Source organism: Kribbella sp. NPDC048928 (genome assembly GCF_043197975.1).
In the GTDB taxonomy this organism is placed as follows: domain Bacteria; phylum Actinomycetota; class Actinomycetes; order Propionibacteriales; family Kribbellaceae; genus Kribbella.
The window spans coordinates 981,182-1,425,977 of the sequence record NZ_JBICUC010000001.1; the positions used below are offsets into that span (position 1 = coordinate 981,182).

Sequence of the window (444,796 nt, forward strand, 5' to 3'; positions counted from 1 at the left end):
CGCGGAGGCGCGGAGGCGCGGAGGCGCGGAGGCGCGGAGGCGCGGAGGCGCGGAGGCGCGGAGGCGCGGAGGCGCGGAGGCGCGGAGGCGCGGAGGCGCGGAGGTGCGGAGGCGCGGAGGTGGGAATCGCTGCGGGCCGTGGTTGGAGGCGTGGTCCGGCCGGTCGCGCGCCGGCACCTGACGCGACCGGGCGGCAGGGCGTGTCCGTGGCGGCGTTAGCGTGAAATGGGAGCCGGTCTGGTTGGGGTGACATTGCTGGTCTCGTCCCCGGGGTCGGCAATCCTGCTGCCGGTGGACCCGCGCGATGGCCTGTCCTGGGTCTCCGTCGGAGGCATTTCGCCCCAGATCGCGAGGTACGTCGCATCGCGCAGCGCAGCCTGGTCCTCGTGCTCTGCCTCGATCTGCGCGTCAGTTCCGGGGGTGGCGGCCTCGGGGGCTGGGGCACGCGTGGGTAATTGCTCCCGGTTCGCGAGGGACGCGGGTTCTTGGTCGACGGGCGAGTTGCCGGGCGACGGTGGTGTTGTGGTTGGACGTGGGTTGCGGATGGATGGTGGGTCGGCCCAGTGCGGGCGGGTGACGTGGACTGTGCCGTTGGTGATGGTGATGGTCCAGTGGCCGTTGTGGAGGTCTACGTGGTGTCTGCGGCAGAGCAGGGCGAGGTTGTTGAGTTTGGTCTCGCCTCCGTCGACCCAGGAGATCAGGTGATGGGCGTCGCACATGACGGGCGGGGCTCCGCAGACGACGCAGCCTCGGTCGCGGGTGTTCAGGGCACGGCGCATCGCCCGGGTGACCAGGCGTTCTCGGCGGCCCACGTCGAGGGGTTCGGAGTTCGAGCCGAGCACGATGGGGATGACGTTGGCGTCGCACGCCAGGCGTCTGATCGTCGCGGCTGACAGCCCGTTGCCGTAGACGGTGTCACCAATCGCGTCCGCGGTCGCGGCCTTGAGGTCTTCCAGGTCAATCGTCACCGTCAGGTTCGCCTTCGCCCCGAACCCAGGCACCACATCACCAGCAACACCACACCCCTGCCCCTTCCCCAAACCACCCACGCCGACACCACCCAACCCACCCAGACCCGCCGCAACACCACCCGACCAGACCCGGCCCGACGCGAACGGCAGCGGCGCGGTGGGGCCAGGCGCAGCCAGGTTCGACGCGACGGGGCTCGACGCAGCAGCGCCGCGGGCGACGGTGTCTCGCCCGGTCGGATCCGACCGGGCGGTGTTTGCCGCGCTGGCCTCCGACGCGGCAGGACGCAACCCGGTCGGGTCCGGCACGGTCGGGTCCGGCACGCCAGGGCGCGACCCGGTCGACTCCGGCGCGGCAGGGTCCGGCACGCCAGGGTCCGGCACGGCAGGGCTCGGTGCAGTCGGGTCCGGCGCGGCCGGGTCCGATGCGGTCGCATTCGATTCGGGCGGGTTCGACGCGGGCGGGTTCGACGCGGTTGGGTCCGGCGCGGCCGTATTCGGCGGGGTCGGGTTGGGGGTGGTCGGGTTGGGGGGGGTCGGGTTGGGGGTGGTGGGGCGGGGGGTGGTGGGGCTGGGGGTGCCGGCGTCCAGGGCGGTGGCGGCGAGGGTGAGGGTGGTGGACAACGCGTCGGCCTGGCGCTTTTCGCGGGGGCGGGGGTCTGGGTCGCCGTCGAGGGTTTTGTGGGGGCGGGCTCCGGCGGTGATCAGGGTGCGGAGGAGTTCGGCGTTGTCGTTGGCCAGGTAGCCCTTGAACTTCACGCCGTGGTCGGCGTTGGTCAGGGTGAGGGACTCGCGGGCGGCGGCCTTTTCCTCTGCGGGTTCTGGGCCGTCGGTGTCAAGGATGTTGCAGGCCTCTTGCGCGGACTTACGCAGATCGATGGGGGCGAGGTGGCGGGCGAGGCGGAGCAGTTCACGTTCGGCGACCTCCAGGTCCTCGACCGCGACCGTGGACGGGAGCTTCTCTAGCGGGAAGACGATCGCCTCGGCCTGCGCGGGCCGGAACCGCAGGCCTGGCCCGTCGGTCTGCTCGCTGGTCTGCCCGTCGGTCTGGCCGGCGGCCGGGCTGCCTGGGTGCAGGTCGGGGAGCGCCGCGTTGAGTGCAGGGTATTTCGGCAAGGCGCGGGCCAGCAGGACGTCGCGGCGGGCTCGGTGGTGGTCCAGGCGGTAGCGGTACTCGATGAACTGGATCGTGTCGCGGGCGCCGATGCGTTCGGCATAGCCGCGTTGGTCCAGGTCCGCGAGCAGCCGCAGGCGGCGGGTCTCGTGCTGGGCGAGCGCGAGGTCTTCCTGGTCGATGGCGCGCACGAGCTCCTCGTCGCTCATCATCTCAGGTGCCCGCTCGTCCAGAAGTTCCATACCCCGAACTCTAGACACCCCCACCGACACTTTTCAAAGCCAGAACCCCTTATTTACAAGGGATCCAGTTATCCACAGATCTAAAATCACCTGTCGGGAAACACCCGTTTTGCTGTAGGCAACAGAACCTAGAGGCGGAAGTCGGTGAGGATCTCGGCGACGGATTCCTGGCCTTCGGAGAGGGCGTTCGGGCTGCGGCGCAGGTAGTACGGGATCGAGATGATCTCGAGGGACAGGGCCCAGCCGCGAGCGCGGAGCCAGGGGGCCTCGTCGACCTCGAGTGCTTCGCGGAACCCAGTACGGGAGTCGCCTTCGAACAGGTACCACGCGGCGAGCAGGTCGCCGGCCGGGTCGGCGGCGCGGGCGGTGCCGAAGTCGCTCACGGCGGACAGCTTGCCGTCAGCAACCAGTACGTTGCCCGCCATCAGGTCGCCGTGGATCCAGCGCGGCGTACCGTCCCAGGTGTCCGCGGCCAGCGACTCCTCCCACGCGGCCGTCACCCAGCCGGTGTCGAAGTGGTCCTTGAGCTGATCCAGTGCCTCGCGGAACATCGCGTCCCGCGGCGCCAGCGGCGTACCTCGGCTGAACGGATCGCCGTCCGGCACGGGCGCTCCCGTTGCGTCCACCTCGCGGAGGGTCCGCACGAACCCGGCCAGGTCCCGAGCCGCCTGCACACCATCCAGCTCGGCCAGCACGAACGGTGCCCCCGGCAACCATCGGTAGATGCCCCAGGTGAAGGGATAGCCTGCGCCCGGCTGACCGAGCTCTAGGGGTTCGGGGATCGGCAGCGAGACATGCGGCGCGAGACGAGGCATCCAGGCCACGTCTTTCTCGACCTGCCCTAGCGTACGTTCCGTGCGCGGCAGCCGAACTGACAGCTCCCCCACCCGGAACGTCACGTTGTCGGTCCCCGACCGCTCGATCACCTGTACCGGTTGGCCCGCCCAGCGTGGGAACTGTTCCGCGAGCAGTCGCTCCACCAACGTGGAGTCGATCTCGACCTCGTCGTCGTGCAGCTTCGGAACGCCCGTCGCGCCGCGACCCTCACACCCGCCATGACACCAGGTCAACCGATTTCGCCCCGCGGACCAGGCCTCGCATCGCCCGCGCCGACCGGGGAGAATCGTGCGCGGAACCTCGAGCCCCCGAACGGATGGCAATGACGCAATCAACGCAGCTCCCCGAGACCTGGTCCGCGGCGCAAATGCCGTCGCTGCCGGCGCTCGGACCCGACGTCGTCGACGAGTTCACGCGTACGATCTACGGCCGGACCCCGGACGGCGGCCGGCTGACCGAGCTCGTACTGCAGTCCCGCGAGGACGGCGTACTGGACGGAGCCGCCGACCGTCTGCGGCACCGGGCCAGCGTTGCCTGCCCGCTCGGCAACCTCGAGTTCGAGACGCTCCTGCACGTCCCGGCCGGTGCCGCACGCCCGGCTCCGGTGATCGTGGTGCTGAACTTCAGGGGCAATGACGAGACGCTCGACCCCGATCAGGCCCACCGCTGGCCGTACCAGAAGGTCACGCAGGCCGGGTACGCCGTCCTGACCGCCGACTACCGCCAGATCGAGCCCGACGACCCGAACCCGCCAACCCCCGGCGTCCGCGCCCTGTTCCCCGCCGACACCCCCGGGCCCGCCGACACCCCGGGCACCGCCGACACCTCGGGGCCCGCGGGCACCTCGGGACCCGCCGGCACCTTGGGCGCTGCCGAGACCTGGGGCGCGGTCGCTGCCTGGGCCTGGGGAGTGTCCCGCCTGCTTGATGTCGCAGCACGCACCGAACTGGTCGACCCCACCAACGCGATCGCGCTCGGCCACTCCCGCCTCGGCAAGGCCGCGCTCTGGGCCGGCGTCCAGGACGAACGGTTCGCGGTGACGGTGTCGAACGGCTCCGGCTGCTGCGGCGCCGCGCTCTTCCGGCACCCCGGCGGCGAGGACATCGAGGCGATCACCACAAGGTTCCCGCACTGGTTCGTCCCGTCATTCGCGCAGTACGCCGGGAAGGAGGACGAACTGCCCGTGGACCAGCACCAGCTGCTCGCGAGCCTCGCACCCCGTCGCGCGTACGTCACGAGCGCCGAGGACGACGCCTGGGCCGACCCGATCGGCGAGTACCTGGCCGTCGAGGCTGCACGCCCCGCCTTCGCCCCCAACGGCATCGGCTATCACGTCCGCCCCGGCGACCACGACTTGCTGGAGGAGGACTGGCTGAAGGCCATCGCCTTCGCCAAGAGCTGATCAGGGTTCAGCTCCAGCCGCCATCGGCCTCGACAGTGGTGCCGGTGATGTAGGACGCGTCCGGGGAGAGCAGGAACTCGACCACGGCCGCGATTTCGTCCGGTTGGCCCAATCGGCCCAGTGCGTTCATCGAGCGAATGAGCACGTCGAACGGGACACCTGTCAAGGCCGGATGGGTGTAGTTCGGGGCGTACTGGGCGGCCAAGCGGGTCGCGGTGGCGCCCGGCGCGATGGCGTTGATGGCAATGCCGCGCCCGGCGAGCTCGGGGGCCAGGTTGCGAACCATGGCCGAGATGGCAGCCTTGCCGGCCGCGTACAGGGCATGTTCCTGGACCGCGAGACGCGCACTGACCGACGAGCTGAGCACGATCCGGCCGCCCTCGGTCATCGCGGCCACCGCCGCCTGGGTGACGAACAGCTGCCCGGCCACATTGGTCCCGAACTGAAGATCGAAGTCGGCCTGGGTGATGGTCTCCAGCGCCCCGAAGTGTTCGACGCCGGCATTGCTGACCAGCAGGTCCAAGCCGCCGAACTCCGAGACGACAGCCTCGACCAACTTGTGGGCCTGCGCCGAGTCGCCGACGTCACCCGGAAACGCCGACGCGGCCAAGTGCTGATCGGTGAGCTCGCCGACCAGTGCGTCGGCGGTGGCTCGATCGGATCGATAATTCACCGCGACGGTCGCTCCCTGCGCGGCCAGCCGCCGCGCGATCGCGGCGCCGATCCCGCGGCTGCCTCCGGTGACGAGTGCCCGCTTGCCCGCCAGGCCGTGTGTCGCTGTCATGATGCCCCTCCACATAAACCATATAGTCAGTATTTATGACCAATGTACCCAGAGTCGGCGGTGGCATAAAGTGTGGGTCCCATGGGGCAGTTAGGCGATGGAGCCGAGAACGGTACGGACGACGCGCAGGGCATGGACCTGGGCGTGGCGCTGTTCATCCCGTACCGCTACATGGAGGACCGGATCTTCCGGGCCATCCAGGACGCCGGGTTCGACGACTGGACACTGACCCAGGTGCGGGTGTTCCAACGCATCGCCCCGGACGGTTCGCGCTTGACGGACCTCGCCGACCATGCGCAGATGAGCAAGCAGAGCGCCGGCGTACTGGTCGATCAACTGGAACGCCTGGGCTACGTCCGACGCGCCGCTGACCCGACCGACGGGCGCGCCCGCTTGATCGTGATCGAAGAGCGCGGCCGCCGCGCCGCCGCCGTGGCGATCGCGACCTCGACCGAGATCCTGGCCGAATGGAAGGCCTACGTGGGCACCCGCAACTTCACATTGCTGCACCAGATCCTCGAGCAGCTCCGCGAGATCACCGACCCCTACGCGCGATAACCCCCTTCGCCCCAGGCTAGAGCTCTGCCTTGTGGTAGTCAGAATCATTGACTATTCTCAAAATCTAGGCGGCCACCGACCGCCTGCTCTGAGACCTGTCTGAAGGGAACACCATGTCCACCGTCATCACCGGCGCATCAGGCCACCTAGGACGGCTCGTCGTCGATCAGCTCCTGGCGGCCGGGAAGCCGCCCGCGCAGCTCGTGGCCACCGGCCGGAACACCGGCAGCCTCACCGACCTCGCCCAGAACGGGGTGACGGTGCGACGCGCGGACTTCGCCGACCCCAGCTCCCTCGAAAACGCCTTCGCAGGCGCCGACACGTTGCTGCTGGTCTCCACGACCACGATCGGGGAACGCTTCGGCAGCGCCCGCAACGCCATCGACGCGGCGATCCGGGCAGGTGTGTCGCGGATCGTCTACACCAGCCTCGTCAACGCCTCGACCGCGCAGACCACGCTCGCCGACGAGCACCGCCGTACCGAGGACTACCTGCGGGCCTCCGGTGCCGCGTTCGTCATCCTGCGCAACGGCTGGTACCTGGAGAACTACACCGACCAGCTCCAGATGATCACCCAGTACCGCGCCTTGCTGGGCAGCGCACAAGACGGACGCGTCAGCGCGGCCGCCCGTGCTGACTATGCGGCGGCCGCCGCGGCTGTGCTGACCGACGGCGGGCATCTCGGGGCGACCTACGAGCTCGGCGGAACCCCGTTCACCCTGACCGAGCTCGCCGCCACGATCAGCGATGTCCTCGGCACCCACATCAGCTACCAGGACATGCCAGTCGCGGACTACACCAGCACCCTGACCGCTGCCGGACTGCCTGCAGAGATGGCCGCTGCCGTCGCAGACGCCGATGCCGGGCTGGCGCGCGGAGAGTTGTTCACCGCCAGCGATGACCTGGTCAAGCTCATCGGCCGGCCGGCAACCACTGCGTACGAGGCCTTCCAGCGAGCCGCGGCCAACCAGCAGTCCTGAGACGCTAGTCGCCGAACATCTCGTGGATGGCGGCTTCCTGGTCGTCGGTCAGGTCGGTGTGGATCAGCTTGGCCCGCAGGCGGGTCTGCTGGAATGTCTCGCGGACCTTGCCGGTCACCTCGTCGCTGGAGAGCAGGAACAGCGCCGAGGTGCCCGGCGTCACCTGGGCCCGTACTTCCTTGATGAAGTCGTCGTCGATCCCGACGTCGATGAGCCGTCCCGCGACCGCGCCCGCCGCGGCGCCGAGCGCGGCGCCGGCGAACGGCATCAGGAAGATCGTCCCGAACAACATCCCCCAGAACGCCCCGCCGAGCGCGCCCGGACCGGTCATGTTCCGCACCTGCCGGGTCCGTGGCCGGCGCTTCTCCGGCTGCCACGTCACCGACGCGGCGTCGTGGATCTTGATCAGCTTCTGCTTGGCCAGGCTCTCGAGCGTCCCGATCGCCTGGTTGGCCCCGTCCCACGTCTCGAACTTCCACACCGTCAACGTCGCCATCTCGCTCCTCCCCTGCCACCCTCCCACTCGTGCCAGTAGTTCGACCATGCCAACCACCCTCTCTGCATCTCTGGACGGTCCGTCGCGGCGAATAGTTGGCGCCGTGCCCGAACAACCCTGAGGAGGCACCCTGAGAAGCGACCCTGAGAGTGGGCTGACGGATGTCATGGCCGGGTGGTGACGCTCGATCCAGGTCCCGGTCGGCAGGGTCCGGGAAGCTCTTGGGTATGACGACAACGACTGCGGTCAGCCTGCGGGGCGTGACCAAGAGGTACGCGGACGTGCAGGCCGTCGCCGGGGTGGATCTGGACATCCGGGCCGGCGAGGTGGTGGCGCTGCTGGGCCCGAACGGGGCCGGCAAGTCGACCACGATCGAGATGCTGCTCGGTCTGGTCCGGCCCGACCAGGGCACCGTCCAGGTGTACGGCGGCACGCCGACCGACGCGATCGCCCAGGGCCAGGTAGGCGTGATGCTGCAGAGCGGCGGCATCATCGAGGACGCCAAGGTCGGCGAGCTACTGAGCCTGGTGGCCGGCCTGCACAAGGATCCGATGCCGCTCCAGGAGGCGCTCGAGCGGGCCGGGATCGCCGACCTCACCCGGCGCACCGTGAAGGGTTTGTCCGGCGGCCAGAAGCAGCGGGTGCGGTTCGCGATGGCGATCATCCCCCAGCCGGACCTGATCGTGCTCGACGAGCCGACCACCGGCATGGACGTCGAGTCCCGCCGCGACTTCTGGGCGTCGATGCACGCCGAGACCGCCCGCGGCCGTACGGTGCTGTTCGCCACCCACTACCTCGAAGAGGCCGACGCGTACGCCGACCGCGTGGTGCTGATGCGGAACGGCAAGATCGTTGCCGACGGCACCGCCGCGCAGATCAAGGCGAGCGTCTCCGGCCGCACCATCCGCGCCACGGTTCCGGACGCCGACCTGGCCGCACTCGCCGCACAACCCGGCGTCCGCAATGTCGAGACCCGCGGCGACGTGGTGCTGCTGCAGTGCGCGGACTCCGATCGCACGCTGCGCTACCTGCTCGGCAACACGTCGGCCCACGACATCGAAGTGACCGCCGCCGATCTCGAGGACGCCGTTCTCGCCATCAGCGCGGCCCAGGAAGAGAGCCTCGCATGAACCGCGAATACCTGATGTTCGACATCCGCCGGACGCTGCGGAACCGCCGGGTGGTGATCTTCTCGATCCTGATGCCGCTGGTGCTGTTCGCGATCTTCGGCCTGACGATCCCGCAGGGCGCCGACGAGGGCGGGATCTCCGCGATCGCGTACGTGATGGTGAGTATGGCGATGTTCGGCTCGATGTCGGCCGCGATGAGCAGCGGCGGCGTGATCGCCGCCGAGCGCGACGGCGGCTGGAACCGGACGCTGCGGCTCACCCCGCTGAAGCCGCAGGCGTATGTGATCTCCAAGGTGGTCCTGTCGCTGCTGATCGCGATCCCGCCGCTGCTGGTGGTCTTCGCCTCCGGCATGACGTTCGGCCACGTGCACCTGAGCGCCGGTCAGTGGCTGACGGTCGCGGCGGTCTCCTGGCTCGGTGCGCTGCCGTTCGCCGCCATCGGGCTGGTGATCGGCTACATCGCCAAGCCGGACAGCGTGCAGCCGATCACCGGGCTGAGCACGATGCTGATCGCGGCCTTCGGCGGGCTGTGGCTGCCGGTGGACCAGATGCCCTCAATCATGAAGCACATCGCCCAGCTGACCCCGGCGTACTGGACGGGCCTGACCTCGCGCAGCGCACTGACCACGAGCGGCGTGGACACCCAGGCGCTGCTGGTGGTCCTCGGCTGGACCGTGGTACTCGGCTTCATCGCCCTGCGCCGCTACCGCGCCGACACCGCGCGGGCCTGATCACCGGGCCACACGTCAAGGCATAGCGTGGTACTCATGACGCAAAGAGCGATCTATCTCGGGGTGGGCGGCAACGAGGACTCGCCGCGCCGCCCCGGGGTGGGTTGGCTCGCGGTCGGCGTCTGGTTGTTCTACCTGGTCCAGCCGCTCCAGGTCATCGTCGACAAGCAGCACGGCGTCGCCCAGGTGCTCGGGCTGCTCACACTGCTCCTGTTCGGGGCGTCGTACATCGGGTTCTTCGGGTTCATCCGCTGGCACTACCCGCGGCCGGACGCAGCCCCGTTGTGGCTGCGGCTGAGCTGGCTCGCGTCGATGCTGGGCCTGGCGCTGCTCCTGGTGCCGACGGCCGGCCAGACGGCCCTCAGCTGCCTCGTCTACATCGCGGCGACGGGGATGGTCTCGCTCGATCTCCGGCTCGGGATCGTGATCGCCGCGGTGCTGCTCGGCGGCGCCGAGCTCTCGATGCGGCTCGTGCCGGGCTGGTCCGACAACGGCAGCTACGGGTTCGCGATCTTCCTCGGCGCGCTGGCCGTGTTCGGGCTCCGGCGGGCAGGGCAGCGCGCGAGCGAGTTGCAGATCGCCAAGGAGGACATGGCCAAGCTTGCTGTCCAGGAGGAGCGGAACCGGTTCGCCCGCGACCTGCACGACATCCTCGGCCACTCGCTCACGGTCATCACGGTGAAGGCCGAACTGGCCGGCAAGCTGATCGAGGCGAACCCGCAGCGGGCGGCCACCGAGGTGGCGGACGTCGAGAGCCTGGCGCGGGCGGCGCTGGCCGACGTACGGGCCGCAGTCGCCGGGTACCGCGAGCTGAGCCTGGCCGGGGAACTGGTCTCGGCCAAGGCCGCGCTGCAGGCCGCCGAGATCAAGCCGGACCTGCCGACCACGGTCGACGAGGTACCGGAGCAGAACCGGGAGCTGTTCGCCTGGGTGGTCCGCGAGGGCGTCACGAACGTCATCCGGCACTCGGGGGCGAAGCGCTGCACGATCAAGATCACCGCTTCGCAGATCGAGGTGATCGACGACGGCAAGGGTCCGACCCCCGGAGGAGGCGCGTCGGGCCACGGGCTCGTCGGGCTCCGGGAGCGGGCCGACAAGGCCGAGGCGGGTCTCCAGGTCGGCCAGGCCCCCGGCGGCGGGTTCCGGCTGGCAGTCCGGGTCGGCCTGTGAACCCGCCGCGTGTCACGTCCACCGGTGCGGACGGCCGTACGACGGGCAGAGCTGTGAGGATAGGGCCGTGAGTATCCGTTTGCTGATCGCCGACGACCAGGCCCTGGTCCGTGGCGCCCTGGCCGCCCTGCTCGACCTCGAGCCCGATCTGGACGTGGTGGCCGAGGTGGGCAGCGGCGACGAGGTGATCGACGCCGCGAAGAACTCGCAGCCCGACGTCGCGCTGCTCGACGTCGAGATGCCCGGGCTGGACGGGATCGAGGCGGCCGCCGCGCTGCGTACTGCCGTCCCCGGAGTTCGCGTGCTGATGGTCACCACCTTCGGCCGGCCCGGCTACCTGCGCCGCGCGATGGAGGCCGGCGCGGCCGGGTTCGTCGTGAAGGACACCCCCGCGACGCAGCTCGCCGACGCGGTCCGCCGGGTCCACCAGGGCCTGCGCGTGGTCGACCCGTCGCTCGCCGCGGAGACGCTGGTGGCAGGCACCAGCCCGCTGACAGGCCGCGAATCCGACGTACTGCGAGCCGCCCGGGACGGGGGTACGGTCGCCGACATCGCGAAGGAGCTGCACCTGTCCGAAGGCACCGTCCGCAACCACCTGTCGGCCGCGATCGGAAAGACCGGCGCCCGGACCCGCGCCGAAGCCGCCCGCATCGCCCTCGACAACGGCTGGTTGTAGCCGGTCCCTACCACTAGGGTTCTCCTAGGGGAGGGGGATCGCTATGGCTATTGGTGACTTCAGTGTCCGGGGGCGGTTGGCGGACACCGGTGAGGGGATCACGGCCGACGAGCTGCAGCTCGCGGCGCGGAACCACGGGATGCCGCTGGAGGGTCTGCGGTACGACGTGACGCCGCCGGGGCTGCACTACGTCCTGGTGCATTACGACATTCCGGCGACGTACGCGGGCGACTGGCGTCTCGAGGTCGACGGCTGTGTCGAGGAGCCGTTGTCGTTCGGGCTGACCGAGCTGCGCGCCATGGGACGACGGACGGTCCGCGTCACGCTGGAGTGCGCCGGGAACGGACGGGCCACGCTGCAACCGCGCCCGATCAGCCAACCGTGGCTGACAGAGGCAGTCGGTACGGCGGAGTGGACCGGCGTCCTGTTGTCGGACCTGCTGCGCTCGGCCGGGGTCCGTGAGGATGCCGTGGACGTGGTGTTCACCGGCGCCGACCACGGCGTGGAGCGCGGTGTCGAGCAGGACTACCAGCGGGGCCTCTCGGTCGAGGAGGCGATCGAGTCGGGCGCGATCGTGGCGTGGGAGATGAACGGCGCACCGCTGCCACCACAGCACGGGTACCCGCTGCGCCTCGTCGTGCCGGGGTGGTACGGGATGGCCAGCGTGAAGTGGCTGCGTTCGATCGAGCTGATCGACCACACCTTCGACGGCTACCAGAACGCGGTCGCGTACCGATTCCGTACGGCGACGGACAGCGCTGAGGACCCTGGGCAGGCAGTGACGCGGATCGAGCCGCGGGCGCTGCTCGTGCCGCCCGGGTTCCCGGACTTCATGAGCCGGCACCGGTTCGTTGCCGCGGGCACCGTTCCGCTGTTCGGCCGGGCCTGGTCAGGCTGGGCGCCGATCGAACGCGTCGAGGTCAGCACCGACGCCGGCGTGAACTGGCACGAGGCCAAACTCGATGCCGTCAGCAATGAACAGGACGACGACCGGTTCGGCTGGCGGGCGTTCGCGTTCGACTGGGAGGCCACGCCCGGCGAGCACGTCCTCACGGTCCGCGCGTACGACGCGTCCGGGCGCGAGCAGCCGATCGAGGCCGAGTGGAACCGCGGCGGCTTCGCGAACAACACGGCCCAGCGCATCAGTGTCCTGGTCACCTGACGCACCGCGTGTCGTTCGCGCTTTCCGGCGCACCGCCGTCACATCCTGGAGGAGTACACGGTTCTCACTTCCAGGAGTGACGCGGTGAACGAAAGCCATCTGCACGCGCGGGTCTTCAGGACGGTCGACGAATGGTACGCGGACGTCGACGACGAGCTCGACCCGCAGCCGGACAACCCGCTCTGGTACGGCTCGTACACCACCCAGCAGGACGCTCTCCAAGCCGCCTGCACCCACCTAGCCACCCTGGACGAGGCGTCCTGACCTACTCGGGCTGGTTGTGCGAGTCGCCGCCCACCCGGTAGGGCGTGGTGATGCCTTCGTACATCAGGTGGGTCATCAGGCCTTCGGAAGCGTGCGGGAGGTTGTGGCAGTGGTCCATCCACAGTCCGGGGTTGTCCGCGACGAAGGCGATCTCGTACGTCTCCTTGTTGCCGACCTCGACCGTATCGACCCACCAGGGTGAACCGGTCGCGGCCACGCCGTTGCGGGAGAGTACGACCGCGTGGTGACCGTGCAGGTGCATCGGATGCGCCTGCCCGCTGGTGTTGGAGATCTTCATCTGCACCACATCCCCCTCGGCAACCATGAACATCGGTACGTCGGGGAACTTGTGCCCGTTGATCGTCCACCACAGCCCCGGCTTCCCGTCCAGGAACCCGACCCGCCGCCCGATCCGGTACTCGAAGTTGCGGTCCGCGTGCGCCGGGTCGAACCCGAGCGGCGCCGGCGTCCCGTACGTCAGCAGATCGACGGTGTCGCCCGGTACGTCACCGCTCGGCGGCTCGGTCCCCGCGGGCGCGATCCCGAGCGACAACGCCGACGTACCGGCCACCAGCCGCATCCCGCCGGCCGGCACGACCGCCTCGAGGTCCACCCGTCCGCCCGCGGGCAGCGCATAGGCGGCCGTTACCGGCGTCGGCCCGTGAATGTCACGACCGTCGACCGCGACCACCTTGTACGGCGTCCCGACGAGCCCGACGCGCAGGATCGCGTTGTCGGTGTTGATGACCCGCACGCGCGCCGTCGTACCGGCAGGCACATCCACCCGTCCGGCCCCGGTACGCCCGTTGATGGACCGTTTCCCGTCGTACGTGTGGATCGTCGCCACCACGTCACCGGGTGCAGCGGGAGCGATCACGATCGGGCCGAACAGCCCGCCCTTCACCTCGTCGCTCGACACCTGATGCGAGTGGTACCAGTACGTCCCCGCCTGCGTCGCCTTGAAGCGGTACACGTGCTTCCCGCCCACCGGTACGGCGTCCTGCGTCACCCCGGCGACACCGTCCTCGGCGTTCGGTACGTCGATGCCGTGCCAGTGCAGCGTGGCGCCGTCCTTCACCGACTCGTTCACGAACGTCACCTGTACCAGGTCGCCGACGCGCGCCCGGATCAGCGGCCCGGGCGAGCTCCCGTTGACCGTGTACCCGTCGACGGTCTCCCCCGAGGCGAGCTGGTACTTCTGCTTCCGCGCGGTCAGCGTCACGTCGACGTTCGGCGTGCCCGTCTTCGGACCGGTGAGGTCCGCGACGCTCGTCCCCTGGTGGTGCATGTGCTCCATCGAGCCGGGGCCGCCGCCGTAGTCGGCGTACCCCATCTCCGCCGGGTTGTATGAGCCCGGGACCAGGCTGGTCGTCCAGAGGTAGCCCAACGGTACGAGCACCGCGAGCGTGACCCCCAGTGCGACCAGCCGGCCCCAGCGCTTCTTCTTGACGTCAGACACTGGTCACAGGCTGCTTCGGTACGGCGGCCCGCCGGGCGCCGGCGCTTGCGACACCCGCGATCACCAGCCCGTTGATCCCGTGCAGCAACCCGAGCGCCGGCACCCCGAAGGACACCACGGCGAGCAGGATCTGCAGCACCACCAGGCCGACCACGATCCCGGCCAGTACCCGGCCCCGCGGTACGTCGGTCAGGAACGACACGATCAGGAACACCAGCGCGAGCAGACCGATCACCGTACCGGCGATGCTGTGGTAGCTCTGCCCGAAGTTGCTGTAGTCGGCACCGATCGAGGTGCCGTCGTCGGCGTCCTTCGCGATCGTGAACCCGGCCAGGGCGATCGAGGCGACCTGCAGTACGACCGCGATCGCGATCAGCATCCCCACGATCCGGTACACGTTCCTCATGCCCCGTGTCCCATCTTGTGCCGCATCCGGCGCTTGCGGACGACGAACACGGCCGCCACGATCAGCGCGATCGGCAGGATCGGCGGATGCCCGCCACCCACCACGCACCCGATCGAGGCCAGTACGCCTAGTACGCCCAGCAGGATCAGCACCGGCAACGGCACCCGACCCAGGAACCCACGCCGGCTCCACTCCGGCCGCGGCCCGCCGAACGCTCCACCAGGCCCACCATTTCCGGGCCCACCGTTTCCAGGACCGGTCGCCCCGGCAGCGTTCTCAGGTGCGGTCCAGGGCGGACGGCGCCAGCCCCACGGCCCGGCCCAGCCCTCACCCGCGTCGGCCGCACCCTCGGCGCCCGCTGAACCTGCTGGGCGCTGACCCGGCAGGTCTGCGAACAGTCCGCCCAGGTCTGCCTCGGTCTTGGCCTTCAGGGCCTGCTCGACGCGCTCGGAGTGTTCCTCCGCGCTCAGCCGGCCGGCTTCGTAATGCTCTCCCAGACGCCGCACGGCGTCCTCGCGCTCACGGTCGCCGATGCGGATCGGTCCGCCCGGCCTCTCCTCGTTCATGACTCTCCCTGGTGCTCGAAGGTTTCTCCGATGGCACCAAGGTTGTCGTTGCGGACCCCTCCTCCGCGTCGCCTCAGCGGCGGCACCTGCGCTACCCCCGGAGGAGCACGCTGCACCGCTGGACGCAGTACGGCATACTCCCCCGGGCGTAGTACGCCCCAGGGTTAACCCTCAGCCGTTGACTGAGAGGATCTGGTTGACGTCGTCGTTCGCCTTCGCCAGCGACGCCGGCTCCGCCTCGAACGCCATCACCGCATCCATCGCCGGAGTCATCACCGCGGTGACGTCCGCGGCGTTCGGATTCGCCGGGTACGGGAACACGTCACCCGCCTCGACCGTCTCCAGGAACGGCGTGACGTCCCACCCGCCCTTCGCGAACGCCGCCCTCGCCAGCGGCAGGCTCGCCGCCACCGCCGGGAACACCACGCCCGCCTTGGCGACGATGTCCTGCGCCGTCTGCGAGCCGAGGAACTTCACCCAGGCCCACGACGCCTCACGCTGCGTGGTCCCGGCCCAGATCGTGTCCGCGAGCCCGTTCATCATCGACATCCGCTTGCCGATCGGCCCGATCGGCAGCCTGGCGAGCTTGGTCTTCACCTGCTTCAGCGTGCCGTACGTGCCGAGCATCCAGGAACCGTTCGGGGTGATCGCGTACTTCCCCGCACCGAAGCTCGTGGTGACGTCCACCCCGGACTTCGCCTGCGCGTACGTCGGCATGTACCCCTTGGTGATGAGCCCGCGCCACCACCCGATCGTGTCGGTGAACTTCGGGTCGCCGTAGAAGAACTTCGTCCCCCACGGTTCACCCTCGGAATACTTCCAGCCGTTGCTCGCCGCGTACCAGCTCCAGCTCGTCTGCCCGTCGCCACCACCGGCGTCGGCGTACCCGAGCCCGTAGACCTTGATCTTGGTCTTGTCGAACCCGGGCTGGTCGCCGCGCCGGCCCTTCGAGTCGACCGTCAGCCGCTGGACGATCTGCTCGAACGTGCCGCCGTCGTGCGGGTTCCAGGTCATCGAGTTGAGCTGCTCGGGGCTGATCCCGGCCGCCTCGGTGAAGGCGCTGTTGTAGAAGTAGACCTCGCTGTCGAAGTCCTTCGGCAGGCCGTACCGCTTGCCGTCGGCCCCGATCCAGCGATCCGCCAGGCCCTTCTGGTAGATGGACAGGTCAACGTTGTCCTTGGCAACGAAATCGTCGATCGGCAGCACCTGCCCCTTGTCGGCGAACAGCGGGTACTTCGACGAGTGCCCGGTGAAGACGTCCGGCGCGGTGTCCGAGATGAACCCGGTGACCAGTTTCGACCAGTAGTCGTTCCAGCCGTACTGCTCGATCTTCACGCTGTACTGCGGGTTCTGTTCGTGGAAGAGCTTCGCGCACGCCGTGTACATCGGCAGCTGCGCGGAGTCCCACAGCCAGTAGATGATCTCGCCGTCACCGCGGGCCGCGGCGCCGTTGTTGCACGCGGCAACCGCGGGTACGGCCAACGAGGCGAGTCCGGCCTTCAGCAAGGTCCTACGTGAGAGGTTCATTTGATCCCCGAGAAGCCGATGGAGTTCGTGATCCGTTTGGCGAACGCCAGGAACAAGATGATCATCGGCAGCGCCGCGATCAGCGTCGCCGCCATCAGGCCGGCCCAGTCCGGACCGCCCTGCGGGGTCTGCGACCGGAACACGCCGAGCGCGACCGTCAGCACCCGGACGTTCTCCTGCTGACCGACGAGCAACGGCCAGAAGTAGTCGTTCCAGGAGTTGATGTAGGTCAGGATCGCCAGCGTCGCGATCGGTGCGGCGCTCATCGGGATCACCAGCCCGAAGAAGATCCGCCGGTGCCCGGCGCCGTCGATCATCGCCGCCTCCTCGAGTTCACGGTTGATGCCGAGGAAGAACTGCCGCAGGAAGAAGATCGCGAACGGCGTCATGAACGCGCCGGGCAGGATGATGCCGGCGAAGCTGTTCAGCAGCCCGAGGTTCTTGATCAGCACGAAGTTCGGCAGCGTGGTGAAGATCGGCGGCACCATCAGCGCGGCCAGGAACAACGCGAACACCTTGTCCCGCCCGGGCCAGCGCAGCCGCGCGAACGCGTACGCCGCCATCGCGCTGAAGAACACCTGGCAGACCGTGGTGATGGTTGCCACCACCAACGAGTTCCGCAGGTACAGCCAGAAGTTCACGGCCGCACCGGATCCACCCTGTGCCTGCGCCTCCTCGATCGAGGACAGCCCGAGCACCCGCTTGAACGCGCCGAGCGTGGTCTCCACCGGCAGCAACGAATGCGGATGCCCCGGGAGCTGCGTGTTGTCCGAGAACGCCGTCCGCAGCATCCAGTAGAACGGGAACAGCGTGACGATCAGCAGGATGAACAACAGCACCCACGCGACCGTACGTCCAACGCTCACTTGCTTCCTCATGCGAGATCACTCTCCCGCGCCCGGAGCAGCCGCAACTGCACCAGCGACACCACGGCGAGGATCGCGAACAGCACCAGCGCCATCGCGGAGGCGTACCCGAAGTCGAACCGGGTGAACGCCCGTTCGTAGATGTAGTAGTAGATGACCCGCGTCGCGTTGATCGGACCGCCCTGCGTGGTCACCGCGACCGTGTCGAAGATCTGGAACGATCCGATCATGGTGACCACCAGGACCATCACCAGAACGGGCCGCAGCAGCGGCAACGTGATCCGCCAGAACGTCTTCCACTCGGTCGACCCGTCCACCTCGGCCGCTTCGTAGACGTACGCCGGAATCGTCTGGAGCCCGGCAAAGACGAGCAGTGCGGTGTAGCCCATGTGCCGCCAGACGTTGATGCCGGCAACGGTCGGGATCGCCCAGTGCGAGTCGCCGAAGAACGCCACCGGGTCGACGCCGAACCAGCTCAGGAACGTGTTCACGACGCCGACCTGTACGTCGAGCATCCAGTACCAGACCAGGGCGACGACCACGTTCGCGACCAGGTACGGCGCCAGGATGATGGCCCGGACCGTGATCGACTTGGTCAGCCGGTACATCAGCATCGCGATCCCGACCGCCAGTACGGTCTGCAGGCCGATGTTGATCACGACGTACTCGACGGTGACGCCGAGCGCGTTCCAGAAGAAGCTGTCGTGGATCATCCGCTCATAGTTGTCCAGCCCGTTGAACTTCGGCGCCGAGAGCAGGCTGTACTCGGTGAAGCTCAGGTACGCGCCGCGCAGCGTCGGCCAGATGTAGAACACGACGAACCCGACGGTGGCCGGCAGGAGGAAGATCAGTGCGACCTTGAGGTCTCCCAGGCTGCGCCGCTTCCCTGGCGGCGCGGCCTGTCCCCCGTGACTTCGTTCGGCCTTGGGTGGTGCGTTGGTTGTGGTCACGGGGGATCTCCTTCTGTTGTTTCGCGGCCGGGTGGGCTTACCCGACCGCTGTCACGTCCAGCAAGATCGCGTTCTCGGGCCACTGCGCGGGCATCAGCACCCCGACCGCGGCGAGGGCGGCGCCGTTCAGTTCCACGCTTCCACCGTCGGCCGACCACACCGTTGAGCGCGACTCGGGTCCGGGTGTCGTGACCTTGCCGATGCGGTAGGTGGTCTGCGGGTCGAGCCCGGGCAGCCGTACGCGACCGACGGCGGACGTCACCGACTGCTTCGTCTGGACGACGCTGAAGACCGCGCGCGATCCGTCCTGCGCCACGACGCCGTGCACGAGTACGTCCTCGGGACCACGGTCGGCACGGACCACGCGGCCCGTGTGCAGCAGCGGCCGCAGTTCCTTGTGCAGTGCGACCCAGCCCTTCAGCTCCGCCCGCTCCTCAGGGCTCGCCGAAGCGATGTCCCACTCGATGCCGAAGTGCCCGAACAGCGCGGTGATCGCGCGGAACGACAGCGTCTGGGTCCGGCCGGTGGTGTGCGCCCGCGGCGGTCCGACGTGGCAGCCGATCAGCTCCGGCGGCAGCAGCAGTTGCGTGTACCGCTGGATGGTCTGACGTTCGAGCGCGTCGTTGCTGTCGCTGCCCCAGATCCGGTCCGTGCGCTCCAGGATGCCCAGGTCGACCCGGGCGCCGCCGGACGAGCAGGACTCGATCTCCAGTCCGGGGTGCCGGCGCTTCAGCTCGTCGATCAGCCGGTACACGGCAGCGGTCTGCTCGTGGATGCCCGCCGTACCGGTGTGCTGGTTGCCGCCGTCAACGAAGTCCCGGTTGTGGTCCCACTTCAGGTACGCGATGTCGTACTCGCCGAGGATGCTGTCCAGCCGCTCGAGGATGTAGCCGTACGCGGCCGGGATGCCGAGGTTCAGGCCCTGCTGGTGGCGCGCGGTCGGCGGCATCCGGTCGCCGGTGGCGAGGATCCAGTCCGGGTGCTCGCGGGCCAGGTCCGAGTCCGGGTTCACCATCTCCGGCTCCACCCAGAGCCCGAACTGCAGGCCGAGGCTCTTCACATGGTCGACCAGCGGGTGCAGCCCCTTCGGCCAGATGCCTTCGTCGACGTACCAGTCACCGAGGCCGGCGTGGTCGTCGCGGCGGCCGCGGAACCAGCCGTCGTCGAGCACGAACCGCTCCGCGCCGACCTCGGCGGCCGCGTTCGCGAGTGCCTTCAGCTTGTCCAGGTCGAGGTCGAAGTACACGGCCTCCCAGGTGTTCAGTACGACGGGACGCTCGGTCTTCGGGTGCTGCGGACGTGCGCGCAGGTACTCGTGGAAGCGCGTCGACAGGTCGTCGAGGCCGACGCCGTACGAGCCATAGATCCACGGGGTGCTGTAGGTGGCGGCCGGCTCGATGCGGCCCTCACCCGGGAGCAGTAGTTCGCCGCCACCGATCACGCCGTACCCGCTCATGCCGCGTTCGGCGTACGAACGGTGGTTGCCGCTCCAGGCGGTGTGCACGCCCCACACCTCGCCGGTGCGGAAGCCGAAGCCCTCGGTGCCTGCCAGGAGCAGGAGCGTGGCGTCGGCGCCGGTACGGCCGCGGCGGTTGTCGCGGATGTGCGCGCCCTGCGTGAACGCATGCCGCTGCGGGTGCCGTTCACCGATGTGGCGGCCGGTCAGGTCCAGCAGCTCGGTCGCCTCGGTCGGGACCGGCAACGCCAGGTACAGCCCGTCGACGGTGTACGGGGTCGTACCGGTGTTGGTCAGGTCGGCCTTGGTCTTCACCAGGCCGGAGTCCGTGAGCTCGATCGCGAGCTTGAGCTCGAGGCCCGCGTCGGCCGCCTCGATCTGCACCGTGTTGCCGGTCCGCGCGACGTTCGTCAGGCGGAAGCTGGCGGAGAAGTCCTGGCCGTCGCGATGCCCGTTCAGGCCGGGCAGGCCGAACCAGCCGGCCGAGTACTCCGGCACGATCGCGATCGGGAGGTTGCCGTCCAGGCCGTTGCCATCCTGGACCGCGCCGGCGCCGCGCCGGAGTTCGCGCAGAGCGTTGCCGGTCAGCTCACCCAGATCCGCGCCCCAGTGCAGGACGGACGGAAGAGCCGGACCGGAGCAGTCGAGCACCAGGCTGACACCGCCGGCCCGGAGCTGCAGAATCTCGATGTTCGACACTGTTGATTCACACTGCTTTCTGATTGATTTCAGGACGGAACTATTTACCCCGCCAGCCCGGTTGTCAATGCTTCACGAAGTTAAGTAAATACCTTAGGGCTCTCTACAACGAAGGAACAGGGGTTTCCTCAGCGACGGCCGACCGGCTCAGGCGTCCTCGAGGCTCCGCTTTCGGACCGATCGCAGCCAGTTGTCGACCGTTGTCACGTCCGGCGTCGCCGGCAGCACCGTGTGCTCCAGCGCCATGTCGAGCTCCTTGTGCAGCTGCAGTCGCCAGCGCTCGACCTCGTCCCATGGCAGTTCGCCACGCTTCACGGCCAGCAGGCGTTCGCGATCCGGGCCGACGTCGACGACGAGGGTTGCCTCGAGCAACAGTTCGCGGGCCGACAGGAGCAGCCGGATCAGGTGCATGACGTGCTTCCACTTCGGTGCACCGTCGCGGCGGAAGTCCGTCTCGAGCTTCTTGAACTGGCTGAGCACGTAGCCCGAGTACGTCTGGTAGGCCAGTTGGGACAGGAAGGACCGGCGGAGGTCGAGCAGTTCCTGACCCAGCGCGGTCTGGTGGACGACGAGGGGTGAGTGCAGGACCTCGAGCAGGTTCGGGTTCGACTTGAGCGCGAGCTCGCAGAACCGCTCGACCTCCCACGAGAACCACTCGGGCTCCGGCCCGTCCACGTGTGCCGGCGGCTTCGCGAGCGACCAGAACGCCTCGGTCGGCGCGACGTACACACCTCGGGTGTCGGTGTCGGACTCGTCGGTGTCGAGCCCGAACGCGCGCGATCCGACCACCGCGGCGTAGATCGTGTGCTCGCGTACGAGACGATCGCCGTCCGGCTGATCCAGCTCGATCGCCTCGCCCTGGTACGCCGTCCGCAGGCTGAGCTGATCGCGCCGCGCCACGGTCTCCCGCCCGTCGACGAGCCGAACCGCGTAGCGCCCGTCCACGGTGATCCCCGCCACCCGCCCGGTCGCCCCACGCTGGGCCGTACCGCCCCGATCGTCCGGCGCGGCGACCCGAACCACCACCTGCGTACCCACCGGCAACTGCGGTCCCTGCACCGACATGCCGCCATCTTCCCCGACCACCGGCCCACCACCTCCCCACCCGACAGCCGGCATGCCTTCACGCCCTCACCCTCGACCCCGGACCGCCAGGCCATCACAACTCCGCACCTCGGCGCGCCCTGAGCGCGCCGAGGTGCGCGAGACGCCGATTGTGATGGCCTGGCGACCCGCAAACCACTCTTGACAACTTTTCCTGTCAAGTGGAGATTTACTGTCATGATGCGGTACGTCGAGGAGCCCGAGAAGGTGCGGTTGGCGCTGTCGCCGATCCGGCGGCGGCTGCTCGAGCTGCTCCGGGAGCCCTCGTCGGCGACCCAGCTCGCGGCCACGCTCGAGTTGCCGCGGCAGCGGGTCAACTACCACCTGCGCGAGCTCGAGAAGGCCGGCCTCGTCGAGCTCGTCGAGGAGCGGCAGCGGCGCGGATTCACCGAGCGGATCCTGCGTGCGTCGGCCGGCCTGGTGGTCGATCCGGCGGTGATGGGCAACGCCTTCACCCACATCCAGGACCAGTACGCCGCCGAGCACCTGGTCGAGGTCGCCGCGGGGACCGTACGGGACGTGGCCCGGATGCAGAGCGCCGCCGACGCGGACGGGAAGCGGCTGCTGACGTTCACGGTGGAGGCCGAAGTGCGGTTCGCGGAGCCGGGCGACGTCCATCGGTTCACCGACGCGTTGACGGCGGCGATGCAGCGTGTGGTCGAGGAGTTCGACAGCGCGGGCGGGCGGCCGTACCGGCTGGTCGCGGGCGGTCACCCGGCGCCGTCCCGAGGTACTCGAGGAGAGACATGAAGATCGTGGTGACGATTGCCGCTCCGGTGGCGACGGTGTGGGATGCCTTGCGGGACAGGGACAAGATCCGGCACTGGCACGGCTGGGAGTACGAGGGCGGCCTCGACGAGGAGATCGAGCAGATCTACTTCACCCGGGCGGTCGAGGAGGGCACGACGCTGCGACTCGGGAACGGTGACGAGTTCGCCGTCGAGGCGGTCGAAGGCGGTTCGCGGGTCACGTTGACGCGGGCGCCGCTCGGTGCGGATCCCGACTGGGACGCCTACTACGACGACGTCACCGAAGGCTGGACCACCTTCCTCCACCAACTCCGCTTCGCCGTCGAACGCCATCCCGGCGACGCCCGGCACACCCTGTTCTTCTCCGGAACCGGCCCAACCTCCCCGATCACCGAACTAGGCCTGGACCACCGCACGGTCGGCACGACGGTGGAGCTGGACCTCGTCGGCCAGCGCATCAAGGGCGAGATCTGGTACACCTCCGAGCACCAGCTCGGCCTGACCGTCGATGCCTGGGGCAACGGCCTCCTTGTCCTCAACCACATCCCGCCCGGCATCAAGAAACCGGACGGCGCCACCATGGCCATCCTCTCCCTCTACGCCGACACAGACCGCGCCGAGGTAGAGGGCCGCTGGAGCAAGTGGTGGGCGGAGCACTACACCGCTAACGACAGGAGGTAGTGCCCTCGCAGGGCCGTCGTCAGGCGGCGACCCGGTCGGCATCCGGCGGCAGACGGCACTACCTCCTGTCGTTAGATCGCTGACCCGGCGGTGACAGGGCGCAAAGGTGTCACGACTCTGTGTCTATGCGGCGTGGTTACCGGGAAGTATCAAGCCGACGGTGATCGGGTGGGGGTCCTGGCGGTCACCGAACTCCGGCGAGAGAGGCCTTCCGGTGCGAAACCCGAGAAGTCGTCGAGTCTCAGCAACTGTTCTCCTACTGTCCCTGACCGGGCTCGGCCTGGTCGCTCCCCCGGCGCACGCCGACGGTCCCGGATCCGGGACACCGTACGTCGTGACCGTTGGGGACTCCTACATCTCGGGCGAGGCCGGCCGCTGGGCCGGCAGCTCGAACGACTCCGAGGCACCGGCCGACGCGCTCGGTGCGCATGCGTACCACGACAACGCGACCCACACCGCCGAGCAGATCCCGAAGTGCCACCGCAGCCTGTCCGCGGAGGCGTACCTCGGCGGCGGCATCGGCGGGCTGAACCTGGCCTGCTCCGGCGCCCGCACCACGACCGGCACCGGCAGTGACTTCAAGCCGGGCATCGACTTCTACGACGACGGCGCCGGCCACCTCGGCCAGGCGAAACTGCTGCAGCAGTTCGCGGCGAGCCACAACGTCAAGCAGGTGGTCGTGTCGATCGGCGGCAACGACTTCAACTTCGCGTCGATCGTCACCCAGTGCGTGCAGGACTTCCTGCTGTCGCCGTCCTGGGACCCCGACTACTGCCGGGACGACTCGTCGGTCGTCGCCAACTTCACGGCCGCCAACATCACCGCCGTCCGCGCCAAGATCGCGACCGCGTTCCAGAACCTGCGGACAGCGATGCGGAACGCCGGGTACGGCGACAGCACCTGGAATCTCGTCGTCCAGACGTACCCGTCACCGATCCCGTCCGCGAGCGGATTCCGGTACGGCCAGTCGGGCTACACGCGGCAGAGCACCGGCGGCTGCGGCTTCTGGAACGCCGACGCCGACTGGGCCAACAGCACCGCACTGGTCACGATCAACAGCACCGTCCGCGCCGCGATCGGCCAGTCCGGGCTCGGCAACGCCCGGCTGCTCGAGCTCCAGTCCGCGTTCAACGGCCGCCGCCTGTGCGAGAAGAACGTCGGCCTGTACGAAGAGGTCGGCCTCAGCTCCTGGACCCAGCCGGCCGCCGTCGACAAGACCGAGTGGATCAACCAGATCCGCACCGTCACCACGATCGGCTCGAACTACTTCATCCAGGAATCCCTGCACCCGAACTACTGGGCGCAACTCGCGCTCCGCGACTGCCTCCGCCAGACCTACACCCAAAACCGCGGCGGCACCTGCACCATCGCCGGCCCCGGCCTCCTCAACGGCGAACCGCGCATGACGCTCAACTGACAGACATGAGTCGGCCGCCGCACCCCTCGCCGGGTGCGGCGGCCGGTTCGTTTGGTCAGGTCAGCTCAGGTTGAGGCCTGTGTCGTCTACGACGAACGAGGTCTGCAGCGAGACGTCCTCGCTGCCGCTGAAGCTGATCGTCACCGTCTGGCCGGCGAACGACGAGAGGTTGAACGACTTGAGCGAGTAGCCGCTCGCCTTGTTCAGGTTCGAGTACGTCGCCAGCGTGGTCGAGCCCGCATTCACCGTGAGCTTGTCGTACGCCGTCGACGTGGTGGTCTCCGACGAGTCGATGTGCAGGTAGAAGGAGAGCGTTGCCGAGCAACCGGCCGGGATCGCCACCGACTGGCTCAGCGTGTCGGTGTGCGTCTGGCCGTAGCCGTCCATCCATGCCTTCCAGGTGCCGCTGTGCGCGGGCTGGGAGGCGGTGTTGTCGACGACGCCGGTCGACGCCGTCCACGGTGCTGCCGTACCGGTTTCGAAGCCGGGGTTGCCGAACTTCTGGCCCGAGCAGTTGCCGGTGCCACCGCTGACGGTGATCGTGAACTGCGCCGAGCCCGCGCCGCCCGCACTCGCGGTCGCCGTGGCGGTGACATTGAACGTGCCGCTCGCGGTCGGCGTACCGGACACGGTGCCGGTCGACGAGCCGATGGTGACGCCGGCCGGGAGACCGGTCGCGGACCAGGTGTACGGCGCGGTGCCGCCGGTCGCGGTCAGCGTGAACGACGGGAGCGCCTGGTTGACGGTCCCGGTCTTGTTGCCCGGGTTGCTGACCGTCACACCGCCGCTGGAGCTGCAGGTCGGGTCACCGGACTGCGCCGGTACGCTCACCGCGTCCCAGGCCGCCTTGACGGTGTTGAACTCGGTGCAGCTGCCCGGGTACAGGTTCTTGGCCGCGGTCAGCGTCCAGGTCCGGTACTTCAGGTACGAGCTGCTGCTGGTCTTCATCAGCATCGCGTTGTACATGATCTTGATGGCCTTCTGGATGCCGAGGCCGGTCACCGTCGAGCTGTTGCAGGTCGGGCTCGACGGGGAGCCGTTGCTGCCCTGGGACAGCAGGTAGAACCAGTGGTTGCCCGGACCGGCCGCGGCGTGCACCTCGCCACCCGGGATCGAGCTCGAGTAGCAGTTCGGGTCGCCGAGCGCCGACGGGTTGTACATGTTCCGGATCGGCCCGCTGCCGACCAGGTTGACCTCTTCGCCGACGAGGAAGTCCGGGGTGTCGTACGGCGACGACTGGTTGCTGTACCACTCGGTCGCGGCGCCGAACGTGTCCGCGACGAACTCCTGCGTACCGCTGCCGGAGATCCCGCCCGGCGTGTGGTCGTCGATCCCGTGGCCCATCTCGTGCGCCAGCACGTCGATGGAGCCGATCCAGCCGCCGGCCGAGTTGTGGCCGATCTGAACCTGGGAGCCGTCGTAGTAGGCGTTCTCGTCGTTCAGGCCGACGCGGATCGGCCAGGCGCCGCCGTTGCCGTCCATGCCGTTGCGGCCGAGCCAGTCGCTGAGCATCTTCTTCTCGGTCTGCGCCGAGAACAGGGCGTCGACGCAGCCGGTCTCACGGTTGGTCGCGGTGCCGTTGCCCCAGTTGTCGTCCGGCCCGGAGAACGTGGTGTTGTTCGCCGCGTCCTGGCAGGACAGGTTGGTGGTGTTCGGGTCCTTCATCGAGTACGTGCTGCCCGACAGGGTGGTGTCCAGGTGCAGCGGGTTCGGTCCGCTGTACACGGCCGTACCGTTGCCGAACATCACGTGCTCCTTGGTACCGAGCACCTTGCCGGTCTGCGCGTCGACGTACACCGAGAGGCTCGACGGCTCCTTGCCGTTGCTGCCGCTCACCCGCGACTGCCAGGCGAGCTTCGGGGTGCCGTTCAGGGCGTAGACCGCGAGCGTCGGCGTGGTCGAGGAGTCGACCCGCTTCAGCTGCTTGTTCGCGGTCTTCTGCGCGGTCGCGACGGCCACCTTCGCCGTCGTCGACAGGTCCGGTACGGCGGTGGTCTGGGCGACCGAGGTGTACTTCACCGCGCCCTTGTTGTCGGTCACGACGACGAAGTCACCGCCGACGACCGGGAGCCCCTTGTACGAGCGCTCGTACGGGACGTACTGCAGGCCGGACTGCTCCGAAATCACCTGTTTCGCGGTGAACTTGTCGTCCTTGGAGGCGTGCAGGGCGCTCGGCCGGGCGGACACCAACGACGACGCGGAGCCGGCGGCGAACGCCTTCGACTGCGCCTGCGAGGGCCGGGGCGGAGGTGCCGCGCTCGGGGCGGCACCGGCCGCCGACGTACCGAGCCCGGCGAGTGCCGCCGCCGCGAGGCTGGTAACCCCGAGAATGGCAGCAGGCATGCGGGAACGCTGGAACAAGACCATGGGATGTGGTCCCTTCACGAGACGGTGCTTGGGCGGGTCGCACCTCGCCGGACTGCAGGCGGTGCACCACTCCGCCTGGAACCTCCGGCCTATTCCCCGGGCTTGACTCGGATGGCCCCTTTTCCACCCGTCCCGGACGAATCGCGCGGCTGGACACTATGTCCGGCACCCCGCGTGGGCAAGGCGCTGTCGTGCCGTTGGCACGCCGATGACAACTGACCGCGTTGTCATCGCTACCAAGCGCTGACAAACCTCTGGCGAGGCTGAGAAAGATCACGGGTCCGTGAGGGGTTCGACGCGGACAGTTGCGGGGTTGCGCGCGGAGCGAACTGCTGGTGACCTGAGGAGGTTGCGAATGGCAGAATCGCGCAGACGGGTCGGCTGCCGCGGGGATCGACGCCTCGCGCGGCGCGACGGATCGCGATCAGGACGACGTCGGCTGGGGTGTGTGTGGAAACCGAATGCGTGCTGTCGCTCGGCGACCAGCGCTGGACGCTGCCGCCCGGAACCGACACGATCACCCTCGGCCGCGCCTCGAACGCCGACATCCGGCTGCAGGCCGACGACCAGATCTCCCGCATCCACGCCCGCCTGACCCGCGACGGCGACACCTGGTACCTGCACGACGAGTCCCGCAACGGCACCGGCCTCAACGGCCACCGCCTGACCGCGCCGACCCCCCTGACCCAAGGCGACCAAATCCACATAGGCCGCTCAGTCCTAACCTTCCACACCCCCGCACCCACCGCGGCCATCACAGCACCCCCGCCCACTGGCTCCCACGCCGCGCCACCCGCTGGCGCACCCGTCGCGGAGCCCCCGGCCCCCACACCTTCCGCCTCGCACGCCGCGTCCCCACCCGCGCCGACCGCCGAACCACCACGAGCCGACCCGACTCCCGCCGCGCCGCCGCAGGCGCCCTTCCCGGCTGCCCCTGCGCCTGCTGACTCGCCGTGGACTGCAGACGCCCCACCAGCTCCGCCGGCAGACGCCGCCGCCCAACACCCCGCCGGCGCGCCGCATGACGGGCAACCTGAGGCGTATCCGGTGGTGGGTAGCCCGTTTGCGCCGGATGCCCGCGACAACGAGCCGGCGTACGAGGACGGGCTGGCGTACAACGAGCGCGAGTACGCGGCCGACGAACGCGAGTATGCGGTCGACGAGCGGGTGAATCAGGGGCAGGAGTACGAGCCGGACGACGGGTACGGTGCGGCTGGTGTGGTGCCTGGGTTCGAGAGTGCCCGAGCGGGCGACGGCGGCACGTGGGCCGCGTACCCGTCGGCGGACAACCCCGAGCCCGTCCGCTCCCCCTGGGAGATCTCCGCACAGATCGACCAGTCCGAGCCGAACTGGAACGAGTCGGACGGCTGGCCCGCCGCCCCCGACCGCCGCACCGGCACCGACCGCCGCAGCGGCGACCGCCGAGCCCCGGCAGACCGCCGCACTCCAGCAGACCGCCGCGCCACCGATCGCGATACCTCGGACCGTCGTGGCGCGGGAAGCACGCGCCTCCCCAACCGCTCCGACGACCGGGGTACGTCAGATCTCGACGGCGAAGGCGTAGTAGGGACTGTCCGCCTGCCCCGAGTCCTGATCGCCGCCGGTGCGGTCATAGTCCTCGGCCTGATCGTGAACCTGATCGTCACGTTCCTGTCCGCAGGCCCCAGCGGCGACCTCCGCTGGCTGGTCCCGCCCGGCATCGCCCTGGTAGTCGCGATGATCCTCGCCCTCCTGGACGCCGCAGCCCCGAAGCACCACCGCCCAGGCCGTTTCGACGTTTCCGTACTGATCGCGATCGCCGTCGTACTGGTAGGCATCGGCGTAGGCGGGTTCGCGCTGACCGCGGGCGCCGAGTACGTCGCCGGCTACCTGACCGGCAACGAGTCCGGCGCCGACCGCCTGGTCAAACCGGTCGCGAAGGCCGGCTCCGGCATCACCATGACGGTCGAGAACGTCACGTACACAAGCCATTTCACCCGCATCGAGGTCCTGGTCGCGAACGGCGGCAAGGAGGCGTTCTCGATCCCGATCGACGGTACGACGTTCACCGCCGCCGACGGCACCGCGCTGCACGCGGACAGCGGCAAGAGCGCCTGGCCGAGCCGGATCGCGGCCGGCGGCAGCGAGCACGGCACGATCACCTTCAAGGGCCATCTCCCGGACAGCGCCACCGCCGCGGTCCTCACGTTCAAGTCCGGCAGTACGAGCTTCGCGGTGAACGGGATCCAGCTCAGCAAGTAATATCGAAAATCGATGTATAGTCGAGTCCGTGAGTGATCTGGACGTCGACCGGCTGACCACGGTCATCGAGGACTTCAACACGATCTTCATCCGGCTGCCGTCGGTCCGCCGGCTCAACTTCTCGGCCCTCTCGGTCCTGCACACCCTCGACCGGAACGGTCCGCTGCGCCTCACCGACCTGCTGGCGACCGAGCAGCTCAAACAGCCCGCGCTCACCAGCCTGGTCGCGAAGCTCGAGCAGGACGGCCTGCTCCAGCGCCGCCAGGACCCGAGCGACGGCCGCGCGAGCCTGATCTCGCTCACCCGTACCGGCCGCGACCTCGTACGTTCCCGGCACGCCAACCGGGTCGCGAAACTCACCGCCCTCGTCGATCGGCTCACGCCCGAGGAGCTCGCCGTCCTCGCCGGCTCCGTCGACGTACTCCATCGCCTGACCGAACTCGCGGAGGACCCCCTATGATCCCGACCCCCATCGCCGTCCCCGACGAGGTCCTCGACGACCTCCGCGACCGCCTGCGGGCGACCAAATGGCCGCGCGACGCCGGCAACGACGACGGCTTCTACGGTGTCCGCCGTACGCGCCTGCAACCGCTCGTCGAGTACTGGGCGGACGGCTTCGACTGGCGTGCCGCCGAGAAGGCGATCAACGTCTACGACCACTACCGCGTCGACGTCGGCGACGTCCCCGTACATTTCCTGCGCCGCCCCGGCGTCGGGCCGAACCCGGTCCCGCTGATCCTCAGCCACGGCTGGCCGTGGACGTTCTGGCACTGGTCGAAGGTGATCGACCGGCTCGCCGACCCGGGGGCGTACGGGGGTGATCCGGCCGACGCGTTCGACGTGATCGTCCCGTCGCTGCCCGGGTTCGGGTTCTCCACGCCGACCACCCCGGACATGAACTTCTGGAAGATCGCCGACGTCTGGCACGAGCTGATGACCGGCGTCCTCGGGTTCGGGAAGTACGCCGCGGCCGGCTGTGACGTCGGCGCGCTGATCAGCGGGCAACTCGCACACAAGTACGCAAACGAGCTGTACGGGATCCACATCGGTTCGGCGCTGAAACTCACGCTCTTCAACGGGGATCGCGGCTGGGACCTGAGCGGCGGCCACCCGATCCCGGAGGGTCTGCCGCCCGAGATCCACGACCGGATCGTCCACCTCGAACGCCGGTTCGCCGCGCATCTTGCCGCACACGTCCTGCACCCGAGCACGCTCGGCTACGGTCTCGCCGACTCACCCGCCGGCATGCTCGCGTGGATCCTGGAACGCTGGCTGAGCTGGGCGGGCAGCGAGCACGCGTTCACCGACGACGAGCTGCTCACGCACGCGACGATCTTCTGGGCCGGCAACGCGATCGACAGCTCGATCCGTACGTACGCGAACAACAACCGCTACCCGTGGACGCCGACGCACGACCGTACGCCGATCATCGAGGCCCCGACCGGCATCACGTTCGTCGGCCACGAGGACCCGCCCGGCGTCCACACCCCGGAGGAGCGCGTCCAGAACTTCCTCGCCGGCGACCGCGCCCCCTGGTACAACCACACCAACATCACCGCCCACCCCACCGGCGGCCACTTCATCCCCTGGGAGCTCCCGACCGAGTGGACCGACGACCTCCAACGCACCTTCCGCCCGCTCCGCTAATTGATGGCGACATAGCGGCGGAGGTGAGTGTCGAGCACCTCGCTCGCCGTCGCGGGCGGCAGTCCGTCGGGATCGCTGAGCATCTGCAGGATCAAGCCGTCGACCAGCGCGGCGGTCTCGATCGCCGCGCTCGCCGGAGCGAACTCACCGACGCTCTCGCCGCGTTCCTGCGCGAGCCGGTACGCCGCCGCGCACTGCTCGCGCAGACCGGCCAGCAAGGAGTGCTGGTAGCTCGCGAGCGCCGGCGTCACGGCCGCTCGCGCCGCGAAGGCGAGGTAGACCCGGCTCTCGCGCCGGCGCAGCTCGTCCAGCGGGAGGAACTCGAGCAGTACCTTCCGCACCACTGACCCGACCGGACCGTTCCTGGTGATGCCGGCCGCGCGGGTCGTGATCCGGCCGATGGTGTGCTCGAAGGCGAGCAGCAGCATCTCGTCCTTGGTCCGGAAGTAGTACTGGACGGTTCCGACCGACACGCCGGCCGCGGCCGCGACCTCGCGCATGGTGGCCAGGTCGAGCCCACGCTCCGACGTGATCGTCAGGAACGCCTCGAGAAGCCGGTCCCTGGTCGGTTCGGTCATGCTCGCTCCTCCACAACTATCGACTATACACTCGTACTATACGGTCGTATGGTCGAATCATGGTGAACCTGCACATCCCAGCACCACCGACGCGCGGCTCCCGCCTGGCCGGTCTCCTACGATCACGGGCGATCCAGGTCGCTGCCGGCGGCTGGCTACTCGTCAACGCGGTCCTGATCGCCCTCGCCGGCGGTCACCTGCCGTTCCATGCCTCGTCGTTGGCCGAACCGCCCGCGACCGGGCAGATCCTGCAGACGAACGCGATGTTCCTCGAGGTCTTCGTGCTGATGGGGGTCGTGCAGCTGCTGACGCGGCGCCGCAGCATCCCGGACATCGCGGAGCGTGCGCCGAACCGCGAGCAGGCTCGGCGCGAGACGCTGATCGTTCTCGCGTACGGAGTGATGGCGCTGGCCGGGGGCTACGTCGTCGGGCATGCGTTCGGCCCGCACGCGTTCGGGTTCCACCTGGACGGCATGATCATCCGTACCGGGCAGGAGGTCACGCCGACGGAGTCGATCGGCTGGGCTGCCTACAACCTGCTGGCGTACGCCATCGTGCCGTACGTGGTGTTCCGGCGCCGGTACACCAACGATCAGCTGAGTCTTCGTTCGGCGAACCGCCGGTCGGACCTGAAGGTCGTCGTCGTGATCGTCGTCATCGAGTCGACCGTGCAGCTCTTGCTCAACCCGGCGGTCCTGCGGCTCGACGTACGACAGTTGCTGCTCGGTGCGCCGTTGACGTTCGTGCTGTCGTTCGCCGGCACCGTGCTGCCCACGATGGTCTTCGTCTACAGCATCCTCACACCGCGCTACCTCAAGCTCACCGGATCGGTGCCGGCGACCGTGATCCTCGGCGGGGTCACGTACGCGATGCTGCACCTGTTCGACGGCTGGACGAACTTCGTCTCACCGGCCGATGCGGCGCTCTCGGTGCTGTACCTGCTGCTGTTCTACACCGGCCCCGGGATGTTCAAGACGTTCATCACGATCCGTACGGCGAACGCGTGGACCCATGTGTGGGCCTACCACGCGATCGCGCCGCACACCCTCGTCGATACGCCGATGTTCGTCAAGATCTTCGGCATTCGGTGAACCGGGTTGTTGCCGACGGGCTGACCGCAGGATCGCCTGCGGGCCGGCCGATGATCGCCGCTCGAGGCGGACCAGGTACTGGCGCAGTTGCCGCGCGATCTCGTCCGGGGCGCCCTCGTCCGGAGCGTTGTGGTCGAGGTCCGGAAGGATCGTGTACTCCGCCTTCGGCAGCAGGCCCGCGAGCCGTGGGAGCACGCCGGTCACGTACGCGGGCGACTTCACACCGCCGAGGAACAGCGTCGGCGACGTGATCCCGGCGTAGCGGCCGCCGTCGGAGTCCAGGCGAGCGATCTCGTCGAGCTCGGCCGGCGTGAGCGGCATCAGGTCACGCTCCTCGCGCCCGAACAGCAGCAGCACGGAAATTGCCCAGAGCAACGGAGTCGCCCGGAACGGCAACACCTGCGCGCCTTTCAGGAACGTCGTCATCGCGGACACGAACCGGTGGTCGTCCACCTGACGGCGGAACGCGTCCAGCCAGCCGAGATCGAACGACCCGTCGAGACTCACGGCCGGCTCGTACACGATCAACGCGTCGAGCGCCTGCCGCAGCCCCACGTGCAGCCCGATCAGCCCGCCGTAACTGTGCCCGAACACCACCCGCGACCCAGTGTGCTCGAGCACCCGCAGTACGTCGTCGACCTCGGTCTCCACGCTGTACGAAGAATCGCGCGGCAGACTCTCGCCACGCCCCCGCCGCTCCACGACATGCACCGTATGAGCCCCGGCCAACGCCCGCGCCAGCGCCGCATAGTGGTGCGCCCGCCGATTCGTCCCCGGCACTACAACCACCCCGGGCCCGGCCCCAAAACTGGTAACCGCAACCCCGCCCACCAACTCGCTCCCACTCACACCCACAGCCTCCATCGCTGCACTGTCACCCGCCTGACACGCGACTGGCACGGTTACCCCAGAACACAACAACACCTCCACCCGAACCGTTTGTTCCCACTGCCCGCACGTAGGCCGACCCGGCGGACCTCGAGGGCACCCCTACTGCTCGGGTTCTGACGCGGCTTTGCGGGGCATCAGGGTGACGATCGGGAGGCTCAGGACGGTCAGGGTGAGGACTGCGAGAAGGGTGGTTTTCAGGGCGTGGTCGAGACCGGAGGCGGCGGCCTGGAAGAAGATCGAGGTGACTGCGGCCGAGCCGATGGCCGAGGAAAGTTGCTGGATGGAGCCGAGCGAGCCGCTGGCGCTACCGGCTTCGTCGGGTTTCGCGTCGCCGAGGGCGACGGTGGGGATGGTGGTGAAGCAGAGTCCGATGCCGATCCCGATCACGAAGAACGCCGGAGCGAGCGCCCAGAGCGTACTGGGGTGATCGACGAGGGCCAGGACCCATCCGCAGCCGGCGAGGATGATCGCGAGGCCGATGAAGACGAGTCGACGGCCGAGCTTGGTGACCAGGCCGCCCATCGCGACGACGCCGGCGGCGATCAGGCCCAGGGTGAGCGGCACCAGAGCGAGCGACGCGTCCCGCGGGCCGACGTGCAGCCCCACCTGCAGGTACAGCGAGAGTACGAAGATCAGGCCGGTGCCGGCGGCGAAGACGACCAGGCCGACGATCATTCCGGACGTGAAGCCCCGGTTCTTCAGGAGCGAGGGGGTGATCAGCGGGTGGGTTGCGGTGCGCTGACGGTACGTGAAGGCTGCGAGGAACAGTACGCCGACAGTGATCGAGAGGACCGGGACAGCGCTCCAACCGTTGGTCGACCCCTCGATCAGGCCGTACAGCAGACCGATCATGGTGACCGCCAGCAACCCGGAGCCCCAGCCGTCGACGACCACTGATCGGTCACCGTCACCGTCGCGCGGCAGGATCCGGACCGCGACGACGATCCCGACGACGCCGAGGACGATGTTGGCAAGGAAGATCGGGCGCCACGACAGCCCGAACAGGTCGGCGCTGATGATGAACCCGGCCAGCACCGGCCCGCCGACGCTGGACAGACCGAGCACCGGACCGAACAGCCCGAATGCCTTCGCGAGCATGTCGCGGCTGAACGCCTTCGTCATGATCGCCATGCCTTGCGGGAGGAGCAGCGCCCCGAACGCGCCCTGCGCCACCCGGCCGACGATCAGCAGCGACGGGTCGGGCGCGAACCCGGCGGCCGCCGAAGCGAGCGTGAACCCGCCCATGCCGATCAGGAAGAGCCTCCGCTGGCCGAACTTGTCGCCGAGCCGCCCACCGACCAGGAGCAGAACCCCCATGGCGAGCATGTACGCCGGTCCGAGCCACTGGATCAGCCCGACACCGCCGCCGAGCTCAGCGGCGATCGTCGGGGCAGCGATGTTCGTGACCGTACCGTCGATCACGTCGAGCGCGTCGGCCAGCAGTACGAGCCCGAGGATCGCCCACATCCGGCGATCGGTACGGTCTGCGGCGAGCGTGCTCGGTTGGGTCAAGGTCGTCATGATGAGGAGCGTCCTTCGCTACCTGGGCGCCCCTCGTGGGCGGCCTCTCACCACCTCTACGAACCCCGCTGCTCCGATCCGACACCGCTCACTGGAACGGGCGTACCTCGATCTTTCGGTCGCAGACCTTCGATGCCTCGGTGGCGAGGGCAAGGGCCGTCTCCAGGTCGGGGGCCTCCCACACCCAGACTCCGGCCAGGTACTCCTTCGACTCCACGAAGGGCCCGTCGCTGAAGATCGCCTGCTCGCCGCGGTTGTCGATCACCGTCGCCTCGCCGGTGTCCGCGAGCCCACCCGCAAAAACCCAGTAGCCGTCGGCGATCAGCCGCTCGTTGAACGCACTGATCGCAGGCTGCCGGTCCGTACTCCCCGGATCGACCTTGTCGTCGATCACCGAAACCATGAACTGCACCTGAAGCTCCCCTCGGTCGTAGCCCAGCATCGTCCCACAACGACAAAGTGCCTGGTCGATGCTGCTCTGACCAGGCACTTCTCAAGGGGTGGAGGTGGCGGGAATCGAACCCGCGTCCTTCGGCGTTGCTTCAAGGCTTCTCCGGGCGCAGTCTGAATGGCGCTTTTCTCAGCCCCAGCGTTTGGACAGACATCTCGCTGACAGGCTCAGTCACTGTAAATGTCCCGTACTAGCCCCGTGACCGGACTAGCAAAGCAAGCTCTCTAAATGAGGCCAGGGGCCGGGGCGAGAGCATCCCCGGGCTGACCGCTTCTTTAAGTGCTCAGGCCGTCAGGCGGCGAGAGCGAAGCTACTGCGCTGTGTATTGGCAGTTATGGTTTTCCAGAGATCGTTTACGAGATAACCCTGGATCCTCGGCCCGCTTCCCTTGGAACATACGTCCAAAGTCGAAACCGTTCACCCCCTGTTGAGTTGTCAAACTCCCACCCGTACCGCAGTGGAAGCTCCACACTACCAAGTCCAACCAGGCGCCCGCACCTGACATTCCCCGCTACTTGATCAGGCGCAGGGTGAACGGGTAGCGGAACTTGGCGCCGGCCGCGGTGGCCAGGCCACCGATGCCGGTCAGCAGGAACCACAGGATGCCCAGGATCGGGAACAGGAACGACAGGAACCCGTGGGTGAACCCGGTCATCACTCCGAGTAGTGCGAACGCCCCGGCCGCGGTCAGCTGGAAGTTCAGCGCCTCGACGGCGTGCCGGCGTACGGCGGGATTCTTGGCGCCGGCCGTCGCGACCACGAGCGCCGGGCCGACGAAGAACGTCGGGTACCCGAGCCAGTGCGCGATCGTACCCATGCCGCGGCCGTCGCCCTGGTACGTCTGCAGCGGCGCCGGCCTGGTGAACGCGGCCGGGGCGAACGTCGGCACCGGGCGCGCCACGAGCCCGTCGAACGTGCTGTTCAGCTCGGACCGCGTGCGCGCCTGCAGCGCCTTCTCCAGCCGGAGGTCGAACTCCATGTGCTCCAGGCGACCGTCGGCGTACATCTCTTTCAGGATCTCGACGGCCCGATCCCGCTGCGCCGAGGTCACCAGCAACTCTGAAGTGGACATGCCTCCACTGTGCGCCGCAGACGCCCCCCACCCCATCGGGTTCAGCCCGGAGCCACCCCTGAGCGAACCCCAGTCACTGGCGCCGGCGGTCGGAGAGCGCGCGCTGCGCCTCGCGGTCGGCCTGGCGTTCGGCGAGGGCGTGGCGCTTGTCGTAGTCCTTCTTGCCGCGGCCGGTGGCGAGCTCGACCTTCGCGTACCCGTCCTTGAAGTACAGCGACAGCGGGATCAGTGAAACGCCCTGCTGCTCGACCTCACGGATCAGCTTCTGCACCTCGTCCTTGTGCAGCAGTAGTTTGCGGGTCCGGCGCGGCTCGTGGTTCGTCCAGGTGCCGTGCTTGTACTCCGGGATGTGCATGCCCTGCAGCCAGAGCTCGATCCCGCGGACGGCGGCGAACGCATCGACGAGGGAGGCCCGGCCCTGCCGCAGGGACTTGACCTCGGTCCCGGTCAGCACCAGCCCGGCCTCCACCACGTCCTCGATGTGGTAGTCGTGCCGCGCCTTACGGTTCTGGGCGATCGGCTTCTCGCGGCCGGACTGTTTCACCATCCGGCCAGTATCCCAGATCGTCAGCGGCCGTCGCCTCCATTTCCTTCAGTGCCAGCGGCGTCCAGGTGGGCACCTCGCCTGGGCGGTGCTGGTGCGAAGGAAATGGAGGCGACGGCCGCTTACAACCACCCCATCGGGTTTACGACGCGGCCGTCCTTGTAGACCATGAAGTGCAGGTGGCAGCCGGTGGAGTACCCGGTTGTGCCGGACCATGCGATGATCTCGCCGCGCTTGACCCGCTCGCCGACGTGCGCCTTGTACTTCGACAGGTGGTTGTAGACGGTGGTGATCGAGTCACCACTCATCACTCCGTGTGACACGAACAGCCGGTTCCCGTAGCCGCCGTTGTAGTACTTGTCGGTGACCACGCCGTCGGCCGCGGCGCGTACCGGCGTACCGCAGGGAGCGCGGAAGTCGGTGCCGTCGTGCAGCTTCCAGTAGTGCAGGACCGGGTGGAAACGCATCCCGTACGGCGACGTGATGTAACTGCTGACGGGATAGCTCAGCCGCCCGCCACCGCTCGGCGTCGGATCCGGGACGTTCCGCGGTTTGCGGTGTTCCTTGCGCGCCTTCGCCTTCTCGGCCCGTTCGGCCGCAGCCTTCTTGCGTGCGGCGGCCGCCTTCTCTGCCTTGGCCCGCGCGATCAGCAGCTGCTCGACCCGGTTCCGCTCGGCGAGCAGCGAGTTGTACTGCGCCTGCTCGGAGTTCTTCTCCTTCTCGGCGGCCTTGAACGCGGTCAGCTTGACCTTCGCGATCGCCGCCGCCTCGGCCCGGTCGGCCGCGACCTGCTTGGTCAGCTCCGCGACCTTCTTGACGGTCGCAGCGGCCGCGGCACGAGCGCCCACGGCCTCCTTCTCCGCGGCGGCGACCTTCACCTGCTTGCTGGCCAGTTGCGCCTGCGCGTTGTTCAGGTTGGTGATCGCGTTGCTCTGGATGCCGAAGACGTTCCGCTGCACCTGCATCCCGGTGGCGATGTCGGCCGGTGCGGCACCGCGCAGCGCGATCGACAGCCCCACGAGGCTGTTCTGCTGCTGGTACGCCGACCGTACGGCACGCCCCGCGACGGCCCGCTTCTCCGCGATCAGCTTCTGGCCGGCCACGACGTCGGACACCGCCGTACGCAGGGCTGCCTCGGCCGCGGCAAGCTTGCCCGCGGCAACCGCATCGGCGGCCTTCGCGGCGGCGAGCTGCCCCTGCGCGGCGGCGTACCGGACCTGGACGGCCTGGTACTTCGCGACAGACTGGTTGTACGCGGCAACGGACTTGCCGAGCTGGTCGGAGGCGTCGTCGAGATCAGCCTTGGACCGGTTGATCTTCGAGTCGAGCTGCTTCTTCTTGGCGGCTGGATCCGGCGGTTTCGCCTCCGCGGTCGGAGCGGACGGAACCGCCGCCAGGACACCGGCGGACAGGGACAGGACAAGGCAGCAAGCGGCAACCATCGTCTGCCGGCCCGGCGGTCGCGTGCGTGATCGCGGGTACGGCGCGGCGGGGGTACCGGTGCTGTCGTCTCGCTTGATGCTCCCCCGCTTGCGCGGGTTCGCACCGGGGAAGTGCGGGACCACAGGTCGACCCCTTGCTCTGGATGAAGTTTTCGTGCGTTACGGGAGTGACTGCTGTTACTCCTGATACTGCACGATAGGTCACCCGGGTCAGACTTTGAGGTATTTCCGTGTTGTCAGGAATGTCGGGACCACGGCCAGCACCAGGCCGACGACGACCATGATCAGCGTGGCGCGGAAGGTTTCGGTCGCCCCCACCCACTGCCAGACCCGGAACGTCTCCTGGGCTCGTTGCATGACCATGAAGTACACGATCAGCCAGAGCGTGCCGCAGGCAAGGACCGCGCCGATGATGGCCGCGAGCACCGCCTCGAGCAGGAACGGCAGCTGGATGTAGAAGTTCGACGCGCCGACCAGGCGCATGATGCCGATCTCACGTCTGCGGGCGTATGCCGCCAGCCGGATCGTGTTCGCGATCTGCATCAGCGCGGCGACCAGCAGCAGACCGGCGCCGACGTACGAGCCCACCTGCAGCCAGTTCAGCGCCTTGAAGAGTGGATCGAGGTACTGCCGGAGGTCCTGGACCGTGTCCACACCCGGCAGGCCGGCCACCGCGCTCACCAGGTTCTGGTAGCGCTGGGGATCCTTCAGCCGGATCCGGAACGACTCCTGCATCTGGTCCTGGGTGACCGTGCTGACGATCGGCGAATCCTTGTACAGCTTCTTGAACGAGTCGAAGGCCTGCGCCTTGGTCTCGGTGTACACGCCGTCCGCAGCGGTGTCCGGGTTCTGCTCGATGACCTGCTGGATCCGGTTCTTCTGCTCCTGGCTCACCTCGGTGCCCGCGCAACCACGGCCGCCGGAGTCCTTGGTGCAGAGGAAGACCGAGATCTGGATCTTGTCGTACCAGTTCCCCTTCATCAGGTTCACCTGCTCGTGCGCGAGCAGCGCGCTGCCGAACAGCGACAGCGAGACCCAGATGGTGACGACGACCGCGATCGTCATCGAGAGGTTCCGCTTCAGACCGATGCCGAGGTCGGAGAGGATGTAGTTCAGGCGCATTCTTCAGTCAGTCCCTGTGCTCGGCGGTCAGTGCTGGTAGCCGTAGACGCCACGCGACTCGTCGCGGACGACATGGCCGTTCTCCAGCTCGATCACGCGTTTGCGCATCTGGTCGACGATCGACACGTCGTGCGTGGCCATCACAACCGTGGTGCCGGTCCGGTTGATCCGGTCCAGCAGCTTCATGATGCCCACCGACGTACCGGGGTCGAGGTTTCCGGTCGGCTCGTCGGCGATCAGGATCATCGGCCGGTTCACGAACGCGCGGGCGATCGCGACCCGCTGCTGCTCGCCGCCGGACAGCTCGTCCGGGAGCCGGTCCTCCTTGCCGTCCAGACCGACCAGCTCGAGCACCTCGGGGACCGTCTTGCGGATGTGGTTGCGCGGCTTGCCGATCACCTGCAGCGCGAACGCGACGTTCTCCGAGACGGTCTTGTTCGGCAGCAGGCGGAAGTCCTGGAAGACGGTGCCGATCTGGCGGCGCATCTGCGGGATCCGCCAGCTGGCGAGCCGGTTCAGGTCCTTGCCGGCCACCATGATGTGACCCTTGGTCGTACGGTGCTCGCGCAGCACCAGACGAAGGAACGTCGACTTGCCGGACCCGGAGGTGCCGACCAGGAAGACGAACTCGCCTTTCTCGATCTCGACGTTGACGTTCAGCAGAGCGGCCTTGGACTGGCCCTCGTACGTCTTGGAAACATTCTCGAAGCGGATCACGGGTTCATCCGGCCGTGGTCGGGAACAGGGAGCGACGCGACGGTAACCACGAAGTGCACCGTACGCCACCGGAGCGGCCGGCGATCAGTCTAGGCGTTCCACGGCGTGCCGCCGACCACATCTGCCGCTCCGAACACGCCCGTCCGATACCCGGTGTGTTTGAAACGCCTGATCAGGCGTCCGACTGGCGGGCGATGGTGGCGGAGGCGCGGCGGACGATCGGGACCGGGCCGGCCGGCAGGACGTCGCCGATGAACGCGTAGTGCTCGAGGACGCCCGGGTCGACGTCGCCCGGACGGTGCCGGCTGTGGTCGCGGACCCAGTCGATGATGTCGCCCCAGCCGGGCGCCGCGAGCGAGCCGCCGAAGTGCTGCACGGACAGCCCGGCGCACAGGTTGGCGAACGCCAGGCGGTGCGCGAGCGGCCAGCCACGGAGCGTGCCGAGAACGAGCGACGCGAGGAATACGTCGCCGGCCCCGGTCGGGTCGTACGACCGCACCGGCAGGGCCGGCACCTGCTCCTCCTCCCCGGTGGTGGAGTCGATCGCCAGTACGCCGTCCGCGCCGTTCGTCACCACGGCGAGCGGGACGCGGTCGGCCAGCTTGTGCAGGGCGGCCTTCGGCGTGTCGGTACGGGTGTAGGCCATCGCCTCGCCCGCGTTCGGGGTGAACGCGTGGAAACCGTCCAGTACGTCGAGAACCGCCGGGGACCACTCGTCGGTCGGGTCCCAGCCGACATCGCCGAACAGCAGCGCCCCGGACTCGCGGGCCTCCACGGTCCAGCCAGGCAGCTCCTCCGCGACCGGGACGATCGCGGACCGCGTCCGGAGCCCCGGGCCGACCAGCTTGCTCGGGTCGCCGGGCGCCTCGTGCGCGTGGGTGACCATCGCGCGGTCGCGGTTGATCGACATCGACACCGTGACCGGGGAGTGCCAGTGGCCGATCCGGCGCGAGTGCGACAGGTCGACGCCCTCCTGGTCCGCCAGCGTCCGCCAGCAGAAGTCGGCGTACACATCGTCACCGAAGACGGCCGCCAGGCCGCTGTTCAGACCGAGCCGCGCGGCCGCGATCGCGAAGTTCGCGACGCCGCCGGGGCAGGATCCCATCCCCTCGGCGAAGATCTCGGTCCCGGTGATCGGGGCGGACTCGAGGCCGGTCATGACGATGTCGTAGAACACGGTCCCTTGTACGAAGACGTCGTACCCGTCCTTCTGGTCCGTCACGGTGACACTGCTCCTTGTCATCCTGGTCCGTCGGTCGTGGAATGCTCCTTCGTAGCATCATCGACCGGTCAAGACCATGTCATTACACGGAATTGGGAGGACAGCGATGAGCTTCGGGGTGGGTCCGTGATTCCGACCTGGATCTCGGTCGTCGGGGTCGTCGTGACGGTGCTGTCTCCCTTGCTCGCGCTCGGTGGAGTGGTGCTGGGCGCGTACCTGACCCGGAAGTCCGACCGCGAGCTGGACACCTGGCGGCACCGCGAGGAGACGATGCGGATGGTCCGCTGGGCGGTGGAGCAGATTCTCGAGGGCGAGGACGCCGGTACGGACGCCGGTGTGGTGACGCTCCGCTCACTGATGCGGTCGGAGTTGTTACAACCGGAGGACTACGACCTGGTCGCCGCGCTGACCGCCGCCGTTGCCATCGACCGGGTCGGGGCGGACGCGTACGCTGATATTGCGGAAGCTGACATCGAGGTCGTCGAGGGAGACAGTGACCATGGCTGACAAGCGGACCGTGAAGGTCTCCCGCCAGGTGATCGAGTTGGCCCGCCTCCATGTCGAGGCCGCCCGCCGAGCCGGCCGCAAACCCGACGAGGCCGTCGCCCGCATCGCCAACGCCCACCCCGACAACGGCAACGACTCCGCTACTCCCGCGCCTGCCTGAGCGCTACCAGGGCCAGGAGTACCCCTCCGGCGACGAAGCCCCAGGTCGGGCTGGTGTGTTGAACGAGGACGCCGGTAGCGGCTGAGCCGGCTGCGGAGCCCAGGTTGTTGCTTGTGTTGATCCAGGTGCTTGCCTCGGTGCGTTGGTGCGGTGGAGTGACCGAGTCGGCTGCCAGGTAGGCGACTACGAAGAGTGGTGCTACAGCTGCACCTGCTACACCCAGTACGGCGCCCAACGGGATCAGGCCAGGCATGACTGACGCTGTGAGTAGCCCAGCGGCAAGTACGGCGATCAGGGCGGCCAGGTGGCTCGACGAGGAGCGCGTGTGGGAGCGCCGCGCCCACAGGATGCCACCTACGACGCTCCCGGCTGCTATAGCTGCTTCGACGTACCCAGCCGCGCCAGAGTGGCCCGCCTGCTGGGCTACGGCAGCTACGCAGAGGTACGCCGTACTGATGCCGGCTGCGGTGAGCAGGATGACCAGCATGACCCGGCGGAGGCCAGGGAGGACGAGCGGGCCCAGCGGGTGGCGGGCGTGCGCTGGTGGAGCAGCGTGGGTCGTCACCGGGCTGCTGACCATTGCGAGGGTGCCCAGCAGCATCAGAGCGGCTGAACACGCCAGGGCGATCGGCGCTGCGAAGACCCCGATCAACGTGCCGGCGATCAGCGGACCGCCCAGGAACAGGCACTCCTCGGCAACAGCATCCAGCGCGTACGCACGTTCCTTGAGCGGCAGGCCGTCCGTGAGGAGGCGCCAATTCGAGCGCATGGACGGCCCCAGCGGCGGCGCGAGCAGCCCGGTCACGCCGACCAGGACGAGCAGTACGGCGGTGTTCGGCGTACCGGAGATCAGGAACAACCCGGCGGACGAACCGGTCGCCAGGAACGGGAGGACCCGCCGCTGGCTGTAGCGGTCGACCAGGCGGGCCTTGTACGGCATCGACAACGAACTGACGCCGAAGACGGCCACTGCGGCACCGGCTATGGCGAAGGAGCCGGTGGAATGGCGGACGGTCATGAGCAGGGACAGCGGGAGCAGGCCGTACGACAGCCGGCCGAGCAACGCGGGCACGAACGTGCGCAGCGCCGACGGCAACAGCAGGACGTCACGGTAGCTCCCGGCACGAAGAGTGCCGAACACGAGAACGCTCCTAGAGATTCACAACGCAATGAGGACTCGGAACCACGCCAGGCGTGGGAGCCGCTCTCTAGTCACGAAGTGAATGCATGCCGCACAGCATACGCGAGAAATAACCCCGACATCGGCCGTTCCGGTCGTAGGGTCGGGGGTCTGGGCGCAGGCTGTGGGACTGCGCGGACGGAGGCGGCAATGAGTGGGATGACGCGGCGGCGGTTGCTGGGGATCGGCGCCGGACTGTCGGCGATGGCGGTGGCCGGTTGTGGGTCGAACTCGGGGCGCCCGTCGTCCGGTGGGTCGGACGGGTCGAAGCCTGCGCTGCAGCAGTGGTACCACCAGTACGGCGAGGCGGGCACGCAGCAGGCGGTGGAGAAGTACGCGAAGGCGTACCCGGACGCCACGGTGTCGATCCAGTGGTCACCGGGCGACTACGAGAAGAAGGCCGCGGCCGCGCTGCTGACCGATCAGGGTCCGGACGTCTTCGAGTACCCGAACGGCCCGACGATCGACATGGTGAAGGCCAAGCAGGTCGTGGAGCTGACCGATCTGCTCGGTGACGCGAAGAGCGACTTCAATGCGGCCCTGCTCGAGCGGATGTCGTACGACGGCAAGCTGTACGCGATCCCGCAGGTGATCGACATGCAGCTGCTCGTGTACCGCAAGAGCCTGCTGAGCGCGGCCGGCGTCCAGCCTCCGCAGACCGTCGACGAGCTGCTCGCCGCGGCCAAGAAGCTGACCACCGACAAGGTCAAGGGCCTGTTCGTCGGCAACGACGGCGGGGTCGGCGTGCTCGGCGGCCCGGCGCTCTGGTCGGCCGGCGTCGACTACCTGACCAAGGACAACCAGTTCGGGTTCGACGACCCGGCCGCGTTCGAGTCGCTGCGCAAGCTCCGCGAGTTCTGGACCGCGAAGGTGTTGTTGCTCGGGGCACCGACCGACTGGTCCGACCCGTCCGCGTTCACGCAGGGCCTGACCGCGATCCAGTTCACCGGCCTGTGGACGCTGCCCGTGATCGAGAAGGCGCTGCCCGGCGACTACGGCGTACTGCCCTGGCCGAAGCTGAACGCGACCACCGGTGCGCCGAGTGTCCCGGTCGGGGCGTACGGCGCGGCAGTGAACGCCAAGTCGAAGAACCTCGACGCCGCGAAGAAGTTCGTCAAGTGGCTGTGGGTGGACCAGACCGACGACCAGCTCGACTTCGCGCAGTCGTACGGCTTCCACGTACCGGCCCGCCAAAGCCTGTCCGCGAAGGCGGACAAGCTGAAGTCCGGCCCGGCCGCCGACGCAGTCAAGCTGCTCAACGACAGCGGCCGCCCGCAGAACCCGATGCTCTGGTCGCCGAAGGCGAGCTCCGCGTACTCCGACGCGCTGAACAAGATCATCCGCAGCGGCGCCGACCCGGCCGCCGAGATCAAGATCGTCCGGACAGTCACCGAGGCGGAGCTCAAGCGGATCGCCGGATGAGTCTGACGCTGAGCCCACTGACCGACGACGACCGCGCGCTGATCGAGCTCGCCCGCCGGACGGTCGACGCGAACACCGACGGAGCCGACGGCGTCCACACGATGGGCGCCGCGGTCCGTGGCATCGACGGCCGGATGTACGCGGGCATCAACCTGTACCACTTCACCGGCGGCCCGTGCGCCGAGCTCGTCGCGCTCGGCCGCGCCCGCGCCGAGGGCGCCCGCGAGCTCACCACGATCGTGGCCGTCGGCAACGAAGGCCGCGGGGTCTACGGGCCCTGCGGCCGGGACCGCCAGATCCTCGTCGACTACCACCCGGGGATCCGCGTCATCCTCCCGTCGCCCGACGGCCCCGGCTCGGTCCTGGCCACCGACCTCCTGCCCGGCGCCTACCGCTGGAGCCCGAACCCGTAGCTCCGTACGAGGGGCATGAACAACTCGTCGACGATCGACCGGATGCGTTCGGGCGACGGCGCCTCGAGGTCCATGAGCAGGTCGTGGCGGACCAGATCGAACGGCAGATTGAGCACCGCGGCCGGGATGCGCTCGAGGTCGATCTCGCCCCGCTCGTGGGCCCGCTGGTAGATGGCGCGCCGATGCGGGAGCAACTGGTCGCCCATGACCCGGTCACGGGCCTGCGCAGGAGTCAGGCCTGTCCCGGCCAGCAGCCCTGAGAACGCGGCACCCGCGGCGATGGCGAAGAACCCGGCCAGCGACTCCCCAACAGCCGTGAGCCGAGCAAGCAGGTCGGTACGCAAGGCGCCGGTGTCGGGCACCTCGATCGGGTTGAGGTCGCGGTGGCGCTCGATCACGGCGAGTACGAGCTGGTCCTTGTTCGCCCAGCGGCGGTAGAGCACCGCCTCGCTGGTCCGGGCGCGGACCGCGACCGACTCCATGGTCAGACGCGCGTAGCCGGTCTCGGTCAGCTCGTCCCATCCGGCGGCGAGGAGCGCCTCCTCGAGCTCCTGGCCGTGCCGGCGACGGCGCACGGGTTCGCTGTCCACGCCTCCACGATAGAAAGGCTTTCCTTTCTTGGCAACCGGCCGTACGCTGTTGAGAAATGGATCCCTTTCTTACAGGGAGTTGAGACGATGACCGAACAGGTACTGATCGCGGGCGCCGGGCCGACCGGGCTGACGCTGGCCTGTGAGCTGGCGCGCCGTGGCGTGCCGTTCCGGCTGATCGAGGCCGCGCCCGGCCCGCAGCCCGGCTCGCGCGGCAAGGGCATCCAGCCCCGCACCCTCGAGGTGTTCGACGACCTCGGCATCGTCGACCGCGTGATCGCCAACGGCCGGCTCGCGATGCCGATCCGTTCGACCGGTCCCGACGGTCAGGTGCGGGTGAGCGGCACCGACACGCTCGGGGATCGCCCCGACATCCCGTACCCGGCGAGTCTGATCACTCCCGAATGGCGGATCGAGGAGGCGCTGCGGCTGCGGCTGGCGGACTTCGGCGGCGCGGTCGAGTTCGGTACGACGCTCAGCAGATTCGAGCAGTCGGACGACGGCGTGACCGCGGTGGTCCTCAAGGACGGTGAGGCCGAGACCATCACGGCCCAGTGGTTGGTCGGCTGCGACGGCGGCCATAGCGTCGTACGCAAGCAGGCCGGGATCGCCTTCGACGGCGAGACCCGGGACGCGGTCCGGATGGCCATCGCGGACGTCGCGGTCGACGGCCTGGACCGCGACGCGTGGCACATGTGGCGGCACGACGAGGGCCTCGTCACCCTCTGTCCGCTGCCCTCGACCGACCTCTTCCAGTACCAGGCGAGCATCGCGCCCGGCCAGGATCCCGATCTCGGCCTCGCCAACCTGCAGGCGATCCTGGAGCGCCGCAGTGGCCGTACGGATATCCGCCTGTCTTCGTCGGAGTGGACGTCGCTGTGGCGCGCCAACATCCGCATCGTCGACCGCTACCGCGAAGGCCGGGTCTTTCTCGCGGGCGATGCGGCGCACATCCATTCACCGGCCGGCGGGCAGGGGATGAACACCGGGATCCAGGACGCGCACAACCTCGGCTGGAAGCTCGCCGCGGCTTCCAACGGCGCCTCCCCTGCGTTGCTCGATACGTACGATGCCGAGCGCCGGCCGATCGGCGCCGGCGTACTCGCGCTCTCGAACGCGCGTCTCGCGCAGGCCGTCGAGACGAACAGCATCGCCGTCCGCCGCGACGCAACCACGATGCAGTTGGACATCGGCTATCGCGGGTCCGTCCTGGCACACGACGACCGCGACGAGACCGCGCCGCTCCGCGCCGGCGATCGGGCACCTGATGCGACCAAGCTGCTGACCGTGGACGGCGAACGCCGGCTCTTCGACCTGACTCGCGGCGGGCACTTCACGGTGCTGAACTTCGGGGCGGTGCCGGCGCTCGAAGACGGTCCGCAGACGTTCCAGGTCGTTGGGCACCCCAAGGGTCCGGGCGAGATCGCCGACACCGACGGCCAACTTGCCGACACCTACGGCGCGACCGATCGCACCCTCGTCCTGATCCGGCCCGACGGCTACATCGCGCTGATCTCCGATGCCGGTGACGTCTCGGCGCTCACCATCAGCCTGGCCGGCTTCAGAACGCGGGGATGATGTCCTTCCCGTACGACGCCAGCGTCTGCTCCTTGGCGTCGTGCTGGAGGTACAGGGCGAACTGGTCGACGCCGAGGTCCTTCAGCTCGGCCAGCCGGGCGAGATGGTTCTCCACGGGTCCGAGGATGCAGAAGCGGTCCACGACCTCGTCCGGTACGAAGTCCGTGTGGGTGTTCCCGGCGCGCCCGTGCTCGGCGTAGTCGTACCCCTTGCGCCCCTCGATGTAGTCGGTCAGGGCCTTGGGCACCGCGCCTGACGTGCCGTACCGAGCGACGATGTCCGCCACGTGGTTCCCGACCATGCCACCGAACCAGCGGGTCTGGTCGCGCTGGTGCGCCAGGTCGTCGCCGACGTACGCGGGCGCCGCCACGCAGAACTTGATCGCCATCGGATCGCGGCCCGCCTGCTCCGCGGCCCGGCGGACCGCGGTGATCATCCACTCGGCGATGTCCGGATCGGCGAGCTGGAGGATGTAGCCGTCGCCGACCTCGCCGGTGGCCTGGAGAGCTCGCGGGCCGTACGCCGCCACCCACACGTCGAGCGCACCGCCGTCGGCCCAGGCGAACTTCAGTTGCTGACCGCGATACTCGACGGTCTCGCCGCGGGCCAGCGCGCGCACCACCTCGACGCAGCGTTTCAGCTCGTCGATCGTGCCAGGCTTGGCGCCGAGCGTCCGCAGCGCCGAGTCGCCGCGGCCGATCCCGCAGATCGTCCGGTTGCCGAACATCTCATTCAGGGTGGCGAACTGGGACGCGATCACCGTCCAGTCGCGGGTCCCCGGGTTCGTCACCATCGGCCCGACGATCACCCGTTGCGTGGCCGCGAGGATCTGGCTGTAGATGACGAACGGCTCCTGCCAGAGCAGATGCGAGTCGAACGTCCACACGTACGAGAACCCGGCGTCCTCCGCCTGCCGGGCCAGCTCCACAACCGTGGACGCGGGCGGATCACACTGAAACACCACACCGAAGTCCACGTTCTCCCCCTAGGTTGGGTCTGATGGTCACACGCCGTCGCGAGCAGGTGCTCGGTGCGGTAGCTCGGCGCGCTGGAGTGAAGGCCTCGATGTGGTTTCATCGTGGCCTTTGCTCCAGGGCGGCGAGGTGCCGTGCCGAGTGCCGCGCAGTAGGCGTGTGACCATCAGACCCAACCTTCACATCAGATAAGACGACAGGCCGCGTTTGAGGAACTTGCCGCGTCCCTTGCGGCCCTGGTAGTTGCTGTCGGCCACGATCACCTCGCCGCGCGAGATCACCGTACCCACCCGGCCCTGGATCTCGACCCCTTCGTACGCCGAGTAGTCCATGTTCATGTGGTGCGTCGCGACCCCGATCCGCGTTGTCCCGTTCGGGTCGTAGACCACCAGATCCGCGTCCGAACCGGGTTGTACGATCCCTTTCTGCGGGTACAGGCCGAACATCCGGGCCGGCGTGGTCGCGATCGTCTCCACCCAGCGCTCCAGCGACAGCTTGCCGTCGGCAACACCTTGGTAGACCAGGTCGACGCGGTGCTCGACACCGCCGATCCCGTTCGGGATCTTGGAGAAGTCGCCGAGACCGAGCTCCTTCTGGTCCTTCATACAGAACGGGCAGTGGTCGGTCGACACGACCGCGAGCTCGTTGGTCCGCAGACCCTTCCACAGATCGCGCGCGTGCGACTCGTGCTTGCTGCGCAGCGGAGTCGAGCAGACCCACTTGGCGCCCTCGAACCCGGGCGCGCCGAGCTGGTCCTCGAGCGTGAGGTACAGGTACTGCGGGCAGGTCTCCGCGAACACGTTGCGACCCTCGTGCCGCGCGGCGGCGACCTTCTCGAGCGCCTGGCTCGCGGACAGGTGGACGATGTACAGCGGGCAGTCGCGCGCCACCTCGGCGAGCGCGATCGCGCGGTTCGTCGCCTCCGCCTCGAGCGCGGCCGGGCGGGTGATGCCGTGGTACAGCGGATCCGTCTGCCCGCGTTCGACCGCTTGCTGTACGAGAACGTCGATCGCGATCCCGTTCTCGGCGTGCATCATGATCATCGCGCCGTTCTCACGCGCGGTCTGCATCGCGCGGAGGATCTGCCCGTCGTCGGAGTAGAAGACGCCCGGGTAAGCCATGAACAGCTTGAAGCTCGTGATGCCCTCGTCGGCGACCAGCTGGTCCATCGCCTTCAGCGCATCGGTGTCGACCCCGCCGAGGATCATGTGGAACGCATAGTCGATGTGGCACTCGCCGTCGGCCTTCGCGTGCCAGGCGGCGAGCCCGTCCTGCACCACCTCGCCGGTGCGCTGGATCGCGAAGTCGATGATCGTGGTGGTGCCGCCGTACGCCGCGGCGCGGGTACCGGTGTCGAACGTGTCGCTGGCCGACGTACCGCCGAACGGCATCTCCATATGGGTGTGCGCGTCGATCCCGCCCGGGATCACGTACTTGCCCTCGGCATCGATCACCTGGTCGGCGGTGACCTGTGCCGTGAAGGACGGGTCGAGGAGCGCGACGATCTTCTCGCCGTCGACCAGCACGTCCGCCGCCCTGGTCCCGGTCGGTCCGACGACGGTTCCACCTTTGACGAGCAAAGTCATGCGCGGTCCCCTCTACGGTTTGGTCAGGTCTCCGTACGCATCAGGCCGGCGGTCGCGGTAGAACTGCCAGCGATCGCGAACGGTGTCGAGCAGGCCGAGGTCCAGGTCGCGGATGATCAGTTCCGGATCGTGGTCGTGCCCGACGTCGCCGACGAACTTCCCCTCCGGGTCGACGAAGTACGACGTACCGTAGAAGTCGTTGTCGCCGAACTCGGACTCGATGCCGACCCGGTTGATCGCGCCGATGAAATACTCGTTCGCGACCGCACTCGCGGGTTGTTCCAGCTTCCACAGGTACGCCGACAGCCCGCGACTCGTCGCCGACGGGTTGAACACGATCTTCGCGCCGGCCAGGCCGAGCGCCCGCCACCCCTCCGGAAAGTGCCGGTCGTAGCAGATGTAGACGCCGATCCGCCCGACCGCCGTGTCGAAGATCGGGTACCCGAGGTTGCCCGGCCGGAAGTAGAACTTCTCCCAGAACCCCTTCACCTGCGGGATATGGTTCTTCCGGTACTTCCCAAGGTAGGTGCCGTCGGCATCGATCACCGCAGCGGTGTTGTACAGCACGCCCGGCTGCTCCTGCTCGTACACCGGGAGCACCATCACCATCCCGAGCTCCTGCGCCAGCGCGGCGAACCGCTCGGTGGTAGGGCCTGGCACGGACTCGGCGTACTCGTAGTACTCGGCGTCTTGCTTCTGACAGAAGTACGGCCCGTAAAAGAGCTCCTGGAAACAGATGACCTTCGCCCCAGCCGCAGCCGCCTGCCGCGCGTAGTCCTCGTGCGCCTTGATCATGGACTCCTTGTCACCCGTCCACGACGTCTGCACCAAAGCCGCCCGCACAACCTCCGCCACAAGAACCTCCCCGATCGCCAAGCCCCCATGCTCCATCCGCCCCACCCCACCCGTCAACGGATACGGCGCCGGCGCAACCGAGTTCCAGCCGGCAACCGCCCAAAGACCCCCCCTCGTACTCCAACCCCGTCAACTCGAGCCAGGCGCCGTCCTCCTGCGCGACCATCCCGAGTACGGTGCTCCCGTCCGCCCGCAAGAAGTGCAGGTCCTCGGGCAACCACGGCCAGACCCAGTCGAACAGGTTGTCGGCCAAGCACGTCAGCACCTCAAGCGAGACGTCGTCAAGCCTGAAGAGGTACCGGTCCAGGGTCCCGTCGCCGTGTTCCCCTTGAACTCGTGCCGTTCGATGGTCTGACCCTTGACATCGGATACCGCCGCAGTCGCCGGGCTTCCGGTCGGTGGCAGCACCGTAGTGATGTCGCCGCCGTAGATCGTCGAGGTCGACCACTTCGGTTGCAGCATGCTCATGAACGTCGACTTCACGACGCGACCAGCACCGTCGTACTCGTTGAATGTCTGCGTGGGCACCGAGGCGTTCGGAACCGCGACCAGAGTGGCCGAAGGAGCTGACGAGTTCCAGATACCGCTGTTCGAGTAGGTCGCCAGACCGCGCGAGTCGTACCGCGTCTCGCTGATCGCCCGCCCACCGTCCGCTGCCGGCGACTGGTTCTGGCGATCCCGCAAACATCGAATCGAACAGTTCGTACGAGGTGATGTAGCCGTTCGCCTGGATGTTCAACTGATCCGTGCGGATCGTCGACGGGGTGGCTTTGGAGGTCTCCACCAGCACCGTGTGTAGGTCAGTGCTAACACCACCCGGACCAGGAGGGCACCCTAGTATTGGTGGGAGTTGACACCACCCTGGCGGGCGCGCAAGCGGAGCGAGTCCGAGCAGATCGAGCGGAGGGGGCGCATGTCGGCGACGAAGCTCCTGGTGCTCGGTATCGTGCACCTCTCCGGCGGCGCGCATGGATACCAGGTGCGGTCCGAACTGCAGAGCTGGCGTGCGGAGATTTGGGCCAAGATCAAGCCCGGCTCGATTTATCACGCACTGAAGAAGGCGGCGGCTGATGGCCTCCTTACCGAACACGCCGAGCCGGGCAACTTCGGGCCGGAGCGCGTTCTGTACCGCGTGACAGCTCGGGGACGTGACGAGATCGTCGAACTGGTCCGCGACGGTCTGCGGCGCACCCATGACCCGACCATGCTCGACGCGTCCATCGCCATGTTGCCCATGCTGACCAGGACAGATGCCATCGCGCACGTTGACGAGCGGGTCGCGCGCCTGGAAGCGGAGCTCGTAGAGCAGGCCAAGTGGCGGGAGAACCCGAACCCCGACATTCCCGAACACGTCCGCGATCAGGCCGAACTGTGGGCGGGACACGCACGCACCGAACTGGAGTGGGCGAAGAGCTTGAGCAAACGACTGTCTGAGGGCGCCTACACCATGGCCGATGATCCGGGTTCGTGGCGAACGGTCCCCGATCCCCTCAACATGCGCTTCTAGTCAACCTTTACTAGACCTTCCTCTTTGTGTACTTTGGCCAAGTACTCAAACTTGACTAGCGAACTCGATCCGTTCGCAACACCGAGAGAAGGACTCGAACCCATGGGAAAGCTCGCGATCGAGACGAGAGGGTTGAAGAAAAGCTTCGGCAAGACCCACGCGGTCGCCGGTGTGGACCTGGCCGTGAGCGCCGGGGGCGTGTACGGCGTGCTCGGTCCGAACGGGGCGGGCAAGACCACCACGATCCGCATGCTGGCCACGCTCCTGCGTCCCGATGCCGGAGAGGCGCAAGTGCTCGGCTACGACGTCGTGCGTGACGCCCGGGCGGTGCAGAGCAGGGTGGGCCTCACCGGGCAGTTCGCGTCGGTCGACGAGGACCTCACCGGGGTGGAGAACCTGGTGCTGCTCGCCAGGTTGCTCGGCTACTCACGCCGCCGAGGCAGGGAGCGGGCGGCCGACCTGCTCGACGCGTTCGGTCTTGCCGAGGCGGCCGACCGGCAGGTGAAGAAGTACTCCGGCGGGATGCGCAGGCGCATCGACATCGCGGCGAGCCTGGTCGTCACCCCCGAACTGATCTTCCTCGACGAGCCCACGACCGGGCTCGACCCGCGCAGCAGGAACCAGGTCTGGGAGATCGTCAGGGGCATGGTCGCCGAGGGCGCCACCGTGTTGCTGACCACGCAGTACCTCGACGAGGCCGACCAACTGGCCGACCGGATCGCGGTGATCGACCACGGGAAGGTGATCGCCGAGGGCTCGAGTGGCGAGCTCAAGGCATCGGTCGGTGCCGGCTCGCTGCACGTACGGCTACGTGCGCCCGAGCAGCGGGCCGAGGCCGAACGGGTCCTCGCCGGCGTCCTCGAGGTGCCGGCCGAGCCGTCCGCCGACCCGGCCGCGCTGTCCGCGCGGATCTCCGACCCCGAGCGGGTCGCCCGCGCCCTGGCCGAGCTGTCCCGCAGCGGCATCGACGTCACCGAGTTCGCGCTCGGTCAGCCGAGCCTGGACGAGGTGTTCCTCACCCTGACCGGACACGCCGCCGAGGAGGATGCCGCATGAATGCCACGACCGCGGAACAGGCGTCGGCGCCGGTCACAGGGGACGCGCTGCGCAGTGTGCTGTTGGCCGGCGAGCGGCCGTCGCGCCCCGGCCCGGTGCTCACCTCGCTGACGTTCGGCTGGCGCGCTTTGCTGAAGATCAAACACGTGCCCGAGCAGCTCGTCGACGTGACCATGTTCCCGATCATGTTCACGCTGATGTTCACCTACCTGTTCGGTGGCGCGCTCGCCGGGTCGACTCAGGAGTACCTGCAGTTCCTGCTGCCGGGCATCCTGGTGCAGGCGAACGTCATGATCACCATGAACACCGGCATAACGCTGAACACCGACATCCAGAAGGGGGTGTTCGACAGGTTCAGGTCACTTCCGGTGTGGCGACCGTCGCCGCTGGTCGGCGCCCTGCTCGGCGATGTGATGCGCTACTCGATCGGGTCGGCGATCGTGATCACGCTCGGACTGGTCCTAGGGTTCCGGCCGGAGGGTGGCGCCGTCGGCGTGGTGCTGTCGGTCGCGCTGCTGCTGGTGTTCTCGTTCTGCCTGTCGTGGCTGTGGACGATGCTCAGCCTGATCCTGCGCACGCCGAACTCGGTGGCGGGGGTCAGCATGATGGTGATGTTCCCGCTGACGTTCGTGAGCAACATCTTCGTGGACCCGAAGACGATGCCCGCGTGGATGCAGGCGGTCGTCGAGGTCAACCCGATCAGCCACCTGGCGACCGTGGTACGCGGCCTGATGGACGGCTCGGTACCCGCCGGGGAAATCGGCTGGGTGCTCGTCTCGTCCGTACTTCTCGTCGCGGTCTTCGGTCCCATCACCATGGTCCTCTACCGCAACAAGAAGTAGATGCCGCTACCGCGAGCACTTGGTCGAAATCAGCTCCGACAACCCGGCTCACTCGGCCAGGCGCTGAGACAAACCTCTCGAACGGAGAAGTGAGATGAACGAGATGGACTTTCGCGTGACATCAAACGATGGCACCACCATCGCCTACGACCGGAAGGGAAGCGGCCCGGCTGTCGTCCTGGTAGGCGGCGCGCTGGACGACGGAGCCGAGAACGCTCCCTTGGTACCTGCTCTCGCCGAGCACTTCACGGTCTACAACTATGCCCGTCGGGGACGCGGCGCGAGCGGCTTCACCGAGCCCTACGCCGTGGAAAGAGAGATCGAGGACCTGGATGCGTTGATCGCGGAGGCGGGTGGCTCGGCACACCTGTTCGGGGCGTCCTCTGGTGGCGCGCTGGCGCTGGAAGCCGCCGCGGCCGGGCCAGCCATCGACACGATCGCCGTGTGGGAGGTGCCCTACGCGGTCGGGGACGACATACGCCCGCGATTCGAGGAGTACATCGCGGACACCCGACGCGCCTTCGACGCCGGGCGAGACGAGGAGGTTCTCGAACTGTTCATGCGCCTGTCCGGCGCTTCCGACGACAACATCGCGGCCAGGAAAGCGGCAGGCAAGCAGACGTCGCATTGGGCGGATTCGGTCGCCCTCGCGCCCACGCTGGTCCACGACAGCGTCTTCCACAACCGCTACCAATTGCCGACCGATCGACTGGCAACGGTCACCCAACCGGTCCTGGTCACCACCGGAGGACCGATCACGGTCCCCTACATGGCAGGCCTGCCCTCGGACTTCTTCGACCGCGCAGCCGACGAGCTTGCAGACCTACTACCCCACGCTCAACGGGAGACCCTCGACGGGCCGGATCACGTCGTCGACCCACAGACCATCGGCCCACTGTTGCTACGGTTCTTCAGCAGCGAACACTGAGAGGCCCGCGAGGTGGTGCGGGAAGACCGATTAGGCACCGCGCAAGCAGATCTTCGTCGCGCCAGGGACACGGGGCGGACAGGTGGTGCCGAGGTTGATGTCGTCGGCGGCATCACAGGCCTGATCCTGGGCGTGCTCGTCACCAACGTCTTCCTCGCCACGCAAGGCCGGGCCGTCGTACTGACCTGGGCTTCAGTGGGACTCGACCTGGCCTACTCGCGGCTCATCGGCTCCGTCGTCGGTCGACTGGCTGCGCTCGGACCTCGACGCGCCGCGGAAGCAGCGACACACGGCGAAGCGGATCTTCGATCGACTGCTTGACGAACATGACGGGCCGGGGTGGTGTCGTACTGGATGGTCCGCGAGTACGTCGCCACCCGACGCCGTGAGATTCGCGTCGAGGTCGGACGGGAACCTGCCAACGCGTTCATCCCACAAGAGCACCTCCCGGGCCGCGAGGCCGAGGTTGACTTCGGCGACGTCGCCATCCGCCTGTGCGGCGAGCTCGTAACCTGCGCGCTGTTCAGCCTTCGGCTCTCCCTGCTCGGGCAAGGCCGTGCACAGGGTCAGTGCCTCGGCTGGGCAGGAAGCCTTCTTCGAGGGTCACGTCCACGCCTTCAACGTGCTCGGCGGGGTGCCGACCGGGAAGATCCGCTACGACAACCTCAAGGCCGCCGTCGCGAGCGTGATCGGGTTCTCCCGCCAGCGGGTCGAGGCCGACAGGTGGACCGCCGTCCGTTCCCACTACGGCATCGACGCCTTCTATTGCCAGCCCGGAATCCAAGGTGCGCACGAGAAGGGTGGCGTCGAGGGGCAGATCGGCTGGTTCCGACGCAACCACCTCGTCCCTATCCCCGAGGTCGACTCCCTAGACGAGCTCAACGCTATGGTCGACGCCTGGGACGAAGCCGACGATGCCCGGCGGATCGGGTCCCGCGCCCGCACGGTCGGGGAACACATCGCCACCGAACAGCCACTCCTCGCGCCCCTTCCGACCGAGCCGTTCGAGACCGGCCGCTGGTTCACCCCGCGCGTGGACCGGTACGCCCAGGTCACGGTCCGGATGAACAAGTACTCCGTGCCCGCGCGCATGGTCGGCCGTCAAGCCCGGGTGCTCCTGAACGCCAGCGACCTGGTCGTGTTCGACGGCAGGACCGAGATCGCCCGCCACCAACGGCTCATGACCAAGGGCTCGACCCGGGTCGACCTGGACCACTATCTCGAGGTCCTCCTCCGCAAACCGGGCGCGCTACCCGGTGCGAAAGCGCTGGAGCAGGCCAGGGCATCCGGGCGGTTCACGCCCGTTCACGACGCCTGGTGGGCCGCGGCCTGCGAGGCCCACGATGACGCCGACGGCACCCGTGCCCTCATTGAGGTCCTCATGCTGCACCGGCACCTTCCACACGACCACGTCGTCGCCGGACTCGCGGCGGCGCTGCGTGCGGGCGCGCTCACCGCGGACGCTGTCGCATTGGAAGCGCGCAAGCACAACGACACAGCAGATGGCGGAGCCGACGACACGACAGCGGACCACCAGTCCCTGATGAGCGGCGACAGGGCACGCGGAGAAGGCGAGATCCCTGCCGTGCGATCGCTGACCGAGCGCCGGCTCCGCGCCCACATCCCGGCCGACACTCGGCCGCTGCCGAGCGTGGAGAAGTACGACCAGCTGTTGGCCAGCCGACCGACCGGGCAGGGCGTGAGCGGATGTCTTACCGCGGGTTCCTCGCCGAACTATTGCTTGCCGAGTGCGACGATCGCGCCCGACGCCGGTCCGAACGCCGGATCAAGGCCGCCAAGTTCCCCCGCGAGAAGTCCCTGCGGGCCTTCGACTTCGACGCCAACTCCAACATCGATGCCGCCGTGATGCACACCCTCGCCAAGTGCGAATGGGTCCAGAAGGGACAGCCGCTGTGTCTGATCGGGGATTCCGGCGCCGGCAAGTCCCATCTGCTGATCGCACTCGGCACCGAGGCCGCCATGGCCGGCAACCGGGTCAAGTACACCCTGGCGACCCAGCTTGCCAACGAGCTCGTCGAGGCCGCCGGCGGTGTCAGAACTCGCCAACAAGCGGTGTCGGACGAAACCTCCGTAGCCAACGGGGCCGTGTTCGAGATCGTGTAGGTGTACTTGGTGTTGGCGAGCTTGGTCGACGCAGGCGCCTGGCTCGGCAGCCACACCCCGGTCAGCCGGCCGAGAGCGTCGTACGCCAGCTCAGTGACTTTGCCGTTCACGTCGGTCGTCTTCGCCGGAACGCCCCACTCGGGCCGGTACGTCGTCGTTGTCGTGAAGTTCACGGGTGTGCCGCTGTAGTTGTTGACCGTCGGCTGCTTGACCACCAGTTGGGTCAGCGGCCCGGTGGCCGCCGGTGTGTAGGTGCTGGTGGGGCGTCCGGGCGCAAGATGTGCTCGTCGTCGGTCGATAGGCTTTGGCGGTGGCCGGCGGGTGGGAGCGAGCGCAGTTGGTTGCGGATGGGTTTTGGCACGTCGTTGTCGAGATTGCTTCTTATGACGGGCCGCGAGCTGGGCTTGTTGATGGGGGCGGGGTTTTGTACTACTTCGACTGTCCCAGGTGGGCGGTGGATGAGTACTTGGTGTGGCCTGCGCCGGTGGAGGCTGTTGCGCTCGAGCGGGAAGGCTGGGAGATCTTCGTACGGTGGAACCAGGCGTACGAGACCGCGCCGCGATCAGCGGGTCCACATCCTGGGGATGGTGGCGTCGACGCGCGGTACGACGAGCTCGAGGGTTTGCTCGTCCCGTATCGGCAGGCGCCTGCCGGGGCGCGGCGGGTGGTAGCCGAGTGGCGGCTCGATGACGGGCAGCGCTATCGGGTGGACGGGACCGACTGTTGGGTTCGGTGGGCCTTTACAGGGTGAGGGTTCGGGGCGGCTCTTCGATGACGCGGCCGCCTACTGTGGCGTGGGTTGGCGGGTGGTGGGTGGTGTGGAGGTGGGAGCCGGTGCCTTGGATGACTAGTAGGTCCCGGGCTAGGCGGGCGGTCAGTTGGGTTACGGCGGAGCCGGTGGCTTCGTCTTCTTCTACGTTCATGGCGGGGGCGAAGGCTCGGGCTCGGATGGTGCCGGTGGGCTCGTCTTGCCAGGACCAGAGGAAGGTGTGGCCGGCGGAGTAGGACGCCGGTGAGGCGGCGAGGACCTCGACGGGGGTGGCCAGTTGGCGCCAGTCCCAGTCGCTGCCCCAGGTCGTGTCGGCTCGGACGGCGTACAGGTCGCCGGAGCGGGTGACCGGGATGGGGCCGGCGGGGACGTGGAGGGTGTCGACGGGGTGGCCGTGGGTGTGGAGCCAGGCGGCCGCGCCGACGGTGGGGTGGCCGGCGAAGGACATCTCGCCCGTGGCTGAGTAGATACGGAGCGTGCCGGTGGCGGCGTCGTCGACGTACACGGTCTCGCTGTAGCCGAGCGCCGCGGCCACGCGCAGACGGTCGGCCTCGGCGACCAGGGAGCCGTCGACGATGCCCAACGGGTTGCCGAACCGGCCGTCGGGGTCGGTGAAGACCCTGACGACCTCGACCGGGATGTCGGTCAATGCAGGAGCTACAGAACGGCGATCGCTGCGACGACGGCGACCAGGATGACCGCGGCACCGATGATCGCGAGCATCCGCCCGTTCAGCTTCGGTTCGGCCTTGGTCTCGGTCTGGCCCTCGTTGACGAAGGCGCGGAACATCTGGGTGTTCGCGCCCGGATCCTGCTCGTTCTCCACGTTCTGCGGGACGTTCTGTTCAGCCATGGACCCAGACCCTACCTGCCGCCGGTCCGCGGCAAGCAGCCCGCCCGCCGAAGCCTCACACAGACCTGATGTACCATTTGGTACATGCGCTTCGATCACTCAACCACGATCCAGGCCCCGCCAGAGCGGGTCTGGGAGGTATTCAGCAACGTCGAGCGGTGGCCCGACTGGACCCCGACCGTCGATTCCGTCGAGCGGCTGGACGACGGCCGCCTGCATCTCGGCGCCCGGACCCGGATCCGCCAGCCCAAGCTGGCGGTCGCCGTCTGGGAGGTGACCAAGTTCGAGGACGGCCAGTACTTCGAATGGGTCTCCACTGCACCGGGCATGCGGACGACCGGCGGCCACCGCGTGATCAGTACGCCGGACGGCACGGTCGCGACCGCGACGATCATCCAGGAGGGTCCGCTCGCCTGGCTGCTCGGCAGGCTGTACGCCGGCCTGACGAGGAACTACATCGCCACCGAGACCGAGAAGCTGAAGGAAGTCAGTGAGTCGCGACAGTCTGCTGGCTGACGCGGTCGAACACTTCGCGAAGAACGGGATCGGGGACGCGAGCCTGCGTACCATCGCGACCTCGATCGGTACCAGTCACCGGATGCTGATCTACCACTTCGGCTCGCGGGAAGGTCTGCTCGCCGAGGTGGTACGCACGGTCGAGCAGCAGGAACGTGATCTGCTGACCGGCCTGTCGGATCTTCCCGTCGAGGAGCAGAACGAGGTGTTCTGGCGCCGCGTGACCGAGGCGGCCCTCATCTACGGCCCACTGTTCTTCGAGCTCAGCGCGCACGCGATGCAGGACCTGCCGCACACCGAGTCGCTCAAGGCGGACCTGATCAACGTCTGGCTGCCGCCGCTGATCGACCTGTGTGTTCGCGCAGGCGTGCCGGCTGATCAGGCGCCGACGTACGCACGCCTCGGTCTGGCAGCATCCCGCGGCCTGCTGTTCGACCTGTTGCTGACCGGCGATCACGCGAGCGTCGAAGAGGCGACCGCGCTGCTCTACCGGCTGTTCACGCTCCCGGCTCAGTAGGCATCTCGACCCGGCCCGCGACGATCGGCAACCGCGAGTCGCGCAGTACGGCGACGAACGCGAACGGCCGGTCGAATGTGACCTCGAGCCGCCGCTGCTGACGGGTCACCATCGCGGCCCGGGTCATCGCCATCGCAGTGACCGCCGCGGCCTCGAACCCGGTCGCGAAGAACCGCGCCAGCACCCGCTGCTTGGCCTGGTCGATCCGCAGCGGCGTCGGACTGAGTGCGCTGAAATGCCCGCGGGCCCCCGGATTCGACGACACAGCGGTCAGCCCGAACAGCTCCCGCGACTGCAGCAGATCGTGCTCGACGTCGATGCTGAACGACGGCACCGACAACTTCACGTCCGGTCTCGCCGCCGTCGTACGCCCGATCCGCACCCCAGGCGCCGCATCCCAACCCGCGTCGCCCCGCTCGATCAGCGCACTACCCGGCACACCCCCGGTGGGGTCGGCCGCGGCGTCCAGCAGACCGGCGAGTACGTCGGCGTTCGGCGTCTCGGGCTGCCCGATCCCGAGCAGTACGTCGACGTCGGCGTCGCCGGCCACCGTGACAACGGTCAGCCACGCAGCGGACGGGTGGTCGTACCGGCGTACGGAATCGAGGTCGGTGTCCGCGCGGTCCAGCCAATGCCACGAGCCTGCCCACGGACCGTCGGGCACCCGCCGGATCTGCTCGGCGAACGGGTGCACCCACCGCGTGCGGAGCAGGATCGCCGAGGCCAGCAGCAGGTCGACGCCGCCGTCCAGGTCGGCCGGCATCTCGCGGATCAGGTCGTCAGTGTGTTCGGCGGCCCAGGCGTCGAGCTTGGGTTTGTCGACGGCGGCATTGCCGGTCAGCATCCCGACGAGCGGCGCGGGCATCACGCTGTCGAACGTCTCGGCGAGCTTGAGCTGCTCGTCCACCCAGACGCCGAGCGCCGCGTGCAGGTCAGCGGATTCCTCGATCGCCTCGATCAGCCGGACGGCGTCGGTCGCGCCGGTCGACGGGTCCACGCCGGCCGCGGCAGCGAGCTCCGAACGGCCGGGCTCGTCGGCGCCGGTCGCGAGCAGCGCGAGCAGTGGCCAGAGCCCAAGACCCGCCACCACGGTGTTCTCCGCCGGCAGCGCACGGGCCCAGCGGCTGGTGAGTTCGTTGACTGCACGCACCACGTCGGCATCCATACCCCCACACTGCCACGCCTGTACCGCCACGCAGGCAGAAGTGGCCTTTTGGGGCGGTTCGAGGGCCGAAACCAGGGGTTCTGCCTGCGTAGCGATCCAACGCCAGGCCTGCATTCGACGCTGATTTTCATTTCCAGCGATTCTCTGCCAGCATTCCGGCCATGACGACGGTCAAGGACGAGTCGACCGGGTCCTCGGTGGCGTTCACCGCGACCCTGGTGCTGCTGGTCGGTGCGGCGTTGTTCGGGCGGCGGCTGTTCGCCGACTGGTTCGCCGGCGACGGGATCCGGACCTGGGCGACGATGTTCGTCGGCGTGACCGTGCAGGCGGTGCCGTTCCTGGTGCTCGGCGTACTGCTGTCGGCTGCGCTGACCGCGTTCGTCCCGGCGTCGTTCTTCGCGAAAGCGCTTCCGAAACACCCGGCCCTCGCCGTGCCGGTCGCGAGCGCGTCCGGTGTCGTGCTGCCGGGCTGTGAGTGTGCGTCCGTCCCGGTCTCGGCCGCCTTGATGAACCGCGGAGTCACGCCGGCTGCCGCGATCGCGTTCCTGCTGTCCGCGCCCGCCATCAACCCGGTCGTGCTGGCGTCGACCGCGGTCGCGTTCCCGGGCCAGCCGAAGGTGGTGGTCGCGCGGGCGGTGACGTCGCTCGCGGTGTCGATGATTCTCGGCTGGTTGTGGTTGCTGACCGGCAAGGGCGGCTCGTGGCTGAAGACGCCGAAGAACCGGCACGCGCACGACGACGGCAAGCTCGAGATGTTCCGGTCCGCGATGCTGCACGACTTCCTGCATGCCGGCGGCTTCCTGGTGATCGGTGCGGCGGCCGCAGCGACGCTGAACGTCGTGGTCCCGCGGACCTGGCTCGATCACGTCGCCGGGAATCTGCTGCTCTCGGTGGTGATCCTAGGGCTGCTCGCCGTACTGCTGGCGATCTGTTCCGAGGCGGACGCGTTCGTGGCGGCGAGTCTCTCGCAGTTCTCGCTGACCGCGCGACTGGCGTTCATGGTGGTCGGGCCGATCGTCGACGTGAAGCTGATCGCCTTGCAGACCGGGACGTTCGGGCCGAAGTTCGCGGTTCGGTTCGCGCCGGCGACGTTCGTCGTCGCACTGCTGGCCAGTCTGCTCGTCGGGTGGTGGTTGCTGTGAAGCGCAGCGTTGCTGGGCTGGTGGTGGTGTTCGTCGGGGCTGCAGTCGTGCAACTCGCGACCTCGGGGACGTACTTGCGGTACGTGAAGCCCGGCATGCGCTGGATGCTGCTCGCCGCGGGGCTGATCCTGATCGCGCTCGCGGTCGCTGACGTGTTCGCGCGGAACCGGCAGACCCATGACCACGGCCTCCCGCGCGCCGCGTGGCTGCTGCTCGTCCCGGTCTTCGCGTTGCTCGTCGTGGATCCACCCGCGCTCGGGGCGGACGCGGCGCAACGACAATCACCAGTCGCAGCGAAGCCCACGCGACCAGTCCAGCCTGTCGAGCCGCAGGGCAAGGCCTTCTGGCAGGGCGACCACGACTACGGCCCGAAGAAGCTCGCCGTGCGCGACTACTCGGTCTGGGCGGTGTGGGAGAAGGAGACGATGAAGGGCCGGTCGTTCCAGCTCACCGGCTTCGTCACCCCCGCCAAGAACGGCGTCTGGTACGTCACGCGCATCGGCCTGACGTGCTGTGTCGCCGACGGCACGGCCTTCATGGTCGAGGCCCGCGGACACCCCGCGCCGCCCAAGAACCAATGGGTCACCGTCACCGGAACGTGGGCCGAACCAACGAGACAGGTCGACGGCGACGTCGCCGCCCTCACCGTCGAATCGGTCGAGCCGGCAACCACACCAGCCAATCCCTACGAATAGTTGACCCAACCGGCGACGACCGGGATGTCGGTTGGGCGGTGGATGGCGACGAAGCCGAATGGTCGGTCGAGCGTGACCAGCAACGCCTTCGCGCTCATCGTCGGGACGGCTCCGGCGGGAGCGGCCATCGCGGTGACGGCGGCCGCCTCGAACCCGGTCGCCGAGAACCGTGCCAGTACGGCCTGCCGTGCCTGCCCGATCGCCAGCGGCTGCGCACTCAGCCCGGGGAAATGCCCACACGTCGTGTCCGACGCCGCACTCAACCCGAACACCTCCGGGTGCTCCAGCAGATCATGCTCCGCGTCGATCTCGAAGTGCGGCATCGACAAGACAACGCCCGGAAACGACGACTCGATGAACTGAACGCCCGGCGCGGACTGCTCCGCCGCGAGCACCTCGGCACCACTCGTTCCGGCGTCATCGAGCGCAAGCGCCGCCCCCAGCACCGCTGCCCGCCCGTCGTCACCAATCGCGAGCCGTACGTCGAACTCCCCGACCCCACGCACGGTCACCACGGTCAACGGACCCGCCGCAGTCTCGTACACCCGCAGACTGTCGAGGTCGGCGTCCGTACGCCCCAACCACCGCCGCCCGTCGCGCGGGTACTCCGAGAACGGCAGCTCCCACTCGGTCCGCAACGCCAGCGCCGAGGCCAGCACGAGCAGTACGTCCGGGTCGAGCTCGACCGGCATCCGCCGCAGCAGACCGTCGGTCCGCTCGACCACCCAGGCATCCAGCGCGGCCTGATCGGTCAGAGTCCCGCGGATCTCAGGCGGCAGGAAGCGGTCCACGCCTGCTTCCAGCTCGATCTCCGGCCGCGTCCACAGCCCGAGCGCCATCCGGAGCCCAGGTGCCTGCAGCAGACCGCCGTACCGCCCGCCGGAGGCCTCGGCCAGCTCGGTGTGCGCAGGCTCGTCCGCGACCTCGGCCAGCATCGCGAGCAGCGGCTGGACTCCGAGACCCGAGATCACAGTGCTGTCCTCGCCGGGCAGTTCGGCGATCCATCGTGCGGTCAGGCGACCGACTTGCAGAGCATCCACCCACCCATCCTCGCGCATCCAAGCGCACCCTCGCCGACAATTCAGGCGGCTGAGACCAGGTCATTCGACTTTGCGGTCCGCGGGGCGCGGCGGCGGATGATCGTGCAGGCCATGCCGCCGATCACCAGTACGGAGGCGATCGCCTGCTGCAGTCCGACGGCCTCGCCGCGCAGCACCCACGCCGCGGACATGCCGACGACCGGTACGAGCAGCGAGAACGGTGCGACCGTACTGGCGTCGTACTGACGCAGCAGGTAACCCCAGATGCCGAAACCGAACAGCGTGGCGGCGAACGCGAGGTACGCGATCGCGCCGATGCCGCTCAGGTGGATGTCGCGGAGCGCGTCGACGTCGGCCTGCATGCCCTCGGTGAGGAGCGAGAGGAAGGTCAGCGGTACGACGGCCACCGCGCTGGCCCACACCATGAAGCGCAGCGTGTCCGGCGGCTTCGCGTACCGGGTGATCGTGTTCGACACGCCCCAGAATCCGGCGGCGACAATCACCAGCACCAGCGCACCGACGGGCGCCGACAGCTTGCGGTCCAGGACGATCAGGGCGATCCCGACGCACGCGATCAGGATGCCCGCGAGCTGCGCCGGCCGCGGGCGTTCCCGCAGGATGCCGATCGCGAACAGGACCGTGAAGATCACCTGACTCTGCAGCACGAGCGACGACAAGCCGGCCGGTACGCCATGGTCCATGGCGATGAACAGCAGCCCGAACTTCGCCACACCGAGTGCGAGGCCGACGCCGATCACGTACCGCCAGGCGACCCGTGGCTTGCCGAGCACGAAGATCGCCGGAACGGCCGCGAAGAAGAACCGCAGCGCGGACAGCAGCAGCGGCGGAACGCCTTCCAGCCCGACCTCGATGATGACGAAGTTGATGCCCCAGACAACGACGACGGCGAGCGCGAGGAGCAGGTCACGAGGCTTCATACGGTCAAGTGTCGGCGGGCGTACACTTAAGGACCAGCACTGATTGCTACCGCTATCGATGTAGGAGTGCTAAATGATGGATCTCGGCCGGCTGCGCGCACTGCACGCCGTCGCCCAGTACGGATCGGTCAACCGCGCCGCCGAGGTGCTCGGCTACACGCCGTCCGCGGTGTCGCAGCAGCTGGCGAAGCTGGAGCGCGAGACGCGGACCACGCTGGTCGAGCGGCAGGGGCGCGGGATCGTGCTGACCGACGCGGCGCAGCAGTTGGCGACGACCGCGGCGCGCATCCTCGAGCTGGTCGAGGACGCCGAGCTGACGCTGGAGGAGCAACGCGGCAAGGCGATCGGGACGCTCAGCATCGCGGCCTTCCCGACCGCGGCGCGCGGGCTGCTGCCGCCGGCGCTGGCCCGGCTGATCGACGGTCAACCGGGACTGGATGTGCGAGTTCTGGAGACGGATCCTTTCGAGGGCGTGGCCGGTGTGAGTCGCGGCGAGATCGACATCGCCATCGTCCACGACTGGCACAACACCCCGCTCGGCGTCTCCGAGGACCTGTCCCGGGTGAAGCTCGGTGTCGATCCGGCCGACGTACTGGTGCCGGCGACGCATCGCCTGGCCGGTAAGGAGTTCGTCCGCGCCGAGGACCTGGTCGGCGAGCGCTGGATCTGCCAGCCCGCCGGGTCGATCTGCCACGAGTGGCTGATCCGGACGATGCGCCGCGCGGGCGTCGAGCCGGACGTCGCGTACTCCGTCGCGGAGTACCAGACGCAGCTCTCGATGCTTGCCCGCGGCATCGGTATCGGCCTGCTCCCCCGGCTCGGCCGCGGACCCGTACCCGATGGTGTGACGGTCGTGCCGCTGCAGCCCGCTCCGAGCCGCCGGCTGTACGCGGTGTGGCGGACGACCACGTCCCGTCGCCCGGCGATCAGCGTCACGCTCGCCACCCTGAAAGCCGCCTGGCCGGACCGCGACACCGCCTGAAGTGCCCTAGTCCAGGGTCCGGGCTGCTCGGCACGCGGGACGGGTCGGCGCCTCGACGATCTTCCGGAGTTTGACCTCGGTCTCGTCGTCGAGCGCGGTGTAGACGGTCGCCCGGAGCGGCCCGAGCTGCGACAGCCACAGGTTGATCGGCTCGATCCGGAGCAGGCCGAAGCCGTCGACGTCCAGCAGCTTCGTCCGGGTGCTCGGTGAGTCCACGTCGTACCGCTCCCAGAGCTCCGCGAAGTACGGCGAGTTGCTGAGCAGCCCGTGGATCAGGTCCTGCCAGAGCGCGTCCCCCAGGTGCTCCGCGGACGCGGACCGGAACGCGGCAACCATGTGGTGCTTGGCCTTCTCGTCGTCGACCATGCTGCACTGCCAGGCATCCGACACGAAGTGCGCCCAGAGCAGGTTGCGCTCCTCGACCGGCACCTGGTTGAGGTCGATGATCACCTTGCAGTACGCCTCGTTGAACGCGAGCATGTCGTACCGCTCGTTCAGCACCACGGCCGGGTACGGCGAGACCGCGTCGAGCGTCTTCTGCACCGACGGGGGCAGCGCCGAGCAGACGCTCTGCGTCGGGCCGAACCGTATCCCGGCCAGGCGGTACAGGTGATTGCGCTCCTGCCGGTCGAACCGCAGCGCCGTCGCGATCGCGTCCAGGACCTGCGTGGAAACGTTGATGTCGCGGCCCTGCTCGAGCCACGTGTACCAGGTGACACCGACGCCCGCGAGCAGCGCGACCTCTTCGCGCCGCAGCCCCGGCGTCCGGCGGCGACCGCCCGGAGCGAAGCCGACCTCGTCCGGCCGGATGCGTTCGCGGCGGCTGCGCAGGAAGACGCCGAGCTCGCGGCGCTGCGCCGTCACCGTACTGTCGGTGGCCTCTGAGACAGTGGTCATGGTTCCATGATGGACACCAGGTCAACCGGGTGCCAGGTGCTGTCAGTAATAGGATAACCAGGCTCTCACCACCAGGCTCGCCACGCGTTCACGCTGGTCGCATGACAGACCAGCTCCAAGCCACCACCCTCCCGGCCGCCGCCCGGTCACGCGCCGCGGCAGGGCTCGGCCCGGTGGCCCTCTCCAGCCTTCTCTTCGGTGCCCTCCTGCCGGCGCTGTCCTTCTTCATGATCAACGTGTCCCTGCCCGCGATCGCCAAGGACCTGCGCGCCGATGCGGGCCAACTGCAACTCGTCGTCGGCGGTTACGGCATCGCCGTCGCGACGCTGCTCGTCGTCGGCGGCCGGCTCGGCGACAGCTTCGGCCGCCGCCGGCTGTTCCTGATCGGGCTCGCCGGCTTCACCGTCACGGCGCTGATCTGCGCGATCGCGCCCACGATCGGTGTCCTGCTCGCGGCGCGAATCGTCCAGGGCATCTCCGGTGCCGCCGTCACGCCGCAGGTGCTGGCGTCGATCACCAGCCTGCTGACCGGTGAACACCGGACCCGCGCGATGGCCTGGTTCGGTGTTGCGAACGGCATCGCGGCTGCGCTCGGCCAGATCCTCGGCGGGATCCTCATCGAGGCGAACTTGTTCGGGCTCGGCTGGCGCGCGGTGTTCCTGATCTTCGTCCCGGTCGGCATCATCGCGATCGTGGCGGCGCTTCGTGTCGTACCGGAGAGCAAAGCGGACCAGGTACATCGCGTCGACATCGTTGGCGCCGTACTGCTCGCCATCACTCTCGTACTGCTGCTCCTGCCGCTGACGGAAGGCAGGCCGCTCGGCTGGCCGCTCTGGACGTGGCTGAGCCTCGCTGCCGTCATCCCTGCGACCGCAGGTCTCGCACTGCACCAGCACCGAGCTGAACGTTCAGGGCATGCCCCGCTGATTCCCCCGACGGTACTGCGACTGCGGGCTATGCGGATCGGCCTGCTGCTGGCGGTCGGGTTCTTCACCACCTTTGGCGGCTTCATGTTCTGCTTCGCGCTCGCGACGCAGGGCGAGGCGCACATGTCCCCACTGGAAGGCGGGCTGAGCCTGCTCCCGTTCGCAGTCGGGTTCCTGATCACCTCGATCTACGGTCCGCCACTGCAGCAGCGGTACGGGGCAGGCCTCATCCTGCGCGGCTGGATCATCCAGGCCATCGGGTACGCCCTGCTCGCAGCCGTCGCGCTGGCCTTGTGGCCGCACGTCAACCCACTCAGCATCGGCGCACCACTGCTGGTGGCGGGTATCGGCTCCGGACTGGTCATGGTGCCGCTCATCGGCGTTGTGGTGGGTCAGGTGCCGCCAGCTCAGGCAGGTATGGGTAGCGGCATCCTGCTCACCACCCAGCAGACCTGTCTCGCACTAGGAGCCGCCACCGTCGGTACGGTCTACCTGTCCCTCGCCGGCACCTCCTGGGGCCAGGGCGGTGCACTTGCTGCTGTAGCGCTGGCCATCACGGTCATCTCGCTGCTCATGACGCCTGTGACTCACCAGCTGCGGACGTCGGCTACCAGTGCGGCGGGCGCGTAAGCCCTGCGGGAATTCGCGTGGCTCCGTCCCCCTGGGCCGCATTGAGTTGAGATTGGGTGAGGAAGAGGGCGCCGGTCAGGTCGGCGCCCTTCAGGTTCGCGTCCCGGAGATCGGCGCCGATCAGGTCCGCCTGGCGCAGGTCGGCCTCGCGGAGGTCGGCGCCGATCAGATAGGCACCACGGAGGTTGGCCTGCGCGAGATCCGCTCGGCGGAGACGGGCACCGATCAGATCCGCGCCGCGGCGCTCCTTCTTCTTCGGCTGCTTGCCGCGGACGAGCAGGCTGGTCTCGAGCAGCACCTCGTTGACGATCGCCCGCTCGGCCACCACATCGACGGCGGTGAGATCCGGCGTACGGCTGACGCTCTCGACCCGATCAAGCGCTGATTGCGCTTTCGCGTTGTGTTCAAGGGCTTCCGCGAGGTACCAGAGCAGCTCGTGGAGTTGGCGCAGGATCGGCAACGCGGCGTACATCTCCGGACCGGGTTGCTTCAGTCGCCTGGACAGCTCCTGGCCCGCGCCGAAGCAGTCGTAGACGGTGCAGCCCGGGAAGCCGCTGACGCGCAGCCGGCTGTGGATCGTGCAGCGGTGGTCGTCGCTCAGGTTCGGGCAGGCTTCGCCGGCCGGCTTGTCGATCGCGAAGTCCGCCGACCTGCTGAAGGTCAGCGCGATACAGCACAGGCCGAAGCAGTTACCGCAGTCGGCCTGCAGATCCGTTCGGCTCGGCTCAGTTCTGCTCGGCAACAGTCTGGCCGGTCCGGCGCCAGCGAATGCCGGCCTCGATGAAGTCGTCGATCTCGCCGTCGAAGACCCCGGATGTGTTCCCGGACTCGTACTGCGTCCGCAGGTCCTTCACCATCTGGTACGGGTGCAGGACGTACGACCGCATCTGGTCTCCCCACGAGCCGGCCACGTCGCCACGCAGCGCGTCCAGCTGCGCGCGCTCTTCGGCCTTCTTCAGCGCGAGGAGCTTGGCCTTCAGGATGACCATGGCACTGGCCTTGTTCTGCAGCTGGGACTTCTCGTTCTGGCAGGAGACCACAGTGCCGGTCGGGAGGTGCGTGATCCGGACCGCGGAGTCGGTGGTGTTGACGCTCTGCCCACCCGGACCGGACGATCGGTACACGTCGATCCGCAGCTCTTCTTCCGGTACGTCGATCTCGTCGGTCTGCTCGAGCACCGGGACCACCTCGACCGCAGCGAACGAGGTCTGCCGGCGCCCCTGGTTGTCGAACGGCGAGATCCGCACCAGGCGGTGGGTTCCCGACTCGACGCTGAGCGTTCCGTACGCGTACGGAGCCTTGACTGCGAACGTCGTCGACTTGATCCCGGCCTCTTCGGCGTAGGACGTGTCGTAGACGTCGGTCGGGTAGCCGTGACGCTCGGCGTAGCGCAAGTACATCCGCTGGAGCATCTCGGCGAAGTCCGCGGCGTCGACACCGCCCGCACCGGAGCGGATCGTCACCAGCGCCTCGCGCTCGTCGTACTCACCGGACAGCAGCGTGCGGACCTCGAGGGACTGGATCGACTTGGCGACCGAGCCCAGCTCCTTCTCGGCCTCGGCCAGGCTGTCCGCGTCGTTCTCCTCGCGGCCCAGCTCGACCAGCGCACCGACGTCGTCGAGCCGGCTGCGCAGGTTCGTCACCCGCTCGACGTCGGCCTGCAGGCTGGACAGCCGCGACGTCACCTTCTGCGCGTTCGCCTGGTCGTCCCAGAGATCGGGCGCAGCGACCTGCTCGCCGAGGTCGTCGATCTCCTTGCGCAACGCAGGAAGATCGAGCACTTTCTCGATCGAGGTCATCGTCGCGTCGAGCTGCTTCAGCTCCGCGTCAAAATCCAGTCCAGCCACAACTAAGCAGCTTAGCTCAGGCGAGTCCGCGACGAAGAACGGCAAAGACTTCGGCCACTGCTGCCTCCAACTCGCGCTGAGCCTCTGCGAGCTCCGCGGGCGACGCGTCGTCGGGCAGGACGGCCATCAGCTTCTCCTCTAGCACCTTCTGCGCGGCGGCGTACAGGGCCGCGGTCAGCCGGTTGCGGAGGTGGTCCGGCGTCCGTTCGTCGAGCGCCTCGGTCAGCGATCGCTCCAACTCCTCGGCGGTGAGCCGGCGCCTGGCCAGCAGCGCCGGGCTGCCCTCGATCGTACGAACGAACTGCTTCCAGGTCGCCAGATGCCCCACCTCGAGCCGGCTGCGGGTCTCGTCCAGGTACTGCGTCTGCAGTACCTCGACCGGATCCGCATCCGCGGGCGCCTCCCGGATCGCCCGCGCCGGCCCCGTCCACCACCCGCGCTCGTCGAAGAACAGATCCTCCTTGGCCGGGAAGTGGTTGAACACGGTCTGTACGGCGACATCGGCGGCCCGCGCCACCTCCGCGACCGTCACCGCGTCGAACCCGCGCTCGAGGAACAGCGCGGTCGCGACGTCCGAGATCGCCTGCCGCGTCTGCTGCTTCTTCCGTTCCCGCCGCCCGAGCTCCATTGCGCCGACTCTAGTGGATCTGCTTTACTGATTCCATTGTTGTAGTCACTACATTTTTGGAGCACATCCAATGACGATTCTCGTCACCGGTGGTCGCGGTGCGATCGCCCAAGCCGTCACCGCCGGCCTGATCGCGGCCGGCCAGGACGTTCGCGTCGCCAGCCGCGAGCCATCCGCCGTCCCGTCGGCCGTCGCGTACGACGCCGCCGACCCGGCGCCCGCCCTCCGCGACATCAGCCAGGTCTTCCTGTACTCCGATCCGTCGACCGCACCCGCCTTCGCAGCCGCCGCCGAGGCCGCCGGCGTGAAGCAGGTCGTCCTGCTCTCCTCACTGTCCTCGCTCGGCGGACCTGAAGATCCGCACGCGAAGACCGAGCAGGTGATCGGCCAAGGCTCGTACTCGATGACCCGCCTGCAGCCCGGCGCGTTCATGAGCAACGCCAAGTACTGGGCACACCAGGTCCGCGCGACCGGCCAGATCCGGCTGCCGTACCTCGACGCCGAAGAAGCACCGATCCACGAACTCGACATCGCCGACGCCGCCGTCCGGATCCTCCTCGACGGCCCAGGCGCCGACCACGACGGCCACGGCTACCCGATGACCGGCCCCGAATCGATGACCCGCCGGCACCAGATCGCCCTCATCACCGAGATCACCGGCGTACCGATCGAGGCCGTCGAACTCACCCCCGACCAGGCCCGCGCCGAGATGGGCATGCGCGACGAAGGCCAACGCGAAACCCTGCTCGCCTACTGGGCCTCCCGGGTCGGCATCCCCGCCGCCATCGAACCCGCCATCACCCACCTGACCACCCAAACCCCCCGCCCCTTCACCACCTGGTTGACCCAGAACCCAACCCTCTTCACCTAAGGCGTGCCCTAACGGATCGGGACTATGGCGGCGGCTTCGGAGGCCAAGTCTGTGGAGCCCGGGAAGCCAGGGGGACGGAAGGGGAGTTGGGTGCTGGAGGTGAGGCGGACGGTCACCGTGGTGCCCTCGACGTCGACGGACCAGTCGAGATCGTCGAACCTGTTGCTGGCGGCAACCTCATCGAGGTAGTCCGCGGTCAGCCGCCGCGCCTGGTCCGGATCGATCGCGGCGTTCCCTCCGGCGCCCGGCTGTGCGTAGACCGCCGCGAGACCGTTCGCGGCCGCGAGCACCGCGCCGTCCGCGGTGGAATCCAGGTCCCGGCGGACCAGAAACGCCTTCGAGATATCGGTGACCACAACCACCATCAACAGGATCACCACGGTGAACCCGATGATCAACACGGTCATCTGCCCTTGGTCCCCGCGCTTGCGCCCACCCCGTCGACTCATCCGTTGCCTTTGGCTTCGCGGTAGTCGCCGAACGCCTCGGTGTGCGAGGCGCTGATCCGGATCGCGGGCGGTTCGCCGCCAAGGGCGTCCGGGATCAGCGGCAGGCGTACCTTCGTCTCGAGGCTGACCGTCACCGTCGAGCCGGGCTGCAGGCAGGCCGGATTGCAGCTGATCGTGAGCTCGTCCTCGCTCAGCTCCATGCCCTGGTCCTTCATCGCCAGCCGTGCCGCGTCGAACGCCCGCGCTCGTGCCTCGTCCTCCGACACCCCGTCCGGCACGATCACGAACGCACGCCCGGCCGCCCGCGTCGCCGCCGTCGCGCCGTACGACGCCCGCTGCACGTCGAACACCCCGAGCATCATGTACACCAGCGGAACCATCAGCAGGATCGCCAACCAGGAGAACTCCACCACAGCACTCCCCTGCTCACCCCGGCGCCGGACCCGCCGGGCTGTCCGCACGGTCATTCGCCGGTCTCCTTCACCGCGTGGCCCTGGACGCTGAACGAGATGCCGGGTCCCCACAGACCCAGCGGGGGCATGTGCGCCTTGACAGACACCTCGACGCCGGGCTGGCCGTCGATGTCGGTCGCTTCCGCCGACACCGAGTCGATCAGGCCCTGCGTCACCACGCCGTCGATCAGGTCGCGAGTACGTGACGCACCGTCGGCCGGTGCCCGGTTGAGCACGGCCGCGTAGTGCGCCCCTTCGGAGGCGGCGGCGGTCACGGTGTTGCGTACGTACAGGAACAGGCCGACCTGGAGGATGCCGAGGAACAACGGCACCAGGATCGTCGAGACCAGCACGAAGTCGACGACGGCCGATCCCCGCTCGCCGCGGGCTCGCGGCATCACCGGCTACTTGTTGCTGACCGACGAGAGCGCGTCCCGGAGCATGTTGGCGAGCTGGTCGCCGGCCAGCTTCCAGATCGCGACGACCAGGCCGGCCGTCATCACGGTGATCAGCACCCAGCCGGGTACGTCGCCGCGCTCCTTCCGCGCCGGACGTGGCTTCAGCAGCAACGTCAGGAACAGCCTCGTCAGGTGTAGGGACATGACCTCTCCTCGATTCATCCGGCGATCAGCCGGATTCCGACAGCGCCCGGGTAGAAGGCGAACGCGATGGTCACCGGAAGGACCAGGAAGATCACCGGGACCATCATGGCCACCTCACGGCGGGCGCCGGACTCGATCAGCTCGCGACGCCCCGCTTCCCGGATGTCGCCGGCCTGCGCCCGCAGGACGTCGGCCAGCGGCGTGCCACGCTCCAGCGCCACCGCCAGCCCGTCCGCGAAGCGCGAGAGCGCCAGCAACCCGGTCCGGTCCGCGAGCGCATCGAGCGCACGGACCAGTGTTGCTCCGGCCCTGGTCTCCGCCAGGACCCGTTTCAGCTCGTTGGCGAGCTCGCCGCGCGACGACCGCGCGACCCGGTCGAGCGCGGCGGCCGGGCCTTCACCGGCCGCGACCGACAACGCCAGCATCTCCGCCACGGTCGGCAGCTCGGCCAGCAGCCGCCGCTCCCGCCGTCTGACCTGCGAAGTCAGGTAGGTGTCGCGACCGAGCACCCCGGTGATCCCGAGCACCAGGCAGAACACCAGCAGCGCGACCGGATCCCCGAGACCGACCGCGACCGCGACGATCGAGATCACCAGCCCGGCGCCGAAGGCGATCGCGCCCCAGAGCAGCTGCTCGATCCGGAACTCCTCGACCGTCCGCTCGAGCCCAGCCCGCTGCATCCGCCGGCGGATCGTGTTCGCGCCGCCGAGGATCCGCTCCAGCCGTTGCGCGGCGGACCGCAGAGACGGACCGAACAACCGCAGGATCGCGTAGAACGGCGACCGCGAGTCGATCACGCCGACGAACACGTCCGGCGCTCCGAGATCCTGCAGGTACGGCGCGATCCGCTCGTCCACCGTGGGCTTGCGCAGGAACGGCAGCCGCAGCACGACGACCAGCACCCCGGCGCCGAGCACCGCGCCGAGAAAACCACCGAGCAGCAGCGGACTCATCGCAGCACCCGCTCAGGCTCGGGCAACCGGCCGATCCGCAGCATCACCCGGTACGCGAGCACGCAGATCACGGCACCGGCAGCGATGATCAACGCACCGACCGGCGAGTTGTACCGCTGGATGACGTCGCCCTGGAACGACAGCAGCAGCAACACCAGCCAGGGCGCCGCAACCGCGACCCGTGCGCCGTTGACCGACCACGACTGCCGGGACTCCAGCTCGGACCGGGTCCGCGCATCGTCGCGCAGGAACGACGACAAGGACCGCAGCAACCGGCCGAGGTCACCACCACCGACCTCACGCGCGATCCGCAGCGCCTCGACGACGCGGTCACCAACCGGGTCCGCCAGCCGCGCCTTCAACCGGTCGAGCGACTCGGCGAACCGTCCGGTCGACGCGTAGTCCGCACCGAACCGCCGGAACGGCTCGCGCAACGGCAACGGCCCGCGCTCGCCCACCTGAGCCAGCGCCTCCGACAACGACAGCCCCGCCCGGACGGCCGAGGCGATGTTGTCCACCACGTCCGGCCACAGCTCACGGAACTCCGCCAGCCGCTTCCGCGCCCGCGACCGTACTAGCGCGATCGGCAGCCAGCCCGCCATCAGCCCGAACACCACCCCGACCGGCAGCGTCTTGGACACCACGAACATCAGCAGGAACGCGACCAGCGCCAGGAGCGCGCAGGCGCCGATGAACGCACCCGGCGTCAGGCCCTCGATCCCCGCACTCGCGAGCAGGTCCCGGCTCCGGCCGCGGATCCGGCCGTCCGAGCCGGGCGAGGCCTCGGCGGGCGCCACGAACGATGCGATGACCAGCAGCAGGCCGACCCCGAAGAACAACCCGATCAGAAGGCCCATCAGGCTCGGCCTCGCGGCAACTCGGTGAGCAGGCCCGCCACGTTGTACCCCGCCTGCTGGAAGCGCTCCGCGTGCGGCAACTGTCCCTCGGCGCGCCGCAGGTACCCGTCGTGGGTGCTGAACAGGGTCTCGGTCTCGATGGCCTGCTCCTCCACGCGCCCGGTGACCGCGACGATCTCCCGGACCCGCCGCTTCCCGTCGGCCGCGATCCCCAGGTGTACGACGATGTCGACACAGCCGGCCACGGTCGGCAGTACGAACCGGGAGCCGATGTTCTCGCCCGCCAGCAGCGGCAGTGTGCACATCTTGTTCAGAGCTTCACGGGCCGAGTTGGCGTGAATCGTGCACATCCCGGGGAGGCCGCTGTTCAGCGCGAGCAGCAGGTCGAGGCACTCCTCGCCGCGCACCTCGCCGACGATCACCCGGGACGGCCGCATCCGCAGGGATTCCTTCACCAGATCCCGCAGGCGCACCTCGCCGGTGCCCTCGAGACCTGCCTGGCGGGTCTGCATCGAGACCCAGTCGGGAATCGGCAACTTGATCTCGAAGACCTCCTCGCAGCTGATCACCCGCTCGCTGCCGGGGATCGATCCAGCCAGGGCGTTCAGCATCGTGGTCTTGCCGGCCTGGGTGCCGCCGGAGACGAGCACGTTGAGGCCGACGGCGATCGACGCCTCCAGCACGGCGGCCGCGTGCGGCGTCAGCGAACCGAGCTGGACCATGTCGCTCAACCGGGTCGCGCGGACCGTGAACTTCCGGATGTTGACCGCCGCATACCGCTGGGTGATGCCGCCGAGGACGATGTGCACCCGGCTCCCGTCCGGCAGGCGCGCGTCGGTGAACGGCTGGGACACGTCGATCCGGCGGCCGGTCGTCTTCAGCATCCGCTCGACGAGGTCGCTGACCTCCTCCTCGGTCAGCACCGTCGTGGTCAGCTCGTGCCGGCCCTCGCGGGCGATGAACACCCGGCTGGGCTCGTTGATCCAGATTTCCTCGACGGCCGGGTCGTCCAGGTAGCGCTGCAACGGCCCGAAGCCGGCGACCCGGTCGTGCACCTCACGGCTGACCGCCTCCAGGTCACCGATCGGCGGCACCACACCCGACAGGCTGCGCTCGTCGTACTCCCGGACGACGGTGGCGACGATCGCGTTCACGGCGCCCGGGTCGCGGAGCGGGTCGATGCCCTCGCGACGGACCAGGTCCCGCACCTGGGCGTCGATCAGCTCGATGGCACCGTTCCATCCCGAGCGGTGCGCGTCGAGCCTGTCCGCAGTCATCGATCTCCCCGTGAAAGTCCCGTCCGGCGACCACCTTCGGTCACCGTGCGTGACCCATCCTGTCAAGGGCGGGGCCCCCGGCGCCACTCGCATCGGCCAACCCTGTGGATAACCGTGACACGCCGATGGCTCACTCACCGTATCGGGGGCCTCACCGCGCGGTCCAGGAAACTGCAGGTTGTTGCAATTCCGTAGGTAACAGAACCGCGACTCACGGCGTCGAACCGGGTGAAGGAAGGCCTCGGGAGGGTGCTTTGACACGGTCGACGGACGAGTTCGAGGAGTTCGCCAGGGCGCGGACGCCGCAGTTGTACCGGTCGGCGTGGTTGCTGGCCGGGGAGCACCACCTGGCCGAGGACCTGGTCCAGGAGACGCTCGCCAAGCTGTACCGGGCGTGGAGGCGGGTGGAGCAGACCGACAACCCGGCTGCATACGCGCAGACCGTGCTCGCACGGACGTACATCTCCCAGCGGAGACGCAGGAGCTCGACAGAGCGACCTGTGGAGCGAACGCCCGACCGCGCGGACCAGTCCGGTGACCACGAACTCCGCCTGTCCCTGCTGCAGGCACTGGCCGAGCTGTCCCCGCTGGACCGAGCCGTGCTCGTCCTGCGGTACTTCGAGGACCGCAGCGCGGAGCAGGTCGCGTACGACCTCGGCAAGAACACCGGTGCGATCAGAACGCGCACGTCACGCGCACTGGGCAGGCTACGCGCGGTCCTGGGTGACGAAGCCGTCCATCTGGCCGCACTATGACCCGGGAGCCCCGCCAATGAACAACCTCCACGACAGCCTCCCGGACCTGATGCACCGGGCCACTGAGAACCTCTCCCCTGCCACACCTGAGCTGGTTGCCCGCGGCATCCGGCGTGGCAAGGTGCTGCGCCGCCGCCGTACCGTGCTAGCCGGTCTGTCCGGAGCCACTGCAGTACTGGCCACCCTCGGCGTCCTGATCGGCAGCAACCAGTTCATCCACACCGGTGGCGCGCAGGTGCAGCCGGCCAATACGCCTGCGGTCACCGCGCCCGCTACACACAAGCCCGCACCACCTGTGACGCCTGCGCAGACACTGGCGACGTTGACAGAGCTCTTGCCCGCAGGGCTGAACCCGTCCAACTCCACCACGTCCGGCGGCTACGGGCTCGGCACCAACAACGCCACCGTCATGCTGGACGACGGTGGCGGCGCATCGCTGCTCACCTTGAGCATCACCACCGCAGACGCGGTCACCGACTGCAATCCGTTCCCACCGGGCTCCTGCACGATCCACACGGACCGCAGCGTGCACGTCGTGTACGACAACCAACTGCTCTACCCGGACGGTCCCAACCCCGGCGGCGTCCGACAAACGACCGTGGAGCTGTTCCGGCCGAACGGCACCCAGATCAGCCTCACCAACTACAACGCGACCAGTGAGAAGACCCGGCACACCCGGCCGGCTCCACTGCTGACAGCTACCCAACTGGCGCAGATCGCCCGCAGCAACCACTGGGTGTTCCCACCGCGCCAGTCCGCTGCGCGTTAGCGATGTACGAGTGTGTGCTCGAAGGAGTAGCGGCTGGCGCGGTACAGGTGTGCGCCGTACTCGACGGGTTGCCCGTGGTCGTCGTACGTGATGCGGGTCGTCGCGAGGAGTGGTGAGCCTGGCTCCTCCGCAAGGAGCCGTCCCTGCTCGACGGTCGCCGGTACGGCGGAGATGGTCTGGTGCGCCACCTTCAGCCGGACGCCCTCGGCGCGGAGCAGTTGGTAGAGCCCACGCTCGGCCAGTGTGGCCGGATCGGTCTCGAGTATCTCGGGCGGCAGCCAGTTGCGCATCAGGGCGAGCGGTTCGCCGTCGGCTCGGCGGAGCCGTTCCAGCCGGAGTACGCGGTCGCCCTGCTCGCACTGCAGCGCGGTAGCGACCTCCGGGGTCGCGGGCGAGATGCCGAAGCGCAGTACCTCGGTCTCCGGCTTACGGTGCGCTGCCGCGAGGTCGTCGTACAGGCTGGTTAGCTCGAGCGAGCGACGTACCTGTCCGGAGCTGCCGACCACCTGCGTGCCGACACCACGCTTGCGGACCAGGAGGCCCTGGTCGACCAGTCGGGCGATCGCCTGCCGCACGGTGGGACGGCTGAGCCCGTACGCCTCTGCCAGGTCCACCTCGTTGCTCAGCCGGGACCCGACGGGCAGCTCACCGCCCTGGATGGCCGCCTCGAGCTGCTGCGCCAGCTGCACGTGCAACGGCGTACGGCTGTTCCGATCGACCTGGACCTGGACGGTACTCATGGGCTCATCCTGAAGGCTGGACCGGAATCCGTCGAGCCACCATCGGGATTTGATCACACCTGCTCGGCAGGCCGCGGGCGATGAACGTTCGGTGAATCGCGTCCGGATCCCGGGCAAGCGGTGTCCGGCGGCGCCGACCGTCAGGCAGGATGGCGCGTTCGCTGCCGGGACAGGGGGCTACCCTTACCCGCGGAACACGCCCCTTGGACGAACCGCCGTACTCACGGCCGACAATCGAAGGAGAAGGCATGGAACCGCTGCGGATCGGCATCCTCGGTGCCGCCCGGATCGCCGGCCGGGCCATCGTCGAGCCGGCCAAGCTGACCGGCGCCCGGCTGGTCGCGGTCGCTGCGCGCGACACCGCCCGGGCCGAGGCCTTCGCCACCGAACACGGGGTCGAACGCGTCCATGCGTCGTACCAGGCGGTGCTCGACGATCCCGAGGTCGAGGCGATCTACAACCCGCTCGCCAACGGGCTGCACGGCCCGTGGAACCTGCGGGCTCTTGCTGCCGGCAAACATGTGCTGACCGAGAAGCCGTCGACCAGCAACGCCGCCGAGGCCGAGCAGGTGCGGGACGCCGTCAGGGCGTCCGGGCTGGTCTTCATGGAGGCCTTCCACTACGCGTACCACCCGGTGATGCGGCGGCTGCAGGAGCTGGTCGCCAAGGGTGAGCTGGGCGACCTGCGCCACGTCGAGGCGACCATGGTGATGCCCCCGCCGCCTGAGAACGACCCGCGCTGGTCGCTGCCGCTCGCCGGCGGTGCGGTCATGGACGTGGGTTGCTACGCCCTGCATGCGCAGCGCATGTTCGCACCGCTGGCCGGTGGGGCTCCGAGGCTGCTCGGCGCACGCGCGGGCGAGCGCAAGCGCGTGCCTGGTGTGGACGAGTGGCTCAACGCCGACCTGGAGTTCCCGAACGGCGCGACGGGTACGGTGCGGATCAGCATGGCCGCGGAGAGCGTCGAGTTCAGTCTGAAGGTCGTCGGCAGCCGCGGTGAGGCGTTCGCGCCGTTCTACGTCCTCCCGCAGAACGACGACCGGGTGATCGTGACGACCAAGGAGGACACGTGGGTCGAGCACCTGGGCACACGTACGTCGTACACGTATCAGCTGGAGGCGTTCGCCGGTGCGGTCCGCAACGGCGCACCATTGCTGACCAACGCTGACGACGCGCTCGCCACGATGCAGCTGATCGACGAGTGCTACCTCGCCGCCGGCATGACCCCGCGGCCGTCCTCCACGATCTGATTGTTGCGGCCGGCAACAGCATGCGCGAACGCCTGGATGAACGGGTGCGGACGCGTGCCGTTGCCGGCCAGCTCCGGCTGGAACAGCGTGGCCAGATAGAACGGGTGCCCGGGTAGCTCCGCGATCCGCGGATCACCTGCGTCGTCGTACCCGCTGAACACCATCCCGTGCTCGCGCAGCAGGTCAAGTCTGCTGGTGTCCAGCCCGTAGGAGCAGTGGTAGCGCTCCATAGAGCGCTCCACGCCCAGCAGCTCGGCTGCGCGGGTCCCTGGAGTCGCCTGGACCGCGCCCTCGTGTCCGTCGAGAGAGCATTCCAGCGGCACGATCAGGAGGTCGTCGGAGTCCGGCGTACTCTCACCGTGCTGTACGCCGGCCGCGCCGCACACAGTACGCGCGTACTCGAGCATGGCGTGCTGGAAACCACCACAGGTGCCGAGGAACGGGATGCCCTGCTCACGGGCCGTTCTGACCGCCTGGATCGCGCCGGCCTCGCTCTTGTACGGGCTGCCTGGCAGCAGCCAGATCCCATCGAAGCCGTCGACCGGCTGGTCGGTGGAGACCCAGTAGACGTCGAGATCCAGGTGGTCGCGCTTCTCGAGTTCTGCGAGCAGACCGGGGATCCGGGCGTGTGAGCGTACGTGTGGCGAGCGGTCCCCGACCAGGGCGAGGCGTCCGGAGTAGGCGTTCATGAGTCCATCCTCGGTGCGTCCGGGGCATCAGGGCCAACGATGATCTCTGCATGGTCGATCAGAGATACTGATGCTCGTGGACCCTCATCTGCTGCGGACGTTCATCACGGTCGCCGAGTGCGGCTCGTTCTCCGCAGCCGCGGCACGACTCGGCTACACCCAGTCGGCCGTCTCGCAGCACATCGCCGCCCTGGAGAGCGACCTCGGTACGCCGTTGCTCGGCCGCCGGCCCGTGGTGCCGACACCGGCCGGTGAACGCCTGCTCGAGCATGCCGGGCCGCTGCTCCTGCGCCTCGACGCTGCGCGGGCCGACGTACGTCGAACCATCGCGGGACCGCCCAGTACGTTGACGCTCGCCGCCTCGCCCTTGGCCGCTCACTCGTTGGCGCGTGGGCTGGCCGAGGTACGGCGGTCGCACCCGGGCACCGAGCACTCGCTGACGGTCTGCGGCCGTTCCCAGGTTGTCGCCGGTGTGGCGGCCGGTACGTTCACGCTCGGCCTGATCGACGGCATCGCCGCGCCCACCGATCCCCTGCACCTCTCGGACGCGGTGCAGCTCCGCACCACCCCAGTGGCCCACGACGAGCTCGTGGTCGCCCTCCCCGCAGACCATCCACTCGCCAACCGACGCGACCTGACCCTGGCCGATCTGGTCGATGCGCGCTGGATCGACGCACCGGACCTGGCCGCGCCGCTCGCCGCCCTGCGCACCGCGGCCGGCTCGAACGCCCTGCACCCAGCCTTCACGTACCACGGCACCGACCTCCGCACCCTCCTCACCCTGATCCAAGCCGGCCACGGCCTAGCGGCACTCCCCCGCCCAGCCGTCACGCCCAGCTCGGCGGCTGTGCAGGGACTCGCGGCGGTGCCACTGACCAGGCCGCGCCTGGTCCACCGCACCGAGCTCCTGCACGGCCACCTGTCCGGCCCCGCAGCCGAGGCCTTGGCCGGCGTCCTGTCAGACCTCGAGTAGTTGCTCGAGGCCCCTACGCGTCATCGGCCGCTCGAGCACACCGACAGCCTCACGCTCCGCGAAGACCGCATGGTCCACATCCTCCGGATCGATCGCCTCACAGAGCGCGTTGTACGCCCAGTTCAACCACCCGGAGATCGCCACCGCAAACGAGTCCGGCTGCAACTCCGGCCACTTGCGCACCTCGCCGTACCCCTCCCGGAACGCCACGACACCCTTGACGTTGACCTCCGGCCGCATCACCCAATGCGTCAGCGCCGAGCCAAGCTCGAGCTCCGGCGTCAACGAACCTGCGAAGTCCCACTCGGTCACGATGAGCGCTCCTCCCGATCCCTGGCGAACGTGGCCTGGAATCAGGTTCCGGTTGCAGAGCATCAACGAGCCGCGGACCGCGAACTCGATCGACTGCAACTCAAGGAACGTCGGCAAGCGTTCATCAAGCTGCTCCGCCCAGGGCTTGCCTGCAGCCCAGGCACGGCCGAGCAACTGCTGCCATTCCTCACCCGAGCGCCGGTACGTCAGATAACCGTGCACAGGGTCCTCGCTCGGGACCTCCAGCGCGTGCAGCGTCCCGAACAGCGCGCCCGCACGGCGCGCCAGCGCCTTCCCGACCGGCAGTACCGGTGCCGGTCCGACCTCGAGCCACTCGTGCACACGCCACTTCTCGCCGCGTACGTCCTCCACCAGCCGCCCCTGCGGGCTCCGGGCAGGTGCAGGCGCGGCGACCCCGACCGCGGCCGCCGCATCGCGCAGACGGGCGCCGAGGTCGGCCTGTTCGTTCGTGATCCAGTCGTAGACGGTCACTGCTAGCCACCGCCCGCGATCGGTGGTGAAGTCCCAGCAGCGTCCCATCGCGGTGAACATCACAGGCTTGGCCGGCGCCGTCACCGTGCCTAGCCCGAACACCTCGGCGAGCTCGTCCACCAGTCCGTCCGGCGCCGCGGGCACATCCGCCACCCGGCGCTCGACCTCGGCCTTCAACGCCGGCCAGTCGCGGACGCCGTACTCCGCGGCCAGCGCACGCTGCGCCTCCGCGAGTGACGTGTCCGGTCTGGAATCCCGCAGGACCACCAGCAGGTCCTTGGCTTCCTTGCGCAGGAAGTCGATGCTGGGCCGATCAGGGAGCAGTTTCACAACGCGTCCTCTCGTACCCGGACTCGCACGGGCCTCAAGAGAGCGTCACCAACCGCACTCGAATGTCGGAGTTGAGGTGGCTTCCAGCCTTCCGGCGAGTCTCGACGCGCCCTCACACGCACCGGCGACGTTACAGAACCTCGCCGCACCCGGTCAACGATCGCGCCCAGGCGGGACCTTGGGCATGTCTCGGCGTCCACTCGCTCCTCGGTTCCGGACGATCGGGGACCGAGGAGCGAGTTACGGCTGACGGAGGGCCGGTGGTCCGGCCCGTCAGCTACTTCCGCGCCTGTTTGGTGGGCGGAACGATTGCGCTGTCGTTCGGGTTGGCCTTCGGCTGCTTGGGTTGCTTCGGCTTGCGGACTTCACGTCCGCCTTTGTTCTTAGCCATGACGCTCCTGGGCTTGGTGATCGCGGACTTCGGACGGGCCAACGGCCCTGCCTGCACCGCGGTACTCCTCATGCCCCGGGGGTCACCTTCGACGCTACACCCACAGACCGCGTTTCAGTCGTGGGTCGGGAAGCCCAGGTTGATCCCGCCGTGCGACGGGTCCAGCCAACGGGAGGTGACGACCTTCCCGCGGGTGAAGAAGTGCACGCCCTCGGTCCCGTGGGCGTGGGTGTCGCCGAACAGCGAGTTCTTCCAGCCGCCGAACGAGTAGTACGCCATCGGCACCGGGATCGGCACGTTGATGCCGACCATCCCGACCTCGACCTCGTTCTGGAACCGGCGCGCCGCGCCACCGTCGTTGGTGAAGATCGCGGTCCCGTTCCCGTACGGGTTGGAGTTCACGAGCTCGAGCGCCGCGTCGTACGACGCCGTCCGCAGTACCGACAGCACCGGGCCGAAGATTTCGTCGGTGTAGATCGGCATCTCCGGCGTGACCTTGTCGAACAGCGTCGGGCCGAGCCAGAACCCGTCGTCGGCACCGTCGAAGTCGCCGTCGCGCCCGTCGACGACCAGCTCCGCACCGGCCTCGACGCCCGCGGCGACGTACCCGGAGACCTTGTCACGGTGCTCGCCCGTGACCAGCGGACCCATGTCGCAGCCGCGGGTCCCGTCGCCGGTCTTCAGCTTGGCCATCCGGTCCTTGATCTTGCCGATCAGTGCGTCCGCGATCGGCTCGACCGCGACCAAAGCCGAGATCGCCATGCACCGCTCGCCCGCCGAGCCGAAGCCGGCGTTCACGGCCGCGTCCGCCGCCAGATCGAGGTCCGCGTCCGGCAGCACGATCATGTGGTTCTTCGCGCCGCCGAGCGCCTGCACGCGCTTGCCGTTCCGGGTGGCGTTCTCGTAGACGTACTTCGCGATCGGGGTCGACCCGACGAACGACACCGACTTCACGTCCGGGTGTTCGAGCAGCCGGTCGACGGCCTCCTTGTCACCGTGCAGGACGTTCACCACACCGTCCGGCAGCCCGGCCTGCTTCCACAGCTCGGCCATCGCGTTCGCCGCCGACGGGTCCTTCTCGGACGGCTTGATCACCACACTGTTGCCGCAGGCAACAGCGATCGGGACGAACCACATCGGCACCATGGCCGGGAAGTTGAACGGCGAGATCACCGCGCAGACGCCGAGCGGCTGGCGGATCGAGTACACGTCGACCTTGGTCGAGACGCCCTCGCTGAACCCACCCTTGAGCAGGTGCGGGATGCCGCAGGCGAACTCGATCACCTCGAGACCGCGGGTCACCTCGCCGATCGCGTCGGACAGCACCTTGCCGTGCTCGGCGGTGATCAGCTCCGCGATCTGCTCCTTGTTCCGGCTGACGAGCTCCCGGTACGCGAACAGGATCTGCGTCCGCTTCGTGAGCGAGGTCTGCGCCCAGCCCTTCGTCGCGTCGTGTGCGACCTTGACGACCTCGTCGACCGTGGCCGCCGAGGCAAGGTCCAGCTCGCCGGTGACCTGACCGGTCGCGGGGTTGTAGACGTTGCTGGTCCGCTCGGCCACGCCCGTCCACGCACTGCCGCCGACGAGATGGGTGATGCGCTTGCTCTCAGTACTCACGATGTTTCCTCACGTTCCTGTGTCATCCGAGGATCTTGCTGCGGTCGGCCAGCGCCACGTCGACCGGTCTGCCGCTGCTCAGCGACTCGATACCGGCCTCGCAGACGGCCGCCGCTGCGTAGCCGTCCCAGGCACTCGGCCCGTCGATCTCACCGCGTACCGTGGCATCGACCCAGCGCTGTACTTCGAGGTCGTACGCCTGCTCGAACCGGATCCGGAAGTCGGCCGGCATCGCGCCGCCCCACTGCCCGCCGGTCCGCGTGAACACGCCGGATCCGAGCCCGATGGTCGCGCTGCCCCGCTCGGCGACCGCCTCGCACCGGACCTCGTACCCGACCTGGAAGTTCACGAACACCTCCACGTCGGCCATCGCCCCGCTCGCCAGCTCGAACACGGCCAGCTGCGGATCGAGGACGCCGTCACCGACGAGGCTCGTCGGCTTCGGCGTACGGACCGTGATCCGGGTGATCTCCTCGCCAAACAGCCAGCGCGCGACGTCGACCTCGTGCACCATCGAGTCCCGCACGATCATCTCGCTGCGGAACGACGGCGGGACCGTCTTGTTCCGGTGGACGTTGTGCAGCAGCAGCGTCCGCCCGAGCTCACCGGAGTCGAGCAGCTGCTTCAAGGCGTCGTACTCCGGGTCGAAACGCCGCATGAATCCGACCTGGATCAGCTGCCGGCCCAGCTTGTGCTCGGCCTCGACCACGCGCAGCGCCGAGGCCGCATCCATCGTCAACGGCTTCTCGCACAGCACCGGCTTCCCGTGGTCGAGGCAGGCGAACAGCTGCTCCGCGTGCGCGAACCCCGGCGAGGCCAGAATCACCGCGTCGATGTCGTCGGCGGCAATCAGATCCAGCGGATCCTCGACCACCCGAACATTGTCGTACGGCGACCCGCCCGCCAGCCTGGCGGCGAGTGCCTCTGCACGGGTCTGATCGGCGTCGGACACCGCGACCAGCCTGGCGCCCGACGTCTTCCGCACGACGCGTTCGGCGTGGTCCGCACCCATCACGCCAACGCCGGCAATGCCGACCCGCAGTTCGCTCATGTCCCCTCCCCGTCTTGCGGCCGTGATGCCCCCTGACCCGGGTCCACCACAATTCCAGGATCGATCTCGCGCAGCTCGTGGCTCAAGGCCTCCAGCTCGGAACCGCCGGCCATCTCGGTCGTGAGCTGCTCGAGCGTGATCTCGGACCGGTGCGTGTCGAGCGCCACCCGCCCGAGCTTGAGGATGACGAAGTGATTGCCGACCAGGTACGCGTGATGCGGGTTGTGGGTGATGAAGATGACCCCGATGCCCGCGTCCCGCGCCTTCACGATGTACTTCAGCACGACGCCGGACTGGTTCACCCCGAGCGCCGCGGTCGGCTCGTCGAGGATGAGCACCTTCGCCCCGAAGTGGATCGCGCGTGCGATCGCGACGCACTGCCGCTGCCCACCGGACAGCTTCCCGACCGGCTGCTCGAGATTCGGGATCGAGATCCCCATCTTGGACAGCTCCTCGTGCGCGATCCGCTTCATCTTCGCCGCGTCGAGCTGCCGGAACGGCCCCCTGACGATCTCGTTGCCCAGGAAGAAGTTCCGCCAGACCGACATCAGCGGCGCCAGCGCGAGGTCCTGGTAGACGGTCGCGATGCCGCTGTCGAGCGACTCCCGCGGCGAGGAGAAGTGCCGCTCCTCACCGTTCACCGACATCCGCCCGGAGCTGTAGTCGTGCAGACCGGCGATGATCTTGATCAGCGTCGACTTGCCGGCACCGTTGTCGCCGAGCACGCAGGTGATCTCGCCCTGGCGGACCGCCAGCGACACCCCACGCAGCGCGTTGACGTTGCCGTAGCTCTTGCCGACGTCCTCGAGCAGCACGATCGGCGTGTTCGGGCTCGACGTCGCGTCGTCCGCGAACGACTCCGTGGTGGTCATCGCGCCTCCGCCCTGTTTTTGACGACCAGGTTCACGATGGTTGCCAGCAGCAACATCGCGCCGAGGAACGCCTTGAACCAGTCCGGGTTCCAGCCGGCGTACACCACGCCGAGCTGGACCATGCCGAAGATCAGCGCGCCGACCGCTCCGCCGACCACCGAACCGTAGCCGCCGGTGAGCAGGCAGCCGCCGACGACGGCCGCGATGATGTACAGGAACTCCTTGCCGACGCCTTCACCGGACTGCACGACACCGTTGGAGTTGAACAGCAACTGCATCCCGGCGAACCAGGCGAAGAAGCCGACCGCCATGAACAGCCCGATCTTCACCTTCTTCACCGGCACACCGACCGCGCGGGCCGCCGCCGCGTCGCCGCCGGCCGCGAAGATCCAGTTGCCGATCTGGGTCTTGAGCAGCACCCAGGCCGCGATCGCGGCGAACACGATCCACCAGACGATGATGATCTTGATCGTGATGCCGCCGAGTTTGAACTCCGATGCGAAGATCGCCTTCGCCGCGTCGAACCCGTCCATGTCGCTGATCGAGTTCGACGCGACGGCGCCCGAGGCGATCCGGGTGACCGCGATGTTCAGGCCCTGCAGGATGAAGAACGTGCCCAGCGACACCAGGAAGCTGGGCAGTCCGGTCCGCATCAGCAGCCAGCCGTTGAACGCGCCGATCGCCAGCGAGAACGCCAGGGCGATCACGATACCGACCCAGACGTTCAGGCTGAACTGGTAGGAGAACAGGCCCGCGGTCAGGCCGGAGGTTGTCACCGCGACCCCGGCGGACAGGTCGAACTCGCCGCCGATCATGAGCAGCGAGACCGGCACCGCCATCACACCGATCAGGGCGGCCTGGTAGAGGATCGTGCCGGTGTTGTCGATGTTGCGGAACGGCGGCGCAGCGATCAGGAAGAACACCAGGATCACGGCCGCGCCGACCAGTGACCCGATCTCCGGCCGGCTGAGCAGCCGCGCGCTGAGGGATCGGGCGGAGACGCGGTCGTCCGCCGAGACGGGTGAGGTGATGGACGATGCCATGGCGCTACCTCAGCGGGTCCCGGCTTCGGCGTACTTCTGGACCGAGGCGATGTTCGACTTGTCGATGAACGCCGGTCCGGTCAGGGTCGCCTCGCCACCGCCGATGGTGTCGCCGTTGTTCTTGTAGAGCCAGAGCGCGTCGACGGCGAGGTAGCCCTGCAGGTACGGCTGCTGGTCGACGGCGAACTGCACCGTGCCGTCCTGGACCGCCTTGGCCATCTCCTTGCTCATGTCGAAGCTGGCGACCTTCGCCGACGAGCCCGCGTCCTTGACCGCCTGGACCGCGGTCAGCGCGACGCCGGCGTTCAGCGCGACGACGTAGTCGGCGGTCTTGTCCGCCTGCAGCTTCGAGGTCAGGGTCGCCTGCGTCCCGGGCTGGTCGGTGCCGTTGACGTTCACGTTCTCGACGTTGCCGAACTTGTCCTTGATGCCCTGGCAGCGGGCCTCGAGGCTGACGTTGCCCTGCTCGTGGATGACGCAGATGACCTTCTTCGCGCCGAGCTGCTTGAGCTTCTCACCGGTCGCCTGGCCGGCGATCCGCTCGTCCTGCCCGAAGTAGCCGAGTGCGCCGGTGGTCTTCCACTGGTCGAGCCCGCCGTTCAGGACCGTGACGCCGATACCGGCCGCGATCGCCTTCTTGACGTTCGGGATCACCGCGTCGGGCTTGTTCAGGGTGACCGCGATGCCGTCGACCTTGGAGTCGATCGCGGTCTGTACGAGGTTCGCCTGGGCTGCGCCGTCCGGGTCGGCGGAGTACTGCAGCTCGATGTTGTCCTTCTTCGCGGCCGCCTCGGCGCCGCGCCGGACGATGTCCCAGAAGGTGTCGCCGGGGCCCGAGTGGGTGATCAGGGCAACCTTCATCCGCGGCGTGTCGGCGACGCTGCCGCCGCTGCCGCCGGAGCTCTGCTCCTTCTGCTTGCCGCCGGAGGAGCTGCACGCGGCCAGCGCCGCGGCAAGTGCGACGGCTGCGACCGCGGCCGCAGCCTTCTTCTGCCACCGAACCATGACTTGCTACCAGCCTTTCAGGTGTTCCGCGGCCATCCCGCGGACTTGCGTGGGACCAGAGGGTGTCACACTCCCTTGGCCGTCATACCGATACGCCACCCCCTTGTGCTGTCAGGACCTTGTTCACTCGGCTGTCCCCTCGGCCGGGGACAGGTACGGACGTTGCGTCTTCTTGCTTGCCTCGTACGACGCCGCAGCGGCTTGCGTCGACTGGAGCTCCGAGACCTCGCTGACCGGGACGTCCCACCACGAATCACTGTCCGGCCCGCCGACCAGCGGGTCGGTGGTGACGTGGATCGCGATCGGCCCGGTCGCCGCCTTCGCGGTCCGGATCGCCTTCTCCAGCTCGGGGCGGCTCCGGACATCGATCACGTCGACCCCGAAACTGCGCACGTTCGCCGCGAGGTCGACGGGCAGGTAGTCGCCGTCCAGCCGGCCGTCTCCGGTGCGCTTGCGGTACGCCGTACCGAACCGTTGGGAGCCGAGCGACTCCGAGAGCGCGCCGATCGACGCGAACCCGTGGTTCTGCACCAGAACCACGATGATCTTGAGGTTCTCCTGGACCGCGGTGGCCAGCTCGCTCGACATCATCAGGTACGACCCGTCGCCGACCAGGACGAAGACGTCGCGATCCGGCGCGCCGAGCCGGACCCCGAGGCCGCCGGCGATCTCGTATCCCATGCAGGAGAAGCCATATTCGACGTGGTATCCCTTCGGGTCGCGCGTCCGCCAGAGTTTGTGGAGGTCGCCCGGCATCGAGCCGGCCGCGCAGACAACCACATCAGACGCCGCCGACAATTCGTTGACGGCGCCGATCACCTCGCCCTGGGTGAGCAGTCCTTCGCCCAGTTCCGCCGTTACCTCGGCGGAGGGCCGGAAAACTGCGTCCACAGTTCCGTTCCAGTTCCTTGTGAGTTCCTGGGCCTCGGAGGTGTACTTGGCATCCACGGACCAATCGCCGAGCGCCGATCCCAACGAAACAAGGGCCTCTCGCGCATCGGCCACCACCGGGAGGCCAGCATGCTTACCGCCGTCGAAACGCGCGACGTTGAGGTTGAGGAACCGGACCTGCGGGTTCTGGAAGGCCGTCCGCGACGCCGTCGTGAAGTCGCTGTAGCGGGTGCCGACGCCGATCACCAGGTCGGCGTCGCGCGCCAGCGCATTGGCTGCCGTGGTCCCGGTCGACCCGACCGCGCCCACCGACTGCGGGTGATCGTAGGTCAGAGATCCCTTACCTGCTTGGGTTTCCGACACCGGGACGCCGGTCCGCTCGGCGAACTCGCGCAGTGCGTCCTCGGCGCCGGAGTAGTGCACTCCGCCGCCCGCAACGATCAGCGGGCGCTGTGCGGACCGTAGGAGATCTACCGCCTTGTCGACAATTGATGCCTCGGGCAAAGGGCGTGCGACGTACCAGGTGCGCTCGACGAAGAGCTCGTCCGGCCAGTCGTAGGCCTCGGCCTGGACGTCCTGCGGCAGGGCCAGCGTCACCGCCCCGGTCTCGACCGGATCGGTCAGCACCCGCATCGCGTTCAGGAGTGCCGACGGCAACTGCTCGGGACGCCAGACGCGATCGAAGTACTTCGACACCGGGCGGAACGCGTCGTTGACGGAGATGTCACCGGCGCCGAAGCTCTCCAGTTCCTGCAGCACGGGTGTCGCCACCCGGGTCGCGAACACATCCGAAGGGAGGATCAGCACCGGCAGCCGGTTGATCGTGGCGAGAGCCGCGCCGGTCACCATGTTGGTCGAGCCCGGGCCGACGCTTGCTGTGCAGGCGTAGGCCTGGAGCCGATCACGGGTCCGGGAGAAGGCGGCCGCCGTGTGCACCATGGCCTGCTCGTTGCGGGCCAAGATGTACGGCAGGGCCTTCGGGTCCTCGAGTTCGGACTGCAGCAGCGCCTGGCCGACCCCGGCCACGTTGCCGTGGCCGAAGATGCCCAGGCACCCCGCGATCAACCGCTGCCGTACACCGTCTCGCTCCGAATACTGGACGCTCAGGAATCGCACCAGAGCCTGCGCGACCGTGAGGCGCACCGTCATGACTGTTCTCCTGTTGTTCCGAAAGGTAGGCGCGGATCGAGATGCTGCGAGTTCCACAGTTCGCGGACCCAGGCGTGCTGCGGGTCGTCGGTGATCAGCCACTGCCGTTCGCTGCCCGGGCCGGCCATCACATTGAGGTAGTACATGTCGTAGCCGGGCGGCGCCATCGCCGGGCCGTGCCACCCATGCGGGACGAGCACGACGTCGCCACTGCGCACCTCGGCCAGGACGTCGATCGGGCGGTCGTCGGTGCCGTAGACCCGCTGGTAGCCGATCGGGTCGTTGCCCTTGACCCCTTCCGGTACGTCGTCGGACAGCTGCAACTCGAAGTAGTAGATCTCCTCGAGCTCGCTCTCCTTGCCCGGTCTGTGCTCGTCGTGCTTGTGCGGCGGGTACGACGACCAGTTGCCGGCCGGCGTGATCACCTCACACGCGATGATCGAATCCGCCTGGAGCACTCCCGGCGTACCGAAGTTACGCACCTGGCGGGACGCCACACCGGCGCCGCGCAGTTCGGTCTCCACGTCCTCGGGCGCGATCCGCCGGAACGGGTGATCCGCAGCCGCCTTCGCATGCGGGAACGCGATTCGCGCCCCTCCGGCACTCACCACGGCGAACGTCGAGTTCCGCGGTACGTAGGCCAGATCCGTCGCGCCCGCGAACACATCCGCCCGCCCACCGAGTGCGACCGTCTCACCGTCCACGATCACCTCCGCAGACCCACTCAACGGAAGGACGATGTACTCACAGTCCCCGGTGTCGATCTCCACCGACTGCCCGGGGAGCAACGTCCGTACGAGCAGGCCGCTGTGATGCCACTCCGGCTCGCTCGGCCGCACCACGACCTCGAATCCGTCGCCTACCGCCGTACCGGCCGGCCGAACCCACTCAGCCATCCCAACCGCCCTTCGTCAGAACGTCGACCGCCCGAAGGACGGTCATGCAGTGCCACTAGTGCCACCGTGGACCAGTGCAGCGGCGTGATCGACCGCCGAGGCCACATCGCCGTCAGGCGGGAACAGGAGAGCCCGTCCCACCACCAGCCCGCGGACCGACGGGAGCTCAAGCGCCTTGCCCCACGAGGCGTACGTCTCTTCCGGGGCCCCTGTCGGATCACCACCGAGCAGCAGCGTCGGCAGGGTCGTTGCCTCCATCACCCGATCGAGCTCGTCGACGACCGGCAGCTTGAGCCAGGTGTAGGCACTCGTCGCACCGAGAGCGGAGGCGATCTGGATCGACTTGATCACCGAGTCGGGGTCGAGCAGGTTCGTCACCCGCCCGTCCTCACCACGCGTCGACCAGAACGGCTCGACCATCGCCATCAGCTTGTGCTCGGCCAGCCCCGTCACGGCCGCAGCGCTACTCTCCAACGTCGCCACGGTCCCCGGATCCGCGAGATCGATCCGCGTCAGCATCTTCCCGCCGTCGAGCCGCCGCGTGGCGACCTCCTCCGCCGTCCGGTACGCCGTGAACCGATCGTCCAGCTCGAACGCCGACCCTTGCAGACCGCCCCGGTTCATCGACCCGATGACGACCTTGCCCTCCAACGCGCCGAGCAACAACAGATCCTCGAGCACATCCGGAGTCGCCAGCACACCGTCGACGCCAGGCCGCTGCAACGCGATCACCAACCGGGCAATCAGTTCTGCCCTGCTGCCCATCGCCATCCGATCCCCACGCACCCCGAGCGCCCCACGCGCCGGATGATCAGCAGCCACGATCAGCAGCCGTCCGTCATCCCCCACCAACGCCCGAGTACGCCGCCGCAGCCACCCCTCAACCACCCGCTCCGGATGCCGAACCCGAACCTCCGTCAACTCCCCCAACCGGTCCCCAAACTCCTCCCACCCATCCCCGCGAACCCCACCACCACGCGACTCCCCCGCCCCCACACCACGCCCACCTGCAACGGCCAAACCACCCGCCACGTCATCAGCCGTCTCAGCACGCGTACCCGCGATACCCGGGCCGCCCGCCATGTCAGCAGCTGGCTCAGTGCTCACACCAGGCGCCGTGTCGGCCACGGCCCCAGCCGCGACAGCCCCAGCCAACCCAGCGCCAACTCCAACCCCCGCAACCGCGGCCCCAGCAGCTCGAGCAGTTCCGGTCGCTCCTGCCGCTCCGGCCGCACCCGCTGCTTCGGCCGCTCCGGGCACAGCTGCTACAGGCTCCACGCTCCCCTCACGCACAGAACCTTCACCCGATCCCCCAACCCCGACAGGTCCCGCCCCCACAGCACCGACCGGCGCCTGCATACCACCAGCACCCGCATCCAAGCCCGCGTGTCCTCGAGCTACCTGGTCAGCACCCGAACCATCACCTGGCGACCTGTTGCCATCCGCAACTGCTTCCACCACCCCATGCCCACCTGAGCCCACGCCTGCCAGCCCCACACTCCCCGCAGCCACCCCACCCGGGACTACCTCAGCCGCCGCACTACCTGCGCCCACCTCACCCACACCTACGCCTGCACGCCCACTATCCCCAGCTGCCCCACCCGGCCCTACGCCTGCACCCGCACCACCACCAACTGCTCCGCCTGGACCTGCGTCTGCACCCGCGCTACCCCCAGCTGCTCCACCTGGACCCGCGTCTGCACGCGCGCTACTCCCAGCTGTTCCACCTGGACCTGCGTCTGCACGCGCGCTACTCCCAGCTGTTCCACCTGGACCTGCGTCTGCATCTCCGCTACCGCCAGCTCGGGCTGCACCTGCGTCTGCGCCCGCGTTGCCTGCGTTCATCTCGCCCGGCACCGCGTGTGCACCTACATCTGCCGGACCTGCTCCACCAGGGATCGCGTCTGCGTGCGCGCCATCTGGAGTTGGCTCTCCCACGCCTGCACCAGCGTCCGCGGCTGTTCCCGGGCGCTCCGCAGGCGCAACAACTGCCCGTGGCTCAGCTCCGCCTCGATCGACGACACCCGCACCTGCGGCGCCTTCCGCTGCAGCTGCCGCCGAACCCGTGGCCGGCACGCCCCCTGACGCCGCCGCAGCCTCAGGCGCAATCGCGGGGTTCGCTGCAGCCGCACGGTCCGGTGCAATCGCAGGGTCCGGTGCAATCGCAGGGGCCGGTGCAGTCGAAGGGGCCGGTGCAGTCGAAGGGGCCGGTGCAACAGCCCGGCCCTGCGCAGTCCCGGGCGCGGTGTCGTGCACAGTCCCGGGCGCGGTGTCGTGCACAGTCCCGGGCGCGGTGTCTTGTGCAGTCCCCGGCGCGGTGTCCTGTGCAGTCGCGGGCTCTTGTGCAGGCACAGGCGAATTGACTTGCGTCAGCTCCTCCAGCTGGTGCTGATGCCGAGCAGTGGCCTCGCCCGGACGATCCACGGGACGAGCTACGGACGAAGGAGCCATCAGAGCTGCTTGCTGTGCTCCGCGAACGGTCTGTCCGCTCAGCTGATGCCCAGGCGGCGCTTGAGGCACACCAGAGCTCTCCCCCCGCATCTCCTGCCCACCCATTGCTTGCTCAGGTACGCCCTGCTCAGGTACGCCCTGCTCACGTGCGGCCTGCTCACGTGCGGCCTGCTCACGTGCGGCCTGTTCAGCTGCGGGCTGGTCGGGGTGAGGGGAGTCGGCGGACAGGTTCAGGTCTGCGATGACTGTTGTCTGGCCGTCGGGTCCACCGGGCGGTGTGTCAGCGAGCTCCTCGGACGGGTTCGCGCGGACGGCGACGTCGTCCTGGGACGGACTCGTGCGGACGGTGAGGTCGTCCGGGGACGGGTTCGTGCGGCCGGTGATGTTGTCCCGGGCTGGTGCATTGCTCTGGCGTACCGCGACTGTTGGATCGTTGGCACCTGGATCGGTTGGGTCTGAGATGACGGTTGGGTCGTCGGGACCCGGTACGCCAGGTGCTGTGGGGCGACTCGCGATGACGGTTGGCTCGTCCGGTCCGGCGTACGACGCAGCGCTCAGGTCGTGTGGCCGCCGCGTGACCACGGTCGGATCGTTCGGCCCCGTACGGCGCTCGGCAACATCACTCGACCCACGGACCGTCCCGTCAGCCGGAGCTGTAGCTCGGCTCGTCGGAACGGTTGGGGCGGCGTCTGGGGCCGTTAGATCAGCTGGGGTGTTCGCGCGGCCGGTGGGATCGGGGTGGGGTACACGAACAGGTGGGGTGGTGTTGGGGGCCTGGCGGGGCGGTTGGGGTGCGTTGTCGGTGGGGGTGATCCACCAGGTGGCGGGGCTTTCGGGCTGGGTGATGACGGTGGGGTCATCGGGCGCGGGGTGGCTGTCAGACATGCGCCAGTCCTGGTCCGGCGCCGCGCGCTGCACGTCCGCCGCGGGACCGTGCTGGTCCGGTGCCGGGCGCTGTACGTCCGCCGCGCGACGGTGCTGGTCCGGTACCGGGCGATCGGCGTCGGAGGTGGGTTGGGCGGGGGCGCGGCGGGGCGTCGCGATTGTGGGGTCGTTTTGGGTGGGGGTGAGGATCGTGGCGTCGGGGTCTTCGGCCGGGCGGGGGCGGATGGGGATGGGGCGGGCTTCTTCGGAGTACTGGTCTTCGTCGTGGGGGGTCATGCTTCGGCTCCCAGGTGGGAGAGGACTTCGGCGGTCGTGGGCATCGCGGTGGAGCATTCGAGGCGGGAGGCGACGATGGCGCCGGCGGTGTTGGCGAAGCGGATGATCTTCTCGAGGGGCCAGCCGGCGAGCAGGCCGTGACAGAGGGCGCCGCCGAAACCGTCGCCGGCGCCGAGGCCGTTGACGACCTCGACCGGGTACGGCGGGACTTCGACGCGTTCGTCGCGGGTCCGGGCGAGGGTGCCGCGGGGGCCTTGCTTCACGACGGCCAGTTCGAGGCCGCGGTCGAGGAGCGCCTGGGCGGCCTTGTCGGGGTCGGTTTCGCCGACGGCGACCTCGCACTCCTCACGGTTGCCGACAGCAACCGTGCAGTACTCGAGCGCACGCGACACCTGCTCGTGCGCCTCCGTCGGATCCGCCCAGAACATCGGCCGGTAGTCGAGGTCCAGCACCGTGAACCGCCTCTCCGAACCAGACCCACCATCATCACTCGGTTGAGAGGGGCGGGTGGTGCGGGCCTGCCAGGCGGTGAAGTGGGCGGTGCGGGAGGGTTCGGCGGAGAGGCCGGTGACGGTGGACCAGTAGATGCGGGCGTCGCGGATCGCGGCCAGGTCGAGTTCGGAGGGGTTGATGACGAGGTCGGGGGCTTTCGGGAACCGGTAGAAGTACAGCGGGAAGCTGTCCGGCGGGAAGATCTCGCAGAACGTGATCGGAGTCGGCAGGCCGTCGACGGGGGTGACGAACCGGTCGTCGACGCCGAGTTCGCCGAGTGTGCGGTGGATGAAGGTGCCGAACGGGTCGTTCCCGGTCCTGCTGATCACCGCCGACCGCCGGCCGTGACGGGCCGCGGCGACGGCGACGTTCGTGGCGCTGCCGCCGAGGAACTTGCCGAACGAGGTGACATCCTCCAGGTGCGTCCCGAGCTGCAGCGGGTACAGATCGACCCCGATCCGCCCGATCGTCAGTACGTCCATCCGTCCGTCGTCCACCATCAGACCATCCCATCCTCGCGGGTCCCGCAGGGTGTCATCGGAGTCCGTCCGCGATCGACTGCAGGTGCGCGATGCTCGCCCGTACGTCGGCCAGCGGTCCCTCGTCCGCCGGGCGTGACGGCAGGATCGTGTCCTGTTCGAGCACGTACCAACCGTCGTACCCGGATTTCTCCAGGGTGCTGACGATCGTGGTGATGTCGATGTCGCCGGCGCCGAGCGGCCGGTAGAGGCCTGCGCGGACGGCATCCGTGTACGTGACCTCGCCGGACTGCACGCGCGCGGCCCACGCGGCGTCGACGTCCTTCAGGTGCGTGTGGCGGATCCGGGACACGTGCTCGACCGCCAGCGCCACCGGGTCGACCCCGCCGATCAGCAGGTGGCCGGTGTCGAGCGTGAGCCCGATCGACGACCCATTCAGCACCCGCGAGACGTCGTCGGACCCCTCGACCATCGTCCCGACGTGCGGGTGGAGCGTCGCCAGTACGCCCCGGGACGCCGCGAGCGCGGACAGCTCGTCGAGCCGGCGCAGCAAGGCGTTCCATCCGGAACCGTCCAGCACCGGACGATCGTCGTACCCCTCCTGCCCGGTCGCGGCCGCAAGCACCAGCGTCCCGGCGCCGGCCGCCACGAACCCCTCGAGCGCCCGCAGCACGTCGGCGGTCGGGTCAAACGATGGATCATGCAGTACGACGGGAACGAACCCGCCGACCGCGCGCAGCCCGGCGTCCGCCAGCGTCTTCGCCTTCTCGGAAGGATCGTCGGGCAGGAAGCCGTCCGGACCGAACTCCGTCGCGGCCAGCCCGACCGTACGCATCTCGGCCAGCACCGTCTCGGCGTCGTACTGCCAGCCCCAGCCGGGAACCTCGCACACGCCCCAGGAGATCGGGGCACCGGCGATCCGGGTAGCAATGTCAGTCATGAAACAGCCCCTCAGAGCGTGACGATGCGGTTTTCGCGGCGGGACAGCTCGCAGGCGTCCGCGATCCGGAATGCGGCGAGCGCGTCCCGGACCGTACAGGGCACCGCGCGGGTGCCGGCGACGACCTCGGTGAAGGCGGTCAGCTCGGCGACGTACGCGGGCTGGAAGCGGTCCATGAACGTCATGTGCGGCGGCCCGTCCGGGAACGCGACGCCGGGTTCGGCAGAGCGCAGCGCAGTGTGCGAGTCGAGGCCGACCGCGATCGAGCCGAGGCTGCCGTGGAGTTCCATCCGTACGTCGTGCCCGGCGCCGTTGTACCGCGTGCCGCTGACCGCGACGAAGGTGCTGTCGTCGAGCGTGAGCAGTGCGGCCGCGGAGTCCACGTCGCCGTACTCGCCGAAGAACTCCTCGCCGCGGTTCGCGCCGGTCGCGTAGACGCTGACCACCTCGCGGCCCGTGACGTACCGGATGATGTCGAAGTCGTGCACCGTGCAGTCGCGGAAGAAGCCGCCGCTCTGCGGGATGTAGTCGCGGTGCGGCGGGAACGCGTCGTTCGTGTTCGCGCGGATGTGGTGCACGAATCCGAGCTCGCCCGACTCGACGGCCGCCCGCGCCGCCTGGTAGCCGGCGTCGAAGCGCCGCTGGAAACCGATGTGGACCGGCACCGTCGACGCCTCGGTGAGCGCGAGCACCCGCTCGGTCTCGGCCAGGTCGAGCGCGACCGGCTTCTCACAGAACGTCGGTACGCCGGCCGCCAGCCCCGCCTCGATCAGCGACGCGTGCGCGGACGTCGCCGCTGCGATCACGAACCCGTCCAGCCCGGACGCGAGCAGCGCCGGCACGTCGGGCGCGGACCGGATGCCCAACTCCTTCGCGACCACCTCGGCCCGTACGGGGTCCGCGTCGGCGACGACCACCTGATCCACCGCCGGCAGGGCCTTCAGCGTCGCGGCATGGAACGCCCCGATCCGCCCGACCCCGACCAAACCGATCCGCATCCGCGCAGCCTCTCTCGAGTACGGGCGCGCCACAGCCCCGGCGGCGCGCTGGTTGCCGTCAGCTTTCCGGCCACGCAGCCAAGGTGTCAAGACTTTGTTAACACATTCTCACGTACGGACATAAGCAGGTAGCATCCGCCCATGACCGCCGCTCTGCCGATTCAGCTCGATCGGAGCAGCCCGGTGCCGTTGTACCACCAACTCGCCGAGCAGCTGACCGCTGCGATCACGGACGGCCGGCTGCGCCCGGGCGACCCGTTCGAGAACGAGATCGGCATGTCCGGCCGGCTGAGTCTGTCCCGCCCGACCGTCCGGCGGGCGATCTCCGAGCTGGTCAACCAGGGGCTGCTCGTCCGGCGCCGCGGCATCGGCACCACCGTCGCGAACCAGATGGTGCACCGCAAGGCCGAGCTGACCAGCCTGTACGACGACCTCGCCCGCGAGGGCCGTACGCCGCGCACCGAAGTGCTCGCGCTGGACTGCACCGCGCAGGACGACCGCGCCGCCGCCGTCCTCGAACTCCCGCCCGGCACCCCGCTCGTCTCGATCGTGCGACTCCGGTACGCCGACGACCTGCCGCTCGCGATCCTGCGCAACTGGTTGCCCCCGGCCCTCAACGACCTCACGCTCGAACAGCTCACCGCAGACGGTCTGTACGCCGTACTGCGCGCCCGCGGAATCCGCCCGACCGTCGCCCGGCAACGCATCGGCGCCCGCAACGCCACGGCGGACGAACGCCGCACCCTGCACATGTCGAAGGCCGAGCCACTGGTCACGATGACCCGCTCCGCCTACGCCGCCGACGGAATCCCGGTCGAGTACGGCAGCCACTGCTACCGAGCCGACCAGTACTCCGTCGACGTCGTCGTCTCCGAACGCTGACGCGCTTCCCTTCCAACGGATTCGAATCGTTGGCGCCCGCACCGGCCCAGTGGTTCCATCCGACAGTCGGTATCCGCTTCGTCGTAGAAGGAGAACCAGATGAACCCCTTGATCGATCTGGCGCCCAGGGTCGTCAGCTCCGCAACGGTCGAGCCCAGTGTGGTGTTCACCGTCACCGAGGCGAACGGCGGCGGCCAGGACCGGTGCCCGGCCAGCTGCGTCTGGTACGGCGACAACTGTGTAGCAACCGGGCACAGCGGCCTCTAGTGGCCCCGGGGCCTGTCGGCACGGAACTACACGGGCCGACAGGCCCCGGTTTCCAGGCTGAGGAGTTCCTTCGGCACGCGATCGAGGACCTGCCGGCGAACGTCTGCCCGAGCTTGCACGCCGGCCCGGTCTGGCTGTCGGTGACCCCGCCCGGCGCGCCGCTCCCCGAGGCCGGTTGGAAGCTGCACATCTCGGCCCGCCGCGGGAACTTCCGCCAGGTCGCTGAACGCGCCGTACCGCTGCTGCTCGCCGAAGGCTGCGCGTTCAAGCTGGCCGGCTCGGAGACGACGCTCACCGATCTGAACGAAGGGCTGAGCGCGGCAGCACAGGTGGGCAAGGCGATCACGGTCTACCCGGATCAGAGTCGTGTCGAGTACGTCGGCCGACTGCTCTGCGACGTCCTCACCGGGATGGAAGGTCCCCGGATCCTCAGCGACCGCCGGATCGCCGGGGATGCTCCGGTCTACTACCGCTACGGGCCGTTTCGATCGCGATGGTTCGCTGGTGATCGGGGCGGGCTCAGCCTGATGCTGCACGGACCCGCAGGAGAGTCGTTCGAGGCGGCCGCCACCATGGAGTACCGGCAGCCGTCGTGGGTCTGCGATCCGTTCGGATCCGACGACCCGGAAGCGGACACGGTCCTCGGCGGGCGCTACCGCGTCGACGAAGGGATCTACAAGGCAGCCAAGGGCAACGTGTATCGCGGCGTGGACCTCGCCACCGGCCGTCGCGTGGTCGTCAAGCAGGCGCGGGCGTTCGTGTCGGAGAGCACTGACGGCGCAGACGCGCGCAGCCGGTTGCGGAACGAGCGACGGATCCTCACCGCACTGGATTCGATGCCGGGCGTCCCTGCGTTCGTCGACCACTTCGCACACGGCGACGACGAGTTCCTGGTCACCACCGACGTGGGTCAGACCAATCTGCTCGACCATGCCGTACTGTCCGGCAGCTACCGACCCGCACCGGAATCGGCCGAGAACGCTGCGGCCGGCGAACGCTTTCTCGACCTTGCGACCAGCCTGGCCACGATTGTTCGCGACCTGCACCACCGCGGCGTGGTGATGTCGGACCTCACCCCGCGCAATGTCGTCATGACCGGCGAGACGCCGGCGGTGATCGATTTCGGCATCTCGGCCTTGGACGGGTTCACCCTGCCCGGCGGCACGCCCGGATTCGCTCCTTGGCGCCAGAGCCACGGCGGTGAGCCTGCGGCGTACGACGACTGCCATGCGCTCGGGATGACGCTCGGCTTCGCCGCGACAGGTCTGACGCCGGTCGCGGCCAGGGTCGGCCCCGGTGTCCCGGCAGAGCGGATGCTGGGCTCGGTCGTGGCCGTCCACGGCCCCGACTCGATCCAAGCCGCGGTTGTCGGCGCCCTGATCGACGAGGACAGCGCAGTTCCGGCACTGGCCGACTTGGCGGCCGGAACCGCTCCGAAGCCGACGCAGCCGCGGCGAAGCGGACTACCGGCGGTGACAGACGCTGATGTAGAAGCTCTGATCCCGCTGGTGATCAACCAGATCCTGGATCAACTCGACGACCGGGTCTTCGCCGACCGCTCCGGCTACAGCGCGGTCGACACCAGCATCTACACCGGCAGCGCCGGGATCGGTCTCGAACTGCTCCACCACCTGGATCACCCGCGATCCAAGGAGGCCGTACGCAAGCTCCTGACGCACACCGTCGCTGCCCTGAACCGGGTCGACATCATGCCAGGGCTGTACGTCGGTCTGACCGGCGTGGAGCTCTTCGTACGGCGAGCAGCCGAACTGGGCCTGGAAACCACCGGCATCGGCGAGCTTCCGCATCGGGGCGACGGCGGAGGCGATGACCTGATGTACGGATCGGCGGGCGCCGGCGTCGGACACCTGCTGCTGCACGCCCTCACGGGAGATCCGGCCCGGCTCGACTTGGCCGGCGAGCGGGTGCAAGTCCTGCTCGGCAAGGCTCGGCCGGAGCTCATCGAACGCGACGCCGACATCCCGGACGAGGCCGCGATCGACGCACCGTTCGGGTACGCCCACGGTTGGTCCGGCGTGATCGAACTGCTGCGCGCCTTCGTGGTTGCTACCGGGGACGACCGGGCCGCGGAGGCGCTCGAACGTACCGTGCACAAGGTCGCGGCCCGGACCGGAGCGTTGGCTGCGCAGGCGAAACAGCCGGTCGCACTGCCGATGAGCGTCTCGTGGTGTCAGGGACTCGCCGGTATGGCACCGGCGTTGCACCGTGCCGCCGATGTGGTCAGCGATCCGCAGCTCGCGCGGCTGGCCGAACGTGCCGCCGCAAGTGCCGCGGAGAGCGCGGCGCATTGGATTCCGCGGCTGGACAACACCATCCGATGCTGTGGCGTCGCCGGTGCCGGCGAGCTGTTCGCCGACCTCTGGCTCGCAACCGACGACGAGCGGTACCGCGCCTCGGCCTACGCCGCGGTGGGCCAACTCCTGCTCCGCAATCAAGGCCCTGAGGACGCTCCGGTCTTCGTGGCACTCGACCGGGATGCCCCGTTGTCGTGGGGCATGGGCAGTGCCGGTGTGCTGACCTTCCTTCGCCGCCTGCACACCGGCACCGGCTTCGACCTGGTTCCTTAGGCCTGGTTGGCCAGCAGGGTTCGGACCAGGCGTAGGCCTACGGAGAGTTGGGCGAGCTCTGGGCCGTCGGTTTCCACGATCTCCTCGAGCATCGACGAGGCGCGGGAGAGGCCGACCGCATTCTGGTCCTGCCAGGTGATGACGCGGTCCTCGGGTTCGGCGGACGCGTCGGTGGCGCCGAGGACCTGGCGGGTCAGGCGCGCGTGCACCGCGTGCAGGTCGTCGCGGAGCGCGGCGCGGGCCATCGTCTGCCAGCGGTCGGTCCGCGGCAGCCCGATGATCCGCTCGAGGAAACGGCCCAGCTGCAGCCGTTCGCCGAGCGCGAAGTGGACCTTGGCGACCTCGAGGATGTCGATGTCGGCGCGAGACGCCGTCTCGACGATGCCGAGACCGGCGTAGGCCGGCGGGAGCACCGCGATCCGGGTCGCGAAGTCCTCCGAAACCCCCTTCTGCACAAGGGCTTCGCGGCGCTGCTCGAACAGCGCCAGCTCCCGGCCGCGCAGGACCTCGGGCAACGCCGCCGTCAGCTTCGCGAGGCCCGGCCCGAAGAACTCGATCAGCTCCTCGATGTCCACCGGAGGCCGCCGGTTCGAGACCAGCCAGCGAGTCGCGCGCTCCACCAGCGTGCGGGTCTCGAGCCGCATGCCGGTCTGCGTCGCGGCGTCGACCACGTTGTCCAGCTCGGCGTTCCGCGACAGCAGCTCCGGCTGGGCGAAGATCCTGCTGGCCGCGAGGTTCGCCCGGACGACGTCCTCGACGGTGCCACCAGTCTCCAGCGAGAGCCGGTGGTACGCCGTGATGCCGGACGTGTTGACGAACTCGTTCACGACCTGGGTCGCGATGATCTCGCGGCGCAGCTGGTGGCTCTGGATCTGGTCGCCGAACCGCTCCTGGATCGCCTTCGGGAAGTAGCTGGCGAGCTTGTGCTTCAGGAACGGGTCGTCCGGGAGGGAGGTCGTGAGCAGCTCGGCTTCCATCACGATCTTGGTGTACGCGACCAGTACCGACAGCTCCGGCGAGGTCAGCCCACGGCCGTCCGCCTTGCGCCGCTTGAACTCGCTGATGCTCGGCAGGAACTCCAGCTCCCGGTTGAGCAGGCCCTGCTTCTCCAGCCGGCGTACCCAGTCCTGGTGGACGTGCAGCAGGGCGGCCGCCTGCTCGGCCGCGTTCGCCAGGGCGATGTTCTGCCGGTAGTTGCTCTTCAGCACCAGGGCGCCGACCTCGTCGGTCATCGACGCGATGATGTCGTTGCGCTGCTTCTCGGTCAGGTCGCCGTCCGCGACCACGGTGTCGAGCAGGATCTTGATGTTCACCTCGTGGTCCGAGGTGTCCACACCGGCCACGTTGTCGATGAAGTCGGTGTTGATCCGGCCGCCGCCCGCGGCGTACTCGATCCGGCCGAGCTGGGTGAAGCCGAGGTTGCCGCCCTCACCGACCGCGCGGGCGCGCAGTTGCGAGCCGTCGATCCGGATCGCGTCGTTCGCCTTGTCGCCGACGTCGGCGTTCGACTCCGCCGACGACTTCACGTACGTGCCGATGCCGCCGTTCCAGAACAGGTCGACCGGCGCCTTCAGGATCGCGTTCATCAACTCGGCCGGCGTCAGCTTCGTCGCGGCGCCCTCGATACCGAGCGCCTCGCGGATCTCCGCGGACACCGGAATCGCCTTGTCGGTACGCGGGAACACGCCACCACCGGCGGAGATCAGCGACCGGTCGTAGTCCGCCCACGACGAGCGCGGCAGGTCGAACAGCCGCCGGCGTTCGGCGTACGACGAAGCAGCCGAAGGCGCCGGGTCCAGGAAGATGTGCCGGTGGTCGAACGCCGCGACCAGCCGGATGTGCTCCGACAGCAGCATCCCGTTGCCGAACACGTCGCCGGACATGTCGCCGACACCGACGACCGTGAAGTCCTCGTTCTGGCAGTCGTGGCCGAGCTCGCGGAAGTGCCGCTTGACCGACTCCCACGCGCCGCGGGCGGTGATGCCCATCGCCTTGTGGTCGTACCCGACCGAGCCGCCGGAGGCGAACGCGTCGCCCAGCCAGAACCCGTACTCCTTCGCGACACCGTTCGCGATGTCCGAGAACGTCGCCGTGCCCTTGTCCGCGGCAACCACCAGGTAGGCGTCGTCGCCGTCGTACCGGACCACGTCCCGCGGCGGAACGATGTCGGAGGCAACGATGTTGTCCGTGATGTCGAGCAGCCCGGAGATGAAGGTCTTGTACGACGCGATGCCCTCGGCCAGCCAGGCGTCCCGGTCCAGCGACGGATCCGGCAGCTGCTTGGCGTAGAACCCGCCCTTCGCGCCGACCGGCACGATCACCGAGTTCTTCACCATCTGCGCCTTCACCAGACCGAGCACCTCGGTCCGGAAGTCCTCCCGGCGGTCCGACCAGCGCAGACCACCACGGGCCACCGCGCCGAAGCGCAGGTGCACACCCTCGACCTGCGGCGAGTAGACGAAGATCTCGTACGCCGGCCGCGGCTGCGGCAGGTCCGGGATCGCCTTCGGCTCCAGCTTCAGCGAGATGTACGAGCGTGGGCGGCCGTCGGCGTCCGGCTGGAAGTAGTTCGTCCGGAGGGTCGCCTTCATGACGGTCAGGTACGAGCGCAGGATGCGGTCCTCGTCCAGGCTCTGCACCGTGTCCAGCGCGGCCAGGATCTCCTTCTCCAACTGGTCCGCGCGCATCGTACGGTCCGGGTCGTCGGCCGGGCCGCGCGCGGGGTCGAAGCTGGTCTCGAACAGCTGCACCAGCAGGCCGGCCACGTCCACGTGGTTCAGGAAGGTGTTCTCGATGTAGTCCTGGCCGAACGGCGTGCCGCCCTGGCGCAGGTAGCGCTGGTACGCGCGCAGAATCGACACCTGCCGCCAGCTGAGGCTGCCGCGCAGCACGAGCGCGTTCAGCTTGTCGGACTCGGCGCGACCCTCCCAGACCGCCTGGAACGTGTCGGAGAACAGGGTGCGCAGTTCCTCGCGCTCCTCGGTGTCCTCCGGCGCCTTCAGCCCGAAGTCGTAGATGTAGGCCATCGTGCCGTCGGCGCAGCGGATCTCGTACGGGCGCTCGTCGACGACCTCGACCCCCATCGCGGACAGATGCGGCAGGACCTGCGACAGCGACAGCGCCGAGCCGGTGCGGAACACCTTGAAGCGGCGCTCGCCCTCCCACTCCTCGTCGATCGGGCTGTACAGCGACATGGCCAGCCCGTTGTCGGCCGGCAGCCCGTCAAGCACGTGTACGTCGTTGACCGCGACGCGCGCGTCGAAGTCCTCCTTGTACGCCTCCGGGAACGCGTGCGCGTACCGCCGGAACAGCTTGGTGACCGCACCGTCGCCGCCGTGCGCGTGCAGAGCCGCGGTGAAGTCGTCCTCCCAGGCCCGGGTCGCCTCGATGACCTGCTGCTCGAGCAGGTCCGCGTCGTACTCACCGACGGTCTCGCCCTGCTTCATGCGGACGACGAAGTGCACGCGGGCCAGTACGGACTCGGTGACGTACGCGGCGTACGTGACCGACTCGGCGCCGATGGCGTCCTTGAGGATCTGCTGCATGCGCAGCCGGACCGCGGTGGTGTAGCGGTCACGCGGCAGGTAGACCAGGCACGACAGGTACCGGTTGTAGACGTCACGGCGTACGAACAGCTTGACTGCGCGCCGCTCCTGCAGATGCAACACCGACTGCACGATCGGCAGCAGGTCCTCCACAGGCGCCTGCAGCAGCTCGTCGCGCGGGTACGTCTCCAGTACGTCGAGGAGGCCCTTGCCGCTGTGACTGTTCGGGTCGAAGCCGGTCTGGCGGAACAGCTCCAGCGCCTTGCGCCGCAGCACCGGGACCTGCATGACGCTCTCGGTGTACGCCGTGGACGAGAGCAGGCCGATGAACCGGCACTCGCGGACCGGGTTGCCGGCGTCGTCGAACTGCTTGATGCCGACGTAGTCCAGGTAGGTCGAGCGGTGCACCGTGGAGCGGGAGTTGGCCTTGGTGAGGATCAGCAGCTTCTGCTCCTTCGCCTTGGCGCTCACCTCCGGCGGCAGCTTGCCGGACCCCGGCTTCGGGTCCGGACGGAGGATGCCGAGCCCGGTCCCGGGGCGGCCGCGCAGGATGCCCTGCGGGCCCTCCATCGTGAAGTCGTACTCGCGGTAGCCGAGGAAGGTGAAGTGCTCGTCGGCCAGCCACTCGAGCAGCTCGCGGGCCTCCTCCACCTCGCTCTCCGGAACCGGGAGGTCGGCGGCGTGCAGGCCGGCGGCGATGCTGACCGCCTTCTCGTGCATCTTCGGCCAGTCCTCGACGGCCTCGCGGACGTCGTTCAGGACCTTCTGCAGCTCCTGCTCGAGGGCTCGGTGCTCGGCGGCGTCGGCGATCCGGTCGACCTCGAGGTGCATCCAGCTCTCGCGGACCAGGTCGTGGCCGTCCGCGGCGGTGGTGTCGTCGAGGACCTCCTGCAGCGTGCCGGCGACGTCGCGGCGGACCACGAACTGCGGGTGGATCAGGAGCTGGAGCTCGAGGTTGCGGTCGGTGATCGCGATCGAGGCGCTGTCCACCAGGAACGGCATGTCGTCGATGACGATCTCGACCACGGTGCGCCCGTTCGCGGACCAGCCGTGCTCCTCCAGGGTGGGCGTGAAGACGTGCACCTTCGCGGTCCCCTGCGGGCGTGACATGGCGGACTTGTAGTGGTGCCGCGCGGCGCCCAGGCAGTCGTTCGGCTGGCGCTCGGCGACGTCCTCGGCGGCGACGTGCCGGTAGTACTGCTCCAGGAAGGTCTTCAGCTTGACCGGGTCGACCACTTTGTCGTGCCCATGTGCTCCCGTGGCCACCGCTTTGGCGATCACATCAGCCTTCAGAACGTCCAGCTTGCTCTGCATTCCCCACCGTCTCCACACGTAACGTCGGCGTCGGTCCCGCCGGACCGCACCACGTTGTGCGGTCACTCAGAGATTAGTCCACCTTTGTCACTGGTGTGGTGTCGGGACGGGCCTGTCATCGATAGGTGAGGCGGAGTGCAAGTACGGGGCAGGCGAGGACTGCGCGGCGCGCGTCCGGGAGCTCACCGGGGGTGATTTCGCGGCCGCGCAGGACGGGGAATCCCCACTCGTCCACGGCGATGTCGTCGGGCATCAGCCCTGCACACATGCCGTGTCCGTCGCAGCGGGTCCAGTCGATCTCGAGCTTGTTCATCGAGTACCTCCTAGCACTCCGAGCACCGGCCGCCCGCACCCTCGCCCGGCGAGATGCTGCCGTACGTCGTCGTCGAAGACCTCGAGCGCCGATGTGAGGAACCTCGCAGTCCCGTCCGGATGGGCGCACGCCCCGCGCCCCGGGATCAGCCCAAGATGCCGTTGGGCGTCGTACCAGCCTTGGGAGTCGCCCACGGTCAGCCTGGCGAAGTCGTCGACCAGGGCAGCCAGACCGAAGACACACGGCCCGCACTGGCCGGCTGACTGACCTCTCAGCCACTCGGCGACCCTGGTGACCTCACCCAGCGGACAGGTGTTCTGGCCGAGCGCCAGGACGACGCCCGCCGACACCTCCGGCCGTTGCAGCGTGACGCCGCTCGTCTGCGGCAGCCAGCGCCCGTGGTACCCGCCGAGCAGTACAGGGCCCGCTTCTGCGCCGGCGTACTGCAGGACTGTCTCCAGCGGGACACCGGTCGGTGTCTCGATCACGCCGGGCCGTTGGACGGCTCCGTCGATCGTCAGCAGCTGCGTACCGGGCTCGCTGATCAGTCCGATACTGCTGAAGCCGCGGGACCCGAGACGTGCCAGTACGGCGAGCTGGGCGAACGTTTCTGCGTTCGACAGGAACGTCGGCCGCCGGTGGTAGCCCTTCCGGGTCGGCAGCACCCGCCGACCCGGCGGTACGGCTTTGCCACCCTCCAGCACACTCAGCACCGCACGGGCCTCGCCAGCGACAAACCGACCTGGTGTGTCGCGTACTTCGATCGCCAGCCGGTCGTCACGCTCCATCAGAGCCTCACGCAACGACGTGGCCGCGTCCGGGTCATGTACGGCGATGAGCACGTGCGGCGCCCGTACTGCGTGGGCCAGTCCGACTGCGCCGTCCAGAACCAGATGCGGTGACCGAGTGAGCAGTAGGCGGTCCTTGCGGCTCAACGGCTCGCTCTCGGAGCCGTTGACGACCACTGCCTCTACACCACGCCGTGGGAGATCCAGGAGCTTCAGGGCGACTGGGAATGCAGCTCCACCACGCCCTCTGAGCCCTACTGCTTCACACAGTTGCGTGTAGTCGTCGCGGGTCAGCTCAGGCTGCTGCCCGTGCGTCAGAAGGTGTCGCTGCAGGTCTAGCCGGCCCTGGTCAAGGCCGGCGAGCACTCGGGGCTCACCGATCACCCTGATGTCGTCGACCGTGATCACTGGGTCCTCCAAGCTCTCGTGGGCAGCGCGTTGAGGCGGTACGCACCTGCGGTCGCTACAGCGGCGAGGCAGCCGAGCGTGATGCCGAGCATCCAGGGCGTACTGCGATCCGTACCGGCCAGGAGTGCGTGCCCGATGGACAGCAACCAACCGACCGACGAGGCGATGTGCAGCTTGCGCCAGTGCTTCGTGAATGACTCGGAGACGGCTAGGCGGCCACGGGCAGCCCCGACCAGAGCAGTCAGCACCAGGCCGTACAGGGCGAGTGCACCAACTGCCATGGCGAACGGCCTGTAGCCGGAGGCGAACGGCCAGACCAGGACGACCGGGCTGATGTTCACGAAGCTGTCGGTCATGACGGCGACCACGTGGGTGGCCAGCAGCACCAGACCGGTCGCGGCTGCCGACCGGTGCACGTATTGCAGCCAGAACCGCCGCTCGGCCACCTGCACTCGGGGCATGACCATGCCGAGTACGGCGGACAGGGTGAACATGATCAGCGTGACGACGCCGGCCGCGCGGGCCAGGTACCAGAGCGTCATCAGGCAGCCCTGCTCGCACTTGGCCAACCGGACAGCTCGGTGACGTCGCCATCCGCGTCGATCAGCCGCGCAGGGTGACCAGCCAGCTTCAGCCGGCCCAGTGCTGCGTCCCCGGTGGCGACCAGGGCCGTGCTGAAGGTGTTCGCGCGTACTGCGGTCGGCGCCCACACCGAGGCGGTGCGGTACTTCCCGTCCGCGGGCGAACCGGTGCGCGGGTCGATGACGTGATGGGCGTACCCGGTCGGAGTCTGCCAGCGTCGTACTGTGCGGGTCGATGTGGTGAGACCGCCATGCGACAGCGTGACGAGGACACCGGGGTCTCCTGCACGTTCGGCGACGGTGACGACCCATGGCTTCGTCGGCGCGCCGGCCGCACGCAGGTCGCCGCCGATCTCGACGAGCACAGCACAGCCGTAGCGCTTGCTGAGGACGTTCGCGGCCCGGTCCGCAGTCCAAGCCTTCGCCGTGGCACCAAGATCGAGAGCACAGTCCTTGGGTACACCGAGCAGTGCGAGCTTCCGATTGAGACGTACCTCCTGCCAACCGAGGGCGCGTTCCGGCCCACCGGCTGGTTGCGGGAAACGGCGGCGTACGGTCTCGATGTCGGCGTCGTAGCCGGCCGCGATCACCGCAGGCCCGACGGTTGGATCGACCGCGCCGCCGCTCACCTGCGCCGCGACCAGGCTGACGTCGACCAGGTCGACAAGCAGCCGCGACACCGGGACGAGCGCACCCGCGCGATGGTTGACAATCGACAGCTCAGAATCCGTACGGAACCGGCTCGCGGCCTTGTCGACGCGATCCATCAGGGCCTTGAGCTCCCCGCAGGCCGCCCCGAGTACGGCCGGATCGTCGACGGTCAGCCGGACCGTGCAACTCCAGGCCGACCAGGTCCGCGAGGCTGTCATGATCCGTTGCTCCGCCCCTGTGAGGTCGACCCAGAATCCGCCGACCCAAGCCCACTCGAACTACCGCTGTCACCGGACCCCGAACTACTGTCGCCCGAGCCCGAGTTCGAACTGTTGTTGCCGCCGGACCCGGAGTTGGAACTGCTGCTGCCGGAGCCCGGGTTGCTGGACGTCGCCGACGTACCGGTGCCGGTGCTGTTCGCGTGCTTCGCCGCGACCGCAACCGAGATCCCGGTGGCGCCGACGCCGAGCACCGCGGTGGCGACAGCGGCCGCGGAGGCTTGGCGCAACCAGCGCGAGCGACTGGGATGAGCTGCATCTGTGGTGACCATGCCGCAAGCCTCGGCCGAGGCCCCTCAGCCGCACTCCAAGAGAAGCTCAAGCCACCGTCAAGTTCTCCTGAAAGCTCTCTGAGAGCACTTCTCAGAGAGCAGTGTTCAGGGCCGCGGCTCGAGCGGACAGTCGGTCTCGCAGTGCTTGCCGATCGTGTCGACGATCTCGTCCGACACCTCACCGAGCACACCGAGCCGCTCCGGCCCGAACACATCGACGAAAAACTCCCGCACCCGAGCAGCATGTACCGGCGCGCACTCCTTGATCGCCGTCAGACCGTCCGCGGTGATCGCGATCTCCGGATACCGCGACTCGCAGGCCTCCTTGCGGATCAGGCCGCGCTTCTCCATCCGGGTCAGGTGGTGCGACAGCCGGCTCTTCTCCCACTGGGTCGCGCGCCCGAGTTCGAACGCCCGCATCCGCCCGGACTCCGACTCGGACAGATTGACCAGGATCTCGAAGTCCGAACTCGAGAGCCCGAACTCGCGCTGAAGGTGCCGCTCGAGGTGCGTCTCGAGCGTCCGCTTCATCAGCAGATAGCTCCGCCACGCCTTCTGCTCGTCGTCGTCCAGCCACGGTCCCTCGTTCACGGAACCCATCGTACCTGCCTGGGTTGACACATCAACCAGACGCGCTACGATCGGTTAGGTTGACACATCAACCCAAGACTTTCAGGAGCAGATATGAGCAAGCTGATCGCCGTCGTCGGAGCCACCGGAGCGCAGGGCGGCGCCCTGGTCCGCGCGATCCTGGCGGACCCGTCCGGCGACTTCACCGTCCGCGCTCTGACCCGGAGCACCGAGTCCGCCAAGGCGAAGGAGCTCGCCGCCGCGGGCGCCGAGGTGGTCGCCGCGGACCTCGACGACGAGGCGAGCATCCGGTCCGCGTTCGACGGTGCGTACGGCGCGTTCGTCGTGACGAACTACTGGGCGCCGCTGTCCGCGGAGGAGGAGGCCACTCGCACACGCGCCGAGATGGAGCTCGCCCAGGCCGAGAGCGCGGCGCGGGCCGCCCGCGACGCCGGCGTACAGCACCTGGTCTGGTCGACGCTCGAGGACACCCGCCCGTTCTTCGACGGTCGCGACGACGTACCGAGCCTGGACGACGGGCAGTACCGGGTGCCGCACTTCGACGCGAAGGGCGAGGCGGACGAGCTGTTCACCAAGTACGGCGTGCCGACGACGTTCCTGCGGACGACGTTCTACTTCGACGCGTTCGTCACCACGATGCCGCCGACCCGGAACGCCGACGGCAAGCTGACGATCTCGCTCCCGATGGGCGATCAGCGGCTGTCGGGCGTCGGCACCGACGACATCGGCCGTACCGCCCTCGCGATCCTCCAGCGCCCCGACCTGATCGGCCAAACCATCAGCATCGCCGGCGACCACCTGACCGGCAGCCAGTACGCCGCCGCGCTCTCCGACGCCCTCGGCGAAGAGGTCACGTACCACGCCCCCACCATCGAGGAGTACCGCGCGTATCCCTTCCCCATGGCCGTGGAGATGGCGAACATGTTCCAGTTCTACGCCGAGAACCACAACGAGTTCACCGGCAACCGCGACCTCGGTGCCGTACGTGAACTCAACCCCCACCTCGAGTCGTTCAAAACCTGGCTCAACCTGCACAAGGACCAGCTCAAGGCCGCGATCCGGTAATCGCTGTCGCGTTTCTGAACGTTGCCGTCGGCGGCCAGGCCTGGCCGCCGACGTTCAGGACTGCAGGTCAGTAGTCGTGATGCTCGTGGCGTTCTGCTTCGTCGACGGTCAGGTCTGCGGCGGGATCGATCTCCAGTCGCTCGTCCGGAATGGGCAGACCACTTTCTATCGACGTCCAGTACGTACCCGCCGCCAACCGCTCGTCAGCTCGCGAGAGGGCCTCGAGGCGGAGCTGCAGACTGCGCACGACCGCACTGTCGACCTCCCTGTGTTCCAAGGGCTGCGCACCGTCGGCGTCGTCGTCCCCCGCGTCCTGCTCGGCGGCGTTGTCATCCCGGCGAGCGCCGACGGCGGTCCTCAGCAACTCGGTGACCCGCTCACGCTCCGCCGCGATCCGTTCCTTCGCCCGTTCGGGGTCCATGAGGTTCTCCTGTGTCTTGTCTCGGTCCAGCAGGTCAATTCGATGCTCGCGACACGTACTCGTCACCGGTCCGCGAAGTAGCCGTTCACTCGCGCCCGCACGTGGCGGCGCCCACGAGCCAGATCCCGCTGGAGCAGTGCGGTTTCTTTGCCGAGCAGCCCACCGGCCGTCTGCAGCGAATGGCCTTCGATGTCGACCAGATACACCACATCGCTCACATCCTGGGGCAGTTCGTCAAGGGCGGCATCGACGACGGCGTACAACTCGGACGTCTCGACCTCCGCATCCGGACCCAGGAACCTGGTGACCGATGGCCAAGCAGTCGGCGGGCTCGTCCAGCCCTCTTTGCCAGGCCCGTCACTGTAGAGGTCCGGGAACAGCAGCTCCGCCCGGTCGGCATCGGTGTCGAGCGCATCGAGGTCGGCCAACTCCCGGAGAGAGCCGTATCCCCCCGGATCAGGGGGCAGGTCGGACTCCGCAAGATCGGCCGCGTTGTGCCCATGATGGCTCAGCAGGCTGTCCGCCCACGCGCCGGCAGTGACATCCTCCTGCTGGTGATGGTCACCGATGCGCCCCATCAGATAACCGACGAGCTCGTCCCGCGCAGGGACCTCCCCCGGTTTCGCGCTCAGAAAGTGATCCCAGGTCTCTTGCACCAGGTCGTCCGCGTGCTCAGCATCGGCCGCGCGCGCCAACGCCGCCAGGACCCGCTGGCTCTGGTCGAACGTCTGCGAACGGGTCTCGTCAGAGACGACCTGCCCCTCGGCTGCGGCCACTGCCGACTCCAGCTCCCGTGTCCGGAACCGGGCGCCGAGCACGGCCACGGCCGCGGCCAGCTGGCCGACATGTGCCGCACAGCCATCGCAGTTCTGAATGTGCTGCGCGACATCGAGCCTGTCCTCAGAGGGCAGATAGCCGTCCAAGGCGAGGCTTCCATGGCGCGTAACGTCTCTGCAGTCAACCATTCCTGATAGGCATCGGGGGCTCGATCACCGGTTCCGACGCCGCCTCCCTCCGATTACGTGTTCATCGTCGGAAGGTTCGTGCCTGCGCAGAGGACCAGTCTTTCCGATCCACCGCCGATCACCGATGCCACCACGCTCGCGGTCGAGTGGGCGAAGCACAGCATCCAGCTGAAGCGTTGAGGGTTCTCCGCTCGTGTGCGAACGAAGAACCCTCAAGCGCAGCGGATACTCGGTGATCTGGGGTGCAGCCAAACGTCACGACTCGGCGCAATGGGCGCCAGCGTCACCGTCCCTAGTCCTGAACATCCCTCCACGTCAGGGCTTGGTCAGGTCCTTGATGAAGGACTCCGACCACTCGGGCAAGGTGGGCAACTGCTCGGTCCAGACCTTGGTTCTCGGGTTGCCCGTGGTGCTGTGGCGGTCGGGTCCCGGCCAGTAGCCGATGGCCGAACGCAGCCTGCCCAGCCGCTCCACGAAATGTGCATCGAGCGCCACGACCGCAGCGATACGGAACGAGCCGAGCCGCCCGACGACAGTCCCGCCGAAGACCTCCAGGACGGACGCGGCGAGCGTTGTCAGCTCGGCGTCGAGCCGCTGCCTCGTGATCGGCTCGACCACCACCAGAACGTGTGTCTCCGGCAGGCACTCCACCTCGCGCATGGCGGTCCTGTAGAGATCGGAAAGACGTGAAAGCAGATGCTGCGCGGTGGCCAGCCCGGTACTGGGATCTTCGCACGACGGACCACTCAGATAGGTGAACGTGCACTCCGTCCAGCTCTGGCACAGGCTCCGCATCGCGTCATAGCCCGGCTCCCGGTCGATCGTGTTGCAGGCGTGCTGCATCGCGTCGAGAGCATCGGCCAAGGCGACCCCGCGCTCGGCGAGTCGGCGTCCGGCAGCCGCAGCAGCTGCGACCGGACTGACCTTGGTCACCATCGCTTGTTGCAGCGACTCGAAGACGGGGCCGTACCCCGCACCGTCCGGCTTCGCACGATGCCGTCCGCCCGCCGGCACCCCGACGAGCTGCAGTACCCGAGACTCTGAACTGTTCTCGGCCGCTTCCGGCCGGGACTTGCTCAACTTGTCGATCGGCATAAGCCATCGCCAAATACCGCCATGATGCATCCCCGTTTCTGTTGCTCAGCCCAGATCCTGCCGGAGACCCACAGCGATACGCAACTACCACCGACACACCCGGTTTGCAACAGCCTGCTACGCGTGCGGGATGCCGCGGCGGCGGAAGCCGGCGTAGCCGCCCATGAGGCACGCTGCTGCGAGGGTCGTAAGCAGGAGGGCGTTGCCCACGTCAGCCGGCTCGACGGGTGGGTTGCCGATCAGGTGGAACGGCGAGAGGTCCCGGAACGCGGTGGCCAGGTGCAAGGAGTCACCGAGGTAGGCGATCACCGCGCCGGCCGCATAGACCAGCCAGACAACGGACCCCCAGCGCGGTGCGACTGTGAATGTGAAGAGCGCGAGTCCACCGAAAAACACTACGGCCGGCAGGAAGCCGATGCTCGCACGCACCACCTGCGCGGTGATGTCCACTCCCATCGATGCCGAACCGCTGAATGCGAACACGACGTCTCCAGCCACACATACCGTGACGATCCCCGCGCCGACGACAGCCAACTGCACACTGAGCCAGGACCAGCGGCTTCGGTCGCCCGACAGGCATGCTTCGAGCCGCCCGGACGACTCCTCGGCGCGGAGCACACCCACGGCCTGTACGGCGTATCCGGCACAGATGAGCGCAAGCAGCAGCGCGGTCATCGCAAGGACGGAGTCCAGTCCGGTAGCACCTTCACCGCCGCCCATTGCCGAGGCGAGCGAGGGGTTGCCGTTGATTGCCCTCACCAATGGTTTCGCGACCGAGCCGAACGTGCCTGCGACCACCACCGCCGCCATCGACCATCCCAGCAGCGATCCCCGGTGCGAGCGCAGCGCGATCCCGAGTGGCGTCCGCAGGAAGCGCGACGCCTGCGGATCGGCCGCACGGACGCGAAGCAGTGCGCTGCCGATGTCTCGCCGCGAGGTGACAGCGAGCGCAGCCGCAGCGAGAAGCGCGAAGAGCACGAACGGAATCAGCAGCGGCCACCAGCGCTGGTCGCCGAATGCACGGGTCTGTTCCTGCCAGCCCAGCGGTGACAGCCACGTCAGCGGCGCCCATTGCACGTCGCCGATGCCGCGCAACGCATAGGCGGCAATGATGGCCCCGAGTCCGATAGCGACGACGCCACGGGAGTGCTCGACGACCTGTGCGGCGATCGAAGCGACTCCGATGAACGCCAGCCCCAGCGCACCCATAGAGAGCGAGTAGAGGACGGCGTCGCCACCGGGAACACCACCGCCGGCGAAACTCGCGAAAAGCGCGGCCGCGATCAGAACTTCCGCCACGACAGCCACCACGATCGCCGCCAGCAATGGCGTCGTACGGCTGATGCGGCCGGCCAGTACGGCCTCGAGGCGCCCGGCCTCCTCGTTCTTCCGGGTCGTCCGGGCGATCAGACTGACGGCCATGAACGGTATGGCGAAGGAAGCCAGGAAGCCGAACTCGTTGGCGATGATCCCGCCGAGGGAGTCGATCCCGGCGATCCTGCCGTTGAGCATCACCAGTGCGTCGTCGCGGACGGCGGCGGCGTACGAGTGGATCTTCTCGGGAGTGTCGTACAGGCCCTGGATCGCTGAGACGGTGAGCATCATGGTCCCGCCCACCGCGACGACCCAGACCACCAAGGCCGGCCACCCGGTGCGCAGGTGCACTCGCACCATCGTCACCAACTGCCCGTTCATGCTGGGCGCCCCTGCTCCGGCGAGGCATCGGCATAGGCGTGCAGGAACAACTCGTCGAGGCTCGGCGGGGCAACGGTCAGGGTGCTCACGCCCGCGGCGTGCAGACTGCCGACGGCATCTCCCAGCACGTCCGCATCGACGCTGAGCCGGGTCTCGAACGCACCGTTGCGATCCTCGACCTCAAGGTTGACCACCCCGGCCATGCCATCGAACCGCGGCCGCTGGTCGGTGACCGCGTGGATCTTCGTCCGGGTACGCCGCCGAAGCTCGGCGAGGGTGCCGGTCGTGACCGTCTTGCCCTTCCGGACAATGGTGACACGATCGGCGAGCGCCTCGACCTCGGCCAGAATGTGACTGGAGAGCAGCACCGTGACGCCTTCGGAGGCGCGCTCGCGGATGATCTCCTGGAATGCCTGCTCCATCAATGGATCGAGGCCGGAGGTCGGCTCGTCGAGGACCATGAGCTCGACGTCGGCCGCGAGCGCCGCGATCAAGGACACCTTCTGGCGATTGCCCTTTGAGTAGTCCCGGGCCCGCTTGGTGGGGTCGAAGTCGAACCGCTCGATGAGGCCGGCGCGCCGGTCGGCCTGAATCCCACCGTGCACCTGGGCGAGTACGTCGATGCACTGACCGCCACTGAGTCCCGGCCACAGGGTCACATCGCCGGGGACGTAGGCCAACCGTCGATGCAGCGACGCCGAACGCTGCCACGGGTCCTTGCCGAACAGGCTGATCTCGCCGCCGGACTTACGCATCAGGCCGAGCAGGATGCGGAGCGTCGTCGACTTGCCGGCTCCGTTCGGCCCCAGGAAGCCGTGCACTTCGCCGCGGCGGACCGCCAGGTCCAGCCCGTCCAGCGCCGTGACACCACCGAACCGCTTGACCAGACCGGTCGCGCCGACGACGACCTCATCACCGGGCGCGTCGGCCCTGCTCCGCCCGGGTGCAGCTATGGGCATCGACATTTCGTTGTCGCCTCCTGGATTGTCAATCCTCGTCTCGTTCACTGGCTGGAACGATCAGCACGCCCTCGCGGTAGATCCGGGCAACCTCGGCCGCCCAGCGGGTCAGGCCGTCTCCGGACATCGGGTCGAACCCGAGAGCGTCGGTCAGCGGCTCGCGCAGGAGCAGGAGGATGAGGTCGGCCGAAAGCATGAACGCCGTACGGACATCCGGATCTGTGGCCGGCGAGGCGAAGCCCGCGTCAACAAGCCGGCCGAGCAGCACACGTGACACCTCGAACCAGCGGAGGAACAGCGCCCGACCGGCCGGATCTCCACTGAGCAGCAGCCGTCGAAGGTAGATCGGCAACGGTGAGTCAGCAGGCAGCGCCTGGGCGAAAAGCTCGCCGATCGAAGCGCTCGATCCAGCGGTCAACACCTCGCCGATCTCGTCAACATCCTCCATCAAGGCGTCGAGTTGCGCGGCCGCGTACTGATCCACAGCCTCACGCAGGCCCGCCTTGCTGCCGTAGTGGTGCAGCACCAGCGCCGGCGAGACGCCGGCCGCCTCAGCGATCTGCCGCACGCCGACCGCATCCGGTCCTTGGTCGGCAAACAACCGCAGCGCCACATTGCGGATCACCGCCCGCCCCGTCAGATCCCCGTCGCCACCTGATCGCACGTTCAGCATACTAAACGATCGTTCAGCCACGAACAAGTGGTCGCGCAATCACCTGACCAGTTCCGCGGGAAGAACCTCGTCGAAAAGGACTGACGGCACCTGTCACAGGCTTGGATGCCTGGTCGTCTTATCCAGGACAAGGCGCATGGTCAGCACGGCACGAGATCGACCTCGACGGGAAGGGATACACAATGCAGTTCACCCGGCTGAAGTTCAGGGGGAGGAGTGTGCTCGCGATTGCTGGAGCCGTCTTCGGCCTCAGCACCCTTGCAGTCGCTCCCGCCGCACACGCCACCTCTGACACCTTCCTGGTCGAGACCGACGACGCCAATGCGTGTGGGGGCGCGTGGTTCATCGACTACGGCGCGGGCGCGCCCGGTGGTGGAAGCAATGACGACTACATCGAGATCGATGACTATTGCCGCGACGGCCACGGTGTCAAGGCTTGGGCATGGCTCACCCGCAACGGCACCACGCACTACCTCGGCTCCGCGTACGACTCGAACGGCGACATCCGCCACAACAACCCTCCCAAGATCTGGGATCCGTTCCAGTCATACGGCAACGTTGTTGCGCACGACCTTGTCGGAGTGAAGGTCTGCCTCGTCGACGGCAACGATGACCCAACGCCTTCACACTGCGTGTCGGTCACGAATGAGAGCGCCGACGGCTGAAGCAGCAACCGCCGCGGGGCAGGGTTGGGGAGGATCTGCCACCCGAATCGGGAAGAGATACTCCCCAACCTCGGCTCGTTCTAGCGCGCGTGCGAGACGGGGCGGGGCGAGTGAGGGGTGACCGCGATCGCCGGTAGCCTGTTGGTCGCAGGTAGCTACGATCAGTTGGCGAGGGATACCAGGCGATGACAGACCCAGCAGGCACCGGCGAGCACGTCCCCACGATCGACCTCAGTCGTCCCAGCGTGGCCCGGGTCTACGACCTGGCTCTTGGCGGCAAGGACAACTTCGCGGTCGATCGCCAGGCGTACGAGAAGCTGGTCGAGCTGGCGCCCGAGATTCCCGCCTGGGCCCGGGACAACCGCAAGTGGCTGGCGCGGGTCGTGTCCTGGCTGAGCCAGAAGGAGCGCATCGGCCAGTTCCTCGATCTGGGTTCGGGCCTGCCGACCGCGCAGAACACCCACCAGATCGCCCAGGCGCATCGCCTGGACGCAAAAGTCGTGTACGTCGACAACGACCCGATCGTGATTCGGCACGGCATGGCGCTGCTCGTCGAGAACAAGTACACCGACTTCGCGGCCGCCGATTTCACCGAGCCGGAGCAGGTCCTGAACACGCCGCAGGTCAAAAGCATGATCGACTTCGACCGCCCGGTCGGGGTGATCGAGGCGCTCATGCTCCACCATATCGCCGACCTCGACGAGACCCGCAGAATCGCGGCCGCGTACGTCGACGCAATCCCCTCCGGTTCGTACGTCGCCATGAGCCACGTCTGCAATCCCCGCGACGGCAGCGACATGGCCAAGGCCACCGACGCTCTCGAAGAACGATTCCACGAATCCTGGGGCTCTCTGACCTTCCGTACTCCCGCCGAGATCACGTCCCTCTTCGCCGGCCTCGACCTGATCGGCCCCGGCCTGGTCCCCCTCTTCGAATGGATGCCCCCCGGCACCCAGCACGAAGACGACCAAGACGCCGACCTCCCCTCCAACGCCAGCCACATCCTCTACGCAGGCGTAGCCCGCAAACCCTGACCCACGCCGGTTCTAGTGACTTCGCCAGTCGCCGCCGTCGACGTAGCGATCCAGAGCGGACGAGGTAGCGACTCCGGCAAATCGCGAGGTCTGCCGCTGCCAGTACTCGTCATGCAAGAGCCAGGGAACCACGCGGATCCCGACCGCATCCGTGACGCGATCGTCCGGAGAGGCCAGCATTCTCTCCAGAAAATTGAAGCAGGCACCGATCCGCCCGACGTCCTGCGATTTCATCGCCGCGTCAAGGATCCCCCACCTGAAGACATCGGTAACCAGCGCGAACTCCAAGAACCCGCCGTTCTCCGCAACATCCGCGACCGCCTCCCCAACCTGACATCGCCAGCCCGGATAGGCGCGGCAGATCTCGTCGGCAAGCGCCGCCACATCGGCCACCGGCTCAACCTCGCTCGCCACGTCACCTCCATCTGCGGGGAACCGCGTCTACAACTCCTCGACGCGCAGCACGTCAATCCCGACCTCACCGAGGTCCGGCAACGGCTCCGCGTCGAGCTCCTGCGTCACATAGCAGAGCGTCACGTACTCACGAAACTCGTCCTCGGCAAAGTACCCCTCGTCATCCTCAAGGTTGGACTGCACGATGACCTCGTCGTCGATCCCGGGCCAGCGACCACGTAGATATACCCCGCGGTAGTAACTGTCATGCTCGACGAAGTGCGCCCCCGAACCCACCATCAGCCTCTGGGCGACCGTGGGCATGTCCTGCCGAGACCCCCACAGCCAAAAGCGCTTCTTCATCTCAGAACCACCGCCCTGGCCTTGATGTCCGACGGCGTCGTTCGCCGGCTGAGCGGGACTGCACCATCGCAGATCTCGGGTCGAGCCTGGCTAAGGCGGTGAGGTTGGCGTCGGCGTCTGCCGGGACGGGGGTGGTTCTCGCCTTCCTCGATGGCGTAGTAGCCGATGAGTTCTGTGTGGCTGATGAGGTTGTCCAGATACAGCCGCGGCTGCGCTGAGACCATCCGTTGCGACTGGCTGGACTCCCGAGACCGAGGCAGGTCCAACAGTCCGCCTCACCTGGTCCCTCTCGCGCCACGTCGGTACTCCCTACAGTGAGCAAGCAGGGCTGCACGACGTCGGGATCGGTAGGCGACAAATCAGCCTCCGGAGAATTGGGCGACGGCGACCACAACCCGGCCGCGTTGCTCGATGACGACAGCACCGTACCTGGCGTGTAAATCGTACGGCTCACATCGTTCACGACCACATCGGAAGTGTCGGAGGTTCCAGCCGTGCAACACCTCCGGTGCGCCGGTTCCCATGAGACCAGCAGCACAAGAGACGACCGCACGGCAGCCAGCAGCCCTTCCTGGAACGCATACCGGTCGCGGCACTGGAGCGCGGCCTCATCCAGTCGCATGAGGCGCCGGACTGGTCGGCTGGCGTGTCACGAAACGCTCCACCTCGGCGATATCGAGGGACTCTACGATCACCAGGTGCCGCCCAAGAGCCGGGCCTGACTCGCGGATCTTCCTGCTCAGCCAGCTGGGCGTGCAGACCGTGAGATCGAAGGATTCTTCGCCAGGGCCGTCGACAGGCCCGACACGGCCGGTCAAGAAGACAGGCCGCCGCCGACGCTGCCCGGGATGAGCGACATCGAGGCCGACATGGCCGACCTGTGGTCCACCTCGATCACCACCACCTCGCCCCCTACCCCGGCAACGACGCGCCACCCAGCTCTACACCCTCATCTGTGAAGAGCCCGTAGACGTGCAGTCAGCCCTGACCGCGTCGACTGCGCTGCGGACGTCCGATGTGTAGCCGGTGCAGCCTGCACGCTGGCGGTGTCCGCGTCCTAGAGACGTTGTGCGTTCTCAAGAGGATGGGACTGCCCGAGGCGCTCGGGACAACGCCCTTGCGCGACACGAAGCGGCCAGCCAGGTCAGCGGGAACCAAGTCATCGAAGCCGTACAGGGCCGACAGCCAGGCAGTGACGAACCGGAGGAGGCTACGCATCATCGCCCGTGGCTGCCTGCCACGCAGCCTCGAACGTATCGGCATCGATCTCCTCGGGCATGAACTCCTCCTGCTCTGCGATTTCCTCGATGGAGGGCATCAGTGCCTCGGAAAGTTGCGTCGAGCCGGTCGCCCTGCTCGAGTCCGCGAAGTCCGCGTGGCCGTCGCGAAAGATCTCGACCTTCCGGACTTCTTCTCCGTTGATGATCTCGCTCAGCAGCGTGACAGGTTCGTTGTCAAATTCATGGCGCCAGGCCACGCGCACGTATATCTTCATTAGTTCGCTCCCCATGAGATGAGGCGACTCGTGATATCGAGCGGCGATTCGCCGGGGATGACGAAGACGCCGTCTCTGCCCTTGATGACATTCAGTCTGGTAAGGCCTGGAACTACTCGCCGACTCCCGCACTAATCTACGCGGGGCATCCAATGGAACTGAACACCCGGCGCAGACGACCCATCACGCCCTCAGTTATCTAATAGCCGAGAGGAAGACTTTGCAGACCGGCGCTTCAGCAGCCACTACGATGACACTTCTTAGCACCTCTCCCATGCGATCGTCCTCAATTCCGCGTGGAGTGCTGTAGCGGTCAATGTTCCAGTCATGGTCCCGCCCGGCCATCTCAACAAGCGACGGGAGTAGTTCGGAGTTCGTGAGCTGAGATTTCATGGAACTATCTTCCAGGAATCGACCTATGGCATCACAATTCAGATCGAATGTGAGATCGAGAGTCTCATTACGTCCGGGGCAACGAACTCGTCCCGGACGCGCTCCACATCGCGAAGGCGACCCACTGCAGCCTCGCCAACAATCTTCTACCCGATCACGGGTTGATCTGCACCTACAAGGACCATGCCCGGCTCTGCCACGGGCTGGCTGTCGTCCGGTCCATGGGAGCCGTGGACACGAGTGCCGACAAGAGCGTACACCGCCACTCTCCCGTCGGCGGCGTGATCCACCACCCGTGTCCAAGGACCGGTGCAAGGCCCACGCCACCTCATCTCCATCAGTCACCGACGAACCACAGAAACCGATGTACTCGATTCCCTTCACGACAAAATTCAACCACCTGTTCCAACGACTCACGCTCGTCGTCGCTCAACGGCCCATCGAGCAGCCTCTCCGCCTCTAGCCGCAACCTGCGCATCTGCCGCGTGTTGAAGATCGTATTCGAGTAGGGATCCACGCCATTGAGCAATGGATAGAGTTGATCATCTCGAGACGCATCCGCAGGAACATAGGCCGCACTCGCTCGGCGAATATCCTCGCCACTCTCCCGACGCAAAACCAATGAAATAGGCATATCTATGGCGCTCCTGGGAACATCGTGACTAACGCGCCATCATACGGATCGCGGACAACAGTGTATACGTTCGTCGGAAAACCGGCCGGATTGGCGACTGAGCGGTTAGTGACACCTATCGGACCTCGCGTCCTCACTGTGTATTCAATATTCCCGTATTTTCCGATTCGACCAATTTGCCCCGTGGTCCCACTGGCCAGCGCTTGAAGATCAACACCGTTGTCAAATACCCCCGCGATATCGTCCAGTTCATCCCCGCCCCAAGTATGCCGGCTCGTCGCATGCTCAATCCCGTCGAGGTCGAAACCGCACGTATTGTGCACAAGGGCGGAACTGCTGCCGACACCTACGAAGTAGGTGTGAATGCCGTCGACCGTGAGATTATACGCGAGCGCCTCGTGTTCACTCCCGGGCACCAGTCCACGGACGGTGACCCGCCGCCCGTCGGCGGTCAGGATTTGGTCACCCTGCTCAAGCTCATCGGCGCGCTGAAACTGAGCGTCTGTCGCGTTCCAGAAAGGATGGTCCTCGGTCGTCATGACCAGAGCCCCGCCCTCGATCTGTAGCTCGACGAGGACGTCCTTGTGAATCCACAGGTGGGTGACCGCCCGCTGCTCGGCTACACCAGACCGAGGATCGGCAGCTAAGATCTTGTCGCCGACCCTGATCTGATCGATTAGCTTGCGCGATCCATCGGCCATCACGACCGGAGTCGCACCGGCGAACGAACAAGCACGAGCGACGTCTTTACCTACCTTTGCAACGTCGTCGCCATGCTTGAGCGCGGTAACCAACTTTGTGGCCTCCGCGGCCTTGCCGATTGGAGCGAAGTTCAGCGCGGTCATGCCGCACGCGGCAAGGCCGAAAAACGTCGCGCAGTCAAGGGCGTCGTTCGCGCCACTGAGGCCGCCGATGAGTTCCATGGCCTCTGGCAGGCCCGTCTTATTGGCCTCAACGGCTGCGAGGTTGAAGCCGACAAGCGCAGGGCTCAAACCCATCTGTGATATCCGGACGGCCTGCTGCTGTTGGCTCGCCCCGGCAGGCAGGTCGATGGAGTGGTTGATGAACTGATTGACGTTGGTGGGAATCTGAGGCGTGCTTGCACCGGTCGAACCACCGGTACTAGAGCCGGTAGTGGTCGGTGAGGTGATGGTTGGCGTGGCGTGGGATGCGAACCGGTCGCTGCCTTCTTCGATGGCGTAATGGCCGTTGAGTTCCACCCGGCTGATGGGGTTGCCGCCGGCGAACATGTAGCGGTTGGCGTTCCAGGGGTCCGAACCTAGGCCGAGGTCGGTCAGGGCCCCGTTGAACATGTCGCGTGTCAGGAAGCGGTTCAGGCCGGGGTTGTACTCGCGGAAGCCCATGTCGTACGTACCCGTCGCGCCGTCGAACCGACTGGAGTTGAAGCGGTACGGGTTGACGGTGTCGGCGTCCTTGGTCGGGTCGCCGGTGATGGCGTCATCGCCGGTAGTGCCGACCTTGTCCGGCTGGCCGTAGGCGGTGTAGCGGTACGTGGAGGTCGTCGAACCGGTCGCGTCGGTCAGGGTTTCGACGTCGCCGTGGGGGTTGGTGCCGTAGAACGACTTCTTCGACGTCGTGCCGTTGACCGGCGAATCGACCAAGGACAGGTTCTCGCCGTTCGCGCCGTAGGCGTACGACTTCGAGGTCTTCCAAGCACCGGCAGTGTCTTGCTCCTGCTCGATCGCTACCTGGTTGGCCAGGCCCACGAACGTGTATCTCGTGGTGACCGCCGCCGCGGCGCCGATCTTTTTGGACTGGTTGGTGACACGGTCGAACGGGTCGTAGGTCTGGTTACGGGTGTAGGTCGCGGTGCCGGTGGTGTCGAACTTCTGCTGACGGGTGACACGGTCGTAACCGTCGTACGCGTTCTGCTCCACCACCTGCGCACCAACATCCGACGTGGTCGCACGACCGAAGATGTCGTAACGCTGGTTGACCGTGGTGCTGCCCGTGACGGTCTTGGTAAGACGGTTGCGGTCATAGGTCATCGTCGACGTCGTCGCACCGACCGTCTGCTTGACCGTGTTACCAGCCGCGTCGTACTCGTACGCCTCGTTCTCGCCCTTGTCGACACCCGACTTCGTCACCGCAGCCAACTGACGCGCCGGCGTGTAGGTGTAGCCCGACGCCTGATCCAGATACTCCGACGAATTCGCCTTCAGCAGCTTCTCGACATCCAGAGAACGGTCACCATCAGGCGTGTAATACAACGAATGCGACGAAACCAGCTTGCCCGCACCGGTCTTCTCCGACACGATCCGCTGCGAACCGTCCTCGTGATACGTGTACGTCGCCAGGTTGCCGTTCGGCTTCGTAACCGTCGAACGCCACCCATGACCGTCATAGGTGTACGACCACGTGTCCAGCGAGCCGGATGGGGAATCACCCGCTTTGACGGTGTCGATCAGATTGCGGACGTCCCACGTGTAGCCGGTGTAACGCCCAACCGCCGGGCTGCTCGTCGCAGGATCCGCGACGCGTTGCGCGTTGGTCGACAACACGTTGGAGTCGAGGTCGTAGGTGTAGTCCGTCGTCGACTTGCCGGCGCCGGCCTTCAACTCCTGGACCTGAGACGTGCGCCCCAGACCATCGGTCGTGACCTTGTAGGTGTCGGCGGCGGCGTTCGGGTTGTTGTCCTTGACCTCGGTCTGCTGACCGTTCTGGTCGTAGTTGTAGGTGAAGGAGCGGTTGTCGACCGGGTTCGTCGACACCAGCTTGATCGCGTCCGCAGACACCACGCCATCAGCAGCCGGCTTCAAAGTGATCGTCTTCGCGAGACCGTCCGGGAACGAATAGTTGCCCAGGTTGACCCACGGAGTCGCGGCGGTGCAGGTCTTCTGGTTGACCGTCTTGGTCGCCGAGCCGGTCGAGTGGTTGATCGTGTACGTGGCCGCCGTGGTGGCATCGGTGCGGACCGGACACGAGGCGTACACGTCGAAGGAGCCTGCGACATCCGGCAGCACCCGCCAACTGAAGGCATCCGTCGAGCCAGTCGCCGCAAGGTGAGTCCGGTAGTCCGCGCCCTGCGTGTTGGTGCCGCCGGCAACCGTTGCCCAGGTGCCGGTTGACGACGTCTGCCAACCGTCGGCGTTGTCGATCACGCCGACCGGCTGCTGGGCTGCCGTGTCAGAGCGCGACTGCAGCGCACCATCGGGGTAATAGCCCCACGCCTGCGTACGCTTCGCGTCGTCACCCGGCACGGTCAGCGTGCGATCCGTCTGCTGCCCCATCGGGTTGTAGCCGTACGACGCCGTGATCTGCCACGGATCCGTCGACGTCTTGATGTCGCCGGAGCCGAAGTACGTGAAGTTCGTCCACTGCGTACCCGCCGAGCCGAACGTCGGCTCCGACTGCGCCTTGATCTCCCCGGTCGGGTAGTACTGGATGAACGTCGACGACGGCGTCTTGTACAACGTCGTCGTCGCGTCGAACGCGGACTTGTTCTGCACCGGCCGGTTGTTCTTGTCGTACACCGTCTCCGAGTACAGCCCGCTCGGCCGCGTCACCCGCGTCACGTTCCCGGCCCCGTCGTACGCCGTCTTCGTGACCTGCAGCACCTGATGCCCACCGATCGCCGTGTGCTGAACACTGACCTCGATCGGCTGCCCGGCATCGTCGTACTTGGTCGCCTTCGTGTGCCCGGTCTGATCGACCGCGGCAGTCACCAGACCGTCCGCGTCGTACAGCATCTTGCTGGTGTAACCAGCCGCATCCGTCACAGCAGTCGGCCGGTGGTTCAGGTCGAAGACCGTCTTCGACGTGTAGTCCGTTGCCGGCGACGCGTTGCGCAGCGGGTCGATCACCGTCGTCTGGTTGCCGACCTCGTCGTAGGTATAGGTCGTCGTCGGCGTCTTCGAGACCCCGCCGTCGACGAACGGCGTCTCGACCTTCAGCACCTGACCGATCCGGTCATAGCTGTACTTCGCAACGAAGTCGTTCGGGTCCGTCGTGGTCGCGACACCCTTCGGCGCGGTCTCGGTCACCTTCCGGCCGAGGACGTCGTAGGTGTAGGCGAGCTGCCGGCCGGTCGTGTTGTTGTCCGGCAACGTCTTTGTCAGCACGTTGTCGGCAGCGTCGTACGTCGACACCGACTCCGCACCGTTCGGCGCGGTCTCCTTCGTGACGTTGTCGTTCAGGTCGTACTCGGTCGCGGTGGTCCGCACCACGGATCCGTCGTACGGCTTGGTGACCTTGCTCGGCCGCCCGAACGCGTCGTACTCCGCCGTCGTCAACCGCTGCTGGGCATCCTTGACCTGCACCACATTCCCGCGCACGTCATAGGTGAAGTCGGTCTTGGCGAGCTCCGCATCGGTGATGGACAACGGGTAGCCGCTCGGGTCGTAGTTCGCGTCGGCGCCGTACTGCGTCACGTTGCCGCGGGCATCGGTCGCCGTCGCCAGCGTCCCGTTCGGGTTGTAGACGTACGTCGGCCCGAAGCCGAGGCCGTTCTTGACGGTCTTGACGTTGCCGTTCGCGTCATAGGTGAACGTGTCCGTCCGCCCGGCAGCGCTCTTCTTCGACATCAGCACGGTCGGCTTCGCACCAGTCGTGAGCGTCTGGTACGTCAGCAGCACACCCGGCAGGTTGTCCTTGACCGCCATCGCATCCCGCACGACCAGCGGATACCCGGTCACCGGGTCGTACTCCCACGTCGACACCGCACCGTTCGGCTCCTGCAGCCGGATGACGTTGTGGTCGCTGTCCCACGCGAGCAGGGTGGCCTTGGTGCCGCCGCCAGCGTTCTGGTTGGCGTCCAGGATGCTGGTGGTGCGGCCGTAGCCGTCCATCCGGTACGTCGTCACCGACGGAGTCGATCCGTTCACATCGGTGACCGTGGCAACGATGTCCTCGGCGGCCGAACCATCCGGGTCGGCATAGGAGAACGTCGTGTCGTTCCCACGCCGGTCGGTGTAGCTCTTCGGCCAGTTGGCGTAGGTCGAGTTCTCCGTCGACGTGTAGTACTGCACCTTGGTCTCAGCGTTCCGCGGATCCTTCACCGAGATCAGCTTCGTGTTCGAGTTGTTCGAGCCGTCGGTGTAGGCGAACTGGAACGCCTTGACCGGCGCACCCGCCCCGAAGGTCTGCGTCACTGGGTCGAACGCGCCGCCGTCCTCGAGCTTGGTCAACTGCGAGGAAGCGTTGTAGTTGAACTTCAGCGCCCGCCCGGAGATGTCCCGGATCCACACCAGTTTCCTGGCACCGCCGGACTCGTACCCCAAGGTCAGCACGGGGTCGACATGCTTCGCATCCCGAACCGACACCAGCCGGCCACTCGTGTCGTAGCTGAACGTCATCGTGTTGCCGTTGCGGTCCACCACCGACGTCTGCCGGCCAGTGTCCTGGTTGAAGTAGAACCGGGTGCCGTCCGGCCGGGAGAACACCCACTGGTGATCCGCGTCCGCGGTCAGGTCACGCGTCAGGTCCAGGCCGACACCGGGCGGACGGGTGTAGGTCAGCAGCGTCGACGTCTGGGTCGCGAGCTTGTACGTGTGCGTCGTGCCGTCACCGTCGATGAACGTCATCAAGTTGTTCGTACTGCCACCCGTCGGCACCGACAGATCGCTGCCGAGCCTCGTGAGCGTCGCCGCCTGGACGGAGAACCCGAACCCGGCCCGCGGACTGGTGCCGTCCATGGAGTTGTACGCCAACCTGACGAACGCCGACGGACCGATCGACGGGTTCGACAAGGCGTCGTACGACCACACGGCATTGCCGCTGAACAGGTTCGTCAGCAACTGCGAGCCGCCGCCGGTCTCCTCACCCGTGTACGACAGGAACTTCTCCAGCCCCAACTGGTTCGACCCCGGATCCTCGACGTACCGGTCGACACACAGATACCCGGTCGTGACGACCACACAGCCCTGCGAGGGATGGGTCGTGTTCGACGACGGCGGGACCGTCTTGGAGAACCAGTCCGTCCCCGTCCACAGGTCCAGATAGATGTCATAGGCCAGCCGCTTCGTGCCGGTGTCGGAGTTGATCGGCGTCCGGATCGGCAGGTTCAACTTGACCGATTCCCCCGGCGACAGCGCCTTACCGAGAGGTACGAAGTTGCGGTCACCCGACACGGTGATGTCGGTCGCGCTGCCCGGCTCGGTCCACCGGTACGACAGTTGCAGCCCGGCCGGCCAGTCCTGGTTGGTCGTGTTCGTCACCGTGACCGGCGTCGTGATCGTGGTACCGGGAACGAACCGCTCCGGCATCTCGTCAGCCTGGTACGTCTCGGCGTCGTTCTTGGCCAGATGCTCGATCCACAGCCGGGGGCGGAACAGCGTGTCCGGGGACTCGCCGTTCGTGATGCTGACCAGCTGCTGACCCGCCGCAGCGGGAGCCTCGTCACGCGTCTTCAGCAGCAGGCCGTGGTTGTCGCCGGCGTTGTCGACCCACGACTGGAGCTTGGTCAAGAGCCCCGCCGAGGTGAACGTCAGCCGCTGCGCGTTGCCGTCGGGACGAACCGACCCCAGCAAGGCGGGATCGTAGTCGCCACCAGGAGCCGTCCAGTTGATCGTGGAGGTCGCCTGGTTCCAGGTCGCCTCGGTCTCGACGAAGTCCCGGTTCAGCCCGAACAGGTCGAAGTCCGCCCGTCCGCTGCCCGAGCCGTAGTTCGAGAACAGCTCCACCCGCGCGTCGGTGACCTTCGTTCCCTGCTTGATCGACGACGTGTCGAACTCGAACACACCACGCTCGGCGCCGTACGTCGGATGATTGTTCCCGACCTGCACCCAGTACCGGGTGTTCGACGTACCGCCGCCGTCCGGACGCGACACGTTCGTCGTCGGCAACGTCTTGCTCAACGTGGTGTCGGAGATGTCGCCGCCGAACGACTGCAGAATCCGGCCTTCACGTGGCATCGTGACGGTCTGCACGTTCGACGCAGCCTTGCCGTTCACCGCACCGTCACCGACCGTCCGCGCCACAACCCAGTAGCTGTATGTCGCCGGATCACCCACCACCGAAGGCTTCGCCGAGTCGTCGGTGAACGACGTGATATCCGGCGGAACCGTCCCCGCCAACTCCAGCGCAGCCGGCGACGTGTTCGAGAAGTAGTCCCCCACCGGCGTCGTGCAGCCGCCCGCCGGGAGCGCGCGGCAGCCGCGGAAGATCTGGTACTCGACCAGGTCGTCCGAATCCGCCGGCGTCGGGTCGACGTACTTGCTCCAGGTCAGTGCCGCGCCGCTCGCGTTGACCGTCGACGGCGGATTCAGCGACACACCCGGCTCTCCGTACGTGATGGTCAGGTTCGGCCGCGCCGCCGTCTCCCCGCCGTACGTGTCCTCGCTCGCGCTGTAGTACAGCCCGCCGGCCGGCGCGGTCGCCGGGTTCTCGTCGACGGCCTTCAGCATCACGCCGTAGTTCGGCGACTGGCCGTTCACCCACGACTGGACGTAGCTGCCCATCGCGTACGAATGCCAGCCGTCCCGATCACCGACCTGCTTGGTCGCGGTCGAGTACTTCGTCCACTTCATCGCATCCGCGACCGGGATCGTCGCAACCCCAGACTGATCACGGGTGATCTTCACCTGCGTCGTACTGCCCGGCCGCGAATGAATCGTGCCCAGCGTGTACCACTGCGCACCGCCCACCACACCAGCCGTCTGATCCCACGTCGCGGACTGCGTCGTCACCTGACCGGCGGCCGTCGCGCCAACAAGCGTCGTCGGCAACTTGCCGCGCACCGACCCCTGAAAGTAGAAACCCTGCACCTGATAGTCGCCGTCACTCGGCACCCGCGCATTCCACGTAAACGTGTCCGGCGTCGTCTCGGTCGGCGCGTACGAGAACGAATCGTTCACCGCACTCGCGTTGCTCTGGTACTTCCACAACCCCTCGTACGACGACGACAACGTGTCCTGATCGTCCACCAGCACCGTGTTGCTCGCGTACGTCCCGCTGAACGCTGCGTTCATCGACGACCAGGTCGCCGTCGACTCCGACCAGTCCGACGTCACCTTCACCGCCGAGAACGGCAGCTTGTAGTCACCGCCGAAACCCGCGCCGTAGTGCAGGTTCAGATCAGCCGAACGGATCGTCGTGCCTGCCGGAATCATCGACAGGTCGAACCTCAGCAGGCCACGCCACGTGTTGTGGCTCAGGTCGTCGCCCACCAGCACCGTCGGATTGGTGCCGTAGTTCGTCGACGCATTCGCCTCCGAGATCGACGTGTCCTGCGCCGCCGCCGGATCCGGCACGACCACGATCGTCGGGTCGATGACGATCGGGTACACCCGCTCCTTCGCGGCGAGCCAAGCACGGTCGGGCCTCAGCGTGATCAGCGTCCGGCCGCCCTGCTGGCTGAGCGTCTGCGTGATCTTCTCCGAGTACCCCGCCTGCCCCAGCCGATTGGCCGCCGACGAGTCGTACATGTTCGGCGCCGGGATCACGTACTTCGGACGGGTGTCGCCGTTCTTTTTGAAGAACCCGATCGACCCGTCCGGCTGCGCCTTCGCCGTCAGCCCGCTGGTGTGCAGCTCGAACGTGTACTCGTCCGCAGCATCAGCGGCAGCCGTCAGTACGACCGTCTCCTTCACACCCGTACGCGACACGTAGTACCGCGCGTCCGCCGTACCGAACACGTCCGCGAACGCCACCGACGAGTCCTTCACCAACGGCGTCAACGACCGCCTCTCCCCCGCCGCCCCGAGGCTGATCGACTCATCGCCGACCTCGAACGACACCAACCGATCACTCGACTTACCGAACCGCGTCCGGAACGAGTTCTTCGCATTCTCGAACGAATCCTCGCCCGCCCCCGGCGCGACTGTCGTGTCAATGTCCTGCCACTTGCCTTTGGAATCCTTGTAATGCACGGGTTCCGTCGACAACTCGACCTGAGTCGTGCCGTCCGACATGCGGTAGCTGGACGACGTCGCCGTACGACGGTCCTCCAACTCCCGTACACGTGTCGGCTTCCCCGCCGCGGCCGACCTCGTGGACGCCTTCGCGACGCGCGCAGGCACCGGCGGCGCCAGCGGACCAAGAGCCGCACGAGGCGCCTGCTCGACAGCAACCTGCGCCACCTGCTGAGGACGCGCAAGCGCCGTGGCGGGAACTCCGAACGAAACCGGAAGCGACAGGACGAGGGCATACGTCAGCAACCTGCGGGCGCGGCGCATCGACACTCCAAAGCTGGGCGGAATCCGGCGCACCCCGAGCGACACCGGCGAGTCGGGAAGATTTATAACCTTCAAATCCCGGCTCGGACAAGCTTTTGGCGGCGGGTTGCAGGTAGCTGCAACGGCGCGCTGCTTATAGCGCACAACTCAGGTGAAGTGTGTTACAAGTCTGACCCGAAAATGTTTCAGTTTTTGCTCGGTGGAACGTCTAGGGCCAAGTGACTTGGGGGACTTGTTCGCTGGCTACTCGGATTTGTAGTTCGGCTCGGATTGTTGGGTGCAGGCCGGCGACGTCGACGAGGAGGTCTGCTTGCTGGTCGGCGGCGAGGCGTACGACGCATTCGGCGACCAGGGCGGCCCAGAGTGGGTCGCGGCGGGGTTCCTGTGTTCCGAGCAGGTGGATCACGAGCGCATCGAGAGGTTCGAGGTCCAGCCACTCGCCCGGTGGCGCATCGGAAGTCGCTGCGCGGTCGATCCAGCGGACAGTGGCCGAGGTCGAGTCGCCGGTCATTTCCTGAGCGGACGGAGCGGCTCGGGCAGACGGAGCCGCTGGAGCGGGCGGCTCCACCTCGTCCGGCACCTGTTCAGTGGGCCGTGGAGTGCCGGTGGTCAGCGACAGCGTGATCGGCGTACGCCGGGGGCTGCCGGTGAGCTGCAGCCTCGCCTCGGACTGGACGACCGGGCCGAGCGCGTCGAGCGAATGCGCCACGAAGTAGCCGTCGGGCGCCTGAGCCACGATCCGCGACAGCGGACCGCTCAGACTGATCCCCCGCGCACCGTCGTGCAACTCGGTGAAGAGGATGCGGGCGTGCGGGAACTGGCCGCGCAGGATGCCGAGCGCGTTGGCGCTCAGGACCGGCGTCAGGACGATGTTCGCGGTCGGCGGCGCGGACCTCATGTCGATCACCGCGTACCCAGGACCGAGCATCTCACTCAGCTCGGCCCGCGCCTGCTTCGACAACGGCATGGCCGCCACCACCAGCACTGCCGGGCCGGCGTCCTGGCCCGGCTCCGACCCAGCCGTCTCCTCGAACGCTTCCGCCACCGGCCGCTCCCCTCGGTAGGTCTCAGACCGCAGAGCCTATCCGCTACCTGAATCTGAATTATTAACTTCAAAAACAGGAAGCATCTGAGTTAGTCTCCTGTCATGATCTTCGTTCTGGTTCACGGCGCATGGCACGGACCGTCGGCCTGGGATCGGGTCGTACCGCTGCTCCACGCCGCAGGCGCGCACACGGTGACCCCTGACCTCGGCACCCACCCCGACCGCGGACTCCACGACGACGCCGCGACCGTCATCGCCACCCTCGACAACCTCACAGGCGACGACGAGGTCGTCCTGGTAGGACACAGCTACGCGGGCCTGGTGGTACGAGAGGCAGCGGACGCACGTCCGGATCGCGTGCGCCAGGTCGTCCTGATCGACGGATGGGCAGGTCCGGACGGCGCGAGCCTTTTCGACCTTGCGCCGGACAGCTTCGAGGAGGCCGTACGCGCTGCCGCCGCCCGAATCGGCGACGGATCACCGGTCCCCGCGCCGCCGCCGGCAGCGTTCGGAGTCGTCAATCCAGCCGACGCGGCCTGGCTGACCGAGCGCCTGGTGGCGCAGCCGTTGCGGACGTTCGCCGAGTCGACCCGGCTGAGCCCCGCCGTCGCCGACATCCCCGGAGTGGCGATCTGCTGCACGCCACCGACGTACGACTTCGCCAGCTTCGGGCAGTCGGCCGGCTATCGCACCGTCCCGATCGAAGGCGCGCACAACATCATGCTCACCGACCCTGCACAGCTCACGCAGTCGTTGCTGACGACCAGTGGGTTCCTTCAAGAACAGGAAGTCCCAGGTTTACGATGATGAAGTGGAGCAGCGAACGTACAACCAGTACTGCGCAACGGCGCGGACCCTCGATCTCGTCGGCGAGCGCTGGACGCTCCTGCTGATTCGCGAACTCCTGACCGGACCGCGGCGGTTCAGCGATCTACAGGCAAGTCTCCGCGGCCTGGGCACCGGGTTGCTCGCCGCGCGGCTGAAGCACCTCGAGCGGGAGGGGCTGGCCTGCAAAACCACTCTGCCGGCACCTGCCCGTACGGCGGCGTACGCGCTGACGCCCGCGGGCGCGGAGCTCGGCCCGGTCGTCCTGCACCTGGCACGCTGGGGCCTTAAGTGGGCAATGGGCGAACGCCGGCCCGAGGAGACGTTCCATCCCGGATGGGCCGTGCTCGGCCTCGAGGCGTGTTTCGATCCACAGAAGGCGGCCGACCTCACCGCGGTATACGAGTTCCGGGTGGGTGACGAGGTCCTGCACGCGGTGGTCGAGGCCGGCACGATCGCTGCGCAGCACGGGCCCGCGCAGCGCCCCGACGCGACCATCACGATCGGCGAGGACGACTTCGTTCGCTTGACCGGCGGCAACTTCACCCTCGCCGACGCGATCAAGACCGGCGCCGCGTCGGCCACCGGCGACCGGACCGCGCTGCGCAGGCTGAAAGGCCTGTTCCGCCTGCCCACTCCCGAGGACAGGGCTCAGCCGAAGCTGTAGGTGAAGGCGGAGATGCCGGGCGTGTAGGTGAGGGTCATGGTGCTGCGCTGGGCTGTGGGCACGTCGACGAGCTTGTAGGCGTTCGGCGTGCCGTCGACCGTGATGGTGCGGTCGGGTTGGCCCGGGATCGACACGGTGACGGTGCCGTGGCCGGAAAGGACGTGGTAGACCTTGGCGGCCTTGAAATTCAGGCGTGCTTGCGATCCCGTCGTCGAGGTCACGCTCTGGGTGCCGACGGTCCAGTTGCCGCCGAGGCTGAAGGTGTCGTCGGGCTGATACGTGTTCAGGGTGAAGGCCGTCGGCGTCTCCCGCGGCACCAGCGCGCCAGTGCCCTTGAAGTTCTCCGAACGCGAGTAGCCGAGGTACGTCTCCGGCGTCAGGCCCTTGCCCGCGACATCGGCCTTGACGGTGCCGTCCACCGCGGCCGGCAGCTGGGCGCCCGGATTCGCCTGGGTCAGCAGTTTGCGCAACTGGTCCTCGGTCTGGGCGTACGAACCTTCACCGAACTTGATCGACCGGACGACGCCCTGCGTATCGATCAGGTACCGCGCCGGCCAGTACTGGTTCCGGTACGCCGTCCAGGTCGCAAGATTGTTGTCCTGGGCAACCGGATAGCCGATGCCCTCGGTCCGGATTGCGGCACCGAGATTGCCGGCGTCCTTCTCGAACGCGAACTCCGGCGAGTGCACCCCGATGATCTCCAGACCGGCCGCCCGGTACGCCTTGTCCCAGGCGATCAGGTGCGGCGCGGCGCGCTGGCAGTTGATGCACGAGTACGCCCAGAAGTCGACCAGGACCACCTTGCCCTTGAGCGCCGACAGTTCTACCGGCTTCCCACCGGGCGTGTTGAACCACTTCTGCGTCCCGCGGATCGCCGGCGCCGCACCGCACTCGGCGAGCTCGGCGGCACCCGGTGTGCACTTCGAGAGCTCTGTCGAGGCATCGCCGATCGCAGGGGCCAGCGCGCCCTGGACCGTCTTGTTCTCCGCGACCTTCTGCTCGAGGCCGCTCGTGTACGACGGCAACGACCGCTGGATCACGTCGGTGATGTTGAAGGCCAGCGCGACGGCGAGCACCAGCATCACCACACCGCCCGCGATCCGGAACCCCCGCGCCCGCGTCCGGTACGCCTTCACGCGCTGCGCGATCCGCGAACCGGCCGACGCGAAGATCAGCAACGGCAACGCCGCACCGATCGCGAACGAAACCGTCAGTACGACCGTGCGCCAGCCGATCTGCCCGGTCGCGCCGGCCACGGTGATCGCGGCCAGTACGGGTCCCGCGCACGGCACGTACAGCGTGCCGAGGCCCAGTCCGAGGACGAACGCCCCACTGTCTTGGCGGTTGATCTTGGGCAGCCGGTAGAACGGCCGCTCGATCAGGTGCCCGAGCGCCGGGAAGATCAGGCCGAGTCCGACCAGGCCGAGCACGATCAGGCCCACCCAGCGGAGGAAGTCGTCGGGCAGCCCGAGCGCCGAGAGGATCACCGATCCGATCAGCGTGAACAGGCTGAAACTGACGATGATCCCGGCGATGATCTTCAGCGGCCGCCGGTCCCGGCGCCGCTTCGTCGCCGGTTCGGCGACCAGAACGTTGCCCTCGGCACGGGGCTGCCCTGCGGACGGCGACTCGTCGCGTCCGGTCGTACCGGCGAAGAAGATGATCGGCAGCATCGGTAAGACACACGGCGACACGCCGGTGATCAAGCCGCCGATCAGTCCGATGAAGGCGAGAGTGATCATGCGGCTTCTCCCAGGAAGAGACGGTGCTCGTGCAGACACCGTTCCTTCGCAGCCGACCGGTCGCTGGATGGGTCGGCGAGGATGAGAGGCTGTCGGACGGGTACCGGTGTTCCCACCAACCAACGCAGCCGTATCGGAGTTGCCCTGTGCAGCGATCACCATCGGTCGACGAAGCAGCCTGTACGACCGCTCTGGCCCAGCTGGGCACAGCCGACGGCCCTTCCGCGCTGTACGACGCCCTCGCCGGCACGGTGTACGGGCTCGCGCTGAGGCTCTGCGACAGTCCTGGTACGGCCGCGTCCGTCTGCGCCGCGGTCTTCGACTACGTGTGCCGCAACCAGGGTGAGTACGACCCGACCCGGATGACAGTCGCGCAGTGGGCGAGCCAGCTGACGCACCGGTTCGCGGTCCTGGCCAGCGGTGACGCCGCGTCAACCGCGCGGCGGGCCGGCGAGACCGTCGACTGCGGCAGCCTGACCGCGCCGCAGCGGGAGGATCTGGTCGATGCGTACTTCGGCGGGCTCACCTACCGCGAGATCGCGCGCCGGCGCGGCACCGCCCCGGACCAGATCGTGACCACCCTCCAGCGTTCCCTGCACCAACTCCTCGCCACAACCTGACGGTCCCGCACATCGCGAGGATGTGCGGGACCTCAGTGAACTATTCGCCGACCAGTTGGTCGTAGTGGGTGGTGATGGAGACGGTGTTCACTCCGTTGAGCACGACCGGGATCTTGCCGTACGACGTGATCGCGGTCGCGGCGCCGTTCGCCTTGCTCATCGCGTACTGGTTGCCGGACTGCGTGTCGTTGTCGACGGCGACGATCAGCGACCCGCCGCGGCTCCCACAGCCCTGCACGACCAAGGACTCGTACGCCGACCAGCCCGATGCGCGGATGCGCTTCATCACGGGCTTGGCCCCGGCAGCGACCGGGATGTGGGCGGTCCAGAGCGCACCGGCGTTCGTGGTCATCAGCAGCGTGTCGTACGTCGCCGTCTCGCTGATCACCGTCATCGTCTTGAACCCGCGGAAGCCTGCGAGCGGGCCGAGCGCGCGGAAGCCGGCACCGACGATCTGGTAGCGGTACAGGCTGCCGTTGGTGTTCAGGCCGTACAGGTACGCGTGCCGCGGAGCCGCGACGCTGTAGTTGGACGTGGCGATGGACTTGAAGCTCGTCCAGCCGGTCCCGACCTTCTTGAAGGTCGGTGCCCAGATGTTCGAGTCGCCGCCGTCACGCAGGTACGTCGTGTGCCGGTACAGGTTGGCGCCCTGAAGCAGCAGACCGTAGTAGTAGACCTGGGTGCCCGACGCGTTCACGGCGCCGTACCAGGTCGTGTCGGCCCGGGTGCCGACGAACTTGAACGGCGTGTCCTGAGCTGCCTCGACGTGACGGCCAGGCAGAGCCACTGTCTCCTGCGACATGCCGGCAGCCGTCGGCGACATGACGTCGCTGATGCACGGCTCACCGGCCTTGATCGTGTTCGGAGTGACGTTCTTGGCAAAGGCGTGCGGCTTCGGGTCGGCCTGACCGGTGGCGGCGGCCGGAATCGAAGCGACGGTGGCGGCCAGCAGGCCGGCACCGGCAAAGGCAAGCGCGACGCGCTTGAGCTTCATGGGTGTCCCCCTCAGAAAAAGAATCTCGCCCCCCGAGATCGCGCTGACTATAGCTGACGCGGACGACTCCTGACGACGAACTTGCAGCAAGCTGCAGAGGTGGATCTCCACGCAGGCAGAACCCCGGTCTACCGACCGGTAAGGGCCCGTTTCAGCGACTTCTGCCTGCCTGGGCGTCCGCCACCACAGTCCGCTTCTCGATCCGCTTCTGGGCGGCCTGGTCAAGGGTCAGGGGGACGACGCGTTGGACGAAGACGCCCGGGAGGTGGATCGCGTCCGGGTCGAGGGCGCCGGTCTCGACGACGCGCTCGGCCTCCACGATCGTCAAGCGGCCGGCCGTCGCGGCGATCGGGTTGAAGTTCCGCGCTGCCGCGTGGAAGACGCAGTTCCCGGCTCGATCGGCGACCGCCGCGCGAATCAGGGCGACGTCGGTGACGATCGCCTCCTCGAGCAGCATCTCTCGGCCCTGGATCGTCCGCACCTCCTTCGGCGGCGACGCGAGCGCCACCGTGCCGTCCGGCGCGTACCGCCAGGGCAGACCGCCGTCGGACACCAGCGTGCCGACGCCGGTCGGCGTGAAGAACGCCCCGATCCCGGCACCGCCCGCGCGCAGCCGTTCGGCGAGCGTGCCCTGCGGGGTCAGCTCGACCGTCAGTTCGCCCGCGAGGTACTGGCGCGCGAACTCCTTGTTCTCCCCCACGTACGACGCGATCACCCGGCTGATCCGCCCGCGCTCGAGGAGCAGGCCAAGACCCGCGCCGTCGACACCGCAGTTGTTCGACACGACGGTGAGGTCCCGCGCGCCCTGCTCGAGCAGCGCCTCGATCAGGAACCACGGGATCCCGGCCAGCCCGAACCCACCCACCGCGAGGCTCGCGCCGTCCGGAATGTCCGCAACCGACTGCGCCGCAGTGGCAACGACCTTGTCCAGGCTCATGCACTCGACGGTAGGCCGCCGCAACCGATAGGGAGAAATACCCGTATCCGCCCGATCAAGACTCTGCAAGTATGAATCGGTGGAGCTTCGTCATCTGCGGTACTTCGTCGCCGTCGCCGAGGAACGGCACTTCGGCCGCGCCGCGGCCCGCCTGCACATGGCCCAACCGCCGCTGTCGCAGCAGATCCGCCGGCTGGAGAGCGAGCTGGGCCTGCAACTCCTCCGCCGTACGACGAGACGCGTCGAGCTCACGCCGGCGGGCGAGGCGTACCTGCTCCGCGCGCGGCAGATCCTTGCCGCGGTGTCGTCAGCGGCCGGTGAGGCGCAGCGGGTCGCGGCCGGGCTGCAGGGGCGGCTGGTAATCGGGTGCGTCGGCTCCGCGACGTACAGCTTGCTGCCGCAACTGGTGCGGACGTTGCGCGAGGAGCTGCCCGAGGTCGAGGTCGCTGTCCAGGGCGAGATGCTCGCCCCGGATCAGGCACAGGCACTCGCGGACGGGCGGATCGATCTCGGGCTGCTGCGGCCGCCGGTCGACGACGAGTCGCTACGGGTCGACGTACTGCGGGCCGATCGGCTGATCGTCGCCGTGCCGGACGGGCATCGGCTGGCGAGCCGGCGGCGGATCCGGCTGCCGGAGCTGGCCGGCGAGGACTTCGTGATGCACGCGGGTGGTGGGCGTTCGGTGATGTACGACACCGTGCTCGCGCGCTGTCGTGAGGCCGGATTCGAGCCGCTGATCCGGCACGAGGTGTCGGAGACCTCCACGCTCGTCACGTTCGTCGCGGCCGGGCTCGGGATCGCGGTCGTACCGGAGCCGGTGAGCGAGTTGCTCGTACCGGGGATCGCTTATCGCGCGCTCACTGGCCCGGCGAGTGTCGAGTTGGCGGCCGCTACCCGGGCGGACGACGACGCGCCGCACCTGGCGCGGGCACTCGCTGTTCTCAAGGGCTTGGTTCGGTAGCTCGCAGGGTCAGGACGACCTCGTTGCGATGCAGGGTGAGGCTGCCGCCCGCAGCCTCGGCGCACCGGCGCGCGATGTCCAGGCCGAGACCGGTGGAGCCGCGGTCGCTCCGGCCGCGTTCGCCTGCACCCAAAGGGATTCCGGGACCGTTATCGGCGACAACGATTCGGATGATGCCGTCGTCTCGGGTCAGTGTGATGCGCGCCGGCGTCCCGTCGGGAGTGTGCGCGACGACGTTCTCCACCAGTGCATCCAGCGCGGCGCCGAGATCCTCGGCGGAGGACCGTACCGTCGCGGGCGCGTCCGGCAGGTCGAGCGCGAGCTCGCGGCCCTGGTCCTCGAACAGCGGCTCCCAGAACGCGGCCCGCTGCCGGGTCACCTCGACCGCGTCCGAGTGCGGCACGCGGCCCTCGCGCTGCGGCCGGCGCGCAGCGCTGATCACCGCGGTCAACGTCCGTTCGAGGCTGTTGACCTGGGTGTTGAGCTCCTCGGCGCGCTCCCGGTCGGGCAACGCCTCGACCTGCAGGCGGAGAGCGGTCAGCGGCGTCCGCAGGCGGTGCGAGAGGTCGGCGACCGCCTCGCGTTCGACCGCGATCACCTCGTCGATCCGGTCCGCCAGCCCGTTCAGCGCGGAGCCGACCTTCGCGACCTCGGCCGGGCCGGTGGTCGGCGCGCGGGCGTCCATGTCACCGCGGGCCAGGCGTTCCGCCGTACTCGCCGTCTCTTCCAGCGGTCGCGCGAGGCGGCGCGACACCAGTTCGGCGCCGGCGATGCTGAGCAGCAGTACGAGCAGGCTGCCGCCGACGAGGATCAGGATCCGCGGCACCACACCGTCGTACAGCTCGTCGGCGGTCAGGTAGAGACAGACGGACGCGGTGCCCTTCGGCGTACCGACACCGACGTCGACGGCCAGACCGCCGTCCACATCGCGATAGTCCGCGTCGCCGACCTTCGGCGGACCCTTCCGGTTGTCCGCGTCACTGTCGTCGCGCCCGTACCCCGACGGGAGAGTCTTCGGCGCCGGCACCCCGCCCGGCGGCGGATCGCCCAGCGTGGTGCCGTCGGGCGTCCGTACCGAGATCCGGCCCGGCGCGTCCGGGAGCCCGTTGATGTACGCCGTGATGTCGTCGTTCGTGTGGTCCTTGTCGCCGACGTAGTACGCCACAGTCTCGGCCCGGTTCCGCGCCTTGTCCTTGGACTCGCCGGCCGTCGAACTGCGCAGCAGGATCACCAGCGGTACTGCGAACGCGAGCACGACCAGCGTGGTCATGCCCACCGAGAGGAAGAGGATGCGCCGACGCATCAGCCGTCCAGGTCAGGTACGGCGAGCTTGATGCCGACGCCACGCACACTGTGCAGGAACCGCGGCGCGGCCGCCGTCTCGCCGAGCTTCCGCCGCAGCCAGGACAGGTGTACGTCGACGGTCCGGTCGCCACCGCCCCACGGCAGCCCCCAGACCTCCGCGAGCAGCTCCCGCTTGCTCACCACCGCCCCGGGACGTCGCGACAACGCCAGCAGCAGGTCGAACTCCTTGCGGGTCAGCTCCACCGCGGCCCCGTCCACCGTCACCTCACGGCTGCGCGGATCGATCCGCAGGCCGCCGACCTCGACCGTCGACTCGCCCTGCTGGTCCTGCCCGAGTCGCCGCAGTACGGCCCTGATCCGGGCATCCATCTGCGCGGCGCTGAACGGCTTGATCACATAGTCGTCCGCGCCGGCGTCGAGCAGCCGTACCACGCTCGCATCGTCGTCGCGCGCCGTCGCCACGATCACCGGCACGTCGCTGACTGCCCGAACCATCGCCAGCACGTCCCGCCCGTCCAGATCCGGGAGCCCCAGGTCGAGCAGCAGTACCTCGGGCTTCTCGCGCGCCACCGCCGCCACCCCGTCGGCGCCGGCCGCGACCGCAGAGACGACGTGCCCGGCCGCCGTCAGGGACCTGCCCAGCGACGCCCGGATCGCATCATCGTCCTCGACCAGCAGCACCCGCGCCATGAAACCGAGCGTAACCGCCGAAGCCCGCCCCGATCCTCAAGGCGCTGTTAAGCGGACCCCAGGCACTCACCAACGCTCGGTGGTAGGGCTCACGGGCGGACCCCCTCGCTCACCAATCGCCTGGATGGGCTCAGGGGGTGTCTTGCTGAGTGGCGGGGGTCCGGGGTGGCTTGAGTCCGGTGGTGCGTAGCTCCAGGCCGGCGAGATCGGCGATCACCTCGGCGTCGCCGTTGCGCCAGGCGGCGACCGGGTCGTCGGTGATCTTCGCGAGCTTGTGCATCGGCTGGTTCGCCATCGCCCGCAACGCGAACAGGTCCAGATCCGCCGCGTTGTCGATGAACTTCCGCGCCGCGGTCGCCCGCCGCGAGAACCGGATCCGCCGCGGCATCCAGATCAGTACGGCGAACAACACCGGCAACCCGATGGTCACCCCCGCGAGCACCAACGCCAACTGGTCCACCGCGTGCGCCTGGTCCCGACCCGCCTGTGCGAGCTTGCCCGCCGCACCCGCGGCCCCGTCGATCGGCGACCGCAACTGGTCCCCGACCGCCGGCACCTTCCCGATCGGCTCGGACATCTTCCGCAGCTCGCCGGCCAGCCCGTCGCCCGCCTCGGCCGCCTTCCGCCCCGGCTCCCCCAGGCCCTCGGTCATCCGGTGCACCAGCAGCCCCAACTCCACGCAGAGCCAGCACCACCCCACCAGGACCAGGTCGCCCACGACCTGCCCGACCCGCTGCGTACCAACGTCGGAGTAGACCTTCACGACACCCCGCCCTTCGCTAGCCGGCGCAAGGACAAGTACCCGGCATCGGGGACCGGCACGCCCTAAAGATTGCTGCGAAGGTTCCAGAGGAGGGGGTAGTAGCGCAGGTCCAACCGGCTGCGCAGGTAGTTGGCTCCTGAGGAACCCCCGGTGCCTGGCTTGGTGCCGATCATCCGTTCGACCATGACGACATGCCGGGCGCGCCAGGCGGCGGCGAGTTCGTCGTGCTGGAGGAGGGCCTCGGCGAGCTCCCAGATCGCGGCGTACTGCGAGCGGTCGCCGGCGACCTTGCGGAGCGCGTCCCGGATCGAGTCCTCCGAGTCCGTCCCGAAACCCGCTGCCCCCAGTACGTCGACGTACGCGTCCCACAGCGTCGGCTCCTCGAGGCGCCGGCGCAGCCGTTCCTTCTCGACGTCGGTCAGGCCGCGGAACCGGCGTACGAAGGAGGGGTCCTTGGCACCGGACAGGAACTCGATCTCGCGGAACTGCACCGACTGGAACCCCGACGCCGGGGACAACCGGTGCCGGAACTCCCCGAAGTCCTGCGGGGTCATCGTCTCCAGGATGTCCACCTGCTGCGTGAGCACCCGCTCGATCGTGTGCACCCGCCGCAGCAGGTGCTCGGCCAGCCACAGCTCACCGGCCAGCATCGCGTCCCGGGACGCGGTCAGCTCGTGCAGATTCTGCTTGAACCACAGCTCGTACACCTGGTGGATCGTGATGAACAGCAGCTCGTCGTGCGCCGGCGGCTCCGACTCCAGCCGCTGCTGGTCGAGCAGCTCGGTCAGCCTGAGGTAACTGCCGTACGTGAGCCGGCCGCCCTCCTCGCCGAAATGCACGTCGGACCCACCCCACTGCCCCGCAACCCCGTCACCAGTGCCCATGAGACGGAGACTAGCCGACGGTTCCGTGACTGGTCAGTCATTCGTTCGTTGTCACCTAGGTATGGGAGCCCCAGGACCCGCTGCGACGGAGTCGCGGCATTCAGCGCCGTACGCCGAAATCGAGGAGTTGCATGTCCGCCACGGTCGAAACGCCGATCGTCCCCGGTCCCGTTCAGGGGCCGACCCGGGAAGAACCGCTGATCGAGGCACTGCTGCTCGACGACTACCGGTCGCTGGTCCACCTCGCCTACCTGATCCTCCCGCCTTCGATCAGCCGGGCGAGGCGGGTGGCGGCCGCGCACGGAGTGGTGCAGCGGGCGCTGCCGCCGGGGCTGCCGCTGCCGTCCGAGCTCGTGCTCCCGTCGAGCCTGGTCGTACCGCTGGATGTCAGGGTTCCGGCGACGCGGCACCGGGAGTTCATGCGCCGCCGGGTCGTCGACGAGGCGACCCGGCAGGCGGAGCGCCGGCCGCTCTTCGCGCGGCTCGGCAGCGTCCTCGCACCGGCCGACGAGCTCGGTTTCGACCCGTGCAGCACCCGCCCCGACCGGACCGCGATCGCCCGCCGCCGCGCCCGCGGCCGCCGCTTCGCGATCGCCTGCACCCTCCTCACCACCGCCGCGATCCTCACCACCCTCCTGCACTTCTGATCCGCCGTTCGGCTCTTGACGCGCCGCTAGGCGGCGCCTACGGTCAGTGACATCCTCTTCCTACCGCCCCAGGGAGATCTGTGATGTCCGTTGGAATCGTTTCCAGCCTCGCCCTGTTACTCGCACCCCTCGGCGCACCAGCACCGCCAGCGCCGGCCGAGACCCCACCGGTGAACATGACGACCCAGGCAACGATCTGCAACAAGTACTGCGACGCGCGCGACCCGGCCCTGGCCACGAAAGACCGAACGCCGGTCTCCGGCACGTTGTTCGGCCGGACGATCAGGCTGCACTTCGACGACGACGCCGCGATGGGTTGGGCCTCGATCGAGAACGGCAGCCCCGGCGACGAGGTGTGGCTGGACCGCTCGATGGACGGCGGCCGTACGTGGTCCGCCGGCAGCCGCCTCGGCAACACCGCGATCCCAGCGGGACAGAACGGCTGGCGTACGCAGCAGTACAACGTCGACGACTGGAACAACCTCGGCGTCGGCGCCCTCCGCGCCTGCGGCAAGGCCGGCGACCGCGCCGACATCGCGTGCACCTCCTGGGCCCGTACAACCTGGAACGCATGGGATCGCCGGACGGCGGCCGCGACCGCGCTGATGCAGGACTACAACCTGTCCACCGGCCTGTTCGACACCACCGGCTGGTGGAACTCGGCGAATGCGCTGAACGCGTTGATCGACAACATGCGGGTCAGCGGGATGACCAGCTACCAGTACGCGATCGGCAAGACGTACGACCTGAACCTGAACCAGTTCGAGGGCCAGTTCCGCAACGACTACATCGACGACACCGGGTGGTGGGGGCTTGCGTGGGTCGCGGCGTACGACCTGACCGGTGATGCGCGGTACCTGCAGACCGCCCGCGCCGACGCGGACCACATGGCCGCGTACTGGGACAACACCTGCGGTGGCGGCGTCTGGTGGAGCGAGGCGAAGACGTACAAGAACGCGATCTCGAACTCGCTCTACATCCAGCTGAACGCACAGCTGCACACGCGGATCGGCGGCGACTCGACGTACCTGCAACGCGCGCAGGCCGGGTGGACGTGGTTCCAGCAGACCGGGATGATCAACGGCTCGCAGCTGGTGAACGACGGCATCGACCTGTCCACGTGCAAGAACAACGGCCAGACTGCGTGGACGTACAACCAGGGCGTGCTGATCGGCGCGCTCACCGAGTTGTCGAAGGCAACCAACAACTCGGCGTACCTGACCAGCGCCCGGCAGCTCGCGGACGCGTCGACGACCGCCGCGTCGCTGCACACCGCGGACGGCATCCTCCGCGAACCGTGCGAGGACGGCGACTGCGGCGGCGACGGGCCGTCATTCAAGGGCGCGCACGTCCGCGGCCTCGGAAAACTCGACGCTGCCCTTTCGGACCATCCGTACACGTCGTACCTGCAACGCCAGGCCGACCGCGCGTACGCCGCCGACCGGACCCCGATGGACCAGTACGGCCTGCGCTGGTCCGGCCCCGTCGACAAACTCGACGCCGCCCGCCAGCAATCCGCCCTCGACCTGATGAACACGGTCTGAGAGGGCGTCCGAGGACCCACCGCCGTCGCGAGCAGGTGCTCGGCGGAGTGCCTCGCAGTAGGCGGTGGGTCCTCGGACGCTCTCAAATGCAGGTTCGGTCCAAGGCGCGTCCATCGGGGATCCAGAGCGGGTCCAGACCGGTCTGAGTGCGGCTGAAAGTGTCCTCTGCGGGTGCCAGGGTTGAGGTCACGAGCAGGCAGACCGGTCGGCTCGTGTCCCTGGGGGTGAGCCGGTGCCGGATCCGATTGTCGACGAGTTGCGAAGGCTGGCCGGTCCGGACCTCTACCGCCGGAACGCCTTTCGGGTCAGCGGCCTGCTCGCCGACTCCGACGCCCGCACGACGCGGCAGGTCGCGCAACGGCTGCGCGCGGCGCTGGAGGTCGGTGCGGACATCGACCTCGGTACGGCGACCTCACGCGACCCGCACGAGATCCAGGCGGCCTGCGACCTGATCCTCGGCGACCCGCGCCGGCGCCTCGTCCACGAGATGTTCGCCCCGTGGGGCAACGACGTCTCCAAGTGCGGCTGCACCGCCGCCGTACACCAGAATCATGACGCCGCGGTCGCCGCGCACAGCGACGCCATCGCCCGCGAGCAGGACAGCGGTACGCCGGATGCCGAGTGGCGGCGCGCCTGGCAGTCCTGGTCCAAGGTCGTCGGTGCCACCGCGGCCCACCTGGAGTCGAGGGTTCGTTCGCTCGACGACCGCCAGCTCGACGGTGCGGCCGTGACCGGGATCCAGCGCGAACTGCCGCGGACGCTCGTGCAACCGGCCGTCGACCTCGCCGCCACCGGCCGGGTCTTCCGGGCCGAGACGCTCGTCAAGGTGGCCCGGAAGTTCCCCCAGGCAGAGCAATTGCACCGGCGCCTGCTCGAGACGGCCGTCGCCCCGTTGTACGAGGACCTGGAGGAACGCCGTACCGACCTCGGCCGCCGGATCGGCGACGAGCCGGCCGACGGGATCGTCGCCGAGATCCAGATCGACCTGCTGCCGAAGCTGCAACGCCTGGACGCGCTGCTCCCGCCGAAGGAGAACCACCGAACCTCGGCGCTGCACGACCAGGTCGCCATCTTGCTCAACAACTGCGCCGTCGACCTGATGAACAACGGCCAGGACGGCGACGGCCGCGTCGAGGCCTGGCTCGACCTGGCGACGGAACTGGCGATCGACCAGCGCGAGCACGACCTGATCAACGAGAACCGGGACGCGTTCCTCGAGACCCAGAAGGCGATCCGGGACTTCCGCGCCCGCGTCCTCACCATCCACCGCACCCAGGGCAAGGGCGCCGCGCAGCGCCTGCTGCGGAACGTCCGCCGTGAAAGCACCTCACCCAGCGTGCGCGCGGAGATCGACCAGATGCTCGCCGAGATCTCGAACGGGACGTTCGGCCGCAAGCATTCCGCGACCGCTCCGACCCGGAATCAGACGCAGGTGCAGGACAAACGCCGGCCTGCCGCCCAGAAGCAGAAGAAGCGCAAGCCACAGCCCGCGCCGCGGCCGGTCTCGCCGCCGGTGTCCCCGCGGACCCGTCGCCGGCGCAGGATCACGGCCTTCGTACTGGTGCTCGCCCTGATCGCGCTCGGCGCGTGGCACTGGTGGCCGCGGAAGGTCAACGTCTTCAACGAGAAGATCGTCGACAACACGCCCGTCGGGACCTGCCTGGGCAAGCAGGACAGCGACTGGCTGAACAAGCCGACCGCGCTCAACAAGGGCAACTGCGACGATCCGCACTGGGGCGAGGTGGTCGCGTACGTACCGATCACCAAGGTGCCCTCGACGTATCCGGGTGACGCGCAGGCGAACGCGCTCGCGTACTTCCGGTGCGGTGAGGCGCTCGCTCAGCAGCACCTGACGAACGCCGGCTACATCGTGAACGCGATCTACGCAGGCGCCAAGGACTGGAACAACGGGAAGAACAACACCGCGTACGAGAACTACGCGGCCTGCGTGGTCCATCGCGCCGACGGCATCGTGCTGACCGCCGGCGGGGTGACGAAACCCGATGCGCCGAAGAAGCCGGCCGCCGTACCGATGGCCTTGTTCGCCAGGAACATCAGCCAGAACGCACCGATCGGGACCTGCGTGCAGAACCTGCCGGACGGCCAGCTCACCGGCAACGTCGCAGTTGTCAGCTGCAGCGAGTGGCACTGGGCGCAGATCTTCGGCTACCCGACGATCTACCCCGCCGGCAAGCCGTGGCCGGGCGACAAGGCGGTCGTCGCGCAGGCCCAGAAGGTCTGTAAACAAGGGATTCCGAGGCTGCCCGGTTTCACCACCTGGTCCGGGTCGCCGGACCACAGCTGGTGGTCGGACCCGAAGCAGGTCAAGTACGCGTACTGCCTGGTACACCGCGCCGACGACAAGCCGTTCAAGGGAGCGCTCAAATGACCTGGGCCGGATTCCGCCAATGGCGGCAGCACAAGGCGTTCCGGATCGCCGCACCGAGCTGGTCGGGCGCCGCGTACGACGACCTCGACCGCTCACTGGCCGACCTGGATCGGTCGCTGGCCGATCTGCAGGCGCAACCTGCCGAGGACGCGGACGACGACTCGCTCGCGGAGGCGGCCACCAACCTGTGGCGAGCCCGCCGCAAACTTGCCCAAGGCAACGATGGTCAGGGTCGGCAGGCAGCGCGCTATCTGCGCGCCTGTGCCGACGCGCTGGCCGCGGCCGGGCTGACCGTCCAGGACCATGACGGCGAGCGCTTCGACGCCGGCCGCGCGGTCGACGTACTGCTCTACTCCGACGACCCGGAGGCAACGGTGGAGACCGTCGCCGAGACCGTACGGCCGGCCGTGTACCACCACGACCGGCAGCTTCAGACCGCCCAGGTGATCGTCGCCGTGCCGACGGACTCCGCGAAACGTGACGACAGCGAGGACAGCCATGCGTGACACCATCGACATCGGGATCGATCTCGGCACCACGAACAGTGCGATCGCCTTCGCCGAGGGCGACAACGTCACCGTGATCAAGAACGCCGAGAGCCAGGAGACCACGCCGTCGGCGATCTGGATGCCCAAGCCCGGCGAGGTCCGGGTCGGCGCCAAGGCCCGGATCCGCGCCGAGCGGGACCCGCGGAACACGGCGTCGGAGTTCAAGCTGGAGATGGGGCTCTCGGACGCGGTCCGGTCTTTCGAACGCGCCGGTGTCCAGCTGACGCCGCCGCAGCTGTCGGCCGAGGTGCTGAAGGCGCTGCGCGCGGACGCGACCCGCTTCCTGAACGAGGCGCCGACGGCGGCCGTCATCACGGTCCCGGCAGCGTTCGCCCTGAATCAGAACAAGGCAACCGTGGAGGCTGCGACGCTGGCCGGCTTCGTCCCCGGTTCTCCGCTGCTCCAGGAGCCGACCGCGGCCGCGTTCGCGTACGGACTGCAGGAGACCAGCGATCGCGCGTACTGGATGGTCTTCGACTTCGGCGGCGGGACCTTCGACGCCGCCGTGGTGAACAAGCGCGACGGTGAGCTGCGGGTGCTGAACCACGCCGGCGACCGGTACCTGGGCGGCAAGCTGATCGACTGGGCGCTGGTCGAGCGGGTGCTCGCGCCGGCCGCGGCGGCGGAGTTCGGGCTGCCGGAGTTCCAGCGCGACAACCCGCAGCACGAGTTCAACTTCACTCGGCTGAAGGCGGCCGCGGAGGAGGCGAAGATCGCGCTGTCGAGCATCGACTCGACGACGTTGCTCGTCGATCTGGACACTCCTGGCGGCCCGGAGACGTTCGACTTCACGCTCACGCGGGACGCCCTCGACCGGGTCGCCGAGCCGTACTACGTGCGTGCGATCAACCTGTGCCGGGAGGCGATCCGGGAGAACGGTCTGTCGGCGGACGCGATCGACAAGCTGCTCCTGGTCGGTGGCGTCACGCTCTCCCCCGGCCTGCGCGAGCGGCTCGCTGATCCGGCCGAGGGGATCGGCATCGAGCTCGAGACCCGGCTGGACCCGTCGACCGTGGTTGCCCGTGGTGCCGCGGTGTTCGCGAGCACGATCCGCCATCCGGCCCCGCTGACAGCGGCCCCGGAGCGCGGCGAGTTCGGCGTCGAACTGTCGTACGAACCGGCGATCACCACGGCGACCACCACCGTCGCCGGACGGCTGAGTGCGGGCCGCGACCTCGACTGGACCGGGTACTCGGTCGTCCTCGCGAACCCCGAAGGCCGGCCGCCGTTCCGGACCGCGAACATCACGCTGAACCGGGTCGGCGCGTTCGCCACCGAGGTGACGGTGGACGAGCTGCGGACGTCGCGCTTCACCATCGAGCTGATCGACCCGGCCGGCGCACCGCAGAAGCTGGTGCCGAGCACGTTCTCGATCACGCACCGCCGCGACGTCTTCGGCGGCGCCCGGCTCACGCACTCGCTCGGCATCCAGCTCGCCGACCAGACGTTCTCCCCGCTGCTCCGCAAGGGCGCCGGCGTACCGACAACGGCCAAGGACACGTTCCGTACGTCGAACACGCTGATGCGGCGCGACGACGAGGCCCTGCTCCGGATCCCTGTGGTGCAAGGCGAACGGCGGCGCGCGAACCGGAACCGCCCGGTCGGCGAGCTGACCATCAAGCCGGTCGACCTGCGGATGGACCTGCCGGTCGGGACCGAGGTCCAGGTCACCTTCGAGGTGGACGCGTCGAACCTGGTGACCGTGGTGGCCGACGTCCCGCTGATCGGCGCGCAGTTCGAGGCGGACATCGACCTCGGGTCGGTGAAGACGCCGTCCGCGGACGAGCTGACCCAGCAACTGGCCGAGGCCGAGGATCGGCTCGAGGTCCTGCAGCGGTCCGCGGACCTGCCGGAGGTGGACGAGCGGCTGCGGCGGCTGGAGGCCGAGGGAACGCTCGCGACGGTGCGGGAGCAGGTGCGCGCGGCGGCGACCGATGCGGGTGCGGCCGCGACGGCCGAGGACCGGCTGCGGGACTTCCAGGCGGACCTGGACGACATCGAGGATCTGGTGGCGCTGCCGCGCCGTACGCGCGAACTGCTCGATCTCCTCGCGGAGGCGGCGGAGTTGGTGCACGCGGCAGGTGCCGTACGGGACGAGCAGGAGCTGACCGCCCTGCGGGAAGCGGCCCAGCACGCCATCGACGAGCGCGACCTCAAGGGGATCGACGCGGTGACCGAGCGGGCCGAGATCTTCATGGCGCGGCTGTACCGGCGCCAGCCCGGCTGGCACGAGGCCGTGTACTGGGATGTCGTACGGCAGCCCGGCATCCTGCCGCCGACCGCCGAGGCCGACCGGCTGGTGCGTGAGGGTCGCGATGCGATCAACAAGCGTGACCAGCGGGAACTGGAACACGTCGTGCAGCAGATGATCCGCCTGCTCCCGCGCGACGAGCGGGACATCATCGTCGGGCTCACCAAATGACGGACCTCCGGCAGCAGGTCGCCGTCACCCGCGCCACCGAGCTCGCGCGCTCCGGGGACCTGGACGGTGCGGCCGCGCTCCTCACCGACGTGTCCGAGCCGTCCGCGCTCGACCTGCTGGCTCGGATCCGCGCCCAGCAGAAGCGTTGGACTGAAGCGGATGCGCTGTGGGCGCAGGTGCAGAAGACGGCGCCTGATGATGCGGCCGCGGCTGCCGGCCGGAGGACTGTTGCCGCAATCCGCAAGCATCGCCGGGCTGCGCGACCGGTGCTGCCGATCGTCGGCGCTGTGCTGCTGGTGGGTGCGGTAGTTGGCGGTGGTCTCGTTGCGGTTGAGCGCGGTACGGATACTCCTGCTGCCGAGCCTGTGGCGCAGCCGACGGCTACGACGACTCAGACTGTGGACACCGGGGCTGAGCAACGTGCGGCGGAGTTGGCTCGCCGGCTGGCTGAGATGGAGGCGCAGCGACGGGCGTCCGCTGCTGCGGTCGCCTCCAAGCTGGCCGCCCTTCAGCAACAGGCTGCTGGGCCTGGGGTGCAGGCGCAGCGCGGTACGAGTGTGGTTCGGGTGGTGTTCCTCGACGGCGTGTTCACAGCCGGCACCGACCTCAGCCCGTCGGGGCAGGCTGCTCTCGATGCTCTCGGCAAGCGGCTGCCGGGGATGAAGGCTTCGATCACGGTGACCGGGTTCTCCGTGGTCGTACCAGGTGGGAGCAGCTCAGGCGGCTCCCGTACGGCGTTGCTCCGGGCCCGGGTCGCGACGCAGCAGTTGAGTACGGCATCCGGGTTGCCGCTGACCGCGTTCACGATGCAGTCCGGCGACCAGGCGCATCCGCCGTACCGGACGGACACCAAGAACCGTACCGTCACGGTCACGCTGACGCCGCTGACCGAGGGGTGATGCCCTCTAATGCCATGATGACCGCATGGAGCTGAAGATGTCGGCGTCGTACGACGCCACCCCCGAGGAAGTGTTCGCGATCGTGACCGACCCGGCCTTCCGCGAGCAGGCCTGCGAGAAGACCAAGGCGCTGTCGTACGACGTGAAGGTCAGCGCGTCCGGCGGCGACACCGTGGTCCGGGTCAGCCGGAAAATGGAGGCCACCGACATCCCGGACATGGCGCGGAAGTTCGTCGGCGAGACGCTGACCGTCGTCCAGACCGAGACCTGGCACGCGGCCGCTGCGGACGGTTCGCGGACCGCGGACGTGGCCGGCGAGATCAGCAACACCCCGGTCACCCTGAAGGGCACCGCGCGGATCGCCGCCAACGGTGCGCAGACGGTTCAGGCGATCGACCTCGAGGTGAAGGTCGCGGTGCCGCTGATCGGCAAGAAGCTGGAGCCGTTCGTGGTGGACGCGATCCGCTCCGGGCTGCAGAAGGAGCACGACCTCGGGCACGAGTGGAGCGGCAAGTAGCCGTGTCGTTGCGGTAAGGACGACACCTCCGGTGGCAACCTGAAAGCAAGCGTTGCCCCGGAGGTGACTTGTCCCGATGCAAACTCCCCTGCGAACCAAACGACCCCACCCAGCGCCGGCCGCTGCGGAGGCGAGTGCGGCCGCGAGTGCGAGTGCGGCGCAGTACTGCGCGTTCTGCGCGACCGAGATGCCGTTCGAACGCATCGAGCCGTCCGACTACCAGATCGACGAGCCCGACGAGTGGATCTGCACCAAATGCGGCTCCGCCCTCCTGATAGACCCGCCCACCCAGGATCTGCACCACCACACAGCCTGACCCCACCTGCTCAGGGGTTGGCCTCTGACATGGTGGGTCCGCCGTCTGCACAGCAGTAGGCCAACCCACAAGCTCAGCGGTTAACCCCGGAGATGGACCGACCCACGGGTCAGGGGTTGTCGTTGGTGGGGTTTAGGGCGGCTTGCATGGTTGCGAGTACGGCGGGGTCCCAGGGGCCGGTGTTGGTCATGGGGAGCTCGGTCATGAAGCGGCGTTCGGGTTCGGGGATGGTCGCGACGACGAGGGCGGGGTTGTCGAGGACTGCGGCGTAGAGCCTGGGGCCGTCGGCGCTGAACAGGTCAGCTGCGACCAGGCGGCCGTCCTTCGTACGCATGATGTTGTCGGGGTTGTCGTCCAGGTGTGGCGCGAACCAGGGCAGCTCGCGCAGGCCACGGTCGTGGACCCGGCGTACGACATCTGCGAGGTCGGCGTACGCCGGTTCACGCGCCGCGAGCGCATGGTGGAACTCGGCTGCTTCGGCCGGGGCTGCCGGATCGAGCCATTCGAGGATCTGCAGATCCCCACCGCCAACCAGCCGCCGATGCGCGAACACCTCCGGCACCTGACGCGTGTATGCGGCCTCGCGGTACAACGCGACCGTGTACGGGCCGGCCGGATCGAACGGACTGATCCGCGCCGCGGTTCGCCCGTCCGGCGCCCGCAGCGCGATCGCCCAGTCCCCGGCCCCACAAGGAGTCCACCCGGCGTCTCGCAGTACTCGCTCAACCTCGCGATGATCCGCCGCCGGCGGCAGCTCCTCGTACGTCACGCCCCGGATCCAAGCAGCCTCAGAACGCCGACGCCACCCGATTTCCCGGGACCAAGCTGGGTCAGGCTTGGTGGGGGTAGTGGTAGTCGGTGGGTGGGGTGAAGGTTTCCTTCATCGAGCGGGGGGAGGCCCAGCGGATCAGGTTCCACATCGAGCCGGCCTTGTCGTTGGTGCCGGACGCGCGGGCGCCGCCGAACGGCTGCTGGCCGACGACCGCGCCGGTCGGCTTGTCGTTGACGTAGAAGTTGCCGGCCGCGAACCGCAGGTACTCGGCCGCCGCCGCGATCGCGTGCCGGTCCTGCGCGATGACCGCACCGGTCAGCCCGTACGGTGCCGAGTGCTCCATACCGCGCAGCACCGCGTCGTAGTCCGCGTCGTCGTACACGTGCACGCCGAGGATCGGGCCGAAGTACTCGGTGCTGAAGATCTCGTCGGCCGGATCCCCGGAGACGAGCAGCGTCGGGCGGACGAAGTACCCCTCGCTGTCGTCATAGGTGCCACCGGCAACGACATCGATCGAGGCCACCTCGCGGGCCCGGTCCAGCGCGGCCTTGTGCTTGGCGAACGCGCGGTCGTCGATCACCGCGCCGATGAAGTTCGACAGGTCGGTGACGTCGCCCATCGTGATCGACTCGGTCTCGGCGACGATGTCGTCCCGGATCCGGTCCCACACCGAACGCGGCACGTACGAACGCGACGCGGCCGAACACTTCTGGCCCTGGTACTCGAAGGCGCCGCGCACCATCGCGGTCTTCAGCACCGCGGGGTCCGCCGACGGGTGCGCGAGGATGAAGTCCTTGCCGCCGGTCTCGCCGACCAGCCGCGGGTACGTCTTGTACGAGGAGATGTTCGCGCCGACCGTCCCCCACAGCGAGTGGAACGTCTTCGTCGACCCGGTGAAGTGGATCCCGGCCAGGTCCGGATGCGTCAGCGCCGCCTTCGACACCTCGATGCCGTCGCCGGTGACCAGGTTGATCACGCCGGCCGGCAGGCCCGCGGCCTCGAGCAACCGCATCGTCCAGTGCGCCGCGAACTGCTGCGTCGGCGACGGCTTCCAGACGACGGTGTTGCCCATCAGCGCCGGCGCGGTCGGCAGGTTGCCGGCAATCGCGGTGAAGTTGAACGGGGTGATCGCGTAGACGAAGCCCTCGAGCGGCCGGTAGTCGACCCGGTTCCAGACGCCCGGCGACGAGATCGGCTGGTCGCTGACGATCTGCCGCGCGAACGCCACGTTGAACCGGAGGAAGTCGATGAACTCGCAGGCGGCGTCGATCTCGGCCTGCTGGACCGTCTTCGACTGGCCGAGCATGGTGGCCGCGTTCAGGGTGTCGCGCCACGGGCCGGCCAGCAGGTCGGCAGCCTTCAGGAAGATCGCGGCCCGGTCGTCGAAGGACAGCGAGCGCCAGGCCGGAGCCGCGGCCAGCGCCGCATCGACGGCGGCCCGGCCGTCGGCCTCGGTCGCGTTGCCGAGCGTGCCGAGTACGTGCGCGTGCTTGTGCGGCTGCACCACCTCGATCGGCGCCCCGCCGCCGAGCCGCTGCTCACCACCGATCGTGCAGGTCAGCTCGATCGCCCCACCCGCCACGAAGTCCTTCAGCTTCGCCTCCAGACTCGCCCGCTCCCCCGACCCGGGGGCATATCCCTTGACCGGTTCGTTGGCGGGCGTCGGAACGGCGGTAACGGCATCCATGCTGCAGGACTCCTCGATCATCGGATGGACCGGACTCGGCACGCCGGTACGGATGGCCTGACGTGACACCAGCATGGTGCCACGCGAACGACCCGGACCACGAACCAGACTGGTCTGATCCCGCCCAACCGCAGTCCGGGCTCGCTGCGCTACTTTCGCCAGGGCATGTGCTGGAGGGTCCAGGTGTTGCCGTCGGGGTCTGCGAACCAGGCGTAGAAGACGCCGCCGAGGTCCTCCGTGGGGCTGACCTCGACGCCGCGGGCGATCAGCTCCTGGCGGGCGGCCTCGATGTCCTTGACGACCAGGTGGAGGCCGCGCTGGCTGCCGGGAGCCATTTGCATCTGCGGCAGCCCGGTCGTCAGCGAGATCGAGCAGTACGAACCGGGCGGCGTGAGCTGCACAATCCGGACCCCGTCGGCGGGCGTGACGTCCACGTCGCAGACGAAGCCGGCCTGGTCGGTGTAGAACGCCTTGGCCCGGTCGACGTCCGCAACCGGGATCGGGACCAACTCGAGCAGGTAGGCCCCCGGCGTCACCGGCGCATGCCCAGGATCCACCGGAACCTCGGAGATGTCCGTCGGCACTTCCGTCCGCTCGCTCATGCCGACTTCTTCTTCGCGGCCTTCTTCGCCGGAGCTTTCTTGGCAGCGGCCTTCTTGGCGGGTGCCTTCTTCGCGGCGGCCTTCTTGGCCGGGGCCTTCTTCGCCGGCGCGGCATCGGAGCCGCCACCCGCACGCCGGGCCTTGGCGGCCTCGACCGAGGCGCGCAGCGCGGCGACCAGGTCGACGACCTCGGCGCCCTCGGTCTCTTCCTCGTCGGACTCCGGCAGCGGTACGCCCTCGGCCTTCGCCTCGACGACCTTCTCCAGCGCCACCCGGTACTCGTCGTGGTACTGGTCCGGGTCGAACTCGCCGCGCAGGGTGTCGATGTACGACGACGCCATCGCCTTCTCCTGGGACCGGATCTCGACGTCCTCCGGCGGCGCCGCGAACCCCTTGTCGCGGATCTCGTCCGGCCAGAGCATCACCTGCAGCACCAGCACGTCGTCCACGGTCCGGAGCAGACCCAGGCTCTCCCGGGAGCGCAGCGCGACCTTGACCAGTGCGTACAGCTCGGAGCCCTCGAGAGCGTCGCGGAGCAGCACGTACGGCTTCGCGCCCGGCCCGCCGTCAGCGGCCAGGTAGTACGACTTGCCGAGGTAGAGCGGGTCGACCTGGTCGGCCGGCACGAACTCGAGCACGTCGATGACCTTCTTGCTGGACAGCGGCAGGTCGGCGAAGTCGTCCGAGTCCAGCACCACCATCCGGCCGTCGGGCATCTCGTAGCCCTTGCCGATGTCGGAGTACGGCACCTCTTCGCCGTCGATCGAGCAGATCCGCTTGTACTTGATCCGGCCGCCGTCGGCGACGTGCACCTGACGGAACGAGATGTCCTTCTCCTCGGTCGCGGAGAACACCTTGATCGGGATCGTCACCATCCCGAACGAGATGGCCCCCTTCCAGATCGCCTGCATCGCCATCAGCTCCCGTCAGTTCGACCCATGGGCCTCTGCCGATCCCTGTGCCGATCCGTTGCGGCCCCGCGGCCCCTCCGCCGCGAGCAGATCGGGGATCTCCTGTGTCGCGTACCACATCAGGTCTTCACCCTCGCACGAATCCAGGGCGAACACAGCGTCGTCGTCGCCGGACTGGGCAGCGTCCCAGACATCGACCGCCTTGCCGATCACCGTCGTCGCCTGGGCGGTGTCCAGGTGCACCGACGCCACCGAGCGCCACGGGATGACCACGTGCAGCTCCAGGCGAGCGTCGCCGAGCTCCACGGACCCGTCCGCCGGCGGCACCGCGCTCACCTCGGCCGCGATCACCACACGTCTCCGGCTGGTACCCGGATCGGCGGCCAGCAGTCCGACCGAGGCCCGGGCCGCCTGCGCCATGGCGGCGAACTCCAGCTCCTCGTCGTCACCCTCGGAGTAGAACTCGCGGAGCGCGGGCGTAACGGCGTACACCGTCAGCGGCGCCGGGCCGACCTCGCCGGCATTGCACGCCGCGCTCAGCAGCCGCAGCGTGGATGGGACGTACACCCTCATGAGCCCGCCTTCTTGGTAGTACTGGTGCGGGGTTTCTTCCGGCCCCGGGAGGCCCGGTTCCGGCTGCCCTTGGTGGTGTCCAGCAGCTCGTCCAGCGCGTCGGTCACGCATTGGGCGAACACAGCGAGGTCCGGCATGGCGGTGCGGTCCGCATTCAGACCGTAGTACACCTTTCCGTCGTACGACGTGACGCCGACCGAGAGCCCTTGCCCGGGCATCAGCGGAACCACCGGGTACGACGCGAGCATCGGGGCGCCCTGCGCGTACAGCGGGAACTGCGGACCCGGGACGTTGGTGATCACCACGTCGTCGATCGGCCGGACCGTGGTGGTCGCGACCCGGGCCGCGAGGGCGTGCAGCGTGGTCGGGGCGAACCCGGCGATGCCGACCAGCGAGCGGGCGCTGACCGCGCGGCCGGTGTCCTTGTGCACCTTCGTCTGGTACGAGATCTGGTGCAGCCGCATGACAGGGGAGTTCTCCCCGACCGGCAGGTTGACGCTGGAGGCGATCACCCGGGAGCCGAGCGAGGTCGTCGGCTCCTCGTCCTCGTCGTCACGGATGCTGACCGGGACCACCGACCGGACGCTCCTGGTCGGGCCGACGCCCTCACCGCGGGTCATCATCCAGGCCCGGAACGCGCCCGCGACGACCGCGAGAATCACGTCGTTGACCGTGCCGCCGTGCGCCGCGCGGATGGTCCGGTAGTCCTCCAGGTCGGTCTGCACCGTGGTGAACCGCCGCTGACCGGACGTCTTGACGTGCAGCGAGCTCTCCTGGACGTGCCGCTGGGCGACCAGCGAGCCGACCACGTCGCCGATCACCTCACGGACCGAGCTGGAGCCGGTCAGGCTGGTCATCTCCGCGCGGGCGAGCTCGAGAACGGCGGACGGGTTCCGGGTGGCGTCGGCGAAGACGCCCGCGAGCAGCTCCAGCGCGGACGGTGGGTGGTCCGGCTGCCAGGTGTCGGTCGGCGTCTCCCGCGGGTGTGCGGTCGCGTCCAGCACCACCTGGCCGATGTCGACCGTGCTGTTGCCGTCGACAAGCGCCTGATGGGACTTGGCGATGATCGCGAACCGGTCGCCCTCGAGGCCCTCGACCAGGTACATCTCCCAGAGCGGGCGGGCCCGGTCGAGGCGCCGGGACATGATCCGGGCGACCAGCTCGAGCAGCTGCGCGTGCGTCCCCGGCCGGGGCAGCGCGGAGCGCCGGACGTGAAAAGTGATGTCGAACTCTTCGTCGTCCACCCAGACCGGCCCGGCGAACCGCCCGGGGATCTGCTGGACGCGCTGCCGGTACCGCGGCACGAACGCGATCCGATCCCGGATCAGGGCCACCAGGCTCTCGTAGTCGAACCCCTCGTCACCGTGCACCGGCGGCTCGAAGATGTCGACCGTGCCGACGTGCATCGGGGTCGCCGGCGACTCTGCCTTGAGGAAGGTGAGCTCGAGCGACGTCAGCCGGTCCGGCATGTCAGTCACCTTCCTCTCGGTTCGACGAATTCTCACCCTAGCGGGCCCCGCCGACAGTGGGCTGCAACACTGCTCGTACGGGAACACTGAGCTATCTGTGTTCGTCAAGCAAGGGGGTGTGTCATGCGCCCCGATCTGTCACCTGACCCCTTGAAAGGCTCCTGGACCGATGCGTTCGACGCTGACTCGCGGTGCCGCCACCGCGCTCCTGCCCACTCTCGGCATGCTGGTCCTGGCCGGCTGCGGCGGGGACGACACCGGCAGCAGCGGCACCCCCTCACCGAGCGCCCCGGCCAGTACGCCGACGTCGACGCTGCCGACCAACACCCCGACCCCGGGCTCGCCGAACACGAGCTCCCCGTCGAACACCGCGGACCCGTCCGGTGAGACGGCGGACGTGAAGATCGACGTCACCGTTGCCAACGGCAAGGTCAACCCGAGCGGCGCGACGATCAAGGTCAAGGCCGGCCAGACCGTGCTGGTGACCGCGCTCAGCGACGCCGACGAGGAGCTGCACATCCACGGGTACGACAAGGAGCTGGAGCTCGCCCCGGGCAAGCCCGCCTCGGTGAAGTTCACCGCGAACATGAAAGGCACCTTCGAGGTCGAGACCCACAAGAGCGGCAAGCTGGTAGCCAAGCTCGTCGTCTCGTGATGCCAGTACTGATGCCGCGACTCCGTCGCGGCGGGTCATGGGGCTGGAACTCCCGTCCTTCCCTCGTCGCTCCGGTCGCTACGCTCCCTCCGCTCCTCAGTCCAGGACGGGAGGCCCCATGACCGCCCAGCTCCTACCTCTGCATGGGATCGGCGGCCGGCAGGATCTGCCGGTTCCGTTCGGGCTGGCGGTCGGTGGGGCCGCAGTCGCGGTGGCGGTCTCGTTCGTCGTCCTCGGGCTCGCCTGGCGGAGCCCGAAGTACCGCGGCAACGCCTCCGGCAGGCCGTTGCCGGCCGCAATCACCCGGACGGTCGACGCGGGCTGGTTCCGCTGGCTCGTACGGCTGATCGGCCTGGCGATCTTCGGCTACGCGATGGTGTCGCTGGCGTTCGGCGTGGACCGGCTGACGAACCCGATCTTCGGATTCATCTACATCCTGGTCTGGGTCGGACTGGTGCCGATCTCGATCGTCCTCGGCCCGGTCTGGCGCACTCTGAACCCGCTCCGCACCCTGCACCTGCTGCTCTCCAAGCTGCTCCGCCAGCCGCCCTCGAAGGGGCTGCTCGAGATGCCGCGCTGGGCCGGACTGTGGCCGGCCGCACTCGGCATTCTCGCGTTCACCTGGCTCGAGCTCGTCGCCCCGGACCGCGCCACGATCCCGGTCCTGCAGGCCTGGATCGCGTTGTACGTCGTGATGCAGATGTTCGGCGCGATCCTGTTCGGCGACCGGTGGTTCGCGCAGGGCGATCCGTTCGAGGTGTACGCCTCCTTGATGGCACGGCTGTCCCCGTGGGGCCGCCGTACCGACGGTGCCCTGGTGGCCCGCCGCCCCCTGGAGAACCTCGACGGCCTCAAGCCGCAGCGCGGGCTCGTCGGGATGGCGGCCGCACTCCTCGGCTCCACCGCGTACGACGGCTTCTCGAACTCGTCGTCCTGGATCGGCTGGGCCCAGAACCAGGACATCTCGATGACGTGGCTCGGGACCGGCGCGCTGATCGTCTTCATCCTGGTTGTCCTCGGCACGTACTCCGGCGCCACCGTTCTCGCCGGCCGCCTCTCGAGCAGCTCCCGGTCCGCGCTGCCCGGCCTGTTCGCGCACTCGGTCGTACCGATCGCCTTCGGGTACGTCGTGGCGCACTACCTGACGCTGTTCATCCTGGAGGGCCAGCGGACGCTGATCTACCTGAGCGACCCGCTGAGCAACGGCGCGAACATCTTCGGCACCGGCCTGCTCGCGGTGAACACCGGCATCACCAACCACAGCACGCTGATCGCGGTGATCCAGGTGCTGGCCGTGGTCTGCGGGCACCTGCTCGGTGTCATCTCGGCGCACGACCGCGCGGTCGCCCTGTTCCCGCGGGCCAAGGCGCTCGCCGGGCAGCTTCCGTTGCTGGTGGTCATGGTCGGCTACACCTGTGCCGGCCTGCTCCTATTGTTCTCGTCATGACATTCACCGTGTCCGAGCGGTCGGCCCTCCGCGATGCGCTGGTCGCGGCCGCCCGGTCGGACGACAACATCACCGGCGCGGCGTTGACCGGCTCCGCGTCGGTCGGTGCCGAGGACGAGTGGTCGGACATCGACCTGTACCTGGGCCTGGCCGCCGACGCCGACCAGGAGGCAGTCCTGGCGGACTGGACAGCGGTCATGTACGCCGAGCACGGCGCCGTACACCACACGGACGTACGGTCCCGCGCGACGGTCTACCGCGTGTTCTTCCTGGAGTCGACGCTCCAGGTGGACATCGCGTTCGCGCCGGCGGCCGAGTTCGGCCCGATCGCTCCGACGTTCAAACTGCTCTTCGGTACAGCCGTGGAGCAACCGTTGCGGACAGCGCCGGCGCCGGTCGACCTGATCGGCCTGGGCTGGCTGTACGCATTGCACGCGCGGTCGAGCATCGCGCGCGGCAAGGCGTGGCAGGCCGAGTACATGATCAGCGGCGTACGGGATCACGTACTGATGCTGATGTGCGTACGGCACGACGTACCGCACTCGCAGGGACGCGGGCTGCACTTGTTGCCTTCGGCCCTTGCTGCGACCGTGGAGCCGACGCTGGTGCGCTCGCTGGAGCCCGACGAGTTGCGGCGGGCGTTCCGTGCGAGTGTCGACGTACTGCTGACCGAGGTCGAACACGTCGACGACGCGCTGGCGATCAGGCTTGCTGGTCCGCTTCGGGCGTTGACTTAGGCAGGCTGCGGCTGGTCACGACCAGCAGGATGAACGCGATCATGCCGACGATCAGGTGCGAGTTGCCGGGGATCGACTGCCAGAACGTCCAGCCGAGCTCCCGGTCGTCGCGGTACGGGACCCACCAGATCGAGCGCAGCACGAACAGCCCGTAGAACAGCACGCCGGTGACCACCGCGGGGTTGAGGCCCCAGAGCCGGTTCACGCCACGGATCAGGCTGACGCCGAGCGGGATGATCCACACCCAGTGGTGACTCCACGAGACCGGCGACGCGTACAGCACGGCGAGCGCCGTCACCGAGATCGCGGTGACGCGCTCGTCGGCGAGCCAGTACTTGCGGGCCAGCCAGAGCGCGAGCAGCCCGAACACCACCGACACCACGAACCAGACCGGCTGCACCCAGCTCGCGTCGTCACCGAGCCGGTGCAGGAAACCGTTGAACGACTGGTTGCCGGTGTACGCGAGCCCGCCGACCCGGTTCGCGTCGAGGATCACGTCGGTCCAGTACCGCCACGACTGGTGCGGCACGATCGCGAACCCGATCGCCATCGTTGCCAGCAGCCCCAGTACGGCGTTGCGCAGCGCCCGCCACTGCTTCGTCACCACGAGCAGCGCGAGGAACGGCAACGGCGTGAGCTTGATGCCGATCGTGACACCGACCCAGAACCCCCGCAGCCGGGTGTCCTTCGGCCGGACCAGGTCCAGCAGGATCATTGCGGTCAGCAACAGGTTGATCTGGCCGAACTGGATCGTCTGCCAGACCGGCTCGAGCAGCAGCGACAGCAGCGTCAGCGCGACCAGCACCGCCGTCCGCTTGCGCTGGGTCACGAACGACCAGAACGTCTTGGTCAGACTCGTCCGCCACAGCGCGGTGATGCACAGCACCGAGAGGGTCGTCCACGCCACCAGCGCGACCCCCCACGGTACGGCGGCGAGCGGCACCATCGCGATCGCCGCGAACGGCGGGTACGTGAACGGAAGGTTCGAACCGCCGGGCAGCTTCGCGTCGTACAGCGAATCACCGTGCAGCAGCACCGAGCCGCCCATCCGGTAGACGCGCAGGTCGATCATGCCGCCGTACAGGTGGGTCATCCAGGCGCCGACGGCGACGAGCGCGGCGCAGGCGAGGACGGCGATGACGATGCTGCGCCCGGTGGGGCGGGTAGCAGCGGTTGCAGGGGTGGTCACGGTCACGTCAGGTCGGCTCCGAACAGGTCTTCCAGCGCTCGCCGGGTCTCGTCGTACTCGGTGTGAAGCAGGGCGGTCATCCCGACCGACCGGGCGCCGTCGACGTTCAGCTGCAGGTCGTCGACGAACACGCACTCGGCCGGCTCCAGGCCGATCCGGCCCGCCGCCAGCCGGAAGATCTCGGGCTCGGGCTTGCGCAGCCCGACCTCACCGGAGATGACGATGTCGTCGAACATGCCGTCCCAGGTGTCGCGCGGATAGGTGTTGCCCCAGGAGTTGGACAGCAGCGCAGTCCGGATGCCGTGCTCGTTCGCGCGACGGACCAGCGCCGCCATCGCGGGCTGGTGCTCGAAATGCGCGAACATCCGCTCGATCAGTCCCTCCGCGGGGACCGGCGTACCGTCGCGGCGGACCAGCAGCGACGCGAGCTTGCGCTCGAAGTCCGGGACCGCGATCTGGCCGCGTTCGAGCGCATGCACCGGGTTGAGCTCAGCGGTCGCTGCGGTCACCTCGTCGGACGGGAGCCATTTCAGCACCGCTTCGAGGTACGAGTCGAAGTCGAAGTCGTCCAGCTCCGCCCAGCGCCGCAGCGCCGGTTCGAGGCCGGAGGTGAGGACGCCGCCCCAGTCCACCAACAGACCACGGGGTACCGCACGCACCTCAACCATGGCGGCAAGCCTACTCAGGCCGTGGAGGCGCTCACCGTCCCCACCCTGGTTCTCACTCGCTGTGTCCGCCGCCCTGTGTCAGTGGGCGTATTCGACGTTCACGTCGCCCGAGGAGGTCCGTGCCGTGATCGTCCGCGTCGACTGCGGGTCGGTCTTCACACTCGCGGTCTCGTCACCGGACGACGTCTTCGTGTCGACCTGGTACGCCTCGTCGCCGGCCGGGATCTCGATCGACACGTCACCCGAACTCGTCTTCGCATCGATCGACTGCGGCGCGACCGTGAACTCCAGCGACGTACTGCCCGAACTGGAGTGTGCCGTGACCGCCGGCGAGGTCAGCCCGTCGGCCTCGATCCCGCCCGAACTCGTCTTCAGCTCGAGTTTCCCGCCGAGGTCGTGGGCCTCGATCCCGCCCGAACTGTTCTTCAGCTCGGCCCCGCCCTCGATCCCGGAGACCGTCAGCTTGCCACTGCTGTTCTCGACCTTCAGCTGTACGTCGCGCGGCACGGTCAGCACGTAGCTCGTCTTGCACCCGAACGACAGGAACCCGCAGCCGCCGCTGTTCAGCTCGAGCTTGCCGTCGCCGGCGTTGAACTTCTCCTTCGGGTCCGAACCGAAGACGCTCCGCTCGGACTGCCGGTCCACCTTGATCTCGGTGCCGTCGCCCGGCCGGATCTCGACGTCCGCGGAGCCGCCCTTCACCTCCAGCGTGCTGCCGTGCAGCGTGTAGCTGCTCTGGCCGGATCTGGTGCCGTCGGTCAGCCCGGTGAGCGCCCAGTAGGCGCCGCCGAGGATCAGGGCGACCGAGATCGCGATCCCGTACCGGCGCTGCGGGCTCATCGAGCCGTGCGGGCGGCTCTGCACATCAGACATACCGTCACCCTGGCAGATCCGTCCGCCGCAGCGCGTCCGGATATCCCCCGGATCGACCCTGAGCTTCAGGGCGTGGGATCGGAGTCACGCCCTAGGCGGTCTTCCCGGCCGGGACGGTGTGGAAGGCCTCGGCCACCTCGGCGGCGAGTTGCTGGAACGCCTTGCGGAGCTTGCTCGACTTCGCCGCCTCGGCCAGGCTGCGCCCGTGCGCCATCGCGGCGTCCGCGGCGCTCAGGTCGTACGGCAGCAGGACGGCATGGTCGATGCCCGCGTACTGCCGGAGGGCGTTCAGGGCCGCTTCGCCCGGCGAGCCGCCGAGCGCCCCGGAACGGAGCCGGTTCACGACCACGCGGACGCCGACCGACGGGACGACGGCGCGCACCTCGTGGACCGCCCGGATCAGACGCGTCAGGCCGACCGGGTCCGCCGTACCGACGACGATCACCTCGTCGGCCTCCTCGAGGGTCGACACGGTCGCGCCGTTGCGCCGCGGGGCGAGCGAGTCGAACGAGATCTCCTCGTCGGTCTCGATGCAGAACCCGGCATCCACGACGGTCAGCGGCGCCAGCGTCCGCGCGGTCGCCCAGATGGACTCGACCGCAGCGGGCCGGAGCTCCGTCCAGCGGTCGGCGCGGCTGAGGCCGGACAGCACCAGGAGGTGCGGGTTCACCTCGCGCGCGTGCCGGGCGAGCATGACCGTGTCGAGCGAACCGTTCGACGCGGAGCGCGCGGCCGCCGCCAGCCCGGAGGTCTCGTCGAGCATGCCGAGCATCTGCGCCACGGTCCCGCCGTACACATCCGCGTCCGCGAGCAGGGTCGGTACGCGGCGCAGCGACAGCTCGCTGGCCAGGTTGACCGCAACCGTCGTCCGCCCGGGCGCGCCGGTCGGGCCCCAGACCGCGATCAGCCGGCCGGTGCCCTGCGGGAACGCCGGCGGCCGCGGGTTGGCCGCATCCTCCGGGGTCAACGGCACGAATCCGCCCGCGAAGTGCGAGCTGGCGACCGGCGGGCCGGACTCGACCGCGTCCGCGACCGCGCGACCGAGATCCGCCGGGCTGACGTCCGCAGGCAGGATCCGCTCGATCCCCATCCGCGCCAGCCGGTCCTCGGCGCCGAACGGAGCGCCGGTCTCCAGCGGGTCGACCAGAGCGAGCACGACGATGCCGCGGGCGTGCAACGCGGCGACGGCGTCCGACGAGAGCCTGGGCAGCGCGTCGGCGATCAGCACCGCGCGGGCCTGACCGCTCGCGGCGGCGGCCATCACGTCGGCGATGTCCACACAGCGCCGTACGACCCGGATGCCCTGGGCGTGCTCGGTCCGCCGTACGACGTCTGCCTCCCAGGAGGCGCCGGTCACGGCCAGCAGGACCGGAATCGACATCAGCCGGCCTTCCGGACCAGGGTCGGCTCGCCGACGCTCATCGCGGCCAGTGCGGAACCCAGATGGGTCAGATCGCTCTTCGCCAGGTCCACTGTCACCTGTCTGCGCGCGGACCCGCCGGCAACCCCCTTCACCGAGTCGACCTGCAGGACGCGGACGCCGGTCCACAGCTGCGAGGCGGGCCTGCCGCCGTCCTTGGGCACCACCCAGACATCGACGACGTCGCCGACGGCGGTGTCCGGCGGCAGGTGGCCGGTCGCGACCGACAGCGGCAGCTCGGTGCGATCCTGGTCGGACTTGGTGACGGCGGCGTCCTTCGGTACGAACTCGCCCGGCCCGACCGTCCGGCCGACCACCAGGCCCTTCAGGTCGGCGTCGGCCGACAGGTACCGCTCGGAGTCGTTGCTGCTGGTGAAGCGGACCCGCACCGTGGTCAGGTCGTCGTCGGTCAGCGGACTGCCGATCCGGAGCTCGTGCTTGGCCGCCCAGATCGTGGTCGTGTCGTCCGCGGACGACAGCAGTTTGGCGCCCGCCAGCGCGGTGACCGCGACGAGCAGCACGCCGAGCACCAGGCGGCCGTCCTTCCAGCGCGCCTTCCGGTTGCGCTGCGCCGGAGCAGCCGGCGCCCCGAATCCGCTTCGCACCTGTGTGTCGACCACGTCGTCTCCCCAGTCGATGGATCGCTTCGCTTTGCCTGATCGGTTGTCGGCGGACATTCTGCCTGGTCGCCGAGCAGGCCGTGAACAGTCATCCACAGGCTGTCATGGCCTGGGGACAAACTCGATCATCCACCCGCCAACCATGGCAAACTGAAGGAACCAGCCACTGTGCGAAGGAGTACGACGATGCCGAGTCCCCGTTTCCTGCAGCTCGCCGACGTCGCCGAGGTCCTGAACATCTCAGCCAACCAGGTGTACGCCCTCGTCCGCCGCGGCGACATCCCCGCGGTCAAGATCGGCGGCCGCGGCCAGTGGCGGGTGGAGTCGACCGAGCTGGAGAAGTACATCGAACGGCTCTACACCGAGACCAAGAGCTTCATCGACAACCACCCGTTCGGCGAAGAAGCAGAAACCTCCGAAGACGCCCACCTGTAGCCCACCGCAACCCCGGCGAGCTGGCGCCGGGGCGGGCTGCCGGTCAGCGGCGGCGGAGGGCTCGGAGGGCGTGATTGGGGACCAGGCGGACGTTGTAGACCTCGCTCCGCCGGCGTGGAGCGTCCAGCGGATGCTCCGCCAGTTCGAGGAAGTCGGCGCCGACCCGGTCGATCGTCCCGGTCACCGGCCCGCCGCCACTGCAGAACAGCGTCACGGGTGAACGGTCCCGGGCGATCCCGCGCAGCAGATGCGCCAGCCCGAGCTTGCCCTCGACAGCGCCGACAGCCGGCTCCGCCCACGGGCCCAGCCGGTGTACGGCGAGCAGCGCCTCGACCGGGATCAGCCACTCCTCGTACCGCTCGGTCTCGATCAGCAGGCAGTCCTTACCGACCCGGCTGAGCATCCCGCGGACGGGGTCGGCGTCGTTCACCTCGACGCGTACGACCGTGTTCACCGCCCCGCGCATCCGGTCGAGCACGGTGATCTTCCCGACCTCGGCCCGGATCCGGTCGGCCACCTCGCCGTACAGGTCACCGTCCTGGAGCGCGTCGAACTGCGACTCCAGGTCCGCGAACAACGCATCCCACCGCATGACCGTGAACCTACCGGTCGCGGGTAGCGCCGTCACCCTGCGCAGCCGAGGCCGACGCAGCGTGGGTCAAGGACTTGCAAAATCGACCTAGTACCGGTCTATAGTGGTCAAGCCAACGCAAACTAACGCAAACTCATAGGTCGGGAGCAAAGCGGGATGAACGCGATGATCCGGGTGCTCAAGGGCACTGTCGCGGTGCTCGCCCTCGCCGGCCTCGGCCTGTTGCTGCGGTGGATGACCGCGGGCTCGATCACCGGCCTGCGGACGTACGACCTGGACTCGCTGACCGTGCTCGCGGTCGGCACCATCGCCTGGATCGCGTACATCTGGCTGGCGCTGGCCGTCGTACTGACGGTTCTCGAGCAGATCCCGGGCGTCGTCGGCTCGTTGGCCGGTGCGATCGCCGGGCGGATCACGACGAAGACCGCCCGCGCGCTGCTCCGCTCGGGCCTCGGCGTCGCCGCCGTCACCCCGCTCACGATCGGCGCTGCCCACGCCTCGCCCGCCGACTCCGCGCACGTCCGCCAGGTGACGCAGACGAACCCGCAGTCAGCCGCGCTCGGCAGCGGCTTCCGCGCCACCGAGCCCGCCTCGACCATCCACCTCGGCGCGCCCCAGCAGGCCGGCTTCGGCGCCACCGAGGCGGCCTCGACCCTGGAAGTCGGCGGCAACAAGCCGGCATCGCGGCAGGAAACCAGCACCTACCGCGCAACCGAAGCTGCCTCCACCCTCGAGGTCGGTGGCGCCGAGGCGGCACCCCGGCAAGACGCGGCCGACCGCCGCTCGGCCGAAGCCGCCTCGGGCCTCGACGTCGGCGGCAGCAGCACGCCGCAGCAGGGCACGAGCCGGCTGGGCGACTTCCGCGCGACCGAGCCGGCGTCGAGCCTGGAGCTCGGTGGGGCCACGAGCGAGACCCAGCGCACCGGCGCCGACAACACCGGCAACACCGACGACGCCGCGCGCCAGCAGCAGACCGATGACTTCCGGGCGACCGAGCCGGGCTCCAAGCTCCACCTCACCAGCCCGACCCCGTCCGGCAAGCCCACCCCCGGCCACCCCACCCCCACCCCGAGCCGCCCCACCCCCACCGCCAAGCCGACCACCCCCGCTCAGCCGAAGATCTCGGACTCGGGGCGTGTGCCGGAGGGGAAGGCTGGTTCGTCGGAGCAGCAGACGACGGGCGGACGCGTTGGCGTACCGGACCGGCCGACCGACGGGGCGCCCACTCGGTACACCAGCCTGCGCCCGAACGTCCCGGTGAGCGTCGTCGTCCGCGCCGGTGACTCGCTCTGGAGCATCGCCGCCCGCGAACTCGGCCCGTCCGCGACGAACGAGGCGATCGCAGCCCGCTGGCACGACTGGTACGCCGCGAACCACCACGTGATCGGGAACAACCCCGACCTCATCCTCCCCGGGCAGGTCCTCCGTACCCCGCCCATGTCCAACGGCGACCACCTCCCGCCTCACGACCAGGAGCAGTGACATGAGCCCTCAGCACAGCGTCACACCGGACGACCTCCAACCCCCTGCTCCCCGCATCGTCCGCACCACGGACACCCCTGGTACGGCGGACCAGCCCAGTGCGCCCGCTGCACACGCATCCACCACCAGCCCGATTTCAGCGCCGCACGCAACGGAGGCTCCCATGGCCGTCAGCCCGCTCCCCAAGACGGACGAGTTCCCCACCACCCCCCAGCCGGCACCCCGCCGCCTCGCCGCGGTCGACGCACAAGCCCACGACGCCGCGCAGGTCGAGCGCGCCGCGCAGGGTGCCGTGGAGGCGCAGGACGTGGTTTCGGCGCGTGGGGCGGAGGTGGGTGGGATGTTCGAGGCTGTGACTCGGCCGCGGTTGTGGTCGGTGCGTGGGACCGGCGAGCACTACGTGCCCCCGACTGCTCGGTACGCCGGTGAGCTGACCGAAGGTGCCCTCGCCCTCCGACTGCACGCAATCACCCGCCTCGGCGTCGCCTCCGCCCCCGAGGCGAGCACCACCGCACCCGCCCCGGTCGCACGCCAAGCCGCCGGCCAGCCAGACGCGGTGCCTGGGCGGACTGACGGAGCCCAGGCACCGCTCAAGTCCATCCCCAAGTCCACCCCCGCCGCCCGTAACAAGTCCACCGCCACCAAGACCTCCGTCCGTACCAAGTCCACGTCTGCCTCCGGGGCTGGGGTGGTTGTGGGGCGGCGGGGGGTTGGGGAGGCGCCGGCGTTGCCGGAGGTTCGGGCTTGGGGGGCTCGGCTGGCGCAGGCGGTTTCCGAGGTGCTGGCCGGCGACCGGCCGATCTCGCAGCTGGTGCGGTTCACGGACGAGCAGGTGTTCCAGGACCTCAACCGTCGCGTCCGCCTGCTCGGACTCAACTCCACCGCCGGTACGCGAGGTGCGAAGGAGAAGAGCGCGGTCCGTTCGGTACGGGTGTTCATGCCGGAGCCGTTCATCGCCGAGGTCGCCGCGCACGTACGGCACGGTGAGCGCTCCCGCGCGGTCGCCTTCCGCCTCGAGGTCCGCCGCAACCGCTGGGTCTGCACTGCCCTCGAGCTCGGCTGATCGCCCGAACGACAGGTAGTGCACCTGCGGAACGGTGTACGCACCAGCCGCCCCACGCTCAGGTGTACTAGCCGCGCAACCACCACCTCCTGTCCTTAGAGCACCTCCGGCTCCGAACTCTTCGGCGGAGTGCAGCGTCTTAGATTGCGCAATTCGATTGTGCTGCCGCTGTCATGAAGCCGGGGCTGCGGCGGCGTACGGTGACCGGGATCGACTGTTCGGGGAAACGGGTGGGTCTGTGAGCACAACTGTCACACCGCTGAACGAAGCGTGGCGGATCGGTCTCGACGAGCTGACCGCAGCCGAGCGCCAACGGGTGCTGCCGGCCGTCCGTCGGAAGCGGTTGAGCGAGCGGTTCCGCGTCCTGTACCCGCTCGCGATCCGGTACCACCGGGCTGCGAAGCGCCTCGAGTGGATGCGGTCCAGCACGCCGTACGCGCAACTGCACAACCCGAACGACCTACCGGTGCGGATCAAGCGCCACAAGTCGTTGCTGCTCAGGCAACTCGGCGAGACCGAGATGTGGATGCAGCACAACAAGGTCACCAACCTGAAGCTCGCCTGCGCACAGGTGGACGGGCTGATCATCCGGCCGGGCGAGACGTTCTCGTTCAACAAGATCGTCGGCAACGCGACCCGCCGCAAGGGGTACCGGAAGGGCATGCGGCTGTCGAACGGGCGGGCGCGGCCGGGCATCGGCGGCGGCATCTGCCAGCTCGCGAATCTGCTGCACTGGATGGTCCTGCATTCGCCACTGACCGTGACGCAGCGATCCACGCACAGCTTCGATCCGTTCCCGGACAACGGGCGGGTATTGCCGTGGGGCGTCGGCTGCAGCATCGTCTACAACTACGTGGACCTGCAGTTCCGCAACGACACGGACCAGACGTTCCAGCTGCACGTGGGCGTCGGCGACCGTTACCTGGAGGGTGAGATCCTCGCGGATGTCGCCGCCGCGTCGTCGTACCGGGTGTTCTCGAAGGGCGAGCGGTTCCTGCGCGTCGGCGCGGACTACTTCCGCCGCAACGAGATCTGGCGGACGGTCATCGATCGCCGTACGGGTACGGCGCTGCGCGACGAACTGATCCGCGAGAACGTTGCCCTGGTCAAGTACTTGCCGGTCGACGTCCCGGTCGTCGACGTCGTACTCCCCAGCAACACCGTCGAACGCTCCGCGTAGACGGTGTCAGTGCCTCGCGACGGGATTCTGTCGGTGGCAGGTAGCACACTGGCCAGGTGACCGTCCTCATCGAGGAGCCGTACCGGGAGCGCCAAGCGCTGATCCCGGGCGCTCAGGTGTGGACTCGTACGGCGTTGGGCGGGGAGTTCCGGATCCTGCCCGACGGTTGCATGGATCTGCTGCTCACCGATGACGAGCTGATGGTGGCGGGCCCGGACAGTCAGGCGTGGACCGGCGTCTCCGACGACCGCGGGACGCAGTACGCCGGGCTCCGGTTCGCGCCCGGCTCGGCGCCCGATTTCCTGGGTGTGCCCGCGCGCGAGTTGCTGAATCAGCGCGTCCCGCTGAGCGACCTGTGGTCCCCGACCAAGAGCAGGCAGCTCCGCGACCGGATCCTGACGGCGCCGAACGCGTCCGAGGCGCTCGACTTCGAGGTCGCCAAGCTGGCCGCGACCCCCGCGGACGGCCTGGCCCTCCAGGTGCTGCGGAGCGTGCGTGCCGGCCTGCTCCGCGGAACCGCCGGAGTGTCGCGCCTCGCCGGGACAGTCGGGCTGAGCGAGCGGCAGCTGCACCGCCGGTGTCTGGACGCGTTCGGGTACGGGCCGAAGATGCTCGACCGCGTGCTGTGGATGAACGTCGCGCTCGACCAGGCCCGGACCGGGATCTCGCTCGCCGACGTCGCAATCCGCCACGGGTATGCCGACCAGGCGCACTTCACCCGCGACGTCAAAGCCCTCACGGGTGTGCCGCCGAGGATCCTGCTGGGCTGACACACTGCTGTCCATGACCGAGGTCGGTACGGTGACACTGCGGCACAACCCGCTCAACGCGGTGACGGCGAACGTCGAGCGGATCACGTACGCCGACGGCCGCACCGCCGTACGCAAAGAGCTTCGCAAACCGGTCTCCGAGGACGGCCCGTGGGCCGCGTCGACCGATCCGCGGCACTGGAACTACTGGCGGCGCGAGCTCGAGGTCTACCGCGACGACGAGCTCCGCAACCGGCTCGCCGACGCCGGGCTGCTGCTGCCCGCCGCGGAGGTCGACGAACGTGCCGACGGCGCCACCCTCCTGATGGAGGACATCGCCGGTACGCCGGGCACGCACTTCAGCCTTGCGGAACACGCAGCGCTCGCGCGGGCGTGCGGCCGCTGGCAGGCGTACCCCGCCGCCGAACGATCGTGGACCTCGACCGGCTTCCTCCGCGACTACTCGACGACGCGCGACGTCCCGTGGCACCTGATGACCGATGACGCCGCGTGGCAGCAACCGCTGATCCGCGACACCTGGCCGGCCGATCTGCGGCAAGCGTGGACCTCACTCCTGACACACCGGGACGAACTGCTCGACCTCGTCGCCACTCTCCCCCGCGCCCGGTGCCACCTGGACTTCTGGGCCTCGAACGTCATCCAGCGACCAACCGGTGAACTCGCCTTGTTCGACTGGTCGTTCCTCGGCGACGGCGCACTCGGCGAAGACATCGGCAACTACATTCCGGATGCGGTGTTCGACCTCTTCTGGCCCGCGGAGCGGATGCGTGAACTCGCTGAGACCTGCATCGCCAACTACCTCGACGGACTGCACGAAGCAGGCTGGCGCGGCGACCCGGACCAGGTCCGGCTAGCGGTGATGGCGTCCGGTGTGAAGTACGCCTGGCTGCTCCCCGGCCTGCTCGGCCGCGCATCCGACACAACTCACAACGCCTACCACCGCGAGGCCGACAGCCACCACTTGTTCCACCAACGCGGCCAAGCGTTGCTGTTCGTAGCCAAGTGGTGCACAGAGGCACTCACCCGAGCACGACGGTGAACCCTCCCGGACGGACGACGGCACGCGCCGGGTTGCCTTGGGCAACCAGCCTGCCTGAGGCGTCGTAGGTGTAAGCCTTGCTGCCCGGCACGCTCACCGTGCGCGGATGAGTGTCGACGCTGGCCAGCAGCGTCGCGTCACCGATCTGGACGCGGCTGATCAGCGGGATGAGGAGCAGCGCATCGATCTGCGCCGTGCCCGTGGCCTTGGCGGTCAGAGATGTCGCACCGGCCGGCAGTGGCGTGGTGAGCGTCAACGGTTGCAGGGCGCCGGGTGCCGCCGAGATGCCCTGGGCGCCACCGCGGTGATCGAGGGTTCCGAGAGTACGGCCGTCCGCCGTCCACCGCGTCCGGGCCGCGGCCTCGGTCAGGTTGACCACCGGCAGCACCAGCCGCGGCTGAGTTGCTGCAGGCAACGTCCAGGTCGCGGTCGCGCCGAGCGCGAGGTAGGAACCGTTGCTCCATTGGGATTCACCGGTCCAGGCGGACGGCGGCGTGACGACCTGCCCGCCCGCGGCCGACTCTCCCTCGACGATCTGCAGACCGTCGTAGGCCGGAGCGCCCGACAGCCGAGCGACGCCCGGGTTCGCGTCGAGGGCGAGCATCGAGAGCTGGCCGTGGATGGTGGACTCGGCGCCGGAGTTGCGGTTGATCACGCCGTCGCCCGAGACGCCGTCGTACGTACGGCCGGTGGTCGCGTCGTACATCGGCGCACCGGCGTGGTTCGCGCCGAAGTACCACGCGGCGACGAACGCGGCGAGGTGCTGCTGACCGAGCGCGAGAACCGCCTGCAGGCGGGCGTCCACGCCGTACGCGATCTGGGACCGGTCGATCGGAGTCGGAAGCCAGCCGTTGTCCGGGCCGCCGGCGGTGAGCAGGAGCGGGGTGAAACCGGCGGTGTCCCCGATCGCCGGTCCGAGCAGGTCGCGCGCGTCGAGGGCCGCCGCGGCCGCCGCGAGTGCGGACGGCATCTGCGCGCCCCATGCGTGCCAGTCCGAGATCGACTCGCCCCACGGCAGGATCGCGCGGAACGGCCACTCGCGCATCGAGCCGGCGCTCATCCGCGCGATGCCGTCCGCGAAGTGGCTCAGCGCCCGCCGTGCTCGTGCGGATCCGCCTGCCGAGACGTACGCCGAGAGTCCGAGGACCGCTTCGGAGGTGGCATCGGCGCCGTTGACGATCAGCCACGCCGGGAGGCGCCGGCCGTCGACGATGTTGTACTCGCCGTACCGCACGAGGACCTGGCGTTCGAAGGCCGTGAGCGCAAGCTCGAGGCGTTCGCCGAGGAAGGCGGCGAAGGCGCGGTCCGTACGGCGGAACACGGCGTACCCCTCGCCGAGCGCCCAGACGGTGCGAGCCAGCCAGTACGACGGGCCGGAGTCGGACGGGTCCGGCAACTCGACCGGGTCGGCGCTCGGGTTGAGCGTGCCGTCGGGCTGCATCCACAGCACGACGTTGCCGTTCGGCGATTGCAGGAAGGTGAGCGCCCGGAGGAGCCCACGCGCGGCATCGAGTGCGGCGCTCCGACGGAAGAGTGTCCAGTGCCGCAGGTACACGACAGCGGCGCGGGCGATGTCGTCGGCGTTGTACGCGCCCTGCCCGTACGTGTTCGTCGACGGATCGTAGGTGCCACCACCGATCCGCTTGTACGAGCCGTCCGCCTGGTGATCGGCGTACGTCCACAGCACGCCGACCGGGCCCGCGCCGTACGTCGTGTGCCCGGCGGTGGCAGGTGGCGTGACCGACGTCCGGAGATAGTCGAGATGTCCTAAGTTGGAAAGGTGCTTGGTGCCCGCGGGTGCGGCCGGTGCGGCTGCGTGCGCGAGCGACGAGGCGGGCAGCAGTGCGGCCGAAAGGGCGCCGCCCAGAACGGTTCTGCGAGTGGGAGTCATGAGCGGCGCTCCGATCAGCTACCGGCGAGCAGGGCTCGGCGGGTCAGGCGTTGCGGGTCAGGCGGGCTACGCCGATGGCGGCGTCGGCCATGCCGTAGAAGACGTAGTGGGTACCGTCCACTTCCTCGATCGCGGTCGGAAACACTACGTTTCCGACGGTTCCGACTTTTTCCTCATCGGTTTCCGGGACCATCAGCGGCTCGGCCGTCCGGGCGACGATCCGGGTAACGTCTTCCGGATCCAGGACGAGGGCGCCGGCGGCGTAGCAGACCTTCTGGGTGGTGGGATCGAAGCCCTCCGGCTGCTCGCCGGTGACACCGTGATGGATGACGAGCCAGCCCTCGGGGACCCGCAGCGGCGCCGGGCCGGCGCCGATCTTCAGCTCCTCGAACGGGTACTCGGGCATCGCGACCAGCCGGTGGTTACGCAGGTGGACGAGGTTCCGCAGGTCCTCCTCGACGGCCGAGACCGGAACGAACGAAACCCAGATCCCCGGCCGGTCGTCGGTGACGCCGGCCGGCAGGTGCACGCCCTCGCCCTCGCGGAACCAGCCGAGGTCCCACATCGGCCGGTGCAGCATCGCGTACGACGGTTCGCCGTCCGGGCCCGGTACCGGCTCGGGGAAGAAAACGGTGTCCTTGTTCGGGAAGAGGTTCAGGTCGGTGTCCAGGTCGGCCTGGTACTCGAAGTGCAGCGGCCCGAGTCGCCGCCACTCCCGCAGGTCGGACGACACCGCGAGCGCCGGCTTCGGACCGAGCGGACCGTACGCGACGTACGTCATCACGTGCAACCCGAGCGACGGGACGTACGTCACCCGCGGGTCCTCCACGCCGGCGTTGTTCGTGCCGCGCTCCCAGCCTTCGTCCGGGGCGAGCACGACGCCTTCCCGGCGGACGCCGACCGGCACTCCGTCGGCCAGCTCGACAGCGGCTAGCCCGACCCTCGACACGTTGCCGGCAGCAACCAGCCGGGGAAGGAGGTACAGCCGGCCGTCGGGGGTGTGCCCGGTGGCCGGGTTCAGCACGCCCTCCGCCTCGAGCTCGTTGCCCGGCTCGGCCGTCATCAGCACGCCGACACGGGTCAGGGTGTAGGGAAAAGTCACGAGAAGCCCTTCAGGAGTTAGCCTTTGACGCCGGACGACAGGTTCGTCGAGATGAACCGGCGCTGGAAGATGATGAACAGGGCGACCGCCGGCGCAGCGAGCACGCAGGCCCCCGCCAGTACGGCGCCGAACGGGTTCGCGGCCCGCGCCGCCACGGTGGTCAGGTAATTCGACAGCGAGACCGCGAGCGGCTGCAGGTTCTGCTGCTTGGTGATCAGGAACGGCCAGAGGAACTCGTTCCACGGCCCGATGAACGTCAGCAGTACGCCGGTCAGCAGCGCCGGCCGCACCAGCGGCACGGCGACCCGCCACAGAATGGCCAGCTCGGACGCCCCGTCGATCCGGGCCGCGTCGAAGAGCTCGGCCGGCAACTGCAGGAAATACTGGCGGAAAACGAACACCGCGGTCGAGTTGATCAGGAACGGCAGCGTCATCCCCAGGTACGAGTCGGCCAGCCCGTAGCTGCGCACGATCAGCACGTACAGCGGGATCGTCAGCAACTGGAACGGCACGACCTGGATCAGCAGCATCAGGTTGAACACGAGCCCGCGGCCCCGGAACTGCAGCCGCGCCAGCGCATAGCCCGCGAGGACGCCGAACACCAGCGTCCCGAGGATCACCCCGCCGGTGAAGATCCCGGAGTTGATCAGCGACCGGCCGAGGTGGATCGACTGGTTGATCTCCGAGTAGTTGTGGAAAGTCAGGTTTCCGGGATTCGGAAACGCGCCGGAAACGGACGGATCCGGTTCCGCCTGCAGCGAGCCGATCAGCATGTAGTAGAAGGGAAACAGGAACACGAAGGCGCCGACCAGCAGCGCGACGAACTTGCCCTTCACGAGTCCTCCCTCCCGACGAACCGGCGCTCGATCAACGCGAGCAGCAGGACGCCGATGACGAGCAACACGCCGATCGCCGAGCCCACATCAGGATTGCCTTGCTCGATGCCGCGCTGGTACATGATCAGGACCGGCGACGCCGACGCCCCGTCCGGTCCACCGCCCCCGGTCAGCAGGTACGGCTCGGTGAACAAGTTCGCCCCGGTGACCGTGGCCACCAGGACGACGAGCGTCGTAGCCGGCCGCACGCCCGGAACAGTCACGTTCAGGAACGACTTCCACCGTCCGGCGCCGTCCATGGACGCGGCTTCGTACAGGTCCTTCGAGACGTTCTGCAGCGCGGCCAGATAAAGCAGGATGAAGAACCCGAGCTGTTTCCAGGTCACATAGATCGCGACCGTCGGCATCGCCAGCCCGGAGTTCACCAGCCAGGACGGATCCGGCGCGAGCGGGCCGAGCACGGAGTTGACCAGACCGTTGGAGTTGAACAGGAACAGCCAGACCCCGACCACGGCAACACTCGCCGTCACGTACGGGACGTAGTACGAGACCCGGAAGAACGTCCGCCACCGGATCGCCGCGTTCAACGCGTTCGCGAGGCCCAGCGACAGTACGACGGTCAGCGGGACGTTGATCACCAGGAAGATCAGTACGTTCCCGAAGGCCCGCCGTACCGCCGGATCCGACAGCACTGTCACATAGTTGTCGAAGCCGACAAACGGCCGCGAGACGATCGCGCCCGGCGCGGTGAAGAAGTAGTCGTGGAACGACATGTACACCGCGAACCCGAGCGGATACGCGAACACCGCGGCCAGAAACACCACGTACGGCGTGACGAAGGCCGTCCCGGCCGGATGCTCCCCGAGCACCCGGCCGAGCGGACCACGACGACTCATGACTGCTTGACGAGTTGGTCGACCTTCTGGGCGGCGCCGTCGAGGGCTGTGCCGACGTCTTGCTGGCCGAAGATGACCGACTTGGAGTACGCGTCCCGGAACGTCTGCCAGATGGTGATCGAGTTCGGCACGTTCGGTACCTCGACGGTCCGCGACGCCTGGTCGGCGAACAGTTTGTAGTCGGGGTTCTTGGCGAAGTAGTCGGCGTACGTCCCGGAGACGTCCTTGCGCAGCGGCATCTGCCCGGTCGCGGCGAGGAACTTGCCGTCTTGTTCCTTGCTGGTCGCGAACTTCAGTACGTCCCACGCCGTCCCGCGGTTCTTGCAGGCGGAGTACATCGCGACGTTCTTGGCGTCACTGAAGGTGTGGATCTCGTTCGCGGGCTTGCCGGACGACGTCGGAACCGGTACGACACCCCAGTCGACCTTGCCCTTGTACGAGGCGATCGCCCACGGACCGACCACGGCCATCGCGGCGGTGCCGTCGACGAAGGCGTCTCCGGTGTACTTCTCCTGCGAGGCCAGCTTGTCCTTGTACATCGTCCGCCAGAAGTCGGCGACCTTCTTGCCGTCGTCGGAGGCGAACGTCGCCTTCCCGTCGGAAACGAACTGCTTTCCGCCGGTTTCCGCGGCGTACAGCGGGTAGAAGTCGAACCAGGACTGGAAGAACTCGTTGCTCGGCGCCGGGTAGATCGCGAACTTCGCGGCCTTCGAGGCGACCACCTTCCGGGATGCGGCGAGGAACTCGTCGTACGTCTTCAGCGACGGATCCGTGATGCCGGCCTTCGCGAAGATCTTCTTGTTGTAGAAGATCATCACCGGGTTCGACTTCCAGGGCAGCTGGTAGTACTTGCCGTCGGACGACTTGTACTGCTGCGCGACGTCACCGGAGCGGTCCTCGATGTACTGCTTGCCGTCCGCGAAGCTGTCCAGCGGTACCAGCCCACCCTGCTTCTGGAACTGCGAGACCGAGGCGGGCGAGGTGTTGAAGATCAGGCAGGGTGCGTTCCCGGCCGTGATCGCGGCGCCGATCACCTCCTCCGACGACTTGCCGGTCGGGATCTCCTGGGCGGTGATCTTCTGATCGGCGTGCTCGGCGTTCCAGGCCGCGACCATCTGCTTGCCCCAGGCCACTTCTTCGGCGTTGTTCGAGTACCAGATCGTGATCGGGCCACGCGCCTTCGCCGCGGCGTCGGCGTCACCAGCGCCGCCGCCACTGTTCCCACAGGCGACGAGCGAGCCGGCCAGTACGACGGCCAGCAGTCCAGCTTGCAACTTCATCAGGGTCCTCCTAGGCAGGGGCAGCGGTCGAGCGTCGTACGACGAGCTCCGCGGGCGGGAGCTCGACATCGGGTACGCCGGATTCCCCGTCGACGACCCGGTTGAGGGTCTGAGCCGCCGCCGCGCCGAAGCGGAACGGGTCGGCGCGGACCGTGGTCAGGCCGGGATGCACGTACTCGGCGAGTTCGCTGTCGTCGAAGCCGGCGACGCTGAGGTCGTCCGGCACGGTCAGCCCGGCCGCCTGGGCGGCGCTCAGGCCCGCGATCGCCATCCGGTCGTTCGCGTAGACGACGGCGGTCGGCGGTTCCGGCAGCGCGAGCAACCGCCGGGTGGCCTCGATCCCGCCGGCCGCGGTGAAGTCGCCCGCCTCGACCGCCACCGGCTCCAGCCCGGCCGCGGCCAAGGTCTCGACGAACGCGGCGGACCGGGCGGTCGCATGCACGAACGTCTGCGGACCGGCGACGTGCGCGATCCGCGTGTGCCCGAGCCCGACCAGGTGCTCGACGACCGCGACCGTTCCCGGACGGTCGTCGAGAGTGACGGCCGGGAACGGCGACTCCCCATCGGGACGGTTCAGGGTGACCGCCGGGATGCCGAGCTCGACGAGCAACTCGATCCGCGGGTCGTCGTGCCGGAGGTCGGACAGGAACACGCCGTCGACCCGTGCGTCCTGCGCGAGCCGCCGGTACCCGTCCGCCTCGGAGCCGTCGGCGACCACTTGCAGAACCAGCGCCTGGCCCTTCGTGGACAGCACGCTCTCGACGCCCGCGATGAACGCCGGGAAGAACGGGTCCGAGGACAGCACCGCCGGGTCCCGGGTGATCACCAGGCCGAGCGCGAACGCCTTCGAGACCGACAGCGACCGGGCCCGGTTGCTCGGCCGCCAGCCGAGCTCGTCGGCGGCGGCGAGGATCTTGTCGACGGTCGCCTGGGCCAGCCCGGGCCGTCCGTTGAGGGCGAACGAGACCGACCCCTTGGACACGCCGGCCCGGCGCGCCACATCCGCGATCGTCGGCCGTTTCGTCACCAAACGCTCCTTTAAACCGGTTTAAACAGCATTCAAACCGGTTTAAAGGCCGCTCGTCAAGAGCTGAGTGTCAAGACAGGAGAGCGCAGCCGTCCAGGATGTGACCTCTGGTCGACAGGGCGACGATGTCGCCGGCCGGGTCGACGGTGCCGACGACGTGGCCGCCGGCAACGAGCCGGAACGCCGGCGCGCCCAGCCGCGACTGGTACGCCGCCCTGATCCACGCCATCGAGTGGCCGCCGAAGTCCAGCGTCGCGTGACCGTCCGGATAGGTGGTGATCGCGCCGGGGCCTCCGTTGTCGTAGGCGATGGTGGCCCCGGTGTTCAGGTTCGTCAGGCTGTTGACGAGCGGGCCGGCCACCCGGGTACTGATCGACCCGTCGGCATTGGTCGTCCGACTGACGACGTACTCGCGGTCCTCGATCACCCCGATGTGGATCGGGAAACCACACACGTCCGTGGGGATGTCGGCCGGGACGTTGTGGACCGGCTCGCGATCACCATCGCCTACTGCCTGTGCAGAGCTCGTCGTGCCCGCGATCAGGGCCGCCACGACGCCGAGCCCCAAAGTTGCCGACCGAAAAATTCGTACGAGAGTCATAATATATGGATATCATACGGACATGCTCAGTCACCGCACGCCGGACGCCATACCAATCGCATCCGGACTGGCTGCGCGAGGTCGTGTGCGACCGGCTCGAGCTGTCCGGTGTCACCGTGGTCTGCCACGACTGGGGCGGTCTACTGGGCCTGCGGCTACTGGGTGAGCAGCCGGACCGGTTCCGCCGGGTCGTCGCGACGAGCACCTCGCTGCCGACTGGCCGCGTACGACGCACCGTTCCCGGATGAGCGCTACCTGCAGGGCGCACGGCAGTTCCCGCTGCTCATCCCGCTCACTCCGTACGACGAGGCGACCGTACCGAATCGCAAGGTATGGACCGTACTGCGGACCCTGTCCATCCCCTTCCTGTATGTGCATGCCGATCACGACTACGGGGTCGGCGAGGGACGGGCGATGCTGCGCGAAGCGGTTCCCGGCGCACCGGAACTCGTCCTCGAGAACGCCGGCCACTTCGACCTGGAGGACCGCGGGCGCGAGTTCGCGGATGTCCTCAGCAGATTCATGGGCCGAGTCGGAGGCAGTGCGCAGTGCCGCGCTATCTGGCGGCATTCGCGCACTTGTTTGCAGGTTTCCCTTGACCTGAGCGCCGGTTCGTCGCTTAACTTGATCGGCAGTGACGCACCCAGCCGGTAGCAGGCCGACGGCCTGAAATCCGGTTTTCCGGCGCCAGGGTCGGTGAGAGGACCCGAGGCGGGGTCGCGTCCCCGGGACCGATGGAGCAATCGTGTCCAGACTCACCCGCCGCCTGCTTTTCGCAGCCGCGGCCACCGCCCTCGCAGTCACCGTCCCTCTCCTCAGCCGGACCTCCGCCGACGCGGCCGTGACGCTGCCGCCGACTCACGCGAAGTTCGACTACCAGATCGGCGGCGCGTACACCCCGCCCGCCGGCGTCCAAGTGGTCACCCGCGACCGGACCGCCGCGCCGGCGGCCGGCCTGTACAACATCTGCTACGTCAACGCCTTCCAGGTCCAGCCGGGCGAGCAAGGCGACTGGGCCGCCGACCTCCTGCTCCGCGACGCGGCCGGGAACCTGGTCATCGACGAGGACTGGGGCGAGCCGCTCCTGGATCTGCGGACCGCGGACAAGCGGAACCGGATCGCTGCCAAGGTCAACGGCTGGATCGACGGCTGCGCCACCAAGGGCTATCAGGCGATCGAGCCGGACAACTACGACAGCTACACGCGGTCGAAGAAGTTGCTCACCGCAACGCAGGCCGAGGCGTACCTGACGCTGCTCGCCGGCCACGCCCACAGCAAGAGCCTGGCCATCGGCCAGAAGAACACGGTCGAACTGGCCGGTGACCGGCAGGCCGTCGGCCTGGACTTCGCGGTCGCCGAGGAATGCGGCCAGTACGACGAGTGCGGTGACTACGTCGATGCCTTTGGCAACAACGTGATCGTGATCGAGTACACCGACAAGGGCCGCCGGACGGCGTGCTCGCAGTACGGCGGAACGCTGTCGATCGTGCAGCGCGACGTGGACGTGTCGGTCCCGGGTGACTCCTCCTACGTCCGCAAGACCTGCTGAAACTCCCTTCCTGCACCCCTTCTGGAGACCACATGTCTCAGCATGCTCGAAACCTGTCCCGTCGCGACGTCCTGCGCGCGGCAGCGGCCGTGACCGCCGTCGGTGCCCTCGGTGCCTGCGGCAAGAACGACGACGAGGGCGCCGACCCGAACGGGGTCGTCACCCTCGATCTGTGGCACGGCCAGGTGGATCTCGGCAAGGCCGCGATCGACTCGCTGATCAGCGCCTTCAACCAGTCGCACCCGAAGATCAAGGTGGTCGGCGGAGGCGGCGGGGTGACCGCGGACAGCATGCTGCAGAAGGTCACCGCAGGGCTGGCGGCGGGGTCCTACCCGGACATCGCGTACATCTTCGGGTCGGACCTCGCCAGCCTGACCAAGAGCCCCAAGGTCGCCGACCTCACCGGTCAGCTGAAGATCGACGACTACTGGCCGGCCGCGAAGGATGCGGTCAGCGTGAAGGACAAGGTCCGGGCCGCGCCGGCGCTGCTGGACTCGCTGTGCGTCGTCTACAACAAGAAGCTGTTCACCGCGGCCGGCGTCGCGCCGCCGAAGGACGGCTGGACCTGGGACGACTTCGTGGCCACCGCCAAGCAGTTGACGAACTCCGCGAAGGGCGTCTTCGGTACCGGCTGGCCGGGCGTCGGCGACGAGGACACGGTCTGGCGGATCTGGCCGATGATCTGGGACCTCGGTGGGGACGTGGTCAGCGGCGACGGGAAGAAGGTCGGCTTCGACTCGGTCGGTACGAAGGCCCTGGAGACACTCGATCGGCTGCGAACCGACAAGTCGCTGTACGTCGATCCCAAGCCGGGCAGCGAACAGCTGTACCAGGTGTTCCTCGGCGGCCGGATGGGAATGGTGGCCACCGGCCCCTGGCAGCTCCCGGAAATCAAGGAAACCGGGATCGAGTACGGCGTGGTGCCGCTGCCGACGTACTCGGGCAAGCCGGTGACGATCTCCGGGCCGGACACCTGGACGATCTTCGACAACGGGAAGGCCAAGGTGAAGGCGGCCACCGAGTTCGTCACCTGGCTCGCCGACCCCGCGCAGGACATCCAGTGGGACATCAAGGGCGGCAGCCTGCCGATCACCAAGGCGACCGCGGACCTGCCGGCCTGGAAGAAGCATTCGGCGGAGACGAACGGGCTGGACGTGTTCGTGAAGGCGCTCGACACCGCAAAGGTCCGGCCGACGATCACCGCGTACCCGCAGATCTCCCAGCACCTGGGTGAGGCGATCGCCGCGGTACTGCTCGGAAAACGTAGTCCGTCGGATGCGTTGAAGCAGGCCGTCGACCAGTGCAACCAGGTGCTGGCGGTGCCGAACTGATGGCCAGTGTGGTCGGCACGTTCACCGTCGATCAGCGGAGCCGGGCGGCCAAGCGCCGGACTCGCGGTGAGGGTGCGACCGGCTGGGCGTTCGTGAGCCCGTCGGTGCTGCTGATCCTCGGGCTCAGCGTCGTGCCGGTGCTGTGGTCGTTGCTGCTGTCGTTCCAGGTCAACGATCTGGTGTCGCCGAGCGAATGGGTCGGGCTCGCGAACTACAAGGCGTTGCTGAAGGATCCGTCGTTCGGTTCGGCGGTCTCGCACACGGTCGTCTACACGGTGCTCTACGTGCCGCTGAGTGTGGTCGCCGGGCTGGCGATCGCGATCGCGCTGGACCGGAAGATCGCGTTGATCGGGCTCTACCGGACGCTGGTGTTCGTACCGTTCGTGGTGTCGGCGGCGGCGCAGGGCGTGCTGTTCTCGTTCGTACTGGACCCGGAGTTCGGCGTCGCGAACTCCTTGCTGCACAAGGTCGGACTGCCCGCCCAGGGGTTCTTCAGCGATCCGGGGCAGGCGCTGTACCTGCTGGTCGCGATCTCGTTGTGGAGCGGGACCGGGTTCTGCGTGATCGTCTATCTCGCCGGTCTGCAAGGCGTCTCGAGCGAGCTGGTCGAGGCGGCCCGGATCGACGGCGCCGGCCGGTGGGGCGTACTGCGGCACGTGACGCTGCCCGCGCTGACCCCGGTGACGATCTTCCTGCTGCTGTTCCAGACCATCAACGCGTTGCAGGTCTTCGATCTGGTGTTCGTCACCACGAAGGGCGGGCCGCTCGGCTCGACGACGGTGATCGTGTACTTCATCTGGGAGAAGGCGTTCAAGACGTTCACCGCCGGGTACAGCGCGGCCGCGGCGTACACCCTGGCCGTCGCGCTGCTCGTGGTAGGGGTCGCGCTGCAGATCTACCGACGGAGGGTGGCGTCCCGATGAAGCGACTGCCCTTCAGTGGTTGGCATTTCGTCCTCGCGCCGCTGGCATTGCTGTTCGCGTTGCCGCTGCTCTGGCTGCTGGTCAGCTCGGTGATGAGCAACGCGGAGATCAACCGTTTTCCGCCGGCGTTGTGGCCGCACGGCATCAGGTTCGACGGCTACCGGTACGTGCTCGGAAACGCACTGTTTCCGAGGTGGTTCCTGAACTCGTTCATCGTGTCCGCGGTCGCCGTCACCGCGAACCTGGTGCTCGGGTCGCTCGGCGGGTACGCGTTCGCGCGGATCCGGTTCGCCGGGTCGAAGGTCGTCCTCGGGCTGATGCTGGCCACAATGGTGATCCCGTTCCAGCTGACGATGATCCCGACGTTCCTGGTGATGAAGCACCTCGGCCTGATCGACACGCTCGGCGCGCTGATCGTGCCGTCGCTGGTGACACCGTTTTCCGTGTTTCTGTTCCGGCAGTTCTTCGTCTCGCTCCCGCGTGAGCTCGAGGAGGCGGCCTGGATCGACGGCTGCGGGCGGCTGCGGATCCTGGTGTCGATCGTGCTGCCGCTCGCCCGGCCGGCGCTCAGCACCGTCGCCGTACTGACGTTCCTCGCCACCTGGAACGACCTGACCTGGCCGTTGATCGCGATCAACACCGACACCACCTACACCCTGCAGCTCGGACTGACCACGTTCCAGGGGCAGCACCACACCCAGTGGTCGGCCGTGATGGCCGGCAACGTCATCACGGTGCTGCCCGTACTGCTGGGATTCCTCCTTGCCCAGAAGGCGTTCATCCGCTCCCTGGCATCCACCGGACTCAAGGGCTGATAACTGTGCATATGCCACGACTCCGTCGCGGCGGGTCATGGGGCTGGAACTCCCGGTCTTCCCTCGTCGCTGCGGTCGCTCCGCTCCCTCCGCTCCTCAGTCCAGACCGGGAGGCCCCATGACCAGGAAATTCGATCTGCTTGTGATCGGGGACGCGAATCCCGACGTGGTTGTCGGGCCTGTCGACCAGCCGATCCTCTTCGGCCAGCGGGAGCGACTCGTTCCGGCCGGTTCCCTCGTCCTCGGCGGCTCCGCCTCGATCATGGCGTGCGGTGCGGCCCAGCTCGGGCTGAGCGTCGCGTTCGCCGGGCGGGTCGGCGACGACCCGGCGGGCGACTTCGTCCGTACGTCGTTGTCGGACCGCGGCGTCAACGTCGACGCGCTCGTGGTCGACTCGACGCTGCCGACGCCGTTGACCACGATCCTCACCTCGGGCGACGACCGCGCGATCCTGACATCTCTCGGATGCCTGCCCAGTACGTCGGCCGAGGACGTGCCATCGGACCTGCTGCGTTCGGTGCGCCATGTCCACGCTGGGTCGTTCTATCTGATGCCTGAGCTGGCGGCCGGGCTCGCGGGGATCTTCAAGGAGGCGAAGGCAGCCAAGGCGACCACGTCGCTCGATCCCAACGACGACCCGGCCGGCAAGTGGGACCGGTCGGTCCTCGACGCGGTGCTCCGGGTCACGGACTACTTCCTGCCGAACGCGGCCGAGGCGCTGGCGCTCACCGGTCACCACTCGGTGGAGGACGCCGCCGGGATCCTCGCGCGCCGCCTCGCCCGCGGCGGGACCCTCGCCGTGGTGAAGAACGGCTCGGATGGTGCGCTCGCGCACAACGGCTCCACCGCGATCACCGCACCAGCGCTGAAAGTAGAAACGGTCGACGCCGTCGGGGCGGGCGACAGCTTCGACGCCGGCTGGGTCGCCGCCGTACTGAACGGATCCAAACCGGACCGCGCACTGGCGATCGCCGCCGCCTGCGGCTCCCTCTCCACGCGCGCCGCCGGCGGCACCGCAGCCCAAACCACCTGGAACGAAGCACTAGAGAGCGTGCACCCATGACGAAGATCGCCTTTATCGGTGCCGGCAGCGTGGTGTTCACGCAGGGCCTGCTGGCCGATCTGTTTGCGCTTGAGCTCGGTCCGTTGCACATCCAGCTGCACGACATCGATCCGGAGCGGCTGGAGACGGCGGCAGCGGCCGCGGCGTACATCGCGCGCGAGCACGACGTGACGCCGCAGATCAGTACGCACCTGGAACGCCGGGCCGCGTTGGACGGGGCCGACTTCGTGATCAACATCGTGCAGGTCGGGATGAACGCCGCCACGCACACCGACTTCGAGATCCCGGCGCGGTACGGGATCCGGCAGACGATCGCCGACACGCTCGGCGTCGGCGGTGTGTTCCGGGCGCTCCGGACGTTCCCGGTGCTGCGCGGGCTCGCGGAGGACATCGCCGAGATCTGCCCCGACGCGTGGCTGCTCAACTACACCAACCCGATGGTGATGAACGTCTGGTACCTGAAGGCGCTCGGCGTACGGAACGTCGTCGGCCTCTGCCATTCGGTGTACTGGACGATGCAGGGCCTGTCCGAGCTAGTCGGCGTGCCGTACGAGGACGTCACGTACCTGGCGGCCGGCGTCAACCACCAGTCGTGGGTACTGCGGTTCGAACGCGGCAGCGAGAACCTGTACGACCGGTTGAACGAGGCGATCGCGGCGGATCCGGAGCTGCTGCGGCGGGTCCGGGTGGACATGTACCGGCGGCTCGGGTTCTACCCGACGGAGACCAGCGAGCACTCGTCGGAGTACGTGCCGTGGTACCTCGGGCATGCGAGCGAGATCGAACGCCTCCGGCTGCCGATCGGCGCGTACCTCGGGATCGTCGCGGAGAACCTGGCGTCGTACGAACACACCCGGAACGCGCTGAAGACCGGCGAACCCGTCGAGGTCGAGCCCACGCTCGAGTACGCACCGCAGATCATCCACAGCATCACCACCAACACTCCACGGCGCGTCTACGCCAACCTCCCGAACACCGGCCTGATCTCCAACCTGCAGGCTGGCGCTGTCGTCGAGGTGCCGTGTCTGGTGGATGGTTCGGGAGTTCAGCCGATCGCGGCGGGAGAACTTCCCGCGCAGTGTGCCGCCCTCAACCGCTCGTACCTGAACGTCGCCGAGCTCGTCGTGCAGGCCGCCGTGAACGAGGACCCCCGCGCGATCCGGCAGGCCCTGATGGTCGACCCCGCGACCGCCGGAACCCTACCGGTCGAGCAGATCTGGGAACTCTGCAACGACCTGGTACTTGCTCACCGCAACTACTTGGACCCGTCGTTGAGAGCGGCCCTCAAGTAGTCGCCGTACGTCGCGAACCCGCTCACCACCTCGGCCGCGGTCGGCTGACCGGTGAGCGCGCCGACGCCCTGGCCCGCGTAGATCGACGCGCGGGCCGGGTCGGCGGCCTTGGAGCCCTCGACCCACAACTCGTGCGCCGAATCCTTGCCCTTCAGCTCCTCCTCGTGCCCTTCCCAGGCGTCGAAGAAGTCGTTCCGCAACGCCCGTCCACCGAACTCGTCCGGCCAGCCGGCGCGTGACGCCGCATCGAACACCGTGCCGTACACGGTCTCGGTCGCATCGGCCTCGAGAATCCGCTGCCGCGCCGGCTCCTTGGTCTCCGCCTCGACGCAGGTAAGGAACGCCGTACCGATCCAGCCACCGACCGCACCGGCCGCCAGCACCGCGGCCAGCCCGCGCGGGCCGGAGATCCCGCCACCCGCCAGCACAGGCAGGTCGGTCAGGTCCAGAATCGCCTGCAGCAAGGGCAGTGTGGCAACGGCGTTGCGCCCATGCCCGCCGGCTTCGGCGCCCCGGGCAACAATCGCATCCACGCCCGCTGCAACCGCTTCGCGGGCATCGGCAACCGTACCGGCTTGCGTCGCGACGACAATGCCGGCCTGCTGGAGCGTGTCGACGTACGGGGCATAGTCACCGAAGCTCAGCGACACCAGCGCCGGCCGCAACTCGAGCACCGCCTCCAGATGCTCCGGATGCTCCTGCACAGACCAGGCCATCAGCCCGATCCCGTACGGCTTCCCGCCCGCCGCGGCGATCGCGCCCTCGGTACGAATCCACTCGGCCGAGACCGCGGACCCAGCACCCAGCATCCCCAACCCGCCCGCGGCAGAAATCGCCGCCGTCAGCCTGCCCCCACTGACATTGGCCATCGGCGCCCCCACCACAGGCACCCCCACCCCAAACCGCTCCCTCAACCACATACCCCCACCGCACCACGCCGCACACCACTCCCGCAACCACCCCGTCCGCACAACCCACCAACAACCACCACCAGGCTCGACAAGCAAACCGTCCCAAACCGGCCAGAAAATCCTCCCCAACCCCAACCCCCACCCGCACGCCTAGCCCGCGCGGGTTGCCCGCACACGGCCGCGCACCCCACTCGCCCGCACGTCGTCGTGAACGGGCACCCTCCAACCCACCCGACCCGCGCCGTACGCCCGCCAGCGCCAAGTCGTGGAATCTGGTCAACGACACGCCGCGACGGCAAGCCAAAATCCACGACTCAGCGGTCACCACCAGAGCCACTGACCACGACTCGGCGATCACCACCAGAACCACTTACCACGACTCGGCGATCAAGGCCGGGACCAGTTGCCAGGACTCGGCTGGAGGCGGGCGTGACTCGGCGGGGTGTGGGTGGTTGGGGGGATGCGGAACGGCCGGCCCTGGTGGGGCCGGCCGTTGCGGGGGTCAGAACTTGTAGGCGTCCGATTGGGGGTCGCCGTGGCAGCGCTTGTACTTTTTGCCGGAGCCGCAGGGGCAGGCGGCGTTGCGGGGGGTGCCGGCGTACTCCAGCTGGCCGTCCTCGACGGCGTCCTGGTGCATGGCGACCTCGTCGTCACCGTCGATGGTCGGTGCCGAGTACGTCAGGCGCTGCGGCCGGGGCTCGTTGGTGAGGCCCTTGGCGCGCAGGCGCGGTGCCTGCCGCGGGGTGTCCTGCGGGCGCGGGGTGTCCTGCGGACGGTCCTCGTCGTCGGCGTCCTCGGCCTTGCGGGCGAACTCCGCGACCGGTGCACCCGGCCGCAGGATGTCCTCGATCCGGCGGCCTTCCAGGCTGTCCTCGTCCGCGAGTGCCGCCTCGTTCGCGACCTCCATCTCGGCGCGCATCGCCTCGACGTCGACCTCGACGTTGAAGATGAAGCCGACCGACTCCTCCTTGATGGACTCCATCATCGAGGCGAACATGTCGTAGCCCTCGCGCTGGTACTCGACCAGCGGGTCGCGCTGCGCCATCGCGCGCAGGCCGATGCCCTCGCGCAGGTAGTCCATCTCGTAGAGGTGCTCGCGCCACTTCCGGTCCAGGACGCTCAGTACGACGCGCCGCTCCAGCTCGCGCATCGACTCCTCGCCGAGCAGTTCCTCGCGCTGTTCGTACGCCGCGGTGGCGTCCTCGAGGAAGCGCTCGACCAGGAAGTCCTGCGTCAGACCGGCCTTCTCGCCGCCGGCCTCCTCGACCAGCTCGTCCTCGGTCAGTTCCGACTTGTACAGCGTCTTCATCGCGGTGAACAGCGCGTCCAGGTCCCAGTCCTCGGCGAACCCGTCTGCGGTCGCGCCCTGCACGTACCCGGTGACGGTCTCCTCGAGCATGTCCTGCACCTGCTCGCGCAGGTCGGCGCCCTCGAGCACCCGGCGGCGCTCGTCGTAGACGACGTGCCGCTGCCGGTTCATCACGTCGTCGTACTTGAGGATGTTCTTCCGGGTCTCGAAGTTCTGCGCCTCGACCTGGCCCTGCGCCGACGCGATCGCCTTGGTGACGATCTTGTTCTCCAGCGGCTGGCTGTCGTCGTCGTTGCGCGACATCGCCCAGTCGACCATCTCGCGCTTGAACAGCCGCATCAGGTCGTCCTCCAGCGACAGGTAGAACCGGGACTTGCCCGGGTCGCCCTGACGGCCGGCGCGACCGCGCAGCTGGTTGTCGATCCGGCGGGACTCGTGCCGCTCGGTGCCGAGCACGTAGAGGCCGCCGAGCTCGCGGACCTCCTCCTGCTCCTCCTTGACCTGCTTCTCGAACTGCTCGAGCAGCGTCGGGTACTCCGACTCGTACTGCTCGATGTCCTCAGCGGGGTCGACGCCGCGGGCGCGCAGCTCCTTGTCGGCGAGGAACTCCGGGTTGCCGCCGAGGATGATGTCGGTACCACGGCCGGCCATGTTGGTGGCCACCGTGACGGCGTTCTTCCGGCCGGCCTCGGCGACGATCGCGGCCTCACGGGCGTGCTGCTTCGCGTTCAGCACCTCGTGCTTGATGTTCTTCTGCAGCAGCTGGCGGGACAGCCGCTCGGACTTCTCGACCGAGGTCGTGCCGACCAGGATCGGCTGGCCCTTGGCGTGTACGTCGACGATGTCCTTGACCACCGCGTCGAACTTGGCGTCCTCGGTGCGGTAGATCAGGTCCCGCTCCTCGACCCGGATCATCGGCTTGTTGGTCGGGATCGGCACCACGCCGAGCTTGTAGACCTTGGAGAACTCGTTCGCCTCGGTCATCGCCGTACCGGTCATGCCGGCCAGCTTGGTGTACAGGCGGAAGTAGTTCTGCAGCGTGATCGTCGCGAGGGTCTGGTACTCCTCCTTGATCTCGACGCCTTCCTTGGCCTCGATCGCCTGGTGCAGGCCCTCGTTGTAGCGGCGGCCGTGCAGCGTCCGGCCGGTGTGCTCGTCGACGATCAGCACCTCACCGTCGTCGACCACCACGTAGTCCTTGTCCCGGTGGAACAGGTCCTTGGCCTTGAGCGCGTTGTTCAGGTAGCTGATCAGCGGGGTGTTGGCCGACTCGTACAGGTTGTCGATGCCGAGCCGGTCCTCGACCTTCTCGATGCCGCGCTCGAGGATCGCGACGGTGCGCTTCTTCTCGTCCACGTCGTAATCGGCGACCCGGCGCTTGGTCTCGTCGATCTCCAGATCGGTGACCCGCGGGTTCTTTTTCTTCAGTTCGGCCTCGTCGGACAGCGTCCAGGCCTTCAGCGAGTTCGCGATCCGGGCCATCTCGACGTACCAGCGCTGGGAGTCCTCGGCCGGTCCGGAGATGATCAGCGGCGTCCGGGCCTCGTCGACCAGGATCGAGTCCACCTCGTCCACGATCGCGTAGTTGTGCTCGCGCTGGACGCAGTCCTCGATGCTGCCCGCCATGTTGTCGCGCAGGTAGTCGAAGCCGAACTCGTTGTTGGTGCCGTAGGTGATGTCCTTGGCGTACGCGACCCGGCGCTCGGCCGGCGACATCTCCGGCAGGATCACGCCGTAGTCGAGGCCGAGGAAGTGGTACACCCGGCCCATCCACTCGGCCTGGTACTTGGCCAGGTAGTCGTTCACCGTGATGACGTGCACGCCCTTGCCGGACAGCGCGTTCAGGTACGTCGGCAGGGTGCCGACCAGGGTCTTGCCCTCACCGGTCTTCATCTCGGCGATGTTGCCCAGGTGCAGCGCCGCGCCGCCCATGATCTGGACGTCGTAGTGCCGCTGGTGCAGCGTCCGCTTGGCGGCCTCGCGGACCACCGCGAACGCCTCCGGGAGCAGTTGGTCGAGGGACTCCCCGTTCTTGTGCCGCTCCTTGAAGTCCGCGGTCTGGTCGCGCAGCTCTTCGTCGGACATGCCGACGAAGTCGTCCTCGATGGAGTTGACCATCTTCGCGATGCCCTGGAGCTGGCGGAGGATCTTGCCCTCGCCGATCCGCAGGACCTTGTCGACAACCTTCATGGTGGGGAGTTCACTCCTTGCTGCTGAAGCCTGGGTACGGCCGAACGCCGACAGGGCACGACCGACCCTCCCGGTTGGCGTGCGACCCCCATCGTACGGGGCCGGGTGTGCCAAGCCACGCCCGCAGCGTGCCTCGGCGGGTGTCAGGGACCCACCGGACTCACGTGCGAGCGTGCCGGAAAGTTCCCGGTGAGCGGTCAGGAACCCCGCAGAGCGTCACTGAGCGCTGGCGAGAGGTCACCGCCCCCGGCCACGCGAACCTGGTCCAGCCCGAGCCAGCCGGCCAGCTGGACCAGCTCGGCGGCCAGCTCCTCGGCCGTCTCCGCCGGCGCCTTCGGCTCCGCGTGCGCCGACTGGACGAGCAGGACGCCGGCGGCGCGGTCGGCCTTCAGGTCCACACGGGCGACCAGCCGGTCGCCGAGCAGGAACGGGAGCACGTAGTACCCGTGGATGCGCTTCTCGGCCGGGACGTAGATCTCGATCCGGTACCGGAAGTCGAAGAGGACCTCGGTCCGGGTGCGCTCGAACACCAGCGAGTCGAACGGGCTGACCAGGGCGCGCGCGTTCACCCGGCGGGGCAGCCGCGCGTCCTTGTGCAGGTACGCCGGGCGCTTCCAGCCGTCGATCTGGACCGGCAGTAGCTCGCCGGACTCGACCAGCTCGGCGATGGCCTGCTGGGTCGGCTCCGGCGCCGTCCGGAAATAGTCCCGCAGGCACTGCGCGGTCGCCACCCCGTGCGCCCGGGCGGCGATCGACACCAGCCCGCGGTGCGCCTCGGCCGGCGAGGGCGTCGGCGTCTCCACCACCGAGCGGGGCAGGACCCTTTCCGGTACGTCGTACAGCCGCTCGAACTGCTGGTTCCGCCGGGCGACGGTGATCTCGCCCGCGAAGAACAGGAACTCCAGCGCCTGCTTCACGTCCGACCAGTTCCAGCCCCAGTTGTTCCGCTCGCGCTCGACGTCGTCGTCGATCTCCCGTGCGGTCAGCGGCCCGTGCGCCTGGACGTCGGCGAGCACCTGCTTGACCAGGTCGGGCCGCTTGCGCGCGATCGACCGCGGGCCGCCCCACGCCTCCTCGGTCGCCCGTGCCATCCGCCAGCGCATCAGCGGATGCGTCTCGACCGGGATCAGGGACGCCTCGTGCGCCCAGTACTCGACCAGGCGGCGGGGGGCCTTGCCGGCGGCACGATCCAGCAGATCGCGCGGATACGGCCCCAGGCGCGAGTAAAGGGGAAGGTACTGCGTGCGGCTCAGCACGTTGACCGAGTCGATCTGGATCAGGCCGATGCGTCCGAGCACGCGGCTCAGGGCGCGCGCGTCCGGCACTCCCTTGGGCCGTGGATCCATGAACCCCTGCGCCGCCAGCCCCACCCGCCGCGCCTGAGCCCTCGACAGCACCTGAGTAGTCATTTCTCGATCGTCCCAGGCCCCACCGACAGTGCGAATCCGTTCATCGCCTGTCCTGGACCGCCACGACAACCAGCCGGTCGCGCAGATCCTTGCTCGGCGGGCCGGACAGGACGCCTCGGGACCACAGCTCGTCGACCGACAGGAAGCGGCCTGCCTCCGTGCGGCTCGAGACGATGGCCGCGCCGAGTTGCTGATTCAGCCCGGGCAGCGCCGACAACACTTCGGCCGGTGCGTCGTTGAGATCCACCACGCCGCCGTACGTGCGGCCGCCGATGGTCAGGGCGGCGTGGACGCTCGCTACCCCCATGCTGACCAGCAGGACAAGGATGGCTGCGTCGGGAGTCGAGTACTCCGGATCACCCCATCCGGGCACCCAGAAGGCGACGGCCGCCCCCAGGTAGACAACAGCGGACGCCGCGAGCAGCAAGCTCCGGCGCCGGACGGCCAGGATGCCGAACATGATCGGGCTGCCGACACCGAAGGTCACCAGTGGAACGGCGGCGCCGGCCAGCTTCGTCCAGACCGTTTTCCAGTTGGTTCGAGGAGCGCGCACTGCCGAACTGTAGCGGCGGCCCGGGGCATAACTCCGGAGTTACCGAAAGTGGGAGGTGCGCTACGGATGGTGTTCGGGGAACCTGCCAGTAGGCCGTCCGCCCGTGCGGCCCCTATCACCCTGGAGTGAGGCATGACAGGAATGAAGCATGCGGTCCGCGCTGCCCTCGCGGCCGGCGTCCTGACCGCGGCGTCCCTCGGTGCGGTGGCCGTGTCCGGCCCCGCGTCGGCCGCGCAGCCGCCCGGTGGACCGATCAACCGGATCGTCGGTGGCACCATCGCCCACACCGCAGACGCCCCCTGGGCGATCCAGCTGTCCAACAGTGGCTCCCCCGCCACGACCGGCGAGTGGTGCGGTTCGACGCTGGTGAAGGCGAACAAGATCGTCACGGCCGCACACTGTGCCCAGGAGGCGGCGAGCACCTACACCGCGATCCAGGGCCGGGACGACCTGACCGACAAGTCCACCGGCAAGGAGTCCAAGATCACCAGCATCTGGGTGGACCCGGAGTACGGCAAGTCGCCGGCTCACGACGTCGCCGTGATGACGCTGGCGACCCCGTTCGACGGTGTCGACACGCTCGCGCTGGAGACCGACAAGGCCGCGGACGCGGCCGGCGCAGCGTCGGTCGTGTACGGATGGGGCGCCACCGAGGGCACCGGCCCGGAGGACACGTTCCAGAAGGTCGACGTACCGGTACTGGGCGACGACTACTGCTCGCAGGCGTACGCCAGCGAGGGCTACACCGCCGACGGCGAGATCTGCGCCGGGTACGAGGACGGCGGCAAGGACTCGTGCCAGGGCGACTCCGGCGGCCCGCTGGTGCTCAACGGGCGCCTGTTCGGTGTCGTCTCCTGGGGCGTCGGCTGCGCGGACGCCGGCAACCCGGGCGTCTACGCCCAGGTAGCGACGTACGCCTCCGAACTCCAGCAGCAGATCGACAGCTGAAGCCAGGCAGACGAAAGGGCCGGGGGCGAACCCCGGCCCTTTCTGTGTGCTCCTCCCGAGGTCCTAGACGGCCAGCCGGATCACGCCGTAGTCGTAACCGCGACGGCGGTAGACCACGCTGGGCTGGTTCTCGTCGGCGTCGACGAACAGGTAGAAGTCGTGCCCGACCAGTTCGAGCTCGTAGAGAGCCTGGTCAAGGGTCATCGGCTTGGCGGAGTGGGTCTTCTCGCGCATCACCAGCGGACCGTCGCCGGTGACCGTGAGGGATCCGTACGTGTGCGTCGCCACCTCGTCCTCGGCGACTGGTTCCTCCACTACAGGTGTGCCGTTGAGCGGCTGCTTCGCGTTCACGTGCCGCAGGCCTTCCGGCGTCCGCTCACCGCGGTGCACCCGGCGCCGGTCGGCCGCCTTGCGGACCTGGGACCGGAGCCGGTCCAGGCAGACGTCGAACGCCGCCTGCTTGGTCTCCCCGCACGCCTCTGCGCGGACCACCGGACCCTTGGTGTACATGGTGAGCTCGACACGCATCGCCCGATCGTGCTGTCGCGGGTTCTTCTCCTGGCTTACTTCCACTTCGCACCGCAGTACCCGGTGATCGACTTTCTCGATTCGCTCGAGCTTTTCCTCGACGTACTGCCGGAAGCGGTCACTGACCTCGCAGTGATGACCCTTGACAACGACGTCCACGGAAACCTCCATCGATCGGCGACTTCTTTTACGTGTTCGGACCCCCGTACTCATGGTGACGGGTCCCGAAACGACGACACCCGCTGTCGAACCCGTCGGACGCCGTGGCGAGGAATCCGGCTGATCCGGTCCTCCACCACTGCACTGCCCGACAAGCCCTAGCGGGTGTCATAGGCCAACGCTAGTCGGCTTCGGCGAAAACCGGTAGGGAAGTTCTCATGAACCAGACGGCCGTCGGCGCGCCGTCGCGGCCACCACCGCACATCCGAGGACTCCGATTCCCGCCGTTTCCAAGGCGCGACCGGCCTCCGTGAGCGTGGAACCGGTGGTGATCACGTCGTCGACCAGCAGGACCGGTTGATCGCTCAGCGTTTCAGCCCAGCGCGAACGCAGCCCGAAAGCCCCGTCCAGGTTGGCGGCACGGCGTTCCGCGGACAGCCCGGCCTGGTCCTCGGGACGCCGGACGACCCGCAGCGCCGGCGCCGTCCGGGCGTCGATTCCCTGCCTGCGCAGGGATCTGACGGCAGCCTTCGTAAGTCGGCCGAGCGGATCGTGCCCACGCTGCCGGACCGTTGCCCGAGGCGACGGAACCGGGCACAACCAGACCGCTCGCCGGTCCCCGAGGGCCGTGAGTACGGCGTCCGCGAGCAGCCGGCCGAGCGGCGCCGCGAGGGGATACCGAGCGTTCTCCTTGTGAGCCACGATCACGTTTCGGAGCTCGTCGGCGTACGGCGCGGCGGCGGTCGGAGGTGCCAGACCGGGCGGTCGCGGGTCCGGCCAAGCACGGAACGGAGTCGGACCGGTCAGTAGCCGACGGCAACCACCACAGAGAGTGACTCCGGGCCGTTCACACCCAGCGCATCGCCCACCCAGCACCAGATCGACGAATCCACCCCACACGCCCCAACCGTCCCCGACCGCAACCACCGCCCGCAACCGGGCACTCCCCAGCCTGTGGACAACACGTCGGAGCCTTCCGTACGTCCGAAGGATCGTGGGCTATGCACCCCAGTTCTTCGGACGCAACGACCTCGGCGCGAATCAGCCGGGGTAGGTCGGGATGATGACTGGGCTGCCGTTGTCGGCGGTGTCCATCGAGGTCCAGGTGAGGTCCTTCGTCAGCCAATGGATGTGGCCGGCGTCGTCCTGGATCACCGGCAGGGTGTCCTTGTTCGTGTTCGACGCGACGTGCTCCGGCGAGAAGTCCGGTGTCGAACCGGGCAGCAACTGCAGGCTGGATCCGTCCGGGTTCACCGACCACACCTGGCGCGTCGCGTTGCCCGGCGAGCCGCCGGAACCGACCACGATGATGCCCTGCTTGCTCCAGCCCGCGTCGGTGATGTTGGTCAGTGCCAGCCGCAGCGGCCGGAACGTCGCGAGCGCCAGGTCCTTGCCGCCGTTCACGGTCTGGACGGTCGCGGTCTCGATGTACTTCTGGGTGCTGCCCGCGGACTGCATGACGAGCAGTGCGCGGACCCCGTCCGGCGCCATCCGCAGGGCGATCGGGGTGTCGCCCTTGAAGTCGGTCTGGACCGTGCTGAGCGTCCCGTCGTCGCTACGGACCCGCAGCCGCGGGTGGTTGCTCTCCGACTTGTCGAGGATCCACAGGTTGTCCTCGTAGTCGAAGCTCGGTGGGAGCGTCGTCCCGTCGACAGGGACGATCGCCTTCTTGCCGTCCTTGCCGCCCGGGTCCAGCAGCCCGTACACGACCTGCTTCCCGTCGGCGGTCACGATCGCCCCGGCGTCCCCCTGCACGGTGACCGCGAACGCCTTCGCCTTGTACCCGGCCAGTGGGCCGTCGTTCACCGGCTGGGCCGCGATCTCCGACGAGCCGTCTAGACCGACGATCCGCTGCGGCACCTGTTTGAGCAGCCCGTACAGCTTGGTCATGGCATTGCCCGACACCTGCGGGTCGTACGGACTGAAGTTGGTGAACGGCAGCACGTCGGGGTTGTCCGGGAGCAGTGGTGCGCCGCTGACGGTGATCTTGGCCCGCAGGTTGAGCTGGTTGAGCGTCCAGACGATCTGTGCCGCCAGCAGCTGCCGGTCCGTGTCCCGTAGCGAGCCTGCGGCGTCGTTGAGCGCCACCGTGGCCACACCGAGGTCGACCGGGACCGACACCTGGACCTCGGTGCCTGGCGGGGCGACGGAACGCGCGCCATTGCCGAACCGCTTGGTCGGGCCTTTCAGCAGCTCCTGAATGAGCTGGGTCGCGGCCTGGCCGGACGGGAGGTTCTGCGGCAGGTAGACCGTGTCGGGTACCAGGAGGTTCCGGGACTGGTTGAAGAAGTACAGGTCGCGGGGAGCGAGTTTGAGGTCCACCTGGTTGCTGCCCAGGTACGCGCCCGGCGGTGGCGAGTCGACGCGGTACTGGTCGTTGACCTTCTTGACCTTGAAGAAGAAGTCGGCGGTGGCGTTTGCGGGCGCCGGGATCCACTCGCCACGCGCGTCGATGACGGCGATCTTCTTCGCGGTCAGCTGGATGCCGCCGTTCTTCCGGGTGAGCGACTCGGGGCCTGCGCCCTGGTCGTACACCACGGTCTGCGACTCCGGCTTCCAGTTCCCGGCCGCTTCCGGGGTCATGTACTGACGGGCGACGTCGTACGCCTGGGAGTCCGACATGGCCTCCAGGAACCCGCTGACGATGGTCAGGTCGTCGACGTTGGCGCGGGGCGGCTTCGCCTCGACGCCGACACCGCCGAGGTCGGGCGCCTGCCCGGCCCGCTCGCCGCTGCGGATCGTGCCCTTGGTCGGTACGGCTGCGCAGCCGCCGAGCATCGCCACGGCCAGCAGGGCACCGATCAGCCGGCGCTTCATCGGTCGTCACCGCCGCTCAGGCCACGGGTCAGGGTGCCGTTCAGCTTCTGGTACGGCGCGCCGACGTCGACGAGCTCCGTGATCACCCGGGACGCGTCGGCCGGCCGCGGCGGCAGCGGGGATCCGGTGAGCGCCACGTCCGGCCGGCGCGGCAGCGTCAGCCGGAAGTACGCGCCCTCGCCCGGCGAGCCCCACGCGTCCAGCCGGCCGCCGTGCAGCCGGGCGTCCTCGAGCGCGATCGACAGGCCGAGCCCGGTGCCGCCGGTGGTCCGGGCCCGGGCCGGGTCGGCCCGCCAGAACCGGCTGAACACCATCTCCGCCTCCTCGGCCCGGAACCCGACGCCGTGGTCGCGGACGCCCACGGCGGCCGCGTCGTCGTCGCAGGCCGTACTGATCTTGATCGGCAGGCCCTCGCTGTGCTCGATGGCGTTGCCGATCAGGTTGCGCAGGATCCGCTCGATCCGGCGCGAGTCGACCTTCGCCCGGCACGGCACCGGCATGTCCAGCTCGACCGGGCAGCCCTTGCGTTCCAGCAGGGTCTCGTGGTTCTCCAGGACCCGGTTGACGATGTCCCGCAGGTCCACGTCCTCCAGGTCGAGTGCGGCCGCGCCGGCGTCGAACCGGCTGATCTCCAGCAGGTCCGCGAGCAGCTCCTCGAACCTGTTGAGCTCGTTCTGCAGGAGCTCGACCGAGCGGCGGCTGATCGGGTCGAACTGGTCGCGGCTCTCGTGCAGCAGGTCGGCAGCCATCCGGACCGTCGTCAGCGGGGTCCGCAGCTCGTGCGACACGTCCGACACGAACCGGCGCTGCAGCCGCGACAGCTCCTCCAGGCGTCGGATCTGCCGCTGCAGGTTGGACGCCATCTTGTTGAACGACACGGCCAGCCGGGCCAGGTCGTCGGTGCCGCGGACCTGCATGCGTTCCTCGAGCTTGCCGGCTGCCAGCCGCTCAGCGATCCGCCGTGCCATCCGTACCGGGGTGACGACCTGCCGGGTGACCAGCCAAGCGATCGCGCCCAGCAGGACGATCAGCAACAACCCTGCGGTCACCAGGGCGCGCTGGACGACGTCGAGGGTCTCCTGCTGCGCGGTGAGCGGGAACAGGAAGTAGATCGAGTACTTGTCGCCGGTGGAGTCGATCCGGATCTGGGAGCCGATCACCAGCCCCGGGACGCTCGGGCTCTCGCGGTAGTTGATCTGCGTGTATGTGTCCCACAGCTTGTCGCCGTCGCTGACCACGTTGGCTGCCAGCGGCGGCGGGATGGAGTCACTGTCGACCAGACCGGTGTAGCGGATCGCATTGGACGCGGCCTGGTCGGTCGGCACCAGCAGCACGTCGTACAGGCCCGGGCGGTTCGTCCCGAGGACCAGCTCGGACAGCCGCTGGTTGACGGTGTTCCGGTCGGCGGCGTCGATCGAGGCGGACAACTGCTCGAGCTGGGCGCGCACCTCGGCCTGGGCACTGTCCCGGCGGGACTCCAGGACACCGTCGGTGACCTGGCTCATCATCACCCAGCCGACCAGGATCAGCACCAGCGTCGACATCAGCAGGGTGCCGGTGACGATCCGCGCCTGGATGGAACGCCGCCAGATGTCCGGCCAGTGCTTGGGATGGGTACGCCACAGCGGCAGCGGCTGGGCAGACCAATCCACCGCGGCGGACGTGAGCTCCAGCTCCGTCCCGCGGGACTCGGCCACCTCCTGCTCGGGCGGGGCCTGCTGCCCGGCGCTCTGGCCGGGCTCGGCCGCCGCGTCGACCATCGGGTCGGCGCCGGCAGCCTGCGGCTCTTGGCCGCGACCGTACTCGATCAGTCCGCACCCGCCTTGTATCCGACACCGCGGACCGTCACGACGATCTCCGGGTGCTCAGGGTCCTTCTCGATCTTGGAGCGCAGCCGCTGCACGTGCACGTTGACCAGCCGGGTGTCGGCGGCGTGCCGGTACCCCCAGACCTGCTCCAGCAGCACCTCGCGGGTGAACACCTGCCAGGGCTTCGACGCCAGGCAGACGAGCAGGTCGAACTCCAGCGGCGTCAGCTGGATCGTCTCGCCGGCCCGCTTCACCGAGTGGCCGGCGACGTCGATGGTCAGGTCGCCGATGGTCAGCGACTCCGGACCGGGCTCGTCCATCCGGCGCAGCCGAGCCCGGATCCGGGCCACCAGCTCCTTGGGCTTGAACGGCTTCACCACGTAGTCATCGGCACCCGACTCGAGCCCGAGCACCACGTCCACGGTGTCGCTCTTGGCGGTCAGCATCACGATCGGTACGCCGGACTCGGCGCGGATCGCCCGGCAGACGTCGATCCCGTCCATCCCCGGCAGCATCAGGTCGAGGAGCAGCAGATCGGGCTTGAATTCGCGGAACGCCGGTACCGCTTTGTCACCGGTTGCGCACAGATAGGTGTCGTAGCCCTCGTTGCGCAGCACAATGCTGAGCATCTCCGACAACGCGGTGTCGTCGTCGACGATGAGGATGCGGCCCCGCATCGTCCGGTTACCGTCTGCCACGCCCTTAACTCCTTGCTGCTCCGTTTGCCGCGCGAATCCGACCGATCGCCATGCGCCCGGCGGGTGCCAGGCCGTACGCACTACGGATAGTGTCCCATTCCCGCGGTAGTGCACACGCCGGATCGCCGTGTGACCCCGAGTTGGGCTGTGATCATAGAGGAGGTCAGGAGATGAGCGAGCAGAACATGCGGCTGCACGACGATGTCGCGGGCGAGCCGCTGCGTCCCTGGCTGCCCGCGGACCTGCTCGACAACGCGGCCCGGACCATCGCCGACAACAAGACGATCATGCTCGGTCTGCCGGTGCTCGCCGGGATCGCCCTGGTCGCGCTGCAGGCCGCCCTGACCGAGGTCGCCGTCCCTGGTGGGCTGGGCGGGTTCTTCGGCGCGGACGACCCGTTCGGGCAGGCCGGTGCGGCCCTGCTGCTGACGTACGGCGTCCAGGTGGTGCTGTTCTCGGTGGTGTCGAGCATGCTGGCCGGCATCATCGCCCTGGCCGCCGTACGCAGCCAGCTGGCGCACCGGGCCGGTCCGGGCGAGCTGATGCGGCTGGTACGACCGGCGCTGCCCGCACTCGCTGTTGTCGGACTGATGCAGTCCCTGTCGTTCATCCTGCTCATCGCCGGCTGGGGGCTCGCTGTGCTGGGCATCGGCGCAGGTGCCGAGTCGGCGTTCTCCTCGGACGCAGCCGGTGCCGCAGCACTCGTCATGATGCTGGCCGGCGGTGTCCTGGTGCTGATCTTCGGTGTCCGCCTGGTGCTGGCCGGGACGGTCGTCCTCATGGAGGGCCGGCACTCACCGGACATTGGGCTCTACATCCCCCAGCGGGTCGGTGTGTGGGGCGCCCTGCGCCGGTCGTGGCAGCTGGTGAAGGGGAAGTTCTGGCGGGTGTTCGGGATCCTGCTGTTCGGCGGCCTGGTGGTGAACATCATCGGCTACGCGCTGCAGTTTGGGGCCACCGTACTGATGGTCACGATCAGCACGTGGTCCGGGCCGAGCGAGAGCACCAGCGCGTCGGTGGTGACGGTCGTGCTCGGTGTGGCGGTCGGCGCCGCGACGCTGATGACACTGATCGCGAGCCTGGCGTTCATGTCCGCGGTGCAGGCGCTGATCTACCTGGACCTGCGGGTCCGCCGCGAAGGCCTTGACCTGTGGATGCGGCCGGCGCTGCGGTCCGGAGGCGTCGGGTGATCCTCTTCCCGCTGGAGCCGCCGGTCGACGTGGGCCGCGACCAGGCCGCTCAGGAGGCCGCGAAGGAGCTGTCCAAGTCGGCGTACCGGGACTCGAGTTCGCTGCTCGCCAAAGCGATCGGCAAGGTGCTCGACTGGATCAGGGACCTGCTGGGCAGCGTGAGCGGCTCCTCTCCGAACGGTCACGCCGGCCTGGCGATGCTGATCGGCCTGCTGCTGCTCATCGTTGTCGTGGTGCTCTGGCGGGCCGGTGTCCTGCGGACCAGCCGGAAGGGGAAGTCGCAGGCGGTCTTCGACACGGCCCGGCCGCAGAGCGCAGCGGAGTACCGTGCGCTGGCCGAGCGGGAGGCTGCGTCCGGCGAGTTCGCCCTGGCGGTCCGCAGTCGTTTCCGTGCGTGCGTGGCCGAGCTGACCGAGCGTACGGTGCTGGACGAGCGGCCCGGACGTACGGCGTACGAGGTGGTCGCCGACGCGTCCCGGACAGCTCCCGTACTGCGCGACACTCTGCAGCCGGCCGCACTGGTGTTCACAGAGGTTGTCTACGGCAACCGTCCGGGGACACCGGAGCGGTACGCCGCAGTAGTGGCCGCTGACGACGCTGCACGGACGGCGCGGGTGACTGTATGAGTACGGCAGTCGGGCGCAGTGCCAGTGAGAGCTGGCGTGCGCTACGGGCTCCCCTGCTGATCACAGGGCTGATCGTGCTCGCTGCGATCGCAGTGTCGATCGCAACGTCGGCACGGACCTCAGGACCGTTCAGCCCGGACTCCACCAAGGCGAATGGTGCCCGTGCGCTGTCAGCGTTGCTGGAGAAGCACAGCGTCGCCGTACGCGGCACGGAGACGCTAGAGGACGCCGAAGAGTCCGGTGACGGCAGGACGCTCCTCATAGGTCCATCCGGTTCTTTGGACGACTCCGACTGGCAGCAGATCGCTGACGCGCAGTGGAGCCACATCATCCTGATCCGGCCCGGCAGCCGTGCACTGGAAGCTCTCGCGCCAGGTGTGCGGGCAACCGGCGACCTGCTGGCCACCCGCAGCCGTGAGCCCGGCTGTGAGCTCCACGCCGCCACCAGAGCCGGTACGGCGACTGTGAGCGGACCGACGTACACCGCGCCGGACGGGGCGACCACGTGCTACGGCGACGGCATCCACGGCACGGTGGTACGACTCCAGCTCGACGACCGGATCGTCGACGTGGTCGGAGCTCAGGCGGCCTTCAGCAACGACCAACTCGCGGATGACGGCAACGCGGCGCTGGCGCTCAACCTGATCGGCACGCATCGGGATCTGACCTGGTACCTGCCGCAGTTGGAGTCCGACAGCTACGCGACCGGCGATGACCAGGGCGCGCCGCTGATCCCGCCAGACGTCCGCTACATCGGCTGGGCGCTGGCGTTCGCCGTACTGGTCATGGCGATCTGGCGAGGCCGGCGGCTCGGTCCTGTCGTGCCGGAGCGGTTGCCGGTGATCGTGCACGCTGCCGAGACCACGGAGGGCCGGGCGCGGCTCTACCGACGCTCCCGGGCCCGCGACCGTGCTGCGGCGGCATTGCGCGAGTCGGCACTCGGCCAGCTCCACAAGGCACACGGCATTCCACGTCGGGCCGACCCGTCGGCTGTGGTGGCTACCGTCGCCGCACATACCGACCTGGACCCGGCCATGGTGTACGAGATGCTGTACGGCCTGCCGCCAGGCACCGACGCCGATCTGATGTCCTTGTCCGACGCACTCGACGTACTGACGCAGGAGGTACGACACCCGTGACGACTACCCAGGTCACCGCGGACCAGGCCCGGCAGGCGCTGATCGCGCTCCGGACCGAGATCGGCAAGGCGGTGGTCGGCCAAGACACTGCCGTGACCGCCCTGGTGCTCGCACTGCTCTGCCGCGGCCACGTGCTGCTGGAAGGCGTTCCTGGTACGGCCAAGACGCTGATGGTGCGTGCGCTGTCGATGGCGATGCGGCTGGAGACGAAGCGCGTGCAGTTCACGCCCGACCTGATGCCGGGTGACGTGACCGGTTCACTCGTGTACGACGCGAAGACGAGTGAGTTCGAGTTCCGGCCGGGACCTGTGTTCACGAACATCCTGCTGGCGGACGAGATCAACCGGACGCCACCGAAGACCCAGGCCGCGTTGCTCGAGGCTATGGAGGAGCGGCAGGTCACGGTGGACGGTGAGCCGCGCAAGTTGCCGGCACCGTTCGTCGTGGCCGCCACTCAGAACCCAGTGGAGTACGAAGGCACCTACCCGCTGCCCGAGGCGCAGCTGGACCGGTTCCTGCTCAAGGTGACGCTGGACATCCCGCCGCGGGACGCGGAGATCGCAGTACTGGCCCGGCATGCACAGGGCTTCGACCCGCGGGACCTGGCCGCTGCCGGTCTGCGTCCAGTGGCGGGCCCAGAGGACCTGCAGGCAGGACAGGACGCTGTACGTCGGGTTGCGGTCCGGGAGGACGTCCTGGCGTATGTCGTGGACCTGTGCCGCGCCACGCGCCAGTCGCCGTCCTTGCAGCTCGGTGTCTCGCCTCGTGGCGCTACTGCCCTGCTGGCCGTCTCCCGTGCGTGGGCATGGCTCTCCGGCCGCGACTACGTGATCCCGGACGACGTGAAGGCGATGGCACGTCCTTGCCTTCGGCACCGGGTGCAGGTGCGGCCCGAGGCGGAGCTGGAGGGTGTCAGCGCCGACGCAGTACTGGAGAGTGTGCTCGCCACGGTGCCGGTCCCACGCTGATGGTCCTGACTGGCCGGGCCGGCCTCTTGGCTGCTGCTGGAGTGGTGTTCGTCGCTCTGGTCATGCCGTCCTGGTCTGGGGTCGGCGTGGTCGTCGCTGCGGTGCTGGTGGTGTGTCTGGTCGATGTGCTGCTCGCCGGGTCGCCGCGGCGGTTGCAGTTCGCTCGTGAGGGCGACAACGCCGTCCGGCTGGGTGAACAGGCTGTGGTGAATCTGCTGGTCACCAACCCGGGGCGGCGCGTACGCGGGTTGCTGCGCGATGCCTGGCCGCCGTCCGCCGGCGTCCTGGATCCGCCGCACAAGCTGGACCTTCCGCACGGCGAGCGGCGCCGGTTGACGACCCACCTGGTGCCCACCCGTCGCGGCGATCGGCAGGCCGTTAGCGTGACGGTGCGAGCGATCGGGCCGTTGGGGTTCGCGGGACGGCAGGGCTCACACGAGGTGCCGTGGACGGTGCGGGCACTTCCGCCGTTCAACAGCCGCAAGCATCTGCCTTCGCGGCTCGCGCGGTTGCGGGAGCTGGACGGGCGTACGGCGCTGCTCGTGCGCGGGCAGGGCACGGAGTTCGACTCGCTGCGCGACTACGTACCTGGAGACGACGTACGGAGCATCGACTGGCGGGCGACGGCTCGGCGCGGGAACGTCGTCCTGCGGACCTGGCGGCCCGAACGGGACCGGCAGGTCGCGATCGTGATCGACTCCGGCCGCATGTCCGCAGGCCGGGTCGGAGACGCGCCACGGCTGGACCACGCGATGGACGCGGCCCTCCTGCTGGCCGCGCTCGCCACTCGCGCCGGCGACCGGGTTTCCTTGCTGGCCTGCGATTCCGCGGTACGTGCCGACGTTCGGAAGGCCGCGCCGCAGGACGTGCTCCCGTCGTTCGTGAACGCGCTGGCCAACGTCGACGCCGAGCTCGTCCAGACCGATTTCCGGATCGTCGTGTCACAGGTGCTCGAACGCCTGGGCCAACGTTCGCTCGTCGTCCTCCTCACCGGCCTGGACCCTGCCGTGATCGAGGAGTCGCTCCTCCCGGTCCTCGGCCCACTGCTCCGCCGCCACGTCGTCCTGCTGGCGTCCGTCGCGGACCCCCGCCTCACCGAACTCGAGTCCACCCGCCACGACCTCGTCGAGGTCTACGGCGCCGCGTCCGCCGCACGCACCCGCCTCGACCGCGAACGCCTGACCGCCACGCTCTCCCGGGCCGGCATCACGGTCGTCGACGAGCCCCCCGACAAGATCGCCCCCGCCCTCGCCGACACCTACCTAACCCTCAAGAAGGCCGGCCGCCTGTAACCGCATCTCGCAGGTGCGCACGGCCTCGACTGCAAAGAAACCGTCGAGATCGTAAGAAGTCGACGAAATCGCAGCTATGATGGCATGAGCGACGTAAGGATCCTTCATGCTCATTCGATTCGAGGCCTCGAACTTTCGTTCGATCCTGGAGCCAGTCGAGTTGTCGATGGTTGCCGTCGACTCCGCTCGCCAGGAAGCCCGGGAGCTTCCGAATATCGGCGCGAGCCTGCTTCATGTAGCAGCGATCTTCGGGCCCAATGCTTCTGGAAAGTCGAACGTGGTCGCAGCTCTCGGATGGGTGCGGGACGCGGTGCGGACGTCTCTCCGGCTCTGGGACGACAACGTTCCGATCGAGCCGTTCGCGTTCGGGGACGGCCCCGAGCGACCTTCTGAATTCACTGTCGAGGCGGAGATCCATGGTGTTCGCTTCGAGTACGTTCTCGAGGTCGACCGGCAGGCAGTGCACTATGAAGGCCTGTTCCACTACCCGGAAAAGAAGCGCAGACGAATCTTCGAACGCGAAGGATCAGAGCTCAAGCTGCAGAGAGGTCTGGGGAGCCTTTCAGGGACCAGGGAACTCCTCACCAGTCGGACCCTTGCGCTCTCGATCGCGAGAAGGTTCGAAGAGCCGCTGGTGTCGGACTTCGCCACGGATCTGCTACGAATTCAGACCTTGGGACTCCTGGACCGACGGGGTCTGCCGGCTGCAAGCCGACAGCCGACGGCCAGACTGTTCGCGTCCGAAGCGGAGCCGGACCAGGTACAGGAGAGCTTGTTCGACGTCGGGCCGACCACGCACTCCGTCGACCCGAACGAGCGCGCTGAGGCGTTGGCTTTACTGCGGATCGCCGACCTGGGAATCGACGATGTACTGGTTGCGAATGATCCGGAAGCGCGAAGGCCCACGCGCCGGGTTCAGCTGAAACATCGCACGACCCGCGGCTCGATCCCGCTGGATTTCGCTGCGGAGTCGGCCGGCACGCAAACCTGGTTCCGCTTGATCGGACCAGTCCTGGCCGCGTTGCGGGAGGGATCATTGTTGCTGTTCGACGAACTGGACGCGAGCCTTCACCCAGCCCTGTCGCAGCAACTGATTGCCCTGTTCCAGAGCCGGGACACCAACCCGCTCGATGCGCAACTGATCTTCACTACCCATGACACGAGCCTGCTGAATCACCTCAACCGCGACGAGGTGTGGTTGACCGAAAAGACCGAAGACGGAGCGACCCGACTGGGTGCCTTGGCGGAGTTCGCGGGCGAGCGGGTACGAACGTCGGTCAATCTCGAGCGGGCCTACCTTCAGGGAAGGTTCGGAGCACTGCCCGACACAGACCGTACCGACCTCTTGCGCGCCCTCGGTCTGATCGCCTGATGGCCGGCCGGCGCAAAGGACCGAAAGACCTTCGCCGCAAGACGGCGAGCCGGCCCGAGCGGAAGACGGTACTGATCTTCTGTGAAGGCGAGGCATCCGAGCCGGACGATCTGAACGCCCTCAAGCGTCTGCCTGAGATCCGGCACAACACCGCCATCAGCCTGATCATCGACCCGGCGTTCGGACTTCCGATGGAACTCGTCAGCAAAGCCGCTGAACGACTCCGCCGGGACCCAGACATCGACGAGTGCTGGTGTGTGTTCGACGTCGAGTGGCCGCAGCACCATCCGCACCTGGATCGAGCCCTCAGACTTGCCGCTGCTGAAGGCGTGCGGATCGCTGTTTCGAATCCTTGCTTTGAGTTGTGGCTGATGCTGCACTTCCAGGACCACTCAGGCTTCCTGCAGACGCGTGATGCCGAGGTCGCCAGTCGCCATCTGGACGGTCGATCCGGCAAGCGTCTCGACGGCGCCAAGTACATGCCGCTCAGGCACGACGCCTGCGAACGAGCGAGTCGCCTGGCCGTCCGACACGAGCGGAATGACAGTACGTTTCCGGACGACAATCCGTCATCGACCATGCATGAACTGCTCGCTGCGCTGGAACCTCCGGACCAGCACTAATCTGCCGTCATCGGAGAGCATCCTCGAAGATGCTTCTGTTGGTTGAGACGAAGGCGTGTTCGCGGTACGACCAGGCGATGCGTTCGGCCTGTTCTTTGCAGGGGCGGGCGGTCCAGAAGTCGACGTTGTGGAGCTGTTGTGCCAGGACGGCCGGGATCAGTCCGTCCATGTCCTGCAGGGCATAGGCGTCGGCCAGGACCCGGACTTGGTGCGCTTGGCGTTCCGGGTCGGCGTGTTTGGACGCGATGCACCAGGTCCAGGCGGCGTACCCGAGATCCTCGAGTGGATCACCTGGGGCGGCGAGATCGAAGTCGATCAGGCCGGTGGGCAGGTCGCCGGTGAAGACGAAGTTGGTGGGAGCCGGGTCGTGGTGACAGACGACCGGGTGCCCGGCGGCCAGGCCGGTGTCGCGGGTCGCGTCGTGGAATGCGCGGAGGAGAGCTCCGGCCGCCGCGATCTGTTGGTCGTCCCAACGTTGATACCTGGACGGTACCCAACCGTCCAGGTAGGTGAGGACGTCGCGGCCGGTCTCGTCTTGACCGAGGTACGTCGGGGCGGCCGCGAAACCGTTTTCTGCAAGGAGTTCGAGGAGCTGTGCAGTGAAGGCGGAGCGGTCCGACCCGGGGCGGCGTACCGTGTTGCCGGCACGCACCGCCCCGGTCGTCAGACGCCCACCGGTGAGCGGCTCCTCGATCACTGCATGGTCGGGCGAGCCTGAAGGAACGTCCACCGATGCCCCTCCAGATCCTCGGCCTCGTAACTGCGATAACCGTACTGGTGGATCTCGGACAGGATCTTGGCGCCGTTGTCCTGACTGCGGGCGAAGTGCGCGTCGAGGTCGTCGACGTACACCCAGGCCGCGTGGTCCGCGCCTGGGACGCCCGGCTCGGAGCGGGGCAGCACGATGATCGAGGACGCGCCGGCGTGCAGCTCGATCCAGGTCGGCTGCTTGCCTTCTTCAGGTACGCGGTCCCAGGTCTCGAGGCCGAACACTGTGTGCAACCAGCGGGCTGCCGCGGCGGGATCCTCGTAGGACAAGGCGATCGCGAGCCGGCCGACCTCGCGCACCGCGTGCGGCGCGGTGTCGCGACGGGCGACCCAGGCCGGGAACCAGTGCAGCACGTTCTGCCAGGAGTAGACGGCCTTGGTGCCACCGTCGACAAGGGCTTCGAGAACGGTCACACGCGTGCCGGAAGCGGTCGGGTCGAAGCTGACGCTGGTCTCGGTGTCGTCGGTGGAGCTGCGGTACTCGAACCGGACACCAGGCTCCCAGGTGGTGATCACGCCGCGCTCGAGCGCGTCGTCGGCGTACACCTCGAGGATCCGGCCGCCGACGCCGGGCTCGATCCGGATCTCGACCGCCCGCGCGGAGTCCCAGAAGTTGATCGGGCCGCGGACCCACCACAGGTCGATCTCCTCCGTGAACACCTGGAACGCGGTCGCCGGATCCACGGCAACCTCGACGGCGACCTCCACGGACTGCTCAGTCATCGGAATTCCCCTTCTGCTCGACGTGTCGCTTGAAGGCGCCCAGCTGGTCGCGCCAGTGCGCCTGGACCTGGTCGAGCCAGGCCTGGACGGCGACGACCGGCTCCGGATTGAGCCGGAACACGCGCACCCGCGCATCGTCCGGAACCCGCTCGTCGGCGACCAGCCCGGCCTCCAGCAGGATCCGCAGGTGCCGGCTCATCGCCGGCGACGACGTGCCGGTCGCCGCGGCCAGCTGCCCCGCGCGCTGCGGCCTCTCACCGAGCAGCTGCACCACCTGCCGCCGCGTCGGATCAGCCAGCACCTCGAAAAACCGATCCACCTGATGTTGCGCCATCCGCTAATAGTTCTACGATCTGTGAACTATTGTCAACCCACTGAACCACCCGAACACCCGAGGTTCTCCACTCGCGTTGTGGGTTCTCTGTCGGCATACGAGCAGAGAACCCACAACGCCGGTGGATATCCACCCGCGTTGTCGGCGGGCGACGCGGGGTGGGGTGCGCGGGGTTGGGTGCGCAGGGTGGGGTGCACAGGCGGGGGTGCGGGGTTGGGGTGCGGGTGGGGGCGGTTAGGGGGCGGTTAGGGGGCGGTTAGGGGGTGGGGGGTGGGGCGGCGACGTGGCAGGCTACTTGGGGTTTGGGGGTGGTGGGGAGGACGGGGAGGGGGGTGGTGGTGCAGGCTGGGGTGCCGTTGCCTGCGGCTACCAGTTGGCAGCGGGGGTGGAAGCGGCAGCCGCTCGGGATGCGCGTCGGGTCGGGCGGCTCGCCGGTGAGGACGATGCGGGCCGGGGACTCGGGCAGGACGCTCAGGAGTGCCTGCGTGTACGGGTGTTGCGGGTTGGTCAGCACGTCCTCGGTGGGACCGGACTCGACGATCCGGCCGAGGTACATGACGGCGACCCGGTCGGCGATGTTCCAGGCCAGACCGAGGTCGTGGGTGACGACAAGCGCCGACAGGCCGAGATCGTCGCGGAGCCGCAACAGCAGCGAGAGGATCTCGCCGCGGACCGAGGCATCCAAGGACGCGACCGGTTCGTCGGCGATCAGGACCTTCGGGTCGAGGGCGAGCGCTCCGGCGATGACGACCCGTTGCCGCTGCCCGCCGGACAGCTCGTGCGGGTACCGCTGGAAGAACCGTTCGGGCGGCCGCAGTCCCGCCCGAGACAACGCCGACGCGACAAGCGCCTCCTCGTCCGCCGGCAGATCCGAGGCGGATGAGAGCTTGCCCGGGAGGCCGTGGATGCGTGGGCCTTCCGCCACGGCTTCATAGACTGTCTGGCGGGGGTTCAGTGAGCCCATCGGGTCCTGGAGTACGAGTTGGACCTGGCGCCGGAACGCGCGGAGCGCCCGCGTCTTGTAGCTCAGCGGCACACCGTCGTACGTGACCCGTCCACCGCTCGGGCGTTCGAGGCCGAGCAACGTACGGGCGAGTGTGGTTTTGCCGCAGCCGGATTCACCGACCAGCGCGACGATCTCGCCGTCACCGATGGCCAGGTTGACGCCGTCGACGGCCCGCGCCCGGCGTCCACCGCGGCCGGGAAACTCGACCTGCAGCTCAGTTGCCTCTAGCAAGAGTCACTCCCCCACCAGGACGCAGGCGGCCGCCCGGTCACCCGACACCAGCAGTTGTACGTCGGTACTCGCGCACGACTCGAGCGCGACCGGGCACCGCGGATGGAACGCACACCCACCCGGCAGCTGTTGCGGATCCGGCGGATCGCCGGCCAGACCGCGCGGAGCGAGTCGCGACGCCGGATCGCCGACGGTCGGGAACGCCGCGGCCAGTGCCTGACTGTACGGGTGCCGGAACTCGCCCGACGACGGCCCGACCTCGACCAGCCGGCCGGCGTACATCACCGCGAGCCGGTCGCAGACGTCCGCGAGCACCGACAGGTCATGCGAGATCATCAGCAGCGAGATCCCGTGCTCGGCGATCAACTGGCGGATCAGCGTCAGCACCTGCGCCTGCACCATCAGGTCGAGCGCGGTCGTCGGCTCATCCGCGATGATCAGCTGCGGGGAACACGCCAGCGCCATCGCGATCATCACTCGTTGCCGCTGGCCACCACTGAGCTCGTGCGGATAACTGCGCGCCCGCCAGGCCGGCAATCCGACCTGTGCCAGCAACTCCTGTACTCGCGCATCGGCGGCCGCACCGGACGCAAGCTTGTGTACGAGCAGCGGCTCGGCGATCTGCGCCCCGATCCGCCGTACCGGGTTCAGCCCGTGTTGGGCGCCCTGGAAAACGATTGACGCCGATGACCATCGGACGGCGCGCAGCCGGCCCCACTTCATGGCCAGTACGTCCTCGCCGTCGAGTATCACCTTGCCGCCGACGACGGCCGACCGCGGTAGCAGCCGGAGCAGGGCGAGCGCGACGGAGGACTTGCCCGAACCGGACTCGCCCGCCAGACCGAGCGCTTCGCCCGCCGCCAGTTCCAGGGACACGCCACGGACGGCCGGCACGTCGCCGGACGCGCCGGTCCGATACGTCACCGACAGGTCGTCGAGTTCGAGCATCAGACCGCTCCCGTCCGCAGCCGGGGATTCAGCACTGTCTCCAAAGCCCTTCCACACAAGGTGAATGCCATCACCACGGCCACGATGCACAGACCCGGAATCAGGATGTACCACCAGGCGCCGGCGGTCGCCGCGCCCCAGTCGTACGAGCCGCGCAGCATCGTGCCCCAGGAGGTCTTGTTCGCGCTGACGCCGAGGAACGCCAGCGTCGACTCGGTGACGATCGCGCTCGCCACCTCCAGCGTCGTACTGGCCAGCAGTAACGGGGCGACGTTCGGCAGCACGTGCCGGGTGGTGATGTGCCAGTGGCCGGCTCCGAGCGCGAGCGACCTCTCGATGTACGGGCGGGCCTCGACCGCGAGCGTCTGCGCCCGGATCAGGCGCGCCGTCGACGGCCACGAGGTGACGCCGATCGCCACGATGATGGTCGCGGTCGAGCCACCGAGGATCGCCGCGAGCACCAGCGCGGTGACCAGCGACGGCAGTACGAGGAACCAGTCGGTCACGCGCAGAATCACCGCGCCCGCCCAGCGCCGGAAGTGCCCGGCCGCGATGCCGAGCACGGTGCCGATCACCATGCTCAGCAGGGCCGCGAGGAAACCGATCAGCAGCGAGGTTCGCGAACCCCACCAGATCATCAGCAGGATGGACCGCCCGGACTCGTCGGTGCCGAGCGGGTCGTGCAGGCTCGGCGGCGCGAGCTTGGCACGGGTGCCGGACACCACGTTCGTCACCCCGGCGTCGATGAACAGCGGCGCGATCAGCGCCAGGATCACGGCGACCGCGAGAATCACCAGCCCGGCAACTCCGGCGCGATGTTTTCGGAAATCGACCCAGAACTTTCCGGCCGCGCGTTTCCGTCGCTCCCACGCAACCGTACTCATGCCGACCTCACCCGTGGATCGAGGACGTGGTAGACCACGTCGGCCAGCGTGTTCATCACGATCACCGAAACCGTGATCAGCAGGAAGGTGCCCTGCATCAACGTGAAGTCCGGCACCCGGATCGCCTCGTAGAACAGCTGCCCGAGCCCCGGCCAGCTGAAGATCGCCTCGACCGTCACCGCGCCGCCCACCACGAACCCGATCCGCATGAACACCAGCGTCACGGTCGGCAGCAGCGCGTTCGGTACGGCGTGCTTGCGCCGTACGTCGTCGTCGCGCAACCCCTTGGCCCGCGCCGTCGTGATGTAGTCCTGACCGACCTCGTCGATCACCGACGACCGCATCACCAGCAGGTACTGCGCGTAGACGACCGCGACCAGCGTGAGGCACGGCAGCACCATGTGCTGCCCGACGTCCAGTACGCCGGCGAACCCGTCCGGCTTGTCGACGCTCGAACTGCCGCGGGTCGGGAAGACGCCCGGAATCGGGCCGATCCCGGCCGCGAACACCATCAGCAGCAACAGCCCGAGCCAGAACGTCGGCACCGACCACAGCACCAGCGAGATCGCCGTCGACACCTTGTCGAACCGGCTGCCCGGCTTCCAGCCGGCGCGGGCGCCCTGCCACAGGCCGAGGCCCACGGCCATCACGAGCGCCGTACCGGTGAGCAAAAGGGTCGGCCCGATCCGCTCACCGATCAGGTCCAGGACCGGCCGCTTGTACTCGTACGACGTACCGAGGTCGAAGGTCAGCGTCTGCTTGACGAAGTGCACGAACTGCTCCGGCACCGACTTGTCCAGCCCGAGCCGCGCGCGTTCCAGGTCGAGCTGCTCAGGCGTCATGTTCCGGCCCTGCGCGAGCGCCCGGACCGGGTCGCCCGGCAGCAGCCGGAACAGGAAGAACGTCGCGACGATCACCATCGCGATGCTGAGCAGGGCCCCGCCCGCCTTGGTCGCCGCGTACCGCAGCAGACCGTGGCGCGCCGGGCTCTGCTCGAGCTCGTCGACAGCCGTCGTCACCGGACCTCCCGGCCCACGCCGGGCAAAAGGTTCGTCATTCGCGCTCGTCGGCGGTGCCGCCCCGGCGCCGCAGGACGAGGAAGGCGGCCCCGGCGAGCACGACGATGCCGGCTGCCACGCCCACGATCACGCCCACGTCCGACCCGCCGTCTCCGGCCTTTCCACCCTTCGACACTGCCTCGAGCGTGTAGAACGGCCAGTAGCCGGAGCCCCCGTACAGCAGGCCCTTGTCCTCGGGAATCGGCGTGATGTTCGCGATCCGGTCCTTGCGGTAGCCCTCGAGGTCGTTCGGGTAGTAAAGGGCGATCACCGGCGCGTCGACGTACAGCCGTTCCTCCATTTTCTTGATTGTTTCCGCACGCTTTCCGCGGTCGAGTTCCTTCTGCTGCTGCAGGTAGAGGCTCTCGTACGTCGGGTCGCAGTAGAACGACTCGGTGCCGCCACCCTGACCGGACGCGGTCGGGCGCCGGCTGCACAGGTGCGTACCGAGCACCTCCTCCGGGTCCGGGTTCACCGACCAGCCGCTGATCGCGATGTCGAACAGCGCGGTCGTACCGGTCTCCTCGGTGAACTTGCTGGAGTCCAGCCGCTTGGTGGTCAGCGTGATACCGATCTGTTTGAACCAGCCCGTCAGGTACTCGGCGAGCTTGTCCTCGATCGGCGTGTCGGTGTGAATGCTGAACCGGAACTGGAGTTTCCGCGACCCGTCCGGCATCGTCCGGACCCCGTCCGGCCCCTTCTTGTACCCGGCGTCGTCGAGGATCTTGTTCGCCTTCGCGAGGTCGAACGTGACCTTCTCGGCGCCACTGGCCTCCCAGAAGAAGTCCTTGTACAGCGGCGGGATGATCGACCCGTCGGCCGGTTTCGCCAGGCCGCCCTGGACCTCGTCGACGAGTTTCTGCTTGTCGATCGCATAGTGCAGCGCGGTCCGGACCTTCGGGTCCTTGAGCGCCGGATGCCCGTCACCGATCGGCTTGTTGTCGCTGGTCGTCGCGCCGTGGTTGATCTGCAGGTACGACGCCCGCCGGCCTTGGGTGTTCCACTGCACGATGTTGTCGTCGCCCTTCAGCGACTCGAAGTCCGGCGGGTTCAGCCGGCCGATCAGGTCGATGTCGCCCTTCTTCAGCCCGACGATCGACGCGGCCGGGTTGTCGTAGAAGATCACCTGCAGCTCGTCGATCTTGGGACGGCCGCGCCAGTAGTCGGGGTTCGCCTCCAGCCGAACGAACTGGTCCTTCTTGTGCTCGACCGCGGTGTACGGCCCGCTGCCGACGGTCGGGTACACCTCGCCGTCGTACTTCGAGATGTCCTTGACCTTCTCCCAGACGTGCTTGGGCATGATCGGCACCGGGTTGTCGAGCATCGACGCCTGCGGGGTCTTGAGCTTGATCGTCAGCTCCTGACCGTTCGCGGTGACGCTCTGGAAGTTCTCCACGGCCGGTCCGTTGCCGGTCTTCGCGCCGTCGTCGGTCATCATCTTGTTGAACGTCCAGGCCGGGTCCGCGGCCGTGATCGGCTGCCCGTCGGACCACTTCGCCTGCCGGATCTTGAACGTCCAGGTCAGCCCGTCCGGCGACGTCGTCCAGGATTCCGCCAGATCCGGGCTCGGCTGCAGCGTCTTGGAGTCCGGCACCGTGAGGAACCCGTAGATCATCCGCTGGATCGACCCGGTCACCAGGCGGACCGCCAGGAACGGGTTCATCGAGTCGACCGACTGCGTCACCCCGATCTTGATGACCTTCTTCTGCACCGGGTCGGCCGCCATCGCCGTCCCGGACCCCACCGCCAGCAAGCACAACGCCGCCAGCACCGCCAACAGCTTCCTCATCGGGCCGCCCACCTTCATTAGCCGGTGTTGGTGTTTGGGGAAGAAACCACACCATCACGCAGGGTGCTGTCAACGAACTACGAAGCTTTGTCACACGTAAGTAACCTTCTTTCGACTTGACTACACGCTTGTGTAGTAGTTTGCTTCTGTGTGTAGGGAGAGGAGCTGGGGATGGATCGAGCGGCAGAGGACCTGACGGCGCGGGCGCGGATCCGGGATGCGGCGATCCGGTTGTTCGGGGAGCGCGGCATCGACGGGACGTCGATCCGGGACATTGCGGCCGCGGCCGGCGTGTCGTCGGGGCTGGTGCGGCATCACTTCGGGTCGAAGGAGTCGCTCCGGGAGGCGTGCGACAAGTACGCGAAGGACCGGATGCTGCAGATCGGCACCGAGCTGACGCAGGAGCACGACCTGTCGGGTCTCGATCCGCTCGCGCTGCATCCGGTCGCGTTCCCGCTGCAGCTCTACATCGTGCGCTCGATGATGGACGGTTCGGAGACCGCGACGGCGCTGTTCCTCGAGGGCGTCGACGCGGTCGAGGAGTGGACCACGACGTACGGCATCGAGCCGAAGGACCGCCGTGGGTACGCGGCCGCGCTGGCCGCGATCAAGCTCAGCGTGTTCGTGTTCCGCGAGCAGGTCTCGAAGGCGCTCGGCGAGGACATCAGCACCCCGGAGGGCTACAACCGGATCGGTCAGGCCCTGATGGAGGTCTTCACGATCCCGCTGCTCAACTCAGAACAAGTCGACAACTTGCGGAAACAGGAGAAGTGATCATGCCGGCTGCGATCAGCACGGAAGGTCTGGTCAAGCGGTTCGGGCGCACGCACGCCCTGGACGGTCTCGACCTCGCGGTGCGAACCGGTGAAGTGCACGGGTTCCTCGGCCCGAACGGCGCCGGGAAGACCACCACCATTCGCATCCTGCTCGGGATGACCCGCGCGGACGGCGGCAAGGCGACGGTCCTGGACGGCGATCCGTGGTCGGACGCCACCGACCTGCACCGGCGCCTCGCGTACGTACCCGGCGATGTCACCCTGTGGCCGAACCTGTCCGGCGGCGAGGCGATCGACCTGCTCGGGCGGATGCGCGGCGGCGTGGACAAGTTGCGCAAGGCCGAGCTGCTCGAACGGTTCGACCTCGACCCGCGCAAGAAGGCGCGCGCGTACTCGAAGGGCAACCGGCAGAAGGTCGCGCTGGTCGCCGCGTTCGCGTCCGACGTCGAACTGCTGCTCCTGGACGAGCCGACTTCCGGCCTGGATCCGTTGATGGAGGAGGTGTTCCGCGAGGTCGTACAGGAGCTCAGCGACCGCGACGGCCGTACGGTCCTGCTGTCCAGCCACATCCTGTCCGAGGTCGAGGCGTTGTGCGACCGGGTCACGATCATCCGCGCCGGCCGCGCCGTCGAGAGCGGCACGCTGAGCGAGCTCCGGCACCTCACGCGGACCTCGATCCAGGCGGAGCTGGTCGGCCCGATGAACGGTCTCGCGCAGCTCGCCGGCATCCACGATCTGCAGGTCGACGACGGCCGCGTCCGGTTCGACGTCGACACCGACGAGATCAACCCGGTCCTGCGCCGGTTGACCGACATCGGCGTACGGAGCCTGGTCAGCCAGCCGCCGTCGCTCGAGGAACTGTTCCTGCGGCTGTACGAACCCGAGGCAGCGAAGTGAAGAGCCTCGCCGGAACGGGCGGCCTGATCCGGCTGGTCCTGCGCCGTGACCGGGTCGCCCTGCCGCTGTGGATCGTGCTGCTCACCGCGATCTCGGTGAGCTACGTCAAGCAGTACGGAGACCTGTTCCCGACTCCGGACGCGCGGATCGAGTACGCGAGCAACGCGGGCTTCATCACCTTGTACGGCGAGCTTTCCGGGTCGAGTCTCGGCGAGTTCGTGACGTGGCGACTCGGGTTCGTCCCGGTGATGGTCGGACTGATCAGCCTGCTCACGGTGATCCGGCACACCCGCGTCGAGGAGGAGACCGGGCGCCGGGAGTTGCTCGGGGCAACCGTCGTCGGCCGGCATGCGCAGCTGGCCGCCGCTCTGATCACCATCCTCGGCGCGAACCTGGTGCTCGGCGTACTGCTTGCCCTCGGCATGCACAGCCAGGACCTGCCGCTCGGCGGATCGGTTGCCATCGGCATCGTCTACGCCGGCACCGGCTGGTTGTTCGCGGCCGTCGGCGCGGTCGCGGCGCAGCTGACCGCGAGCGCCGGTACGGCCCGCGGCATCGCGATCGGCGTACTCGGAGCGGCCTACGTACTGCGAGCCGCCGGCGACACCAGTGCGCACACTGACGGCCCGCTCGCGTGGTTGTCGTACATCTCCCCGATCGGCTGGGCACAACAGATCCATCCGTACGCCCAGAACCGTTGGTGGCTGGGCGCCGTCCTCCTGGCCGTGACCGCCCTGCTGGTCGTCGTGGCGGTGAGTCTTGCCGTACGACGAGATGTCGGCGCCGGTCTGCTACCCGATCGGCTCGGTCCGGCGGACGGTACGCTCGGCACGCCTCTCGCGCTGGCGTGGCGGCTGCACCGCGGGCTGCTGATCGCGTGGACGATCGGATTCGCCTTGCTGGGCTTGCTGTTCGGCGGCGTCGCCAAGGGCGTCGGCGATCTGATGCGCGACGATCCGTCCATCCAGGAGATGTTCCAGCGGATGGGCGGGGCGTCCGGACTGATCGACTCGTTCCTGGCCGGTGTGATGACCCTCGTCGGCCTGATCGCGTCCGCGTACGCCGTGCAGGCCACGCTGCGGATGCGGGTCGAGGAGAGCAGCGGCCGGGCCGAACCGGTGCTGGCGACTGCGACGAGCCGTTGGGAGTGGGCCGGCAGTCATCTCGTCTTCAGCCTGCTCGGCCCGGCCGTCGCACTGCTCGCCGCGGGGTTGGCCGAGGGGCTCGCGTACGGCGCGGCGATCGGGGATGTGGGTGGTCAAGTACCGCGACTGATCGCGGCCGCACTCGCCCAGCTGCCCGCGGTCTGGGTGCTCGCCGCGATCGCGATCGCGATCATCGGCTTCTTCCCGCAGGCGTCGATGGTGTCGTGGGCCGGGCCGGCGGTGTGCATCCTGATCGGGCTGGTGAGCGCGGGCGTGGCGACAGCGGGCTGGATCCGCGACATCTCGCCGTTCACTCATCTGCCAACGCTTCCGGGCGGCACCGCGAAGGCCGGTCCGCTCGTCGTACTGCTGGCCATCGCTCTCGTCGTCGGCCTCGCCGGCCTGCTCGGCCTCCGCCGCCGCGACCTGCCCGCCTGAGCCCATCTGAGCCCGCCCGAGCCCGCCGCGGACCTGTCAGCGGCGGGCGTTCTGGGACCAACTGAAGCAGTACAGGCCGAACGCCGCGAGGCCGATCGCGAGCACCGTCAGCAGTACGGAGCCGAACGCCTGCTCCTTGATCGTGTGCAGTGCGGTGTCGAGCCCACCGGCCTTCTTCGGGTCGTAGGCGATCGCCGCCCAGCCGAACAGCACGCCGACGACACCGAACGCGACGCCCTTCGCGGCGTACCCGGTCCGGCCGAGCAGGACGGTCACGTCGGACACCCCACCGACCAGATCCTCGGTGAACTTCTTCGTCACCGCCTTATGGAGCTGACGTACACCGATCCCGATGATCACCACGCCGACCACGACGATCAGCACCCGGCCCGGCCCGTGCGACATCACCTTCGCGGACAGCGACTGCTGCTGGCTCGTGCTCGAGCCACCGGACCCGACGGCCACCTTGATCGCGCTGATCCCGAGCACCAGGTAGACGATCGCCCGGCCGGTCGCGGAGACCTTCTTCTCCAGGTCGAGATCGCCGTAGACGAGCTCGAGAACCCGCCAGATCACCAGTGCCAGCAGGCCGATCGCGACCACCCACAGCAGGGCGCCGCCGAGCGGATTCCCTGCGAGCTCCTTCAGCGCACCCTGCTGCGACGCCTCCTGCGACGATTTGCCGAAGGCGAGCTGCAGTGCGATCCACGCGATCAGCAGGTGCACGACGCCGTACGCGATCAGACCGACCGCGATCGCGATGCCGTACGCGCGGCTGTGCCGTACTTCTTGAGCCGTCCTCACCTCTGACCTGTGCCCAGTGGACAAACCGTCAGGCGGAGACGGGAGCGGTGGCCTCGCGGTCGGCTTCGTCGATGTCGCCGTACTCACCGCTGCGGTAGGCGCGCCGGCCGAGCGTCCAGACGTACGTGAAGAACGCCAGCTCGACCACGATGCCGATGGTGACGCGGACCGGACCCGGAAGGAACGGTGTAACAAACGCTTCGATGAGGCCGGTGACCAGGAGGAGCGCCCCGAGACCGATCGCCATCCCGACGGTGGCGCGACCGGTCTGGGCGAGCGCCTGCATGCGGGTCCGTGGCCCGGGGACGACCCAGGCCCAGCCGAGCCGCAGGCCCGCGGCGGCCGCGATGAAGACCGTGGTCAGCTCGAGCAGGCCGTGCGGGGTGATCAGGCTGAAGAACAGGCCGCCCTTCTCGTGACTGATCATCAGGCCCGCATTGATGCCGAGGTTGACCGCGTTGTCCCACAACACGAAGACCGAGGGGACCAAGAGGATCCCCAGGGCGAGCGCCGAGGCGGCGAGGGTCGTGTTGTTGATCCACACCCGGAGCGCGAAGTCCTGTGCGGGGTTGTCGGAGTAGTACGACTCGAAGCCGTGGCCGACGAGGTCTTTGACCTGGTCCGGTGTGGCAATCGAGTCGACGACCTCCGGGTGCGCCAGGATCCGCCAGGCGGTCCAGGCCGCGACCAGATAGAACAGCAGCCCGATGGGGATCCACCAGCGTCTGGACGCGTAGAGCGCGGCCGGGAAGCTGACCAGGAAGTACTTCGAGATGTCTCGCCACACGGGTGCCTGTGCACCGGTCACGGCACCGCGAGCGTCCGCGATCAGCCCGGACAGGCGACCGATGGACACCGGGTCCGCTCCAGCAGCCCGCAGCGCGGCCAGGTGGGTGCCGACGCGCTGGTAGAGCACGACGAGCTCCTCGGCCTCCGCACCGGACAGGCGACGCTGGCGACGGGTCAGGCGCGCCAGGCGATCCCACTGCGGCTGATGCACCGATACAAACGCTTCTACGTCCACCCGCCACCTCCTCCACCCGACTGATGGCAGACTAACCGGACCGAGTGTCTGTGCAGGAGGGGGGCGACGAAGTGTCTCAGCTGGTCACCGGCGAAGCGGTCGTCCTTCAGGTACGGATTGCCCGGATGCCGACGCGGGCCCTGGCGTGTGCCATCGACGTGTTGCTGCAGGGCATCGTGCTGACGGTCCTGCTCGCGCTGCTGGCCGGGTTCCTGTTCGGGAGCGAGACGAGCGAGGCGCTGGCGGTCGCGCTGATCTTCATCGTCGTACTGCTCGTGGTCGTCGGCTACCGGCTCGTGATGGAGACGCTGACCCGCGGGCGGACGCTCGGCAAGATGGTGCTCGGGCTGAAGGTGGTCCGCGACGACGGCAGCTCGATCCGGTTCCGGCACGCGCTGGTGCGGACGCTGATGTGGTTCTTCGTGGACTTCGCGCCGTGGTTCGCGGCGAGCCCCGGGATCGTCGCGAGCCTGATGAACAAGCAGGGCAAGCGGATCGGGGACATGGTCGCCGGTACGGTCGTCATCCGCGAACGGCAGCAGCCGATCGGGTCGCCGCCGCTGTTCGTGCCCGGACCGCTGGTGCAGTGGGCGCAGTCGCTCGAGCTGTCCCGGCTGCCCGACGAACTGGCGAACGCGGCCCGCGACTACCTGGCCCGCTACACCGAGCTCCTCCCCGGCGCCCAGTACGCCATCGGCGAGGCCCTGGCCGCCCGCGTCGCCGCCGTCACCGCCCCCACGCCGCCGTACCAGATCATCGCACCCGCGTACCTGTCCGCCGTACTGGCCGAACGCCGCCGCCGCGAACTCCACCGCCTCTCCACCCAACGCCCCACCCACACCGGCCTCTTCGCCCCGCCCACCCCCTACGCGCCACCAAGCCCGTACGCCCCACCCAACCAATACGCTCCGCCCAGCCCGTACGGCGTGCTCCCACCGGTGCCTCCCCCGCCCGGCCCCTTCGCCCCGCCCCCGCCGCAAACCTCTCGCCCCGCCCTCCTCAACCCCCAAGGCTGGGCCGCCCCCGGCAGCAACGAGTCAACCCAATGGTTCTAACTGGATCCCCAGGCAGGCAGAACCCCCTCAAAACGGCCTTTGAGGGCTGTTTTGAGGGGGTTCTGCCTGCGTGGCGGTTCGGTTAGTAGCGGTAGGCCTCGGCCTTGTACGGGCCCTCGATCGGGACGCCGAGGTAGGCGGACTGCTCCTTGGTCAGCTCGGTGAGCTTCACGCCGAGTGCGTCCAGGTGCAGCCGGGCGACCATCTCGTCGAGGTGCTTCGGCAGCACGTACACCTCGGTCGGGTAGTCGGCCGTCTTCACGAACAGCTCGATCTGCGCGAGCACCTGGTTGGTGAACGAGTTCGACATCACGAACGACGGGTGCCCGGTGGCGTTGCCCAGGTTCAGCAGGCGGCCCTCGGAGAGCACGATGATCGTGTGCCCGTCGGCGAACCGGAACTCGTCGACCTGCGGCTTGATGTTGACCCGCTCGACACCGGCCGTCTTGTACAGCCCGGCCATGTCGATCTCGTTGTCGAAGTGGCCGATGTTGCCGACGATCGCCTGGTGCTTCATCGCCGCCATGTGGTCGGCGGTGATGACGTCCTTGTTGCCCGTGGTGGTGACGAAGATGTCCGCGATCCCGACCACGTCGTCGACCGTCGACACCTGGTACCCGTCCATCGCGGCCTGCAGCGCGCAGATCGGGTCGATCTCGGTGACGATCACCCGGGCGCCCTGCCCACGCAGCGATTCCGCACAGCCCTTGCCGACGTCGCCGTACCCGCAGACGACCGCGACCTTGCCGCCGATCAGGACGTCGGTGGCGCGGTTGATGCCGTCGATCAGCGAGTGCCGGCAGCCGTACTTGTTGTCGAACTTCGACTTGGTGACCGAGTCGTTGACGTTGATCGCCGGGAACAGCAGCGCGCCGGCCTTGTGCATCTCGTACAGCCGGTGCACGCCGGTCGTGGTCTCCTCGGTGACACCCTTGATGCCCTGACCGATGGTGGTCCACAGCTGCGGGTCCTCGGTCAGCGTGCGGGTCAGCAGCTTGAGTACGACGCCGTACTCCTCGGAGTCCGCGGTCGACGGGTCCGGGACGGCGCCCGCCTTCTCGAACTCGGTGCCCTTGTGGACGAGCATCGTGGCGTCGCCACCGTCGTCGAGGATCATGTTCGGGCCTTCACCGCCCGGCCACTTCAGCGCCTGCTCGGTGCACCACCAGTACTCGTCGAGGGTCTCGCCCTTCCAGGCGAAGACCGGGACGCCGGCCGGCGCCTCGGCGGTACCGCTGCCGACGACGACCGCGGCGGCGGCGTGGTCCTGGGTGGAGAAGATGTTGCAGGAGACCCAGCGCACCTCGGCGCCGAGCGCGATCAGCGTCTCGATCAGCACCGCGGTCTGGATCGTCATGTGCAGCGACCCCATGATCCGCGCCCCGGCCAGCGGCTTGCTGTCGCCGTACTGCGCGCGCATCGCCATCAGGCCGGGCATCTCGTGCTCGGCCAGCCGGATCTCCTTGCGCCCGAACTCGGCGAGCCCGAGGTCTGCCACCTTGTAGTCGAAGGTCATGCCGCTCCCCTGAAGACTGTGATTCTGACTGACCTGAGCCTAGAGGGCCGAGGCACGCGGTTTGATCGCTCCAGGCGCGATTTTGACACCGAAATGTCAAGATTGATGCTATGCGCATCACCGAGGCCGCTCGCCAACTGGGTACCACTCCGCGCATGCTGCGCTACCGGGAGGCGCTCGGGCTTCTGCCCCGCTCCAGATCCGGGCAGACCGCGCAGCGTCAGTACGACGACCGGGACCTGGCCGCCGTACGTCTGGCGCTCGATCTCGAACGCCGGTACGACGTGACGCCGGCCGCACTCGCGTTCGCCCTGAGAGCGCTGGCGGAGCCGTCCGTGGCTGCCGACATCCGCAACCTCGGCTACCGCACCGGCCGGCTCAGCGCGCCACCCACCCAGGCCGAGATCGACCGCGAACGCGCCCTCAGATGGCTCGGCCGCTCCGGCGTCCTCCCCCCACGCCCCCGCTGACCCCCCGCCCGCCCTCCCCATTTGCCTGGCAAGCCAGCGAAAGTGGTGGGTCGGCCAGGCAAATGAGGGGTTCTACACCCGGGACTGCGGTGTGGAACCCCTCATTTGGTGGGTCTGCCAGGCAAATGGTGGGTTAGTGCGAGGGGGCTTCGGGGATGGCGGGGCGGGCGTCGGTGGTGTGGTTCTCGACGTAGACGTCGGGCTCGAGGTAGATGTGCACCGACATCGGCTCGGCCGCGCGGATGGCGCGTTCGGCGGCGTCGATGGTCTCCGCGACGACGGCCGCGTCGGTGGTCGGCTCGACGGCAAGCTTCGCGGCGACCAGAACCTCCTCCGGGCCAAGGTGCAGGGTCTTGATGTGGATCAGACGCTGCACACCAGGGGTGTTCTCGATCGCGGTGACGATCCGCTGCTGCGCCTCGCGGGTCGCGGACTCGCCGAGCAGCAGCGACTTCATCTCGATCGCCAGGAAGACCGCCACGCAGACCAGCAGCGCGCCGATCGCCATCGAACCCAGGCCGTCGAACACACCGTTGCCGGTGGCAAGCGTCAGGATGACGCCGAGCAGCGCGAGCACCAGACCGGTGAGCGCCGCGAAGTCCTCGAGCAGGATGACCGGCAGCTCCGGGGCGCGCGCGTTCCGGATGAAGCGGACCCAGGTGACCTTGCCGCGCAGCTTGTTGGACTCGAGGATCGCGGTCCGGAACGAGAAGCTCTCCATCGTGATCGCGAGCACCAGCACCGCGATCGGGACCCACTTCCAGTTGTCGATCCCGTGCGGGTCGTGGACCTTGTGGTACCCCTCGTACAGCGCGAAGAGGCCGCCGACGCTGAACAGTACGATCGACACGATGAACGAGTAGACGTACCGCTCGCGGCCGAACCCGAACTGGTGCAGGTCGTCGGCCGCCCGCTTGGCCCGCTTGCTGCCGACCAGCAGCAGCACCTGGTTGCCGCAGTCCGCGGTCGAGTGGATCGCCTCGGCCAGCATCGAGGCCGACTGGGTCAGCGCCCAGGCCGCGAACTTGGTGACCGCGATACCTGCGTTCGCCAGCAAAGCAGCGACGACAGCCTTGTTACCGCCACCAGCCATGGTTGTTCGAGTCCTCCCAGGAAACGATGCAGCAAGAGTCAGCGGGCGGACACGACGAACGCCGTGCCGGAACCACGCAGGGTACAGGGTCCTTCGGTTCCCGAGGCGAACGCGGAACGGCCCGCGGGCAACGTGACGGCGGATTCCTTGCCCGCAGCATCGACAACGCTCACGCTGCCGTCGACACAGCAGACGATCCGCGGGCCGACGCCCTCGACCGTGCGCTCGTCGTCGTCCAGCTCGACCCGGTGGATCGCGAAGTACTCACAGCCGGTGTCGTACGTCGCCACGCCGTTGCCGGCCGGGGTCGCGGTCAGCACCGGGTTGTCCAGCGGCTCGAAGTCCACCACCGAGACCAGCTCCGGTACGTCGATGTGCTTGGCGGTCAGGCCGCCGCGCAGGACGTTGTCCGAGTTCGCCATGACTTCGAAGCCGAGACCGTGCAGGTACGCGTGCACGTTGCCGGCCGGCAGGTACACCGCGTCGAACCGCTGCAGCCGTACGCGATTCAGCAACAACGCAGCCAGTACGCCGGGATCGTCCTGGAAGTCCGCGCACAACTTCGACAGCGTCTCGCGCTCGAGCGGGAACGCGTCGCCGGCATACTGTGCGACGGCCTCACCGAGCGCACCGACCATCGGACGGATCGCGTCCCGGTCGCGGCTCATGAAGTCGGTGAACGCCTCGCGCAGCTTCCCGTTGCGCAGCAGGTCCGTCAGCTCGCCGAACCCCGCAGGGGCCAGCGCATCCAGCAACGCGACCGTACGGTCGAGCGGCCGGAAACCGACCAGTGCGTCGAACGGCTCGAGCGCGATCAGTATCTCCGGCTTCGGCCAGGCGTCCTTGTAGTTCCGGTCGGCGGCGTCCCGCGGGACGTCGGCCTCCTCGTCGCGCCGGTACCCGTCGATCGCCTGCTCCCGCGAAGGATGCGCCTGGATCGACAACGGCTGCCCGGCGGCGAGCAGCTTCGCGAGGAACGGGAACCGGCCGTCGAACCGCTCGGCCGTCTCCGCACCCAGCACCGCGCCGGCGTCGGCCGACACCGCGTCGTACAGGGTGTCGCCAGTCGGCAGTACGGACGGCGCGGACTCGTGCGCGCCCATCCACAGCTCTGCCTGCGGCTTGCCGTCCGGCTGGACGCCGAGCAGCTCGGGGAGCGCGGTGTGCGAGCCCCACGCGTAGTCGCGGATCGTGTTCTGCAGCGGGACTACCACGCTGGGTCCTCCGAAGGGTTCCCTGGCTCGAGCGGGTCGTCCTCGGACGACGTACCGTACCGGCCGAGGCCGAGACCGAGGTACGCCGCGGCATACCGGCCGTGCTGGGTCAGAGCGGCGTACCGGGCGATGTCCGTGCCGTTGGCCTGCGTGACCGTGAAGACCCGGACGTCGTGGGCCTGCGCCTTGGCCTCCAGCTTGCGGCGGTGCTCCGCGACGCCGGGGTCGTCCACGCCGTCGTCCAGCACGATCAGCGCCGGCCGGACCTCCGCCGGCTTGTCGAACGGGTCCGCGAACAGGTCCCGCGGCGGCTGGTTGAGCACCGGGAGCAGATGTCCCGCGTCAGCAGCCAGGGCGGGACGTCCGCTGGCCAGCCGGAGCGCCTCGACCACGCGGCGAGCCGCGCGTGCTGCCAGGACGGAACCGCCCCAGACCAGCGGCAGCGCGTCGGCCAGCACCAGCGCCAACTCCTTGGCGGGGTTGGACGAGACGTCCGTGTTCGGCGAGCACTCGATCGCCACGTCGTCCAGCATCGACGCGACGGCCTTGTGATCCACCTCCGGACCCAGGTCCATCTGGTGCAGCGCCTGCAGCACCGCGACGGCGGACGCCAACTGGTCGTCGGACTGGGACGGCAGCCGGATCGCGTGCCGCAGCCCCGCGGACGCGATGGCCACGGGCGAGTCCTCCGGCGCCGCGACCATCAGCCCGCAACCCCGGCGCACTGCCTCGCCCGCGGCCGAGACCGCGTCCAGGTCCTCGGTGGCACCGGCCAGTACGACAACCAGGTCCAGCGGGCCCGCCCAGCCGGGCAGACCCGGACCGGGCCAGGCGAGGAAGGGCACCGGGCAGACCGGCTCCAGTACGGCGCGGACGAGGCGGGCGTCGCGGCCGGCGGCGACCACTGCCCGCGGACGGAAACCATCCGAGGCCAGGCCGGACAGCACGTCCTCGGACGCCTCCAGCTCGGCGCGGACCCGCGCACCGGCCATTGCCAGCCGGCGCAACAGGTGGTCCGCCGCCTCGAGTGCGGCCGGGTCGTCGAGCCTGGTGTCGTCGAAGGGACTCATCACTATTCCGTCGACGCCGTTTCCCTGGTGTCCCGGGCCTCGTCGATCAGCAGCACCGGGATGTCGTCACGCACCGGGTACGCCAGCGCGCAGCCGGCGTTGGTGCAGATCAGCTCGCTCGCCTCGTCGTCCACGCGGAACTCCGAGCGGCACTTCGGGCAGACCAGGATGCTCAACAGATCCGGGTCCAGATTGACTGCCATTCAGTTCTCCCTACGCACCAGTGATCAGGGCCAGTACTTCGTCTCGGACGCGTTCCATGCCGGCCCGGTCCGCGGCCTCGACGTTCAGCCGCAGCAACGGCTCCGTGTTCGACGCACGGACGTTGAACCACCACTGTCCCGCCGACACGGTCAACCCGTCCAGATGGTCGACGGTCACGCCGTCGACGCCAGAATACGTATCCTCGATCGCCGCGACCGTCGCTGCCTGGTCGTCGACGGTGTTGTTGATCTCGCCGGAGGCGACGTATCGCTCGTACACCGCGAACAGCTCGCTCGCCGGCTTGTCCTGCTCACCGAGCGCGGCGAGCACGTGCAGCGCCGCCAGCATGCCGGTGTCGGCACGCCAGAAGTCGCGGAAGTAGTAGTGCGCGGAGTGTTCGCCGCCGAACACCGCGTCGGTCTCGGCCATCTTCTGCTTGATGTTCGAGTGCCCGACCCGGGTACGGACCGGCGTACCGCCGTGCTCGGTGATCAGCTCCGGCACCGCCTTGGAGGTGATCAGGTTGTGCAGGATCGTCGAGCCGGGGTGCTTGGCGAGCTCGCGAACGGCGACCGCACCGGTGATCGCGCTCGGCGAGATCGGGTCGCCCTGCTCGTCGACCACGAAACAGCGGTCGGCGTCGCCGTCGAACGCCAGCCCGAGGTCGGCGCCGGTCTCGCGGACCTTCGCCTGCAGGTCGACCAGGTTCTTCGGGTCGAGCGGGTTCGCCTCGTGGTTCGGGAAGTTGCCGTCGAGCTCGAAGTACAGCGGGATGATCGTCACCGGGCCGTCCGCGAAGACGGCCGGGACGGTGTGGCCGCCCATGCCGTTCCCGGCGTCGACGACCACGGTCAGCGGGCGGATGCCGCTCAGGTCGACCAGGTCGTGCAGGTGGTCCGCGTACGCGGTCAGGAGGTCCTTGTGGGTGACGTGGCCGGCGGACGCGGCGGTCGCCGGGCCCTCGGTCAGGGCCTTGGCGACCAGGTCGGCAATGTCCCGCAGGCCCGAGTCGCTGCCGACCGGTGCGGCGCCGGCACGGCACAGCTTGATGCCGTTGTACTTCGCCGGGTTGTGGCTGGCGGTGAACATCGCGCCGGGCAGGTCGAGCCGCCCGGACGCGAAGTACAGCTGGTCGGTGGACGCGAGACCGATGTCGATGACGTCCGCGCCGGTACTGGTCACACCTTCGGCGAACGCCGCCGCCAGCGCCGGGCTGGACGGCCGCATGTCGTACCCGATCACGACCGCCCCGGGACCCGCGAGCACGTCCAGGACCTCGACCATCGCCGCCCCGGCAGCCCGCGCCACCGACTCGTCGAACTGGTCCGGCACAACCCCCCGGACGTCATAAGCCTTAAAGATCCCCGCAACATCAACCATGCCACGGACCCTATCCGGCCCCGGCGCCACACCACATCTCAGCCCGTCCCAAGCCGCACAGTCACTGCCCGAACCGGGTTGTAGATCGCCACCACCCGCCGCCCACCCTCTACCCCGTACCGCCCAGCCAACTCCTCAGCCAGCCCCCGCTCCGGCGCGTGCGTGATGAGATCGAGGTAGCACAGCCGCGAGTCCGGGTTGATCCATGCGCCGAACTGCACCTCGTCCGTGAACAGCGCCCGGTGGTCGTCTACGAAGTCGTCGATCGCGGTGGCCAGACCGTCCTGCGGGACGATCATGGTCAGGCCCGGGTAACGCGGGAAATACCAGCTGTCGAGGGCTGGGCCGATGGTCTCGTGGTTGATGTCGGCGGTGACGCCGCCGGTGGTGAGGGTGACGGCGGCCAGCCTGGAGGGGAAGGCCGGCCGCGCGTCGTCCATCAGGCCTTCTCGAACCAGCCTGTTGTGCCTCGGTGGTGCACGGTCGGGAGTTGGCGGGGGCTGGTAGGGGCGGCCCACTTGGCGGCGTTCGCGATGATCTGCTGGACCTCTGGCTGGTGGTAGGTCGGGTACTCCTGGTCGCCGGGGCGGAAGTAGAAGACCCGGCCCTGGCCGCGGCGGTAGCAGCAGCCCGAGCGGAACACCTCGCCGCCGGAGAACGAGCTGACGAAGACCAGCTCGTCCGGCTGCGGGATGTCGAACAGCTCGCCGTACATCTCCTCGCGCTCGATCACCAGCGGGTGCGGGATGCCCTGCGCGATCGGGTGCCCTGCCGCGACCGTCCAGATCAGCTCGCGGTCGTTCTCGGCCCGCCAGTCCAGCGAGCAGGTGGTCCCCATCAGCTTGATGAAGATCTTGCTGAAGTGCGCCGAGTGCAGCGCGATCAGGCCCATCCCGGACAGTACGTGCTGCTGCACCCGGTCGACGATCGCGTCGTCGACGTCACCGTGCGCGGCGTGCCCCCACCAGGTGAGTACGTCGGTGTCGGCGAGCACCTCCTCGGTCAGGCCGTGCTCGGGGTCCTGCAGCGTGGCGGTACGGACGACGACGTCCTGGCCGAGCTTCTCGCGCAGCGCCGCCGCGATCGTGCCGTGCATGGTGTCCGGGTAGACCTTGCGGACGGTCTCGTCGCGGCCCTCGTGGACGTTCTCGCCCCAGACCGTGACGCGGATCGGACCCTTGGACTCAGTCATGGAGAACCACCTCTCGGCCCGCCTTCGCGGACGCGTAGCAAGCGTCGATGATCTCGGTCCGCAGCAGCGCCTCGGACCCGTTCTGGCCTTCCCACTCACCGCTGTTCACGATCCGTACGAACTCCCGCACGACCGCGCGGTGCCCGAGGCCCGGCCCGGTCGCCGGCTTCACCTCGGCCGGTACGCCGGCCACGTCGGTGAAGATCCGCAGCGTGTCGGTGGTGGTGTAGTTCTGTACCTCGATCTTCGCGCCGCCCTCGGTCCCGAACAGCTCGATGCCGAAGTTGTCCCCCGGCGCCCGGTACGTCGCCCAGCTGGTCTCCAGCTGCAGCGCGCCGCCGCCCTTCAGCCGCAGGTACGCCGTCGCCAGGTCCTCGACCTCGAACTTGGACCCGAGCGTGTCGACGGTCGGACGGTCCGGGCTGCTCGAGCTGCCCTTGCCCTGCGGGCCGAGCTCCGCGAACGTGTCCGCGGACACCGTACTGATCTGCGGCTCGCCCATCAGGTGCAGCGCCATGTCGAGGATGTGCACGCCGAGGTCGATCAACGGTCCGCCGCCGGACAACTCCCGGTTCGTGAACCAGCCGCCCATGCCCGGGATGCCGTTGCGGCGCATCCAGTGCGCCTTCGCGTAGTAGATCCGGCCGAGCTGGCCCTCGTCGATCTGGTGCTTCAGCGCCGCGACGTCACCACGCTCGCGGTGGTTGAACACGACCTTGAGTACCCGGCCGGCCTGCTTCGAGGCCTCGACCATCGCGGTGCCCTCGGCCACGGTGCGCGCCAGCGGCTTCTCGGACAGCACGTGCAGGCCCTTCTCCAGCGCCTTGAGCGCGATCGGGGCGTGCAGCTGGGTCGGCGTACCGACGCTGACCGCTTCCAGGCCGGGCGTCTCGAGCAGGTCCTCCCACTTCTCGTACAGATGCGGGACGCCGTGCTTCTCGCCGAGGCTGGTCAGCGTGTCCTTCTCCAGACCCGCCAGCGCGATCACCTCGACGTCCGGCAGTTCGGAGAACGCCTCCAGCGCGGTCCGCCCGGCGAAACCGAGACCAACGACACCGACTCGCAGTTTTTGATCGTTCACACTCACGATCCTCTCCCGATGACAACGAAGGACACAACTGCTTCCCACACTACGGAACAGGATTCAACATCCGCTAGAGAGTTGCGGAGGGTTTAGTCGTCGTCGGGGTCGAAGTCGGGGTCTATTTGTTCTGGGGAGAGGGCGAGGACGTCGGCCAGCTCGAGGACCAGGGCGGTGCGGACCAGCCAGGAGAGGGCGGAGCCGGAGCGTTCCGCGCGGAGCTCGATCGGCCGGCGGAAGACGACGATCCGGTACGGCTCGTGGGACGTCCCGCCGGTGGCGTGGGTGAGCGGGATCTCGGTGGCGTCGAGGTCCAGGTTCGGGACGTCCTCGATGGCGAACTCGACCCGGGCGATCACCTGTGGCAGTCGCTTCTCCAGCCGCGTCACCTCGATCGCGACCACCTCGTCGAACTGGGCCGCGGCGGAGCGCTGCAGCGGCAGCCCCCGCGGCGCGAACTTGCTCGGCCGGCTGATCGGGCCGAGCATGCCACGCCCGTGGCGGTCGATGTGCCTGCGATGACGGCGAGCCTCGGTCACGCGCTCAGCCTAGTGGGGGTAACGTCTGTGCGTGAGCATCGCCAGGACCTGTTCGCGCGCCGGATGTCAGAAGCCGGCTGTGTCGACGCTCACCTACGTGTATGCGGACTCCACCTGCGTGCTCGGCCCGCTCGCGACGTACGCCGAACCGCACTGCTACGACCTCTGCGCCGACCACGCCGACCGCCTCACCGCGCCGAACGGCTGGGAAGTCATCCGGCTCGCTCCGGACCCTGCTGCCGCCGGCCCGTCCTCGGACGACCTGGAGGCGCTGGCGAACGCGGTCCGCGAGGCCGCCCGCCCGCTGCCCCCGCGCGAACCCCGCGCCGGTACGCCGGGCGCACCGGTCGAGGTCGCCCGCCGCGGCCACCTCCGCATGCTCCAGGACCCCGGAGCCAACACCACCGAAGGCTGACCCGAGGCGCAGGGCCTCAGCGGAGGGCGGCGCTGACGTCGGGTTGGGCGCCGAGCTGGGCCCGGAAGACCAGTGACGTTGTCAGCGGCCAGGCGGCCACCTGCGGTACGTCGTCCTTGCCGGGCTTCGCGGCCGGCATCAGCGTGACGCCCGCAACCACCGTCCCGCGGGTCTGCTGCACCATCACGTACGTCGCCCGCCGTTGCGAGGGGAACGAGATCGGCGTCGTCGCACCGTTCACCACGTCCAGCGCCCGCGTCATCAGCACCCGGCCGGCCGCGTCGTGCAGCTCGAACTTCACGCTCGCGGCCTTCCCCGGCGCCGTCACCTGCAGGAACGCCGGCTGATTGTGCGCCGGCAGCACCAGGTACGCCGGGGCGGACAGAGCGTCCGCGGAACCGATCGACGAGAATTCGGTGTTGCTCGCATCGGTGGCCCGCATCGACGCGGTCACCGGCTGGTCGGAGGTGATCATGACCGCGCTGGCGTCCCCGTGCAGGACCTTGTCGAGCGCGATCGCCTTCACCGAGCCCGCCTCGACCGTCACGGTCTCCAGGCCGGCCGGCTTGAAGGGACCGTTCGGCCCGTTGATCGTCAGGCTCGCACTGGCCTGCAGGTCGGTCGGGTTCGCGATCGAGAGGATCCGCTGACCGCCGCCGGGCGCGACCGCGGGGACGAACACCTTGGTCGCGGGCGCGGCCGACTGGTTCAGCCAGTCCACGCCGAGCGGCTTGCCGTTGCTGGACGCGTTGGAACGGACCGCCGCCGCGACCCGGCCGCCGGTCGACTCGACGTGCAGGGCGATGTCGCGCAGGTTCGCGGCGTTCTGCCGGAGGAAGACCTCCGCCGTACCGCGCGCCGGAACCGTGATGCCGCGAAGCGCCGGCAGGTCCGCGGCACCGGTCCGCGAGAACACGCTGACGTTCACCTCGGCGTTGATGGTGTCGAGGTTGCTGAGGACCAGTACGTCGCGGCGGTCACTCCCCCCGGACGCCCCGACGAACCAGAAGTCCGATCCGGGCAGCTGGCACGGCACGCTGGCCATCCCCCGGTTCACCTCGTCGTCCGGCGCCGTCGTCGTACTCGTACCGACCGTCCCGGCCGCCAGCGGACCGGTGCCCTTGATGGACAGCGGCTCCGGCTTGACGGACACAGGGCTCGAACCGATGGTGCCGCGCTTGAGCAGCGAGCCGACCGGGTCGGAGGTCGCCGGCAGCGGGGCGATCGACAGCGGCGCCGCCGTACCGGCCGCGATCGGTGTGCCTTCGGGCAGCGTCGGCGCGACCGCGTTCACCACGCCGGCCATCTTGCCGCCCGCGGACAGCGCCGGGCAGGCCAGCGCCGTACGGTTCACGATCGTCCGCGCCGGCTCGGTGGCGACCGCCTCGACGCGCGTGTCGGCCTGCTTGGGGTGCGTGACCACGCCGATCCCGGCGAGCACGGCCATCGCAGCGACCACGGCGCCGATCCGGAGCCTCGGGTCGGACAGCAAGCGGCTCACCGCGGGTCCCTCCTCGCGTGGGTGCCTTGCGGTACGGCGACCGTACGGCGAACCGTCGGCAGGCAGAAGATCAGTGCGATCAGCCAGCCGATGATGCCGAGGATGCGCCAGACCGAGTGCGTCTGGTCGACGATCGGGGTCTTGCCGTCGATCTTCGACCGGTCGACCAGCCACGAGGCGTCACCGTCGTTCGCACTGGCCCGGGTCAGGCCGGGCAGCGAGTCGAGGGTCGCTTGCAGCGTCGGGTCTACCGGGCCGGGCAGGTACACGTAGTCGATCGCGAGCCCGGCCAACTGGCGTCCCTCCTCACCGCTGCCGCCACCGCCGAGCGTCGACAAGACATCGGTGATCGGCTTGGTCTGGGCCGCGGTCGGGGCCGCCTCGAGCGCACCCATCCGCGGCCCGCCGTCCTTGACCAGCGAGAATCGCATCTGGCCGCCGTCCGCCTTGCGAACGACGAGGATCGACTGGTTCTCCGGTGGATCCTGAGCGGCCACAAGGTACGCCGGGAGGTCCTGGGCAGAGCCGCGCCAGAGCGGGCCGTCGGTTCCGCGGACCAGCCAGAACCCCGCCGTGACGACGGACGTGACCAGCGCGATCCCGAGCACACCCTGCACGATGACCTCGGTGGACTTGCCGACCGAGTCCCATGCGACCGTGACCGAGATGATCCAGCCGGCCGACATCAGGAACATCAGCGGTCCAGCGCCGCCACCCAGCCGGGTCGCGACCAGCGTCCCGGCCAGACCGGCCAGCGCGGCGAACCACCCGAGCAACTCGTACCGCTGGCGGGACTCGCGGAGCAGGGCTACCAGCGCAACCAGGATGAGTGGTACCGCGAGCCACCACGGCGTCGGCGCACCGATCGGAATACCGGTCAGCAGATGCGGCAGGCTGTCGCCCGGACCGACCGCGGCGGTCGGCGGACCGCCCGCCTCCTGCCCCAGCTTCGACGGGTGCTGCACCAGGTCGAGCGTCCAGGGCAGCACGAGCAGCAGGCCCAGTACGACCGAGAACACCAGTTGGCGCCCTTGCCGCCGCCAACCGAGCCCGAACACCGCGCCGAGCACCAGCAGTACGGCGATGAGCAGCCCGAGCGACGGCGTGAACGCGAACAGCACAGCCAGACAGATGCCCGCGAACCACGCGGCCCGCCAACTGCCCTGCACAACCACGCGCCGGCGGCGAGCAACGGTGTGCACAGCGGCACCGAGCAACGGCAGCACGATCGCCGCCACACACGTCCCGAGCCGGCCCTGCGAGATCGCACCGTTCGCGAAGACGGCCAGCCCGTACGCGCAGGCACCCCAAGCGCGGGCGACGCGATCGACGACGAACGCCCGCAGCAACGCCCAAGCAGCGAGGCCGGCCAGCGGAATCGCACCGAGCAGCAGGAGGTTCGTCGCACCGCTCGGACCGAACATGATCGTCGAGAACGCCCACATCTGTCCCAGCCACGCAGGCGGTGTCACTCCGGGCGGAGCGGACGCGGCCGCGTGCCACAGGGCAGCAAGATTCTCGTGCGCGGGCAGCAACAGGTGGGAGCGCAGTACGCCGCCACCGATCACTCCACGCGCCGCGACCAGCGCACCGAGCGCCAGCACGACCCACGCGACCAGGAACGGGCGCCGGATCAGCTGCCGTCGCCAGCGGGGCTGGTCGACCGCGACCCGGGCCGTGGACTTCGCCCGGCGAGCCGTCGTGACGACCTGCTCCTCGGGCTCGTCCGCCCAGGCCTCGCGGATCCGCTCGGAGATCGTGCTGGTGGTCTCCTCGAGGTTGTGCCGCAGTGCGTGCACGGACCGCGAGAACAGGCCCTTGATGTCGTCGTACGGGACCTGGTTGAGATTTCGGCGGTTCTTGCGGGCTGCGGTCCAGCCGCCGGCGAGCAGCGTGCCGAGCAGCGCCGTCCACTCGTCGACCGCGCCGGACGGCGTCTTGCCGATGACGAACCACAGCGAGCGCAGCACGGTCCCGAACAGGAACCGCAGGATCAGCAGTGGAAGCAGCTTGCCAGGAGCGTTCGCAAGGACGGTGTAGTACGCATGCGCGCGGTCGAGCTGGTACGCGTGCCTGCGGGTGCCGGCCAGCGCACGCTCACCGGTGGCGGCGGCCTGCGCGTGGTAGACGACCGCGTCGGGCGCGACCCCCACCTGGTAGCCGGCCCGGCTGGCGCGCCAGCCGAAGTCGATGTCGTCGCGGAACATCGGCAGCCGCGGGTCGAATCCGTGCAGGGCCTCCCAGACGTCCCGGCGAACGAGCATGCCGGCCGAGCTGACCGCGAGCACGTTCCGTGGCTGGTCGTGCTGGCCCTGGTCGAGCTCGCCGTTCTCGATGCCGGTGTCGCGGCGGCCGCCGAGCGACGTCGTGACGCCGACCTCGAGCAGCTCGCGATCCCGCGGCCAGAGCCGCAGCTTCGGGCCCCAGACGCCGGTGTTCGGCGCAATAGTGGCCTGGAGCAACAACTTCTCCAGGGCTTTCGGGGCCGGGGCACAGTCGTCGTGCAGCAGCCAGAGCCACTCCACGACGGGCATGTGGCCGTCGTCGCCGTACGGACCGACAGCGCTCGGGATCGGCGCGAAGCCGTGCGTCTCGAGACCGCGGGCCACCGCCATCCCGAAGCCGGTCCGCGCGGACACGCTGACCACCGGCTCGACGCCAGGCATCGCGGCGAGCAGTTCGGCGGTCTCGTCGGTGGAGCCGGTGTCGACCGCGATCAGCCGGTCCGGGCGCGGGTTCAGCGCCCACAGGGACTCGGACAGACGCGGCAGCCAGGCCGCGCCCTCATGCCCGACCACCACCGCGGTCACGACATGCCGGACCCGCGGGCGACCCATCGGGTCGGGGATGTGATCGGTCGGGAAGTCGACAGAGTCGAAGAATTCCCAGCCGGCCGGGGCTTCTTGTTCCATGCGGAGCTGTGACACCTCGATGCTTGCGGACGGTCACCGTGACCGCAGGTCCCGGCGAGGAATCACCATACAGCCGCTTCCGAAGTCTCAGGAAAGCCGCGGGCCCCGGGGGAAGTTACCCCGGGGCCTCGCGGAAGTCCTGCGTGAAGTTGTTCGGCTGCGTTCGGACCGTCAGACGGCCTTCTTCTTCAGCTTGCGGCGCTCCCGCTCCGACAGACCGCCCCAGATCCCGAAGCGCTCGTCGTTCTGCAGCGCGTACTCGAGGCACTCGCCCCGGACGTCGCAGCCGAGGCACACCTTCTTGGCCTCGCGGGTGGAACCGCCCTTCTCCGGGAAGAAAGCCTCTGGATCGGTCTGGGCGCACAGCGCCCTTTCCTGCCAGTTCGGCTCCTCCTCGATCGCCTCACCGTCGACAATCGCCATCAGCTCTGTCACGGTACGACCTCCTCGACCCTGTTCGTTCCCCTGTACATGTGGGTTTGCGGTCCACATGCCTGACCTCGTCCGTCCTGCGCTCTGCAACGGTCCCCGATACCGAGTGTCCTAACGAACGACACGGTTGAAATTACATTCCTGCAATCCACGAAAGTCAAGCCGTGCTCTGCTATTGGGATCATCCGCAACAAGGCCGCAAAAGAACGAGAGGCCTGTAGATACAGGCCTCTCGCGGGGGTACCCGGACCCAAACCCTGCTCTGCCAGGAATTTTCCGGCAGATCTCGGTAAGGGCTTGCTGCAGTTCTGTTCCGATCAGCTGTGCCTGATCAGGAAGGCTGGGACCACCAGCCCTGCTGACCCTGGCCCTGCTGGTTCTGGTCGTTCTTGTCCGGGTCGACGCGCGGGTCGACCCGGGTCTCGTCGGCGGACTCGGCCGACTGCGCGGGCTCGGCAGCCGGTGTGGGCTCGGCAGCCGGCTTGTCGTCGGCCTGCCAGGACTGCTCCTGCTGCCAGGCCTGCTGGCCCTGCTGGGCATCCGCCTGCTCGTTGGAAGCCTCAGTGGCGTTGTGCTCCTGCTGGGGCCACTCCTGGCCCGCCTGTGGCTGCTGGCCGTACTCCTGGCCGCTCCACTGCTGCTGACCGGCGTCGGCACCTGCCCACTGCTGCTGCTCCTGCGGCCACTGCTGATCGGCCTGCTGGCCCTGCTCCTGGCCGCTCCACTGCTGCTGGCCTTCGGAGCTCCACGCCTGCGTCGGCTCGGCAGCCGGCTGCTGACCCTCGGCGGGCCAGGCCTGCTCCTGCTGACCGGCGGGCTGCGCCGAGTGCTGGCCAGCGTGCTGCCCGTGCTGGGCCTCGGCCTCGCCTGCGGACCAGCTCTGCTGCTGCTCGCCCTGGTTCCAGCCCTGCTCCTGCGGCCACTGCTGCTGCTGGTCGCCCTGACCCGCTGCGTAACCACCAGCGGCGCCGGCCGCCGCGTAACCGCCGTACTGCTGCTGGCCCTGGTCGAACTGGCCGCCGTACTGGCCCTGCTGGTCCGGCTGCGCATAGCCCTGCTGCTGGCCGTAACCCTGCTGACCGTACGCCTGCTGGCCGCCGAACTGCCCCTGCTGACCCTGCTGCTGGAACTGGCCCGGCTTCGGGACCTTCACCGGCGCGGGCAGCGCCTGGAACGTCTTCAGCGCGTACAGGCCGACACCGCCGTACAGCGCCAGGCCACCGAGCGAGGCGATGAAGCCGACGATCTTCTCGCCCGCCGTGCCGCCGCCGTTGAACTGCGCGAAAGTGGCCACCAGGCCGATCAGCAGGAACAGACCGGTGATGACGAGCGCCGCCAACGTCACGATCCGTGCGTTCGGCGTCCGCTCGCCTTCGTTGACCAGCCAGACCGCGCCCACCAGCGCCGGGATCAGCGCAAGCGTGGTGATGGACGGCGGAACGATGATGCTGTGTACGCCGCCGGACGCGGCCACGAAGCCGATACCGCCGACGAACAACTGGAACAGCGCTGCCACTGCGAGCAGACCGGTGAATGCGAGCAAGATGTACGCGACCGGCTCTCTGAGCTTCTTGGTTGCGTCGGTGACCACGAGGGCTCCTCGGATGTTGGGGGGCCGTACAACTGAGCTGTGCGGATCTGATGACTCACCGCAGCATAGTCGTGCGGTGGGCCGACGCATTGACGACTCGGGCAGACTCTTCCCATGCAAGTTCCCACCAACCTGCCCAAGCGGTACACCGTGCTGGCCGGCGGTATCGGCGGCTCCGCCTTCCTGCGCGGTCTGCTGAAGGCCCGCCCCGACGCCGAGATCACCGTCGTGGGCAACACCGCGGACGACATCACCCTGTTCGGCCTGCGGGTCTGTCCGGACCTCGACACCGTCATGTACACCCTGGGCGGTGGCATCTCGGAGGAGCGCAAGTGGGGCCGTGAGGACGAGACCTGGGTGATCAAGGAGGAGCTCGCCGCGTACGGCGTGGAGCCGACCTGGTTCGGGCTCGGCGACCGGGACGTCGCGACGCACCTGGTGCGTACCCAGATGCTCGACGCCGGCTACAGCCTCACCGCGGTCACCGAGGCGCTCTGTGCCCGCTGGAAGCTCCCGATCCGGCTGCTGCCGATGAGTGACGACCGGGTCGAGACCCATGTGGTCGTGGATGACCCCGAGCAGCCCGGCCGGCGCAAGGCGATCCATTTCCAGGAGTACTGGGTCCGTTATCAGGCCGACCTGCCCGCGCACCAGATCGTTGCCGTCGGCCAGGACAAGGCCAAGCCCGCGCCCGGCGTACTGGAAGCGATCGCGGACTGCGACGTCCTGATCGTCCCGCCGTCGAACCCGGTCGTCTCGGTCGGCACGATCCTCGGCGTCCCGGGGATCCGCGAGGCGGTCCAGAAGACCGCCGCACCGGTCATCGGGCTGTCGCCGATCATCGGCACCGGACCGGTCCGCGGGATGGCCGACAAGGTGCTCGCCACCGTCGGTGTCGCGGCCACGGCGTCCGCGGTCGCGCGGTACTACGGTTCGCGCAACTCCGGCGGCGTCCTGGACGGCTGGCTGATCGACAGCTCGGACGCGATCCAGGCGGATTCGATCGCCGGGGCCGGAATTCACGTCCAGGCAGTGCCGTTGTGGATGACGGACGAGACCACCACCGCCGCGATGGCTGACGCGGCACTGACCCTCGCGGAGGCCGTACGGCGATGAGGAAGCACCTGGAGATCTTCCCGGTGACAGGGCTGCCCGAGGTGGCGGCCGGGGACGACCTGGCCGCGCTGATCGCGGACGGCACCGACCTGCGCGACGGCGACGTCGTCTCGGTGACGTCCAAGATCGTCAGCAAACAAGAGGGCCGGCTGACGTACGGAACGCGCCAGGAGGCGGTCGACGCCGAGCTCGTCCGGGTGGTCGCGCAACGCGGCGAGACCCGGATCGTGCAGACCCGGCACGGGCTCGTGATGGCGGCCGCCGGTACGGACACGTCGAACACCGCGCCCGGCACGGTTCTGTTGCTCCCGATCGACCCGGACGCGTCCGCGCGCGCACTGCGGTCGGCCTTGCGGGAGCGGTACGACGTGAACGTCGGAATCATCATCACCGACACGCTCGGCCGCCCCTGGCGCAACGGACAGACCGACCTCGCGATCGGCGCGGCCGGCGTCCGCGTCGTCGAGGACCTCCGCGGTACGACGGACAGCCACGGGAACGTGCTGGCCGTCACGGAGCCCGCGCTGGCGGACGAGATCGCGGGCGCGAGCGAGCTGGTGAAGGGCAAGGCCGACGGCGTACCGGTCGCCGTACTGCGCGGGCTGGGCGACGCGGTGCTGCCCGTCGGCGAGGACGGGCCTGGTGCGCGGGCGCTGGTGCGGGACGCCGAGTTCGACATGTTCAGTCTCGGTACGCGGGAGGCCGCGCGCGCCGCCGTACTGGATCGGCAGCCGCCGTCCGGGCCGCGGGAGGCCGACCCGGCGCTGTGGTCCGGGGTGCTTGCGGGCATTGACGGCGTTGAGTTGCAGGTTGCTGACAACCTTGTCACGGTAGTCGGTGAGGAACCGGTCACCGTCGGAGTGGTCGCGGAGCGGCTTGCGGTACTGCTGCACGCCGAGAGGTACGGCGTCACGGTGCAGGCCGGGCCGGGCGGTTCGGCGACGGTCACGTTCGGATCCCGGTCGAGGTAGTTTTCTAGGCAACTTCTTAGGGTCACCTCGTACACTGCCTGGGCACGGCGGCGCGGTGGCCGCCCTGATCCGGGAAGACCAACACTGTGGGTAAAGCGTCACAGAAACAGTCGCGCCGTCAGATGATCGAGAAGATGCAGCGCGACCAGGCTGCCTCGGACCGGCGCCGGACGATCTTGATCGTGGTCTGCTCGATCGTGGTCGGGCTGGCGATCATCGCCTACCCGGCGATCAAGCTGATCCAGGACTCCAAGACCAAGAACCAGGCGCTCACCGACTTCGGGGTCGCCTCCTCGGCCGCGTCCTGCGACCCGATCACCAACGACGCTGCCGTCGGCACCCTGGACCACCGCCCCGACGGCGAGCACATCCTGTACTCGGTCTCGCCGCCGTCCTCCGGCCCGCACTACGCGGTCTGGGCGCCGTTCGACAAGAAGTTCTACTCGATGTCGGACCGCCCGCCGGTGGAGAACCTGGTGCACAACCTGGAGCACGGCTACACGATCCTCTGGTACAAGGACACCCTGCCGAAGGACCAGATCGACCAGATCGAGAAGATCGCCAAGTCGAAGCTGCCCGACGTGACGAACGGCCGCTTCATCGCGGCGCCGTACAAGCAGTCCGAGGGCAAGGGCTGGCTCGACGGCAAGAACCTCGCCTTCGCGCACTGGAGCGCCCCGGGCGCCGACCAGAAGTCCTTCGGCCACCGCCAGTTCTGCGGTTCGGTCAGCGGCGACGCCCTCAAGCAGTTCATGGAGAAGTACCCCGCCGCCGACGCCCAAGAACCCAACGGCGGCTGACCTCTCACCCGGTCAGAGGTAGTTGGCGTGGTCGGATTGGACCTGGGCTACCAGGTCCTTGACCCGTTCGCCGTCGGAGAGCGGGCAGACCATCGTGACGTCCTGGGTGTGGACGATGATGTGGCTGCGCAGGCCGACGGCGGCGACCAGGTGGTCGGGGTCGTCGGTGACGATGATGTTGTCGTGCGAGTCGAGCAGGCAGCTCAGCGTGATGCTGTCGGTGCGGTTGCCGTTCGGGTCGGCTTCGTAGGTGTCGGCGAGGGTGGCCCAGGAGCCGACGTCGAGCCAGTGCACCGGCATCGGTACGACGACCACGTCCGCGTCGACCTTGCCCTGTGAGGCCGGCTCCATCACCGCGTAGTCGACGCTGATCTTGCGCAGGTTCGGGTAGATCTCCGCGAGCGTCGCCTCCCGGTCGGGCGTGTCCCAGACCGCGGCGACGTCACGCAGCCGCGCGGCCGACTCGGGCAGCAGCGTGTCGAGGACGTTCAGTACGGTCGAGGCCCGCCACACGAACATGCCGGAGTTCCACCAGAACCGCCCGGTGGCCAGGTACTCCTCGGCGGTCGCGCGGTCCGGCTTCTCGCGGAAGCGGTCCACGACGTACGCGGACGTACCGTCGATTTGCGCTCCGCGTTCGATGTAGCCGAGCCCGGTGTGCGGGTGCGTCGGCTCGATCCCGAACGTCACCAGCGATCGCGGCCGCGCCTCGACCACCTCGAACCCGTGCTCGATCGCGGTCCGGAACTCCTGCTCCGGGCTGATCAGGTGGTCCGAACCGACGAACGCGACCACCGCGTCCGGGTCGTTGCGCGCCACCACGGCCGACGCCAGGCCGACCGCGTTCGCGGTGTCCCGCCGGGCCGGTTCGCCGATGATGTTCTCCCGCGCGAGCTCCGGCAGTTCCGCGCGGACGACGTCGGTGATCGCGCCGACCGTACAGACGTAGATGTTCTCCGGATCGACCAGTCCGAGCAACCGGTTGTACGCCACCCGCAGCAGCGACTGTCCCGCCGCCAGCGGCAGCACCTGCTTGGGCCGGTCGTCTCTCGACATCGGCCACAGCCGCGTCCCGGAACCACCCGCCAAGATCACCACGTTTCGCATGCAGAGACCCTACCGGTCGGGCGGTTGCGGGATCCGCAGGTGTTTGAGGTCCGGCGGGACCGGGGTGTCCGACGGCTGCCAGAACAGTTCGGACTCGCCGTCGAGGGCGGTCGCGGGTGCGTCGGTGAGGCGGAAGCGGTCGCGCAGCCGGCCGTAGAAGTCGGGCTGCCGCAACCGTACGAGCCGCAAACGCTGAGGTGATCCGTACACCCCGATCCAGTCCCCCGGGTCCAGTACGCCGCGCAACTGCCCGTCGATACTCACCGCGGCCTGCCCCGAATGCTGCAGTACGCGCAGCGCGATCGGCTCGTCCGGTGCCGCGACAACCGTTCGGTTGAAGGTCATGTGCGGTGCGACCGGAGTGAACACGATCGCTTCGGTGGTCGGCGACAGGATCGGCCCGCCGGCCGCGAAGCTGTACGCGGTCGACCCGGTCGGTGTCGCGACGATCACCGCATCGGCCGAGTACGAGGCGAGCAACCGCCCGGACAGGTACACGCCCAGCGCCACCTGGTGATCGCGCGCGAGCTTCTCGACCACGACGTCGTTCAGCGCGGTCACGTCGAGGGCCATCCCCCAGCCGTCGCCCTCGGCCATCTCGTGCCGCACGGGCGGCGGAGGCAGCGCGGGTCCATGCCCGTACCGCAGCAGAGACTCGATGCCCTGCGGGATCTCCAGCGGCCGTGAGGCGCGCATGGTGAGGGTCATCCGTTCCTCGTACGTCGCTCCGCCGTGGTGGACCGCTTCGAGCGCGGCCTCGACGTCCTTGCACGCGACCTCGGTGAGGAACCCGACCTTGCCCAGATCGACCCCGAGGACGGCGGCGTTGTTCTTCGCCGCGATCCGCGCGCCGCGCAGGAACGTACCGTCACCGCCGAGCGTGACGACCAGGTCCGGATCGCCGGCGTGATGCAGCTCGTCGGTCCCGGTCCGCCGCTCCTGATGGTCCTTCCAGACATCGATGTCCGTACTCCCGATGCCGTGCGCGGCCGCCCACCGCCGCACGGTCCCGGCAGTCTCCACCGCCACCGGCCGCCCCTGATGAACGACAAGCCCAATCCGACTGATCGGCACGTCACTCCTCCTCCGCTAGCCCCGCCCAACCGTAACCGCCCGGGCCTACCCCGGCTGGGGTCAGGTGCTGGGGGTTGCGCCTTTGACGATCGGGTCGGTTTCGTCGTCGAACTCGCCGATGACCTCTTCGAGGAGGTCCTCGAGGGCTACTACTCCGATCGCCTGGGCGCCGCCGCAGACGACTGCTAGTTGGGAGCGTCGGTCGCGCATGGTGCGGATCGCCTTCGCGACCGGGGTGTTGTCGCCTAGCTCGAGGGCTTCCATCATCAGGTCGGACGCGCGGCTGGTGGTGTCGCCGGCCGTGGTCGCGCGGGCCGCGTCGCGAACGTGCACGATGCCGCAGATCCCTGTGGATCCATCAGGTTCGGTCCGAACGACGGCGAGGCGGGAGTGACCTTCGCGGCGGCTCATCAGCTCGACCTCACGCGCCGACGCGGACGCCGCGACCGTGGACAGCTGCGCGATCGGGGTCATCACCTGACCGACCGTGGTGTTCTGCAGGGCGAGCATCGCGGTGAGCAGCTCGTGTTCGGGCTCCTCGAGCGTGCCGTGCTCGCGGGACGACTCGATCAGCAGCCGCAGCTCGTCCGGTCCGTGCGCGTTCGCGATCTCGTTCTGCGGGGTCACGCCGACGAGCCGGACGCACAGGTTCGCGATCCAGTTGAGGACGCTCAGCAGCGGCCGGAAGACGTACGTGAACCCGCGGAACGGCAGTGCGAGCACCAGCGCCGACCGCTCCGGGTTGCTGATCGCCCAGGACTTCGGCGCCATCTCGCCGAGCAGTACGTGCAGCAGGCCGATGCCGCCGACCGCGATGATCAGCGCGATCACGTGCCCAACGCCCTCCGGTACGTGGATCAGCTCGAACAACGGATGCAGCAGGTGCGCGACCGCCGGCTCACTCAGCGACCCGAGCCCCAGCGTGCACAACGTGATCCCGAGCTGCGCGCCCGCGAGCATCAACGACAGCTCGCTGACGCCGGCGATCGCGGCCCGCGCGGAACGGCTGCCGGACGCGGCCGCCTCCTCGAGCCGGTGCCGCTTCGACGCCACCAGTGCGAACTCGGCCGCGACGAAGAACCCGTTCAGCGCGAGCAGGACGGCGGAGATGATCAACGCCCACGTCGTACTCACGCGACCCGCTCCATGACCACGATGCCCGGCACCCGGCGCTCGATCGTCTGCACCGTCAACCGTACGTACTCCGCCGGGATCGGCTTGCCGTCGTGGTCGATCCGCTGCGGCAGGTCCACGACCAGCGTGTCACCGATCGCCGGGATCCGGCCGAGCCGCGCCATCACCAGCCCGGACACGGTCTCGTAGTCGTCGCTCTCCGGCAGCCGTACGCCGGTGGCCTCCTCAACCACGTCGAGGCGCGAGCGGGCCGGCACCACCCACGAACCGTCACCGCCCTGCACCAACCCGGTCTCCGGCAGGTCGTCCTCGTCGCGGATCTCACCGACCAGCTCCTCGGCGATGTCCTCGAGCGACACGATGCCCGCGAACCCGCCGTACTCGTCGACGACGATCGCGAGCTGCCGCCGCGCCACCCGCAGCCGTTCGAGTACGCCGGGCAGCGGCAGCGTCGTCGGTACGGCAACCGGTGGCGACGCCAGCGATCCGGCCGCGATCGTCGCGCGATCCGCCGGCTCGAGCTCGACCACGTCGCCGATCGCGACCACGCCGATCACCTCGTCGACCGATTCGCCGATCACCGGGAACCTGCTGTGACCGGTGTCCTGGAGCTCGACCACGCGGGTCAGCGGCTCGTCGCGGTGCATGGTGACGACATCGACCCGCGGGACCATCGCCTCGCCCGCGGTCCGGCCGCGGAAGTCCAGGCCGCGGTCGAGCAGCCGCATCGTGTCCTCGTCGAGCAGGCCCTGCTCGTATGAGGTCTCGATGATCCGGTCGAGCTCCTGCGGCGTCGCGCCCTGCGGCAGCTCCTCGACCGGTTCGATCCCGACCCGGCGCAGGATCCGGTTCGAGGCCGAGTCGAACAGGTGGATCAGCGGGCCGGCGAGGGTCAGGTACATCAGGGTCGACCGGGACAGCCGCAGGGCGATCGCCTCCGCCCGCGCGATCGCCAGGTTCTTCGGGGCCAGCTCGCCGAGCACCATCTGAATAATTGTTGCCAGCAGCAACGCGAGGATCACCGAAACGGACAGGCTCACGCTCTGTGGTACACCGGCTGCGCCGAGCAGGTGCTCCAGGCCCTCGCCGAGGTACGGCTCGGCGAAGTACCCGGCGAGCAGCGCGGTGATCGTGATGCCGACCTGTGCGCCGGACAGCACGAACGAGAGCCGTGCGGTGACCTTGAGCGCCCGGGCGGCCGCCGCGTCACCGTCCGCGGCCAGCGTCTTCAGGCGGCTCCGGTCGACGGCGACGTACGCGAACTCCTGGGAGACGAAGTAGCCGGTGGCAACGGTCAGCACCAGGATGAGGCCCAGGCCGGCCAGGATCAACATAACAAGACCTTAAGAGAACTCCAGCGGCTGCAGCACCCCGGGGTCGGTCACTTCCAGGCGACCACCTGGCCGTCCCGGACAAGTTCGCCGTACTGGCCGGGGTCGACCTGGTCGGACAGGATCAGGTCCACGATCGGCTGGACCGCTTCGGCCGGCGACTTGGCCTGGCTGAAGTCGTCGAACCACGGACGGGACGCACGCGTGTCGACAAGCCCCGGGCAGACGGACGCGACCAGCGTCCCGGCCGCCAGATCCGCCGCCCGCCGCTCTTCGGCCACCGCACGAACCGCGGCAACCTGAGCGACCTTCGACGGCAGGTTGATCCACCCCGGCCAGCCCTGCGCCGCCGCCGTACCGTCATGAACCGCGGTACGCCACTGTTCGACAACCTTCTCGACGTCGTCGAGCGAGGCTCCGTCGAACCGTCCCCACAAGTGCTCCGGCAACTGCGCCAGCGTCCCCAGCGAACTGGCCACCACGATCAGCCGTCCACCCGGCCGCAGGATCGGCCCGAACGCCCGCAACATGAACTGCGCGCCGAGATTCGCGACGTCGGCAAACTCGTCGACCTGCTCAACCGCCGCCTGTCCCGGCTCCAACGGCCCCACCGCGTTGGAGACCACAATGTCCACCGCACCAAGTTCTTCGGCCAGCCTCCGCACAGCCTCTCCGTCACTCACATCAAGAACCCGCCCCTCGACACGGGCGCGGCCGTTGAGCTTGGCGACTGCGGCGGCAACGCGGTCCGGGTTCCTGCCGGTCAGGAGTACGAGGTCTTCCGGGTTCATGCGGTTGGCGAGTTCCTCGACGAGGGCATAGCCGATGCCCTGGTTGGCGCCGGTGACGAGTGCGATGCGTTGTTCGGTCATGCCGCCAACGTAGGTCCGCTCGAGGTATGACTCCAACGAAAGTTCAGCACACGTGGTATGCGTAGATGTCATGGACTTCACTGACGTCTCCCCAGCCGCGTTGCGGGTGTTCCGAGAGGTGGCCGAGCGCGGCACGTTCACCGCCGCCGCGGTCGCGCTCGGGTACACCCAGTCGGCGGTCTCCCGTCAGATCGCCACCCTCGAACGCGCGGCCGGCAGCCGCTTGCTGGAGCGCCGCCGCGAAGGCGTCGCGCTGACCGCCGCAGGACAAGTCGTCCTGCGCAACGCCGCCGGCATCCTGGACCAACTCGACGCGACCGCCCGCGAGCTCGCCGGGCTCCCGGCGGCCGGAGGCACCGTACGACTCGGATGGTTCCCCAGCGCCGGCGCCGTCTTGTTGCCGCGGGCAATCAGCTCGGTACGTCGTACGCATCCGGCCGTGACCGTGACAACGCGGGAGGGCTCGACGCCCGCACTGGTCCGCGCGCTCCGCGCCGGGACGATCGACCTCGCCGTCATCGCGTCGGCGCCACCCTTCCGGCCACCGGACGCGGAGTCGCCGGCCTTGAAGCTGGAGACGCTCGCCGAGCGGAGCCTGCGATTGGCGGTCCCGGCCGGCCACCCGCTGGCGGCGTACGACTCGGTGGACGTGGCAGACCTCCGCGGACAGCGATGGATCGCCGGCCCGGCGTCGAACAGCGAACTCTGGATGGGCGTCTGGCCCGGGCTCGACGGACGGCCGGTGATCGCGCACACGGTCCGGGACTGGCTCGCCAAGCTCCAGCTCGTCGCGGCCGGCGCGGGCCTCACCACGATCTCCGCGTCGCTGGCGTCGGCGGTACCACCCGGCGTCCGGGTCGTCACAGTCCGCGGCGGGCCACAGGAGCTGCGGCGGATCATTCTCGCCCGGTTGCCCGGACGCCTGCCCGAACCGGCAGCGCTACTGGCCGCCGCCCTGCGTGCCGCCGCCCTGGAGGCCGGCTGACCCGTCCACCGGCGCCTGGGGCTGGGCCTGAGCTTGTGGCTGGGCCTGAGGTTGGGACTGGGCCTGCGGTTGGGGCTGGGCCTGGGTGACCTGGGCCGGTGTCTCGTCGTCGTCGGAGTGCCGGGCCTTCTCGAACTCCTTCATCGCCTTAGCCGCGTTCCGGGTCAGCTCGGGCAGCTTCTTCGCGCCGAACAGCAGGACGACGATGATCAGGATGACGATCCATTCGCCGCCTTCGGGCAGCGCGAGCAGTGGCACCATGACGAGTCCTTCTTTCCACTCAATCCCCGTCCAACGTACGCCGCGCCACGAACCGTAGGCTGGGCCATATGTCACGAGTCCTGCCCGAGCTGTTCGCCACCGCGGTCCGCCGGGACGGCGCCCGCCCGTTCCTCACCTACTACGACGACACGTCCGGCGAGCGGATCGAGCTCAGCGCGGCGACCACCGCGAACTGGGTGGCGAAGACGGCGAACCTGCTCGTCGACGAGTACGACGCCGAGGCCGGCGACACCGTCGCGATCGGCCTGCCGCCGCACTGGCTCGGCGTGGTCTGGGCGCTGTCCACCTGGTCGGCCGGCGCCGCGCTGACCAGCGGGACCGGGACGATCGCGATCACCGGCCCGGACTTCGCGATCCGCGGCGAGCGCGAGACGGTCGCGTCCGCACTGCTCCCGCTCGGCGGCCGCTTCCGTGAACCGTTGCCCGACGGCGTCCACGACTACGGCGCCGAGGTCTACAACCACCCCGACGTGTTCACCGCGTTCGACGCCCTGACGGCCGCGTCCCCCGCGTACGACGACCTCACCCACGAGGACCTGATCAGTACGGCGGAACCCGTCGCCGAGCGGATCCTGGTCACCCGGACGCTGACGGATCGCGCCGGGCTGAGCCTGCTCGTCGGCGTGATCTCCGGAGGTGGTTCGATCGTGCTGTGCCGCAACCTGGACGCCGCGAAGCTGGAGCGCCGGGTCGCGGACGAGAAGGTCGACAGGGTCGACAACGTACTGGAGGGGTAGCGTGCAGCGGTTCGAGGGCAAGGTCGCGCTGGTGACGGCGGCGGCGCAGGGTATCGGGGCGGCGGTCGCACGGCGACTGGCGGACGAGGGCGCGTCGGTGGTGGTGACCGACCTCCAGCAGGACAAGGCGGGTGAGGTCGCGGCCGCGATCGGTGAGCAGGCGTTGCCGCTGCGGGTCGACGTGACGAACCGGGACGACGTGGACGCGGCAGTCGCCGCCGCGGTGGAGCGGTTCGGCCGGCTGGACGTCGTGGTGAACAACGCCGGCGGCTGCATCGTCCGGTCGGCACCGGAGGACGCCACCGCGGAGGAGTTCCACGCCCAACTGGACCTGACGCTCGTCGGCGCCTCGCGCTGCATCCAGGCGGCTCTCCCACAGTTGGTCAAGAACCGCGGCAACGTGGTGACGATCAGCTCGGTGAACGGGATCGCCGCCTTCGGCAACATCGAGTACGCCGCCGCAAAAGCGGGCCAGATCGCGCTGACCGTGAACTACGCGGCCCGGTACGGCGACCTCGGTGTCCGGTTCAATGTCGTTGCCCCCGGCACCATCCGGACCCCGAACTGGGACAGCCAGCCGGACACGCTGGAGCAGTTCGCGAAGATGTACCCGCTCGGCCGCGTCGGTGAACCGGAAGACATCGCCGCCGCCGTCGCGTTCCTGGCCTCCGACGACGCCTCCTGGATCACCGGCCACACCCTCCCCGTCGAAGGCGGCGTCCTCACCGGCCCCGGCAGCATCAACCTGACAACGTCCGGCGCCTACAAGAAGGCCTACTAGACCTTCGGCCAGGCTTCCCACGCGGTCGCGAACATCTGGTCGACCGTGTGGGTGTTGGCCCAGCCCAGGTCGAGGGCGGCCAGTTGGCCGTCGGCCACCACTCGGGACGGATCGCCGGGACGGCGGGGGCCTTCGGTGGGGGTGAAGTCGATGCCGGTGACGCGGCGGGCGGCGTCCATGATTTCGCGCACCGACGTACCGGTGCCGCTGCCCAGGTTGTAGACGCGCTCCAGCGACTTACCGGACTCGAGTGCGCGGGCGGCGGCGACGTGCGCACGTGCCAGGTCGGCCACGTGGACGTAGTCCTTCACCGACGTGCCGTCGGGAGTCGGGTGGTCGGTGCCGTAGATCTGCGGCGTCTTTCCCTGCGTCAGCAGGTTGCAGACGATCGGGAACAGGTTGTACGGGCTGGCGTCGTACACGGTCGGATCGCCCGAGCCGACAACGTTGAAGTACCGCAGTGAGGTGTGATTGAGATCGGAGGCGGCCGCCTGGTCGCGCAGCAGCCACTCACCGATCAGCTTCGACTCGCCGTACGGCGACTGCGGGTCCGGCGCCGTGTCCTCCGTGACGACCTCGTCGCGAGGCGTCCCGTACACGCCGGCGCTCGACGAGAACACGATGTTCCGCACCGACTGCTCCGCCATCGCCTCGAGCAGCGACACCATCGCGGTCACGTTCTGCGTGTACGTGTGCAGCGGCCGCTCCACCGACACCCCGGCGTACTTGAACCCGGCCAGATGCACCACCCCGTCGACCCCGTCGAGCGCCGAGCGCACTGCCGCGCCGTCCAGCAGGTTCGCCCGTACGAACGGCACGCCGTCCGGGACGAACTCGGCCTTCCCGCTCGACAGGTCGTCGATCACGACCACGTCGATCCCGTCGTTGCGGAACGCCCGCACCACATGCGCTCCGATGTACCCAGCACCACCAGTCACGAGCCACGTCATGTCCCAGATCCTGCCACCCGGCGCCCGCCAGGACCCACAGAACGGGCCGAACCCGTACCAAATCAGGAGACGGTTGCCAGCCAGAAGTACGTCAGGTCGGTCCACTCGACGGCACCCGGCGCCACGTCGGCGGTGAACTGCTCGCGGGTCGGGAAGTTCTTCAGCACCTCGAACGTCCGCCCGTCGGACAGTTGCCGCGTCTGGTACGTGTCGCCGTGCGCACTGGTCCGCGTGATCGGATGGTTGCTGCCCTCCACGTACCGGTTGTCCGCAAAGATCACCAGCCCACCCGGCTCGACCCGGTCGCGCAGCCCCTGGGCGAACCGGCGTACGTCGGTCCGCGGCACGTGCGACCAGAAGAACCCGGCGAAGATCGCGTCGAACCGCCCCCCGACCGCCCCGAGGTCGTACGCGTCCGCAGTCTGAAATCGAACGTCGGCCTGGTACGACCTGGTCCGCGCGACGGCCAACGGCTCCTCGCTGAAGTCCGTCGCCACCACCGACTCTGCCGTGGCCGCGAGCGCCGTCGTCCAATAACCGGTGCCTGCGGCAACTTCCAGCACCGTGCGCCCCGCGATCAGAGGCGGCAGGAGGGACCGCAGCCGGGCCAGGTCCTCTTGCCGTTCCGGCTTGTCGTAGACCGCGTCGTACTCCTCGGCACGCTCGCGGTAGTACTCGGTCAGGTCATTCACTTGGTCGCGGCTCTGAGTTTGGGCGTGAGGATGAACGCCCCGACGTACAGGAGCGCAGCGATGATCAGCAGGCCGTGGTAGCCGATGATCAGCGCGGCGTACTCCAGGCAGCCGCCGAGCATCGCGCCGAGCAGGTTGGCGCCGAACGACGCCGTACCGTCCTCGGTGTCGGTGAACCGTTTCGCGAAGATCACGTTCGCGGCGAAGATCGGCGTGAACGCGATCAGTACGGCGACGACCGCCCGCAACCCGACCGGCATCCCGAGCAGCCAGCTGTCCGGGAAGATCCACGACAGCGCGAGCCCGCCGAACAGCACCGCGAACATCACCTTGATCGGTGGTGTCTTGAACCGTCTGGTCACTTCGACCGCGGCCAGCACCGCCACCAGTACGCCGGCGAACACGATCGCGTTCACCACCCAGGTCGTACCGAACAGCAACGCGAAGCCGGTGATGCTCTTGGTCTCGAGCAGCATGAAGCCCGCGCCGAGCAGGAACAGGTCCGCGTACGGACGCATCCGCCGGTACGACGAGCCGCCGCCGGCGATGCCCACGCCGATCAGGCCGGCGACCAGGATCAGCCCGAGGGTGACCAGGTACAGCGACGGGATCCGGTCGGTGAACAGGTACAGGAACGGGCGGTTGTCGGTCGCGGGCGGCGGCGTGATCTCGCTCGCCCCGGCCCACTCGGCCGCACAGTTCTGGTCCTGCTCGGTGAGGCCGACCGTGACGACCGCCTGCTGCAGGCCGTCGCCGACCTTGTCCACGCACGGCTTGTGCCCGAAGGCCTCCTGCGCCGTCGACGCCAGCCGGTCGATCAGCCAGGTCTCGCGGTAGTAGTTGTACATCGCGAACGCGCCACCCGGATTCAGGTGGTCCCGCGCGGACTCGAACGCCTGCTTGGTGAACAGGTAGCTCTCCAGCCGCAGCGAGCTCGCCCCGTTGACCAGGGTCAGCGAGTCCGGCAGCGCGAGCAGGATCATGTCGTACTTGGTCTTCGTCCGGGACAGGAACGCCCGCCCGTCGTCGATGTGCGACGTCACCCGCGGGTCCTGGTACGGGTGGTCCGGGTGCAGTTGCTTGCCGAGGTCCCGGATCCGCGGGTCGATCTCGACCGCGTCCACGTGCGTCGCGCCCTTCTTCAGCGCGATCGCGACGTCGGAGCCAGAACCGGCGCCGATGATCAGTACGTTCTTCGGCGTCTTGCCGGTGGCGGCGCGCTCGTACGGCAGCCCGTACTGCGGCTCCCACTGCAGCCGCGCGTCCGCGGGAATCGCCTGCTGGTGCGGTACGCCGTTCACGGTGATCGTGAGCAGCGGGACGCCCTCGAACGTGTACTGCTTGGTCTGCACCTTGTAGTACGGCGACCAACTGTTGTCGGCCTTCGTCGACTCGTGGAACAGCACGCCGAGCATCACGATCAGCGGGGTGAGCACCATCGCCGCACTCAGCGCGGTGGCGACCACGCGCTTGCCCGGCGCGGTCGCGGTCCGCGGGATCATCAGCACCCCGAACATCACCGCGACGATCAGGCCCCACCAGATCGGCGGCGCACCGAGGAACGACAGCGCGGTGAACGTGACGATGCCGATCAGGCTTCCGACCAGGTCGAACCGGTACGCCGTCAGGCGCGGGAGGTGCGCGAAGCATCGCCCGACCAGCTCGGCCGGACCGGCCAGCACCACGGCGACCGCGACGAAGATGATCGGCAGGATCACCCAGACCGGCGGCCCGGTGGTGTTCAGGCTGGTGAAGTAGATGACGCTCGACGACGTGCCGCGGTTGACCGTGACCGGCTTCCACGCGATCACCAGGACGAGCAGGCCGAGCATGATCGGCGAGTAGTACGGCAGCCGCTTCGCGCGGCCGGAGCGCAGCACGCCGATCCCGATCCCGAGGAACGAGCCGAGGAGTACGAAGTTCGAGAAGTAGCTGAGATGCACGACGTTCGAGCCGGTCCAGCGGATCAGCGCGAGTTCGACGAACAGCATCAGCGCACTGGACGCGACGAGCCGCGTCCGTACTCCGAACGGGCTCGGCCAACTGGTCGTGGGGACGCGGTCAGTAGCGGAGTCGACTGCCATGCGGGGGGACGTTACCTGATAACCAAGTGGTCTGCGTCACCCCGCAGGCCATCGTTACCTCGTGTTAGAGCAAGGTCAGTGGTGACGGGCCGGTTTCGGAAGTTCGCAGCCGGACTTGTTGAGGTCGATCGCCCGGTCCGTGGTCAGGCAGGTGTAGAGCCACCAGGTCTGCTCGCCGTACGCCGCGCCCTGGTCGACCGTCACGTTGCCGTCGGCGTCCACCTCGCACGGGTTGTTGACGGTGCAGCGCTCGCCGTCCTCGTTGCCGGTGTTGTTGATGCCGATCATCTCGCCGCTGGAGGTGCTGACCACGGGCGATCCCGACGTGCCGCCGATCGTCTCGCAGCCGGGCTGCTGGTACTTGATCGAGTTCTGCCAGGTCCAGTCACCCTCGCGCAGTTCCGGGATAGTGGCCTGCACCGAGCAGGTGTAGATCCGCTCCCAGTAACCGGACACGACCGCCATCCCGGTGCCGTTGTCCGGGGCCTGCTTGGCGAGCGTCAGCGGGGTGACGTTCAGCCGGTCCTTGATCGACGCGTACGTCTCGTTCACCTCGTACACGATCAGGTCGGTCTTGGTCATGGTGCCGAACAGGATCTTGTCGGCGCGGACGGTGCCGGCCCGGCTCGCGTCCGGGTTCAGCAGCGTGATCGACCGGGTCGACGCCTTGTTCACCAGGACCTGGCCGGGCTGCAGGAACCCGCCCTCGTAGCAGTGGCCGTTGGTGAGTACGAGGGCCTTGTCGGTGTCGACGGACTCGGCGTACCGGACGAGGGACGCGGAGCAGTTGCTGAGCGCGGCGATCCCGGTGAAGTCGGCACCCGGCGCGGCCGCTTGTGCCGCTTGTGCCGCCTGAGCCGCTGAGGCGCCGAGGAGGGTGGTGGTCGCGACCGCGGTGGCGGCCAGGAGCGTACGGAAGAGTTTCATGGGGGCGGTTTCCTCACTGGTTGTACTTGGAGGACTTCGTAACGCATCCACCAGCCTCTCTCCATCACAGTTGCGTGAAACCGGCTGTCCACAGGGTCGACGCAGGGGTTTTCCTGCGCTCCGTGTCGAGACTGCTACTCTTCGTCTCCGGATCCGCCCGGTCTCGAACCATCGGCACCACCGGCACGTCGTACCAGGTGATGACAAACGACAAGGTACGGTCGGAAACAGACCTGGACGGAGAACGGAAGGAAGACATGCCGCAGGAGAAACCCGACCTGCGCACTCTCCGCGAGCCGGTCCGGTTCAAGCGAGCGCTGACGCTGCTGCTGATGACGCTGGTCCTGCCGGGATCCGCGCAGATCGTCGCAGGCAGCCGGAAGGCCGGACGCTGGGCCTGGCGAGTGGTCGCCGGCCTGGTCGCGATCGTCATCTTCCTGATCCTGCTCGGCCTGGTCTGGCGCTCCGGGACGATCAACTTCCTGGCCCGGCCGGGGACGCTGCGGCTCGTACAGGTCCTGCTGATCGTGCTCGCGGTCGGCTGGGCGGCGCTGTTCGTGGACGCGTACCGGCTCGGTCAGCCGCTGATGCTGGAGCGCAACCACCGGCTGACGACGAGCATCCTCGACGGCGTGATGATCTTCGTGGTCGTCTTCGCGCTGATCTACGCCAGCGTGATCGTGAACACCCAGCGCGACTTCGTCGCCAGCGTGTTCGGCAGCGGGCAGAAGTCGAAGGCCGAGAAGGGCCGCTACAACGTACTGCTGATGGGCGGCGACTCCGGTGCGGACCGGATCGGCACCCGGCCGGACAGCGTGACCGTCGCGAGCGTCGACGCGGACACCGGCCGGACCGTCCTGATCGGCCTCCCGCGGAACCTGGCCAAGGTCCCGTTCCCCGCCGGTACGGCGATGGCGAAGCAGTTCCCGGACGGCTTCAAGTGGAACAAGTGCGCCGCCGAGTGCCTGCTGAACGCGGTCTACACCTACGCCGCCAACCACAAGAACCTGTTCCCCGGCGACCCGAACCCCGGTGAGACCGCGACCATGCAGGCCGTCTCGGAGGTCACCGGGCTGAAGCTCAACTACTACGTGCTGATCGACCTGGCCGGCTTCCGCGACCTGCTGAACGCGGTCGGCGGGATCACGCTCGACATCGGCAAGCGGGTGCCGATCGGCGGCGGCAGCTCCCCGATCAAGGGTTACATCGAGGCCGGCAAGAACCAGCACCTGGACGGGTACCACGCGCTCTGGTTCGCCCGCTCCCGCGCCGAGTCGTCGGACTACGAGCGGATGGCGCGGCAGAAGTGCGTGATGTCCGCGATGCTGAACCAGCTGTCGCCGTCGACGGTCCTGACCAAGTTCCAGGGAATCGCCTCGGCCAGTAAAGAGGTGGTCAAGACGAGCATCCCGGCCGGTGAACTCGGTACCTTCACGGACCTCGCGCTGGACGCGAAGAAGCTGCCGGTGTCAAGCTTCTCCGCGGTCCCGCCGTTGATCCACACCGGCGACCCGGACTTCGCGCTGATCAAGACCAAGGTCGCGGAGGCGATCGCGAAGTCCGAATCGCTGGACAAGGGCGGCTCAGGAGGAGACGGTAAGACCTCGACCACTCCGAGTAGCACGAGCAAACCGAGTAGCAGCAGTACGAAGAGCAGTAACACTGGCAGCAACAGTACGAAGAAGCCGAGCAAGAAGCCGACCAGCTCCCCGACCACACCCGCCACCGGCGTCGACGACGTCGCATCGATCTGTAAGGCCTGACCTGATATGCCGCTGTCCCACTGGCCACCCGTGTCCGTCGTGATGCCCGTGCTGAACGAGGAACGCCACCTCGAGGAGGCGGTCGGCCGCGTTCTCGACCAGGACTATCCGGGCGTACTGGAGGTCGTGCTGGCGATCGGTCCGAGCAAGGACCGGACCGAGGAGATCGCGGACAAGCTGGCCGAGAAGGACCACCGGATCACCATCGTCCCGAACCCGACCGGCAAGACCCCGGCCGCGCTGAACGTCGGGATCGCGCACGCCAAGCACGACATCCTGGTCCGGGTGGACGGTCACGGCGCGCTCACCGACGGGTACATCACCCGCGCGGTCGAGGTGCTGGACGAGAGCGGCGCGGACAACGTCGGCGGCGTGATGGCGGCCGAGGGCCGGACCCCGACGGAGATGGCGGTCGCGTGTGCGTACCGCTCGCGGCTGGGTCTGGGTGCCTCCACGTTCCACCAGGGCGGCAAGGCCGGTCCGGCCGACACCGTGTACCTCGGCGTGTTCCGGCGGGCCGCGCTGGAGCGGGTCGGCGGGTTCGACGAGACCATGCACCGCGCCCAGGACTGGGAGCTGAACTACCGGATCCGCAAGACCGGCGGGCTGATCTGGTTCACCCCGGACCTCTCCGTCACGTACCGGCCCCGCTCGTCGCTGTCCGCGGTGGCCAAGCAGTTCTTCCACACCGGCCAGTGGCGCCGCGAGGTGATCCGCCGGCACCCCGAGACCGCCAGCAAGCGGTACCTGGCGCCCCCGGTCGCCGTGATCGGCCTCGCCGTCGGCACCATCCTCGGCATCATCGGCCTCGCCACCGGCATCAGCTGGCTCGACCTGGGCTTCATCGCACCCCTCGGCTACGCCCTGCTCCTGATCTTCGGCTCCGCCATGGAAGGCCGCTACCTCCCCTGGAAAGCCCTGGCCTGGATGCCCCTCGTCTGCGCCACCATGCACGTCTCCTGGGGCCTAGGCTTCCTAATAGGCCTCCGAGAACACCCCAAGGCGGTCTAACACCCCCCTCCCCGCCTCCGCCCCCTCCCCGCCCTCGTCCCTCCCCGCCCTCGTCCCTCCCCAGCCCCCCTCGGCCCCGCGCCCCTCGCCCCGCCCCCTCCAAGACGAGCGGATATCCACTCGTCTTGGGGGTTCTCCACTGGTACGCGAGCGAAGACCCCCTGCTACGGATGGATATCCACCCTTAGCGGACTCCCGCGCCATCCCGGGGACGGCGGGCGGGCGCCGCGGCAGGCGGGCGCGGCGGGGTCAGGCTCGGCGGCGGGGTCAGGCTCGGCGGCGGTGGTGGTGCAGGGTGTTGAGGATGCTCGCGGCGAGTTCCGCGGGGTGGTTGAAGTCGGACCAGTCGGTACGGATCACCGTGCGGCCGATGGCGCGGAGGCGGTCCTCACGCCGCTTCTCGCGGATCAGGACCTCGGGCGATCCACCGCCGTACTTCACAGCACCGTCGAACTCGACCACCGACTCGTACTCGTCGAAGTCGAAGTCGACCCGGCCGATCAGCCCGAACCGATCGTAGAACTCGGTCTGCAGCCGAGGTCGCGGCAGTCCGTGCTGGTACATCAGTACCCGCAGCCGCGACTCACCGACCGACTCGGAAAGCCCGTCTCCGAACCGCAGCGCCGCCCGAGCCGTAGCGGATCCGGGCCAGAACGCCATCACGGACCGCAGCCGCCGTACCTCGTTCTCCCCGAGCTGCCCCGCGCGCAGCGCAGCGTCGATACCGACCACCGCGACCTCGAACGGCGCAGCGCACGCGGATTCGAGGGTCGCCCGCGCAACGCTGGTCACGAGCCGCCCGTTGACGACGGTCAGGTCGGCGTCGGTCAGCGCTCCGAGATGATGTTGTACTCCGGCGACGACACCACCGGATCGCCCGTCCACACGGGTGACGTGTACGCGGCGGAGGTCGAGGCCCCAGATCGGCAGGCCGTGCAGGGCCATCGCCGATTGATGGCTGACGGCGACGGAGCCCGGGCGCATCGCGTTCACCACGGCGTGCACCTGCCGGAGGTGCGTCAGCCGGACGCGGTCCCAGGCCGGTAACGCCGTCAGGTCGAGCGCCTCGGCGTACTGACCGCGCCGGACTTGTTCCCAGCTGCCGGCGCGTAGAAGGCGCGCGATCTGATCGTGGGTGCAGCCACTGGCAAGAGCCTGGGCCCGACTGAAGACCCCACCCTGCCCCTGCGCGATCACCCTCAGTCGTCCATTCACCTCCCAAGCATCCACGAACCCCGCACCGCCCGGGCCCCTGATCCACACATCTGTGGACAACCCCCGCACGAGTGGATATCCACCCACCTGGAGGGTCCTTCGCTCCAATACCGGTGGAGAACCCTCAACGCCGGCGGATATCCACTGGTGTGGGGTTTAGCCGGGGCGGGAGGCGGCTAGCCGGGGCGGCGGGGCCAGCTCGGGTGGGGTGGGGGCAGCTGGGGCGCGTGGGGCCAGCCGGGGCGGGTCGGGCCAGCCGGCGCGGGTCGGGCCAGCCGGCGCGGGTCGGGCCAGCCGGCGCGGGTAGGGCCAGCCGGCGCGGGTAGGGCCAGCCGGGGCGGGTGGGGCTAGCTGGGGCGGGTGGATTTTATGTAGGCGGCTATTACTTCTTCTACGGGGCCGTCTTGTTTTAGTTCGCCGGCGTCGAGCCAGAGGGCTCGGTTGCAGGTTTCCTGGACTACGTCGAGGCTGTGGCTGACCAGGAAGACGGTGCCGGCCTGGTCGCGGAGTTCTTTGATCTTGCGTTCGGAGCGGACTCGGAACTCTGCGTCGCCGGTGGCGAGGGCTTCGTCGACGAGCAGGATGTCGTGCGTCTTGGCCGAGGCGATCGCGAACTTCAGACGGGCCGCCATGCCGGAGGAGTACGTCGACATCGGCAGGTCGATGAAGTCGCCGATCCCGGAGAACTCCACGATCTCGTCGTACCGGCGCTGGATCTCGGCCGTCGACATGCCCATCGCGAGACAGCCGAGGACCACGTTCCGGTCGCCGGTGAGGTCGTTCATCATCGCGGCGTTGACGCCGAGCAGCGACGGGCGGCCGCCGGTGTACACGGCTCCGGCCGCGGGCGGGAGCAGGCCGGCGATCGCGCGCAGCATCGTCGACTTGCCCGAGCCGTTGCGGCCGATGACGCCGATCGCGTCGCCCTTGTACGCCGTGAAGCTGACGCTCTTGACCGCGTGCACCTCGCGGATCGTCGGCCGGTCCTGGCGGTTCAGGATCCGCCGGAACGCGGTCGCCGCGGTGCCCTTCCCGCCCTGGCCCGCGATCACCTTGTAGATGATGTCCAGGCGGTCGGCGATCACCGTCGGCTCCACTCCCACGTCAGCCCCGCCCATATCGGTCCTCCGCCCGCCAGAAGTACCAGAACCCGGCGCCGAGCATCACGAACGACCAGACGATCGCGATCGCCCAGGCGTGCGGCAGCTCGTTCGCCTTGTGCTCGGACAGCAGTGACCGGCGGATGATGTCGATGTACGCCGAGATCGGGTTGAACGCGAGCACCTGGGTCAGCCAGCCGGGCGCGTCGACCTGGGCCAGCTTGGCCGGCAGCGAGAAGAAGATGCCGGACGCGTACAACCAGGTGCGGGTGACGAACGGCAGCAACTGCGTGACGTCCGAGACGAACGTACCGATCCGGGCGAAGACCAGCGTGATCCCGATGTTGAACATCACCTGCAGCAGCATCGCCGGTACGACGAGCAGCCAGCGCCAGGCGGGACCGTCGGTGAACCCGACGACCGCGAACAGGATCACGAGCGAGACCAGCATCTGCTGGAGTTCGTTCAGTACGTACGCGAGCGGCAGCGTCGCGCGCGGAAAATGCAGCGTGCGGATCAGCGAGAGGTTCAGCGCAAGCGAGCGGGACCCCTCGGTCATGCAGCGCTGGGTGAACGTGAACACGAAGATCCCGCTGAGCAGGAACGCCACGTAGTTGTCGATTCCGTTCTTGGTCCCGAGCAGGACGCCGAACGCCAGGTAGTACACCGCGGCGTTCAGCAGCGGGGTCAGGACCTGCCAGATCGAGCCGAGCCGCGCGCCGGCGTACATGGCGTACGTACGCGCGGTGGCGTAGCTGACGACGAACTGGCGGCGGCTCCACAACTCGTGCAGATAGGACCCGAGCGGCGGTCGGGTCGAACTCCTGCTGAGTCCGTAGCGTTCGGCCAGCGCCGCTGGATCGGTCGGCTCGCTACCGGTCGGCCCGGTCATGGGGCCCCCGGCCTGGACCGAGGAGCGGAGGGAGCGCAGCGACCGGAGCGACGAGGGAACGCCGGGAACCAAGGCGCCAGGATCTGCCGCGCCGGAGGTGCGGCCTTCAGCACTGCGGCGGTCGGCATTGCGTTAATGTACTGTGCTCCGCGGCTCGGGGGTGATGCAGGTCAGCCGACCAGGCGGGCTCTCAGCCGCGCAAGGTCGTCGTTGGTAAGACCACCGTGCCGCAGGTATGCCTCCGGACCGCCGTACGTGGTGTCCAGATGCCGCAGGATCGCGACGATCGACTCGGCCCGCGTGTCGCGGAACTCGACCAGCTCCGGATGCTTCGAGACGTCGGGCTCCGCGGCCAACTGCTCCTCGAGCCAGATCGCGAGCCGCGACTGGGTCAGGTAGTAGTCCGCGACGATTTCTTCCTCCGGTACGCCGGCGATGCTCAGCGCCAGCGCGACGATCATCCCGGTCCGGTCCTTGCCGCCGTGGCAATGCACGACGACCGCGCCGTCCGGCTCGTCGGCGATCGCCTTCACCGCAGCCGCGAACAGCTCCGGGCGCTTGTCGAGCATCCACGTACAGGCCTCGATGATGGTCGGCTGCCCGTGCTGCGGGTCGGCCGGATCCTGCAGCGACTGCCGGACCGCCAGCGGCGTGCCGGTGAACGGGGTCGGGGCCTGCGCCACCTCGTCGTCGCCGCGCAGGTCGAGGATCCGGCTCACCCCGGACCGCCGCACCGCCTCGACCCCGTCCGGAGTCAGGTACTGCAGACTCTCGGACCGAATCAGCACGCCCGCCCGCGTCTCCCGCCCGTCAACCGTCGGCAACCCACCAACATCCCGAACATTCCGGCACCCACTCCACTGCAGATCCATGAACCCATCCAAACAGACAACTCAGTACAGACGCCGAGGTTCGGCGTCCAGGCAGCGGTCAGTGGTCCTGGGGGCGGTTCGGGTTGGGGCCTGGGTTGTAGGGCGGGGGCGTTGGGAAGGTGTGGGTGGGGTTCGGGGAGTTGGGCGGCTGGTAGGGATTGGCGGGCGGGCCGGGGAAGGTGTTGGTGGGGCGGTTGCGGCGGTTCTTGCGGACGATGCCGACGGTGAGGAGCGTGACGCCGAGGCCGATGAAGATCAGCAGCGAGAAGATCGTGCCGAGGATCGACACCACGAACGCGACGACCGAGAACTTCGGCCCGGCGGCGTACGTCGCGCTGGTCTCGTCGTCGGTGCAGGAGATGCTGTAGTCGCCGGCCGGCACCGGCTCGGCCGAGCGGGCCACCACGTACCAGCTGTTGCCGTTGACCGTGATCGTCTCCGACCCACCTGGTCGCTTGGTCGGTACGTCGTTGCCGTCCGCATCCTGCACCTTGCACGGGGGCGCCAGCACCGGGACGGACGAGTAGATCGTCAGGCCCTCCTCGCTCAGGTGGACCGTGCCGTTGTCGATCGGCTGCGGCGTCCGTGGCGCGGTCTGGACGATCCGCCAGACGAAGAACCCGGCCAGCAGGACGCCGACCACCAGGCACGCGATCCCCGCGAGCTGCAGGATCGGCTTCTTCGGCGCTACGGACATCCCCGGCATGCTCATGGCAGCACGCTATCTGCTCTCAGGGCACGCCGAGCAGCCGCAAGCCGGCCGCAGTCGCAGCAGCAGCCACGACAACCAGGACGAACGGCACCTTCCGCCACGCAAGCACACCGCCCACGAGCACCCCAGCAGGTCGCGCGATCCCGGCCGGACCGTGCCCCTCGGTCAGCGCGGACGTGGCAACCAACGCGGACAGCAGCACGATCGCGGCTGCGGCGAGCAACTGCTGCGCCCGCTCGGGCACCTCGAACCGGCTCCGCAACGCCGGCCCCGCGAACCGCATCGAAAAGGTGCCGACGGCAAGTACTGCGATGCCGACGAGCAGCAGCGGCGTGTTCGTCATCGGGCCACCTCCATCGCGGGCTTGTCCGCCCGGTAGAACACCACTCCGACCAATGCGAGCAGGACCGGCAGACCGGCCGGCAGGAAGGGCGTTGCGGCCAGCGCAACCAGTACGCCGACCAATGCCGCCGTACGCGTCCTCCGATCGCGTAACGCCGGAAGGACCAGCGCCAGCAGAACCGCCGGGAACGCGGCGTCCAACCCGAAGACGTCCGTGTCCGTGATGACCGAACCGGCCAGACCACCGAGCACGACGCCGATGTTCCAGCAGACGAAGATGCCGACGCCGCCGGCCCAGTACGCCGCCCTCCGCTGCTCCAACTCGTCCTGCCCCATCGCGAACGCGACGTTCTCATCGGTCATCACGTGGCTGCCCGGCCACCGCCGCCACCCGCGGCCGATCACGTCGCTGACCGCGAGGCCGAACGCGACGTGCCGGCTGTTCACGAGCAGGCCCGCGATCATCGCCGCGATCGGACTCCCGCCGGCCGCGACGATCCCGACGAACAGGAACTGCGACGCGCCCGCGAACACCACGATCGACAGCAGCACCGGCACCCACAGCGGCAGCCCGCCGCCGACACTGATCGCCCCGTACGACAGCCCCACGACGCCGTCGGCCAGGCACACGAGCGCAATGTCGCGGGCCAGGCCCCGGTCGAGTGTTCGCCAGATCGAACGCATGGGCACTATAGTGAACAGCGCATGACCTGTTCGTCAAGCCGAACAATCAGACCGATGGAGCGAACGACCGATGGACAACCGGGCCCCACTCGACGTGATCGCAGCGTCCCTGCGCCGGCACCGCGCCCGCGCGGGCCTGTCGCTGACCGAGGCGGCCAAGCGCGCCGGCGTGGCCAAGTCGACGCTCTCGCAACTGGAGTCGGGCACCGGCAACCCGAGCGTGGAGACCCTCTGGGCGCTCGCGGTCGCGCTCGACACCCCGTTCTCCGCGCTGGTCGACCCGCCGCGCCCGAAGGTGCAGATCATCCGCGCCGGAGAGGGCCCGGCGATCTACTCCGACCGGGCCGACTACAGCGCCACGCTGGTCGCATCGAGCCCGCCGAACGCTCGCCGCGACCTCTACCGGATCGTCGCCTCCCCCGGCCCCGCCCGGAAGTCCGACCCGCACATGCCCGGCGTCGTCGAGCACGTCATCCTCAGCACCGGCCGCGCCCTCGTCGGCCCGACCGACGACCCCGTCGAACTGCTGCCCGGCGACTACGTCGCGTACCCCGGCGACCTCCCACACCTGTTCCAGGCGCTCGAGGAGAACACCGCCGCCACGCTCGTCTCCGAGCACGTCTGAGCAATCCCGCAAAAAAGTTGCCCGAAGCAACAGGTGCTCCGGGCAACTCGCGAGGCTCAGACCTTGCGGCCGACCGCTCCGACGATGCACTCCTCCACCTGGTTCAGCGGCGTGATCCGCGGGCCGTCCGGCCACCAGTCGTCGCAGAGCACCAGGCCCGGCTCGATCAGCTCCTGGTCGGGGAAGAACGCCATCAGTTCCGCGCGAGTGCGGAACCTGCCACTGCCCATCGGGCTGTGGATGAACTTGTCTTCCATCCTCCGGGCGACCTCGGAATGCTCCGGCGTCTCCGGGTTGAAGAAGTGCGAGACGACTGTGTACGACCCGGGAACCACGGCGTCGACGTACGTCTGCATGATCTGCGCGCCCTCGGTACCGATGTAGTGGTGCAGAGTGCCGTTCTGGATCACGGCGATCGGCTCGCTGAAGTCGAGGAAGGTACGCACCTCCTCCAGGGCCAGCACCTGTTCCGGCTCGAAGATGTCGGCGCTGACGAACCGCGTGTTCTCGTTCTCCTCGAGCAGCGCGCGGCCGTGCGCGAGCACCACCGGGTCGTTGTCGATGTAGAGCACCTTGGCCTCGGGCTGGATGCGCTGCACGACCTGGTGGGTGTTCTCGGCGGTCGGCAGGCCCGACCCGCAGTCGAGGTACTGCGTCATACCGGCCTGGCCGGCCAGGAACCGGCAGGCGCGGATCAGGAAGTTCCGGTTCGACCGGGCCAGGTCCTGGGCCTGCGGCGCCGCGGCCTGGACCCCGCGCAGTACCTCGCGGTCGACCTCGAAGTTGTCCTTGCCGCCCAGGAACGCGTCGTACACTCGGGCGATACTGGCCCGGGAAGTGTCGACGCCGACCGGGTTCGAGCTTGGGGCCTTGGCCGCATCGACCATCAGTGAACCTCGCAGAGAGCAATCGGGAAGTCTGGTCCGGCCGACTCTACCGAGAGTGCGGCGTACTGAACACACCGTATCGGCGGTGTGGGTGGACATACTCACGATCTGTTATGAAAAGATCTACTGTTGTACATCGCAACACCGCTGCTGGGAGGTCAGAGGTGACAGAGCCGGGGGCGTCCAGCGGCCCGACCGCTCAGCGCATCATCCTCGGCACACACCTGCGCCGCCTGCGTGAGGCGGCCGGTATCAGCCGGACCCAGGCCGCCTGGGAGATCCGCGGTTCCGAGTCCAAGATCAGTCGGCTCGAGCTCGGCCGGGTCAGCTTCAAGGTGCGCGATGTCGACGACCTGCTGACGTTCTACAAGCTCGACGACGAGGCCGAACGCGAACGTTTGCTCACCATGGCCCGGCAGGCGAACGACCCCGGCTGGTGGCAGCGGTACGACGACGTGACGCCGGACTGGTTCCACGACTATCTGGGCCTGGAGATGGCCGCCGACCTGATCCGTACCTTCGAGCTGCAGTTCGTCCCGGGGTTGCTGCAGACACCGGAGTACGCGCGGGCCAGCATCCAGCTCGGCCGGCAGGACATGCCGCTACCGGCCGACGAGGTGGATCGCCTGGTGGCACTGCGAATGAGCCGCCAGGAGGTCCTGACGCGGCAACGACCTGCACGGCTGTGGGCGGTCCTGGACGAGGCGGTGCTGAGTCGCCCGATCGGCAGCCCGGCGATCCTGCGCGCGCAGCTGGAGTTCCTGATCGAGGCCTCGCGCCGGCACAACGTGACGCTGCAGATCATCCCGTTCAGGAACGGCGGCTACACTGCGACCGGCGGCGCGTTCACGCTGCTCCGGTTCAACGACTCCGACCTTCCCGACATCGTCTACGTCGAGCACCTGACCAGTGCCGTCTACCTCGACAAGCGCGACGAGCTCGACACGTACGTCGTCACGATGGACGCGGTCTCGATCACCGCCGCCCAGCCGCGCGAAACCGAAGCCCTGCTCCGGCGCGCGATCGAGCGTCTCGACGACGACCTGCTCTAACGCCGCTGCGCGCCGGGGCCGGGGCGGAAGGCAACCTCTCGCGGCGTGGGCTCATGACCGCACTCGCACTGCAGCACGACCGACACGCGCTCGCCGCAGTCGCCGCGATGCTGTGGAACGAGCGGCGGACCGGCGTCGAGGGGCAGGTACTGGTCGGCCCACTGGAGCATCGCGACGAGCACCGGGTAGAGGTCGAGACCGGCCTGCGTCAGCCGGTACTCCGAGCGCTCCCGCTGGCCGGGCAGCCGGTACGGATGCCGGCGGATCAGGCCGCGCTCGATCAGCGCCGCGAGCCGCTCGGTCAGCACCTGGCGCGGGATCCCGGCCCGGGACCGGATGTCCTCGAACCGGCGGACACCGACGAAGAGCTCGCGCAGTACGTGAAAAGTCCACTTGTCACCGAGGATCTCCATCGTCCGGGAGATCGTGCAGTTCTCCGTGGACCAGTTCATCGCTTCCGGGATCTGTTCCTGCACCGCCGCATCCATACCGCTCATGATAAGTCCGCTTGACAGACTCAGCCAAGCCAGGAAGGCTGAATCCGTGAACCAGACTCAGACGGGACCGCCACTCGTCCGTCGCGCCGGCGAACCCGACGCGGACGAGCTGGCCAGGATGCTCACCGGGCTGACCGACCTCAGCCGCTACTTCCGGTTCCAGACCGCGATCGGGTCGCCGCCGCGCGCCGCACTGCTGCTGCGGTTGCTGTGCCCGACCGGCGCCGCCTTCGTCGCCACCCGCGGCGCCGCGATCGTCGGGCACGCCATGTGGGCCTGGGCGCCCGGCGAAACCACCGCCGAGCTCGCGGCCGTGATCGCCGAAGACGACCAGCGCCGCGGCCTCGGCGTCCGGATGCTCTCCATCGCCGCCGCGGACGCGATCGCCGCCGGCGCCACCCACTTCCTCTTCGTCGTCAGCGCCGCCAACGACCGCTCACTCCGCATGCTCCGCCGCCGCTGGCCCAACGCAACCCCCGACCGCGACGGCGCCCTCCTGACCTTCAAAACCCCAGCCCACCTACCGAACCAGCCGGAAGAACGTGCGGATGTCCTGGACGAGGAGGTCGGGAGTTTCGAGGGCTGCGAAGTGACCGCCTCGGGTGAACTCGGACCAGTGGATGATGCGGTGCCGGCGGTCCAGCACCCGGCGGATCGCGGGATCGGTCGGGAAGACTGCCACGCCGGTCGGCACTCCCGGCCGGAGGACGTCGACGCTCTGCCGGTTCTCGTAGTACAGGTTGGCGGAGGTGGCGCTGGTGTTGGTGAACCAGTAGATCGACACGTCCGTCAGCAGATGGTCCAGGGCGACAGCATCCTCGGGTATCGCACGAGCCGGATCGGTCCACTCCCAGAACTTCTCCAGTACCCACGCCAACTGCCCGACCGGTGAGTCACTCAGCCCGAACGACACCGTCTGCGGACGAGTCCCCTGCAGCTCGGCGTACCCGGTCCCGACCGCGCGCAGCCGATCGGCCGCCGCAAGCCGCTCACGCTCGACATCGCTCAACCGCTCCACATCACCCGGCTCCAACTCCGGGTACGCGAGTCCGCCGTTGATATGTACGCCGACCACATGCTCCGGATCCTCCTGCCCCACAAGCGGAGACACAACCGACCCCGTATCACCGCCCTGCGCGCCGTACCGCTCGTACCCGAGGCGATGCATAAGCTCGACCCAGGCCCGGGCGATCCGCGCATGACCCCACCCGTCCGTCAACGGCAGCGAGAACCCGTGCCCGGGAACGGACGGCGCCACGACGTGGAATGCGTCGCGTCGATCCCCGCCGTACGCCGCCGGATCGGTGAGTGGGCCGATCACGTCCAGGAACTCGGTCACCGAACCGGGCCAGCCGTGCGTCAGCACCAACGGCAATGCATCCGGCTCCGGCGAGCGTACGTGCAGATAGTGCACCGTCTGCCCGTCGAGCTCCGTTGTGTACTGCGGGAACTCGTTGAGCCGCGCTTCCCACGAGCGCCAGTCGTACGTCGCCCAGCGCTCGGCGACTCGCTGCAGATAGGCCACCGGAACGCCACGCGTCCAGCCGCCTCCGGGTAGTTGCCGAGGCCAACGGACCCGCGCCAACCGCTCGCGCAGGTCCGCGACCTCGACCTCGGGGATCGCGATCCGGAACTCAGCCGTCATACCCCGAACTGTAGAAGAAGACAGTCAGTCCTCGACGACGATCGCCAGGGCTGGGCAGACGGCGGCTGCCTGGTGGATGTCGGTGGCGAGTTCGGTGGGCGGGTTGTCGGTGAGGAGGACGACGACGCCGTCCTCGTCGCGCTGGTCGAAGACGTCGGCGGCGGCGGTCACGCACTGACCGGAGGCAACGCACCTGTCCTGGTCGACGGTGATCTTCATAACGGGTCCTTTCACCAGGTCACGGGAAGCGAGTAGACGCCGTACACAGCGCCGTCGTGCTTGAACGGGATCTCGTCCAGCGGTACGGCCCGGCGCAACGACGGGATCCGCCGGTACAGCGTGCTGTACACGATCTGCAGCTCTAGTCGCGCCAACGGTTGCCCCAGGCACTGATGCACCCCGAACCCGAACGCAACATGCCGCCGCGCGTCCCGACTCAGGTCGAGCGCATCCGGATCGGTGAACACCGACGGGTCCCGGTTCCCGATGTCGTTCGGGAAGATGACACCCTCGCCGGCCTTGATCACCTGGCCGTGCAGCTCCAGGTCCTCGACCACCGCGCGCCGCCGGCCGTTGTGCGTGATGTTCAGGTACCGCAGGAGCTCCTCGACCGCGCTCGCCACCACCTTCGGGTCGTCGGTGTCACGCAGTACCGCGAGCTGCTCCGGATTCTCCAGCAGTGCAAGGGTGCCGAGGGCAATCATGTTCGCGGTGGTCTCGTGACCGGCGATCAGCAGCAGTACGCCCATCCCGGCCGCGTCCTGCCGGGTCAGCTCGCCGGCCTTGACCCGTTCGGTCAGTCCGGAGAGCAGGTCGTCGCCCGGGTTCTCCAGCTTCTCGCCGACCAGGTTGTCCAGGTACGTCGCGAGGTTGCCGTGCGCCTCCGCCCGCTCCTCGGGCGTCGCCGACATCCGGATCAGCGTCTTGCTGTTGTGCTGGAACAGGCCGTGGTCCGCGTACGGAACGCCGAGCAACTGGCAGATCACCAGCGACGGCACCGGCAGCGCGAACGCCTCCACCAGGTCGACCGGCTTCGGTCCGGCGAGCAGGTCGTCGATCAGCCCGTCGACGATCTTCTGGATTCCGGGCCGCATCGCCTCGATGCGCTTGATCATGAACGGCGCGGTCACCATCCGCCGCAGCCGCGCGTGTTCCGGGTCGTCCATCAGGATGAACCCGATCCCGACCCCGTCCTTGCGCGGCGGTTCGCCGGTCGGGCTCGGGTAGCCGGGTGTGCGTACGTCGGAACTCAGCCGCGGATCGGCGAGCAGCTTGCGCTGGTCGTCGTACCGCGTGATCAGCCAGGCGTCCTTGCCGAAGATGTTCACCTTGACCAGCGGCGCCTCCTCTTGCAGGTCACGCAGTTGTGGTGGCGGGTCGAACGGACAACCTGTTGCCCGGGTCATCGGATAGGCAGGTGTGCTCATCTGTGTCCTTCCCCAGAGAGGTCTTACGTGTGCAGCAGGTGCTGCCGATGCACACGGGTCTGTTTCGGTGCGTTCCAGCCGAGGACGCCGACGATCCGGCCGCCCTCGCGGTAGTGCGCGACGAACCGGCCGTCGAGGTTGCCCTCGGCAACCACCAGGTCGCCGGAAGGTGTTCCGTGGACCTGGATCCTGGTGCTGTACTGGTCCGTCCAGAAGTACGGGACCGGCCGGTACGGCTGTTGTTCGCCGAGGATGTTCGCGGCGACGCAGAGGGCCTGCTCGGTCGCGTTGGTCCGATTCTCCAACCGGACAAGGGATTCCCCGTACTGCCAGCGCGCGACATCGCCCGCGGCGTAGATCCCGTCGGCCGCCCGGCAGTACTCGTCGCAGACGATGCCGTTGTCGATGGTCAGCCCACTGCTTTCCAGCCAGTCGGTCGCCGGTACTGCGCCCAAAGCGACAACCACCACATCCGCCGGCAGGACCTCGCCGTCAGCCAGCCGTACGCCGCTCACGCGACCGTCGGCGTCCGTGAGTCCGGCAACCGCCGTACCCAGCCGAAGGTCTACGCCCTCAGCGGCGTGCAGTTCGCCCAGCAATGCTCCGACGGCAGGACCGAGCTGGGCTTGGAGCAGCGAGGCTTGCGGACCAGCGAGCGTGACAGCGAGGCCGAGCTTGCGCGCAGTCGCAGCAACCTCAGCCCCCAGCACCCCATCCCCCACCACCACAACCCGCCCAACAGTGCCTAGGGCATCCAGTGACGTGCGTAAGGCGGCGGCGTCGTCGAGGGTTCGGAGGACGTGTACGCCCTCGAGGTCCGGGCCGGGGAGTCGGCGCGGCGTGAGGCCGGTGGCGATCACCAGCGTGTCGGCGGTCAAGCGCCGTCCGGAAGCGGTCTCGACCGTCCTACCGTCCAGCGCCACCGCAGGATCGCCCAGTACGAACTCCGCCTCCAGCGGCGACAACATCGCCTCGGGCCGCAACCGCGTACGGTCCTCGTCCCAATCGCCGTACAGGAACTGCTTCGACAACGGCGGCCGGTCGTACGGCGGATGCCATTCGGCGCCGAGCACCGTGATCGAATCCCGGCAACCCTTACGCCGCAGGGCCTCCACCGTCGTCAGCCCCGCCGCCGATGCGCCCACCACCAAGACACTCACGAAGTCACCGGTGCGGTCAGCAGCCCGACGATGCCGTCGATCAGCCCGCCGGTCATCTCCTCCCAGGTCGCCCGCGCGGTCGGCCGGCCCTCCGCGAGCGCGAGCTCGAACTCGGCCGTCATCTGGATGATCAGATGCCGTGCCATGTCGCCGCGCTCGATCCGCACCGCCGGCGGCAGGTCCGCGAGATGCTCGGCCAGACCGTCCACGACCCGGGTCAGCGACGGTGAGCTCCGCGACTCCTGGAGCTGGATCTCGCGCAGCGACGGGTCGTTCATCAGCTGCGCACTGAACCGCGCCAGCCAGCTCGGCGTACCGAGGCTGCCCATGTGGTCGGTCGCCGACCGCACCAGGATCGTCACCCAGTCCCGTACCGTCGGCTCCGCGCCGAGCTCCGCGAGCAGCTCACGGCGCCGCTCCTCGACCGGTTCCGCGTGCTTGCGGACGATCGCCCGGACCAGATCGGTCTTGGTCCCGAAGTGGTACCCGACCGCGGCGTTGTTGCCCTGGCCGGCCGCCTCGCTGATCTGCCGGTTCGACACCTCGTGCACACCACGCTCGGCGAACATCCGCTCCGCCGTGGCCAGGATCAGCTCCCGGGTCGCGTTCACCCGGGCCGCCCGGACCTCTTTCGCCATCATCACCAGATCACCCTTACCTCCCGCAGCCCGCCCACGAGCAGCCCTTCGACCAGTGGCAGCTCCGCCGACGGCACCGCCAGCGCCAACGTCGGCAACCGACGCAACAACACTTCCAGTACGACCTGCAGCTCGGTCCGCGCGAGCGACTGCCCGATGCAGGAGTGCGGCCCGGCGCCGAACGCCAGGTGCACGTTCGGGCTCCGGGTCAGGTCCATGTCGGCGGCGTCCGCGAAGATCCGCTCGTCCCGGTTCGCCGACGCCATGCTGCACACCGCGGTCGTCCCCGCGGGCAGTACGCCCTCGGACAGCTCGAGCTCCTCCGACACGTACCGGATCATGCCGAACCCGGCGTTCGCGTCGTACCGCAAGGCCTCCTCGACCGCTGTCCTGACGAGCCCGGGGTCGGCGACGAGCCGCTCCCAGCGCGCCCGGTCGGCGAGCAGCATCGCCAGCATCTTGCCGATCATGTTGGTCGTGGTCTCGTGTCCCGCGATCAGCAGACCCATCCCGGTCGACACGAGCGCCGCGTCGCTGAGCTTCTCGCCCGCGGAGTCGGTGCCGGTGATCAGGTCGCTCAACAGGTCGGTCCCCGGCTCGGCGCGCTTGGCCTCGATGTGCCCGGTCAGGTACGCCGCGAACTCGCTGTGCGCGGCCTCCATGTCCGCGGCCGTGTAGCGGCTGAGGTTCAGGAACGTGTCGGACCAGTACGAGAACCGCTCGCGATCCGATGCCGGTACGCCGAGCAGCTCGCAGATCACCCACACCGGCAACGGAAACCCGAGCGCCGCCTTCAGATCAGCCGGCTGACCACCCGCCACCATCCCGTCGACGAGCTGGTCGGCCATCGCCTCGATCGACGGCCGCAGCGCTGCCATCCGCTTCGCCGTGAACCACTTGGTGATCATCCGCCGCCAGCGCTGATGCCCGTCGCCGGACTGCGGTACGCCGGGACGTCGCCGGTCGAACACGCCGGTCCCCTCGGGCGACACCCGCGCCGAGCCTTCCGCGGTCCGCGTGAAGCGTGCGTCGGACAAAACCTGCCGGACGTCGTCGTACCGGGTGAGCAGCGCCGCCTGATCGCCGCTCGGCAGCTGAACGTGCGCCACCGGGCACTGCTGCCGGAGCTGCTCCCACTCGGGCGGCGGTTCGATCGCATCGACGGGCGGGATCGGGTACTGGACGAGCTGCTCACTGTCAGTCACAGGCCATTACCTCCGTGTGGTTGTTCTCCCAGCTTGCCTCGGCGACTTGTTTAAGTCAACTGCCTGACTTAGGCTTTTGGTTGCAGAAACCAACTATCTTTCCAGCCTCAGGAGGCTGCTGATGTCCTCATCCGTGCGCACCGGGACCGTGGTTCCGGTGCTCGCCTCGGCCGGGATCACGGTCGCGCTGATGCAGACCCTGGTGATCCCGCTGATCCCCGAACTGCCGCGGCTGCTGCACGCCTCGGCGTCCGGGACCGCCTGGGCGATCACCGCCACCCTGCTCGCGGCGGCGGTCGCGACCCCGATCATGGGCCGCCTCGGCGACATGTACGGCAAGCGCCGGATGCTGCTGATCAGCATCGGGATGCTGGTGGCCGGCTCGGTCGTCGCGGCGCTGAGCAGCTCGCTGGTGCCGATGATCGCCGGCCGCGCGCTGCAGGGCCTGGCCTCCGGCGTGATCCCGCTGGGCATCAGCATCATGCGCGACGAACTGCCGTCCGAGAAGGTCGGTTCGGCGGTCGCGCAGATGAGTGCGTCGCTCGGCGTCGGCGGCGCGCTCGGCCTGCCCGCGGCCGCGGTGCTCGCCGAGAACTTCAACTGGCACACGCTGTTCTGGGTGTCGGCCACGCTCGGCGTGATCGTGTTCGGGCTGGTGCTGCGCTACGTACCGGAGTCCTCAGTGCGTTCCGGTGGACGGTTCGACCTGCCCGGCGGGCTCGGCTTGTCGGTCGGCCTGATCTCGTTGCTGCTGGCAATCTCCCAGGGCGCGAGCTGGGGCTGGACGGGCGGCCGGACGCTCGGCCTGTTCGCGCTGGCCGTCGTTGCACTGCTCGCCTGGGGCTGGTGGGAACACCGCACCCACGAGCCGCTCGTCGATCTCCGCACGACTGTCCGCCCGCAGGTGCTGCTGACCAACCTGGCGTCGATGGTGTTCGGGTTCGCGATGTTCGCGATGTCGCTGGTCCTGCCGCAGCTGCTGCAGATGCCCAAGGCAACGGGTTTCGGACTCGGGCAGTCGATGCTCGCGTCCGGCCTGGTGATGGGTCCGTCGGGCCTGATCATGCTCGTCGCCGCCCCGTTCTCGGCGAAGATCTCGAAGACCCGCGGGCCGAAGGTCACGCTGATGCTCGGCGCGCTCGTGGTGGCGGCCGGGTACGGCGTGGGCAGCGTACTGATGAGCGAGGTCTGGCAGCTCGTCATCGTGTCGCTGCTGATCGGCACCGGCATCGGCCTTGCGTACGGTGCGATGCCGGCACTGATCATGTCCGCCGTACCGGTCTCGGAGACTGCGGCTGCGAACAGCTTCAACACGTTGATGCGGTCGATCGGCACCTCGGTGTCGAGCGCGGTCGCCGGCGTGATCCTGGCGAACCTGACGATCAGCCTAGGCAGCTACACCCTGCCTTCGCAGAATGGCTTCCGAGCAGTCCTACTAATCGGCGCCGGCGCCGCCCTGACCGCCCTGGCCATAGCCTCCTTCATCCCCACCCGCCGCCCAGCCGCCGCGACTCAGCCCGCCAAGGCGGAAGCAGTAGCCGGCTAGCGGGTTGTTTGCTGGATGGCGGGTTGCAGCAGGCCAGCCGTGAAACAACCCGCTACCCGGTGGCTAGGCGAGGAAGGCGAGGGTGCGGTCCATCAGGAGTTTGGCGGCTGCGGGGTCGTAGCCGGGTAGGGAGGAGTCGGCGAAGAGGTGCTCCTTGCCGGGGTAGAGGAAGAGCTCTACCGAGTCGGCTGCGGCCGTCAGGGCTTTGGCAGCGTCCAGGTCGCCGCCTTCCTCGGCGAAGAACGGGTCCTCGTCCATGCCGTGCACCTGCGCCCGCAGGCCGTCCGGCCAGGCGCCGAACTCCTCGGCCGGCAGGCACGAGTAGTAGAACAACCCGCCGACCGCACCTGGACGGGTCTGCGCGAGTTGCTGCGCAGGCACCACGCCGAGCGAGAACCCGGCGTACACGACGTTCGCCGGCAGGCTCTGCGCGGCCGCGACCCCGCGCTCCGCGATCGCGCCGAAGCCGGTCGCCCGGGCGTAGTCCATCCCCTCGTCGAGGGTCGCGTACGTGTTGCCTTCGTAGAGATCCGGCGTGTGGACGGTGTGACCCGCCTGCCGGAGCTCGTCGGCGAACGCCTTCACCCCGTCCGTCAGCCCCTGCGAGTGGTGGTACAGCACGACCTCGGCCATCATCAGCTCCAATGATCCAAATATCTCGAACAATCCGCGATGTTAGTCTATTCGAACCATGCCAGACAAGAGACCGGTCCCCGATTACGAGCTCGCGGACACCGTCGAGCTGACCACCGCCGAGCAGGTGCGGGCGATCAGCGACCCGTTGCGGACCACGATCCTCGGGCTCCTGCACGAGCGGGCGGCGACCGTGACCGAGCTGGCCACCGCGGTCGGCCGACCGAAGAGTACGGTCGCGCATCACGTGAAGGTGCTCGCCGACGCAGGTATTCTGCGCGTGGTCCGGACACGGCGGGTACGGGCGATCGAGGAACGGTTCTACGGGCGCGCGGCGCGAATGTTCTTTGTCGGACTCGGCCGCCAGGGCGCGGACGGGCAGCTCCCGCACGACTTCAACGACTTCGAGGTCGCGGCACAGGAGTCCAAGGCGGCGTACGACGCGGGGCAGATGCGGTCGTTCATCCGGCACGCCCGGATCCCGGACGAGCGCGCGGCCGAGTTCTGGCAGCGGGTCGACGAGCTGATCCACACCTTCGACCAGCTCCCCCGCGCCGGCGGCACGACGTACGGCTTCACCGTCGGGCTCTACCCCATCGGCGACTACCCGACGCTGCCACCTGCTGAAGACGAGGCCTGATCGGCTTCGGCCGCAAACCGGTCGAGGACGCCGACAAGTCTGTCGAGCACGTCGCGTACGACGGCGTACTCCTGCTCGCCGAACTCCTGCTCGAGCCGGCGATCCAGCTCGGTCAGATACCGGAAGCCGTCGCCGGCCACCGCCAGACCGTGCTCGCTGTAGTCGACCACCTTCGCGCGCCCGTCGTTCGGATCGGACCGCATCTCGAGCAGATCGAGCCCGACCATGTCCCGGATCACCTCGCCCATCGACTGCCGGGTGATCCCAGCGCGCGCAGCCATGTCCGCGGCCCGCGCGCCCCCCGCGTGCAGCGTGCCGAACACCGCATTGTGGGCCATCTTCACCTCGGTGTGCCCGTCGGCCTGTGCACGCCGGACCATGTCCGACTGGAGCGCCCGATTGGCACGGTCGACGAGCGCGATCAGCGGCTTGCGATCCAGTCGTCGCGGCTGAGCCCTTGACATGTCGTAAGGATACCTTCCAATATTTTGACAGGAATCCTTACGGTATCAGGGAGGGCCGATGGAGGCCAGGGAGCTGGACCCGGTGGTGGCCGGGCTGTTCGCGCGGGGCCGCGGCCGGTCGATGCGGGTTGCGATCGAGCAGGAGTACGTCGTCGCCGCGGCCGACGGCAGCGTGGTGCCGATCGAGGACGTACGGCGGGCGATCGCAGGATCGAGCGCGGCGCCGTACGTCACCTTCGAGCCTGGCGGTCAACTGGAGCTGAGCCTGCCGCCATCGCTCGAACCGGTGCGGGAGCTGCGCGCCATGACAGCTGTCGTACGTCGCCTGCTGGGCGGGATCACCTTGCGGCCGATCCCGGTCGACCCGCGCGCCGACGTACCGCTGCAACTGACCTCGCCGCGGTACGTGGCGATGCAGCGGCACTTCGACCACATCGGACCGGCCGGACGACGGATGATGCGCCGGACCGCGTCGACGCAGCTCTGCCTGGACTGGTGGCCGGGCCAGGCAGGCCTCGAACAGTGGCGCGTGCTCAACGCCGTCGGGCCGTACCTCGCGGCGCGGTTCAACCGCAGCGAGCGGCTGGCGACCTGGCTCGCGGTGGATCCGGCGCGTACTGCGTTCGACGAGAGCCTGCTGCGCGGCGACGACCCGGTCGCGTCGTACACGGTCTTCGCCGCCGGCGCCACGGCCTTCGTCGAGGGCCCGGCCGGGCACCTCAGCACGTTGTTCCCACCGGTCCGGCCGCGCGGCACATACCTCGAGGTCCGCTTCCTCGACGCACTGCCACCAAGGACGGTGCAGCGTGCGGTCGACGTACTCAGGCGGCTCATGTACGACGACGTCCACCGGCGCGATGTCCTGCGCAGAACGCCTTGTGCAGAAGGGCTTTGGCGTGCGGCAGCCGCCGGCGTCCTGGAGCAGGAGGTGGCGGCATGAGTGGCGTACTGTTCGTCACCGATCCACTCGCCGGGCTGCTCGGGGACATCGACGCGACCATCGGCCTGATGTGCGCGACGCAGGATCTCGGCCTCGACGTCTGGTGCTGCGAACCGGAGCAACTCGCGGTCGTCGACGGCCGGGTGTGCGCGAACGCGCGAAGGATCCGGCTCCGATCGCGTACGCCCGGCGGCGATCACCGATGGATCGTCGACGCGGACTGGTGGGACGAGCTCGGCACCGCGGCCGTCGATGTCGCGTCGCTCGGGATCGTCCACCTGCGGATCGATCCGCCGGTCGACGCGCGCTACCTGCACACGACGTACCTGCTCGACCTCGTCGAACGGGCCGGCACCCGCGTGATCAACCGGCCCGAAGGGATCCGGGCGATGCACGAGAAGCTGATCGGCCCGCATCACCCGGAGCTCTGCCCGGCGACGTACGTCGGTGCCGATCCGCAAGCCCTGCGGGCGTTCGTGGCGCGGGTCGGGATCGCCGTCGTGAAGCCGGTCGACGGTTTCGCGGGACGTGGTGTCTGGCTGGTGCGCAACGACCGGTCGGCGCTCGCACTGCTGGAGTCGGCGACGCACGGCGGGCGCCGGCAGGTGATCGCCCAGGACTATCTGCCGTCCGTTGCGGAGGGCAACAAGCGGCTGTTCCTGCTCGACGGCAAGATCGTCGGTGCCGTCCTCCGGCGGCCGGCCGCGGACGACTTCCGGATCGGACCGCCGGTCGCCCCGGCTGACGTCGACGAGCACGACCGCACGATCGCCGCCGTACTCGGGCCGGAGCTCCGCGCCCACGGCCTCGTCATCGCCGGAGCCGACGTGATCGACGGCCGGCTGATCGAGGTCAACGTCACCTGTCCCGGCGGCATGCACAAGACCGATTCCCTGCTCGGGACCCACCTCAGCCAGACCATCGTGAGCTATTTGTTCGAGGGAGCACTGCTATGAGCACCATCACCGTTGTCTGTATCGCCTTGCTCGGCATCCTGCTGTTCGTGCTCGGCGCCAACGTCACGCGCAACCGCGCGCTCCGCGGCGCGGGCAACCAGCTGCCGACCGATCCGGCCGACCCGTTGCTGATCGCGGTCCGCGCGCACGGGAACGCGGCCGAGTACATCCCGACGATGATCGTGCTGCTGCTGGTCTGCTCGGCGCTGTCCGACAGCCGGCTGGTCGACGTCCTCGCGATCGCCGCCGTCTTCGTCCGCTGCACCCACGCACTGGGCATGCTCCGGTCCAAGACCATGGCGTCCCACGGTCCGCTCCGCGATATCGGTGCCATGGGCACCTATCTGGTCGGGATCGCGCTCGGCGTCACGGCGCTCGTGACGATCTGACCGCCGTCGGCGTACTGCCGGTGAGCTGCCGGAAGACCCGCGCGAAGTGCTGACTGGAGCTGAAGCCGAGGCTCAGCGCGAGCGCGGTGATCGTCACGTCGCTGGACTCGAGGAGCTGCCGGGCGCGCTCGATGCGGCGCTCGTTGAGGTACCGGTGCGGTGGCTGGCCGAGCTCGGCGGCGAAGAGCTCGGCCAGGTACGCCGGTGCGAGGCCGGCCCGATCCGCCAGGTCCCGCAACGTCCAGCGTTCGTGGAACTCCTGGTCGAGCAGCCGTTTCACCGTCCGTACGGCGGGATGCATCGCGAGCTGCGGCGCCGCAGTCGGCGCCAGCGACCGGGAGAACGCGAGCACCAGATGATCCACGGCGAGCGTCAGGCCGGTGCCGGCGTACTCGTACCGCGTCGTCAACTCCCGTACCAGTTGCGCGAAGGCGTACGCGACGTCCCCGGCCTCCCGGTGGACGACCGTCGACGGCCTGGCCAGACCGGGATGACGCAGGGCAACCACGTCCAGGTCCACCGCCGCGAAGTAGAAGTGATGGTTGCCGGACCGTCCCGCGAGGTGATGCGTGACATCGGGCGGTACGGCGAACAGATCGCCCGGATGCAGGACGTAGCTCTCGCCGTCCGCGACCCAATGCGTGGTGCCGTGCTGCTGCAGGTAGATCTCCCAGACCGGGTGCTCGTGCGGCGCGATCAGGAACTGCTCGGGCACCCACTGCTCGCCCGCGTGCACCAAACCGCTGACCGGGTCGAACCGGTCCGCGTGGAAGCCGGCGCGCAGCCCGTCGGGGCGAAAGACAGCCATCTGAAGATTGTGTCCAACCGGCTGAACATCGGCAACGCCCAGAACCCGCGCGACTTCCTATCGTGAACGGCATGGACGCTGACGACATTGCCTTCTTCCGCGAGCACGGCTACTGGATCTCGCCGGTGATCGTGCCGTCCGACGTACTGGACGCGGCCGAGCGCGGGATGGAACGGTTCTACGCGGGCGATCACGACCACGTGCTGCCCGACGTACCAGGGACGAGGGGCTGGCAGCCTGAGCACGGCGACGTCCTGCGGAAGAACGACTACTCGTCGCTGCGGGTCGACGAGCTGGCCGCGCTGGTCCGGCATCCGGCGATCGGGGCGACCGCAGCTGCGCTGTCCGGCGCGGACGGGATCCGGTTGTGGCACGACCAGCTGCTCTACAAGCCGCCCGGCGGGTCCGCGGCGAAGGTCGGCTGGCACACGGACCGGCAGTACTGGCAGTCGTGTACGTCGGACAACATGCTCACCGCGTGGGTCGGCTTCCACGACGTCGACGAGGTGAACGGTGCGGTCGGCTTCATGCCCGGCAGCCATCGCTGGTCGGTGACCGGGCTGGACTTCTTCTCGCAGGACGCGGCCGGGCTGGAGGCGTCGATCGTCGAGCAGGGCTTCGACCCAACTCCCGTCGTGCCGCGGATGCAGCGGGGACAGGTCAGTTTCCACCACTGCCGGACGGTGCACGGCAGCTCGGCCAATCTGAGTACGGCGCCACGGCGGTCGCTGGCGATCCACCTGCAGCCGTCGGACAACCGCTGGCGCCCCGGCTCCGGACACACGAACGACGTCCTCGTCCGCCGTACCCCGGACCCCGACTACACCGACCCGGCCATCCAGCCGCAGCTCTGGCCTAGGTGATGTCCTTCGCGATCGCGCCCTGCTTCATGATCAGTGCGAACGCGGTCTCCGGGCTGGCCAGCAGCTGGATGTCGTCCAGCGGGTTGCCGTTGACGAGGATCAGGTCGGCAAGCGCGCCCTCCTCGACGACACCGAGAACGCCGGGGTAGGGATTCCGCTCGCCGGACAGGGCGAGCAGCTCGGCGTTCGTGACGGTCGCCATCGTCAGCACCTCGGCCGGCGTGAACCAGCGCGTCATCTTCGCGAGCTGCTTGCCCTGCTTGGCGGCCAGCCCCGGATCGAACAACGTGTCCGTGCCCCACGCCAGCCGGACGTCGTGCTTGCGAGCCAGCTCGTACGCCGTGTCGGTCCCGCGCACCATCTGGTCGAACTTCGACTGGTTCGCCGGCGGGACAGGCGGCGAGTCATCGTCGTCCAGGAACGGTTGCAGCGACCACCAGACGCCGTTCTCCGCCATCAATGCAGCGGTCTCGTCGTCGAGCAGCTGTCCGTGCTCGATGCACCTGACCCCGGCGCGGACGGACTGCTGGACGGCACGCGGCGTGTAGGCGTGCACCATCACGTACGTACCCCAGTTCGCCGCAGCCTCGACAGCCGCGTGGAGTTCCTCCTCGGTGTACTGCGTGACGTCCAGCGGATCGTACGGCGAAGCGACACCACCACCCGCCATCAGCTTCAGCTGTGAGGCGCCGAGCATCAGCTGCTCCCGCGCGGCCTCGAACACCGCGCTGACGCCGTCGGCGATCCGGACCGCGCCCACCAGTTCGGCATGACTCAGATGCCCGGTACGCCCGCGCGGCACCTCGTGCCGGGTCCGGAAGTCGCCGTGCCCACCGGTCTGCGAGATCATCGCGCCGGACGGATAGATCCGCGGCCCGGGCACCAGGCCGGCGTCGATCGCCTGCTTCAGCCCGAGCGACGGGCCACCGGCGTCGCGAACCGTGGTGAAGCCGCGGAGCAGCGTCTCCCGCGCGGTCGCGGCGGCGACGATGTGCAGGTACCCGACGTCGCCCATCATCGCGGTCATCAGCGGTACCGCGGCGAACAGCGAGTGCCAGTGCGCATCGATCAGCCCCGGGATCAGCGTCCGCCCGTCCCCGGAGACGACGTGCGCGCCGGGCGGCGCCTCGGCCGCTGCGGAGATCTCGTCGATCACGCCGTCGGTGACCACGACCTGCACCGGGTCGCCGACGCTGCCGCGACGTACGTCCAGAACGCGCACCTGCCGGAAGACGGTCGGCTGTCCCTGGGTCACGGTGACACCTCTCGCAGTGGGGTTCAGTTGCAGCGTAAAACCGCGCCGGGCAGGTCTGCTCACCCGATCTGGAGGAGGAAACCGGCGCTCCGGTCAGTCAGGCTCCTGGTGACGCCGGAGGCTGTGCATGGAGGACACACACAGGGTCAGGACCGTGGTCGCGATCGTCCTGATCGTTGCCGGGTGCATCCTGACGCCGGTCGCCGTGACGGCCGCGTGGGCGCGGACGCAGGTGACGAACACCGGCCGGTACGTCGACAACGTCGCTCCACTGGCAGCCGACACCGACGTCCGGAACGCCGTCGCCGACCGGGTCACCGACGTGATCCTGCGCAACCTGCCGGAACGGATCGCGAGCAGTGCTCGCGGTGTCGTCCGCGGCCAAGTCGGCCAACTGGTCGAGAGCGACACGTTCCAAAGCCTCTGGCGCAGCGCCAACCAGGCGGCGCACGGACAGCTGGTCAACATCCTCACCGGCCGCAGCGCGGTTGGCATCAACGGCGACACGGTCAGCATCGACCTCGGCCCGTTCGTCGCGGCGGCCAGAGAGCGCCTGATCGCGTCGGGATTCACCGCAGCGGAGCGGATCCCAGACGTCCACCAGAGCTTCGACCTGTTCTCCTCGCCGGACCTGCCCCGGGCCCAGCGCGCCTATCGCCTGCTGGACAAGTACGGTGCGGTGCTGCCCTTCGTGGCGGGCGGGTTGCTCGTGCTGGGGCTGTGCGTCGCCGTACGCCGTCGCCGTACGCTCATGGGCGCCGGTTTCGGCGTGGCTGCCTCGATGGTGGTGCTGGGCATCCTGCTGGTGGTCGGGCGGCAGCTTTATTTGGACCGGTTGCCGGCCGGCATCACACCGGTGACCGCGACCGCGGTGTTCGACATCGTGACCCGGTCCCTGCGGACCACGCTGGTGGTGATCTTCGTGATCGGCCTGATCGTGGCCGGTGCGGCTCTGCTCGCGACGCGGCTCACGCGGCCGGGCCGCACGGCGGAATCTGCAGAACCTCCACGATAGTGACCCCGAGCATGTCGAGGTGGTTCAGGATGCCGGCCAGCGCAGCCTGGTCGGCCAGGTCTCCGTGCAGCACGGTCTGCACCGGCTCGGAGTCCACTGCCAGTGCGGGAAACGCGTCGGTCAGCTCGTGTGACAACGTGCCCTGCACCCGGATCACGTAGTGGCCCATGGCAACGCCCCTTTCCCCGCCACTGTGCCGAGCCGGCGGCGGCCGGGCATCACCCTTCCCGGGCGATAGGTGGCGGCTCCCCCGGATCGTGGGAGGCCGGAGCGCGGAAATGACGGCAGGGTGGTGGAGTGGCCGACCCCGTACCCCGACCGGCATCGACCCACAAGGCGGCCCGGCGCCGCGTTCCGCGGGCGGTCGTCCGCGTGGGCCGGCTACTGCTCGTCGCCGTCGTCGCCTGGCTGCTGCTCCGGTTGCTGCGGGCGATCGACTGGGGCCAGGTCGGGTACGCGATGACGCATCTGGCCCCGTGGCAGATCGTGGTGATCCTGCTCGTACTGCCGATCCGGCGGTTCGTGCTCGCGACGCTGCTGGCCCTGTTCGTCACCGGTCTCAGCGTTCCGCGCGCAATGGTCAACGACGTCGCGGCGACCTCCGTGGCGACGATCGCGCCGTCGCCGGGCGATGTCGTCGTCCGGCTGGCGATGCTGCGGTCGTGGGGTATCGACGCGAAGGCGGCCGCATCCGGGCTGACGCTCAGCACCCTGATGTTCTACGTCGCCCGGCTGGCCGCGCCGGTGCTCGGTTTCGTCGTGTTCTGGGCTACCCGGACGTTCTACGCCCCGTTCGGCTGGGCTGCCCTCGTCTTCGGTGCCGGGGCCGCCGCGTTGCTGGTCGGCCTCATCTACGCCGTACGGGCGGAACGCACCGCCGCGGCGCTCGGCCGACTGCTCGGCACCTTGATCCGCAAGGTCCGTCCATCAGCGAAGGGGCCGGACGAGTGGGCGGAACGACTCGTCGACTTCCAGACGCACAGCGCCGGTCTCCTGAAGGCGAAGGGCCGGCTGGCCGTCCTCGGGCTGTGCGGGCTGGTCATCGTGGAGACGGGCGTGCTCGTTCTGTGCCTCGGGTTCGTCGGCGTGCCGATGAGCGGCACCACGATCCTCCTGCTCGCTTGCACGTTCCTCGCCATCTACCCACTCACGGGTCTGCCGCTGATGGGCGCCGGTGTGCTCGACGCGAGCTTCACGGCCTTCGTCTCGTCACACAGCGAGTTGGAGCCGACGACGATGGTGGCCGGCCTGCTCGTCTGGCGGATCGCTGTTCAGGCCGTACCGGTCGTGGTCGGGCTGCTGACGCTCGCGTACTGGCGCCACCGGGACCGAGGGGGTGCCGGCCATCGTGCGAGCCATCGTGAGGACTAGATATCGAGGTCACCTGGATCGGGTGATCCTGTCGTCGGCACTGCTGGTGCTGGTGGCGCTGTTCGGCCCAGGCGTGGAGCCTGCCTCGGCCGCGACCTCTCCGGACGATGTCGCGGCCCAGCAACTGGCCGAGCGGTATGCGCCGGTCGTCAAGCTGCAGGACAGCGCGGCCAACTGTGCCGACGGAGAGCACTTCCGGCCGACCGATGTCGAGGCCGTACTCGGCAACCAGCAGGTCGCCCTGCGCGGGCCGTGGCGGCCTCCCGACCTGATCAAGACGCAGCCGCAGGGCGCGGACCTCGGGCTGCGCTACCCCGGCCATTTCCTGGACTTTCCTGGCGATCCGCTGCGTCCCGGCTGCGACTACGCGGACTGGTCCGCGCAGCTCAACGCCGAGTACGGCGCGACTGTCTACGCGCACGTGGCCCGCGACGCCGCGTACCCCGGCCAGCTCTCCTTGGAGTACTGGTTCTTCTACATCTTCAACGACTACAACAACACCCACGAAGGCGACTGGGAATCGATCCAGCTCATCTTCGACGCGGCCACGCCGGCGGACGCATTGACCACCGCCCCGACCGCGGTCGGGTACAGCCAGCACGGCGGAGCCGAACGCGCACGGTGGGGCGACGCCAAGCTCGAGCTCGTCGACGGGACGCATCCGGTCGTGTACCCGGCGGCGGGTTCGCATGCGAACAAGTACGGGCAGCGGCTGTACCTCGGACGCGGCTCGGAGGGACTGGGCTGCGACGACACGACCCGGCCGCAGGCGGCGATCAACCCCAAGGTCGCGTACGTCCCGTTGAACAGCGCGGACTACCTGGCGGAGTACCCGTGGCTGGGGTTCGAGGGCCGCTGGGGTGAGCGACAGCGCTCGTTCTTCGACGGACCGACCGGGCCGAACATGAAGGCGTCCTGGACCGCGCCGATCCAGGACGCCGAGTCGACCTGGCGCGACGACAGCACCACGGTGCCGGCCGGCGCGTTGCTCGGCCCGAGCAGCACGAACGTCTTCTGCGCCGCGGTCGGCACCGGTTCGAACCTGCTGCGCGAGACCCTCGACCGGACCTGGCTGCTCGGGCTGCTGCTCGCCGCCCTCGTCGCGCTGGTGTGGTTCGCCGCGAGCCGGACGCGCTGGACCGACGCGGATCCGCTACCCGCCCGCCGGCCGCGCGCGTGGGGGCAGGCGGTGAGTTCCGCGATTCGCCTCTTCCGTCGGCAACCGCGCCTGTTCGGCGGGTTCGCGGCCGCGCTGGGCGTGTTCAGCCTGATCACGGTGAGCCTGGCCAGGCTCGAGGCGGCGCGACGGGACGCGCCGACCGACCTCGGCGCACCGACCGAGAACGCGACCGGCCTGTGGGCCTCGATCCTCGCGCTCGTGGTCACACTCCTCACGATCGCGACGTACGTCGTCCTGCTGGCGGTCGTGATGCGCACCCTGGACCAGCTCGATCGCGGCGCTCCGGTGACGGCGGCCGGCGTACTGCGCGACGTCGTCACGATCCGCGCGCCGCTCGCTCGCGCCGCGACGCAGTACGTCGTCGTGCTGTTCGTCCTGACGATCTTCGTCGCGACGATTCCGCTGGCCATCTACTACGCCGTCAGTCGTGCGTTCGTCGTCCAGGTGCTGGTCGCCGAGCAGTGTTCCGGCGGGACGGCACTGAAACGCAGCCGTCGACTCGTCGCCCGCCGGTGGTGGCGAACCGCCGTACCGCTGGCCCTTGTGGTCGGGCTCGGCCTCGCGGTCGGGCCGATCGCCGGCATCATCCTGCTGCTCGCCACCGACTGGTCACCGACGCTGATCAACGTGGTGTCGTCGATCCTCTTCGCCCTGGCGATGCCGATCGCCGCCGCCGCTGTGGCCTACCTGTACTTCGACCGCGCAACAGACCGGTCACCCGGATCGGGTGAGCTACCCGGCGCGGCGCGAACCTATTCTCGGGACGGCCAGGAGCGTGCGGCGCACGACTCGCCATCGCTGCCGCCCGACTCCTGAGCGGATCGGAGGTCGAGATGGGCCAGGCCGAGAACGAACCCCCGGCCACACCCTCGACAGGCGGGCACCGCTTCCACCTCGCCGAGCTGCTGACGCTCGGTCTCCCGGTCGGCCTGGTCGTCGGTGCGCTGGTGACCGCGCTGATCTTCCTCCTCGTCGGCCGCGACAGCACCGCCGGCGCGGCCTCCCCGTCCGGCCAGGCAGATCCCGGTACGGCCATGTGCGCGGCGATCCCGGTGGCGAACCAGGTCCTGCCGTCGATCGTGACGATCTCGGCCCGCCGCGGCTCCGCGGCCGGCACCGGGTCCGGGCAGATCGTTCGCAGTGGTGGGTACATCCTGACCAACGACCACGTCATCTCCGTCGCGGCCGGCGCCGGAGGCGCGGTGTCCGTCCGGTACAGCGACGGCCACAGCTCCGACGCGTCGATCGTCGGCCGTGATCCCAGTACCGACCTGGCCGTTCTGAAGGCCGCCGACGGCGCCGGCAACTATCCGATCATCCAGCTGGGTTCGTCCGGTTCGCTGCAGGTCGGCCAGCCGGTCATTGCCTTGGGCGCGCCGCTCGGGCTGAGCAGCACTGTCACGTCGGGCATCGTGAGTGCGCTGGACCGCTACGTTCCGGTTCCGGGTGACGAGGTGACTCACCACCTGATCGGCGCCGTCCAGACCGATGCGGCCATCAACCCAGGGAACAGCGGCGGCGCGCTGGTCGACTGCTCCGGACGGCTCGTCGGCGTGAACGCCGCGATCGCCACAGTTCCGGACGCCTCCGGCACGAGCGGCGGCGGCAGCGTCGGTCTGGGCTTCGCGATCCCGGTCGACCTGGCGAAGCCGATCACCGACCAGCTGATCAGTACCGGAAAGCCGGGCCACCCGACGACCGGGCTCCAGGTCCAGGAAATTCCACCCGCGGTAGCGCAGGCGGCCGGGACACCTGCCGGTCTGTTCGTGGCCGGGGTCGACGCCGGCGGTCCCGCTGTGCAAGCCGGGCTGCAGGCCGGCGACATCATCACCGAGGTCGACGGCCAGCCGGCTGTCAGCAGCGAGCAGATCGTGGTCGCGACCTTGACCCGGCAGGCTGGTGACAAGCTCAAGCTGACGTATCTGCGGGCGGGTCAGTCGAACATCACCACTCTCACCCTGGGCACGCCCTAACCCGGTTCAGATGACGACGTCCGAGGCGAGCAGATCGAGACCGAGCTGCCGCGCCAGGAACTCCGCCGCGAGCCGGCCTCTGACACTGTTGCCTGCGGCATCCAACGGCGGTGCGAACGTCCCCAGTGCGCCCTTCCCGGGCGACACCGTGACGATGCCGCCGCCGATCCCGCTCTTGCCCGGGACACCGACGTCGAGCAGCCAGTCGCCCGACGTCTCGTACAGACCCGCGACGGTCATCACCGCCAGCGTCACCCGGGCGATGTCCGGATCCACCACCCGCCGGCGCGTCGTCGGGCACACCCCGCCGTCCGCGAGCGTCGCGCCCATCACCGCGAGATCGACCGCGCTGACCAGCAGGCAGCTCTGCCTGGTGTACAGCTCGGTCGCGACCTCTGCGTCGCCCGCCAGACCGCCCATGCTGCGCAGCAGCGCGGCCAGCGCACGGTTGCGGTGGTTCGTCGCGAGCGCCGAGTCCAGCGTCTCCCTGTCCAGCACCAGTTCGTGCCCGGCGAAGCCGGACAGCCCATCGAGGAGGAACCGCCAGCGGTCCTCCGGCCCCTCACCCGGCGCCAGACTCGTGGTAGCGATCGCGCCCGCATTCACCATCGGATTCGTCCGTCCGGTCGGCGACTGCTCCACCGCACGCACCGAATTGAACGGCAGCCCAGTCGCGTTCACGCCGACCAACTCGCGGACCGCATCGACTCCGATCGCCTGACACACCAGCGCGAAGACGAACGGCTTGGCCACACTCATGATCGTGAACGTCCGCCGCGCAGCGCCCGCCTCGAACAGCCGCCCGTCCGCGGCCGCCACACAGATCCCGAAGGCATCCGCGTCGGCACGCTGCAACGCCGGATAGACATCGCTCACCACACCGTCGGTCACACCAACGAATCGCTCGTACGCGGTATGCACCAGCTGCTGCACCCGCGCAGCGATCGGCAGCCCACCCGTCGACACATACCTGTCGGTCATCTCAGAACGGCCAGACCAGCGGAACGATCACAAGCGCCGTCACCAGCCACCAGACCATCACCGGGAGTCCGAGCTTCCAGTAGTCGCCGAAGCGATAGCCCGCGGGACTCATGATCATCATGTTCGCCGCCGTCGAGATCGGCGTCAGCAAGGACGCAGAGCCCGCGACCGCGATCAGCATCAGCACCGGTTTCACGGACGTACCCGTCCCCTGGGCCGCCGCGACCGCGATCGGCGTGACGATCAGTACTGTCGCGGTATTGCTCACCACCTGCCCGAGCGCCCCGGTGAGCAGGAACAGCGCGAGCAGCAACAGGTACGGACGACCCGCGCCGACCGCGTCCACGATGAGGCCGGCGATCCGGTCCGCGGCACCGCTCGACTGGATCGCCTCCGACAACGGGATCAGCGCACCGATCAGGACGACGATCTGCCAGGAGATCGCCCGGTACGCCTGCCGCGGGATGACCACCCGGGTCAGCACCATCGCCGTCGCGGCGAGCAGGCCGGCCATCGCCGCCGGTACGGCACCGGTCGCGAGCAGCACGATCATCAACGCCAGGATCGCGACCGCGATCGACGCGTTCGCACCCCACGGAACGGCCTGCCGGCGGACCGTCTGCGGTGAATCCACGAGCAGGACGTCCCGGTCCTTGGTCAGCTCGTCCAGCGCCGACCAGGCCCCGTGCACGAGCAGCGCGTCACCCTCGGCGAGCCGGGTCGGGCGCCGGCCGCGGTCCTTGCCCATCCGCTGGACCGCGATGATGACCAGGTCGGGTCCACGATGCATGCCCGGGAACACCGTCTCGCCGACCAGCGACGACCGCGGCGGGATGACGGCCTCGACCACGCCGGACTCGCGCGTCAGCAGGTTGTCCACCGGCGTCATCGCCACCGCGAGCCGCGCCTCGGCGGTCAGGTGGTTCACGTCGGCCTCGTCGCCGGTCACGACCAGTACGTCACCTGCGACGAGCACCGCGGTGTCAGGCCGATGCTGTCCGTGCCCGTCCTGGACGCCGGCGATCTCGACGCCCGGGTACGGCGACAGGTCGAGCTCACGGACCTGTTGGCCGACCAACGGCGACACTTCACGCACGCGCAGCCGGTAGAAGCCGTCGGCCAGCGCGGCGTAGTGAGTGTCGAGGGTCTCCGCGTGCAGGGCGAGGTCCGCGGCCGGATGGGCCGGGCGGGCGTTCGGCAGCAGCCGCGGTCCGGCGAGCACCGAGATCGCGATCGTGCCGATGACCAGCGGTACGCCGACCACCGCGAACGCGAAGAACGGGAAGTCCCCGGCGCCCGCATCCCGCGCCGCCTCGGAGACGATGATGTTGACCGGCGACCCGGTCAGCGTCAGCAGGGATCCGGCGCTGCCGACGAAGGTCAACGGCATCAGCATCCGCGACGGCGGTTCACCGGCCCGGATCGCCAGCATCACCACGAGCGGCAGCAACGCCGCGACCGCGCCGTTCAGCGTGATGAGCGCGGTCAGGACCGCGCAGAGCGCCGTGACGGCGACGAGCAGCCGGGCTCGCGTCGTACCGGCGTACCGCACGATGGTCTGACCGACCCACGCGGTGACGCCGGTGGAGTCGATCCCCTCGCTCACCACGAACAGCGAGGCGATCAGGATGACCACCGGATCACCGAACCCCGCGATCACCGTGGGGAAGCCGATCAGGCCGGTCGCCCACAACGCCAGCGTCGTGAGCACCGCGACCACCTCGACCGGCAGCCGGTTCCAGATGAACACCGCGACGACGAGCCCGAGGATGATCAGGCTCACCGTCGCGTCGTCCATTCGCGTACCCTCCCGTCGTCGTGCTGCCTAGCCGAGGTGCACCGGAGCGGACGGGCCCCACGGAATCCCGATCAGGTACCAGAGGATGTAGAACAGGGTCCAGGCGACCAGCACGATCCCGGTGTACGGCAGCATCATCGAGACCACGGTGCCGATGCCGGCCTTCTTCCGGTACTTCTGGCAGACCAGCACGATGAACGGCAGGTACACCATCAGCGGCGTGATCACGTTCATCGGGCCGTCGCCGACCCGGTAGGCGGCGATCACGGTCTGCGGCGCGATGCCGAGCCGGTAGAACAGCGGCACGAAGATCGGCGCCAGGATCGCCCACTTCGGGATCACGCCGGGCATGATCAGGTCGATGATCGCGACCAGGATGATGAACCCGATCAGCAACGGCAGCGCCCCGATGTCGGCCCGCTCGAGCAGGTCCGCGAGCCCGGTCGCGGCCAGCGTGGACATGTTCGTGTAGTTGAAGTAGGCAATGAACTGCGCGATCAGCAGCATCAGGAAGATCAGCCCGCCGAGGCCGTTGAACGTCTTCACGATCGCGTTGATGACGTTGGTGCTGCCAACCAGCGAGTGCGCTCCGCGGCCGTACCCGAGCCCGGCGGCCAGGAACAGCATCGAGATGATGAAGAGCAGGCTGCTCATGAACGGTGACGAGCCGAAGATCTCGCCGGTGTCCGGATTGCGCAGCGGCGCGCCGGGGATGAACGTCAGCAGCGACACGATCGCGGCCGCGACGAGCAGGTAGTAGACCGAGAACCGCAGCCCGCGGGACTCCAGCCGGAGCTCCTCGTCCGACGGCTGGTGATCGGCCGGTGCGTCCTCGGGCGCCTCGGCCGGGTCGTACTTGCCGAGCCGCGGTTCGAGGATCCGCTCGGTGATGAACGTCATCACCAGTGCGCAGAAGATCGTCGCGGCGATGCTGAAGAAGAAGTTGTGCGTGACGTTCAGGTGCACGTCCGGAGCGACCAGCCCGATCGTCTCGTTGGTGACCTCGGTGATGATGCCGTCCGCCGGAGTGATCAGGACGTTCACGAAGAACGCCGCGCTGACGCCCGCGTACGCCGCCGCGATGCCGGCCAGCGGGTGCCGCCCGAGGGACGCGAACGCCGCCGCACCCAACGGGATCAGCACCAGGTACCCCGCATCCGAGGCGACGCTGGAGATCCCGCCGAGCAGCACGATGATGAACGTGATCAGCCCCTTGGGCGCGACCTTCACCATCTTGCGGATCAGCGCCGCGATCAGGCCGGCCTCCTCCGCGACGCCGACGCCGATCATCGCGACCAGGATCACCGCGACGACACCGAAGTCGTTGAAGTTCTGCACCGCCGTCGTGAAGATGTACCGGATCCCGTCGCCGGTCAGCAGGCTCTCGGCCTTGATCGTCTCCTTGTGGATCTCGTAGTCCGGGATCGCGGGCGCCGGCGGCGCGTCGTTGCCCGCCACACTCGACCCTTCGCCCGGGTACTCCGGCGCGACCTGGACCGTCGCCGGTTCGGCAACCTCGGTGGTGACGCTGGTGCCCGCCCAGGACAGGATCTGGGAGAGCACGATCACGATCAGGATCAGGCCGAGGAAGATCAGCGCCGGGTGCGGGACCTTGTTCCCGACCGTCTCGATGCCGTCGAGGATCCGCTGCATCCGGCCCTTCTTGGCCGGAATCTCCGGGGCCGCCTCGGCACTCATGACCGGGCTCCGGCTCCGCTGTCGTTCGGCGGCGTGAACGCGAGTGCGAACTCGATCAGCAGCTTGGTGCCGAACCCGGTCGCGCCCTTGTTCCGCCAGGTCCGCGGCGCCGGCAGCTGCGCGGTCCCGGCGATGTCGACGTGCGCCCACGGATGCCCGTCGACGAACTCCTCGAGGAACAGCGCGGCGGTGATCGACCCGGCGTTGACGCCGCCCATGTTGGTCAGATCCGCGACCGCCGAGTCCAACTGCGCGCGGTACGGCCGGTACAGCGGGAGCTGCCAGACCGGTTCGTCGGCGAGCTCCCCGGCGCGCCGGAGCTGCTCGACGACCGTACTGTCGTTGCCCATCACGCCGGCGATCTCGACCCCGAAGGTCCGCAGGCACGCGCCGGTCAGGGTCGCGATGTCGACGATCGCGTCGACCGGCTCCTCGGTCGCCAGCGCCAGCGCGTCCGCCATCACCAGACGGCCCTCGGCGTCGGTGTTCAGTACCTCGACCGTCGTCCCGTTACGCATCCGCAGGACGTCACCGAGCTTCAGCGCGGAACCCGACGGCATGTTGTCGGTGCACATCAGGTAGCCGGTCACGGCCGCCGTACAGCCGAGGCCGCGGAGCGCGGTCATCGCGGCAAGCACCGCCGCCGCGCCGGTCATGTCGTTCTTCATCTGGGCGTGCGACTCGTCGCTCGGCTTCAGGCTGATGCCGCCGGAGTCGTACATGATTCCCTTGCCCACCAGGGCGATCCGGCCGGTCGGCTGCTCGGGCAGGTAGCGCAACCGGACCATCCGGGGTTCGTCGACACTGCCCCGGTTCACGCCGAGCAGTCCGCCACACCCCAGCTCGATCAGCTGCTGCCGGTCGAAGACTTCCACCTGCAGCCCGGCCGGTGGGCCGACCTCCTGCGCGACCTCGGCCATTCGTTCGGCCGAGAGTGTGCTGGCCGGGCAGTTCGCAAGATCCCTGCCCAGGCTGTACGCCGCCGCGACGACACGTCCGCGCTCCACACCGCGCCGCGCCTCCTCGGCGTCCTCGTCGGAGGCGACGACCGTCAGCGACTCCAGGGTCGGCTCGTCCGCACCCCGACCGACGAAGTACCGCCAGCGGGCCAGCAGTACGCCTTCGGTCACGGCCTGCGCGAAGTCGGCGACCGCGATGCCGGAGTCGCGGGACGGAACCTCGATCGCGAGGCGCCGGTGCCACGGCACCGCCCGGGCGAACTCGGCAGCCAGATCGCGCGCGAGCGTGCTGTCGATCTGCTCGGGCGTACCGATCCCGACGGCGACCCGGACCGGGCCGCCACTGTGCGGCTGGACCAGGGTCTGGCCGCGTGCGCCGGTGAAGCCGGCCGCCGCCAGCCCGGCAGCGTCGATGCCGAGCTCGGCACCGGGCTCGGCACCCGCCGGCACCGGAACCGCGAGCGCGTCCGCCTCCGTCTCGGCCTGCTTGAGCGAGGCGACGCCGACGGCCGCCCGCCGCCGCGTCGAGGGAATCGGATCGAAGTCGTCCGGGACGGTGTTCACAAGAGCTCCCCCTGTCAGGACTGCAGGGCCTGGACCAGTTCGTCCTCGCGCTCGCGCGTCAGGTTGGTCTGCAGGATGGTCGGGCTGTACGGCTTCAGCGCCTCGACCACCCGGTCGACGGTGGCCGACCGCGCCAGCAGGAACACGGCCGCGTGGCCCTCCTGCAACTCCTGGCCGATCTGCTTGATCAGCTGGTCGCTGACGCCGATGTCGGACAGCTTGCCGCTGATCGCGCCGGTCGCCGCACCGACGACCATGCCCGCGAGCGGGTTCAGGAAGATCAGCCCGATCAACGTGCCCCAGAGCGCGCCGCCGGCCGCACCGGCGCTGGTCAGGTTCACGGCCTGCTGGATGCGTACCTTGCCCTTGGCATCCTTGTAGGCGATCGCCGCATCCTCTCGCTGCAACAACTGCTGCTTGGCCAGGTCGTCGGTGAGTTGGACGACGCGCTCGGCGTCCTCACGGCTCTCGAGGCCGAGCACCACCAGATGGGTCATGTCGGGTTCCTCCCGGGGATGGCGCGCCGAAGGTGCGCGCCGACCGCCTCATCCCACCAAGGCGCCGTGCGGCTGTCCTCCTCCGATTAAGGTGACGCTCAGGAATTCGGGTGAGACGTCCGCTCCGGTCTGCGACGCACTCTCGGGACCTTGGCACCGATCCAGACCGCGACGACAACCAGCAGACCGATCCCGACGAACCAGCCCCACAGGCCCTCCGACACCGGACCGAGCCGGCCGAGGCCGAACCCGCCGGGATCCTTGGCCTGCTGCAACGCGACGATGTAGGCGATGATCGCGCGTTTGTCCTCGGGCAGCAGGACGGCGTCGGAGAAGACCGGCATCTGCTGCGGTCCGGTGAGCATCGCCTGGTAGATGTTCCGCGGCGTCGTCGACATCAGTGACGGCGCGTACCGGCCGTTCGGCAACGCACCACCGCGGCCGGCGAAGTTGTGGCAGGCCGTGCAGTTCGTCCGGAACAGGTCCCCGCCGCGGGTGACCTCCTCCTGCGTCGCCTTGCTGACGTCGTACGACTCGGACGCCGGGATCGCGGGACCGGGAGCGAGCGAAGCGATGTACGCCGCCAGCGCGGCAATCTCGTCCTCGGTGTAGACCGGCGGCTTCTGCGGGATCTGGGCGCCCGGCTGCACGGCGGGCATCCGGCCGGTGCTGACCTGGAAGTCGACCGCGGCCGCGCCCACGCCGATCAACGACGGACCGGCCATCGCGCCCGCACCGTTGGTCCCACCCTCGGCATGCAGGCCGTGGCAGCTCGAGCAGCCGACCGAGAACAGCCGCCGGCCCTCCTCGATCTGCTGGGACTGCGGCCCATCGGCTCCGGCGGCCCCGTCCGGGACCAGGACCGCGTACGCCAACCCGACGGCAACCAGCGCCACACCGATCAGCGGCAGTCTGAGCCGTGATCTGAACCTGATCCGGGCATCGCCCATCTCCGCACCTCCTGGCTGCCGCGGAGTCCAGCAGAACCGAGCCGGCCCCCGCTTGGGATCACCCGAATCGGGCGAGTCAGCGCGCGTCGCGCTTGGCCTGCCGGCGGCTGCCCTGCGCCCGCGTCGACGCATCCTTCTTCAGCCCACCGGTGGTCTTGGCCGTCCGCGCCCGCGGAGCAGTCGCCTTCTTCGCCGCGGTCTTCTTCGCTGCCGTCTTCTTCGGGACGGCGAGGGCCGGCGTGGCCGTACGTCCCGCGGCGATCCGCTCGGCGCGCAGTTCCATCGACGCCCGGCGCGCCACCGCCGCGACCTCCCGGCTGACCGTCGCCAGTACGGACTCGAACAACTCGGCCTTGTCCCGGTCACGCTGGTTCCGCCCGTACGACAGGCCGCGTCCGCCCGCACCGGCCACCGCCGCACTCGCGCCGCGCCGATAGTTCTTGACGTACTTCGTCCGCGATCGCCGGACGCGTTGGTGCAGGTCGAGCAGGTCGTCCTCGTCCAGCTCCTGCAACGCGGACCGCTCGGTCTCGGCCACCAGCAACCGCTCGGTCTCGGTCAGCGAGTTCAGCAGGCCTTGATTCATCGCAGTCTCCCTTGTCCGCCGAATGCGCCCGACGAGGGTCCCTGCACCCCCGGCGGGTCCGTCTCCACCGCTGGTGCCGGCCGGAGCAGTCCGACGCCGCGCGCGACCCGGAGCGCCGCGGACCGCTTCTCGGCACCAAGTTTTCGGTACAGCGCCATCAGGTGCGTCTTCACCGTGTTCTCGGTGATGAACAACGCTTTCGCGATCTCGGTGTAGGAGTTGCCGAGCGCGAGCTGGTCCAGGACCTCGGCCTCGCGGGCGGTCAGCCGGATCTGCGCACCGTTCACGACGGCGCTCAGTCGACGTACGGGCGCGGCGTGCGCGTCCGGCCGGGTCCGAGCGAGCAGCGTCACGCCACCGGATCCGGTCGAGGCGCCCTGGTAGCCGGACAGCTTCTCGAGTGCGATCGCGGCGAACGGATGCGAGTTCGGCGTCACGACGTACTCACGGAGCTGGTCGAGGAACACCTCCTCGCCGCCGGCCGGGATCAACGCGTGCACAATGCGCTGCGGGGCCACGCGGTTGAGCGTGTCGACCAGCGATGCCTCGGCGGCGACCGGATCGGCGGCGCGGACGAGTAGTACGGTCCGGAACGACGCGGCCGCCGACGCGACCGGTGGGTAGATGCCCGGTCGCGCGAGCACCGCGTCGATCATCGTGACCGTCGCTCGCAGGTCGCCCTGACCGATCGAGAGCATCGCCCGGAGCAGCTCGGCCTCCGAGCAACTCCCAACCCGGTCGAGCTCCGCGAGTTGGGCAGCCGCACCGTCCTCGTCGCCGATCAGTACGGCCAGCCGGAACCGCAGCAGCGCCAGATCGCGGGCGAGGAACGACGGCAGCGGACCGGCCGCGGCGGGATCCACGGTCAGCTCTGACAGCGCTTCGTCGAGCCGGCCGTCCTCGATCAGCAGTACGCCGCGGAGCATCGCGCGCAGGGCGGCGATCACCGTGTCGGATTCGGCCGACTCCGTCATCGCGACGAGCTCGTACCAGCGCCAGGCCTCGTCGCGTCGCAGGTCGCTGAGGGCCGCGAAGCCCAGTACGACATAGGCCCGTACGGCGTACTCGCGCGGGAGCTCGTCGCCGCCGGTGTCGAGCGCCTCGCGCGCCGACCTGGCGGCGTTCCGGACCTGGCCACGGACGTACTGCACGACGGCGCGATGCACGAGCCCGCCCGCGATCAGCCTGGAATGCGATGCCATCCGGGCCGAGACGAGTGCCTCGTCCAGATGCGCCGACGCGCCGTCGAGATCGCCGGCCCAGGTCTGTGTGGCGGCCAGCTCGATGAGCAGCCAGGCGAGTCGTTCCGGTCCGAGGACCGCCTCGCTTCGCCGGTCACCGGCGGTCCGATCCAGGGCCAGCAACGACCGGGTACCGTCGATCGCGGCCTGCACGTCGTGCCATCCGTACCGGGATTTCCACAGCCGCAGGAGAACCGCGTCGGCCTCCAGCGCGTCGTCGTCCGGGGTCGATGCCGCCGGATCACGCTCGGCGGTCAACCGATCGGCTGCCGCCGCGTCCATGACCGCGCCGGCCACGTCGCCGGAGACCCGGCGCAGGAGACCACGGACACCCGTCAGGTGCGGGTGCGTCTCGACATAGTCGGCCGGCAACGCCGCGAACGCTGCCGCGACCAACTCCAGCTCGCCCGCCGCGAGCAGCTCCGGCCCGCGGCTCAAGACCATCCGCGCCACCAACGCAGGATCCTCCGCGCCCAATGCGCCGCGCAGCGCACCGACGCTGTCGCCACGGTTCTCGTAGTACAGCGCGGACCGGCGTTGAGCGGCGGCCACGATCCGCGCCCGCTCCGGACTCGCGGCGACGCGGCGCCGCAGGAGCTCGACGAGCAAGGGGTGATAGCGGTACGTCGGCTCGCTGCCCGGCCCGTCGACGTACGCGGTCACAAGCAACCCGTTCCCGGCCAGCTCCGCGAGCATCGCGCCGGTGTCCGAGTCGTCGCTCAACGTCGCGGCCAGCTCGGCGGTCACCGACGGCATGCCGAACGTACTCAGCAGCATCGTCTGGACCCGCTCGTCCAGGGTGTTCACCGTCTCGCCGAGGAACAGGTCGAGCACCGGGCCCTGGTTGACCAGTGACCACACGACCTCGCCGGAGGCCGCGAACGTCCGCGCCGCGAGCACCAGCGCGGCCGCCCAGCCCGCCGTGTTCGCCTGGAACAAGCGAATGTCCTCGGCGGTCGCCCGGCCGGCATGTGCCTTCACCAGCTCGGTCGCCTCGGCGTCGGTGAAGCGCAGGTCGCGCGAGCGCAGCGTCAGCGCCAGGCCGCGCAGCTCGAGTTCCGGAACCGGCAGCGGCAGGTCGTACCGGCTGGCGAGCACGATCCGCAGCGCGTGCGGCGACTTCCGCAGGACCAGCGCCAGCTCCGCGAGAGCTGTTGCCGACAGCAAATGACCGTCGTCGATGACGGTCAGCCCGGCGGCCGGCGGCTCGGCGTCCATCGCCTGCTCGAGCAGCTGCCCGAACGAGCCGGCCGCGTGCCCGCCGATCCAGGTCACCGCCGTACCGGCGTCGCGGCAGCGCGTCACCCAGTCCGACAGCAGGACCGTTTTACCGGTGCCGGCCGGCGCGATCAGCAACGTCAGCGGCGAGCGCACCCCGAAGTCCAGCGCGGCATGCAGGCGGTCCCGGACCACCAGGGTCGACGGCGGGCGCGGAATCCCCCCTGCCGTTCGCGAATCGACTGCGCGGTGCTCCCGATCGATCGAGGCGCACACCCCTCGTCGCCCTCCCCTGGCCGACGTGCTTCGGTCTTGACCGCTGTCACCTGGTCTTGAACTTCTGCCGTTGCCGAGCGCTACGAATACCGAGACTAGCTGGTCCAGCGCGATCCCGGCAGTACCGATCTCCCATTGAGAAACGGACCACGGTCCGCTAAGGTCGTCCCATGGAGCCATCGCAGATAAAGGTTGCGGCGGGAACGATTCAGGTTTGGTCGGACTTGTTGTGTCCGTTCGCGCAGGTTGCGATTCACCGGTTGCGCGCCGCTCGGGAGACGCTGGGTGCTGACGTCCGGCTGGATCACCGGACGTTCGCGCTCGAGTTGTTCAACGGGCCGCATTCGCGTCCGGGCACCGACAGCGAGGCGGTCGGGCTCGGGCAGCTCGCGCCGGAGGTGGGGTTTCGGCTGTGGACGCAGCCGGACTGGACGTACCCGTCGACCGTGCTGCTCGCGGCCGAGGCGGTCCACGCTGCCAAGGAGCAGAGTCTGCAGGCGTCCGAGGAGTTGGATGCGGGGCTCCGCCGGGCGTTCTGGCTGGAGAACCGATCGATCGGGCATCGGCAGGTGATCCTCGACGTCGCCGCCGAGACCAAGGCCGTGGACGAGGCCGCACTGGCCGCCACCCTCGACGACGGCCGGGCGCGAGCCACGATGATGGCCGACCATGCGATCGCGGTGACCGACGCCGTCCAGGGCAGCCCGCACCTGTTCCTGCCCGACGGCACCGACGCCCACAACCCAGGCATCTCCGTCCACTGGGAGGGCCCCTGGGCCTCCGGCTATCCTATTGCCGAAGGCAACGATCCCGGCTGGGCAGAACGTTTGCTTCAGCGGGCGGCGCCCTCGTCGGCTACTGGCGGTGGGACCAGGTGAGGTGTTCCCAGATGTCGCAGGCTTCGTGGGCGAATCGGCCGGGCTCGTCGGTGGGCTCGAGCGGAGCGTGGGTGGTGACGCGTTCGTCCACCTGACCGCCGTGGGCGCGGACCCGGCCGGCGAGGGCGTGTGCCTGGTACGAGGATTGGCCGGGGATGATCGTGTCGGCGTCGGACCAGACCAGGCGTACGACGGTGCCGGCGAGCTCGGCGGCGTACGAGACCGGACTGCGGCGTGCGTACTCGTCGGGCAGCTCGGACGGGTCTCCACCGACCTCTTCACGAATCGTCTCGTCGGCGCCTTGCAGGGCCGCACTCGCGCGGCCGTACCGGATGTCGTCGTGCCACCGGGCGAGGTCGACGACGGGGTTGGCGGCCCAGACCGACGTGACCTCGGCGGCATGCTGAGCAGCCAGCACCAGCGCCTCCTGGCCGCCCATCGACAAGCCGCCGACACTCACCCGGTTCGTGCTGTGGCGGTCGCACAGGTCGAGCGCTGCTGCCCACGTGGCATCCAGATGGTCCCGCCAGGCCAGGGAGGTTCCAGCGAGTACGCGTCCGTGGCTGCGCGGCGCGACGACAACCTGGCCGGTGAGTTCAGCGGGTCCGAGGGCACCGTCGAGCGGTCGGATGAGCAGCTCCCCCGCGGGCTCCCCGTGCAGGACCGCCTCGGGCGTGAAGCCGAACGGGTGGAACAGCACAGTCACACCGTGAACAGTGCCGTCCGGCACCGCCACGACGTACCCGCGCTCGAACCCCGACGAGTCCCGCCGAACGACGCTCTCTGCCTTCATCGATCCTCCTTGCGGTTCGTGGCGAGACCGCGCACCAAGGCATCGAGCCCGGTACGGAACTCGTGGTCCGGGCCGAGCTTGTGGACCCGTCCGGCCAGGTCGAGGAGGTGCGCGGCCTCGGGCGAGTCCGGGAACGTGATCGCGCTGCCGTCGCGGGCGGTCTGCTGCTCGAGCGTGGCGCCGATCGTGTAGCGCGACACGGCAACGTACGCCAGGATCGCGTCCGGTCCGTCGAAGCCGTGCCGCTCGAGGAACGTCACCTGCGCGATCGCGTTCCCGAGCTCGGGGGCGCGCGGTCCGGCTAGTGCGACCAGCCGGGCTCCGTCGCGGACGGCGAGCATCGCGCGGCGCAGGCTGTGTGCGTTGCGGACCAGGAACGCCGGCCAGTCCTCGTCCGGGCGCGGCAGCCGCTCGGTGTGATGCCGGTCGAGCACCTCCGCGGCGGCCGCGGTCAGGACCGCGTCCTTGTCCTTGAAGTGGTGGTAGAGCGCCGGTTGCCGGACCCCGAGCCGGGCCGCGATCGCGTGCAGCGAGAGCCGGTCGAGCCCGCGCTCGTCGAGCACCGCGATCGTCGCCGCGACGATCGCGCCACGGTCGGTCCGTCGCTGCTGAGGCACGACCGCACGGTACCTGCACCGCACCCGTACGGCATCCGCGGCGGGATGGTTATCGGTGATAAGCTTCAGCCGCACACGCACCGTGACGAAGGAGTGACCAATGGCCGACGGGGACGCCTGGACCGGAGTCGTCGTGAAGAAGTCCCGCGCCATGTACGACGGCGCGAACCTCTACCGCAAGCTCGAAGTACAGGTCGACGGCGGCGATGTGCGCGACGTCAAGGTCAAGCGCGACCTCTGGAAGCAGCTGGAGGTCGGCGACCGCGTCACCAAGGCAGCCGGCGCCGATCCCGAGCGCGGCTGACCCCTCGAACCACCACGAGTTGGTGGGTGGGAGGAGCACGCTGCCCGGGCGCTGAACCCGCCCGGGCAGCGTGACCCCAGCCCTGGTTAAATGTGCACTAAATTAACCAACAATTAGGCATTGACTGCTCTTGCGGCCAGGTTAATGCTTTCACCATGTCTCGGGAAGAGCGTACGACGCTTCGTGAGGTGGCGGAGGCCGCAGGGGTCTCCGTCGCCACCTGCTCGTACGTCCTGAGCGGCCGGGCCGGCCGGACCACCCCGTTGCCGGAGCCGACCCGCAAGCGGGTCGAGGAGGCCGCGCGCCGCCTCGGGTACAAGGGCAATACCGCGGCACGGAGCCTGCGGCGGCAGCGGTCGGAGCTGATCGCGATCGTCTACGGGCCGCCGGTCGGACCGTGGCTCGACCACCTCACCATGCAGTGCGAGGACATCGCGGCGGCCCGCGGCTACTCGGTGATCGGCGTCCCGGTCCGTCGCCTGGACCGCGCTGCGCAATCCCTCCGGGTGATCACCCGGGGCCACGTCGACGGTGCGATCTTCGTCGGCGGCCTCAGCGACGATCTCGATCTGACCGCGGCCCGGCGTTCCACCCGTGCCTTGATGGCCTTCAGCGACACGCTCCGGATGCCTGGCGTGGACGTGATCCGCAACAATGCGCGGCGCGCCCTCGCCGAGGCCACGACGTACCTGATCGACGCGGGCCGCGAGCGGATCGCGTTCCTGTCCCACACCGGCGCCCACGAGGACCGCTACCTGGGGTACGTCGACGCGCTGCAGGCGGCCGGCCGCGCGGTCGATCCCGGGCTGGTCCGGATCGGCGCGGCCTCCCGTGAGGACGCGGTCCTGGTGGTCCGCGACCTGCTCGACGCCCCGAACCCGCCGGACGCGATCGTCTCGGAGTCCGACCGGGGTGGATTCGCCGCATTGCAGGCCGCGGTCGACCGGGGCGTCAAGGTACCGGACGACCTGGCCGTGATCGGCACCGGCAACACCCGCGAGGCGGCGTACTCGCTGCCGCCCCTGACCAGCGTGGGCATGCAGCAACTCGACTTCACCGAGATGGCCGAGGCGCTCTTCGCCCGCATCGACGACCCGGCGCTCCCGGCCCGGGAACTGTCCATGCCCTGGGTGCTGAACCATCGCGAATCAGCCTGAAAGGTTCACCATGTACTCGTTCGACCGCCGCTCGTTCCTGCGCCTCGGTCTCGGTGTCACCGTGCTCGGTGCCGTCGGTGCCGCCGAGGCCGGATGCTCGCCGGCCAAACCCGCCTCGAAGAAGCAGGACAGCCGCACGTTCACCATCTACTGGAACGCCGGCCACGGCTACAAGGCGTACCAGGAGGTGCTCGACCAGTTCGGCAAGGACCACGACCTGCAGATCAACTGGCAGAAGTTCCAGTGGCCCGACCTGACCACCAAGCTGACCGCGGATTTCCGTTCCGGAAACGTTCCGGACCTGGTCGAGGAAGTTTCCGCCGGCACCGGAACGCAGTACGGGCTGGCCGGCCATGTGCTGGCGCTGGACGACTTCGCGAGCGCGGACAAGGAATTCGGTTTCCCCGGGGACTACCTGGACCAGGCAGTGGTCGCCCGGCAGTACGAGGGCAAGACCTACTCGGTGCCGCTGCACCTGACCGCGAACGGCCTGCTCTTCTACAACAAGGCGATGATCCAGACGCCTCCGACCACGTGGGACGAGTTCCTCGAGGCCGCGAAGGGCGCCACGAAAGACAAGGTTTCCGGCTGTTCGCTCAACTCCGACCCGAGCTACGCCGCGCCGTACTACAACCAGCAGAAGGTCGACTTCAGCGACGTTGCGGCCAAGCAGTTCATGCAACCGGGCGACGCGGCGCTGAAGGCGCTGCAGTTCCTGCAGGACCTCGTCTACGCCGACAAGGTCTCCCCTGCACCGGTCGCGACGACCGACTACTCGGGCCCGCAGAAACTGTTTTCCGCGCAGCGGGCCGCGATGTTCGTCTCCGGGCCGTGGGACATCGGCCCGATCCGGCAGGGCAGTCCCGACCTCGAACTCGGTGTCGCTGTCCCGCTGACCGGCGCCGTGCAGTCCGCTGCGATGGCGGGGTCCGGATTGATGATCCCGGCCAAGGCCAAGGACCCCAAGCTGTCCTGGGAGCTGATCACGCGGCTCGGTGCGGTGAAGACCGAACTGGCCGCGACCAAGGAGGCCGGGATGTCGATGCCGCGGAAGAGCTGGGCCTCGGATCCGTCCGTCACCGCGGACCCGAACATGGCGGTGATCGCGAAGTCGCTCGCGGTCGTGGCCAAGCAGGACATCGCGCTGTCGGCGAGCGGCAAGGCAGCGCAGATCAACGAGCTCTGGAAGAAGGCGTACCAGCAGATGATCATCCAGCACGCGCCGGTCGGCCCGACGCTGGACGACTTCCGCAAGCAGGCCGGGGCCGCGCTGTGATCCGTCGCCGTCAGGCGCTGACCGCATGGCTCTTCCTCACCCCGGCAGTGCTGTTCTTCGTCCTGCTGTTCTTCCTCCCGATCGGCAACCAGCTGCTCACCGGCGCGTACGACGCCGACGGGACGTCGTTCATCGGGTTCGGCAACTTCACCCGTGCGTTCGGTGATCCCGAGATCCTGCACTCGTTCCTGATCACGCTGGTCTACGCCGCCGGCACCCTGATCGTCGGTACGGCGGTGGGCCTCGGGCTGGCCGTCATCCTCAACCAGTCCCTGCGCGGGCGGACGCTGTTCCGGTCCGTGCTGCTGATCCCGTACCTGACGTCGGTGTCGATCATCGGCCTGCTCTGGCGGAACATCCTCGATCCGCAGGTCGGCATCCTGAACCGGTTGCTCGAGGCAATCGGTCTGCCCGGACAGACCTGGCTCAGCACGCATCCACTGGCGACGATCGTCGGCATCACCGTCTGGTCCAGCGCGGGCTACACGATGGTCCTGTTCCTCGCCGGTCTGCAGGGCATTCCGGGTCTGTACTACGAGGCGGCGCGGATCGACGGCGCCGGGCCCTGGCGGCGGTTCGTCTCGATCACGCTGCCGCTGCTCACGCCGACCACGTTGTTCGTGTCGATCATCGGACTGATCAGCACGCTGCAGCAGTTCGCGCTGCCGTACATCGTCACCGGTGGCGGGCCGGGCAACGCGACCTCGCTGTACGCGCACCGGCTGTTCATCGTCGCGTTCAACGACAACGACTTCGGGTACGCCTCCGCACTGTCCCTGTTGCTGCTCATCGTCGTACTGATCCTGTCCCTGGTGCAGCTGCGGATCGGAGACCGGGACCATGCGTGAACAACTACGTGAACGCCTCTTCCCCGGCGACCGGATCGCCGCGTACGTCGTCCTGGTTGCGCTGGCCCTGGTCACCGTACTTCCGCTGCTCTACATGATCGTGCTCGCGCTGCAGAGCGACGGCGAGGTGCAGTCCGGCGATCCGGTGCTCTGGCCGTCGGATCCGCAGTGGGGGAACTTCACCCGCCTGTTCGAGGCCGCACCGTTCGGGCGCTTCTTCCTGAACAGCCTCGTGATGGCCGGCGCGATCACGGTGTCGCACCTGATCTTCGACCCGCTGGTCGGGTACGTGTTCGCGAAGCTGGACTTCCCCGGCAAGCGGATCGCGTTCATCGCCGTACTCTCCACGCTGATGGTGCCGTTCTTCGTCCGGATGCTGCCGATCTACTCGATCTTCGCGAGCCTGGGCTGGATCGACAGCTACCAGGGGCTGATCGTGCCGTTCCTGATGGATGCCTACGGCATCTTTCTGATGCGGCAGTTCATCCGGCCGCTGCCGGACGAACTGATCGAGGCGGCCCGGGTGGACGGCGCCGGCGAGTTCCGGATCTACCTGCGGGTGATCCTGCCGCAGTGCAAGCCGGCCATGGCGGTGCTCGGCCTGTTCACGTTCGTCTTCCAGTGGAACGAGTTCCTCTGGCCGCTGATCGCCACCAGCCGGACCGAGATGCGGACGCTGCCGATCGGCCTGACGCTGTTCAACCAGGAGTACTTCACGCAGTGGAACCTGACCGCGGCCGGTGCGCTGATCCTGTTCATCCCGACCGCCCTCTTCTTCGTGGTGACGCAGAAGTTCCTCGTCGAGGGCATCGCCTTGTCCGGACTGAAATGAGAGCTCTTTGATGCGCCCCAACAGGCCCAATGTCATCGTCTTCTTCACCGACCAGCAGCGCTGGGACACCGTCGGCGCGGCCGGCTGCCCGCTGGGGCTGACGCCCAACCTCGACCTGATGGCGCGGCGCGGCACGATGTTCGACGCCGCGTGCACCACCAACCCGGTCTGTGCGCCGGCCCGCGCGGCAATGCAGACCGGAATGTTTCCGACAAACACCGGCGTTTTCCGAAACAACGTTTCGCTGCCGACCGACGCCCCGACGCTCGGCCGGCTCTTCGGTGCAGCCGGCTATCAGACCGCGTACATCGGCAAGTGGCACCTGGGCAGCGCGGATCCGGTGCCCGCCGAGGAACAGGCCGGGTACCAGTACTGGCTGGCGTCCAACCTGCTCGAGTTCACCTCCGACGCGTACCGGACCGTGGTGTCCGACGGAAACGGGGAACCCGTTTTCCTTCCCGGCTACCGGCCGGACGCGCTGACCGACGCGGCCATCCGCTACGTCACCCGCGCCTCGGAGGACGACCGCCCGTTCCTGTTGTTCCTCTCGCTGATCGAGCCGCATCACCAGAACGAGCACGACGACTACCCGGCCCCGGAGGTCTATCGCGACACCTACACCGGAGCGTGGTTGCCACCCGACCTGGCGAGCCTGCCCGGTACGGCCCACCAGCACGCCGCGGGGTACTACGGCCAGATCAAACGCGTCGACGAGTGCCTGGGCCGCCTGCGCGATGCACTGGTCAGCCTCGACCTGACCGACGACACCCTGCTGCTGTACACGTCCGACCACGGCTCGCACTTCAAGACCCGCAACGGCGAGTACAAGCGCTCACCGCACGACGGCTCGGTGCGCGTGCCGTTGGTCGTCGAGGGTCCTGGCTACCGCGGCGGCGCTCGCGTCACGACTCCGGTCAGCACAGTGGACGTCGTACCGACACTGCTCGATGCCGCCGAGATCCCCTTGCCGGATCATCTGGATGGAGCACCGCTGCGGGAGTCCAGGCGCGAGGCCGTACTGATCCAGGTGAGCGAGTCCGAGGTCGGACGGGCGCTGCGTACGAACCGCTGGAAGTACTACGTGCACGCCCCCGACGCGGGCGACGCACCAGCGGCGGATGCGTACACCGAGCGCGCTCTGTACGACCTGCAGGCTGACCCGTACGAGCTGGACAACCTCATCGACAGCGCCGGCCACCAGGAGATCACCTCAGACCTTCGCGCCCGGCTCCTCCAGGAAATCGCCACGGTAGAAGGCCGTTCGCCCACCATCACCCCGTACCCCGACGTCCGGGACCGAGGCCGCTTCCCCGAAACCACAGTCCGCCGCCTCAAGCTGGACGGTCGGCGGCTGGAGTAGAGCCTTCGAGGTGCCAGCCGGCGGAGCGTTGCTGGTTGTGCCAGAACGCGGCGTAGCGGCCGGCCTACGTCACCGCGGTCGCGAACGCCCTCTGACTCAGCCGATCAGCCGGGCGTAGTACGCGCGAGCGTCCGGCGTTCGCCCGGTCCCGAGCACCCGCAGGGCCTCCGCCAGGTCTGGGTGATCCTGCTCGAGCAGACGGGCCGCGCCCTCGAGCTCGGCGGCCGATGCCACGGCCCGCAGTACGCCCTGGATCACCGCCACCGGATCGCCCGCGCCGGGGTTCTGGGCCGGGGGTGATGCCTGTACGTCGGAAGTCACCATCGTCAGCGTGGACCGCTCCGCCGCGCGAACGTCCGCCAGCCTGCGCGCCTGCTCGTCCGGCGCCAGGCCGTCCCAGTCGGCGTCGCTGACCATGGCCTCCAACTGCAGCAGCCGGGCCAGGACCGCGGGGCTGCTGATCTTCGACCGATGACCGGACATCAGCTGCGACAACATGGGCGCCGAGAGCCCGAGTACCGCGGCGAGCTGCGCCTGCGAGAGGCTGAGCCGCGCCAGCAGCCGGCCGAACCGGTCACCGAGCGGCTCGCCGTACCAGGCGATCTGCCGCTCGACGTTGCGGGTGTGCGAGTCGGTCACAGAACCTCCGAACTTTGCGGTTGCAAATCACAAATGCAAACGATAGGCTCGCCATCGTTCCGATCTGCAAACACTGGAGTCGCCATGATACGCCGTACCGTCGCGCTGCTGGCCGCCGTCGGGCTCGTCACCGTCTTTCAATCTGCAAACGCCTCCGCGACCCCCGTGGCGGACCCGTACTCGCCGGTGATGGTCGTGCTGGACTCCTCGGGCTCGATGAAGGCTCGCGACGCCGGCGGCCCCGGCACCCGGATGGACGCCGCCAAGCGCGCGGTCACGAACATGGTCGACGGGCTGCCGGCACAGGCCCAGGTCGGGCTCGCGATCTACGGCGCGGGGACTGGCTCATCCGGGTCCGAGAAGGCCGCCGGCTGCCGCGACGTCCAGGTGGTCCAGCCGGTCGGCGCGGTGAACAAGCCGGCGCTGAAGGCGGCAGTGACCCGAGCACAGGCCCGTGGCTACACCCCGATCGGGCAGGCGCTGCGTACGGCGGCAACACAACTCCCCGCGGAAGGGCAGCGCTCGATCGTGCTGGTCTCCGACGGTGAGGACACCTGCGCCCCGCCGCAGCCGTGCGCGGTCGCCAAGGAACTGCACAAGCAGGGCATCGACCTGCACGTTCACACCATCGGCTTCCGGGTCGACGCCGCAGCGCGTGCGCAGCTCGCCTGCATCGCGCAGACCACGGGCGGTACGTACCACGACGCCGATGACGCCGGCACCCTGACCGGTGTCCTCGGCCGGGTCACCGAGCGGGCGCTGCGGCACTACGAGCCGGTCGGCAAGCCGATCACCGGGACCAACGATCCGACCACCGCACCGGCGGTCGCGCCCGGCCAGTACGTCGACACCCTGAACTCGCAGGAGGAGCGCTTCTACGCCGTCGACCTGAAGGAAGGCGAGACGCTGTACTTCGCCGCAACCGCCGTCTTCCCGCGCGGCAACGTCCGCGACATCGAGGCGCTGGACATTCGGATCACCGGGCCGGGCGGCGCGGACTGCAACAAGCGCGAGCGGCAGCTGCACACCCGGGCCAAGGCCGACGGCGGCAGCCTGAGCACAGTGCTGCGCTGGGACAAGCTGGCGGACGGCACCGGGCAGGGCACGAGCTGCGACGAGCCGGGGCGGTACGTGCTGCGGATCACCCGCGACAACAAGGGGACCGACAGGGTGCCGGTCGAGCTCCTGGTGCGGGTCGAGCCGCCGGTTACCGGCGACAAGGGCGAGCCTGCACAGGCGGCGCGGGTCGAGTTCGCCAACCAGCCGGCGGGTGCCGGCAAGGCGGTTCGTGGCGGCGGCTCATTCAACGAGGCCACCACCCTGGCCGGGCCGGGCCGGTACGCGGAGACGGTGTTCTACGGCGAGCAGCTGTACTACCGGGTGAAGCTCGACTGGGGGCAGGGGCTGGCGTATCGCGTGACGTACGGCGGAGCGCCTGACGGGCAGACGACCAACGTCTGGACCGCGCTGTTCAACCCGGTGCGGGACGAGATCGACAGCGACACAACCGCCTACACCGGGGAGACGATGACGCTGCCCTCCAACGGCAAGCCGATCGCCACGTCGCGAGTGATGTACCTGAACCGCGACGGCAACAACGCGGACGTCCGGAAGATGGCGGTCGACGGCTGGTACTACCTGGTCGTCAAGCTCGGCGCCGCGGACGCCGGCGCGAGCGGCGTCCCGATCAAGATCGATCTCGCCGTCGCCGGTACGAAGGTGGACGGTCCGCAGTACAGCGCCGTGGGCAGCACACCGGAACCGACGCCGACCGGCACGCCCGAGCCGTCGTCGAGCAGCACCCCTACCGACTCCGGCAGCTCGGCGTCGAACCCGGAGGCCGGCGGACCGATCGAAGGTACGGCTACCGAGAAGGACTCCAACTCGGCCCTGCCCTTCGTCATCGGAGGCGCCGCGGCCCTCCTCGCGGTGGCGGGGATCGCTATCGCCCTGATCCTCCGCACCCGCCGCCCGTCCGGCCCGACCTGGCCCAACTAACGTCGCGCCAAGAAACGTGCCGGCCGGCGACAACCGCGACCGTTGGGGAGGGGCAGCGGAGCGATGCAGTCACGACGCCCGGCTGTGGTTCTAACCGGCCTTCACCCAGCGGTACGACTGGCCTTGCTGACGGCACTCGACCCGAGTGCCGTCAGCAGCCGTCTCCGCCGACCCTGCAGCCTGCCAGCCGCAATCCCCACCAGCCCTGATCGACGGATCCGCCGAGCGTGTGACCGGCGGATCCGTCGCGGCGGTTGTGGGTTGGGTGGCACCCGAGGTCGGACCGGCTGAAGGGTCACCGGACGGCTCCTTGCTCGGGTCGGTCGTCGGCCGGCTCGGCGAGTCGCCGAACGGACCGAAATCCGATCGCAGCGCCGCGACCCCACCACCGCCAAGAGCAAGCACAACAACCACCCCCACAACCACAGGCAGCCGCAAAACCCGACGCCCCACCCGCCCAACCACCGCAGGCCCACCCCCCGACCCCACCGCCGAGCCCATCGCCGGATCCACCAGGGGACCTGCCGCTGGCTCAGGCGCTGGATCTGCCGCTGACTCCGGCGCCGGACCCACCGCCGAACCTTCCGCCGGCTCAGGGGCTGGGTGTGGTGGTGCGTCGGGTGACGGGTGTGGTGCGTCGGGAGGTAGCTCGAGGGTTGGGGTGGTCGGGGGCTGGGTGTGGTGAGGTGGGGGCGGCGGGAGGTGGTTGAAGACTTCGACTACTTCGCCGTCGGCGGTTCGTACGGGGAGTTTGAGCGGCTCGGCGAGGATCGGCGCGAGGTCGGCGAGGGCTGCAGCGGCGGACTGGGGGCGGTTGGTGGGGTCAGGGCTGGTCAAGGCGGTGACGACAGTCCAGATCGGGTCGTCGGCGCCAGCGTCGGTCGGAGTCATCGCACTGGTCGGCGGGGCCGGAGTGGTCGGCGGGGTTCCGCGTTCGGGGGGCTCGGTGCCGGTCAGGAGTTGCCACGCGGTGACGCCGGCGGCGTACAGGTCCTGGGCCGGAGATGGTGCGGCGCCGGCGAGAGCCTCGGGCGCCAGGTAGCCGGGCGTACCGACGACTGTGCCGTGGACGGTCAGCCTGGGCTCGCCGAGCGCGATCGCGATGCCGAAGTCGCTCAGCCGCAGCATCGGTCGCGCGGTTCCGGTCGTCTCGAGCAGGAGGTTCGCCGGCTTCACGTCGCGGTGCACGACGCCGGCGGTGTGGATCTTGTCGAGCGCGCCGAGCAGCTGGCTCAGCAGTTCGGCGGCCAGCCGCGGCGGCAGCGGTCCGAAGTCCGCGACCAGGTGGTCGACCGAGCCGCCGCCGACCAGATCCATCGCCAGCAACGCCAGGTCGTCGTCGGCCGCCCAGCCGTACGGCGAGAGTACGTTCGGGTGGTCCAAGCGGCGACCTTGCTCACGGACGAAACGCAGCAACGCCCCGGCATCACGCTGCCGCAGGACCTTCGCCGCGCAGAACCGCTCCTGCCGCCGGTCCCACGCCTGCCAGACGGTCCCGGCCCCGCCGGACCCGATCGGCTCGAGGAGTTCGAACCGCCCGGCGAACACATCCGCCACCCCGTGAACCTCCCGGACCTAGCAACTGAACGCACACCGTAGTCCATCCAGGAGTGCTTCGCCGCAGCCTCTCAGGGCTCGCTCCACGATTGAGCGGGGCGGACAGCTGGACAGGTAGTGCACCGGTGAGACGGTGTACACGCGGGCGCATTCACGCTCAACCGCACTACCCGACCACCACACATGTCCTGTCGAGCCGGTACATCAAACGAGCCGCAAAAGTGGTTGGTGGACGCCCAAAGACGCCCTGGTCAGTTCGGGGTCTCGATGAGCCAGGCGACGAGGGTTCGCCAGCGGTCGGGGTGGTCCGTGTCGCGGGGGCCTACTAGGTAGATCTCCTCGACCAGCTCCTGCGGGCGCAGGTCGTGGCGGGCCGCGAACGAGCCGACGGCGCCGTACGTGAGGTCGAGGTCCTCGTGCGACCCCACGTGAGTCGCAACCGCTGCCCTGCGCTCAGGCAGGTCGAGCTCACGGACAGTGCTAGGCCCGCCGGAGGGCAGCGCGGCGCCAGCTGGTAGTGCAGTGGCGGAGGGTGGTGCGGTGGCGGTTGGTAGGTAGACGGTGGCGCGGCCGCTTCCTTCGCTGAACAGCTCGTGCGCGTAGCGACCGCCTGGCGGCAGGACCGGCCGGCGGTCCACGGCGGCGTCGAGGTCGCGCATCGCGGCGTCGTACCAGGTCAGGTCCGATCCGGGCGGTACGTCGAGCGTGACCGCGAGAACCCGCTGGGCCGGAAGCACTTCGAGGGCCACTGGACGCTCGACGGCAGGATCGAGGAGCTCACGCAACGCCTCCACCGCCCGCTGCGTACGCCCGAGCCGATCTTCGAGCCGCCGCAAATGCGCCGCAACAACTTCCTGACCGACGTCGAGGCCCTCCCCGTCGGCGGCCGGCGACATGGCGTGGAGGTAACGGCGCAGATCGGCGAGCGGAAGGTCCAGTTCGCGGAAGCGCCGGATGGTCAGGGCCGGGCGCACCTGCTCGGGCGAGTAGTAGCGATAGCCGCTGAACGGGTCGACCTCAGCCGGTACGAGCAGATCCTGCTCGTGGTACCGCCGCAAGGTGCGGATGCTCAGATGCGTGATGTGGGAGAACTCCCCGATCGTCAGCCGCGTCCGCATCACGCATCCGCTCCCTACTCGTCCCGGCGCTCAGGGCGCAATGTCCAGCAGAGTGATTCTGCCCTGAACGTCACGCTCGAAGGAGAAACGCAGCACGACCGGGCTACCTGGGAAGTCCCCGGAGATCTCCGCAACCGCCACGCACGCGGCCGGATCGCCACTCACCTCGTGGACCGCGTACTGCACCGACGGAACCTCGGCTCGCCAGGCGCGTACGTCGGCGAGCCCGCGATGCGTCCGACCGTCGTCATGAACGACAACGTCGTCCGCGAACAGCGCGAAATACCGTTCGCGCTCAGGATCCACCGCCGCGGCAAAGTACTCGCCTGCGAACTCACTGATGTCTGTGCTCATGCCGACAACCATCAACCCTCCCGGTGGGAGAGACTCAAGTCGTCAGCTGATGCCCTTCAGCAACTGGCGGGCCATCACGATGCGCTGGACCTGGTTGGTGCCTTCGTAGATCTGGGTGATCTTGGCGTCGCGCATCATGCGCTCGACCGGGTAGTCGTGGGTGTAGCCGTAGCCGCCGAGGAGCTGGACGGCGTCGGTGGTGACGGCCATCGCGACGTCCGAGGCGAAGCACTTGGCGGCGGCGCCGAAGTACGTCAGGTCGCTGTCGCCGCGCTCCGACCGGGCCGCCGCGGCGTACGTGAGCTGACGGGCCGCCTCGATCTTCATGCCCATGTCCGCGAGCATGAACTGCAGCCCCTGGAACTCCGCGATCGCCTTGCCGAACTGCTTGCGCTCCTTGACGTACCCGAGCGCGTAGTCGAGCGCACCCTGCGCGATCCCGAGCGCCTGCGCGGCGATCGTCACGCGGGTGTGGTCCAGCGTCGCCATCGCGGTCGCGAAGCCGGTGCCGGGCTCTCCGATCAACCGCGACGCCGGGATCCGGACGTTGTCGAAGTACACCTCGCGCGTCGGCGAACCCTTGATGCCGAGCTTCTTCTCCGGCGCACCGAAGGACACACCCTCGTCGGCCTTCTCGACCACAAAGGCCGAGATCCCGCGGGACCGAGCGTCCGGGTCGGTGACCGCGAACACGGTGTAGAAGTCGCTGACGCCGGCGTTGGTGATCCAGCGCTTCACACCGTTGAGTACGTATTCATCGCCGTCGCGCACCGCACGGGTCTTCATCGACACCGCGTCCGAGCCGGCCTCAGGCTCCGACAGGCAGTACGAGAACATCGAGTCACCCGCGGCCACCGGCGGCAGGTACCGCTGCTTCACCTCGTCGGAGGCGGACAGCAGCAGCGGCAGTGAGCCGAGCTTGTTCACAGCCGGGATCAGCGAGGTCGAGGCGCACGCGCGGGCGACCTCCTCGATCACGATCACCGTGGCGAGCGCGTCCGCGCCGGCGCCGCCGTACTGCTCCGGGATGTGCGGCGCGTGGAAGTCCGAGGCCTTCAGCGCGTCGTACGACGCCTTGGGGAACTCGGCCAGCTCGTCCACGTCCCCGGCGTGCGGGGCAACCTTGGCGTCGCAGACGTCGCGGACGGCGTCGCGGATCGCCTGGTGCTCCTCGGACAGCGCGTACAGCTCGAATGAGTTACTCACGAGTTGCACTGTACGACGAACCAATCGCGCGCGGGGGACGTCGTACGCCGAAAGTGACCAACTCCGCACGCCCTGGAAGGCCCGCGGCCATACACCGGTCACCCGCTGATAACCACGATGGGTAGAGTCCCCGGCATGAGTGAAGCGACGTCCCGTCCGCTGCGGATCGCCGTGATCGGCACCAACTACCTCGGCGCGAACACCGCCGCGGGGATGGCCGAGTTCGGTTTCGACGTGATCGGGGTCGAGATCGACGAACACCGGCTGAAACTGCTGAACGACGGCAAGGCCCCGCTGTACGAACCCGGGCTGGACCCGCTGCTGAAGAAGCACACCGGGTCCGGCCGGCTGCGGTTCACCAACGACTACACCGAGATCGCCGACTGGGCCGACGTGCATTTCATCTGCGTCGGCACGCCGCAACTCGAGGGCAGTGAGGCCGCGGACCTGTCCCAGGTGCACTCGGTCGTCACCATGCTCGCGCCGCTGCTGACCAGGCCGGTGCTCGTGGTCGGGCGCTCCACGGTCCCGGTCGGTACGTCGAAGATCGTCGAGACCCGCTTCCACGCCGAGGCTCCGGCCGGTACCGGCGTCGAGATCGCCTGGCAGCCGGAGTTCCTCCGCGAGGCGCACGGCGTCGACGACACGCTGCACCCGGACCGCCTGGTCTTCGGTGTGCAGTCGGAAAGGGCGGAGAGCCGGCTGCGCGACGTGTTCGCGACTCCGATCGCCGAGGGCTCACCGGTCGTGGTCTGCAACCTGCCGACCGCGGAGCTGGTGAAGGCCGGTGCGAACGCCTTCCTGGCCACGAAGATCTCGTTCATCAACGCGCTCGCCGAGATGGCCGACGCGACCGGCGCCGACGTCACCCAACTGGCCGACGCGCTCGGGCACGACAAGCGGATCGGCCGCGGAATGCTGAACGCCGGCCCCGGGTACGGCGGCGGCTGCCTGCCGAAGGACCTGCGCGCATTCATGCACCGTGCCGGCGAGCTCGGCGTCGAAGAGGTGATCACGTTCCTGCGCGAGGTCGACGACATCAACCAGCACCGGCGCGCCCGGATCGTTGACCTCACCCACGAACTGCTCGGCGGCGAGTGGGTCGGGAAGAACGTCACCGTGCTCGGCGCGGCATTCAAGGCCGGTACGGACGACGTCCGCGATTCGCCCGCGCTGGACGTGGCCGGCCGGATCCAGCTGCACGGCGCGAACGTCACGGTCTTCGACCCGGAGGCGATGGAGAACGCCCGTCGCGTCCGCCCGACGCTGCGCTACGCCCCGACCGCACTCGAGGCCTGCCGGGACGCGCACGCCGTACTGCACCTCACCGAATGGCCCGAGTTCCGCGAGCTCGACCCGGTCACGCTCAAGGACGTCGTCACGGACCCGGTCGTCGTCGACGCCCGCCTGAGCCTGGACATGGCTGCCTGGCGCGCGGCCGGCTGGACCTACCGCGCCCCCGGCAGGCATTGAGCAGCAGGCCTTAAGCGACGACAGCCGCCCGGACGACCGGGCGGCTCAGGACCACGCAGCCGGTCAGCGCGGCGAACACCGAGATGCCCAGGCAGACTCCGGTGATCCCCAGACCGTTGACGTCGGCCAGCCCGCCGAGCACCGGGTTCATCACCATCAGCGCGATGTTCTGGCAGAGCACGACGATCGACTGCAGCCGCGACTGGAACTCCCGTTCCACCGAGTTCATCAGCAGGGGCAGTACGTGACCGGTGAACGTCCCGACGCCGATCCCGCTCAGCACACCGGACGCGAACGTCAACGGCAGCGGCTCGAAGATCGACAGCCCGAACAGCCCGACGGCCGCGATCAGCAGACCAACCGCGGCGACGATGCCCGGCCGCGGGAATGCGCCGCGCATCAGGATCCGCAAGGCGATCACGCCGACTCCGAGGCTCCGGCTGGCGATCAGCAGACCTGCGGTGGTGGCGTTCCAGCCGTGGTCGCGGGCGAGCAACGGAAACAGCAGCGCGTCGAGCGGCATCAGCAGGCCGGCCGCAACGGTCATCGTGATCAGCAGCGCGCGGGTCAGCGGACGTCCGAAGACCACCCGGAGCCCGGCGCCGATCGACCGCAGCATGCCGCTCGGCATCCGGCCGGCCGGAGCCATCGTCTTCCGCAGCACGATCAGTACGACGATCATCACGGCGAACGTCAGCGCGTCGAACCCGGCCGCCGCCTTGAGCCCGGCCCAGCCGACCAGGACGCCGCCCACCGCCGTACCGGTGACGGCGAACACCACGCCGGTCACCTGGAAGCTCGCGAGCGCCCGCGGGACCTGCTGCGGCGGGACGAGCAGCCGGGGCATCGCCCGTGAGGACGGCAGGAAGAACGCGTCGATCGAACCGACCACCAGCGCAACGATCACCAGCAACCACACCGGCTCCCCGACCGCGGACGAGGCGGCGACCAGCGCCGAGGTGACCACGAACATCGCCGCACAGCTCGCCAGCAGGACGCGGGGAGCGCCGTACCGGTCGCCGACCGCTCCACCCACCAGGAGCAGCGCTGCGCGCGGCGCTGCCGCCAGCAGCAGGATCAGGCCGGCGACACCACCGCCGTGCCGGGTGGCGGACCAGCCGATGCCGAAGCTGATCGTCAGGTCGCCGAGGAGGGACACGGCAGCGCCGAACAGCCAGATCCAATAGCGGACCGGAATGCGCTGCGTATCCGAATCAGTGGGCGGAGTCACGATCGACGACCTTAAACGACAACCGATGGGATCTCACGACTACCCGCCCCCGTCCTCGGAAACCAGCGCAAACCTCAGTCTTTACGCAACTCTGCCGCCCCGTCACGCACCGTGCTGCCCTTCCCCCGGGCGACCTCCGCGAGCGATTCCTGGAACCCGATCATCCGGTCCCGCAGCCCCTCGTCGGAGGCGGCCAGGATCCGGACCGCCAGCAGCCCCGCATTCCGAGCGTTCCCGATCGAGACCGTCGCAACCGGAACTCCGGCCGGCATCTGCACGATCGACAGCAGCGAGTCCATCCCGTCGAGGTATTTCAGCGGTACCGGTACCCCGATCACCGGCAGCGGAGTCACCGACGCGAGCATCCCGGGCAGGTGCGCCGCCCCGCCGGCACCGGCGATCAGCACCTTGAGCCCGCGGCCGTGTGCTGACCTTCCGTAGTCGATCATCTCGGTCGGCATCCGGTGCGCGGAGACGACATCTGCCTCAAAGGGCACCTCGAACTCGGCGCACACCTCCGCGGCCGCCTTCATCGTCGGCCAGTCACTGTCCGACCCCATCACGATCCCGATCATGAGCAAGTCCCTATTCGTCGATGGTGCCGGTCAGGTACGCCGCCGCGTGCCGCGCGCGTTCACGGGTCTGCTCCAGGTCGTCGCCGTACGCCGTGACATGGCCGACCTTGCGGCCGGGCTTCACCGACTTCCCGTAGAAGTGCACCTTCAGCCCGGGATCGCGGGCCAGGCAGTGCAGGAGCCCGCGGTGCATGTCCTCGACGTCGCCGCCGAGCACGTTGACCATGACCGTGTACGGCGCCCGCGCGGCCGGGGACCCGAGCGGCAGGTCGAGCACCGCGCGCAGGTGGTTCTCGAACTGGGACGTGACCGCGCCGTCGATCGACCAGTGCCCCGTGTTGTGCGGGCGCATCGCCAGCTCGTTGACGAGCAGCCGGCCGTCGCGGGCCTCGAACATCTCCACCGCGAGCACACCGACGACACCGAGCTCACCGGCGATCCGGAGCGCGGTCTGCTGTGCCAGCGCGGCTCGGTCGGGATCCAGGCCCGGTGCGGGCGCGGTGACCTCGACGCAGATGCCGTCCCGCTGCACCGACTCGACGATCGGGTACGCGACCGCCTGACCGTGCGGCGACCGGGCCACGATCGCGGACAGCTCGCGGACGAAGTCGACCCTCTCCTCGGCCAGGATCGGTACGCCGCTGCCGAACGCGGTCGCGACCTGCGGGTCGTCCGGCCCGTCGACGAACCAGACGCCCTTGCCGTCGTACCCGCCGCGGGTGGTCTTCAGGATGATCGGGAAGCCGCCGACACGCTTCGCGAAGTCCACGACCTCGTCCGGCGTCGCGACTACCTGGTGCACCGGCGCGGGCGCGTCGAACGTGTCCAGCCGGGCCCGCATCACCGCCTTGTCCTGGGCGTGCACGAGCGCGTCCGGACCGGGGCGGACCGCGATCCCGTCCGCCTCGAGCGTACGCAGCAGGTCGGTCGGTACGTGTTCGTGGTCGAACGTCACCACGTCACACTCGGCCGCGAACCGGCGTACCGTCCCGGGGTCCCGGTAGTCGCCGACCGGCGCATCCGCGACCGCCTGGGCCGCCGACACCGCCGGGCCCTCGGCGAGCACACGGAGCTGGATACCGAGCGCGACGGCCGTCTCCTGGGTCATCCGGGCCAGTTGCCCGCCGCCGACCATGCCGACCACCGGCGTACCGGCAGGAAGATCCTTACGTTCGAACTTCACAGCCGTGAGCCTAATGTCCTGACAGCCGGGCCGACGATTTCGGGGTCGGACCACTCGCCGGGTACCGTGGGAGGCTGACCCAATCGTCATGATCTGATCACAGAAGGCTCCGAACCCCGTTGAAGCTCGTCACCAAGCTGTACCACCAGTTCCAGCACCTGGTGCACGAAGTGGCCAAGTTCGGGCTGGTCGGTCTCCTCGGTCTGGTCGTGGACCTGCCGATCTACAACTGGCTGGTGTTCAACAACCCGCTGGTGCTCGCCGACTCCGGGGTCGGCATGCTGCACCACAAGCCGCTGACGGCCAAGCTGATCTCGACCACCGTCGCCACCGTCGCGACGTACTTCGGGAACCGGTACTGGACGTGGCGGCACCGCGAGCGTTCCGGCCTGCACCGGGAGTACGTGCTGTTCTTCGTACTGAACGGGATCGGTCTGCTGATCGCGGCCGGCTGTCTGGCCTTCTCCCGGTACGTGCTGGATCTGCACAGCTGGCTGTCGGACAACATCGCGGCGAACTTCGTGGGTCTCGGCCTCGGCACGCTGTTCCGCTTCTGGTCGTACCGGAAGTTCGTGTTCAAGGAAGAGATCGTCCTCGACGAGGCTGAGCACGCCCCGGCCCCGGACTCCCCCGCCGAGCTCGACGGCGAATCCACCGGCGAAATCCCCGTCGTCCGCTAGCACCGTCGCCGGGCCGGCGTGAATGCGCTGGCCCGCCCCGTCCGGCCCGTGTGAAGATGCGGGCATGGGTGACGTGGAGCTGCGGGTTGCGCGGGCGGACGAGCACGATCTGATCTCAGGGCTGTTCGGTGCGGCGATGATGTTCGACGCCTCGCCGGACGACCTCGGGCGGCAGTTGTTCGAGCCGGAGCGGGCGTTGGTGGCGACGGACGGCGACGAGCTGATCGGTACGACTCGCGCACTGACGCGGGAGCTGTCGGTGCCGGGTGCGGTGATCGACGCCGCGCACGTGACCGGGGTCGGCGTCCGCGCGACGCACCGGCGGCGCGGGGTGATGTCGAGCCTGATCGGGCGGCAGCTGCGCGAAGTACCCGAGGCGATCGCCGTGCTCTGGGCGAGCGAACCGGCCATCTACGGCCGTTTCGGGTACGGGTCCGCGGCCCGCGAGGCGAGCTACGAGGTTGACCTCCATCACGTTGGCCCGCCCAACGACCGGATCCGGCCCGGCGCGCTCGGCGTACTGACGGTGGACGAGGCGATCAAGGAGCTTCCGTCCGTACTGCGCCGTCTGCAGGAGCAGCGCGCCGGAGTGTCCGGACGGTCGGAGCTGCTCTGGCAGAAACACCTGCAGGACAAGGCCGAGTACCGCAACGGGCGGACCGCGCAGCAGATCCTGGTGCACCGCGACGCCGACGGCACGATCGACGGGTACGCACTGTGGCGCGGCAAGATGAACTGGCTCCCGAGCGGCAGCCCGGCGAACGAGGTGTACGTCGAAGAGCTCGCCGCGCCGGACCCGACCGCGTACCGTGAGCTGTGGCAGCACCTGCTGACGATGGACCTCAGCGCGAAGCTCGTCTACGGCCATGCGTCGGTCGACGAACCGCTCCAGCAGCTGGTCCGGATGCCGACCTCCCTCGACCGCCGGCTCGGCGACTCGCTGTGGGTGCGCGTGACCGACGTACCGCGAGCACTGCAGCAACGCCGGTACGCCGCGCCGCTCGATGTCGTACTCGACGTGACCGACGAGCTGATCGCGGCGAACACCGGCCGCTTCCGCTTGACCGCGGACGAGACGTCGGCGACCTGCGGGCCCACCAACGATCCCGCCGACCTGAGCCTCACGACCACCGAGCTCGGCGCGACCTACCTCGGCGACCGCTCACTCGCCGAATTCGCCACCACAGGCCGCGTCGTCGAACACACCCCCGGCGCACTGACCCGTACGGCCACCGCCCTCCGCTGGCCACTCGGCCCGGTAAGCCTGGAGATCTTCTGACACGCACTGTCATCGAGGTGTCATCGCGCCGCGATTAGCTTCGCGGTATGGACGTTGACCAGGACCTCCGGCAACCCCCGGACGCCGTCTATACCCGGGAGCTGACGCGGCAGCTCCTGGCCGGCACGTTCGACGGGTACACGGACTACAGGTTCATCAGCTCGGTGATCCAGCTGTCGCCGGAGACCTTGGTTCTCGAAGAAGCCGAGCGGATCTGGCGACACAACGCCGCAGCCCTCGACCGGCTCCGAAAGGTCGGCGAGCCGAAGGGTTACGCGACGCTGCACTACGCCCTGCGGGACGTCGCGGACGGGCTGGTGGCCGGTCCTCCGAAGGCCTGGAGCATGTTCGCCGACGGCCGGCGCGCCGGGCTCTCGTCCGCACGCGACGAAGTCCTCGGCTACGCCCGGGACCCGGGCCGGACTGCCCGCAGCCTCGGCGACCGGCTGTACGCCCCCATCACCGCAGACCCGCCCGCGAAGCCGCTCGCCATCCACCTGGCCGCGGCAGGCGCACGCGCACCACGCCGCTGCGACCACGCTGCGGGCCGGACTGCTGGAGCGCTGGCGGCTGCCCTGGTCCGAGCGGGAAGCCCGGCGGGAGATTCGCAAGCAGCTTGTTGCGCTGGCGGCGCAGGTCGCTCCGGTCGGTGCGATCAACGGCGGAACACCGTTCGCGACCGGCTTCCATGTCGGCTGCCTGACCGCCAGCAGACGCCTGCTGGCGAAGGCGGAGGAGCTGTACCCGTCCGCGCTGCTCGGGAGTTAGCGGCGGTCGTCGTCGGAGCTGAAGATGGTGTCGCCGTCGTCGCCGCGCGGCTGCTCCTGCTGCTGGGACTGCTGCGGGCGGCGGCGCATGTGCTCGGGCGGACCCTCGTCCTCGAGGATGCCGTCGCCGGGTTTGCCGTCCGGGCCGCCGAACAGCAGGTCGGACATCTGCAGGTGGACGTGCTCGACGTGCGGTACGTCGGGCAGCACCACCTGACCGCGCTCGCCGGCGGACTCGATGTGCAGCGTGCCGCAGCCGAGCATCCGGTCGATCAGGCCGTGCTCGTAGGACACGTCGTTGACCCGCATCAGCGGGATGTCCCGCCCGGTCCGGGTCAGGACGCCGTGCCGCGTGATCAGCCGCCGGTTGGTGATCGTGTACGTGGAGAAGAACCAGTTCAGGAACGGCTTCACCGCGAACATCGCGAGCACCACCACGCCGACCGCGAGGATCGCGATCCGGGCCGGGGTCTGCAGCGACCCGGACGGCACGATCGCGGCCAGGAAGCCACCCAGGCCCGCCACCACGAGCAACAAGAAGACCGGGCCGATCAGTGCCTTCCAGTGCGTCCGGGTGCTGACGACGACGTACTCGTCCTCGCCCAACAACTTCGCCGAGATCGCCATGACCCCAGTCTCACAGGTCGCAGGTTCGGTTGTCCCGTCCCGACACGATCGGCGCGGGGATGGTTTAACACTTCACAAAATGCATACAGTAAGCCAAGATGCGCGAGGGGTTGTCAGCTGGGGGACGAGAAGGAGCCGTGATGGCAGTCTTGTCGATACTCGACCGGGAGCACACCGTCGCACCGCCGGGATACAGCCGCTGGCTGATCCCGCCGGCCGCGCTGGCCGTTCATCTCTGCATCGGCCAGGCGTACGCGACGAGCGTGTACAAGACGTCGATGGTGAAGCACTTCGACACCAGCCAGACCGCGGTCGGCGTGGTGTTCAGCATCGCGATCGTGATGCTCGGCCTGTCCGCGGCCGTCGGTGGCACCTGGGTGGAGCGCAACGGCCCGCGGAAGGCGATGTTCGTCGCCGCCTGCTTCTGGGCCGCCGGCTTCCTGGTCGGCGCCCTGGGTATCGGAACCGGCCAGCTCTGGCTGGTCTACCTCGGGTACGGCGTGATCGGCGGCATCGGACTGGGCATCGGCTACATCTCCCCGGTCTCCACGCTGATCAAGTGGTTCCCGGACCGCCCAGGACTCGCGACCGGCCTCGCGATCATGGGCTTCGGCGGCGGAGCCCTGGTGGCCAGCCCGGTGTCGCGCCAGCTGCTCGGCCTGTACGACTCCGGCTACGACCCGAATGTCAGTAAGTCGGTGGCGGGCGGCGGGGCCCTGGTCGGGCTGTTCGTGACGCTCGGCATCGGCTACTTCGTGATCATGATGTTCGGCGTCTTCAACATCCGGGTGCCTGCCGACGGCTGGACGCCGGACGGCTTCGACTCGGCGTCGGTGCAGCAGAAGGCACTCGTCACCACCGCCAACGTCTCGGCGGCGAACGCGATCAAGACGCCGCAGTTCTGGTTCCTCTGGGTGGTGCTGTTCTGCAACGTGACCGCCGGGATCGGCATCCTCGAGCAGGCCAGCCCGATGATCCAGGACTTCTTCCGCGGCGACGACGGGAAGTCGAGCGTCGCCGTGGCGGCCGCGGCCGGGTTCGTCGGACTGCTCTCGATCTTCAACATGGGCGGGCGGTTCGGCTGGTCGACGACGTCGGACCACATCGGCCGCAAGCCGATCTACGCGATGTACCTCGGCGTCGGGATCATCGCGTACGCGTTGCTCGCGACCGTTGGGCACACCAGCACAGTGATCTTCGTACTGCTGGCCGCGATCATCATCTCGTTCTACGGCGGCGGGTTCTCGACCGCTCCGGCGTACCTGCGGGACCTCTTCGGGACGTACCAGGTCGGCGCGATCCACGGGCGGCTGCTGACCGCTTGGTCCGCGGCGGGGATCGCGGGTCCGCTGATCATCAACGGGTTCCTCGACCACGAAGGCAAACCGGGCACGCTGACCGCGTCGGCGTACCGGCCGGCGTTGTTCACGATGGTCGGCGTGCTGGTGGTCGGGTTCGTCGCGAACCTGCTGATCCGCTCGGTGGCCGAGCGGTTCCACGAGAAGGCCGAGACGACCGCGGAGGCGACCTCATGAACCAGACCCCACGCCTGGTGATCTCCTGGCTGCTGGTCGCCGTCCTCCTCGGGTACGGCGTCATCGAAACCCTGATCACCGCAGTCAAGATCTTCACCAACTAGAGCGAAAACGATCAAGTAAGCCTGCGGAAGCGGCGGCACTATAGGTCCCATGACCACTGACGTGTTCGCCGCTTTCGTCACGGTACTGGCCGATGCGCTGGACGAGCACGAGGCGACGGCAGCCGAACTGGCGGCCCGCGTGCGGCTCTCGCGGTCGCATCTGGACCGGATGGTCGCGGCGGCCGCGGGCGAGCGCCCGGGGCAGTTGCGGCGGCGGATCCTGCTCGAACGCGCGGCGTACCGAATGCTGACCGGGAGCGGGAACCTCCTGGACGTCGCGCTCGACGCCGGGTACTCCTCGCACGAGGCGTTCACCCGTGCCTTCGGCCGTGCGTACGGCGTACCGCCCGCGCAGTGGCGCGGGCGACCGGACCGGATTCGCCTGGACGCGCCCAGTGGCATCCATTTCCACCCGCCGAACGGCTTGCGGGTACCGGCCAGGGACAAGGTGAGTTCGATGGATCTGATCCGCTCAATGGTTGACCATCACGTGTGGTTGCTCGGCCAGATGTTGCAGCAGGCAACACGGCTGAACGACGATCAGCTCGACCGTCCGATCGAGATCTCGGTCGAGGGTATCGACGCCGACCCGACGCTGCGGTCGCTGCTGTCCCGGCTCGTCGGGCAGCTCGGGATGTGGCACGCGAACCTCGCCGGCCAGGAGTACGACTTCGCCGTCGAGCAAGGCGAGAGCGTGCAGAGCATGCGCCACCGGCTGGGCGAGGTCGGTCCGGCGTTCGCGGGTGAGGTCGGCGAGTTGTGTACGTCGAACCGGCTGGACGAGCTGATCGTCTGCCCGGGCGACAGCGTTGAGGTGTACACGGCCGGCGCGATGATCGCGCACGTGCTGACGTTCGCGTCGTACCGGCGGACGCTCGTCGCGGGGGCACTGCACGACGCCGGCTGCGACGACCTGGACAGCGGGGATCCGATCCGCTGGATCAGCTGATGTCCGCGCAGCTGACCGCGGTGAATGTCGTCCATGAGCTGATCCGCGGCCCGTCGCGCTGGACGGCGATCGACAAGCGGCCGGTACGCGGGGCCGTCGAGGTCGGTGAGCTGGGGCTGACCGGGGACCGGCAGTGCGACACGCGGTACCACGGCGGTCCGGACAAGGCGCTCTACGCCTACGCCGCCGAGGACGCGGAATGGTGGGCTATCGAGCTGGGGCGGGAGATCCCGCCGGGACTGTTCGGCGAGAACCTGACGACCCGCGGACTGGACATCACCGGCGCATTGATCGGCGAACGCTGGCGGATCGGCGGCCCGAAGAACGGCATCCTGGTCGAGGTCCGCGCCCCTCGCGATCCGTGCGGAAATCTCTCCGGCCGGATGGGAATCCACCGCTTCCACCACCGCTTCGCGCGCACCGGCCGCGTCGGCGCCTATCTGAAGGTGCTGGAGACCGGTTCGGTCCGAGCCGGCAACCGCATCACTGTCGTCCACCGTCCGGCCGACGCGCCCAGCATCGGCAGCAGGTCACGCAGAGCGTAGGTGCGTCACATCGCCTGCGGCCAACGGTCGCGGACCTTCGGCAGTGTCGACGATCAGACGACCGTCGTCGGCCAGGTCGCGGGCGGTCCCTTCGAGAAAGGTGCCGTCCGGCAGCTCCACTCGTACGGCCCGGCCGAGCGTCGCGGACAGCTCGCGGTACTCGGGAAGCACGACAGCAGGATCGCCGTTCGCGTCGACCCACGACTGATAACGGGCGGCGAGCTCACGCAGTACGGCCGCCATGACCGTGGCCCGGTCAGTGGTGATCGCGTGTTCCAGGGCGAGTGACGTCGCGGCCTCGTGCGGTTTCTCATCCGCCCGCAGCGTCACGTTGAGCCCCATGCCGACCACCACGGCAGGGCCCTCGATGCGCTCCAGCAGGATGCCGGCGAGCTTGCGGTCCTCGACCAGTACGTCGTTGGGCCACTTCACCTGTGCGGGCACCTCAGCAACCTGCCGTACGGCAGCTGCAACTGCCAGAGGTACCAGCAAGCCCAGCCAGGGCCACCGTGCCGCGTCAACACTTGTTGGGCGCAGCAGTGCTGACATGAGCACGGCAGAGCGTGGCGGTGTGGTCCACGTACGTCCCAGCCGCCCCCGCCCGGAGGACTGGTGCTCGGCAGCGATGACCAGGCCCTCTGGCTGACCAGCTGCGGCCGCAGCTGCCACGTCGGCGTTCGTCGACGGCGTGTCTTCCACGACGTCGATCTGCGTCCACAGCGAACCGGGACGCACCAGCCGCCCCCGCAGGAACTTCTCGTCCAGCGAGGGCCGCTCCAGGTCGCTGAATCTCATCCGGTGTTCTGCAGACCCGCAGCAACGCCGGAAACGGTCAGCAACAGCAGCCGTCGAGTGCGAACGATCTGCTCCTCGTTGAGCGAGTCATCGGTACGCAGCGTGCGCAGCGCCCGCAACTGCAGGTAGCTGAGCGCGTCGACGTACGGGTTGCGCAACTCGACCGCACGGCCGAGCACGCGGCGCCCCTGCAGCAGGCGTTCCTGGGCGAGCACCTTGAGGACCCACTCGGTGGTGAGCGCGTGCTCGTTCATCATCTGCTCGGTCAGCTCGGACCGGTCGCCCAGCTCCAGGTACCGGCCGAGGATGCGCCGGTCCGTCTTGGCCAGCGACATCTCGGCGTTCTCGAGCATCACCTGGAACAGCGGCCAGTTCTGGTTCGCGTCCCGCAGTAGGTCGACGTCACCGACCGCGGCCAGCGCCGTACCGAGGCCGTACCAGCCAGGTGCGTTCACCCGGGCCTGCGACCAGGCGAAGACCCACGGGATGGCGCGCAGGTCCTCCAGCGACGACACCGCGACACCACGCCGGGCCGGCCGCGAACCGAGCGGCAGCTGGCCGAGCTCCTCCAGCGGGGTCACGGTGCTGAACCACTCCGCGAAGCCGTCCGCCTTCACCAGCCGGTGGTACGCCGTCCGGGACGCCTCGTCCAGCGTCTTCTCCACGACCGCGAACCGGTCGGCTGCCGCGAGCGCCCGCTCCTCGATGGACGGCGTCGACGCCAGCAGTGTCGCCGCGGTCACCTGCTCGATGTGCCGCTGCGCGATCGCCGCGTTGCCGTACCGGGCCGGGATCGCCTCGCCCTGCTCGGTCAGCTTGAACCGCCCCGCCACCGAACCGGGCGCCTGCGCCAGCACGGCGCGGTTGGCCGGGCCGCCGCCCCGCCCGAGCGCACCACCGCGGCCGTGGAACAGCGTCAGCCGGATCGCGTTCCGCTGCGCCCACGCTGTGATCCGCGCCTGCGCGTCGTACAGGGCGAGCGTCGCCGACACCGGGCCGACGTCCTTCGCGGAGTCGGAGTACCCGAGCATGACCTCGAAGCGCCGGTCGTTCGCGGTCAGGCGGTGCCGGACCCGGGTGAGCTGGATCGCGTTGTCCAGCACCTCGACCGAGTTCTGCAGGTCTTCGCCGGTCTCGAACAGGGGGACGACGTCCAGCTCGATCGGGCGGCCGTCGAGCGCGGCGTCGGCCAGCTCGTACACCGCGGCGAGGTCGCCGGCGTTGCGGGTGAAGGACACGACGTACCGGCGGCACGCCTCGGGACCGAAGCGCTGCTGGATCTGCGCGATGACGCGGAGGGTCGCGAGCACCTCCTCGGTCTGGTCGGACAGCTCACCGCCGCCCAGCACCTCCTCGAGCGCCTTGGCGTGCACCGCGGAGTGCTGACGGATCTCCAGCTCGGCCAGGTGGAAGCCGAACGAGTTCACCTGCCAGATGAGCTGCTGCAGCTCGCCGTACGCCTGGCGTGGTGCGCCGGCCGTGACCAGCGAGTCCTGCAGCACTTTGAGCTCGTGCAGGAAGTCTGCTGCCCGCGGGTAGCCGAAGTCGGCGTCACGGGACCGGGTCGCGGCCAGCCGGCGCGCTGCCAGCAGCAGGAGCTGCCGGTGCGGCTCAGCGGGCGAGCGGGTCTCGATGTCGGTGATCAGCTCCGGGTTGACCGCACGGGCGTCCTCGAGGATCCGCCGTACGGGTGCCGACGGCGGCGTGGTCGCGGCGTCCAGCGTCAACGCGCGGCCGAGTGCCTCGGTGGCCTGCTCGAGTGCGCGGAGGACGTGGTCGGCCTGGATCTGCATGGCCTCGCGGGTGATCGCCGCGGTGACGTTGGGGTTGCCGTCGCGGTCACCGCCGATCCACGAGCCCAGGTGCACGAACGGTGCGACTACCGGCGTACGGGTGCCGGCCGCATCACCTGCGAGTGCGTCGTCGAGCCGGCGGTACACGTTGCCGACGACATCGAACAGGGTCTCCTCGAACACCGCCATCGCCGACCGGACCTCGTCCAGCGGCGAGGGGCGGCTGGTGCGGAGCTGGGACGTACGCCAGAGGACGTCGACCTGCTCGACCAGGCGGCGGCGGTTCTCGGCCAGGTCGCTGTCACCGGCGCGCGGGTCGTGGCGCTCGTCCAGCAGCGAGGTGATCCGGCGGATCGTCGCCAGCACGGCGCGGCGCCGGGCCTCGGTCGGGTGCGCGGTCAGGACCGGGCGGAACTCCAGCCCGTTCAGCAGGGCGCGGGCCTGCTGCTCGCCGCTGTCCCGGGAGATCTGCTCGACGGCCGAGGCCAGCTCGGAGACCACGGCCTCGCTGCCGGCCCGGTCGCGCTCCCGGAGCACCCGGGCACGGTGCAGCTCCTCGCTGAGGTTCGTCAGGTGGAAGTAGCAGGTGAATGCCCTGGCCACGTCCTCGGCGCGCTCGTGCGGCCACGAGGCCACCAGTTCCTCGGCCGCGGCACCGTCGCCGGCAATGGTCAGCTCGCGCAGTTTCTCGACGTCGTCGAGCAGCGGCTGACCGGCGTACTCCACCAGGACCTTGCCGAGGATCTCGCCGAGCAGGCGGACGTCGGCCCTGAGTTCTTCAGGCACCTCGAACCGCGCGCGGGTACGGGTCTCACTTCCGGTCTCGCTCACGTTCGCCCACCCTATCGGCGGACGCACGCCCGCGCTGGCCAGTCCGCCCACTGGAAGCCGATCGTGACCGCGCGTTCAGCTACTTCACAGTATGTCGCGCCCCGCCGCGGCCGTCAGACGTTGCCGAAGCCGCCGCCGACGACCTGGGAGACGGTGCGGGCGAGCTCGGCCGGGGTGCGCTCGGTCTCGTTGCCGGCCAGCATCCGCGCGCAGGATTCGGTCATCGAGGCGAGCAGTTCGGCGAGCACCGGGAGGTTCGCGTCCGGGTCGGTGACGCCGGGGAGGGACTGAACGAGCGTCAGGCGCAGGCTCTCGACGAGGAACGCGCGGGCCGCCCGGACCCGCTCGGCGACGACCGGCGCGGCGCCGTACTGTGCGCCGAACACGATCCGCCAGGACTGCGGCTGCTTGGTCACCTCGGTGAAGAACGCGGTCAGGCCCTCGATGACGTGCTCTTCGGGAGTGCCGACGCTCGGGTTCGCGGGCAGCGCGGCGACGATCGTCACCACCAGGTGCTGCTCCTCGCGGGCGAGCAGGGCCAGCAGCAGTTCGTCGCGGTTCGCGAAGCAGTCGTACACGACCGGCTTGGTGACACCGGCCGCGTCCGCGACGGACTGCATCGTCGTACCGGGGTAGCCGTTCGTGGAGAACACCTCGAGAGCAGCGTCCAGGATCAGCGGCCGACGGCGCTCCGGACCGAGATGCGGCGCCCGCCGGCGTTTCTCAGAATCCCCGACCACTTGACAAAGCTACAACACCGTAGGAAATTCCTACAGTCTGGTAGGAACTGCCGCGGGGGTGGTCGATGACCGAGCGAGGCAGTGCCGGCTGGCTCGAGTCCGACGGCCTCACCGCCCTGGACGCGAGCGAGCTCGCCCGGCTGGTCGACCGGACGTCGGAGCGGGAGCTCCGGCATCGGCTCATCGGGGGAGTGCGAGAGGTCGCGTTGCGCGAGATCTTTCGCCGGATGCCGGAGTACCTCCGACCCGCCCGGGCCGCCGGATTCGATGCTGTCATCACCTGGCAGATCACCGGCGCGGGCGGGACCGGACGCCCGGATGCCGTCGACGAGTACTGGATCCGCGTCCACGACGGCCGCTGCACGCCGCTCGCGCCGCAACCGACTCCCCCGGACATCTCCATCCGCACCGACCCCACCACGCTGCTCCGCATAGTCACCGGCAACGAGGACCCCATCCTGGCCGTCCTCAAACAACGCCTGACAGTCCACGGCGACCTCGCCCAAGCCGCCCGCCTCCCCAAACTCTTCACCACCGGCCCGCCCTAGCACCGGAGGTGCCGTCTCAGTCCCCCGGACTCCGGTCGAGGGCGTCGATGGTCTCGACCAGGCTCTCGTTCATCTCGAGCGCCGCATCGCGTTCGCCGATCGTCGGGGCGGCGTAGGCGATCCTGGTGATCTCGGCGATCGCTGCCTCGGCACGGGCCCGTTGCTCGGCCGGCGTACCGCCCGGGATCGAGGCCCGCAGCAGGACGTCGGATGCCCGCCGTACGGTCTCGCTCTCCGGCGTCCGCGCCTCGACGACCAGGTCGTCCAGGATCTTCAGGTACCGGAAGGCCTTCGCCTGGGCTGCTTCGTCCGCGATCGTCGCGGCGCGCACACGCAGGTCGTCGACGGCCGCTGCGAGCATCTGGGGATCGGTGATCTCGCGTCCCCACGCGTGCACGATCCGGCGGCGCGCCACATCGAACTCCCCGTAGTCCATGGCTCAATCCTGACAACAGGGGCGTCAGAGGCTGGGGGTGTTGGGGCCTTTGCCGGCGACGCGGGGTTGGGTGGTGGGGCGGTGAGTGTCTGTCGGGTTGGGCCGGACTTTGGTGAGGGGTGGGATGGCTGGGTCGGTTGTGAAGGCGGCTGCGGCGGACTGGCCGCGGGGTGGGATGACGCTGGGGTCGGGGGCGTGGCGTTCGAAGCCGCGGACGGCTGCTGCGGTTTCGTCGCCGAGGGCTGCGCCGTAGCGACGGGCCTCCTCACCTACGTCGAGGCCGCGCGCGTTCCACTCGTCCAGCAGCCTGGGCAGCTCGTCGAACCGCTCGGCCAGCATGTTGGCGGTCGCGCCCGCGGCGGCCGGCCGACTCTCGGGCGGGAGCGTCCTGGACGACGTCACCATGGTCTGCGCCGCCGCGGTCGTCACGACCGCCGGAGACTTCAGCTCGTCGTCCGTCAGTCGCCGGATCTCGAGCCCGGAGTGGTGATCCACCCTGTCGAGAAGCCGGCCGGCGACGAGCGCCTGGATCTGGTCGAGTTGCGGTTCTGCCACGCGCGGCAGCGTACCGACGCCCCGGTTCAGCGCCGCGGCTGCGGCGGAGGTCACAGGCGGGGCGGCGTACTGGCGCGTAGGCTGCCCGTTCATGGGAGAGACCGTGAACATCCACACCACCGCCGGGAAGATCGCGGACCTCGAGCAGCGGCTCGACGACGCCGTCCACGCCGGGTCGGAGCGTGCGGTGGAGAAGCAGCACGCGCGGGGCAAGAAGACCGCCCGCGAGCGGATCGAGTTGCTGCTGGACGACGGCTCCTTCTCCGAGCTGGACGAGTTCGCCCGGCACCGGTCGACGAGCTTCGGTCTGGAGGCGAACCGCCCGTACGGCGACGGCGTGGTGACCGGGTTCGGCACCATCGACGGCCGTCAGGTGTGCGTGTTCGCGCAGGACTTCACGGTCTTCGGCGGCAGCCTGGGTGAGGTCTTCGGGGAGAAGATCGTCAAGGTGATGGATCTCGCGATGAAGATCGGCTGCCCGCTGATCGGCATCAACGACTCCGGCGGCGCCCGGATCCAGGAGGGCGTGGTCTCCCTCGGCCTGTACGGCGAGATCTTCCGCCGCAACGTCCGCGCGTCCGGCGTGATCCCGCAGATCTCGCTGATCATGGGCCCGTGCGCGGGCGGTGCCGTGTACTCGCCCGCGGTCACCGACTTCACCGTGATGGTGGACGAGTCGTCGTACATGTTCATCACCGGCCCGGACGTGATCAAGACCGTCACCGGCGAGGACGTCAGCCAGGAGGAGCTCGGCGGCGCCCGGACGCACAACACCAAGTCCGGCAACGCGCACTACCTGGGCTCCGACGAGGAGGACGCGATCGAGTGGGTGAAGGCGCTCGTCGGTCACCTCCCGCAGAACAACCTCGAAGACCCGCCGGTGTACGACGCTCCCGCAGACTTGGAGCCGACCGAGACGGACCTCGCGCTCGACACGCTCGTACCGGACTCCCCCAACCAGCCGTACGACATGCACACCGCGATCGAGGCGGTCGTCGACGACGGCGAATTCCTCGAGGTGCACGCTCTGTTCGCGCCGAACCTGATCGTCGGCTTCGGCCGGGTCGAGGGCCGCCCGGTCGGCGTGGTCGCGAACCAGCCGATGCAGTTCGCCGGCACGCTCGACATCGACGCCTCCGAGAAGGCGGCCCGCTTCGTCCGTACCTGCGACGCGTTCAACCTGCCGATCCTGACCTTCGTCGACGTACCGGGCTTCCTCCCCGGCACCGACCAGGAGTGGAACGGCATCATCCGCCGCGGCGCCAAGCTGATCTACGCGTACGCCGAGGCGACCGTCCCGATGATCACGGTCATCACCCGGAAGGCGTACGGCGGTGCGTACGACGTGATGGGCTCCAAGCACCTCGGCGCCGACATGAACATCGCCTGGCCGACCGCACAGATCGCGGTGATGGGCGCGCAGGGCGCGGTCAACATCCTGCACCGCCGCGAACTCGCCGGGGCCGAGGACGTCGACACTCGTCGCCAAGAGCTGATCACCGAGTACGAGGACCACCTGGCGAATCCGTACATCGCGGCCGAACGGGGCTACATCGACGCCGTCGTCAAGCCCAGCGAAACCCGCGCCGAGATCGTCCGCGCCCTCCGCCTCCTGCGCACCAAACGCGACACCCTGCCCCCGAAGAAGCATGGGAACATCCCGCTGTGAAGATCACCAAAGGCAACCCGACGCCCGAAGAACTCGCGGCGCTGATCGCCGTGATCGCCGCACGCTCCGCCGCGCCGGCCCCGCCCGCCGACACCGACCTCGCCAGCAACTGGGCAACCTACTGGCGCAACGCCCGCACCCCCTTCCACCCCGGCCCCGGCCAGTGGCGAGCTTCCGCACACCCGTAGCCGTGCAGCTCGACAGTACGTATATGTCTACTAGGCCGCCGACTCAGGCGTAGCCGAGCCCGGGCAGGCGCCGGAACCGGCGACACATCCTGTCGAACTGTCCGTCAGACGCGCCGGAAACGCACCAGCGGATAGATCGGGGCATCGCCCGTGTTGCGGGTTGGGCCGGGGAAGGTTGTGGCGCCGTCCAGTACGAGGCCGTGGCGGGCGGCTAGGGCTACCAGGTGGGTGAGGGCGTCCTGGGAGCGGGTTTCGTTCGGGACGCGGCCGTCGGAGTAGCGGCTGGTGTCGGACTTCTCCGTACTGGTGACGAAGACGCCGTCCGTCCGCAGGACGCGCGCGACCTCGGCGATCACCGGTTCGCTGTCGTCGAGCAGGTGCAGCAGCCAGATGGCCACCACCGCGTCGCACCGGCGATCGGCCACCGGCAGCCGGCCGGCGTTCGCCGCCGCGACATGGCCGGGCAGCCGGACCTTGGCGCGACGCAGCATCGCGGTGGACAGGTCGAAACCGTGCACAAGGTTGCCAAGCGCAACGAGCTCGGCGCCGACGATGCCGGTACCGACGGCCAGCTCGAGCACCCGCGAGCCCTTGGGCAGCAACTCGTCGACGGCACGCGCCGCGGCCTGAGCGCGAGCGACACCACCACGCGTCTCGTCGTACGTCGACGCGACGGATTCGTCGTAGGTAAAGGGCTTCTGCGAGTCCCACAGCTCCGGCCAGGAGATGCCGATCTCGAGCAGCATCCGGCGCAGCAGCGGCAGCGAAAGCCCGACGACGTTGTGGTAGTCGCCCTCGATCGCGGTCACGAACGGCCCGCCGAGACCGTCGACCGTGAACGCACCGGCGACCTGCAGCGGCTCGCCGGTGGCGACGTACGCGTCGATCTCCGCGTCGGTCAGATCGGCGAACTGCACGGTCGTGGACGATAGCTCCCGGAGCTCCTGCTTGGCCGAGGTGTCGATCAGGCAGTGCCCGGTGTGCAGTACGCCGGTGCGCCCGCGCAGCATCCGCCACCGCTCGCGCGCGACGTCCGGCGTCTCGGGCTTCCCGTACGGCTCGCCGTCGAACTCCAGCACCGAGTCGCAGCCGAGCACCGTCGCGTGGTCCGTCAGCCCGGCCACCACGGCGCGCGCCTTCAGCGTCGCGAGCAGCCGCGCGAGCTCGCCGGGGCTCTCGGCGGTGACGTTGTCCTCGTCGACGCCGGAGACGATCACCTCCGGCTCGATCCCGGCGCCACGCAGCGTCTTCAGCCGGGCCGGCGATTTGGACGCCAGGACGAAGCGGATGGTCACAGCTTCGCCAGCGCCCGGCGCAGCGGGTCCAGACCGATCGACCCGAGGTTCAGCGCGTTCGAGTGGAACTCCCGCAGGTCGAACGCGGATCCCTTGCGTTGCTTGGCCTCCGCCCGCGCCTGCAGCCACATCCGCTCGCCGACCTTGTACGCCGGTGCCTGGCCCGGCCACCCGAGGTACCGGTTGAGCTCGGCGCGCAGGTAGTTGGTCTCCATCCGGCAGTGCGCGCGCAGGAACTCGAACCCGAGGTCAGCGGTCCACCGCTCGCCCGGCCGCCAGCCGAACGGGTTGTCCCGCGGCACCTCGAGCTCCAGGTGCATGCCGATGTCGACGATCACCCGGGCGGCCCGGAAGCTCTGCCCGTCCAGCATGCCGAGCCGAGCGCCCGCGTCCTCGAGGTAGCCGAGCTCCTCCATCAGGCGTTCGGCGTACAGCGCCCAGCCCTCGCCGTGGCCGGAGACCCAGCACGCGATCCGCTGCCAGCGGTTCAGTACGTCGGTACGCAGCATCGTCTGGGCGACCTGGAGGTGATGCCCCGGCACGCCCTCGTGGTACACGGTGGTGACCTCGCGCCAGGTCGCGAACGTCTCGACGCCGTTCGGCACCGCCCACCACATCCGGCCCGGCCGGGTGGTCAGGTCCTCGCTCGGCTGCGTGTAGTAGATCGAGCCGTCCGAGGTCGGCGCGATCATGCACTCGATCCGGCGGATCTCGTCGGCGATGTCGAAGTGCGTACCGGCCAGCCCCGTGATCGCGGTGTCGGCGAGCTGCTGCATCCAGTCCCGGAAGGCGTCCTTGCCCTGGATCATCCGCGCCGGGTCCGCGTCCAGCAGCGCGGCGGCCGCATCGATGCTCCGGTCGCCGTCGTTCAGGCCGGCCGCGATCTCCTGCATCTCCGCCTCGATCCGGGCCAGCTCGGCCCAGCCCCAGGCGTACGTCTCCTCGAGGTCGATCGTCGCGCCCAGGAAGCTCCGCGACGCCAGCTCGTACACCTCGCGGCCGCACGCGTCCCGCTCCGGGGCGCGCGGCGCGAGCTCGGTGGTCAGCCAGCCGCCGAACTGGTCGAACGCCTTCCGGGCGGAAGCGGCCGCGGCCTCGACACCCGCTTTTAGAGACCCTGTCTTCGCCGCGCTATTCTTCTCGGGTGCCTGGGCGGCCAGTCCGGCGAAGAAGTCCTCGCCGTCGGCGCCGGTCCAGCTGGCGATCCGCTCGGCCAGGCCGGTCACCTGCCGGACGGCCGAGACGCGACCCTGATCGGCCTGCTCGAGCAGCGTGTCGCGGTACCCGTCGAGGGTCGTCCCGATCTGGTTCAGCCGGATCGCGACGACCTCCCAGTCCTGCTCGGTACTGGTCGGCATCAGGTCGAACACCTGCCGCAGCGCCGCCGGAACCGAGGTCAGCGCGTTCAGCTGGGACTGCGGTACGCCGGCCTCGTGGCGCTCGAGCTCCAGCCCGAGCCGCTCCACGAACGCGTCCTTGGCGACCTCCTCGCGCGGGCTCCCCGGCTCGATCGCGCGGGCCGCGGCGAGCGAGCTGCGGGTCAGGTCGATCCGGGCCGCGAAGCCGGCCGGAGTGAAGTCCGGCAGCTCGTGGTCGTGGCCGGGGATCCCCAGCTCGGTCGCGCCGATCGGGTCGAGCACAAGCTCCTGCTCGAGGTGCCGTTCGGCAAGCTGGTCGATCGCGCTGCTGGGCGTCGTGGCCTCGGTCACTGCGTCATTCACAGCCCGACCCTACCCGCCGAGGGTCGCCACGGCTGACCTGTTTGTTGCCGATACTGTGGCGGTCGCCGAACACCACTACGAGGCACGAGAGGAACGGCGTTGAGCCAGCCACCGTACGGTCCGCCCGGCCCTCCCAACCCGCAGCAATACCCCCAGCAGCCGCCCCAGTACGCCCAGCAGCCGCCGCAGTACGCGCCGCAACAGCAGTACCCGCCGTACCAGCAGCCTGGTCCGCCGCGGTTCGGGCCGCCGCCGCAGGGTCCGGGCTTCGGCTGGGGACCGACGTTCGGCCCCGGTCCCGGTGGGCCTGGTCCCGGTGGGCCCGGCTGGCCGCCGCCGCGGAAGAAGTCCAAGGCGCCGCTGATCGCGATCCTGACGATCGCCGTCGTCGGCATCGTCGGCGTGACACTGATCAGCCTGGTGAAGATGGCCGCCGACGACGTCACCACGCCGCCGGTCACCCGCACCCGGTACACCCCGAGCCCGACCGCGTCCCCCACCGATTCGCCCACCGAGGAGCCGTCCTCGACGTCGACGAGCGGTTCGCCGAACCAGGCGTCGAACGCGACGATCACGGCCAAGAACAAGCTGTACACCGTCGGCCGGATGCCCGGGGTGAACTGCAAGGAGCCGAAGGTCCGGCCGACCACCACCAAGAACGCGGCCGCGTACTGGGCGGCGCTCAAGCCCTGCATCGACAAGTCGTGGAAGCCCCTGGTGGAGAAGGCCGGCTACACGTTCGACCCGCCGCAGATGTCGTACTGGTCCGGGACCACCGTGTCGAACCCGTGCGGCGGCGGCGCGATCAACGTGCCGTTCTACTGCTCGGCGAACAACATGCTGTACATGAAGGTCGACGTCTTCGTGAAGGCGTACACGGAGTATCCCGGCGACGCGATCGCGCAGGCGTACGCGCGGATGTGGTACTCCCGGTCGCTCGCGCACGAGTTCGGTCACGGCGTCCAGAACATGACCGGCATCCTGCAGGCCGCCAGCAAGCTGCGGTACGAGCAGCAGGACTACACCGGCCAGATGCGGATGACGCGCCGGATGGAGCTGCAGGCGAACTGCTTCGCCGGCGTCTTCCTGGCCGCGAACAAGGCCAGCTACCCGATCAGCGGGAACCTGCTGTACGTCTGGAAGAAGTACGTCGTGACCGCCGGCGACAAGCCGGAGGAGGGCGACCACGGCAGCGTCGCCAGCCAGGGCCGGTTCATGGGCAAGTCGTTCAACACCGGCGACCCGGCCAGTTGCAACACGTTCGCGGCGTCAGCGGCGAACGTCAGCTGAGAGCAGACCCGGCGGCGCCACCTGGCGCCACGAGTCGATCAGGATGTCGTGCAGTTCGTCGGCGTCCTCGAGCACCCCGAGGCGGGCCCGAACCCAGTTCGAGCCCGCCTCGTGTTTCGGTACCCAGAACTTCTCCGGCTCCGCGGCGATCAGCTCGTCGCGCTCCAGCCGCGGGCACCGGACCGCGAACGACGTCTTATCGTCCGGGACCGTGACGAACATCCGCCCCGCGACGTCGAACGTCGGGTGTCCCCAGCGCTTCTTCTCGACCGTTTCCGGGAAGGACAGCGCAATCCGTCGTACGTCGTCAGCGTCCAGCACCGTCACACTGTAGAACGCCGGCGGCCCGGGAGCAGCAGGGCGACGAGCGTACCGGCGGCGACCACCGCGGCACCGGTCCAGACGGCCGGGACCAGGCCCGCGGCGTACTGGGTCGGCGACTCGTAGGATCCCGCGGAGGCGAACACCGAGGCGAGTACGGCGACGCCCATCGCGACACCGACCTCGCGGATCGTGTTGTTCGTCCCGGACGCCACGCCGCGGTCCGCCTCGGACGCGCTGTCCATCACCACGCTCGCCGACGGCGCGAACGTCAGCCCCATCCCGATCCCGGCCAGTACGAACGGCGCGACCAGGTCCCCGTACTGCGTGGTCGCGGTGGCGACCAGTGCGATCCAGCCGAGCGCCGCGGCCAGGAACGCCTGCCCGGTGACGATCAGCGTCCGCGCACCGACCCGGTCGACGATCAGGCCCGCGATCGGCGCGACCACGAGCGGCGCCGCGGTCCACGGCAACGTACGGACACCGGACTGGAACGGCGTGTACCCCTGCACGACCTGGAAGAACTGCGCCAGCAGGAACACCGACCCGAACACCCCGACCGCGAACGTGAACGCCACCACGTTCACCACGCTGAACGAGCGCACCGAGAACAACCGCAGCGGCAGCATCGGCGCCGCCGTCCGCCGCTCCCATCCGACGAACGCGACCAGCAGCGCAACACCCGCGATCAACGTGCCCAGCACGCCGCCCGACGTCCAGCCGTCGTCAGCTCCGTGCACGACTGCCCAGACGATGGACAGCACGCCGCCGGTCGCGAGCACCAGGCCGAGCAGGTCGAGACGCTTCGCCGCGCCCTTGGATTCGGTCAGGACGCGCGCGGCGAGCAGCACGGCGACGACACCGACGGGGACGTTCAGCCAGAAGATCCACTGCCAGTTGAGGCCGTCCACAACCGCTCCGCCGACGACCGGGCCGACGGCGACGCCGAGCCCGGAGATGCCGCCCCAGGCTCCGATCGCGGCGCTCCGCTGCTTCTGCGGTACGGCATCCGCGAGCAGCGTCAGCGACAGCGGCATCACGGCCGCGGCACCGAGGCCCTGGATCGCCCTGGCCGCGGTCAGCATCCACGGGTCGGTGGCCAGCGCGCAGGCGGCCGACGCGAGCGTGAACAGCGTGATGCCGGCCAGGAACATCCGCCGGCGGCCGAGCCGGTCGCCGATCGCGGCCGCGGTCAGCAGCAGCGCGGCGAACGCCAGCGTGTAGGCGTTCACGAACCACTGCAGGTCCGACAGGGACGCGTTCAGCTCGGACTTGATCACCGGCAGCGCGTTCGTCACCACCAGGTTGTCCAGCGTGACCATGAAGGTCGGGATCCCGACGGCGGCGAGCACGACACCGAGCCCCCGCTTCACCGTCACCCGTTGCTCATCGAGAGCGGTCGATGTCATCTCGTACCCCTTGTTGTAATTGACTGATAACAAGCTCGATCACGAGAGTATGCATTGACTGATAACATGTCAACCGACGAGAGGAGAACGGATGCCACCGAAGGTTCGACTGACCGCCAAGGAGCGCGGCGACGAGGTCCTGCAGGCCGCCGTCCGCGCGTTCGCCGCGTCCGGGTACGAGGGCACGAAGACCGACGAGATCGCCCGGCTGGCCGGCGTCTCCCAGCCGTACGTGATCCGCCTGTTCGGCACCAAGCAGCAGCTGTTCCTGGCCGCGGTGCAGAGCGTCTGCGAGCAGATCGAGCAGAGCTTCCGGGACGCCGCCGCGGAGCGCCCCGAGCTGTCCCACCTCGGCGAGAACTACCACCGCCTGCTCTCCAGGCCCGACCTGCTGCTGGTCCTCCTGCACGGCTTCTCCGCCAGCGGCGACCCGGCGATCGGCGACTGCGTCCGCGACCGCTTCGGCCGCATCTACACCCTGGTCCGCGACCTCACCGGCGCCTCACCCCAACAGGCCCGCGAGTTCCTCTCCGCCGGCATGCTGATGACCGTCATGTCCGCCATGCAGGTCCTGGGCCCCCACGCCATCCCCATCCCCTGGGCCCAAGAACTAGAAAAAACCTTCGACTAGTTCAGTTTTTGGTCGGCGGTCAGCCAGATGGTGGTGGCTGTCAGGGCTGCGGCGAGGGCTGTTACCACGAGGGAGCCGGCTACGTTTGCGTGCTGGATGAGGGCGGCGGAGGCGGCGATCGCAGGGGCCAGGAGGATGGCGATCGTGCCGGGGAGCCACCAGCGGCGGAGGGCTGCGCGGTGGACCCGGGCGTACGACGGGAGTTGGCCCGCGAACGCGCTGGCGAGGTGGACTGCGACGAGCGCGACCGCGGTGAGGATCAGGCTCCAGCTGATCGTGCCCGGCGCGCGCATCAGCCAGCCGATGCCGACCACGAGCAGGAACAGCATCGCGGCCAGCGAATCCGGGATGACGACCGCGGTCACCAGCAGCGGTACGGCGAGGTACAGCACGAGATCCAGCTGATCCCACGGCTGCAACGTCGGCACCACGATCGCGACCGCACCGGCGACCGCGAGCACCGACCGCGAGAGCAGTACGGCCGCGCTGGTCACCCGCAGTTGCGCGAGCCAGGTGGTGATCTTCTCGTCGGCGCTCATGAGCGGATCCTCGGCGCCGCGGACAGCCGTGCCGCGTCCCGCAGTACCTCGTCCAGCGTCCCGGATCCCTGCCAGGGGACGGTCGGTACGCCGAGGTCGCTGAGCCGGTCGAGATCGCGACGGCGTTCGAGGATCCGCAGCCGCCACGCGAGCGGCCACGACCGTACGTCGTGCGCGTCGATGTCCATGATCGACGCGACGTCCGGCGGCAGCGTGTCGATCGCGATCACCGTGCAGCCGGAATGCACGAGCGTCACGATGTAACCGAGCATCGTCTGGCGCAGCAGCGGACTGAGCACCAGCACCAGGCTGTCGGAGCGGACCCGGTTCCGCCGGGCCAACTGCTCCTCGTCCTGCTGCCGGCCGCGCCGATCCGCATGTACGAGCGTGTCCAGGATCCGGCGCAGATGCCCGCGCCCGCTCCCCGACCGCACGCCCCGGAACAGGCTGCCGGTGTCGATCAGCCGCACCCGGTCGCCGTTGCGCAGGTAGTGCTCGGCGATTGCCGCGGCCGCCCGGACCGCGGTGTCGAGGCTCGACGAGCGCCCGTCGATCCCTTCGCTGATCCCGATCTCACCGCCGGTGTCGACCATGATCACCACCTCGGTGTCCCGGTCCGACCACGTCGACGTGACGTGCAGTTCCTGCGTACGCGCCGAGACCGCCCAGTTGATCCGCCGCAACCGGTCACCGGTCCGGAACGGCCGGACGCCGGACAGCTCGGTGCCTTCGCCCGGACGCCGCGACCGGTGCAGCCCGACCAGCCCGGCGGGCCGCGGTACGGCGTCCACCGCCGCGAACCCCTCCCGCAACGGCAACGTCGTCACCGCCTGCGCACCGGCGGACGTCACCTGGATGCGGTACGCCCCGACCGCGGACGTGGCCGTGACCGTTGGCTTCTCCAACGACCGCAGTCCCCAACGCTTGGACCGTACGCCGACCTCGAGCAGCACGTCACCGTGCGAGACCGGCTCGGCGATCGCCGCCTGCGGCGGGTCGTACTGGAACCACGGGGTCCGCGGCAGCGCCGCCACGATCAGGTCGATGTCCGGGTCCACGATCTCCGCATCGGAGGGCGCGACGCGCAGCCGGTACGTCGTACCTTGCCCCTCGAACAACACGTCCGCGTCCAGCTCGGTGCGCACCTCGGGACGCTCCCGCGGCCGGAAGTACCGGCCCCAGGCCGCGAGGAACGCGAGCGGCAACCCGAACACGGCCGCATCCGGACGACGCAGCAGTACGGCGACACCGAGCAGCACCGCGGCGACACACACCGCCCGGATCTGCGCGTGGGTTGGACGCCAGGTCATGGGGCCTCCCGTCCTGGACTGAGGAGCGGAGCGACGAGGGAAGGACGGGAGTCACAGCCCCATGACCCGCCGCGACGGAGTCGCGGCATGTGCACAGTCATGCGCCGACCGCGACAGTGGGAGGCGCGGGGACCGACCCCAGCACCGTACGCACCACCGTCGCGCCGGTCACCTCGTGCAGCCAGAGCTCCGGCCGGACGGTGATCCGGTGCGCGAGAGCGGCCACGGCGACCGCCTTCACGTCCTCCGGTACGACGTAGTCGCGGCCCTTGATCACCGCGTACGCCCGCGCGGTCAGCAGCAGCGCCAACGATCCACGCGGCGACGCACCGACGAGGACCTGCGAGTCGCGGCGGGTCGCGGTCGCGAGATCCACGCAGTACTGACCGACGGTGTCGTCCACCGTCACCGTCTCGACGGCACGCTGCGCGGCACCCAAACCGGCCGCATCGGTGACCGCCTCGACCGACTGGTCCTCGCGACGGCGGCTCATTCGGCGGCGCAGCACCTCCCACTCCTCCGCAGGGCTCGGGTAGCCGAAGCCGATCCGCAGCATGAAGCGGTCGAGCTGGGCCTCGGGCAGCGGGTACGTGCCTTCGTACTCGACCGGGTTCGCGGTCGCGAGCACGTGGAACGGGTTGGGCAGCGGGAACGTCTGGCCCTCGACGGTGACCTGGTGTTCCTGCATCGACTCCAGCAGCGCGGCCTGCGTCTTCGGAGGCGTCCGGTTGATCTCGTCCGCGAGCAGCAGGCCGGTGAAGATCGGGCCCGGCCGGAAGACGAACTCGGACTCCTTCTGGTCGTACACGAACGCGCCGGTGACGTCCGACGGCAGCAGGTCCGGCGTGAACTGCACCCGCCGGAACTCCAGCCCGAGCGCCTGCGCGAACGATCGCGCGGCCAGCGTCTTGGCCAGGCCCGGGTAGTCCTCGAGCAGCACGTGCCCGCCGGCCAGGATGCCTGCCAGCACCAGCTCGAGCGCCTCGGCCTTCCCGACCACGGCCTGCCCGACCCGGTCCAGCACCTGCCGGCTCAGCCCGGAAACCTCACCGAGCGTCAGCTCCTCAGTCACTATCCCTCACAGGTTCTCGATGGTGTGGATCGCGTCCTCGATCTCGTCGAGCGACGCGGTACGTTTCTGGTCCCCGGTGATCAGCGCCCAGAGCCGGTCGCCGGTGATCTCACGGGCCCGGTCCGGCTCCTGCTCGGGGTCGACGCCGTGCCGGTGCACCAGGCGGTCGGTGGCCAGCTCCAGCAGCAGCGGCTGGATCCGGCGGGCGAACGTCTGCGAGCCTTCGCCCGCTCGCCGTTCCCGGCTGGACTCCTGCAGCCAGGTGGCGAGGAACTGCGTCCGGGTATCGCTGTTCCGGCCCCGCGTCGAGGCCAGTGCGTCGTCCTGCCGGCCCGGCCAGTCGGTCTCGATCACCTGCGGCAGCATCAGCCGGATCGCGAGCGTCACGATCCCGATCGCCAGTGCCGCCACCACGAACCACAGCGGCCGCGGCGCCATACCGGCGGCCGCGAAGATCGCCACCAGCGCCAGACTCGCCAGCACCGCCAGGCCGAGGTGCTGCAGGAGCATCTTGTTCGGCATCCGTCGACGCTTCGCCTCCGGAGGCGGCCCCTTCTCCTCCAAGGCCGACCAGCGATAAGACGTCATGCATCGACCTCGGCGTCCTGGGGGCGGGCGGCGGCGAGCTCGTCGCGGAGGCGTAGAAGCGCGGCGCGGGCCTCGGTACGGGCCGGCTCGCTCGAACCGCGCGTGGAGTAGCGCGCCTCGCGGTACAGCTCCCCGAGCCGGATCAGCTCCGGCTCGGAGATCCCGCCGATCCCGAGCACCCGGACGGTGAACTCGGCCGGCGTCTCGGACGGATCCCTTGGTACGCCAGCGGACGCGGCCGCCTCCTCCAGCGCGACCCAGCACGCGATCACCGCGTCGGACGCCGTACCGGTATTGATCTGCGCGAGGCCGGTGTCGACCGCCTCGGCCAGCCGCTCGGCCTTCACGCGCTCCCAGCTGTTGTCGTTCGGCTCCACCTTCGGCAGGCGGATCCGGCGAATGATCCGGATCACGAAGAACAGCACGACCCCGGCCACCGCCGCGATAATCAGGTAGATCACCGCCTGCCACAGCGACAGGACCCAGGCGGGCGTCTTGTGCTGCGGCAACATCTGCGGCGTCGGCTGCGACTGCGTCGGCGGGGTCTCCGTGACGAGGCGTGTCGGCAGCGGCCGGGGGCTCGAGTGCAGCGTGCTCTCGCTGACGGGCCGCACCGGACCGCTCGCGGACGCCAGTACGACGAAGCCGGCCACGACGAGCCCTACCAGCAGAACGACGACGGCCGCGAGCGCACCCCTACGCTGCGTCTGCATCTGGGCAGGCTACCCCTTCAGAAGCCCGTGTCGAGGAACGGAAGCCGAGATGTGGAAAACGCTTCCTCCGCCGCGGCCAGTGCGCCCGGGGTGTGTTCGGTGACGAGACCCGCCCGGCCGAGGCGACCCAGCGACGGGCGGCCAAGGTAAACGGCGCCCAGATCGCGTACGTCGAGCGTGAGGTCGGCGTCCCGCGTGACCTGCTCGCACGAGGCTCCGTCGACGCCGCCGCTCAGGTGCCAGCGCCCCGCGTTCCACGGCAGGAAGTCGTCGACGACCTCGATCACGACGTCGATGTCGCGCGCGTACGTCCGCCCGGCGAGCGCGCGACCGACGTCCACCGGCCGGAGCCACAGCCCGTCGCGGGTGATCGGGCCCGGCGCCCGCGGGTCGAGCAGCAGGTCGAGCAGCGGGTCGTCCGAGGCGACCATCTCGCAGCGCGTCTGGCTGAGCAGATCCGGTTCGAGCAGGTACCGCCAGAGCGCCGCGTGCGACGCGAGGTCGCTCGCATGCACGCGGCGGACCTCGACGTACCCCTTCTCCGCCCGCCTCGTCCGGTAGTGCGCGAACCCGGTGAGCTCGCCGTCCCGCTCCGCGACGACGCACCGTAGCTTCGAGGCGCTCGTCGCGCTGCTCACCAGGCTGTCGTTGATCGTGTACTGCTGCCAGCGCTCGTCGTGCTGGAACATCGCCGGCCGCTCCAGCGCGAGCCGGTTCCGCAGCTCGGCGCAGCGCGGCAGGCTCTCCTTCACGTCGACGTACCGGACTCGCACGTCGTCGATGCCGGCCACCGGGCGCAGCGTGCGCGACTCTTTCGGTACGACGATCTCCTGGTGGTCGCTCGCCAGCCCGTACCCGAAGCGCGGGTAGATCACCGGCTCACTCGCGGTCAGCGCAGCGAGCGGCTCGCCGGCCTCGTGGATCTCGGTCAGCTGCGTACGCATCAGGTTGCGCAGGATGCCGCGCCGCCGGTGCGTCGGCCGGACGCCGACCATCGTCACGCCCGCGGCCGGCAACTGTCCGCCAGGCACCGACAGCTGCAGCGTGAACGTGCCGGTATGCCCGACCAGCTGCCCGTCCTCACTCGCGACGACGCTGCGCTCCCGCTCCCAGATCCGCCGCTCCGTCTCGTATTGCTCGTCGCTCCACGGCGCCGAAAACGCCAGGTCCAGGAGCTCCAGCAGCTCTTCCCACGCACCCGCGAACTTCCCGATCTCGATCGCCATGTCCTTTGCCTACCAGAAGATCGGCGCCGGCGCCCGCTTCTTTTCGGACACGCCGGGTGGCCTGGACTGATGAAAACCGTTTTCATATACTCGAGAGATGACCGCCCAAGCGAAAACTCCGTTGTCCTTGCTGGTGGGGCTTTCCGCGACACTGCGGGCGCCCGTACTGGAGGCGATGACCGACTCCACCACCGTGGTCGTGGTGGTGGACCAGGACGAGCTGCCCGGTCGCGGCGTGCTGTCCTGGCGCGTGCAGGACAGTTCCGGGCCGATCGACGCGGGCGAGTTCACGGTCGGCGACGACTGCGGCGCGTGCCAGCTGATCGAGTCGCTGGTCCCGTTACTCGAAACGCTCGTCGCCCGCGCGCACTGGGATCACATCGTGCTCGCCACGCCGCCGGCGATGGAAGCGCGACCGCTGGTCAGCACGCTGGCCTCGGCGCTGCCCGAGATCGTCGTCGACACGGTCACCTGTGTCGTCGACGCTGTTCTGCTCGTCGCACAACTGTCCGGTGACGAGTTGCTCGCCGAGCGTGGCCTCGCCCTCGGGCTGCCCGATCGGCGGAACGTAGCGGAGCTGACCGCACGCCAGATCGAGTACGCCGACGTGTGCGTGCTCGCCAACGCCCATCGCAGTACGGCGACCGAGCGACTGGAGCACCTGCTCGAGCACCTGAACCCGCGGACGCTGGTGGTGACGGCAGGAGCGTCCGGCGTACCGGAGGTACAGGTCGCCCGGACGGGGCGGTTCGACTTCGACGCGGCGGAGGCGTGGGCGGGCGAGCTCGCGACGTCCGATCGGGTGCAGCCGAGCGACGACGGGGTGACGACGGTGCTGTGGCGGTCGACGCGTCCGCTGCATCCGGCCCGGCTGAACGATGCGCTCGAGGACATCGTCGACGGCGTCGTGCGCAGCCGCGGCGTGGTCTGGCTGGCGAACCGCCCGACGCAGCGCGTGCGCTGGGAGTCCGCCGGCTACAGCGCCTCGCTCGGGATGCTCGGCGAGTGGTCCGAGACCGAGCACCTCGCCGAATGCACGGTCGTCGCCACCGGCATGGGCCTCGACCCGGCGCGACTGCAGGCCGTCCTCGACGCGTGCCTACTCACCGAGTCCGAGCTCGCCAGCCTCGACTGGAGCGACCTGGAGGACCCCTTCGCCGGCGTGTTCTAGTCCACCCGCGCACCAGGCCCTCTCCGCATTTGCCTGGTTGACCCACCAATTGAGGGGTTCCACACCCAAATCCACGGTGCAGAACCCCCCATTTCACTGGCAGACCAGGCAAATTCGTGGGTCAGCCAGGCAAATGGGCGAGCGCTAGCCGAGAGAGGGGCGGGCGGGCGCTAACCGAGGAGGGGTAAGCGGGTGGCGTGCGGGCCGAGCATGGTCAGGTCGTCCTCGTCGAGTGGAAGCCGACCGGTCGCCTTCAGGATGTACGTGGTCGTGTCCCAGCCGATCTCGTCCCACGCCTCCGGGCCGAACAAACCGTCGAGCGTGCGCGCGGTCACCTGCAGCCCCTCGGGATCCGGCTCCGGGGCATCGGTCAGCCCGACGGTCAGATCGAGGTGGTGAACCGTTGCCTCGAGCACCAAGGTGGCGACGAAGTCCGCCGCCGGCAGGACATGGCCCTGCGTCTCGACCCGGTGCCCCTTGGTCGCGAGCCCGGCAGCCGCCGCGCGGACGGCCGCCTCGGACACCTCACGCCAGTGCTGCACGAGCAGACCGGGCTTCCGGTACGCCGTCGCCACACTCCGTACGAAGCTGGTGTCGCCGTCCGGCTGCGGCGGGAAGTCCTGCCAGTACGTGACGAAGTCGCGGTCCGGCTCAACGACGGCCGGGCTCGCGAACGCGATCAGCGCGCGCTCGGCGTCGTACAGGAGATGCACCAGCAGCGGACCGACGGGCATGCCCGGGCACCGGGTCTCGCGCTCGAAGTCCGCGTCGCTCAGCCCCTGCACCGTCTCGGTCAGTCGCCCGTACGCCCGCCCAAGCGTCGCCGCCAGCCCCAGCGGCAACGCCCCACGCTCCGGTGCCCTCATCCCCGGCCTCCTCAGTGTCCTGTGACGAACCTACTCCGAGCGCGCCGTCTCCAGGTGCGCCGCGGCGATCGCCTCCAGGTGACTGAGGTCGGAGGCGACGGTGGCGAACGTGTACCCCTGCGCCAGCCGCTTCTTCGCGGACTCACCGTCGAACGTGTGGATGCCCGCAGCAACGCCGGCCTCCCGTGCGGTCCGCGCGATCAACTCGACAGCCTCCTCGAACGGACCGTTCACCTCCGGGTCCCCCGGGAACCGCGCGCCGAGCGCGAGGCTGAGGTCGGACGGACCGACGTACACGCCGTCGAGCCCCGGCGTCGCGCAGATCTCGGCGACGTTCTGCAGGCCGAACGGTGTCTCGATCATGGCGAGCACGACGGTCGCGTCGTTGCTGTCCGCCGGCACCGGACCGATCCGTAGCGACGCCCGCATCGGCCCGAACGACCGCACACCGACCGGCGGGTACTTCGCCGCGCGCACCGCCCGTGCCACGTCGTCCGCACTGTCGACCAGCGGCACGATCACCCCGGTCGCACCGGCATCCAGCGCCCGCCCGATCGGCGTCGGATCGTTCGCCTCGACCCGCACCAGGCCGACCGACGGCCGCGGGCCGATCGCGGCGCCGGCGTCGATCGCCAGCAGCCCGGTCATCAGCCCCTGGTACCCGATCAGCCCGTGCTGCGCGTCGAGCACCACGTAGTCGTACCCGAGCCGCCCGATCCGCTCCGCAGCCGCCGGCGAATCCAGCGTGACCCAGTACCCGACCAGCTTCTCCCGGCCCCGAACCCGCCCCGCGAAATCGTTTGCATTCATGGGTTCGACCCTATCTAGACCGGCGGCACCCCGTGCCGGCGGTGCGAGAATGTTCGATCCTTGGACTGCGCCGCGGCGAGCCGGGCGATCAGGTCGGTACGCAGGTTCTCGGGCTCGACGATCGCGTCGATGACCAGGTCGGCGGCCAGCCGCAGGATGTCGATGTCGGTCTCGTACTCCTCGCGCAGCTTGGAGACGTACTCGACCCGTTCGCCCTCGTCCTCGATCTGCTGGATCTTGTTGTAGTACACGGCGTTGATCGCCGCCTCCGGACCCATCACCGCGATCTTCGCCGTCGGCAGCGCGACGCACGCGTCCGGCGAGAAGCCCGGCCCGCACATCGCGTACAGCCCGGCGCCGTACGCCTTGCGGACGATCACCGACACCGTCGGCACGGTCGCCTCGGACACCGCGGTGATCATCTTCGCGCCGTGCCGGATGATCCCGGCCCGCTCCACCTCGCTGCCGATCATGAAGCCCGGTACGTCACACAGGTACACCAGCGGCACGTTGAACGCGTCGCACAGCCAGATGAACCGTGCCGCCTTGTCCGCGGAGTCGACGAACAGTACGCCGCCCTTCACCGCGGGCTGGTTCGCGACGATCCCGACGACCTGTCCCGCGAGCAGCCCGAACCCGACCACGAGCTCCGGCGCGTACGCCGGCTTGATCTCGAAGAACGTGTCCGCATCGAGCACCGCGTCGATCACATCGTGGATGTCGAACCCGACGCTCTCCTCGGCCGGCACCAGATCCCGCGTGAAGTCCCGGCCCGCTTCCGAGGCGTCGTACGACGGTGGTCGCGAACGCCAGGAGCCGGGCAGGTAGGAGAAGTACTGCTTGGCGAGCTCGATCGCCTCGGTGTCGTCGGACGCGAGCAGGTCGCCACAGCCGGAGACACTGGTGTGCATCCGGGCGCCGCCCATCTCCTCGAGCGTCACCTTCTCGCCGACGACCATCTCGGCCATCCGCGGCGAGCCCAGGTACATCGAGGCGTTGCCGTCGACCATGATCACGATGTCGCAGAACGCCGGGATGTACGCACCACCCGCGGCGGACGGGCCGAACAGGCAGCAGATCTGCGGGACCTTGCCGGACAGCGCGACCTGGTTGTGGAAGATCCGGCCCGCGCCGCGGCGGCCCGGGAACAGCTCGACCTGGTCGGTGATCCGGGCGCCGGCGGAGTCGATCAGCCAGAAGATCGGCAGCTCGTCGCGGAGCGCGACCTCGGTGACGCGGACGATCTTCTCGACCGTCCGGGCACCCCACGAGCCGGCCTTCACGGTCGGGTCGTTGGCGACGAGCAGCGCGGGGCGGCCGTCGACGAGCGCGCGGCCGGTGACGACGCCGTCCGCGGGCAGGCCCGGGTTCAGCGCGTTCGCGAGCTGCGCGTCCTCGACGAAGCTGCCCTCGTCGACGAGCAGCGCGATCCGGTCCCGGACGTACAGCTTGTTCTGGCTGTCCAGCTTCGCCTTGGCCTTCTCAGGCGGTTCCAGCGTTGCTTCCCGGGCGACCTTGACCTCGGTCCAGTGGTCGTGCGTCATGCCGCCATCATTCCACCGGGAGGCCGAGGCCGCGGGCGATGAGCATCCGCTGCACCTCCGACGTACCCTCGCCGATCTCGAGGATCTTGGCGTCGCGGTAGAAGCGGGTGACCGGGTACTCCTCCATGAAGCCGTAGCCGCCGAAGACCTGGGTCGCGATCCTCGTCGCGCTCACTGCAGCTTCGGTCGCGTACAGCTTGGCGACTGCGGCGGCCTGCTTGAAGTCTGCTACCGACGCCCCGGCGTCCTTCAGCGCGGCGGCTTTGTAGACGAGCAGCTCCGCGGCGTCCGCCATCACCTTCAGGTCGGAGATCTGGAACGCGACCCCCTGCTTGCGCCCGATCGGTCCGCCGAACGTCTGCCGCTCACCGGCGTACTGCACCGACATCTCCAGACACGCGCGGATGCACCCGAGCGCGACCGCGGCGATCGCCACCCGTCCGTCGTCGAGTGTTGCGAGGAACTGGCCGAACCCCTTGCCGCGTTGGCCGAGCAGGTTCGCTTCCGGGACGCGGCAGCCGGTCAGCGAGAGCGGGTGCGTGTCCGACGCGTGCCAGCCGAGTTTGTCGTACGCGGCTTCCGCGACGAAGCCCGGCGTGCCGGTCGGGACGATGATCGTAGAGATCTCCGGCTTGCCGTCGGCGCGCTCACCGGTGCGCGCGGTGACCGTCACGACCGACGTGATGCTGGAACCGGAGTTGGTGATGAACTGCTTGGAGCCGTCGATCACCCATTCGCCGTTGTCGAGCACCGCGCGGGTCCTGGTGGCGCCGGCGTCCGACCCGGACTCCGGCTCGGTCAGCCCGAACCCGGCCAGCTTGCGGCCCGCAACCAGGTCGGGCAGCCAGGTCGCCTTCTGCTCGTCGGTGCCGTACGTCAGGATCGGGTTGATCCCGAGCCCGACCGCCGCCTCGAGCGTGATGCCCATCGACTGGTCGACGCGGGAGATCTCCTCGATCGCCACGCACAGGCTGGTGAAGTCGCCGCCCGCACCGCCGTACTCCTCGGGCGCGGTCAGCCCGAACAGCCCGAGCCTGCCCATCTTCTGGACGACCTCGACCGGGAAGTAGTGCTTGCGGTCCCACTCGGCCGCGTGCGGGGCGATCTCGGCCTCCGCGAAGTCGCGGACGCTACGACGGAACTCCTGATGCTCCGCGGACAACTCGAACATGCGGCACCCCTTCGTGCTTGACGCTTACGTAAACGTAAAGCACGCTAGGCGGCATGCACAACAGCCAGGTGCAGACCTGGTCGATCGCGGAACTGGCCGCGGAGTACGCCGTGACGCTCCGGACGATCCGGTTCTACGAGGACCGCGGCCTGCTCACGCCCGAACGCCGCGGCACCACCCGCGTCTACCACCCCCGCGACCGCATCCGCCTCTCCCTCATCCTCCGCGGCAAACGCCTGGGCTTCTCCCTGGACGAGATCGCCAAGATCGTCGATATGTACGACGCCGAACCTGGCGAAGAAGGCCAACTCGTCTACCTCCTAGACCAGATCACCGCCCGCCGCACCGAACTCGAACAACGCCGCCGCGACATCGAAGAAACCCTCCAAGACCTGGCCGAGGTAGAAGCCCGCTGCCAAACAGACCTGAACGCCCTCCGCTCAGGTACGCACCAGCAACCGACCGGAACGTAGGTCGACGGCAAGGCTCTCGGGCTCACCGGCTTCGTGCCCGCGCAGAGTCCAGCGACCGCCCAGCGGCACGGCACTCTGCACCCGGAGCCTCGACGGATGAGGTCCCGTCCCCGCGTTGTACGCAACCAGCACCACCTCGCCGCCCGCCTCCACCTCGACCGCCTCCAGGTCGACTGCCTCCACATCGACCGCTCCAGGACACAGCGACAGGGCCAGGCTGCGTACGGAGTTCGGCGCGTACTCGTCGTCCGCGATCTCGGTCAGCGCAGCGTGGAAGAACTGCGCGAGGTCGTCGCCGCCGGCAGCGATCCAGCGCTCGACCAGGCGACGGAACGCGGCCTCGCGCCGCCACCGCACTGTGCCGGCTGTCACAACCGCGACACCGGCACCACGGAAGGCCTGAGCGATCTGATGGACCGGGATCTTGTCGGCATACGCTGCAGAGCGGACCATCCGGATCTCGAGCATGGCTCGTCGCAGCAGCATCGCGGCAAGCACCGCGGTACCGCCGATCGGATGCCCCCCCGGATCGGAGGGCCGGGCACTCGGCCCTTCAGGAATCAGCACATCGACTGCCTTCCCAGCTGCGGACAGGTGCCACCACAGGTCGTCGATCCACGCCGTCACCCGATCGGCACGCAGTACGCCGCCGCCGATTGCTACCTCTCCATCCAGGTTGATTCCGATGGAGTCTCCAAGGTCGAACCTGAGCTCGTCGATGCCGTCGAAACGCAGATCCAGCTCCGCGGCCGGAGCCTCGTCGTGGCCGATCTCGAACCGCCGGCCGACAGCGACCCGCAGACTGCCGACCAGACCCCCTGCCGAGCGCTCGACGACGAGACTCTGGACCTGCGCCGCGGCCAGGTCGTAGTCGTCCGCGATCTCAGCCGCGACCGCCTGCGTCACGACCAACTGGGGCGCGCGCACCAGCCCGCGATAGTCGCGCTGAACGCCACCCAGGTTCGACGGCGGGGGCAGCGTCAGTGGATGCCCGGCGGCTGCTGCCTGATCAAGCACCCACTGGCGGCGCTCCGATCCGAAGTCGGCCATCCATCGGACGCCCGACTCGACCAGCTCGGTACGTCGCGGGCCCCGGGCAACCGCGGCGCCGAAGAACGGGCCGATGTTGTTGTCCCAGACGTCGGAGGCCCGGACGATGAGCGGCCGATCGAATCTGCGGGCATCCTCGGAAGCCACCGCGATCAGCTCGAACGAACGATCGAGCAACGTCGCCCAGAGCTCCGGCGTCACCGCGTTCAGAGGGCTTCCTCGTAGGTTTTGAGGGTTTGGATGAAGAGGGCTCTTTGGTCGTTGGTGAGGGGGGCCAGGGCGGTGCGCCAGGCTCGGGCGCCGCGGGCTAGCCAGGCGTCGATGGCGGGGCGGTGGGTGGCGTCGAGGGTGATGATGGCGCGGCGGCGGTCGGTGGGGTCCTCGGTGCGTTCGAGGATGCCTTTGCGGGTGAGTTCGGTGACCATCAGGCTGACGGTGGCGGGGGTGACCTCCAGGCGTTCGGCGAGCTCGTTCACGCCGAGCGGGCCGTCGAACAGCAGGTAGGCGAACAGACTGAGGTGCCGCGGCGCGAGGTTCAGGCCGGCGAGTTCCTCAGGCACCTTGAGCCGTTTGGTCCGCCCGACCATCCGCGGCATCAGCAACAGGAGCGTACGGATGCTGTCGTCGACACTTGACATACCTTTGTCCTCAAAACTACTTTGCTTGCAAAGCTAAATTGTCTCTCCGAGCCAAAGGTTATGCGCATGCTCCTCCAGCTCACCACCTCCTGGCTGCGCAAGCTCCGCGCCACCGGCGCTGAGCGGGATACGGCGTTCGCGACGTACCAGGAGAACACCGACCGCGTGATCCAGGTTGTCGCGCTCACCCCCGCACGGATCGGCGCTGCGACCGCGCAGCTGAAGGAGATTCACAACGGCCTGCGCGAGCAGCTGAACAGCACCCTTGCTGCGGTCGACGCCTATCTCGCCGGCGACGGACCAGCGCCCACTCAACTCAAGACGCTCCAGCAGCACTGCCTGTCGTTCTGCGGCTCGCTGCACGCCCACCACTCACGAGAGGACGGCGTCTTCCCGCGCCTCGCCGCCGACTTCCCCGAACTCAAGCCGGCCCTCAACCGGCTCACCCAGGAACACATGACTGTTGCCAACCTCAACGAGCAGCTGACCGCGACCGTTGAGCAACTCGTCAACGACCCGAGCCAGGCCGAAAGCCTCCGCGCCGACCTCAACCAACTCGCAGCAACCCTCGAAGCCCATTACACCTACGAGGAAGCCCACCTAGGTCCCGCGCTGGACGCGGGCTAGCTGCTCTTGCGCCGTCCGAAGATCCAGTACGCCGCCGGTGCCGCGCCGACCGAGTTGAACAGGGTGAGGAACAGCGCCCACAACGGCTTCGGCCCGCGAACCTGCGCCGCCGGCCGACGCGCGAGATCAGCCAGCGCGACGGCCTTCAGCACACTCTCGACCACCGCCCCGGCCACAACCAGCTTCTGACTCCGCGGACTCAGCTCATCCCACCGCTTGCCACTCATCCCCCCACGATGCGCCCGCCCTGGCCGACAAGCAAGCACCGTTCCCGGCCAGTGCGGCGTCGTACCGACGGAGCGCGAGCGTAGCCAGCCGCGGGTCTGGTGCCAGTGGGAGCGATACCCGATGCGCGCCGGCCTGGCGGTGCACCAGGGTGTTGAAGAATCCTGGGGCAAGAAGGTAGGTCGCCACCGCCAAGCGGCCACGGGTGCGAGCCAGTACGGCAGGGAGCCGGTCGCCGGCGCCCGAGATGTAGCCGACGTGAACCGGGCGGTCGATGCGCTGGGCAAAGAGCTTCGCCGTCGTGTCGCAGTCGTCGAGCGCGCGCGGATCCGACGAGCCGGCTGCGGCGAGGACGACCTGGTCGACGCCCGACAGGTCGCCGAGCCGATCGGCCAGGATCTCGACCAGCAACGGATCCGGCCCGAGCGCGGCGGCCGCATGCACCCGGCCGGGATAACGCCGCGACTCGGCCGCGACATCGACGTACACGTGGTACCCCGAGCTGAGCAGCAGCGGTACGACGACAGCGTCCTCGGCGTCCGTGATGACGCGACGAACGAGCGAAGGCAACGCGGGCGTCAGAAGATCGACGAACCCCAGCGAGATCGGAAGGTCCGGACGCTGCCGAGCCATCTCCCGCACTAGCTCGTGGACCACGTCGATGCCACGCGGATCCGCCGTACCGTGGGCGACCGCGATGAGATCGGTCATGTCGGCACCCCGGCGGGCTCGACCGCGAGGCGATAACCACGCCGTACGACCGTACGCACCAACTCCGGCCGTCCGACCGCCGTGCGCAAACGATTGACCGTCACCTCCACGGCATGTACGTCCTCCGCGCCAGGCAGGACGGCGAGCAACTCAGGCCGCGACACCACGTCCCCACCGGCCGCGACCAGCGCCGCCAGCACGGCGCGCGGACCCGGCCCCAGGGGCAGTACGACCCCATCGAGCACCGCCGCGCCGCCACGGATCACGAGTTGCCCGTACGACGTCGCAATAGACCGCGCGTTCTCGTCGGTCAGCCGATCGGTGACGATCCGGATCAACGCACCCAGCCGGTAGCGGTCCGGGACGAGCGGTTCCAATCCCAAGGCTGCAAAGGGCCCCGCCGTCACCGGACCGACGCACGCGTTCAGCACCCGCCCGGTCCGCAATGCCGCCACCAACTCGTCGTACGAACCCGTCAATGCCGCCGCGTCCAGCATCGCCTGCGCACCCGGCGCCGACGTGTGCACAACCGCATCCACCGTCCCCGCGCACACCTGCGAGATCATCCGCTCCACCACGACCGGGTCGGGCGCCGGCCCCCATCGATAGACCTCCAGCCCGCGCACCGACGCCCCCGCCGACCGCAGCGCATCCTGCAGCGACGGATCCGACAGCCCGTGCAACTGGACGACGATCTTCCGCCCGTCGACGCCCTGTGCCCGCAGCCAGTCGACGACCTCGGCTGTGGTCTCGGACCGCGCCGACCAGTGCTCCACCAATCCCGCCGCGCGGATCGCACCGCGTGCCTTCGGGCCGCGCGCCAGGATCCGCGCCTGCTCGAGCGTACCGAGCAGGTCCGCCGCGAGGCCCGCCGTGTCGGCCGCCTCGATCCATCCACGGAACCCGACCGCCGTCGTCACCACCACGTCGTCCGGCGGGTTCGCGATCACCCGCCGGGTCGCCTCGAGCAGCGCATGGTCGTCGGCGACCGGCACGATCTGCAGCGTCGGCGCATGCAGCACCTTCGCCCCGCGGCGCTCGAACGACGCGATCAGGTCCTCCGCGCGCCGGTGCGCGGTGACCGCGATCGTGCACCCGTTGAGCGGACCGCTTCTAGGCACCCGGACCCACCACAACCTGACCGTCGCGAACCACCACCGGATAGACCGGCAACGACACCTCCGGATCGTCCAGACAGGCCCCGGTCCGCAGATCGAAGACCTGCTTGAACATCGGCGACGCCACCGTCGGTACGTCGCCGCGGCTGCCGACGATGCCGCGCGACATCACGTTCGCCCCGCTGTACGGATCCTGGTTGCCGATGGCAAACACCTCCCCGTCGTGGGTACGGAACAGTGCGATCTGTACGTCGCCGAGCAACGCGGCAACGCCCCGCTCCGGCAACAGTACGTCGAACGCGCAGACGTTCACGGGCGGACCTCCAATCGCGGGCCGGCCAGCAGGACCGGCTCCAGCTTCCCGCGTTCGGCCTGGGTGGCCGGGCGCGGCTGGTTGCGCTCGACCACGTACCGCAGGTCGGCGTCGGGCTGGTCGGGTGCGTTCACGAACGACACGAACCGCGCCAGCTTCGCCGGATCGTTGAGCGTCGCGCGCCATTCGTCGACGTACGAGCCGACGTGCCGCGCCATCGCGGCGTCCAGGTCGGCGGCGATCCCGAGGCTGTCGTTCAGTACGACGTCCCGCACCTGATCCAGACCGATCTCGCGCATCCACACCGCCGTCCGCTGCAGACGGTCACCGGTACGGATGTAGTACATGAGGAACCGGTCGATCGCCTGGAAGAGCTCCTCGTCCGTGAGGTCCGACGCGAGCAGCTCCGCATGCCGGGGCGTCATCCCGCCGTTGCCGCCGACGTACAGGTTCCAGCCCTTCTCGGTCGCGATCACGCCGACGTCCTTGCTGCGGGCCTCCGCACATTCGCGCGCACAGCCGGAGACGCCGAGCTTGAGCTTGTGCGGCGACCGCAGTCCGCGGTACCGGAGTTCGAGCGCGATCGCCATCCCGACCGAGTCCTGCACCCCGTACCTGCACCACGTCGAGCCAACACACGACTTCACCGTCCGCAACGCCTTGCCGTACGCGTGACCCGACTCGAACCCCGCATCCACCAGCCGCTTCCAGATCGCGGGCAGCTGCTCGATCCGCGCGCCGAACAGGTCGACCCGCTGGCCACCGGTGATCTTCGTGTACAGCCCGAAGTCGCGCGCCACCTCGCCGATCGTGATCAGTCCCTCAGGGGTGATCTCGCCGCCGGGGACCCGCGGGACGACCGAGTACGTGCCGTCCTTCTGCATGTTGGCCATCACGTGGTCGTTGGTGTCCTGCAGGGTCGCGCGCTCGCCGTCGAGGACGTGTCCGGCCGGATCGGTACTGGCCAGGATCGACGCCACCACGGGCTTGCAGATGTCGCAGCCGCGACCGGTCCCGTGCCGCTCCACGATCTCGCTGAACGTCCGCAGTTCGGTGATCCGTACGACGTCGAACAGCTCGGCCCGCGACAGCGCGAAGTGTTCGCACAGCGCCTTGCTGACCTCGACGCCGGCCTTGGTGAGCTCGCTGTTCAGCAGGTTCTTCACGATCGGCAGGCAGGATCCGCAGCTCGTGCCCGCACGCGTCTTCCCGCACACCGACTTGATGTCGGTGCAGCCCTCGTCGCGGACAGCGCACCGGATCGTGCCGGCGGACACGTTGTTGCACGAGCAGACCGGGGCGTCGTCGGGGAGCTCGAGCTGCGCGGGCGCGGCGCCCTCGGGCAGGAGGAACGCGGCCGGGTCCGCGCCGAGTTCGCGGCCGACCATCGGGCGCAGACCCGAGTACGCCGACGCATCACCGACGAGGATGCCGCCGAGCAGCGTACGGGCGTCGTCGGACAGCACCAGCTTCTTGTAGACGCCCGCCACCGGGTCCGCGTACACGATGTCCAGCGCGCCCTCGGCTGCCCCGAACGCATCGCCGAAGCTCGCAACGTCGACGCCGAGCAGCTTCAGCTTGGTCGAGGTGTCCGCGCCGGGGAACGTTGCCTCGCCACCTAGGAGGCGGTCGGCAACAATCTCGGCCATGGTGTAGCCGGGGGCAATCAATCCCCACACGCGGCCTTCAATACACGCGACTTCACCGATCGCCCAGACTCCGGGCACCGACGTGCGGCAGGCCTCGTCGACGATCACACCGCCGCGCTCGCCGATCGCCAGGCCGGCCGCGCGACCGAGCTCGTCACGCGGACGGACACCGGTTGCGAACACGACCACGTCGGCCGGCAGATCGGGGCCGTCGGCAACAGCCATCGCGCGGGCGGCTCCCTGTGAGGTGAGCTTCACGCGCTGGCAGGCGGTTCCGGTGAGTACGTCGACGTCGAGGTCCTCGATCAGCCGGGACAGCGCGGCGCCACCGCCTTCGTCGACCTGCAAGGGCATCAGCCGCGGCGCGAACTCGACCACCTTCGTTGCCGCGCCCAACGCTCGCAGGGCACCAGCCGCCTCAAGTCCGAGCAGACCGCCGCCGACCACGACCCCCTTGACCTGTTTACCTTCCGACTTGAGCCGCTCGACGTAGACGCGGAGCGCCGCGACGTCGTCGATGGTGCGGTAGACGAAGCAACCCTGCGCGTCGTTGTTCTTCACCGGTGGGACGAACGCGGCAGAGCCGGTCGCGAGCACCAACTCGTCGTACGCGACCTGCTCGCCGCGCGCGGTCGTCACTGTCTTCGCGGTGGTGTCGATCGCGGTGATCTGCACACCCTTGCGGAGGTTGACCGCCGGGTCGTCCCAGAGCTCCGGTTCGCCGAGCGACAGGTCGTGCGGGTCGCGTCCGGAGAAGTAGCTCGTCAGCGCCACCCGGTCGTACGGGAGCCGCGGCTCCTCGGCGTACACCGTGATCCGGTAGTCGATGTTCGTGTCGCGCTGCCGCAGCGCCTCGACCAGGCGGTGCGCCACCATACCTCCGCCGACCACCACCACATGCTTGGCCTTGTTCAGCTCTGCCATCGTCGCCCTCCTGCTCGGGACTGGTTCGGTCTCGCCGCGCCGGAGGCGGTCGAGCAGTTCGCCGACGGCGCCGGTGCAACTGCCGCACCCGGTCGTCGCCCGCGTCGTGGCGGCGATGCCGGCGACACTGTCGGCACCCCCACGCCAGGCCGCCTCGATCGCGACCCTGGTGACGCCGTTGCACCTGCACACGGTCGGCACCCGCTGCTGCTTCTGCTGTACGTCGTTGGGCTCGCCAAGCAACCCGTCTGCCACCACCGGCGTCCCGCGATCCGCCAGCAACACCAACTCCGCCGCAACCTCCGGCGCCCCCACCACCACCGCCGATCGCACGACCCCGTCCCGCAACACGGCCCGCACATACCGCTCACTGTCCTCAAGCCGGACAACCTCCCCGGCCGCGTCCCGGTCCCCGAGCACAAGCACATCCAGCCCACCCGCCGTAACCCGCACAACTTCCACACCACCGGCCGACGCAACCCCCACCCCCTCACCACCGGGTGCCGCGGCTCCTACCCCCATCCCCTCGCCTAGGGCGGGTGAAGCGAGTAGGGCGGTGGCGTGTAGATGGTGGGCGAGGGCTTCTGCCTGCGACCACGCCGAGGCGACCGTCCCGGTAACCCGTCCCTCGAACTCAGCGCAATCGCCGATCGCATGCACCCACGGATCGTCAGGACTCGTGAACGTCTCGTCCACAACGATCCCCGTACGCACGGTCAGACCATCAGCCAACTCAGTACGAGCCCGCACACCACACGCAACCACCAACAGATCGCCGTACACCAACAGCCCGTTCCGTAGCCTCAACGCACGGAACTGACCGCCCTCGGTCCCGTCCACCTCCGCGTTGAGCAGCACCTCGACCCCAAGCCGCCGCACCGCCCGCGTAACCCGCCGCCCAGCCGACGGACGAATCGTCTTGTCCAGCAGACTTCCGCCGTCATGCACCAATGTGACCGCAACCCCGCGCTCCCTCAACGCACAAGCGGTCTCGACCCCCAGCACCCCACCACCAAGTACGACAGCCCGCCGCGCCCCGTCCGACGCCGCAACCACCGCCCGCGCATCCTCAACGGACCGCAGCAACAGCCCGCCCTCCACACCAGCGGGCACCACCGGCACCGCCCCGGTCGCGAACACCAACCGGTCGTACGGGTACTCCCGCCCATCCGCCCCGGCAACAACCCGCCGTACCCGATCGACCCGCACCGCCCGAGCCACCGGCTCGTTGCCCACAGCAACCTCGGCCCGCCCGGCAACGTACTCCGTCAACCGGCTCCTGTTGTACGACGGCTCGTCCCCCAGCAACGTCACGTCGTACGAGGGCGACAACTCGGCCAGCCGCCGCCCAGCCATCCCGCCGCCAATGATCACCACTCTCATGCCGACACCCCCGTCGCACCCAACTCGGCGGCACTGACCTCGACCGCACACGCCTTGAACTCGGGCATCCGCGACACCGGGTCGAGCGCATCGTTCGTGAGCTCGTTGACCGCCTCGGCAGCACCGAAGTGGAACGGCACGAAAACGGTGTCCGGCCGTACGTCCGCCGTGACCCGCGCGGGCAGCACCATCGACCCGCGCGCCGTCCGCAACCGCATCGGACGCCCGTCGCCGATCCCCAACTGCACCGCCACCCGCGGATGGATCTCCGCAAAGACCTCCGGCTCCGCCTCCGCCAGCTCCGGCACCCGCCGGGTCTGCGCACCACTCTGGTAGTGCTGCAACAACCGCCCGGTGACCAGATAGAGCGGCGCCTCCGCGTTGAGGTCGTCCGCCACCGGGCGATGGTCGACCGGTACGACATGCGCCCGACCGTCCACCGTCGGAAACCCGTCGGCGAACAACCGCGGCGTCCCCGGATGCCCCTCGGACGGGACCGGCCAGAACAAGGCCTCGCCGGCGTCCAGCCGCTCCCACGTGATCCCCGAGTAGTCGGCTGTCCCGCCCGCGCTCGCCCGCCGCAGCTCCTCGAACACCTCGGCCGGATCCGCGGAAAAGCTCGGTATCCCGAGCCTTTCCGCCAGCCCCGCGAACACCGCGAGATCGCTGCGCACCTGCCCCGGCGGAGCCACCGCGGCCCGCCGCCGCAGCACCCGCCCTTCGAGGGACGTCATCGTCCCTTCTTCCTCGGCCCACTGCGTCACGGGGAAAACGACATCCGCCAGTAACGCAGTCTCGGACGGCACCACGTCCGCAACCACCAGCAACTCCAGTGCCGCGAGCCGATCCCGCACCGACGCAAGGTTCGGCGCCGACACAAGCAGGTTGCTCCCGTGTACCAACAGGGCTTTCGGACCGCCTGCCGTACCAAGCGAGTTGATCAGCTCGACCGCACTCTTTCCGGCCCGCGGCAACTCCTCCGGCCGGACACCCCAGATCTGCGCGATGTACGAACGCGCCGCCGGGTCCTCGATGCTCCGATAACCGGGCAGTTGATCCGCCTTCTGCCCGTGCTCACGCCCGCCCTGACCGTTCCCCTGCCCGGTGATGCACCCGTACCCGCTCCCCAACCGACCAGGCAACCCGAGCGCCAGCGCGAGGTTGATGCACGCCGTGACAGTGTCCGTGCCCTTGCTGTGCTGCTCGGCACCGCGCCCGGTCAGGATGTACGCGCCGGCGCCACCATGCACCGGGGCAGCCGCCGCCAGTACGCGCGCCGCCTGCCGGATCGTGGCAGCTGGAACGCCGGTCACCCGTTCCGCGCGCTCCGGCCACCACGAGGCGGTCGACCGGATCAGCAGGTCGGGGTCATCGACGCGTTCCTCCAGAAATGCTGTGTCAGCGAGCCCTTCCTGCAGTACTACGTGGGTGAGCGCGAGGACCAGTGCAAGATCCGTACCGGGCGTCGCCTGGAGGTGCAGGCCGGCGCCGTCGTCCGTGAGGCTCGCAGTGCCCGAGCGGCGCGGGTCGACGACCAGAAGCCCACCCGCGTCCCCTGCCCCTTGCAGATGCGCGACCGCCGGCGGCATCGTCTCCGCGATGTTGCTCCCGACCAGCAGAACAGCGCCCGCGCCACCCAGATCGGCCAGTGGGAACGGCAGCCCGCGGTCGATCCCGAACGCCCGGTTCGTCGCCGCGGCTGCCGACGACATGCAGAACCGGCCGTTGTAGTCCACGTTGGCCGTCCGCAGCGCGACCCGAGCGAACTTCCCGAGCGCGTAGGCCTTCTCGTTCGTCAGCCCGCCACCGCCGAAGACCGCGATCGCATCCCGCCCGTGCGCGGCCTGCAGCGCCTGGATCCGCTCGGCGACGAAGTCGAGCGCGGCATCCCAGCTCGTCTCCTCGAGCTCGCCCGCCGCGTTGCGGACGAGCGGCACGGTGAGCCGGTCGGGCGTCGTCAGTACGTCGGGAGCCGTCCAGCCCTTGCGGCACAGGCCACCCTTGTTGGTCGGAAAGTCGCGCGGCTGTACCTCGACGACACCCGGCCCTTCGACCGGGTGCAGCGTGGTGGCGCATTGCAGCGCGCAGTACGGGCAATGCGTCGAGACTGCTGTCACACGCGCTCCCGGCTGAGCCGGCCACCCTTGCGCAGGTAGCAGAAGTACGTCACCGCGAGGCAGACGACGTAGAAGCCACAGAACACGTACAGCGCCGGGATCAGCGATCCGAAGTGGCTCGTCGACGTCGCGAATCCGCGCGGTACCAGGAAACCGCCGTACGCGCCGACCGCGGACGCGATCCCGATGCAGGCCGCCGCCTCCCGCCGGGCCCGGCCCGGGTCGTCCGGCGTGCTGAGCCGGAAAACCGCCGGAATCATCCGGTACGTCGATCCGTTCGCGATCCCACTGGCCACGAACAGGACCAGGAAACTGCCCAGGAACGCCGGAAAGCTTTCCGCCTTGAGCGAGAAAATTGCGGAAACAATTCCCAGGCCCATCACCACGAACGACCACACCGTGACCCGGGCGCCGCCGATCCGGTCGGCCAGCTTGCCGCCGAACGGCCGCGCCACGGAGCCGACCAGGGCGCCGAGGAACGCGTAGTGCGCCGGCGTGACGTCCGGAAACGTGGTCTTGATCAGCAGCGGAAACGCGGCTCCGAACCCGATGAACGACCCGAACGTCCCGATGTACAGGAACGAGATCACCCAGGTGTGCGGACGCTTGGCCGCCGCGATCGACGTACGGAACGAGGAGTTCGCCACGGAAAGGTTCGACATCGTTTTCCGCGCCCAGAACGCGGCCAGGACGATCAGCGGCAGCCACATCAGGCCGGATCGGTTCAGCGTCAGGCCGGCACCGGCGACGACCACGATCGGCACCAGCAACTGGACCACCGCGACCCCGAGGTTGCCGCCGGCCGCGTTCAGGCCGAGCGCGAAACCCTTTTCCTTCTCCGGGTAGAAGAAGGAAATGTTCGTCATGCTGCTGGCGAAGTTTCCGCCGCCGACGCCCGCCGTGGCCGCGACCAGCGCCATCAGCCAGAACGGTGTTTCCGGCTGCGTCATGAAGTACGACAGTCCGGCGGTCGGGACGAGTAGCAGCAGCGCGGAGACGACAGTCCAGTTCCGCCCGCCGAACCGCGGTACGGCGAACGTGTACGGCAGCCGCAGCGTCGCACCGACCAGGCTCGGCAGCGCGACCAGCCAGAACAGCTGATCGGTGCTGTAGCCGAACCCGGCCTTCGGCATCGACACCACGACGATGCTCCACAGCTGCCAGACCGAGAATCCGAGGAACTCGGCGAAGATCGAGGGCCACAGGTTCCGGCGGGCGACCGCGCGGCCCTGACCGGCCCAGAACGTGGCGTCCTCGGGGTCCCAGACGTCGATCCAGCGTCCGCGCCGCGGCGCCTCGACCGTGCCCACCGCGCCGCTGCCGTCTGTTTGGCCGCGGGTGGCGACAGCCGCTTGCCCTGCCTCGAGCGTCATCGCAAGTCTCCGATCATCCGACCCCACTGATTAGGCCTGGACGTTATGACCGGGGTGTTTCCGCGTAGTCATCTTGTTGTTACGCCGCCGAAACGGCTCCCGCACACCCGTCGGCGGGCGGTGAGAGATCCGTGGGCGGTGAGAGATCAGCCGACCGGCGGTGGGTACTGTTTGAAGCTCGGGGCGGGATCGGACAGCGAGGGGACCACGCCGTGCACGACGACGAGCAGGACGCCGCCGCAGCAGGTGGAAAGCACCGCGCCTCCGGGCCGAGCGGCCGCAGGCGGTGGACGTGGCGCGCGGCCATCGCGCTGGTACTGATCGGCTGGCTCGTGCTCGGATCGCTCGGCGGGCCGTCGATCGGCAAGCTCAGCGAGGTCCAGCAGAACGACAACGCGAACTTCCTCCCGAAGCAGGCCGAGTCGACGCAGGTCGCCAACGAGTCCGCCAAGTTCGTCGACTCCAAGGCGCTGCCGTACTTCGTCCTGATCGAGCGCGACACCCCGATCACCCCGGCCGACCTGGCCAAGGTGCAGGCGTTCGCCGAGCGGATCCCGGCGCTCGACCTCGGCGGCGGGAAGAAGCTCGGCGACTACCTGACCGCGCCGATCGCGAAGGCGACACCATCGGGCGACCAGAAGGCCCTGCTGCTCACCGTGCAGGTCGACGGCGACCGTGCCGACGAGGTGGTCGAGCAGGGTCAAACTGTGTTGTACGCCGTTGCGAAGGCGCTCCGGGACGACATCAAGCAGGACCTCACGCCGACCGGGCTGCAGGTCTACGTCACCGGTCCGGGCGGTGTGTTCGCCGACTTCGTGGTCGCGTTCAGCGGGATCGACGGGATCCTGCTCGGCGTCGCGCTCGCCGTGGTGTTCGTGATCCTGCTGATCGTGTACCGCAGCCCGATCCTGCCCATCGCCGTACTGCTCACTGCGGTCTTCGGGCTCGCCCTCGCCGCGCTCGTCGTGTATCCGCTGGCGAAGAACGGCACCCTGCAGCTCAACGGCCAGAGTCAGGGTATTCTGTTCATCCTGGTCGTCGGGGCGTCGACGGACTACGCGTTGCTGCTCGTCTCCCGTTACAAGGAGGAGTTGCACGACTACGAGAGCAAGTATCGGGCGATGCGGGTCGCGTGGCGCGCGTCGATCGAGCCGATCGCGGCCAGTGCGGCGACCGTCATCCTCGGGCTGCTCTGCCTGCTGCTGTCCAAGCTCGGCAGTACGAAGGGTCTCGGGCCGGTCGGCGCGCTCGGCATCGCGGGCGCGTTCATCGCGGCGATGACGTTCCTGCCGGCCATCCTGCTCGCGTTCGGGCGGCGCATCTTCTGGCCGTCGATCCCGCGGCTCGACCACGTGCACTCCAGCGACCAGGTCGGCGGTCGGCGGCTCTGGGGCCGCGTGTCCGGGCTGGTCGGGCGCCGGTCGCGGCGGGTCTGGGCGATCACCGCGCTGGCATTGGTGGCGTGCGCGGCGTTCCTGCCGACGTTCAAGGCCAGCGGTACGTCACAGGAGGACCTGTTCCTCAACACGGTCGAGTCGGTCACCGGCCAGGAGCAGCTCGCCAAGCACTTCGACGCCGGCGCCGGTACGCCCGTACAGATCCTCACGCCCGTCGCCCAGGCCGACCAGGTGGTGCAGACCGCGATGAAGGTCGACGGGGTCGCCTCGGCGTCCGCGTCGGTTGCTCCCGGCGTACCGCCGAAGGTTGTCGACGGCAAGGTACTGGTCCAGGCCACGCTGAAGATCCCGGCCGACTCACCGGACGCGACCAAGGTGGTCAAGCACCTGCGCACCGAGCTGGACAAGGTGAGTCCGGACACCCTGGTCGGCGGCAACACCGCGATCAACCTCGACGTACTGGACGCCGCGCAACGCGATCTGCGGGTGATCATCCCGACCATCCTCGCGGTGATCTTCGTGGTGCTGATGCTGCTGCTGCGCTCGCTGGTCGCTGCCATCCTGCTGGTGATCGCGAACGTGCTGTCGTTCGGCGCGACGGTCGGGGTGAGCGCGCTGATGTTCAACCATGTGTTCAAGTTCCCGGGGGCGGATCCGGGGATTCCGCTCTATGCCTTCGTGTTCCTGGTTGCCTTGGGCATCGACTACTCGATCTTCCTGATGACCAGGGTTCGCGAGGAATCGCAGGAGCACGGCACCAGACCCGGCATCCTCGTCGGCCTCGCGGTCACGGGTGGCGTCATCACGTCCGCGGGCGTCGTGCTCGCGGCCACCTTCTCAGCACTCGCCGTACTCCCCATCCTCTTCCTGGTCCAGATCGCCTTCATGGTCGCCTTCGGCGTCCTGCTCGACACCACCGTCGTCCGCTCTCTCCTGGTCCCCTCGATCGCCCACGACCTGGGCAGACACATCTGGTGGCCCAGCAAACTCGCCAAACACCCCTAGCCCTCTGCCTGCCGCACCTGGAGAAGGTCAGCACGCAGTACGTCGACACGCCCGTCGCGCGGTTCCACTACTCGAAGACTGGTCGCGGCTCACCGCTGATCCTGCTTGCCGGTGGCGCCCTGTGGATTTACTCCTACCGCGACATCCTCCCGGAGCTGTCCAAGCAGCACACGGTGTACGCCGTGGCCCCTTCCGGGACAGGGATACACGACTGTCCATCAAGGCGACTTCGCCCACGACCCGGATGCGATGGCCGGTGCGGTGCGTTCGCTCATGAACGCCATCGGCGTTTCTCATGCGGCGGAGGTCGGGCATTCCTGGAACGGTGCGGTCCCGCTATACCTGGCGGAGCGGCACCCGGAACACACCGGCAAGTTGATGCTCAGCCGCTGAACGGGATCGGTAGCTTTCCCTTGTGAATAAGGGAAAGCAGGTCGATCCGGATTTGGCGATGCAGATTCCGTGATGTAGAATCGAACGCATGTTCGAGATTGATCTGGATGTGTTGGTGACGCGTGACCTGCTGGAGCAGGCCGCGGAGTGCCGCGCGATCGCGAACCGTTCCGATGCGCGGCTGTTGGAGTGCGCCCAGGTCTATGCCGACCGCTACCACCCGTCGAACGTGGAGCCGCGTCCTGCTCGTCGTTCGTATGACGGTCGTGAGCGTGCTGTTGTGCTGGGTGGTGACGGTTGCCCCGAGATTGCGGAGTTCGCGATCGCAGAGTTCGCGGTGGTAGTCGGTGTCTCTCCTGGTGTGGGCCGTGACCTGCTCGCCGACGCCCTCGCCCTGCGGCATCGTTTCCCGCGCACCTGGGCGCGTGTCCAGTCCGGCGAGGCGACCCCGTGGAAGGCCCGTCAGATCGTCCGCACCTGCACCCGCCTGCACCACGAAGCCGCCGCCTACGTCGACGCCCGGGTCGCGGGCGTGATTGACACGATCTCTCCGTACCGGCTGACCGAGATCGTGGCCGCGGCCAAACGCGCCGCGGACCCTGGTCTGGCTGCGAAGGATGCCGCGGAGGCGGCCGACAAGCGGGGCGTGTTCATCAGCCGCGACGACGGCCACGGCAACAAGACCCTGTGCATCGTGGCCCCGTCGGCTTCGGTCGACCGTCTGAATGCGAAGTTCCGCGACATCGCCGAAGCCCTCAAGTCCCTCGGCGATCTACGCCTGCTGCAGCACCGTCGAGCCGCCGCAGCCGAGATCTTGTCCGACCCCCACTTCACCCTCGAACTCCTGGCCCAGGCCCACCACCACACCAGCCCCCTCACCACCCCCGAACCAGCCCCAGAACCCACCACCACCCCAAGCACCGCTCCGCGCACCGCTTCAGGCACCGCTCCAGGCACCGCCCCGCAGCCAACCACGGCGCCCACCCCGAGCTCAGCCTCCGACCAGAGCAGAGGGTCCGCCCAGGGCACAGGGTCCGAGTCAACGGGCGATGCGAGCATCGAGGCACGAACGAAGCCCAAGCCGGCCCCGGAGCACGCACCGATCACCGAGCCTGAACCGGGCACCAAGTCCGGACCGGCCATCGCATCGGACGATCCGATGGAACCAGACACCCAGCAGGACTTGCTCGAGTTGGTAGAGCCGATGGGGCCGCCGGACGATCCGTGGCTGGAAGCAACCGGCCCATACGATCCCGACCCACCCACCGACCCTTTCCACCAACCCCCACCCACCAATCACGCACGCCCCGGCCCGTACCCAGACATGCATCCGGACCTGGACACGGGATCCAAGGACGAACCCGCCGAGGGTCCGCCAATGGACCCTGCCGCACTCCGCGCGTTGGCCGCCCGCCTCGCGCAAATCAAACACGACGCCTACACCAACCCCGCTCACGCCCACCCCAGTGCCGACGCGGGGGGCGGTTCTGGGCGAGAGCGTTCGAGGCAGGCGCGGCCGGGACAGACCGAGGTCGTCGTACACCTCACCGACCGGACACTCGCGAACAGCGCCGGCGTATTGCGGGTTGAGAACCTTGGGCCGTTGCTCGCCTCACAGTTGGGTGAGCTGATCGGCTATGGCCCGTACACAGTGAAGCCGGTGATCGACCTCAACGACGCCGTCAGCGTGAACGCCTACGAGATCCCCAAACGGATCCGTCAACGCGTCAAGTACATGTACCCCGTGGAACTCTTCCCGTACGGGACCCGAGAAACCAGCGACAGCATCGACCTCGACCACATCAAACCCTACGACCCCCACGGCCCCGCCGGCCAAACCAGCACGGACAACCTGGCACCGCTCGGACGATTCGGGCATCGGGTGAAGACCCACGCCCGTGGATGGAGCCTGCGCCGCATCGACGACAAGACACTGGAATGGACCACGCCCCACGGCTTCACCTTCCACGTCGACCCCAACGGCACCCACCGCCTCAACTGACGCCCGCCGTACGGAGGCACCCGGATGATCCACGGTCAGCGCCTGCCGTCGTCGATGCGCGTTCTCCCACATCGAATCCTCGACCACGACGCAGTACGCCGGTCCGCTGCCCCATCGAGCGTCCCACCGCTGAGAAGGCCACCGGCGCGAGTTCCTTTGTACGGTGGGGACATGGAGACGTTCGACGGCCGGATCGTGGTGAATGCAGGCGGCGGGGCCTGGGTGGAGGTGCCGGGGGAGGTTGTTGCTGCGCTCGGTGGGGGTGGGCGGATTCCGGTGCTCGCGACGTTCGACGGGGTGGCGTACCAGGGGTCGATCGCGTCGATGGGTGGATGCATGGCGTTGGGGGTGCTGAAGAGCATCCGCGCGGAGTTGGGTAAGGGAGATGGAGACGCGGTCATCATTACGGTGCAGCGGGACGCGGGCCCGCGAACCGTCGAGGTACCAGAGGACCTGGCCGCTGCGCTCGCGGATGCCGGATTGCGCGAGCAGTTCGACAAACTGAGCTACACCCACCGCCGCGAGCACGTAAACGCCATCACCAACGCCAAGAAGCCAGAAACCCGCCGCCGCCGCATCACCAAAGCCATGAATCTGCTAGCAGAACAGTAAGCGCCCACCCAAGCCTCAGCCCCCACAGCCAGGCAGATCAGCACGCACGACCGGTCGGCAGCCCAGCAAGCACCGCCCGCGCAGCCAGCGCACACGGCAGACGGCAGACGGCAGACGGCAGACGGCAGACGGCGAATGCACCACAGTCAGCGAGTGCGGCACAGTCAGCGAGTGCGGCACAATCGGCGGGTGCGGGACAGTCGGCGGGTGCCGCCTAAGGGGCGAGTGCGGCAGGCCGCCAAGTGCTGCAGGCCGGACGACATCGGCGGTCACCGCGCCAGGTCGGCGGATGCGCCGGCACGCCAGCAGGCGCGCCAAGTCAGCGGGTACCAGATGAGCAGCCGGCGCGACACGCCCACGTCGATACCTGCGGCAGGGCGATAGATGCCGCAGGTCGGCGAGCACCACAGGCGCAGCCAGCGCGCCAACTCGGCCAGCACAGCAGACCGACATCAGCAGGTGCGGCAGGGCGGTGCACCGCAGGTCGGCGGATGCAGGCCCGCACCTCGGTAGGCGCTGCAAGCCGGCGGGCGTCAGATGAGCGGCCGGCGCGACAGGTCGGCGGACGCCACACGCGCAGCCAGCACGCCAGCTCTGCGCCTAGGTAGGTCGGCACATCGGTAGGTCGGCACATCGGTAGGTCGGCACATCGGTAGGTCGGCACATCGGTAGGTCGGCAGACGGGCGAGTGCGGCAGGTCGGCACATCGATGGGTGCGACAGGTCAGCGGGCGGGCGCGACATGGCGTGGCAGGGCGGCGTGCGGCAAGAGGGTGGGGGTCGGAGGAGGTCGGGTCGCAGGAGGTCGAGTCGCAGGAGGTGGGGTGGCAAAAGGGGTCGCTTGTGGGGGGTGGGAGGGGGGATTCTTGGGCGGTGATTTCTCCGCTTCGGGGGTTGGCGTTTCGGTATTTTGCTGGTGGGCAGCTGGTTTCGCTGCTGGGTAGTTCGATGGCGCCGATCGCGTTGACGTTTGCGGTGCTGGATGCGTCGGGAGATCCGACGGAGCTTGGTGTTGTACTTGCGGCGCGCATGGTCCCGATGTTGTGTTTCATCTTGGTCGGTGGCGCGATAGCCGACCGATTCCCCAGGCGCACAGTACTGATCGCCGCCAACGCCGGTGGAGCATTGACGCAGGGCGCGGTCGCCGCGGTACTGATCACGCACAACTATGACCTCCTACTGATCAGCGTGTTGAGCGCGGCGAACGGCGTACTGGACGCGTTGACCTCCCCAGCGCTGCGAGGTCTCGTACCCGAACTGGTCGAGCCGGACCAATTGCGCATGGCAAACGCCTTGCTCAGCTCGGTACGCAACGCAACCAAGCTCATCGGCCCTGCCCTCGCCGGCGTACTCGTGGCAACAGCAGGCAGCGGCCCCACGATCGCGATCGACGCCGTCAGCTACCTCCTCGCGGCGCTCATCCTCGGCCAACTGCGACCCACCACACGCAAACCAGAGGCGCCGCGCAGCAACCGGCCCACCCTGCCCACGAGCATCGCTAGAGCCGCGAGCACTGCTAGCACTACGAGCGCCGCTAGAGCCATGCTTGCCGACATCAGACGTGGCTGGCGCGAGTTCCGGGCCATCCGATGGGTCTGGGCCGTCACCCTCTCCTCCGCTCTGATGAACCTCGCCAACACCGGCGTCTGGCAGGTCCTCGGCCCACCACTCACGAAGGACCTCGCGGGCGAGGCGACTTGGGGCCTCGTCCTGAGTACCCGCGGCGTCGGCCTCCTCGTCATGAGCGCCTTGATGTACCGCCTCGTCGTACGGCACCTGCTCCGCACCGGCCAACTGCTGAGCGCGCTCGGAGCACTCCCACTCCTCGCCCTCGCGCTAGGACTGCACCCTGTCTGGCTCCTGGCCGCAGCCTTCGCGGCCGGCATCGGATTCTCGATCTCCGGCGTCAGCTGGGACACCTCCCTGCAGGAGCACATCGATCGCGACGTCCTGTCCAGGATCTCCTCACTCGACGATCTCTTCTCGTTCATCGCGATCCCGATCGGATTGCTCGCGGCCGGGCCGCTGGCCAACATGTTCGGGGCGCAACGAGTGACGCTGGTAGCTGCCCTGATCTATCTGCTGTCGGCCTGGGGTTCCTTGCTTTTCAAGGACGTTCGCGCGCTCCCGCACGGGGTCAGGGGCGTTTGAGGGAGGCTAGTTCGGTGCGGTTTGCGACGCCGAGTTTGGCGTATACGTGGGCGAGGTGGGTCTTGACGGTGCCCCGGCTCATGAAGAGGCGTTCGGCGATCGAAGGGTTGCTGAGCCCCTCGACGGCTAGCGCGACGACCTGTTGCTCGGTCGGTGTGAGGCTGGCCCAGCCGGATGACGGTCGGCCGCGGGCACCTCTGGTACGGCGGGCGTACGCCACGGCCTCGTCCAACGGAAGGGCCTCGCCGGCGACGGGCAATTCTGGACGATCGGCATGGACGGCCAGACCCAGCTCGGTGCGGGCCGCGGCCGCGGACGTCGCGAGCCGGAGGGCGTCCGCGGAGCGATTGGTGTGATTCGCCAATAGGGCAAGGGATTCCAGGCTGTCGATGACGTACGTCCGCAGGCCGTGATCGACGCGGATGGTCAACGCCTCGTGCAGCAGCTCGGCAGCCTTGTCCGGATTGTCGACGATCCGGTCACGGCCGAGCTGGTCGAGGGCGTCGGCAAGGATCCGGGGCAGGTTGTAGCGCCGCGCCAGCTCGGCCGCACGCTCGAGCAACTCATCGGCGTCCTCCCCCAGCGCGCGCTTGGCCGCCGCGACGGTCGGCAGCAGCATCGCCGGCGCAAACGTTCCGGCGAGCGGGCTGTCGGGCGCGGTGTCACGAGCCAGCCATTCGACGGCGGCGCCGTACTCCCCGGTCCACAAGGAGATCAGCCCCATCACCTGCCCGAGATTCGACACCACGGAGCCCGCTGTGTGGGCCAGCTCGAGCAGTGGCCGCATCAACTCGCGAGCCTCGTCGGGACGGCCGGTGCGGACCAGAACCGCGGCCAGCTGCCCACGCGCCGTACCGACGCGGTGGAAGTCGGCGAGCGGCTCGGCCGCGGCGAGGGCGCGTTCGGCGAGCTCGACGGCCTTCAGGGGCTCGCCGGTGGAGACGAGGCTCTCGGACCAGACAGTCAGTACGGTCGACGCGATGCCCCGCTCGCCGCTGGTGATCAGGCCGTCGGCGGCGCGATCGAGCAGCGGACGGAGCTCGTCGTGCCGGTCCCACAGCGACAGCAGTACGCACTGCAAAGCGACGTTGGCGTTCCGGGCCGCCTCGTGACCGATCCCGTCGGCGAGCCGCACGCCCTCCGCCGTCAGGTCCCACGCCTTCTCGAAGTCGGTGAAGAACTCCCCGACCGCAACGAGCGCGAGGAACAGTGACCGCAATCGATCGTCGCCGAGTTCGGTGGCGAGGTCGAGTCCGCGGCCGGCGGCGTCGTACCCGAAGGGATCGACGGTGTCGGCGACCGTCGCGTACGCGTGCAGCAAACGGGCCTGCAGCAACGTCCGGTCGTCGGGGGCACGATCGATCGCCCGACGCAGGTAACCGATGCCCTCGGAGCCGGTCGCCTGCAGGTTCCAGAGCCAGCGGAGGGCGGCGGCGAGGCGCCGGCCGCGTTCGGGATCGGCGGCTGCCAGACCGTGTTCGAGTGCGGCCCGGTAGTTCTCACGGTCCGGCTCGATGAGCGCCCGCCAGGCGTCACGATCCTTGTCCAGCAAGGGTTCCGCGGCCTCCGCGACCTGGAGGTAATGATCGAGATGCCGGTCCTGCGCGCCGTCGTCCTCCGCGAGACGAGTTCCGGCGTACTCCCGGATCGTCTCCAGCAGCCGGTACCGACCGCCCTCCGCGACCACAAGCGATTTGTCGACAAGCCGCGATAGGATGGCCAGTACGGCAGGCTCCTCCGCGACTGCCTGCACCGCGGAGAGCGTGAACCCACCGGAGAAAACAGCGAGCCGCCGGAACACCCGCCGCTCGTCCTCGTCGAGCAGGTCGTAGCTCCAGTCGATCGAGGCGGCCAACGTACGCTGCCGCGCCGCCACACCGCGGACGTTCTTCGTGAGCAGCCCGAACCGATCACTCAGCCCCGCCTCGATCTGCAGAGGCGTCAATGTACGGGTCCACGCCGCCGCCAACTCGAGAGCAAGGGGGATCCCGTCGAGCCGTACGCAGATCGAACGGATCGCCTCGCCCACGTCCGGGGCCCCGGGCTGATCCACGGTGGAACGTTCCAGGAAGAGGTTTCGCGCCTCGTCCGGAGACAACGCGGGGACCTGCCAGGTGGATTCGCCGGGGATGTTGAGGGATTCGCGACTGGTGGCGAGGACGCTGATCTCCGGGCACCCCGTCTGCAGGGCGCCCACAAATTCGGCGACACCTTCGATGATCTGTTCGCAGTTGTCGAGGCAGATCAGCGCACGCTTGGTCCGCAACTGCCCGATCAGCAGGCGGTCCCCGGGCTCGACGAGCAGACCGATCGCGGCCGCAACCGCCTCGGGGAGCTGCGAACCGTCGGTGAGAGCAGAGAGGTCCACCCACCAAACGCCGTCGGGCCAACGCTCGGCCAGGTCCGCGGCGGTTTGCGCAGCAAGACGCGTCTTGCCGCTGCCACCGGGACCGGTCAGCGTGACGAGACGGCTGCCGGACAACTGCGTACGAAGAGCAGAAACCTGAGTCGCCCGGCCGACGAAGCTGGTCAGCATCACGGGAAGGTTGTTCGGCACCAGGTCGAGCGATTGCAACGGATCCCCGGTCGATGTCAGCTCGAAGATCCGTTCAGGAGAACCAAGATCCCGCAGCCGATGCACTCCCAGGTCGGAAAGGTCGGGCAGGCCAACGGCAGTGGTTGCGGTGAGCAACGTCTGCCCAGGGTTCGCGATCGCGAGCAGTTGCTCGGCATGCCGTACGGCAGGAGTCGCCGCCGGCGCACTGTGTACCGCGATCCGGAGCAACTCCCCGGCCGGCGCCAACGCTGCCGACAGACGGAGCGCTTGAGCGGCGGCGATCGCGTCCGCCACCGATAGGTACACGAGGACCGGCCACCCGGCATCCCGGCGCACCAGCTGCTCCCCCGGCAGCTCCGCGACCAGCCCGGCCAGCCTCGCGTACGCCGGTGCGCTCGCGGCCCCGGCGTACGACGCGGTCAGAACTGTCACCCCACCCATGGCCGTCAGTCTGCCATCCGGCCTGTGTCGGGTCGCCATTGTCGACAGTATTCGCTACCCTCCGGATCAGGGGGTCGAGGGAGTGAGGAGCCCGATGGCAAACACCGCATCCACCGACCACGGACGATTCGCACTACCGACCAAGAACCTGCCCGCACCGCAGGTTCGCGACCTTCCCGAGCCACCCGCGAACACCTGGAAGATCATCGGCCCCGGCATGGTCGGCGCCGGGGTGGGGCTGGCCTCGGGCGAATTCATCCTCTGGCCGTACATCTCCAGCCAGGTCGGCCTGGTGTTCCTCTGGGGCGCCGTCATCGGCGTGGTGGTCCAGTGGTTCCTGAACATGGAGATCGAGCGATACACGCTGGCCACTGGTGAGACAGCGTTGACGGGCTTCAACCGGTACGGAAAGCACTGGGGCCTGTTCTTCGCGATCATGACGTACTTCGCGAACCTCTGGCCCGGCTGGGCGACGAGCTCCGCGAGCATGCTGACGTACCTGTTCGGCGGCGGCGACGCGCGCTGGATCGCGATCGGCATGCTGGTGCTGATCGGCGCGATCCTGACCCTCGCGCCGGTCGTCTACGTGATGCTCGAACGACTGATCGCGGTGAAGATCGCCGCCGTCGCGGTGCTCGTCATCCTGGCGCTCGTGCTCGCGATCCGCGGCAAGACGTACGGCGCGCTCGGGGACGCGGTCACGAAGCCGGACTTCCCGGCCTCGCAACTCGGGTTCGCGCTGGTGATGGGCGCGATCGCGTACGCCGGCGCGGGCGGCGGCCAGAACCTCGTACAGAGCAACTGGATCCGGGACAAGGGCTTCGGCATGGGCGTCCACGTGCCGCGGCTGACGTCACCGGTGACCGGCGAGACCGAGGCCGACCCGACCGCCAACGGATACACGTTCCCGCCGGACGATAAGAACCTGGCCCGCTGGCGGCGCTGGTGGAAGTTCGCGAACATCGAGCAGGCCGCGACGTTCGTGGCGATCACCGTGGTGACGATCATCTTCACCTCGATGCTCGCGCACGCCACCCTGTTCGGCAACGGCGACGTGAAGAACAGCATCAGCTTCCTGAAGATCGAGGGCACGACCCTGCAGTCGATCGTCGGTGGCTGGTTCGGGTACCTGTTCTGGGCGATCGGCGCGTTCGCGCTGTTCGCCGCGGCGGCCGGGATCGTCGACTACACGTCCCGGCTCGCCTCCGACATGATCAAGGCCCGGTACCTGCGGACGTCGAAGATCTCCGAGTCCAAGCTGTACTTCTGGCTGGTCTGGGGACTCGTTGCCTTCGGCATCATCGTGCTACTGGCCGGCCTGACCCAGCCGCTCGTCCTGCTGGTGATCTCCGCGTGCACCGCCGGCACCATGATGTTCGTGTACTCCGGCCTGCTCTGGTGGATGAACTCGCGGGCTCTCCCGCAAGCCATCCGGATCACGACCTGGCGCTCGGCGGTGCTCTGGTTCTCGTTCCTCGCGTTCGGGTTCCTGGCCGTCTTCACCTTGATCGACCAGGTCAAGAAGCTCTGATACTGCTCAAGAAGCGCTGATGAAGGCGACGGCGGCGTCCTCCGCGGCAGTACGCCGCACCACCTGGACGCCGCTGTCGTCGCGCACCTTGCGGTAGACGTCGACGGCTGCCCGCAGCGCACGCAGGCAGTCGTCGGCCTCCGCCGTGGCGACTGTCTCCCGCAATTGGGGTACGAGCTCCGGCGCCAGCGTTTCGAGGCGCCGTACGCCCGCGGGTCGCTGGGTCCGGCCGAGCGTAGCCAGCGGTGCGATCGAGACGCCCCGAAGCGCGCCGAGAGTCTCGATCGCCTCGAACAGCTCACCGCGCGCGATCTTCACCGCGGCGTAGTGCACCCAGACCCAGAACCGGTCCTCGATCCACTGCGGATCCGGCTGCGGCCAAGCGGCCTCGGAGTCCGTACGTACCCGATCGACCGTGTCGTCGCGCTGCCACAACACGACACCGTCCTCGACCCGCGAACGCAGACCGTCCGACGTCACGAACTTCAGGTCCACGTGGACGAGCGGCGGCCCGTACAACGCGATCAGCAGCCGCGGCTCACCCACATGCTCACCGGTGAAACTCGACAGCAACGGGCCGACTCGGGCGGCGAATTCCTTCGCCTCGGCCAAGCACTCCGGCTGCCCTTCGTCCGTACACAGCAGCACCAGATCGAGATCCGAGTACTCGTCACTGGTGCCGGTGGCAACCGATCCGCCCGCCACCACCGCCAGCACCCGCGGGTCCTTCGCCGCCTCGGCGACCACGCTGTCTGCCATCGCCTGCAGATGTTCCGGAATCATGCCTACCAATCCTCCCTGGATCAGGTCAGCAGGCCATCATCTCCCATCCCTGGCGGCCGGGCGACCGATTTGTCGAGCTCGACGACCAGTTATCCGTCCAGCCCGTCGAGCAGTGCGCGCAATTCCGTCACCTGCGGAGCGCCGTGCCGCACCAGCAAGTCGAACGCCTGCTGCCACTCTATTCGCGCCTCGCCCTCTCGCCCAGCGGCCAGGAGCACGTCCCCGAGAAACCGCCGCACCCGTGCTTCTGGCTGCCAGTTCCCGCGCACGATCTCAAGCGCAACGAGTAGGTGCTGCTCGGCCATCCCCACCTTGCCGAGGGCGAGCCGTGTTCGGCCCAACTCTTCCTCGATCTCGGCGGCGTTGAAGTCGTTACCAGCACCGGCTCCGTGCATGCGCCCTTGCTCAAGGCAGACCACGGCCTCGTCAAGACGTCCCGCCTCCCGGTACGACGCACCGATCATGGTCATAGCCATCATTAGGTCGGTGTCGTCCGCGCTCGACCGGGCAAGGTCGGCGGCGCGCTCGAACTCGCGGGTCTGGTCCGCGAAGCGTGATTGCCTCCCCGCTATTCTCCCCGCAACCAGCCGACAGAAGCCTTCAAAGTCTGCGTCACCGAACTCCTGCGCGGCTGCAGTTGCGCGCAAGGCCGGTCCGACGGCCGCCTCATAGCGCCCAGCGCGTTCCAGGAAGTCAGCCAGGTATGCCTGCGCCATCATCTGCATTTCCGGGTAGTCCGCGATCCTGGGTGCGGCCAGCGCTGCCGTGATCTGCACGATGGCCTCGGCATAAGACCCCGCCAGCATGTACTGCACCGAGAGGTCGAATGGCAGCATGACCTTTGCAATGGGATCGCCGACCGATTCCTCCGCGGCTATCGCGACGTTGCTCAACACCACACCGTCATAGGTCCGGCGCCGATTCGTGAAGTACGGATTCAGCCCGATGGTGATCCGAGCCACCAAAACTTGCTCATCCAGGGTCCCTCGTGCGGCGCGAGCTGCCGCGGAGATGATCTCGTCGATCTGTTCATCGAACCATTGCAGGTACTGCGCGTAGGAGAGATTCTCGCCGTCCTCGGTCCAGTCCACCTCCTTCCAGTCGGTCGTCATCGGGCCGAGGAACCTCGTCGAGCGGAATCGCCAAGCCATGCCGAGGTAGAACCGCAGAACGCGTACCCGCGCAGCCACGCGCTCCTCGTCGGTGGTGAGTTCGTACGTCGTCTCTCGGACGAAGCTCCGAACCAGGTCGTGCATGTGGTAACGCCGTGGAGCCGGCGTCTCTAACAGGTGCAGGTCAACGAGACGTTCCAGGCGTTCCTCGGTCTCGGTGGCCGGGAGGTCGAGCAGCCGGGCGGCTACTCGAAGGTCCAGCTCCTCGCCCTCGAAGAGGCCGAGCAGCCGGAATGCAGCAACGGCCCTCGCGGCCTGCTCAGTAGCCCCGGACAAAGACACCTCTATGCTTGTTCGTACGTCCACGTCGCCGAGCGCCAACTCATCGAGCTTGCGGCGACTGGTGCGCAGACGTTCGGCGAACTCCGCGGCGGTCGAGTCCGGCTGCGCGGCAAGACGGGCGCCAGCAATTCGCAAGGCTAGGGGTAGGCCTCCGCACAGTCTCACGATGGCCTTCGCATTGAGGGGATCGGACCTGATGCGCCTACCGGAGACGACCTGATCCAGCAACTGCAGCGCTTCTTGCTCAAGCAGGGCGTCCAACGCGAGATGCGTCGCACCCGGCAGGCCCGACAGCGAGCGGCGACTTGTGACGATGACGGCGCAAGTCGATGTGCCGGGCAGCAGGGGTCGGACCTGCGACTCGCTCGCGGCGTTATCGAGGAAGACCAGCACTCGGCGGCCGGCAAGCGCCGAGCGGTATCTGGCCGCGAGCTCGTCGACGCTCGATGAGCTGTCGCCCACCTGAACTCCGAGACTGCTCATCAGCCGGCCGAGTGCATCCGCGGCTTTCATCGGCGGGCCGGGACCGAAGCCCCGGAGATTCAGGTACAGCTGGCCGTCCGAAAACCGGTCCGCAACCCGGTGCGCGACATGGACACCAAGCGCGGTCTTGCCGATGCCACCCATGCCGGCGATCGCCGCGACCACCACGACGCCCTGCCGTACATCACCGGAGGTGAACAACTTCTCTATGTCCGCGACTTGTTCGTCGCGGCCCGAGAAATCCTGCAGGTCGTCCGGCAGCTGCTCGGGTATCTGCCGCATCGCTCGGACTCTGGTGCCTGCAGCAACGAGTTCGGCGCGCTGTTCGTTCGTCAATCCCAGGCCGTCGCCCAGCAGATCGAGGGTGAGCGGCCGCGGATGTCTGCGCCGGCCGGCTTCTAGGGTCTTGATCGCCTCTACGCTGACGCCCGACGCTTCCGCCAGTTGCTCCTGCGACAGGCCAGCAGTACGTCGAAACGCTCGCAACACTGCCCCGAACTCAGACACGAGGACCGTAGGCCTCCGGGGCGCCGTTGGCGGTGGTGAAGAGGGAGTAGATGGAGGTGGTCGCGGTGAGGAACAGGCGGTTGCGTTTCGGGCCGCCCCAGGTGAGGTTGCTGACGGTCTCGGGGACCAGGAGCTTGCCGAGCAGCGTGCCGTCCGGGTGGTAGATGTGCACGCCGTCCGCCGCGGACGCCCAGACGCGGCCCTGGGTGTCGAGGCGGATGCCGTCGAAGATCCCGTTGCCGCACTCGGCGAACAGCTCGCCGCCGGTCAGCTTGTCGCCGTCGACGCTGAAGACGCGGATCGTCGCCTCTTCGGAATCGGTGATGTAGAGCAACGACTCGTCGAGCGAGAACGCCAGCCCGTTCGGCCGGTCGAAGTCGTCGGCGACCCGGCTCAGCCCGCCGTCCGGCGCGATCCGGTACACATGGCAGCCGCCGGTCTCGATCTCGCCCTTGTAGCCCTCGTAGTCGGAGTCGATCCCGTACGCCGGGTCCGTGAACCACACCGACCCGTCCCGCTTGACGACCACGTCGTTCGGGCTGTTCAGCCGCTTGCCGTCGTATTCGTGGGCGAGCACCGTGATGCCGCCGTGGTGCTCGGTCCGCGTCACGCGCCGGTTGCCGTGCTCACAGCTGACCAGCCGCCCCTGGGTGTCGCGGGTGTGGCCGTTGGTGTTGCCGGCCGGTTGCCGGAAGACGGAGACCTGGTACGACGTCTCGTCCCAGCGCAGGATGCGGTCGTTCGGGATGTCACTCCAGAGCAGGTACCGCCCGGCGGCGGAGTACACCGGACCCTCGAGCCAGCGCCCTCCGGTCCACAGCCGCTCGAGGTGGCGGTCCCCCCGGATGGGTTCGAACCGGTCGTCCAGCTTCTCCCAGACGGCCGGTGCGGTCCCCGCCAACGGCTGGAGAATTCCCGTCATCACGACTCCTCGCAAACTCGGCTGCAATCGCTTCCCGACGAGCCTATGCGTTCGCGGCGCGGTTCGCTCCCGGGTGTCCGCAGGCGGTCGTCAGCCATGACCACACCGTGGTGGTTGCGGTGATGAAGAGGCGGTTGCCCTTCGGGCCGCCGAAGGTGAGGTTGCTGACGATGTCGGGGAGCAGGAGTTTGCCCAGCAGAGTGCCGTCCGGGTCGAAGCAGTGCACGCCCTCGTGCGTGGCCGCCCAGATCCGGCCGGCGCTGTCCAGCCGGAGGCCGTCGAACATCCCGGCCGTACAGGGCGCGAACACGTCGCCGCCGGTCAGCTTGTCCCCGTCGACGTCGAACACGCGGATGTGCTTCGCGGGCGTGTCGACGACGTACAGCTGCGACTCGTCGAGGGAGAACGCGAGACCGTTCGGACGGATGAAGTCGTCCGCGACGACGGTCAGCGTGCCGTCCGGCGCGATCCGGTAGACGTAGCAACCGTCGAGCTCCTGCTCGGCCGCGTGACCCTCGTAGCTCGAGGTGATGCCGTACGGCGGGTCGGTGAACCAGATCGATCCGTCACTGTGTTCGACGACGTCGTTCGGGCTGTTCAGCCGCCGGCCGTCCCAGTGCGAGGCGAGCACCGTGAGGCTGCCGTCGTGCTCCGTCCGTACGACCCGGCGATCGCCCTGCGAGCAGCTGATCAGCCGGCCGGCGCGGTCGATCGTGTTGCCGTTCACGTACCCGGACGGCCGGCGGAACTCGCTGACCTGGCCGGACAGCTCGTCCCAGCGCAGCATCCGGTCGTTCGGGATGTCACTGAAGACCAGGCAGCGCCACGCGGGCGAGTACGCCGGACCCTCGAGCCAGCGGCCGCCGTCGTACAGACACTCCAGGTACTCGTCGCCGGCGACCTTGGTGAAGCGGTCGTCGAGCACCACCAGCTCGGCGCGGAGCCGGGGCGGCGCGGGGTTGATCGTCACAGTCATGCGGTGAATGCTATCTTGTGAATAACTCCAGTAACAGAACGAGGTTTGGTTTGTGACGCAGATGACCATAGATGATGTGGATCGCGGCCTGCTTGCCGCCTTACAGGAGGACGCGGGGCAGTCGTACGCCGCGCTCGGGCAGGCAGTCGGGCTGTCGGCCGGGTCCGCTCACGAACGGGTCCGCAAACTCAAGGCGGGCGGGGTCATCCGCCGGACGACGGTCGAGGTCGATCCGGCGGCAGTCGGGCTCGGCGTGCTTTCGTTCGTCCTGCTCGAGTCCGGTGCCTGGATGGGCGACGAGGCGACCCTCGAGGCGTTGCGGGCGATTCCCGCAGTGGAGGAGGCGCACATCATCGCCGGGCCCGCTTCAGTGCTGGTGAAGGTCCGGACGGCGACCACCGAGGACCTTCAGTCGACGCTGCGCGCCCTCCATCAGGTGGACGGAGTGACCAGTACGCAGACAGTCGTCGTACTGGAGACATTCTTCGAGCGCCGACCCGCCACAGTATGAGCCCAGTGTGAGGAACGCCCTGTCCTCCTGGGAGGCTGCTTGACCCTAGACTCGGGCCAGCCGAAGGGAGCAGCTGTGTCCGACAGCAAGCAGATCACCAAGGTGCTCGTCGCCAACCGGGGCGAGATCGCCGTCCGGGTCGTCCGGGCCGCCGCCGACGCGGGCCTGGGCAGCGTCGCGCTGTACGCCGACCAGGACCGGGACGCGCTGTTCGTGCGGCTCGCGGACGAGGCGTACGCGCTGGACGGGTCGACGCCGGCCGACTCCTACCTGAACATCGCCAAGATCCTGGACGTCGCGGCCCGCTCCGGCGCGGACGCCGTCCACCCCGGCTACGGCTTCCTGGCCGAGAACGCCGAGTTCGCGCAGGCGGTGATCGACGCGGGGCTGATCTGGATCGGCCCGCCGCCGTCGGCGATCGACTCGCTCGGCGACAAGGTCAAGGCGCGGCACATCGCGGAGAAGGTCGGCGCACCGCAGGTACCTGGCACTCCGGATCCGGTGGCCGGTTCGGACGAGGTGGTCGCGTTCGCCGAGGAGTACGGTCTGCCGATCGCGATCAAGGCGGCGTACGGCGGTGGCGGTCGCGGCATGAAGGTCGCGCGGACGCTCGAGGAGATCCCGGAGCTGTTCGAGTCCGCGACCCGCGAGGCGGTCAGCGCGTTCGGGCGCGGCGAGTGTTTCGTCGAGCGGTACCTGGACCAGCCGCGGCACGTCGAGACCCAGTGCCTGGCCGATGCCCACGGCAACGTTGTCGTGGTGTCGACGCGGGACTGCTCGCTGCAGCGCCGCTACCAGAAGCTCGTCGAGGAAGCGCCGGCCCCGTTCCTGTCCGCCGAGCAGCTCTCGCTGTTGTACGACTCGTCGAAGAAGATCCTCCGCGAGGCCGGGTACGTCGGCGCCGGGACGTGCGAGTTCCTGGTCGGGCAGGACGGGCTGATCTCGTTCCTCGAGGTGAACACCCGGCTGCAGGTCGAGCACCCGGTGTCCGAGGAGGTCACCGGTCTGGACCTCGTACGGGAGATGTTCCGGATCGCCAACGGCGAGGCCCTGGGGTACGACGACCCGGAGGTCTCGGGGCACTCGATCGAGTTCCGGATCAACGCCGAGGACGGTGGCCGTGGATTCCTGCCGGCACCGGGGACCTTGCTGCGTTGGCATGCACCGTCAGGGCCTGGTGTACGGCTGGACGGCGGGTACGACCAGGGCGAGACGGTGCCTGGCGCCTTCGACTCGCTGGTTGCGAAGCTGATCGTCACCGGTCGGGACCGGACGCAGGCGCTCGAGCGGTCGCGGCGCGCGCTGCGCGAGTTCGTCGTCGAGGGGATGCCGACGGTGATCCCGTTCCACGCGGCGGTCGTGTCGGATCCGGCGTTCGTCGGGACCGACGGGTTCAAGGTGCACACGCGGTGGATCGAGACCGAGTACGACAACCAGCTCACGCCGTACGACGGGCCGACTGCCGACGTACCGGAGGACGCCGAGCGCGAGAAGCTGACGGTCGAGGTCGGCGGTAAGCGGATCGAGGTCGTCCTGCCCGCCGGAGTTGGGGGCATCGCCCCGGCAGCAGGGGCCAAGAAGAAGCCGGCCCGGCGCGCGGGCGGCACCAAGAGCGCGGCGGCGTCAGGAGACTCACTCACCTCGCCGATGCAGGGCACGATCGTGAAGATCGCCGTCGAGGAAGGCGCGACGGTCACCGAGGGCGACCTGATCGTGGTCCTCGAAGCGATGAAGATGGAGCAGCCCCTGAACGCCCACAAGTCCGGCACGATCACCGGCCTCACCGCCGAGGTAGGTGCGACGGTCTCGGCCGGCGCCCCCATCTGCGAGATCAAGGACTGACCCTGTGGACCCGGTGCCGGTGATCGATGCGGTCGCGTTCGACTGTGAGGATCCGGACGGGCTCGGGCAGTTCTGGCAGGCGCTGCTCGGTGGCGAGCTGCGTCCCGACCAGCACGGCGTCACCGAGTTGCACGGCGCGGCGGTCCGGCTGGACTTCGCCCAGGTCCCGGAGGGCAAGAGCGTCCCGAAGAACCGCCTCCACCTGGACCTGTACGTCCCGCCCGACGCCAAGGACCGGGCCATCGCCAACGCCCTCCACCTCGGCGCCACCCGCGCCGACGACATCTACGACGGCGGCCTCTGGCAGGTCATGCGAGACCCCGAAGGCAACGAATTCTGCTTCGTCTGGGGCGCCGGCTCCCCCACCTGACCCGCAGATTGACAGACAGTTCTCAGGTTTTCGCTGTAGGTTCCCTGCAGGCATCTCGGCGAGGAGGGTTACTGCATGTCCAAGAAGACCCACCAGCAGCAGCTGGCGGCGCGGAAGGCGAAGCGGCAGGCCGAGCGGGACCTGGAGCGCCGGCGGCAGCGGCGGAACGTGGCGGTCACCGTCGCCGCGGTGCTGACGGTGCTTGTGGTCGTCGTCGGGGCGTTCGTGGTCTTCGGAGGTGGTGGTGACGACACCCCGGCGGCCAGTACGCCGTCCGAGGCGGCGCCGGGGAACAAGCCCTCGACCATCCCGACCGCGATGGCGCCGGCGCCGAAGCGCGCGACGCCACTCGCGGCCGAGGTGAACTGCACGTACAAGAAGGGCACCGAGCCGGCTGCCAAGAAGGTCAACCCGCCGGCCGACGGCAAGACCAAGGCGTCCGGTACGTCGAAGGTCAGCATGGACACGTCGATCGGCGACCTGCAGCTGACCCTCGACAGCGCACTCGCGCCCTGCACGGTGAAGAACTTCCTCAGCCTGGTCGGTCAGAAGTACTTCGACAACACCAAGTGCCACCGGCTGACTGTCGGCGAGGGCCTACAGGTGCTCCAGTGCGGCGACCCGAGCGGAACCGGCTCCGGCGGACCGGGGTACAGCTTCGCCGACGAGGTCTACCCGACCCTCAAGTACGGTCGCGGCATGCTCGCGATGGCGAACTCCGGCGCGAACACCAACGGCAGCCAGTTCTTCATCGTGTACGGCGACGCGTCCGGACTGACCGCGCAGTACACGGCGTTCGGGACCATCGACGAGCCGAGCGTGAAGCTCATCGACAAGGTCGCGGAGGCCGGCGTCACGCCCGAGAACGGCCCGCAGGACGGGGCGCCGATCACTCCGGTCGAGATCAAGAGCGCTACAGCTGCCGCCTAGGCAAGCAGGCCGTAACGTGAGCGGGGCCAGGCCAGCAGGGCGTGGACCTGGGTCATGCCGGACTGCTGCAGGAGCTCCACCGAGCCCTCGCGGAACTTGTACAGGTTCGTCGCGGGGTCTCGCGTGGTGTTCCAGTTGTAGTCGGCGTAGGCCTGCATGGCCTTGCGGTACCGCGGGTCCGGGCTCACCGAGTCCAGGATCAGCAGGTTCTTGAACCAGATCGAGTTGAACGCGGCGCCTTGTTTCGCGAGCATCTCCGGGGTGTTGTAGAACGCCAGCGACGCCTTCGCGACGGACTTCGCGTCGTGCAGGTAGCGCGGGTTACCGGTTGCCTTGAACAACAACACTCCGGCCCCGAGCATCACGCCCTGGTTGTAGCTCCACTGCGTCTTCTCGACGTTGCCGGCCAGGTCGATGTGGTCCCAGTACAGGCCGTTCGGCGCGAGCATGCAGGTCTGCGCCCACTGGTACATCTTCTGCGACCAGGTCAGGTACGACTTGTCGTGCGTCAGCAGGTACAGGTGCGCGCCGAGCTCCGCGGCCGGGCCGTTCGAGATCGTGTTGCGGTCCTGGCTCCACGGGGCCTGCGTCCAGTAGACGCCGCCGGCGCACGGGTGCGTCGGATCGGTGTCCCAACCGTGGATGACGAGCGCGAAGATGTCCTTGGCCCGGGCGAGCGCGGCGCGGTCGCCGGTCCGCTTGTACCGCTGGATCAGGTTCAGCCCGATCCACTCGTTGTCGTCGTAGAACTTGTCGCCGCCCTGCCCGTTCGGTGGGCGGACGTACGAGTCGTAGCCGGTCGGCGTGGTGCCGGAGTTCCAGTAGAACTCGTACGCCGCGATCCTACGGTCGGCCTCGACCGAGCCGGCGTGGCCCGCGCCCGGTACGCCGGCCAGGTCCTCGGCGGCGATCGCGGCCTGCGAGTACGGCCAGACGTACGAGTACGCGTTGGACTGAGTATTCGGGTACTCCTCCAGCAGCAGGCCACCCTTGCCGGCGTCGAAGTAGGTGTTGATTGCGCCGTACGACGCACGGGCTCGCGCGGCGGCGGTGGGATCGGTCCCGGCCGCCTCGTTCGCACTGGCTGTGGTCATGTTCAGCGATCCGAGGACCGCGACCGCGAGCGCTCCTGCGGCCAGACGACTTGATATACCAAGTTTCGTACCCATCGACCTGCTCCTCCTGGGCGGTGGTTGACAGCGATGTCACGTTTTAACCGGCGCAAGGAGGGCCCGTCAATGGTTCAGCGGCCGAGGGCTTCGACGGGTGTAGTTGGCATATCAGGTCAGCGGGCCGCGAAGCTGATCCACGACGACCGCAGGTGCAGCCGGATCCGGACCTGGTCCGCGGTCAGCACCCGCTTCCCGCGGGACCCGGACGCCTCGATCGTGAGCGCCCGGCCGCCGCCCGGTCCGACACCGGTCCGCTTCAGCACCCGGACGTACCGGATCGAGCCGACGGCGAACACCGCCTGCATCTCGGCGGCGGTCCGGGTCACCTTCCAGGTGACGTTCGGGTTGCCGTTCTTCGGGTAGGCGTCCCAACCGTCCACCTTGGTCACCTGGTACGGCGAGTCACTGGCCGCGGTCGCTCCGCCGTTCGACGAGGAGAACTCCGCGATGATCGGCTTGCCGTTGTAGAGCCGGACCTGCCCCGCGGTGGCCGCGATCGCGTTGTTCGTCGAGGTTTTCTCGAAGTCGTACCCGCCGTACACCTGGCAGGACGTGGTGTCGCACAGGTCGTACGCCTTCCGCGTCGCGCGACTGCGGTGGAAGACCGAATAGGTGCGCGCGGCAACGGCCTGCGCCTGCAGCGCGGCCGGCCGCCAACTCGACACAGCCTCCCGCGGTACGACGCCGCGCAGGTAGTACTCGAGCGACACCACGTTCACCGTGTCCAGATGCGTGCCGGACACGTCGATCGCCCGCAGTGCACCGCGGTACCGGCGGACAGCACCGCTCGGCAGCACGAGCCCGATCACCGGCGCGCCCTCGAACTGCGCCATCCCCGTGAAAGTCTTGTAGAGCGTCCATTTCCGGGTCTTCGCGTTGAACCAGGACAACTTGGTGCCGTGCTCGCCGTTCGGGTCGATCGACCACTGGTTGATGGTCGCGCCGCGGGGCAATGCGTACACCTTGGCAGTTGCGATCGAGCGGACCGCGAGCCCGCTGACCGCGCCGACGCGGACGCCGTCGGTGGTGTCCGCGCTGACCCGTACCCGGATGCTGCCGGTCGCCTTGCCCGCCGTCGTCCCCGGGTAGTAGAAGTCCAGGATCTGCTTCACCGACTTGCCCGCCAGCGCGGCCCCCTGGGCGCCGTACTGCGACAGTCCGCGGCCGTGCCCGAAGCCGCGGCCGTTGATCGTCGTGTCCGGCGCCGCCGCAGCCACCGGCGTCACCTCGTGCGCCTGCGCCGCCTCGGTCGTGATCGCGCCGACGACCGTCGACGACAGCACAACCGCCGCCATCACCCGTTTTCTCATGATGCTCTCCCGTAGACGAGGTGGACCTGGCGGTCGCGGCGGTCCCAGACCAGCCAGCCCCGCTGGAACTTCTGCCGGACGCCGCCGTGCACCTGGTACGCCTCGGTGATCGGCAGCCCGAGCCGCGCGCTGCCCGCGCCGAGCCGCCGGTACCTGCTGCGGAACGCGCCGGCGGTGGAATGCGGGCCGGTGGCAACGGAATAGAACACGTCCCGGGTCGCGAAGTACGTCGCCCGCCCGGTCCGGGTCGGGTGCTCGCCCCAGAACGGCTGCCCGATGCTTCGGAAACCGAGTTTCCGCGCGTACTGATAGATCGGGGTCGCGAAACTCCCGCCCATCAAGGCGTTCGTACGCTGCCGCAGCCAGCCCAGCTTGGCGTAGAGCTGAGCGCCCGGGCAGATCGTGGCCTTCGTGTCTCGGTGCCCGGAAATCGTCTGCAGACGTGTTCCGGCTAGCACGATGGTTGCCGACGGCGACCGATAGTTGGCGTCCAGCTTCCAGGCCAGCACCCGGGCCGTCGACTCCAGCATCGCCGCCGGCGGCGCGGCCTTGTCGAAGTTCCCGATCACGGCGACGCCGAACGAGTTCGAGTTGTACGAGCCCGTGTGCGCGCCGAGCACCGGCAACTGCGCGCCACCGAACCGGCCCTCGAAGATCCGGCCGAACCGGTCGACCAGGAAGTTGTACCCGAGGTCGCACCACCCGCGGCTCTTCACGTGGTACGCGTACATCGCCCGCACCATCGCCGGCACCTGCGTCCGCGTGTAGTCGTTGCGATCGGCGGTGTGATGCACGAACGCGACCAGCACCGTCGTCGTGTACTTCGGCCGCGTGCACGAGGCTCCGTTGTACGCACGCAGTCGCTCGTCCGCACCCCAGCGCTTCCGGCTGACCATCAACGGCATCGAGTACGGCGCCGCGCTGGACTCCGCACCGACGCTCGCATCCGAGCTCAACGCACCTGGCTGGATGAGCACCACCTTTGCCCCGGCGACCGTCGCGCCTGAGGAAGTGACGGCATTCGCCTGGATTCCGGTGGCGTTCCCGACCCAAAGGGGTTCGGTCCCGGCGCGCTGATTTCCTTCATTCACCAATGGATCTGGGCCGTGGTCGTCCTCGATCCGCAAGGCCTGCCAGTCGGTCCATTTCCCGTCCCGTTCGACGCGGACCTTGGCGGTCACTCCGGCGACACCCTCCGGCCAGGTGATGCCGACCATGCCGTACGGGGCGGTCTCGGCCTGGACAGACGGCCCGTCGAGCGGTATCTCCTGATAGGACGGGTCGTTCGAGCCACGATGTTGCGGTGGTGGAAGCTGTGGTGGGACGAGTGCGGTCGCGGTCAGCACGAGTGCGAGCAGTCGCGCGGGCTTGCCCATAGGCGGCCTTCCGGCGGGAGTCGGACAGGCGCTGGGCGGGGCGCTCCTGACGATTATGCGTCGTCGGTGACCGCTTTCCCGGGATTGCGTCACCGTGCGTGGCGGATCGCGGTTTGAGAGATTGGATAGGCTCTCCCCAAAGGACCCCTGAGAGAGGCCCGACATGGAATTCATCCTGATCATCGCCGTCGTGGTGATCGCGGTGCTGGCGTACCGGTCGTACCGCCGGACGCAGCTGCAGACCAAGAAGCAGCACGAGATCACCGCGGCCGAGATCGAGGCGGTCAAGCGCACCGCCGACGAGGACATCACCCGGTTCGGCGAAGAGCTGCAGGATCTCGACCTGGAGATGGTCGGCAAGGACCTCGGCGACGGCGCGCGGCAGGACTACCAGCGTGCGCTGGACTCCTACGAGTCCGCCAAGCAGGCGGTCGGTCAGGTCACCCAGGCCGACCAGATCAAGCACGTGATCGAGATCCTCGAGGACGGCCGCTACGCAGCCGCCTGTGTGAAGGCCCGGGTCAACGACCAGCCGCTGCCGCAGCGGCGGCCGGCCTGCTTCTTCAACCCGCAGCACGGCCCGTCGGTGGTCGACGTCATGTGGACGCCGCCCGGCGGCGCGGCGCGTGAGGTGCCCGCCTGTGCGGCCGACGCCGAGCGGGTCCGGGCCGGTGCCGAGCCGGACGTCCGCAAGGTGATGGTCGGCCCGCAGCGCGTCCCGTACTGGGAGGCCGGCCCGGCGTACTCGCCGTACGCGCAGGGTCTGTTCGGTGGGCTCGGCGGCGCGATGACCGGTCTGTTCATCGGTACGGCGCTCGGCGGCATGTTCGCCGGCGGCGGGTACGGCGACTACGGCGCCGGCTACGCGGACGGGATGGCCGACGGCGGCGGCGACGGCGGCGACGGCGGTGGCGACGGCGGTGGGGACTTCGGCGGCGGGGACGGCGGCGGAGACTTCGGTGGCGGCGACGGCGGTGGGTTCGGCGACTTCGGGGACTTCGGCGGCGGAGACTTCGGCGGCGATTTCTGATTGCACAGCAAGGCCCCCGTGACCGCTGAGGTCACGGGGGCCTTGTGCTGTGTTCAGTCGCCGTACAGGGGCGACTGACCCTCGGGCGTGTTCAGCGAGTAGACCGGGTCCTTGAAGGTGCCGGGCACCTTGCCCAGGCCCCGGATCACGGTCGACGCACCGTTGGCGTGGCCAACGGCGTAGAGGTACGCCGAGCCGGTCTCCTTGTCGATCGCGGTCAGCAGCGTGCTCTGGGTGCCGCACTTCTCCGCGATCAGCGACTCGAAGGTCTGCCAGGTCGAGGTACGGATCTTGGTCACGATCGGCTTCAGCGGCGAGGTCCGCGGGATCCGGATCGTGTACAGGGCACCGCCACGGGCGTTCGCCAGGAAGGTGTCGTAGGTCTGGGTCTCGCTGATCAGCGCCATCGTCTTCACCGCCGAGAAGCCGGTCGCGATCTCACCGTGCCAGACGCCCTTGGAGTCCGGCACCCAGCGGTGCAGGAAGCCCGGGGCGCCGTCGAGGCCGTACCGGGCCTGCGCCGTCACCGTCGAGCCGGGTGCCTTCTGCCAGAAGGACTGCTCGACCACGGTGAAGGACCTCCAGCCGGAGCCGATCTTCGTCAGCGTGGACGTCGGAGTGCCGGACACGTCGGAGTAGAACGACGAGTACAGGGTGTCGTTCAGGACGACCAGACCGCTCGTGCTCGAGCCGGCCGGGACATCGAGGGCCGTGGTCCAGGTCGAGGCCGCCTTCGCGATCCCCGGCGTGAACAGGTGCGGTCCGGCGGTGCGCTTCGCGGTCGGCGGGGCCGTGGCCGTCACCGTCGTCGCTGCGATGTCGCCGCCGCTGGTGATCCCCGCCGCTGTCATCGTGCACGCCGCAGTGGCCCCAGTGGGAGCCGCGTTCGCGGGGGCCGTGGTTGCCAGCCCGCCGAGCAGCACGGCCGAGGCCGCGACCGCGGATGCGCGCTTGAGTTTCATCAAGAAGGTTCCTCTCGGAGTTTGTCGGTCATTCACCATTGCGGGCGGGCGCGTTGTCGCGGACCCAGCGGGAGATCACCGGGTCCTTGTAGGTCCCCGGCACCTTGCCGAGTCCCTGGATGACGGTCGCACCGTGCCCGACGGCGTACAGGTAAGCCGCGCCGGTGTCCTTGTCGATTGCCGTGAGCAACGTGCTCTGCGCACCGCAGCGCTCGGCGACGAGGGTCTCGAACGTCTGCCAGGTCGTCCGGCGGACCTGCTTCACGGTCGGCTGCAGCCGGGTGTCCGCCGGGATGTGGATCGTGTAGAGCGCGCCACCGCGAGTGTTCGCGAGGAACGTGTCGTACGTCGGGGTCTCGCTGATCAGCGTCATCGTCTTCACGGCCGCGAAACCGGGGTACTGGCGGACGTTCTTCCAGCTCGTCCAGCGGAACAGGACGCCGTCGTCGCGGAGCCCGTAGCGCGCGATCCGGGTCGCGGGCGATCCGTAGGCAGCCTGCTCGAACATCGTGAACCGGTCCCAGCCGCCGCCGACCCGGTTCAGGAACAGGTACGGCTCGCCGGTCATCTCGTCGTCGCCGTACGACGCGGAGTACAGCGCCGAGCCGAGGACGACCCAGGAGTCGGTCGGTCCGGCGTCCCAGCGCCAGGTGGCGGCGACCTTCGCCGAGCCCGGCGAGAACAGGTGGCGGTCGGCGACCGTCTTCGCGGTCGGAGGCCCGGCGGTGATGGTCGTCTGGGTCGCGTCGCCGCCGCTCGTCACCGACTGCAGGGTCATCGAGCAGTCGGCAGCCGCGGCCGCCGGGGCGGGTGGGACGGTCACGAACGCCCCCACTAGGAGGGCGGCCACGGAGGAGGCTCGTCGCAGGCTCTTCACACCTGCAACGATGCCGCCTCCGCCGCCGAAGTTGCGGTATTTACCTGGTGATTTTGATCGGGACGGACAGCGCGGCCGGAGCCGAGGACGGGCCGAGCAGCAGCTCGCCGTTGTAGCTCTGACCGGGTGTCATCGCCTTGTTGTAGCCGACGTGCAGCGTGACCGGCGTACCGGCCGGGACCGGGCCGGTGGGCAGACCGCTCACCGTCAGGTCGGTGCCCTGGATCGCGTTCACGTTCAGCGCGAACGCCGGCGTACCGGTGACCGAGAACCCGTGGACCCAGATCTGGTAGTTGCCGTCCGGCGGGTTGACCAGGTCGACCGACTCGTTCGCGGTCGACGTGGTGGACGAGGCCACCACCTCCGACGGCGAGAAGACACCGTCGTTGTTGGCGTCCCGGACCACGAACAGGTCCAGGTCGTTGCTGTCCAGCGCCGTACTGACGCTCAACCGGGACGCGTGCGACAGCGTGATGTTCTTCTTCACGCTCGCCGTCGACGGGTCGTCCGGGTTGTCCTGATGCGCCGTCTCGGTCGTCGTACTGGGCTGGCTGAGACCGAAGGCGTCCGCCTTCAGCCCGTCCAGCGGCACGCTCGACTCGAACGTCACGTCGAACCCACCGGTGTCACCGGTCGCCGTCTCGCTGACCGCGGACGGCGAGACCGACGCACTGCCGAGCTGGACCTTGAACGGCGTGTTGAACTTGTCGCCCTGCCAGCTGACCTGATGCAGCGCGACCGCCTGCAGACCCTCCTGCGCCGGCGCCGTGACCACGTCGGCCGGTCCGCCGGTCGCGGTGTTGAACCGCCAGGCTCCCGCCCGGACGTTGGTGTTCGGGCTCTTCCCGACCGTGTCGAGCGTGTACGGCGCGCCGTACACGGAGTCCGGCTCGATCTGGAAGTGGTTCACCGATCTGCCCATGATCAGCGTGTCGAGGTCGGTGGCCGGACCCGAGTCCTCCCAACTGGTGTTGGCCAGGAACTTGGTGCCCTCCGCCGGTGTCTTCGGTACGTCCAGGTAGAAGAACCGCCAGTCGCCGGACTCGGCCCGCCACGTCCAGTCGTTCGCGCCGAACACCGACCCGTTGTTGTAGGTCAGGTTGCGCTGCGACCGCGCGACGTCGTCACCGCCGAACGTGATCGCGCCGGTGATCTTCCCGCTCGCGTCCTGGGCCGCCTTCGCCGCGACCGCCACGGACACCGGCACCACCATCTCGTCCGATCCGCGACGCAGCACGACGGCACCGGAGTACATCCCGTACGGCGCGTCGGCCGGCACCTTGATCGACGCGGTGAACGAGCCCTTCGCGATCCTCGGGGTGCTCACCCACTTCCAGTCGGAGTTCTGGTACCAGTCGATCGAGACCTTGAAGTCGGTGACCGGGATCTTCGCGTTCTTCGCCGAGTGCTGCAGGCCGAGGAACAGTCCACTGGCCATCCGCTGCGCGGGGTCGGCGACGTACGACTGCAGCGCGTTCGAACCGGCCCGGTGGTACATGAACCGGCTGTACTCGCCCTGCTCCATCTCGGACTTGGCGAAGTCCAGGTCGAGGAAGCCGTCGATGTTCGAGCTGGTCGTCTTGTCGGTGTGGTTGACGACGCCGTTGTGGTTCTTGTCGGTCCACAGCCGGCCGTCGTGGTTGACATCGGTCCAGTTGTACGTGAGCAGCCGCCACGCCTGGTCCTCGGTCAGATTGTCGTCCCCGTCGAACTGCGCCCGCGGGTACTCGAGCTTGACCACCATCAGGTCCGCGTTGCGGTGCTGTTTCACCTGTCTGGTCAGGTCGATCAGATAGTCGGGCGCGTTGAAGTTGCCCGTACTCTCCTGGCTCAGATCCTTGCTGCTGAAGGAGATCGTGTCCGAGTCGGTGCGGACGAGCTGCCGGTCACTGACCTGCCAGGCACCGTTGCCCTTGACATCGAACTTCTGGGTGTCGGTGCCGCCGGGCGAGATGACGTTCGCGAACACCGGGTACTCGGTCCCGCGGTAGTCGCCGACGCGCCATTCGGTCGGTGACACGCTGGCCCGCCGGCCGAGCGCGCTCGCGACCGCCTTGCCGGCGTCGACGGACCCGGAGCCCTGGACGTTGGCGTCGTACCCGAGGTCCTTCGCGGACGACTTCAGGATGTCCTGCGCGGTCGAGTAGAAGCCCGCCGGTACGGAGCCGTGGTGCGCCTTCTCGTACGCCTGGTAGACGAGCGCGGTGGCGCCGGCGGCAACCGGCGTGGACCGGCTCGTGCCGCCCCACGAGACCCAGGCGTTCCGGCCGTCGAGGATGGTGTTCAGCGTCGAGTCACCGGGCGCATAGGCGCCGTCGGCAACGACATCGACGCCGTTCGTGGCGTTCGCGCCGAAGCCGCGGTTCGACCAGACCATCACGTCGTTGTCGGTGATCTGGCTGGTCCGCAGCAGCGAGTCCCACCCGGTGCCGCCGAACTGCGTGGAGGCGCCGACCTCGATCGCGGTCGACGGGGCGGCCGCGGTCGCCGTACCGAATCCTGGCGCGCCGTTACCGGTGGAGAACAGGGCCGTGGTCTTGAAGCCGTCGTGGATCACGTCGGCTTCCTGGCTGGCGGCATCCCAGCCGTCGTTGTCGGTGGTCGACTCACCGTACGAGTTCGAGGTGACGTCCACGCCACCGCGGGTGGACAGGAAGTACCCGAACTGGGTGGAGAAGTCGAAGCCCATGTAGATGTCGCCGAACGGCGCGAGCTTGGCGTGCGGCGCGCCACCTAGGACGGCACCGGCGTACTTGCCGCCGGGCAGGTCCTTGAACGTCGGCGCCTTCCCGTTGATCACCGCCTGGCCGACGATGTTCGACGCGGTCAGCGTGCCGTGGCCCTCGATCGCCGGGTCGAAGTCGCCGGTCCACGCGAGCAGCGCGCCGGAACCGTACGACGTGTCGTTCACGCCGAACGCGTCCAGGCCGCCGGGGATCGGGGTCTTGCCGTCGGAGATGTAGTACAGCAGGCCGCCGGACAGGTCGGTGTAGCCGTCGCCGTTCATGTCGCGGTACGCGGCGGGCGAGGACTTCGTCACCGGCTTCTCGTCGGCGAACGAGTAGTCGTTGTCCAGGTCGACGTACACCGTGTCGTAGACGCCGGCCGTGTGCGGGTCGGTGACCAGGAATCCGGGGCGCTCCCCGTACAACTGCAGCAGGTGGTCGTCCGGGTGACTGCCGAGCATGACCTTGCCGGACTTGCTCCACTTCGCCGGGAAGCTGTACGTGTGCTGCTTGGTGCCGTCCGGGGCGTTGAAGTTCCGGGACGGGCCGGTCCGGGTCGCGAAGTCGACGCTGCAGGTGCCGTTGGAGGTCGTGCAGGTCGCGGACGTGGTCTTGGTGTGCCAGGAGAGGCCTTGGTCGACCTGGCCCGGCGCGGACAGCCACTGCAGCGTGCCGTACGGGTCGAAGGCCTTCGGCCAGCCGTTCCAGCCGGCCTTCACGCCGGTCTGACCGGTCCACGTCTGCCAGGTGTTCAGCAGGTCCGGGTGCCCGAAGTCGGTACCGCCGTCGAGGACGCCGACGGTCACGCCCTGCCCGGTGAAGCCGGCCTTCCAGGCGCCGGTGAAGTTGTGCGTCTTCGCGTCCAGGAGGTTCTGCTTGCGGAGCTTGTCGAAGTTCGACGGGCGCAGCGGGGGCGCCTCGGCGTACGGCACGTCGTCGGCCTTGACCTTCGCCAGCGCGGCCTGCTGCTCGGCCGCGGTCGGCGCCTTGTGCAGATCGGGGTCGGGATCGGACAGCGGCTGCCCGGTACGGCCCAGCTCGACCGGCTGCACCGCGACCACCCCGGGTGCGGCGGCCAGCTTCGGCAGCGCCTGCACCGGGATCGAGCCCATCACCAGCCCGGTGCTCCCGGACTTCGCGACGTGCGCGTTGCCGAGGACCTGCTCGGCCTTCGACGGGTCGCCCTGCACGGTGGCGAAGACCGCGACCTGCGCCGTCTCGCCCTTCTTGACCCGGGCCTCGAGCTTCGGATCGAGCTTGCCGAGCAGCCCGTCACTCGCGGTCTGCACCTGGAGCGGTCCCCTCGGCGGGCCCTCCCCCTGCGCAGCCTGCCCCTGGGTGACGGCCAGGGATGCTGCGACGAGACTGCTCAGACCCACCAGGCCGGCGACATACCTCACGCGTCGTCTCATGTGTGTTTCCCCTCCGAAATGGAGCGGCTCCCCCGAGCCAACCGCGGGCTCAACATCCGGAGCGTAAGACGCCGATCACCGTTGCGGTAGCGAGAACGACCGATAACGTGTGCAGGTTTTCCCGCAACTTTCCGGTCAGCGGCGCCGAACCGTGAGCGCCACGTCGACTGACGATACGGCGTACGGCGTGTTGTCGCGGACCGCGATCGCCGACCGGTACACACCGGGCTGGGAGAGCGCCTTCGAGTTCATCGTCAGCTTGATCGTCACGCTCTTGCCCGGTGCCAGGGTCCCGCTGGTGCTCGATTCCGACAGCCACTGCGCGTCGGTGCCCGACTCGTCGCAGCCGTCGTGCCCGGGCAGTTGTTCGGCGTACGGGACCTGCCGGGCGTCGAGCAGGCCGCCCACGCGATACAGCCCGCAGGCCGCGGCGCCGCGGTAGAGCGCGTTGGTGGTGTTCGGCAGTACCGACCAGACATCCGTCCGCGGGTTGTACGCGAACGCCTCGTTGGTCCGAACCGTCGAGTCGAGCGCGATCCCCCCGGTCACCGCGAGCGTGCCGTCGGCGACCGCGTAACTGCTCGCCCAGAGGTCCAGCGGCAGATCGGCAACCCGCGACCAAGCGTTCTTCGCCGGATCGTAGACGTAGCTGTGCGAGGTGCTCTGCGGACCGTTGCCGGTGTCGTCCACGCCCAGACCGCCGCTGCAGTACACCTTGCCGTCGATGCCACCACAGGACGGCCACGACACCGGCTCGGGGTACGGCGCCAGGACGTCGAACCGGTTGTGCGCCACGTCGTACGCGGTCACGTCGGCGGTCGCCACCTGGCACTCACCGGTGCAGCCACCCACGGAGTACACCTTGCCGTCCACGACGGCCGACCCGACGGCGCCCCAGGGCCTGGGGTTCGCGGCACCGGTGCTCCACCGGTCGGTCGCCGGGTCGTAGATCAAGGTCGTCGCCGAAGGGTCGTTCTGCGGTCCCCAGCCACTGACCAGGTACAGCTTCCCGTCGACGAAGCCGGACGCGGACTTGCGGCGCGCCTCCGGCATGTCGGCGAGCCGGCGCCAGGTCAGCGTCTGCGGCTCGAAGACGTACGCCGCCGCCGTGGCCCGGGCCGCGACCACGCCGCCGACCGAGTACACGAGGCCGTCGTGAGTGGCGGCGACGTTGTCGCTGATCAGCGTCGGGTAGTTGGTCGTCGGAACCCACCAGCGCGCGGGCAACTCCTCCGCGGCCGGTACGCCAGTCGTGCTGCTGCCGGCATCGACGCCACTCAGGGTGTGCCCGGGTTCCGGTTGGATCGGCTCGCGACGAACCGGCGTCGTCCCGAGGGTGCGCGCCGCCGTACCTCCATCCGCCGCCCGTAGCTCGAACCCGCGCTGGACGTCGGCGAGCGAGTACGTCGCGGGAGCGGTGCCGTCGTTGGTGATGGTCAGTTTGCCTCTCGTCGACTTGCCGAGCCGCACAGTCGCATTCACGTCCGACTGCTTGACCGTCAGCCGGCCGGCCTTCAGCGTGAAGTTCAGCGGCTTGACCCAGTCTGTCTGGACCGCGACCGCCCTCTGCTGCGACTGGTAGTTGTGCATCGTCGCCTGCGCCTTGGCCGAACCGGCCGGCGCGAACAGCCAGTACAGGCCGTCGGACAGACCTGCATCGTCCGGCGTCGTCACAGTGGTGGCCGTCTGACCGGCCCGGGTGACCTTCGCGTCGTTGACCGGCTGCCCGGTGTTCGCATCCTTGACCGTGCCGTAGACGAGCCCGCCCGGAACCTTCTTACAACCGGCGTCGTAGCCGGGCGCGCTGCAGGTCTTGGCATCGATCGGTACGGCAACGTCGCGGACCAGGTCGCCGGTCAGATCGACGTCCACGGTGGTGTCCGGATACCCGCCGTACAAGGGATGAACGTGCAGTTTGTGGGTCACGCCAACGGGAAGGTCGATCGCGTACCGGCCGGTGGCAGGCTTCGTGAACCAGGCCCCGGGGAGCCCGTCGACGGTCAGCTTGGCGTACAGCGGCCAGCCGTGGCCCGAGCCGTCGCGGACCAGGCCACTCAGGGTCGAACGCGGCGTGGTCGCGAGCTGGAAGTCCTTGGTCGTGGTCGTCTGCTGCTCGATCCGGACGTCGAACGACTGCTCGTCGTACCCGAAGGCCTGCGCCGTAACGTGCTGGTCACCGGCATCCAGGTAGAGCTCGTAGTTGCCGTCGGAGTCGGTCTTCGCGATCGTGCTGTCCGGGGCGCCGAGGCTCGCGCCCGCGATCGGCGTACCGGAGCTGTCGACGACCTTGCCGGCGAGGAGGCCGGCGCCGGCGCGCGGTGCGGAGCCGACTGCCTCGGCGACGTCGAGCATGCCCTCGCCGTACACCTTGTTGTCGGCCGCCGTGCCACCGCAGCTGGTGTCGTCGTGGTCGTGTGCGGTGCGATCGAGCACTGCGCGCGTACGGGCAATGTCACCGACCAGCGCCGGTGCGGCCGACCACAGGACGGCGACCGCTCCGCTGACGTGCGGTGCGGCCATCGACGTACCGCTGTAGTAGGCGTAGCGGTTGCCCGGGACGCTCGACCGGATCATCTGCCCGGGTGCGACGATGTCCGGCTTGACCTCGCCGGACTGCGGGTTGCCTCGCGAGGACCAGCTCGTGACGGCGCCGTTCTCGTCCACGGCCCCGACGGCGTACGACTCCGGGTAGTCGCCCGGGGAGCCGGCCGTCGAGCAGCCCGGGCCGCTGTTGCCGGCCGAGAACGTCGGGAAGATGCCGGCGGCCACCCACTGCCGGACCCATTCCTGGTACCAGGTGTTGCCGGGCCCACCGCCCCACGAGTTGTTGATGACATTGGGCCGCCTGGACGGGTCTGGATCCGAACCGTCGAGCTTGGTCGGCGCCAGCATCCACTGCGCACTGAGGGCGAGGGACAGGTCGGTGCAGTTGTCGTCCTCACACCCCTTCGCCGAGATCCAGCGGGCGCCCGGCGCGACACCGATCTGCTGACCCGCGTGGTCGTCACCGACCATCGTCCCGATGGTGTGCGTGCCGTGGCCGACGTTGTCGCACGGCGCAGCGGCCGCACAGACGTTGGCGGGGTCGTACCAGTTGTAGTCGTTCGAGAAGGTGCCGTCGCCGTTCGTCCCGCGGTACTCCGAGACCAGCGCCGGGTGGTCGTACTGGGCACCGGAATCGATGCTGCCCACCACGATCCCCTGCCCGGTGGCGTCGTACCGTTCCCAGGCCTGGTCCGCGTGGACGGCCGAGACGCCCCACTCCACGCCGGTCGCCACGGCGGCCTTCTGCTCGGTCACCGGCTCGGTCAGCCGGTACGTCGTCGGCGTCCGCACCGCGATCACGCCCGGCTCGGCCGCGAGCTTGTCCGCGAGCTCACGGCTGCCGTTGCGCACGTAGATCGAGTTGTCGATGTAGAGCGGGACGTAGTCGGCCTTCGCGGCCCGCAACATCGCCACGGCCGGGGCCTGGTCGCGATAGGCGGTCGCCCGCAGGCTCTGGACCACAGCCTTGCCGCGCTCGGTCCAGTCGGTGATCTTCGCCGCCGCCGTGAGCTCCGGCTGCCGCTCGAACCGCACCCAGAAGTCGCTCGGACCGGAAGCCAGCCGGGCGACCAGGCTCGGGTCGATCGTGCCCGGTCGCGCGACCGCCTCGGCAGTCGCGGCCTGCGCCGCAGGGCCGTTCACCGCCGGCAGCAGCAGCACGGCCGGCGCAAGCACGCCGGCCAGAGCACGTCGGAACAACCGCGCGAGCGGCAAGGAGAAGGCCATGCCCGCGATCCTCGCCAGCCCGCTCCACCGCCGACAAGGAGTTGCCCTGGCCTGAAGCCGTCAAGTCGACTTTCGGCCAGGACCGTTACTCAGGCGGAAGCCCCCCTTCCTGCCGCGGGGCAATGGGGCAGTCACTCTCCTGGCGCGATTGCTTGCTGTCGGTGATCATCGACTCATTGAACCGCCACTAAGGAGAAATTTCATGCAAACTCTGTCGTCGACGGGCGGACTGACCGTAAATTTCTACTGCAAGGATCCAAGCTCGAAGAGCGCGGACGACTGTCCGAGCTTCTACTCGACGGACCGCGGGAGCTGGGTCGTCCAGGGACTGGCGCTCGGACATGAGGTCGGATCTCAGCTCAGAGGCCTGAAGCCCGAGGAGACGTACCTCGAAATCCCCCAGGAACTTGTCGAGCGATTCGTACACATGTATGTCGAGGAGAGGTATGGAGTCGATCTCGGTCCAGCGCCGCAGGGAGCTGATCACGCAGACCCGCGATCAGCTCAAGTTGGAGCTGCGCGATAACTACCAGGTCGATCAGGAAGATCTCAGGGCCTGGCGCGCGGGCGACCATTCCGCACTCGAGGCCTCGTACGGCGGGTGGCGCGACGAGGTCGCCGAGATGACAGCTGCCGGTAGGACGCTGCGCCGGGTGCGGGTCGTGTCCGAGCCACTGTCGGAATACCAGCAGATGTCAGTACGGTTCAGCGGTGCGGCGGTCGAGGCCGGCGAGCAACTGCGTTGGCTGCCCAGGCGGCTGACCTCGGCTCTCCCCCTGCCCGGAAACGACTGCTTCGTACTCGACCGCAACATCGCAATGTTCAACGTCCTGGACGGCGACAACGACAGGTTCGAGATCCAGCTCTGCGACGACGAGCATGTCGTGAAGTTCTGCCTGGAAGCCTTCGAGGCCGCGTGGACGCTGGCGGTACCGCACGTCGACTTCCGGCCGGAGGCCGTATCACGCCTGCAGTGAGCAACGGAGCATCCGAGGCCAGGAAGGCGTTCGCCCTCAAACTGCGAGACCTGCGACGCGACGCAGGTCTCAGCGGACGCGCGTTCGCCGACGCGACCGGGATGCACAACACCAAGATCTCCCGGATCGAGCACGGTCGGCAGTACCCGTCGGAGGACGACATCCGGGCGTGGTGCATTGCTTGCGGCGTCGCACGCCGAATCGACGAACTGATCGCGATTCATCGCGAAGTCGAGCAGATGTGGAAGGAGTACCGCCGCGACCTGCGCAAGGGCCAGCGGCACGTCCAGGAGCGAAGCGGACCCCTGTACGCCGGTACGGGTCTGCTCCGCGCGTACGAGGCGATCGTCGTACCTGGAATCCTGCAGACGGCCGGCTACGTGCGGGCCGTACTGAGCATCAACGCCGAGCTTCACGATCTCCCGCTGGACGATGTCGAGGGTGCCGTCGAGGCACGACTGGCACGGCAGCATCTGCTGACCCATGGCGACGGGACCAACAACTACTCGTTCGTCATCGAGGCCGGCGTGCTCGGCAACTGGTTCGGTGGCACCGCGGTCATGCAGGAGCAGCTGGATTTCCTGCACGATGCGACGTACCTGCCCAACGTCGCGCTCGGGATCATCCCACCCGGCCACCGGACGATGTGGGGCGGAGAGTGCTTCTACATCTTCGACGGCCGGATGGTCCGCAGTGAGATGTGGACGGGTTCCTACAAGACCACTCAGGCTGCCGATCTCGCCTTCTTCGAGCGCGCCTTCGACCGCCTCCGACGCCATGCGGTGTACGGCGACGCCGCTCGCGCTTTGATCGCCGATGAACAGCAAAATCTGCAAACTTCTGAAAACTTCTAGCCCGCTGTACGGCTCGGCGGCGATGGTAGATGTCCGGTGGGCGGGCGCGCAGATCCCTGTTGGCCACGCCCGTCCGCCGTTCCAGTCATCTCGGCGAAGGGCACCAGCGCATGAGTACATCGCACCCAGGACTGCCTGGCCGGCCGCCCGTTGCAGCAACCACCGCGAGGGAAGGCACGCCTGAAGGGAGCGGCTGGCCCGTACTGCGTCCTGCCGAGCGATGTGACGGAGAGAACCCCATGACTGGCAGAGCTTGCATCGGCGGTCGGCATCGCGGATACCACCGCGACAGGAGTGGCGCAGAGTGGCTGGACGAATGACCTGAGGGTTCTCCGCTCGTGTGTAGGGTTCTGCGTTCTCACACGAACGTAGAACCCTCAACAGGAACGGATATCCGCGCTTGTCGCGGGGCTACTCAGTGGCGTAGGTGGAGGCGGCGGGCTGCCTCCGCTACCGAGCCGGAAATGGAGGGGTAGACGGTGAAGGACTGGGCGACCTGGTCGACGGTGAGGCGGGTGCCGACGGCCAGCGAGATCGGGTGGATGAGCTCGCTCGCCCGCGGCGCGACCACCACGCCGCCCACGATGATGCCCGTGTTCGGCAGACAGAACAGCTTCACGAAACCGTCCCGGACACCCTGCATCTTGGCCCGGGCGTTGTCCGACAGCGGGACCTTGACGACCAGCGCCGTACTGCCACCGGCGTCCACGACCGCCTGCGAGAGCCCGACGGTGGCGATCTCGGGGGCGGTGAAGACGTTCGCGGAGACCGTTGACTGGTCCAACGGTGTGACCGCGTCACCGAGCGCGTGCGCCATCGCGATCCGGCCCTGCATCGAGGCCACCGAGGCGAGCATCAGCACGCCGGTGCAGTCGCCGGCCGCGTAGACCCCGCGGGCCGTCGTCCGGGAGACCTTGTCGACCTGCACGAACCCGGCATCGGTCAGCGACACGCCCGACTCGACAAGATTCATGCCATCGGTGTTCGGCAGCGAGCCGACCGCGAGCAGCGCGTGCGATCCCTCGACCTGCCGGCCGTCGGTCAGCGTCACCACGACCCCGTCGCCCTGCCGCCGTACCGACTCGGCCCGGGACTTGCTCAGCACGGTCAGACCGCGCCGCTTGAACACGTCCTCCAGGACGGCCGCCGCGTCGGCGTCCTCCCCGGGCAGGACCCGGTCCCGGGATGACACCAGGACGACGTCGCTGCCGAGCGCGTCGTACGCGCTCGCGAACTCGGCACCGGTGACACCGGACCCGATCACGATCAGCCGCTCCGGCAGCTCCTCGAGCTCGTAGACCTGCTCCCAGGTGAGGATCCGCTCGCCGTCCGGCTCGGAGCCCTTGAGGATGCGAGGCCTTGCCCCGGTGGCGATCAGCACCACATCGGCATCCAGCCGCTCCTCGCCGGCCGCCCCGTCCACGACCACCGTCTCGGGACCGTCGAGCCGGCCGCGGCCCGCGATCACCCGGACCTTGTCGGACGCGAGCCGGCGCTCGATCCCCTCGCCCTGGGCAGCGGCCAGTGCCTTCACCCGTTTGTTGACGACGGAGAGATCGACACGCACGGAGTTGGCCGGATCGTCGTCCCCGTCGTCCAGCCGGACGCCGAGCTCGCCGGCCTCCTCGACCTCGGTCATCACCTCCGCGGTGGCGATCAGGGTCTTGCTCGGCACCGCGTCCGTACGCACGCCGGAGCCGCCGATCCCGTCGGAATCGACGACCGTCACCTCCGCCCCTAACTGGGCGGCCGCACTCGCCGCTTCGTACCCACCTGGACCGCCTCCGATGATCACAACTCGCGCCACGGGAGGCCATTGTTCCGTATCCTCTGTTCCCGTGACCCTGTACGCCGCGTTTGCGTCGAATCTGGACCCGAATTTGATGGCCGAGCGGTGCCCGTACTCACCCCTGCGCGGGACCGGCTGGATCACCGGCTGGCGGCTCACCTTCGGCGGCGAGGAGCTCGGCTGGGAGGGCGCGATGGCGACCGTCGTCGAGGATCCGGCCGACGCCGCCAACCAGGTGTTCGTGGCGCTCTACGACATCCATCGTCAGGACGTCGAGCGGCTGGACGAGTGGGAGGCCATCGACCAGGGCGTCTACCGGAAGATCCAGGTCCGGGTGCAGACCCTGGACGGCGAGCAGTTGGCCTGGATGTACGTGCTGAACGCGTACGAGGGCGGTCTGCCGTCGGCCCGCTACCTGGGCATCCTCGCCGAGGCCGCCGAGGCGGCCGGCGCCCCCGACGACTATGTGGCGGACATCCGGTCCCGGCCATGTCAATCGTCGGGTCATTAGAGTGCCCATGTGAGAGACGATCTGAAGGCCGTCGCCGAGGCGTGGCTGAGCGAGGACCCCGACCCCGATACCCGCGCGGAGCTCACGAAGCTCCTCGAGGCGGAGGACACCGACGAGCTGGCTGACCGCTTCTCCGGCACCCTGGAGTTCGGTACGGCAGGGTTGCGCGGAGCCGTCGGCGCCGGGCCGAACCGGATGAACCGGGTCGTGGTGATCCGGGCCGCCGCCGGGCTGGCCGCGTACCTGAAGGCGAAGGGTCTGACCGACGGCCCGGTCCTGATCGGGTACGACGCGCGGCACAAGTCCGACGTGTTCGCCCAGGACACCGCCGCGGTGATGCGCGGCGCCGGGCTGGACGCCGTACTGCTCGACCGGCCCGCCCCGACCCCGGTGGTCGCCTTCGGGATCGGGCACCTGCGCGCAGTGGCCGGGGTGGTCGTCACGGCCTCGCACAACCCGCCGCAGGACAACGGCTACAAGGTGTACCTCGGCGACGGCTCGCAGATCGTACCGCCCGCCGACGCCGAGATCGCGGCCGCGATCGCCGCGGTCGGGCCCCTCGCGGACGTCCCGCGCGGCGACGACTGGCAGACGGCGGGAGACGACCTGCTGAACGCGTACCTGGACCGGATCGCGGAGCTGGTGCCGGCCGACGCGCCACGGGAGCTGAACGTCGCGTACACGCCGCTGCACGGGGTCGGACGCACACTGGCCGAGGCGGCCGTCGCCCGGGCCGGTTTCGCCGTACCGCAGGTGGTCGCGTCCCAGGCCGACCCGGACCCGGACTTTCCGACCGTCTCGTTCCCGAACCCCGAGGAGCCGGGCGCGATCGACGCGGCGCTGGAGCTGGCCCGGTCGATCGACGCGGACCTCGCGGTCGCCAACGACCCTGACGCGGACCGCTGCGCCGTGGCCGTCCCGGACGCTGCGGCGGACGGCGGCTGGCGGATGCTCCGCGGTGACGAGCTGGGCAGTCTCCTCGGCGAGTTCCTGCTCCCGGGCTCCCGTGGGGTGGCTGCTTGCTCGATCGTCTCGTCGTCGTTGCTCGGCAAGATCGCGGCGTCGTACGGCGTCCGGTACGTCGAGACGCTGACCGGGTTCAAGTGGATCGGGCGGGTCCCGGAGCTGGTGTTCGGCTACGAGGAGGCGCTCGGGTACTGCGTGGACCCGACGGCCGTGAAGGACAAGGACGGCGTGTCGACGCTGGTCCGCGTACTGCAACTGGCCGCGCAGGCGAAGGCTGCTGGGCGGACGCTCGTAGACCTGCTGGACGACCTCGCGGTCAAGTACGGCCTGCACGCGACCGACCAGCTGTCGGCGCGGGTCGAGGACGTCGCGCTGATCGCCCAGGCGATGGAGCGGCTGCGCGCGACACCGCCGCAGGCGCTGGGGGCGTACGCCGTCGAGCGGATCGACGACCTGAGCCAGGGGTCCGCGTCGCTGCCCCCGACGGACGGGCTGCGCTACACCCTCTCCGACGGCGCACGCGTGGTCGTGCGCCCGTCGGGTACGGAGCCGAAGCTCAAGTGCTACCTGGAGGTGGTTGTCCCGGTCACGACGGACGTGACCGCGGCGCGCACCCAGGCAGCGGAGGCGTTGGCAGCCATCAAGACCGATCTGGCTGCCGCGGCAGGAATCTGATCCGGAACACCTGGCGGGTGGTTCCGGGGCTCAGCGAGCGGCTGCGGCTGCCTCGGCCTCCTCGGCGTGCAGCGAGCTCTGCAGCGACGAGTGCAGGATGCGGAGCGTGCTGGTGGACTGCATCAGCGCGTCCCGCTCGTCCGGGTTCCGGTTCGCCAGCGCGGAGATGTCGTTGATGGCGGCCTCGATCCGGGCGATCCGGTCGGCGACCGAACCCTCCTGGCTGCTGGCCTTGCGGATCGCGTCCGACGTGACCGTCCAGACGTCCTCCTTGTCGTTGGTACGCCGGGACATGTCCACCATCTGGCTCAGCGCCGCCAGGTCGTGATCGACCTGGGTGCGCTCGACCGGCGTGGTGATCCCGACGGTCGCCTGGCGCAGCCGGGTGACGTGCCCGGACAGCTCCGACCAGGTGGATCGACCGCTCTTGATCTTGTCCAGCACCTTCGCGTACTCGGTGTTGAACTCGTCGTAGTTCACTGTCGTTGACTCCTGCCGTTCGACGATCGACTCAGAACTCTAGGGCCTGCGCACCGCGAACAAGTAACCACACGATCGCAGATCGTGCAGGTGTCGCCAAAACGCAACAGCCGCCCGGTACGCCAACGCGTACCGGGCGGCTGAGTTACGTGCTTGCTGCTGCCTCAGCGAATGCCGGGGTCAGGCGACGTACGGCGAGCTGGCGCCGAAGGTGTTGCAGTTGCCCGCAACGGTGTAGGTGTGCTTCGCGTTGAAGCCCATGGTGGTCCAGAACGCGTGGTTCTTCATCGAGCCGTGGTCACGGGCGTGGTTCGGCTGGTCGCCCATGTGGGTCACCAGCCAGTTGAACTGCACCAGCAGGCCACCGCTCATCGGGTAGTAGCGCTTGTTGGCGCCGATGTAGGCGGCACCGAGGCAGGACGCCTGCAGCTCACGACGACGGCTCTCCTCGAGCCGCGCGGCGTTGGTGCTGAACGCGTTCTGGCGGGCCCAGGAGGCGTTCAGAATGCCGGTCAGCCACTGCACGTGGTGGCCGTACTCGTGGGCCATCATCTGGGTCAGCCACGCCCGGGCGTAGGTCGGGTTCTGGTTCCAGGTGTTGATGATCTGCGCGGCCGGGATGTAGATCGCGCCGTGGCCGCCGCTGCAGTAGTACCCGGTCGTGTTGTAGAGGATGCCGCAGTCGGTGTTGATCTTGGTGCCGGTGTGCACCGACAGCACCGGCTTCACCTTGTACGCCGCGCCGGCCGCCTTCAACGGGACCGCCCAGGCCGCGTACATGCAGGTCCAGAGCTTGCTCGCGTACGCCTGCACGCCCGCCACTGTGCGCAGCGAGACGTTGACCTCCTTGCACTTCGACGGCGTGACGGCCGGGGTCTTGTAGAGCTTGTTGTAGCGCACGATGTTGGTCAGCGAGGACTTGGTCGTGAGGGCGTCACCGGCCGGCGGCGTGCTGACCGCCATGTTCGGCAGCGAGGCCGACGGCTGCGGCAGCGCCGGGTAGTTCCCGGCCGCGGCCGGGGTGGCCTGCGCGTTCGGAAGTGCTACAGCTGCGAAGGCAGCGACGGCGGCAACGCCGGCCAGCCCGCGCAGAGCCTTACGGGAGAGGTTGACCATGAGCTCCACTCTCGATGTGTCAGGGACGTGTTGGACCAATCCTGGAGTGCACAGGGGTCAGCGGCCGAGTTTCGTACCCAGGAACCGCAATTGGTCCGGCAGCATCCGCCGCCAGTAGCCGGGGGTGTGCAGTCCTGCCTGCTGCCCGCCGGCGGCGTCCAGCTCGGCGCGCAGGTCGCCGGCAGCCGCCGCGAACGGGTCGTCCCGGCCACAGTCGATGCGAACGGCAACGTCCCGGAACCCGTACTTCCGCCCGAACACCGCGCTCCGGTCGAAGTCCGCCTGGTCATCGAAGGCCCCGGCCTGCGCGTCGGCGTACCGGTGCCACAGTGCCGGACTGAGCGCGGCGACGGCCACCGCCTGCGCCGACGGACCGACCCGCCGCTGCCAGTAGCGCAGGGCGACCTGGAGCAGGGCACCGTACCCGCCCATCGACCAGCCGAGGATGGCGTGCTTGCTGGTGTTCAGGCCGCGCTCGGCCAGCAGCGGAAGGAACTCTTCGCCGAGCATGAAGCCGGGATCGTTGCCGTCGGCCCGCCGGTGCCAGTAGCTGTCGGTTCCACCGTCGACGGTGGCCAGCGCGTACGGGGGCGTGCCGGCCCGGACCGTGGCGGTCAGGAAGCGGTCGATCCCGAGGTCGTTGACCGCGGACGTGTGGTCGCCGCCGCGACCGTGCAGGACGAGAACGACAGGCAACGCGGCCTTGGTGTCGTAGCCGTCCGGGTAGATGACGCTGTAGCCGACCTTCGTCCGCCGGCCGATCGAGTTGAACGCCCCGGACACCACGGGACCTGCGGGGACGTCAGGAACGACGCCGTCCGGGCCGGTCAGGCCGAGGGCGTCGTGGATCCGCCCGCGACCGGGGATGACGCCGGTCTCGAGAGCTGCGACCGCCGCGACGCCGGCGACACCTGCCGCGGCGCCGGTGCGGACGAACGTACGTCGGGTGAGCAAGCGGGTCGGCACGGGTCAGGGATGGTCAGCGGACGATTGCGGAGACCACGGCTATGACCGCCAGCACACCGAGCACGATCAGCTCCGGGCGTGCCCAGGCGGTTACCACCTCGCCCTCCGACGTACCGGAGAACTGCTCCATGTGGCTCTCGATCCGGCTCACCACGATGTCGGCCTTCGAGATCGAACTGTCGGCGCGGAGCTTGCGCCCGCCGACCCGTTGCTTGCGGAGATCACGCATGACCAGTACGACGCCCGGGGCGCGGAAACGGTTCGTGTCGGTGTGGATGCGGAGGATGTCGGCGACATCGGCGCCGGTCACCTTCGACCACGGGATCTGGTGATCGCGCAGGTGGTTGCGGAGCAGCAGGTTCTCGGGGCTGAGCGTGACCGACGGGCGCATCAGGCCGACGTAGGCCAGCATCATGAAGATCGCAATGACGCTGCCGACGAGCAGCCCGGTGGCGGTCCGCCACTCCAGGATCACGTCGAGCAGGCCGAGAGCCCCGATCACCAAGACGATGGTCCCGGTGATCCGGTTCGACGCGGACAGGTACTGCTCGCTCTCCGGCGATTTCGACTTCACCTGCACAACGTAACCGGCTCTCAGAATCGGCACTAGACTGCCTTGGTGACCACACTCGACAGCGGGCCGGACAGTGGCGTGGACGCGTTGGCCGACGTGACGTCCTCGGAGGACCGCCTGCGCCGGTTCCTGCTCGGTCTGCCGGGCGTGGACCAGGTCGGCGCAGAGGCCCGTGCCGCCACCCTGAGCACGCGGTCGATCAAGACCACCGCCAAGGCGTACGCACTGGACCTGGCGATCCGGATGATCGACCTGACCACGCTGGAGGGCCAGGACACGCCCGGCAAGGTGCGGGCCCTGTGTGCGAAGGCGAAGCGGCCCGATCCGGCCGACCCGAGCGCGCCGCAGGTCGCCGCGGTCTGTGTGTACCCGGACCTGGTCGCCACCGCGAAGCGCGAGCTGCAGGGCTCCGGGATCAACGTCGCGAGTGTCGCGACCGCCTTCCCCAGCGGGCGTTCCAGCCTCGCGATCAAGATCCAGGACACCAAGGACGCGGTCGCGGCCGGCGCCGACGAGGTCGACATGGTGATCGACCGCGGCGCCTTCCTCTCCGGGCGGTACGCGATGGTCTTCGACGAGATCGCCGCGATCCGCGAGGCCGCCGGCGACGCGCACCTGAAGGTGATCCTGGAGACCGGCGAGCTGGCCACCTACGACAACGTCCGGCGGGCGTCCTGGCTGGCGATGCTGGCCGGCGCAGACTTCATCAAGACCTCCACCGGCAAGGTGTCCCCCGCGGCCACGCTGCCGGTCACGCTGGTGATGCTGGAGGCGGTCCGCGACTACCACGAGGCCACCGGGCTGCACATCGGCGTCAAGCCGGCCGGCGGCATCCGGACCGCGAAGGACGCGATCAAGTACCTGGTCACGGTCAACGAGACCGCCGGACCGGACTGGCTGGACCCGGAGCTGTTCCGTTTCGGTGCCTCCAGCCTGCTGAACGACCTGCTGATGCAACGCACCAAGCTGGCCACCGGGCACTACCCGGGCCCCGACTACTTCACGTTGGACTGACACGCATGAGCAGATTCGAGTACGCACCCGCCCCCGAGTCCCGGGCGATCGTCGACATCAAGTCGTCGTACGGGCTGTTCGTCAACGGGCAGTTCGTCGATGCGACGGACGGCAAGCCTTTCAAGACCGTTTCGCCTGCCTCGGAAGAGGTGCTGGCCGAGGTCAGCGAGGCCGGGCCGGCCGACGTCGACAAGGCGGTGAAGGCGGCCCGCAAGGCCTTCGACAAGGTCTGGGGCCCGATGAGCGGCAAGGACCGGGCGAAGTACCTGTTCCGGATCGCGCGGCTGATCCAGGAGCGCGCGCGGGAGCTCGCGGTGCTGGAGTCGCTGGACAACGGCAAGCCGATCCGCGAGTCCCGCGACGTCGACATCCCGTTGGTGGCGGCGCACTTCTTCTACTACGCGGGCTGGGCCGACAAGCTCGAGTACGCCGGCGTCGGCGACGACCCGCAGCCGTGGGGTGTCGCGGGCCAGGTGATCCCGTGGAACTTCCCGATGCTGATGCTGGCCTGGAAGATCGCCCCGGCGCTCGCGGCCGGCAACACCGTCGTACTGAAGCCGGCCGAGACGACTCCGCTGACCGCACTGGCGTTCGCGGAGATCTGCCAGCAGGCGGATCTGCCGCCGGGCGTGGTGAACATCGTCACCGGCGCCGGACGCACCGGACAGGCCCTGGTCGAGCACCCGGACGTGGACAAGGTCGCGTTCACCGGATCCACCGCGGTCGGCCGCGCCATCGCGAAGTCGGTCGCCGGCACCCACAAGGCGGTCACGCTGGAGCTGGGGGGCAAGGCGGCGAACATCGTCTTCGAGGACGCGGCGCTCGACCAGACCGTCGAGGGCATCGTCAACGGCATCTTCTTCAACCAGGGCCACGTCTGCTGCGCGGGTTCGCGGCTGCTCGTTCAGGAGAGTGTGTACGACGAGGTCCTCGGCCGGCTGAAGCGCCGGATGGAGACGTTGCGCGTCGGCGACCCGCTGGACAAGAACACCGACATCGGCGCGATCAACTCCGCCGCCCAGCTGGCGAAGATCCGCGAGCTGTCGCAGATCGGCGAGGACGAGGGCGCCGAGCGCTGGTCGCCGGAGTGCGAGCTGCCGCAGCAGGGCTACTGGTTCCCGCCGACCGTCTTCACCGGCGTCTCCCAGGCCCACCGGATCGCCCGCGAGGAGATCTTCGGCCCGGTGCTGTCGGTGCTGACCTTCCGGACTCCGGCCGAGGCGGTCGAGAAGGCGAACAACACGCCGTTCGGCCTGTCCGCGGGGATCTGGACCGAGAAGGGATCCCGGATCCTCTGGATGGCGAACCAGCTGCGCGCCGGCGTCGTCTGGGCGAACACGTTCAACCGCTTCGACCCGACCTCGCCGTTCGGCGGCTACAAGGAGTCGGGCTACGGTCGCGAGGGCGGCCGCCACGGTCTGGAGGCCTACCTTGCCCACTAAGGAAACTCCGAGGCTGGAAGTGCGCAAAACCTACAAGCTCTACATCGGCGGCGCCTTCCCACGCAGCGAATCCGGGCGCTCGTACGTGGTGAACAATGCCAAGGGCAAGTTTCTCGCGAACGCGTCGCAGGCCTCCCGCAAGGACGCCCGGGACGCGGTGGTCGCGGCCCGGAAGGCGTTCAACGGGTGGCACGGGCGGACCGCGTACAACCGCGGCCAGGTGCTGTACCGGATCGCCGAGGTGATGGAGGGCCGGCACCAGCAGTTCAGCGCCGAGGTCTCGGCCGGCGAGGGGCTGTCGATCTCGAAGGCTCGCGCTGTGGTGGACGAGGCGATCGACCGCTGGGTCTGGTACGCGGGGTGGGCCGACAAGCTCGCCCAGGTGGTCGGCTCCTCGAACCCGGTCGCCGGTCCGTACTTCGACTTCTCGTTGCCCGAGGCAACCGGTGTGGTCGCGGTGCTCGCCCCGCAGGACTCGTCGCTGCTCGGGCTGACGAGTGTGATCGCGCCCGCGATCGTCTCCGGCAACACGGTGGTCGCGGTCTCGTCGTTCGAGCGCCCGCTGCCGGCCGTGACGCTGGGCGAGGTGATGGCGACCTCCGACGTACCGGGTGGCGTGGTGAACCTGCTGACCGGCTCCGCGTCGGAGATCGGGCCGTGGCTGGCGTCACACCAGGACGTGAACGCGATCGACCTGTGCGGGATCTCTTCGGAGCAGGAGGCCCGCGACCTCGAGATCGCCGCCGCGGACAACCTCAAGCGGGTCCGCCGTCCGGCCGAGGAGGACTGGTCCGCGGACCAGGGGCTCTCGCGCCTCACGCAGTACCTCGAACTCAAGACCGTGTGGCACCCGATCGGAGTCTGACGTGCTGAAGCCAGGTGACCGGGTCGCGATCGTCTCGCCGGCCTCGGGCCTCCCGGAGCTGTTCCCCGCCCCGTACGAGCTCGGTCTGCGCCGGTTGCGGGACGACTTCGGGCTGGACCCGGTCGAGTACCCGACGACGCGGAAGATGCAGAGCAGCCCCGAGGACCGGGCCGCCGATCTGCACGCGGCCTGGTCGGACCCGTCGATCCGCGCGGTGATCGCGTCGATCGGCGGCGACGACCAGATCACGGTGCTGAAGCATCTGGATCCGGAGGTGTTCCGGGCGAACCCGAAGCCGTTCTTCGGGTACAGCGACAACACCAACCTGCTGAACTTCCTTTATTCCTTGGGGTTGCCGGCCTTCCACGGCGGCAGCGTGATGGTGCAGTTCGGCCGTGGCGGCGCGATGCACCCGGACACCGAGCGATCGTTGCGTGCGGCCCTGTTCACCGGCGGCGACTTCGACCTGACGCCGGCCACCGGCTGGACCGACGTCGACCACGACTGGAACGACCCGGTCAACCTGCAGACCGAGCCGCCGCTGTTCCCGGGCACCGGCTGGACGTGGAACGGGTCCCGCGCGGTGACCGGGAAGCTCTGGGGCGGTTGCCTGGAGATCCTCGACTGGCAGCTCGCCGCGAACCGCTGGATGCTCCCGACCGAGTCGTACGGCGGCGTGCTGTTCTGCGAGACCAGCGAAGAGATGCCGACCGCGGAGCACGTGTACTGGATGCTCCGGAACCTGGGCGAACGCGGCCTCCTGGAGCGCTTCGACGCAGTCTTGTGGGGGCGCCCGAAGTCCACGTCGCTGTTCCAGAAGCTCACCCCCGAGGAGTCGGTCGCGTACATCACCGGCCAGTACCTCGCGGTTGATCGCGCCCTCGCGGAGTACAACCCGAACGCAGTGCTCGTGAAGGGCCTCGACATCGGCCACACTGACCCCATGCAGGTCCTCCCGTACGGCGGCCAGGTCCGCATAAACCCAGCCACACAACGCATCACCGTCACCTACTGACGGTGGTGCGGGTCAGTGACGGGTTCGGGTTGGGGTAGCAGGCGACCGGGGCGGTGGTGCTGAGGAACTTCCACTTGATCTTGGCCTTCAGAGTGAGGCCGGGGTCGTCGTAGCTGGTGCCTTTGAGCTTGGTCTCGACGGTGGTCCCGGCGCGGCCGGACTTCAGGCGGACGCTGAGCGTCGGCAATTGGTAGTTCGCGCCGCCAGGGATCGGGCCCGGCACCTTCACCACGGCGGTGTTGCCCTCGAGTTGCACCGTCGGGTTCGAGTTGAGACCGGAGCCTCCGGTCAGGACGGCACCGACGTACGACGAATTGGCCGGGACCGGGACGCGCAGGGTGAGGTCGCGGACCTCTTGGAGCTTGAAGCCCTTGACGTCGCTCGGGAGCGTGCCGGGCTGCGAGTGCACCGCGATCGTGAAGCGGGTGTTGGCGCGGACCGCGGCAGGCGCCTGGGCGTCGACGTTCTGGCGGAGTGAGATGGTGTGCCGGCCGAACTTGGTGTCGGCGCGGCACGCATAGTTGGCGGTCGGCTGATCCGTCGGAGAAAGTAAGGCGAGAATCACCACAAGACTGCGGTAAGTAGCCATATGGCTACTCTATGCAGTCACATCCCGAAGAGGAACCATCCGCCCACACCAGCCGCCACGAAAACGACGGGCAGCGCCAGGAGGAACCACTTCCGCCTGCGGCGTCGGCGACGTACCGGCGGATCGGTCGCGACCGTCGTGTCGAGGTCGTCGTCGGTGATCGTGGTCCGCTCGGCTGCGCGCAGCGGGGCCTCCTGCTCCAGGCGGAACGCCTCAGCCTCCAGCCGCTCCGCGAGGGTGTCCGCACGCTCCCAGCGGTCCGCCACCCGGTACGCGAGGGCCCGCGCGAAGACGTCGTCGAGTTGCCCGACCGAGTCGTGCAGGACCGTCCGCAGGCTCGGCGGCGGCAGGTCCGGATCCCGGTTCAGTACGTCGCCGATCGAGCCGGCGCTGTACGGCGGGTGCCCGGTGACCAGGGCGTACGTGACCGCGCCGACCGCGTAGATGTCCGCGCGCTCGTCGAAACCGCCGTCGCCACGTCCTTGCTCGGGCGCCATGTACGACGGCGTACCGACCGCCTGGGTCAGACCCGACGCCTCCGCCGCGCGTTTGGCCAGACCGAGGTCGGCGAGCACGATCCGGTGCGTCCCGCCGCCGGTCTCGTCGCCCGGCCGGAGCAGCAGGTTCGCCGGGGTGACGTCGCGGTGCACGACTCCCTCGCTGTGCAGCGCCGCGACCGCCCGCGCCAGGTCGGCGCCCCACCAGAGCGCGTCGACCGCATCCAGCGGGCCCTGCCGCAGTACGTCGCCGAGCGTGCCGCCGCCGACGTAGTCCATCACGAAGTACGGCCGGCCGTCGTCGAGTTTGCCCAGGTCGAAGACCCGGACCACTCGGTCGCTGGAGATCCGGCGCATCAACCGGGCCTCGGACAGGAAGCGTTCCCGCACGTCGGCGCGCGACGACCAGTTGTCCGCCAGCACCTTGACGGCCACGTCGACGTCCAGGTCGTCGTCGTACCCCCGCCAGACGGTCGCGAACGCGCCCGCGCCGATCTTGTCCCGTAACCGGTACCGCCCGATGACATCCATCCCGGCTATTGTCGACCACAAACCAGTTCAAGAGGGGGAGCATGACCGAGGAGTTGGAAGAACTGGCGTCCCGGGCGGCTGCCGGGGACCAAACGGTGCTTCCACAACTTCTGCAGGCGATCCGGCCTCAGGTGCAGCGGCGGGTGGCCAAGTTCCTGCCGTACCGGGAGGACGCGGAGGAGGCGGTCCAGGACACCCTGCTCCAGGTGGCGAACAAGGTGCACACCTTCAAGGGCACCGGCAGCTTCGCGGGCTGGGTGACGATCGTGGCCACGAACCAGGCGCGGCAGACCTACCGGAAGCTGAAGCGCCGCTCGCTCGAGCAGTCCGCCGAGGTGCTCCCGGAATCGGTCGACCCACGCACCACCTCGGTCATCGCCGGCTCCCGGCTGGACCTGCTCGAGGCCCTGGAGGCGCTCGAGTCCAGTCACCCGCAGCTCGTCCAGCCGCTAGTCCTGCGCGATCTCGGCGCGCTCTCGTACGCAGAGATCGCCGAAGAGCTCGACGTCCCGCTCGGCACCGTCAAGGCCCGGATTCACCAGGCTCGGAAGGCTGTCGCGGAGCGTCTGACCGTCCGCTGACCGACGCCGCCGCCAACTCGGCGACAGCGCGCACCTGGTCGTTGGTGGTGCTCTCCCGCACCGCGGCGATGACGTCCAGGTCGGCGGGCTCGGCCAGTTGGGTGAGGACGTTCAGCGCGCTGACGTGATCGAAGCCGGCCGGGATGTCCTCGCTCGCATCGACCGGTGGTCGCGACAGGATCTCGAGCGCCACCTGACGGACGTCGGCCGCGAGCGGCTCGAGTGGGTTGCCGCCGCTGAGTCGCGTGTACGCCGCGGCCACCTGGTACATGTTCAGCGCGCGGCAGACGGTCGGCACATTCGGACTGTGCAGAAGGGCTTCGAACGCCTGCAGCGGGATATCCACCCCGCCAACCTAGTCGACCACTGCGTCGGCTCCCCCGAAGAACCTCAGAACCTTCTGCGCCGCATCCGGCCCGCTCATCAGCTCCGCGACCATCGCGGACCGCTCCGCGACCTCGGTCGTACGGGCGTACATCGCCGTCTCGTACTGCTCGAGCGCGGCGTCCAGGTCATCGCGGTGCGCGGCGATCGCCAGCCCGAGCTCGACCGCGTCGAGCATGGCCTGGTTCGCGCCCTCACCGTGCGACGGCATCAGATGCGCGGCGTCCCCGAGCAACGTGACACCTGATCGGCGCGGCCACCGCAGACCGATCGGGAGCAGGTACGCCGGCCGGACGACGAACGGCTCGTCACACGCGGCCAGCAGCCGACGGAACTGCGGCGCCCAGTCGGCGGGCAGGTTGGTGACCGCGGCCGGGTCCACGTCCGCGGGCCCCTGGATGGAGATGCTCACCTGGACGACGCCGTTCCCGTTGCGTTGCGCGCCGAGCATCCGGTCCGGCCCGAACACCCAGTAGTTGCCTCGGCCAACCATCGCGGCCAGCTCGGGTGCCGTGCGATCGGCGTCGTGGATCGCGCCCTGCACCACGACCTTGCCCTGGTACGCCGGCTCGGTGCCGGTGAGCATCGGGCGGACGCGGGAGTTCGCACCGTCGGCGCCGACGAGCAGGTCGCACGTCGCCGTACTCCCGTCGGCGAAATGCAGGACCTGCCCGTCCGCGTGGGTGAAGACACTCCCCCAACGGACGGTCCGCGGCGGAAGCGATCGCAGCAGCAGGTCGCGCAGGTCGGCGCGGTCGATCTCCGGGCGCAGCATCGGCGCGTCGTCCGGGGTGTCCTCCTGGTAGAGCAGGTTGCCGGTGTGATCCAGGATCCGGTGGTCCTGTCCCTCGCGGCGCGCGGCCGCGAGGAACTCCTGCTCGAGACCGGCCGCGCGCAGGGCGGCCTGACCGCTGTCGGTGTGCAGGTCGAGCATGCTGCCCTGGCTGCGGGCACCCTCCGCGGCATCGCGCTCGTACACGATCGCGTCGAGGCCGTGGACGTGCAGGATCCGGGCGAGCGTGAGGCCACCGGGCCCGCCGCCGACGATCGCGATCATGGGTACGCTCCTGTCGATACACTGTATTGAGAAATACACTGTATCGTACGAGGCGGTGTATTGTTCAAGCCTGTGACCGACAGTCCCGTGCTCTGGGAGCGACCGGAGCCGTCCGAGCGCCGGCAGCCGAGCCCGCTCAGCCGGGAGCGGATCGTCCGGGCCGCGATCGAGCTCGCGGACGCTGCGGACCTGGACGCGGTCTCGCTCCGGAAGGTCGCCGCCGCGCTCGACGCCGGTCCGATGCGCCTCTACCGGTACGTCGACACCAAGGACGAGCTGCTCGAGCTCATGGTCGACGCCGTCTACGCGGAGCTTCCGGCGCCGGCCGGCGAGACCTGGGACGCCGTCCTGCGCTCGATCGCGAACGGGACCCGCGAGGCCGCGCTGCGGCACGAGTGGTTCGCCGACCTGCTCGGGAGCCGGCCGCGGTTCGGTCCGGCCACGCTCGCGCACACCGAGGCGTCGCTCAGCGCGCTGCGCGCCACCGGTCTCAGCGACCTCGACACGCTGACCGGCGCCCTCGAGGCGCTCAGCGTCTACCTGGTCGGCGCGGTCCGCAAGGAGATCACCGAGCGCCGCGCCGAACGCACGACCGGCCTCGACCGGCACCAGTTCCAGCGCGCCACCGGCCCGTACCTGACCCGGATGTTCGCGACCGGCAAGTACCCGATGCTGTCCGAATGGGTTCACGACGCGCGGCACCGGAAGGCCACCGAGATCTTCGATCTCGGCCTGGGCTACCTGATCGAGGGGATCCGGGCGCAGCTACCCGGTTAGCGGCTGGCGGCCGCGTGCAGGTGGGTGGCGAGCAGGTGCGCCGACTCGGGCGCGTCCGCGGCGTAACAGACCAGGTGGCTCCGGGTCGACCAGGCGTCCTGGAGCGGGCAGATGTCGACGCCGGCGATCGCGTCGACGGCACGGCGCGGTACGACGGCCAGACCGGCGCCCGCGGTGGCTAGCGTGATGAGCGTGTGCAGGGTAGGGACGAGCGTGCGGTAGCGCGGCGCCGGGGCGTGTGGGCCGAGGCGGTCGTCCATCCACTGGCTCAGGGGCGAGCGGCGGTCCAGGCCGACCAGGGGATGCTCGGCAACCTCGGCGTACGCGATCGAGGCCCGGCCGGAGAGCGTGCCGCCGGCCTGCCCGATGACGACGAGCGAGTCGTCGGCCAGCGGCTCGGTCCGCAACTGGGTCGGCTCGTCGTCCAGGATCACGCCAAGATCAGCCTCACCGGCCGCGAGCAATCGGACACTGCGGACCGTACGGCGCTCGCTCACGTTCACGTCGTACTCCGGGTGTTCGCGGAGGAACGTGGCCAGCGCCATCGGGACCAACTGGTGCATCGCGGACCCACCGGCGACCAGGCGGATCGGGGCCGACCGCGAGACGGCGTACGACGCGACCGCGCTGTCCAGGCGGGTCGTCTCGGCGAGCACCTCGCGGGCGTGCCGAGCCAGGGTGGCGCCCGCCGGGGTCAACCGGACGCCGCGGCGCTCACGGACCAGGAGCGGTACGCCAGCCTGCGCTTCGAGCGCCCTGACCCGTGCGCTGGCCGAAGGCAGGCTCAGGTGCATTACCCGCGCGCCGGCGGTGATCGAGCCCTCTGCCGCTACATGGGTGAAGAGCCGGAGATCATCCAGGTCGTACCGCATCCCACCAGCCTACGTCTCAGCCTGAGGCTGGCTACGGGGATCGCGCATTGTGGAGTGCCCGCGGAACCCGGATCCTCGAAGGGTGCTGCTGATCCTCCTGGCCGGTGTCATCGCCGGCGCGCTGAACGCCGTCGGTGGTGGTGGGAGCTTCGTGGCGCTCGCCGCCCTGGTCGGCGCCGGGATGCCGCCGGTGACCGCGAACGCGACCACGACCGTCGCGCTGCTGCCCGGGAACGCGACCAGCGCATGGGTGTACCGCCGGGAGATCCAAGGGCTGGCCGCGCCGTCCATCCCGGCCGTGACGCTGGCGAGCGTGGCCGGTGGGGCAATCGGCGCCGGGCTCCTGCTGTTGCTGCCGTCGGCGTCCTTCGACGCGGCGGTGCCGTGGCTGCTGGCGTTCGCGACCGTGGTCCTCGCGTTCGGCAGGCGGCTGACCGCGGCGCTGCGGCTCGGGCGGCCGGGGCCTGCGGCGATCCTCGCGGGGCAGTTCCTGCTGGCGATCTACGGCGGGTACTTCGGGGGCGCGGTCGGGCTGATGATGCTCGCGTTCTGGACCGCGACGACCACGCTCGACCCGGCCCGGGGCAATCCGCTACGCGTCATCCAGGTCGCGGCCGTCTACCTGACCGCGGCGTTGATCTTCGTGTTCGCGGCCGACGTGCTGTCCCAGCCGCTGCAGCTGGTCGCGATGCTCGCCGGCGCGATCATCGGCGGGTACGGCGGGGCGCACGTCGTACGACGGCTACCGCCGACCGTACTGCGTGGGCTGGTGCTGAGCACCGCCGTACTGATGACCGCGCTGTTCTTCGTCCGGGCGTTCGCATGAGCCCCGACCAGCTCGCAATGGCCTACCAGGCCTGCGAAGTCGCGGACCTCGCCGCCGCGGCGGTCGGGCTGGACGATCCTGCGGAGGCTGCTGAGCAGGCAGCGCGGGTACTGGCCGCGGCGCGACAGTTGGTTGCCGCCGCCAACCGTCTCGGGTCGGACGAGCTACCGGCGGATCCGTTGCAGCGCTTCGCGTACGAACATCCTGAGGAAGCTGCCGCGGACATCGCCGCCTGGGTCGGTCGCTAAGAGTTGGAGCGGCGGCCGGTCGGGGGCTCGCGGCGCGGGAGTTGGTCCCGTTCGCGGCGCAGGTAGAGGCCGGTCGCGGTCGAGACGCTGGTGAGCAGCCACATGAAGACGCCGGCGTCGTCGGTGACACCAATGATCGGCAGCAGGTCGGGCAGGATGTCGATCGGCGAGACCAGGTAGACGAGGGCGAGCACCCAGAGGAACGGCCGGTTCTTCGGCAGGTCGGCGTACGCGCCGCGGCGGACGTCGCGGAGCAGCCGCGGCAGCGCCTGCGCCCGCTCGAACACGTTCCCCACCGGCACCGGCTCGCCGCGCGCGATCTTCCGCCGCCGCACCACCCGGCGCCGGACGAACCCCAGCGCCCCGACGACGACACCGACCACGAGCAACCCGGCCCCGACCGCAACCGCCGGCAGCCCGACGACATCGTCGTCGCGGAACACCAGCGTCAGCAGCCCGATCAGCCCGAGCAACCCACCGAAGTACACCATCCAGCAACTGTAGAGGGAGATCAGTTGTAGGGCTGGGAAAGCAGCGGGCGGGTGTTGGTGAGGACCTGTTCGTAGTTCGCGCGGATGGTGGCGGCGTCGACGGTGATGCCGGGTTCGGGCTTGCCGAGCGGGACCTGCCAGGTGGGCGGGGTGGCGGCGCCGGAGAGGGCCCAGGCGGCCTGGCGGGCGGCGCCGAGGGCGACGTACTCGGCCGGTTCGGGGAGGACGACCTCGGCGCCGAGGAGGGCCGGGGCCAGGGCCTGTACGGCGCGGGAGCGGGCGCCGCCGCCGAGCAGCAGGACGCGCTGCACCGGGACGCCCTGGTCGCGGAGCGCGTCGACGGCGTCAGCGAGGCCGCAGAGCAGCCCCTCGACCGCGGCGCGGGCCATCGTCGCGGGCTGCATGGTGGCGCGGGTGAGGCCGTAGATGAGGCCGGTCGAGTGCGGGAGGTCCGGCGTCCGCTCGCCGTCCAGGAACGGCAGCAGGACCAGGCCGTTGCTGCCCGGCGAGGTGATCGCGGCCTCGTCGAAGGCGGACAGCTCGAGGCCGAGCATCTGGGCGGTCGCGGACATCACGCGCGCCGCGTTCAGGGTGCAGACCAGCGGCAGGTACTCGCCGGTGGCGTCCGCGAAGGCTGCGACCAGGCCGGTCGCGTCCTTGGTCGGGTGCGCGGAGCGGGCGAACGCCGTACCGCTCGTACCGAGGGAGACGGCGACGTCGCCGGGCTGCAGGTCGAGGCCGAGCGCGGCGGCCGCGTTGTCGCCGGTGCCGGCCGCGATCGCCGCGCCGAACGCTGTCTGCCCAACGATCTCTGCCGGCCCGGCAACCCGCGGAAGCTGCAACTGCCTACCGAACGCCAACTCCACCAAGTCGGTCCGGTAGCTGTTCGTAGTAGGCGACCACCAGCCAGTCCCCGAAACATCCCCCCGATCAGTGGTGATCCCCTCGATCCCACTCCGATCCGCAGCCAACTTGTGCGTCATCCAGTCATGCGGCAGGAGCACGGCAGCCGCCCTGCGCGCGGCGTCGCGGCGCATCGCCGCCACGTCGGCCACCGCGGCACCCTCGGCCGCCCCCACCGCCTCTGCGCGCGCGGCTTCGTCGCGGATCCAGCGGAGTTTCGTCACCGTGAAGGACGGGACGGGCACCGAGCCGATCGCCTCGGCCCAGGCTTCTGGGCCTCCTAGTTCGGCCAGGAGTTCTGTGGTGGCGTCGGCTGAGCTGGTGTCGTTCCAGAGGACGGCGGGGTGGACGACCTCACCGGCCTCGTCCAGCAGCACCATCCCGTGCTGCTGGCCGCCGATCGCGATCGCCTGCACCCCGTCGAGCAGGCCGTCCGACGCGGTCTCCCACGCCTTCCACCACTCCGCCGGATCCACCTGCGTCGCATCCGGGTGCGGCGCCCTGCCCTCGCGAACCACCGCCCCGGTCTCGGCGTCACACACCAGAACCTTGGTCGCCTGGGTCGAACAGTCCACCCCGGCAACCAGCCTCAGCTCAGTCATGCACCCACACTAGAGCGCTTCGAGCGTGGCGCGGGCGCCGATCTCGTGCAGCGACTTCAACGCTGCCTTGTACGGGGTGACGAACCCCTCGTCCGACGCCAGCTCACCGAACAGGTCCGGGTCGGAGATGAACACCAGCGGGTCCTCCCGGTTGTGCTGGGCGCGCTCGACGAGCTTGTCGCGCAGCCGGTCCACGACCTCGATCGGCTGGCCCTGCTCGTCGACGGCCTCCGCGTACCGCGCCCAGGAGGCGACCACGAGCACCGACCGGGTGATGTCCCGCCCGGCCGCCAACTGCTCGCGGACCACCGGCAGCAGCCACTTCGGGATCCGGTCCGAGCTCTCCGCGCACAACCGCGCCAGCGTGTCCCGTACCTCAGGATTCGCGAAGCGCTCGATCAGCTGGTGCTTGTACCGGTCCAGATCGACCCCGGGCACCGGCGGCAGCGTCGGCGTACCTTCGTTGTCCATGTAGGCGAGCAGGAAGTCCACGAACAGCTTGTCCTGACACACCTCGTGCGCGTACCGGTAACCGGCCAGGAAGCCGAGGTACGCCAGCGCCTGGTGCGACGCGTTCAGCAGCCGCAGCTTCATCAGCTCGTACGGCTCGACGTCCTCGACGATCTGGACGCCGACCTCCTCGTACGGTGGCCGCAGACCACCGAAGTCGTCCTCGAGGACCCACTGCGTGAACGGCTCGCACACCACCGGCCAGCCGTCCTCGACCCCGAAACGGGACGCCAGCGCCTCTCGGTCCGCGTCGATGGTGACCGGCGTGATCCGGTCGACCATGCAGTTCGGGAACCGCACCTCGTTGCGCAGGAACTCCGCCATCGCCGGGTCCTTCAGCTGCGCGAACCCGGCGATCATCTTGCGCGCGACGTGCCCGTTGCCCGGGATGTTGTCGCAGGACATCACGGTGAACGGCGGTACGCCCGCAGCGCGACGCCGGCGCAGCGCCTCCACGATGAACCCGAACACGCTCCCCGGCGTCGCGCCCGGCTCCAGGTCCGCGGCCAGCGCCGGGTCGGAGGCGTCCAGCTCCCCCGTCACCTGGTTCACGTGGTATCCGCCCTCGGTGATCGTCAACGACACGATCCGCGTCGCCGGGTCGGTCATCCGGGCGAGTACGGCCTCCGGGTCGTCCGGCGCGAACAGGTAGTCGACGATCGATCCGATCACGCGCGGCTCCAGCTGCCCGTCCGGGTGCTTGACGACGAGCGTGTACAGGTGGTCCTGCGCGGAGAGCACGTCGTACATCCGGCGGTCCTGAGGCAGCACGCCGACGCCGACGATGCCCCAGTCCAGCGCCTTCCCGTCGCTCATCAGCCGATCGAGATACATCGCCTGATGCGCACGGTGGAACCCGCCGACCCCGAAGTGCACGATCCCCGGAGTCACCGCCGTCCGGTCGTAGGCGGGCACCACGACGTCATTGCCCAGGGCATCGAGAGCGGTTGCGGACAGCTTCACTTGACCGCCCCCAGCGAGAGGCCCTGGACGAGCTTGTCCTGAGCGGCGAACCCGGCGATCAGCACCGGCAACGACACCACGATGGACGCGGCACAGACTTTGGCGAGGAACAATCCTTGACTGGTCACGAACCCAGTCAAGAACACCGGCGCCGTCTGCGCCACTGTGCCGGTCAGCACCCGGGCGAACAGCAGCTCGTTCCAGCTGAAGATGAAGCAGATCAGCGCGGCCGAGGCGATCCCCGGCGTGACCACCGGCGCGACCACCGACCGCAGCGTCCGGGTCAGCGACGCACCGTCGACCGATGCCGCCTCGAGGATCTCCACCGGCACCTCGGACAGGAAGCTGCGCAGCATCCAGACCGCGATCGGCAGGTTCATCGAGGTGTAGAGGATGATCAGCAGCCAGATGTTGTCCAGGAACCCGACCGACTGCGCGAACAGGTAGATCGGCAGCAGGCCGGCGACCACCGGCAGCATCTTGGTGGACAGGAAGAAGAACAGCACGTCGGTCCACTTCTTCACCGGCCGGATCGACAGCGCGTACGCAGCCGGGAACGCGAGCAGCAGGACGAGCACCGTGGACAGGATGCTCGCGGTCAGCGAGTTCGCGATCGACGGCCAGGGACCGGAGTCGAAGAACGACCGGTAGCCGTCGAGGGTCAGCGGTGCGGCGACGTCCGGCGGGTTCTTCGCCGCGTTCTCCTCGGAGTGGAACGAGGTCAGCAGCATCCACAGCACCGGCAGCACGAACAGGATCCCGACGATCCACGCCACTCCGCTGAGCACGAACCCGCCACCACGGTTCTTCTTCCCCGTGACGATCGTGACCTGCCCGCTCATTTGCTCGTCTCCTCTCGGAACAGCGTGGACACCGAGCGCAGTGCGAAGGTCGCGATCAGGATCGTGCCGATCACCACGATCACGCCGGCCGCGGAGGCCCGTCCGTAGTCGTGCGCGGTGTAGAAGGTCTGGTAGATCGTGTACGGGAGGTTCGCCGTACCGAGGCCGCCGGAGGTGATCGTGAAGACCGCGTCGAAGTTCTGCACGACGTAGATCGACCCGAGCAGCGCCGACAGCTCCAGGTACTGCCGCAGATGCGGCAGCGTCATGTAGCGGAAGATCTCCCACTGGTTCGCGCCGTCGATCCCGGCCGCCTCGATGACGTCCAGCGGACGGCTCTGCAGGCCGGCCAGCAGGATCAGCATCATGAACGGCGTCCACTGCCAGACCAGCGCGAAGATGATCGACCACAACGGCTGGTTGCTGATCCAGTCCGGCTGCGGCGCGTTGTCACCGAAGATCCACTTCAGTACGCCGTTGAACAGCCCGTACGTCGGGTTGTAGAGCGCGTGCTTCCAGAGCAGCGCCGCGGCGACCGGTACCACCAGGAACGGCGTGATCATCATCGTCCGGACGGCACCGCGGCCGCGGAACTTCCGGTCCAGCAGCAGCGCGATCAGCAGCCCGAGGACCACGCTGATCAGCACGACGCCCGCGGTCAGCAGGATCGTCACGAAGATCGCGTTCCGGGTGTTCGCGTCGGTGAGCACCCGGCGGAAGTTGGCGAACCCGGCGAACCCGCGCTCGTCGGGGTAGTACGCGTTCCAGTCCATGAAGGACGTGATGATCGTGACCACGAACGGCAGCTGGGTCACGATGATCATGAAGATCAGGGCGGGCAGCAACGGAGCGCGGCGGGCCCAGTCGCCGGCCCTGCGCATCATGGTGCCCTCGGAACCCGGCGGCGCGGCATTCCGCTTCGCCGTGGACTGCGCGCCGGATTTCGCTTCGACAGACATGGCCTTCAACCCCTCACTTCGCCTGCCGCGAGCGGTACCGCTCGGCGACGTCGTCGGCGAGCCCTTGCCCGCGTTTCAGTGCCTCGTCGACGCTCATCCGCCCGGCGATCGCCGAACTCACGTCCTGGCTGACCTGGGTCCCGAGGTCCGGGAACTCCGGGATGTCGACGAACTGGATGCCCGGCGCCGGCCGCGGCTGGGTGCCCGGGTTGTTCGGGTCGGCGTTCTCGATCGCCGACTTGGTCGGCGCGGCGAAGGCCGACGCCTCCTTGAGGTACTCCGGGATCTCGTACGTCGACGCGCGCTTCCCGGCCGGGACGTTGGACCAGCCAACCTTCTGGCCGACGAGCTTCTCGTAGTCCTTGCCGGAGGCCCAGGAGACGAACTTCCAGGCGTTGTCCTTCTTCTTCGACGCCTCCTGGATGCCCCAGGCCCACGCGTACAGCCAGCCGGCGTGGTCGGTCGCCTTCACCGGCGCCGGGGCGTAGCCCATCTTGCCCTTGACCGGCGAGTTCGGCGCCTCGAGCGAACCGGCCGCCGACGTCGCGTCGTACCACATCGCGACGTTGCTCTGGATGGTGTTGTTCAGGCACTCGGTGAAGCCGGCCTGCGGTGCGCCCGCCTCGCCGTGCGCGCGGACCAGGTCGACGTAGAACTTGGTCGCCTCGGTGAACGCGGGTGCGTTCACCTGCGCCTGCCAGTCCTTGGTGAACCAGGTGCCGCCGAAGGTGTTCACGACCGTGGTGAGCGGCGCGAAGATCTGACCCCAGCCGGGCTGGCCGCGCAGGCAGATGCCGCGCATCCCGGGCTGGGCGTTGTCGACCTTCGCCGCGATGTCCGCGACCTCGTCCCAGGTCGGCTTGGCCGGCATCGTGATGCCCTTCGCGGCCAGGACGTCCTTGCGGTACATCAGGAACGACGACTCGCCGTAGAACGGTTCACCGTAGATCTTGCCGTCGGCCGACATCGACTGCGTCATCGGCTTCAGGATGTCGTCCTGGTCGAACGCCGGGTCCTTGGCGATGTAGTCCGACAGCGGCGCGATCCACTTGGACTTCGCGTAGATCGGGATCTCGAAGTTGCTCACCGACGCGACGTCGTACTGACCTGCCTGGCTGGAGAACTCCTGGCTGATCTTGTCCCGGACGTCGTTCTCGGGCAGCACGGTGAAGTTCACCTTGATCCCGGTCTGCTTGGTGAAGTTGTCGGCGGTGAGCTTCTGCAGATCGATCATCTGCGGGTTGTTCACCATCAAGACGTTGATGCTGTCCTGACCACCGCCGCCTGCTCCGCCTCCCCAACCTGCACAGCCGGTGACCGCGGTCATCAGCACCGCGACCCCGACCGCTCCGATCCGCTTGCGCCTACTCAGCACCGTGTCTGCCTCCGCTCATTTGAGCATGCCTGCGCTCACAGCACGAGTAGACCGGGAAGAGCCTTGACGTGTCAAGAGTCTGTGCAACACTTGTGTCCACATGTGCTCATATGAGCGGGGAGGCTGTGATGGAGTCGAGTGCTGGTGCCTTCGGGCCGGCCCAGCTGGTGCTCACCGCGTCGATCGCGCGGCGGTACTACGTCGACGGGCGGTCGAAGGTGGAGATCGCCGACGAGTTCCGGTTGAGCCGGTTCAAGGTTGCGCGATTGCTCGACCAGGCGCGCAGCAGTGGGCTGGTACGGATCGAGATCAGCCACCCCGGCGCGATCGACCTCGACCTGTCCGCCCGCCTGCAGGAGGCGCTCGGCCTACGGCGCGCGATCGTCGTCGACACCCCTGAGGAGGACGAGCCGGCGCTGCGCACCCAGCTCGGGAAGGCCGCGGCGGACCTGCTGTCCGAGATCGTCACGCCCGAGGACGTGCTCGGGCTCGCCTGGGCGCGAGCGGTGACCGCGATGACCGAGCAGCTCACCTCACTCGCTCCCGTACCCGTCGTCCAGCTGACGGGGGCACTCACCCGCCCGGACGTCGAGGCGAACTCGGTCGAGCTCGTCCGGCACACCGCCCGCCTGTCGGGCGGTCCGGCATACCTGTTCTATGCACCGCTTGTCGTCCCGGACGCGGCGACCGCGCGGGCCCTGCGGCAGCAGCCCGAGGTGGCCGAGGCGATCAGTCACTTCGAATCGGTGTCGAAGGCCGTCGTCGGGCTCGGGTCCTGGGCCTCCGGGCAGTCGACGCTGTACGACGCGATGGACGAGAAGGCCTGCGAGCAGCTGCGGCGCCGGGGGGTGGTGGCCGACATCTCGGGCGTTTTCGTGGACGCGGACGGCGCGCCGGTGCACAGCCGGGTCACCGACCGGGTGATCGCGATCGACGCCGAGCAGATGACCAAGATCGACGAGGTGATCGCGATCCCGTACGGGCTGGCCAAGGTGGATGCCGTCCGCGCGGCCGTGCGCAGCCGCCTGGTGAACGCGATCGTTACCCACGCACCCCTGGCGAAAGCGCTGCTCAACGAGACAAACTGACCGGCGATGCCTGCCGAGGTGGAGACCCAGTTGCTCGGTGGTACTGCGAACCGCGGGCTGGTCGTGCGGGTCGGGGACACCGTCCGGAGGCCGCTGCGTGCCAGTAGCAGGGCGACGCATGCGCTGCTGAAGCACCTGGAGCGAGTCGGGTTCGACGGGGCTCCACGGCTGCTCGGGATCGACGCGCAGGGGCGAGAGGTGCTGTCGTACCTGCCTGGCGAGACGGTGCGGACGCCGTACCCGGCCTGGTCGATGACGGACGAGGCCCTGGACAGCGTCGCGGCATTACTTCGCAGTTATCACCAGGCGGTCGCGGACTTCCGGCCGGTCGGCCTCCAGTGGGCCGAACCGGTCCCGCCAGGCTACGTGACCGGCCTGATCAGCCACAACGACCCGAACCTCGACAACGTCGTCTTCCGCAACGGCGTCGCCGTCGCCCTGATCGACTTCGACCTCGCCGCACCTGGATCGCCCCTGTGGGACGTCGCAACCGCCGTCCGCCTGTGGGCCCCGCTACGCCCCGACGCCGACATCGACGACGTCCGCCGCGGCCATTCGCTGAGCCGGCTGCGGCGCTTCGCCGACGCTTACGGACTGGACGAGGCCGACCGCGTCCGCCTGGTCGAGGCCGCCGCCGACAACCACATCTGGTGCATGGACTACGTCCGTCGCGGCGCCGAGACCGGCCACCCCTGGTTCCACCAGCGCTGGACCACCGGCGAGTCCGAACTAACCACCCGCACCAACACCTGGTTCAAGAACCACGCCGCCGCCCTCCGCCAGGCCCTGGATGTGCCGAACGACAGGACGTAGTCATGTACGTATATCGCTCCGCACGCCTGGCGTAGCGGTCGACAGCCCCGCCGGACCCGACACCTCCTGTCCTTCGGTCCGCCGCCATACCGGAGAATGTGCGGATGCGTTCCAGGGTGGTGTTGCTGGCGGGGCCTTCGGGGGCGGGGAAGTCCCGGCTGGCGGAGCAGGTGGGGTTGCCGGTGGTTCGGCTGGACGACTTCTACCGCGACGGCGACGACGAGGCGATGCCGCGGTCGCCGCTCGGGATCGTCGATTGGGACGACCCGCGATCCTGGGACGGCGACCGTGCGGTCGCGGCGCTCGAGCAGTTGTGCAAGACCGGAACGGCCGACCTCCCGATCTACGACATCGCCCACGACGGCACCGTCGGGCATCGTCCGGTCAGCACCGGCGACTCCCCACTGATCGTTGCTGAGGGCATCTTCGCGGACCAGATCGCCGGCGCGCTCCGCGAACGCGACCTGCTGGCGACCGCGATCTGCGTCTACCACCACCGCATCGTCACGTTCGCGCGGCGCTTCCAGCGCGACCTTCGCGAGCACCGCAAACCCCCGCTGACATTGCTTCGTCGCGGTCTGTTGCTGCTCCGTGACGATCCGCAGGTGGTCCGCCGCTGCGTCGCCGCGGGCTGCGAACCCCTGCATCCCAAGGCAGCTCGCGCCCGGATCGAGAGATTGTTCTCCTGAAGTTAACCAACTTCTGTTGGTATCGGACTCGTGAAACGGAATGCGCCAGGCGTTGCTGTGGTAGTGACCGCATTGCTGCTGGGTGTAACCGCCTGCGGGAACGAGGCCGGCAGCTCGGCAAGTGCTGCCCAGACACCGAAAGCGGAGCACTCCGCGCTCTCCGGTACGGCCGACAAAACGGCGAAGAGTGCGCTCGCCGGCCTGATCACGCTGCCTGCCGGGTACGTCGACGACTCCCGCAACACCACAGGTCCGTTCACCGCGACCTCGTACCTCAACACCTGGTCCGCCGACCCGGCGCTCGACCGCGCTCTGCTCCTGAACGCGAGCTTCGTCGAGGGCTACCGCGCGACCAGGCTCAGCCCGGACAAGAAGAAGCGCTTCACCGTCCAGCTGTTCAAGACCGGCTCTGCCGCGAAGGCGAAGGCGCTGCAGTCCGGCCTGTGGAAGCGGGACACCCACGATCACGCGTTCCCGCTCGCCCACGCTCTCTCCGACGCCGGCGTCGAGTACGACGGCGGCACCGACCAGTCGGTCGCGATCGCCGAGGCGAGCCTGACGGTCGGCCCGATGGTGGTGGAGCTCACCATCCGCGAGGCCGCCGCCCTGGGCACCAAGCTCACCCCCGACACAGCCCTGATCACCACCATGGTCAAGGAACAGCGCACGAGACTGACCGCGACCTCCAACTAGGGTGCGTCAGACGATCCGGTCGATCACCAACGGGCCGGGCGTGTACGAGTCGGCCACCGCGACTGCATCGGTGAGGGACTCAAGGGCACGCTCGATGCGGGTCGGGTCGTCGGTGTGCAGAGTGAGCAGCGGCTGACCCTCCTGGATCCGCTCGCCCGGCTTGGCATGCATTTGTACGCCGGCGACCGCCGACACCGGGTCTTCCTTGCGCGCCCGCCCCGCGCCGAGGCGCCACGCCGCGACACCAACGGCAAGCGCGTCCAGCTTGGACAGTACGCCGGAAGCCGGCGCCGGGACGACGTGTTGCTCCGGAGCGATCGGCAACTCCGCCGCAGCGTCTCCTCCTTGGGCGGAGATCATCGCCCGCCACGCGTCCATCGCCGTACCGTCCCGCAGCTTCTCGGCCGGGTCGACGCCGGTCACCCCGGCGGCCGCGAGCATCTCGTTGGCCAAGGCAACGGTCAGCTCGATCACGTCGGCCGGACCTCCGCCCGCCAGTACTTCGACGGATTCCCTGACCTCCAAGGCGTTCCCGGCGGTCAGCCCGAGCGGGACGGACATGTCGGTGAGCAGGGCAACTGTCTTCACACCCGCATCGGTGCCGAGCGCAACCATTGTCTCGGCCAGTTCGCGGGCGTCCGCGAGCTCCTTCATGAACGCACCGGAGCCGACCTTCACGTCCAGTACCAGCGCGCCGGTGCCCTCGGCGATCTTCTTGCTCATGATCGAGCTGGCGATCAGCGGGATCGCCTCGACCGTACCGGTCACGTCGCGCAGCGCGTACAGCTTCTTGTCCGCCGGGGCCAGCCCGTCGCCGGCCGCGCAGATCACCGCGCCGACCTCCTCCAACTGCTGCATCAGCTCGTCGTTCGACAGCGACGCCCGCCAGCCCGGAATCGACTCCAGCTTGTCCAGGGTGCCGCCGGTGTGCCCGAGGCCGCGCCCTGACAGCTGCGGTACGGCAACGCCGCAGGCCGCGACCAACGGCGCCAGCGGCAGCGTGATCTTGTCGCCGACACCACCGGTGGAGTGCTTGTCCGCGGTCGGCCGGGACAGCTTGCCGAAGTCCATTCGCTCGCCGGACGCGATCATCGCCGCGGTCCAGCGGGCGATCTCGCGCCGGTTCATCCCGTTCAGCAGGATCGCCATCGCGAGCGCGGACATCTGCTCGTCGGCGACGTCGCCCTTGGTGTAGGCGTCGATCACCCAGTCGATCTGCCCGTCGCTCAGCTCGGCCTTGTCCCGCTTGGCCCGGATGACGTCCACCGCGTCGAAGCTCATCAGTTCTCCAAGTCCTCCGGCCCGAACGCGTCGGGCAGCAACTCACGCAACGGGCGCGGTCCGGTCGGTGTCTCCAGCAGCAGGTTGGGCCCGCCGTTTTCGTGCAGCAACTGCCGGCACCGTCCGCACGGAGTCAGCAGGTCACCGTGGTGGTCCACGCAGGTGAACGCCACCAGCCGGCCGCCGCCGGTCCGGTGCAGCTCCGACACCAGCCCACACTCCGCACACAACGTCAGCCCGTACGAGGCGTTCTCCACGTTGCATCCGGCAACGATCCGCCCGTCGTCGACGTACGCCGCAGCCCCGACAGCAAACCCCGAGTACGGCGCGTAGGCACGCCGCATGACCTCCTCGGCAACCGCACGCAGGGCCGCCCAGTCGGGCTCACTCGGTGACGTAGGGTTCACCATCTGCCTTCGGGGCTCTGACTCGGCCGACCAGGCCGGCTACGGCGATGATGGTGGCCAGGTACGGGGCCATCAGGAGCAGCTCGCCCGGGATCGGGGTCTGGATGATCTGGAGCTGCGACTGCAACTGGGTCGCGAAGCCGAAGAACAGTGCGGCGACCGTGGCGCCGATCGGGTGCCAGCGGCCCATGATCAGTGCGGCCAGGGCGATGAACCCGTTGCCGGCGGTCATCTCCTTGCTGAACGAGCCCGCGTACCCGACGGTGAAGAACGCACCGCCGAGGCCGGCCAGGATGCCGGCCGTGAGCACCGCGGAGTACCGGATCCGCTTGACCTTGATGCCGACCGTGTCGGCCGCCTTCGGGTGCTCGCCGACCGCACGGATCCGCAGGCCCCACCGGGTCTGGAACAGCACGAACGTGACCACGGCGACCGCGAGATAGGTCAGGTACACCAGGATCGTCTGGTTGAACAGGATCGGGCCGATGAACGGGATGTCACCGAGGCCCGGGATCTTGATCGCGGACAGCACCTTCGGCGTGTTCAGCTTCTCCGCGTCGTCGGCCAGGAACCGGTCGAACAGGAAGCCGGTGATCCCGGTCGCGAACACCACCAGGACGACACCGAGCACGACCTGGTTCACCAGGTACTTGATCGAGAACACCGCGAGCAGCGCAGCCATCACCACACCGGTCGCGGCCGCCGCGATCAGCGCGAGTACGCCGCTGTGGGTCGTACTCGACACGACCGCCGCGGTGAACGCGCCGACCAGGAACTGGCCCTCGATCGCGATGTTGATGACGCCGGCCCGCTCGCACATCACGCCGGCGAGCGCGCCGAGGATCAGCGGGGTCGCGAAGTTCAGCGTGCCCTGGAACTGGTTCGCGAGCGGGAACGTCTTGCCGGCCGCGGCCCAGCACAGGAAGGCACCGATGAAGCAGATTCCCAGTACGGCGGCCAGCCAGCCGGCGTACCGCTGCGGCACCCGGCGCAGGGCGTACGCGACCGCGGTGCCGACGCCGATGATCGCGAGGATCAGGCCGACCGCCTGCGCGGGCAGCCCGAGCAGGTTGTGCTGCAGGTCGCCCGAGACCAGCTGGAACGTCGCCTTGCCGCTCTTGGTGAAGACGGCCAGCAACAGGCCGATCAGCGCGAACACCATCATCAGGCCGCCGACCCGCAGCCGGCGGGTCCGCTCGGCCGGCCCCTCGATGACCTGCGCCTTCGGCGCCGCCTCGGGGACGGCGTCCGGAGTTGTCTCGCTCATCCGTTCCAGCCTTTCGCAAGCACTGTGCCGGCGCCACGGTCCTTCGGCAGGAAGCGGAAGACCGAGCGCACCAGCGCCGGGGCCGCGACGAACAGCACGATCACGGCCTGCAGGACAGTGGTGAGTTCGAGCGGGGTCTGGGTGATCAGCTGCATCTGCAGACCGCCCGCGTTCAGCGCGCCGAACAGCAGGCCGGCCAGTACGGTGCCGAGCGGCGTACCGCGGCCGAGCAGCGCCACCGTGATCGCGTCGAACCCGACCGAGGCCGCGACCCCGTCGGTCAGCGGCAGGTCGGTGCCGAGCACCTGCTGGGTCCCGGCCAGACCGGCCAGCGCGCCCGCCACCACCATCGCGATCACGTACGCGCGGCCGACCGACATACCGGCCGTCCGGGACGCGTCCGCGTTCGCGCCGACCGCCCGCAGCTCGAAGCCGATCGTCGAGCGGCTCAGCAGCCACCAGACGAACACCGCGGCCACCAGCGCGACCAGGAACCCGAGATGCAGCCGGGTGTCCCCGAACTTCGGGAACTGGGCGTTGCCGTCCACGATCGGCGAGATCGGGTCGGTCCGCCCGGGCCGCTGGAACGTCTTCGTGGTCAGCAACCACTGCAGCAGATAGAGCGCCACGTAGTTCAGCATGATCGTCACGATCACCTCGTGGGCACCGGTCCGCGCCTTGAGCAGGCCGACCACACCGCCCCACACGGCGCCGCCGACCAGACCCGCGATCACGGCGAGGATCAGGTGCAGCACCGGCGGCAGGTGCCAGGCGAACCCGACGTACGCGGCCAGCACCGCACCCGCGATCAGCTGCCCCTGCGCGCCGATGTTGAACAGCCCCGTACGGAACGCCAGCGACACCGCCAGACCGCCGCAGATCAGTGGTGTTGCCTGGGTCAACGATTCGCTGATCGGCGTCATCCCGCCCAGGGCTCCGGACAGCAGCGCCTGGTACGCGTTGCCGACCGCACTGCCCGCGGCAGAGATGGTGTCCATCGGCGCGGCACCGAAGTACCCGGCGGCCTTCTGCACCTGCTCGTCGCCGACGATGATCAGGATCGCCCCGACCACCAGCGCCAGCACCACCGCGCTCAGCGACACCAGGCCCTGGATCGCCCACGACGGCAGCCCGGAGCGCCGCGGTTCACCCTTGGCCGGCGCCGGTGCCGGAGCGGCGGCCTCTGTCTCAGTGCTCATCAGATGGTTCCCAACGTGGTCGGGTGCTCGATCGCCGTGTCGTGCGCCTCGGACTTCGTGGCGCCGGCCATCATCAGGCCCAGCTCGTCGCGGGGCGTGTCGGACGGTACGACGCCGACCACCTGCCCGCGGTACATCACCGCGATCCGGTCCGCCAGCGCGGCGATCTCGTCGAGTTCGGTGGAGACGATCAGGACCGCCGTACCCCGGTCACGCTCCTCCACGATCCGGCTGTGCAGGAACTCGATCGAGCCGACGTCCACGCCACGGGTCGGCTGCGAGGCGACGAGCAGCTTCAGCGGACGGGACAGCTCGCGGGCCAGTACGACCTTCTGCTGGTTGCCGCCGGACAGCGACGACACCGGCAGATCGATGCTTTGCGTACGGATGTCGAACTCCTCGACCCGGGAGGTCGCGTTCTTGGCGATCTCGTCGGTGCGCAGGCCCAGCCCGTTGCCGAACGGCTCCTTGCGGAACAGGTCCAGGATCAGGTTCTCGGCGACCGTGAACGAACCGACGAACCCGTCGTGCGCGCGGTCCTCCGGGACGTACCCGATGCCGGCGTCGAGACGGTGCCGGGTCGACTTCCCGGTGAGTTCCTCGCCGGCCAGCGTGATCGAGCCGGCCGCGATCGGCGTCAGTCCGAGCAGCGCCTCGGCCAGCTCGGTCTGACCGTTGCCCTGGACACCGGCCACCGCGAGAATCTCGCCGGCCCGGACCTCCAGGTCAACGTCGTCGACGGCGGTGAACCCACGCTCGTCGATGACGGTCAGCCCGGCCACCCGCAGTACGGCGTCCTGTGGTTCGGCCGGCGTCTTGTCGACGACCAGGTCGACCGCGCGGCCGACCATCAGCTCGGCGAGCTCCTCCTCGGACGCGGACGGCTCGGCCTGACCGACCACCTTGCCGCGGCGGATCACGGTGATCTTGTCCGCGATCGCCCGCACCTCTTTGAGCTTGTGCGTGATGAAGACGATCGACGTACCGGTCTCCTTGAGCTGCCGCATCACGGTGATCAGCTCGTCGATCTCGGCCGGCGTCAGGACCGCGGTGGGCTCGTCCAGGATCAGTACGTGGGCGTCGTTCGCGAGCGCCTTGATGATCTCGACGCGCTGCTGGACGCCGACCGGGAGGTCCTCGACGAGCGCCTCCGGATCGACCGCCATGCCGTACCGGTCGGACAGGTCGGCGACCCGGGCGTGGGCCCGCTTGCGGTCCAGTACGCCGCCGGGGTGCGTGTTCTCCCGGCCGAGCATGATGTTCTCGGCGACGGTGAAGACCGGGACCAGCATGAAGTGCTGGTGCACCATGCCGATCCCGTGGCTGATCGCGTCGCTCGGCGAGCTGATCCGTACCTTCTCGCCGTCGATCAGGATCTCGCCCTCGTCGGGCTGCAGCATCCCGTACAGCATGTTCATCAGCGTGCTCTTGCCGGCACCGTTCTCGCCGAGCAGGCAGTGGATCTCACCCGGCTCGATGGACAGGTCGATGTGGTCGTTGGCGACCAGCGAGCCGAAGCTCTTGGTCAGCCCGGACAGCTCGAGGTGCATGCGGGCAGTCCTTCCCTCTCCCGTGGAGAGCCCTCTCAGACGGAGAGCCAGGAAGGAGCGACCTGTGGGCCGGCTGCCTTCCTGGCTCGCACCGTACTACGCGATCGTTCAGGACGCCTTCGGCTGCGCCTTCGACTGAACGGTGATCTTGCCGCTGATGATGTCGGCCTTGATCTGGTCGATCTCCGACTTCAGGTCGGCCGGGATCTTGCTGTCGAACTCGTGGTACGGCGCGAGCGCGGTGCCACCGTTCTGCAGCGTGCCGACGAACTGGGCGTTGTCGAACTTGTTGTCGAGCACCGAGACGATGGCGTCCTTCACCGCGACGTCCATGCCCTTCTCGACGCTGGTCAGCAGGGTCGAGCAGTACTCCTGGGCGCTCACGCAGCCGTCGGTGTCGACCCAGATCGCGTTCACCTTGCCGTTGCTGGCCTTGGCCGCCTGCAGCGCACCCAGACCGGCCGGGCCGGCCACCGGGAACAGGATGTCGGCGCCCTGGGTGATCAGGTTCTGGCCGTTCGTCTGGCCCTTGGCCTTGTCCTCGAAGCCGCCCGCGAACAGGCCCTTCTGGGTGGCCTCGTCCCAGCCCAGCACCTGGACGTTCTTGCTCTTCACCTCGTTGTAGTGCTTGACGCCCTCGGCGAAGCCGTCCATGAAGATCGTCACCGACGGGATCTGCGCGCCGCCGAAGGTGCCGACCTTGCCGCTCTTGGTCATCCCGGCCGCGAGGTACCCGGCCATGTAGCTGGACTGCGCGGTGTTGAACAGCAGCGGCTTCACGTTGTCGATCGGCTTGGCCGGCGCGGAGTCGACGATCGCGAACTTGATCCCCGAGTTGGCCTGCGCGGCCTTGTCGGTGGCGTCCTCGAGCTTGAAGCCGACCGCAACGATCACGTTGCACTTCTGGGCGACCATCGCAGTCATGTTGGTCGGGTAGTCGTTGTCCGACTTCGACTCCGCCTTGACCGGGGTCACGCCCTTCTCCGACACCGCGTCCTGCAGGCCCTTGTACGAGGTCTGGTTGAACGACTTGTCGTCGAACCCGCCCGAGTCGGAGACCATGCAGGCCTTGAAGTCCTTGTTGGCGTCGCTGCCGCCTGCGTTGTCCTCGGTCGGCTTGCTGCCACACGCGGCGACGGCAAGCGTCAGCACGCCCACGATCGCCGTTCCCCGCACGTACTTCTTCACCGGACGTCTCCTTCGTCGACCAGAATCCTTTAACCGGTACGCCTTCCCCCACGCACCATCCGCAGACTATAGGGCGCGGTCCGTCTTTCTTTGAACGTCGAGCAGGCCTCGATACCGGAAAGTGACCGGCGTTTGCGTCACATTTCGACAACTTCTCCGGTGCGGTCACGGGCTGCGGCGCCGGCGTCACCGTGCGCACGCTCCGTGGCGACCTTCACCGTCCGTGGTCGGACCACTGGCTGCTGGGCTGTCGGGTGGTGGTGCCACAATCGCGGGATGAGTCATCAGCTGCTGGTCGCGGACGTCCTGGCCCGGGTCGAGTCGGTACGCCAGGACATGGTCGCCGTCCGGCGTGACCTGCACGCGCACCCCGAGCTCGGCTGGCACGAGGTGCGGACGACCGAGCTCCTCGAGAAGGCACTGGTCAGCGCCGGACTGTCGCCGCGGGTGCTGCCGACCGGGACCGGACTGATCTGCGACATCGGGGCCGGCGACACCTGCGTGGCGCTGCGGGCCGACATCGACGCGCTGCCGGTACCGGACGGCGTCGAGGCGCCGTGGCGGTCGACCATCGACGGCGTCGCGCACGCCTGCGGGCACGACGTCCACACGTCCGCGCTGCTCGGCGCGGCGCTGGTGCTGGCCGGGATGTCGCGCGACGGGCAGCTGGACCGGCGGGTCCGGGTGATCTTCCAGCCGGCCGAGGAGATCATGCCCGGCGGCGCGCTCGGCGTGATCGCGGCGGGCGGGCTCGACGGCGTACGGCGGATCTACGGCCTGCACTGCGATCCGCGGCTGCAGGTGGGGCAGGTCGGGCTGCGCGTCGGCGCGCTGACGGCCGCGGCCGACAAGCTGCTGGTGCGGCTGACCGGGCCGGGCGGGCACACGTCCCGTCCGCACCTGACGGCCGACCTCGTCTACGCGCTCGCGACGCTCGTCTCCGAACTGCCGGCCGCCCTGTCTCGCCGGGTCGACCCACGGGCCGGCATGTCGCTGGTCTGGGGCCGCATCACGTCCGGCTCCGCCGCCAACGCGATCCCGTCCCGCGGCGAGGCCGAAGGCACGCTCCGCTGCCTCGACGTGAACGCGTGGCGGCTCGCCGAGGAGCTCATCCCGGAGCTCGCCGCGCAGCTCGTCAGGCCCTACGGCGTCGAGGTCGACACCGAGGTCACCCACGGCGTACCACCGGTGATCAACGACGCGACCGCCATCACCGTCCTGCAGAACGCCGTCCACCAGACCCTCGGCTCCAGCGCAGTCGCCCCCACCGACCAGAGCCTCGGCGGCGAAGACTTCGGCTGGTACCTCGAGCACGTCCCCGGCGCCATGGCCCGCCTCGGCGTCCGGCCCCCCACCCAAGAATCAGCCCCTGACCTGCACACCCCGGGCTTCACCCCCTCCGAAGAAGCCATCACCCTAGGCACCACCCTCCTAACCACCACAGCCCTCCTCGACTGACCGCGCCGGTGGGCTAGAAGGTGTCGGCGGGGATGTAGACGCCCCAGACGTCTCGGAGGGTGTTGCTTACTTCGCCTACGGTGGCTCGGGCCTTGAGGGCTTGTTTCATGGGGTAGAGACAGTTTTCGGTGCCTTCGGCGGCTTTTTTGAGGGCTGCGAGGGCGTCGTCGACGGCGGTCTGGTCGCGGGTGGCGCGGAGGGTGGTGAGGCGGTCGACCTGCTGGGCCTCGATGGCGGGGTCGACGCGGAGCGGTTCGTACGGCTCCTCGTCGGCGATCCTGAACTTGTTCATGCCGACCACGACCCGCTCCGCGGCGTCGATCTGCTGAGCGATCTGGTACGCGGACCGCTCGATCTCCTGCTTCTGGTAGCCCTGCTCGATCGCGGCGACCGCACCGCCGTACTCCTCGACCTGGTCCATCAGCTCCACCGCGGCCGCCTCGACCTCGTCGGTCAGCGACTCCACGACGTACGAGCCGGCGAACGGGTCGACGGTCGCGGTCACGTCGGTCTCGTACGCGAGCACCTGCTGCGTGCGCAGCGCGAGCCGGGCCGCCTTCTCGGTCGGGAGGGCGATCGCCTCGTCGTAGGAGTTCGTGTGCAGGGACTGGGTTCCGCCGAGTACGGCGGCCAGACCCTGGATCGCGACGCGGACCAGGTTGACCTCGGGCTGCTGCGCGGTGAGCTGCACGCCCGCGGTCTGGGTGTGGAACCGGAGCATCAGCGACTTCGGATTGCGGGCGCCGAACTCGTCCCGCATCACCCGCGCCCAGATCCGCCGCGCGGCGCGGAACTTCGCGACCTCCTCGAGCAGCGTCGTCCGGGCCACGAAGAAGAACGACAGCCGCGGCGCGAACTCGTCCACGTCCAGCCCGGACGCGACCGCGGCCCGGACGTACGCGATCCCGTTGGCCAGCGTGAACGCGATCTCCTGCGCGGGCGTCGCGCCGGCCTCGGCCATGTGGTAGCCGGAGATCGAGATCGTGTTCCAGCGCGGCAGCTCCGCCTGGCAGTACGCGAAGATGTCGCTGATCAGCCGCAGCGACTCCTTCGGCGGATAGATGTACGTCCCGCGCGCGATGTACTCCTTGAGCACGTCGTTCTGGATCGTGCCGGTGAGCTTGTCGCCGGAAACGCCCTGCTCCTCGGCCACCAACTGGTAGAGCAGCAGCAACACGGATCCGGGCGCGTTGATCGTCATCGAGGTGGAGACCTGGTCCAGCGGGATCTTGTCGAACAGCACCCGCATGTCGTCGATCGAGTCGATCGCCACCCCGACCTTGCCGACCTCGCCGTGCGCGATCGGGGCGTCGGAGTCGTACCCCATCTGGGTGGGCAGGTCGAAGGCGACGGACAGCCCCATCGTGCCGTGGTCGATCAACTGGTGGTACCGCTGGTTCGACTCGGCCGCGGTGCCGAAGCCGGCGTACTGCCGCATCGTCCACGGCCGCTGGGTGTACATCGTCGGGTAGACGCCCCGGGTGTACGGGAACTCACCCGGCACCCCGAGCTTCGACGCCGGGTCGAACCCGTCCAGCGGCCCGTACACCGGCGCGAACTCGAACCCTGACTCGCTGCGATGACTCATCTGCCCACGGTAGGCCGAACCAGCACCGCACTGGTATGACCTCCGGCACTCCCCCGTGGTGATCCCCATCCGTCGACAGGGCATCGACGCGGTGTTACGGGAGTGTCGCCCAGGGTTCATGCGCGATGAGGAACCTTCGAAGTGTGCGAATCGTGATGGTTGCCGAAACCTTCCTGCCGCAGATCAATGGCGTGGCGAACACGGCTCGTCATTGCGCCGACCGGCTCCGCGCCCGCGGGCACGACCTGCTGATCATCGCGCCCGGACCAGGACCCGACGTGTACGGCGACGTACCGGTGCTGCGTGCGCGGAGTTTCCGTACGCCGGGCTACAAGGAGTACCCCGTCGGCCTGCCCGACCCGTCGATCGAGCGCGCGATGGCCGACTTCAAGCCGGACCTCGTCCATCTCGCCTCGCCGTTCATCATCGGTGCGTACGGGCTGCGCGCGGCCCGCAGGCTCGGTGTTCCGACGGTCGCGATCTTCCAGACCGATATCGCCGGCTTCGCCCGCCAGTACCCCTGGTACGCCGCCGCCGACCGCGGCATCTGGCGCTGGGTGACCCGCACCCACTCGCGTGCAGACCGGACCCTCGCCCCGTCGTCCTCGGCCGTCGGGGCCCTGGTGCAGCGCGGCGTACCCCGGGTGCATCTGTGGGGCCGCGGCGTGAACCTGGATCTGTTCGATCCCCAGCACCGCAACGAGGAATGGCGCCGGGAATTGTCCCCTGACGGGCGGCCGATCGTCGGGTACGTCGGCCGGCTGGCCGCCGAGAAGAAGGTCCGGCGGCTCGCCGAACTGACCGACCTGGACTGCCGGATCGTGATCGTCGGCGACGGGCCGGACCGCGCGTCGCTCGAGCACGCGTTGCCGACGGCAACCTTCCTCGGGATGCGCCGGGGCGCCGACCTGGCCTCGATCTTCGCCGGGCTGGACGTGTTCGTGCACACCGGCGAACACGAGACGTTCTGCCAGACCATCCAGGAGGCGCAGGCGTCCGGCGTCGCCACCGTCGGCCCGGCCGCGGGCGGACCGCTCGACCTGATCCACCCGGGCGAGAACGGTCTGCTGTTCGAGCCCGGCAAGCCCGGCTCGCTGCGGGACGCGGTGAAGACGCTGCTCGACCACCCGACGGCCCGGGCACGGATGGCCGCCAGCGGTCTGGAACGCGTCCAGTCCCGTACCTGGCCGGCCGTCGTCGACGACCTGGTCGACCGGCACTACGCCGAGGTGCTCCGCGACGCCGCCGCCGTCCGGCACGTCGCATGACAGGCTCGCTGCGGATCGCGCAGCTCGCGAATTTCGTTGGGCCGACCTCCGGTGGGATGCGGACAGCGATCGAGCACGTCGGCCAGGGGTACGTCGAGGCCGGCGCCGAGCGGATCGTGATCACGCCGGGCGAGAAGGACGTGGTCGTCGAGACCGGGCTCGGCACGGTGGTGCGGGTGAAGGCGCCGAAGGTGAGCGGCGGGTACCGGCTGATCACCAACCCGTGGACCGTGATCGACATCCTGAAGAAGTTCGGTCCGACGACGGTCGAGATCTCGGACAAGTCGACGCTGCTCCCGGTAGCGCGCTGGGCCCGGCGCAACGACATCGGCACCGTACTGTTCAGCCACGAACGCCTGGACGCGATGCTCGCCCTCGGTGCGGCACGACCGGGCCAGCTCGGCGGGAACGACGTACTGCGACCGGGCCGGATGCTCGGTGGCGCCACCCTCCGCCCGAGCCGCTGGGGCGCCGGCGACAGCACGGTGTGGTGGGGTGCCGACGGCGTGAAGTACAGCCAGCTGCACATGGTCGCGACGGTCGCCGCGCTGTACAAGATCCTCGGCCGGACGTACGACGCCGTCGTGGTGACGTCGCGCTACGCGGCGGCCGAATTCGACGAGGTGACGACGCCGCTCGTCCGGATCCCGCTCGGGGTCGACCTCGACACGTTCCACCCGTCGCTGGGCGAGCCGGCGGATGACGGCGTACTCAAACTGGTGCACGCGGGCCGACTGTCCCGGGAGAAGAGCCCGCACCTCGCGGTCGCCACGGCCGCCGAGCTGCACCGCCGCGGCGTGAATCTGCGAATGGACGTGTACGGCACCGGCCCGCACCTGGACGAGTTGCTCGAGATTGCCGGCGACGCGCCCGTCACGTTCCACGGGTACGTCGACGGGCGACACACCCTCGCCAAGCACCTCGCCGAGGCCGACGTCGCACTGTCCGTCTGCCCCGGCGAGACGTTCGGCCTGGCCGTCCTCGAGGCGCTCGCCGCCGGTACGCCGGTGGTCACCGCCAACACCGGCGGCGCCCGCGAACTCGTCGACGACACCTGCGGCCGCTGGGCCCCCGCCAACCCCACCGATCTCGCCGACGCCGTGCTCGCGCTCTCCCAACTCCCCGGCCGCCGCACCGCGGCCCGCCACCGAGCCGAGCTCTACAACTGGCAAACCTGCGTCAACCGCATGCTCACCCTTCACAACCGCCTCGCCCAGACCCGCATCGCAGCCTGACCTGTACCGAACAACGGGTAGAGGTCCCACCTCAGACCGATCGTCGGCTCGCCGCAAGCGTGCGGATGCTGCGGCGGAGGCACCACTACCCGTCGTTCGGTACGGCCCTCACGTCAAGTGGTCGTAGTCGCCCCGGGTCCAGGCGGCGTAGCGCTCGGCGGAGCGTTGGACGCTGGCGTGGGCGCCGGTCGGGATGAGGCCGCCGAAGTTGCCGTAGAGGCGGTCGTAGTCGAATTCCTCGAGTTGCTTGGCGATGCGCAGGGCGACGGCGCCGGAGAGCGGGATGCGGTTCGGGAACGAACGCATGAACGTCACGGACCCGTCCGGATTCGGGCCGATCGTGTCACCGGCCAGGAGGACCCCCTTGCCGTCGGCGCCGGTCCAGTGCGCCACCGCGCTCCCCGGGAAATGACCGCCAGGTTGCACGACAGTGACGCCGGGAACGGGCTGGAGCGTGCCGGACCAGGTCTTCAGCTGCTCGTCCGGCCGCGCCACCCACTGTGCGTCCGCCTCCGAGATGTACACCGGGACACCGCCGAGCCGGCGCGACCACTCGACCTGGACGCCGTACATGTGCGGGTGGCTCGCGATGATCGCAGCGACCTCGCCGAACTCCAGGACCTGCCGGGCAGCGTCGTCGTCGACGAAGCCCAGCGGGTCCCAGAGCAGGTTGCCGCCGTCGGTCACCACGAGCAGCGCCTGCTGCCCGATCCCGGCCTCCGGCTCCGATCGGATGCCGTACAGGCCGGGCTCGATCTCGTGCACCCGCACCCGGTACCCGGCGGCGATCTGCTCGTCGAGCGTCGTCCAGCGCTGCCCACCGGCCGGCACGTACTGACGTTCGTCCGCACAGATCGCACACACGTCCGGCTGCTCGGCGTGCTCGACCGCACAGGTCGCGCAGATCCAGAAACTCATCCTGACTCCTCGTCGTCGATTGCTGCCCCCGACTCTCGGAGTTCAAGAGAGCTTGAGGTCAAGCGCTCAGGTGAGGTGGTCGAAGTCGCCGCGGGTCCAGGCGGCGTGCCGGTCGGCGGAGCGGCGTACGACGGCCTTCGCGTCGACCGGGATCACCGAGCCGAAGTTGTTGTAGAGACGGTCGTAGTCGAACGGGTCGAGGGAACGGGCCACGCGGTCGACGACGGCGCCGGACAGCGGGATGCGGTTCGGGTAGCTGCGCATGAAGCTGACCGACGTACGGTCCGGGTTCGCGAAGATCGTGTCGCCGGACAGCACAACTCCCTTGCCGTCGGCACCATTCGCCCAGTGCACGACCGCACTGCCGGGGAAGTGACCGCCCGGTTGCACCAGAGTCACTCCGGGTAGTGGGTTGAGCTGACCGGACCACGTCCTGATCACCGGGTCCTGACGGGCGACCCATTCCTTGTCGGCCTCGGAGACATACACCGGTACCGGTTCGTCACCGCCGAGCCGGTGGCTCCACTCCACCTGGACTCCGTACATGTGCGGGTGGCTGGCGATGATCGCCACTACGTCGCCGAGTTCGCGCACCCGGCGTACGGCGTCGTCGTCGAGGTAACCGATCGGGTCCCAGAGCAGGTTGCCGTCGTTCGTTGTCAGCAGCATCGACTGCTGCCCGATCCCCACCGGCGGCTTCGAACGGATGCCGTACAGGCCGGGCTCGACCTCGTCGATCGTGACCTCGGTACCGGCCAGCTCGTCGAGCGTGGTCCAGTGCTGCCCGTCCGCGGGCACCCACTGTCGCTCGTCGTTGCAGATCGCACACACCTCGACCTGCTCCGAATGCTCGACCGCACAGGTCGTACAGATCCAGAAACTCACCGTCTTCTCCCCTCGCTCGAACACCGACGCGACCGATCTCACACCCATCGCGATCGATGTCACATCTGTCAGGACATTCCACCTCAAACACCGGGTCTAGCATCGAGACGTTTCGGGGAACTCGACGAGGAGGAACTGGTGCCCAGCAAACCAGCCGGCACGCTGTACCGCGGCCGGGAGGGCATGTGGTCGTGGGTTGCGCACCGGATCACCGGCGTCGGCATCTTCTTCTTCCTGCTGGTGCACGTCCTGGACACCGCGCTCGTACGGGTCTCGCCGGAGGCCTACAACGAGGTGATCGGCACCTACAAGAACCCGATCGTCGGCCTGCTGGAGGTCGGCCTGGTCGCCGCGATCCTGTTCCACGCGTTCAACGGCGTCCGGCTGATCCTGATCGACTTCTGGGCCAAGGGCCCGCGCTACCAGCGGCAGCTGATGATCGGCGTCGGGGTGCTCTGGTTCGTCCTGTTCGTGCCGTTCGTCATCCGCCATCTGACCCACGTGTTCGGAGGCTGAGATGCCGGAATCCACCTCTGGGATCGCTGCTCCCCGGTCCAGTTCGCGGGCCCGCAGCCTGAAGGGCGGCGGCCGGAACCGCTCCGGCCAGACCAACTTCGAGCTCTACAGCTGGCTGTTCATGCGGCTGTCCGGGCTCGCCCTGGTGATCCTCGTCCTCGGGCACCTGTTCGTGAACCTGATGCTCGGCGGCGGCATCACCGCGCTGGACTTCGGCTTCGTGGCCGGCAAGTGGGCCAACCCGCTCTGGCAGGTCTGGGACCTGCTGATGCTGTGGCTGGCGATGCTGCACGGCACCAACGGACTGCGCACGATCGTCAACGACTACGCCGAGAAGGACCAGACCCGGTTCTGGCTCAAGGCCCTGCTGGTCACGGCGGCGATCGTGATCGTGGTCCTCGGCACCCTGGTGATCTTCACCTTCGACCCGTGCCTCGACCCCAACTCCACGCTGTCGGTCTGTAAGTAAGGAAGCTATGCAGCAGCACCAGTACGACGTCATCATCGTCGGCGCGGGCGGCGCGGGAATGCGCGCGGCCCTCGAGTCCAGCAAGCGCACCCGGACCGCCGTACTCACCAAGCTCTACCCGACCCGCTCCCACACCGGCGCGGCCCAGGGCGGCATGTGCGCCGCGCTGGCGAACGTCGAGGAGGACAACTGGGAGTGGCACACCTTCGACACCGTCAAGGGTGGTGACTTCCTGGTCGACCAGGACGCCGCCGAGGTGATGTGCAAGGAGGCCGTCGACGCCGTCCTCGACCTGGAGAAGATGGGCCTGCCGTTCAACCGGACCGCCGAGGGCAAGATCGACCAGCGGTTCTTCGGTGGTCACACCCGCAATCACGGTGAGGCCGTCGTCCGGCGCTCCTGCTTCGCCGCCGACCGTACCGGTCACATGATCCTGCAGACGCTGTACCAGCAGTGCATCAAGCAGAACGTCGAGTTCTTCAACGAGTACTACGTTCTCGACCTGCTGATGACCAACGGCAAGGCCAGCGGTGTCGTCGCGTACGAGTTGGCCACCGGCGAGCTGCACGTGTTCAACGCCAAGTCGGTGATCTTCGCGTCCGGCGGGTTCGGCAAGGTGTTCCGGACGACGTCGAACGCGCACACGCTCACCGGCGACGGCATGGGCATCGTGTGGCGCAAGGGCCTGCCACTGGAGGACATGGAGTTCTTCCAGTTCCACCCGACCGGCCTGGCGGGTCTCGGCGTACTGCTGTCGGAGGCCGCCCGTGGTGAGGGCGGCATCCTGCGGAACAAGGACAACGAACGCTTCATGGAGCGGTACGCGCCGACCGTGAAGGACCTGGCGCCGCGGGACATGGTCGCCCGCGCGATGGCCAACGAGGTTCGCGAGGGCCGCGGCTGCGGTCCGGACGGCGCGTACGTGATGCTCGACCTGACCCACCTGGAGCCCGCGCACATCGACGCCAAGCTCCCGGACATCACGGAGTTCGCGCGTACGTACCTGGGCGTCGAGCCGTACACCGAGCAGATCCCGGTCTTCCCGACCGCGCACTACGCGATGGGCGGCATCCCGACCAACATCAAGGGCGAGGCGCTGGCCAACAACGACGACGTGATCCCCGGTCTGTACGCCGCGGGCGAGGTCGCCTGCGTCTCGGTGCACGGCGCGAACCGGCTGGGTACGAACTCGCTGCTCGACATCAACGTCTTCGGCCGGCGCGCCGGGATCGCCGCCGCGGAGTACGCCGGGACCGCGACGTTCGAGGAACTGCCGCCCGAGCCGGAGAAGTACGTCGTCGAACTGGTCGAGGGGCTGCGCAACTCCACCGGCCAGGAGCGGATCGCCGCGATCCGGTCCGACCTGCAGGCGACGATGGACCTGAACGCGCAGGTGTACCGCACCGAGGGCTCGCTGAAGCAGGCGCTGGCCGACCTGGCCGGCCTCAAGCAGCGGTACGCGAATGTGGCCGTGCAGGACAAGGGCAAGCGGTTCAACACCGACCTGCTCGAGGCGGTCGAGCTCGGCTTCCTGCTGGACCTGGCGCAGGTGCTGGTCGAGGGTGCGCTGGCCCGCAAGGAGTCCCGCGGCGGGCACTTCCGCGAGGACTACGACAAGCGCGACGACGTCAACTTCATGCGGCACACGATGGCGTACCGCGAGATCGATGCGGACGGCAACGAAACGATCCGGCTCGACTACAAACCGGTCGTCCAGACCCGTTACAAGCCGATGGAGCGCAAGTACTGATGGACGTCAAGGTCAAGATCCTGCGGTACAACCCCGAGGTCGTCGACGAGGCCGAGTGGAAGACGTACGCCGTCACGCTCGAGCCGACCGACCGGGTGCTGGACGCGCTGCACAAGATCAAGTGGGACCAGGACGGCACGCTGACCTTCCGGCGGTCCTGCGCGCACGGAGTCTGCGGCTCGGACGCGATGCGGATCAACGGCCGCAACCGGCTGGCCTGCAAGACCCTGATCAAGGACCTGAACCCGGACAAGGAGATCACCGTCGAGCCGATCAAGGGCCTGACGGTGCTCAAGGACCTGGTCGTCGACATGGACCCGTTCTTCGAGGCGTACCGGTCGGTGATGCCGTTCCTGGTCACCAGCGGCCACGAGCCGTCCCGGGAGCGGATCCAGTCGCAGGCCGACCGGGACCGCTTCGACGACACCACGAAGTGCATCCTGTGCGCCGCCTGTACGACGTCCTGCCCGGTGTTCTGGTCCGACGGCCAGTACTTCGGCCCACAGGCGATCGTCGGTGCACACCGGTTCATCTTCGACAGCCGCGACGAGGGCACCGAGCAGCGGCTGGAGATCCTGAACGACAAGGAAGGGGTCTGGCGCTGCCGGACCACGTTCAACTGCACCGAGGCCTGCCCGCGCGGCATCGAGGTCACCAAGGCCATCCAGGAAGTGAAGCGAGCGCTCATTTTCCGCCGGGTATGAGCCTGGGCCACTCCTCCAGTAAGATTTCTTCGCCGACCTGACCCGCCCTCGCGGGGATCGACCTGCGCCTGGGGGGTGATTTGTGGAGCCGCGCCTGCGGGAGTCGTCCGAGCGGTTCTACCGTCGCCTGGTGGAGCTGCTGGAGCGCTGCGGCCTCCCCCGGAGCATGCCGCCGTTCCTCGTCCTCGGAGTGCTCGCGGCACTGACCTCGGTCGTGATCGCAGTCGTGCACCTGTCCGCGCCCGTGGCACCGGTCGACAAGCCGATCGCAATCGCGCCGGCCGCGGCCGGCAATCCGGGCACCTCGGTGGTGAACTCGCAGCGCGCGCAGGTGCTGTCGATCACGATGGTCACCCGGAACCGCTGGGCGGCCGGCTGGTCGGACTGCACCAGCGGCCCGACCTGCAAGTACGCCGCTGTGGTCGACCGCGACGGCGCCCGCTCGGTGGCACCGGAGTGGCCGGTTCCGTACGCGACGCTCCGGGCCGGCAGCGAGGCGATCGCGATCGCGCCGCCGCGCGAGGGCACGCTGACCGGCGGCGCGACGATGATGTACCGGCTGACGTACGACGGCGCGCTGCTCACCCGGCTGCGCTACCGGCTGCCGACCACGACCTTCCAGAAGGGCGAGATCCTCACCGACCAGATCGTCCCCGGCCGGATCGCGGTGGTGAACACCGAGGAGTCGTCGGTGCGGATCCTGCAGTCCCGCGGCACCCGGTCGCCGAGCTGCGACGGCTCCGGCCGCTGCTGGATGCTCACCGGGATCGGCCGGACCGACCTCATCTGGACCGACGACGGCGGCAAGTCCTGGGGCGCCAAGTCGCTGGACCCGCACAACCAGCTCGGCCGGCTGGCCGTCAGCCCCGACGGCCGCACCCTGCTGACCACAGCGGTCACCGTCAACGCCACAGGCGGCCAGGTGGTCGCGAAGATGCAGATCTCCACCGACCGCGGCGCGAACTGGCGGACCGTGAAGAGCCCGCCGCCGAGCCTGAACACCCCGCCGCTCGCCTTCGACGACGGTACGGCCCTGATGCTCGGCGGCCGCGCCGGCGACCGGCCGCGGCTGTACCGGGTCCGCGACGGCGCCGCGAAGCTGGACGGCGGCTACCCCGGCGACCTCGCCGACCTCGACGGCGACGAGCACCTGATGTACGGCTTCGAGATCCCCAGGCGCCGCACCACCGAGGTCGTGCTGAGCACCGACGAGGGCAAAACCTGGTCGAAGTTCGCCCCCCGCTGACCCACACCTCCCACCCCACCCGACCTCACCCCCACCTGCCTCCGCCCAACCCGGCGCCACCCCAATTGCCCCCATGTGAGGCTCTTGTGTCCGATGTGTGGGTGCCGACCACTCCCTCACTGAGCAGTGCACCGGGATGGGGCGGCGGGCGGGGCGGACAGTTCGACAGGACATGTCGGTCGGTGTCTGGCCGGTGGGTAGTGCACCTGAGCGTGAGTGCGCCGAGCGCGTACGGTGTCTCGAGGTGCACTACCTGTCGAAATGTCCCTGCCCTGCCCGGCCCGGCCCGGTCGGTTGGTCGGTTGGCTGGTGAACTCGGCGGCGTGCGAGGGCGGTGGCGGAGGGTTCGGACAGGCAATGGTGGGTTCGGACAAGCAGTGGGAGTGCGGGCGGGGTCAGGGGTGTTTGGTGGCGCCCTTGAGGACCTTGTCGACGGCGTTCTTCGGGCCGTAGACGGCGATGCCAACCAGGTCGAGCTCGGCGGTGCGGACGGCGCGGACCGCGGCGCGGTTGTCGTCGTCGTTGCCGGTGGCGAACAGGTCCTGGGTGAACACCGAGTGCTCGATCTCGCGACCGAGAGCACGCTCGTGCGCGACGGTCATGAACTCCTTGGAGCCCTCGAACACCATCACCGGCTGCCGGAACATCGGCAGGTACCGGACCTCGTCGGCATCCTCGTACGGCTGGCCGACGACCTCCGGATGCGTACCCGCGATCCCACTCACCAGGAACGCAGTCACATTCAACCGCTGCCAAACAGCCAGGTCGTCACGCAGCAACACTGCAATCTTCGTAGCAAACTTTTCCACCCCCCGATCCTCAACGCCCAGACCACCAACCGTCTTGTACGTTCTTAACCCGCTTCAGCAGTACGGCGGGGGACTGTCAAACGAACGGTGTAACTCGGGTTGAAGAGGGTTAGTTGCGTCCGGTGGTGAGGCGGCCGTCGAAGGCGATCTCGAAGGCGTTGAG

At 68.8% G+C, this 444,796-nt stretch carries 418 protein-coding genes, 1 other RNA gene and 4 pseudogenes; 167 read left to right on the top strand and 256 right to left on the bottom strand.

Translation table 11 applies throughout. The features are described from left to right. Positions 1 to 215: 215 nt before the first annotated feature. Both ACGFI6_RS04700 and ACGFI6_RS04705 read right to left on the bottom strand, forming a co-directional pair. Complete coding sequence (locus ACGFI6_RS04700; protein WP_393115262.1) at positions 216 to 2,354, bottom strand: DUF222 domain-containing protein; 2,139 nt, start codon at positions 2,352 to 2,354, stop codon at positions 216 to 218. Between the two features lie 98 nt (positions 2,355 to 2,452). After that, complete coding sequence (locus ACGFI6_RS04705; RefSeq protein ID WP_393115264.1) at positions 2,453 to 3,394, bottom strand: aminoglycoside phosphotransferase family protein; 942 nt, start codon at positions 3,392 to 3,394, stop codon at positions 2,453 to 2,455. An 89-nt stretch (positions 3,395 to 3,483) separates the two neighbouring features. Here ACGFI6_RS04705 and ACGFI6_RS04710 point away from each other — a divergent pair, with 89 nt between their 5' ends. Next, positions 3,484 to 4,563 carry an alpha/beta hydrolase family protein gene (locus ACGFI6_RS04710; protein ID WP_393115265.1) on the top strand — a complete coding sequence of 360 codons (1,080 nt, stop codon included), beginning with the start codon at positions 3,484 to 3,486 and terminating at the stop codon, positions 4,561 to 4,563. 7 nt (positions 4,564 to 4,570) lie between these two features. Here the strand turns inward: ACGFI6_RS04710 and ACGFI6_RS04715 are convergent, their stop codons facing one another. Continuing rightward, positions 4,571 to 5,347, bottom strand: coding sequence for an SDR family NAD(P)-dependent oxidoreductase (locus tag ACGFI6_RS04715; protein ID WP_393115266.1), 777 nt, complete (start codon positions 5,345 to 5,347; stop codon positions 4,571 to 4,573). Between the two features lie 81 nt (positions 5,348 to 5,428). On the opposite strand from ACGFI6_RS04715, the gene ACGFI6_RS04720 reads away from it, so the two are divergent. Beyond that, positions 5,429 to 5,905: a MarR family winged helix-turn-helix transcriptional regulator gene (locus ACGFI6_RS04720; RefSeq protein ID WP_393115267.1), complete on the top strand. Its 477-nt coding sequence runs from the start codon at positions 5,429 to 5,431 to the stop codon at positions 5,903 to 5,905. A 113-nt stretch (positions 5,906 to 6,018) separates the two neighbouring features. Beyond that, positions 6,019 to 6,885: an NAD(P)H-binding protein gene (locus ACGFI6_RS04725; protein WP_393115268.1), complete on the top strand. Its 867-nt coding sequence runs from the start codon at positions 6,019 to 6,021 to the stop codon at positions 6,883 to 6,885. Between the two features lie 4 nt (positions 6,886 to 6,889). Here ACGFI6_RS04725 and ACGFI6_RS04730 read toward each other — a convergent pair whose 3' ends face one another. Beyond that, complete coding sequence (locus ACGFI6_RS04730; protein ID WP_393115269.1) at positions 6,890 to 7,381, bottom strand: DUF1269 domain-containing protein; 492 nt, start codon at positions 7,379 to 7,381, stop codon at positions 6,890 to 6,892. 227 nt (positions 7,382 to 7,608) lie between these two features. On the opposite strand from ACGFI6_RS04730, the gene ACGFI6_RS04735 reads away from it, so the two are divergent. The 6 genes from ACGFI6_RS04735 to ACGFI6_RS04760 all read left to right on the top strand — a co-directional run bounded on the left by ACGFI6_RS04735 (position 7,609) and on the right by ACGFI6_RS04760 (position 12,514). Then, entirely contained in the window at positions 7,609 to 8,511 is a 903-nt protein-coding gene (locus ACGFI6_RS04735; protein ID WP_393115270.1) for an ABC transporter ATP-binding protein, read from the top strand. Beyond that, positions 8,508 to 9,242, top strand: coding sequence for an ABC transporter permease (locus tag ACGFI6_RS04740; RefSeq protein ID WP_393115271.1), 735 nt, complete (start codon positions 8,508 to 8,510; stop codon positions 9,240 to 9,242). The genes ACGFI6_RS04735 and ACGFI6_RS04740 overlap by 4 nt, the downstream gene beginning before the upstream one ends. 36 nt (positions 9,243 to 9,278) lie before the next feature. Beyond that, the gene (locus tag ACGFI6_RS04745) at positions 9,279 to 10,412 is read left to right on the top strand and encodes a sensor histidine kinase (protein WP_393115272.1); all 1,134 of its coding nucleotides are present in this window, start codon (positions 9,279 to 9,281) and stop codon (positions 10,410 to 10,412) included. 67 nt (positions 10,413 to 10,479) lie between these two features. Next, positions 10,480 to 11,088 (top strand): response regulator transcription factor, encoded by a 609-nt coding sequence (locus tag ACGFI6_RS04750; protein ID WP_393115273.1) that lies wholly within the window; start codon positions 10,480 to 10,482, stop codon positions 11,086 to 11,088. A 43-nt stretch (positions 11,089 to 11,131) separates the two neighbouring features. Then, positions 11,132 to 12,250, top strand: a complete 1,119-nt coding sequence (locus tag ACGFI6_RS04755; protein WP_393115274.1) for a sulfite oxidase — start codon at positions 11,132 to 11,134, stop codon at positions 12,248 to 12,250. 84 nt (positions 12,251 to 12,334) lie between these two features. Then, a complete protein-coding gene (locus ACGFI6_RS04760) occupies positions 12,335 to 12,514 on the top strand; it encodes a hypothetical protein (RefSeq protein WP_393115275.1) in 180 nt (59 codons plus the stop codon). 1 nt (position 12,515) lies between these two features. On the opposite strand, the gene ACGFI6_RS04765 is transcribed toward ACGFI6_RS04760, so the two are convergent. The 8 genes from ACGFI6_RS04765 to ACGFI6_RS04800 all read right to left on the bottom strand — a co-directional run bounded on the left by ACGFI6_RS04765 (position 12,516) and on the right by ACGFI6_RS04800 (position 21,508). Further along, positions 12,516 to 13,973, bottom strand: coding sequence for a multicopper oxidase family protein (locus tag ACGFI6_RS04765; RefSeq protein ID WP_393115276.1), 1,458 nt, complete (start codon positions 13,971 to 13,973; stop codon positions 12,516 to 12,518). Continuing rightward, positions 13,966 to 14,379 (bottom strand): hypothetical protein, encoded by a 414-nt coding sequence (locus ACGFI6_RS04770; RefSeq protein ID WP_393115277.1) that lies wholly within the window; start codon positions 14,377 to 14,379, stop codon positions 13,966 to 13,968. Before ACGFI6_RS04770 ends, ACGFI6_RS04765 begins: the two co-directional genes overlap by 8 nt. Further along, complete coding sequence (locus tag ACGFI6_RS04775; RefSeq protein WP_393115278.1) at positions 14,376 to 14,945, bottom strand: DUF1707 domain-containing protein; 570 nt, start codon at positions 14,943 to 14,945, stop codon at positions 14,376 to 14,378. The genes ACGFI6_RS04770 and ACGFI6_RS04775 overlap by 4 nt, the downstream gene beginning before the upstream one ends. Positions 14,946 to 15,116: 171 nt before the next feature. Continuing rightward, positions 15,117 to 16,472 carry an ABC transporter substrate-binding protein gene (locus ACGFI6_RS04780; RefSeq protein WP_393115280.1) on the bottom strand — a complete coding sequence of 452 codons (1,356 nt, stop codon included), beginning with the start codon at positions 16,470 to 16,472 and terminating at the stop codon, positions 15,117 to 15,119. Further along, on the bottom strand, positions 16,469 to 17,350 hold the full coding sequence (locus tag ACGFI6_RS04785; RefSeq protein ID WP_393115282.1) for a carbohydrate ABC transporter permease: 882 nt from the start codon (positions 17,348 to 17,350) through the stop codon (positions 16,469 to 16,471). The genes ACGFI6_RS04780 and ACGFI6_RS04785 overlap by 4 nt, the downstream gene beginning before the upstream one ends. Next, on the bottom strand, positions 17,347 to 18,288 hold the full coding sequence (locus ACGFI6_RS04790; RefSeq protein WP_393115283.1) for a carbohydrate ABC transporter permease: 942 nt from the start codon (positions 18,286 to 18,288) through the stop codon (positions 17,347 to 17,349). The genes ACGFI6_RS04785 and ACGFI6_RS04790 overlap by 4 nt, the downstream gene beginning before the upstream one ends. A gap of 37 nt (positions 18,289 to 18,325) precedes the next feature. Further along, entirely contained in the window at positions 18,326 to 20,443 is a 2,118-nt protein-coding gene (locus tag ACGFI6_RS04795) for an alpha-galactosidase (protein WP_393115284.1), read from the bottom strand. A 147-nt stretch (positions 20,444 to 20,590) separates the two neighbouring features. Then, a complete protein-coding gene (locus tag ACGFI6_RS04800) occupies positions 20,591 to 21,508 on the bottom strand; it encodes a DNA polymerase beta superfamily protein (RefSeq protein ID WP_393115285.1) in 918 nt (305 codons plus the stop codon). 216 nt (positions 21,509 to 21,724) lie between these two features. Between ACGFI6_RS04800 and ACGFI6_RS04805 the strand changes: the two genes are divergently transcribed. The 3 genes from ACGFI6_RS04805 (at position 21,725) to ACGFI6_RS04815 (ending at position 24,394) form a co-directional block, all read left to right on the top strand. Beyond that, positions 21,725 to 22,297, top strand: coding sequence for a helix-turn-helix domain-containing protein (locus tag ACGFI6_RS04805; protein ID WP_393115286.1), 573 nt, complete (start codon positions 21,725 to 21,727; stop codon positions 22,295 to 22,297). Next, a complete protein-coding gene (locus ACGFI6_RS04810) occupies positions 22,294 to 22,977 on the top strand; it encodes an SRPBCC domain-containing protein (protein ID WP_393115287.1) in 684 nt (227 codons plus the stop codon). Before ACGFI6_RS04805 ends, ACGFI6_RS04810 begins: the two co-directional genes overlap by 4 nt. A 334-nt stretch (positions 22,978 to 23,311) precedes the next feature. Beyond that, positions 23,312 to 24,394 (top strand): hypothetical protein, encoded by a 1,083-nt coding sequence (locus tag ACGFI6_RS04815; RefSeq protein ID WP_393115288.1) that lies wholly within the window; start codon positions 23,312 to 23,314, stop codon positions 24,392 to 24,394. A 60-nt stretch (positions 24,395 to 24,454) separates the two neighbouring features. Here ACGFI6_RS04815 and ACGFI6_RS04820 read toward each other — a convergent pair whose 3' ends face one another. Next, positions 24,455 to 26,737 carry a M4 family metallopeptidase gene (locus tag ACGFI6_RS04820; RefSeq protein WP_393115289.1) on the bottom strand — a complete coding sequence of 761 codons (2,283 nt, stop codon included), beginning with the start codon at positions 26,735 to 26,737 and terminating at the stop codon, positions 24,455 to 24,457. A 474-nt stretch (positions 26,738 to 27,211) separates the two neighbouring features. Between ACGFI6_RS04820 and ACGFI6_RS04825 the strand changes: the two genes are divergently transcribed. Genes ACGFI6_RS04825 through ACGFI6_RS04835 form a run of 3 tightly spaced genes read left to right on the top strand, consistent with a single transcriptional unit; the run spans position 27,212 to position 30,649 of the window. Beyond that, complete coding sequence (locus ACGFI6_RS04825; RefSeq protein ID WP_393115290.1) at positions 27,212 to 29,002, top strand: FHA domain-containing protein; 1,791 nt, start codon at positions 27,212 to 27,214, stop codon at positions 29,000 to 29,002. A 28-nt stretch (positions 29,003 to 29,030) separates the two neighbouring features. Further along, positions 29,031 to 29,462 (top strand): MarR family winged helix-turn-helix transcriptional regulator, encoded by a 432-nt coding sequence (locus tag ACGFI6_RS04830; RefSeq protein WP_393115291.1) that lies wholly within the window; start codon positions 29,031 to 29,033, stop codon positions 29,460 to 29,462. Further along, positions 29,459 to 30,649, top strand: coding sequence for an epoxide hydrolase family protein (locus tag ACGFI6_RS04835; RefSeq protein WP_393115292.1), 1,191 nt, complete (start codon positions 29,459 to 29,461; stop codon positions 30,647 to 30,649). The genes ACGFI6_RS04830 and ACGFI6_RS04835 overlap by 4 nt, the downstream gene beginning before the upstream one ends. Here ACGFI6_RS04835 and ACGFI6_RS04840 read toward each other — a convergent pair. Then, on the bottom strand, positions 30,646 to 31,227 hold the full coding sequence (locus ACGFI6_RS04840) for a TetR/AcrR family transcriptional regulator (protein WP_393115293.1): 582 nt from the start codon (positions 31,225 to 31,227) through the stop codon (positions 30,646 to 30,648). The genes ACGFI6_RS04835 and ACGFI6_RS04840 overlap by 4 nt on opposite strands. Positions 31,228 to 31,286: 59 nt before the next feature. Between ACGFI6_RS04840 and ACGFI6_RS04845 the strand changes: the two genes are divergently transcribed. Further along, the gene (locus tag ACGFI6_RS04845; protein WP_393115294.1) at positions 31,287 to 32,318 is read left to right on the top strand and encodes a hypothetical protein; all 1,032 of its coding nucleotides are present in this window, start codon (positions 31,287 to 31,289) and stop codon (positions 32,316 to 32,318) included. A gap of 102 nt (positions 32,319 to 32,420) precedes the next feature. Here the strand turns inward: ACGFI6_RS04845 and ACGFI6_RS04850 are convergent. From ACGFI6_RS04850 to ACGFI6_RS04895, 10 genes and pseudogenes are all read right to left on the bottom strand, one after another. Further along, positions 32,421 to 33,182: pseudogene (locus tag ACGFI6_RS04850) on the bottom strand (alpha/beta fold hydrolase); the annotation flags it as partial. A gap of 126 nt (positions 33,183 to 33,308) precedes the next feature. Beyond that, on the bottom strand, positions 33,309 to 34,730 hold the full coding sequence (locus tag ACGFI6_RS04855) for an MFS transporter (RefSeq protein WP_393115295.1): 1,422 nt from the start codon (positions 34,728 to 34,730) through the stop codon (positions 33,309 to 33,311). A gap of 88 nt (positions 34,731 to 34,818) precedes the next feature. Then, on the bottom strand, positions 34,819 to 35,142 hold the full coding sequence (locus tag ACGFI6_RS04860; RefSeq protein WP_393115297.1) for a YciI family protein: 324 nt from the start codon (positions 35,140 to 35,142) through the stop codon (positions 34,819 to 34,821). A gap of 86 nt (positions 35,143 to 35,228) precedes the next feature. Next, positions 35,229 to 35,606, bottom strand: a transfer-messenger RNA (tmRNA) gene (gene ssrA, locus ACGFI6_RS04865). 86 nt (positions 35,607 to 35,692) lie between these two features. Then, positions 35,693 to 36,253: a DUF1707 and DUF4870 domain-containing protein gene (locus ACGFI6_RS04870; RefSeq protein WP_393115298.1), complete on the bottom strand. Its 561-nt coding sequence runs from the start codon at positions 36,251 to 36,253 to the stop codon at positions 35,693 to 35,695. Positions 36,254 to 36,326: 73 nt separating this feature from the next. After that, positions 36,327 to 36,800, bottom strand: coding sequence for an SsrA-binding protein SmpB (smpB, locus tag ACGFI6_RS04875; protein ID WP_393115300.1), 474 nt, complete (start codon positions 36,798 to 36,800; stop codon positions 36,327 to 36,329). Positions 36,801 to 36,919: 119 nt separating this feature from the next. Then, complete coding sequence (locus ACGFI6_RS04880; protein WP_393115302.1) at positions 36,920 to 38,362, bottom strand: M23 family metallopeptidase; 1,443 nt, start codon at positions 38,360 to 38,362, stop codon at positions 36,920 to 36,922. A gap of 87 nt (positions 38,363 to 38,449) precedes the next feature. After that, positions 38,450 to 39,361 carry a permease-like cell division protein FtsX gene (gene ftsX / locus ACGFI6_RS04885; protein ID WP_393115303.1) on the bottom strand — a complete coding sequence of 304 codons (912 nt, stop codon included), beginning with the start codon at positions 39,359 to 39,361 and terminating at the stop codon, positions 38,450 to 38,452. A gap of 27 nt (positions 39,362 to 39,388) precedes the next feature. Further along, positions 39,389 to 40,078 carry a cell division ATP-binding protein FtsE gene (gene ftsE, locus ACGFI6_RS04890; RefSeq protein WP_393115304.1) on the bottom strand — a complete coding sequence of 230 codons (690 nt, stop codon included), beginning with the start codon at positions 40,076 to 40,078 and terminating at the stop codon, positions 39,389 to 39,391. 172 nt (positions 40,079 to 40,250) lie between these two features. Next, positions 40,251 to 41,300, bottom strand: a complete 1,050-nt coding sequence (locus ACGFI6_RS04895; RefSeq protein WP_393115306.1) for a carbohydrate kinase family protein — start codon at positions 41,298 to 41,300, stop codon at positions 40,251 to 40,253. Between the two features lie 126 nt (positions 41,301 to 41,426). Between ACGFI6_RS04895 and ACGFI6_RS04900 the strand changes: the two genes are divergently transcribed. Next, on the top strand, positions 41,427 to 41,807 hold the full coding sequence (locus ACGFI6_RS04900) for a hypothetical protein (protein WP_344198618.1): 381 nt from the start codon (positions 41,427 to 41,429) through the stop codon (positions 41,805 to 41,807). Further along, entirely contained in the window at positions 41,800 to 41,967 is a 168-nt protein-coding gene (locus ACGFI6_RS04905; RefSeq protein WP_393115307.1) for a hypothetical protein, read from the top strand. The genes ACGFI6_RS04900 and ACGFI6_RS04905 overlap by 8 nt, the downstream gene beginning before the upstream one ends. On the opposite strand, the gene ACGFI6_RS04910 is transcribed toward ACGFI6_RS04905, so the two are convergent. Then, the gene (locus ACGFI6_RS04910) at positions 41,948 to 43,108 is read right to left on the bottom strand and encodes an MFS transporter (RefSeq protein ID WP_393115308.1); all 1,161 of its coding nucleotides are present in this window, start codon (positions 43,106 to 43,108) and stop codon (positions 41,948 to 41,950) included. The two genes, ACGFI6_RS04905 and ACGFI6_RS04910, sit on opposite strands and share 20 nt — an antisense overlap. Before the next feature lie 189 nt (positions 43,109 to 43,297). On the opposite strand from ACGFI6_RS04910, the gene ACGFI6_RS04915 reads away from it, so the two are divergent. Both ACGFI6_RS04915 and ACGFI6_RS04920 read left to right on the top strand, forming a co-directional pair. Further along, complete coding sequence (locus ACGFI6_RS04915) at positions 43,298 to 44,569, top strand: ABC transporter substrate-binding protein (RefSeq protein WP_393115309.1); 1,272 nt, start codon at positions 43,298 to 43,300, stop codon at positions 44,567 to 44,569. Beyond that, positions 44,566 to 44,982, top strand: coding sequence for a cytidine deaminase family protein (locus ACGFI6_RS04920; protein WP_393115310.1), 417 nt, complete (start codon positions 44,566 to 44,568; stop codon positions 44,980 to 44,982). Before ACGFI6_RS04915 ends, ACGFI6_RS04920 begins: the two co-directional genes overlap by 4 nt. On the opposite strand, the gene ACGFI6_RS04925 is transcribed toward ACGFI6_RS04920, so the two are convergent. Next, complete coding sequence (locus ACGFI6_RS04925; protein ID WP_393115311.1) at positions 44,958 to 45,572, bottom strand: TetR/AcrR family transcriptional regulator; 615 nt, start codon at positions 45,570 to 45,572, stop codon at positions 44,958 to 44,960. The genes ACGFI6_RS04920 and ACGFI6_RS04925 overlap by 25 nt on opposite strands. A gap of 87 nt (positions 45,573 to 45,659) precedes the next feature. On the opposite strand from ACGFI6_RS04925, the gene ACGFI6_RS04930 reads away from it, so the two are divergent. Next, on the top strand, positions 45,660 to 47,150 hold the full coding sequence (locus ACGFI6_RS04930) for an FAD-dependent oxidoreductase (RefSeq protein ID WP_393115312.1): 1,491 nt from the start codon (positions 45,660 to 45,662) through the stop codon (positions 47,148 to 47,150). Here the strand turns inward: ACGFI6_RS04930 and ACGFI6_RS04935 are convergent. From ACGFI6_RS04935 to ACGFI6_RS04945, 3 genes are all read right to left on the bottom strand, one after another. Continuing rightward, positions 47,134 to 48,126: a TIGR03842 family LLM class F420-dependent oxidoreductase gene (locus tag ACGFI6_RS04935; protein ID WP_393115314.1), complete on the bottom strand. Its 993-nt coding sequence runs from the start codon at positions 48,124 to 48,126 to the stop codon at positions 47,134 to 47,136. The two genes, ACGFI6_RS04930 and ACGFI6_RS04935, sit on opposite strands and share 17 nt — an antisense overlap. A gap of 177 nt (positions 48,127 to 48,303) precedes the next feature. Further along, the gene (hydA, locus tag ACGFI6_RS04940) at positions 48,304 to 49,710 is read right to left on the bottom strand and encodes a dihydropyrimidinase (RefSeq protein ID WP_393115315.1); all 1,407 of its coding nucleotides are present in this window, start codon (positions 49,708 to 49,710) and stop codon (positions 48,304 to 48,306) included. Positions 49,711 to 49,722: 12 nt separating this feature from the next. Then, positions 49,723 to 50,565 carry a nitrilase-related carbon-nitrogen hydrolase gene (locus ACGFI6_RS04945; protein WP_393115316.1) on the bottom strand — a complete coding sequence of 281 codons (843 nt, stop codon included), beginning with the start codon at positions 50,563 to 50,565 and terminating at the stop codon, positions 49,723 to 49,725. Positions 50,566 to 51,025: 460 nt separating this feature from the next. Between ACGFI6_RS04945 and ACGFI6_RS04950 the strand changes: the two genes are divergently transcribed. The 7 genes and pseudogenes from ACGFI6_RS04950 (at position 51,026) to ACGFI6_RS04980 (ending at position 57,022) form a co-directional block, all read left to right on the top strand. Then, positions 51,026 to 51,163: a hypothetical protein gene (locus ACGFI6_RS04950; protein WP_393115318.1), complete on the top strand. Its 138-nt coding sequence runs from the start codon at positions 51,026 to 51,028 to the stop codon at positions 51,161 to 51,163. Positions 51,164 to 51,478: 315 nt separating this feature from the next. Continuing rightward, complete coding sequence (locus ACGFI6_RS04955) at positions 51,479 to 52,072, top strand: PadR family transcriptional regulator (protein WP_393115319.1); 594 nt, start codon at positions 51,479 to 51,481, stop codon at positions 52,070 to 52,072. Between the two features lie 102 nt (positions 52,073 to 52,174). Further along, the gene (locus ACGFI6_RS04960) at positions 52,175 to 53,128 is read left to right on the top strand and encodes an ATP-binding cassette domain-containing protein (RefSeq protein WP_393115320.1); all 954 of its coding nucleotides are present in this window, start codon (positions 52,175 to 52,177) and stop codon (positions 53,126 to 53,128) included. After that, positions 53,125 to 53,970, top strand: coding sequence for an ABC transporter permease (locus tag ACGFI6_RS04965; protein WP_393115321.1), 846 nt, complete (start codon positions 53,125 to 53,127; stop codon positions 53,968 to 53,970). Before ACGFI6_RS04960 ends, ACGFI6_RS04965 begins: the two co-directional genes overlap by 4 nt. Before the next feature lie 94 nt (positions 53,971 to 54,064). Further along, the gene (locus ACGFI6_RS04970) at positions 54,065 to 54,898 is read left to right on the top strand and encodes an alpha/beta fold hydrolase (protein WP_358440176.1); all 834 of its coding nucleotides are present in this window, start codon (positions 54,065 to 54,067) and stop codon (positions 54,896 to 54,898) included. Positions 54,899 to 55,784: 886 nt separating this feature from the next. Continuing rightward, a pseudogene (locus ACGFI6_RS04975) lies at positions 55,785 to 56,093 on the top strand (IS21 family transposase); the annotation flags it as partial. A gap of 512 nt (positions 56,094 to 56,605) precedes the next feature. Continuing rightward, the gene (locus ACGFI6_RS04980) at positions 56,606 to 57,022 is read left to right on the top strand and encodes an ATP-binding protein (RefSeq protein WP_393115323.1); all 417 of its coding nucleotides are present in this window, start codon (positions 56,606 to 56,608) and stop codon (positions 57,020 to 57,022) included. 86 nt (positions 57,023 to 57,108) lie between these two features. Here the strand turns inward: ACGFI6_RS04980 and ACGFI6_RS04985 are convergent. Next, positions 57,109 to 57,237: pseudogene (locus ACGFI6_RS04985) on the bottom strand (hypothetical protein); the annotation flags it as partial. 239 nt (positions 57,238 to 57,476) lie between these two features. On the opposite strand from ACGFI6_RS04985, the gene ACGFI6_RS04990 reads away from it, so the two are divergent. Continuing rightward, positions 57,477 to 57,773 carry a hypothetical protein gene (locus tag ACGFI6_RS04990; RefSeq protein WP_393115325.1) on the top strand — a complete coding sequence of 99 codons (297 nt, stop codon included), beginning with the start codon at positions 57,477 to 57,479 and terminating at the stop codon, positions 57,771 to 57,773. On the opposite strand, the gene ACGFI6_RS04995 is transcribed toward ACGFI6_RS04990, so the two are convergent. Next, positions 57,763 to 58,440, bottom strand: coding sequence for a PhzF family phenazine biosynthesis protein (locus ACGFI6_RS04995; protein WP_393115326.1), 678 nt, complete (start codon positions 58,438 to 58,440; stop codon positions 57,763 to 57,765). The genes ACGFI6_RS04990 and ACGFI6_RS04995 overlap by 11 nt on opposite strands. An 8-nt stretch (positions 58,441 to 58,448) precedes the next feature. Continuing rightward, a complete protein-coding gene (locus ACGFI6_RS05000) occupies positions 58,449 to 58,643 on the bottom strand; it encodes a hypothetical protein (RefSeq protein WP_393115327.1) in 195 nt (64 codons plus the stop codon). 84 nt (positions 58,644 to 58,727) lie between these two features. Between ACGFI6_RS05000 and ACGFI6_RS05005 the strand changes: the two genes are divergently transcribed. Continuing rightward, a complete protein-coding gene (locus tag ACGFI6_RS05005; protein WP_393115328.1) occupies positions 58,728 to 59,159 on the top strand; it encodes an SRPBCC family protein in 432 nt (143 codons plus the stop codon). Continuing rightward, positions 59,134 to 59,676, top strand: coding sequence for a TetR/AcrR family transcriptional regulator (locus ACGFI6_RS05010; RefSeq protein ID WP_393115329.1), 543 nt, complete (start codon positions 59,134 to 59,136; stop codon positions 59,674 to 59,676). Before ACGFI6_RS05005 ends, ACGFI6_RS05010 begins: the two co-directional genes overlap by 26 nt. On the opposite strand, the gene ACGFI6_RS05015 is transcribed toward ACGFI6_RS05010, so the two are convergent. After that, positions 59,657 to 60,841, bottom strand: a complete 1,185-nt coding sequence (locus tag ACGFI6_RS05015; protein ID WP_393115330.1) for a serpin family protein — start codon at positions 60,839 to 60,841, stop codon at positions 59,657 to 59,659. The genes ACGFI6_RS05010 and ACGFI6_RS05015 overlap by 20 nt on opposite strands. 161 nt (positions 60,842 to 61,002) lie before the next feature. Between ACGFI6_RS05015 and ACGFI6_RS05020 the strand changes: the two genes are divergently transcribed. Continuing rightward, positions 61,003 to 61,983 carry a permease gene (locus ACGFI6_RS05020; protein ID WP_393115331.1) on the top strand — a complete coding sequence of 327 codons (981 nt, stop codon included), beginning with the start codon at positions 61,003 to 61,005 and terminating at the stop codon, positions 61,981 to 61,983. Further along, positions 61,980 to 62,678 (top strand): TIGR03943 family putative permease subunit, encoded by a 699-nt coding sequence (locus tag ACGFI6_RS05025; protein ID WP_393115332.1) that lies wholly within the window; start codon positions 61,980 to 61,982, stop codon positions 62,676 to 62,678. The genes ACGFI6_RS05020 and ACGFI6_RS05025 overlap by 4 nt, the downstream gene beginning before the upstream one ends. Here ACGFI6_RS05025 and ACGFI6_RS05030 read toward each other — a convergent pair. Continuing rightward, the gene (locus tag ACGFI6_RS05030) at positions 62,669 to 63,718 is read right to left on the bottom strand and encodes a serpin family protein (RefSeq protein WP_393115333.1); all 1,050 of its coding nucleotides are present in this window, start codon (positions 63,716 to 63,718) and stop codon (positions 62,669 to 62,671) included. The two genes, ACGFI6_RS05025 and ACGFI6_RS05030, sit on opposite strands and share 10 nt — an antisense overlap. Positions 63,719 to 63,759: 41 nt before the next feature. Further along, a complete protein-coding gene (locus ACGFI6_RS05035) occupies positions 63,760 to 64,656 on the bottom strand; it encodes an EamA family transporter (RefSeq protein ID WP_393115334.1) in 897 nt (298 codons plus the stop codon). 73 nt (positions 64,657 to 64,729) lie between these two features. Here ACGFI6_RS05035 and ACGFI6_RS05040 point away from each other — a divergent pair, with 73 nt between their 5' ends. After that, positions 64,730 to 65,638 carry a LysR family transcriptional regulator gene (locus tag ACGFI6_RS05040; RefSeq protein ID WP_393115335.1) on the top strand — a complete coding sequence of 303 codons (909 nt, stop codon included), beginning with the start codon at positions 64,730 to 64,732 and terminating at the stop codon, positions 65,636 to 65,638. Between the two features lie 6 nt (positions 65,639 to 65,644). On the opposite strand, the gene ACGFI6_RS05045 is transcribed toward ACGFI6_RS05040, so the two are convergent. Next, positions 65,645 to 66,535 (bottom strand): helix-turn-helix transcriptional regulator, encoded by an 891-nt coding sequence (locus tag ACGFI6_RS05045; RefSeq protein WP_393115336.1) that lies wholly within the window; start codon positions 66,533 to 66,535, stop codon positions 65,645 to 65,647. Between the two features lie 101 nt (positions 66,536 to 66,636). Between ACGFI6_RS05045 and ACGFI6_RS05050 the strand changes: the two genes are divergently transcribed. Further along, positions 66,637 to 68,091 (top strand): MFS transporter, encoded by a 1,455-nt coding sequence (locus tag ACGFI6_RS05050; RefSeq protein WP_393115337.1) that lies wholly within the window; start codon positions 66,637 to 66,639, stop codon positions 68,089 to 68,091. Here the strand turns inward: ACGFI6_RS05050 and ACGFI6_RS05055 are convergent. The 3 genes from ACGFI6_RS05055 to ACGFI6_RS05065 are packed head-to-tail and all read right to left on the bottom strand — an operon-like array spanning position 68,069 to position 70,566. Continuing rightward, positions 68,069 to 68,833: a pentapeptide repeat-containing protein gene (locus ACGFI6_RS05055; protein ID WP_393115338.1), complete on the bottom strand. Its 765-nt coding sequence runs from the start codon at positions 68,831 to 68,833 to the stop codon at positions 68,069 to 68,071. The two genes, ACGFI6_RS05050 and ACGFI6_RS05055, sit on opposite strands and share 23 nt — an antisense overlap. Then, positions 68,817 to 69,938 carry a peptide chain release factor 2 gene (prfB, locus tag ACGFI6_RS05060; RefSeq protein ID WP_393115339.1) on the bottom strand — a complete coding sequence of 374 codons (1,122 nt, stop codon included), beginning with the start codon at positions 69,936 to 69,938 and terminating at the stop codon, positions 68,817 to 68,819. Before prfB ends, ACGFI6_RS05055 begins: the two co-directional genes overlap by 17 nt. A 16-nt stretch (positions 69,939 to 69,954) precedes the next feature. Then, the gene (locus tag ACGFI6_RS05065) at positions 69,955 to 70,566 is read right to left on the bottom strand and encodes a TetR/AcrR family transcriptional regulator (protein ID WP_393115340.1); all 612 of its coding nucleotides are present in this window, start codon (positions 70,564 to 70,566) and stop codon (positions 69,955 to 69,957) included. Between the two features lie 70 nt (positions 70,567 to 70,636). Here ACGFI6_RS05065 and ACGFI6_RS05070 point away from each other — a divergent pair, with 70 nt between their 5' ends. After that, complete coding sequence (locus ACGFI6_RS05070; RefSeq protein WP_393115341.1) at positions 70,637 to 71,437, top strand: hypothetical protein; 801 nt, start codon at positions 70,637 to 70,639, stop codon at positions 71,435 to 71,437. 8 nt (positions 71,438 to 71,445) lie between these two features. On the opposite strand, the gene ACGFI6_RS05075 is transcribed toward ACGFI6_RS05070, so the two are convergent. From ACGFI6_RS05075 to ACGFI6_RS05105, 7 genes are read right to left on the bottom strand one after another with little or no spacing between them, the layout of a single operon-like run. Further along, positions 71,446 to 71,844 carry a pilus assembly protein TadG-related protein gene (locus ACGFI6_RS05075; protein ID WP_393115343.1) on the bottom strand — a complete coding sequence of 133 codons (399 nt, stop codon included), beginning with the start codon at positions 71,842 to 71,844 and terminating at the stop codon, positions 71,446 to 71,448. A gap of 38 nt (positions 71,845 to 71,882) precedes the next feature. Beyond that, positions 71,883 to 72,353 (bottom strand): hypothetical protein, encoded by a 471-nt coding sequence (locus ACGFI6_RS05080; RefSeq protein ID WP_393115344.1) that lies wholly within the window; start codon positions 72,351 to 72,353, stop codon positions 71,883 to 71,885. Beyond that, the gene (locus ACGFI6_RS05085) at positions 72,350 to 72,736 is read right to left on the bottom strand and encodes a TadE/TadG family type IV pilus assembly protein (protein WP_393115345.1); all 387 of its coding nucleotides are present in this window, start codon (positions 72,734 to 72,736) and stop codon (positions 72,350 to 72,352) included. Before ACGFI6_RS05085 ends, ACGFI6_RS05080 begins: the two co-directional genes overlap by 4 nt. Before the next feature lie 6 nt (positions 72,737 to 72,742). Continuing rightward, entirely contained in the window at positions 72,743 to 72,940 is a 198-nt protein-coding gene (locus tag ACGFI6_RS05090; RefSeq protein WP_393115347.1) for a hypothetical protein, read from the bottom strand. A gap of 14 nt (positions 72,941 to 72,954) precedes the next feature. Further along, on the bottom strand, positions 72,955 to 73,893 hold the full coding sequence (locus tag ACGFI6_RS05095; protein ID WP_393115348.1) for a type II secretion system F family protein: 939 nt from the start codon (positions 73,891 to 73,893) through the stop codon (positions 72,955 to 72,957). Beyond that, positions 73,890 to 74,750, bottom strand: coding sequence for a type II secretion system F family protein (locus tag ACGFI6_RS05100; RefSeq protein ID WP_393115349.1), 861 nt, complete (start codon positions 74,748 to 74,750; stop codon positions 73,890 to 73,892). Before ACGFI6_RS05100 ends, ACGFI6_RS05095 begins: the two co-directional genes overlap by 4 nt. Beyond that, positions 74,750 to 76,027: a CpaF family protein gene (locus tag ACGFI6_RS05105; protein ID WP_393115350.1), complete on the bottom strand. Its 1,278-nt coding sequence runs from the start codon at positions 76,025 to 76,027 to the stop codon at positions 74,750 to 74,752. The genes ACGFI6_RS05100 and ACGFI6_RS05105 overlap by 1 nt, the downstream gene beginning before the upstream one ends. 254 nt (positions 76,028 to 76,281) lie before the next feature. Between ACGFI6_RS05105 and ACGFI6_RS05110 the strand changes: the two genes are divergently transcribed. Both ACGFI6_RS05110 and ACGFI6_RS05115 read left to right on the top strand, forming a co-directional pair. Next, on the top strand, positions 76,282 to 76,782 hold the full coding sequence (locus tag ACGFI6_RS05110) for a SigE family RNA polymerase sigma factor (protein ID WP_393115351.1): 501 nt from the start codon (positions 76,282 to 76,284) through the stop codon (positions 76,780 to 76,782). A gap of 16 nt (positions 76,783 to 76,798) precedes the next feature. Then, the gene (locus ACGFI6_RS05115) at positions 76,799 to 77,551 is read left to right on the top strand and encodes a hypothetical protein (RefSeq protein ID WP_393115352.1); all 753 of its coding nucleotides are present in this window, start codon (positions 76,799 to 76,801) and stop codon (positions 77,549 to 77,551) included. Here the strand turns inward: ACGFI6_RS05115 and ACGFI6_RS05120 are convergent. Continuing rightward, positions 77,548 to 78,291 carry a GntR family transcriptional regulator gene (locus ACGFI6_RS05120; RefSeq protein WP_393115353.1) on the bottom strand — a complete coding sequence of 248 codons (744 nt, stop codon included), beginning with the start codon at positions 78,289 to 78,291 and terminating at the stop codon, positions 77,548 to 77,550. The genes ACGFI6_RS05115 and ACGFI6_RS05120 overlap by 4 nt on opposite strands. Positions 78,292 to 78,539: 248 nt before the next feature. On the opposite strand from ACGFI6_RS05120, the gene ACGFI6_RS05125 reads away from it, so the two are divergent. After that, a complete protein-coding gene (locus ACGFI6_RS05125) occupies positions 78,540 to 79,541 on the top strand; it encodes a Gfo/Idh/MocA family protein (protein ID WP_393115354.1) in 1,002 nt (333 codons plus the stop codon). On the opposite strand, the gene ACGFI6_RS05130 is transcribed toward ACGFI6_RS05125, so the two are convergent. Further along, positions 79,496 to 80,230, bottom strand: a complete 735-nt coding sequence (locus tag ACGFI6_RS05130) for a hypothetical protein (protein WP_393115355.1) — start codon at positions 80,228 to 80,230, stop codon at positions 79,496 to 79,498. The two genes, ACGFI6_RS05125 and ACGFI6_RS05130, sit on opposite strands and share 46 nt — an antisense overlap. A 76-nt stretch (positions 80,231 to 80,306) precedes the next feature. Between ACGFI6_RS05130 and ACGFI6_RS05135 the strand changes: the two genes are divergently transcribed. Then, positions 80,307 to 81,203, top strand: coding sequence for a LysR family transcriptional regulator (locus ACGFI6_RS05135; RefSeq protein WP_393115356.1), 897 nt, complete (start codon positions 80,307 to 80,309; stop codon positions 81,201 to 81,203). On the opposite strand, the gene ACGFI6_RS05140 is transcribed toward ACGFI6_RS05135, so the two are convergent. The 14 genes from ACGFI6_RS05140 to ACGFI6_RS05205 form a co-directional block, all read right to left on the bottom strand. Then, the gene (locus ACGFI6_RS05140) at positions 81,189 to 82,337 is read right to left on the bottom strand and encodes a hypothetical protein (protein ID WP_393115358.1); all 1,149 of its coding nucleotides are present in this window, start codon (positions 82,335 to 82,337) and stop codon (positions 81,189 to 81,191) included. The genes ACGFI6_RS05135 and ACGFI6_RS05140 overlap by 15 nt on opposite strands. A gap of 505 nt (positions 82,338 to 82,842) precedes the next feature. Next, the gene (locus ACGFI6_RS05145) at positions 82,843 to 84,345 is read right to left on the bottom strand and encodes a CoA-acylating methylmalonate-semialdehyde dehydrogenase (protein ID WP_393115359.1); all 1,503 of its coding nucleotides are present in this window, start codon (positions 84,343 to 84,345) and stop codon (positions 82,843 to 82,845) included. A 22-nt stretch (positions 84,346 to 84,367) separates the two neighbouring features. Beyond that, positions 84,368 to 85,396, bottom strand: a complete 1,029-nt coding sequence (locus ACGFI6_RS05150) for a Gfo/Idh/MocA family protein (protein WP_393115360.1) — start codon at positions 85,394 to 85,396, stop codon at positions 84,368 to 84,370. Next, on the bottom strand, positions 85,393 to 86,268 hold the full coding sequence (locus tag ACGFI6_RS05155) for an ATP-binding cassette domain-containing protein (protein WP_393115361.1): 876 nt from the start codon (positions 86,266 to 86,268) through the stop codon (positions 85,393 to 85,395). The genes ACGFI6_RS05150 and ACGFI6_RS05155 overlap by 4 nt, the downstream gene beginning before the upstream one ends. After that, positions 86,265 to 87,311 carry an ABC transporter permease gene (locus ACGFI6_RS05160; protein WP_393115362.1) on the bottom strand — a complete coding sequence of 349 codons (1,047 nt, stop codon included), beginning with the start codon at positions 87,309 to 87,311 and terminating at the stop codon, positions 86,265 to 86,267. The genes ACGFI6_RS05155 and ACGFI6_RS05160 overlap by 4 nt, the downstream gene beginning before the upstream one ends. A 9-nt stretch (positions 87,312 to 87,320) precedes the next feature. Next, positions 87,321 to 88,316, bottom strand: coding sequence for a sugar ABC transporter substrate-binding protein (locus ACGFI6_RS05165; RefSeq protein ID WP_393115363.1), 996 nt, complete (start codon positions 88,314 to 88,316; stop codon positions 87,321 to 87,323). A 123-nt stretch (positions 88,317 to 88,439) separates the two neighbouring features. Continuing rightward, on the bottom strand, positions 88,440 to 90,356 hold the full coding sequence (gene iolD / locus ACGFI6_RS05170) for a 3D-(3,5/4)-trihydroxycyclohexane-1,2-dione acylhydrolase (decyclizing) (protein WP_393115365.1): 1,917 nt from the start codon (positions 90,354 to 90,356) through the stop codon (positions 88,440 to 88,442). Next, positions 90,353 to 91,252, bottom strand: a complete 900-nt coding sequence (gene iolB, locus ACGFI6_RS05175; RefSeq protein ID WP_393115366.1) for a 5-deoxy-glucuronate isomerase — start codon at positions 91,250 to 91,252, stop codon at positions 90,353 to 90,355. Before iolB ends, iolD begins: the two co-directional genes overlap by 4 nt. A gap of 42 nt (positions 91,253 to 91,294) precedes the next feature. Beyond that, positions 91,295 to 92,182, bottom strand: coding sequence for a deoxyribose-phosphate aldolase (locus ACGFI6_RS05180; protein ID WP_393115367.1), 888 nt, complete (start codon positions 92,180 to 92,182; stop codon positions 91,295 to 91,297). 677 nt (positions 92,183 to 92,859) lie between these two features. Then, positions 92,860 to 93,039, bottom strand: a complete 180-nt coding sequence (locus ACGFI6_RS05185; RefSeq protein ID WP_393115368.1) for a hypothetical protein — start codon at positions 93,037 to 93,039, stop codon at positions 92,860 to 92,862. 81 nt (positions 93,040 to 93,120) lie between these two features. Next, positions 93,121 to 93,282, bottom strand: a complete 162-nt coding sequence (locus ACGFI6_RS05190) for a hypothetical protein (protein WP_393115369.1) — start codon at positions 93,280 to 93,282, stop codon at positions 93,121 to 93,123. Positions 93,283 to 94,860: 1,578 nt separating this feature from the next. Continuing rightward, positions 94,861 to 95,856 carry a 5-dehydro-2-deoxygluconokinase gene (gene iolC, locus ACGFI6_RS05195; RefSeq protein ID WP_393115370.1) on the bottom strand — a complete coding sequence of 332 codons (996 nt, stop codon included), beginning with the start codon at positions 95,854 to 95,856 and terminating at the stop codon, positions 94,861 to 94,863. Positions 95,857 to 95,890: 34 nt separating this feature from the next. Next, on the bottom strand, positions 95,891 to 96,775 hold the full coding sequence (locus ACGFI6_RS05200) for a sugar phosphate isomerase/epimerase family protein (RefSeq protein ID WP_393115371.1): 885 nt from the start codon (positions 96,773 to 96,775) through the stop codon (positions 95,891 to 95,893). A gap of 11 nt (positions 96,776 to 96,786) precedes the next feature. Continuing rightward, positions 96,787 to 97,773: a Gfo/Idh/MocA family oxidoreductase gene (locus ACGFI6_RS05205; protein ID WP_393115373.1), complete on the bottom strand. Its 987-nt coding sequence runs from the start codon at positions 97,771 to 97,773 to the stop codon at positions 96,787 to 96,789. Positions 97,774 to 97,914: 141 nt separating this feature from the next. Between ACGFI6_RS05205 and ACGFI6_RS05210 the strand changes: the two genes are divergently transcribed. The 3 genes from ACGFI6_RS05210 to ACGFI6_RS05220 all read left to right on the top strand — a co-directional run bounded on the left by ACGFI6_RS05210 (position 97,915) and on the right by ACGFI6_RS05220 (position 101,510). Next, positions 97,915 to 98,655, top strand: a complete 741-nt coding sequence (locus ACGFI6_RS05210; protein WP_393115374.1) for a GntR family transcriptional regulator — start codon at positions 97,915 to 97,917, stop codon at positions 98,653 to 98,655. 99 nt (positions 98,656 to 98,754) lie between these two features. Continuing rightward, positions 98,755 to 98,922, top strand: a complete 168-nt coding sequence (locus ACGFI6_RS05215; protein ID WP_393115375.1) for a hypothetical protein — start codon at positions 98,755 to 98,757, stop codon at positions 98,920 to 98,922. Beyond that, positions 98,922 to 101,510: a lanthionine synthetase LanC family protein gene (locus tag ACGFI6_RS05220; protein WP_393115376.1), complete on the top strand. Its 2,589-nt coding sequence runs from the start codon at positions 98,922 to 98,924 to the stop codon at positions 101,508 to 101,510. Before ACGFI6_RS05215 ends, ACGFI6_RS05220 begins: the two co-directional genes overlap by 1 nt. Here ACGFI6_RS05220 and ACGFI6_RS05225 read toward each other — a convergent pair. From ACGFI6_RS05225 to ACGFI6_RS05245, 5 genes are all read right to left on the bottom strand, one after another. Then, entirely contained in the window at positions 101,507 to 106,369 is a 4,863-nt protein-coding gene (locus ACGFI6_RS05225; RefSeq protein WP_393115377.1) for an NAD-glutamate dehydrogenase, read from the bottom strand. The genes ACGFI6_RS05220 and ACGFI6_RS05225 overlap by 4 nt on opposite strands. A gap of 115 nt (positions 106,370 to 106,484) precedes the next feature. Then, positions 106,485 to 106,682: a ferredoxin gene (locus ACGFI6_RS05230; RefSeq protein ID WP_393115379.1), complete on the bottom strand. Its 198-nt coding sequence runs from the start codon at positions 106,680 to 106,682 to the stop codon at positions 106,485 to 106,487. Continuing rightward, the gene (locus tag ACGFI6_RS05235; RefSeq protein WP_393115380.1) at positions 106,679 to 107,878 is read right to left on the bottom strand and encodes an NADH-ubiquinone oxidoreductase-F iron-sulfur binding region domain-containing protein; all 1,200 of its coding nucleotides are present in this window, start codon (positions 107,876 to 107,878) and stop codon (positions 106,679 to 106,681) included. Before ACGFI6_RS05235 ends, ACGFI6_RS05230 begins: the two co-directional genes overlap by 4 nt. Further along, positions 107,875 to 108,420, bottom strand: a complete 546-nt coding sequence (locus ACGFI6_RS05240) for a hypothetical protein (RefSeq protein ID WP_393115382.1) — start codon at positions 108,418 to 108,420, stop codon at positions 107,875 to 107,877. The genes ACGFI6_RS05235 and ACGFI6_RS05240 overlap by 4 nt, the downstream gene beginning before the upstream one ends. Beyond that, the gene (locus tag ACGFI6_RS05245; protein WP_393115384.1) at positions 108,420 to 109,328 is read right to left on the bottom strand and encodes an FAD:protein FMN transferase; all 909 of its coding nucleotides are present in this window, start codon (positions 109,326 to 109,328) and stop codon (positions 108,420 to 108,422) included. The genes ACGFI6_RS05240 and ACGFI6_RS05245 overlap by 1 nt, the downstream gene beginning before the upstream one ends. Before the next feature lie 6 nt (positions 109,329 to 109,334). On the opposite strand from ACGFI6_RS05245, the gene ACGFI6_RS05250 reads away from it, so the two are divergent. Next, entirely contained in the window at positions 109,335 to 109,640 is a 306-nt protein-coding gene (locus ACGFI6_RS05250; RefSeq protein ID WP_393115385.1) for a hypothetical protein, read from the top strand. A 125-nt stretch (positions 109,641 to 109,765) separates the two neighbouring features. On the opposite strand, the gene ACGFI6_RS05255 is transcribed toward ACGFI6_RS05250, so the two are convergent. Beyond that, positions 109,766 to 110,260: a MarR family winged helix-turn-helix transcriptional regulator gene (locus tag ACGFI6_RS05255; protein WP_393115386.1), complete on the bottom strand. Its 495-nt coding sequence runs from the start codon at positions 110,258 to 110,260 to the stop codon at positions 109,766 to 109,768. An 84-nt stretch (positions 110,261 to 110,344) separates the two neighbouring features. On the opposite strand from ACGFI6_RS05255, the gene ACGFI6_RS05260 reads away from it, so the two are divergent. Further along, on the top strand, positions 110,345 to 111,316 hold the full coding sequence (locus tag ACGFI6_RS05260; RefSeq protein WP_393115387.1) for an NmrA/HSCARG family protein: 972 nt from the start codon (positions 110,345 to 110,347) through the stop codon (positions 111,314 to 111,316). A 67-nt stretch (positions 111,317 to 111,383) separates the two neighbouring features. Here the strand turns inward: ACGFI6_RS05260 and ACGFI6_RS05265 are convergent, their stop codons facing one another. The 6 genes from ACGFI6_RS05265 to ACGFI6_RS05290 all read right to left on the bottom strand — a co-directional run bounded on the left by ACGFI6_RS05265 (position 111,384) and on the right by ACGFI6_RS05290 (position 117,145). Beyond that, positions 111,384 to 111,737 (bottom strand): hypothetical protein, encoded by a 354-nt coding sequence (locus tag ACGFI6_RS05265; RefSeq protein ID WP_393115388.1) that lies wholly within the window; start codon positions 111,735 to 111,737, stop codon positions 111,384 to 111,386. Positions 111,738 to 111,799: 62 nt separating this feature from the next. Further along, positions 111,800 to 112,660 (bottom strand): RNA polymerase sigma factor, encoded by an 861-nt coding sequence (locus ACGFI6_RS05270; RefSeq protein ID WP_393115389.1) that lies wholly within the window; start codon positions 112,658 to 112,660, stop codon positions 111,800 to 111,802. Between the two features lie 357 nt (positions 112,661 to 113,017). Further along, positions 113,018 to 113,797: a hypothetical protein gene (locus ACGFI6_RS05275; protein WP_393115390.1), complete on the bottom strand. Its 780-nt coding sequence runs from the start codon at positions 113,795 to 113,797 to the stop codon at positions 113,018 to 113,020. 117 nt (positions 113,798 to 113,914) lie between these two features. Then, positions 113,915 to 115,492 (bottom strand): ABC transporter permease, encoded by a 1,578-nt coding sequence (locus ACGFI6_RS05280; protein WP_393115391.1) that lies wholly within the window; start codon positions 115,490 to 115,492, stop codon positions 113,915 to 113,917. Then, entirely contained in the window at positions 115,489 to 116,451 is a 963-nt protein-coding gene (locus ACGFI6_RS05285; RefSeq protein WP_393115392.1) for an ATP-binding cassette domain-containing protein, read from the bottom strand. Before ACGFI6_RS05285 ends, ACGFI6_RS05280 begins: the two co-directional genes overlap by 4 nt. A 28-nt stretch (positions 116,452 to 116,479) precedes the next feature. Then, positions 116,480 to 117,145 (bottom strand): TetR/AcrR family transcriptional regulator, encoded by a 666-nt coding sequence (locus ACGFI6_RS05290; RefSeq protein WP_393115393.1) that lies wholly within the window; start codon positions 117,143 to 117,145, stop codon positions 116,480 to 116,482. A gap of 161 nt (positions 117,146 to 117,306) precedes the next feature. Here ACGFI6_RS05290 and ACGFI6_RS05295 point away from each other — a divergent pair, with 161 nt between their 5' ends. Together ACGFI6_RS05295 and ACGFI6_RS05300 are read left to right on the top strand one after the other, a co-directional pair. Continuing rightward, complete coding sequence (locus ACGFI6_RS05295) at positions 117,307 to 117,789, top strand: hypothetical protein (protein WP_393115394.1); 483 nt, start codon at positions 117,307 to 117,309, stop codon at positions 117,787 to 117,789. 185 nt (positions 117,790 to 117,974) lie between these two features. Next, positions 117,975 to 118,823, top strand: a complete 849-nt coding sequence (locus tag ACGFI6_RS05300) for an SAM-dependent methyltransferase (protein WP_393115395.1) — start codon at positions 117,975 to 117,977, stop codon at positions 118,821 to 118,823. 12 nt (positions 118,824 to 118,835) lie between these two features. On the opposite strand, the gene ACGFI6_RS05305 is transcribed toward ACGFI6_RS05300, so the two are convergent. From ACGFI6_RS05305 to ACGFI6_RS05335, 7 genes are all read right to left on the bottom strand, one after another. Then, complete coding sequence (locus tag ACGFI6_RS05305) at positions 118,836 to 119,237, bottom strand: hypothetical protein (RefSeq protein WP_393115396.1); 402 nt, start codon at positions 119,235 to 119,237, stop codon at positions 118,836 to 118,838. 27 nt (positions 119,238 to 119,264) lie between these two features. Next, complete coding sequence (locus ACGFI6_RS05310; RefSeq protein ID WP_393115397.1) at positions 119,265 to 119,579, bottom strand: hypothetical protein; 315 nt, start codon at positions 119,577 to 119,579, stop codon at positions 119,265 to 119,267. 608 nt (positions 119,580 to 120,187) lie between these two features. Next, entirely contained in the window at positions 120,188 to 120,514 is a 327-nt protein-coding gene (locus ACGFI6_RS05315; protein ID WP_393115398.1) for an Imm8 family immunity protein, read from the bottom strand. Positions 120,515 to 120,789: 275 nt separating this feature from the next. Next, positions 120,790 to 121,074, bottom strand: a complete 285-nt coding sequence (locus ACGFI6_RS05320; RefSeq protein ID WP_393115399.1) for a DUF6881 domain-containing protein — start codon at positions 121,072 to 121,074, stop codon at positions 120,790 to 120,792. A gap of 730 nt (positions 121,075 to 121,804) precedes the next feature. Next, complete coding sequence (locus ACGFI6_RS05325) at positions 121,805 to 122,101, bottom strand: hypothetical protein (RefSeq protein ID WP_393115400.1); 297 nt, start codon at positions 122,099 to 122,101, stop codon at positions 121,805 to 121,807. A 2-nt stretch (positions 122,102 to 122,103) separates the two neighbouring features. After that, positions 122,104 to 131,139: a DNRLRE domain-containing protein gene (locus ACGFI6_RS05330; protein ID WP_393115401.1), complete on the bottom strand. Its 9,036-nt coding sequence runs from the start codon at positions 131,137 to 131,139 to the stop codon at positions 122,104 to 122,106. A 304-nt stretch (positions 131,140 to 131,443) separates the two neighbouring features. Then, positions 131,444 to 132,280: a hypothetical protein gene (locus tag ACGFI6_RS05335; RefSeq protein WP_393115402.1), complete on the bottom strand. Its 837-nt coding sequence runs from the start codon at positions 132,278 to 132,280 to the stop codon at positions 131,444 to 131,446. Between the two features lie 102 nt (positions 132,281 to 132,382). Here ACGFI6_RS05335 and ACGFI6_RS05340 point away from each other — a divergent pair, with 102 nt between their 5' ends. Together ACGFI6_RS05340 and ACGFI6_RS05345 are read left to right on the top strand one after the other, a co-directional pair. After that, positions 132,383 to 133,087 carry an alpha/beta fold hydrolase gene (locus ACGFI6_RS05340; RefSeq protein ID WP_393115403.1) on the top strand — a complete coding sequence of 235 codons (705 nt, stop codon included), beginning with the start codon at positions 132,383 to 132,385 and terminating at the stop codon, positions 133,085 to 133,087. A gap of 4 nt (positions 133,088 to 133,091) precedes the next feature. Further along, positions 133,092 to 133,772 carry a winged helix-turn-helix transcriptional regulator gene (locus ACGFI6_RS05345; protein WP_393115404.1) on the top strand — a complete coding sequence of 227 codons (681 nt, stop codon included), beginning with the start codon at positions 133,092 to 133,094 and terminating at the stop codon, positions 133,770 to 133,772. Here the strand turns inward: ACGFI6_RS05345 and ACGFI6_RS05350 are convergent. After that, positions 133,757 to 135,514, bottom strand: coding sequence for a cytochrome c biogenesis protein CcdA (locus tag ACGFI6_RS05350; RefSeq protein ID WP_393115405.1), 1,758 nt, complete (start codon positions 135,512 to 135,514; stop codon positions 133,757 to 133,759). The genes ACGFI6_RS05345 and ACGFI6_RS05350 overlap by 16 nt on opposite strands. Before the next feature lie 146 nt (positions 135,515 to 135,660). Here ACGFI6_RS05350 and ACGFI6_RS05355 point away from each other — a divergent pair, with 146 nt between their 5' ends. Then, positions 135,661 to 136,134, top strand: coding sequence for a hypothetical protein (locus ACGFI6_RS05355; RefSeq protein WP_393115406.1), 474 nt, complete (start codon positions 135,661 to 135,663; stop codon positions 136,132 to 136,134). A 40-nt stretch (positions 136,135 to 136,174) separates the two neighbouring features. Here the strand turns inward: ACGFI6_RS05355 and ACGFI6_RS05360 are convergent, their stop codons facing one another. Then, on the bottom strand, positions 136,175 to 137,128 hold the full coding sequence (locus ACGFI6_RS05360) for a hypothetical protein (RefSeq protein WP_393115407.1): 954 nt from the start codon (positions 137,126 to 137,128) through the stop codon (positions 136,175 to 136,177). Positions 137,129 to 137,279: 151 nt separating this feature from the next. Next, complete coding sequence (locus ACGFI6_RS05365; RefSeq protein ID WP_393115754.1) at positions 137,280 to 138,059, bottom strand: CoA transferase subunit A; 780 nt, start codon at positions 138,057 to 138,059, stop codon at positions 137,280 to 137,282. A gap of 85 nt (positions 138,060 to 138,144) precedes the next feature. Here ACGFI6_RS05365 and ACGFI6_RS05370 point away from each other — a divergent pair, with 85 nt between their 5' ends. Next, positions 138,145 to 139,026, top strand: coding sequence for a LysR substrate-binding domain-containing protein (locus ACGFI6_RS05370; protein ID WP_393115408.1), 882 nt, complete (start codon positions 138,145 to 138,147; stop codon positions 139,024 to 139,026). Here ACGFI6_RS05370 and ACGFI6_RS05375 read toward each other — a convergent pair. From ACGFI6_RS05375 to ACGFI6_RS05390, 4 genes are all read right to left on the bottom strand, one after another. Continuing rightward, a complete protein-coding gene (locus ACGFI6_RS05375) occupies positions 139,007 to 140,329 on the bottom strand; it encodes a sensor histidine kinase (protein ID WP_393115409.1) in 1,323 nt (440 codons plus the stop codon). The two genes, ACGFI6_RS05370 and ACGFI6_RS05375, sit on opposite strands and share 20 nt — an antisense overlap. Further along, entirely contained in the window at positions 140,329 to 141,021 is a 693-nt protein-coding gene (locus ACGFI6_RS05380; protein ID WP_393115410.1) for a response regulator transcription factor, read from the bottom strand. Before ACGFI6_RS05380 ends, ACGFI6_RS05375 begins: the two co-directional genes overlap by 1 nt. A gap of 130 nt (positions 141,022 to 141,151) precedes the next feature. Further along, entirely contained in the window at positions 141,152 to 141,784 is a 633-nt protein-coding gene (locus ACGFI6_RS05385) for a hypothetical protein (RefSeq protein WP_393115411.1), read from the bottom strand. Positions 141,785 to 141,846: 62 nt separating this feature from the next. Further along, positions 141,847 to 142,668: a tryptophan 2,3-dioxygenase gene (locus tag ACGFI6_RS05390; RefSeq protein WP_393115412.1), complete on the bottom strand. Its 822-nt coding sequence runs from the start codon at positions 142,666 to 142,668 to the stop codon at positions 141,847 to 141,849. A 131-nt stretch (positions 142,669 to 142,799) separates the two neighbouring features. On the opposite strand from ACGFI6_RS05390, the gene ACGFI6_RS05395 reads away from it, so the two are divergent. From ACGFI6_RS05395 to ACGFI6_RS05430, 8 genes are all read left to right on the top strand, one after another. Beyond that, on the top strand, positions 142,800 to 143,315 hold the full coding sequence (locus ACGFI6_RS05395) for a hypothetical protein (protein ID WP_393115413.1): 516 nt from the start codon (positions 142,800 to 142,802) through the stop codon (positions 143,313 to 143,315). Between the two features lie 83 nt (positions 143,316 to 143,398). Beyond that, positions 143,399 to 144,859: a glycoside hydrolase family 76 protein gene (locus ACGFI6_RS05400; RefSeq protein WP_393115414.1), complete on the top strand. Its 1,461-nt coding sequence runs from the start codon at positions 143,399 to 143,401 to the stop codon at positions 144,857 to 144,859. A gap of 232 nt (positions 144,860 to 145,091) precedes the next feature. After that, the gene (locus ACGFI6_RS05405; RefSeq protein ID WP_393115415.1) at positions 145,092 to 147,248 is read left to right on the top strand and encodes a hypothetical protein; all 2,157 of its coding nucleotides are present in this window, start codon (positions 145,092 to 145,094) and stop codon (positions 147,246 to 147,248) included. After that, positions 147,245 to 147,754, top strand: a complete 510-nt coding sequence (locus ACGFI6_RS05410; protein WP_393115416.1) for a hypothetical protein — start codon at positions 147,245 to 147,247, stop codon at positions 147,752 to 147,754. The genes ACGFI6_RS05405 and ACGFI6_RS05410 overlap by 4 nt, the downstream gene beginning before the upstream one ends. Next, the gene (locus tag ACGFI6_RS05415) at positions 147,747 to 150,218 is read left to right on the top strand and encodes an Hsp70 family protein (RefSeq protein WP_393115417.1); all 2,472 of its coding nucleotides are present in this window, start codon (positions 147,747 to 147,749) and stop codon (positions 150,216 to 150,218) included. The genes ACGFI6_RS05410 and ACGFI6_RS05415 overlap by 8 nt, the downstream gene beginning before the upstream one ends. Beyond that, on the top strand, positions 150,215 to 151,117 hold the full coding sequence (locus tag ACGFI6_RS05420) for a hypothetical protein (RefSeq protein ID WP_393115418.1): 903 nt from the start codon (positions 150,215 to 150,217) through the stop codon (positions 151,115 to 151,117). Before ACGFI6_RS05415 ends, ACGFI6_RS05420 begins: the two co-directional genes overlap by 4 nt. A gap of 25 nt (positions 151,118 to 151,142) precedes the next feature. Further along, entirely contained in the window at positions 151,143 to 151,634 is a 492-nt protein-coding gene (locus ACGFI6_RS05425) for a DUF2505 domain-containing protein (RefSeq protein ID WP_393115419.1), read from the top strand. Positions 151,635 to 151,710: 76 nt separating this feature from the next. After that, positions 151,711 to 151,950, top strand: a complete 240-nt coding sequence (locus tag ACGFI6_RS05430; RefSeq protein ID WP_393115420.1) for a hypothetical protein — start codon at positions 151,711 to 151,713, stop codon at positions 151,948 to 151,950. Between the two features lie 109 nt (positions 151,951 to 152,059). Here the strand turns inward: ACGFI6_RS05430 and ACGFI6_RS05435 are convergent, their stop codons facing one another. From ACGFI6_RS05435 to ACGFI6_RS05460, 6 genes are all read right to left on the bottom strand, one after another. Next, positions 152,060 to 152,719, bottom strand: coding sequence for a hypothetical protein (locus ACGFI6_RS05435; protein WP_393115421.1), 660 nt, complete (start codon positions 152,717 to 152,719; stop codon positions 152,060 to 152,062). 61 nt (positions 152,720 to 152,780) lie between these two features. Then, entirely contained in the window at positions 152,781 to 154,484 is a 1,704-nt protein-coding gene (gene pruA / locus ACGFI6_RS05440; protein WP_393115422.1) for an L-glutamate gamma-semialdehyde dehydrogenase, read from the bottom strand. Positions 154,485 to 154,558: 74 nt separating this feature from the next. Then, entirely contained in the window at positions 154,559 to 155,011 is a 453-nt protein-coding gene (locus ACGFI6_RS05445; protein WP_393115423.1) for a VOC family protein, read from the bottom strand. Then, positions 155,008 to 155,922 carry a Ku protein gene (locus ACGFI6_RS05450; protein WP_393115424.1) on the bottom strand — a complete coding sequence of 305 codons (915 nt, stop codon included), beginning with the start codon at positions 155,920 to 155,922 and terminating at the stop codon, positions 155,008 to 155,010. Before ACGFI6_RS05450 ends, ACGFI6_RS05445 begins: the two co-directional genes overlap by 4 nt. A 15-nt stretch (positions 155,923 to 155,937) precedes the next feature. Next, the gene (locus tag ACGFI6_RS05455; RefSeq protein WP_393115425.1) at positions 155,938 to 156,495 is read right to left on the bottom strand and encodes a DUF6912 family protein; all 558 of its coding nucleotides are present in this window, start codon (positions 156,493 to 156,495) and stop codon (positions 155,938 to 155,940) included. Then, complete coding sequence (locus ACGFI6_RS05460; RefSeq protein WP_393115426.1) at positions 156,492 to 157,964, bottom strand: wax ester/triacylglycerol synthase family O-acyltransferase; 1,473 nt, start codon at positions 157,962 to 157,964, stop codon at positions 156,492 to 156,494. Before ACGFI6_RS05460 ends, ACGFI6_RS05455 begins: the two co-directional genes overlap by 4 nt. A 169-nt stretch (positions 157,965 to 158,133) precedes the next feature. Between ACGFI6_RS05460 and ACGFI6_RS05465 the strand changes: the two genes are divergently transcribed. From ACGFI6_RS05465 to ACGFI6_RS05475, 3 genes are all read left to right on the top strand, one after another. Further along, a complete protein-coding gene (locus tag ACGFI6_RS05465; RefSeq protein WP_393115428.1) occupies positions 158,134 to 158,619 on the top strand; it encodes a cupredoxin domain-containing protein in 486 nt (161 codons plus the stop codon). Between the two features lie 118 nt (positions 158,620 to 158,737). Beyond that, positions 158,738 to 160,066 carry a hypothetical protein gene (locus tag ACGFI6_RS05470; RefSeq protein ID WP_393115429.1) on the top strand — a complete coding sequence of 443 codons (1,329 nt, stop codon included), beginning with the start codon at positions 158,738 to 158,740 and terminating at the stop codon, positions 160,064 to 160,066. Next, positions 160,063 to 160,803 (top strand): nucleotidyltransferase domain-containing protein, encoded by a 741-nt coding sequence (locus ACGFI6_RS05475; RefSeq protein WP_393115430.1) that lies wholly within the window; start codon positions 160,063 to 160,065, stop codon positions 160,801 to 160,803. Before ACGFI6_RS05470 ends, ACGFI6_RS05475 begins: the two co-directional genes overlap by 4 nt. Here ACGFI6_RS05475 and ACGFI6_RS05480 read toward each other — a convergent pair. The 5 genes from ACGFI6_RS05480 to ACGFI6_RS05500 all read right to left on the bottom strand — a co-directional run bounded on the left by ACGFI6_RS05480 (position 160,769) and on the right by ACGFI6_RS05500 (position 165,573). Continuing rightward, the gene (locus tag ACGFI6_RS05480) at positions 160,769 to 161,998 is read right to left on the bottom strand and encodes a glycosyltransferase 87 family protein (protein WP_393115431.1); all 1,230 of its coding nucleotides are present in this window, start codon (positions 161,996 to 161,998) and stop codon (positions 160,769 to 160,771) included. The genes ACGFI6_RS05475 and ACGFI6_RS05480 overlap by 35 nt on opposite strands. Next, positions 161,995 to 162,660: an HAD family hydrolase gene (locus tag ACGFI6_RS05485; protein ID WP_393115432.1), complete on the bottom strand. Its 666-nt coding sequence runs from the start codon at positions 162,658 to 162,660 to the stop codon at positions 161,995 to 161,997. Before ACGFI6_RS05485 ends, ACGFI6_RS05480 begins: the two co-directional genes overlap by 4 nt. Positions 162,661 to 162,738: 78 nt before the next feature. Next, positions 162,739 to 163,533 carry a DUF4097 domain-containing protein gene (locus ACGFI6_RS05490; RefSeq protein ID WP_393115433.1) on the bottom strand — a complete coding sequence of 265 codons (795 nt, stop codon included), beginning with the start codon at positions 163,531 to 163,533 and terminating at the stop codon, positions 162,739 to 162,741. A gap of 91 nt (positions 163,534 to 163,624) precedes the next feature. After that, on the bottom strand, positions 163,625 to 164,914 hold the full coding sequence (locus tag ACGFI6_RS05495) for a CpaE family protein (protein WP_393115434.1): 1,290 nt from the start codon (positions 164,912 to 164,914) through the stop codon (positions 163,625 to 163,627). After that, positions 164,914 to 165,573, bottom strand: coding sequence for an SAF domain-containing protein (locus ACGFI6_RS05500; RefSeq protein ID WP_393115435.1), 660 nt, complete (start codon positions 165,571 to 165,573; stop codon positions 164,914 to 164,916). The genes ACGFI6_RS05495 and ACGFI6_RS05500 overlap by 1 nt, the downstream gene beginning before the upstream one ends. A 186-nt stretch (positions 165,574 to 165,759) precedes the next feature. On the opposite strand from ACGFI6_RS05500, the gene ACGFI6_RS05505 reads away from it, so the two are divergent. Next, complete coding sequence (locus ACGFI6_RS05505; RefSeq protein WP_393115436.1) at positions 165,760 to 166,008, top strand: helix-turn-helix domain-containing protein; 249 nt, start codon at positions 165,760 to 165,762, stop codon at positions 166,006 to 166,008. Between the two features lie 43 nt (positions 166,009 to 166,051). Here the strand turns inward: ACGFI6_RS05505 and ACGFI6_RS05510 are convergent, their stop codons facing one another. Then, complete coding sequence (locus ACGFI6_RS05510) at positions 166,052 to 166,600, bottom strand: hypothetical protein (RefSeq protein WP_393115437.1); 549 nt, start codon at positions 166,598 to 166,600, stop codon at positions 166,052 to 166,054. 156 nt (positions 166,601 to 166,756) lie between these two features. Between ACGFI6_RS05510 and ACGFI6_RS05515 the strand changes: the two genes are divergently transcribed. From ACGFI6_RS05515 to ACGFI6_RS05535, 5 genes are all read left to right on the top strand, one after another. Then, the gene (locus tag ACGFI6_RS05515; protein WP_393115438.1) at positions 166,757 to 168,082 is read left to right on the top strand and encodes a LysM peptidoglycan-binding domain-containing protein; all 1,326 of its coding nucleotides are present in this window, start codon (positions 166,757 to 166,759) and stop codon (positions 168,080 to 168,082) included. A 163-nt stretch (positions 168,083 to 168,245) separates the two neighbouring features. Further along, positions 168,246 to 169,145, top strand: a complete 900-nt coding sequence (locus tag ACGFI6_RS05520; protein WP_393115439.1) for an Rv3235 family protein — start codon at positions 168,246 to 168,248, stop codon at positions 169,143 to 169,145. 238 nt (positions 169,146 to 169,383) lie between these two features. Then, entirely contained in the window at positions 169,384 to 170,325 is a 942-nt protein-coding gene (locus tag ACGFI6_RS05525) for a VanW family protein (RefSeq protein WP_393115440.1), read from the top strand. A gap of 56 nt (positions 170,326 to 170,381) precedes the next feature. After that, positions 170,382 to 171,095 (top strand): helix-turn-helix domain-containing protein, encoded by a 714-nt coding sequence (locus tag ACGFI6_RS05530; RefSeq protein WP_393115441.1) that lies wholly within the window; start codon positions 170,382 to 170,384, stop codon positions 171,093 to 171,095. A 13-nt stretch (positions 171,096 to 171,108) separates the two neighbouring features. Continuing rightward, positions 171,109 to 172,134: an aminoglycoside phosphotransferase gene (locus ACGFI6_RS05535; RefSeq protein ID WP_393115442.1), complete on the top strand. Its 1,026-nt coding sequence runs from the start codon at positions 171,109 to 171,111 to the stop codon at positions 172,132 to 172,134. On the opposite strand, the gene ACGFI6_RS05540 is transcribed toward ACGFI6_RS05535, so the two are convergent. The 7 genes from ACGFI6_RS05540 to ACGFI6_RS05570 form a co-directional block, all read right to left on the bottom strand. Then, positions 172,115 to 174,025: a hypothetical protein gene (locus tag ACGFI6_RS05540; protein ID WP_393115444.1), complete on the bottom strand. Its 1,911-nt coding sequence runs from the start codon at positions 174,023 to 174,025 to the stop codon at positions 172,115 to 172,117. The two genes, ACGFI6_RS05535 and ACGFI6_RS05540, sit on opposite strands and share 20 nt — an antisense overlap. A gap of 43 nt (positions 174,026 to 174,068) precedes the next feature. Then, positions 174,069 to 175,127, bottom strand: coding sequence for a glycosidase (locus ACGFI6_RS05545; protein ID WP_393115445.1), 1,059 nt, complete (start codon positions 175,125 to 175,127; stop codon positions 174,069 to 174,071). A gap of 17 nt (positions 175,128 to 175,144) precedes the next feature. Next, the gene (locus tag ACGFI6_RS05550) at positions 175,145 to 175,963 is read right to left on the bottom strand and encodes a carbohydrate ABC transporter permease (protein WP_393115447.1); all 819 of its coding nucleotides are present in this window, start codon (positions 175,961 to 175,963) and stop codon (positions 175,145 to 175,147) included. After that, positions 175,960 to 176,859 (bottom strand): carbohydrate ABC transporter permease, encoded by a 900-nt coding sequence (locus ACGFI6_RS05555; RefSeq protein WP_393115448.1) that lies wholly within the window; start codon positions 176,857 to 176,859, stop codon positions 175,960 to 175,962. Before ACGFI6_RS05555 ends, ACGFI6_RS05550 begins: the two co-directional genes overlap by 4 nt. After that, a complete protein-coding gene (locus ACGFI6_RS05560) occupies positions 176,856 to 178,139 on the bottom strand; it encodes an extracellular solute-binding protein (RefSeq protein WP_393115450.1) in 1,284 nt (427 codons plus the stop codon). The genes ACGFI6_RS05555 and ACGFI6_RS05560 overlap by 4 nt, the downstream gene beginning before the upstream one ends. Before the next feature lie 10 nt (positions 178,140 to 178,149). Then, positions 178,150 to 179,166, bottom strand: coding sequence for a LacI family DNA-binding transcriptional regulator (locus ACGFI6_RS05565; protein ID WP_393115452.1), 1,017 nt, complete (start codon positions 179,164 to 179,166; stop codon positions 178,150 to 178,152). Between the two features lie 70 nt (positions 179,167 to 179,236). Then, the gene (locus ACGFI6_RS05570) at positions 179,237 to 179,767 is read right to left on the bottom strand and encodes a hypothetical protein (protein WP_393115453.1); all 531 of its coding nucleotides are present in this window, start codon (positions 179,765 to 179,767) and stop codon (positions 179,237 to 179,239) included. A gap of 5 nt (positions 179,768 to 179,772) precedes the next feature. Between ACGFI6_RS05570 and ACGFI6_RS05575 the strand changes: the two genes are divergently transcribed. The 8 genes from ACGFI6_RS05575 to ACGFI6_RS05610 all read left to right on the top strand — a co-directional run bounded on the left by ACGFI6_RS05575 (position 179,773) and on the right by ACGFI6_RS05610 (position 186,740). Continuing rightward, on the top strand, positions 179,773 to 180,015 hold the full coding sequence (locus ACGFI6_RS05575; RefSeq protein WP_393115454.1) for an alpha/beta fold hydrolase: 243 nt from the start codon (positions 179,773 to 179,775) through the stop codon (positions 180,013 to 180,015). Continuing rightward, the gene (locus tag ACGFI6_RS05580) at positions 179,930 to 180,421 is read left to right on the top strand and encodes a hypothetical protein (protein ID WP_393115760.1); all 492 of its coding nucleotides are present in this window, start codon (positions 179,930 to 179,932) and stop codon (positions 180,419 to 180,421) included. The genes ACGFI6_RS05575 and ACGFI6_RS05580 overlap by 86 nt, the downstream gene beginning before the upstream one ends. A 91-nt stretch (positions 180,422 to 180,512) precedes the next feature. Next, a complete protein-coding gene (locus tag ACGFI6_RS05585; protein WP_393115455.1) occupies positions 180,513 to 181,316 on the top strand; it encodes an endo alpha-1,4 polygalactosaminidase in 804 nt (267 codons plus the stop codon). Between the two features lie 32 nt (positions 181,317 to 181,348). Further along, positions 181,349 to 182,647 (top strand): ABC transporter substrate-binding protein, encoded by a 1,299-nt coding sequence (locus ACGFI6_RS05590; protein ID WP_393115457.1) that lies wholly within the window; start codon positions 181,349 to 181,351, stop codon positions 182,645 to 182,647. Then, a complete protein-coding gene (locus ACGFI6_RS05595; protein WP_393115458.1) occupies positions 182,647 to 183,570 on the top strand; it encodes a carbohydrate ABC transporter permease in 924 nt (307 codons plus the stop codon). Before ACGFI6_RS05590 ends, ACGFI6_RS05595 begins: the two co-directional genes overlap by 1 nt. Then, positions 183,567 to 184,385, top strand: coding sequence for a carbohydrate ABC transporter permease (locus ACGFI6_RS05600; RefSeq protein WP_393115459.1), 819 nt, complete (start codon positions 183,567 to 183,569; stop codon positions 184,383 to 184,385). The genes ACGFI6_RS05595 and ACGFI6_RS05600 overlap by 4 nt, the downstream gene beginning before the upstream one ends. Positions 184,386 to 184,503: 118 nt before the next feature. Further along, the gene (locus tag ACGFI6_RS05605) at positions 184,504 to 185,448 is read left to right on the top strand and encodes a carbohydrate kinase family protein (RefSeq protein ID WP_393115461.1); all 945 of its coding nucleotides are present in this window, start codon (positions 184,504 to 184,506) and stop codon (positions 185,446 to 185,448) included. Next, on the top strand, positions 185,445 to 186,740 hold the full coding sequence (locus tag ACGFI6_RS05610; RefSeq protein ID WP_393115462.1) for an alpha-glucosidase/alpha-galactosidase: 1,296 nt from the start codon (positions 185,445 to 185,447) through the stop codon (positions 186,738 to 186,740). Before ACGFI6_RS05605 ends, ACGFI6_RS05610 begins: the two co-directional genes overlap by 4 nt. Here ACGFI6_RS05610 and ACGFI6_RS05615 read toward each other — a convergent pair. The 4 genes from ACGFI6_RS05615 to ACGFI6_RS05630 form a co-directional block, all read right to left on the bottom strand. Then, positions 186,704 to 187,549, bottom strand: coding sequence for an NAD(P)H-dependent flavin oxidoreductase (locus ACGFI6_RS05615; RefSeq protein ID WP_393115464.1), 846 nt, complete (start codon positions 187,547 to 187,549; stop codon positions 186,704 to 186,706). The genes ACGFI6_RS05610 and ACGFI6_RS05615 overlap by 37 nt on opposite strands. Before the next feature lie 604 nt (positions 187,550 to 188,153). Next, positions 188,154 to 191,150 (bottom strand): preprotein translocase subunit SecA, encoded by a 2,997-nt coding sequence (gene secA / locus ACGFI6_RS05620; RefSeq protein ID WP_393115466.1) that lies wholly within the window; start codon positions 191,148 to 191,150, stop codon positions 188,154 to 188,156. Between the two features lie 197 nt (positions 191,151 to 191,347). Next, on the bottom strand, positions 191,348 to 192,559 hold the full coding sequence (locus ACGFI6_RS05625) for a winged helix-turn-helix domain-containing protein (protein ID WP_393115467.1): 1,212 nt from the start codon (positions 192,557 to 192,559) through the stop codon (positions 191,348 to 191,350). 40 nt (positions 192,560 to 192,599) lie between these two features. After that, complete coding sequence (locus tag ACGFI6_RS05630; RefSeq protein ID WP_393115468.1) at positions 192,600 to 193,112, bottom strand: ComEA family DNA-binding protein; 513 nt, start codon at positions 193,110 to 193,112, stop codon at positions 192,600 to 192,602. Between the two features lie 132 nt (positions 193,113 to 193,244). Between ACGFI6_RS05630 and ACGFI6_RS05635 the strand changes: the two genes are divergently transcribed. Continuing rightward, a complete protein-coding gene (locus ACGFI6_RS05635) occupies positions 193,245 to 194,060 on the top strand; it encodes a S1 family peptidase (RefSeq protein WP_393115469.1) in 816 nt (271 codons plus the stop codon). A gap of 63 nt (positions 194,061 to 194,123) precedes the next feature. Here the strand turns inward: ACGFI6_RS05635 and hpf are convergent, their stop codons facing one another. The 5 genes from hpf to mtrA form a co-directional block, all read right to left on the bottom strand. Continuing rightward, positions 194,124 to 194,747, bottom strand: coding sequence for a ribosome hibernation-promoting factor, HPF/YfiA family (gene hpf / locus ACGFI6_RS05640; RefSeq protein ID WP_393115470.1), 624 nt, complete (start codon positions 194,745 to 194,747; stop codon positions 194,124 to 194,126). A 216-nt stretch (positions 194,748 to 194,963) separates the two neighbouring features. Further along, on the bottom strand, positions 194,964 to 195,455 hold the full coding sequence (locus tag ACGFI6_RS05645) for a ComF family protein (protein WP_393115471.1): 492 nt from the start codon (positions 195,453 to 195,455) through the stop codon (positions 194,964 to 194,966). Positions 195,456 to 195,788: 333 nt separating this feature from the next. Next, positions 195,789 to 197,564: an LpqB family beta-propeller domain-containing protein gene (locus tag ACGFI6_RS05650; protein WP_393115472.1), complete on the bottom strand. Its 1,776-nt coding sequence runs from the start codon at positions 197,562 to 197,564 to the stop codon at positions 195,789 to 195,791. Further along, a complete protein-coding gene (gene mtrB, locus ACGFI6_RS05655) occupies positions 197,561 to 199,324 on the bottom strand; it encodes an MtrAB system histidine kinase MtrB (RefSeq protein WP_393115473.1) in 1,764 nt (587 codons plus the stop codon). The genes ACGFI6_RS05650 and mtrB overlap by 4 nt, the downstream gene beginning before the upstream one ends. Before the next feature lie 47 nt (positions 199,325 to 199,371). Beyond that, complete coding sequence (mtrA, locus tag ACGFI6_RS05660) at positions 199,372 to 200,049, bottom strand: MtrAB system response regulator MtrA (protein ID WP_141859693.1); 678 nt, start codon at positions 200,047 to 200,049, stop codon at positions 199,372 to 199,374. A 191-nt stretch (positions 200,050 to 200,240) separates the two neighbouring features. Here mtrA and ACGFI6_RS05665 point away from each other — a divergent pair, with 191 nt between their 5' ends. From ACGFI6_RS05665 to ACGFI6_RS05695, 7 genes are all read left to right on the top strand, one after another. Beyond that, positions 200,241 to 201,260, top strand: coding sequence for a hypothetical protein (locus ACGFI6_RS05665; RefSeq protein ID WP_393115474.1), 1,020 nt, complete (start codon positions 200,241 to 200,243; stop codon positions 201,258 to 201,260). Next, on the top strand, positions 201,257 to 201,886 hold the full coding sequence (locus tag ACGFI6_RS05670; protein WP_393115475.1) for a DUF4129 domain-containing protein: 630 nt from the start codon (positions 201,257 to 201,259) through the stop codon (positions 201,884 to 201,886). Before ACGFI6_RS05665 ends, ACGFI6_RS05670 begins: the two co-directional genes overlap by 4 nt. After that, entirely contained in the window at positions 201,883 to 203,025 is a 1,143-nt protein-coding gene (locus ACGFI6_RS05675) for a DUF4350 domain-containing protein (RefSeq protein WP_393115476.1), read from the top strand. The genes ACGFI6_RS05670 and ACGFI6_RS05675 overlap by 4 nt, the downstream gene beginning before the upstream one ends. Continuing rightward, complete coding sequence (locus ACGFI6_RS05680; RefSeq protein WP_393115477.1) at positions 203,022 to 203,993, top strand: AAA family ATPase; 972 nt, start codon at positions 203,022 to 203,024, stop codon at positions 203,991 to 203,993. The genes ACGFI6_RS05675 and ACGFI6_RS05680 overlap by 4 nt, the downstream gene beginning before the upstream one ends. Then, positions 203,993 to 205,285, top strand: a complete 1,293-nt coding sequence (locus ACGFI6_RS05685) for a DUF58 domain-containing protein (protein WP_393115478.1) — start codon at positions 203,993 to 203,995, stop codon at positions 205,283 to 205,285. Before ACGFI6_RS05680 ends, ACGFI6_RS05685 begins: the two co-directional genes overlap by 1 nt. Positions 205,286 to 205,391: 106 nt before the next feature. Continuing rightward, a complete protein-coding gene (locus tag ACGFI6_RS05690) occupies positions 205,392 to 206,657 on the top strand; it encodes an ATP/GTP-binding protein (protein ID WP_393115479.1) in 1,266 nt (421 codons plus the stop codon). Then, positions 206,657 to 207,280 (top strand): RloB family protein, encoded by a 624-nt coding sequence (locus tag ACGFI6_RS05695; RefSeq protein WP_393115480.1) that lies wholly within the window; start codon positions 206,657 to 206,659, stop codon positions 207,278 to 207,280. Before ACGFI6_RS05690 ends, ACGFI6_RS05695 begins: the two co-directional genes overlap by 1 nt. A 7-nt stretch (positions 207,281 to 207,287) precedes the next feature. Here ACGFI6_RS05695 and ACGFI6_RS05700 read toward each other — a convergent pair whose 3' ends face one another. The 8 genes from ACGFI6_RS05700 to ACGFI6_RS05735 form a co-directional block, all read right to left on the bottom strand. Then, positions 207,288 to 208,010 carry a phosphotransferase gene (locus tag ACGFI6_RS05700; protein ID WP_393115482.1) on the bottom strand — a complete coding sequence of 241 codons (723 nt, stop codon included), beginning with the start codon at positions 208,008 to 208,010 and terminating at the stop codon, positions 207,288 to 207,290. Then, positions 207,974 to 208,771 carry a VOC family protein gene (locus ACGFI6_RS05705; protein ID WP_393115483.1) on the bottom strand — a complete coding sequence of 266 codons (798 nt, stop codon included), beginning with the start codon at positions 208,769 to 208,771 and terminating at the stop codon, positions 207,974 to 207,976. Before ACGFI6_RS05705 ends, ACGFI6_RS05700 begins: the two co-directional genes overlap by 37 nt. After that, the gene (locus ACGFI6_RS05710) at positions 208,764 to 209,105 is read right to left on the bottom strand and encodes an ArsR/SmtB family transcription factor (RefSeq protein WP_393115484.1); all 342 of its coding nucleotides are present in this window, start codon (positions 209,103 to 209,105) and stop codon (positions 208,764 to 208,766) included. Before ACGFI6_RS05710 ends, ACGFI6_RS05705 begins: the two co-directional genes overlap by 8 nt. Before the next feature lie 256 nt (positions 209,106 to 209,361). Then, the gene (locus tag ACGFI6_RS05715; RefSeq protein ID WP_393115485.1) at positions 209,362 to 210,342 is read right to left on the bottom strand and encodes an ABC transporter ATP-binding protein; all 981 of its coding nucleotides are present in this window, start codon (positions 210,340 to 210,342) and stop codon (positions 209,362 to 209,364) included. A gap of 3 nt (positions 210,343 to 210,345) precedes the next feature. Further along, a complete protein-coding gene (locus tag ACGFI6_RS05720; RefSeq protein WP_393115486.1) occupies positions 210,346 to 211,290 on the bottom strand; it encodes an ABC transporter ATP-binding protein in 945 nt (314 codons plus the stop codon). Continuing rightward, the gene (locus tag ACGFI6_RS05725; RefSeq protein WP_393115487.1) at positions 211,290 to 212,174 is read right to left on the bottom strand and encodes an ABC transporter permease; all 885 of its coding nucleotides are present in this window, start codon (positions 212,172 to 212,174) and stop codon (positions 211,290 to 211,292) included. Before ACGFI6_RS05725 ends, ACGFI6_RS05720 begins: the two co-directional genes overlap by 1 nt. Further along, entirely contained in the window at positions 212,171 to 213,193 is a 1,023-nt protein-coding gene (locus ACGFI6_RS05730; RefSeq protein ID WP_393115488.1) for an ABC transporter permease, read from the bottom strand. The genes ACGFI6_RS05725 and ACGFI6_RS05730 overlap by 4 nt, the downstream gene beginning before the upstream one ends. A 34-nt stretch (positions 213,194 to 213,227) precedes the next feature. After that, the gene (locus ACGFI6_RS05735; RefSeq protein WP_393115489.1) at positions 213,228 to 215,021 is read right to left on the bottom strand and encodes an ABC transporter substrate-binding protein; all 1,794 of its coding nucleotides are present in this window, start codon (positions 215,019 to 215,021) and stop codon (positions 213,228 to 213,230) included. Positions 215,022 to 215,192: 171 nt separating this feature from the next. Here ACGFI6_RS05735 and ACGFI6_RS05740 point away from each other — a divergent pair, with 171 nt between their 5' ends. The 3 genes from ACGFI6_RS05740 to ACGFI6_RS05750 are packed head-to-tail and all read left to right on the top strand — an operon-like array spanning position 215,193 to position 218,277. After that, positions 215,193 to 215,795, top strand: coding sequence for a TetR/AcrR family transcriptional regulator (locus ACGFI6_RS05740; protein WP_393115490.1), 603 nt, complete (start codon positions 215,193 to 215,195; stop codon positions 215,793 to 215,795). Positions 215,796 to 215,797: 2 nt separating this feature from the next. Beyond that, a complete protein-coding gene (locus ACGFI6_RS05745; protein ID WP_393115491.1) occupies positions 215,798 to 216,694 on the top strand; it encodes an ATP-binding cassette domain-containing protein in 897 nt (298 codons plus the stop codon). Further along, positions 216,691 to 218,277: an ABC transporter permease gene (locus ACGFI6_RS05750; protein WP_393115492.1), complete on the top strand. Its 1,587-nt coding sequence runs from the start codon at positions 216,691 to 216,693 to the stop codon at positions 218,275 to 218,277. Before ACGFI6_RS05745 ends, ACGFI6_RS05750 begins: the two co-directional genes overlap by 4 nt. 36 nt (positions 218,278 to 218,313) lie before the next feature. On the opposite strand, the gene ACGFI6_RS05755 is transcribed toward ACGFI6_RS05750, so the two are convergent. Together ACGFI6_RS05755 and ACGFI6_RS05760 are read right to left on the bottom strand one after the other, a co-directional pair. Next, positions 218,314 to 219,081 carry a DUF1206 domain-containing protein gene (locus tag ACGFI6_RS05755; protein ID WP_393115493.1) on the bottom strand — a complete coding sequence of 256 codons (768 nt, stop codon included), beginning with the start codon at positions 219,079 to 219,081 and terminating at the stop codon, positions 218,314 to 218,316. Positions 219,082 to 219,109: 28 nt separating this feature from the next. Then, a complete protein-coding gene (locus ACGFI6_RS05760; RefSeq protein WP_393115494.1) occupies positions 219,110 to 220,105 on the bottom strand; it encodes a stage II sporulation protein M in 996 nt (331 codons plus the stop codon). Between the two features lie 71 nt (positions 220,106 to 220,176). Between ACGFI6_RS05760 and ACGFI6_RS05765 the strand changes: the two genes are divergently transcribed. Then, positions 220,177 to 221,160: an RDD family protein gene (locus tag ACGFI6_RS05765; protein WP_393115495.1), complete on the top strand. Its 984-nt coding sequence runs from the start codon at positions 220,177 to 220,179 to the stop codon at positions 221,158 to 221,160. 82 nt (positions 221,161 to 221,242) lie between these two features. On the opposite strand, the gene ahcY is transcribed toward ACGFI6_RS05765, so the two are convergent. After that, positions 221,243 to 222,676 (bottom strand): adenosylhomocysteinase, encoded by a 1,434-nt coding sequence (ahcY, locus tag ACGFI6_RS05770; RefSeq protein ID WP_393115496.1) that lies wholly within the window; start codon positions 222,674 to 222,676, stop codon positions 221,243 to 221,245. A 110-nt stretch (positions 222,677 to 222,786) separates the two neighbouring features. Between ahcY and ACGFI6_RS05775 the strand changes: the two genes are divergently transcribed. Further along, positions 222,787 to 223,146: a MerR family transcriptional regulator gene (locus tag ACGFI6_RS05775; protein WP_393115498.1), complete on the top strand. Its 360-nt coding sequence runs from the start codon at positions 222,787 to 222,789 to the stop codon at positions 223,144 to 223,146. A gap of 133 nt (positions 223,147 to 223,279) precedes the next feature. Here the strand turns inward: ACGFI6_RS05775 and ACGFI6_RS05780 are convergent, their stop codons facing one another. The 9 genes from ACGFI6_RS05780 to ACGFI6_RS05820 all read right to left on the bottom strand — a co-directional run bounded on the left by ACGFI6_RS05780 (position 223,280) and on the right by ACGFI6_RS05820 (position 230,919). Beyond that, positions 223,280 to 224,239: a cation diffusion facilitator family transporter gene (locus ACGFI6_RS05780; protein WP_393115499.1), complete on the bottom strand. Its 960-nt coding sequence runs from the start codon at positions 224,237 to 224,239 to the stop codon at positions 223,280 to 223,282. Positions 224,240 to 224,277: 38 nt separating this feature from the next. After that, positions 224,278 to 225,453: a mannose-6-phosphate isomerase, class I gene (gene manA, locus ACGFI6_RS05785; protein ID WP_393115501.1), complete on the bottom strand. Its 1,176-nt coding sequence runs from the start codon at positions 225,451 to 225,453 to the stop codon at positions 224,278 to 224,280. Then, a complete protein-coding gene (locus ACGFI6_RS05790; RefSeq protein ID WP_393115502.1) occupies positions 225,447 to 226,523 on the bottom strand; it encodes an SIS domain-containing protein in 1,077 nt (358 codons plus the stop codon). Before ACGFI6_RS05790 ends, manA begins: the two co-directional genes overlap by 7 nt. Positions 226,524 to 226,525: 2 nt before the next feature. Continuing rightward, complete coding sequence (locus ACGFI6_RS05795) at positions 226,526 to 226,726, bottom strand: Trm112 family protein (RefSeq protein ID WP_393115503.1); 201 nt, start codon at positions 226,724 to 226,726, stop codon at positions 226,526 to 226,528. A 10-nt stretch (positions 226,727 to 226,736) separates the two neighbouring features. After that, a complete protein-coding gene (locus ACGFI6_RS05800; protein ID WP_393115504.1) occupies positions 226,737 to 228,107 on the bottom strand; it encodes a phosphomannomutase/phosphoglucomutase in 1,371 nt (456 codons plus the stop codon). Positions 228,108 to 228,145: 38 nt separating this feature from the next. After that, entirely contained in the window at positions 228,146 to 228,547 is a 402-nt protein-coding gene (locus tag ACGFI6_RS05805; protein ID WP_393115505.1) for a hypothetical protein, read from the bottom strand. After that, positions 228,547 to 229,299: a ThuA domain-containing protein gene (locus tag ACGFI6_RS05810; RefSeq protein ID WP_393115506.1), complete on the bottom strand. Its 753-nt coding sequence runs from the start codon at positions 229,297 to 229,299 to the stop codon at positions 228,547 to 228,549. The genes ACGFI6_RS05805 and ACGFI6_RS05810 overlap by 1 nt, the downstream gene beginning before the upstream one ends. Then, entirely contained in the window at positions 229,292 to 230,380 is a 1,089-nt protein-coding gene (locus ACGFI6_RS05815; protein ID WP_393115507.1) for a Gfo/Idh/MocA family protein, read from the bottom strand. Before ACGFI6_RS05815 ends, ACGFI6_RS05810 begins: the two co-directional genes overlap by 8 nt. Positions 230,381 to 230,472: 92 nt before the next feature. After that, entirely contained in the window at positions 230,473 to 230,919 is a 447-nt protein-coding gene (locus ACGFI6_RS05820) for a metallopeptidase family protein (protein ID WP_393115508.1), read from the bottom strand. 31 nt (positions 230,920 to 230,950) lie between these two features. Between ACGFI6_RS05820 and ACGFI6_RS05825 the strand changes: the two genes are divergently transcribed. Beyond that, positions 230,951 to 231,334 carry a DUF3499 domain-containing protein gene (locus tag ACGFI6_RS05825; RefSeq protein ID WP_393115509.1) on the top strand — a complete coding sequence of 128 codons (384 nt, stop codon included), beginning with the start codon at positions 230,951 to 230,953 and terminating at the stop codon, positions 231,332 to 231,334. Positions 231,335 to 231,350: 16 nt separating this feature from the next. Here ACGFI6_RS05825 and ACGFI6_RS05830 read toward each other — a convergent pair whose 3' ends face one another. From ACGFI6_RS05830 to ACGFI6_RS05845, 4 genes are all read right to left on the bottom strand, one after another. After that, the gene (locus ACGFI6_RS05830) at positions 231,351 to 232,835 is read right to left on the bottom strand and encodes a DUF5719 family protein (RefSeq protein ID WP_393115511.1); all 1,485 of its coding nucleotides are present in this window, start codon (positions 232,833 to 232,835) and stop codon (positions 231,351 to 231,353) included. Continuing rightward, positions 232,832 to 235,747, bottom strand: coding sequence for a glycosyltransferase (locus ACGFI6_RS05835; RefSeq protein ID WP_393115512.1), 2,916 nt, complete (start codon positions 235,745 to 235,747; stop codon positions 232,832 to 232,834). The genes ACGFI6_RS05830 and ACGFI6_RS05835 overlap by 4 nt, the downstream gene beginning before the upstream one ends. A gap of 171 nt (positions 235,748 to 235,918) precedes the next feature. After that, the gene (locus ACGFI6_RS05840; protein ID WP_020389877.1) at positions 235,919 to 236,170 is read right to left on the bottom strand and encodes a WhiB family transcriptional regulator; all 252 of its coding nucleotides are present in this window, start codon (positions 236,168 to 236,170) and stop codon (positions 235,919 to 235,921) included. Between the two features lie 340 nt (positions 236,171 to 236,510). After that, positions 236,511 to 237,770: a hypothetical protein gene (locus tag ACGFI6_RS05845; RefSeq protein ID WP_393115514.1), complete on the bottom strand. Its 1,260-nt coding sequence runs from the start codon at positions 237,768 to 237,770 to the stop codon at positions 236,511 to 236,513. A gap of 114 nt (positions 237,771 to 237,884) precedes the next feature. Between ACGFI6_RS05845 and cofD the strand changes: the two genes are divergently transcribed. The 3 genes from cofD (at position 237,885) to ACGFI6_RS05860 (ending at position 240,657) form a co-directional block, all read left to right on the top strand. After that, positions 237,885 to 238,886 carry a 2-phospho-L-lactate transferase gene (cofD, locus tag ACGFI6_RS05850; protein ID WP_393115515.1) on the top strand — a complete coding sequence of 334 codons (1,002 nt, stop codon included), beginning with the start codon at positions 237,885 to 237,887 and terminating at the stop codon, positions 238,884 to 238,886. Then, positions 238,883 to 239,857, top strand: coding sequence for a coenzyme F420-0:L-glutamate ligase (locus tag ACGFI6_RS05855; protein WP_393115516.1), 975 nt, complete (start codon positions 238,883 to 238,885; stop codon positions 239,855 to 239,857). The genes cofD and ACGFI6_RS05855 overlap by 4 nt, the downstream gene beginning before the upstream one ends. A 122-nt stretch (positions 239,858 to 239,979) precedes the next feature. Further along, on the top strand, positions 239,980 to 240,657 hold the full coding sequence (locus ACGFI6_RS05860; protein ID WP_393115517.1) for a DUF3105 domain-containing protein: 678 nt from the start codon (positions 239,980 to 239,982) through the stop codon (positions 240,655 to 240,657). Positions 240,658 to 240,669: 12 nt separating this feature from the next. Here the strand turns inward: ACGFI6_RS05860 and ACGFI6_RS05865 are convergent, their stop codons facing one another. The 5 genes from ACGFI6_RS05865 to ACGFI6_RS05885 form a co-directional block, all read right to left on the bottom strand. Next, on the bottom strand, positions 240,670 to 241,764 hold the full coding sequence (locus ACGFI6_RS05865) for a mannose-1-phosphate guanylyltransferase (protein ID WP_393115518.1): 1,095 nt from the start codon (positions 241,762 to 241,764) through the stop codon (positions 240,670 to 240,672). Positions 241,765 to 241,773: 9 nt separating this feature from the next. Beyond that, the gene (locus ACGFI6_RS05870) at positions 241,774 to 242,793 is read right to left on the bottom strand and encodes an NAD(+)/NADH kinase (RefSeq protein WP_393115519.1); all 1,020 of its coding nucleotides are present in this window, start codon (positions 242,791 to 242,793) and stop codon (positions 241,774 to 241,776) included. 105 nt (positions 242,794 to 242,898) lie between these two features. Further along, positions 242,899 to 243,972 (bottom strand): hemolysin family protein, encoded by a 1,074-nt coding sequence (locus ACGFI6_RS05875; RefSeq protein WP_393115520.1) that lies wholly within the window; start codon positions 243,970 to 243,972, stop codon positions 242,899 to 242,901. Further along, a complete protein-coding gene (locus ACGFI6_RS05880; RefSeq protein ID WP_393115521.1) occupies positions 243,969 to 245,306 on the bottom strand; it encodes a hemolysin family protein in 1,338 nt (445 codons plus the stop codon). The genes ACGFI6_RS05875 and ACGFI6_RS05880 overlap by 4 nt, the downstream gene beginning before the upstream one ends. 47 nt (positions 245,307 to 245,353) lie before the next feature. Beyond that, positions 245,354 to 246,175, bottom strand: coding sequence for an SDR family NAD(P)-dependent oxidoreductase (locus ACGFI6_RS05885; RefSeq protein ID WP_393115522.1), 822 nt, complete (start codon positions 246,173 to 246,175; stop codon positions 245,354 to 245,356). Positions 246,176 to 246,245: 70 nt separating this feature from the next. On the opposite strand from ACGFI6_RS05885, the gene ACGFI6_RS05890 reads away from it, so the two are divergent. Next, positions 246,246 to 247,160, top strand: a complete 915-nt coding sequence (locus tag ACGFI6_RS05890; protein ID WP_393115523.1) for a LysR family transcriptional regulator — start codon at positions 246,246 to 246,248, stop codon at positions 247,158 to 247,160. Here ACGFI6_RS05890 and ACGFI6_RS05895 read toward each other — a convergent pair. Next, the gene (locus tag ACGFI6_RS05895; RefSeq protein WP_393115524.1) at positions 247,116 to 247,421 is read right to left on the bottom strand and encodes a twin-arginine translocase TatA/TatE family subunit; all 306 of its coding nucleotides are present in this window, start codon (positions 247,419 to 247,421) and stop codon (positions 247,116 to 247,118) included. The genes ACGFI6_RS05890 and ACGFI6_RS05895 overlap by 45 nt on opposite strands. 68 nt (positions 247,422 to 247,489) lie before the next feature. On the opposite strand from ACGFI6_RS05895, the gene ACGFI6_RS05900 reads away from it, so the two are divergent. Continuing rightward, a complete protein-coding gene (locus ACGFI6_RS05900; RefSeq protein WP_393115525.1) occupies positions 247,490 to 248,179 on the top strand; it encodes a TIGR03089 family protein in 690 nt (229 codons plus the stop codon). Between the two features lies 1 nt (position 248,180). Beyond that, the gene (locus ACGFI6_RS05905) at positions 248,181 to 248,960 is read left to right on the top strand and encodes an SDR family NAD(P)-dependent oxidoreductase (RefSeq protein WP_393115526.1); all 780 of its coding nucleotides are present in this window, start codon (positions 248,181 to 248,183) and stop codon (positions 248,958 to 248,960) included. On the opposite strand, the gene galE is transcribed toward ACGFI6_RS05905, so the two are convergent. The 4 genes from galE to ACGFI6_RS05925 form a co-directional block, all read right to left on the bottom strand. After that, positions 248,957 to 249,910, bottom strand: a complete 954-nt coding sequence (gene galE, locus ACGFI6_RS05910; RefSeq protein ID WP_393115527.1) for a UDP-glucose 4-epimerase GalE — start codon at positions 249,908 to 249,910, stop codon at positions 248,957 to 248,959. The two genes, ACGFI6_RS05905 and galE, sit on opposite strands and share 4 nt — an antisense overlap. Before the next feature lie 62 nt (positions 249,911 to 249,972). Then, on the bottom strand, positions 249,973 to 250,602 hold the full coding sequence (locus ACGFI6_RS05915; protein ID WP_393115528.1) for a class I SAM-dependent methyltransferase: 630 nt from the start codon (positions 250,600 to 250,602) through the stop codon (positions 249,973 to 249,975). After that, positions 250,599 to 252,686, bottom strand: coding sequence for a spermidine synthase (locus ACGFI6_RS05920; RefSeq protein WP_393115529.1), 2,088 nt, complete (start codon positions 252,684 to 252,686; stop codon positions 250,599 to 250,601). The genes ACGFI6_RS05915 and ACGFI6_RS05920 overlap by 4 nt, the downstream gene beginning before the upstream one ends. Before the next feature lie 75 nt (positions 252,687 to 252,761). After that, positions 252,762 to 253,613 carry a serine protease gene (locus tag ACGFI6_RS05925; RefSeq protein WP_393115530.1) on the bottom strand — a complete coding sequence of 284 codons (852 nt, stop codon included), beginning with the start codon at positions 253,611 to 253,613 and terminating at the stop codon, positions 252,762 to 252,764. 257 nt (positions 253,614 to 253,870) lie between these two features. On the opposite strand from ACGFI6_RS05925, the gene ACGFI6_RS05930 reads away from it, so the two are divergent. Next, entirely contained in the window at positions 253,871 to 255,376 is a 1,506-nt protein-coding gene (locus ACGFI6_RS05930) for an LCP family protein (protein ID WP_393115532.1), read from the top strand. A 6-nt stretch (positions 255,377 to 255,382) separates the two neighbouring features. After that, complete coding sequence (locus tag ACGFI6_RS05935) at positions 255,383 to 256,387, top strand: glycosyltransferase family 2 protein (RefSeq protein WP_393115533.1); 1,005 nt, start codon at positions 255,383 to 255,385, stop codon at positions 256,385 to 256,387. Between the two features lie 267 nt (positions 256,388 to 256,654). On the opposite strand, the gene ACGFI6_RS05940 is transcribed toward ACGFI6_RS05935, so the two are convergent. From ACGFI6_RS05940 to ACGFI6_RS05970, 7 genes are all read right to left on the bottom strand, one after another. Further along, the gene (locus ACGFI6_RS05940) at positions 256,655 to 257,602 is read right to left on the bottom strand and encodes a type IV toxin-antitoxin system AbiEi family antitoxin domain-containing protein (protein ID WP_393115534.1); all 948 of its coding nucleotides are present in this window, start codon (positions 257,600 to 257,602) and stop codon (positions 256,655 to 256,657) included. A 347-nt stretch (positions 257,603 to 257,949) separates the two neighbouring features. Further along, positions 257,950 to 258,687, bottom strand: coding sequence for an ABC transporter ATP-binding protein (locus tag ACGFI6_RS05945; protein WP_393115535.1), 738 nt, complete (start codon positions 258,685 to 258,687; stop codon positions 257,950 to 257,952). A 19-nt stretch (positions 258,688 to 258,706) separates the two neighbouring features. Further along, positions 258,707 to 259,594 (bottom strand): ABC transporter permease, encoded by an 888-nt coding sequence (locus ACGFI6_RS05950; protein ID WP_393115536.1) that lies wholly within the window; start codon positions 259,592 to 259,594, stop codon positions 258,707 to 258,709. Positions 259,595 to 259,764: 170 nt separating this feature from the next. After that, positions 259,765 to 260,466 carry a tyrosine-protein phosphatase gene (locus ACGFI6_RS05955; protein WP_393115537.1) on the bottom strand — a complete coding sequence of 234 codons (702 nt, stop codon included), beginning with the start codon at positions 260,464 to 260,466 and terminating at the stop codon, positions 259,765 to 259,767. A gap of 58 nt (positions 260,467 to 260,524) precedes the next feature. Beyond that, complete coding sequence (locus ACGFI6_RS05960; protein ID WP_393115538.1) at positions 260,525 to 261,178, bottom strand: hypothetical protein; 654 nt, start codon at positions 261,176 to 261,178, stop codon at positions 260,525 to 260,527. A 19-nt stretch (positions 261,179 to 261,197) separates the two neighbouring features. Next, a complete protein-coding gene (locus tag ACGFI6_RS05965; protein ID WP_393115540.1) occupies positions 261,198 to 261,521 on the bottom strand; it encodes an AzlD domain-containing protein in 324 nt (107 codons plus the stop codon). Then, positions 261,518 to 262,204: an AzlC family ABC transporter permease gene (locus ACGFI6_RS05970; RefSeq protein ID WP_393115541.1), complete on the bottom strand. Its 687-nt coding sequence runs from the start codon at positions 262,202 to 262,204 to the stop codon at positions 261,518 to 261,520. Before ACGFI6_RS05970 ends, ACGFI6_RS05965 begins: the two co-directional genes overlap by 4 nt. A 70-nt stretch (positions 262,205 to 262,274) precedes the next feature. On the opposite strand from ACGFI6_RS05970, the gene ACGFI6_RS05975 reads away from it, so the two are divergent. After that, positions 262,275 to 262,829 (top strand): helix-turn-helix domain-containing protein, encoded by a 555-nt coding sequence (locus tag ACGFI6_RS05975; RefSeq protein WP_393115542.1) that lies wholly within the window; start codon positions 262,275 to 262,277, stop codon positions 262,827 to 262,829. A 56-nt stretch (positions 262,830 to 262,885) separates the two neighbouring features. On the opposite strand, the gene ACGFI6_RS05980 is transcribed toward ACGFI6_RS05975, so the two are convergent. Next, positions 262,886 to 263,716, bottom strand: coding sequence for an SAM-dependent methyltransferase (locus ACGFI6_RS05980; protein WP_393115544.1), 831 nt, complete (start codon positions 263,714 to 263,716; stop codon positions 262,886 to 262,888). A 164-nt stretch (positions 263,717 to 263,880) separates the two neighbouring features. On the opposite strand from ACGFI6_RS05980, the gene ACGFI6_RS05985 reads away from it, so the two are divergent. Then, positions 263,881 to 264,768 carry a helix-turn-helix domain-containing protein gene (locus ACGFI6_RS05985; RefSeq protein WP_393115545.1) on the top strand — a complete coding sequence of 296 codons (888 nt, stop codon included), beginning with the start codon at positions 263,881 to 263,883 and terminating at the stop codon, positions 264,766 to 264,768. Here ACGFI6_RS05985 and ACGFI6_RS05990 read toward each other — a convergent pair. Next, a complete protein-coding gene (locus ACGFI6_RS05990; protein WP_393115547.1) occupies positions 264,765 to 265,256 on the bottom strand; it encodes a winged helix-turn-helix transcriptional regulator in 492 nt (163 codons plus the stop codon). The genes ACGFI6_RS05985 and ACGFI6_RS05990 overlap by 4 nt on opposite strands. Positions 265,257 to 265,383: 127 nt before the next feature. On the opposite strand from ACGFI6_RS05990, the pseudogene ACGFI6_RS05995 reads away from it, so the two are divergent. Beyond that, a pseudogene (locus ACGFI6_RS05995) lies at positions 265,384 to 265,659 on the top strand (GNAT family N-acetyltransferase); the annotation flags it as partial. Positions 265,660 to 265,785: 126 nt separating this feature from the next. On the opposite strand, the gene ACGFI6_RS06000 reads toward ACGFI6_RS05995, so the two are convergent. From ACGFI6_RS06000 to ACGFI6_RS06025, 6 genes are read right to left on the bottom strand one after another with little or no spacing between them, the layout of a single operon-like run. Further along, a complete protein-coding gene (locus ACGFI6_RS06000) occupies positions 265,786 to 266,910 on the bottom strand; it encodes an epoxide hydrolase family protein (protein WP_393115548.1) in 1,125 nt (374 codons plus the stop codon). 24 nt (positions 266,911 to 266,934) lie between these two features. After that, a complete protein-coding gene (locus ACGFI6_RS06005) occupies positions 266,935 to 267,129 on the bottom strand; it encodes a ferredoxin (RefSeq protein WP_393115549.1) in 195 nt (64 codons plus the stop codon). Positions 267,130 to 267,140: 11 nt separating this feature from the next. Next, the gene (locus ACGFI6_RS06010) at positions 267,141 to 268,337 is read right to left on the bottom strand and encodes a cytochrome P450 (protein ID WP_393115550.1); all 1,197 of its coding nucleotides are present in this window, start codon (positions 268,335 to 268,337) and stop codon (positions 267,141 to 267,143) included. Positions 268,338 to 268,360: 23 nt separating this feature from the next. Continuing rightward, complete coding sequence (locus tag ACGFI6_RS06015; RefSeq protein ID WP_393115551.1) at positions 268,361 to 269,497, bottom strand: NAD(P)/FAD-dependent oxidoreductase; 1,137 nt, start codon at positions 269,495 to 269,497, stop codon at positions 268,361 to 268,363. Next, the gene (locus ACGFI6_RS06020) at positions 269,494 to 270,138 is read right to left on the bottom strand and encodes a TetR/AcrR family transcriptional regulator (RefSeq protein ID WP_393115757.1); all 645 of its coding nucleotides are present in this window, start codon (positions 270,136 to 270,138) and stop codon (positions 269,494 to 269,496) included. The genes ACGFI6_RS06015 and ACGFI6_RS06020 overlap by 4 nt, the downstream gene beginning before the upstream one ends. Further along, a complete protein-coding gene (locus tag ACGFI6_RS06025; RefSeq protein WP_393115552.1) occupies positions 270,138 to 271,340 on the bottom strand; it encodes a cytochrome P450 in 1,203 nt (400 codons plus the stop codon). The genes ACGFI6_RS06020 and ACGFI6_RS06025 overlap by 1 nt, the downstream gene beginning before the upstream one ends. Positions 271,341 to 271,461: 121 nt before the next feature. Between ACGFI6_RS06025 and ACGFI6_RS06030 the strand changes: the two genes are divergently transcribed. Beyond that, the gene (locus ACGFI6_RS06030) at positions 271,462 to 272,886 is read left to right on the top strand and encodes an MFS transporter (RefSeq protein WP_393115553.1); all 1,425 of its coding nucleotides are present in this window, start codon (positions 271,462 to 271,464) and stop codon (positions 272,884 to 272,886) included. 63 nt (positions 272,887 to 272,949) lie between these two features. Here the strand turns inward: ACGFI6_RS06030 and ACGFI6_RS06035 are convergent, their stop codons facing one another. Beyond that, positions 272,950 to 273,552 carry a dienelactone hydrolase family protein gene (locus tag ACGFI6_RS06035; protein WP_393115554.1) on the bottom strand — a complete coding sequence of 201 codons (603 nt, stop codon included), beginning with the start codon at positions 273,550 to 273,552 and terminating at the stop codon, positions 272,950 to 272,952. Between the two features lie 25 nt (positions 273,553 to 273,577). Between ACGFI6_RS06035 and ACGFI6_RS06040 the strand changes: the two genes are divergently transcribed. After that, positions 273,578 to 274,159, top strand: a complete 582-nt coding sequence (locus ACGFI6_RS06040; protein ID WP_393115555.1) for an ArsR/SmtB family transcription factor — start codon at positions 273,578 to 273,580, stop codon at positions 274,157 to 274,159. Here ACGFI6_RS06040 and ACGFI6_RS06045 read toward each other — a convergent pair. Continuing rightward, positions 274,123 to 274,623: a hypothetical protein gene (locus ACGFI6_RS06045; RefSeq protein WP_393115556.1), complete on the bottom strand. Its 501-nt coding sequence runs from the start codon at positions 274,621 to 274,623 to the stop codon at positions 274,123 to 274,125. The two genes, ACGFI6_RS06040 and ACGFI6_RS06045, sit on opposite strands and share 37 nt — an antisense overlap. A 58-nt stretch (positions 274,624 to 274,681) precedes the next feature. Here ACGFI6_RS06045 and ACGFI6_RS06050 point away from each other — a divergent pair, with 58 nt between their 5' ends. The 3 genes from ACGFI6_RS06050 to ACGFI6_RS06060 are packed head-to-tail and all read left to right on the top strand — an operon-like array spanning position 274,682 to position 276,908. Further along, the gene (locus tag ACGFI6_RS06050; RefSeq protein WP_393115557.1) at positions 274,682 to 275,563 is read left to right on the top strand and encodes a glutamate-cysteine ligase family protein; all 882 of its coding nucleotides are present in this window, start codon (positions 274,682 to 274,684) and stop codon (positions 275,561 to 275,563) included. After that, positions 275,560 to 276,519, top strand: a complete 960-nt coding sequence (locus ACGFI6_RS06055; RefSeq protein ID WP_393115558.1) for a hypothetical protein — start codon at positions 275,560 to 275,562, stop codon at positions 276,517 to 276,519. The genes ACGFI6_RS06050 and ACGFI6_RS06055 overlap by 4 nt, the downstream gene beginning before the upstream one ends. Further along, positions 276,516 to 276,908: an MAPEG family protein gene (locus ACGFI6_RS06060; RefSeq protein ID WP_393115559.1), complete on the top strand. Its 393-nt coding sequence runs from the start codon at positions 276,516 to 276,518 to the stop codon at positions 276,906 to 276,908. The genes ACGFI6_RS06055 and ACGFI6_RS06060 overlap by 4 nt, the downstream gene beginning before the upstream one ends. Here ACGFI6_RS06060 and ACGFI6_RS06065 read toward each other — a convergent pair. Next, the gene (locus ACGFI6_RS06065; RefSeq protein ID WP_393115560.1) at positions 276,886 to 277,716 is read right to left on the bottom strand and encodes a helix-turn-helix domain-containing protein; all 831 of its coding nucleotides are present in this window, start codon (positions 277,714 to 277,716) and stop codon (positions 276,886 to 276,888) included. The genes ACGFI6_RS06060 and ACGFI6_RS06065 overlap by 23 nt on opposite strands. A 71-nt stretch (positions 277,717 to 277,787) precedes the next feature. On the opposite strand from ACGFI6_RS06065, the gene ACGFI6_RS06070 reads away from it, so the two are divergent. After that, positions 277,788 to 278,579 carry a phytanoyl-CoA dioxygenase family protein gene (locus ACGFI6_RS06070; protein WP_393115561.1) on the top strand — a complete coding sequence of 264 codons (792 nt, stop codon included), beginning with the start codon at positions 277,788 to 277,790 and terminating at the stop codon, positions 278,577 to 278,579. Here ACGFI6_RS06070 and ACGFI6_RS06075 read toward each other — a convergent pair. Then, positions 278,572 to 279,834 carry an amidohydrolase family protein gene (locus ACGFI6_RS06075; protein WP_393115562.1) on the bottom strand — a complete coding sequence of 421 codons (1,263 nt, stop codon included), beginning with the start codon at positions 279,832 to 279,834 and terminating at the stop codon, positions 278,572 to 278,574. The genes ACGFI6_RS06070 and ACGFI6_RS06075 overlap by 8 nt on opposite strands. 127 nt (positions 279,835 to 279,961) lie before the next feature. Here ACGFI6_RS06075 and ACGFI6_RS06080 point away from each other — a divergent pair, with 127 nt between their 5' ends. Next, positions 279,962 to 280,849, top strand: coding sequence for a hypothetical protein (locus ACGFI6_RS06080; protein WP_393115563.1), 888 nt, complete (start codon positions 279,962 to 279,964; stop codon positions 280,847 to 280,849). Here the strand turns inward: ACGFI6_RS06080 and ACGFI6_RS06085 are convergent. Further along, the gene (locus ACGFI6_RS06085) at positions 280,803 to 281,018 is read right to left on the bottom strand and encodes a hypothetical protein (protein WP_393115564.1); all 216 of its coding nucleotides are present in this window, start codon (positions 281,016 to 281,018) and stop codon (positions 280,803 to 280,805) included. The genes ACGFI6_RS06080 and ACGFI6_RS06085 overlap by 47 nt on opposite strands. A 128-nt stretch (positions 281,019 to 281,146) precedes the next feature. Between ACGFI6_RS06085 and ACGFI6_RS06090 the strand changes: the two genes are divergently transcribed. Genes ACGFI6_RS06090 through ACGFI6_RS06100 form a run of 3 tightly spaced genes read left to right on the top strand, consistent with a single transcriptional unit; the run spans position 281,147 to position 285,373 of the window. Then, positions 281,147 to 282,220 carry a lysylphosphatidylglycerol synthase domain-containing protein gene (locus tag ACGFI6_RS06090; RefSeq protein ID WP_393115565.1) on the top strand — a complete coding sequence of 358 codons (1,074 nt, stop codon included), beginning with the start codon at positions 281,147 to 281,149 and terminating at the stop codon, positions 282,218 to 282,220. Next, positions 282,210 to 284,216, top strand: a complete 2,007-nt coding sequence (locus tag ACGFI6_RS06095) for a hypothetical protein (RefSeq protein ID WP_393115566.1) — start codon at positions 282,210 to 282,212, stop codon at positions 284,214 to 284,216. Before ACGFI6_RS06090 ends, ACGFI6_RS06095 begins: the two co-directional genes overlap by 11 nt. Positions 284,217 to 284,233: 17 nt before the next feature. After that, positions 284,234 to 285,373: a S1C family serine protease gene (locus ACGFI6_RS06100; RefSeq protein WP_393115567.1), complete on the top strand. Its 1,140-nt coding sequence runs from the start codon at positions 284,234 to 284,236 to the stop codon at positions 285,371 to 285,373. A 6-nt stretch (positions 285,374 to 285,379) separates the two neighbouring features. Here the strand turns inward: ACGFI6_RS06100 and glsA are convergent, their stop codons facing one another. From glsA to ACGFI6_RS06140, 8 genes are all read right to left on the bottom strand, one after another. Continuing rightward, positions 285,380 to 286,354: a glutaminase A gene (gene glsA / locus ACGFI6_RS06105; protein ID WP_393115568.1), complete on the bottom strand. Its 975-nt coding sequence runs from the start codon at positions 286,352 to 286,354 to the stop codon at positions 285,380 to 285,382. Between the two features lies 1 nt (position 286,355). Further along, complete coding sequence (locus ACGFI6_RS06110; protein WP_393115569.1) at positions 286,356 to 288,152, bottom strand: SLC13 family permease; 1,797 nt, start codon at positions 288,150 to 288,152, stop codon at positions 286,356 to 286,358. Positions 288,153 to 288,179: 27 nt separating this feature from the next. Beyond that, the gene (locus ACGFI6_RS06115) at positions 288,180 to 289,850 is read right to left on the bottom strand and encodes an AbgT family transporter (RefSeq protein ID WP_393115571.1); all 1,671 of its coding nucleotides are present in this window, start codon (positions 289,848 to 289,850) and stop codon (positions 288,180 to 288,182) included. Continuing rightward, the gene (locus tag ACGFI6_RS06120) at positions 289,847 to 291,373 is read right to left on the bottom strand and encodes a leucyl aminopeptidase family protein (protein WP_393115572.1); all 1,527 of its coding nucleotides are present in this window, start codon (positions 291,371 to 291,373) and stop codon (positions 289,847 to 289,849) included. Before ACGFI6_RS06120 ends, ACGFI6_RS06115 begins: the two co-directional genes overlap by 4 nt. Positions 291,374 to 291,387: 14 nt before the next feature. Continuing rightward, on the bottom strand, positions 291,388 to 291,870 hold the full coding sequence (locus ACGFI6_RS06125) for a DUF1269 domain-containing protein (protein ID WP_393115573.1): 483 nt from the start codon (positions 291,868 to 291,870) through the stop codon (positions 291,388 to 291,390). A gap of 98 nt (positions 291,871 to 291,968) precedes the next feature. Then, positions 291,969 to 292,820, bottom strand: coding sequence for a cytochrome c (locus ACGFI6_RS06130; protein ID WP_393115574.1), 852 nt, complete (start codon positions 292,818 to 292,820; stop codon positions 291,969 to 291,971). Positions 292,821 to 292,896: 76 nt separating this feature from the next. Then, on the bottom strand, positions 292,897 to 293,406 hold the full coding sequence (locus ACGFI6_RS06135; protein ID WP_393115576.1) for a hypothetical protein: 510 nt from the start codon (positions 293,404 to 293,406) through the stop codon (positions 292,897 to 292,899). Beyond that, positions 293,403 to 296,060, bottom strand: a complete 2,658-nt coding sequence (locus ACGFI6_RS06140) for a LuxR C-terminal-related transcriptional regulator (RefSeq protein ID WP_393115578.1) — start codon at positions 296,058 to 296,060, stop codon at positions 293,403 to 293,405. Before ACGFI6_RS06140 ends, ACGFI6_RS06135 begins: the two co-directional genes overlap by 4 nt. A gap of 251 nt (positions 296,061 to 296,311) precedes the next feature. On the opposite strand from ACGFI6_RS06140, the gene ACGFI6_RS06145 reads away from it, so the two are divergent. Further along, positions 296,312 to 297,019, top strand: coding sequence for a DsbA family protein (locus ACGFI6_RS06145; protein WP_393115579.1), 708 nt, complete (start codon positions 296,312 to 296,314; stop codon positions 297,017 to 297,019). On the opposite strand, the gene ACGFI6_RS06150 is transcribed toward ACGFI6_RS06145, so the two are convergent. Then, complete coding sequence (locus tag ACGFI6_RS06150; protein ID WP_393115580.1) at positions 296,997 to 297,812, bottom strand: alpha/beta hydrolase family protein; 816 nt, start codon at positions 297,810 to 297,812, stop codon at positions 296,997 to 296,999. The genes ACGFI6_RS06145 and ACGFI6_RS06150 overlap by 23 nt on opposite strands. Further along, positions 297,809 to 298,429, bottom strand: a complete 621-nt coding sequence (locus ACGFI6_RS06155) for a TetR/AcrR family transcriptional regulator C-terminal domain-containing protein (protein ID WP_393115581.1) — start codon at positions 298,427 to 298,429, stop codon at positions 297,809 to 297,811. The genes ACGFI6_RS06150 and ACGFI6_RS06155 overlap by 4 nt, the downstream gene beginning before the upstream one ends. Positions 298,430 to 298,529: 100 nt before the next feature. Between ACGFI6_RS06155 and ACGFI6_RS06160 the strand changes: the two genes are divergently transcribed. The 6 genes from ACGFI6_RS06160 (at position 298,530) to ACGFI6_RS06185 (ending at position 304,206) form a co-directional block, all read left to right on the top strand. Beyond that, positions 298,530 to 298,733 (top strand): hypothetical protein, encoded by a 204-nt coding sequence (locus ACGFI6_RS06160; RefSeq protein ID WP_393115583.1) that lies wholly within the window; start codon positions 298,530 to 298,532, stop codon positions 298,731 to 298,733. 155 nt (positions 298,734 to 298,888) lie between these two features. Further along, complete coding sequence (locus tag ACGFI6_RS06165; RefSeq protein ID WP_393115584.1) at positions 298,889 to 299,890, top strand: LacI family DNA-binding transcriptional regulator; 1,002 nt, start codon at positions 298,889 to 298,891, stop codon at positions 299,888 to 299,890. A 10-nt stretch (positions 299,891 to 299,900) separates the two neighbouring features. Then, on the top strand, positions 299,901 to 301,166 hold the full coding sequence (locus ACGFI6_RS06170) for an extracellular solute-binding protein (protein ID WP_393115585.1): 1,266 nt from the start codon (positions 299,901 to 299,903) through the stop codon (positions 301,164 to 301,166). Next, a complete protein-coding gene (locus ACGFI6_RS06175; protein ID WP_393115586.1) occupies positions 301,163 to 302,014 on the top strand; it encodes a carbohydrate ABC transporter permease in 852 nt (283 codons plus the stop codon). Before ACGFI6_RS06170 ends, ACGFI6_RS06175 begins: the two co-directional genes overlap by 4 nt. Then, a complete protein-coding gene (locus tag ACGFI6_RS06180) occupies positions 302,007 to 302,846 on the top strand; it encodes a carbohydrate ABC transporter permease (protein ID WP_393115587.1) in 840 nt (279 codons plus the stop codon). The genes ACGFI6_RS06175 and ACGFI6_RS06180 overlap by 8 nt, the downstream gene beginning before the upstream one ends. Positions 302,847 to 302,856: 10 nt before the next feature. Next, entirely contained in the window at positions 302,857 to 304,206 is a 1,350-nt protein-coding gene (locus ACGFI6_RS06185) for a sulfatase-like hydrolase/transferase (RefSeq protein WP_393115589.1), read from the top strand. A gap of 96 nt (positions 304,207 to 304,302) precedes the next feature. On the opposite strand, the gene ACGFI6_RS06190 is transcribed toward ACGFI6_RS06185, so the two are convergent. Beyond that, a complete protein-coding gene (locus tag ACGFI6_RS06190) occupies positions 304,303 to 304,845 on the bottom strand; it encodes an XRE family transcriptional regulator (protein ID WP_393115590.1) in 543 nt (180 codons plus the stop codon). An 84-nt stretch (positions 304,846 to 304,929) separates the two neighbouring features. Here ACGFI6_RS06190 and ACGFI6_RS06195 point away from each other — a divergent pair, with 84 nt between their 5' ends. Continuing rightward, positions 304,930 to 306,843: a VWA domain-containing protein gene (locus ACGFI6_RS06195; RefSeq protein ID WP_393115591.1), complete on the top strand. Its 1,914-nt coding sequence runs from the start codon at positions 304,930 to 304,932 to the stop codon at positions 306,841 to 306,843. 90 nt (positions 306,844 to 306,933) lie between these two features. Here ACGFI6_RS06195 and ACGFI6_RS06200 read toward each other — a convergent pair whose 3' ends face one another. The 4 genes from ACGFI6_RS06200 to ACGFI6_RS06215 all read right to left on the bottom strand — a co-directional run bounded on the left by ACGFI6_RS06200 (position 306,934) and on the right by ACGFI6_RS06215 (position 311,078). Further along, entirely contained in the window at positions 306,934 to 308,400 is a 1,467-nt protein-coding gene (locus tag ACGFI6_RS06200) for a serine/threonine-protein kinase (protein WP_393115592.1), read from the bottom strand. A gap of 251 nt (positions 308,401 to 308,651) precedes the next feature. Beyond that, positions 308,652 to 309,518, bottom strand: a complete 867-nt coding sequence (locus ACGFI6_RS06205) for a MerR family transcriptional regulator (protein ID WP_393115758.1) — start codon at positions 309,516 to 309,518, stop codon at positions 308,652 to 308,654. Positions 309,519 to 309,548: 30 nt separating this feature from the next. Then, positions 309,549 to 309,872 carry a nuclear transport factor 2 family protein gene (locus tag ACGFI6_RS06210; RefSeq protein WP_393115593.1) on the bottom strand — a complete coding sequence of 108 codons (324 nt, stop codon included), beginning with the start codon at positions 309,870 to 309,872 and terminating at the stop codon, positions 309,549 to 309,551. A 42-nt stretch (positions 309,873 to 309,914) separates the two neighbouring features. Further along, on the bottom strand, positions 309,915 to 311,078 hold the full coding sequence (locus tag ACGFI6_RS06215; RefSeq protein WP_393115594.1) for an acyl-CoA dehydrogenase family protein: 1,164 nt from the start codon (positions 311,076 to 311,078) through the stop codon (positions 309,915 to 309,917). Positions 311,079 to 311,213: 135 nt separating this feature from the next. Between ACGFI6_RS06215 and ACGFI6_RS06220 the strand changes: the two genes are divergently transcribed. Continuing rightward, positions 311,214 to 312,551: a UDP-glucose dehydrogenase family protein gene (locus tag ACGFI6_RS06220; RefSeq protein ID WP_393115595.1), complete on the top strand. Its 1,338-nt coding sequence runs from the start codon at positions 311,214 to 311,216 to the stop codon at positions 312,549 to 312,551. A 10-nt stretch (positions 312,552 to 312,561) separates the two neighbouring features. On the opposite strand, the gene ACGFI6_RS06225 is transcribed toward ACGFI6_RS06220, so the two are convergent. From ACGFI6_RS06225 to ACGFI6_RS06235, 3 genes are all read right to left on the bottom strand, one after another. After that, on the bottom strand, positions 312,562 to 313,782 hold the full coding sequence (locus ACGFI6_RS06225; protein WP_393115596.1) for an MFS transporter: 1,221 nt from the start codon (positions 313,780 to 313,782) through the stop codon (positions 312,562 to 312,564). Positions 313,783 to 313,856: 74 nt separating this feature from the next. Further along, the gene (purE, locus tag ACGFI6_RS06230) at positions 313,857 to 314,357 is read right to left on the bottom strand and encodes a 5-(carboxyamino)imidazole ribonucleotide mutase (RefSeq protein ID WP_393115597.1); all 501 of its coding nucleotides are present in this window, start codon (positions 314,355 to 314,357) and stop codon (positions 313,857 to 313,859) included. A 10-nt stretch (positions 314,358 to 314,367) separates the two neighbouring features. Next, entirely contained in the window at positions 314,368 to 315,540 is a 1,173-nt protein-coding gene (locus tag ACGFI6_RS06235; RefSeq protein ID WP_393115598.1) for a 5-(carboxyamino)imidazole ribonucleotide synthase, read from the bottom strand. A 119-nt stretch (positions 315,541 to 315,659) separates the two neighbouring features. Here ACGFI6_RS06235 and ACGFI6_RS06240 point away from each other — a divergent pair, with 119 nt between their 5' ends. Both ACGFI6_RS06240 and ACGFI6_RS06245 read left to right on the top strand, forming a co-directional pair. Beyond that, entirely contained in the window at positions 315,660 to 316,220 is a 561-nt protein-coding gene (locus ACGFI6_RS06240; RefSeq protein ID WP_393115599.1) for a GtrA family protein, read from the top strand. A 64-nt stretch (positions 316,221 to 316,284) separates the two neighbouring features. After that, positions 316,285 to 317,499 (top strand): GNAT family N-acetyltransferase, encoded by a 1,215-nt coding sequence (locus ACGFI6_RS06245; RefSeq protein ID WP_393115600.1) that lies wholly within the window; start codon positions 316,285 to 316,287, stop codon positions 317,497 to 317,499. Between the two features lie 764 nt (positions 317,500 to 318,263). Here the strand turns inward: ACGFI6_RS06245 and ACGFI6_RS06250 are convergent. Continuing rightward, positions 318,264 to 318,893: a PH domain-containing protein gene (locus ACGFI6_RS06250; protein WP_393115601.1), complete on the bottom strand. Its 630-nt coding sequence runs from the start codon at positions 318,891 to 318,893 to the stop codon at positions 318,264 to 318,266. 140 nt (positions 318,894 to 319,033) lie between these two features. On the opposite strand from ACGFI6_RS06250, the gene ACGFI6_RS06255 reads away from it, so the two are divergent. The 3 genes from ACGFI6_RS06255 to ACGFI6_RS06265 all read left to right on the top strand — a co-directional run bounded on the left by ACGFI6_RS06255 (position 319,034) and on the right by ACGFI6_RS06265 (position 322,026). Continuing rightward, a complete protein-coding gene (locus ACGFI6_RS06255; protein WP_393115602.1) occupies positions 319,034 to 320,428 on the top strand; it encodes an OFA family MFS transporter in 1,395 nt (464 codons plus the stop codon). A gap of 153 nt (positions 320,429 to 320,581) precedes the next feature. After that, positions 320,582 to 321,481, top strand: coding sequence for a helix-turn-helix transcriptional regulator (locus ACGFI6_RS06260; RefSeq protein WP_393115604.1), 900 nt, complete (start codon positions 320,582 to 320,584; stop codon positions 321,479 to 321,481). Continuing rightward, a complete protein-coding gene (locus ACGFI6_RS06265; protein ID WP_393115606.1) occupies positions 321,481 to 322,026 on the top strand; it encodes an MOSC domain-containing protein in 546 nt (181 codons plus the stop codon). The genes ACGFI6_RS06260 and ACGFI6_RS06265 overlap by 1 nt, the downstream gene beginning before the upstream one ends. Here the strand turns inward: ACGFI6_RS06265 and ACGFI6_RS06270 are convergent. From ACGFI6_RS06270 to ACGFI6_RS06280, 3 genes are all read right to left on the bottom strand, one after another. Continuing rightward, on the bottom strand, positions 322,012 to 322,821 hold the full coding sequence (locus ACGFI6_RS06270; protein ID WP_393115607.1) for a biotin--[acetyl-CoA-carboxylase] ligase: 810 nt from the start codon (positions 322,819 to 322,821) through the stop codon (positions 322,012 to 322,014). The two genes, ACGFI6_RS06265 and ACGFI6_RS06270, sit on opposite strands and share 15 nt — an antisense overlap. Continuing rightward, positions 322,818 to 325,445: a phosphoenolpyruvate carboxylase gene (locus ACGFI6_RS06275; protein WP_393115608.1), complete on the bottom strand. Its 2,628-nt coding sequence runs from the start codon at positions 325,443 to 325,445 to the stop codon at positions 322,818 to 322,820. Before ACGFI6_RS06275 ends, ACGFI6_RS06270 begins: the two co-directional genes overlap by 4 nt. Positions 325,446 to 325,558: 113 nt before the next feature. Then, complete coding sequence (locus tag ACGFI6_RS06280) at positions 325,559 to 326,185, bottom strand: TetR/AcrR family transcriptional regulator (protein ID WP_393115609.1); 627 nt, start codon at positions 326,183 to 326,185, stop codon at positions 325,559 to 325,561. 65 nt (positions 326,186 to 326,250) lie between these two features. On the opposite strand from ACGFI6_RS06280, the gene ACGFI6_RS06285 reads away from it, so the two are divergent. Beyond that, a complete protein-coding gene (locus ACGFI6_RS06285; protein ID WP_393115610.1) occupies positions 326,251 to 326,733 on the top strand; it encodes an SCP2 sterol-binding domain-containing protein in 483 nt (160 codons plus the stop codon). 16 nt (positions 326,734 to 326,749) lie between these two features. On the opposite strand, the gene ACGFI6_RS06290 is transcribed toward ACGFI6_RS06285, so the two are convergent. Both ACGFI6_RS06290 and ACGFI6_RS06295 read right to left on the bottom strand, forming a co-directional pair. Beyond that, positions 326,750 to 327,169, bottom strand: coding sequence for a hypothetical protein (locus tag ACGFI6_RS06290; protein ID WP_393115612.1), 420 nt, complete (start codon positions 327,167 to 327,169; stop codon positions 326,750 to 326,752). 24 nt (positions 327,170 to 327,193) lie between these two features. Then, positions 327,194 to 327,817, bottom strand: a complete 624-nt coding sequence (locus ACGFI6_RS06295; protein ID WP_393115613.1) for a hypothetical protein — start codon at positions 327,815 to 327,817, stop codon at positions 327,194 to 327,196. Between ACGFI6_RS06295 and ACGFI6_RS06300 the strand changes: the two genes are divergently transcribed. Together ACGFI6_RS06300 and ACGFI6_RS06305 are read left to right on the top strand one after the other, a co-directional pair. Beyond that, positions 327,816 to 329,393 (top strand): acyl-CoA carboxylase subunit beta, encoded by a 1,578-nt coding sequence (locus ACGFI6_RS06300; protein WP_393115615.1) that lies wholly within the window; start codon positions 327,816 to 327,818, stop codon positions 329,391 to 329,393. The genes ACGFI6_RS06295 and ACGFI6_RS06300 overlap by 2 nt on opposite strands. Next, positions 329,390 to 329,581: an acyl-CoA carboxylase epsilon subunit gene (locus ACGFI6_RS06305; protein ID WP_393115616.1), complete on the top strand. Its 192-nt coding sequence runs from the start codon at positions 329,390 to 329,392 to the stop codon at positions 329,579 to 329,581. The genes ACGFI6_RS06300 and ACGFI6_RS06305 overlap by 4 nt, the downstream gene beginning before the upstream one ends. 104 nt (positions 329,582 to 329,685) lie before the next feature. On the opposite strand, the gene ACGFI6_RS06310 is transcribed toward ACGFI6_RS06305, so the two are convergent. Continuing rightward, positions 329,686 to 330,876: a Maf family nucleotide pyrophosphatase gene (locus ACGFI6_RS06310; protein ID WP_393115617.1), complete on the bottom strand. Its 1,191-nt coding sequence runs from the start codon at positions 330,874 to 330,876 to the stop codon at positions 329,686 to 329,688. Further along, positions 330,873 to 332,597: a DUF885 domain-containing protein gene (locus ACGFI6_RS06315; RefSeq protein WP_393115618.1), complete on the bottom strand. Its 1,725-nt coding sequence runs from the start codon at positions 332,595 to 332,597 to the stop codon at positions 330,873 to 330,875. The genes ACGFI6_RS06310 and ACGFI6_RS06315 overlap by 4 nt, the downstream gene beginning before the upstream one ends. Positions 332,598 to 332,696: 99 nt before the next feature. Here ACGFI6_RS06315 and ACGFI6_RS06320 point away from each other — a divergent pair, with 99 nt between their 5' ends. Continuing rightward, complete coding sequence (locus ACGFI6_RS06320) at positions 332,697 to 333,887, top strand: neutral zinc metallopeptidase (protein ID WP_393115619.1); 1,191 nt, start codon at positions 332,697 to 332,699, stop codon at positions 333,885 to 333,887. On the opposite strand, the gene ACGFI6_RS06325 is transcribed toward ACGFI6_RS06320, so the two are convergent. After that, positions 333,867 to 334,208: an MmcQ/YjbR family DNA-binding protein gene (locus tag ACGFI6_RS06325; protein WP_393115620.1), complete on the bottom strand. Its 342-nt coding sequence runs from the start codon at positions 334,206 to 334,208 to the stop codon at positions 333,867 to 333,869. The two genes, ACGFI6_RS06320 and ACGFI6_RS06325, sit on opposite strands and share 21 nt — an antisense overlap. Positions 334,209 to 334,210: 2 nt before the next feature. Beyond that, positions 334,211 to 335,617, bottom strand: a complete 1,407-nt coding sequence (locus ACGFI6_RS06330; protein ID WP_393115621.1) for an MFS transporter — start codon at positions 335,615 to 335,617, stop codon at positions 334,211 to 334,213. Between the two features lie 91 nt (positions 335,618 to 335,708). Between ACGFI6_RS06330 and ACGFI6_RS06335 the strand changes: the two genes are divergently transcribed. Further along, complete coding sequence (locus ACGFI6_RS06335) at positions 335,709 to 336,248, top strand: TetR/AcrR family transcriptional regulator (RefSeq protein WP_393115622.1); 540 nt, start codon at positions 335,709 to 335,711, stop codon at positions 336,246 to 336,248. Here the strand turns inward: ACGFI6_RS06335 and ACGFI6_RS06340 are convergent. The 6 genes from ACGFI6_RS06340 to ACGFI6_RS06365 all read right to left on the bottom strand — a co-directional run bounded on the left by ACGFI6_RS06340 (position 336,245) and on the right by ACGFI6_RS06365 (position 341,696). Next, entirely contained in the window at positions 336,245 to 336,787 is a 543-nt protein-coding gene (locus tag ACGFI6_RS06340; protein ID WP_393115623.1) for a hypothetical protein, read from the bottom strand. The two genes, ACGFI6_RS06335 and ACGFI6_RS06340, sit on opposite strands and share 4 nt — an antisense overlap. Then, complete coding sequence (locus ACGFI6_RS06345) at positions 336,784 to 338,097, bottom strand: DUF58 domain-containing protein (RefSeq protein WP_393115624.1); 1,314 nt, start codon at positions 338,095 to 338,097, stop codon at positions 336,784 to 336,786. Before ACGFI6_RS06345 ends, ACGFI6_RS06340 begins: the two co-directional genes overlap by 4 nt. 97 nt (positions 338,098 to 338,194) lie before the next feature. Then, positions 338,195 to 339,169 (bottom strand): AAA family ATPase, encoded by a 975-nt coding sequence (locus tag ACGFI6_RS06350; protein WP_393115625.1) that lies wholly within the window; start codon positions 339,167 to 339,169, stop codon positions 338,195 to 338,197. A gap of 6 nt (positions 339,170 to 339,175) precedes the next feature. After that, positions 339,176 to 339,757, bottom strand: coding sequence for a hypothetical protein (locus tag ACGFI6_RS06355; protein ID WP_393115627.1), 582 nt, complete (start codon positions 339,755 to 339,757; stop codon positions 339,176 to 339,178). Next, positions 339,754 to 340,470 (bottom strand): DUF4129 domain-containing protein, encoded by a 717-nt coding sequence (locus tag ACGFI6_RS06360; protein ID WP_393115628.1) that lies wholly within the window; start codon positions 340,468 to 340,470, stop codon positions 339,754 to 339,756. The genes ACGFI6_RS06355 and ACGFI6_RS06360 overlap by 4 nt, the downstream gene beginning before the upstream one ends. A gap of 17 nt (positions 340,471 to 340,487) precedes the next feature. Continuing rightward, entirely contained in the window at positions 340,488 to 341,696 is a 1,209-nt protein-coding gene (locus tag ACGFI6_RS06365; RefSeq protein ID WP_393115629.1) for a GNAT family N-acetyltransferase, read from the bottom strand. A 97-nt stretch (positions 341,697 to 341,793) separates the two neighbouring features. On the opposite strand from ACGFI6_RS06365, the gene ACGFI6_RS06370 reads away from it, so the two are divergent. Continuing rightward, positions 341,794 to 342,867 (top strand): CobW family GTP-binding protein, encoded by a 1,074-nt coding sequence (locus tag ACGFI6_RS06370; RefSeq protein WP_393115630.1) that lies wholly within the window; start codon positions 341,794 to 341,796, stop codon positions 342,865 to 342,867. A gap of 170 nt (positions 342,868 to 343,037) precedes the next feature. Here ACGFI6_RS06370 and ACGFI6_RS06375 read toward each other — a convergent pair whose 3' ends face one another. From ACGFI6_RS06375 to ACGFI6_RS06390, 4 genes are read right to left on the bottom strand one after another with little or no spacing between them, the layout of a single operon-like run. Next, the gene (locus tag ACGFI6_RS06375; protein ID WP_393115631.1) at positions 343,038 to 343,733 is read right to left on the bottom strand and encodes a maleylpyruvate isomerase family mycothiol-dependent enzyme; all 696 of its coding nucleotides are present in this window, start codon (positions 343,731 to 343,733) and stop codon (positions 343,038 to 343,040) included. 30 nt (positions 343,734 to 343,763) lie between these two features. After that, complete coding sequence (locus ACGFI6_RS06380; protein ID WP_393115632.1) at positions 343,764 to 344,543, bottom strand: HpcH/HpaI aldolase/citrate lyase family protein; 780 nt, start codon at positions 344,541 to 344,543, stop codon at positions 343,764 to 343,766. Between the two features lie 14 nt (positions 344,544 to 344,557). Then, positions 344,558 to 346,087 (bottom strand): acyl-CoA carboxylase subunit beta, encoded by a 1,530-nt coding sequence (locus ACGFI6_RS06385; RefSeq protein ID WP_393115633.1) that lies wholly within the window; start codon positions 346,085 to 346,087, stop codon positions 344,558 to 344,560. 7 nt (positions 346,088 to 346,094) lie between these two features. Beyond that, positions 346,095 to 347,258 (bottom strand): acyl-CoA dehydrogenase family protein, encoded by a 1,164-nt coding sequence (locus tag ACGFI6_RS06390; RefSeq protein WP_393115634.1) that lies wholly within the window; start codon positions 347,256 to 347,258, stop codon positions 346,095 to 346,097. A 53-nt stretch (positions 347,259 to 347,311) separates the two neighbouring features. On the opposite strand from ACGFI6_RS06390, the gene ACGFI6_RS06395 reads away from it, so the two are divergent. Continuing rightward, positions 347,312 to 347,731 carry a MerR family DNA-binding transcriptional regulator gene (locus ACGFI6_RS06395; RefSeq protein WP_393115636.1) on the top strand — a complete coding sequence of 140 codons (420 nt, stop codon included), beginning with the start codon at positions 347,312 to 347,314 and terminating at the stop codon, positions 347,729 to 347,731. On the opposite strand, the gene ACGFI6_RS06400 is transcribed toward ACGFI6_RS06395, so the two are convergent. After that, on the bottom strand, positions 347,699 to 348,982 hold the full coding sequence (locus tag ACGFI6_RS06400; RefSeq protein ID WP_393115637.1) for a hypothetical protein: 1,284 nt from the start codon (positions 348,980 to 348,982) through the stop codon (positions 347,699 to 347,701). The two genes, ACGFI6_RS06395 and ACGFI6_RS06400, sit on opposite strands and share 33 nt — an antisense overlap. Positions 348,983 to 348,987: 5 nt before the next feature. Beyond that, positions 348,988 to 349,419 carry a MarR family winged helix-turn-helix transcriptional regulator gene (locus ACGFI6_RS06405; RefSeq protein WP_393115638.1) on the bottom strand — a complete coding sequence of 144 codons (432 nt, stop codon included), beginning with the start codon at positions 349,417 to 349,419 and terminating at the stop codon, positions 348,988 to 348,990. 66 nt (positions 349,420 to 349,485) lie between these two features. On the opposite strand from ACGFI6_RS06405, the gene ACGFI6_RS06410 reads away from it, so the two are divergent. Continuing rightward, complete coding sequence (locus ACGFI6_RS06410; protein WP_393115639.1) at positions 349,486 to 350,046, top strand: hemerythrin domain-containing protein; 561 nt, start codon at positions 349,486 to 349,488, stop codon at positions 350,044 to 350,046. Here ACGFI6_RS06410 and ACGFI6_RS06415 read toward each other — a convergent pair. From ACGFI6_RS06415 to ACGFI6_RS06445, 7 genes are read right to left on the bottom strand one after another with little or no spacing between them, the layout of a single operon-like run. Next, positions 350,043 to 350,273, bottom strand: a complete 231-nt coding sequence (locus tag ACGFI6_RS06415; protein ID WP_393115640.1) for a hypothetical protein — start codon at positions 350,271 to 350,273, stop codon at positions 350,043 to 350,045. The genes ACGFI6_RS06410 and ACGFI6_RS06415 overlap by 4 nt on opposite strands. Next, positions 350,251 to 350,982 (bottom strand): sirohydrochlorin chelatase, encoded by a 732-nt coding sequence (locus tag ACGFI6_RS06420; RefSeq protein WP_393115641.1) that lies wholly within the window; start codon positions 350,980 to 350,982, stop codon positions 350,251 to 350,253. The genes ACGFI6_RS06415 and ACGFI6_RS06420 overlap by 23 nt, the downstream gene beginning before the upstream one ends. Then, a complete protein-coding gene (locus ACGFI6_RS06425; RefSeq protein WP_393115642.1) occupies positions 350,979 to 352,103 on the bottom strand; it encodes a uroporphyrinogen-III synthase in 1,125 nt (374 codons plus the stop codon). The genes ACGFI6_RS06420 and ACGFI6_RS06425 overlap by 4 nt, the downstream gene beginning before the upstream one ends. After that, positions 352,096 to 352,413 (bottom strand): nitrite reductase small subunit NirD, encoded by a 318-nt coding sequence (gene nirD, locus ACGFI6_RS06430; protein ID WP_393115644.1) that lies wholly within the window; start codon positions 352,411 to 352,413, stop codon positions 352,096 to 352,098. Before nirD ends, ACGFI6_RS06425 begins: the two co-directional genes overlap by 8 nt. After that, positions 352,410 to 356,369, bottom strand: coding sequence for a nitrite reductase large subunit NirB (gene nirB / locus ACGFI6_RS06435; protein ID WP_393115645.1), 3,960 nt, complete (start codon positions 356,367 to 356,369; stop codon positions 352,410 to 352,412). The genes nirD and nirB overlap by 4 nt, the downstream gene beginning before the upstream one ends. Next, positions 356,366 to 358,486: a molybdopterin oxidoreductase family protein gene (locus ACGFI6_RS06440; RefSeq protein WP_393115647.1), complete on the bottom strand. Its 2,121-nt coding sequence runs from the start codon at positions 358,484 to 358,486 to the stop codon at positions 356,366 to 356,368. The genes nirB and ACGFI6_RS06440 overlap by 4 nt, the downstream gene beginning before the upstream one ends. Further along, the gene (locus ACGFI6_RS06445; RefSeq protein WP_393115648.1) at positions 358,483 to 359,859 is read right to left on the bottom strand and encodes a NarK family nitrate/nitrite MFS transporter; all 1,377 of its coding nucleotides are present in this window, start codon (positions 359,857 to 359,859) and stop codon (positions 358,483 to 358,485) included. The genes ACGFI6_RS06440 and ACGFI6_RS06445 overlap by 4 nt, the downstream gene beginning before the upstream one ends. A 212-nt stretch (positions 359,860 to 360,071) precedes the next feature. Here ACGFI6_RS06445 and ACGFI6_RS06450 point away from each other — a divergent pair, with 212 nt between their 5' ends. From ACGFI6_RS06450 to ACGFI6_RS06460, 3 genes are all read left to right on the top strand, one after another. Next, positions 360,072 to 362,261: an MMPL family transporter gene (locus ACGFI6_RS06450; RefSeq protein ID WP_393115649.1), complete on the top strand. Its 2,190-nt coding sequence runs from the start codon at positions 360,072 to 360,074 to the stop codon at positions 362,259 to 362,261. Positions 362,262 to 362,742: 481 nt separating this feature from the next. Beyond that, positions 362,743 to 364,656 (top strand): hypothetical protein, encoded by a 1,914-nt coding sequence (locus ACGFI6_RS06455; protein WP_393115650.1) that lies wholly within the window; start codon positions 362,743 to 362,745, stop codon positions 364,654 to 364,656. Between the two features lie 171 nt (positions 364,657 to 364,827). Then, positions 364,828 to 365,268 (top strand): YdeI/OmpD-associated family protein, encoded by a 441-nt coding sequence (locus ACGFI6_RS06460; protein WP_393115652.1) that lies wholly within the window; start codon positions 364,828 to 364,830, stop codon positions 365,266 to 365,268. A 269-nt stretch (positions 365,269 to 365,537) separates the two neighbouring features. On the opposite strand, the gene ACGFI6_RS06465 is transcribed toward ACGFI6_RS06460, so the two are convergent. Continuing rightward, positions 365,538 to 365,708: a hypothetical protein gene (locus ACGFI6_RS06465; protein ID WP_393115653.1), complete on the bottom strand. Its 171-nt coding sequence runs from the start codon at positions 365,706 to 365,708 to the stop codon at positions 365,538 to 365,540. A gap of 432 nt (positions 365,709 to 366,140) precedes the next feature. Between ACGFI6_RS06465 and ACGFI6_RS06470 the strand changes: the two genes are divergently transcribed. After that, positions 366,141 to 367,418, top strand: coding sequence for an MFS transporter (locus ACGFI6_RS06470; RefSeq protein WP_393115654.1), 1,278 nt, complete (start codon positions 366,141 to 366,143; stop codon positions 367,416 to 367,418). On the opposite strand, the gene ACGFI6_RS06475 is transcribed toward ACGFI6_RS06470, so the two are convergent. Next, complete coding sequence (locus tag ACGFI6_RS06475) at positions 367,405 to 370,416, bottom strand: LuxR C-terminal-related transcriptional regulator (RefSeq protein WP_393115655.1); 3,012 nt, start codon at positions 370,414 to 370,416, stop codon at positions 367,405 to 367,407. The genes ACGFI6_RS06470 and ACGFI6_RS06475 overlap by 14 nt on opposite strands. Before the next feature lie 94 nt (positions 370,417 to 370,510). Here ACGFI6_RS06475 and ACGFI6_RS06480 point away from each other — a divergent pair, with 94 nt between their 5' ends. Further along, positions 370,511 to 371,947, top strand: a complete 1,437-nt coding sequence (locus tag ACGFI6_RS06480; RefSeq protein WP_393115656.1) for an Nramp family divalent metal transporter — start codon at positions 370,511 to 370,513, stop codon at positions 371,945 to 371,947. A 6-nt stretch (positions 371,948 to 371,953) separates the two neighbouring features. Here ACGFI6_RS06480 and ACGFI6_RS06485 read toward each other — a convergent pair whose 3' ends face one another. From ACGFI6_RS06485 to ACGFI6_RS06500, 4 genes are all read right to left on the bottom strand, one after another. Next, positions 371,954 to 372,730 carry an aminoglycoside 6-adenylyltransferase gene (locus ACGFI6_RS06485; RefSeq protein ID WP_393115657.1) on the bottom strand — a complete coding sequence of 259 codons (777 nt, stop codon included), beginning with the start codon at positions 372,728 to 372,730 and terminating at the stop codon, positions 371,954 to 371,956. Between the two features lie 89 nt (positions 372,731 to 372,819). Then, positions 372,820 to 375,174 carry an ATP-binding protein gene (locus tag ACGFI6_RS06490; protein WP_393115658.1) on the bottom strand — a complete coding sequence of 785 codons (2,355 nt, stop codon included), beginning with the start codon at positions 375,172 to 375,174 and terminating at the stop codon, positions 372,820 to 372,822. Further along, positions 375,167 to 376,096 (bottom strand): SMP-30/gluconolactonase/LRE family protein, encoded by a 930-nt coding sequence (locus tag ACGFI6_RS06495; protein WP_393115660.1) that lies wholly within the window; start codon positions 376,094 to 376,096, stop codon positions 375,167 to 375,169. The genes ACGFI6_RS06490 and ACGFI6_RS06495 overlap by 8 nt, the downstream gene beginning before the upstream one ends. A gap of 43 nt (positions 376,097 to 376,139) precedes the next feature. After that, on the bottom strand, positions 376,140 to 377,072 hold the full coding sequence (locus tag ACGFI6_RS06500) for an SMP-30/gluconolactonase/LRE family protein (protein WP_393115661.1): 933 nt from the start codon (positions 377,070 to 377,072) through the stop codon (positions 376,140 to 376,142). Positions 377,073 to 377,133: 61 nt separating this feature from the next. Between ACGFI6_RS06500 and ACGFI6_RS06505 the strand changes: the two genes are divergently transcribed. From ACGFI6_RS06505 to ACGFI6_RS06520, 4 genes are all read left to right on the top strand, one after another. After that, a complete protein-coding gene (locus tag ACGFI6_RS06505; protein WP_393115662.1) occupies positions 377,134 to 377,583 on the top strand; it encodes an Lrp/AsnC family transcriptional regulator in 450 nt (149 codons plus the stop codon). Between the two features lie 75 nt (positions 377,584 to 377,658). Beyond that, complete coding sequence (locus tag ACGFI6_RS06510; RefSeq protein ID WP_393115663.1) at positions 377,659 to 379,425, top strand: acetyl/propionyl/methylcrotonyl-CoA carboxylase subunit alpha; 1,767 nt, start codon at positions 377,659 to 377,661, stop codon at positions 379,423 to 379,425. Positions 379,426 to 379,429: 4 nt separating this feature from the next. Next, the gene (locus tag ACGFI6_RS06515; RefSeq protein ID WP_393115664.1) at positions 379,430 to 379,795 is read left to right on the top strand and encodes a VOC family protein; all 366 of its coding nucleotides are present in this window, start codon (positions 379,430 to 379,432) and stop codon (positions 379,793 to 379,795) included. 75 nt (positions 379,796 to 379,870) lie between these two features. Continuing rightward, the gene (locus tag ACGFI6_RS06520) at positions 379,871 to 380,725 is read left to right on the top strand and encodes a peptidylprolyl isomerase (RefSeq protein ID WP_393115665.1); all 855 of its coding nucleotides are present in this window, start codon (positions 379,871 to 379,873) and stop codon (positions 380,723 to 380,725) included. On the opposite strand, the gene ACGFI6_RS06525 is transcribed toward ACGFI6_RS06520, so the two are convergent. The 3 genes from ACGFI6_RS06525 to ACGFI6_RS06535 all read right to left on the bottom strand — a co-directional run bounded on the left by ACGFI6_RS06525 (position 380,722) and on the right by ACGFI6_RS06535 (position 384,583). After that, the gene (locus tag ACGFI6_RS06525) at positions 380,722 to 381,894 is read right to left on the bottom strand and encodes a glycoside hydrolase family 76 protein (RefSeq protein ID WP_393115666.1); all 1,173 of its coding nucleotides are present in this window, start codon (positions 381,892 to 381,894) and stop codon (positions 380,722 to 380,724) included. The genes ACGFI6_RS06520 and ACGFI6_RS06525 overlap by 4 nt on opposite strands. A 116-nt stretch (positions 381,895 to 382,010) precedes the next feature. Then, positions 382,011 to 383,207: a SpoIID/LytB domain-containing protein gene (locus ACGFI6_RS06530; RefSeq protein ID WP_393115667.1), complete on the bottom strand. Its 1,197-nt coding sequence runs from the start codon at positions 383,205 to 383,207 to the stop codon at positions 382,011 to 382,013. Then, a complete protein-coding gene (locus ACGFI6_RS06535; RefSeq protein ID WP_393115668.1) occupies positions 383,204 to 384,583 on the bottom strand; it encodes an N-acetylmuramoyl-L-alanine amidase in 1,380 nt (459 codons plus the stop codon). Before ACGFI6_RS06535 ends, ACGFI6_RS06530 begins: the two co-directional genes overlap by 4 nt. 163 nt (positions 384,584 to 384,746) lie before the next feature. On the opposite strand from ACGFI6_RS06535, the gene ACGFI6_RS06540 reads away from it, so the two are divergent. Beyond that, a complete protein-coding gene (locus ACGFI6_RS06540; RefSeq protein ID WP_393115669.1) occupies positions 384,747 to 385,613 on the top strand; it encodes a hypothetical protein in 867 nt (288 codons plus the stop codon). 53 nt (positions 385,614 to 385,666) lie between these two features. On the opposite strand, the gene ACGFI6_RS06545 is transcribed toward ACGFI6_RS06540, so the two are convergent. The 4 genes from ACGFI6_RS06545 to ACGFI6_RS06560 form a co-directional block, all read right to left on the bottom strand. After that, complete coding sequence (locus ACGFI6_RS06545; RefSeq protein WP_393115670.1) at positions 385,667 to 386,575, bottom strand: hypothetical protein; 909 nt, start codon at positions 386,573 to 386,575, stop codon at positions 385,667 to 385,669. Positions 386,576 to 386,603: 28 nt separating this feature from the next. Further along, complete coding sequence (locus tag ACGFI6_RS06550) at positions 386,604 to 387,452, bottom strand: hypothetical protein (RefSeq protein ID WP_393115671.1); 849 nt, start codon at positions 387,450 to 387,452, stop codon at positions 386,604 to 386,606. 40 nt (positions 387,453 to 387,492) lie between these two features. After that, entirely contained in the window at positions 387,493 to 391,590 is a 4,098-nt protein-coding gene (locus ACGFI6_RS06555; protein WP_393115672.1) for a S8 family serine peptidase, read from the bottom strand. A 135-nt stretch (positions 391,591 to 391,725) separates the two neighbouring features. Further along, complete coding sequence (locus tag ACGFI6_RS06560) at positions 391,726 to 395,361, bottom strand: S8 family serine peptidase (RefSeq protein ID WP_393115674.1); 3,636 nt, start codon at positions 395,359 to 395,361, stop codon at positions 391,726 to 391,728. A 446-nt stretch (positions 395,362 to 395,807) separates the two neighbouring features. Here ACGFI6_RS06560 and ACGFI6_RS06565 point away from each other — a divergent pair, with 446 nt between their 5' ends. After that, the gene (locus tag ACGFI6_RS06565) at positions 395,808 to 396,338 is read left to right on the top strand and encodes a DUF6879 family protein (RefSeq protein WP_393115675.1); all 531 of its coding nucleotides are present in this window, start codon (positions 395,808 to 395,810) and stop codon (positions 396,336 to 396,338) included. Beyond that, positions 396,335 to 397,192 (top strand): helix-turn-helix domain-containing protein, encoded by an 858-nt coding sequence (locus tag ACGFI6_RS06570; protein ID WP_393115676.1) that lies wholly within the window; start codon positions 396,335 to 396,337, stop codon positions 397,190 to 397,192. The genes ACGFI6_RS06565 and ACGFI6_RS06570 overlap by 4 nt, the downstream gene beginning before the upstream one ends. 415 nt (positions 397,193 to 397,607) lie before the next feature. Here the strand turns inward: ACGFI6_RS06570 and ACGFI6_RS06575 are convergent, their stop codons facing one another. Further along, on the bottom strand, positions 397,608 to 398,999 hold the full coding sequence (locus ACGFI6_RS06575) for an NAD(P)H-quinone dehydrogenase (protein ID WP_393115677.1): 1,392 nt from the start codon (positions 398,997 to 398,999) through the stop codon (positions 397,608 to 397,610). Between the two features lie 31 nt (positions 399,000 to 399,030). Here ACGFI6_RS06575 and ACGFI6_RS06580 point away from each other — a divergent pair, with 31 nt between their 5' ends. Next, positions 399,031 to 399,492: a gamma-glutamylcyclotransferase gene (locus tag ACGFI6_RS06580; RefSeq protein ID WP_393115679.1), complete on the top strand. Its 462-nt coding sequence runs from the start codon at positions 399,031 to 399,033 to the stop codon at positions 399,490 to 399,492. A gap of 9 nt (positions 399,493 to 399,501) precedes the next feature. Then, the gene (locus ACGFI6_RS06585) at positions 399,502 to 401,133 is read left to right on the top strand and encodes a phospho-sugar mutase (protein ID WP_393115680.1); all 1,632 of its coding nucleotides are present in this window, start codon (positions 399,502 to 399,504) and stop codon (positions 401,131 to 401,133) included. A 30-nt stretch (positions 401,134 to 401,163) separates the two neighbouring features. On the opposite strand, the gene ACGFI6_RS06590 is transcribed toward ACGFI6_RS06585, so the two are convergent. The 4 genes from ACGFI6_RS06590 to ACGFI6_RS06605 all read right to left on the bottom strand — a co-directional run bounded on the left by ACGFI6_RS06590 (position 401,164) and on the right by ACGFI6_RS06605 (position 404,269). Beyond that, positions 401,164 to 401,613: a hypothetical protein gene (locus tag ACGFI6_RS06590; RefSeq protein ID WP_393115681.1), complete on the bottom strand. Its 450-nt coding sequence runs from the start codon at positions 401,611 to 401,613 to the stop codon at positions 401,164 to 401,166. Between the two features lie 180 nt (positions 401,614 to 401,793). Further along, a complete protein-coding gene (locus ACGFI6_RS06595; protein WP_393115682.1) occupies positions 401,794 to 402,729 on the bottom strand; it encodes a neutral zinc metallopeptidase in 936 nt (311 codons plus the stop codon). Between the two features lie 57 nt (positions 402,730 to 402,786). Beyond that, positions 402,787 to 403,695: an alpha/beta hydrolase gene (locus tag ACGFI6_RS06600; RefSeq protein ID WP_393115683.1), complete on the bottom strand. Its 909-nt coding sequence runs from the start codon at positions 403,693 to 403,695 to the stop codon at positions 402,787 to 402,789. 13 nt (positions 403,696 to 403,708) lie between these two features. After that, complete coding sequence (locus tag ACGFI6_RS06605; protein ID WP_393115684.1) at positions 403,709 to 404,269, bottom strand: PH domain-containing protein; 561 nt, start codon at positions 404,267 to 404,269, stop codon at positions 403,709 to 403,711. A 45-nt stretch (positions 404,270 to 404,314) separates the two neighbouring features. On the opposite strand from ACGFI6_RS06605, the gene deoC reads away from it, so the two are divergent. From deoC to ACGFI6_RS06625, 4 genes are read left to right on the top strand one after another with little or no spacing between them, the layout of a single operon-like run. Next, the gene (deoC, locus tag ACGFI6_RS06610) at positions 404,315 to 405,283 is read left to right on the top strand and encodes a deoxyribose-phosphate aldolase (RefSeq protein WP_393115685.1); all 969 of its coding nucleotides are present in this window, start codon (positions 404,315 to 404,317) and stop codon (positions 405,281 to 405,283) included. 5 nt (positions 405,284 to 405,288) lie between these two features. Next, positions 405,289 to 406,725 carry an aldehyde dehydrogenase family protein gene (locus ACGFI6_RS06615; RefSeq protein ID WP_393115686.1) on the top strand — a complete coding sequence of 479 codons (1,437 nt, stop codon included), beginning with the start codon at positions 405,289 to 405,291 and terminating at the stop codon, positions 406,723 to 406,725. Positions 406,726 to 406,744: 19 nt separating this feature from the next. Further along, entirely contained in the window at positions 406,745 to 407,590 is an 846-nt protein-coding gene (locus ACGFI6_RS06620; protein ID WP_393115687.1) for an aldehyde dehydrogenase family protein, read from the top strand. Position 407,591: 1 nt separating this feature from the next. Next, complete coding sequence (locus tag ACGFI6_RS06625; protein WP_393115688.1) at positions 407,592 to 408,605, top strand: S66 peptidase family protein; 1,014 nt, start codon at positions 407,592 to 407,594, stop codon at positions 408,603 to 408,605. Here ACGFI6_RS06625 and ACGFI6_RS06630 read toward each other — a convergent pair. Together ACGFI6_RS06630 and ACGFI6_RS06635 are read right to left on the bottom strand one after the other, a co-directional pair. Beyond that, positions 408,595 to 409,194: a hypothetical protein gene (locus ACGFI6_RS06630; protein ID WP_393115690.1), complete on the bottom strand. Its 600-nt coding sequence runs from the start codon at positions 409,192 to 409,194 to the stop codon at positions 408,595 to 408,597. The genes ACGFI6_RS06625 and ACGFI6_RS06630 overlap by 11 nt on opposite strands. 17 nt (positions 409,195 to 409,211) lie before the next feature. Then, positions 409,212 to 410,222 carry a serine/threonine-protein kinase gene (locus ACGFI6_RS06635; protein WP_393115691.1) on the bottom strand — a complete coding sequence of 337 codons (1,011 nt, stop codon included), beginning with the start codon at positions 410,220 to 410,222 and terminating at the stop codon, positions 409,212 to 409,214. 41 nt (positions 410,223 to 410,263) lie between these two features. Between ACGFI6_RS06635 and ACGFI6_RS06640 the strand changes: the two genes are divergently transcribed. After that, complete coding sequence (locus ACGFI6_RS06640; protein ID WP_393115692.1) at positions 410,264 to 410,803, top strand: RNA polymerase sigma factor; 540 nt, start codon at positions 410,264 to 410,266, stop codon at positions 410,801 to 410,803. Here the strand turns inward: ACGFI6_RS06640 and ACGFI6_RS06645 are convergent. Together ACGFI6_RS06645 and ACGFI6_RS06650 are read right to left on the bottom strand one after the other, a co-directional pair. Next, positions 410,745 to 411,149: a hypothetical protein gene (locus ACGFI6_RS06645; RefSeq protein ID WP_393115693.1), complete on the bottom strand. Its 405-nt coding sequence runs from the start codon at positions 411,147 to 411,149 to the stop codon at positions 410,745 to 410,747. The genes ACGFI6_RS06640 and ACGFI6_RS06645 overlap by 59 nt on opposite strands. Before the next feature lie 9 nt (positions 411,150 to 411,158). Continuing rightward, on the bottom strand, positions 411,159 to 412,244 hold the full coding sequence (locus tag ACGFI6_RS06650; RefSeq protein ID WP_393115694.1) for an FAD-dependent oxidoreductase: 1,086 nt from the start codon (positions 412,242 to 412,244) through the stop codon (positions 411,159 to 411,161). A gap of 72 nt (positions 412,245 to 412,316) precedes the next feature. Here ACGFI6_RS06650 and ACGFI6_RS06655 point away from each other — a divergent pair, with 72 nt between their 5' ends. Continuing rightward, on the top strand, positions 412,317 to 413,021 hold the full coding sequence (locus ACGFI6_RS06655; protein WP_393115695.1) for a TetR/AcrR family transcriptional regulator: 705 nt from the start codon (positions 412,317 to 412,319) through the stop codon (positions 413,019 to 413,021). Here ACGFI6_RS06655 and ACGFI6_RS06660 read toward each other — a convergent pair. Continuing rightward, on the bottom strand, positions 413,018 to 413,893 hold the full coding sequence (locus ACGFI6_RS06660) for a LysR family transcriptional regulator (protein WP_393115696.1): 876 nt from the start codon (positions 413,891 to 413,893) through the stop codon (positions 413,018 to 413,020). The genes ACGFI6_RS06655 and ACGFI6_RS06660 overlap by 4 nt on opposite strands. 82 nt (positions 413,894 to 413,975) lie before the next feature. Between ACGFI6_RS06660 and ACGFI6_RS06665 the strand changes: the two genes are divergently transcribed. Beyond that, complete coding sequence (locus tag ACGFI6_RS06665) at positions 413,976 to 414,719, top strand: sulfite exporter TauE/SafE family protein (RefSeq protein ID WP_393115697.1); 744 nt, start codon at positions 413,976 to 413,978, stop codon at positions 414,717 to 414,719. Next, the gene (locus ACGFI6_RS06670; RefSeq protein WP_393115698.1) at positions 414,716 to 414,967 is read left to right on the top strand and encodes a hypothetical protein; all 252 of its coding nucleotides are present in this window, start codon (positions 414,716 to 414,718) and stop codon (positions 414,965 to 414,967) included. Before ACGFI6_RS06665 ends, ACGFI6_RS06670 begins: the two co-directional genes overlap by 4 nt. On the opposite strand, the gene ACGFI6_RS06675 is transcribed toward ACGFI6_RS06670, so the two are convergent. The 6 genes from ACGFI6_RS06675 to ACGFI6_RS06700 are packed head-to-tail and all read right to left on the bottom strand — an operon-like array spanning position 414,964 to position 421,612. Beyond that, on the bottom strand, positions 414,964 to 415,458 hold the full coding sequence (locus ACGFI6_RS06675) for a YkvA family protein (RefSeq protein WP_393115699.1): 495 nt from the start codon (positions 415,456 to 415,458) through the stop codon (positions 414,964 to 414,966). The two genes, ACGFI6_RS06670 and ACGFI6_RS06675, sit on opposite strands and share 4 nt — an antisense overlap. A gap of 20 nt (positions 415,459 to 415,478) precedes the next feature. After that, positions 415,479 to 416,963, bottom strand: coding sequence for an FGGY family carbohydrate kinase (locus tag ACGFI6_RS06680; RefSeq protein WP_393115701.1), 1,485 nt, complete (start codon positions 416,961 to 416,963; stop codon positions 415,479 to 415,481). 9 nt (positions 416,964 to 416,972) lie between these two features. After that, complete coding sequence (locus ACGFI6_RS06685; protein ID WP_393115702.1) at positions 416,973 to 418,436, bottom strand: mannitol dehydrogenase family protein; 1,464 nt, start codon at positions 418,434 to 418,436, stop codon at positions 416,973 to 416,975. Then, a complete protein-coding gene (locus ACGFI6_RS06690) occupies positions 418,433 to 419,278 on the bottom strand; it encodes a carbohydrate ABC transporter permease (protein ID WP_393115703.1) in 846 nt (281 codons plus the stop codon). The genes ACGFI6_RS06685 and ACGFI6_RS06690 overlap by 4 nt, the downstream gene beginning before the upstream one ends. Then, a complete protein-coding gene (locus tag ACGFI6_RS06695; RefSeq protein WP_393115704.1) occupies positions 419,275 to 420,237 on the bottom strand; it encodes a carbohydrate ABC transporter permease in 963 nt (320 codons plus the stop codon). The genes ACGFI6_RS06690 and ACGFI6_RS06695 overlap by 4 nt, the downstream gene beginning before the upstream one ends. 13 nt (positions 420,238 to 420,250) lie before the next feature. Next, complete coding sequence (locus ACGFI6_RS06700; RefSeq protein WP_393115706.1) at positions 420,251 to 421,612, bottom strand: ABC transporter substrate-binding protein; 1,362 nt, start codon at positions 421,610 to 421,612, stop codon at positions 420,251 to 420,253. Positions 421,613 to 421,740: 128 nt separating this feature from the next. Here ACGFI6_RS06700 and ACGFI6_RS06705 point away from each other — a divergent pair, with 128 nt between their 5' ends. The 4 genes from ACGFI6_RS06705 (at position 421,741) to ACGFI6_RS06720 (ending at position 424,895) form a co-directional block, all read left to right on the top strand. Next, positions 421,741 to 422,700 (top strand): sugar-binding transcriptional regulator, encoded by a 960-nt coding sequence (locus ACGFI6_RS06705; protein WP_393115707.1) that lies wholly within the window; start codon positions 421,741 to 421,743, stop codon positions 422,698 to 422,700. 6 nt (positions 422,701 to 422,706) lie between these two features. Further along, on the top strand, positions 422,707 to 423,513 hold the full coding sequence (locus ACGFI6_RS06710) for a phosphotransferase (RefSeq protein WP_393115708.1): 807 nt from the start codon (positions 422,707 to 422,709) through the stop codon (positions 423,511 to 423,513). A gap of 104 nt (positions 423,514 to 423,617) precedes the next feature. Beyond that, positions 423,618 to 424,202: a uridine kinase gene (locus ACGFI6_RS06715; protein WP_393115709.1), complete on the top strand. Its 585-nt coding sequence runs from the start codon at positions 423,618 to 423,620 to the stop codon at positions 424,200 to 424,202. 63 nt (positions 424,203 to 424,265) lie between these two features. After that, complete coding sequence (locus ACGFI6_RS06720) at positions 424,266 to 424,895, top strand: hypothetical protein (protein WP_393115710.1); 630 nt, start codon at positions 424,266 to 424,268, stop codon at positions 424,893 to 424,895. A 6-nt stretch (positions 424,896 to 424,901) separates the two neighbouring features. Here ACGFI6_RS06720 and ACGFI6_RS06725 read toward each other — a convergent pair whose 3' ends face one another. The 6 genes from ACGFI6_RS06725 to ACGFI6_RS06750 all read right to left on the bottom strand — a co-directional run bounded on the left by ACGFI6_RS06725 (position 424,902) and on the right by ACGFI6_RS06750 (position 431,787). After that, positions 424,902 to 426,176 (bottom strand): thymidine phosphorylase, encoded by a 1,275-nt coding sequence (locus tag ACGFI6_RS06725; protein ID WP_393115711.1) that lies wholly within the window; start codon positions 426,174 to 426,176, stop codon positions 424,902 to 424,904. Beyond that, complete coding sequence (locus ACGFI6_RS06730) at positions 426,176 to 426,586, bottom strand: cytidine deaminase (RefSeq protein WP_393115712.1); 411 nt, start codon at positions 426,584 to 426,586, stop codon at positions 426,176 to 426,178. The genes ACGFI6_RS06725 and ACGFI6_RS06730 overlap by 1 nt, the downstream gene beginning before the upstream one ends. Next, entirely contained in the window at positions 426,561 to 427,850 is a 1,290-nt protein-coding gene (locus ACGFI6_RS06735; RefSeq protein ID WP_393115713.1) for an ABC transporter permease, read from the bottom strand. Before ACGFI6_RS06735 ends, ACGFI6_RS06730 begins: the two co-directional genes overlap by 26 nt. Next, positions 427,847 to 429,049, bottom strand: a complete 1,203-nt coding sequence (locus ACGFI6_RS06740; RefSeq protein WP_393115714.1) for an ABC transporter permease — start codon at positions 429,047 to 429,049, stop codon at positions 427,847 to 427,849. Before ACGFI6_RS06740 ends, ACGFI6_RS06735 begins: the two co-directional genes overlap by 4 nt. After that, positions 429,049 to 430,599 carry an ABC transporter ATP-binding protein gene (locus tag ACGFI6_RS06745; RefSeq protein WP_393115716.1) on the bottom strand — a complete coding sequence of 517 codons (1,551 nt, stop codon included), beginning with the start codon at positions 430,597 to 430,599 and terminating at the stop codon, positions 429,049 to 429,051. Before ACGFI6_RS06745 ends, ACGFI6_RS06740 begins: the two co-directional genes overlap by 1 nt. 108 nt (positions 430,600 to 430,707) lie before the next feature. Continuing rightward, positions 430,708 to 431,787, bottom strand: coding sequence for a BMP family protein (locus ACGFI6_RS06750; RefSeq protein WP_393115718.1), 1,080 nt, complete (start codon positions 431,785 to 431,787; stop codon positions 430,708 to 430,710). A gap of 276 nt (positions 431,788 to 432,063) precedes the next feature. Here ACGFI6_RS06750 and ACGFI6_RS06755 point away from each other — a divergent pair, with 276 nt between their 5' ends. Continuing rightward, positions 432,064 to 433,245 carry an amidohydrolase gene (locus tag ACGFI6_RS06755; protein ID WP_393115719.1) on the top strand — a complete coding sequence of 394 codons (1,182 nt, stop codon included), beginning with the start codon at positions 432,064 to 432,066 and terminating at the stop codon, positions 433,243 to 433,245. Positions 433,246 to 433,258: 13 nt separating this feature from the next. Here the strand turns inward: ACGFI6_RS06755 and ACGFI6_RS06760 are convergent, their stop codons facing one another. After that, complete coding sequence (locus tag ACGFI6_RS06760) at positions 433,259 to 434,833, bottom strand: methylmalonyl-CoA mutase (protein WP_393115720.1); 1,575 nt, start codon at positions 434,831 to 434,833, stop codon at positions 433,259 to 433,261. Positions 434,834 to 434,958: 125 nt separating this feature from the next. Between ACGFI6_RS06760 and ACGFI6_RS06765 the strand changes: the two genes are divergently transcribed. Together ACGFI6_RS06765 and ACGFI6_RS06770 are read left to right on the top strand one after the other, a co-directional pair. Further along, entirely contained in the window at positions 434,959 to 436,101 is a 1,143-nt protein-coding gene (locus tag ACGFI6_RS06765; RefSeq protein WP_393115721.1) for a glycosyltransferase family 4 protein, read from the top strand. Further along, on the top strand, positions 436,098 to 437,336 hold the full coding sequence (locus ACGFI6_RS06770) for a glycosyltransferase (protein WP_393115722.1): 1,239 nt from the start codon (positions 436,098 to 436,100) through the stop codon (positions 437,334 to 437,336). Before ACGFI6_RS06765 ends, ACGFI6_RS06770 begins: the two co-directional genes overlap by 4 nt. Positions 437,337 to 437,444: 108 nt before the next feature. On the opposite strand, the gene ACGFI6_RS06775 is transcribed toward ACGFI6_RS06770, so the two are convergent. Both ACGFI6_RS06775 and ACGFI6_RS06780 read right to left on the bottom strand, forming a co-directional pair. Then, positions 437,445 to 438,254 (bottom strand): MBL fold metallo-hydrolase, encoded by an 810-nt coding sequence (locus ACGFI6_RS06775; protein WP_393115723.1) that lies wholly within the window; start codon positions 438,252 to 438,254, stop codon positions 437,445 to 437,447. A gap of 66 nt (positions 438,255 to 438,320) precedes the next feature. Next, positions 438,321 to 439,139, bottom strand: a complete 819-nt coding sequence (locus ACGFI6_RS06780; protein WP_393115725.1) for a hydrolase — start codon at positions 439,137 to 439,139, stop codon at positions 438,321 to 438,323. A gap of 138 nt (positions 439,140 to 439,277) precedes the next feature. Between ACGFI6_RS06780 and sdhC the strand changes: the two genes are divergently transcribed. From sdhC to ACGFI6_RS06805, 5 genes are all read left to right on the top strand, one after another. Beyond that, positions 439,278 to 439,655 carry a succinate dehydrogenase, cytochrome b556 subunit gene (gene sdhC, locus ACGFI6_RS06785; RefSeq protein WP_393115726.1) on the top strand — a complete coding sequence of 126 codons (378 nt, stop codon included), beginning with the start codon at positions 439,278 to 439,280 and terminating at the stop codon, positions 439,653 to 439,655. Position 439,656: 1 nt separating this feature from the next. Continuing rightward, entirely contained in the window at positions 439,657 to 440,124 is a 468-nt protein-coding gene (locus tag ACGFI6_RS06790; RefSeq protein ID WP_393115727.1) for a succinate dehydrogenase hydrophobic membrane anchor subunit, read from the top strand. A gap of 7 nt (positions 440,125 to 440,131) precedes the next feature. Then, on the top strand, positions 440,132 to 441,874 hold the full coding sequence (gene sdhA, locus ACGFI6_RS06795) for a succinate dehydrogenase flavoprotein subunit (RefSeq protein ID WP_393115728.1): 1,743 nt from the start codon (positions 440,132 to 440,134) through the stop codon (positions 441,872 to 441,874). Further along, positions 441,874 to 442,578, top strand: coding sequence for a succinate dehydrogenase iron-sulfur subunit (locus ACGFI6_RS06800; RefSeq protein WP_393115729.1), 705 nt, complete (start codon positions 441,874 to 441,876; stop codon positions 442,576 to 442,578). Before sdhA ends, ACGFI6_RS06800 begins: the two co-directional genes overlap by 1 nt. An 82-nt stretch (positions 442,579 to 442,660) precedes the next feature. Then, the gene (locus ACGFI6_RS06805) at positions 442,661 to 443,824 is read left to right on the top strand and encodes a WD40/YVTN/BNR-like repeat-containing protein (RefSeq protein WP_393115730.1); all 1,164 of its coding nucleotides are present in this window, start codon (positions 442,661 to 442,663) and stop codon (positions 443,822 to 443,824) included. A 395-nt stretch (positions 443,825 to 444,219) separates the two neighbouring features. Here the strand turns inward: ACGFI6_RS06805 and ACGFI6_RS06810 are convergent, their stop codons facing one another. After that, entirely contained in the window at positions 444,220 to 444,633 is a 414-nt protein-coding gene (locus ACGFI6_RS06810) for a DUF2000 family protein (RefSeq protein WP_393115731.1), read from the bottom strand. Between the last annotated feature and the right edge of the window lie 163 nt (positions 444,634 to 444,796).

Coding starts and splice junctions, on each gene's coding strand:
- ACGFI6_RS04710 (WP_393115265.1), top strand. CDS start 3,484: ATGACGCAATCAACGCAGCTCCCCGAGACCTGGTCCGCGGCGCAAATG.
- ACGFI6_RS04715 (WP_393115266.1), bottom strand. CDS start 5,347: ATGACAGCGACACACGGCCTGGCGGGCAAGCGGGCACTCGTCACCGGA.
- ACGFI6_RS04720 (WP_393115267.1), top strand. CDS start 5,429: ATGGGGCAGTTAGGCGATGGAGCCGAGAACGGTACGGACGACGCGCAG.
- ACGFI6_RS04725 (WP_393115268.1), top strand. CDS start 6,019: ATGTCCACCGTCATCACCGGCGCATCAGGCCACCTAGGACGGCTCGTC.
- ACGFI6_RS04730 (WP_393115269.1), bottom strand. CDS start 7,381: ATGGCGACGTTGACGGTGTGGAAGTTCGAGACGTGGGACGGGGCCAAC.
- ACGFI6_RS04735 (WP_393115270.1), top strand. CDS start 7,609: ATGACGACAACGACTGCGGTCAGCCTGCGGGGCGTGACCAAGAGGTAC.
- ACGFI6_RS04740 (WP_393115271.1), top strand. CDS start 8,508: ATGAACCGCGAATACCTGATGTTCGACATCCGCCGGACGCTGCGGAAC.
- ACGFI6_RS04745 (WP_393115272.1), top strand. CDS start 9,279: ATGACGCAAAGAGCGATCTATCTCGGGGTGGGCGGCAACGAGGACTCG.
- ACGFI6_RS04755 (WP_393115274.1), top strand. CDS start 11,132: ATGGCTATTGGTGACTTCAGTGTCCGGGGGCGGTTGGCGGACACCGGT.
- ACGFI6_RS04770 (WP_393115277.1), bottom strand. CDS start 14,379: ATGAGGAACGTGTACCGGATCGTGGGGATGCTGATCGCGATCGCGGTC.
- ACGFI6_RS04775 (WP_393115278.1), bottom strand. CDS start 14,945: ATGAACGAGGAGAGGCCGGGCGGACCGATCCGCATCGGCGACCGTGAG.
- ACGFI6_RS04780 (WP_393115280.1), bottom strand. CDS start 16,472: ATGAACCTCTCACGTAGGACCTTGCTGAAGGCCGGACTCGCCTCGTTG.
- ACGFI6_RS04785 (WP_393115282.1), bottom strand. CDS start 17,350: ATGAGGAAGCAAGTGAGCGTTGGACGTACGGTCGCGTGGGTGCTGTTG.
- ACGFI6_RS04800 (WP_393115285.1), bottom strand. CDS start 21,508: ATGTCGGTGCAGGGACCGCAGTTGCCGGTGGGTACGCAGGTGGTGGTT.
- ACGFI6_RS04805 (WP_393115286.1), top strand. CDS start 21,725: ATGATGCGGTACGTCGAGGAGCCCGAGAAGGTGCGGTTGGCGCTGTCG.
- ACGFI6_RS04810 (WP_393115287.1), top strand. CDS start 22,294: ATGAAGATCGTGGTGACGATTGCCGCTCCGGTGGCGACGGTGTGGGAT.
- ACGFI6_RS04820 (WP_393115289.1), bottom strand. CDS start 26,737: ATGCCTGCTGCCATTCTCGGGGTTACCAGCCTCGCGGCGGCGGCACTC.
- ACGFI6_RS04835 (WP_393115292.1), top strand. CDS start 29,459: ATGATCCCGACCCCCATCGCCGTCCCCGACGAGGTCCTCGACGACCTC.
- ACGFI6_RS04840 (WP_393115293.1), bottom strand. CDS start 31,227: ATGACCGAACCGACCAGGGACCGGCTTCTCGAGGCGTTCCTGACGATC.
- ACGFI6_RS04845 (WP_393115294.1), top strand. CDS start 31,287: ATGGTGAACCTGCACATCCCAGCACCACCGACGCGCGGCTCCCGCCTG.
- ACGFI6_RS04855 (WP_393115295.1), bottom strand. CDS start 34,730: ATGACGACCTTGACCCAACCGAGCACGCTCGCCGCAGACCGTACCGAT.
- ACGFI6_RS04870 (WP_393115298.1), bottom strand. CDS start 36,253: ATGTCCACTTCAGAGTTGCTGGTGACCTCGGCGCAGCGGGATCGGGCC.
- smpB (WP_393115300.1), bottom strand. CDS start 36,800: ATGGTGAAACAGTCCGGCCGCGAGAAGCCGATCGCCCAGAACCGTAAG.
- ftsX (WP_393115303.1), bottom strand. CDS start 39,361: ATGCGCCTGAACTACATCCTCTCCGACCTCGGCATCGGTCTGAAGCGG.
- ACGFI6_RS04905 (WP_393115307.1), top strand. CDS start 41,800: ATGGCTGACAAGCGGACCGTGAAGGTCTCCCGCCAGGTGATCGAGTTG.
- ACGFI6_RS04915 (WP_393115309.1), top strand. CDS start 43,298: ATGAGTGGGATGACGCGGCGGCGGTTGCTGGGGATCGGCGCCGGACTG.
- ACGFI6_RS04920 (WP_393115310.1), top strand. CDS start 44,566: ATGAGTCTGACGCTGAGCCCACTGACCGACGACGACCGCGCGCTGATC.
- ACGFI6_RS04930 (WP_393115312.1), top strand. CDS start 45,660: ATGACCGAACAGGTACTGATCGCGGGCGCCGGGCCGACCGGGCTGACG.
- hydA (WP_393115315.1), bottom strand. CDS start 49,710: ATGACTTTGCTCGTCAAAGGTGGAACCGTCGTCGGACCGACCGGGACC.
- ACGFI6_RS04950 (WP_393115318.1), top strand. CDS start 51,026: ATGCTCATGAACGTCGACTTCACGACGCGACCAGCACCGTCGTACTCG.
- ACGFI6_RS04955 (WP_393115319.1), top strand. CDS start 51,479: ATGTCGGCGACGAAGCTCCTGGTGCTCGGTATCGTGCACCTCTCCGGC.
- ACGFI6_RS04960 (WP_393115320.1), top strand. CDS start 52,175: ATGGGAAAGCTCGCGATCGAGACGAGAGGGTTGAAGAAAAGCTTCGGC.
- ACGFI6_RS04965 (WP_393115321.1), top strand. CDS start 53,125: ATGAATGCCACGACCGCGGAACAGGCGTCGGCGCCGGTCACAGGGGAC.
- ACGFI6_RS04970 (WP_358440176.1), top strand. CDS start 54,065: ATGAACGAGATGGACTTTCGCGTGACATCAAACGATGGCACCACCATC.
- ACGFI6_RS04980 (WP_393115323.1), top strand. CDS start 56,606: ATGTCTTACCGCGGGTTCCTCGCCGAACTATTGCTTGCCGAGTGCGAC.
- ACGFI6_RS05000 (WP_393115327.1), bottom strand. CDS start 58,643: ATGGCTGAACAGAACGTCCCGCAGAACGTGGAGAACGAGCAGGATCCG.
- ACGFI6_RS05005 (WP_393115328.1), top strand. CDS start 58,728: ATGCGCTTCGATCACTCAACCACGATCCAGGCCCCGCCAGAGCGGGTC.
- ACGFI6_RS05015 (WP_393115330.1), bottom strand. CDS start 60,841: ATGGATGCCGACGTGGTGCGTGCAGTCAACGAACTCACCAGCCGCTGG.
- ACGFI6_RS05020 (WP_393115331.1), top strand. CDS start 61,003: ATGACGACGGTCAAGGACGAGTCGACCGGGTCCTCGGTGGCGTTCACC.
- ACGFI6_RS05035 (WP_393115334.1), bottom strand. CDS start 64,656: ATGAAGCCTCGTGACCTGCTCCTCGCGCTCGCCGTCGTCGTTGTCTGG.
- ACGFI6_RS05040 (WP_393115335.1), top strand. CDS start 64,730: ATGATGGATCTCGGCCGGCTGCGCGCACTGCACGCCGTCGCCCAGTAC.
- ACGFI6_RS05045 (WP_393115336.1), bottom strand. CDS start 66,535: ATGACCACTGTCTCAGAGGCCACCGACAGTACGGTGACGGCGCAGCGC.
- ACGFI6_RS05050 (WP_393115337.1), top strand. CDS start 66,637: ATGACAGACCAGCTCCAAGCCACCACCCTCCCGGCCGCCGCCCGGTCA.
- ACGFI6_RS05065 (WP_393115340.1), bottom strand. CDS start 70,566: ATGGAGCTCGGGCGGCGGGAACGGAAGAAGCAGCAGACGCGGCAGGCG.
- ACGFI6_RS05070 (WP_393115341.1), top strand. CDS start 70,637: ATGACGATTCTCGTCACCGGTGGTCGCGGTGCGATCGCCCAAGCCGTC.
- ACGFI6_RS05075 (WP_393115343.1), bottom strand. CDS start 71,844: ATGACCGTGTTGATCATCGGGTTCACCGTGGTGATCCTGTTGATGGTG.
- ACGFI6_RS05080 (WP_393115344.1), bottom strand. CDS start 72,353: ATGACCGTGCGGACAGCCCGGCGGGTCCGGCGCCGGGGTGAGCAGGGG.
- ACGFI6_RS05085 (WP_393115345.1), bottom strand. CDS start 72,736: ATGCCGCGAGCCCGCGGCGAGCGGGGATCGGCCGTCGTCGACTTCGTG.
- ACGFI6_RS05090 (WP_393115347.1), bottom strand. CDS start 72,940: ATGTCCCTACACCTGACGAGGCTGTTCCTGACGTTGCTGCTGAAGCCA.
- ACGFI6_RS05095 (WP_393115348.1), bottom strand. CDS start 73,893: ATGAGTCCGCTGCTGCTCGGTGGTTTTCTCGGCGCGGTGCTCGGCGCC.
- ACGFI6_RS05100 (WP_393115349.1), bottom strand. CDS start 74,750: ATGGGCCTTCTGATCGGGTTGTTCTTCGGGGTCGGCCTGCTGCTGGTC.
- ACGFI6_RS05105 (WP_393115350.1), bottom strand. CDS start 76,027: ATGACTGCGGACAGGCTCGACGCGCACCGCTCGGGATGGAACGGTGCC.
- ACGFI6_RS05115 (WP_393115352.1), top strand. CDS start 76,799: ATGAACAACCTCCACGACAGCCTCCCGGACCTGATGCACCGGGCCACT.
- ACGFI6_RS05120 (WP_393115353.1), bottom strand. CDS start 78,291: ATGAGTACCGTCCAGGTCCAGGTCGATCGGAACAGCCGTACGCCGTTG.
- ACGFI6_RS05125 (WP_393115354.1), top strand. CDS start 78,540: ATGGAACCGCTGCGGATCGGCATCCTCGGTGCCGCCCGGATCGCCGGC.
- ACGFI6_RS05130 (WP_393115355.1), bottom strand. CDS start 80,230: ATGAACGCCTACTCCGGACGCCTCGCCCTGGTCGGGGACCGCTCGCCA.
- ACGFI6_RS05150 (WP_393115360.1), bottom strand. CDS start 85,396: ATGAGCGAACTGCGGGTCGGCATTGCCGGCGTTGGCGTGATGGGTGCG.
- ACGFI6_RS05155 (WP_393115361.1), bottom strand. CDS start 86,268: ATGACCACCACGGAGTCGTTCGCGGACGACGCGACGTCGAGCCCGAAC.
- ACGFI6_RS05160 (WP_393115362.1), bottom strand. CDS start 87,311: ATGGCATCGTCCATCACCTCACCCGTCTCGGCGGACGACCGCGTCTCC.
- ACGFI6_RS05165 (WP_393115363.1), bottom strand. CDS start 88,316: ATGGTTCGGTGGCAGAAGAAGGCTGCGGCCGCGGTCGCAGCCGTCGCA.
- iolD (WP_393115365.1), bottom strand. CDS start 90,356: ATGACGGTGCGCCTCACGGTCGCGCAGGCTCTGGTGCGATTCCTGAGC.
- iolB (WP_393115366.1), bottom strand. CDS start 91,252: ATGGCTGAGTGGGTTCGGCCGGCCGGTACGGCGGTAGGCGACGGATTC.
- ACGFI6_RS05185 (WP_393115368.1), bottom strand. CDS start 93,039: ATGCAGACGCAGGTCCAGGTGGAACAGCTGGGAGTAGCGCGCGTGCAG.
- iolC (WP_393115370.1), bottom strand. CDS start 95,856: ATGGTGGACGACGGACGGATGGACGTACTGACGATCGGGCGGATCGGG.
- ACGFI6_RS05200 (WP_393115371.1), bottom strand. CDS start 96,775: ATGACTGACATTGCTACCCGGATCGCCGGTGCCCCGATCTCCTGGGGC.
- ACGFI6_RS05205 (WP_393115373.1), bottom strand. CDS start 97,773: ATGCGGATCGGTTTGGTCGGGGTCGGGCGGATCGGGGCGTTCCATGCC.
- ACGFI6_RS05210 (WP_393115374.1), top strand. CDS start 97,915: ATGACCGCCGCTCTGCCGATTCAGCTCGATCGGAGCAGCCCGGTGCCG.
- ACGFI6_RS05215 (WP_393115375.1), top strand. CDS start 98,755: ATGAACCCCTTGATCGATCTGGCGCCCAGGGTCGTCAGCTCCGCAACG.
- ACGFI6_RS05225 (WP_393115377.1), bottom strand. CDS start 106,369: ATGCAGAGCAAGCTGGACGTTCTGAAGGCTGATGTGATCGCCAAAGCG.
- ACGFI6_RS05230 (WP_393115379.1), bottom strand. CDS start 106,682: ATGAACAAGCTCGAGATCGACTGGACCCGCTGCGACGGACACGGCATG.
- ACGFI6_RS05240 (WP_393115382.1), bottom strand. CDS start 108,420: ATGACGCTCTGGTACCTGGCCCGCGCGGCCGGCGTCGTCACGCTGATC.
- ACGFI6_RS05245 (WP_393115384.1), bottom strand. CDS start 109,328: ATGACAGCCTCGCGGACCTGGTCGGCCTGGAGTTGCACGGTCCGGCTG.
- ACGFI6_RS05255 (WP_393115386.1), bottom strand. CDS start 110,260: ATGGGTTCCGTGAACGAGGGACCGTGGCTGGACGACGACGAGCAGAAG.
- ACGFI6_RS05260 (WP_393115387.1), top strand. CDS start 110,345: ATGAGCAAGCTGATCGCCGTCGTCGGAGCCACCGGAGCGCAGGGCGGC.
- ACGFI6_RS05265 (WP_393115388.1), bottom strand. CDS start 111,737: ATGGACCCCGAACGGGCGAAGGAACGGATCGCGGCGGAGCGTGAGCGG.
- ACGFI6_RS05275 (WP_393115390.1), bottom strand. CDS start 113,797: ATGCCGATCGACAAGTTGAGCAAGTCCCGGCCGGAAGCGGCCGAGAAC.
- ACGFI6_RS05280 (WP_393115391.1), bottom strand. CDS start 115,492: ATGAACGGGCAGTTGGTGACGATGGTGCGAGTGCACCTGCGCACCGGG.
- ACGFI6_RS05285 (WP_393115392.1), bottom strand. CDS start 116,451: ATGCCCATAGCTGCACCCGGGCGGAGCAGGGCCGACGCGCCCGGTGAT.
- ACGFI6_RS05295 (WP_393115394.1), top strand. CDS start 117,307: ATGCAGTTCACCCGGCTGAAGTTCAGGGGGAGGAGTGTGCTCGCGATT.
- ACGFI6_RS05300 (WP_393115395.1), top strand. CDS start 117,975: ATGACAGACCCAGCAGGCACCGGCGAGCACGTCCCCACGATCGACCTC.
- ACGFI6_RS05310 (WP_393115397.1), bottom strand. CDS start 119,579: ATGAAGAAGCGCTTTTGGCTGTGGGGGTCTCGGCAGGACATGCCCACG.
- ACGFI6_RS05320 (WP_393115399.1), bottom strand. CDS start 121,074: ATGAAGATATACGTGCGCGTGGCCTGGCGCCATGAATTTGACAACGAA.
- ACGFI6_RS05325 (WP_393115400.1), bottom strand. CDS start 122,101: ATGCCTATTTCATTGGTTTTGCGTCGGGAGAGTGGCGAGGATATTCGC.
- ACGFI6_RS05340 (WP_393115403.1), top strand. CDS start 132,383: ATGATCTTCGTTCTGGTTCACGGCGCATGGCACGGACCGTCGGCCTGG.
- ACGFI6_RS05350 (WP_393115405.1), bottom strand. CDS start 135,514: ATGATCACTCTCGCCTTCATCGGACTGATCGGCGGCTTGATCACCGGC.
- ACGFI6_RS05360 (WP_393115407.1), bottom strand. CDS start 137,128: ATGAAGCTCAAGCGCGTCGCGCTTGCCTTTGCCGGTGCCGGCCTGCTG.
- ACGFI6_RS05375 (WP_393115409.1), bottom strand. CDS start 140,329: ATGCGTCGGCGCATCCTCTTCCTCTCGGTGGGCATGACCACGCTGGTC.
- ACGFI6_RS05380 (WP_393115410.1), bottom strand. CDS start 141,021: ATGGCGCGGGTGCTGCTGGTCGAGGACGATGATGCGATCCGGGCGTCG.
- ACGFI6_RS05390 (WP_393115412.1), bottom strand. CDS start 142,668: ATGGGCACTGGTGACGGGGTTGCGGGGCAGTGGGGTGGGTCCGACGTG.
- ACGFI6_RS05395 (WP_393115413.1), top strand. CDS start 142,800: ATGTCCGCCACGGTCGAAACGCCGATCGTCCCCGGTCCCGTTCAGGGG.
- ACGFI6_RS05400 (WP_393115414.1), top strand. CDS start 143,399: ATGTCCGTTGGAATCGTTTCCAGCCTCGCCCTGTTACTCGCACCCCTC.
- ACGFI6_RS05410 (WP_393115416.1), top strand. CDS start 147,245: ATGACCTGGGCCGGATTCCGCCAATGGCGGCAGCACAAGGCGTTCCGG.
- ACGFI6_RS05415 (WP_393115417.1), top strand. CDS start 147,747: ATGCGTGACACCATCGACATCGGGATCGATCTCGGCACCACGAACAGT.
- ACGFI6_RS05420 (WP_393115418.1), top strand. CDS start 150,215: ATGACGGACCTCCGGCAGCAGGTCGCCGTCACCCGCGCCACCGAGCTC.
- ACGFI6_RS05425 (WP_393115419.1), top strand. CDS start 151,143: ATGGAGCTGAAGATGTCGGCGTCGTACGACGCCACCCCCGAGGAAGTG.
- ACGFI6_RS05430 (WP_393115420.1), top strand. CDS start 151,711: ATGCAAACTCCCCTGCGAACCAAACGACCCCACCCAGCGCCGGCCGCT.
- pruA (WP_393115422.1), bottom strand. CDS start 154,484: ATGCTGGTGTCACGTCAGGCCATCCGTACCGGCGTGCCGAGTCCGGTC.
- ACGFI6_RS05445 (WP_393115423.1), bottom strand. CDS start 155,011: ATGAGCGAGCGGACGGAAGTGCCGACGGACATCTCCGAGGTTCCGGTG.
- ACGFI6_RS05450 (WP_393115424.1), bottom strand. CDS start 155,922: ATGCAGGCGATCTGGAAGGGGGCCATCTCGTTCGGGATGGTGACGATC.
- ACGFI6_RS05455 (WP_393115425.1), bottom strand. CDS start 156,495: ATGAGGGTGTACGTCCCATCCACGCTGCGGCTGCTGAGCGCGGCGTGC.
- ACGFI6_RS05460 (WP_393115426.1), bottom strand. CDS start 157,964: ATGCCGGACCGGCTGACGTCGCTCGAGCTCACCTTCCTCAAGGCAGAG.
- ACGFI6_RS05465 (WP_393115428.1), top strand. CDS start 158,134: ATGCGTTCGACGCTGACTCGCGGTGCCGCCACCGCGCTCCTGCCCACT.
- ACGFI6_RS05470 (WP_393115429.1), top strand. CDS start 158,738: ATGACCGCCCAGCTCCTACCTCTGCATGGGATCGGCGGCCGGCAGGAT.
- ACGFI6_RS05475 (WP_393115430.1), top strand. CDS start 160,063: ATGACATTCACCGTGTCCGAGCGGTCGGCCCTCCGCGATGCGCTGGTC.
- ACGFI6_RS05485 (WP_393115432.1), bottom strand. CDS start 162,660: ATGGTTGAGGTGCGTGCGGTACCCCGTGGTCTGTTGGTGGACTGGGGC.
- ACGFI6_RS05490 (WP_393115433.1), bottom strand. CDS start 163,533: ATGTCTGATGTGCAGAGCCGCCCGCACGGCTCGATGAGCCCGCAGCGC.
- ACGFI6_RS05495 (WP_393115434.1), bottom strand. CDS start 164,914: ATGTCGATTCCGGTCCTGCTGGCCGTGACCGGCGCCTCCTGGGAGGCA.
- ACGFI6_RS05505 (WP_393115436.1), top strand. CDS start 165,760: ATGCCGAGTCCCCGTTTCCTGCAGCTCGCCGACGTCGCCGAGGTCCTG.
- ACGFI6_RS05510 (WP_393115437.1), bottom strand. CDS start 166,600: ATGCGGTGGGATGCGTTGTTCGCGGACCTGGAGTCGCAGTTCGACGCG.
- ACGFI6_RS05515 (WP_393115438.1), top strand. CDS start 166,757: ATGAACGCGATGATCCGGGTGCTCAAGGGCACTGTCGCGGTGCTCGCC.
- ACGFI6_RS05520 (WP_393115439.1), top strand. CDS start 168,246: ATGGCCGTCAGCCCGCTCCCCAAGACGGACGAGTTCCCCACCACCCCC.
- ACGFI6_RS05535 (WP_393115442.1), top strand. CDS start 171,109: ATGACCGAGGTCGGTACGGTGACACTGCGGCACAACCCGCTCAACGCG.
- ACGFI6_RS05540 (WP_393115444.1), bottom strand. CDS start 174,025: ATGACTCCCACTCGCAGAACCGTTCTGGGCGGCGCCCTTTCGGCCGCA.
- ACGFI6_RS05555 (WP_393115448.1), bottom strand. CDS start 176,859: ATGAGTCGTCGTGGTCCGCTCGGCCGGGTGCTCGGGGAGCATCCGGCC.
- ACGFI6_RS05560 (WP_393115450.1), bottom strand. CDS start 178,139: ATGAAGTTGCAAGCTGGACTGCTGGCCGTCGTACTGGCCGGCTCGCTC.
- ACGFI6_RS05570 (WP_393115453.1), bottom strand. CDS start 179,767: ATGACTCTCGTACGAATTTTTCGGTCGGCAACTTTGGGGCTCGGCGTC.
- ACGFI6_RS05575 (WP_393115454.1), top strand. CDS start 179,773: ATGGATATCATACGGACATGCTCAGTCACCGCACGCCGGACGCCATAC.
- ACGFI6_RS05590 (WP_393115457.1), top strand. CDS start 181,349: ATGTCTCAGCATGCTCGAAACCTGTCCCGTCGCGACGTCCTGCGCGCG.
- ACGFI6_RS05595 (WP_393115458.1), top strand. CDS start 182,647: ATGGCCAGTGTGGTCGGCACGTTCACCGTCGATCAGCGGAGCCGGGCG.
- ACGFI6_RS05600 (WP_393115459.1), top strand. CDS start 183,567: ATGAAGCGACTGCCCTTCAGTGGTTGGCATTTCGTCCTCGCGCCGCTG.
- ACGFI6_RS05605 (WP_393115461.1), top strand. CDS start 184,504: ATGACCAGGAAATTCGATCTGCTTGTGATCGGGGACGCGAATCCCGAC.
- ACGFI6_RS05610 (WP_393115462.1), top strand. CDS start 185,445: ATGACGAAGATCGCCTTTATCGGTGCCGGCAGCGTGGTGTTCACGCAG.
- ACGFI6_RS05615 (WP_393115464.1), bottom strand. CDS start 187,549: ATGCTGGGTGCTGGGTCCGCGGTCTCGGCCGAGTGGATTCGTACCGAG.
- secA (WP_393115466.1), bottom strand. CDS start 191,150: ATGAAGGTTGTCGACAAGGTCCTGCGGATCGGCGAGGGCAAGATCCTC.
- ACGFI6_RS05625 (WP_393115467.1), bottom strand. CDS start 192,559: ATGACTACTCAGGTGCTGTCGAGGGCTCAGGCGCGGCGGGTGGGGCTG.
- ACGFI6_RS05635 (WP_393115469.1), top strand. CDS start 193,245: ATGACAGGAATGAAGCATGCGGTCCGCGCTGCCCTCGCGGCCGGCGTC.
- ACGFI6_RS05650 (WP_393115472.1), bottom strand. CDS start 197,564: ATGAAGCGCCGGCTGATCGGTGCCCTGCTGGCCGTGGCGATGCTCGGC.
- mtrB (WP_393115473.1), bottom strand. CDS start 199,324: ATGGTCGACGCGGCGGCCGAGCCCGGCCAGAGCGCCGGGCAGCAGGCC.
- mtrA (WP_141859693.1), bottom strand. CDS start 200,049: ATGCGGGGCCGCATCCTCATCGTCGACGACGACACCGCGTTGTCGGAG.
- ACGFI6_RS05665 (WP_393115474.1), top strand. CDS start 200,241: ATGAGCGAGCAGAACATGCGGCTGCACGACGATGTCGCGGGCGAGCCG.
- ACGFI6_RS05675 (WP_393115476.1), top strand. CDS start 201,883: ATGAGTACGGCAGTCGGGCGCAGTGCCAGTGAGAGCTGGCGTGCGCTA.
- ACGFI6_RS05685 (WP_393115478.1), top strand. CDS start 203,993: ATGGTCCTGACTGGCCGGGCCGGCCTCTTGGCTGCTGCTGGAGTGGTG.
- ACGFI6_RS05690 (WP_393115479.1), top strand. CDS start 205,392: ATGCTCATTCGATTCGAGGCCTCGAACTTTCGTTCGATCCTGGAGCCA.
- ACGFI6_RS05695 (WP_393115480.1), top strand. CDS start 206,657: ATGGCCGGCCGGCGCAAAGGACCGAAAGACCTTCGCCGCAAGACGGCG.
- ACGFI6_RS05705 (WP_393115483.1), bottom strand. CDS start 208,771: ATGACTGAGCAGTCCGTGGAGGTCGCCGTCGAGGTTGCCGTGGATCCG.
- ACGFI6_RS05710 (WP_393115484.1), bottom strand. CDS start 209,105: ATGGCGCAACATCAGGTGGATCGGTTTTTCGAGGTGCTGGCTGATCCG.
- ACGFI6_RS05720 (WP_393115486.1), bottom strand. CDS start 211,290: ATGCTCGAACTCGACGACCTGTCGGTGACGTATCGGACCGGCGCGTCC.
- ACGFI6_RS05725 (WP_393115487.1), bottom strand. CDS start 212,174: ATGAGTACGGTTGCGTGGGAGCGACGGAAACGCGCGGCCGGAAAGTTC.
- ACGFI6_RS05735 (WP_393115489.1), bottom strand. CDS start 215,021: ATGAGGAAGCTGTTGGCGGTGCTGGCGGCGTTGTGCTTGCTGGCGGTG.
- ACGFI6_RS05740 (WP_393115490.1), top strand. CDS start 215,193: ATGGATCGAGCGGCAGAGGACCTGACGGCGCGGGCGCGGATCCGGGAT.
- ACGFI6_RS05745 (WP_393115491.1), top strand. CDS start 215,798: ATGCCGGCTGCGATCAGCACGGAAGGTCTGGTCAAGCGGTTCGGGCGC.
- ahcY (WP_393115496.1), bottom strand. CDS start 222,676: ATGACCTTCGACTACAAGGTGGCAGACCTCGGGCTCGCCGAGTTCGGG.
- ACGFI6_RS05775 (WP_393115498.1), top strand. CDS start 222,787: ATGCGCATCACCGAGGCCGCTCGCCAACTGGGTACCACTCCGCGCATG.
- ACGFI6_RS05780 (WP_393115499.1), bottom strand. CDS start 224,239: ATGGCTGGTGGCGGTAACAAGGCTGTCGTCGCTGCTTTGCTGGCGAAC.
- ACGFI6_RS05790 (WP_393115502.1), bottom strand. CDS start 226,523: ATGAGTCCCTTCGACGACACCAGGCTCGACGACCCGGCCGCACTCGAG.
- ACGFI6_RS05795 (WP_393115503.1), bottom strand. CDS start 226,726: ATGGCAGTCAATCTGGACCCGGATCTGTTGAGCATCCTGGTCTGCCCG.
- ACGFI6_RS05800 (WP_393115504.1), bottom strand. CDS start 228,107: ATGGTTGATGTTGCGGGGATCTTTAAGGCTTATGACGTCCGGGGGGTT.
- ACGFI6_RS05805 (WP_393115505.1), bottom strand. CDS start 228,547: ATGGACGACGCGCGGCCGGCCTTCCCCTCCAGGCTGGCCGCCGTCACC.
- ACGFI6_RS05810 (WP_393115506.1), bottom strand. CDS start 229,299: ATGACTGAGTCCAAGGGTCCGATCCGCGTCACGGTCTGGGGCGAGAAC.
- ACGFI6_RS05835 (WP_393115512.1), bottom strand. CDS start 235,747: ATGGAACAAGAAGCCCCGGCCGGCTGGGAATTCTTCGACTCTGTCGAC.
- ACGFI6_RS05840 (WP_020389877.1), bottom strand. CDS start 236,170: ATGGCGATTGTCGACGGTGAGGCGATCGAGGAGGAGCCGAACTGGCAG.
- cofD (WP_393115515.1), top strand. CDS start 237,885: ATGCAAGTTCCCACCAACCTGCCCAAGCGGTACACCGTGCTGGCCGGC.
- ACGFI6_RS05855 (WP_393115516.1), top strand. CDS start 238,883: ATGAGGAAGCACCTGGAGATCTTCCCGGTGACAGGGCTGCCCGAGGTG.
- ACGFI6_RS05860 (WP_393115517.1), top strand. CDS start 239,980: ATGATCGAGAAGATGCAGCGCGACCAGGCTGCCTCGGACCGGCGCCGG.
- ACGFI6_RS05865 (WP_393115518.1), bottom strand. CDS start 241,764: ATGCGAAACGTGGTGATCTTGGCGGGTGGTTCCGGGACGCGGCTGTGG.
- ACGFI6_RS05880 (WP_393115521.1), bottom strand. CDS start 245,306: ATGTTGATCCTGGCCGGCCTGGGCCTCATCCTGGTGCTGACCGTTGCC.
- ACGFI6_RS05885 (WP_393115522.1), bottom strand. CDS start 246,175: ATGACCGAACAACGCATCGCACTCGTCACCGGCGCCAACCAGGGCATC.
- ACGFI6_RS05890 (WP_393115523.1), top strand. CDS start 246,246: ATGGACTTCACTGACGTCTCCCCAGCCGCGTTGCGGGTGTTCCGAGAG.
- ACGFI6_RS05895 (WP_393115524.1), bottom strand. CDS start 247,421: ATGGTGCCACTGCTCGCGCTGCCCGAAGGCGGCGAATGGATCGTCATC.
- ACGFI6_RS05900 (WP_393115525.1), top strand. CDS start 247,490: ATGTCACGAGTCCTGCCCGAGCTGTTCGCCACCGCGGTCCGCCGGGAC.
- galE (WP_393115527.1), bottom strand. CDS start 249,910: ATGACGTGGCTCGTGACTGGTGGTGCTGGGTACATCGGAGCGCATGTG.
- ACGFI6_RS05920 (WP_393115529.1), bottom strand. CDS start 252,686: ATGGCAGTCGACTCCGCTACTGACCGCGTCCCCACGACCAGTTGGCCG.
- ACGFI6_RS05925 (WP_393115530.1), bottom strand. CDS start 253,613: ATGAAACTCTTCCGTACGCTCCTGGCCGCCACCGCGGTCGCGACCACC.
- ACGFI6_RS05930 (WP_393115532.1), top strand. CDS start 253,871: ATGCCGCAGGAGAAACCCGACCTGCGCACTCTCCGCGAGCCGGTCCGG.
- ACGFI6_RS05935 (WP_393115533.1), top strand. CDS start 255,383: ATGCCGCTGTCCCACTGGCCACCCGTGTCCGTCGTGATGCCCGTGCTG.
- ACGFI6_RS05950 (WP_393115536.1), bottom strand. CDS start 259,594: ATGACCGGGCCGACCGGTAGCGAGCCGACCGATCCAGCGGCGCTGGCC.
- ACGFI6_RS05955 (WP_393115537.1), bottom strand. CDS start 260,466: ATGGATCTGCAGTGGAGTGGGTGCCGGAATGTTCGGGATGTTGGTGGG.
- ACGFI6_RS05960 (WP_393115538.1), bottom strand. CDS start 261,178: ATGAGCATGCCGGGGATGTCCGTAGCGCCGAAGAAGCCGATCCTGCAG.
- ACGFI6_RS05965 (WP_393115540.1), bottom strand. CDS start 261,521: ATGACGAACACGCCGCTGCTGCTCGTCGGCATCGCAGTACTTGCCGTC.
- ACGFI6_RS05970 (WP_393115541.1), bottom strand. CDS start 262,204: ATGCGTTCGATCTGGCGAACACTCGACCGGGGCCTGGCCCGCGACATT.
- ACGFI6_RS05975 (WP_393115542.1), top strand. CDS start 262,275: ATGGACAACCGGGCCCCACTCGACGTGATCGCAGCGTCCCTGCGCCGG.
- ACGFI6_RS05980 (WP_393115544.1), bottom strand. CDS start 263,716: ATGGTCGATGCGGCCAAGGCCCCAAGCTCGAACCCGGTCGGCGTCGAC.
- ACGFI6_RS05990 (WP_393115547.1), bottom strand. CDS start 265,256: ATGGATGCGGCGGTGCAGGAACAGATCCCGGAAGCGATGAACTGGTCC.
- ACGFI6_RS06000 (WP_393115548.1), bottom strand. CDS start 266,910: ATGACGGCTGAGTTCCGGATCGCGATCCCCGAGGTCGAGGTCGCGGAC.
- ACGFI6_RS06005 (WP_393115549.1), bottom strand. CDS start 267,129: ATGAAGATCACCGTCGACCAGGACAGGTGCGTTGCCTCCGGTCAGTGC.
- ACGFI6_RS06010 (WP_393115550.1), bottom strand. CDS start 268,337: ATGAGCACACCTGCCTATCCGATGACCCGGGCAACAGGTTGTCCGTTC.
- ACGFI6_RS06020 (WP_393115757.1), bottom strand. CDS start 270,138: ATGATGGCGAAAGAGGTCCGGGCGGCCCGGGTGAACGCGACCCGGGAG.
- ACGFI6_RS06030 (WP_393115553.1), top strand. CDS start 271,462: ATGTCCTCATCCGTGCGCACCGGGACCGTGGTTCCGGTGCTCGCCTCG.
- ACGFI6_RS06040 (WP_393115555.1), top strand. CDS start 273,578: ATGCCAGACAAGAGACCGGTCCCCGATTACGAGCTCGCGGACACCGTC.
- ACGFI6_RS06045 (WP_393115556.1), bottom strand. CDS start 274,623: ATGTCAAGGGCTCAGCCGCGACGACTGGATCGCAAGCCGCTGATCGCG.
- ACGFI6_RS06050 (WP_393115557.1), top strand. CDS start 274,682: ATGGAGGCCAGGGAGCTGGACCCGGTGGTGGCCGGGCTGTTCGCGCGG.
- ACGFI6_RS06055 (WP_393115558.1), top strand. CDS start 275,560: ATGAGTGGCGTACTGTTCGTCACCGATCCACTCGCCGGGCTGCTCGGG.
- ACGFI6_RS06060 (WP_393115559.1), top strand. CDS start 276,516: ATGAGCACCATCACCGTTGTCTGTATCGCCTTGCTCGGCATCCTGCTG.
- ACGFI6_RS06065 (WP_393115560.1), bottom strand. CDS start 277,716: ATGGCTGTCTTTCGCCCCGACGGGCTGCGCGCCGGCTTCCACGCGGAC.
- ACGFI6_RS06070 (WP_393115561.1), top strand. CDS start 277,788: ATGGACGCTGACGACATTGCCTTCTTCCGCGAGCACGGCTACTGGATC.
- ACGFI6_RS06080 (WP_393115563.1), top strand. CDS start 279,962: ATGGAGGACACACACAGGGTCAGGACCGTGGTCGCGATCGTCCTGATC.
- ACGFI6_RS06085 (WP_393115564.1), bottom strand. CDS start 281,018: ATGGGCCACTACGTGATCCGGGTGCAGGGCACGTTGTCACACGAGCTG.
- ACGFI6_RS06100 (WP_393115567.1), top strand. CDS start 284,234: ATGGGCCAGGCCGAGAACGAACCCCCGGCCACACCCTCGACAGGCGGG.
- glsA (WP_393115568.1), bottom strand. CDS start 286,354: ATGACCGACAGGTATGTGTCGACGGGTGGGCTGCCGATCGCTGCGCGG.
- ACGFI6_RS06110 (WP_393115569.1), bottom strand. CDS start 288,152: ATGGACGACGCGACGGTGAGCCTGATCATCCTCGGGCTCGTCGTCGCG.
- ACGFI6_RS06115 (WP_393115571.1), bottom strand. CDS start 289,850: ATGAGTGCCGAGGCGGCCCCGGAGATTCCGGCCAAGAAGGGCCGGATG.
- ACGFI6_RS06125 (WP_393115573.1), bottom strand. CDS start 291,870: ATGACCCATCTGGTGGTGCTCGGCCTCGAGAGCCGTGAGGACGCCGAG.
- ACGFI6_RS06130 (WP_393115574.1), bottom strand. CDS start 292,820: ATGGGCGATGCCCGGATCAGGTTCAGATCACGGCTCAGACTGCCGCTG.
- ACGFI6_RS06135 (WP_393115576.1), bottom strand. CDS start 293,406: ATGAATCAAGGCCTGCTGAACTCGCTGACCGAGACCGAGCGGTTGCTG.
- ACGFI6_RS06145 (WP_393115579.1), top strand. CDS start 296,312: ATGGAGCCATCGCAGATAAAGGTTGCGGCGGGAACGATTCAGGTTTGG.
- ACGFI6_RS06150 (WP_393115580.1), bottom strand. CDS start 297,812: ATGAAGGCAGAGAGCGTCGTTCGGCGGGACTCGTCGGGGTTCGAGCGC.
- ACGFI6_RS06160 (WP_393115583.1), top strand. CDS start 298,530: ATGGCCGACGGGGACGCCTGGACCGGAGTCGTCGTGAAGAAGTCCCGC.
- ACGFI6_RS06165 (WP_393115584.1), top strand. CDS start 298,889: ATGTCTCGGGAAGAGCGTACGACGCTTCGTGAGGTGGCGGAGGCCGCA.
- ACGFI6_RS06170 (WP_393115585.1), top strand. CDS start 299,901: ATGTACTCGTTCGACCGCCGCTCGTTCCTGCGCCTCGGTCTCGGTGTC.
- ACGFI6_RS06180 (WP_393115587.1), top strand. CDS start 302,007: ATGCGTGAACAACTACGTGAACGCCTCTTCCCCGGCGACCGGATCGCC.
- ACGFI6_RS06185 (WP_393115589.1), top strand. CDS start 302,857: ATGCGCCCCAACAGGCCCAATGTCATCGTCTTCTTCACCGACCAGCAG.
- ACGFI6_RS06195 (WP_393115591.1), top strand. CDS start 304,930: ATGATACGCCGTACCGTCGCGCTGCTGGCCGCCGTCGGGCTCGTCACC.
- ACGFI6_RS06205 (WP_393115758.1), bottom strand. CDS start 309,518: ATGCGGACGCGGCTGACGATCGGGGAGTTCTCCCACATCACGCATCTG.
- ACGFI6_RS06210 (WP_393115593.1), bottom strand. CDS start 309,872: ATGAGCACAGACATCAGTGAGTTCGCAGGCGAGTACTTTGCCGCGGCG.
- ACGFI6_RS06220 (WP_393115595.1), top strand. CDS start 311,214: ATGAGTGAAGCGACGTCCCGTCCGCTGCGGATCGCCGTGATCGGCACC.
- purE (WP_393115597.1), bottom strand. CDS start 314,357: ATGATCGGGATCGTGATGGGGTCGGACAGTGACTGGCCGACGATGAAG.
- ACGFI6_RS06245 (WP_393115600.1), top strand. CDS start 316,285: ATGGGTGACGTGGAGCTGCGGGTTGCGCGGGCGGACGAGCACGATCTG.
- ACGFI6_RS06250 (WP_393115601.1), bottom strand. CDS start 318,893: ATGGCGATCTCGGCGAAGTTGTTGGGCGAGGACGAGTACGTCGTCGTC.
- ACGFI6_RS06255 (WP_393115602.1), top strand. CDS start 319,034: ATGGCAGTCTTGTCGATACTCGACCGGGAGCACACCGTCGCACCGCCG.
- ACGFI6_RS06260 (WP_393115604.1), top strand. CDS start 320,582: ATGACCACTGACGTGTTCGCCGCTTTCGTCACGGTACTGGCCGATGCG.
- ACGFI6_RS06265 (WP_393115606.1), top strand. CDS start 321,481: ATGTCCGCGCAGCTGACCGCGGTGAATGTCGTCCATGAGCTGATCCGC.
- ACGFI6_RS06270 (WP_393115607.1), bottom strand. CDS start 322,821: ATGAGATTCAGCGACCTGGAGCGGCCCTCGCTGGACGAGAAGTTCCTG.
- ACGFI6_RS06285 (WP_393115610.1), top strand. CDS start 326,251: ATGACCGAGCGAGGCAGTGCCGGCTGGCTCGAGTCCGACGGCCTCACC.
- ACGFI6_RS06290 (WP_393115612.1), bottom strand. CDS start 327,169: ATGGACTACGGGGAGTTCGATGTGGCGCGCCGCCGGATCGTGCACGCG.
- ACGFI6_RS06300 (WP_393115615.1), top strand. CDS start 327,816: ATGGGAGAGACCGTGAACATCCACACCACCGCCGGGAAGATCGCGGAC.
- ACGFI6_RS06295 (WP_393115613.1), bottom strand. CDS start 327,817: ATGAACGGGCAGCCTACGCGCCAGTACGCCGCCCCGCCTGTGACCTCC.
- ACGFI6_RS06330 (WP_393115621.1), bottom strand. CDS start 335,617: ATGACATCGACCGCTCTCGATGAGCAACGGGTGACGGTGAAGCGGGGG.
- ACGFI6_RS06335 (WP_393115622.1), top strand. CDS start 335,709: ATGCCACCGAAGGTTCGACTGACCGCCAAGGAGCGCGGCGACGAGGTC.
- ACGFI6_RS06340 (WP_393115623.1), bottom strand. CDS start 336,787: ATGAGCGCCGACGAGAAGATCACCACCTGGCTCGCGCAACTGCGGGTG.
- ACGFI6_RS06345 (WP_393115624.1), bottom strand. CDS start 338,097: ATGACCTGGCGTCCAACCCACGCGCAGATCCGGGCGGTGTGTGTCGCC.
- ACGFI6_RS06355 (WP_393115627.1), bottom strand. CDS start 339,757: ATGACGTCTTATCGCTGGTCGGCCTTGGAGGAGAAGGGGCCGCCTCCG.
- ACGFI6_RS06360 (WP_393115628.1), bottom strand. CDS start 340,470: ATGCAGACGCAGCGTAGGGGTGCGCTCGCGGCCGTCGTCGTTCTGCTG.
- ACGFI6_RS06365 (WP_393115629.1), bottom strand. CDS start 341,696: ATGGCGATCGAGATCGGGAAGTTCGCGGGTGCGTGGGAAGAGCTGCTG.
- ACGFI6_RS06370 (WP_393115630.1), top strand. CDS start 341,794: ATGACCGCCCAAGCGAAAACTCCGTTGTCCTTGCTGGTGGGGCTTTCC.
- ACGFI6_RS06375 (WP_393115631.1), bottom strand. CDS start 343,733: ATGAGGGCACCGGAGCGTGGGGCGTTGCCGCTGGGGCTGGCGGCGACG.
- ACGFI6_RS06380 (WP_393115632.1), bottom strand. CDS start 344,543: ATGAATGCAAACGATTTCGCGGGGCGGGTTCGGGGCCGGGAGAAGCTG.
- ACGFI6_RS06385 (WP_393115633.1), bottom strand. CDS start 346,087: ATGACGCACGACCACTGGACCGAGGTCAAGGTCGCCCGGGAAGCAACG.
- ACGFI6_RS06390 (WP_393115634.1), bottom strand. CDS start 347,258: ATGTTCGAGTTGTCCGCGGAGCATCAGGAGTTCCGTCGTAGCGTCCGC.
- ACGFI6_RS06395 (WP_393115636.1), top strand. CDS start 347,312: ATGCACAACAGCCAGGTGCAGACCTGGTCGATCGCGGAACTGGCCGCG.
- ACGFI6_RS06405 (WP_393115638.1), bottom strand. CDS start 349,419: ATGTCAAGTGTCGACGACAGCATCCGTACGCTCCTGTTGCTGATGCCG.
- ACGFI6_RS06410 (WP_393115639.1), top strand. CDS start 349,486: ATGCTCCTCCAGCTCACCACCTCCTGGCTGCGCAAGCTCCGCGCCACC.
- ACGFI6_RS06415 (WP_393115640.1), bottom strand. CDS start 350,273: ATGAGTGGCAAGCGGTGGGATGAGCTGAGTCCGCGGAGTCAGAAGCTG.
- ACGFI6_RS06420 (WP_393115641.1), bottom strand. CDS start 350,982: ATGACCGATCTCATCGCGGTCGCCCACGGTACGGCGGATCCGCGTGGC.
- nirB (WP_393115645.1), bottom strand. CDS start 356,369: ATGAGAGTGGTGATCATTGGCGGCGGGATGGCTGGGCGGCGGCTGGCC.
- ACGFI6_RS06445 (WP_393115648.1), bottom strand. CDS start 359,859: ATGACGCTCGAGGCAGGGCAAGCGGCTGTCGCCACCCGCGGCCAAACA.
- ACGFI6_RS06455 (WP_393115650.1), top strand. CDS start 362,743: ATGTTCGAGATTGATCTGGATGTGTTGGTGACGCGTGACCTGCTGGAG.
- ACGFI6_RS06460 (WP_393115652.1), top strand. CDS start 364,828: ATGGAGACGTTCGACGGCCGGATCGTGGTGAATGCAGGCGGCGGGGCC.
- ACGFI6_RS06475 (WP_393115655.1), bottom strand. CDS start 370,416: ATGGGTGGGGTGACAGTTCTGACCGCGTCGTACGCCGGGGCCGCGAGC.
- ACGFI6_RS06480 (WP_393115656.1), top strand. CDS start 370,511: ATGGCAAACACCGCATCCACCGACCACGGACGATTCGCACTACCGACC.
- ACGFI6_RS06485 (WP_393115657.1), bottom strand. CDS start 372,730: ATGATTCCGGAACATCTGCAGGCGATGGCAGACAGCGTGGTCGCCGAG.
- ACGFI6_RS06495 (WP_393115660.1), bottom strand. CDS start 376,096: ATGACGGGAATTCTCCAGCCGTTGGCGGGGACCGCACCGGCCGTCTGG.
- ACGFI6_RS06500 (WP_393115661.1), bottom strand. CDS start 377,072: ATGACTGTGACGATCAACCCCGCGCCGCCCCGGCTCCGCGCCGAGCTG.
- ACGFI6_RS06505 (WP_393115662.1), top strand. CDS start 377,134: ATGACCATAGATGATGTGGATCGCGGCCTGCTTGCCGCCTTACAGGAG.
- ACGFI6_RS06520 (WP_393115665.1), top strand. CDS start 379,871: ATGTCCAAGAAGACCCACCAGCAGCAGCTGGCGGCGCGGAAGGCGAAG.
- ACGFI6_RS06525 (WP_393115666.1), bottom strand. CDS start 381,894: ATGGGTACGAAACTTGGTATATCAAGTCGTCTGGCCGCAGGAGCGCTC.
- ACGFI6_RS06530 (WP_393115667.1), bottom strand. CDS start 383,207: ATGAGAAAACGGGTGATGGCGGCGGTTGTGCTGTCGTCGACGGTCGTC.
- ACGFI6_RS06535 (WP_393115668.1), bottom strand. CDS start 384,583: ATGGGCAAGCCCGCGCGACTGCTCGCACTCGTGCTGACCGCGACCGCA.
- ACGFI6_RS06540 (WP_393115669.1), top strand. CDS start 384,747: ATGGAATTCATCCTGATCATCGCCGTCGTGGTGATCGCGGTGCTGGCG.
- ACGFI6_RS06545 (WP_393115670.1), bottom strand. CDS start 386,575: ATGAAACTCAAGCGCGCATCCGCGGTCGCGGCCTCGGCCGTGCTGCTC.
- ACGFI6_RS06555 (WP_393115672.1), bottom strand. CDS start 391,590: ATGAGACGACGCGTGAGGTATGTCGCCGGCCTGGTGGGTCTGAGCAGT.
- ACGFI6_RS06560 (WP_393115674.1), bottom strand. CDS start 395,361: ATGGCCTTCTCCTTGCCGCTCGCGCGGTTGTTCCGACGTGCTCTGGCC.
- ACGFI6_RS06565 (WP_393115675.1), top strand. CDS start 395,808: ATGGAGTCGATCTCGGTCCAGCGCCGCAGGGAGCTGATCACGCAGACC.
- ACGFI6_RS06595 (WP_393115682.1), bottom strand. CDS start 402,729: ATGGTCAACCTCTCCCGTAAGGCTCTGCGCGGGCTGGCCGGCGTTGCC.
- ACGFI6_RS06615 (WP_393115686.1), top strand. CDS start 405,289: ATGAGCAGATTCGAGTACGCACCCGCCCCCGAGTCCCGGGCGATCGTC.
- ACGFI6_RS06630 (WP_393115690.1), bottom strand. CDS start 409,194: ATGGCTACTTACCGCAGTCTTGTGGTGATTCTCGCCTTACTTTCTCCG.
- ACGFI6_RS06635 (WP_393115691.1), bottom strand. CDS start 410,222: ATGGATGTCATCGGGCGGTACCGGTTACGGGACAAGATCGGCGCGGGC.
- ACGFI6_RS06640 (WP_393115692.1), top strand. CDS start 410,264: ATGACCGAGGAGTTGGAAGAACTGGCGTCCCGGGCGGCTGCCGGGGAC.
- ACGFI6_RS06650 (WP_393115694.1), bottom strand. CDS start 412,244: ATGATCGCGATCGTCGGCGGCGGGCCCGGTGGCCTCACGCTCGCCCGG.
- ACGFI6_RS06660 (WP_393115696.1), bottom strand. CDS start 413,893: ATGCGGTACGACCTGGATGATCTCCGGCTCTTCACCCATGTAGCGGCA.
- ACGFI6_RS06670 (WP_393115698.1), top strand. CDS start 414,716: ATGAGCCCCGACCAGCTCGCAATGGCCTACCAGGCCTGCGAAGTCGCG.
- ACGFI6_RS06675 (WP_393115699.1), bottom strand. CDS start 415,458: ATGGTGTACTTCGGTGGGTTGCTCGGGCTGATCGGGCTGCTGACGCTG.
- ACGFI6_RS06680 (WP_393115701.1), bottom strand. CDS start 416,963: ATGACTGAGCTGAGGCTGGTTGCCGGGGTGGACTGTTCGACCCAGGCG.
- ACGFI6_RS06690 (WP_393115703.1), bottom strand. CDS start 419,278: ATGAGCGGGCAGGTCACGATCGTCACGGGGAAGAAGAACCGTGGTGGC.
- ACGFI6_RS06695 (WP_393115704.1), bottom strand. CDS start 420,237: ATGTCTGTCGAAGCGAAATCCGGCGCGCAGTCCACGGCGAAGCGGAAT.
- ACGFI6_RS06705 (WP_393115707.1), top strand. CDS start 421,741: ATGGAGTCGAGTGCTGGTGCCTTCGGGCCGGCCCAGCTGGTGCTCACC.
- ACGFI6_RS06710 (WP_393115708.1), top strand. CDS start 422,707: ATGCCTGCCGAGGTGGAGACCCAGTTGCTCGGTGGTACTGCGAACCGC.
- ACGFI6_RS06715 (WP_393115709.1), top strand. CDS start 423,618: ATGCGTTCCAGGGTGGTGTTGCTGGCGGGGCCTTCGGGGGCGGGGAAG.
- ACGFI6_RS06725 (WP_393115711.1), bottom strand. CDS start 426,176: ATGAGCTTCGACGCGGTGGACGTCATCCGGGCCAAGCGGGACAAGGCC.
- ACGFI6_RS06730 (WP_393115712.1), bottom strand. CDS start 426,586: ATGGTGAACCCTACGTCACCGAGTGAGCCCGACTGGGCGGCCCTGCGT.
- ACGFI6_RS06735 (WP_393115713.1), bottom strand. CDS start 427,850: ATGAGCGAGACAACTCCGGACGCCGTCCCCGAGGCGGCGCCGAAGGCG.
- ACGFI6_RS06740 (WP_393115714.1), bottom strand. CDS start 429,049: ATGAGCACTGAGACAGAGGCCGCCGCTCCGGCACCGGCGCCGGCCAAG.
- ACGFI6_RS06745 (WP_393115716.1), bottom strand. CDS start 430,599: ATGCACCTCGAGCTGTCCGGGCTGACCAAGAGCTTCGGCTCGCTGGTC.
- ACGFI6_RS06755 (WP_393115719.1), top strand. CDS start 432,064: ATGAGTCATCAGCTGCTGGTCGCGGACGTCCTGGCCCGGGTCGAGTCG.
- ACGFI6_RS06760 (WP_393115720.1), bottom strand. CDS start 434,833: ATGAGTCATCGCAGCGAGTCAGGGTTCGAGTTCGCGCCGGTGTACGGG.
- ACGFI6_RS06765 (WP_393115721.1), top strand. CDS start 434,959: ATGAGGAACCTTCGAAGTGTGCGAATCGTGATGGTTGCCGAAACCTTC.
- ACGFI6_RS06770 (WP_393115722.1), top strand. CDS start 436,098: ATGACAGGCTCGCTGCGGATCGCGCAGCTCGCGAATTTCGTTGGGCCG.
- ACGFI6_RS06775 (WP_393115723.1), bottom strand. CDS start 438,254: ATGAGTTTCTGGATCTGCGCGACCTGTGCGGTCGAGCACGCCGAGCAG.
- ACGFI6_RS06790 (WP_393115727.1), top strand. CDS start 439,657: ATGCCGGAATCCACCTCTGGGATCGCTGCTCCCCGGTCCAGTTCGCGG.
- sdhA (WP_393115728.1), top strand. CDS start 440,132: ATGCAGCAGCACCAGTACGACGTCATCATCGTCGGCGCGGGCGGCGCG.
- ACGFI6_RS06800 (WP_393115729.1), top strand. CDS start 441,874: ATGGACGTCAAGGTCAAGATCCTGCGGTACAACCCCGAGGTCGTCGAC.